The organism is Brevibacterium linens (genome assembly GCF_003999335.1).
Lineage (GTDB): Bacteria > Actinomycetota > Actinomycetes > Actinomycetales > Brevibacteriaceae > Brevibacterium > Brevibacterium linens.
In genome coordinates this window covers 516,653-978,025 of the sequence record NZ_CP026734.1, presented here as the reverse complement: position 1 = coordinate 978,025, position 461,373 = coordinate 516,653, and the positions used below count along the sequence as shown (strand labels likewise).

Annotated in this window: 385 protein-coding genes, 6 tRNA genes, 6 rRNA genes, 1 other RNA gene, 9 pseudogenes and 1 riboswitch (2 of these 408 only partly in view); of the genes and pseudogenes, 189 read left to right on the top strand and 218 right to left on the bottom strand. The window is 64.2% G+C overall.

The annotated features are described in order from the left end of the window. The 3 genes from CXR29_RS04160 to CXR29_RS04150 form a co-directional block, all read left to right on the top strand. Positions 1-1,308 carry the 3' portion of a hypothetical protein gene (locus tag CXR29_RS04160; RefSeq protein WP_127363981.1) on the top strand. Its footprint begins 96 nt before the window's first position, so the window shows 1,308 of its 1,404 coding nt (coding positions 97-1,404); the start codon falls outside the window, past its left edge; its stop codon occupies positions 1,306-1,308. A 257-nt stretch (positions 1,309-1,565) separates the two neighbouring features. Next, entirely contained in the window at positions 1,566-1,757 is a 192-nt protein-coding gene (locus CXR29_RS18000; protein WP_127365260.1) for a helix-turn-helix transcriptional regulator, read from the top strand. 2 nt (positions 1,758-1,759) lie between these two features. After that, positions 1,760-2,869 (top strand): tyrosine-type recombinase/integrase, encoded by a 1,110-nt coding sequence (locus CXR29_RS04150; protein WP_127363980.1) that lies wholly within the window; start codon positions 1,760-1,762, stop codon positions 2,867-2,869. Between the two features lie 8 nt (positions 2,870-2,877). On the opposite strand, the gene CXR29_RS04145 is transcribed toward CXR29_RS04150, so the two are convergent. Then, a tRNA-Thr gene (locus tag CXR29_RS04145) sits at positions 2,878-2,950 on the bottom strand. A gap of 211 nt (positions 2,951-3,161) precedes the next feature. On the opposite strand from CXR29_RS04145, the gene CXR29_RS04140 reads away from it, so the two are divergent. Further along, complete coding sequence (locus CXR29_RS04140; protein ID WP_101594347.1) at positions 3,162-4,280, top strand: M20/M25/M40 family metallo-hydrolase; 1,119 nt, start codon at positions 3,162-3,164, stop codon at positions 4,278-4,280. A 40-nt stretch (positions 4,281-4,320) separates the two neighbouring features. Here the strand turns inward: CXR29_RS04140 and CXR29_RS04135 are convergent, their stop codons facing one another. Next, positions 4,321-5,478: a DNA polymerase III subunit delta' gene (locus CXR29_RS04135; RefSeq protein WP_062244797.1), complete on the bottom strand. Its 1,158-nt coding sequence runs from the start codon at positions 5,476-5,478 to the stop codon at positions 4,321-4,323. Between the two features lies 1 nt (position 5,479). Next, complete coding sequence (gene tmk, locus CXR29_RS04130) at positions 5,480-8,389, bottom strand: dTMP kinase (protein WP_127363979.1); 2,910 nt, start codon at positions 8,387-8,389, stop codon at positions 5,480-5,482. Positions 8,390-8,498: 109 nt separating this feature from the next. Between tmk and CXR29_RS04125 the strand changes: the two genes are divergently transcribed. Beyond that, positions 8,499-9,254: a lipoate--protein ligase family protein gene (locus CXR29_RS04125; protein ID WP_240812180.1), complete on the top strand. Its 756-nt coding sequence runs from the start codon at positions 8,499-8,501 to the stop codon at positions 9,252-9,254. A gap of 9 nt (positions 9,255-9,263) precedes the next feature. Next, positions 9,264-9,758: a GNAT family N-acetyltransferase gene (locus CXR29_RS04120; protein ID WP_101555793.1), complete on the top strand. Its 495-nt coding sequence runs from the start codon at positions 9,264-9,266 to the stop codon at positions 9,756-9,758. 191 nt (positions 9,759-9,949) lie between these two features. Here the strand turns inward: CXR29_RS04120 and topA are convergent, their stop codons facing one another. Together topA and CXR29_RS04110 are read right to left on the bottom strand one after the other, a co-directional pair. Beyond that, positions 9,950-12,832, bottom strand: coding sequence for a type I DNA topoisomerase (topA, locus tag CXR29_RS04115; RefSeq protein ID WP_127363978.1), 2,883 nt, complete (start codon positions 12,830-12,832; stop codon positions 9,950-9,952). Between the two features lie 168 nt (positions 12,833-13,000). Continuing rightward, positions 13,001-14,659, bottom strand: a complete 1,659-nt coding sequence (locus tag CXR29_RS04110; RefSeq protein ID WP_241241585.1) for a methyltransferase — start codon at positions 14,657-14,659, stop codon at positions 13,001-13,003. Positions 14,660-14,693: 34 nt separating this feature from the next. Between CXR29_RS04110 and CXR29_RS04105 the strand changes: the two genes are divergently transcribed. Beyond that, positions 14,694-16,970 carry a DEAD/DEAH box helicase gene (locus CXR29_RS04105; RefSeq protein ID WP_101594353.1) on the top strand — a complete coding sequence of 759 codons (2,277 nt, stop codon included), beginning with the start codon at positions 14,694-14,696 and terminating at the stop codon, positions 16,968-16,970. Between the two features lie 8 nt (positions 16,971-16,978). Here the strand turns inward: CXR29_RS04105 and CXR29_RS04100 are convergent, their stop codons facing one another. From CXR29_RS04100 to CXR29_RS04060, 9 genes are all read right to left on the bottom strand, one after another. Further along, the gene (locus tag CXR29_RS04100) at positions 16,979-17,296 is read right to left on the bottom strand and encodes an Rv3654c family TadE-like protein (protein ID WP_101594355.1); all 318 of its coding nucleotides are present in this window, start codon (positions 17,294-17,296) and stop codon (positions 16,979-16,981) included. Then, on the bottom strand, positions 17,293-17,679 hold the full coding sequence (locus tag CXR29_RS04095; RefSeq protein ID WP_025778065.1) for a TadE family protein: 387 nt from the start codon (positions 17,677-17,679) through the stop codon (positions 17,293-17,295). Before CXR29_RS04095 ends, CXR29_RS04100 begins: the two co-directional genes overlap by 4 nt. Positions 17,680-17,685: 6 nt before the next feature. Then, entirely contained in the window at positions 17,686-17,931 is a 246-nt protein-coding gene (locus tag CXR29_RS04090) for a DUF4244 domain-containing protein (RefSeq protein ID WP_101594357.1), read from the bottom strand. Between the two features lie 187 nt (positions 17,932-18,118). Beyond that, on the bottom strand, positions 18,119-18,721 hold the full coding sequence (locus CXR29_RS04085; RefSeq protein WP_101555788.1) for a GNAT family N-acetyltransferase: 603 nt from the start codon (positions 18,719-18,721) through the stop codon (positions 18,119-18,121). A gap of 118 nt (positions 18,722-18,839) precedes the next feature. Beyond that, positions 18,840-19,430: a type II secretion system F family protein gene (locus CXR29_RS04080; RefSeq protein ID WP_101555787.1), complete on the bottom strand. Its 591-nt coding sequence runs from the start codon at positions 19,428-19,430 to the stop codon at positions 18,840-18,842. A gap of 2 nt (positions 19,431-19,432) precedes the next feature. Continuing rightward, positions 19,433-20,128, bottom strand: coding sequence for a type II secretion system F family protein (locus CXR29_RS04075; RefSeq protein WP_101555786.1), 696 nt, complete (start codon positions 20,126-20,128; stop codon positions 19,433-19,435). Then, positions 20,125-21,297, bottom strand: a complete 1,173-nt coding sequence (locus CXR29_RS04070; protein ID WP_101555785.1) for a TadA family conjugal transfer-associated ATPase — start codon at positions 21,295-21,297, stop codon at positions 20,125-20,127. The genes CXR29_RS04075 and CXR29_RS04070 overlap by 4 nt, the downstream gene beginning before the upstream one ends. After that, positions 21,294-22,301, bottom strand: coding sequence for a septum site-determining protein Ssd (gene ssd, locus CXR29_RS04065; protein WP_101555784.1), 1,008 nt, complete (start codon positions 22,299-22,301; stop codon positions 21,294-21,296). Before ssd ends, CXR29_RS04070 begins: the two co-directional genes overlap by 4 nt. A 244-nt stretch (positions 22,302-22,545) precedes the next feature. Beyond that, positions 22,546-25,161, bottom strand: a complete 2,616-nt coding sequence (locus CXR29_RS04060) for a hypothetical protein (protein WP_127363977.1) — start codon at positions 25,159-25,161, stop codon at positions 22,546-22,548. Positions 25,162-25,497: 336 nt separating this feature from the next. Between CXR29_RS04060 and acs (CXR29_RS04055) the strand changes: the two genes are divergently transcribed. Both acs (CXR29_RS04055) and CXR29_RS04050 read left to right on the top strand, forming a co-directional pair. Next, entirely contained in the window at positions 25,498-27,435 is a 1,938-nt protein-coding gene (acs, locus tag CXR29_RS04055; protein WP_101555782.1) for an acetate--CoA ligase, read from the top strand. A gap of 177 nt (positions 27,436-27,612) precedes the next feature. Then, a complete protein-coding gene (locus CXR29_RS04050; RefSeq protein WP_025778074.1) occupies positions 27,613-28,020 on the top strand; it encodes a phage holin family protein in 408 nt (135 codons plus the stop codon). A 106-nt stretch (positions 28,021-28,126) separates the two neighbouring features. Here CXR29_RS04050 and CXR29_RS04045 read toward each other — a convergent pair whose 3' ends face one another. Beyond that, a complete protein-coding gene (locus CXR29_RS04045) occupies positions 28,127-29,128 on the bottom strand; it encodes a TetR family transcriptional regulator (protein WP_101594365.1) in 1,002 nt (333 codons plus the stop codon). 109 nt (positions 29,129-29,237) lie between these two features. Between CXR29_RS04045 and CXR29_RS04040 the strand changes: the two genes are divergently transcribed. Together CXR29_RS04040 and CXR29_RS04035 are read left to right on the top strand one after the other, a co-directional pair. Beyond that, the gene (locus CXR29_RS04040) at positions 29,238-30,197 is read left to right on the top strand and encodes an ATP-binding cassette domain-containing protein (protein ID WP_127363976.1); all 960 of its coding nucleotides are present in this window, start codon (positions 29,238-29,240) and stop codon (positions 30,195-30,197) included. A 58-nt stretch (positions 30,198-30,255) separates the two neighbouring features. Then, on the top strand, positions 30,256-31,101 hold the full coding sequence (locus CXR29_RS04035) for an ABC transporter permease (RefSeq protein WP_101555779.1): 846 nt from the start codon (positions 30,256-30,258) through the stop codon (positions 31,099-31,101). 28 nt (positions 31,102-31,129) lie between these two features. Here CXR29_RS04035 and CXR29_RS04030 read toward each other — a convergent pair whose 3' ends face one another. Together CXR29_RS04030 and nth are read right to left on the bottom strand one after the other, a co-directional pair. Then, positions 31,130-31,861, bottom strand: coding sequence for an NUDIX hydrolase (locus CXR29_RS04030; RefSeq protein ID WP_101555778.1), 732 nt, complete (start codon positions 31,859-31,861; stop codon positions 31,130-31,132). Continuing rightward, positions 31,858-32,634, bottom strand: coding sequence for an endonuclease III (nth, locus tag CXR29_RS04025; RefSeq protein ID WP_051505149.1), 777 nt, complete (start codon positions 32,632-32,634; stop codon positions 31,858-31,860). The genes CXR29_RS04030 and nth overlap by 4 nt, the downstream gene beginning before the upstream one ends. A 245-nt stretch (positions 32,635-32,879) precedes the next feature. Between nth and CXR29_RS04020 the strand changes: the two genes are divergently transcribed. Then, positions 32,880-33,557, top strand: coding sequence for a Crp/Fnr family transcriptional regulator (locus CXR29_RS04020; protein ID WP_101555777.1), 678 nt, complete (start codon positions 32,880-32,882; stop codon positions 33,555-33,557). A gap of 301 nt (positions 33,558-33,858) precedes the next feature. Here CXR29_RS04020 and CXR29_RS04015 read toward each other — a convergent pair whose 3' ends face one another. From CXR29_RS04015 to CXR29_RS03960, 13 genes are all read right to left on the bottom strand, one after another. Continuing rightward, a complete protein-coding gene (locus tag CXR29_RS04015) occupies positions 33,859-34,623 on the bottom strand; it encodes an MBL fold metallo-hydrolase (RefSeq protein ID WP_127363975.1) in 765 nt (254 codons plus the stop codon). Further along, complete coding sequence (locus CXR29_RS04010; protein ID WP_127363974.1) at positions 34,620-35,594, bottom strand: NUDIX hydrolase; 975 nt, start codon at positions 35,592-35,594, stop codon at positions 34,620-34,622. Before CXR29_RS04010 ends, CXR29_RS04015 begins: the two co-directional genes overlap by 4 nt. Beyond that, on the bottom strand, positions 35,584-36,057 hold the full coding sequence (locus CXR29_RS04005) for a RidA family protein (protein WP_101594371.1): 474 nt from the start codon (positions 36,055-36,057) through the stop codon (positions 35,584-35,586). Before CXR29_RS04005 ends, CXR29_RS04010 begins: the two co-directional genes overlap by 11 nt. A gap of 82 nt (positions 36,058-36,139) precedes the next feature. Beyond that, a complete protein-coding gene (locus CXR29_RS17250; RefSeq protein ID WP_009883339.1) occupies positions 36,140-36,295 on the bottom strand; it encodes a Sp36 family protein in 156 nt (51 codons plus the stop codon). A gap of 279 nt (positions 36,296-36,574) precedes the next feature. Then, on the bottom strand, positions 36,575-38,953 hold the full coding sequence (locus CXR29_RS04000) for a transglycosylase domain-containing protein (protein WP_241241584.1): 2,379 nt from the start codon (positions 38,951-38,953) through the stop codon (positions 36,575-36,577). A gap of 103 nt (positions 38,954-39,056) precedes the next feature. Next, the gene (locus CXR29_RS03995; protein WP_101555585.1) at positions 39,057-39,989 is read right to left on the bottom strand and encodes a metallophosphoesterase; all 933 of its coding nucleotides are present in this window, start codon (positions 39,987-39,989) and stop codon (positions 39,057-39,059) included. Positions 39,990-40,080: 91 nt separating this feature from the next. Continuing rightward, positions 40,081-40,989, bottom strand: a complete 909-nt coding sequence (locus tag CXR29_RS03990) for a metal ABC transporter permease (protein WP_101594374.1) — start codon at positions 40,987-40,989, stop codon at positions 40,081-40,083. Then, positions 40,986-41,855, bottom strand: coding sequence for a metal ABC transporter ATP-binding protein (locus tag CXR29_RS03985; protein WP_025780867.1), 870 nt, complete (start codon positions 41,853-41,855; stop codon positions 40,986-40,988). Before CXR29_RS03985 ends, CXR29_RS03990 begins: the two co-directional genes overlap by 4 nt. A 2-nt stretch (positions 41,856-41,857) precedes the next feature. Beyond that, positions 41,858-42,922, bottom strand: a complete 1,065-nt coding sequence (locus CXR29_RS03980) for a metal ABC transporter solute-binding protein, Zn/Mn family (protein ID WP_127363973.1) — start codon at positions 42,920-42,922, stop codon at positions 41,858-41,860. Positions 42,923-43,321: 399 nt separating this feature from the next. Further along, on the bottom strand, positions 43,322-44,374 hold the full coding sequence (locus tag CXR29_RS03975; RefSeq protein WP_101594376.1) for an aspartate-semialdehyde dehydrogenase: 1,053 nt from the start codon (positions 44,372-44,374) through the stop codon (positions 43,322-43,324). Then, positions 44,371-45,696, bottom strand: a complete 1,326-nt coding sequence (locus tag CXR29_RS03970) for an aspartate kinase (RefSeq protein ID WP_025780862.1) — start codon at positions 45,694-45,696, stop codon at positions 44,371-44,373. Before CXR29_RS03970 ends, CXR29_RS03975 begins: the two co-directional genes overlap by 4 nt. Before the next feature lie 364 nt (positions 45,697-46,060). Beyond that, positions 46,061-46,666, bottom strand: a complete 606-nt coding sequence (gene recR / locus CXR29_RS03965; protein ID WP_127363972.1) for a recombination mediator RecR — start codon at positions 46,664-46,666, stop codon at positions 46,061-46,063. Further along, positions 46,663-49,980 (bottom strand): DNA polymerase III subunit gamma and tau, encoded by a 3,318-nt coding sequence (locus CXR29_RS03960; RefSeq protein WP_127363971.1) that lies wholly within the window; start codon positions 49,978-49,980, stop codon positions 46,663-46,665. Before CXR29_RS03960 ends, recR begins: the two co-directional genes overlap by 4 nt. A gap of 92 nt (positions 49,981-50,072) precedes the next feature. On the opposite strand from CXR29_RS03960, the gene CXR29_RS03955 reads away from it, so the two are divergent. Genes CXR29_RS03955 through CXR29_RS03920 form a run of 8 tightly spaced genes read left to right on the top strand, consistent with a single transcriptional unit; the run spans position 50,073 to position 55,856 of the window. Further along, entirely contained in the window at positions 50,073-50,735 is a 663-nt protein-coding gene (locus CXR29_RS03955; RefSeq protein ID WP_127363970.1) for a DUF1707 SHOCT-like domain-containing protein, read from the top strand. After that, positions 50,732-50,986, top strand: a complete 255-nt coding sequence (locus CXR29_RS03950; protein WP_127363969.1) for a hypothetical protein — start codon at positions 50,732-50,734, stop codon at positions 50,984-50,986. The genes CXR29_RS03955 and CXR29_RS03950 overlap by 4 nt, the downstream gene beginning before the upstream one ends. A gap of 31 nt (positions 50,987-51,017) precedes the next feature. Next, on the top strand, positions 51,018-52,046 hold the full coding sequence (locus CXR29_RS03945) for a GNAT family N-acetyltransferase (RefSeq protein WP_127363968.1): 1,029 nt from the start codon (positions 51,018-51,020) through the stop codon (positions 52,044-52,046). Positions 52,047-52,106: 60 nt separating this feature from the next. Further along, entirely contained in the window at positions 52,107-52,721 is a 615-nt protein-coding gene (locus CXR29_RS03940; protein WP_127363967.1) for a DUF4178 domain-containing protein, read from the top strand. Continuing rightward, positions 52,721-53,332, top strand: a complete 612-nt coding sequence (locus CXR29_RS03935; RefSeq protein WP_101594384.1) for a DUF2617 family protein — start codon at positions 52,721-52,723, stop codon at positions 53,330-53,332. The genes CXR29_RS03940 and CXR29_RS03935 overlap by 1 nt, the downstream gene beginning before the upstream one ends. Further along, the gene (locus tag CXR29_RS03930; RefSeq protein WP_205751082.1) at positions 53,329-53,766 is read left to right on the top strand and encodes a hypothetical protein; all 438 of its coding nucleotides are present in this window, start codon (positions 53,329-53,331) and stop codon (positions 53,764-53,766) included. Before CXR29_RS03935 ends, CXR29_RS03930 begins: the two co-directional genes overlap by 4 nt. 18 nt (positions 53,767-53,784) lie before the next feature. Beyond that, on the top strand, positions 53,785-54,213 hold the full coding sequence (locus tag CXR29_RS03925) for a DUF350 domain-containing protein (RefSeq protein WP_051505309.1): 429 nt from the start codon (positions 53,785-53,787) through the stop codon (positions 54,211-54,213). After that, the gene (locus tag CXR29_RS03920; RefSeq protein WP_241241583.1) at positions 54,210-55,856 is read left to right on the top strand and encodes a polyamine aminopropyltransferase; all 1,647 of its coding nucleotides are present in this window, start codon (positions 54,210-54,212) and stop codon (positions 55,854-55,856) included. The genes CXR29_RS03925 and CXR29_RS03920 overlap by 4 nt, the downstream gene beginning before the upstream one ends. 122 nt (positions 55,857-55,978) lie before the next feature. On the opposite strand, the gene CXR29_RS03915 is transcribed toward CXR29_RS03920, so the two are convergent. The 3 genes from CXR29_RS03915 to CXR29_RS03905 form a co-directional block, all read right to left on the bottom strand. Next, positions 55,979-56,383, bottom strand: a complete 405-nt coding sequence (locus CXR29_RS03915; RefSeq protein ID WP_101555597.1) for a DUF4190 domain-containing protein — start codon at positions 56,381-56,383, stop codon at positions 55,979-55,981. Positions 56,384-56,486: 103 nt separating this feature from the next. After that, positions 56,487-57,077, bottom strand: a complete 591-nt coding sequence (locus CXR29_RS03910) for a TIGR03085 family metal-binding protein (protein ID WP_101555598.1) — start codon at positions 57,075-57,077, stop codon at positions 56,487-56,489. An 83-nt stretch (positions 57,078-57,160) separates the two neighbouring features. Further along, the gene (locus CXR29_RS03905; RefSeq protein ID WP_241241582.1) at positions 57,161-57,775 is read right to left on the bottom strand and encodes a Sir2 family NAD-dependent protein deacetylase; all 615 of its coding nucleotides are present in this window, start codon (positions 57,773-57,775) and stop codon (positions 57,161-57,163) included. Positions 57,776-57,778: 3 nt separating this feature from the next. Here CXR29_RS03905 and CXR29_RS03900 point away from each other — a divergent pair, with 3 nt between their 5' ends. The 4 genes from CXR29_RS03900 (at position 57,779) to CXR29_RS03885 (ending at position 61,469) form a co-directional block, all read left to right on the top strand. Beyond that, entirely contained in the window at positions 57,779-58,015 is a 237-nt protein-coding gene (locus CXR29_RS03900; RefSeq protein WP_127363966.1) for a hypothetical protein, read from the top strand. A gap of 582 nt (positions 58,016-58,597) precedes the next feature. Then, positions 58,598-59,398, top strand: coding sequence for a ParA family protein (locus CXR29_RS03895; RefSeq protein WP_127363965.1), 801 nt, complete (start codon positions 58,598-58,600; stop codon positions 59,396-59,398). Between the two features lie 677 nt (positions 59,399-60,075). Beyond that, positions 60,076-60,489, top strand: a complete 414-nt coding sequence (locus CXR29_RS03890; RefSeq protein ID WP_127363964.1) for a hypothetical protein — start codon at positions 60,076-60,078, stop codon at positions 60,487-60,489. A gap of 440 nt (positions 60,490-60,929) precedes the next feature. Next, positions 60,930-61,469 carry a DNA-binding protein gene (locus CXR29_RS03885; protein ID WP_127363963.1) on the top strand — a complete coding sequence of 180 codons (540 nt, stop codon included), beginning with the start codon at positions 60,930-60,932 and terminating at the stop codon, positions 61,467-61,469. Between the two features lie 354 nt (positions 61,470-61,823). Here CXR29_RS03885 and CXR29_RS03880 read toward each other — a convergent pair whose 3' ends face one another. Both CXR29_RS03880 and CXR29_RS03875 read right to left on the bottom strand, forming a co-directional pair. Beyond that, entirely contained in the window at positions 61,824-62,276 is a 453-nt protein-coding gene (locus tag CXR29_RS03880) for a hypothetical protein (protein WP_127363962.1), read from the bottom strand. A gap of 739 nt (positions 62,277-63,015) precedes the next feature. After that, positions 63,016-63,450, bottom strand: coding sequence for a hypothetical protein (locus CXR29_RS03875; RefSeq protein ID WP_127363961.1), 435 nt, complete (start codon positions 63,448-63,450; stop codon positions 63,016-63,018). A gap of 617 nt (positions 63,451-64,067) precedes the next feature. Between CXR29_RS03875 and CXR29_RS03870 the strand changes: the two genes are divergently transcribed. Genes CXR29_RS03870 through CXR29_RS03855 form a run of 4 tightly spaced genes read left to right on the top strand, consistent with a single transcriptional unit; the run spans position 64,068 to position 67,838 of the window. Then, positions 64,068-65,330, top strand: coding sequence for a 2-isopropylmalate synthase (locus CXR29_RS03870; RefSeq protein ID WP_127363960.1), 1,263 nt, complete (start codon positions 64,068-64,070; stop codon positions 65,328-65,330). After that, complete coding sequence (locus tag CXR29_RS03865) at positions 65,327-66,256, top strand: ketopantoate reductase family protein (RefSeq protein WP_127363959.1); 930 nt, start codon at positions 65,327-65,329, stop codon at positions 66,254-66,256. The genes CXR29_RS03870 and CXR29_RS03865 overlap by 4 nt, the downstream gene beginning before the upstream one ends. A gap of 36 nt (positions 66,257-66,292) precedes the next feature. Continuing rightward, positions 66,293-66,841 carry a CGNR zinc finger domain-containing protein gene (locus CXR29_RS03860; protein WP_164742774.1) on the top strand — a complete coding sequence of 183 codons (549 nt, stop codon included), beginning with the start codon at positions 66,293-66,295 and terminating at the stop codon, positions 66,839-66,841. A gap of 40 nt (positions 66,842-66,881) precedes the next feature. Continuing rightward, complete coding sequence (locus tag CXR29_RS03855) at positions 66,882-67,838, top strand: AEC family transporter (RefSeq protein WP_164742773.1); 957 nt, start codon at positions 66,882-66,884, stop codon at positions 67,836-67,838. A gap of 317 nt (positions 67,839-68,155) precedes the next feature. Here the strand turns inward: CXR29_RS03855 and CXR29_RS03850 are convergent, their stop codons facing one another. After that, positions 68,156-69,046 carry an EamA family transporter gene (locus CXR29_RS03850; RefSeq protein ID WP_277601934.1) on the bottom strand — a complete coding sequence of 297 codons (891 nt, stop codon included), beginning with the start codon at positions 69,044-69,046 and terminating at the stop codon, positions 68,156-68,158. Between the two features lie 117 nt (positions 69,047-69,163). Between CXR29_RS03850 and CXR29_RS03845 the strand changes: the two genes are divergently transcribed. The 5 genes from CXR29_RS03845 to CXR29_RS03820 all read left to right on the top strand — a co-directional run bounded on the left by CXR29_RS03845 (position 69,164) and on the right by CXR29_RS03820 (position 73,927). Beyond that, positions 69,164-70,075, top strand: a complete 912-nt coding sequence (locus CXR29_RS03845; protein ID WP_164742772.1) for a LysR family transcriptional regulator — start codon at positions 69,164-69,166, stop codon at positions 70,073-70,075. Between the two features lie 70 nt (positions 70,076-70,145). Beyond that, positions 70,146-70,682, top strand: coding sequence for a diaminobutyrate acetyltransferase (gene ectA, locus CXR29_RS03840; protein WP_127363954.1), 537 nt, complete (start codon positions 70,146-70,148; stop codon positions 70,680-70,682). Then, positions 70,679-71,059 (top strand): ectoine synthase, encoded by a 381-nt coding sequence (locus tag CXR29_RS03835; protein ID WP_127363953.1) that lies wholly within the window; start codon positions 70,679-70,681, stop codon positions 71,057-71,059. The genes ectA and CXR29_RS03835 overlap by 4 nt, the downstream gene beginning before the upstream one ends. A gap of 574 nt (positions 71,060-71,633) precedes the next feature. After that, positions 71,634-73,184: an IS21 family transposase gene (gene istA, locus CXR29_RS03825; protein WP_009884100.1), complete on the top strand. Its 1,551-nt coding sequence runs from the start codon at positions 71,634-71,636 to the stop codon at positions 73,182-73,184. After that, on the top strand, positions 73,181-73,927 hold the full coding sequence (locus CXR29_RS03820) for an ATP-binding protein (RefSeq protein WP_009883781.1): 747 nt from the start codon (positions 73,181-73,183) through the stop codon (positions 73,925-73,927). The genes istA and CXR29_RS03820 overlap by 4 nt, the downstream gene beginning before the upstream one ends. Positions 73,928-74,030: 103 nt before the next feature. Here the strand turns inward: CXR29_RS03820 and CXR29_RS03815 are convergent, their stop codons facing one another. The 4 genes from CXR29_RS03815 to CXR29_RS03795 all read right to left on the bottom strand — a co-directional run bounded on the left by CXR29_RS03815 (position 74,031) and on the right by CXR29_RS03795 (position 78,264). After that, on the bottom strand, positions 74,031-74,609 hold the full coding sequence (locus CXR29_RS03815; protein WP_127363951.1) for an Abi family protein: 579 nt from the start codon (positions 74,607-74,609) through the stop codon (positions 74,031-74,033). Between the two features lie 1,387 nt (positions 74,610-75,996). Beyond that, positions 75,997-76,578 carry a recombinase family protein gene (locus tag CXR29_RS03805; protein WP_127363950.1) on the bottom strand — a complete coding sequence of 194 codons (582 nt, stop codon included), beginning with the start codon at positions 76,576-76,578 and terminating at the stop codon, positions 75,997-75,999. 279 nt (positions 76,579-76,857) lie between these two features. Next, complete coding sequence (locus CXR29_RS03800; RefSeq protein WP_164742771.1) at positions 76,858-77,997, bottom strand: JmjC domain-containing protein; 1,140 nt, start codon at positions 77,995-77,997, stop codon at positions 76,858-76,860. An 87-nt stretch (positions 77,998-78,084) separates the two neighbouring features. Further along, positions 78,085-78,264 carry a hypothetical protein gene (locus CXR29_RS03795; protein WP_127363948.1) on the bottom strand — a complete coding sequence of 60 codons (180 nt, stop codon included), beginning with the start codon at positions 78,262-78,264 and terminating at the stop codon, positions 78,085-78,087. 94 nt (positions 78,265-78,358) lie between these two features. Between CXR29_RS03795 and CXR29_RS03790 the strand changes: the two genes are divergently transcribed. After that, positions 78,359-78,913 carry a phytanoyl-CoA dioxygenase family protein gene (locus CXR29_RS03790; RefSeq protein ID WP_127363947.1) on the top strand — a complete coding sequence of 185 codons (555 nt, stop codon included), beginning with the start codon at positions 78,359-78,361 and terminating at the stop codon, positions 78,911-78,913. Here the strand turns inward: CXR29_RS03790 and CXR29_RS03785 are convergent. Continuing rightward, positions 78,902-79,624, bottom strand: a pseudogene (locus CXR29_RS03785) (ISL3 family transposase); the annotation flags it as partial. The gene CXR29_RS03790 and the pseudogene CXR29_RS03785 sit on opposite strands and share 12 nt — an antisense overlap. Before the next feature lie 45 nt (positions 79,625-79,669). Continuing rightward, positions 79,670-80,910, bottom strand: a protein-coding gene (locus CXR29_RS03780; protein WP_370036584.1) for an IS3 family transposase whose coding sequence is annotated in 2 segments (ribosomal slippage) — positions 79,670-80,583 and positions 80,583-80,910 — 1,242 coding nt in all. Because the reading frame shifts where the segments join, the coding sequence is not laid out codon by codon here. Positions 80,911-81,049: 139 nt separating this feature from the next. Between CXR29_RS03780 and CXR29_RS03775 the strand changes: the two genes are divergently transcribed. Further along, positions 81,050-82,351, top strand: coding sequence for an ISL3 family transposase (locus tag CXR29_RS03775; protein WP_009881950.1), 1,302 nt, complete (start codon positions 81,050-81,052; stop codon positions 82,349-82,351). A gap of 60 nt (positions 82,352-82,411) precedes the next feature. On the opposite strand, the pseudogene CXR29_RS03770 reads toward CXR29_RS03775, so the two are convergent. The 9 genes and pseudogenes from CXR29_RS03770 to CXR29_RS17890 all read right to left on the bottom strand — a co-directional run. Beyond that, positions 82,412-82,987 (bottom strand): annotated as a pseudogene (locus CXR29_RS03770) (transposase); the annotation flags it as partial. A gap of 37 nt (positions 82,988-83,024) precedes the next feature. Continuing rightward, positions 83,025-84,326, bottom strand: coding sequence for an ISL3 family transposase (locus CXR29_RS03765; RefSeq protein WP_009881950.1), 1,302 nt, complete (start codon positions 84,324-84,326; stop codon positions 83,025-83,027). A gap of 448 nt (positions 84,327-84,774) precedes the next feature. Beyond that, positions 84,775-85,461 (bottom strand): aldo/keto reductase family protein, encoded by a 687-nt coding sequence (locus CXR29_RS03760; RefSeq protein WP_127363946.1) that lies wholly within the window; start codon positions 85,459-85,461, stop codon positions 84,775-84,777. Further along, complete coding sequence (locus CXR29_RS03755) at positions 85,458-86,771, bottom strand: MFS transporter (RefSeq protein ID WP_164742770.1); 1,314 nt, start codon at positions 86,769-86,771, stop codon at positions 85,458-85,460. Before CXR29_RS03755 ends, CXR29_RS03760 begins: the two co-directional genes overlap by 4 nt. Then, complete coding sequence (locus CXR29_RS03750; RefSeq protein ID WP_164742769.1) at positions 86,768-87,457, bottom strand: cupin-like domain-containing protein; 690 nt, start codon at positions 87,455-87,457, stop codon at positions 86,768-86,770. Before CXR29_RS03750 ends, CXR29_RS03755 begins: the two co-directional genes overlap by 4 nt. 58 nt (positions 87,458-87,515) lie before the next feature. Next, complete coding sequence (locus CXR29_RS03745) at positions 87,516-89,141, bottom strand: radical SAM protein (protein WP_127363943.1); 1,626 nt, start codon at positions 89,139-89,141, stop codon at positions 87,516-87,518. Positions 89,142-89,157: 16 nt separating this feature from the next. Continuing rightward, entirely contained in the window at positions 89,158-90,120 is a 963-nt protein-coding gene (locus tag CXR29_RS17995) for an arginase family protein (RefSeq protein WP_127363942.1), read from the bottom strand. An 8-nt stretch (positions 90,121-90,128) separates the two neighbouring features. Next, on the bottom strand, positions 90,129-90,662 hold the full coding sequence (locus CXR29_RS03735; protein WP_127363941.1) for a GNAT family N-acetyltransferase: 534 nt from the start codon (positions 90,660-90,662) through the stop codon (positions 90,129-90,131). A 468-nt stretch (positions 90,663-91,130) separates the two neighbouring features. After that, a complete protein-coding gene (locus CXR29_RS17890) occupies positions 91,131-91,772 on the bottom strand; it encodes a Sir2 family NAD-dependent protein deacetylase (protein WP_338142537.1) in 642 nt (213 codons plus the stop codon). A gap of 58 nt (positions 91,773-91,830) precedes the next feature. Between CXR29_RS17890 and CXR29_RS03725 the strand changes: the two genes are divergently transcribed. From CXR29_RS03725 to CXR29_RS03710, 4 genes are all read left to right on the top strand, one after another. Further along, on the top strand, positions 91,831-92,280 hold the full coding sequence (locus tag CXR29_RS03725; RefSeq protein WP_101555600.1) for a flavodoxin family protein: 450 nt from the start codon (positions 91,831-91,833) through the stop codon (positions 92,278-92,280). A 157-nt stretch (positions 92,281-92,437) separates the two neighbouring features. After that, a complete protein-coding gene (locus tag CXR29_RS03720; RefSeq protein WP_101555601.1) occupies positions 92,438-92,860 on the top strand; it encodes a hypothetical protein in 423 nt (140 codons plus the stop codon). A gap of 13 nt (positions 92,861-92,873) precedes the next feature. After that, positions 92,874-93,236, top strand: coding sequence for a winged helix-turn-helix domain-containing protein (locus CXR29_RS03715; RefSeq protein ID WP_101555602.1), 363 nt, complete (start codon positions 92,874-92,876; stop codon positions 93,234-93,236). Positions 93,237-93,306: 70 nt separating this feature from the next. Next, a complete protein-coding gene (locus tag CXR29_RS03710) occupies positions 93,307-94,713 on the top strand; it encodes an amidase (protein ID WP_241241579.1) in 1,407 nt (468 codons plus the stop codon). A 15-nt stretch (positions 94,714-94,728) separates the two neighbouring features. On the opposite strand, the gene CXR29_RS03705 is transcribed toward CXR29_RS03710, so the two are convergent. From CXR29_RS03705 to CXR29_RS03690, 5 genes and pseudogenes are all read right to left on the bottom strand, one after another. Further along, on the bottom strand, positions 94,729-95,394 hold the full coding sequence (locus tag CXR29_RS03705) for a DNA alkylation repair protein (RefSeq protein WP_101594389.1): 666 nt from the start codon (positions 95,392-95,394) through the stop codon (positions 94,729-94,731). 13 nt (positions 95,395-95,407) lie between these two features. Then, entirely contained in the window at positions 95,408-96,478 is a 1,071-nt protein-coding gene (locus CXR29_RS03700) for an FUSC family protein (RefSeq protein WP_127363940.1), read from the bottom strand. A gap of 181 nt (positions 96,479-96,659) precedes the next feature. Continuing rightward, positions 96,660-97,595, bottom strand: coding sequence for an RNA polymerase sigma factor (locus CXR29_RS03695; protein WP_420897596.1), 936 nt, complete (start codon positions 97,593-97,595; stop codon positions 96,660-96,662). Positions 97,596-97,682: 87 nt separating this feature from the next. Beyond that, positions 97,683-97,850, bottom strand: a pseudogene (locus CXR29_RS17990) (sigma factor); the annotation flags it as partial. A 24-nt stretch (positions 97,851-97,874) separates the two neighbouring features. Then, positions 97,875-98,282 (bottom strand): YciI family protein, encoded by a 408-nt coding sequence (locus CXR29_RS03690; protein WP_127363938.1) that lies wholly within the window; start codon positions 98,280-98,282, stop codon positions 97,875-97,877. Positions 98,283-98,556: 274 nt separating this feature from the next. On the opposite strand from CXR29_RS03690, the gene CXR29_RS03685 reads away from it, so the two are divergent. The 3 genes from CXR29_RS03685 (at position 98,557) to CXR29_RS03675 (ending at position 101,524) form a co-directional block, all read left to right on the top strand. Continuing rightward, positions 98,557-99,243 (top strand): hypothetical protein, encoded by a 687-nt coding sequence (locus CXR29_RS03685; protein WP_127363937.1) that lies wholly within the window; start codon positions 98,557-98,559, stop codon positions 99,241-99,243. A 285-nt stretch (positions 99,244-99,528) separates the two neighbouring features. Continuing rightward, positions 99,529-100,062 carry a type 1 glutamine amidotransferase domain-containing protein gene (locus tag CXR29_RS03680; protein ID WP_101555607.1) on the top strand — a complete coding sequence of 178 codons (534 nt, stop codon included), beginning with the start codon at positions 99,529-99,531 and terminating at the stop codon, positions 100,060-100,062. Positions 100,063-100,219: 157 nt separating this feature from the next. Continuing rightward, entirely contained in the window at positions 100,220-101,524 is a 1,305-nt protein-coding gene (locus CXR29_RS03675; RefSeq protein ID WP_101555608.1) for a SpoIID/LytB domain-containing protein, read from the top strand. Positions 101,525-101,567: 43 nt separating this feature from the next. Here CXR29_RS03675 and sfnG read toward each other — a convergent pair. Both sfnG and CXR29_RS03665 read right to left on the bottom strand, forming a co-directional pair. Further along, positions 101,568-102,480, bottom strand: a pseudogene (sfnG, locus tag CXR29_RS03670) (dimethylsulfone monooxygenase SfnG); the annotation flags it as partial. Between the two features lie 342 nt (positions 102,481-102,822). Further along, positions 102,823-102,910, bottom strand: a tRNA-Ser gene (locus CXR29_RS03665). Between the two features lie 349 nt (positions 102,911-103,259). Between CXR29_RS03665 and ffs the strand changes: the two genes are divergently transcribed. Beyond that, positions 103,260-103,355: signal recognition particle sRNA small type (ffs, locus tag CXR29_RS03660), an RNA gene on the top strand. 191 nt (positions 103,356-103,546) lie between these two features. Beyond that, on the top strand, positions 103,547-105,055 hold the full coding sequence (locus CXR29_RS03655) for an Ig-like domain-containing protein (protein ID WP_241241577.1): 1,509 nt from the start codon (positions 103,547-103,549) through the stop codon (positions 105,053-105,055). A 47-nt stretch (positions 105,056-105,102) separates the two neighbouring features. On the opposite strand, the gene CXR29_RS03650 is transcribed toward CXR29_RS03655, so the two are convergent. Further along, positions 105,103-106,131, bottom strand: coding sequence for an iron-siderophore ABC transporter substrate-binding protein (locus CXR29_RS03650; protein WP_127363936.1), 1,029 nt, complete (start codon positions 106,129-106,131; stop codon positions 105,103-105,105). A gap of 66 nt (positions 106,132-106,197) precedes the next feature. Beyond that, positions 106,198-106,536: a ClpP family protease gene (locus tag CXR29_RS03645; protein ID WP_127365256.1), complete on the bottom strand. Its 339-nt coding sequence runs from the start codon at positions 106,534-106,536 to the stop codon at positions 106,198-106,200. Positions 106,537-106,649: 113 nt separating this feature from the next. Here CXR29_RS03645 and CXR29_RS03640 point away from each other — a divergent pair, with 113 nt between their 5' ends. The 3 genes from CXR29_RS03640 to CXR29_RS03630 all read left to right on the top strand — a co-directional run bounded on the left by CXR29_RS03640 (position 106,650) and on the right by CXR29_RS03630 (position 108,596). Further along, positions 106,650-107,288: an endonuclease gene (locus CXR29_RS03640; protein ID WP_127363935.1), complete on the top strand. Its 639-nt coding sequence runs from the start codon at positions 106,650-106,652 to the stop codon at positions 107,286-107,288. A gap of 52 nt (positions 107,289-107,340) precedes the next feature. After that, positions 107,341-107,646 carry a hypothetical protein gene (locus CXR29_RS03635; protein WP_035320514.1) on the top strand — a complete coding sequence of 102 codons (306 nt, stop codon included), beginning with the start codon at positions 107,341-107,343 and terminating at the stop codon, positions 107,644-107,646. A 128-nt stretch (positions 107,647-107,774) separates the two neighbouring features. Further along, positions 107,775-108,596, top strand: a complete 822-nt coding sequence (locus tag CXR29_RS03630) for a YidC/Oxa1 family membrane protein insertase (RefSeq protein ID WP_101555612.1) — start codon at positions 107,775-107,777, stop codon at positions 108,594-108,596. Positions 108,597-108,697: 101 nt separating this feature from the next. Here CXR29_RS03630 and CXR29_RS03625 read toward each other — a convergent pair whose 3' ends face one another. From CXR29_RS03625 to CXR29_RS03610, 4 genes are all read right to left on the bottom strand, one after another. Beyond that, on the bottom strand, positions 108,698-111,247 hold the full coding sequence (locus CXR29_RS03625; RefSeq protein WP_127363934.1) for an ATP-dependent Clp protease ATP-binding subunit: 2,550 nt from the start codon (positions 111,245-111,247) through the stop codon (positions 108,698-108,700). A gap of 116 nt (positions 111,248-111,363) precedes the next feature. Further along, positions 111,364-112,155, bottom strand: coding sequence for a DUF3152 domain-containing protein (locus CXR29_RS03620; RefSeq protein ID WP_127363933.1), 792 nt, complete (start codon positions 112,153-112,155; stop codon positions 111,364-111,366). A 105-nt stretch (positions 112,156-112,260) separates the two neighbouring features. Then, the gene (locus CXR29_RS03615) at positions 112,261-112,929 is read right to left on the bottom strand and encodes a VOC family protein (protein ID WP_127363932.1); all 669 of its coding nucleotides are present in this window, start codon (positions 112,927-112,929) and stop codon (positions 112,261-112,263) included. Further along, positions 112,917-113,618 carry a VOC family protein gene (locus CXR29_RS03610; protein ID WP_127363931.1) on the bottom strand — a complete coding sequence of 234 codons (702 nt, stop codon included), beginning with the start codon at positions 113,616-113,618 and terminating at the stop codon, positions 112,917-112,919. The genes CXR29_RS03615 and CXR29_RS03610 overlap by 13 nt, the downstream gene beginning before the upstream one ends. 192 nt (positions 113,619-113,810) lie before the next feature. Here CXR29_RS03610 and CXR29_RS03605 point away from each other — a divergent pair, with 192 nt between their 5' ends. From CXR29_RS03605 to CXR29_RS03580, 6 genes are read left to right on the top strand one after another with little or no spacing between them, the layout of a single operon-like run. Then, positions 113,811-115,532: a TIGR04028 family ABC transporter substrate-binding protein gene (locus CXR29_RS03605; protein WP_127363930.1), complete on the top strand. Its 1,722-nt coding sequence runs from the start codon at positions 113,811-113,813 to the stop codon at positions 115,530-115,532. After that, entirely contained in the window at positions 115,529-116,608 is a 1,080-nt protein-coding gene (locus tag CXR29_RS03600) for an ABC transporter permease (protein ID WP_101594454.1), read from the top strand. Before CXR29_RS03605 ends, CXR29_RS03600 begins: the two co-directional genes overlap by 4 nt. After that, positions 116,605-117,465 carry an ABC transporter permease gene (locus CXR29_RS03595; RefSeq protein ID WP_101594455.1) on the top strand — a complete coding sequence of 287 codons (861 nt, stop codon included), beginning with the start codon at positions 116,605-116,607 and terminating at the stop codon, positions 117,463-117,465. The genes CXR29_RS03600 and CXR29_RS03595 overlap by 4 nt, the downstream gene beginning before the upstream one ends. Then, positions 117,462-119,156, top strand: a complete 1,695-nt coding sequence (locus CXR29_RS03590; RefSeq protein WP_127363929.1) for a dipeptide ABC transporter ATP-binding protein — start codon at positions 117,462-117,464, stop codon at positions 119,154-119,156. Before CXR29_RS03595 ends, CXR29_RS03590 begins: the two co-directional genes overlap by 4 nt. Before the next feature lie 5 nt (positions 119,157-119,161). Beyond that, positions 119,162-120,214 carry a putative FMN-dependent luciferase-like monooxygenase gene (locus CXR29_RS03585; protein ID WP_127363928.1) on the top strand — a complete coding sequence of 351 codons (1,053 nt, stop codon included), beginning with the start codon at positions 119,162-119,164 and terminating at the stop codon, positions 120,212-120,214. Between the two features lies 1 nt (position 120,215). Further along, positions 120,216-121,526 (top strand): alkylhydroperoxidase domain protein, encoded by a 1,311-nt coding sequence (locus CXR29_RS03580; RefSeq protein ID WP_127363927.1) that lies wholly within the window; start codon positions 120,216-120,218, stop codon positions 121,524-121,526. A 92-nt stretch (positions 121,527-121,618) separates the two neighbouring features. Here CXR29_RS03580 and CXR29_RS03575 read toward each other — a convergent pair whose 3' ends face one another. From CXR29_RS03575 to CXR29_RS03555, 5 genes are all read right to left on the bottom strand, one after another. Further along, complete coding sequence (locus CXR29_RS03575; RefSeq protein ID WP_127363926.1) at positions 121,619-122,038, bottom strand: DUF779 domain-containing protein; 420 nt, start codon at positions 122,036-122,038, stop codon at positions 121,619-121,621. Then, entirely contained in the window at positions 122,038-123,561 is a 1,524-nt protein-coding gene (gene exaC / locus CXR29_RS03570) for an acetaldehyde dehydrogenase ExaC (RefSeq protein ID WP_127363925.1), read from the bottom strand. The genes CXR29_RS03575 and exaC overlap by 1 nt, the downstream gene beginning before the upstream one ends. 159 nt (positions 123,562-123,720) lie before the next feature. Further along, positions 123,721-124,347: a M23 family metallopeptidase gene (locus CXR29_RS03565; RefSeq protein ID WP_338142536.1), complete on the bottom strand. Its 627-nt coding sequence runs from the start codon at positions 124,345-124,347 to the stop codon at positions 123,721-123,723. Beyond that, positions 124,344-124,775, bottom strand: a complete 432-nt coding sequence (locus CXR29_RS03560) for a GNAT family N-acetyltransferase (protein WP_127363924.1) — start codon at positions 124,773-124,775, stop codon at positions 124,344-124,346. Before CXR29_RS03560 ends, CXR29_RS03565 begins: the two co-directional genes overlap by 4 nt. After that, positions 124,772-125,242, bottom strand: coding sequence for a GNAT family N-acetyltransferase (locus tag CXR29_RS03555; RefSeq protein ID WP_127363923.1), 471 nt, complete (start codon positions 125,240-125,242; stop codon positions 124,772-124,774). The genes CXR29_RS03560 and CXR29_RS03555 overlap by 4 nt, the downstream gene beginning before the upstream one ends. Positions 125,243-125,300: 58 nt before the next feature. Here CXR29_RS03555 and CXR29_RS03550 point away from each other — a divergent pair, with 58 nt between their 5' ends. Beyond that, entirely contained in the window at positions 125,301-125,525 is a 225-nt protein-coding gene (locus tag CXR29_RS03550) for a hypothetical protein (protein WP_127363922.1), read from the top strand. Between the two features lie 17 nt (positions 125,526-125,542). Here the strand turns inward: CXR29_RS03550 and CXR29_RS03545 are convergent, their stop codons facing one another. Next, a complete protein-coding gene (locus CXR29_RS03545; RefSeq protein WP_127363921.1) occupies positions 125,543-126,613 on the bottom strand; it encodes an AI-2E family transporter in 1,071 nt (356 codons plus the stop codon). A gap of 94 nt (positions 126,614-126,707) precedes the next feature. Between CXR29_RS03545 and CXR29_RS03540 the strand changes: the two genes are divergently transcribed. Together CXR29_RS03540 and CXR29_RS03535 are read left to right on the top strand one after the other, a co-directional pair. Further along, on the top strand, positions 126,708-129,290 hold the full coding sequence (locus CXR29_RS03540) for a M3 family metallopeptidase (protein ID WP_127363920.1): 2,583 nt from the start codon (positions 126,708-126,710) through the stop codon (positions 129,288-129,290). Beyond that, positions 129,271-130,029 carry a queuosine precursor transporter gene (locus CXR29_RS03535; protein ID WP_241241576.1) on the top strand — a complete coding sequence of 253 codons (759 nt, stop codon included), beginning with the start codon at positions 129,271-129,273 and terminating at the stop codon, positions 130,027-130,029. Before CXR29_RS03540 ends, CXR29_RS03535 begins: the two co-directional genes overlap by 20 nt. Positions 130,030-130,325: 296 nt before the next feature. On the opposite strand, the gene tgt is transcribed toward CXR29_RS03535, so the two are convergent. Next, complete coding sequence (gene tgt / locus CXR29_RS03530; protein WP_101594474.1) at positions 130,326-131,582, bottom strand: tRNA guanosine(34) transglycosylase Tgt; 1,257 nt, start codon at positions 131,580-131,582, stop codon at positions 130,326-130,328. Between the two features lie 21 nt (positions 131,583-131,603). Here tgt and mmuM point away from each other — a divergent pair, with 21 nt between their 5' ends. After that, on the top strand, positions 131,604-132,521 hold the full coding sequence (gene mmuM, locus CXR29_RS03525) for a homocysteine S-methyltransferase (RefSeq protein WP_101594476.1): 918 nt from the start codon (positions 131,604-131,606) through the stop codon (positions 132,519-132,521). 4 nt (positions 132,522-132,525) lie between these two features. On the opposite strand, the gene CXR29_RS03520 is transcribed toward mmuM, so the two are convergent. Next, on the bottom strand, positions 132,526-133,533 hold the full coding sequence (locus tag CXR29_RS03520; RefSeq protein WP_127363919.1) for an isopenicillin N synthase family dioxygenase: 1,008 nt from the start codon (positions 133,531-133,533) through the stop codon (positions 132,526-132,528). A 105-nt stretch (positions 133,534-133,638) separates the two neighbouring features. Between CXR29_RS03520 and CXR29_RS03515 the strand changes: the two genes are divergently transcribed. Then, entirely contained in the window at positions 133,639-134,244 is a 606-nt protein-coding gene (locus CXR29_RS03515) for a flavin reductase family protein (protein ID WP_241241574.1), read from the top strand. A gap of 19 nt (positions 134,245-134,263) precedes the next feature. Here the strand turns inward: CXR29_RS03515 and CXR29_RS03510 are convergent, their stop codons facing one another. Beyond that, entirely contained in the window at positions 134,264-135,670 is a 1,407-nt protein-coding gene (locus CXR29_RS03510) for an FAD-binding oxidoreductase (protein WP_127365253.1), read from the bottom strand. Positions 135,671-135,672: 2 nt separating this feature from the next. After that, on the bottom strand, positions 135,673-136,734 hold the full coding sequence (locus tag CXR29_RS03505; protein WP_127363917.1) for a pyridoxal phosphate-dependent aminotransferase: 1,062 nt from the start codon (positions 136,732-136,734) through the stop codon (positions 135,673-135,675). Between the two features lie 214 nt (positions 136,735-136,948). On the opposite strand from CXR29_RS03505, the gene CXR29_RS03500 reads away from it, so the two are divergent. Next, positions 136,949-138,424 carry a malate:quinone oxidoreductase gene (locus CXR29_RS03500; RefSeq protein ID WP_127363916.1) on the top strand — a complete coding sequence of 492 codons (1,476 nt, stop codon included), beginning with the start codon at positions 136,949-136,951 and terminating at the stop codon, positions 138,422-138,424. Positions 138,425-138,550: 126 nt separating this feature from the next. Here CXR29_RS03500 and CXR29_RS03495 read toward each other — a convergent pair whose 3' ends face one another. From CXR29_RS03495 to CXR29_RS03485, 3 genes are all read right to left on the bottom strand, one after another. Continuing rightward, a complete protein-coding gene (locus CXR29_RS03495; RefSeq protein WP_127363915.1) occupies positions 138,551-139,375 on the bottom strand; it encodes a bifunctional allantoicase/(S)-ureidoglycine aminohydrolase in 825 nt (274 codons plus the stop codon). 34 nt (positions 139,376-139,409) lie between these two features. Beyond that, positions 139,410-140,717, bottom strand: coding sequence for a DUF6986 family protein (locus CXR29_RS03490; RefSeq protein WP_127363914.1), 1,308 nt, complete (start codon positions 140,715-140,717; stop codon positions 139,410-139,412). 106 nt (positions 140,718-140,823) lie between these two features. Further along, positions 140,824-142,206: an NAD-dependent malic enzyme gene (locus tag CXR29_RS03485; RefSeq protein WP_127363913.1), complete on the bottom strand. Its 1,383-nt coding sequence runs from the start codon at positions 142,204-142,206 to the stop codon at positions 140,824-140,826. 161 nt (positions 142,207-142,367) lie between these two features. On the opposite strand from CXR29_RS03485, the gene CXR29_RS03480 reads away from it, so the two are divergent. After that, positions 142,368-143,147: an IclR family transcriptional regulator gene (locus tag CXR29_RS03480; RefSeq protein WP_127363912.1), complete on the top strand. Its 780-nt coding sequence runs from the start codon at positions 142,368-142,370 to the stop codon at positions 143,145-143,147. Positions 143,148-143,166: 19 nt separating this feature from the next. Here the strand turns inward: CXR29_RS03480 and aceE are convergent, their stop codons facing one another. The 4 genes from aceE to uraD form a co-directional block, all read right to left on the bottom strand. Then, positions 143,167-145,902, bottom strand: a complete 2,736-nt coding sequence (gene aceE / locus CXR29_RS03475) for a pyruvate dehydrogenase (acetyl-transferring), homodimeric type (protein WP_127363911.1) — start codon at positions 145,900-145,902, stop codon at positions 143,167-143,169. Between the two features lie 95 nt (positions 145,903-145,997). Next, positions 145,998-146,882, bottom strand: coding sequence for a factor-independent urate hydroxylase (gene pucL / locus CXR29_RS03470; RefSeq protein WP_127363910.1), 885 nt, complete (start codon positions 146,880-146,882; stop codon positions 145,998-146,000). Between the two features lie 154 nt (positions 146,883-147,036). Further along, entirely contained in the window at positions 147,037-147,360 is a 324-nt protein-coding gene (gene uraH, locus CXR29_RS03465) for a hydroxyisourate hydrolase (RefSeq protein ID WP_101594492.1), read from the bottom strand. Further along, on the bottom strand, positions 147,357-147,848 hold the full coding sequence (gene uraD / locus CXR29_RS03460; protein ID WP_101594494.1) for a 2-oxo-4-hydroxy-4-carboxy-5-ureidoimidazoline decarboxylase: 492 nt from the start codon (positions 147,846-147,848) through the stop codon (positions 147,357-147,359). The genes uraH and uraD overlap by 4 nt, the downstream gene beginning before the upstream one ends. A 199-nt stretch (positions 147,849-148,047) precedes the next feature. Between uraD and CXR29_RS03455 the strand changes: the two genes are divergently transcribed. Beyond that, positions 148,048-149,241 carry a glycerate kinase gene (locus CXR29_RS03455; RefSeq protein ID WP_127363909.1) on the top strand — a complete coding sequence of 398 codons (1,194 nt, stop codon included), beginning with the start codon at positions 148,048-148,050 and terminating at the stop codon, positions 149,239-149,241. Then, the gene (locus CXR29_RS03450; protein ID WP_127363908.1) at positions 149,238-149,717 is read left to right on the top strand and encodes a peroxiredoxin; all 480 of its coding nucleotides are present in this window, start codon (positions 149,238-149,240) and stop codon (positions 149,715-149,717) included. Before CXR29_RS03455 ends, CXR29_RS03450 begins: the two co-directional genes overlap by 4 nt. Positions 149,718-149,787: 70 nt before the next feature. Here CXR29_RS03450 and CXR29_RS03445 read toward each other — a convergent pair whose 3' ends face one another. The 11 genes and pseudogenes from CXR29_RS03445 to CXR29_RS03395 all read right to left on the bottom strand — a co-directional run bounded on the left by CXR29_RS03445 (position 149,788) and on the right by CXR29_RS03395 (position 161,998). Beyond that, positions 149,788-150,681 carry a DUF559 domain-containing protein gene (locus CXR29_RS03445; RefSeq protein ID WP_101554224.1) on the bottom strand — a complete coding sequence of 298 codons (894 nt, stop codon included), beginning with the start codon at positions 150,679-150,681 and terminating at the stop codon, positions 149,788-149,790. A 240-nt stretch (positions 150,682-150,921) separates the two neighbouring features. Next, entirely contained in the window at positions 150,922-152,277 is a 1,356-nt protein-coding gene (gene allB, locus CXR29_RS03440; protein WP_127363906.1) for an allantoinase AllB, read from the bottom strand. Between the two features lie 128 nt (positions 152,278-152,405). Beyond that, positions 152,406-152,858, bottom strand: a pseudogene (locus CXR29_RS03435) (thiamine pyrophosphate-dependent enzyme); the annotation flags it as partial. Between the two features lie 98 nt (positions 152,859-152,956). Continuing rightward, positions 152,957-154,234, bottom strand: coding sequence for a guanine deaminase (gene guaD, locus CXR29_RS03430; RefSeq protein ID WP_127363905.1), 1,278 nt, complete (start codon positions 154,232-154,234; stop codon positions 152,957-152,959). A 32-nt stretch (positions 154,235-154,266) separates the two neighbouring features. After that, positions 154,267-155,052, bottom strand: coding sequence for a xanthine dehydrogenase accessory protein XdhC (xdhC, locus tag CXR29_RS03425; RefSeq protein WP_164742767.1), 786 nt, complete (start codon positions 155,050-155,052; stop codon positions 154,267-154,269). Then, positions 155,049-157,427 carry a xanthine dehydrogenase molybdopterin binding subunit gene (gene xdhB, locus CXR29_RS03420; RefSeq protein ID WP_127363904.1) on the bottom strand — a complete coding sequence of 793 codons (2,379 nt, stop codon included), beginning with the start codon at positions 157,425-157,427 and terminating at the stop codon, positions 155,049-155,051. The genes xdhC and xdhB overlap by 4 nt, the downstream gene beginning before the upstream one ends. After that, entirely contained in the window at positions 157,427-158,884 is a 1,458-nt protein-coding gene (locus CXR29_RS03415; protein ID WP_127363903.1) for a xanthine dehydrogenase small subunit, read from the bottom strand. Before CXR29_RS03415 ends, xdhB begins: the two co-directional genes overlap by 1 nt. 196 nt (positions 158,885-159,080) lie before the next feature. Then, positions 159,081-160,541, bottom strand: a complete 1,461-nt coding sequence (locus CXR29_RS03410) for an NCS2 family permease (RefSeq protein ID WP_127363902.1) — start codon at positions 160,539-160,541, stop codon at positions 159,081-159,083. A 287-nt stretch (positions 160,542-160,828) separates the two neighbouring features. Further along, positions 160,829-160,919: transfer RNA gene (locus CXR29_RS03405), tRNA-Ser, on the bottom strand. 63 nt (positions 160,920-160,982) lie between these two features. Continuing rightward, positions 160,983-161,414, bottom strand: a complete 432-nt coding sequence (locus CXR29_RS03400) for a nucleoside deaminase (RefSeq protein ID WP_101594509.1) — start codon at positions 161,412-161,414, stop codon at positions 160,983-160,985. Between the two features lie 32 nt (positions 161,415-161,446). After that, positions 161,447-161,998 (bottom strand): tRNA adenosine deaminase-associated protein, encoded by a 552-nt coding sequence (locus CXR29_RS03395; RefSeq protein ID WP_101554231.1) that lies wholly within the window; start codon positions 161,996-161,998, stop codon positions 161,447-161,449. A gap of 73 nt (positions 161,999-162,071) precedes the next feature. On the opposite strand from CXR29_RS03395, the gene upp reads away from it, so the two are divergent. The 3 genes from upp to CXR29_RS03380 all read left to right on the top strand — a co-directional run bounded on the left by upp (position 162,072) and on the right by CXR29_RS03380 (position 164,832). Continuing rightward, entirely contained in the window at positions 162,072-162,710 is a 639-nt protein-coding gene (upp, locus tag CXR29_RS03390) for a uracil phosphoribosyltransferase (RefSeq protein ID WP_025777002.1), read from the top strand. A 286-nt stretch (positions 162,711-162,996) separates the two neighbouring features. Then, positions 162,997-163,815 carry a winged helix-turn-helix transcriptional regulator gene (locus CXR29_RS03385; protein WP_101594512.1) on the top strand — a complete coding sequence of 273 codons (819 nt, stop codon included), beginning with the start codon at positions 162,997-162,999 and terminating at the stop codon, positions 163,813-163,815. 75 nt (positions 163,816-163,890) lie between these two features. Further along, positions 163,891-164,832, top strand: coding sequence for an endonuclease/exonuclease/phosphatase family protein (locus CXR29_RS03380; protein WP_101594514.1), 942 nt, complete (start codon positions 163,891-163,893; stop codon positions 164,830-164,832). A 24-nt stretch (positions 164,833-164,856) separates the two neighbouring features. Here the strand turns inward: CXR29_RS03380 and CXR29_RS03375 are convergent, their stop codons facing one another. Further along, positions 164,857-166,047: a MarP family serine protease gene (locus CXR29_RS03375; RefSeq protein WP_127363901.1), complete on the bottom strand. Its 1,191-nt coding sequence runs from the start codon at positions 166,045-166,047 to the stop codon at positions 164,857-164,859. A 9-nt stretch (positions 166,048-166,056) separates the two neighbouring features. Then, entirely contained in the window at positions 166,057-167,406 is a 1,350-nt protein-coding gene (locus tag CXR29_RS03370) for a PrsW family intramembrane metalloprotease (protein ID WP_241241572.1), read from the bottom strand. A gap of 840 nt (positions 167,407-168,246) precedes the next feature. Between CXR29_RS03370 and CXR29_RS17840 the strand changes: the two genes are divergently transcribed. Beyond that, the gene (locus tag CXR29_RS17840) at positions 168,247-170,271 is read left to right on the top strand and encodes an Ig-like domain-containing protein (protein WP_127363900.1); all 2,025 of its coding nucleotides are present in this window, start codon (positions 168,247-168,249) and stop codon (positions 170,269-170,271) included. A 58-nt stretch (positions 170,272-170,329) separates the two neighbouring features. Here CXR29_RS17840 and CXR29_RS03360 read toward each other — a convergent pair whose 3' ends face one another. Genes CXR29_RS03360 through CXR29_RS03335 form a run of 6 tightly spaced genes read right to left on the bottom strand, consistent with a single transcriptional unit; the run spans position 170,330 to position 176,755 of the window. After that, positions 170,330-171,118 carry an HpcH/HpaI aldolase family protein gene (locus CXR29_RS03360; RefSeq protein WP_127363899.1) on the bottom strand — a complete coding sequence of 263 codons (789 nt, stop codon included), beginning with the start codon at positions 171,116-171,118 and terminating at the stop codon, positions 170,330-170,332. After that, the gene (locus tag CXR29_RS03355; protein ID WP_127363898.1) at positions 171,103-171,888 is read right to left on the bottom strand and encodes a fumarylacetoacetate hydrolase family protein; all 786 of its coding nucleotides are present in this window, start codon (positions 171,886-171,888) and stop codon (positions 171,103-171,105) included. The genes CXR29_RS03360 and CXR29_RS03355 overlap by 16 nt, the downstream gene beginning before the upstream one ends. Before the next feature lie 11 nt (positions 171,889-171,899). Next, a complete protein-coding gene (gene hpaD, locus CXR29_RS03350) occupies positions 171,900-173,036 on the bottom strand; it encodes a 3,4-dihydroxyphenylacetate 2,3-dioxygenase (RefSeq protein ID WP_101594523.1) in 1,137 nt (378 codons plus the stop codon). A gap of 7 nt (positions 173,037-173,043) precedes the next feature. Further along, complete coding sequence (locus tag CXR29_RS03345; protein ID WP_101554239.1) at positions 173,044-174,549, bottom strand: aldehyde dehydrogenase; 1,506 nt, start codon at positions 174,547-174,549, stop codon at positions 173,044-173,046. Continuing rightward, a complete protein-coding gene (locus tag CXR29_RS03340; RefSeq protein WP_025777012.1) occupies positions 174,546-175,283 on the bottom strand; it encodes a GntR family transcriptional regulator in 738 nt (245 codons plus the stop codon). Before CXR29_RS03340 ends, CXR29_RS03345 begins: the two co-directional genes overlap by 4 nt. Beyond that, positions 175,265-176,755, bottom strand: coding sequence for a fumarylacetoacetate hydrolase family protein (locus CXR29_RS03335; protein ID WP_101554240.1), 1,491 nt, complete (start codon positions 176,753-176,755; stop codon positions 175,265-175,267). The genes CXR29_RS03340 and CXR29_RS03335 overlap by 19 nt, the downstream gene beginning before the upstream one ends. A 118-nt stretch (positions 176,756-176,873) precedes the next feature. Here CXR29_RS03335 and CXR29_RS03330 point away from each other — a divergent pair, with 118 nt between their 5' ends. Both CXR29_RS03330 and CXR29_RS03325 read left to right on the top strand, forming a co-directional pair. Further along, complete coding sequence (locus CXR29_RS03330; protein WP_127363897.1) at positions 176,874-178,277, top strand: MFS transporter; 1,404 nt, start codon at positions 176,874-176,876, stop codon at positions 178,275-178,277. 45 nt (positions 178,278-178,322) lie between these two features. Next, positions 178,323-180,269 (top strand): FAD-binding monooxygenase, encoded by a 1,947-nt coding sequence (locus CXR29_RS03325; protein WP_127363896.1) that lies wholly within the window; start codon positions 178,323-178,325, stop codon positions 180,267-180,269. Between the two features lie 45 nt (positions 180,270-180,314). Here CXR29_RS03325 and CXR29_RS03320 read toward each other — a convergent pair whose 3' ends face one another. The 6 genes from CXR29_RS03320 to CXR29_RS03295 all read right to left on the bottom strand — a co-directional run bounded on the left by CXR29_RS03320 (position 180,315) and on the right by CXR29_RS03295 (position 186,401). Then, positions 180,315-181,217, bottom strand: a complete 903-nt coding sequence (locus CXR29_RS03320; protein WP_127363895.1) for a hypothetical protein — start codon at positions 181,215-181,217, stop codon at positions 180,315-180,317. 53 nt (positions 181,218-181,270) lie between these two features. Next, positions 181,271-181,762: a hypothetical protein gene (locus CXR29_RS03315; RefSeq protein ID WP_127363894.1), complete on the bottom strand. Its 492-nt coding sequence runs from the start codon at positions 181,760-181,762 to the stop codon at positions 181,271-181,273. A 94-nt stretch (positions 181,763-181,856) separates the two neighbouring features. Then, a complete protein-coding gene (locus tag CXR29_RS03310; protein ID WP_101594534.1) occupies positions 181,857-182,321 on the bottom strand; it encodes a hypothetical protein in 465 nt (154 codons plus the stop codon). A gap of 171 nt (positions 182,322-182,492) precedes the next feature. After that, positions 182,493-184,088, bottom strand: coding sequence for an HNH endonuclease (locus tag CXR29_RS03305; RefSeq protein WP_127363893.1), 1,596 nt, complete (start codon positions 184,086-184,088; stop codon positions 182,493-182,495). Between the two features lie 108 nt (positions 184,089-184,196). Continuing rightward, on the bottom strand, positions 184,197-184,808 hold the full coding sequence (udk, locus tag CXR29_RS03300) for a uridine kinase (protein WP_240812021.1): 612 nt from the start codon (positions 184,806-184,808) through the stop codon (positions 184,197-184,199). Between the two features lie 51 nt (positions 184,809-184,859). Beyond that, on the bottom strand, positions 184,860-186,401 hold the full coding sequence (locus tag CXR29_RS03295) for an FCD domain-containing protein (RefSeq protein WP_101554246.1): 1,542 nt from the start codon (positions 186,399-186,401) through the stop codon (positions 184,860-184,862). A 154-nt stretch (positions 186,402-186,555) separates the two neighbouring features. Here CXR29_RS03295 and CXR29_RS03290 point away from each other — a divergent pair, with 154 nt between their 5' ends. Then, a complete protein-coding gene (locus tag CXR29_RS03290) occupies positions 186,556-189,963 on the top strand; it encodes a bifunctional proline dehydrogenase/L-glutamate gamma-semialdehyde dehydrogenase (RefSeq protein ID WP_206516254.1) in 3,408 nt (1,135 codons plus the stop codon). A gap of 88 nt (positions 189,964-190,051) precedes the next feature. Here the strand turns inward: CXR29_RS03290 and CXR29_RS03285 are convergent, their stop codons facing one another. Next, the gene (locus CXR29_RS03285) at positions 190,052-190,843 is read right to left on the bottom strand and encodes a GntR family transcriptional regulator (RefSeq protein ID WP_127363892.1); all 792 of its coding nucleotides are present in this window, start codon (positions 190,841-190,843) and stop codon (positions 190,052-190,054) included. A 338-nt stretch (positions 190,844-191,181) separates the two neighbouring features. Between CXR29_RS03285 and CXR29_RS03280 the strand changes: the two genes are divergently transcribed. From CXR29_RS03280 to CXR29_RS03250, 7 genes are all read left to right on the top strand, one after another. After that, the gene (locus tag CXR29_RS03280) at positions 191,182-192,321 is read left to right on the top strand and encodes an ABC transporter substrate-binding protein (protein ID WP_127363891.1); all 1,140 of its coding nucleotides are present in this window, start codon (positions 191,182-191,184) and stop codon (positions 192,319-192,321) included. Next, complete coding sequence (locus tag CXR29_RS03275; protein ID WP_127363890.1) at positions 192,318-193,247, top strand: ABC transporter permease; 930 nt, start codon at positions 192,318-192,320, stop codon at positions 193,245-193,247. Before CXR29_RS03280 ends, CXR29_RS03275 begins: the two co-directional genes overlap by 4 nt. Then, entirely contained in the window at positions 193,232-194,149 is a 918-nt protein-coding gene (locus tag CXR29_RS03270) for an ABC transporter permease (protein WP_206516253.1), read from the top strand. Before CXR29_RS03275 ends, CXR29_RS03270 begins: the two co-directional genes overlap by 16 nt. After that, a complete protein-coding gene (locus CXR29_RS03265) occupies positions 194,146-195,240 on the top strand; it encodes an ABC transporter ATP-binding protein (RefSeq protein ID WP_127363889.1) in 1,095 nt (364 codons plus the stop codon). The genes CXR29_RS03270 and CXR29_RS03265 overlap by 4 nt, the downstream gene beginning before the upstream one ends. Next, positions 195,237-195,917 (top strand): HAD family hydrolase, encoded by a 681-nt coding sequence (locus CXR29_RS03260; RefSeq protein ID WP_025777027.1) that lies wholly within the window; start codon positions 195,237-195,239, stop codon positions 195,915-195,917. The genes CXR29_RS03265 and CXR29_RS03260 overlap by 4 nt, the downstream gene beginning before the upstream one ends. Before the next feature lie 35 nt (positions 195,918-195,952). Further along, the gene (locus CXR29_RS03255) at positions 195,953-196,867 is read left to right on the top strand and encodes an endonuclease/exonuclease/phosphatase family protein (protein WP_164742765.1); all 915 of its coding nucleotides are present in this window, start codon (positions 195,953-195,955) and stop codon (positions 196,865-196,867) included. Positions 196,868-197,125: 258 nt separating this feature from the next. Then, a complete protein-coding gene (locus CXR29_RS03250; protein WP_127363888.1) occupies positions 197,126-199,789 on the top strand; it encodes an ExeM/NucH family extracellular endonuclease in 2,664 nt (887 codons plus the stop codon). Positions 199,790-199,792: 3 nt separating this feature from the next. On the opposite strand, the gene CXR29_RS03245 is transcribed toward CXR29_RS03250, so the two are convergent. Genes CXR29_RS03245 through CXR29_RS03235 form a run of 3 tightly spaced genes read right to left on the bottom strand, consistent with a single transcriptional unit; the run spans position 199,793 to position 203,753 of the window. Further along, on the bottom strand, positions 199,793-200,935 hold the full coding sequence (locus CXR29_RS03245; RefSeq protein WP_127363887.1) for a PrpF domain-containing protein: 1,143 nt from the start codon (positions 200,933-200,935) through the stop codon (positions 199,793-199,795). Between the two features lie 51 nt (positions 200,936-200,986). Next, positions 200,987-202,267, bottom strand: coding sequence for an MFS transporter (locus CXR29_RS03240; RefSeq protein ID WP_127363886.1), 1,281 nt, complete (start codon positions 202,265-202,267; stop codon positions 200,987-200,989). Positions 202,268-202,295: 28 nt separating this feature from the next. Continuing rightward, the gene (locus CXR29_RS03235; protein WP_127363885.1) at positions 202,296-203,753 is read right to left on the bottom strand and encodes a benzaldehyde dehydrogenase; all 1,458 of its coding nucleotides are present in this window, start codon (positions 203,751-203,753) and stop codon (positions 202,296-202,298) included. Positions 203,754-203,976: 223 nt separating this feature from the next. Between CXR29_RS03235 and CXR29_RS03230 the strand changes: the two genes are divergently transcribed. After that, complete coding sequence (locus CXR29_RS03230) at positions 203,977-204,747, top strand: IclR family transcriptional regulator (RefSeq protein ID WP_127363884.1); 771 nt, start codon at positions 203,977-203,979, stop codon at positions 204,745-204,747. Positions 204,748-204,763: 16 nt separating this feature from the next. Here the strand turns inward: CXR29_RS03230 and CXR29_RS03225 are convergent, their stop codons facing one another. From CXR29_RS03225 to CXR29_RS03215, 3 genes are read right to left on the bottom strand one after another with little or no spacing between them, the layout of a single operon-like run. Beyond that, entirely contained in the window at positions 204,764-205,150 is a 387-nt protein-coding gene (locus CXR29_RS03225) for a DUF1304 domain-containing protein (RefSeq protein ID WP_127363883.1), read from the bottom strand. Further along, on the bottom strand, positions 205,147-205,410 hold the full coding sequence (locus tag CXR29_RS03220; protein WP_127363882.1) for a DUF2277 domain-containing protein: 264 nt from the start codon (positions 205,408-205,410) through the stop codon (positions 205,147-205,149). Before CXR29_RS03220 ends, CXR29_RS03225 begins: the two co-directional genes overlap by 4 nt. Before the next feature lie 39 nt (positions 205,411-205,449). Continuing rightward, on the bottom strand, positions 205,450-205,761 hold the full coding sequence (locus CXR29_RS03215) for a hypothetical protein (RefSeq protein ID WP_127363881.1): 312 nt from the start codon (positions 205,759-205,761) through the stop codon (positions 205,450-205,452). A gap of 57 nt (positions 205,762-205,818) precedes the next feature. Here CXR29_RS03215 and CXR29_RS03210 point away from each other — a divergent pair, with 57 nt between their 5' ends. From CXR29_RS03210 to CXR29_RS03200, 3 genes are read left to right on the top strand one after another with little or no spacing between them, the layout of a single operon-like run. Then, positions 205,819-207,309 carry a type I restriction-modification system subunit M gene (locus CXR29_RS03210; RefSeq protein WP_338142535.1) on the top strand — a complete coding sequence of 497 codons (1,491 nt, stop codon included), beginning with the start codon at positions 205,819-205,821 and terminating at the stop codon, positions 207,307-207,309. After that, the gene (locus CXR29_RS03205; RefSeq protein ID WP_101596487.1) at positions 207,306-208,472 is read left to right on the top strand and encodes a restriction endonuclease subunit S; all 1,167 of its coding nucleotides are present in this window, start codon (positions 207,306-207,308) and stop codon (positions 208,470-208,472) included. Before CXR29_RS03210 ends, CXR29_RS03205 begins: the two co-directional genes overlap by 4 nt. Then, complete coding sequence (locus tag CXR29_RS03200) at positions 208,469-209,410, top strand: restriction endonuclease (protein ID WP_127363880.1); 942 nt, start codon at positions 208,469-208,471, stop codon at positions 209,408-209,410. Before CXR29_RS03205 ends, CXR29_RS03200 begins: the two co-directional genes overlap by 4 nt. A gap of 30 nt (positions 209,411-209,440) precedes the next feature. Here the strand turns inward: CXR29_RS03200 and CXR29_RS03195 are convergent, their stop codons facing one another. Continuing rightward, entirely contained in the window at positions 209,441-209,713 is a 273-nt protein-coding gene (locus CXR29_RS03195; protein WP_127363879.1) for a hypothetical protein, read from the bottom strand. A gap of 97 nt (positions 209,714-209,810) precedes the next feature. On the opposite strand from CXR29_RS03195, the gene CXR29_RS03190 reads away from it, so the two are divergent. Beyond that, a complete protein-coding gene (locus CXR29_RS03190; RefSeq protein WP_009881631.1) occupies positions 209,811-210,902 on the top strand; it encodes an IS630 family transposase in 1,092 nt (363 codons plus the stop codon). Here the strand turns inward: CXR29_RS03190 and CXR29_RS03185 are convergent. After that, positions 210,870-211,559, bottom strand: coding sequence for a phospholipase D-like domain-containing protein (locus CXR29_RS03185; protein ID WP_127363878.1), 690 nt, complete (start codon positions 211,557-211,559; stop codon positions 210,870-210,872). The genes CXR29_RS03190 and CXR29_RS03185 overlap by 33 nt on opposite strands. A gap of 179 nt (positions 211,560-211,738) precedes the next feature. On the opposite strand from CXR29_RS03185, the gene CXR29_RS03180 reads away from it, so the two are divergent. Genes CXR29_RS03180 through CXR29_RS03170 form a run of 3 tightly spaced genes read left to right on the top strand, consistent with a single transcriptional unit; the run spans position 211,739 to position 216,530 of the window. Next, positions 211,739-215,104: a DEAD/DEAH box helicase family protein gene (locus CXR29_RS03180; protein ID WP_127363877.1), complete on the top strand. Its 3,366-nt coding sequence runs from the start codon at positions 211,739-211,741 to the stop codon at positions 215,102-215,104. A gap of 33 nt (positions 215,105-215,137) precedes the next feature. Then, on the top strand, positions 215,138-215,767 hold the full coding sequence (locus tag CXR29_RS03175) for a hypothetical protein (protein ID WP_127363876.1): 630 nt from the start codon (positions 215,138-215,140) through the stop codon (positions 215,765-215,767). A gap of 31 nt (positions 215,768-215,798) precedes the next feature. Continuing rightward, the gene (locus tag CXR29_RS03170; protein WP_127363875.1) at positions 215,799-216,530 is read left to right on the top strand and encodes a GTP pyrophosphokinase; all 732 of its coding nucleotides are present in this window, start codon (positions 215,799-215,801) and stop codon (positions 216,528-216,530) included. On the opposite strand, the gene CXR29_RS03165 is transcribed toward CXR29_RS03170, so the two are convergent. Beyond that, positions 216,511-217,089 carry a dihydrofolate reductase family protein gene (locus CXR29_RS03165; protein ID WP_127363874.1) on the bottom strand — a complete coding sequence of 193 codons (579 nt, stop codon included), beginning with the start codon at positions 217,087-217,089 and terminating at the stop codon, positions 216,511-216,513. The genes CXR29_RS03170 and CXR29_RS03165 overlap by 20 nt on opposite strands. A gap of 263 nt (positions 217,090-217,352) precedes the next feature. On the opposite strand from CXR29_RS03165, the gene CXR29_RS03160 reads away from it, so the two are divergent. Next, a complete protein-coding gene (locus CXR29_RS03160; RefSeq protein ID WP_127363873.1) occupies positions 217,353-218,045 on the top strand; it encodes an SDR family NAD(P)-dependent oxidoreductase in 693 nt (230 codons plus the stop codon). Positions 218,046-218,081: 36 nt separating this feature from the next. Here CXR29_RS03160 and CXR29_RS03155 read toward each other — a convergent pair whose 3' ends face one another. After that, a complete protein-coding gene (locus CXR29_RS03155) occupies positions 218,082-219,590 on the bottom strand; it encodes a multicopper oxidase family protein (RefSeq protein WP_127363872.1) in 1,509 nt (502 codons plus the stop codon). Further along, positions 219,587-219,991: a hypothetical protein gene (locus CXR29_RS03150; protein WP_127363871.1), complete on the bottom strand. Its 405-nt coding sequence runs from the start codon at positions 219,989-219,991 to the stop codon at positions 219,587-219,589. The genes CXR29_RS03155 and CXR29_RS03150 overlap by 4 nt, the downstream gene beginning before the upstream one ends. A gap of 152 nt (positions 219,992-220,143) precedes the next feature. Between CXR29_RS03150 and CXR29_RS03145 the strand changes: the two genes are divergently transcribed. From CXR29_RS03145 to CXR29_RS03135, 3 genes are all read left to right on the top strand, one after another. Further along, positions 220,144-221,322, top strand: a complete 1,179-nt coding sequence (locus CXR29_RS03145) for a sensor histidine kinase (protein WP_127363870.1) — start codon at positions 220,144-220,146, stop codon at positions 221,320-221,322. Continuing rightward, the gene (locus CXR29_RS03140) at positions 221,319-221,999 is read left to right on the top strand and encodes a response regulator (RefSeq protein WP_127363869.1); all 681 of its coding nucleotides are present in this window, start codon (positions 221,319-221,321) and stop codon (positions 221,997-221,999) included. Before CXR29_RS03145 ends, CXR29_RS03140 begins: the two co-directional genes overlap by 4 nt. A gap of 121 nt (positions 222,000-222,120) precedes the next feature. Beyond that, positions 222,121-222,366, top strand: coding sequence for a hypothetical protein (locus CXR29_RS03135; protein WP_127363868.1), 246 nt, complete (start codon positions 222,121-222,123; stop codon positions 222,364-222,366). Here the strand turns inward: CXR29_RS03135 and CXR29_RS03130 are convergent, their stop codons facing one another. The 4 genes from CXR29_RS03130 to CXR29_RS03115 all read right to left on the bottom strand — a co-directional run bounded on the left by CXR29_RS03130 (position 222,367) and on the right by CXR29_RS03115 (position 224,611). Beyond that, positions 222,367-222,720, bottom strand: a complete 354-nt coding sequence (locus CXR29_RS03130; protein WP_127363867.1) for a VOC family protein — start codon at positions 222,718-222,720, stop codon at positions 222,367-222,369. A 4-nt stretch (positions 222,721-222,724) separates the two neighbouring features. Beyond that, on the bottom strand, positions 222,725-223,258 hold the full coding sequence (locus CXR29_RS03125) for an O-acetyl-ADP-ribose deacetylase (RefSeq protein ID WP_127363866.1): 534 nt from the start codon (positions 223,256-223,258) through the stop codon (positions 222,725-222,727). A 91-nt stretch (positions 223,259-223,349) separates the two neighbouring features. Then, positions 223,350-223,574 (bottom strand): sulfurtransferase TusA family protein, encoded by a 225-nt coding sequence (locus CXR29_RS03120; RefSeq protein WP_127363865.1) that lies wholly within the window; start codon positions 223,572-223,574, stop codon positions 223,350-223,352. Beyond that, a complete protein-coding gene (locus CXR29_RS03115; RefSeq protein WP_127363864.1) occupies positions 223,571-224,611 on the bottom strand; it encodes a YeeE/YedE family protein in 1,041 nt (346 codons plus the stop codon). The genes CXR29_RS03120 and CXR29_RS03115 overlap by 4 nt, the downstream gene beginning before the upstream one ends. A gap of 214 nt (positions 224,612-224,825) precedes the next feature. On the opposite strand from CXR29_RS03115, the gene CXR29_RS03110 reads away from it, so the two are divergent. From CXR29_RS03110 to CXR29_RS03040, 15 genes and pseudogenes are all read left to right on the top strand, one after another. Further along, positions 224,826-226,223: an MmgE/PrpD family protein gene (locus CXR29_RS03110; protein WP_101596479.1), complete on the top strand. Its 1,398-nt coding sequence runs from the start codon at positions 224,826-224,828 to the stop codon at positions 226,221-226,223. Positions 226,224-226,316: 93 nt separating this feature from the next. Then, positions 226,317-227,153, top strand: a complete 837-nt coding sequence (locus tag CXR29_RS03105) for a phosphosulfolactate synthase (RefSeq protein ID WP_101554267.1) — start codon at positions 226,317-226,319, stop codon at positions 227,151-227,153. 173 nt (positions 227,154-227,326) lie between these two features. Further along, complete coding sequence (locus tag CXR29_RS03100; RefSeq protein ID WP_127363863.1) at positions 227,327-228,511, top strand: 4-hydroxybenzoate 3-monooxygenase; 1,185 nt, start codon at positions 227,327-227,329, stop codon at positions 228,509-228,511. Between the two features lie 48 nt (positions 228,512-228,559). Next, a complete protein-coding gene (gene pcaH, locus CXR29_RS03095) occupies positions 228,560-229,384 on the top strand; it encodes a protocatechuate 3,4-dioxygenase subunit beta (protein ID WP_101554269.1) in 825 nt (274 codons plus the stop codon). After that, positions 229,377-229,961 carry a protocatechuate 3,4-dioxygenase subunit alpha gene (gene pcaG, locus CXR29_RS03090; protein WP_127363862.1) on the top strand — a complete coding sequence of 195 codons (585 nt, stop codon included), beginning with the start codon at positions 229,377-229,379 and terminating at the stop codon, positions 229,959-229,961. The genes pcaH and pcaG overlap by 8 nt, the downstream gene beginning before the upstream one ends. Positions 229,962-229,967: 6 nt before the next feature. Further along, entirely contained in the window at positions 229,968-231,338 is a 1,371-nt protein-coding gene (locus CXR29_RS03085; RefSeq protein ID WP_127363861.1) for a lyase family protein, read from the top strand. A 44-nt stretch (positions 231,339-231,382) separates the two neighbouring features. After that, positions 231,383-232,687, top strand: a complete 1,305-nt coding sequence (gene pcaDC / locus CXR29_RS18095) for a bifunctional 3-oxoadipate enol-lactonase/4-carboxymuconolactone decarboxylase PcaDC (protein WP_127363860.1) — start codon at positions 231,383-231,385, stop codon at positions 232,685-232,687. A gap of 110 nt (positions 232,688-232,797) precedes the next feature. Next, positions 232,798-234,015, top strand: a complete 1,218-nt coding sequence (locus CXR29_RS03075; protein WP_127363859.1) for an MFS transporter — start codon at positions 232,798-232,800, stop codon at positions 234,013-234,015. Positions 234,016-234,122: 107 nt separating this feature from the next. Continuing rightward, on the top strand, positions 234,123-234,857 hold the full coding sequence (locus tag CXR29_RS03070; protein WP_127363858.1) for a peptidylprolyl isomerase: 735 nt from the start codon (positions 234,123-234,125) through the stop codon (positions 234,855-234,857). 233 nt (positions 234,858-235,090) lie between these two features. Further along, on the top strand, positions 235,091-236,524 hold the full coding sequence (locus CXR29_RS03065) for an MFS transporter (protein WP_127363857.1): 1,434 nt from the start codon (positions 235,091-235,093) through the stop codon (positions 236,522-236,524). A gap of 262 nt (positions 236,525-236,786) precedes the next feature. Continuing rightward, on the top strand, positions 236,787-237,602 hold the full coding sequence (locus CXR29_RS03060; RefSeq protein ID WP_127363856.1) for an ABC transporter substrate-binding protein: 816 nt from the start codon (positions 236,787-236,789) through the stop codon (positions 237,600-237,602). Between the two features lie 92 nt (positions 237,603-237,694). After that, on the top strand, positions 237,695-238,486 hold the full coding sequence (locus tag CXR29_RS03055) for an amino acid ABC transporter permease (protein ID WP_009881616.1): 792 nt from the start codon (positions 237,695-237,697) through the stop codon (positions 238,484-238,486). A 6-nt stretch (positions 238,487-238,492) separates the two neighbouring features. Next, complete coding sequence (locus CXR29_RS03050) at positions 238,493-239,275, top strand: amino acid ABC transporter ATP-binding protein (protein ID WP_101554277.1); 783 nt, start codon at positions 238,493-238,495, stop codon at positions 239,273-239,275. A 1,207-nt stretch (positions 239,276-240,482) separates the two neighbouring features. Continuing rightward, positions 240,483-241,783, top strand: a pseudogene (locus CXR29_RS03045) (ISL3 family transposase). A gap of 197 nt (positions 241,784-241,980) precedes the next feature. Then, positions 241,981-242,118: pseudogene (locus tag CXR29_RS03040) on the top strand (amino acid ABC transporter ATP-binding protein); the annotation flags it as partial. 15 nt (positions 242,119-242,133) lie between these two features. Here the strand turns inward: CXR29_RS03040 and CXR29_RS03035 are convergent. Continuing rightward, the gene (locus tag CXR29_RS03035; protein WP_127363855.1) at positions 242,134-243,150 is read right to left on the bottom strand and encodes a proline racemase family protein; all 1,017 of its coding nucleotides are present in this window, start codon (positions 243,148-243,150) and stop codon (positions 242,134-242,136) included. A 12-nt stretch (positions 243,151-243,162) separates the two neighbouring features. Then, a complete protein-coding gene (locus CXR29_RS03030; RefSeq protein WP_127363854.1) occupies positions 243,163-245,985 on the bottom strand; it encodes an aminotransferase class I/II-fold pyridoxal phosphate-dependent enzyme in 2,823 nt (940 codons plus the stop codon). A 174-nt stretch (positions 245,986-246,159) separates the two neighbouring features. On the opposite strand from CXR29_RS03030, the gene CXR29_RS03025 reads away from it, so the two are divergent. The 5 genes from CXR29_RS03025 (at position 246,160) to CXR29_RS03005 (ending at position 252,502) form a co-directional block, all read left to right on the top strand. Beyond that, positions 246,160-247,881, top strand: a complete 1,722-nt coding sequence (locus CXR29_RS03025; RefSeq protein ID WP_127363853.1) for a thiamine pyrophosphate-dependent enzyme — start codon at positions 246,160-246,162, stop codon at positions 247,879-247,881. A 69-nt stretch (positions 247,882-247,950) separates the two neighbouring features. Beyond that, complete coding sequence (locus tag CXR29_RS03020) at positions 247,951-249,582, top strand: amidohydrolase (protein ID WP_127363852.1); 1,632 nt, start codon at positions 247,951-247,953, stop codon at positions 249,580-249,582. Positions 249,583-249,890: 308 nt separating this feature from the next. After that, positions 249,891-250,958 (top strand): IS110 family RNA-guided transposase, encoded by a 1,068-nt coding sequence (locus CXR29_RS03015; RefSeq protein ID WP_127363682.1) that lies wholly within the window; start codon positions 249,891-249,893, stop codon positions 250,956-250,958. 102 nt (positions 250,959-251,060) lie between these two features. Beyond that, complete coding sequence (locus CXR29_RS03010; protein WP_127363851.1) at positions 251,061-251,627, top strand: helix-turn-helix domain-containing protein; 567 nt, start codon at positions 251,061-251,063, stop codon at positions 251,625-251,627. Next, positions 251,624-252,502, top strand: a complete 879-nt coding sequence (locus CXR29_RS03005) for an IS3 family transposase (protein WP_115614055.1) — start codon at positions 251,624-251,626, stop codon at positions 252,500-252,502. Before CXR29_RS03010 ends, CXR29_RS03005 begins: the two co-directional genes overlap by 4 nt. A gap of 66 nt (positions 252,503-252,568) precedes the next feature. On the opposite strand, the gene CXR29_RS03000 is transcribed toward CXR29_RS03005, so the two are convergent. Next, positions 252,569-253,933 carry an aspartate aminotransferase family protein gene (locus CXR29_RS03000; protein WP_127363850.1) on the bottom strand — a complete coding sequence of 455 codons (1,365 nt, stop codon included), beginning with the start codon at positions 253,931-253,933 and terminating at the stop codon, positions 252,569-252,571. A gap of 88 nt (positions 253,934-254,021) precedes the next feature. On the opposite strand from CXR29_RS03000, the gene CXR29_RS02995 reads away from it, so the two are divergent. Then, entirely contained in the window at positions 254,022-254,633 is a 612-nt protein-coding gene (locus CXR29_RS02995; RefSeq protein WP_127363849.1) for an IMPACT family protein, read from the top strand. Between the two features lie 35 nt (positions 254,634-254,668). Here CXR29_RS02995 and ybaK read toward each other — a convergent pair whose 3' ends face one another. Both ybaK and CXR29_RS02985 read right to left on the bottom strand, forming a co-directional pair. Further along, the gene (gene ybaK / locus CXR29_RS02990; RefSeq protein WP_101546357.1) at positions 254,669-255,169 is read right to left on the bottom strand and encodes a Cys-tRNA(Pro) deacylase; all 501 of its coding nucleotides are present in this window, start codon (positions 255,167-255,169) and stop codon (positions 254,669-254,671) included. Positions 255,170-255,376: 207 nt separating this feature from the next. Continuing rightward, positions 255,377-255,724 carry a metallopeptidase family protein gene (locus CXR29_RS02985; RefSeq protein ID WP_101596839.1) on the bottom strand — a complete coding sequence of 116 codons (348 nt, stop codon included), beginning with the start codon at positions 255,722-255,724 and terminating at the stop codon, positions 255,377-255,379. A 168-nt stretch (positions 255,725-255,892) separates the two neighbouring features. Between CXR29_RS02985 and CXR29_RS02980 the strand changes: the two genes are divergently transcribed. From CXR29_RS02980 to CXR29_RS02940, 9 genes are all read left to right on the top strand, one after another. Next, positions 255,893-255,965, top strand: a tRNA-Glu gene (locus CXR29_RS02980). Between the two features lie 37 nt (positions 255,966-256,002). Further along, positions 256,003-256,076, top strand: a tRNA-Asp gene (locus CXR29_RS02975). A gap of 71 nt (positions 256,077-256,147) precedes the next feature. Beyond that, positions 256,148-256,220 (top strand) — tRNA-Phe (locus CXR29_RS02970). A 154-nt stretch (positions 256,221-256,374) separates the two neighbouring features. Then, on the top strand, positions 256,375-258,324 hold the full coding sequence (gene acs / locus CXR29_RS02965; protein ID WP_127363848.1) for an acetate--CoA ligase: 1,950 nt from the start codon (positions 256,375-256,377) through the stop codon (positions 258,322-258,324). A gap of 149 nt (positions 258,325-258,473) precedes the next feature. Then, entirely contained in the window at positions 258,474-259,340 is an 867-nt protein-coding gene (locus CXR29_RS02960) for an SDR family oxidoreductase (protein ID WP_127363847.1), read from the top strand. Positions 259,341-259,416: 76 nt separating this feature from the next. After that, entirely contained in the window at positions 259,417-260,400 is a 984-nt protein-coding gene (locus tag CXR29_RS02955; protein ID WP_127363846.1) for a patatin-like phospholipase family protein, read from the top strand. Between the two features lie 77 nt (positions 260,401-260,477). Beyond that, complete coding sequence (locus tag CXR29_RS17245; protein ID WP_164742764.1) at positions 260,478-260,993, top strand: hypothetical protein; 516 nt, start codon at positions 260,478-260,480, stop codon at positions 260,991-260,993. A gap of 64 nt (positions 260,994-261,057) precedes the next feature. Then, the gene (locus CXR29_RS02945; protein ID WP_127363845.1) at positions 261,058-262,503 is read left to right on the top strand and encodes a sugar porter family MFS transporter; all 1,446 of its coding nucleotides are present in this window, start codon (positions 261,058-261,060) and stop codon (positions 262,501-262,503) included. Between the two features lie 9 nt (positions 262,504-262,512). Beyond that, a complete protein-coding gene (locus CXR29_RS02940; protein WP_127363844.1) occupies positions 262,513-262,875 on the top strand; it encodes a universal stress protein in 363 nt (120 codons plus the stop codon). A gap of 1 nt (position 262,876) precedes the next feature. Here CXR29_RS02940 and CXR29_RS02935 read toward each other — a convergent pair whose 3' ends face one another. Next, entirely contained in the window at positions 262,877-263,662 is a 786-nt protein-coding gene (locus CXR29_RS02935) for an isocitrate lyase/PEP mutase family protein (RefSeq protein ID WP_127363843.1), read from the bottom strand. 103 nt (positions 263,663-263,765) lie between these two features. On the opposite strand from CXR29_RS02935, the gene mgtE reads away from it, so the two are divergent. Beyond that, on the top strand, positions 263,766-265,133 hold the full coding sequence (gene mgtE / locus CXR29_RS02930; protein WP_127363842.1) for a magnesium transporter: 1,368 nt from the start codon (positions 263,766-263,768) through the stop codon (positions 265,131-265,133). A 16-nt stretch (positions 265,134-265,149) separates the two neighbouring features. Here mgtE and CXR29_RS02925 read toward each other — a convergent pair whose 3' ends face one another. Together CXR29_RS02925 and CXR29_RS02920 are read right to left on the bottom strand one after the other, a co-directional pair. Further along, the gene (locus CXR29_RS02925) at positions 265,150-266,937 is read right to left on the bottom strand and encodes an ABC transporter ATP-binding protein (protein ID WP_127363841.1); all 1,788 of its coding nucleotides are present in this window, start codon (positions 266,935-266,937) and stop codon (positions 265,150-265,152) included. Beyond that, positions 266,934-268,688, bottom strand: a complete 1,755-nt coding sequence (locus tag CXR29_RS02920) for an ABC transporter transmembrane domain-containing protein (protein ID WP_127363840.1) — start codon at positions 268,686-268,688, stop codon at positions 266,934-266,936. The genes CXR29_RS02925 and CXR29_RS02920 overlap by 4 nt, the downstream gene beginning before the upstream one ends. 88 nt (positions 268,689-268,776) lie before the next feature. Here CXR29_RS02920 and CXR29_RS02915 point away from each other — a divergent pair, with 88 nt between their 5' ends. Both CXR29_RS02915 and CXR29_RS02910 read left to right on the top strand, forming a co-directional pair. Continuing rightward, positions 268,777-269,661, top strand: coding sequence for an oxidoreductase (locus CXR29_RS02915; protein WP_127363839.1), 885 nt, complete (start codon positions 268,777-268,779; stop codon positions 269,659-269,661). Between the two features lie 154 nt (positions 269,662-269,815). Beyond that, positions 269,816-270,547, top strand: a complete 732-nt coding sequence (locus tag CXR29_RS02910; protein ID WP_127363838.1) for an amidohydrolase family protein — start codon at positions 269,816-269,818, stop codon at positions 270,545-270,547. A gap of 34 nt (positions 270,548-270,581) precedes the next feature. On the opposite strand, the gene CXR29_RS02905 is transcribed toward CXR29_RS02910, so the two are convergent. Further along, on the bottom strand, positions 270,582-271,760 hold the full coding sequence (locus tag CXR29_RS02905) for an acyl-CoA dehydrogenase family protein (protein ID WP_127363837.1): 1,179 nt from the start codon (positions 271,758-271,760) through the stop codon (positions 270,582-270,584). 122 nt (positions 271,761-271,882) lie between these two features. Here CXR29_RS02905 and CXR29_RS02900 point away from each other — a divergent pair, with 122 nt between their 5' ends. From CXR29_RS02900 to CXR29_RS02885, 4 genes are all read left to right on the top strand, one after another. Then, the gene (locus CXR29_RS02900; RefSeq protein ID WP_127363836.1) at positions 271,883-272,779 is read left to right on the top strand and encodes a LysR family transcriptional regulator; all 897 of its coding nucleotides are present in this window, start codon (positions 271,883-271,885) and stop codon (positions 272,777-272,779) included. 94 nt (positions 272,780-272,873) lie between these two features. Beyond that, the gene (locus tag CXR29_RS02895; RefSeq protein WP_127363835.1) at positions 272,874-273,509 is read left to right on the top strand and encodes a class I SAM-dependent methyltransferase; all 636 of its coding nucleotides are present in this window, start codon (positions 272,874-272,876) and stop codon (positions 273,507-273,509) included. A gap of 121 nt (positions 273,510-273,630) precedes the next feature. Continuing rightward, positions 273,631-274,866: a threonine/serine exporter family protein gene (locus CXR29_RS02890; RefSeq protein WP_164742763.1), complete on the top strand. Its 1,236-nt coding sequence runs from the start codon at positions 273,631-273,633 to the stop codon at positions 274,864-274,866. A gap of 103 nt (positions 274,867-274,969) precedes the next feature. Then, entirely contained in the window at positions 274,970-275,548 is a 579-nt protein-coding gene (locus tag CXR29_RS02885; protein ID WP_127363834.1) for a helix-turn-helix domain-containing protein, read from the top strand. Positions 275,549-275,664: 116 nt separating this feature from the next. On the opposite strand, the gene CXR29_RS02880 is transcribed toward CXR29_RS02885, so the two are convergent. Continuing rightward, positions 275,665-276,987 (bottom strand): IS1380 family transposase, encoded by a 1,323-nt coding sequence (locus CXR29_RS02880; protein ID WP_420897590.1) that lies wholly within the window; start codon positions 276,985-276,987, stop codon positions 275,665-275,667. Positions 276,988-277,078: 91 nt separating this feature from the next. Between CXR29_RS02880 and CXR29_RS02875 the strand changes: the two genes are divergently transcribed. Together CXR29_RS02875 and CXR29_RS02870 are read left to right on the top strand one after the other, a co-directional pair. Further along, on the top strand, positions 277,079-278,026 hold the full coding sequence (locus CXR29_RS02875) for an IS3 family transposase (protein ID WP_127363833.1): 948 nt from the start codon (positions 277,079-277,081) through the stop codon (positions 278,024-278,026). Positions 278,027-278,218: 192 nt separating this feature from the next. Continuing rightward, a complete protein-coding gene (locus CXR29_RS02870; protein ID WP_127363832.1) occupies positions 278,219-280,153 on the top strand; it encodes an aconitate hydratase in 1,935 nt (644 codons plus the stop codon). 172 nt (positions 280,154-280,325) lie between these two features. Here CXR29_RS02870 and CXR29_RS02865 read toward each other — a convergent pair whose 3' ends face one another. From CXR29_RS02865 to CXR29_RS02845, 5 genes are all read right to left on the bottom strand, one after another. Next, positions 280,326-281,804 carry a catalase gene (locus CXR29_RS02865; protein WP_101596500.1) on the bottom strand — a complete coding sequence of 493 codons (1,479 nt, stop codon included), beginning with the start codon at positions 281,802-281,804 and terminating at the stop codon, positions 280,326-280,328. Between the two features lie 233 nt (positions 281,805-282,037). Next, complete coding sequence (locus CXR29_RS02860) at positions 282,038-283,216, bottom strand: hypothetical protein (RefSeq protein ID WP_127363831.1); 1,179 nt, start codon at positions 283,214-283,216, stop codon at positions 282,038-282,040. A 125-nt stretch (positions 283,217-283,341) separates the two neighbouring features. After that, the gene (locus CXR29_RS02855; RefSeq protein ID WP_009881950.1) at positions 283,342-284,643 is read right to left on the bottom strand and encodes an ISL3 family transposase; all 1,302 of its coding nucleotides are present in this window, start codon (positions 284,641-284,643) and stop codon (positions 283,342-283,344) included. 333 nt (positions 284,644-284,976) lie between these two features. Further along, complete coding sequence (locus tag CXR29_RS02850) at positions 284,977-285,564, bottom strand: HutD family protein (protein WP_098730430.1); 588 nt, start codon at positions 285,562-285,564, stop codon at positions 284,977-284,979. 47 nt (positions 285,565-285,611) lie between these two features. Beyond that, on the bottom strand, positions 285,612-285,974 hold the full coding sequence (locus tag CXR29_RS02845; protein WP_101546338.1) for a VOC family protein: 363 nt from the start codon (positions 285,972-285,974) through the stop codon (positions 285,612-285,614). 123 nt (positions 285,975-286,097) lie between these two features. On the opposite strand from CXR29_RS02845, the gene CXR29_RS02840 reads away from it, so the two are divergent. From CXR29_RS02840 to CXR29_RS02825, 4 genes are all read left to right on the top strand, one after another. After that, positions 286,098-287,123 carry an ATP-grasp domain-containing protein gene (locus CXR29_RS02840; protein WP_127363830.1) on the top strand — a complete coding sequence of 342 codons (1,026 nt, stop codon included), beginning with the start codon at positions 286,098-286,100 and terminating at the stop codon, positions 287,121-287,123. A gap of 71 nt (positions 287,124-287,194) precedes the next feature. Then, on the top strand, positions 287,195-287,797 hold the full coding sequence (locus CXR29_RS02835) for a nucleoside/nucleotide kinase family protein (RefSeq protein ID WP_241241660.1): 603 nt from the start codon (positions 287,195-287,197) through the stop codon (positions 287,795-287,797). 28 nt (positions 287,798-287,825) lie between these two features. After that, positions 287,826-287,932, top strand: a riboswitch (TPP riboswitch). Then, positions 287,927-288,616: a TenA family protein gene (locus CXR29_RS02830; RefSeq protein WP_241241571.1), complete on the top strand. Its 690-nt coding sequence runs from the start codon at positions 287,927-287,929 to the stop codon at positions 288,614-288,616. It overlaps the preceding riboswitch by 6 nt. Positions 288,617-288,670: 54 nt before the next feature. Continuing rightward, positions 288,671-290,152 carry a phytoene desaturase family protein gene (locus tag CXR29_RS02825; protein WP_127363829.1) on the top strand — a complete coding sequence of 494 codons (1,482 nt, stop codon included), beginning with the start codon at positions 288,671-288,673 and terminating at the stop codon, positions 290,150-290,152. Position 290,153: 1 nt separating this feature from the next. Here CXR29_RS02825 and CXR29_RS02820 read toward each other — a convergent pair whose 3' ends face one another. Further along, positions 290,154-291,089, bottom strand: coding sequence for a DMT family transporter (locus tag CXR29_RS02820; RefSeq protein ID WP_127363828.1), 936 nt, complete (start codon positions 291,087-291,089; stop codon positions 290,154-290,156). 93 nt (positions 291,090-291,182) lie between these two features. Between CXR29_RS02820 and CXR29_RS17985 the strand changes: the two are divergent. Then, positions 291,183-291,710: pseudogene (locus CXR29_RS17985) on the top strand (LysR family transcriptional regulator); the annotation flags it as partial. Between the two features lie 43 nt (positions 291,711-291,753). Then, positions 291,754-292,062 (top strand): LysR substrate-binding domain-containing protein, encoded by a 309-nt coding sequence (locus CXR29_RS17240; protein WP_164742762.1) that lies wholly within the window; start codon positions 291,754-291,756, stop codon positions 292,060-292,062. A gap of 24 nt (positions 292,063-292,086) precedes the next feature. Here CXR29_RS17240 and CXR29_RS02810 read toward each other — a convergent pair whose 3' ends face one another. Together CXR29_RS02810 and CXR29_RS02805 are read right to left on the bottom strand one after the other, a co-directional pair. Continuing rightward, positions 292,087-293,400, bottom strand: a complete 1,314-nt coding sequence (locus CXR29_RS02810; protein WP_127363826.1) for a hypothetical protein — start codon at positions 293,398-293,400, stop codon at positions 292,087-292,089. A gap of 24 nt (positions 293,401-293,424) precedes the next feature. Next, entirely contained in the window at positions 293,425-294,387 is a 963-nt protein-coding gene (locus tag CXR29_RS02805) for an EamA family transporter (RefSeq protein ID WP_127363825.1), read from the bottom strand. 72 nt (positions 294,388-294,459) lie between these two features. Here CXR29_RS02805 and CXR29_RS02800 point away from each other — a divergent pair, with 72 nt between their 5' ends. After that, positions 294,460-295,365: a LysR family transcriptional regulator gene (locus CXR29_RS02800; RefSeq protein WP_241241569.1), complete on the top strand. Its 906-nt coding sequence runs from the start codon at positions 294,460-294,462 to the stop codon at positions 295,363-295,365. On the opposite strand, the gene CXR29_RS02795 is transcribed toward CXR29_RS02800, so the two are convergent. The 3 genes from CXR29_RS02795 to CXR29_RS02785 form a co-directional block, all read right to left on the bottom strand. Continuing rightward, positions 295,362-296,246, bottom strand: a complete 885-nt coding sequence (locus CXR29_RS02795; RefSeq protein ID WP_241241568.1) for a hypothetical protein — start codon at positions 296,244-296,246, stop codon at positions 295,362-295,364. The genes CXR29_RS02800 and CXR29_RS02795 overlap by 4 nt on opposite strands. Next, the gene (locus CXR29_RS02790; protein WP_101554329.1) at positions 296,243-296,827 is read right to left on the bottom strand and encodes a hypothetical protein; all 585 of its coding nucleotides are present in this window, start codon (positions 296,825-296,827) and stop codon (positions 296,243-296,245) included. Before CXR29_RS02790 ends, CXR29_RS02795 begins: the two co-directional genes overlap by 4 nt. 129 nt (positions 296,828-296,956) lie before the next feature. Then, positions 296,957-297,772: a DUF8083 family protein gene (locus CXR29_RS02785; RefSeq protein WP_101555960.1), complete on the bottom strand. Its 816-nt coding sequence runs from the start codon at positions 297,770-297,772 to the stop codon at positions 296,957-296,959. Between the two features lie 127 nt (positions 297,773-297,899). Here CXR29_RS02785 and CXR29_RS02780 point away from each other — a divergent pair, with 127 nt between their 5' ends. Continuing rightward, positions 297,900-298,109 (top strand): DUF3073 domain-containing protein, encoded by a 210-nt coding sequence (locus tag CXR29_RS02780; protein WP_101555959.1) that lies wholly within the window; start codon positions 297,900-297,902, stop codon positions 298,107-298,109. Between the two features lie 302 nt (positions 298,110-298,411). Here the strand turns inward: CXR29_RS02780 and purM are convergent, their stop codons facing one another. Genes purM through CXR29_RS02765 form a run of 3 tightly spaced genes read right to left on the bottom strand, consistent with a single transcriptional unit; the run spans position 298,412 to position 301,516 of the window. Beyond that, a complete protein-coding gene (purM, locus tag CXR29_RS02775; protein WP_127363823.1) occupies positions 298,412-299,509 on the bottom strand; it encodes a phosphoribosylformylglycinamidine cyclo-ligase in 1,098 nt (365 codons plus the stop codon). A 1-nt stretch (position 299,510) separates the two neighbouring features. Next, positions 299,511-300,992 (bottom strand): amidophosphoribosyltransferase, encoded by a 1,482-nt coding sequence (gene purF / locus CXR29_RS02770; protein ID WP_127363822.1) that lies wholly within the window; start codon positions 300,990-300,992, stop codon positions 299,511-299,513. 44 nt (positions 300,993-301,036) lie between these two features. Then, positions 301,037-301,516: a hypothetical protein gene (locus tag CXR29_RS02765; RefSeq protein ID WP_241241566.1), complete on the bottom strand. Its 480-nt coding sequence runs from the start codon at positions 301,514-301,516 to the stop codon at positions 301,037-301,039. A gap of 189 nt (positions 301,517-301,705) precedes the next feature. Between CXR29_RS02765 and CXR29_RS02760 the strand changes: the two genes are divergently transcribed. Beyond that, positions 301,706-302,683, top strand: coding sequence for a universal stress protein (locus CXR29_RS02760; protein WP_101555956.1), 978 nt, complete (start codon positions 301,706-301,708; stop codon positions 302,681-302,683). Between the two features lie 12 nt (positions 302,684-302,695). Here CXR29_RS02760 and CXR29_RS02755 read toward each other — a convergent pair whose 3' ends face one another. The 4 genes from CXR29_RS02755 to CXR29_RS02740 are packed head-to-tail and all read right to left on the bottom strand — an operon-like array spanning position 302,696 to position 306,582. Then, entirely contained in the window at positions 302,696-303,592 is an 897-nt protein-coding gene (locus tag CXR29_RS02755; RefSeq protein ID WP_127363821.1) for an EamA family transporter, read from the bottom strand. Positions 303,593-303,617: 25 nt separating this feature from the next. After that, positions 303,618-305,060 (bottom strand): aldehyde dehydrogenase family protein, encoded by a 1,443-nt coding sequence (locus CXR29_RS02750; protein ID WP_127363820.1) that lies wholly within the window; start codon positions 305,058-305,060, stop codon positions 303,618-303,620. Next, a complete protein-coding gene (locus tag CXR29_RS02745) occupies positions 305,057-305,458 on the bottom strand; it encodes a sterol carrier family protein (protein ID WP_127363819.1) in 402 nt (133 codons plus the stop codon). Before CXR29_RS02745 ends, CXR29_RS02750 begins: the two co-directional genes overlap by 4 nt. After that, entirely contained in the window at positions 305,458-306,582 is a 1,125-nt protein-coding gene (locus CXR29_RS02740; RefSeq protein ID WP_127363818.1) for an asparaginase, read from the bottom strand. Before CXR29_RS02740 ends, CXR29_RS02745 begins: the two co-directional genes overlap by 1 nt. Before the next feature lie 33 nt (positions 306,583-306,615). On the opposite strand from CXR29_RS02740, the gene purD reads away from it, so the two are divergent. The 9 genes from purD (at position 306,616) to purQ (ending at position 317,643) form a co-directional block, all read left to right on the top strand. Next, positions 306,616-308,856 (top strand): phosphoribosylamine--glycine ligase, encoded by a 2,241-nt coding sequence (purD, locus tag CXR29_RS02735; protein WP_127363817.1) that lies wholly within the window; start codon positions 306,616-306,618, stop codon positions 308,854-308,856. A 347-nt stretch (positions 308,857-309,203) separates the two neighbouring features. After that, a complete protein-coding gene (locus CXR29_RS02730) occupies positions 309,204-310,916 on the top strand; it encodes an amidohydrolase (protein ID WP_127363816.1) in 1,713 nt (570 codons plus the stop codon). 15 nt (positions 310,917-310,931) lie between these two features. After that, a complete protein-coding gene (locus tag CXR29_RS02725) occupies positions 310,932-312,119 on the top strand; it encodes an ABC transporter ATP-binding protein (protein ID WP_127363815.1) in 1,188 nt (395 codons plus the stop codon). A 1-nt stretch (position 312,120) separates the two neighbouring features. Then, positions 312,121-313,284: a polyamine ABC transporter substrate-binding protein gene (locus CXR29_RS02720; protein ID WP_164742761.1), complete on the top strand. Its 1,164-nt coding sequence runs from the start codon at positions 312,121-312,123 to the stop codon at positions 313,282-313,284. Continuing rightward, positions 313,281-314,216, top strand: coding sequence for an ABC transporter permease (locus CXR29_RS02715; protein WP_127363813.1), 936 nt, complete (start codon positions 313,281-313,283; stop codon positions 314,214-314,216). The genes CXR29_RS02720 and CXR29_RS02715 overlap by 4 nt, the downstream gene beginning before the upstream one ends. A 1-nt stretch (position 314,217) precedes the next feature. Beyond that, positions 314,218-315,081 (top strand): ABC transporter permease, encoded by an 864-nt coding sequence (locus tag CXR29_RS02710; RefSeq protein WP_025780532.1) that lies wholly within the window; start codon positions 314,218-314,220, stop codon positions 315,079-315,081. Positions 315,082-315,117: 36 nt separating this feature from the next. Further along, positions 315,118-316,539 carry an NAD(P)/FAD-dependent oxidoreductase gene (locus tag CXR29_RS02705; protein ID WP_127363812.1) on the top strand — a complete coding sequence of 474 codons (1,422 nt, stop codon included), beginning with the start codon at positions 315,118-315,120 and terminating at the stop codon, positions 316,537-316,539. Positions 316,540-316,654: 115 nt separating this feature from the next. After that, positions 316,655-316,912, top strand: coding sequence for a phosphoribosylformylglycinamidine synthase subunit PurS (gene purS, locus CXR29_RS02700; protein ID WP_025780534.1), 258 nt, complete (start codon positions 316,655-316,657; stop codon positions 316,910-316,912). Continuing rightward, positions 316,909-317,643 (top strand): phosphoribosylformylglycinamidine synthase subunit PurQ, encoded by a 735-nt coding sequence (purQ, locus tag CXR29_RS02695; protein ID WP_101555944.1) that lies wholly within the window; start codon positions 316,909-316,911, stop codon positions 317,641-317,643. Before purS ends, purQ begins: the two co-directional genes overlap by 4 nt. 175 nt (positions 317,644-317,818) lie before the next feature. Here purQ and CXR29_RS02690 read toward each other — a convergent pair whose 3' ends face one another. The 3 genes from CXR29_RS02690 to CXR29_RS02680 form a co-directional block, all read right to left on the bottom strand. Further along, positions 317,819-319,525 (bottom strand): hypothetical protein, encoded by a 1,707-nt coding sequence (locus CXR29_RS02690; RefSeq protein WP_127363811.1) that lies wholly within the window; start codon positions 319,523-319,525, stop codon positions 317,819-317,821. 401 nt (positions 319,526-319,926) lie between these two features. Further along, a complete protein-coding gene (locus CXR29_RS02685) occupies positions 319,927-322,053 on the bottom strand; it encodes an ABC transporter ATP-binding protein (protein ID WP_420897589.1) in 2,127 nt (708 codons plus the stop codon). Between the two features lies 1 nt (position 322,054). Then, positions 322,055-323,788, bottom strand: coding sequence for an ABC transporter ATP-binding protein (locus CXR29_RS02680; RefSeq protein WP_101555942.1), 1,734 nt, complete (start codon positions 323,786-323,788; stop codon positions 322,055-322,057). A gap of 215 nt (positions 323,789-324,003) precedes the next feature. On the opposite strand from CXR29_RS02680, the gene CXR29_RS02675 reads away from it, so the two are divergent. Then, positions 324,004-325,116: a DUF6882 domain-containing protein gene (locus tag CXR29_RS02675; RefSeq protein ID WP_101555941.1), complete on the top strand. Its 1,113-nt coding sequence runs from the start codon at positions 324,004-324,006 to the stop codon at positions 325,114-325,116. A gap of 81 nt (positions 325,117-325,197) precedes the next feature. On the opposite strand, the gene CXR29_RS02670 is transcribed toward CXR29_RS02675, so the two are convergent. The 6 genes from CXR29_RS02670 to CXR29_RS02645 form a co-directional block, all read right to left on the bottom strand. After that, a complete protein-coding gene (locus CXR29_RS02670; protein WP_241241565.1) occupies positions 325,198-326,121 on the bottom strand; it encodes a DoxX family protein in 924 nt (307 codons plus the stop codon). 351 nt (positions 326,122-326,472) lie between these two features. After that, positions 326,473-326,591: ribosomal RNA gene (rrf, locus tag CXR29_RS02665) — 5S ribosomal RNA — on the bottom strand. 176 nt (positions 326,592-326,767) lie between these two features. Continuing rightward, positions 326,768-329,886, bottom strand: a 23S ribosomal RNA gene (locus tag CXR29_RS02660). A gap of 417 nt (positions 329,887-330,303) precedes the next feature. Further along, a 16S ribosomal RNA gene (locus CXR29_RS02655) occupies positions 330,304-331,835 on the bottom strand. The 16S, 23S and 5S rRNA genes sit together here, the layout of an rRNA operon. A 336-nt stretch (positions 331,836-332,171) precedes the next feature. Next, positions 332,172-333,644, bottom strand: coding sequence for a type II toxin-antitoxin system HipA family toxin (locus CXR29_RS02650; protein ID WP_127363810.1), 1,473 nt, complete (start codon positions 333,642-333,644; stop codon positions 332,172-332,174). After that, entirely contained in the window at positions 333,641-333,934 is a 294-nt protein-coding gene (locus tag CXR29_RS02645; protein WP_025780997.1) for a helix-turn-helix domain-containing protein, read from the bottom strand. Before CXR29_RS02645 ends, CXR29_RS02650 begins: the two co-directional genes overlap by 4 nt. 374 nt (positions 333,935-334,308) lie before the next feature. Here CXR29_RS02645 and CXR29_RS02640 point away from each other — a divergent pair, with 374 nt between their 5' ends. Beyond that, positions 334,309-335,730 (top strand): integrase core domain-containing protein, encoded by a 1,422-nt coding sequence (locus tag CXR29_RS02640; RefSeq protein ID WP_127363809.1) that lies wholly within the window; start codon positions 334,309-334,311, stop codon positions 335,728-335,730. Between the two features lie 233 nt (positions 335,731-335,963). On the opposite strand, the gene rrf (CXR29_RS02635) is transcribed toward CXR29_RS02640, so the two are convergent. The 3 genes from rrf (CXR29_RS02635) to CXR29_RS02625 form a co-directional block, all read right to left on the bottom strand. Next, a 5S ribosomal RNA gene (rrf, locus tag CXR29_RS02635) occupies positions 335,964-336,082 on the bottom strand. A 174-nt stretch (positions 336,083-336,256) separates the two neighbouring features. After that, positions 336,257-339,375 (bottom strand): 23S ribosomal RNA (locus CXR29_RS02630). 417 nt (positions 339,376-339,792) lie between these two features. Next, positions 339,793-341,324 (bottom strand): 16S ribosomal RNA (locus CXR29_RS02625). 538 nt (positions 341,325-341,862) lie between these two features. Here CXR29_RS02625 and CXR29_RS02620 point away from each other — a divergent pair. Then, complete coding sequence (locus tag CXR29_RS02620; RefSeq protein ID WP_127363808.1) at positions 341,863-342,879, top strand: epimerase; 1,017 nt, start codon at positions 341,863-341,865, stop codon at positions 342,877-342,879. Between the two features lie 51 nt (positions 342,880-342,930). Here the strand turns inward: CXR29_RS02620 and trhO are convergent, their stop codons facing one another. Next, the gene (gene trhO, locus CXR29_RS02615; protein WP_101556119.1) at positions 342,931-343,842 is read right to left on the bottom strand and encodes an oxygen-dependent tRNA uridine(34) hydroxylase TrhO; all 912 of its coding nucleotides are present in this window, start codon (positions 343,840-343,842) and stop codon (positions 342,931-342,933) included. Positions 343,843-344,005: 163 nt separating this feature from the next. On the opposite strand from trhO, the gene purL reads away from it, so the two are divergent. Continuing rightward, positions 344,006-346,390: a phosphoribosylformylglycinamidine synthase subunit PurL gene (gene purL / locus CXR29_RS02610; RefSeq protein WP_127363807.1), complete on the top strand. Its 2,385-nt coding sequence runs from the start codon at positions 344,006-344,008 to the stop codon at positions 346,388-346,390. Between the two features lie 132 nt (positions 346,391-346,522). On the opposite strand, the gene CXR29_RS02605 is transcribed toward purL, so the two are convergent. From CXR29_RS02605 to CXR29_RS02595, 3 genes are all read right to left on the bottom strand, one after another. Continuing rightward, complete coding sequence (locus CXR29_RS02605) at positions 346,523-347,068, bottom strand: hypothetical protein (protein ID WP_101556117.1); 546 nt, start codon at positions 347,066-347,068, stop codon at positions 346,523-346,525. 48 nt (positions 347,069-347,116) lie between these two features. After that, the gene (locus CXR29_RS02600; protein ID WP_127363806.1) at positions 347,117-347,932 is read right to left on the bottom strand and encodes a hypothetical protein; all 816 of its coding nucleotides are present in this window, start codon (positions 347,930-347,932) and stop codon (positions 347,117-347,119) included. A 126-nt stretch (positions 347,933-348,058) separates the two neighbouring features. Then, positions 348,059-348,850, bottom strand: a complete 792-nt coding sequence (locus tag CXR29_RS02595) for a hypothetical protein (RefSeq protein WP_127363805.1) — start codon at positions 348,848-348,850, stop codon at positions 348,059-348,061. A 266-nt stretch (positions 348,851-349,116) separates the two neighbouring features. Here CXR29_RS02595 and CXR29_RS02590 point away from each other — a divergent pair, with 266 nt between their 5' ends. Continuing rightward, positions 349,117-350,346, top strand: a complete 1,230-nt coding sequence (locus tag CXR29_RS02590; protein WP_101556114.1) for a cobalamin-independent methionine synthase II family protein — start codon at positions 349,117-349,119, stop codon at positions 350,344-350,346. A gap of 78 nt (positions 350,347-350,424) precedes the next feature. Here the strand turns inward: CXR29_RS02590 and CXR29_RS02585 are convergent, their stop codons facing one another. The 11 genes from CXR29_RS02585 to CXR29_RS02540 all read right to left on the bottom strand — a co-directional run bounded on the left by CXR29_RS02585 (position 350,425) and on the right by CXR29_RS02540 (position 363,430). Next, a complete protein-coding gene (locus CXR29_RS02585) occupies positions 350,425-351,825 on the bottom strand; it encodes a TIGR01777 family oxidoreductase (RefSeq protein WP_127363804.1) in 1,401 nt (466 codons plus the stop codon). 241 nt (positions 351,826-352,066) lie between these two features. Then, positions 352,067-353,677: a choline-sulfatase gene (betC, locus tag CXR29_RS02580; protein ID WP_101554945.1), complete on the bottom strand. Its 1,611-nt coding sequence runs from the start codon at positions 353,675-353,677 to the stop codon at positions 352,067-352,069. Next, positions 353,674-355,881, bottom strand: coding sequence for a BCCT family transporter (locus tag CXR29_RS02575; RefSeq protein ID WP_420897588.1), 2,208 nt, complete (start codon positions 355,879-355,881; stop codon positions 353,674-353,676). The genes betC and CXR29_RS02575 overlap by 4 nt, the downstream gene beginning before the upstream one ends. Positions 355,882-356,064: 183 nt before the next feature. Continuing rightward, positions 356,065-356,196 carry a hypothetical protein gene (locus CXR29_RS17835; protein WP_277601929.1) on the bottom strand — a complete coding sequence of 44 codons (132 nt, stop codon included), beginning with the start codon at positions 356,194-356,196 and terminating at the stop codon, positions 356,065-356,067. Between the two features lie 206 nt (positions 356,197-356,402). Further along, positions 356,403-356,717, bottom strand: a complete 315-nt coding sequence (locus tag CXR29_RS02570) for a DMT family transporter (protein ID WP_101554946.1) — start codon at positions 356,715-356,717, stop codon at positions 356,403-356,405. Further along, the gene (locus tag CXR29_RS02565; protein WP_025779936.1) at positions 356,714-357,073 is read right to left on the bottom strand and encodes an SMR family transporter; all 360 of its coding nucleotides are present in this window, start codon (positions 357,071-357,073) and stop codon (positions 356,714-356,716) included. The genes CXR29_RS02570 and CXR29_RS02565 overlap by 4 nt, the downstream gene beginning before the upstream one ends. Continuing rightward, on the bottom strand, positions 357,070-357,705 hold the full coding sequence (locus CXR29_RS02560; protein WP_101554947.1) for a TetR/AcrR family transcriptional regulator: 636 nt from the start codon (positions 357,703-357,705) through the stop codon (positions 357,070-357,072). Before CXR29_RS02560 ends, CXR29_RS02565 begins: the two co-directional genes overlap by 4 nt. A 168-nt stretch (positions 357,706-357,873) precedes the next feature. Then, positions 357,874-358,665 (bottom strand): ABC transporter ATP-binding protein, encoded by a 792-nt coding sequence (locus CXR29_RS02555; protein ID WP_025779940.1) that lies wholly within the window; start codon positions 358,663-358,665, stop codon positions 357,874-357,876. 5 nt (positions 358,666-358,670) lie between these two features. Further along, the gene (locus CXR29_RS02550) at positions 358,671-359,654 is read right to left on the bottom strand and encodes an ABC transporter permease (protein WP_025779942.1); all 984 of its coding nucleotides are present in this window, start codon (positions 359,652-359,654) and stop codon (positions 358,671-358,673) included. Between the two features lie 145 nt (positions 359,655-359,799). After that, positions 359,800-360,777: an ABC transporter substrate-binding protein gene (locus tag CXR29_RS02545; protein ID WP_101554948.1), complete on the bottom strand. Its 978-nt coding sequence runs from the start codon at positions 360,775-360,777 to the stop codon at positions 359,800-359,802. A gap of 265 nt (positions 360,778-361,042) precedes the next feature. Beyond that, positions 361,043-363,430: a S9 family peptidase gene (locus tag CXR29_RS02540; protein ID WP_127363803.1), complete on the bottom strand. Its 2,388-nt coding sequence runs from the start codon at positions 363,428-363,430 to the stop codon at positions 361,043-361,045. A gap of 89 nt (positions 363,431-363,519) precedes the next feature. Between CXR29_RS02540 and CXR29_RS17235 the strand changes: the two genes are divergently transcribed. Genes CXR29_RS17235 through CXR29_RS02525 form a run of 4 tightly spaced genes read left to right on the top strand, consistent with a single transcriptional unit; the run spans position 363,520 to position 366,950 of the window. After that, entirely contained in the window at positions 363,520-363,666 is a 147-nt protein-coding gene (locus tag CXR29_RS17235) for a hypothetical protein (RefSeq protein ID WP_164742760.1), read from the top strand. A gap of 35 nt (positions 363,667-363,701) precedes the next feature. After that, positions 363,702-364,739, top strand: coding sequence for a Bug family tripartite tricarboxylate transporter substrate binding protein (locus tag CXR29_RS02535; RefSeq protein WP_025779948.1), 1,038 nt, complete (start codon positions 363,702-363,704; stop codon positions 364,737-364,739). Then, positions 364,736-365,401 (top strand): tripartite tricarboxylate transporter TctB family protein, encoded by a 666-nt coding sequence (locus tag CXR29_RS02530; protein ID WP_025779950.1) that lies wholly within the window; start codon positions 364,736-364,738, stop codon positions 365,399-365,401. Before CXR29_RS02535 ends, CXR29_RS02530 begins: the two co-directional genes overlap by 4 nt. A 1-nt stretch (position 365,402) precedes the next feature. Next, positions 365,403-366,950, top strand: coding sequence for a tripartite tricarboxylate transporter permease (locus CXR29_RS02525; protein ID WP_127363802.1), 1,548 nt, complete (start codon positions 365,403-365,405; stop codon positions 366,948-366,950). Positions 366,951-367,110: 160 nt separating this feature from the next. On the opposite strand, the gene CXR29_RS02520 is transcribed toward CXR29_RS02525, so the two are convergent. Beyond that, positions 367,111-368,655 carry an MFS transporter gene (locus CXR29_RS02520; protein WP_127363801.1) on the bottom strand — a complete coding sequence of 515 codons (1,545 nt, stop codon included), beginning with the start codon at positions 368,653-368,655 and terminating at the stop codon, positions 367,111-367,113. 248 nt (positions 368,656-368,903) lie between these two features. On the opposite strand from CXR29_RS02520, the gene CXR29_RS17830 reads away from it, so the two are divergent. Then, a complete protein-coding gene (locus tag CXR29_RS17830; RefSeq protein ID WP_127363800.1) occupies positions 368,904-369,278 on the top strand; it encodes a TetR/AcrR family transcriptional regulator in 375 nt (124 codons plus the stop codon). Here CXR29_RS17830 and CXR29_RS02510 read toward each other — a convergent pair. After that, complete coding sequence (locus CXR29_RS02510; protein WP_009881631.1) at positions 369,259-370,350, bottom strand: IS630 family transposase; 1,092 nt, start codon at positions 370,348-370,350, stop codon at positions 369,259-369,261. The genes CXR29_RS17830 and CXR29_RS02510 overlap by 20 nt on opposite strands. Positions 370,351-370,674: 324 nt before the next feature. Here CXR29_RS02510 and CXR29_RS02500 point away from each other — a divergent pair, with 324 nt between their 5' ends. After that, positions 370,675-371,715, top strand: coding sequence for an endonuclease domain-containing protein (locus tag CXR29_RS02500; protein ID WP_241241564.1), 1,041 nt, complete (start codon positions 370,675-370,677; stop codon positions 371,713-371,715). Between the two features lie 169 nt (positions 371,716-371,884). Here CXR29_RS02500 and CXR29_RS02495 read toward each other — a convergent pair whose 3' ends face one another. Next, complete coding sequence (locus tag CXR29_RS02495) at positions 371,885-373,705, bottom strand: flavin-containing monooxygenase (protein ID WP_127363799.1); 1,821 nt, start codon at positions 373,703-373,705, stop codon at positions 371,885-371,887. A 154-nt stretch (positions 373,706-373,859) separates the two neighbouring features. Here CXR29_RS02495 and CXR29_RS02490 point away from each other — a divergent pair, with 154 nt between their 5' ends. After that, positions 373,860-375,020, top strand: a complete 1,161-nt coding sequence (locus CXR29_RS02490; RefSeq protein WP_127363798.1) for a GAF domain-containing protein — start codon at positions 373,860-373,862, stop codon at positions 375,018-375,020. 31 nt (positions 375,021-375,051) lie between these two features. Here the strand turns inward: CXR29_RS02490 and CXR29_RS02485 are convergent, their stop codons facing one another. From CXR29_RS02485 to CXR29_RS02470, 4 genes are all read right to left on the bottom strand, one after another. Next, entirely contained in the window at positions 375,052-375,459 is a 408-nt protein-coding gene (locus tag CXR29_RS02485) for a VOC family protein (RefSeq protein ID WP_101554955.1), read from the bottom strand. An 80-nt stretch (positions 375,460-375,539) separates the two neighbouring features. After that, a complete protein-coding gene (locus CXR29_RS02480; RefSeq protein ID WP_127363797.1) occupies positions 375,540-376,391 on the bottom strand; it encodes a helix-turn-helix domain-containing protein in 852 nt (283 codons plus the stop codon). A 54-nt stretch (positions 376,392-376,445) separates the two neighbouring features. Beyond that, positions 376,446-377,360: an arylamine N-acetyltransferase family protein gene (locus CXR29_RS02475; protein ID WP_164742759.1), complete on the bottom strand. Its 915-nt coding sequence runs from the start codon at positions 377,358-377,360 to the stop codon at positions 376,446-376,448. A gap of 28 nt (positions 377,361-377,388) precedes the next feature. Then, a complete protein-coding gene (locus CXR29_RS02470) occupies positions 377,389-378,228 on the bottom strand; it encodes an urea carboxylase-associated family protein (protein ID WP_127363796.1) in 840 nt (279 codons plus the stop codon). A gap of 169 nt (positions 378,229-378,397) precedes the next feature. Between CXR29_RS02470 and CXR29_RS02465 the strand changes: the two genes are divergently transcribed. Next, on the top strand, positions 378,398-378,673 hold the full coding sequence (locus CXR29_RS02465; protein ID WP_127363795.1) for a hypothetical protein: 276 nt from the start codon (positions 378,398-378,400) through the stop codon (positions 378,671-378,673). 108 nt (positions 378,674-378,781) lie between these two features. Here the strand turns inward: CXR29_RS02465 and CXR29_RS02460 are convergent, their stop codons facing one another. Further along, positions 378,782-380,068: an adenylosuccinate synthase gene (locus CXR29_RS02460; RefSeq protein WP_062239097.1), complete on the bottom strand. Its 1,287-nt coding sequence runs from the start codon at positions 380,066-380,068 to the stop codon at positions 378,782-378,784. A gap of 57 nt (positions 380,069-380,125) precedes the next feature. Beyond that, positions 380,126-380,248, bottom strand: coding sequence for a hypothetical protein (locus tag CXR29_RS17825; protein WP_277601928.1), 123 nt, complete (start codon positions 380,246-380,248; stop codon positions 380,126-380,128). Between the two features lie 125 nt (positions 380,249-380,373). On the opposite strand from CXR29_RS17825, the gene CXR29_RS02455 reads away from it, so the two are divergent. The 4 genes from CXR29_RS02455 to crcB all read left to right on the top strand — a co-directional run bounded on the left by CXR29_RS02455 (position 380,374) and on the right by crcB (position 383,496). Further along, positions 380,374-381,666 carry an aminotransferase-like domain-containing protein gene (locus CXR29_RS02455; protein ID WP_241241563.1) on the top strand — a complete coding sequence of 431 codons (1,293 nt, stop codon included), beginning with the start codon at positions 380,374-380,376 and terminating at the stop codon, positions 381,664-381,666. A 308-nt stretch (positions 381,667-381,974) separates the two neighbouring features. Next, entirely contained in the window at positions 381,975-382,583 is a 609-nt protein-coding gene (locus CXR29_RS02450) for a universal stress protein (protein WP_127363794.1), read from the top strand. Next, on the top strand, positions 382,580-383,122 hold the full coding sequence (locus tag CXR29_RS02445) for a fluoride efflux transporter FluC (protein ID WP_180956964.1): 543 nt from the start codon (positions 382,580-382,582) through the stop codon (positions 383,120-383,122). The genes CXR29_RS02450 and CXR29_RS02445 overlap by 4 nt, the downstream gene beginning before the upstream one ends. Continuing rightward, entirely contained in the window at positions 383,119-383,496 is a 378-nt protein-coding gene (crcB, locus tag CXR29_RS02440; RefSeq protein WP_101554962.1) for a fluoride efflux transporter CrcB, read from the top strand. Before CXR29_RS02445 ends, crcB begins: the two co-directional genes overlap by 4 nt. 177 nt (positions 383,497-383,673) lie before the next feature. Here the strand turns inward: crcB and CXR29_RS02435 are convergent, their stop codons facing one another. Next, positions 383,674-384,750: an NADH:flavin oxidoreductase/NADH oxidase gene (locus CXR29_RS02435; RefSeq protein ID WP_127363793.1), complete on the bottom strand. Its 1,077-nt coding sequence runs from the start codon at positions 384,748-384,750 to the stop codon at positions 383,674-383,676. Between the two features lie 199 nt (positions 384,751-384,949). Between CXR29_RS02435 and CXR29_RS02430 the strand changes: the two genes are divergently transcribed. After that, positions 384,950-385,294 carry an ArsR/SmtB family transcription factor gene (locus CXR29_RS02430; protein WP_127363792.1) on the top strand — a complete coding sequence of 115 codons (345 nt, stop codon included), beginning with the start codon at positions 384,950-384,952 and terminating at the stop codon, positions 385,292-385,294. 316 nt (positions 385,295-385,610) lie between these two features. On the opposite strand, the gene CXR29_RS02425 is transcribed toward CXR29_RS02430, so the two are convergent. The 5 genes from CXR29_RS02425 to CXR29_RS02405 all read right to left on the bottom strand — a co-directional run bounded on the left by CXR29_RS02425 (position 385,611) and on the right by CXR29_RS02405 (position 391,340). Further along, positions 385,611-387,002 (bottom strand): IS1380-like element ISBli4 family transposase, encoded by a 1,392-nt coding sequence (locus CXR29_RS02425; RefSeq protein ID WP_127363791.1) that lies wholly within the window; start codon positions 387,000-387,002, stop codon positions 385,611-385,613. A 229-nt stretch (positions 387,003-387,231) separates the two neighbouring features. Then, positions 387,232-388,701 carry an MFS transporter gene (locus CXR29_RS02420; protein WP_101595898.1) on the bottom strand — a complete coding sequence of 490 codons (1,470 nt, stop codon included), beginning with the start codon at positions 388,699-388,701 and terminating at the stop codon, positions 387,232-387,234. A 111-nt stretch (positions 388,702-388,812) separates the two neighbouring features. Then, positions 388,813-389,274, bottom strand: a complete 462-nt coding sequence (locus CXR29_RS02415; protein ID WP_127363790.1) for a DUF3151 domain-containing protein — start codon at positions 389,272-389,274, stop codon at positions 388,813-388,815. Positions 389,275-389,349: 75 nt separating this feature from the next. Next, positions 389,350-390,264, bottom strand: coding sequence for a hypothetical protein (locus CXR29_RS02410; RefSeq protein ID WP_241241562.1), 915 nt, complete (start codon positions 390,262-390,264; stop codon positions 389,350-389,352). Next, a complete protein-coding gene (locus CXR29_RS02405) occupies positions 390,261-391,340 on the bottom strand; it encodes a glycosyltransferase family 2 protein (protein WP_127363789.1) in 1,080 nt (359 codons plus the stop codon). The genes CXR29_RS02410 and CXR29_RS02405 overlap by 4 nt, the downstream gene beginning before the upstream one ends. A 353-nt stretch (positions 391,341-391,693) precedes the next feature. Here CXR29_RS02405 and CXR29_RS02400 point away from each other — a divergent pair, with 353 nt between their 5' ends. Continuing rightward, positions 391,694-392,884, top strand: a complete 1,191-nt coding sequence (locus tag CXR29_RS02400; protein ID WP_127363788.1) for an ATP-binding protein — start codon at positions 391,694-391,696, stop codon at positions 392,882-392,884. Positions 392,885-392,971: 87 nt separating this feature from the next. Here CXR29_RS02400 and CXR29_RS02395 read toward each other — a convergent pair whose 3' ends face one another. The 3 genes from CXR29_RS02395 to CXR29_RS02385 form a co-directional block, all read right to left on the bottom strand. Then, on the bottom strand, positions 392,972-393,166 hold the full coding sequence (locus tag CXR29_RS02395) for a Rossmann-fold NAD(P)-binding domain-containing protein (RefSeq protein WP_420897587.1): 195 nt from the start codon (positions 393,164-393,166) through the stop codon (positions 392,972-392,974). Between the two features lie 81 nt (positions 393,167-393,247). Next, complete coding sequence (locus CXR29_RS02390) at positions 393,248-394,402, bottom strand: acyl-CoA dehydrogenase family protein (RefSeq protein WP_127363786.1); 1,155 nt, start codon at positions 394,400-394,402, stop codon at positions 393,248-393,250. Positions 394,403-394,541: 139 nt separating this feature from the next. Continuing rightward, entirely contained in the window at positions 394,542-395,396 is an 855-nt protein-coding gene (locus CXR29_RS02385; protein ID WP_127363785.1) for a CoA transferase, read from the bottom strand. 172 nt (positions 395,397-395,568) lie between these two features. Between CXR29_RS02385 and CXR29_RS02380 the strand changes: the two genes are divergently transcribed. The 5 genes from CXR29_RS02380 (at position 395,569) to CXR29_RS02360 (ending at position 401,024) form a co-directional block, all read left to right on the top strand. Continuing rightward, positions 395,569-396,207 carry a TetR/AcrR family transcriptional regulator gene (locus CXR29_RS02380; protein ID WP_241241561.1) on the top strand — a complete coding sequence of 213 codons (639 nt, stop codon included), beginning with the start codon at positions 395,569-395,571 and terminating at the stop codon, positions 396,205-396,207. A 242-nt stretch (positions 396,208-396,449) separates the two neighbouring features. Continuing rightward, positions 396,450-398,138 (top strand): sodium:solute symporter family protein, encoded by a 1,689-nt coding sequence (locus CXR29_RS02375; RefSeq protein WP_127363784.1) that lies wholly within the window; start codon positions 396,450-396,452, stop codon positions 398,136-398,138. Between the two features lie 10 nt (positions 398,139-398,148). Beyond that, entirely contained in the window at positions 398,149-399,066 is a 918-nt protein-coding gene (locus tag CXR29_RS02370; RefSeq protein ID WP_127363783.1) for a dihydrodipicolinate synthase family protein, read from the top strand. Beyond that, positions 399,063-400,244: an ROK family protein gene (locus CXR29_RS02365; RefSeq protein ID WP_241241560.1), complete on the top strand. Its 1,182-nt coding sequence runs from the start codon at positions 399,063-399,065 to the stop codon at positions 400,242-400,244. Before CXR29_RS02370 ends, CXR29_RS02365 begins: the two co-directional genes overlap by 4 nt. 93 nt (positions 400,245-400,337) lie before the next feature. After that, positions 400,338-401,024: an N-acetylmannosamine-6-phosphate 2-epimerase gene (locus CXR29_RS02360; protein WP_127363782.1), complete on the top strand. Its 687-nt coding sequence runs from the start codon at positions 400,338-400,340 to the stop codon at positions 401,022-401,024. Between the two features lie 6 nt (positions 401,025-401,030). Here CXR29_RS02360 and nagB read toward each other — a convergent pair whose 3' ends face one another. Continuing rightward, complete coding sequence (nagB, locus tag CXR29_RS02355; RefSeq protein WP_127363781.1) at positions 401,031-401,813, bottom strand: glucosamine-6-phosphate deaminase; 783 nt, start codon at positions 401,811-401,813, stop codon at positions 401,031-401,033. A 25-nt stretch (positions 401,814-401,838) separates the two neighbouring features. After that, positions 401,839-402,537, bottom strand: a complete 699-nt coding sequence (locus CXR29_RS02350; protein ID WP_127363780.1) for a FadR/GntR family transcriptional regulator — start codon at positions 402,535-402,537, stop codon at positions 401,839-401,841. A gap of 189 nt (positions 402,538-402,726) precedes the next feature. On the opposite strand from CXR29_RS02350, the gene CXR29_RS02345 reads away from it, so the two are divergent. The 3 genes from CXR29_RS02345 to CXR29_RS02335 all read left to right on the top strand — a co-directional run bounded on the left by CXR29_RS02345 (position 402,727) and on the right by CXR29_RS02335 (position 405,354). Beyond that, entirely contained in the window at positions 402,727-403,968 is a 1,242-nt protein-coding gene (locus CXR29_RS02345; RefSeq protein WP_241241559.1) for an SPFH domain-containing protein, read from the top strand. A 355-nt stretch (positions 403,969-404,323) separates the two neighbouring features. Then, positions 404,324-404,803, top strand: coding sequence for a MarR family winged helix-turn-helix transcriptional regulator (locus CXR29_RS02340; RefSeq protein ID WP_101554977.1), 480 nt, complete (start codon positions 404,324-404,326; stop codon positions 404,801-404,803). A gap of 128 nt (positions 404,804-404,931) precedes the next feature. Then, positions 404,932-405,354: an organic hydroperoxide resistance protein gene (locus CXR29_RS02335; RefSeq protein WP_127363779.1), complete on the top strand. Its 423-nt coding sequence runs from the start codon at positions 404,932-404,934 to the stop codon at positions 405,352-405,354. 234 nt (positions 405,355-405,588) lie between these two features. On the opposite strand, the gene CXR29_RS02330 is transcribed toward CXR29_RS02335, so the two are convergent. Then, positions 405,589-406,794, bottom strand: a complete 1,206-nt coding sequence (locus CXR29_RS02330; protein WP_127363778.1) for an NAD(P)-dependent malic enzyme — start codon at positions 406,792-406,794, stop codon at positions 405,589-405,591. 859 nt (positions 406,795-407,653) lie between these two features. On the opposite strand from CXR29_RS02330, the gene CXR29_RS02325 reads away from it, so the two are divergent. Beyond that, positions 407,654-410,134: an HNH endonuclease signature motif containing protein gene (locus CXR29_RS02325; RefSeq protein WP_127363777.1), complete on the top strand. Its 2,481-nt coding sequence runs from the start codon at positions 407,654-407,656 to the stop codon at positions 410,132-410,134. A gap of 168 nt (positions 410,135-410,302) precedes the next feature. Beyond that, positions 410,303-410,956, top strand: coding sequence for a histidine phosphatase family protein (locus CXR29_RS02320; RefSeq protein WP_101595915.1), 654 nt, complete (start codon positions 410,303-410,305; stop codon positions 410,954-410,956). A 107-nt stretch (positions 410,957-411,063) separates the two neighbouring features. Here the strand turns inward: CXR29_RS02320 and CXR29_RS02315 are convergent, their stop codons facing one another. The 3 genes from CXR29_RS02315 to arsB are packed head-to-tail and all read right to left on the bottom strand — an operon-like array spanning position 411,064 to position 414,060. Beyond that, the gene (locus tag CXR29_RS02315; RefSeq protein ID WP_127363776.1) at positions 411,064-412,491 is read right to left on the bottom strand and encodes an NAD(P)-binding domain-containing protein; all 1,428 of its coding nucleotides are present in this window, start codon (positions 412,489-412,491) and stop codon (positions 411,064-411,066) included. Continuing rightward, entirely contained in the window at positions 412,484-412,966 is a 483-nt protein-coding gene (locus CXR29_RS02310) for an arsenate reductase ArsC (RefSeq protein ID WP_127363775.1), read from the bottom strand. Before CXR29_RS02310 ends, CXR29_RS02315 begins: the two co-directional genes overlap by 8 nt. Continuing rightward, positions 412,963-414,060: an ACR3 family arsenite efflux transporter gene (gene arsB / locus CXR29_RS02305; RefSeq protein WP_127363774.1), complete on the bottom strand. Its 1,098-nt coding sequence runs from the start codon at positions 414,058-414,060 to the stop codon at positions 412,963-412,965. Before arsB ends, CXR29_RS02310 begins: the two co-directional genes overlap by 4 nt. A 99-nt stretch (positions 414,061-414,159) precedes the next feature. Between arsB and CXR29_RS02300 the strand changes: the two genes are divergently transcribed. Beyond that, a complete protein-coding gene (locus CXR29_RS02300) occupies positions 414,160-414,546 on the top strand; it encodes an ArsR/SmtB family transcription factor (RefSeq protein ID WP_127363773.1) in 387 nt (128 codons plus the stop codon). A 26-nt stretch (positions 414,547-414,572) separates the two neighbouring features. Here the strand turns inward: CXR29_RS02300 and CXR29_RS17440 are convergent, their stop codons facing one another. After that, on the bottom strand, positions 414,573-416,855 hold the full coding sequence (locus CXR29_RS17440; RefSeq protein ID WP_206516250.1) for a helix-turn-helix transcriptional regulator: 2,283 nt from the start codon (positions 416,853-416,855) through the stop codon (positions 414,573-414,575). Positions 416,856-416,857: 2 nt separating this feature from the next. Here CXR29_RS17440 and CXR29_RS02290 point away from each other — a divergent pair, with 2 nt between their 5' ends. Next, positions 416,858-417,058, top strand: coding sequence for a hypothetical protein (locus tag CXR29_RS02290; protein WP_101554985.1), 201 nt, complete (start codon positions 416,858-416,860; stop codon positions 417,056-417,058). A gap of 120 nt (positions 417,059-417,178) precedes the next feature. Continuing rightward, positions 417,179-418,093, top strand: coding sequence for an Ltp family lipoprotein (locus CXR29_RS02285; RefSeq protein ID WP_241241555.1), 915 nt, complete (start codon positions 417,179-417,181; stop codon positions 418,091-418,093). 107 nt (positions 418,094-418,200) lie between these two features. On the opposite strand, the gene CXR29_RS02280 is transcribed toward CXR29_RS02285, so the two are convergent. The 4 genes from CXR29_RS02280 to CXR29_RS02265 form a co-directional block, all read right to left on the bottom strand. Further along, positions 418,201-418,902, bottom strand: coding sequence for a response regulator (locus tag CXR29_RS02280; RefSeq protein WP_127363772.1), 702 nt, complete (start codon positions 418,900-418,902; stop codon positions 418,201-418,203). Beyond that, positions 418,892-420,640: a sensor histidine kinase gene (locus CXR29_RS02275; protein WP_127363771.1), complete on the bottom strand. Its 1,749-nt coding sequence runs from the start codon at positions 420,638-420,640 to the stop codon at positions 418,892-418,894. Before CXR29_RS02275 ends, CXR29_RS02280 begins: the two co-directional genes overlap by 11 nt. Then, positions 420,640-421,068, bottom strand: coding sequence for a hypothetical protein (locus CXR29_RS02270; RefSeq protein ID WP_101554988.1), 429 nt, complete (start codon positions 421,066-421,068; stop codon positions 420,640-420,642). The genes CXR29_RS02275 and CXR29_RS02270 overlap by 1 nt, the downstream gene beginning before the upstream one ends. 101 nt (positions 421,069-421,169) lie before the next feature. Next, entirely contained in the window at positions 421,170-421,826 is a 657-nt protein-coding gene (locus CXR29_RS02265; RefSeq protein WP_101554989.1) for a TetR/AcrR family transcriptional regulator C-terminal domain-containing protein, read from the bottom strand. Positions 421,827-422,099: 273 nt separating this feature from the next. Between CXR29_RS02265 and CXR29_RS02260 the strand changes: the two genes are divergently transcribed. The 4 genes from CXR29_RS02260 (at position 422,100) to CXR29_RS02245 (ending at position 425,799) form a co-directional block, all read left to right on the top strand. Beyond that, positions 422,100-422,315 (top strand): CsbD family protein, encoded by a 216-nt coding sequence (locus CXR29_RS02260; RefSeq protein ID WP_127363770.1) that lies wholly within the window; start codon positions 422,100-422,102, stop codon positions 422,313-422,315. A gap of 122 nt (positions 422,316-422,437) precedes the next feature. Then, complete coding sequence (locus tag CXR29_RS02255) at positions 422,438-423,829, top strand: alpha,alpha-trehalose-phosphate synthase (UDP-forming) (RefSeq protein WP_241241553.1); 1,392 nt, start codon at positions 422,438-422,440, stop codon at positions 423,827-423,829. A 38-nt stretch (positions 423,830-423,867) separates the two neighbouring features. Then, a complete protein-coding gene (locus CXR29_RS02250) occupies positions 423,868-424,173 on the top strand; it encodes a hypothetical protein (protein ID WP_101554992.1) in 306 nt (101 codons plus the stop codon). 228 nt (positions 424,174-424,401) lie between these two features. Then, positions 424,402-425,799, top strand: coding sequence for a cation:dicarboxylate symporter family transporter (locus tag CXR29_RS02245; protein WP_420897586.1), 1,398 nt, complete (start codon positions 424,402-424,404; stop codon positions 425,797-425,799). A 169-nt stretch (positions 425,800-425,968) separates the two neighbouring features. On the opposite strand, the pseudogene CXR29_RS02240 reads toward CXR29_RS02245, so the two are convergent. Both CXR29_RS02240 and CXR29_RS02235 read right to left on the bottom strand, forming a co-directional pair. After that, positions 425,969-426,445 (bottom strand): annotated as a pseudogene (locus CXR29_RS02240) (IS3 family transposase); the annotation flags it as partial. A 107-nt stretch (positions 426,446-426,552) separates the two neighbouring features. Next, positions 426,553-426,813, bottom strand: a complete 261-nt coding sequence (locus CXR29_RS02235; RefSeq protein ID WP_101554993.1) for a group II intron maturase-specific domain-containing protein — start codon at positions 426,811-426,813, stop codon at positions 426,553-426,555. An 87-nt stretch (positions 426,814-426,900) separates the two neighbouring features. Between CXR29_RS02235 and CXR29_RS02230 the strand changes: the two genes are divergently transcribed. Beyond that, a complete protein-coding gene (locus tag CXR29_RS02230; RefSeq protein WP_373270464.1) occupies positions 426,901-427,119 on the top strand; it encodes a hypothetical protein in 219 nt (72 codons plus the stop codon). Between the two features lie 39 nt (positions 427,120-427,158). Continuing rightward, positions 427,159-427,722 carry a hypothetical protein gene (locus CXR29_RS17980; protein WP_420897595.1) on the top strand — a complete coding sequence of 188 codons (564 nt, stop codon included), beginning with the start codon at positions 427,159-427,161 and terminating at the stop codon, positions 427,720-427,722. A gap of 72 nt (positions 427,723-427,794) precedes the next feature. Here CXR29_RS17980 and CXR29_RS02220 read toward each other — a convergent pair whose 3' ends face one another. From CXR29_RS02220 to CXR29_RS02210, 3 genes are all read right to left on the bottom strand, one after another. Beyond that, positions 427,795-428,997 carry an IS110 family RNA-guided transposase gene (locus CXR29_RS02220; RefSeq protein WP_101556179.1) on the bottom strand — a complete coding sequence of 401 codons (1,203 nt, stop codon included), beginning with the start codon at positions 428,995-428,997 and terminating at the stop codon, positions 427,795-427,797. 266 nt (positions 428,998-429,263) lie between these two features. Next, positions 429,264-429,944, bottom strand: coding sequence for a 4'-phosphopantetheinyl transferase family protein (locus CXR29_RS02215; RefSeq protein ID WP_127363768.1), 681 nt, complete (start codon positions 429,942-429,944; stop codon positions 429,264-429,266). Then, positions 429,941-435,457: a non-ribosomal peptide synthetase gene (locus tag CXR29_RS02210; RefSeq protein WP_164742757.1), complete on the bottom strand. Its 5,517-nt coding sequence runs from the start codon at positions 435,455-435,457 to the stop codon at positions 429,941-429,943. The genes CXR29_RS02215 and CXR29_RS02210 overlap by 4 nt, the downstream gene beginning before the upstream one ends. A gap of 108 nt (positions 435,458-435,565) precedes the next feature. Here CXR29_RS02210 and CXR29_RS02205 point away from each other — a divergent pair, with 108 nt between their 5' ends. From CXR29_RS02205 to CXR29_RS02195, 3 genes are read left to right on the top strand one after another with little or no spacing between them, the layout of a single operon-like run. Then, the gene (locus CXR29_RS02205; RefSeq protein WP_101554997.1) at positions 435,566-437,245 is read left to right on the top strand and encodes an ATP-binding cassette domain-containing protein; all 1,680 of its coding nucleotides are present in this window, start codon (positions 435,566-435,568) and stop codon (positions 437,243-437,245) included. Then, complete coding sequence (locus CXR29_RS02200; protein WP_164742755.1) at positions 437,242-439,008, top strand: ABC transporter ATP-binding protein; 1,767 nt, start codon at positions 437,242-437,244, stop codon at positions 439,006-439,008. Before CXR29_RS02205 ends, CXR29_RS02200 begins: the two co-directional genes overlap by 4 nt. Further along, complete coding sequence (locus tag CXR29_RS02195) at positions 439,005-439,973, top strand: NAD(P)/FAD-dependent oxidoreductase (RefSeq protein ID WP_127363765.1); 969 nt, start codon at positions 439,005-439,007, stop codon at positions 439,971-439,973. The genes CXR29_RS02200 and CXR29_RS02195 overlap by 4 nt, the downstream gene beginning before the upstream one ends. Before the next feature lie 76 nt (positions 439,974-440,049). Here CXR29_RS02195 and CXR29_RS02190 read toward each other — a convergent pair whose 3' ends face one another. The 6 genes from CXR29_RS02190 to CXR29_RS02165 all read right to left on the bottom strand — a co-directional run bounded on the left by CXR29_RS02190 (position 440,050) and on the right by CXR29_RS02165 (position 456,311). Continuing rightward, positions 440,050-442,401, bottom strand: a complete 2,352-nt coding sequence (locus CXR29_RS02190; RefSeq protein ID WP_127363764.1) for an ATP-binding cassette domain-containing protein — start codon at positions 442,399-442,401, stop codon at positions 440,050-440,052. Further along, a complete protein-coding gene (locus CXR29_RS02185) occupies positions 442,398-443,327 on the bottom strand; it encodes an ABC transporter permease (protein WP_127363763.1) in 930 nt (309 codons plus the stop codon). Before CXR29_RS02185 ends, CXR29_RS02190 begins: the two co-directional genes overlap by 4 nt. Then, entirely contained in the window at positions 443,324-444,847 is a 1,524-nt protein-coding gene (locus tag CXR29_RS02180; protein WP_164742754.1) for an ABC transporter substrate-binding protein, read from the bottom strand. Before CXR29_RS02180 ends, CXR29_RS02185 begins: the two co-directional genes overlap by 4 nt. Beyond that, positions 444,844-453,324: a type I polyketide synthase gene (locus CXR29_RS02175; RefSeq protein ID WP_127363761.1), complete on the bottom strand. Its 8,481-nt coding sequence runs from the start codon at positions 453,322-453,324 to the stop codon at positions 444,844-444,846. The genes CXR29_RS02180 and CXR29_RS02175 overlap by 4 nt, the downstream gene beginning before the upstream one ends. Next, the gene (locus CXR29_RS02170) at positions 453,321-454,340 is read right to left on the bottom strand and encodes a class I SAM-dependent methyltransferase (RefSeq protein ID WP_164742753.1); all 1,020 of its coding nucleotides are present in this window, start codon (positions 454,338-454,340) and stop codon (positions 453,321-453,323) included. The genes CXR29_RS02175 and CXR29_RS02170 overlap by 4 nt, the downstream gene beginning before the upstream one ends. Before the next feature lie 423 nt (positions 454,341-454,763). Then, on the bottom strand, positions 454,764-456,311 hold the full coding sequence (locus tag CXR29_RS02165) for a hypothetical protein (protein ID WP_127363759.1): 1,548 nt from the start codon (positions 456,309-456,311) through the stop codon (positions 454,764-454,766). A 237-nt stretch (positions 456,312-456,548) separates the two neighbouring features. Here CXR29_RS02165 and CXR29_RS02160 point away from each other — a divergent pair, with 237 nt between their 5' ends. The 3 genes from CXR29_RS02160 (at position 456,549) to CXR29_RS02150 (ending at position 460,268) form a co-directional block, all read left to right on the top strand. Beyond that, entirely contained in the window at positions 456,549-457,733 is a 1,185-nt protein-coding gene (locus CXR29_RS02160; protein WP_127363758.1) for a YbfB/YjiJ family MFS transporter, read from the top strand. A gap of 161 nt (positions 457,734-457,894) precedes the next feature. Further along, complete coding sequence (locus tag CXR29_RS02155) at positions 457,895-458,716, top strand: YceI family protein (RefSeq protein ID WP_127363757.1); 822 nt, start codon at positions 457,895-457,897, stop codon at positions 458,714-458,716. 238 nt (positions 458,717-458,954) lie between these two features. Further along, a complete protein-coding gene (locus tag CXR29_RS02150; RefSeq protein ID WP_127363756.1) occupies positions 458,955-460,268 on the top strand; it encodes an MFS transporter in 1,314 nt (437 codons plus the stop codon). A gap of 502 nt (positions 460,269-460,770) precedes the next feature. On the opposite strand, the gene CXR29_RS02145 is transcribed toward CXR29_RS02150, so the two are convergent. Continuing rightward, positions 460,771-461,373, bottom strand: partial view of a hypothetical protein gene (locus CXR29_RS02145; protein ID WP_127363755.1) — the 3' portion only. It continues 246 nt past the right edge of the window; the window shows 603 of its 849 coding nt (coding positions 247-849); the start codon falls outside the window, past its right edge; the stop codon is at positions 460,771-460,773.

Here is a 461,373-nt window from a genome sequence, read left to right as displayed (position 1 = left end):
TTCGTCGGTCGGCGGTCGGGTGTCTCATTCGGAGTGGCTCGGGCTTCGGTTCAGGTCACGACTTTGTGGCCGTACATCTCGTGGCGGTCAGGTCATGGACAGTCAGAGGATGAAGTTCGAAAGGCGCGACTCGAAAGGAACCCGAACCTCACCGAGGAGGACGATCATTCGTGGAGTGACCTTGCTCGGTGGAGTCTGTATGTAGTTGGCCTGTTGCCACGACACCGCACAGAAAGATTCTTCGATGTTCCTCGCCTCGTCTCGGCGTCGGCAACGGCTGCGGGTATGACGTTGCGGGTACGTCGTGCCAAGGCTGGAACGACGGCAGAGGACGTGGGATCGATTGAATCAGTTCAGCGATTCGCGCAGACATTGAGAGAGGTCACTGGCGCATGGTCGCTGTTGCTGAGGTCCGAGGTGGATGGTCCTTATACAGTGCTCCGTGTGCTCTGGTCGGACCCTCTGCAAGGGTCACGTACTTCAGTCGAGCCGTCCGCTGATCAGTCGCCGGTCCGGATTGGTGTCGATGAGTTTGGTTCCGATGTGTGGTGGGATCCATTTGAGGCTACGCACACAGCCGTTCAAGGCATGACCCGCAGCGGGAAGTCAGTTCAGGAGTATACGCGGCTGTCTGGCCTGGCTGGGCGTACCGCTGTTGAGGTGTGCGGTTTGGACCCAACCGGGGTACTGCTGGGGCCTTTCGTGGCTGCTGGCGGTCGGGCTGCTGTGCCTGCGACAGCGGGTGAAAGTCCAACGTTTGCTCACTTTCTCGATGTTCTCAATTCCATCGTCTCAGAGATGGATCGACGGACAATGCAGCTCGCTGCCAACGGCATAGACAAGCTGGGGCCGGGTGACTTCTCGGCTGAATTGCCGTGCATGGTGGTGGTACTGGAGGAATGGCCGGGAATCATTCGGGCTGCGGCTGCGGAGGATGTAACAAAAGAGCGCAAGTCTGCTGAGCGTGTTGGTCCGAAGATCGAAGCCGGTGTTGCTCGGCTACTTGCAGAGGGTGCTAAGAGTGGCGTTCGTGTGCTGCTGCTCGGGCAGCGACTTTCGGCAAAGTCGTTGGACACGGATAGCCGGAGCAATTTCGGGGTTCGGCATACTCTGCGGGTCGACAACGCTGATGCCGTAGGGATGCTCCACGATCATGCTTCGGAGTGGGCACCAATCGTCGCTGCTTTCGAACCTGGCCAGGGACTCATCGAGCGTCCCGGGATGGGTCAGCGCCGTTACCGGGCTGATTTCACTAGCTACGACACGTACCTGAGGAGGGTGAAGGAAAGTGTTGCTGAACATGCATGAAAGCAATTTCGAGTACACACCCATTTCGCATTTGGAAGCTGGGGACATGGTTGCTGCACTCCGTGAGTGGGCGGACTGTGTGGTGGATGAGGAAGACCGGGAGCGGGTCGGGAAGCTGCTACGCAAGTGCGAATCGTCCCTCGACATGGTGCTTGTGTCACGTCATGCATCAATAGCCTCGGAGCGAGGAACGAGCTTCGAGGGTGCCCCCGCGCCGGGCAGGCGTAGCGGATCGCAAGATTTAAGGATTGGTCGATATGGAGTCGCAAATAATGGACCGGCTACTGACGGCACGTGATGTGGCTGAGTGGTTGGCCACGAGTCCTGCAACCCTCTGCCGGTGGCGACAATCGGGAAAGGGACCACGTTGGGTCGCATTGGGTGATTCGAGTCCTCGCTATCGTCGTGAGGACGTCGAGGTTTGGCTTGAAGAACAGGCGAGCTGCTGAGTATGGCTGTTCGCAAAGAGCCTTCAGGTCGCTGGCGTGCGGTCGTGAAGCAAGGACGGCGGTATGTCGATGGAGCCACATTTAATACCCAGCGTGAGGCCAAGGCCTGGGAACAGCGCCAGAAGGCCGCACTAGCCGGTGGAGTCGATCTGTCTGCTCGAAAGCAATCGGTGAGTTCGCTTCTTTCTCCGTGGTTGGAGGAACGCACACAGACTGTCGCGGCAACTACAGCACATACTGACGCGGCAATGGTGCAACGACTGCCCGGAGCATTTACAGCTCGCGCCGTTGGCTCGGTTACCGACAGGGACGTGCAACGAGTACTCAACGGCTGGTCGGTCAAATATGCCGAGGCGAGTGTTCGCCGGTTTCGAGCTAGCCTCGCCAGCTTCTTTGGCTGGTGCGTCGCCGAACGTTGCATCGTCGCGAATCCGGTCAATGGTAGTCAGGTGCCACGTAAGGATGCCGAACCTGGCCGAATGAAGCCCCTGACTGAGACTGAGTTGGAAGAAGTCGTTTCAGCCATTCGTGTCTACGATGATCGCGCCGCGGACCTGGTGCTCATTGCTGCCTGGACTGGCTTGCGGTGGTCCGAGCTGCGTGCGGTGACCGTTGCAGACTTCTCTCGTGTGCCTGTTCCTGTGTTGGTGGTGCGGAGAGCTGCGCCGGAAGGTGTCGCCGTCAAGACCACGAAAGGTCGACGCGCGCGTACGGTTCCGGTGGCGGATCGCGTCCTGCATCTAGTCGAGACATGTGCTGCTGGCAAGGCCGGAGATGACCCACTTTTCACGTCGGGCACCGGAGCACGGCTACATGCCTCCGGCTTCAAGAAGGCAGCACATTGGTCTCAGACCGCCATGAACCGTCGAATCCACGATCTTCGACACACAGCCATCTGCCTATGGCTCGCCCGTGGTGTGGATGCTGCGACTGTTCAGGCCTGGGCCGGACACGCCTCTATCAGCACAACGAATTTGTATGTTCAGCATCTCGGAACGGTCGCTGACCGAGCCGGATTAGACCGTTTAAACAGCCCGGGGCACACCGGGGCACACATGGAGAGGAGGACGGTGCCAGCAACGGAAACACCCCAGGCCATTGACCTGGGGTGATGTTGCCGAGCCGCCTGCGGGAATCGAACCCGCGACCTATTCATTACGAGTGAATCGCTCTGCCGACTGAGCTAAGGCGGCAACCGAACCAACTTTAGCCAACTTCTCTGCCGGTGGTCAAAACGACGAATGCCATCCTGGACGGTTCCGACAGAGACCTTCGTCACCCCCTCTCCAGCAGGCGAGAACCGAGCACCTGGACCGCCTCAGTGCGGGTGCCGCCGGGGACTCGTCTCGGCACCCGTTAACCTTGAAAGGACAGTTGGTGCACAGACACGAGGGAGAGACATCCATGGCAGAGTTCGACTCCGACGACTTCATGAGCGACTTCCAAGCGCTCATCGAATGCGAGTCGTTCTCCAACGACCTCTCTTCATTGGCCCGCAGCGCCCGGCTCGTCTCGCGCATCGGCACCGGGATGCTCGGTGCCGCGCCTCAGATCATCGAGACCGACGGCCACCCGCATGTGCTGTGGCGCTTCGGCACCGGCCCGCGCAAGGTCGTGCTCATCGGTCACCACGACACTGTCTGGCCCACCGGCACGCTCGCCGACTTCCCGTACTCGGTCAAGGACGGGGTGGTCCGCGGACCCGGCGCCGATGATATGAAGGGCGGACTGCTCATCGCGATCTACGCCTTGGCGAAGGTCCGTGCCGAACTCGGCAGCCTCGATGGTGTCAGCCTCCTCATCACTGCCGATGAGGAACTCGGCTCCCCGGGCTCTCGGCAGATCATCGAAGACGAAGCCCGCGGGGCGAAGGCCGCTCTCGTGTTCGAAAGCGGCGCCGCGCACGGTGCCGTCAAGATCGCTCGCAAAGGAGTGGCGATCTATCAGCTCCACGTCACCGGTCTGGCATCGCACGCCGGAGTCGAACCGGAGAAGGGAATCAACGCCACCATCGAAGTGGCCAACCAGGTCATCGAAATCGCCGCACTGCACAAGCCCGCGGTCGGCACCTCCGTCGTTCCGACCGTGATGACCAGCGGATCGACCACGAACACCGTGCCTGCCAAAGCCGTCGTCGGCATCGACTCCAGAGCAGCCTCGGCGAAAGAGCAGGTGCGCATCGATGACGCTCTGCGTGCGCTGTCGCCCACCGTGGCCGGTGCCAAGATCGAACTCAAGGGTGGCATCAACCGCGCACCGCTCGAAGAGGACATGGCCATGGGCCTCTATGCCCGAGCCCAACGTCTGGCCGGACGACTCGGACATCCACCGCTGCGGTCGGTCGCAGTCGGCGGCGGATCTGACGGCAACTTCACCGCCGGAGTCGGAACACCGACTCTTGATGGTCTCGGCACAGTCGGCGGAGGATCCCACGCCCGCACCGAACATGCTCTGCAGATCTGGATTCCCCGCCGCATCGAACTCACCGCGGCACTCGTCGCAGAGCTCCTCACGGAGAGCTGAGGGGCCTGCTGCTCCCCCAGCAGCTGTCGGGCCCCGGAACTCAGATCGCGCCGGTGCGGTCTTCCTGCAGCCAGGGGTTCGACAGCAGCACGAAGGCTGCTTCGACGATGAGCACCGGCGACATGTTCGTCTGCAGACGCTGGCGAGCCTCGGTGATGGCGTCGATGCGCAGCAGCGTGGTGTCGGGACCATCCCGGTTCGCCTGTTCGGCGATGAGGTCGACTTCGCCCGCGTTGATCCACCCGTCACGGATCCCCAGCTGGTACATGAGGATGTCGCGGTAGAGGCTCATGAGTTCGAGGAAGATCCGGTCGAGCTCATCGTTGCGGGCCCGCACCGAGCGGCGCTTCTGCTCCTCCTCGAGCTTCCTGATCTGCGCTCTGGCCGACGGCGGAATCGTCTTCTCCCCTTCGACACCCAAGGTGGTCAGCAGCTGAGTCCGCTCGGCGGCGTTGCGCTCTTCGACTCGTGACTTCGCGGTTTCGGCAGCGTTGTCGACGATGCGGCCGGCCAAACGGATCGTCGCCCCCACGGAGGTGAGTTTGCCGGGGATCGCGAGAATCTGTTTACGTTCGGCATCAGCCGATTCGTTGAGTGCGAGGTATTTCGCGCGCCCGATGTGGTTCTGGGCCACTGCGGCAGCCCAGTGTGCGCGATCTTCCGAGACGTTGTCGCGCTGCATCAGCAGCTGTGCCACGGCATCCCGAGAGGGGATGCGCAGTCGCACAGGACGACACCGCGACCGGATGGTGGTGAGCACATCGATCGGACTCGGCGCGCACAGCAGCCACACGGTTCCCGGAGGCGGCTCTTCGATGGCTTTGAGCAGCACGTTCGCGGTGCGCTCCATCATCCGGTCGGCATCTTCGATGATGACGACGCGCCATTTCGAGTTCACGGGCGACGCCTGTGCCTTGGACACGAGTTCACGGACCTCTTCGATCGATATGACCGATTTCTGCGTCGACATGATCGTCAGGGACTCGTGATGACCCGACAGCACTCGGGCGGTCACGTCATTCGATTCAGTGCCCCCGGAGATGAGCGCGGCGGCGAAGGCGCGTGCCGCATTCGATCGGCCCGACCCGGGCGGTCCGGTGAACAGCCACGCATGGGTCATCGCCGCCGGGTTGTCGAGCGCATAGCCGAGCTGGGTGATGACGTCATCCTGGCCGACGAGTTCGTCGAAGACGCTCACTTCAGGAATCCTCCCGGTTGGTGAAGCGACGGTTGCTGCGTTCGCGCTGCCGGCGCAAGCGCTCCCGAGCCTGCCGTTCGATCTCGGCCTGAGCCTGCAGTCGTTCACGGCTCATCTCGCGGGAGGTGCGGGCTGGCAGAACCGTGGTCTCGGCGTCCCCGCCGTCGACCGAGTCGCCTGCTGCGTCATCCGTGCCGGTTTCGGCAGGTGGATCGGCACGGTGGACAACGCGAGTTTCGGCGTCTTCGGGGTCGACGCGGTTGACGATCCGAGTCTCAGCATTCTCGTCCGTGGCGATTCGGTCCGTCGGCACCCCATCGGCCTCGTCGCTGTCGTCGACGAGCGCCTCCGAGGCGGTCCCGCTGGCCGGCAGCACCGTGGTCGCCGCGTCCTCGTCGGAACGGTTCGGGGCCTCATCTGAACGATGCGAGCCCTTCGGTTCCAAGAAGGACGGAAGTTCCTCCTCATCGCCTTCCGAATCCCGGTCCGCATTCTCATCCGCGGATGCCGGGGATGCGGAAGCGGCGGAGCGTTCCACATTCGCCGAGGCGGCCGGATCCTCCCGCAGATCGGCCCCGAGGTCGACGCGTTCGGTGGGAACCGCGCCGGAGATCTCGGCCTCGGCGTCGGTGATCGCAGAGGGAACGAACCGATCGCTGGAGGCCGGGACGAAGCGCGGTCCGCGTTCGTGCACCGCATCGTCGATATCGTCGGTGTCTGTTGCATCAGCGGCTGCTTCGCCTATTGCTTCGCTGCCATCGACGGCGTCGTCTTCAGTCTCGCGGGCATCGACCGAGTCTGCAGAGCTGTCGCCGGAGTGGGCGTCGTCGGAACCGTCGTCTGCCTCGGCCGTGCCGTCGTCGGGCACGGTCCCGGCGGCTACGGCAGCGATCGGCACGGAACTGCGTTCCGGACCGTTGTCGGCCTCAGCCGTCGACGTTGAGGCGGGGGCCGCCTCGGTGCCGGTGTCGCGTTTGACCAGCGTCTGCGGAAGGCGGGCGCGGATGGCTGCGAGGATCTGTTCGGTGAGCTCATCGGCGTCGACCGAAGCGTCGAGGACGACGTACCGGTCGAGTTCCTTGTGGGCACGGGACAGGTAGGTCTGGCGCACCCGCTGGTGGAACTGCTGGTTCTCCTGGTCGAGGTAGTTGCTGTCGCCGCGCTTGCCCATCCGCTCGGCGGCGACCTCGGGTTCGATGTCGAGGACGATCGTCAGGTCCGGCACGAGCCCCTGGGTGGCCCACCGGCTGAGCGCGAGGATCGTCTTCTCGTCGAAGCTGCGGCCGGCCGACTGGTAGGCGATCGTCGAATCGATATATCGGTCGGTGATGACGATGTTTCCGGCATCGAGGCTGGGGTCGACCAGGGACGCCACATGGTGGGCACGATCAGCGGCGAAGAGCAGGGCTTCGGTACGCGGGCTCGGCGGATCCGAGTCGAAGAGGACGGAGCGGATCTTCGTGCCCAGTTCGGTGCCGCCGGGTTCGCGAGTGGACTCCACGTGATAGCCGTCATCGGCCAGGGCAGCGGATATGCGTTTGATCTGCGTGGATTTGCCCGAACCGTCTCCGCCTTCGATGGCGATGAAGAATCCGGCGCCGAGGCGTTCGGCCGAGTTTCCGAGTCCGCCGGCCGCGGTCTCGGGCTGCGTGGGCGGCCGGAATCCGTGAACGATGTCGACGGACAGACCCTGCAGTTTATGCGGGTCGAAGGTGAAGAGTCCGATGACTCCGGCGATGAGGGCGGCGATGCCGAAGATGAGGAACGCGACGTCGCTGGGGGCCAGAACCCAGTCGGGGCTCGAGCCGACTTCGACTGTGCCGCCGAGGTCGAGTGCGTTGATCACCAGGGCAAGGCCGGCACCGGCGACGGCACCGTAGCGGCGGGAGAAGTCATAGGGCTGCGCGCGCACGCCGATGCCGACGAGGAACGCGATCGCGGCCGAGAGCACGACTTTGCCGGAGAGTTCGTTGATGCTGCCGGTGGCCAGCAGCAGCACACCGGAGACGAGCAGGGCGAAAGTGGACACGCGCGGACGGGACATTCCGGGAGCGAAGGTCGGACCCATCTCGAATCCGATTGCCCATCCGACGAGACAGCAGGCGATGATGACCGCGAAGCCAGCTTGACCGTAGCCGTGGCCGATCGCCGTCGGCTGAGCGAGCATGAAGGTGGCGCCGAGGACGGCGAAGAGGCCGATGCACACCCACGGATTCGAAATCGATTCGGCGGGGCGGGCCACCCGGGCTTTGAGTTCGGGGAACTGCCCGGTCGTCGCGGACTCCGCGTGCAGGGCGCGTTCGGGGGTGAGGAAGATGATCACGGAACCGGCGGCCATGCCGATGCCCACCAGCAGTGACACCCATCCGAGCGCTTGGGTTCCCGCAGCGGAGCCGCCGAGGATCTGGAAAGCGCAGGAGACGAACACGAGGACGGCCGCGGGAATGCCGACACGGCGCCATGGCTTCTCGTGTCTGAAGGGATTGATGCTCATGAGCAGGCCCACCACGGCGCCGAGGAACAGGGCCGCGACCCAGGTCAGCCAGGCACTGGGAGCGAGGCTGAGGACGACGAGGATGGCGGCTTCGACGATCGCTGAGATCGACAGAGCGGTCTTGCGCACCGCCGGAGGTCGGGAGGCGAACACCTTGGCGGGGATGAAGAGGCCGGCGCAGGAGAGGGTGAAGACGATGAGCAGCGACAGACTGCCCATCTGGTTGTCGAAGCCTCCGGCGCTCAGCGACTCTCCCATAGCGGTGTACGCGCGTCCGCCCACCGTCGCGACGAGGCCGCTGGTTCCTGCCACGACGTAGCTGATCGCGACAAGAACGATCAGGGCACCCCAGGCGGCGGTCTCGGTGACCAGGCGGCCGGGGGCTCCGGGCAGTCGGTGTCCTGTAGTCGTCAACATGCTCACACCCCTACACTATCTGCCCGAACTGACATATCTCTTGGAAACGAGTGCGATCTGCGACAACCCGAACCGGACCGACGTCTGCCGATCCTCTACTCTTGAACTCGTGCACACAGACTCACAGGCGATGACCACGGTGGCCGCAGACGGCTTGGGCCCGGTGGAGGAACTCGCATTCGCCCGCGTCCTTCTCGATTCGGTCAAGGCCGGACGTCGCGGGGCGACTCTGCGGATGTACCGACCGGCCCCGACCCTGGCGTTCGGTGCTCGGGATCGTTTCCTGCCCGGTTTCGCCACCGCCGTCGAAGCGGCCCGGGACCACGGCTTCACGCCTGCACTGCGCAGCCTCGGCGGGCGTGCGGCTGCCTACCACCCGGGATCTCTGGTCATCGATCACATCGAACCGAGTGATTCATTCATCACGAACACCAATGCCCGGTTCGCCGGTTTCGGCCAGGACTATGTCGAGGTGCTGCGGAGGCTGGGCATCGATGCCCGCCTCGGCGAGATTCCCGGCGAATACTGTCCGGGTGAGCACAGCGTCAACGTGGCCGGGCGGATCAAAGCGATCGGCACCGCGCAGCGGGTGGTCTCCGGGGCGTGGCTGTTCTCGTCGTCCGTCGTCGTCGAGGACCCGAATCCGATCCGCGCCGTCCTCACCGACGTCGAAGCCGCCCTCGGCATCGATTGGGATCCGTCCACGGGCGGATCGATCAGCGAGATCCACCCCGAGGTGACGATCGATTCTGTCGCCGAGGCGTTCGCCGCCTACTATTCCGACGCGAATCCGCATACGCCCCTGTCCCCCACCGCAGAGGAGCTGGCCGAGGTGGCCGCCCACGCGGACAAACACCGACTCTGAGGACACACCATGACCGTCACCATTCGTGAAGCAGAGCCGACCGACCTGCCCGACATCCTGCGCCTCGTCCACGCACTGGCCGTCTACGAGAAGGAACCGGACGCGGTCGAGGCCACCGAGGCGGACTTCGCGGCAGTGATGTTCCCCGACGATGGGCACGCGAACACGTTCGGTCTCGTGGCCGAGGCGGACGGCGACGTCATCGGCATTGCGATCTGGTTCCATTCGTTCTCCACCTGGACGGGCAGGAACGGCATCTGGCTCGAGGACCTCTTCGTCGCGCCCGACCATCGCGGTTCGGGAGCCGGGAAGGCGCTGCTCGGTCGGCTGGCGCAGATCTGCCAGGAGCGTGGACTGACTCGGCTCGAATGGTGCGTGCTCAAATGGAACACACCGTCGATCGGTTTCTACGAATCGCTGGGAGCGAAGCCGCAGAACGAGTGGGAGACCTATCGCCTCGACGGCCAGGCGCTCACCGACTTCGCGGAGTCATCGCGCGGCTGACCTCGTCCCTGAGGCACTGCTGACCTCGTCCCAGAAGCACTGGAGTACGTGACCGGTGTCGACCCAACAATCACCGGCCACGGGGTATCACAGGCCACGGGAGAAGAAACGACTTTCGCCACCGGCCCAGACCATCAGGCAGGTGGCGAAAGCAGTGACAGGTGAATGCCTCGGGCTCGACGGCCGTCGACTCAGGGAGTCTTCGGCTTGGCCGTGCTCGTCTTCTTCGCGGCCGTGGTCTTCGTCCCTGTCGACTTCGACGCTGTCGACTTGGCAGCCGTCGTCTTCCTGGCAGCCGTGGTCTTCGTCCCTGTCGACTTCGACGCTGCGGACTTCGTGGTCGTCGACTTCTTCGCGGCAGTGGACTTCGCCGCCGTCGTCTTCTTCGCTGCAGTCGTCTTGGCCGCAGTCGTCTTCTTGGCGGGCGCCTTCTTCGCCGGAGCCTTCTTCTTCGCCGGTCCCTTCGCGCGCTTCTCAGCGAGCAGAGTCGCGGCGCGCTCGAGCGTCACGGCTTCGACGGAGTCGTCCTTGCGCAGAGTCGCGTTCGTCTCGCCATCGGTGACATACGGCCCGAAGCGGCCGTCCTTGACGACGACGGGCTTCTTCGTCTCCGGGTCCTCACCGAGTTCCTTCAGCGGTGCCGCAGCACGACGACCGCCGCGCTGCTTCGGCTCGGAATAGATCTTCAGTGCCTCCTCGAGGGTGATGTTGAAGATCTGCTCCTCATCCGTCAGGGACCGGGAGTCCGTGCCCTTCTTCAGGTACGGTCCGTAGCGGCCGTTCTGTGCGGTGATGTCCGTGCCCTCTTCGTCCTGACCGACCACTCGGGGAAGGCTGAGCAGCTTGAGCGCGGTCTCGAGGTCGATCGAGTTCAGATCCATCGACTTGAACAGCGAACCGGTGCGCGGCTTCGGCTTCTTCGCGCCCCGCTTCGGCTTCTCCGCAGGTTCGGGCAGCACTTCGGAGACATAGGGCCCGAATCGACCGTTCTTCGCCACGATGGTGTGTCCGGTCTCCGGGTCGACACCGAGCTCGCGGTCGCCGTCGCCTTGGGATTCGATGAGTTCGGCCGCCTTCGCCGCCGTCAGCTCATCGGGTGCCAGATCGTCGGGGACGGAGACCCGCTTCGGGTCCTCACCGTCCTTCTCCGAGGCGACCTCAAGGTAGGGACCGTAGCGGCCCACCCGCAGGTTCACACCTTCGCTGATGGCCACGGTGTTGACCTCGCGCGCATCGATATCGCCGAGGTCGTCGACGATTGCTTTGAGTCCCTCTCGGTCCTGACCCTTGTCGCCGAAGTAGAACCCGGCCAGCCAGTCGTTGCGGTCCTCTTCGCCCATCGCGATCCGGTCGAGTTCGGATTCGAGGTCGGCGGTGAACGCGTAGTCGACGAGTCCGGTGAAGTGCTCCTCGAGCAGGCGCACGACGGAGAACGCCAACCAGCTGGGCACCAGTGCGTTGCCGCGAGTGGTCACATAGCCGCGGTCCTGGATGACGGAGATCGTCGCCGCATAGGTCGAGGGACGGCCGATGCCGAGCTCCTCGAGCTGTTTGACGAGGCTGGCCTCGGTGAAACGCGGCGGCGGAGCAGTCGTGTGTCCGTCGGCTTCGGCCTTGACGACCGACAGCGCCTGGCCCTCTTCGACCTGCGGCAGCCGCGACTCCCCGGACTTCGTGTCGTAGCGGGACGCGTCCTGGCCCTCTTCATAGGCGGCGAGGAACCCGCGGAAGGTGATGACGGTGCCGCTGGCGCTGAATCCGGCCTCATGACCATCGGCGAGTGCTGCACTGACCTTGATGGTCGCGGTCTTGCCCTTCGCATCGGCCATCTGGCTGGCGACGGTGCGCTTCCAGATGAGGTCGTAGAGGCGGAACTCATCGCCGTTGAGCTGTTTGGACACCTGTGCCGGGGTGCGGAAGGAGTCACCGGCAGGGCGGATCGCCTCGTGGGCCTCCTGTGCCGATTTCTGCTTGCTCGCGTACTGGCGCGGTGACTGCGGAACGAATTCGGGGCCGTAGAGTTCGGTCACCTGCTTGCGGGCGGCGGCGATGGCCTGACCCGACAGCGCCGAGGAGTCGGTACGCATATAGGTGATGTAGCCGTGCTCGTACAGCGACTGGGCGGTGCGCATCGCCTGACGAGCGCTCATGCGCAGTTTGCGTCCGGCCTCCTGCTGCAGGGTCGAGGTCGTGAACGGCGCGGCCGGGCGGCGGGAGTACGGCTTCGACTCGACCGCGGTCACCGTCAGCGCATCCTTCGCACTGCCGTTGAGCTCTGTGGCCAGAGACTCCGCGCGTACCTGGTCGACGACCGTCGCCGAGGAGTTCTTCAGCTCACCCTTGTCGTTGAAGTCACGACCGGTGGCCACCCGCGACCCGTCGAGGGTGGTGAGGTTCGCGGCGAACGGGTTCGTCCCGTCCGGCAGACCGAGGTCGATGTCGAGGTCCCAGTAGTCGGCGGGCACGAAGGCCATGCGCTCGCGTTCGCGTTCGACGACGAGTCGAGTGGCCACGGACTGGACGCGTCCGGCCGAGAGCCCTGCGCGGATCTTGCGCCACAGCACGGGTGAGACCTCGTAGCCGTAGAGGCGGTCGAGGATGCGGCGGGTCTCCTGCGCGTCGACGAGCGAGGTGTCGATATCGCGGGTGTTCTCCAGGGCACGGTCGATCGCCTCAGGCGTGATCTCGTGGAAGACCATGCGCTTGACCGGGATCTTCGGTTTGAGGACTTCGAGCAGATGCCAGGCGATGGCCTCTCCCTCGCGGTCCTCATCCGTTGCCAGATAGAGTTCGTCGGCGTCTTTGAGCAGACGCTTGAGTTCGGTGACCTTCTTCTTCTTGCCCGGATCGATCCGATAGTAGGGGTCGAAGTTGTTGTCGACGTCGACAGCGAACTTTCCGTACGGCCCCTTCTTCATGTCGGCGGGCAGCTCCGAGGGGGTGGGCAGGTCGCGGATATGACCGACGGAGGCCTCGACGTCGTAACCGTCGCCGAGGTATCCCACAATCGTTCGCGCCTTCGTCGGAGACTCGACGATGACGAGGCGACGGGGCTTCTTCTCGGTTGTGGTCACGCTTTCACATTCCTCTCACGGCATCAGCTGCCCGCTGCAACGGACGATCCGGCCCAATGTAACACTGTTGAACGGACACGTTCCTCATCGACCCTTCCGGCCCGGATGCTGTCCGGACCTCGTCCGGTTTCGGCTCGGACACGGGGTCAACGGTTTCCGATCCTATCCCTATTCCGCCGACGTCCCAGTCGTCGAGCTCCCGACCGAACCGCTGTCGGGCAGCAGTGCACCCGCCGCGCACAGGGCTCTGACCTGGGCCACGAGTTGGTCTTCCAGTGCCGTGGGATCGACCTCGAGAAGCTGGGCCAAGGCCCCGGCCGTCTGTCGCAGGGTCAGCGTCCCGTCCGCGACGGACACGAATCCGGCCAGTGCCGTATCGAGGTCGAAGACCTGCCCGAAGCCGATCCCCTGTTCCAAGGTGATCGAGTTGGGTTCCGGCGCTCCGGGAACGAAATGGCGATGTTCGACGAGGTCGGGTGAGCGGGTGAAAGCGGTTGCGGCGATCTCCTCCGGCCCGGCCGCTGCCAGCCACGACCGGATCGCGATGATCGTGGTGAGGAACTCTGCGAGTCCGTGCGGATTGTTCGCCGGCGCCGAGGTGACTCTGACCCTGGTCTTGAATACTCCCTCGGCCGTCCCCGACGGACCGCGGTCGACGTCCGAGGTGACGTCGCCGATCGCGGGATCTTCGGTACCAATCGTTGGCACATCGTTATCGGACTTCGCCATCAGCACGTACCCGAAGACGACTTCGTCCACAGCTCTGGTGGCGAAGTCGTCGAGCCATGCGGCGACTGCGTCGTTCCAGGCGGTGCTGGCGCGGGGGATCCCGCCGTCGCGGATCCAGGTTTCGGCGTAGGCGATGGGGTCGAGGGCCTCGCGTTCGATGACGAACACCGACGTATCCGCATCGTCGACCCAGGTCTCCGGTCCTTCGTCCGTCCCCGAGGCGGCTTCCCAGTTTCCGAGGCAGACGCTGCGTCCGCCCGGGGTGAGGTTGGCCGGGATCCGGGTGAACAGCTCCCGAACGAGGCGGTCTCCGGTCATTCCGCCGTCCCGGTATTCGAATGTGGTGTCCGTGCTGCGCGGGGTGATGACGAACGGCGGATTCGACACGAGCAGATCCACGGGTTCGTGCAATGGTTCGAGAAGCGAGCCGTGCCGGAATTCGATCGTCGTCACACCGTTGAGTCCGGCCGAGAGTTCGGCCAGTCGCAGGGCTCGGCGGGAGATGTCGGTGGCGATGACCCGCTCGCTGTGGCGGGCCAGCAGCAGAGCTTGGATTCCGCAACCGGTGCCGATGTCGGCGGCCAACCCGACGTGGTCGCGCGGGGTGATCGACACCAGTGTCCGGCCGGCGCCGCCGAGTCCGAGTACGAATTCTCCGTCGAGGACATCCGGTGTGGTCAGGGTGCCGTGGTCGGCTACGAGGTAGAGGTTCTCGTCCCCGGGACGGAAGCCGCGCGGAACACCGACGGGAAGTTCATAGGGGGTCAGGGCGAAGGGGGCGGTCACCTCGTCGTCATCCACGGTGATCAGCCCCGCCTCGGTGGCGGTGTCGAAGGACTCCCCCAGCAGTGCTCGGGCCTGGGCGACCGGGGCTGTGCGGTGGAAGTGGAAGAGCAGCGCCGCGCTGGCCATGGTCCGGTCGGCGGCCGTCGACGACTGGTCCGCCAGCGTCCGGGCGCAGTGGTGGATGGCGGGTGCGGCGTTGTTGCGCAGCAGCGCCTCCGAGGTCGGACCACCCCAGAACTGGCGCAGCCGTGGTTCGGTGTATCCGGAACGGTAGAGGGTCTCGCCCAGGTGGGCCAACGGCAGATCAGTCACAGAAGAATCCTAGCGACTGCGCCATAATTGACTCATGGCCTCCTCTGCTCTTCTCGACATCGTCACCGGCTTCGGTGCCCGGGATGAGCGGATCGTCCATGTCCGCGACATCCCGCAGCGTTTCGAACGGGATGCCGAGTGGCCGGACTGGATCGACGAGGAACTCAAGCACGTATGTCATTCCATCGGCGTCGACGCTCTGTGGCAGCACCAGCTCGAGGCGGCGCAGACGGCCAGGGACGGTTCCGACGTCGTCATCGCCACCCCCACCGCATCGGGCAAGTCTTTGGGATTCTGGCTGCCGGTGCTCGAAGCGATCCAATCGACTCGCGGGAAGCTGCGCTCCGCCTCGGCGATCTATATCGCTCCGACGAAGGCACTGGCCGCCGATCAGCTGGCCAAACTCGAACGGTTCGTCATCCAGGGCATGCGTCCTGCCAGCTATGACGGCGACACCTCGCAGGTCTCGAAGGACTGGGCCAGGCGGCATGCGAACATCGTCTTCACGAACCCCGACATGCTCCACCGGTCGATCCTGCCCCAACACGAGCGCTTCGCCCGGATGTTCAAGAACCTGCGCTTCATCGTCATCGATGAAGCCCACCGGTACCGCGGAGTCTTCGGCTCCCATGTCGCACTCATCCTCCGCCGCCTGCTGCGCATCGCCGCCCACTACGGGGCGGCACCGGTCGTCATCGGAGCGTCGGCGACGATGGCGTATCCGGACGCAGCCTTTGCGAAGCTGACCGGGCGGGCCGCACATGCGGTGACCGAGGATTCGTCCCCGCGCGCAGCCGGCAGCTTCGCCCTGTGGGAGCCTCCCGTGTCTCCCGGCGGGGACCGGCGCAGCGGTCTGGTCGAAGCCGCCGATGTCATCACCGATTCGATGTGCGCCGGTTTTCGGTCGATCACGTTCATCGCCTCCCGCCGAGGCACCGAAGCCCTCGCCCAGACGGTCCGTGACCAGGTGGGGCAGGTGGATGAGACCCTGACCGGCAAGGTCGCCGCCTACCGGGGCGGGTATCTGGCCGAAGAGCGCAGGATGCTCGAGACCGCGCTGCGTTCGGGTCAGCTGCTGGCCGTGGCGTCGACGAATGCGCTGGAGTTGGGCATCGACATCTCCGGGCTCGACCTCGTCATCATCTCCGGCTGGCCGGGAACCCTGGCCTCCCTGTGGCAGCAGGCGGGGCGTGCCGGCAGAGCCGGACAGCGGTGGATGGCCGTGTTCATCGCCCGTGATGATCCGCTTGATACCTTCGTCGTCCATCATCCCGAAGTCATCTTCGACTCCCCCGTCGACGCCGGCGTCATCCATCCGGGCAACCCGCATGTGCTCTCCGGTCACCTGTGTGCGGCCGCCGCCGAGGTGCCTCTGAAGTCGACCGACCTCGTGCACTTCCCGGACAATTCGCCCGCGGTCATCGACGACCTCGTGGAGGCGAAGATGCTGCGGGCACGGCCGACCGGGTGGTTCTGGGCAAAGGACCAACCGGCGGCCGACCTGTCCGATATCCGCGGCGCCGGCGGCGGACAGTTCAGCCTGGTCGAGGCGAGCACCGGCACCCTGCTGGGCACGGTCGACGAATCGGGTGCACATACGGGAGCCCATCCGGGAGCGGTGTACACGCATCAGGGCATCGACTTCACCGTCCTCGATCTCGACCTCGAGGACCGGATCGTTGCCGTCGAACGCGCCGAGGTCGACTACACGACTCAGCCGCGCTCGCAGACCGAGATCTCGATCGTCGACACCGATGCGCAGCGGGTTCTGCCCTCCGGGGTGGCTGTGTGCAGCGGAACCGTCGACGTCATCGATCAGGTCGTGGCCTACCGGATGCGGGCCAAACGCGGTGGAGCGATCATCGCCGAACACGAGCTCGACCTGCCCGAGCGCACGCTGCGGACGAAGGCCGTGTGGTGGACGATTCCGCAGAGCGTCCTCGACGAGGCCGATGTCGTCTCCGGGGACCTGCCCGGAGCCGTCCATGCGGCCGAGCACGCCTCGATCGGTCTGCTGCCGCTCTTCGCCGGCTGTGACCGCTGGGACATCGGCGGCGTGTCGACGGCACTGCATGCCGACACCGGGCTGGCGACGGTGTTCGTCTATGACGGTCTGGCCGGAGGCGCCGGGTTCGCCGAACGCGGCAGCGAGGTCATCGATGAGTGGCTGGGTGCGACCAGGGACGCCATCGCCGCATGCGAGTGCGTCGACGGGTGCCCGTCGTGTGTGCAGTCGCCCAAGTGCGGCAACGGGAACGAACCGCTCGAGAAGGACGCTGCGCTGCGGCTGCTGCGCACCGTACTCAGGTAGCGATCCCCTCATTTCCCGGCGACGGCCTCCTCTTTGACCTTCGGCAGAGGCCCGGGGATGTCGACTTCGATGACGACGTAGGCGGATTGCTCACTCAGCGAGGCACGGCAGTCCTTGAGGTGACCGCCATTGCGAATCGCCACCTCCTTCGCCATCTCACACGGTTCGCCGGTGGCCAGTCCGCGCACGGCGTCCGCGGCGGCGAGCGCCGCCAGGTCCGCGGCGCTCTGCGCCCGACTGTGGGCCACGAAGGCCTGGCCGAGGCTGCCGATGGCGGCGACGAGGACGAGCACGATCGAGCAGAGCCCCACAACGATGTTCGTCATGACGGCCCGGACCTGTCCCCCTCGAATCGCGCAGTGGCATGCGCATCGACGGCGTCGAGGAAGAAGATCGCAGCCGGCAGTTCGATCGTGACGGTCACGACCGAGTATCCGCCGTCGGCTCGGACGCGGACCGAGGAGGACTCACCGGCGTGCTTCTTCGCTTCAGACACGACGGCGGCTCGGGGTTCGCCGCGGGCGATCTCACGGGCCGCGGACCGGGCGGCGTCGAAGGCTCGCAGCTGGGAGAAGCCGACCGCGGCGGCTCCCGTGAGCAGCACGATGAGAAGCACGACAGCCGGCATGACGACGGCGAATTCCGCGGTCGCCGTTCCCGCATCGCGATCCCGACCTCGCTGCCGCTGACGGGAGCCTCCGCGTGCCATGGCGGTTCAGCTTCCCAGACCGAGCGCCGTGGAGATGACCCCGGTGATGAGTTCCTTGATCGGCTCTGATTTGAGGACGACGACGAGCAGTGCGGCGAATCCGCATGCGGCCAGAGTGGTGATCGCATATTCGGCGGTGGTCGCTCCGGTGTCGGAGTCCCAGAACTGATCAATCTCAGTGTGGTCGTCGACCGGTTCGATCTGACCCGTCGGCGGATCCTCGATCTCCGGGGGCGGTGAAGTTGTGGCCATGCTCTCCTCCTTGGCTGAAACCCCGCTTGCACTCTGCGAGCGGACCTTCAGCCTGGGAGTGAGCGCACTGTCGTGTCCAGACTCGGTTTCGCGCCTGTGGAAACGGGTTCTGCATCCACAGGCTCACCTTGGACGAGTGGAGAGGCCGTCCACAGGAATCGGTGTGCGAGTCAGCGCCGCCGGTGCCTCAGGTGTTGCCGGCCCAGTCGTCTCTGAGGATGGCCATGATGACTTCGTCGTGGCGTCGGCCGTTGAAGAACACGGCTTCTCGTCGACGGCCTTCTTCGACGAATCCAGCTTTCGTATAGGAGGCGATTCCGCGGGTGTTGAACGCCCAGGTCTGCAGCTCGATGCGGTTGAGTCCCAGTTGGAGGAACCCGTACTTCACGGCCAGTCGCACCGCGTCCGATCCGTAGCCGCGCCCGTGGAATTCGGGTCCGAGGACGATTGCCAGAGTGGCGGACTGGTTGATGGGGTTGCGCCTGTAGAGGGTGATGTGGCCGACGAATTCTTCTGTTTCGGTCAGCTCGATGCTGAAGCCGACCGCTTCGCTCGATCTGTTCGCGCTCCACTGTGAGAACTGTTCGGATACTCCCCCTTCCGGCCGCGGCAGAACCGTGTGATTCTGCAGGACGACGATCGAGGGATCGAACCACCACTGTTCGAGATAGGGCAGATCATCCTCCCTCAGGGGCCGCAGACGCACGGATCGGCCGACGAAGAGGTTCTCGGCGTAGTCTTCGGCTTGTTCGACAGTGGACAGCTGATTGAAGGGTGTGACCGGTGCCATGTCCCGAGCCTATCGGTCGAGTCTGAAAACCAGGTCACCGCCGCTTCAGGACCGGGTGAATACCCCGGAACGCAGCCGTCGAGACCACGTGCCGCTGGTGCGCAGGAGCACTGAGGCTTCAGAAGAACACGGTTGTGAGGTCGGTCAGCAGCGAGATGACGACCGGAACGACCGAGAGCAAGAGGAACGCCGGCAGAATGCACACACCCAAAGGCAGCACCAGCTGCACACCCAATGAGGCGGCGGCCTCCTGCCGGCGCCGGCGTGAGGACGCCCGCAGCTCCTCGGCCACGGACTCGATGAGTGGTGCCGGGCCGACACCGGTGTGTTCGGAGAATTCGAAGACCTCGAGCACCGGCAGCAGCCGATCGTCGTCGGCGAGCCTGCGCCCGCCGATCGCCATCGCACGGGCGATCCTCTGCAGATCCGATCGGTCATCGGTCGCCTCGGCGGTCAAGGTCAGCGCCACGGGAATCGGCAGGCCCGAGGTCAGACAGATCGCCACGAGATCGAGGTCGAATGCCAACTGATCATCGGCCACCGCCGGCTCCGTCCCCGACCCAGCCGTGCTCGCCTGAGGGGCAGCCGCCTCGCTGCCGGTCGGATCGGTCCCGCCCTCGCCGAGGAGGCTCTGCAGTCTCCGGCGGGTCGATCCGGACCACAGCAGCACGCCGAGACCGACGCAGGCACCGATGAGCACAGCAAGCATGGTCACCTCTGCGCCCGCAGCATCATCGTCCGCATCCACCATCGGCCGGCCCCGTACAGGAGGAGCCCGGCACCGATGCTCAGCTGTCCCGGCAGCCCGCTGATGAGTTCCAGGGGTCGGACGCCGATGAGCAGGCCGAGGCCGACGCCGATGAGCGGCAGCCAGCTGAGCACCCGCACCGTCGACCGCGGACCGGCCATGGCGATGCGGCGTTCGCGTTCGGCGTCGAGGGCGTCTCTCTGGGCGGCCGCGTAACGCAGGATCATCTCCGCCGCGGGGGCTCCGGAACGTTCGGACACCGTCCATACGGCGGCCATTCCGGTCAGCACGTGAGCGGCGGCCTCTGACAGCGCGCTGCTGCGGGTGGCGATGGCGCGTCCGGGCTCCTCACCCAACGAGATCGCGCGTGAGATCGGGGCCAGCGCGTCATTGCGGCGGCTGAGCGTGGCCATCACCGCCTGCGGAGTCATCCCCACCTTGAGCAGATGGGCGCAGTTCTCCACCGCGGCGATCGCCCACAGCCGTTCGGCCTGATCATCGGCGGTGCGGCCGCCTCGGCGAAAGAGGGCACGCACTCCTTTCGGCACTGATCCGCCACCGTCGGCACGGTGCAGGAGTTCCCGCAGTCTGGCACCCGGGTCCGGGGGCGCCGCGAGGATGATCCCGGCCGCGATCAGAGCGGCGGTGAGGACGATCATTGTGCGGATTTCTGTTCGAGCACGGATTCGAACCGGGCCAGGGCACGGCGGTTGACGGTGCCGGCTGTCGACGGTGACGGGCGGCCCCACACCGGTTCCATAACGACTGCCTCGGCACCGACCCTCGTCGGGATCGCCAGTTCCGTGATTCCCCGCTCGGAGCCGCAGCGCCGCAGATGGATGACGAGGTCGATGGCGGTGGAGAACTGCGAATACACGGCATCCGGGCTCATCTGCGCCAACGCCCCGAGCGCGGCCACCCGGCTGGGCACGGCCTCGGCGGTGTTCGCATGGATGGTCGCGCACCCGCCCTCATGACCGGTGTTGAGCGCGGTGAGCATGTCCCGGACCTCCGCGCCGCGACATTCCCCGACGACGAGGCGGTCGGGCCGCATCCGCAGGGCGTTGCGCACGAGGTCGGTCAGAGTCACCTCGCCGCCGCCTTCGACGTTGGCTTGGCGGGCCGCGAGCTGGACGGTGTGCGGGTGGGTGACGATGAGCTCGCGGGAGTCCTCGACGATGACGATTCGCTGGATCGTCTCGACCAGGGACAGCAGAGCGCCGAGGAGGACGGTCTTCCCCGTGCCCGTCCCTCCGGAGATGAGGATGTTCGCCCGTGACGTGACCGCCTCGGCGATGAGGGGGCTGATCTCATCGGGGACGAACCCCTCCTCGCAGAGCTGGGAGTAGGGGAATCCGGAGCGTTTGGGCACGCGGAAGCTGATCGTCGTCGTGTCCCCGGAGATCGGAGGGACGATCGCGTTCATCCGCACCCCGTCGGGCAGGCGCACATCGACATAGGGAGAGGAATCGTCGAGGCGGCGCCCGCCGAGGGCGGCCAACCGGACCGCCAGTGACCGTACGTCCTCTTCGGCTCCCAGGGACAGGTCGAGCAGCCGGGGCCCGTCGCCGGTGTCGGCGAAGATCTCACGCGGCCCGTTGACGAACACGTCCGTGGTGCCGGGCACCTCGAGCACGGACTGCAGAGGTCCTGCCCCGGACAGCTGCGCGGACAGCCGGGTGACGAGCTCGAGCAGGGCGGACGAACCGAGCACACGTCCGGTGCGTTGGACCGCCTCGGCGACGGCGGCCGTGGTCACCGGTCCCGGCTTGTCGAGCAGCGTTTTGCGAACATCGGCGACCAGCGAGGCATCGAGCCATTCGCTCATTCGACCCACTCCCCCAGCAAGCGATCGACGAGGCGGCCGAGGTGCGCCCCGCCGGGGATGCCCTCGCCGCGGTCGACGGCGGCGGACAGTCCCCGATCATCGCGGATGCTCCCGGCCAAACTCAGACCGATGGAGTCGGCGAGGAGCTCGGCGTCGAGGCCCCCGGGACCGGTTTCGCGGACGACGAGGCGCACATCGGGGTGGGCCTGGGACAGACGCTTGGCCACTTGGGAGGAGGCGACGGCCGACCGGACCCGGGCCGGGGAGACGAGAAGGACATGATGGCAGCGTCTCGTCCATTGCGGTGGGGCGTGGCGGGGCAGATCGACGATGACGAGGTCGAAGGCCTGACCGGCTGCGGCGAGGAAGTCGTCGAAGACGTCGGGGTCGAGGTCGACGGTGTCGTCCCGCCCCCAGGACAGCAGCGCGAGTCCGTCGTGGCGGGGCAGCGCATCGGCCAGGGCTGAGGGACGCAGCTGTCCGCGGGAGGCGCTGAGGTCGGTCCACCGGGGTCCGGGCACCGCTTCGGCGCCGAGGACGAGGTCGAGTCCCCCGCCGAGCGGGTCGGCGTCGACGAGGACGGTGCTGTGATCGGCTCCGGCTCGTCGGGCGAGTGCGCATGCGAGCACGGAGGCACCCGCCCCGCCGCAGCCGGCGACGACGCCGACCGTGGTTCCGGGTGCGCCAGGCGGTTCGACTGCGGCGATCATCCGTCCGCTCAGCCATTCCGCGGCGGCGGGCAGCACGGCGAGCTGGTCGACGCCGAGGTGGGCGGCCTTCGCCCAGGTCGAGGAGGGTTCGTCATCGTTGAGGACGACGAGGATCGTGTCCGCTCTGTCGGTGGCGGGGGCTTCGCGGACGTCTTCGCCGAGGAGGATGAGCGACGCGGACTGCCAGCCTCCGGAGTCGGGAGGCAGAACGGTCAGGGAGATGCCGATACTTTCGGCGACTCGAGCGCATTCTTCGGTGATCGCACCGAGGTCGGTGATGAGGGCTACCTGCATGCACCGAGCCTGGACTCGACCGGTGGCCTCCGGCCAGGCCGGAGCTCTGCCCTGTGGAGGGGACGACGAAGGGGCGCCTCCTGTGAGGTTGAGTCACAGGAGGCGCCCCACGTGGCAGCCTGCAGCTTCCATCCAGGTCAGCTGCGGTGGCTCGGCCGCTCGGCCACCTCACGTGGTGCCGAGGGGCACAGAGTCGACCGTGGCGTGTCCACAGCGCTGACGTGCGAGTGGAAGCCGGACCGAATCAGCCGCGCTGGATTCCTTCGATATTGCGCAGGACACCGGTGGTGCTGCCGTCGGAGTCGCGGACCGTGAACGAGGACCCGTTGTCCTCGAGACTGAGGTACCAGTCGCCGGGGTAGATCGTGAACACCGGCATTCCGGTGGCCTCGTCCACGGCTTCGCGCGGCTCGGGAACGGCGAACCAGAACGCCTGGACGATGGGGCGTCGTCCACCGTCCTGGTTCTGTGCCCGACCGTTGTCGTGACCGGCGTTCCGACCGTCGTTCTGCGCATCACCGGACCGGTTCTGACCGGCATCGGCGGGCACCGGCTGGTTGTCGACGGCCGTCTGCGCCATGGTCTCGTCGGTCGAGCTGTCCCCGCGCCCGTCGGTCTCCGGACGGTTGGCGTAGTCGGCGACAGGAACGTACTGAGTCGGCTCTTCGCTTTCGGGAGCGGTCGTCCGCTCCGCACTGGTGGCCGGCTCGATCACAGCGGTCGCCTGACCGTCATCATCCGCCGCTGTGTCATCGCCCGCAGGCGCCGTGTCATCGGCCGTGGGCTTGCCGTCTGCGACGACCGGGCCGTCTGCCGGAGTGCTGACAACCGTGGCCTCGGTGGAGCGGACATTCGCATCGTCGTCCTGACCCTGCGCCGGGGCTTCGTCGGTCGAGGCCGAGGACTCCGATGGCGAGGCGGTCGAGGACTGTGCGGCCGATCCCGCGCCGGCGATATCTGCGTCTTCCGCGGAGTTCGTATCCGAAGACTTCGCGTTGACCTTGGAGACCAGGTCGCTGCTCTCGGCCGGCGACACGACCGTCGGGGTGTCGTCCTCCTTCGCCGAGGCGGCCATGGACCTGTCCGCGGACGTGTCCTCATTCGCCGCATCGGTCTCAGCAGACGACACGGAGTCGGTCTCCGATTCGGGAGCGGCGTGGCGGCCACGCCGACGTTCGGAATCCGCGTGTGCGGCAGCGACACCGGCAGTACCGGCGCCGATCACCCCGGCGCCTGCAGCAGCGGCCGCAGCGCCCGAATGTGTCTTGTCGCCTGCCTCGGTGGGCTGGGCCTCGGCTTCAGCAGCCTGGCTGCTCGCGCCGGTGAGCTGACCGTCGGCCGCATCGTCCTGCGGCCGGCCGGCTCCGACACCGAACGCCTGAGTCGGCTCGCTCTGCGAATGCTGCGGGGCGTCCGAATCGCGACGGCCCAGATAGGTCTGCCCGTCACCGGTGCTGTGCACCGGCCCGTCGGCCGAGGCCTGGTCAGATGTCGTGTCTGAGGATCCGGGCGCAGCGCCCGCGCCCGAGGTGTTGGCAGGCGCGGCGAAGGAGCTGGCAGAACGCTCGGCGTCCTGCTCCTGCGGCGGAGCGTAAGGGCTGGGCTGGTTCTGGTCGTCGGAAGACTGGCCGAATTCGTCGGACGGATGGCCGACTTGCGCGGACGGCTGGTTCTGCTGGTCGGCAGGGGCGAACTGGCTCTGCTGTTCCGGACCGCCGAACTGACCCGACTGACCGAACCGGTCGTCGCCGGGCTGACCCTGCTGCGCAGGCTGACCCGGACCGCCGAATTGGTCCGACTGTCCTGTTCCGCCGAACTGACCCGACTGTCCTGGCGCACCGAACTGAGTCGGCTGGCCGGACTGTCCCGGTCCGCCGGGCTGACCGTAATCGCCGGTACCCGGCTGTCCGAATCCTGGCTGACCAGCGCCGGCCGGAGCGGCACCATACGGTGCGAATCCGGGTGCGCCGGCACCCGGTCCGGTCGCACCGGGCACATTGGCCACCGGTGCCGGATGCTGGGTGTGCTTGGTGACGGGGCGAGCCTTCGGATGGGTCTCGATGTCCTCGCGGCCGGCGAATTCCTTGGCGAAGAACGGCAGCATCGTGAACACTCCGGCGAAGAATGCGATGAGCCCGGCGAAGAACGCCAGGTACGAGCCCACATGCCAATAGACCGCCGAGGTGAGCAGGTCGATGAACACATAGGTGAAGGCGATCGCCGAGAGCACGGAGATGAATTGGTCGAGGCTGAGCGACCCGACCCGCAGTCGGCTGCTGCCGAGCTTGTTGACGAGCACGGCCGCCACGATGAGCAGGATCGCGAGCACCCCGAATACGAGCGCGCCCATATCCGCGACGTTCCAATGCCACAGCGTCGTCGTCTCATGTCCGAAGCCGTAGCTGTAGCTGCGGTAGGGCACGAACAGGGCGATGAAGGCGAGCAGACCGGCGAAGAGGAGGAAGAGATCGCGCAGAGTCAGCGGGCCGAGGATTCCCGGGCCGGTCTTCCGCTTGGGGGCAGGCGCTTGGCCGAACTGACCCTGGCCCGGCGCTGACCCGTACGGTCCCGGTGCCGAGCCGTACTGCCCGGGAGCAGATCCGTATGGTCCGGGTCCCGACCCGTACTGGGCCGGAGCCGATCCATAGGGTCCTTGCGCGGCGGGCTGTCCGGGTGCCGATCCGTAGGGTCCCGGTGCGGAACCGTAGGCCGGCCCGGGCGCCGAGCCGAACTGTCCCGGTCCCGAACCGTAGGCCGGCGGCTGACCGCCGGGCTGCTGCGCGTTCTGGCCCGGGTACTGCGGGGGCTGATCCTGCCACGGCTGTGGCCCGGACCCGGTTGGATGCTGCGGCGAACTCATCGCTGACTCCAGTCGATCTCGGGGAAAGGTAACAGTGTTTCCGTGTCCGCGCGGGTCGGATCCCAACGGACTCTGACCCCATCCTTGCAGAACACAGGCCGCCTGTGCACTCATACGCGCTTTCTCAAGCACGTCGGGAACCGCGTATTCCCTCACCGAGGAGGCTCTTCGGTGACCTCATCACCGTCGAAGCCATGTGACCCATACCACGACAATGGCGCGGCGGCTACCCCCGATTTCCCCGTTCATCGCATGAAACTGCCCTCCACTGCCCCCGACCACCGGTATACAGTGCAACTAGAATTTTCGATCCACCAAGGAAGTCGGAGGGAAAGCATGACCGAAACCGCTGCCGAGCAGACAGAGACGTTTGCCCCGCCTGAGCAGTTCGCCGCAGACGCCAACGTCAAGGCCGACGAATACGAACGCGCCGAGGCAGACTACTTGGGCTTCTGGGCCGAACAGTCCCGTGAGCTCGTCGACTGGCACGAGGACTTCGACGAGGTCCTCGATTGGACGAATCCGCCGTTCGCGAAATGGTTCGTCGGCGGAAAGCTCAATGTCGCCTACAACTGCCTCGACCGCCACGTCCTCGCCGGCAACGGCGACCGGGTGGCCATCAACTTCGAAGGCGAACCGGGCGATTCCCGTGCTTTCACCTATGCCGAACTTCTCGCCGAAGTGTCGAAGGCGGCGAACACGCTGACCGACCTCGGCGTCAAGAGCGGCGACCGGGTCGCCATCTACCTGCCGATGATTCCCGAAGCCGTGATCTCGATGCTCGCCTGTGCTCGCCTCGGTGCTGCACATTCGGTCGTCTTCGGCGGATTCTCCGCCGATGCACTGCACTCGCGCATCATCGACGCCGAAGCCCGCGTCGTCATCACCGCCGACGGCAGCTACCGTCGCGCCAAGCCCACGAGCCTCAAGCCGGCCGTCGACGAAGCGATCTCTCGGGGTGACACTCCGGTCGAGCACGTTCTCGTCGTCAAGCGCACCGGTCAGGACGTCGACTGGGTCGAAGGCCGCGACCAGTGGTGGGAGGATTCCGTCGGCCGGGCCAGCGGCGAACACGTTTGCGAGTTCTTCGACTCGGAGCACCCCCTGTTCATCCTCTACACCTCCGGGACGACAGGAAAGCCCAAGGGCATCCTCCACACCACCGGCGGCTACCTCACTCAGGTGCTGTACTCGATGAAGGCCGTCTTCGACATCAAGCCCGAGACGGATGTCTTCTGGTGCACCGCCGACGTCGGCTGGGTCACCGGTCACTCCTATGTCGCCTACGGCCCACTGGCCGCCGGCACCACTCAGATCATCTACGAAGGCACCCCGGACACTCCGCATCAGGGTCGCTGGTGGGAGATCATCGAGAAGTACAAGGCCACGATCCTCTATGCCGCCCCGACGGCGATCCGCACGTGCATGAAGTGGGGCGAGGAGATCCCGGCGAAGTACGATCTGTCCAGTCTGCGCCTGCTCGGCAGCGTCGGCGAACCGATCAACCCCGAGGCCTGGCGCTGGTACCACCGCGTCATCGGCGGTGAGCGCTGCCCGATCGTCGACACCTGGTGGCAGACGGAAACCGGGGCCCATATGATCGCTCCCCTGCCCGGCGTACTGTCGACCAAGCCCGGTTCCTCCCAGCGTCCGATTCCCGGCATCTCCGTCGACGTCGTCGATGATTCGGGTGAGAACCCGGCCGGCCCCGAAGGCGGGCTGCTCGTCATCCGTCGGCCTTGGCCGTCGATGCTGCGCGGGATCTGGAAAGACCCGGAGCGCTTCAAGGAGACCTACTGGTCGCGGTTCGAAGACACGTACTTCGCCGGTGACGGGGCCCGCCGCGATGAGGACGGGGACATCTGGTTCCTCGGCCGCGTCGACGATGTGATGAATGTGTCCGGTCACCGCCTGTCCACCGCAGAGATCGAGTCCTCGCTCGTCGCGCATCCCAAGGTCGCCGAGGCGGCTGTGGTCGGCGCTGCCGACGATACGTCCGGGCAGGCCGTCGTCGCGTTCGTCATCGTCTCCAATGGAGTCGAGGACTCCTCCGAGACATCTGAGGAGCTGCGTCAGCACGTGGGCAAGGACATCGGCCCCATCGCGAAGCCGAAGAAGGTCCACATCGTCACGGACCTGCCCAAGACACGCTCCGGCAAGATCATGCGTCGCCTGCTCAAGGACGTTGCCGAGAACCGCGAGGTCGGCAATACGTCGACCCTCGCCGATGCCTCGGTGATGGACCAGATCGAAAAGTCCGTCGCAGAAGCCTGAACCTCGCTCTGAGGCCGAGGTCGGATGACCCGTCGGTGACAGACGACCGTGCCGCATAGCGGCCATCGTCGGGATCCGACGGGTTTTCCCGGTTCCCCGCCGATTCGCCTTTGGCCGCAGGGCACGATCAGACTACTCTTAAGTTAGATTGTCCTCGTTCTCGATTTAGGAGCTCTCATGGCCGAACGGTCCATCAGCGAACTGATCAAAGGCATCAGCGACGATTCCAAAGCGATCGCCGAAGAAGAGATTGCCCTCGCCAAGGCCGAAGCCACTGCCGGCGCGAAGAACCTGGGCATCGGAGCCGGACTGGCCGTTGTCGCTCTCTTCCTGCTCTTCCTGTCCTCGTTCATGGTGATCTTCGCCGGTGCGGCCGCATTCCATGAGGGATTGGGCTGGCCGTGGTGGGGCAGCTTCCTCATCGTCTTCGGTATCCTCGCCGTCATCGCGATCATCCTCGTGCTTGTCGCCCTCCCGCTGTTCAAGAAGGGCAACCCGGTGCCCGGCACCGCGATCGGCTCGGCCAAATCGCTCGTGGCCTCGGTCAAGCGTGCGGTGAAGAACCCCTCGGGACCCCGTTACTGAACCACTACTGATAGGACCCGCTCGGTCCTCGACAGCGAGACAATGAAGCGGCGCCGGACATCGTGTCCGGCGCCGCTTGTCACTTTCTCACTCGGCGCATTCGCAGTCAGCGCCGCTTCGCCGCCCGCTCCTTGGCTTCACGTCGCACCTGACGTTCCCGCTTGCGCGCTTCGGCCAGCACCTTCTGCGCCTGCCTGACGGCCTTCTGGGCCTCCCGCAGCTTCTTATCGGCGATGACATCGGGGGCATCATCAGCGATCGTGGCCTTCCCATCAGCCGATTCCCCGGCAGCGTCGCCGGAGGAGTCGGCCGGGGCTGTCGCGCCCGAGCCGTCCGCCGTCCCGGATTCGGCGCCGCTCCGCCTGCGCTCGACCCCGTCGATGAAGGCCTCCACTCCGTCGAAGCCGCGTTCGAGTCCGAAGTCGAAGGGATCGGACCCCGAGGTGAAGACCCCCGCATCGATCGCCCTTCTGAGGAACGGATATCCATCCTCGGTGATGACCGCGTCGAAGAGCCGCCGCTCCCGGGACGCCACCTCGGCGGCATCCAAGCCGGTCGTTCGACTCTTCTCCTTATAGCCTGCGGCGATCATTCCCTTCCAGCGGGCGACACCGGTGACGAGCAGGGAAACGGCGATCCGCTCCTCTTCCGACAGACCGGTATCCGAGAGCGCCTCGAGGCCGGCCTCCAGCCAGGCCGAGCTGTTCGGGGTGATCGGGCTGCCGGTGATCGGCATCGACAGCAGCCAGGGCTGTCGGACATAGATCAGTGACTGCGCCTGGTAGAGCTCGCTGAGGCGAGCCCTCCAACTGAGAACTTCCCCGTCCGCCTCCGGCGGCAGACCGGTCGCCTCCTCCTGCATGAGCAGGAGCAGATCGTCCTTCGAGCTCACGTATCGATAGAGCGACATCGGCGTGTACCCGAGGCGCTTTGCGACCGCGGACATCGACACCGCCTGGATGCCGTCGCTGTCAGCGATCTCGATGGCGGCGTCGACGATCTTCTCGACGCTCATCTCCCGCTTCGGTCCTCGCTGCGGTGTCGCCGCAACTCCCCACGCCAGCGCGATTCCGCTGGGGAGCTGCTCGATCGTGTCGTCAGAACTCATGTCACCATCTTATATTGTGTATGCCATATATTGCGTGTTAGTGTCATATACAGTTTCTGTCGTATACAGAAACCTGCTCGGTGATTCCGACCTGTGAGAGGACCCCATCATGACCGCCGACGGCTCCATCAGCACCGCTTCTCATCCAACCGCTCCATTGCCGCTCCCGGCGGAGGGCACGGCCACGGATGACACCCGAACTGCCGCCATCTCGTTCACTGGCGTGGGCAAGCGCTTCGGTGCGAAGTCCGTCCTCGACGGGCTCGACTTCCATGTCCGCAGGGGCGAAGTCTTCGCCCTCCTCGGCTCCAACGGCACAGGAAAGACCACCTGCATCAATATCCTCACCACCCTCGTCCGCCCGGACACCGGATCGGTTCGGGTCATGGATGTCGATGTGTGCGAATCACCCGCCGAGGCGAAACGTCGCTTCGCAGTCACCGGTCAGTCTGCGGCCGTCGACGCCCACCTCACGGCCGAGGAGAACCTCGTCCTCCTCGGCCGCCTCTCCGGACTGAGCCGTCGCGCCGCGAAGGCAAGAAGCCGGGAGCTGGCCGAGAAGCTCAGTCTCACAGCCTTCATGTCCGCTCGGGTCGCCGCGCTCTCCGGCGGCATGCGTCGCCGCCTCGACCTGGCGCTCAGTCTGGTCGTCCCAGTCGAGGTGCTCATTCTCGATGAACCCACCACCGGTCTGGACACCCGCTCCCGGCAGGAGCTGTGGAACGAGGTCGGCGAGCTCTCCCGAGGCGGCGCGACGGTGTTCCTCACCACGCAGTACCTCGACGAAGCCGATGCCCTGGCCGATCGGGTCGGGTTACTCGACAGCGGACGCATGGCGGGCCTGGGCACACCGGCAGAGCTCAAGGCACGCATCGGCGAAGACACCGTGTCCATCCGCGGAAGCGACGGGACCCAGCTGGATGAGATTCCCACAGACGGCACCGTCGACGGCCTCGCCTCGGCGATCGAGCCGTGGGTCGGTCGATCGTCCCGGGCCTCAGTGTCCCTGCACAGTCCCAGCCTCGATGATGTCTTCCTCGCCTTCACCTCGGCCGACAAGCCTCACTGACCACCCGCACCTCTGCCCGCGCCGCCGTGCATCATCACCGTCCAGAGAGGACACCGCAATGTCACACAGTCACCCGACCACCACGTCCGCGACAGCAGCAGCACCGAACGCAGCCGACCTCCCCCGCCGGACGACCCGGACACGCCCTCGCGGATTCTCCGCCGAGGCGACCTTCACCGGCAGAAGCCTGCGTCACGCTGTTCGAGACGTCGAATCACTGCTCATGGCCGTCGCTCTGCCGGTCATGCTCATGCTCATGTTCACCTTCGTCTTCGGCGGCGCCCTCGATCCCGATGGCGGATACGTCGACTACGTCGTCCCCGGAATCATCCTCACCTGCGCCGGCTTCGGTGCCGCCTCGACTTCGCTCTCGGTGGCCTCGGATATGACCTCCGGGTTCGTCGACCGGCTGCGGACGATGCCCGTGCGAGCATCTGCTGTCATCACCGGCCACGTTGTGGCGAGCCTTGCAAGGAATCTGTTCGCGACCTCCGTCGTCCTCCTCGTCGCCGTCGCCATCGGGTTCCGACCCTCCGCAGGAGTCGGAGAGTGGCTGGCGACCATCGGACTCGTCGCTCTCTACATTCTGGCGATCACGTATCTCTTCGCCGCCATCGGCCTCGCCGCAAAATCTCCCGAATCCGCAAACGGGTACGGTTTCATCCTCCTCTTCCTCCCCTACGTCTCCAGCGCATTCGTGCCCGTCGAGACCATGCCGAGGTGGTTGGAGGTGTTCGCCGACAATCAGCCGATCACTCCGATCATCGACGCCCTGCGAGCATTGCTCATCGGCACCGATATGGGCGCCTCACTCTATCTCGCCGTCGGCTGGTGTCTGCTCATTCTCGCCGTGACAGCGGTATGGGCCGCCGTGCTGTTCAACGCGAAGGCCGGACGTCGCTGAATAGCTGCGGACGCCTCGGTGATCGAGTTCAGAAGTCGATCGCGATAGGAGCGTTCTCGTCCCATTCGCGGGCCCAGCCGAGGTGGTCGAGGGCGAAGTCGAGGATGCCGGCGGTGAAGCCCCAGACCTTGAGGACTCCGACGTCGAAGGCCGGGGTCGAGAACTTCAGATCGGGGCGCGCAAAGGTGCCGCGATTGGCGGGGGCGACGAGGTCGGCGATGGCCACCCGATAGACGGAGTAGGACTCCCGCTGATCCATCACCTGCACGCGGCCCGGCTGACGCCAGTAGCCGACCACCGGCGTCACCTCGAACTTCGAAACCGGGATGTAGAGCGAGTCCATCTCTCCGAGCACTTCGACGGTGTCCGGGGAGATTCCCGCTTCCTCCTCCGCTTCACGCAGCGCCGCGGCCGCCATGGAATGGTCTTCGGGATCACGGCCGCCTCCGGGGAAGGCGACCTGACCGGGATGGTGACGCAGGGTCGCAGCCCGCTGGAGGAGCACGATGTCGACATCGGCGACACCGATTTCGGCCAAGCGTGATGCTTCTGAGCGCCCCGCCTCGGTGCGCGCTTCTCCCCCACGTCCGAAGAGCATGAGCACGGCGGCGTCACGAGCGGCATCCTTTGCCGAATCCTTCTGCCGGCGCAGCCACAGCGGGGACCCGTGCGAGGCGGCGAGAGCTTCGAGCTGCCCGCGCAGGACTCCATCGGCGATCGTCGCCGATCCGGGTGGGAGGTTGGGGATTCGGGCGCTCACTGTCCGTCCTCGGCGACAGCCTCCTCGGTGGGAGTGGCCAAGGGCGCCATTTCGAACCGAAGCATGGCGCGTGCCTTCTCCGGGTCGAGCTCCCCGATGCCGAACGAGGGGCACAGCGCGGTCAGGGGGCAGGCTCCGCAAGCAGGCTTGCGGGAATGGCAGATGCGGCGGCCGTGGAAAATCACCCGATGCGAGAGCATGGTGAGATCCTTCTTCGGGAACAGGGCCGCGATCTCATGTTCGGCCTTGACGGCATCGGTCTCCTCCGTCCACCCGAAGCGTCGGGCCAACCGGCCCATGTGGGTGTCGACGGTCAGTCCCGGAGTGTCGAAGGCGTTGCCGAGGACGACGTTCGCGGTCTTGCGTCCGACTCCGGCGAGCTTGACGAGCTTGTCCAACTTGTTCGGCACCACACCGTCGTACTCGTCGACGAGTTCGTTTGCGAGCTTGACGATGTTGCGGGCCTTCGCCCGGTAGAACCCGGTGGAGCGGATGTGCTCCTCGACCTCGATGAGATTGGCCACGGCCAGGGCGTGAGCGTCGGGGAAGGCGGCGAAGAGGCTCGGGGTGACCGAGTTGACGCGGATATCTGTGGTCTGAGCGGACAGGACGGTGGCGATGAGCAGCTGGAACGGAGTCTCGAAGTCGAGTTCGCATTTCGCGTTCGGATACACCTCGGCGAGGATGCGATGGATCTTCCGGGCCCGGCGGGTCCGCCCCAGCGGGGTCTCCTTCGCGAACTTCCGCGCGCTCTTCTCTGCCACAGTCAACACGGCTCACCATCCTAATCCGTGCCCCGTCATTCCGCAGTCATGCCGGTCACACCCTCGGCTCAGACCGGTGTGCCGGGATCCGCGCGCCGGGACGCGAGCATCTGCGGGAACGGTGTGGTCGGCAGTCGCGTCGGGCGATGCGACAGAGGTTTTCAGACTGATGGGCCACACTCCCACGTCTTTGCTGGTATCGATGCAGATGACCAGGTAGATTTATGTGTGATTATCACGACAAGGAGGAACCAGTGGATATTGAAGTGGTGCGGGGCGCGACGCTCTTCGCAGGTCTGGACGATGAAGCCACCAGTGCATTGATGAAGTTCATGAACCCGCGGAGTCTCCGTCGGGGAACCGTGCTCTTCCATGAGGGCGATGCCGGTGACGAGCTCTACCTCGTCTCCTCGGGCAAGCTCAAGATCGGCCGCGAGTCCTCCGATGGCCGTGAGAACCTGCTGTCCGTGGTCGGCCCGGGCGAGATCATCGGCGAGCTCAGCCTCTTCGATCCCGGCCCACGTTCGACCTCTGTCACCGCGGTCTCCCAGTCGGAGCTGCTCAGCCTCAGGCACGAGGACCTCACCACCTGGCTCAACGAGCGCCCGCAGGCCGCGATGAACCTGCTCAAGGCTCTCGCCCAGCGTCTGCGACGCACGAACGAGACCGTCGGCGACCTCGTCTTCTCCGATGTGCCCGGCCGTGTCGCCAAGGCCCTGCTCGACCTGGCAGCCCGCTTCTCGAAGCCGGCTCCCGACGGTGTGCTCGTCGCTCACGACCTCACCCAGGAAGAGCTCGCTCAGCTCGTCGGCGCCTCCCGTGAGACCGTGAACAAGGCGCTGGCTGACTTCGCCGCCCGCGGCTTCATCCGTCTCGAGGCCCGCTCCGTCGTCATCCTCGACATGGACAGGATGCGCAACCGCGCCCGCTGATCCTCCTCGCGGCGTCCTAACCGCCACATCGCACGAACGCCCCAGCCGCTTCGGCTGGGGCGTTCGTGCTGGCACGGGCAAGTGTGCGTCGTGACCGGCGCTCGCCGTCGCAGTGGCTGTCGCGTCAGGTCCGGGAAGCTTCGTACTCCAGTTTTGGACCAGTCATCGAGTTCAAACTCGATGACTGGATCAGAACCTGAGTCGTGAGTGGTGTGTCATCCAGTTAGACCGAAGACGTCGCGCGCCATGCACCGCGGCAGGGCACTCAAGGCGCTTGCAGCTGCGACGTCAGCGGCGTGCCTCAGGCGTCGGCGGCGGGCAGAGCGTCGAGGTAGGCCAGCTGGGCCTTGACGATCTGTTCGGCCGCCGGCCGCACGCTGTCATCGACGTCGTGGTAGACGATGTCACAGACCTCCGAGGCGGTGCTCGCTCCCTGCTCGAGTGCCGCTTTGACCTGCTCGATGCGTTCGAGTCGGTGGGAGCGGTAGTAGTCGATCACCTCGGCGGGAGCGTCGATGCGCTCGCCGTGGGCCGGCTCGATGATCGCGAACTCACCGGCGTCGAGCAGTTCTCTCAACCGCTCGAGGGAGTTGAGGTAGTCACGCAGCGAACCTTCCGGGTGGGTGACGATCGTCGTCCCCTCCCCCAGGATCGTATCGCCGCTGTAGAGGGCACCGGAGCGGATGAGGCTGATGCTGTCGCTCGTGTGGCCGGGGGTGGCGACGACGCGCAGGACATCGGCAGGGGTGCTGCCGAAGGCGATCTCGTCGCCGTCGACCACGGGATCCGTGTGCCGGGCGAAACGCTCGAGTACAGCGTAGACGGGAACCTCGGGGGCCCACTGGTCGATGCTTCCGAGCATCTCGGAATGGTCGGCGTGCTGGTGGGTGAGAACGATCGCCGCCAGATCACGGTCGGCCACCTCGGCGAGGAAATTCTCACGGTGGTCAGCCATCTCCGGTCCGGGATCGATGACGACCGCGGAGGTGTCGTCCTGACTGGTGAGCACGTAGGTGTTCGTTCCGGTCAAGGTCATCGGGCTGGGATTCTTCGCACGGATTCTCATGAGTCCTCGCTCTCCTCGTCTGTCGTTTCGTCGTCGTCATCGCCGCTGAAGGTCAGGAAGCCGGGGTTCTGGTCGGTGTCGGTCTCGCCGACGGCCACCGCACGGTCGCGCAGGCTGCCTTTGCTGTGAGGGTCCTTGCCGGTGTGGATGACGACTTTCCAGTCGCCGTCGTCGGCGATGATCTCCGGCCGCAGCGGGTGGACGTTGCGGATCTGTGCCATGGCCGCTCCCACGGACGGGACCCCGGTGAGGCTTTCGACGATGATGCGGGCGGCCGCGCTGATGCGGTTGGGGTCTCCGCCCACCTCGGCGAGGATCTGTCCGGGGCGTTTCCAGCCGGCGGAGGTCTCGTTCGGGGACAGGAAGTCGACTTCCTGGCCGAAGGGCACGGTGGCGATGAAGTAGGTGGTGTCGAACCGGTGCAGCTGGGTGGGAGTGTTGATCCAGCGCAGCCACGGTTTGCACAGATCGGGACGCAGCCGCAGGTCACGGTCGCGTAGGACCTGCGACCATGACACTTCGTTCGAGAACAGCCTCGACCGGGTGGTGTGCCAGTCCGTCTGCGGTGAGGCCACGATCTCCCGGTCGACATCCTCGGCGAGCAGGATTCCGGTGGCGGCGAAGGTGATGCGGGCGGCCGCAGAGAAGTGGTGAAGGGCGCGGGATTTGTTCTCGATGCTCAGCGCACGCGCGCACCGGGCCGAATTCCATCCGGCCAAAGGCAGCTTCCGCACATCTCCCGGGCGCAGGCTGCTGGTGGGAAACGCCCACCGGTTGCGGTCTTCGACGCCGCGAGCGTCGAGCTGCCGGGTGATGAAGAGTTCCAGCCCGTCCGCGGAGTCCCGGATCAGCACGATCGCCGAGGTGGGGCGCGGGGCTTCGGGGACGGGCCACCGTCCGTCGGACTGCCAGTGGTCGAGCAGCCACCGCAGTTCCGACGAGACGGGAAGCGTGCGTCCGCTAAGCGGCATCGCCTGAGACCTCGACGATGACTTCGACCTCGACGGGCGTGCCCAGCGGCAGCGTGTTGACGCCGACGGCGCTGCGCGCGTGCTGCCCGCGGTCTCCGAAGATCTCACCGTAGAGTTCGGAGACGCCATTGATGACGGCCGGCTGCTGGGTGAAGTCATCGGCGGAGTTGACGAAGCCGGTGACCTTGACGACGCGCACGATCTGATCGAGGTCGCCGATGACTCCGGCGATGGCGGCAAGGGCGTTGAGCCCGGCTGTGCGTGCCAGCTGGTAGCCGGTGTCGAGGTCGACGTCCGTGCCGAGGTGACCGGTCGCAGGCAGTTTGCCGTCGACGACGGGCAGCTGGCCCGAGGTATAGACGTAGTTCCCGGTGCGCAGGGCGGGGACGTAGGCGCCGGCAGGGGTGGCGATCTCGGGCAGTTCGAGGCCGAGTTCGGTCAGACGCTCAAGGGTCTTCGACATGGTTGCTCTTTTCGACGTAGGTGGTCAGGAGGGTGATGGTGGTGCGGGGATGCTCAGCAGCCGCCTCGGTGCCGGAATCGGATCATTCCTTCGGTCGTTTGAGGTAGGCCACGAGTCCGTTGTTGTCAGGACCCGGGACGACCTGCACGAGTTCGTATCCGTCCTCACCCCACTGGTCGAGGATCTGCTTCGTCGCATGGACGATGAGCGGCACGGTGACGTATTCCCACTTGGTCATGATTCTCCTCAGTTGTTGATGCGTCGCCGAGGCGGTCCCGAGGTGATCCGGGATGACCAGGCTTTCCTGGTGTGGTCGACGACTCTGGTCCGTTCCCCACACTAGCCCAGACCGGGCAGGCCGGGCACCTGCGTTCCGAGACGGCTGTGTTCGACTGCTCGAGCCGGCGCCGGCCTACATGCAGACGGGACAGTGAAGGCGGGGAGGACCAGGTCCTCCCCGCCTTCACTGGAACGGTGTCCGATGGCGTCTATCGGCCGGTCACGAGGTCACCGCGGGTCAGTTGCCGCCGAGGCCAGGAGCCTCACCGCCGTCGCCGCCGTCTCCGCCGCCGTTGTTGCCGGAGTTTCCGCCGCCGTTGTTGCCCGAGTTGCCACCGCCGCCGTTGTCGCCGGAGTTTCCGCCGCCGTTGCTTCCGGAGTTGCCACCGCCGCCGTTTCCGCCGCTGGTGCCACCGCCGCCGTTTCCGCCGCTGGTGCCACCGCCGCCGGTTCCGCCACCGGTGCCGCCACCGCCGCCTCCGCCGCGGTTCGTGCCCGACGAGGAGCTTCCGCCACCGGTCCCGCCGCCCTGGAAGAACTTGCTGCTGGGCTTCGGGAAGCCGGTGTTGCCCTTGGTCTCCTTCACCGCCTGGCTCATGTACGACTGCCAGGTCTTACCTGAGATCGTGGCACCGTAGATGTGGCCGCGAACTGCGCCGGCACCATTCGTACGCCAGTCATGCGTACCGCTCGGGTCTCCCGTCCACACCGCGGTCGACAGGGTCTTCGTGAAGCCGAGTAGCCAGGTGTGACCGACCTCGAAGTTCGTCGTACCGGTCTTCGCACCGGCCGGGACTCCGATCTTCAGCGAGCTGGTCGTACCGCCGTTGAACGTCTGCGTCAGCGCGTATGCGACGCCCCTGGCCACATCCTTGGACAGGACACGTTTGCAGCCTTCACCCGGCAGGTCGAGTTTCTCGCCCTTGCGATCCTTGATCTCGAGGATCGGTTTGGGACCGCAGAACTCACCTTCGTTCGCGAAGGTGGCGAACGCTGCGGCCATGGCGATGGGTGTGGTCTCTGTCGTTCCGAGGATCGATGATGGAGACAGGGCCTGAATGAAGCCCGACTTGTCCTCATGATCAAGCGTCTCACCGCTGCCGTAGCGGATGCCCAGATCCATCGCGGTGTCCATGATGTCGCACATGTTCATCTGGTTGCCCATGGCCGCGTAGCCCGTGTTGACGGATTTCTTCGTTGCCTCGAGCGCGGTCATAGATCCCTTGCCTGGTCCATCGCCAGCGTTGTTCGGGTCCCAGTCTCCGGCCATGTTCGGGCAGCCGTCGTACTTCCAGGAACTGGCCGGGAAGTTGCGTTTCGTAGCATTGACCGTGCTGTTGAGGCTCTTGCCTTCCTTCAGCCAAGCCGTGAGCACAAAGGGCTTCCACGTCGAACCGACCTGGAATCCGCCGCCGCCGTTGTGCTTCTTGTCGACGGTGTAGTTGATCGAGGTCTTCTTGTTCTTGTCCTTCTTCTTCACGTCGCCGACCGTGTACTCACGATTCTCGGCCATTGCGATGACTTCACCGGTGCCCGGTTCGATCGTCACCAGTGCGTGACCGGCACCGGAGGGATCGCCGACGGGGACGCGCTTCTTGACCTCTTTGTCCGCGATCTTCTGGATATCCGGGTTGAGGCTGGTCTTGATCGTCAGGCCGCCTCGTTGGAGGAACGCGAGCCTCTCGTTGGCAGTCTTGCCGAATGTCTCGTCATTCATGATGACATTCTGGACATAGTTGCAGAAGAACTCCGCCTTGCTCTTAGCCGCCGAGCAGCCGTTCGGCGTCTCATGCAGATCGAGATCGAGGTCGGTCTTAACTGCCTTGTCGTATTCCTTCTGCGTGATGTGGTCGTACTTGAGCATCTGCCCGAGCACAGTGTTGCGACGCTTGAGCACCTGATCGGGGAAGCGCTGGGGATTGAATGCGGAGGGGTTCTGAACGATTCCGGCGAGCATCGCCGACTGCTGGATGTTGAGATCCTTGGCGTGGATTCCCCAGTACCGGTAGGCCGCGGCTTCGACGCCGTAGACGTTCGGGGAGCCCGAATAGTTATTGATGTTCATATAGCGGTTGAGGATGTCCTTCTTGTCGTACTTCTTCTCAACCGCGACAGCGAGCTTGGCTTCGCGCAGCTTACGCGCATAGCCGGCAGTGCCTTCGGACTCCTTCGCCGCCGCCACGCCCTCGGAGTTGTCCTCGGCGTGCGCGTTCTCTGCGAGAACGTTCTTCACGTACTGCTGGGTCAGCGTCGATCCGCCCTGAGTCGTCGACGACACCATATTGTGCACCGCTGCACGGGCGATGCCCTCGATGTCGACGCCGCCGTGTTCGAAGTACCGGTAGTCCTCGACCGCGATCGTCGCGTTCTGCATGTCCTGCGAGATCTCGTCGAGAGGCACCTCCTGGCGGTTCTGCCAGTAGAATTCGGCGAGCTCAGAACCATCGGAGGCGAGCATCGTCGACTTCTCGCCGAGATCCTTGATCTCCAAGGTGGCGGGAAGCGAATCGAAGATCTCGACAGCACTGTTCGCGCTGGCTGTTGCGACGCCGACGCCGGGAATGGCCAGACCGGCAGCGACGATTCCCGCCACCGCACTGACGGCCACGAACTGCATGAACGCGCCCATTTTTGTGGGTGGGGCGTTTGACTCAGGAGACACCATGGTAGTCAGTTTAACGAATTCGCCTTGTGCAGATCTTCAGAAATCGCTGAACGGCCTAGGCTCTTGCAACGAGTTCCAGGACGCTGACTTCCGGTCGGCAGGCAAAACGCACTGGTGAGTACGGTGAGAAGCCGAGTCCTGCGGAGATCGTGACGAGACTCTGCCGGTAAGGGAAAACTCCGCGTGCGCGTGTCCGGTCGAGGTCGCAGTTCGTCACCGGTGCGCCCCAGAAGGGCACACGGATCTGTCCGCCGTGCGTGTGTCCGGCCATGATGAGATGCGCCCCCGCCGAGGCGAATGCCTCCAAGGTCCGCGAATACGGAGCATGTGTCACTCCCACTTTGAGACCGGCCGACGGATCGAATTGCGGATGCTCGAGGTCGCCCTCCCCCGGTTCTCCCCCACTCCAGCGGATCCGATCACGGTCGATATGGGCGTCGCCTAGGCCCGAGAAGTGGATCCGGGTGCCCTTGATCGTCAGCGCCGCCTCGGTGTTGTCGAGGAAATGCCATCCCTGCCCGCCGTTCGCCGTCTCGCCTTCGAACCCGCGGACGAGTGCCTTGACGTCGAGGTCGGGGCTGACGCGGTGCTTGACCTGGGACGGTGAGCGCAGATATTTCGCAGGGTTCTTCAGCTGCGGGGAGAAGAAGTCATTCGACCCGAGGACGAACACACCGGGGATGTTGAGGAGTCCCGAGTAGACGTCGAGGACCTCGGGCACGATGTCGGCGGAGAGGTTGTCGCCAGTGTTGACCACGAGGTCGGGTTCGAGGCGAGTGAGCGCTGTGACCCAGGAGGCGCGATGCTTCTGCCAGGGAGCCAGGTGCAGGTCGGCGACGTGGAGAATCCGGATGGACTCGGCTCCGGCAGGCAGGATCGGCAGGGTGTGGCGGCGGATGGCGAAGAGGTGCGGTTCGATGACCGCACCCCAGATTCCGGCGGCCGCGGGAACGGCAAGAGCACCGGAGAGGAGAGCGCGCTTCTTCATTCCCCCAACTCTATCCGCTCCTCCAATTGCTACCTGACGGCGGCCCAGCAACCTCGCGCGGGGTTGCTGGGCCGCCGTCAGGTAGCAATTATCAGGGGGTGGGGATGGGGGTGTTGTGTTCTTTTGCGGCACGGTGGGCGCGGCGGCGGTGCAGGGATCTCATCCGGCGGCGACCGACGAGGCGGCAGATGACGTAGATGAGGAACGAGATCGTCGTGACGAACGGGCTGATCGGCACCACCGGCGAACCGAGGGCGATGAGGATGCCCCCGACCGAGGCGGTCACGGCGAAGATCACGCTGAGGACCGGCACCCACACCGGGGAGGCCGAGAGCTGAGTCGCTGCGGCGGCCGGGGTGATGAGCAGCGCAAGGACGAGGAGGACTCCGACGACCTGCACGCTCAGTGCCACGGCAAGTCCGAGGGTGAGCATGAAGACGATGGTGAGCACGCTGACCGGCACGCCCTTCGCCCGAGCCACGTCAGGGTCGAGGCTGGAGAACATGAGCGGACGCCACACGATCGCCAACACCACGAGCACGGCCAGCGCGCAGATGATGAGAGTGAGGATCTGGCCGGGAGTGATGGCGACGATCTGGCCGGTGAGCAGCCCGAACTTGCTCGCCGCCCGCCCGTCGTAGAGGGCGAGGAAGAGGATCGCCAGGCCCAGGCCGAAGGGCATGAGGACGCCGATGATCGCGTTCTTCTCCGAATCCTTGGCGCCGCCGATGCCGATGATGAGAGCGGCGACGATGGATCCGACGATCGACCCGGTCACGACGTCGAAACCGACGAGCAGCGCGAAGGCGGCACCGGCGAAGGAGAGTTCGGAGACTCCGTGAACGGCGAAGGGAATGTCGCGGGCCATGACGAAGACGCTGATGAGACCTCCGACGACGCCGAGTAGCGCAGCGGCGATGAGCGAGTTGGCCAGCAGCGCGACGAGTTCGCCGTAGTCCTCGAAGGTGAAGAGGTTGGCAAAGATCTCAGGAACACTCATCGGTTCGCCACCGTCCCGTCGAGGTCGAAGGAGTCATCGGGCAGATTGTGGTGGTCGACGCACTCCTCTTCACCGCCGACGACGACGAGGCGTCCGCCGACGCGGACCACTTCGACCGGGGAGCCGTAGAGCCGGGACAGCGATTCGGTGGTCATCACTTCAGAGGGGGTGCCGATGAGGAAATGCCCGCCGACGATGTAGAGGACCCGGTCGACGTATGGCAGGATCGGGTTGATCTCGTGGGTGACGAAGACGACGGCGGCATCGCGTTTGACCCGCTGTTCGTGCAGCAGAGCGGCCACCACCTGCTGGTGGTGCAGATCGAGCGACAGCAGCGGTTCATCGCAGAGCAGCACTGCGGGATCATTGGCCAGGGACTGAGCCACTCGCAGCCGCTGCAGCTCTCCGCCGGAAACCGTGCCGGCGGGGGCATCGGCATAGTCGGTGGCGCCGACGGAGGCCAAGAGTTCCTCGACCTTCTTCTTCCGACCCCGGGACAGCAGGCCCATCCCCCACCGGTGACCGTCGATGCCCATACGGACCAGATCGCGGCCGCGCATCGGGGTGTGCGGGTCGATTCCGCGCTGCTGCGGAATGTAGCCGATGGCAGGGTTGCCCTTATGCACTTCCCGACCATCGACCTCGGCGGTTCCGGCCGACAGTGTGTTCTGCCCCAGCAGCACCTTGAGCAGTGACGTCTTTCCTGTGCCGTTGGGGCCTAGCACGGCGAGGAACTCCCCCGGCGCGACGTCGAGGTCGAGATCGTGCCAGAGCACCCGCGGGCCGAAGCGCAGTTCGGCATCGCGCAGTCGAATCACCGGCTCCCGGGGTGCAGGTTGCGCGGAAGCGTCGGATTCTTTGGCCATAGTCAGTGCTTGTGTCCTTCGAGTGCTGTCGAAATATCGGTGATGTATCCGTCCATCCAATCGACGTAATGCTCGCCGTCGGGCATGGTCTCGGCGAGGTCGACGACCGGAACATCGGAGTCGTCCGCGGCAGACTTCAGCGCTTCCGCCTGGGGACCTGCCGCCTGAGTATTGTATCCGAGCAGCACCGCCTCGCCGTCGGAGATCTGCTTCTCCGCTTCCTTGAGCACGAGCGGCGGCACATCGTTGCCTTCTTCGACGGCTTCGAGGAACTCGTCCGACGTGATGTTCTCCAGGCCCATATCGGCGAACAGCCACAGCGGCACCGGCTCGGTCGCCGCGACCTTCTCACCGTCGTGGTCCTTCTTGGCCGCGTCGATCTTCGTCTGCAGTTCGCCGAGGCTCTTCTTGTACTCATCGGCATTGGCGGTGAAGTCATCCTTGTGCTCCGGCACCGCCTCGCCGAGGTGGATCGCCGCCTCATCGACGAGTTTGGTCATCGTGGGCACCGAGTACCAGACATGTTCGTTGAACTCGCCGTGGTCATGCCCCTCGTGCTCGTCGGCTTCTTCGGAGTGCTCGTGTTCCTCCTCGGAGTGCTCGTCGCCCTCGTCGTGCGTGTGTCCGCCCGCCTGGGCCTCGTCCTCGTCCTCGCTGTGGCTGTGATCGTGAGGCTCGTTGCCGAGATCCTCGGAGCCGGGCAGGTCGGAGATCGAGACCGCATCGATCACTTCGGGATCAGCATCCGAGGCCTCGAGCATCGTGGTCATGAAGGCGTCGTAGCCGCCGCCGTTCTCCACGACGAGGTCAGCCTTCGACAGCTTGAGACGATCCTGCGTGGTCGCCTCGTAGGAGTGCGGGTCCTGATTCGGATCATCGATGACCGGGCTCACCTCGGCGTAGTCGCCGGCGACTTGGGAGACGATGTCGGCGTAGACATTCGTCGAGGTCACGACCCGCAGCTCGCCCGATTCCGAACCGGAGGCCCCTCCCCCGCAGCCGCTGAGGACCAAGGCCGTCGAAGCGGCGATGGCTCCGGTGGTGAGAGCGATTCGCGAAGATGTCATGAGGAGCCTTTCTAAGGCATCGAGGATCAAACAACATCATCGACGATACTCAGATCAGAGGTCGGCCACTAATATAAATATTTATATATAGCAACCTTTTTATACGTCCCCGCTGCTCTCAGCATTCTGCGCGCGCTCAGGGGTTTTCGGCCGAATAGTGTGCATGAGCGGCTTCAGAATTCATACGCGGTGATCTTGATCAGGGCGTATGAACTTCGAAGCCGCGAGTGCCGACTTTCCGTTGGGCCGTGTGCCTTCCGCTCTGGCGCTTGTACGAGTCTGATGGGCAGTCGAGCACAGTCGCCGGAGACGACGAACCGCCCGGAAGCGGGTGCTTCCGGGCGGTTCGTCGGCCGCTTCGCCTCACCGATCAACACCGGCGGGCACCAGCAGAGTTTCTCAGGCGGCCTTCGCTTCGAGCTTGGCAGCCAGCAGGGCGGCGATCTGCACGGTGTTGAGTGCCGCCCCCTTGCGCAGGTTGTCGTTGGAGACGAAGAGGACGAGCCCCTTGCCAACTGGCGCCGACTGGTCGGCGCGGATGCGACCGACGAAGCTGGCGTTCTGACCTGCGGCCTTCAGCGGGGTCGGGACCTCGTCGAGCGAGACTCCGGGTGCCTGCGACAGGATCTCGGCGGCCTGTTCGGGGCTGATGTCGGAGTCGAATTCGGCGTGGATGCTCAGGCTGTGTCCGGTGAAGACGGGCACGCGCACGCAGGTGCCGGCGACGAGGAGGTCGGGCAGGCCGAGGATCTTCCGGCTCTCGTTGCGCAGCTTCTTCTCTTCATCGGTTTCATTCTGCCCGTCGTCGACGACCGATCCGGCCATCGGCAGGACGTTGAACGCAATCGGTTCGACGTAGTTGTTCGGCTCCGGCAGGCTCACTGCGTTTCCGTCGGTGGTGAGCTTGCGAGCGTCGGGCAGACCGGCCTCCAGCTGACCGGCGAGTTCCTCGACTCCGGACAGACCCGAACCGGACACGGCCTGGTAGGTGGCCACGATGAGGCGGCTGAGTCCGGCCTTGTCATGGAGGGCCTTGAGCACAGGCATGGCGGCCATGGTCGTGCAGTTCGGGTTCGCGATGATGCCCTTGGGCGGCTCGTCGAGTGCGTCGGGGTTGACCTCGCTGACGACGAGCGGGACCTCAGGGTCCGAACGCCACGCCGAGGAGTTGTCGACGACGGTGACTCCGGCGGCCGCGAAACGCTCCGCCTGCGCCTTGGACGTTGCCCCACCGGCGGAGAACAGAGCGATGTCGAGTCCGCTCGGATCCGCCTCGGCGGCATCTTCGATGGTGATGGGCTGGCCCTTGAAGTCGATCGTCTTCCCGGCTGAACGGGCCGAGGCGAAGAGCCTCAAAGTGCCGATCTCGAATCCGGGATCATCGGCCAGGAGGTCGAGCATGACTCCGCCGACCTGGCCGGTTGCTCCGACTACTCCGATATTGACGCTCATCGTCCGGTACCTCCGTACACCACTGCTTCGTTGTCTTCGCTGTCGAGTCCGTAGGCGGCATGGGCGGCACGGACCGCGTCGTCGAGCAGGTCTGCTCGGGTGACGACGCTGATGCGGATCTCCGAGGTGGAGATCATGTCGATGTTGACCTGAGCTTCGCTCAGCGCTTCGAACAGGGTCGCGGTCACGCCCGGGTGCGAGCGCATTCCGGCGCCGACGACGGAGAGCTTGCCGATCTGGTCGTCGTAGCGAACCTGGTCGAAGCCGATCTCGGCCTTCACCGCGTCGAGAGCTTCAAGCGCCTTGGCTCCGTCGTCCATGGGCAGGGTGAAGGAGATGTCCGTCTTGCCCGGCTCACGGGTGGAGATGTTCTGAACGATCATGTCGATGTTGGCTTCCTGCTTGGCCAGAGTCTTGAAGATCTCAGCGGCCTTGCCGGGGACATCGGGAACACCGACGATCGTGACCTTGGCTTCCGAGCGGTCGTGGGCGACGCCGGAGATGATTGCCTGTTCCATGGTGGACTCCGTTTCTGGTTCCGCTGCCGGGATCGATGAACCCCGGCCCTGGCGGAAGGCTTCGGGGATGGGTGAATCGGTCACCCAGGTTCCTTGGTTGCGAGAGAATGAGGACCGCACATGTACGGGCACGTTGTAGCGGCGCGCGTATTCAACACAGCGGAGCATGAGGACCTTGGCGCCCGAGGCGGCCATCTCCATCATCTCTTCGTAGCCGATCTCATCGATCTTGCGTGCCGTGGGCACGATGCGCGGGTCGGCGGTGAAGACGCCGTCGACGTCGGTGTAGATCTCGCACACATCGGCATCGAGCGACGCGGCCAATGCCACAGCCGTGGTGTCGGAGCCGCCGCGGCCGAGGGTGGTGATGTTCTTCGCGGTCTGGCTCACACCCTGGAATCCTGCGACGATGGCGACGTATCCATCGTCGAGGGAGGACCGGATGCGGCCGGGAGTGACGTCGATGATTCGGGCCTTGCCGAACTGCTCATCGGTGATGACTCCAGCCTGGGAACCAGTGAAGGACTGGGCTTCGAAGCCGAGGTTGGCGATCGCCATGGCCAGGACCGCCATCGAGATGCGCTCACCGGCGGTCAGCAGCATGTCGAGTTCGCGGGCGGGGGGCATGGGGGAAACCTGTTGGGCCAAGTCGATGAGATCATCGGTACTGTCACCCATGGCCGACACCACGACAACTACTTCGTGGCCGGCTTGACGGTACTCGACAATTCGTTTGGCCACCCGCTTGACCGATTCCGCATCGGCTACCGAGGACCCACCGAACTTCTGGACGACTATGCTCACTGCAGTATCTTCCTTATCGCTGATAAGTTCCGTGCCAGGCGATCGATTCCATGGTTCCAAACATGGAGGTCTCGTGCTGCATCGATCAGGATTTCAGCCGTGTCGGGCTCCCGGCACCTGAACCATTGTATGAGGTAGGTCATTTCGGTTCACCTTCGCCCGTCATTCAGACACCGCCTGACCGGGCCGAATGTCCGCCCGCGCAAACCCGAGCGTTGACTGTGCACATAGGCGAGACGGCGGTTGGTCATAGGGCGTTCAGCCCCTGCTCAGAAATTGTTATAAATGGGGCGCCTGAACTCCGGAGAATCACCCGCGCAGGTGCGGAATATCCGTGAAGTCGAGAATCTTCCCGCCGAGGCGGTCAGTCGATCTCGCGGCGACCGGAGAACGCTCGACCGAGAGTGACCTCGTCGGCGTACTCGAGGTCCCCGCCGACGGGCAGACCCGAGGCCAGACGGGTGACGGTCACACCGAGCGATCCGAGCAGCCGGACGAGATAGGTGGCGGTGGCTTCGCCTTCGAGGTTCGGGTCGGTGGCGATGACGGTCTCCCTGACCTCTCCGTCCTGCAGGCGGGTCATGAGCTCCTTGATCCGCAGATTGTCGGGCCCCACTCCGGCCATCGGGTCGATGGCTCCGCCGAGGACGTGGTAGAGCCCCCGATACTCACGGGTCCGTTCGATCGCGACGACGTCCTTGGGCTCTTCGACCACACAGATCATCGACCGATCGCGGCGCGGATCCTGGCACACCGTGCACTCGGCTTCCTCGGAGACGTTTCCGCAGATCTCGCAGAACCGCACTCGCTTCTTCACATCGGTGAGTGCCTGAGCCAACGCATTGACGTCCTGCGAGTCCGTCTGCAGGATGTGGAACGCCAGACGCTGGGCCGATTTCGGCCCGATGCCCGGAAGCTTGCCGAACTCTTCGACCAAGTCCTGGAGGGCACCTTCGTATACAGCGCTCATACTTCTCTTTCGTCAATGATCTCGCCGCCGAGGACCCGCGCGATCACGTCGACGCCCATCTGCGGCGCTTCGGAGACGTCGAGGTCCGTTTCCGGATCATACTCGTCCTCGTCCGATCCCGACTGCTGTGGGTAGGGGTTCGATCCCGGCACCGAGGCGGCCCCCGGTGCTGTGCCGCCCGCCGGGTTGGTCTGCGGAGCAGATCCGTATCCGGATCCGGCAGGCGGAGTCGTGGTGACACCGTGCTTCTCGGCAAGAGCTGCAAAGCGCGATTTGAACGGCTTCTCTCCTCCCTGAGTCGACGCCGGCGGCGGAGACTGCACGGCAGGTGCCGACTGGTCGAAGGCGCCTCCCCCGAAGTCTTTCGGGGTGTCGGCGAGATCGGGATCGTCGAGATCATCGTCGGGCGGCGGAACGACGACGGCTCCGACGTCGACGGCTCCGCTGCCTGCGCTCGTCTCGTCGATGTCGGCCGAGGCTGCGGCGGTCGACGCAGCGCCTGTCGGTGAGATGTCGATCGGCGAGGGGCCGTCGTTCCAGCTCGGTTCCTCCCACCGCGGTTCGACGTACTCCATCGGCGAATCGTCGCCGAAGCCGGATGACCTTGCTGGCGCTGGTTCCTGTTGGCGGGAGTGGTCAGACCGGCCGAAGTCGTCGGACGGTGCGTTGCCGGAGCCTGTCGAATCGGTTCCGGCGTCTGTCGGCGTACCGAAGAAGTCGTCGTCGGACAGATCGGGCACTACGAGATCCGGGACGGCTGTTTCGGAAGGATCGTGGTCAGGAACGTTCGGTTCAGGAGCGTTCCAGTCTGGGGTTTCGGAGACGGACGAGTCCGAAGCGGGAACCTGTTCGACCGAGGATTGTGGATCAGAACCAGCCGATTGCTCTTCGGTCTGCTCAGCCGGTCCGACGGGGTCGTCCTGAGGTGTGGGTTCAGTTTGTGGACCCGGCTGTTCTCCCTCCTCGTCGTCGGAGGACCAGGGGCCCTGTGTCGGACCACTGGGTTCCCAGAACTTCTCGTGGTCGACCTGGGGTTTGTCGACTTCACGGGTGCCGACGACTGCGGCGACTTCCTGCGGGCTCGGGCGGCGCTGGCTCGGCGCCGGTCCGTGATTTCCTCCGGAGTCGTTCACGGGCGGAGCAGAGGACCCCTTGCCCTGGCTGCCACCGCCGATCCGACCGACATCGCCGATATCGATACGAGCCTGGATGCCGAGGACGTCGTTGATCGCTGCCGCGAGTTTGGCCGCATGATCGCGCTGCTGGAACCCCTGGACGGATCCGGCATTGTTGAAGCCGAGGTAGACGACTCCATCGGAGAACGATTGGGGAATCGCATTGGCCGCGATGATTGCGCGAGTCAGGCGGCTGCGCTTCTCCACCGAGGCGAGGATGCTCGGCCAAGCGCGGCGGATCGCTTCGATCTCACCGCCGATGTCGCCGGATCCCGCCACCGAGGTGGCTTCCGGTGCCGCTGCCTGCTCGGTCATCTGACGCTGAGGCTGCCCGGCCTCCTGACGCTGAGGCTGGTCCGCCGGTGCGGAACCGGGCGTCGAGTCCGGAGCGGAGTCCGGCGCGAAACTGGGCGCAGAGGCACTGGCAGGGTCCGGCCTCTGCTGGTTGTCCTGAACAGATTGCGACTCATACTGCGGCGCACCCGCCGCTTCGGCCGAAGGTTCGGACGAGGAATCGGACGACGGCTGCTGTTCCTGCGCCGGCCGGCCCGCATCTGCGCTCCGGGGGTCCTCAGCAGACAGCTGCTGCGGACCCGCGTCCGCGGTCTGAGATTGCGGCTCGGACTGCGACGCCGGCTCCGGCTCGGTCTGACGCTGTCGCCCCTGCTCAGGCTGCTGCTTCGGCTGCGCCGGAGATTCGTTGAGCATCGACTCGGCGGCCGCGGCCATGGCTGCGATGTCGTCGAAGTCGTCGTGAGCTGCGCTCTGGGTCTGTGCGGCGGACGCGTTCGCAGCCGGTGCTCCGGCCCCGCGGCCCGGCGCACCTGCCGACGATCGATCGCCCGACTGTCCCTGATCGACAGCAGGTTCCTGCCCCTGGCCAGCCCCGCCGGCCGGAGCTCCCGGCCCAGCGCCCTGACCAGCACCCTGGTCCTGAGCCTGCGCCGGCGGCATGTTTGCGGCGACGCCGGTAGCAGACATGCCGATGCGACGCTCCATCCGCTCGACGCGGCTGAGCACAGCGTCTCGGCTGCGACCGGAGCCGGGCAGCAGAATGCGGGCACAGATGAGTTCGAGCTGCAGCCGCGGCGAGGTGGCACCAGACATCTCCGTCAGGCCCACATTCAGCAGGTCCGCAGCACGGGAGAGCTCGCCCTGTCCGAAGCCGTTGGCCTGCAGGGTCAGCCTCTCCAGACGGTCCGGCGGCACTTCGGGCAGGAAGGCATGGGCCGCCTCGGGTGCGGCATGGATGACGATGAGATCTCGGAAGCGCTCCAGCAGGTCTTCGACGAAGCGCCTGGGGTCCTGACCGGATTCGATGACCCTCTCCACTGCGCGGTACACCCCGGCCCCGTCACCGGCGGAGAACGCATCGACGATGTCGGACAGCAGCGAATCCGGAGTGTATCCGAGCAGAGCGACTGCTCGACCGTAGTCGACCCCATCGGGCCCGGAACCGGCGATGAGCTGGTCGAGGACCGACAGCGTGTCACGCACCGAGCCTCCGCCGGCCCGGACGACCAACGGCAGCACGCCCTTGGCCACCTGCACACCTTCACGCGTGCACAGCTCGTCAAGGTAGTTGCCCAGGGCCTCCGGCGGCACCAGGCGGAACGGATAGTGGTGGGTCCGCGATCGGATCGTGCCGATGACCTTCTCGGGCTCGGTCGTGGCGAAGACGAATTTGATGTGCGGCGGCGGCTCTTCGACGATCTTGAGCAGAGCGTTGAAGCCCTGCGAGGTGACCATGTGGGCCTCATCGAGGATGAACACCTTGTACCGGTCGCGCGCGGGCGCATAGACGGCGCGCTCACGCAGGTCACGGGCGTCGTCGACGCCGTTGTGACTGGCCGCGTCGATCTCGACGACGTCGAGCGATCCGGGTCCTCCGTTGGCCAGATCCCGACAGCTCGGGCACTCCCCGCACGGCACCGGAGTCGGCCCCTGCTCACAGTTGAGGCACCGAGCCAGGATCCGCGCCGAGGTGGTCTTTCCACACCCGCGCGGGCCGGAGAACAGGTAGGCATGGTTGATGCGGCCACGTTCGATGGCGGCCTTCAGCGGATCGGTCACATGCTCTTGACCGATAACCTCGTCGAAGGTCTCTGGGCGGTATCTTCTGTACAGTGCGGTGGACACGCCCCCTAGCCTAATGCCAACGACTGACACGAGATACGGCTCCCCGAGTCCCGCCGTTGTCGCTGACCTCCCGATCAGGCACGATAGAGATCATGAGCTCAGCCACCCCCTCACCCGGCGAGAACGACCCCGCGAAGACCTTCCGCATCGGCCACAAGGAACGCGACGAGGCGATCGAGCTGCTCCGCGAAGCCGCCGGCGACGGTCGGATCACTGTCGACGAGCTCGACGAGCGGATGGAGAAGGTCCAGGCCGCGAAGTTCCCCATCGACCTCGACGCGGTGCTCGCCGACCTCACCACCGAGCTGCCCTCCGATCGCTTCCGTCCCACCTCGGCGATCGCGCCCGCCGCCGGCCACGCAATGGCGGTCAACGGCCACGACCGCTTCGACCCGCTCGTCATCAAGGCCGGCTGGGAGTCCGAAGTCCGCCGCGCCCGATGGGCTGTCCCGCCCTTCATCCGCTGCGAACCCTCGATGTCGAACATCGAGCTGAACTTCCTCGAGGTCGAGACCGAACTCGAGGTCATCGAGATCGAGGTCGTCGCCGGCATGGGCTCGGTCACCGTCGTCATCCCCGACGACTGGGCGGTCAACGTCGACCAGCTCTCGAAGTCCTGGGGCAGCGTGAAATCCGTCGTCGACGCCGTTCCGACCGGCCGCCGGCCTCTCGTGCGCGTGGGCGGATCAATCGGGATGGGCTCTTTCAAGGCCCGCTTCGCGAACTACTTCGACCGTCGTCGATTGGCGAAATGATGGAGACCGGACTCGGCGCTGTCATCTTCCTCACCCTCTGCATCATCGTCGTCTTCAGCATCGGCGCCTGGCTCGTCTACCGGGTGATGACGAAACCGGGTGCGCACATCGGCTCCCGCCTGCCCAACCACGACCCCCACGCCGAGGCGGCCCCCACTGACCCGCCCGACCGCGGATCCGCTGCGGACCGAACCGAAGCAGACGACCCCGACGACCCCGACAGTCCCGATCACGGTCACCGGCATCCTTGAAAACCAGTCCCCGCCGTGATCGACTTTCACCATGTCTGAGATCCAGATCACGCGCATCGCCGCCGACGATGAGTCTGCGCTGCTGACATGGAACGATGTCATGCGCACCGCCTACACCGAGGCCCGCACCGCCGCCTGGTGGCGCAGCGCCGAGACGACGCTGACCCAATTCGCCCACCCGCGCCCGGGAGGGCAGGACATCGCCCTGATGGGCCGCCTCGGTGAGGAGATCATCGGCGGCGCCGAGATCAGCCTCTCCCCCGACACACCGACCGATATCGAACTCGGTGTCCTCTCCGTTCACCGTCGTCGAGGTTTCGGCACGGCCCTCGCCGAGGCGGCCGCACAGTTCCTTGGACACGATGACCGATCCTCGGCGATCGTGCAGACCGAAACCTACTGCCCGGCCGGGGTCGCCTTCGCGAGAGCGCACGGGATGAGCATCGGCAACGCAGAGCACCGACTGCTGCTCGACCTTCCCGCCTACCTGGACGCCGATGCGAATCGGTACAAGGATTCGGGGGCGTCAACGGTTGTGCCGGTGATCAGAGAGGACCCGGACTTCTCGGTCACCTCATGGATCGGAGCCTGCCCCGAGGACGTGTTGGAATCCTGGACCCAACTGCGGGAGCAGATGGATGAGGACGTGCCCGTCGGCGACCTCACCCGCTCCGCCACCCACGCCAGCACCGCGGCGATCCGCAGCCATGAGGAGCGGATGGAAGAACAAGGTTGGACCTTGGTCAGCTCGATGGCGCACGTGGGCGAACTCGCCGTCGGCTACACGGAGATCATGGTCTCGTCCCATGATCCGCAGATCGTCATCCAGGAGGACACCCTCGTCGACCGGGCCTTTCGAGGGCGTGGGATCGGTCGGGCCCTCAAGGTCGCGAACCTGCGTCAGCTGCCCGCGGTCGCCGCGACCGCCGCGGCGGAATGGGTGCAGACGTACACGGCGACGGACAACGAACCGATGCTCGCACTCAACCGCGACCTCGGGTTCTTCATCGCCGATACGATGACCGCCCTGGAGAAGAAGTCCGATCACAGCCGCGCGTGACATTCCGGTCGACTAGAGTGGGCAGTGACCCGTCCGGCCATCGAAACGAAGCAGACCGCCGTGCCAACAGAACTCCTCATCGCCGTCCTCGTCTTCATCATCGTCGTCCTCGTGACCGTGCTCGTCATCCGCTCTCGCGCCAATAAGGCCCGCAAGCAGGAGCAGACACAGCAGCCGACCACCCCGCGCGATCCCTTCGCTGCCGATCAGAACACCGGCGGTGACCCGGAGACCATCAAGGCCGGAGACCTCCTCGAGTTCGGCAACGAGAAGTACTTCGTCCGCGGCACCCTGCGCATCTCCGAGGGCGGCTACGACTGGGCCGAACACTTCTTCCAGGCCGACGCCTCGGCGACCCGCATGTGGCTGAGCGTCGAACGCGACCCCGATGTCCAGATCGCCCGCTGGCGCGACCGCCCCGACCTCGACATCGAACCGAAGGCCCGGACAATCACCATCGACGGCACCGACTACGACCTCGTCGAACACGGCACTGCCTCCTACCGGTCCGAAGGCACCACGGGACTGAACGAGAAGGGCGGGGTCGACTATGTCGACTACGAATCCGGCGACGGCCGCCTGCTCGCCTTCGAACGCTTCGACCACGGTGGCTGGGAAGTGAGCACCGGAGAGACCATCCCGACCGGCTCGTTCACCATCTACTCCGGCAGCTGATGCTCACTCTCCCCCGCCCGCTCGACGTCCCCTTCACCGACACCAGTGCCGAGGCGCTGCGGCTGAGCCTCGACCACGACCGGATCGCTCCACTGGCCACCCGCAGCGTCGATGTGCCCACCGCAGCTGCACCCACTGACACAGCCTCCGCCCTCGCCGAGGCGGTTCCTGAGCTGACCCTGACACTGACCGTCATCGGTTCCTCCCACCAGGCGATCCTGACCGATGGCGCCGCTGATGCGTTCGTCGAGACCTTCGCCTGCCTCGGCGAGGGGGCCGACGAGTCCTCACCGATCCGACCGCTGTGGAACCGCGAAGTCATCCGCCGCGGTCGGTGGGCCGGTTTCACCGAACACCGATTCACCGCGACCCGCACGGGTGTGCACGGAGACTTCCCGGATGCCGCCGCCGAGGTGCTCGCCGCCGGTGCCGACCGTGCACTCACCGCTGACGACCACCTCACGGTCGCGTTCCCCGGACAGCCCGGCGCACTGACGGCACTGTCGCTGACGTGTGCGGGACCCGAGCGGATAGCCTGGCAGTCGTGGCACTGCTACCCGCAGCATCGGGAGATCGTCCACAGCAGCTCCGAGTTGAGGAGGTCGACATGAGTCAGGGACCGAACGTCTCGATGGGCGGAGGCTCCTTCGACTTCGACCGCGCAGGAGGCGGCGGGAACGGCCCGCAGCGCCCCGGCGGACCACATCGTCCCGGCAGCGGATCGGGGCGGAAGCCGCGCCGCTTCGGCTGCGGAACGATCATCGGAATCGTCATCGTCCTCATCGTCCTCGGCAACGTCTTCCGCGGCTGCGGATCGCCCGCGAGCGCCGACTGCGGTGACTACGACCTGACCAACGGCCAATACGTCTCGAACCCCGGCAAGGGCGACTACGAGAAGAACGGCAGCAGCTATGACTACGTCGGCTGCGACACCTCACGCTCCGGAGGCGGCGGATTCTTCTTCCTCCCGTTCTTCTCCGGCGGCGGATCGAACTACGGCGACGGCTCTGGCTTCCGCGGCGGCGGACCGGGCACCGGAAAATAGGCACAGCGAAAGGCAGACATGCTCCTGAACTACCTCATCTACGAGACCGGAGTCGTCCTCTCCTATGCGGGCTGCGGACTCCTCCTCATGGTCATCGGCTACTTCGTCGTCGACCTGCTCACCCCGGGCAAGCTCCACGTCATCCTGTGGGAGCAGAAGTCGCGCAATGCGGCAGTCCTCGTCGCCTCCGACCTGGCCGGAGTCGCGATCATCGTCATCGCCGCCATCCGCGCCAGCTCCGATGACCTGGCCGCAGGCATCCTGTCCACCCTCGTCTTCGGCATCCTCGGCATCATCCTCATGGGAGTGAGCTTCCTGCTCATCGGTCTGCTCACCCCGGGCAGGACCGGCGACCTCATCAATTCCCCGCAGATGCACCCCGAGGTCTGGGTCAACGCCACCGCTCATCTGGGCATTGCCGGCATCATGGCCGCAGCCCTCCTTTGAGCACCGCTGACGAATCCGGTCAGACGTCGGCCGCGACCGCACCGACCGACTCGACCACGGACACCGCCACCGAGGCGGCCCGACCGGTCACCCTGCCGATGCGGCCGGGTCCGGCTCGGTTCTTCGTCCTGCTGGCCGTGTTCATCTGCGCGAGCTGCGGAATGGTCTACGAGCTCGCGCTCGTGGCCTTGGGGTCCTATCTGCTCGGCGACACCATCGTTCAGGCCTCGATCGTCCTGGCCGTCATGGTCTTCGCAATGGGTGTGGGTTCGCTGGCGACGAAGCGGCTGACCGGGTTCGCGGCGGTCTCCTTCGCCCTCATCGAGGCGGCCCTGGGCATCATCGGCGGGCTGTCCGTCATCCTCCTCTATCTCGCCTTCGCCTTCGCCGACGTCTACACCGTGGCCATGGTCGCCCTCGCCTTCGTCATCGGCGCGCTCATCGGCGCAGAGATCCCGCTGCTCATGGAGCTCGTGCAGCGCATCCGCGCGCAGAAGGCCTCGAGCGCGGTGGCCGACCTCTTCGCCGCCGACTATGTGGGCGGACTCGTCGGCGGACTCGCCTTCCCGTTCCTCCTGCTGCCGCTGCTCGGACTGCCGCGCGGTGCCCTGGCGGTGGGGATGACGAATGCGCTGGTGGGCATCCTCATCGTCCTCTGGCTCTTCCGCACCGAAATCAGCCGCGCCGCGACACTCATGTTGGCAGCAGTGCTTGTGCTCATCCTCGGCGGGCTCACCGTGGTGTGGGTGTATACCGACGACATCGAAGTCACCACCCGGCAGCGTCTCTACCGGGATCCGATCGTGTATTCGCAGCGGTCGGACTACCAGGAGATCGTGCTCACCGAGGCCAAGAGGACCGGCGATACGCGGCTGTTCCTCAACGGGGATCTGCAGTTCGCTTCGGCCGACGAATACCGCTATCACGAAAGCCTCGTCCATCCGCTGCTTGCCGGTCCTCGCCGCAACGTCCTCGTCCTCGGCGGCGGCGACGGCCTGGCGGTGCGCGAGATCCTCAAATACCCGGACGTCGAGTCCGTCACCCTGGTCGACCTCGACCCGGCAGTCCTCGAGCTGGCGAAGACCACGGAGCTCTTCACCGACTTCAATGATGATTCTCTGGATGATCCGCGAGTGACGACGATCGCCGCCGATGCCTTCACGTGGCTGCGGGAGGCGAAGCATTCTGCCTACGACGCGGTCATCGCCGATCTTCCCGACCCCGATGATGTGGCGACGTCGAAGCTCTACAGCATCGAGTTCTACGGGCTCATCCGCCAGGTGATGTCCCCGGAAGCGCGCCTCGTCGTCCAGGCCGGCTCCCCGTACTTCGCCCCTGAGGCCTATTGGGGCATCGGTGAGGCCGTCGCCGAGGCGGGACTGTCGACGACTCCGTATCACGTCGATGTCCCCAGCTTCGGCGATTGGGGATATTTCCTCGCCGATCTCGGTGGCGAGGGCCCCGAGGTGTCCGTGCCCGATGATGCCCCGAGCGGGTTGAAATTCGCCACCTCCGAGGTGCTCGCCGCCTCGACGACGTTCCCACCGGACCGTGATCGCGCGTCTGTGGGCACGGTCGAAGCTTCGACGCTGCTGCACCCGCGGGTGCTCGATCAGGAACGCGGCGCCTGGGTCGGCTACTGAATTCGTCTGACACGGGCTTCTCACAACGGGCTTCTCACAACGGCGTCCGACTGCGGCAGAGGGCCGACCCACACGGGTCGGCCCTCTGCCGTTTCTCTGTCGGTGTTGCCTCGTTGTCGCGGTCAGCCGGCCATGAGGCTGGCCAGGCCGCCGACGATGCCGAAGGAGATTCCGAGTGCCCATCCGAGGACGAGGAGTCCGAGGAAGACGAGGCCCAGGATGAAGCCCCACTTGCCCATCTCGTTGTCTCCGTACGCGGCTTCTCGTGAACGCTTGCGCGCCATGTGTCCGGTGATGATGCCGATGACGGGTCCGATGAAGTTGAATCCGAGGAAGGTCGACAGACTCGCCACGAGCGAGACGATGCCGAGCACCTTGCCCGGATCCTCCTCGGTGCGTTGAGCATTGGCCGTATACGGATTCGGGTAGGTCTGCGGTGCCTCGTACTGTCCGGTGGACGGGTGGGGGTACTGTCCCGCGGAGGTCGGATCGAACTGATCGGGCGTCGGGCCGGGTGCTGCGTTCATGGTGCTGGTCTCCTCTGTATCGGCTGTTGGCACCAGCCTAGGAAGACCTCGCCGACCGCCGACAGGGACCAATCCCCCGACCTGGAGGGGGTTTTCCCGACATTCAGTGCACGTCAACGAGCGCGTGGTCGTCTCGTCCCATGAGGTAGAGAAGCAGTTCGAGCGGTGCCCCGGTGATCGTCGTGGCCTCACCGCTGCCTTTCTTCCCCGCGGTGCGGGTACCGAAGCTCGGTGCTTCGATCGTCACGGGACCCTTCGCCTTCGCGGCAAACGGCAGCAACGCTACCTTCGTCTGCGCCCAGACGGTCACCGTCTCTGCCTTGGACAGCTGGCGCGGAATCCATTCGATCGCGGCCCGGCGGATGTCTTCATGGTGGACGAGGAACTCGGTCGTGTTCATCACCGTCTCCACACCCGGCAGGGCGCCCGGAGTCCACTTCGGAGGTGCGGCGACGAGTCCGAGCAGCCGGCTGAACGGCATCTGCGCGTACTCGTCCTCCTTGGCCCGCAGGCGGTCGGAGAACTTCGGCATGAAGATGCCCGCGGCAGCGCGGGGATGACGTTCGCGGATGACGAGGTGGGTGGCAAGGTCCCTGACGTTCCATCCCTCGCACAGTGTGGGGGCGTCTTCACCCGCGCGGCGGGCGGAGTCGACGAGTCGCAGTCGTTCGGCGCGTGCCAAATTGTCTTTCATACCCGCCAGTCTTCCATCTCCGGCTTGGACTCGCCTGGACGCTTCGTCATCTCACCGCCCGGTCGCTTCGCCGGCCTGTCACTTCAGCGGCGGGCCCAGGTCGTGACGAAGTCGGCGACGCGGGAGATCGACCGGTAATCGGCGAATTCGTCACCTCGGGTCGGCCCGTCGGTGACGATGACGACGGGTTTGCCCTCTTTTGCCGCCGTCCTGACGAATCGCAGACCGGACAGCACCGCCAGAGAGGAACCGAGCACCACGATGCCGGCGGCCTCGTCAGCGATCCGATTGGCCTGTTGGACCCTGGCCGCGGGGACGGAATCGCCGAAGTAGACGACATCGGGTTTGAGCAGCCCACCGCATTCGGGGCAGTCGGGGACGATGAAACCGGCGGTGTCCTCGAGTTCGACGTCGCCATCGGGTGCGGTTTCGACGTCGATCGGGTCGATGCCGACTTCCTCGGCGAAATCCGGGTTGAGCTCACTCAGTCTCCGCTGCACGAGATCACGGTCGAACAGGTGGCCGTTCTTCAGGCAGATCACCCGGTCGAGGCTGCCGTGGAGACCGGCTGGACGGTTCGAGACCTCATCACCGCTCTCGACACCTTGCCTGATGGCCGAGCGCAAGGGCAGATCGTCGATGGTCGTTGGGTGCCGTACTCCGGCGCTGATGGCATCCCAGCGGCTCGACTTGGGCATTGGGTGAATTGGCGACTCAATGCCTGGCGAGACAACGGTGCTGTTGTTGAGTCACCCACGCAGAAGCGCCAGCGCCGAGCGAAGACCGCAAAGGCCCAGCAGGCCGCCCAGCAGCGTGCCCGAGAGGAAGAATGGCAGCAGAAGAAGGCCGAACTCGCGACACCCGAGGGACAGGCTGAGAAGCAGGCCGCATTGGAGAAGATTCGCCAACTACGACGGCAGCGGAAGTTCTACAGATAGCCCGTGAGTGGGCCACTTATCGACGCTCGTGGCAACTTCGCCGATACTGTTTACCAGCCTCTCCCCCGGAATCTCAGCCCACACATCGGCGCATCTCGATTACTTTCGCAAGTGGCCATCGGGAGTGCGTACTCATCCCACGGTGGATACCCCTGCTACGTGCCAGACTCAAACCACCAGCCTTGTTGTTCTACGTGGTGACGAGGGCTCTGTTGGCTTCGCAAACGATTTGGAGACAGGAATGCCAGACCTACACCCGCTCACATGGCTAGCGACTCTCATCGTGGCCCTGATTCTAGCCACCGCGTCGGTCACAGCCTTCTGCTCCGGCTGGACTACCAGAGGGAACCGCTGTCGGAACATCGCCGGCGGGCCCTTCCACCGTTGCCGACATCACGGTGGAGAGATCGTCCTTCACGACTTCATTGGGCTGTTTCTGGTCACGGGTGTCATCCTGCTGGGTTGGAAGTGGGCCACCCATGATGGCGTATCTGCGCTGCTCACCGACATCACGAAATAAATATTGCTTGCAATATTGGCGTATTGCTGTATTGTATTATTTACACACAGGAAGGTGGCAGCATGACACAAACAATCACACTGTGGAACGAGACCGGAGGGGTCGGCAAGACCACTTCGGCGGTCTCGCTTGCCATGCTCGGCGCAATCCGAGGACTGAATACGATTCTTGTCGACCTTGATCCGCGAGCCGCAACTACCAAGTGGATCGGGGCCACTCTTCAGGACGAGGGAATGCACGTCGGCGCGATCCTCGCTGACGCTGCCCCAGAAGGCTGGGGCGAGGAACTCGCACTCTCCACCACATGGCACGACAATCTCCGGATCATCCCCTCGGACCGATCCGTTGCCCATAGAGAAGCAGAACGACCAGACGGCGGTGAGGTACGTCTGCGCGCTGCCCTCCGTGGCACCAGCGCCGATTTTGTTGTCATCGACGCACCCAACCGGCAAGGCGGTCTACTGCCCATGAACGCGCTGATGGCTTCCGACGCCGTGATTTACGCTGCCACGGCCAGCGAAGACGGCGTTGACGGCATCGACGGTGCATCCGAGACGCTTGCGGCATTTGCTCGATCACAGCAGCTTCGCGGCAGTCCTCTGATTCCTCTGGAGCTGGGAGTCATCCTGACCTCAGTCTCCGACACAATTCAGCCGAAAGTTGAGAAACGCTCCATCGACTACGTGCTCGAGCAAGGCATTGGCCTCACCCCTTTCGTTCCCAAGCGAGAGGCCGTTCGCCAGTCACGATTCAAAGGCGAGTGGTACGGCGGTCCCGGTTACGAGCGCGCCGATATCGTCGTCAACGCATACGATCAATTGCTCACCACGATCCTGGAAAGGACACCACACCACGATGACTGATCTCCCGCCCCGCTCCCGCAAAGCACGCCCAGCACCTGCCGAACCTCCGGTAGGCGCAGTCGCTGAGACCCCCGCGCAGCAAACTAGCAGCCCGCGACCGAGTGGTAAGCCCACCTACAACATTCCGCATGACCTCGAGTGGACCCAGACGAAAACGACACGGATGACGCGAGAACACGAGGAAATTCTCAACGAACTGAAGTTCCGCCATGGCCTCAAGATCCAGGAAGCCGTCTGGTATGCACTCGAAAATACATACAACAAGAAATAAAGATTGCAATAATTCTGTATTGAAAGGTTTAGGTTGCGATAAATTTCTATTGCCTCCCCTCGTGAACGAACTGCCACGCCACGAAAAACGTTCTTGCATGAATTTGCTTGGACTGAGCTTAGAGCGATTCTCGATAGTCACCGGGTGGGACTACCGGGAGCTGAGCCTCGCCGCGCACCGTCGAAACGATCGAACACCTTGAGCCATTGACAAACTATGGCCTCGGGAGGCCACAAATCTCAGTAGATGGAGGAATCACGCTGTTACCCCACACTTCTCTGGCGAGATACATGCCCCATGCATCGAAGCCAGGGGCGATGCTGGGAACGTACTGGTACGCCCCGTCGATTCACTGCTCGCCGTCAGCAAGTCAGCGACTGTCATTTTCTAGGAAGACACGTGAATCATGAAAGTACTCCAACTATGGGCTTGTGGAGCTTACCTTGTGTTCGTCGGAGGATTCTTCTTTGTGGCGTCGCGGCCGTCCGAGCAGATTGCGACTTTTGTCATTCTCCTTGCTTCCGCCATTGTCATGATCTGGCGAGCTATCTATGCCTGGAAGTCCGGACTTTGGGGCCGGCACATCTCTTGGTCTGTCGAAGCGTTGAAACCCGAGCGGACAGCCATCGTCACGATGGGAATCATGGTCGTAATAGCCGCCGTCGGCGTGATAGGAGATTTGAATCCGCCTGCCGGGGACAAGAGCGTGGACGTGCTGGTTGCGCTGTTCTTGACTGGGGGGCTGTTCGCGGCACTCATCACTTCACCGCACAGCCTTATCGAACTCGCTGAGAGCGATCAGCGTGAAGAATGGTGCTAGGAAACGAAGACCAAGATGCAATCGTGAACGGTGCAGTTGCGGCCAAGGTCGAGGGAGCTCTTCCGCTTAGCCATGATTCCTAGTGCCCGGGAGGGCAGACGCCGCAGTCGTGACGACAAAGACGATCACGACTGCGGCGGGCAGGTGTGAGGGGACGCGATTCACTGAGCGCTCCTGACATTAGGACAGACGGTTCTCGGTTTGGTTGCTACTGGAGAGTGACGGTGAGGTGCGGCCAGTTGGTGCTCTGATTCAGCCTGACATGCAACAGGGGGCGTCTCCTCGCCCGTCCACTTACGACGGGCACTCCGCCGGGGGTGCCCATGTAGCTGGCCCCAGGTGCAGACGTCGTCGGGTAGGGCTTGTTGATGATTCAAAAACGAGGTAACATGGTAACTGGTAACATCTGTTACTTTACTTTTTCATGAAAGGACTTCACCATGACCGACCAGCAGGCTCCAGAAGCTCGAGCCGAGGCCGCGGCCCGGGACCTGGCCGACACGGGGCGGGCAGTGACTGCACGGGCGATCCGCGAGGCCGCGAAGGTGCGCATGGCAGTGGCCTCGGTGACTGCGAAGGCGTGGAACGACGCTGCCCGCGACGATGACCACGAGACCATCCCACCCGTGCCCGACGACGTCACCGGACGCCTCGAGGCGATCTGGGCCGACGCCTACCGTGCCGCACTGGTCGCCGTTACTCCCGAACGTGACCAGTTGCGCATCGACGTCGAGACTCTCCGTTCCGAAGTCGAAGGGCTCACGGCTGATGTTGAGGCAGTCGAAGCCGAACGCGATACCGCGACCGGGCAGATCGACGACCTCGAACAGAAGCTGGCCACAGCTCAGGCAGAAGCCGAGAAGTGGGCAACGGAAGCAGCCAAGCACGAAGCCGCACTGACCGCCGTCCGAGACCAACACGACAAGCTCAACGAACGCATCGCCACCCTCCTCGAAGCGCAATCCAAGCGCGAACAATGACCCATTGTTAATAGGCTCCCAGGCAGCGCTCATTAACAAGGGCAGGATTCATGACCACACTTCTGGCACCAAGGTGCATACCTGTAACGATTTCGCGTTACGGTAGTGGGTGTGAAGCGACGGTGCGACCATTGCCAAGGCGAAATCTCCGGCCCTCGAAACGGTGCCCGGAAGTTCTGTTCTGACGCATGCAAGCAGGCTGCCTACAGGGTCCGAAAGAAGAGCCGCAATGAAGCAAGCTCGGTCGCTTCATTGCGTGCTGAGGTCGCTCGTCAGAGACGTCACGCTCAGGAGGCCCGTGATCGTGAGCACGAGCAACGATTGCGTTGCGAAGCAGCCGAGCGTGCAGCCGAATCAATCCGATCGACCGGCCTCGAACATGCGCGTGATCTTGACTGGAGTAAGCGAGAAGTCCGTCGGCTGAAGCGGCAGGTCGCGGACCTCGAAATGGGCGAAGATCGGCAGGAGTTGATTCGCCAGCGCGAAGAATTCCGGAACCGACTCACGGTAAAAAACCAGGACTTCCACCTCCTGCAGTCGAAGTTCGACATGCTTGAAGCCGAGAATAAGAAACACCAGCGAGCCAATGAGGCATGGCGAGACAAGTACGTTGAGCTGCGCGATAAATACACGGGCCTCGTCGAGGAACATAGCCGTGCCGCAGCCGCGATCAATGTCATGTCGAGAGACCGTGATCGTCTCCGTCCGGTCATCAAGGAGTGGGACATTCTTGCCGGCCGTCTCGCGGCCGGGGCCAGGGGGCACACGAACCAATTGTCTTCGGTCGATCGCGAGATCCTCCGTCACTGGTCGACGTGGAAGCAGGGAGTCCTGAAACGCCAACCGTGAACACTGCGCAGCCTACGAGCATCAACCCCACGAGAAGACCGCAGACACGGTAGTCGCGCCAAAATTCGGGCAGCGCTACGCTTTGTTGCCGATCCAATGGCTCGGAAGAAGTGACTGCTGACGACAAGTTGGTTGCGTGCGCCGGAATTAATGCAAGAGGTGTGATGGCTGGCAGGGTGCTCGCGTGGTCGCGTTCGTGGGTGGGGGAGTGCGCCTATGTAAGGAGTCTGGAGTGTCCTGCACGCGGTGTCGTGTCAGCGGTGCAGTTGATGATGGGATGAACGATGAACAGTGAGGGGTGGGTGACCACAGTGGTATGGCGGGCATCGATGAGGTGTTCGAAATGGATGAACGGGGCCGTTCTTCGCCTCCGCACAGTACCGGCTCGGTGATCTGCTCATCGATGGTGTGGAGCGGACTGGCGACAAGTTCGGGTTCCTCGACGTGTACTCAGGAACAGTTCGGAATCTTGCAGCAGTCCTCAACAGCGTTGATGGTCGATTCGGGTCGGAGCTGATTCACGATCCTGCTACAGGCGAGTTTGATGTTGTCCAAGGATCACGCACGGACATCCTTTTTGCCCTCGGTTTGGAGTAGTGGGTACGAACTCATACTTTCATTTGCTGAAAGTCCGCCCTCAGCGTTTCGAAGCTACTGCGAGTGAGGCCGCCGGCGGCGTAATTGTGAACTTCTCTCGCTATTTTCTATGCTCTGAGCAGAGAGTCTTCACCCAGCAGGGTCCGCTGGTAGTGACAGTCGAGTCGGAGACGCCACACACCTCACATGTCGTGTACGATATCTGTTCGGCCGCATCAACGAGTTTGTCCACACGTTCGCGGTTGTCGTCATTGACACTTATTTCGTCGTAGTAGAACCGTAGGCCGCCGAACTTCTCCTTGATCTGATCAACTTTGTACCCCGGTTCGATGCTGCCGATCTTAGCATCGAGATCGAGAATGAGTCGGTACCAGCCTGCCTGGCACTCCGGGTAAGTTCCTCGACTTTCATAGAACTGAAGCATTCGGTCTTCACTCATGTGTCTTCCGTTCACGCGTTTCTGCGAAAGAGCCAGCGTAAGAACGAACCGCTGGATGCCGGCTCTAACCGGTTCGGTCACGATTGAATGTGCCATCAGGTGTGGTCTTCCTTCGTGAACATTATGATCGATCGTGTCTGAATCTGATCAGTCAGCCCGATTCTAGAGATGACGAGCCGCCTCTTTTTATTCCGCAAGAGTTAGCGCGTAGTCCAGGCCTCGTGCAGATCCTGGCCACGCACCTCCTGGGTGACGAGCCAGCCGTGACCCCAGTGGTGTTTTCCCGAGGATCTCGTCACCGTCGAAGATGTCGTCGCCCTCCATCGAGTCGCCGACGACTACTCGATGGAGGGCGACGTCTTGTCGGAGATTAGCGCTTCGTTGAGGTCGACCGAGGAGTCCGCGTCGTCCCGCGCCGAAGAAGGGAATCCTGCTCGAATCGCTTCGAGGGAATAGACGAGCTGCAGGGGAGTGCGAACTCTGAAGGGAAGCGCGGTCAAGATCATTACACACCACCATCAATAGAACTTCAGACCTAATATTGTCCAGCATCCACCTGCAGCAACCGTGCGGGCTCAAGGCCTGCAGGCGGGAGAAGGCGGCCCCAGGAGCTGTGACGTCATATGACGTCCTCAGAATTGACTTAATGTAACAGCCTTATAGGGTTAAGGCAGTTACGTTTTCATGTCTGGCGTTCAAAGGAGTTCCCCACCATGTTGAGTTTCCCCCTTCACCACTCACCTCGCTATCAAGATTTCTCCATCAAGACCATTTCCGACGAGACCATCCGCGAGGGTGGTGAACGAGCTCTCTACGGAGCTTCCGACCCTGACAAGATCCGCCTCGTCGAGAAGCTCTCGCAGGCGGGAATTAAAGACATCGATGTCGGCTCAGGAATGAACGAGGCCAACTTTCTGCGCCAACTGCTCCTGATCCAAGAGTCCTCCGACGCGATCACCGACGACACCACATTCTCGTTCAATCTGACTCTTAAAACGTGGGAGCCACTGATTGATCGACTGGAGAAAGACGTGCCACGCTCGATGCTCAACCGGATCTACGTCAGCATCGGCATGATCGAGATCGAGTCCGACAAGAAGCTATTCGAACAAGTGGCAGACCGGCTGTACAACATCGGCGTCGGACGGTTGCGGTCGAGTCTGCTCAACGCCTTCTCCACGGAAATCGACGAAGACAAGTACGAGCATCTGATATCGCAAATTGACCGGGTTCGTCAGGTAGGCGTCTCCCTCATCCGGATCAACGATTCAGTGGGCACGCTATTCCCAGACTCGACTGCCGTCCTGGCGGCAAATCTCGTCAACGACAATCCCGACATCGACTTCTATCTCCACGGACACAACGACCGCGGACTCGGCACGGCCAATTCAATAGTCAGCGTGCTCCATGGCTTCCAGATCATTGAAGGAGGCGTCGCCGGAGTCGGCAATCGAGCTGGCCTCGCCGAACTGGAATCGATCACCCAAATGTTCGACGAGAACAACATCACGGTCGATTCAGGCCCAGTTGACGTGGCTGCTGTTGCTGAGGCTGCGCGGTATTCTGAACAGACCTACCTCACTGTTCCGACTCCATATCGCCCGGTCAGCGGGTTTCTCGTCACCAACGAAAACGCCGGCATCGTCAATGTCCCCGACTATTTGGGAGTAAGCCGAGACGTCGACTACTTCCTCAACCGCATCGGCCTCTTCCCCGCCTATTTGCGACAGATCCTTATTGAAGGCGGGATCAATGAAGCGGCGTTGACAGCCGAGATCATCTCCGAAGTCTACGAACGTATGCAGACTCGGTTCGATAGGCAGTACACCACCAAGCTCGCTGAATATGAACAACTGACTGCACGAATTCGCGACTTCCACGACGACATTGTGCGTCTGCCCGACATCATTGAGACAGCGAAGCAAGTTCTGCGCGAACAGCCCATCGGTCTCTCAATGGATAGCGTGCCGCAATGACAGTACTTATCTACGGTGGCGGCGGCCTGGGCCTCTACTTCGCTGCCCGCCTCGCCCAGGCAGGCCACGAGGTGGTCTTGAAGGCTCGTAGTGAAGCCGCAGATCGCAGTCGCACGGAACCTTTGAGAGTCGACAATGGAAAAATCGTTGAGACAGTCAGCGGCATCAAAATTGTTAGCGACCTAAGCTCTGTGTCCGCTGATGCAGCCATCATCACGACGAAGGCATGGCAGGTCGCCTCGGCTACCCAGGACATGCGGGATGCGTTGAAACCCGGCGCACCTATTCTGACAGTGCAGAATGGCATCGACGCACCGCGCGTCGCTGCTGAACAGCTGAGCCCTGAGCAGATATTCGCGAGCTCGACCGTCGTCATCGCCCAACGGACCGATCTGCTGAACGTGACAGTCATCGGTCCCGAGGCGGCGCTAGTGGTGGGCAGCTTGGCCGGAGAGCCCGAGCTTGCTGCTGATACTCTCCTCGAACCCCTGAAGTCAGCCGGCATCGATATTACGTGGAGCAACGAGATAGCCCGTGTGCTCTGGCGGAAACTCGCACTGATCTGCTCCTACGGTGGCGTCGGTGCAGTACTCGACGCCACCGTGGGCGAGACACGAAACGATGTACGCACTCGCAACCTCGTAGCGGCGGCCATGAACGAGGTCTTCTCCGTAGCCGAAAGCGAAGGAGTGTACCTGGAGGATGGGGATCACGACGCGAACATGCAGATCTACCTCAACGGGTTCTCAGCCTCTACGACATCGTCGATGCATCGCGATGTCATTGCGGGACGCCCATCAGAACTGGAGGACCAAATCGGGGCCGTGGTGCACAGGTCGCAGAAAACCGGTGTGCTAACCCCGATCCTTGATCTGATCTACGCGGATTTGTCGAAGAAGACAACACAAGCCCAGATCGCGCTTTGATGTCCATGCAGAAACGGCAACGATATGCTTATAGGCATGCCGTCCCCTGTACCCAGTATCTCGATCAGCACCGTGGTCGAACTCGTCAACGAGTGGGCGACTGTGCCTCAAGAAGTTTCCCTTCACCCCTGGGCAGGGTATCCGGACGCAGACAACCATGCTCGCGCCGAGCTACGACAAGTGTGGCCGCAGGAGTTGCCGCAGCCTGGAGACGAGATGATCGTCGGGGCCGTCGATCGGATCCATACTGTGTTTTCGGCAACCTGGCCCACCGACGTAGCATCAGCGTTGACCGGATTGGTGTCCGAACTTCGGATCAGTCCTATGGTGACCAGCCGCAACGACGAAGTGCAAACGGGCTGGTCTGTGCCCGATCAGAGCGACTTGCTGACAGTCACGCTCGCCGTTTCTCTCCTCGACCATCTCAAGATCGAGCCGACATCACGTCTGGGAATCTGCGAATCCTCGTCCTGCGCCGACATCCTGGTCGATCATTCGCCGACCCGGTCGAAGCACTACTGCTCCGACCGATGCCGTACACGAGAGCGCGTACGAGATCATCGAGCACGCAACACCAGCAGTTAGAAACTGATCTGCAGCCCCGCCTAAGGCCCGGCGGTTGAACGTGGCGGAGATTCTCACAGTGATAGGGCCACTATTCGTTGTCATTCTTATCGGTGTCGGCGCGAGCTTCTCACCGAAGGTGTACTCGACTGAACCGGCACTGTCGACGTTCGTGCTCTACTTCGCACTACCGGCATTTCTCTTCTCCGCGGTCGCATCAGCGCCGATCGAACGCGGTGTTCCATGGGAGTTCGTGCTGATCGCTTTCAGCGTCCCCGCCGTGACATCGGTAGCTACGTTCACCATAGCCCACCTCGTGCGCGGTCAAGTACGTTCGCTGGCTGCTCCGCTTTCGTTGGCGGCTAGCTACGGCAATGTGGGATACCTCGGAGTACCAATCACACTGAGCGTCCTCGGTCCGGAGGCAGGATTGCCGGCTGCAATCGGTCAACTGGTACACAACGTGATGTTTATGCTCGGGTATCCACTTATACGATCCTTGTTCGCCCGCTCCTCGGATACTGTTTCAGCGCGGCAGCAGGTGTGGGCTGCGGTGAAGAAAGCGTTACTGCTCAATCCGATTACCATCAGTATCGTTGCCGGTGTTGTGTTGGCGCTGGTAGATGTGGATCTGCAACCTGCGATCTCGCAGCCTGTGGAGTTATTCAGCCAGACTGCGGTTCCTTTAGCGATGTTTGCGGTGGGTCTGAAACTACCTAGTTCACTACGTGGCCTCAGAGAAGGCTCGGTGCCGACAACGGCGCTATTGTTGACGAACTTCGTCAAACTCATCACTCTTCCGGTTTTAACGATCGGGGCCATCGTATTGTTCGCATCCGATCTGGATCGGAACTGGGTGATTGGACTCGTTGTAATGGCCGCGATGCCGACGTCAACGACTGCTTACGTCTTATCGCAATCTGAGGATGCAGATCCGCGAATCGTGTCGAGCACCATTGCTACATCCACATCGGTCGCTTTGATCACAATTCCGGTTGTCCTGAGCTTCTACAACTGACTGTCCGTGAAGGCTCTCAAACGGACACCGCGGATGGGCCAACTCAGACAGTCTGGATAGGCCACCTCAGTTGTCATAACCACACCTCACAACTGGCAGGGGTGAATCCTGGTGTTGCTTTGGAAGTCCGGTCCCATCAGCCTCACCCGCCTCCACGAATCACCGAGCACGATCTGGTCCGGGAACCAGTCCTCGCTCAGTGACCAGCGGGCCCGATAAGGGAGACCGACGGGGAACATGCGGAAAACGCCTATAGGCACTGACATTGCCGTACGTACTGCTTCGTGGTGTTCCGATACCGAGGCGGCTACCTGCTTCTATCCGGTTAGATTGATGAGGGGGAGAACGATGGCGGCGATGCCGAGTCCGCCGATCTGCGGTGTGCTCAACCGCTCCTTGAGCACAACCAAGGCGAGAATCACTGGCAGTGCTGGGTAGAGAGCGATCGCGATCATCACCGGGGCTAGAGCAACTTCACGGGTCGCATAGAGATAAGAGACCATGGCCAGCGCGGCCAACCCGCCAACCCCGGCAGCCTTGCTCAAAGTTGCCCCGCCTCCTGCGGGCAGCCACCGTCCTGATCTGTAGTACAGCAGGAGCACCAGCGGGATGACGCTGACAATCTGGCTAACCAGCATCGGGGCGGCTGGTTCAGGGGAAGATATCCGGCTCAATGCGAAGAGCTGGGTGGCATATCCCAGACCGGCGACAAGACCGAGCGCCACGGCGACTGCGTTGTTCGCTGAAGTCTCTTGCGGTGACCGCTCTGGTGGGGTAACCACCGGCGAGGTGTCTTTCGTGTGCGAAGCGCTTGCTGGTCGGCTCAGTAGCCAGGTAGCTGGAACGAGTAGCAATGCGGCTAGAGCCAGAGGGGTCTCGATCCTGTCACCGAGGATAATGACTGAGGCGAGGAACGGCAGCGCGACAGAGACGATGCTGGTGACTGGTACAACCACCGATATGCGACACCGGCGCATCCCCTCGTAGAGAGCAGCGACCCCGAGCCCCGCCCCGACTCCGGAAACTGCAGCCCAGAACAGATCCTGCCCGCTCGGCCCTCCGTCGAAGCGAGCTAGCGTCCACCCTCCGAACAGAAACGCCCCGCCAAGCTGAGAACACACGGCGATGTTCATAGCCGGTACACGACGCGAGAGGACGCCGTTGAAGAAGTGGGAAGATCCAAACATGATCGCCGCTGCGATTCCCAGTAATTCACCGATAGGGATTTCTCTCCTTCACTCCTGTGCCTGCTGATGCTCATTTTGTCTCGGGATTCTGATGACTTCTAGTGCCTGTTTGTAAACGAATCTATGTACTATGAGTGCATGTTGGATCGACGTATCGAGCTGTTGAGGGTGCTGGCTCAGGTGGGAACTATCACCGAAGCCGCTCATCTGCTCTATCGCAGCCCCTCGGGGTACTCACGCCAACTACGTGGACTGGCTGACGAATTGGGGGTTGAGCTTCTAGAACAGCACGGCAGGGAGGTGCGACTGACTCCAGCCGGTCAGCATCTGGTGGCCTACGCGCACGAGACGCACGCTGCCTGGGAGCAGACCAAGTCAGCCTTGACCAAGGAGACCGAAGTGGTTGGGAGACTCTGGCTTGGCGCTCATCCGACTGCACTCTCGGCGCTGGTCGCTCCGAACCTTGAGGAACTTGCCGCGGCACACCCACGGCTGAGCGTGCATCTGTCGGAGACAGAGGCGCCCCAGTGCTTCGATCAGCTTATTGCAGGACATCTTGATGCGTGCATCGTCCCCGCACGCGCTGATCTGCCACCAGCCAGTGATCATCGCTTCCACCAGGACACACTGGCCAGCGAACCCATGGACGCTCTTATTCCTTCACACCACCGCGCCGCGGCCTCAAACTGGGTCGAACTGGGTGGACTCTCCCAAGACCGGTGGATACTGCCCGGTGCTGATCGATCTGGCCATCAGGAGGTTCTTAGCGCCTGCCACGCCGCAGGCTTCACTCCAGAGGTCATCCACTACGCCCAGGACACTCAAGCTGTCGCCGACCTCGTCGAAGCCACTGGAGCTGTCAGCCTGACTTCTCGTTTCGCGACTTTCCGGTCCACAGCCGCCCGGGTGCCGTTGGGTGGCAGCCCAACACCACATCGCAAGCTGCTCCTCTGTACACTCACCGGAGCTGAGGGCAGCCAGCCCATCGAGACCCTTGCGCAGCTCATCGCAACCCGAACACTCGATCGCCGGGATGACTACTATCTGTGACTTCTAAACATCAGTAAGTTTGCAAATCAGGAAATAGACGGCAACTCGAAGGCTCCCTAAGCTCCGAGGCATGAGCATCACACATGTCGCAACTGCCACGGAAGTATCACCAGAGACCCCCACCCTTAAAGACGCAGCGTCGATGTGGTCGCTGGTGAGATCGACTCCTGAAGTTGATCAGAATTCCGCCTACTACTACATGATCTGGTGCCGTGATTTCATGAACACCACTCGAGTGGTGCGTCACGAGGGTGAGGTGGCTGCTTTCATCACCGGCTACATTCAACCTGACGCCCCGGATACGCTCATGATCTGGCAGCAAGTGATCAGTCCGGCATTTCGAGGAACCGGGTTGGGCATATGCCTGCTGCGCTCGGTGGCAGAGCCCTTGATCAAGTCTTCTTCGATCCAGTTTGTAGAAGCCACAGTCTCCGCAGTCCCATCACCACCAGCTCGGACGCTGGAGAAGCTGGGCGCATTGTATGGTGCCCCGGTAGCATCGACCGAGCTGTTCTCATCGTCCATGTTCCCTGACTCAGATCACGGCCCAGAGATCCTGGTCCGGGTGGGCCCCATTGGCTCCGTGCTTATGGAAGGTGGCGTATGATTATTCGCCAGCATGGAGATCGTTCACGCTCATTGGAGACTGTCAACGGACCTGGCTGGGAAAGCGATCGCATCCTAGTGCGCAGCGACGGGTTCCCCTACTCGATCCACATCACTACCGTCACTGCCGGTACGAGCTTAGAGCTTCACTACCAGAACCATATTGAAGCGGTCTACTGCATCAGCGGTCACGGCCAGGTCCAAGAGGCCGACAGCGGTGCTCAGCATGTCATCACTGCGGGGACTCTCTATGTGCTTAACGACCATGACAGGCACACGCTGTACGCTCATACGGACATTCAAGGTGTGTGCATCTTCACCCCGCCCACTGCAGGAGACGAAGTCCATGACGAGCGTGGTGCATACCCGATTCGATAGACAGACTGCCATGGGGCCACGGCTACTCGGCAACGTCGGGCTAGTAGCTACCCAGGGCTTGGGAAAGGTGGCTAACGAGTCGACGCATGCTCTCGATACTCAGCTCTATTGGGGTGTTGCGCGGTCCCGGTTAAGCTCCCGCGTCGCTGATGGCTTGAGCGACGACCGGTGACGTGTCGCAATTGGTTTTGGCAGGCAAGGCTCCATAGGGCCAGAGCTCAAAGGCAGAAGTGATGATTTCAGGATCGCCACCGATCTCTAGCAGAAGACTGCCATTTACTATTGAAACTCACGATCATGGCTTCTCCGCTAGCATCTGAGAGACTTTTGAAGTGTGCAGAATATGCGCATGCACATACGGTGACAACAGCAAGAGGCAGTCCATCATGTCTGCGTGGATGGCGCTTGGGTCGTGAATATCCGTCTTGTTGGGGGCCGTCAATCGTGAGCTCGGGGGCCAGTTGCTTGGTCGCGTGATCGTGGGCGTCGGGACCATCTATGGCGTGTGCGGGGGCCACGAACTATAAGCTCCTTTCACCGCGTGTATTGGGCACGCGGCGAAAGGAGATTATCAATGGTACGCAAGATCAGGGCCAAGCTGGTGTTACAGCTTCGAGCCGAGGGGCTCTCGGGCAGAGCGATCGCTGGCTCCCAGGCAATGTCACGCAAATCGGTCACGCAGGTCCTCGAGGCCGCCGACGCTGCGGGACTCGGGTGGGATGATGTCAAGGACCGTGCTGACAGTGAAGTGTATGGCCTCCTGTTTCCGGGCCGCGGGGACCATCACAGCGTGTTCGCCCAACCTGACTGGAAGGCAATCCATAAGGAAATGGCCCGGGTCGGGGTGACGCTGAAGCTCCTCCATGGCGAGTACGCCGATGAGTGCGCTGCGGCTGGTGATCCGGCGATGAGTTATGACCGGTTCTGCCGCACCTATCAGCGCCACGTCCTCGTCACCGGTGCAGCTTCTCGTGTGGGACACAAAGCCGCCCAGACCATCGAGGTCGACTGGTCCGGTCCGACAATGCAACTGCACACGGGGGCAGACAAGCCGAAGACGGTCTATCTGTTCGTCGCGTGTCTGCCCTTCAGCAGGTACGCATTCGTGCACCCGAGCCTGGACATGAGTCAGGACTCGTGGCTCCGGGCGCATGTGGCGATGTTCACCGCTTTCGGCGGTTCAACACCGCGGATCGTGCCCGACAATCTCAAGACCGGAGTCATCACTCATCCTCGCGACGGTGAAATCGTGCTCAACGACGCCTATCGGGAAATGGCTGCCCACTATTCGGCTGCTGTTCTACCGGGCAGAATCAGGGCACCAAAAGACAAGGCGAGTGTTGAGAATACTGTTGGACATGTCGCCACATGGGTGATCGCAGGGCTACGTGACCGGCGGTTCACATCGCTGCCGACGTTGACGGCCGCGATCGAGGAGAGAGTCTGCGCTTATAATGCTGAACCTTTCCAGAAGCGGCCCGGATCCAGGCTCAGTGTCTTCACCACGGAGGAGGAACCGCTGTTGACACCGCTGCCGCAGGTGGCCTACGAGATCAGTCAGTGGATCTATGGGCGGCGTGTGGCCAGGAACGGGCATGTGAGCTGGGCGCGCAACTATTACTCGGTGCCGTTTGAGCACATCGGATCCAAAGTCGATCTGCGCATCACCGACCGCAGCCTCGAAGTCTACCGCGGGGACCAGCGAGTCACGACTCACCTGCTGCTGCCAGAGACTGCGGTCAATGAGTATCGCACGAATGATGCTGACCTTCCTGCTGGGGACAGATACCAGCAGTGGGACGCGGCCCGGATACGCCAATGGGCCGAGAGGATCGGGGCGTCGACGCTGGTCGTCATCAATCGCATCTTCGAGTCCGTAGCCATCGACGAGCAAGGGGTCAACCCGGCGTTGGCGGTGTTGAGACTCTCTCGCCGCTACTCTGCCGACCGGGTCGAAGCCGCTTGCCGGATTACGCTGGCGGGGCCGGTGCGGTCGCCACGGTATGCGCATGTGCAACCGCTCCTTGCCACCGGTCAGGACCAGACCAGACCCGCCCGGACCGAACCTGTCGAGCACGGCGGCTACGTCCGCGGTGCCTCCTACTATGCAGGAGGGACTCGGTGACTTCGATCGATACAGAGACCAAGCGCAAACTGCGCGAAATGGGCGCGATGGCCCTGCTGGAGGCACTCGAGGCCCAAGACGAGGATCTGACCATGGGAATGAGCTTCGACGAACGGTTGCGACTGGTCGTCGATGAAGCCCATTCGGTATTCAATCACGCCAAAATCGAGGGACTCATCCGCAGGGCCGGGTTGCGCTACCCGGCAGCCGACCTGCGTCAACTCGATAGGGTCGATGAACGCGGCCTGGATCGGAACGTGATCGCCCAGCTGGGGACCTGCAGTTTCATCGAGCGGGGCCAGAACGTCGTGTTCCAAGGGTTCACCGGTTCCGGGAAATCGTACCTGGGGTGCGCCTTGGCCAAACGGGCCTGCCAGCACCGGATCCGTGCGCACTATATTCGCATGCCTGATCTTGAAGAAGCTTGGGCGCAGGCGTTGGACAAACCGATGGGCACGACGAAGTTCTTGAAGAAGTACGCCGCGTTCAGCGTTCTCGTGATAGACGAATGGTTGCTCGATCATCCGGATGAGTCGATGCGCAGCATGCTGTTGGAACTGCTCGAACGCCGCTACGACTGTGCGTCGACGGTGTTCTGCACCCAGTATGCGAAGAAGGACTGGCATCAACGACTCGGATCCGGAGTCCACGCGGATGCGATCATGGACCGGATCGTGCACAACACGGTCTGGGTCGAGACCGGCAGTCACAACATGAGAGAACATGCTGCTTTGAACCCGTGACGATGAGCTGATGGGCGGCCAGTGGCCCCGAGGTCCACGGCTGCTGGCCCCCACAGGCAATATCGGTGGTCCCCAACCGCACGATCGGGTGGTCCCCAAAGCTTCAAATACTCAGGTCGACAGTGGAAGTGAACAAAGGTTCATGATGGGCGATTCGATTCCGCAGCCTATTGACTGCCGAAATCTGAGTATCGATGGTGCTTCGCGACGTGCCTTGAGGAAACGCAGTGTGCAGATGAGGTACCCAGACACTCTTCTCCATTGCGTTCGTCGTGAGCTGACGCCAGAAGCCAAACGATAGCTCCGCGATGACTTTGCCCGGGTTGGCGTTCCCATAACCGCATTTTTTGATTGCGTCATCGACGTTTTTCCGGGTGCGGTAATTGACGTCTGACCCTCGTTTGATGCCCTTGACCAGCCGTGTGCGCCAGATAGGCATCACGGCCGGGGACTCGGAGTGAAGAAGCCAGTGCTTCTGATAGGGCCATGTGGCTGAAATCGCTGCATCGTAGGCGTTGCGGAGCGCAACTTCAAAGTGAGCGATATCGTGCATAAGTGACTGCCCGGCTTCGACGTTCCATTCGTACAGCTCGAGCGCCCGTACTCGATCACCATCACACTCATCCACATAGCGTTGAAAACGGGCGGCTCCAAGCCACGAGTCGATCCATTGGTCTGACATCTGACAAGTATGCCAAAAAAGCAGTGCCCCGGCGACTTGGTCGAAACCAGCGGTCCACGCGGGGCTTACGCCAAACAGTTTACTCGGCGTTCTATCTCACGGCAACCGCACGAGTTGACTCGTTGAAAACCTTCGTGAACTCATGATCGTTGCCTCACAACAAAATCTCCGGAAATGACGAATTCATCGACCTCACCGGATAGCATCGCGATTACGCTGGCGCCGCTTTGAAGAACACGCTGACGCCCGTCAAACCCCGACCATCCGTGCACCGATCTACCCCCTCCGGACCTGATGCCAGCCCTCATCACCTGCTGGGCAGTGCTGCGAGCACCGGCAGGAGGCCTGCTGGCTTCGATGCTTCGTCACGGTAAGGAACTTGACATCACCGATGCCCAGGTAGACCTCCTCATGGCCATGAGTCCGGCCACGATCGACCGGAAACTCGCCTCAACGCAAGAAGATGCTGCCCAGAAGACGGTCCCACACGAAATCTGGGTCATTACTGAAGTCCCAGATTCCAGTCCGAACCTGGGCCGAGTGGGGCGACGCTGTCGGGAGCTCGTCGAGATCGACCTCGTCGACAGGGACTGATGCAGGGTTAGGTGACACGAAGGTGGAAACATAGGCGGCGAGTACTGCTTCACCCTGACCGTGACTGACATCAGCACCGGCTGGACGGTGAATCGGTCGGTGAAGAACTAAGCCGCGAAATGGGTATTCGAGGCCCTGGAACACGTGATCAGCGTGTCCCCGTTTCCGCTCATCGGCGTCGATTCCGATAAGGGGTCGGAATTCATCAACGAGCATCTCCTGGCCTACTGCATCGAGCATCAGATCTCGTTCACCCGGTCGAGGTCGGGCAACAAGAACGATGGGGCTCATGTCGAGCAGAAGAACTGGGCCAGAGTCAGAGAACCCGTCGGATACCTGCGCTATGACACTCCTTCCGAACTGGAGCTGCTGAACCAGATTTGGGATCTCGCCCGAGTCTTCACGAACTATCTGCTGCCCCAGCAGAAGCTGGTGTCGAGGACGCGCCGTGGGGCGAAGGTCACCAAGAAACACGACAGCTCGAAGACGCCTCACCGGAGGGCAATCGAGCACAAGAAGATGCGCAAGCGTCCGATCATCACGCTGAATGCGGCGTTCAAACGCATCAAACCCGCCGCCCTATCAAAGCAGATCCTCGACCACACCGTCCGCCTCGAGGCATTGTCGGTGGCGAAGAGACCGGCCTCGACCAAGCCCGTCGTCAATCACGGGTGGGACAACCGAAGTACTGGCGAAGGTCGGCAAATGAGCAGGCCGCATGTGGATGAGCGGAAGTTGGTGACGGCAGCGTTCGTCGAATTCAAGGGAGATCTTGACCGGACGAAAAAACTGATTACTCAGCGAGCAGGCGTGTTCGACGGTAGAGCGTGGCTCTGGAAATCCCCAGATCTCGGGCAACCTGCGCGGCCGGTTCACCACTGTCGATCAAGCGAATTGCATTACGGATCTGACTGTCTGTGATTCGGCGAGGCCGACCGCCGAGGTCGAGGCCAGCGTCGCGACGTCTTTTGATGGAATCGGTAACTCGTTCTCGTTTGATCTCGTGTTCCATCTGTGCGAGCGCAGCCATGATGGTAAACAGCATCGATCCCATCGGGGTTGCAGTGTCGACATCGCCGCCACCGAGGTTAAGGACGCGTAAGCCTGCCCCACGGACCCGGAGCTCTTCGGCGAAGGCGAGCATGTTCTGGGTCGACCGGCCGAGACGGTCGAGAGTGGTGATGACGAGAGTGTCGCCGTCGATGAGTGCTTCGAGTGCTCGATCAAACTCAGGTCGTGATGCTCGTACCCCCGATACGCCGTGGTCGACATAAAGATCATCGCGTCGAACTCCAGCAGCAAGGAGGTCAGCTTGCTGCCTATCAGTCGACTGGTCGCGGGTAGATACGCGAGCGTATCCGATCAGTTTCGCCACGGCGATGCTCCTATGTGTCTCAAAACTAGCGGTGAGTACACCGATTCAACCCTAACGTTACAATACATAGTTATGAGAATTTGACGACAAGCGACCAGGCCTGAGAGCTCGCGGAACTTTGATGGATAAGAGTGGCGTCATTTTGACGTTAATGAGACGTCTCGTATCCCAAGGGTTTAGAGTCAACGGCAGTTCCCGGTTGGTCGCCATTGCATGCGCAATGATCAGCGATGGACCGACGGTTTCACCACCCTGCAACCAGCGAGTCCAACTCATCCGCTAGATAAGCTCCACGAGTCCAATCACTTGGAGCTGCCGCACAAGATCAGCAACCGCGCGGCGAGGTGCTCCGGAGGCCTCCGCCAGCTCCTCTATCGTTGTGCTCTGAACTTCCAGCACCTTATTCAGGATAGGTTCATATGCTTTGGACAAGGTCACGACGTTCCCCGCGAACGTCATTTTAAGTATCTCCTCATTGGACTCAAGAAGCGGTGCGAAAACCGCGAGCACGCGAACCCTGAGGTTTCCAGGTAAGTCAGTTCCTGTGATGCTCCAAGGCAGGCTCACGCCTTGCCATCCGTCCGCTTTGGACGCCTCTTCTTTGAAAAAATCATCGACAGTTAGTGATTCCGCCGCATTTAAGAAGCTCGCGAGAATCTGATCCCGTTGAGCAATTCGCGACTCAGCTGATCCCCATCGATCTAGACTCTGCCGAATGCGTTCATCACCAAGTGCTTTCCATGCGAGCCAACGAACGAAATCGAACCCCGTCTTGCGAGTGAACGCAAAAGTAACATGTAAACTTCTGCCTCCCGCACCACGGACTGTATGCCACCATCCCCGAGGAACGTGAAGAACGTCGCCAGGTTCAAGTACAGCATCAAGAAGTACTTCGTTAGGGCAGTTTCTGGGATCACTTTCACCATATTCGGGCAGAGGGTCCTTCTCGGATGGACCGTGAACCTGCCAGTGCTTTGTGCCTTCAAGCTGAACGATGACGGTGTCGACTTCGTCGAAGTGACTATGAAAAGCTTGCGAGTCGTAGAACGTAACAAACAAGTTGCATGAAGCAACCTCACCAGTCAGCCGCATGATGTCTGTTGTGGTGTCTCGAACTCGATCGTTTATGCGGTCCAGACCATCGACAATGATACTCGCGCCATCTCGAACGATCTGTGACAGCTGGTGCAGGTCAATGAGTCCATCTGAATTCGAATACTTCGCTCGAGGGAGCACATCACCGTCGTGGGAAAGTTGAAGATCTGCAGGAAAGACGGAACGCCGATTGAGGGCATGATTCAGATCATTCCACGTGAAGAACTCGTTTTTGAAGCCTTGGAACGCGCGTTCAAATACAAGCTGTTGACTCATGCGCGACCGAAAGTCCGGCCCCAGCATCGCGACAAGTTGGGAACCCATTGACGAAATTGGGCGCTCAGCTTCTCCAAGGATTGCTGAACGCCCAATAGCAACTGTGCTGGGTTCTTCCGCACGCTGCATCTATGACTACTTTTCGCTATCCGAAAAAATCTTCGTGAATTCTGCGAGCATCGGCCGGTTGTGAGTCTTTGCGAACGTCGCACGAGACCTATCGACGATCGGCGATACTTCTACGGTCAACTCTGGGAAATCGTCCAGTTCATCTTCATGGCTTGTCTTGTCTACAGCAGCACTGGCATGCGTCATGTTCGCTCCAATCATCCAAGAGACCCCACTTCGAGATCTTGTGACCTAGGATACATTCTAACGGCTCGATTCGGAAGGATTGGAGGGCCCTGTTATGGCGTTGCTCCCGCTCGCCCCCGCCGAAGTTGAGTACTTTCGCCGCGAAGGATATCTCTTCCGGCAAGAGTTTATGTTCGATGAAGTCACCGAACTGCAGAACATGGTGGCCTCGTTGCTCTCAACACCTCAGGGGCGGAACCCTCGCATTACGATGCACAGTGCGTTAGACGACCCGGATTTTGCGCGATTTCCGAACAATCCATACGCGACGTATCACGTGGTCAATACCGTCCTTGCTGGTGATAATTGGCTTTCGTTGATGGCCGATCATCGAATTATCGATACGGTATGTGAGCTCCTGAGCCCGTCAGCCGATTTGGACATGTCCTTCTTGCGGATGCGCCCCTCGGGGCTACGAATGGAGGCACCATGGCATCGGGATGCAGACACGGACAAATTTGACGACTATCGCGGTGTCACCTCGCTGATATATCTGCACGACATGACTGCGGCCTCCGGTGCGACACGGGTGATTCCGGCCAGCCGCGGCTATAGTCATAGGAATCTCGAATCACAGAATGTTAGTGGCTCTTCGCAGTTAGGGGTGTAATCGGGGTCTGAATCCTCCCGTCTCGAGCAAGCTTCGGGCGATGTAGTGGGTGAGGTTCCGGAACCCCAGCGCCGATCCACGTAGGTGTTCCAGCCTGCCGTTCAATGCTTCCGTCGGACCGTTCGACGTCCCCGGCCGATCGAAATACGCCAACACATCCATAGCCCGCTTCTTCAACGTCCGCCCCAGCCGGCGCAGCTCAACAAGACCAGCAGGCACCCCGGACGAGATGGAGTCGATGATCGACTGCAGCGACTTCTTCCCCGCGGTTCGGTCCGGGTTGCGGTAGGCGGTGATGATGTCTTGGAACACGCTCCAGGTCACCTCCACATCAGCATGATTCTCATCAGCAAAGAGAGCGACGATCCGTTGCTGCTGCCGCTCGGTGAGTAACTGACACCCGGTGTGCAGAGTCCGCCGGGCCTGATACAACGGGTCGCCCTTCTTCCCGCGGTGCCCGGTCGTTTCCTGCTGAACACGCCTGCGGACCTCGTCCAGACTGTCCCCGGCGAGCTTGACGACATGGAAGGGATCCATCACTTCCACCGCGGCCGGCAGCTCTTCGACAGCAGCGGTCTTGAACCCGGTGAACCCATCCATCGCCACGACCTCGATTCCATCGCGGAAGGCCTTCGACTGCCGGGCCAGCCACGATTTGAACACGGCCTTCGATCGTCCCTCAACCATGTCCAGCAATCTCGCTGGTCCTGTCTGATGGGCGTGAACCCCTGGAAGTGGACACATCAATGTGTACTATCAGGCGGCAATGTCCATCATAAATGTGTAATCGACCTCGAAGTCAACCGGTGCTCGATAACCCAGACTCGAATGTCTCCGCCTCGAGTTGTATCGAACCAACCACCGAAACACCTCACGACGACACTCGAGGTCCGAGACCCACCGCTTCGCTCCTTGCAGCGTCTCCCGCTTCAACGCCGCGTTGACCGACTCCGCCAGGGCATTATCAGCACTCGACCCGACCCTGCCCATCGACTGGACCACCCCGAACCGACGACACATCGCCTGAAACGACGAGGACGTATATTGACGACCATGGTCGCTGTGAAAAATCGCACCTTCCAGTGTTTCTCTGTTGTTTACTGCATTCTGTAACGCATCCTCGACGAGACTGGACCGCATGTGATCGGCGATCGACCAGCCCACGATCCGCCGCGAATACAAGTCGATGACCGTGGCCAAATACAAGAACTTCCCCTCATCGCCATAGGGTAAGTAGGTGATGTCGCCGACGTAGGTCGTGCCCAACTCAGCGGCCGAGAAGTCCCTGCCGACCAGGTCGGCAAACACCTGAGCATCTGGGTCCGAGATCGTCGTAGTCTTCGGCTTACGCAAGTGGATACCGACCATGCCGTTGTTCCGCATCAGGCGGGCAACCCGCTTACGGTTGACCGGCTCGTCCACGTGCGGGTCATCGGCGAGTTCGGCCGTGATCCGTCGGTACCCGTACGTGTGGTCCCAGAATTCGAAGTGGTGCTCAATCCGCTCGCACAGAGCATCATCAGCAGCCTGCCTGGCCGCCCGTGCCGGCCGGGAGGCACACCACTTATAAAAGCTTGAGCGCTGGATACCCAGCACGGAACACATCCGCTTCACCTCATGGGTGTTTCGGTGGTCGTCAACGAACTGGAAACGGATCACCAGGTCGTCTCTGCCGCGAAATATTTCGTGGCTTTCCGCAGGATCGCTCGCTCTTCTTCCAGCCGCTCCACATCCGACCGCAGAGACCGCTTATCGGCCCGCAACGAATCGTTCTCGACCCGCAGGCGAGCAAGCTCCTCCTCGGGTGTCTCGGGCCGATCAGGCGAGCTCGTGGACACCTTGCCAGCTTCCTTCCGCGCTTGGAACACCCACGACTTGATCGCGCCACGGGAGATGCCAAGATCGGCCGCGACTTGGGAATAAGACATATCGGGATGAGTCTCGTACAGCGCGACGGCGTCGGCTTTGAACTCATCGGAGTACTTCTTCTTTGGCATGGTTTCTACTCGCATTCTCCGGCCCATTATGGGCTCTTCGCAGTTGAGGGTGTAGAACCGGTGCGCGTCGCTACACAGAAATAGGTCGAGGCCTTTCGAAGATGGAATTTCCTAGACAAACCATCCGAAAGACCTCGACGTGCACCACCTTACGTTCTCCACCCCTGACCTCACCACGTTCTGCCACCTCGACACACTCGGCCTGCACTGCACGGGCCAACACGTCACCGATTCAGAAACAGTTCTCCTGTGCACCCCAACCACTGACGATGAGTGGTGCCACCGATGCGGCGGACATGGCCGGCCCCGCGATACTGTGACCCGGAAATTGGCTCACGAACCCTTCGGGCACCGTCCCACCACCCTGCTCATCCGACTCCGTCGCTACAAGTGCGAACTCTGTGGGCGCGTGTGGCGCCATGACACCGACCAAGCAGCCCCAGCCAGGGCCAAGATCTCGCGCACCGGACTCGCATGGGCTTTGAAAGCACTCGTTGTCGATCACGCCACGATCTCCGTCATCGCGGCCAAGCTCGCTGTATCCTGGCACACCGCTAATGACGCGATCCTGGCCGAAGGACATCGGGCTCTCATCGACGATCCTTCCCGGTTCGATAACGTGAGCGTCATCGGCGTCGACGAACATGTCTGGCGGCACACCAGACGGGGTGACAAGTACGTGACCGTGATCATCGATCTCACCCCGATCCGCGATCAGACAGGACCAGCGAGATTGCTGGACATGGTTGAGGGACGATCGAAGGCCGTGTTCAAATCGTGGCTGGCCCGGCAGTCGAAGGCCTTCCGCGATGGAATCGAGGTCGTGGCGATGGATGGGTTCACCGGGTTCAAGACCGCTGCTGTCGAAGAGCTGCCGGCCGCGGTGGAAGTGATGGATCCCTTCCATGTCGTCAAGCTCGCCGGGGACAGTCTGGACGAGGTCCGCAGGCGTGTTCAGCAGGAAACGACCGGGCACCGCGGGAAGAAGGGCGACCCGTTGTATCAGGCCCGGCGGACTCTGCACACCGGGTGTCAGTTACTCACCGAGCGGCAGCAGCAACGGATCGTCGCTCTCTTTGCTGATGAGAATCATGCTGATGTGGAGGTGACCTGGAGCGTGTTCCAAGACATCATCACCGCCTACCGCAACCCGGACCGAACCGCGGGGAAGAAGTCGCTGCAGTCGATCATCGACTCCATCTCGTCCGGGGTGCCTGCTGGTCTTGTTGAGCTGCGCCGGCTGGGGCGGACGTTGAAGAAGCGGGCTATGGATGTGTTGGCGTATTTCGATCGGCCGGGGACGTCGAACGGTCCGACGGAAGCATTGAACGGCAGGCTGGAACACCTACGTGGATCGGCGCTGGGGTTCCGGAACCTCACCCACTACATCGCCCGAAGCTTGCTCGAGACGGGAGGATTCAGACCCCGATTACACCCCTAACTGCGAAGAGCCCCATTATGGGCCAGACTCAGCGTGTCCACCACTCAGGGTTCATCCCCGATCGCGGATCGGGGTGAGATCGATGATCACGGTCACGTACTTGTCACCCCGTCTGGTGTGCCGCCAGACATGTTCGTCGACGCCGATGACGCTCACGTTATCGAACCGGGAAGGATCGTCGATGAGAGCCCGATGTCCTTCGGCCAGGATCGCGTCATTAGCGGTGTGCCAGGATACAGCGAGCTTGGCCGCGATGACGGAGATCGTGGCGTGATCGACAACGAGTGCTTTCAAAGCCCATGCGAGTCCGGTGCGCGAGATCTTGGCCCTGGCTGGGGCTGCTTGGTCGGTGTCATGGCGCCACACGCGCCCACAGAGTTCGCACTTGTAGCGACGGAGTCGGATGAGCAGGGTGGTGGGACGGTGCCCGAAGGGTTCGTGAGCCAATTTCCGGGTCACAGTATCGCGGGGCCGGCCATGTCCGCCGCATCGGTGGCACCACTCATCGTCAGTGGTTGGGGTGCACAGGAGAACTGTTTCTGAATCGGTGACGTGTTGGCCCGTGCAGTGCAGGCCGAGTGTGTCGAGGTGGCAGAACGTGGTGAGGTCAGGGGTGGAGAACGTAAGGTGGTGCACGTCGAGGTCTTTCGGATGGTTTGTCGGCTCTTCGCAGTTAGGGGTGTAATCGGGGTCTGAATCCTCCCGTCTCGAGCAAGCTTCGGGCGATGTAGTGGGTGAGGTTCCGGAACCCCAGCGCCGATCCACGTAGGTGTTCCAGCCTGCCATTCAATGCTTCCGTCGGACCGTTCGACGTCCCCGGCCGATCGAAATACGCCAACACATCCATAGCCCGCTTCTTCAACGTCCGCCCCAGCCGGCGCAGCTCAACAAGACCAGCAGGCACCCCGGACGAGATGGAGTCGATGATCGACTGCAGCGACTTCTTCCCCGCGGTTCGGTCCGGGTTGCGGTAGGCGGTGATGATGTCTTGGAACACGCTCCAGGTCACCTCCACATCAGCATGATTCTCATCAGCAAAGAGAGCGACGATCCGTTGCTGCTGCCGCTCGGTGAGTAACTGACACCCGGTGTGCAGAGTCCGCCGGGCCTGATACAACGGGTCGCCCTTCTTCCCGCGGTGCCCGGTCGTTTCCTGCTGAACACGCCTGCGGACCTCGTCCAGACTGTCCCCGGCGAGCTTGACGACATGGAAGGGATCCATCACTTCCACCGCGGCCGGCAGCTCTTCGACAGCAGCGGTCTTGAACCCGGTGAACCCATCCATCGCCACGACCTCGATTCCATCGCGGAAGGCCTTCGACTGCCGGGCCAGCCACGATTTGAACACGGCCTTCGATCGTCCCTCAACCATGTCCAGCAATCTCGCTGGTCCTGTCTGATCGCGGATCGGGGTGAGATCGATGATCACGGTCACGTACTTGTCACCCCGTCTGGTGTGCCGCCAGACATGTTCGTCGACGCCGATGACGCTCACGTTATCGAACCGGGAAGGATCGTCGATGAGAGCCCGATGTCCTTCGGCCAGGATCGCGTCATTAGCGGTGTGCCAGGATACAGCGAGCTTGGCCGCGATGACGGAGATCGTGGCGTGATCGACAACGAGTGCTTTCAAAGCCCATGCGAGTCCGGTGCGCGAGATCTTGGCCCTGGCTGGGGCTGCTTGGTCGGTGTCATGGCGCCACACGCGCCCACAGAGTTCGCACTTGTAGCGACGGAGTCGGATGAGCAGGGTGGTGGGACGGTGCCCGAAGGGTTCGTGAGCCAATTTCCGGGTCACAGTATCGCGGGGCCGGCCATGTCCGCCGCATCGGTGGCACCACTCATCGTCAGTGGTTGGGGTGCACAGGAGAACTGTTTCTGAATCGGTGACGTGTTGGCCCGTGCAGTGCAGGCCGAGTGTGTCGAGGTGGCAGAACGTGGTGAGGTCAGGGGTGGAGAACGTAAGGTGGTGCACGTCGAGGTCTTTCGGATGGTTTGTCTAGGAAATTCCATCTTCGAAAGGCCTCGACCTATTTCTGTGTAGCGACGCGCACCGGTTCTACACCCTCAACTGCGAAGAGCCGGTTTGTCTAGGAAATTCCATCTTCGAAAGGCCTCGACCTATTTCTGTGTAGCGACGCGCACCGGTTCTACACCCTCAACTGCGAAGAGCCATGTTAGTGTCGACGAGTTGGAAAGTGCGGCAATTCCGATTGAACAACCTGCCGGAACCGTTCTTTATCTTTCCTCCAAAGTGGTCCACAGAGGTGACTGGAATCGTACCCAGAACGAAAGTGGTGTTCTCGCGTTCGAGTATCGCGCAAGGGGAAACAATCGCCATATGGGTATCGGTGAAGATCCAGCGTTGACAGATCTTCCCGTTGCACGGCCTGGATGGCGGTTAAGTATGCCGAGCCACTGGATCAGCTCGATTTCGTGAGGCGGCGAAATACCTCGAGATTTGCTGATAGGTGTGCAGGATTGCGGCTTCCGAACACGACCGGTACGTCTGCACGAATGTAAGCCGACAAAATTGCTTCGTGCACTTTTGGGTCGCTATGCGCTGTCAGGAGCCGATTCCGCTCATGGAATGGACTGTGAGCCATTGGGACAATTCCTCGGCGTTTGTGTGAGTCAACCGTTGCTGACAGAGTGCGATCAAGAGGAAAGTAGCTCTGATTCAGATCCGGGTAGAAGCCCAACGACCGTTTCACCCAGTCCAGCTGCTGAATCGAGAAGTTGGAAACACCGAGACAGCGAACGTGTCCACCTGCTCGTGCTTCACGCATAACTTCCAGGGTGCGTACCAACTCCCGAGCAGGCATAGGGGCATGTAGTAACCAGACGTCTAGATACTCCAACTGTAGACTTGCCAGGCTGAAATCAAGTACCTCCCATTCTTTTCCTGCGAACTCTACGGGGAACTTGGTGCAGATAGTGAGCTGTTCCCGAGGGACCCCACTCGTCGCGAGAGCTTTGCCGACTTCCCGCTCATTCGCATAGGCCGATGCCGTATCAATCATCCGATATCCGAGTTTCAGGGCTGAATCGACCATGAGCTCTGCTTCAGTTGTGAGCCCCCATGTACCGAAGCCCAACTGAGGAATCATTCCAACGCCTCAGTACGGTTTGTCCCGCCGTCGCCACGAGTCGCAACCTCATCAGGACGGAGGAAATGGCGATTTAGAAGCCAGAATCCCGAAACATAAATGCCGACGCTCGACGCAAGAACTACTGGCCAGATTTCGATAGTGGTCAGAGCTACCGCAGTGAGGGCTGCTGAGCCGCCAACTGCGAGAGAGTTGATCCAGCGGCTGGTGGCGCCGACCCTCCCGAGAAGGTTCGTAGGTACGACCCTCTGCCTATATGTGATGACTGCAGAAGCGTAAACAACCGAACTCATCGCGTAGAAGAACCATCCTGCGATGTAGAAGGAGAGTCCGATTCCGGGGAAAGCGAAGGGAAGAAGAAGGATCGGGAGGTTGATCACTAGCTGCGTGATCACCATGATTCTCACAGGACCGAAAATTCTCACCAGCGGGGCATTGATGACTCCGCCCACGATGCCACCAACCGCTGTGAAGCTCACAACGACGCCGACACCCCAAGCGGGTACTTCGAGGACTCTCACGAGAAATAGAAACTCGACAGCCCCCGCCATCGTCGAGAAGACGTTGGATGTCACACTCGATACAAGAATCAGACCAAGACGGCGATTGGCGCGGTAGACGCTGAAACCGCCTAGAAACTCCGACAATCCGTGCGCAATCCGCTTTGAGCGCGAGGGACGTATTCTGGGAGCGGTTTGAAGAAGCTTCGAAGTGGTCGGATCGAGGGTTTCTTTAGGTAGTCGCAACATCAATATTGCAGACACGATGAAAGCGACAGTGTTAGAAATGAGCCCAGCGAACAAACCGAACACACTGATGAGTCCGCCGCCAATACCAGCGCCTCCCACCTCAGCAACAGAGCGCGAAGATGCATATGCACCATTAACTTTGTCCATCTCAGCATCAGGGACAAGCGCTGGCACAACAGTGTCTGTCGTAACATCGGCGAGCGAGTCGAAAACCTGAAGCCCAACGGCTACAAGCAAGACCCATGCGATCGTAAGGTGGCCCGTTATCCATAGGAAAGGTATGAGACTCGCGAACACAGCGCCAACTAGGTAAGTTCCCACCAGTAGCCGACGTCGATTTGTTCTATCCACAAGCAGACCGATGGGAAGAGCCACCACGAGCATGACGATCGCTGCAACAGCTTCGATCGTCGCAACCCAGGCATTACTGGCTTCGAGCAGCGTGATAGCGACTAGAGGCAGCGCAATTCCTGAGATCTCAGTGCCAGTGTTGCCGATGAATGAGCCACCGAGGAACGAGAAAACCCCACGACGCCGGAAAGGTCCTTGAATCGGACTCAAGGGACATCTTTTCTCGTGAAGGCGCTCTTCACATCTTGACAGAGCAACGCGTTGTTGTGTTCTCCGACGGCTTCAAAGTACGAGATAGCGAAGTCGATGTTTGCCTCACCGATGTAATTGCCCGTCACAGCAATCGTCTCAGTAGGGTTCTCAACGGCATGGGCCCATCCGCTTGGGGTGAAGAGCAGGTCCCCTGGTGTTTGTTCGAACTCAACGGGCTGGAACTCGTAATATGCTGGAGCAATCGGGATCATTCCAAGATGCACAGCCTCAGCCGGGGGCAGGAAACGCCAAATCTTGCGCCCGGTGATCAAAAGGTTCCACGCCGCGCTTGCCATGCTGTCGACATGTAGAGGCGTGCCCGTGCCTGCTTGGCCTGCCATTAGCCAATACCAAGACGGACGCATTTCGTTAGGTAGAGAGGAGAGCCAGTTCAATTCTCGTACTGGCCTGAGGACTCTAGCCACTAGTTGAGGATCTATGTCCGTCAACGTGGTGTGTTTCATGTACAGACCGTCGCCTGGACGATTGTCCAGGCGAGTAAGGAAATCCCCTAGAGTTCCGCTCCACCCATCAGCCGAGCTACTTTCGGCATTGATCGACACTTCACGATACGAGCTCAGAGAGTCACGTTCAAAGGCCTTAACAAAGTGATGGTCGGTCCCGATGCGGATGAGAGTGGGCACCGGCCGACTCGCTGCTTCGCGTATAGCGGCCCCGATGTTCGTCTCCGTATAGGAGATCTCACTGATTGAAGCCAGCAATTGAGGGCCCTTCCTTCTGCTGGCGCACCCAGTCAGAACGGTGTTCGCTAAGTGGTTCCTCACCGAAACGATTCCTAATTGCGCTGATGGAGTCGAGCGCTTTACTCAAGTTCTCTCTTTCACTCCTGCAGCGAGCAACCTTCGCCTCCGCCTTCTGTGTAATAACCTCGTCTGAGTCCTGCCTATTGAATGGCGCTTCAGGGAAAGTGATTGTGCACATTCGTGCTGCCCAGCAGGTGGAACAAGAGGAGCTATTGATTCCATCAGCGAAGCCGCGGAGCTGATCTAGTCCAAGCCGATAGTCCACTCCGGTGTCTGCAGTTCCCGCTGAAAAAGTCTCTGCTTGAAACTCATAGGAAGTGTAATATGTCCCGTTTGCCCCAAGAACCAGGTATTCGGAGCCCGGGATGAGCTGGACACCAAGAAGATGAGACACTTCTGCGGGGTCATCTGGAACGGATTGATTGAGTGCCCGGTGGAAAGATCGATGAAGGAATCCATGACTGAATGCATAATGATAGCGGAGCGAGCGGTCACGCTGTTCGGCATTCATTTTGTGAGCCGAGACAAACAGATTCCAAATCTTATCTTGCTCGTCAAAGAGGCTTTGGAACTCGTCGTAGGAGCCGGCTCCACCTGGAAGAACCAGGTCGAAGTCCCACGCAAGGGCACGCTGTGCCACATCCCACTCTGCGAAATAGTTATACATTTTGCGAGTGTCGAGAGGTTGGGATAATACAGAGATGATCGCAACACGTTTTGAGAAGTAGTCTGGCCATTTCTGGGCAACCCATTCCACCTTGTCTCTCACTCGATCGTGTGTACCCTTGCCGCGGCGATCAACGCGATAAAGGTCGTGATTGGGCCCGTCAATCGAAATGTTCATGTAAATGTCATTCTCGACCAAAAAATGCATTATTCGCTCATTTAAGAGCATGCCATTTGTGTTGACCTGCAAAATCAGGTTCGGGAAAGAGATGCCGAGCTTTTTCTCACGGGCTCGAATGAGATCCATAACTTCCTGCATCTTGTTGAAACCGAGAAGCGGTTCGCCACCAAAAAAGTAGATAGCCTGCTGACTATCGACGACTCGCTGATCGCTAACAAGGAACGAATCAACGGCTGCTGCCAGATCTTCGTATCCCGGAGAGAGATTTTGATGAAGTCGAGTCCCGTCGTACGCTCCACCGTAATAGCAGTAGGTGCACCGGATATTGCACTGTTCCGTCGGATTGAGCACTAGAGTTCGCGAACGGACATTGGTGAGGTCGGGAGCTGAAGGGATCTCAGGAAAGCTCCAGCCTTCTGCCGGGATTGTTGCGAATCGGTCGTCGAAGAGCAACCGAAATGCTTTCGAATCTGACGCTTGGCAGTTGAGCAAAAACTGCTCCTGTGCACTCGTTAATGACTCGATCTGCCCCGACGCCGGTATGTACACGAGGGCGTCTCCGTCCAAGGATCGTTCGGTGAGCATATGGAAAATGAACAAGTGATCGTCTATGCGGTGTACAGACGGTCGGTTCTCGCCGATGTTTTTCGCCGAGCCGTCAACCCATTCGGGGTGGTCCACGCGCTCGATGAGATCGCGTTGGTGTGCAGTTAGCATCGTTGCTCCCTTGCTGCTAGTTGTCGCCGAGGACCGCACGTAACGTCGCTAGTAAGAGTGCAGCGACGGTCTTGCCGGCCTCTTCGCTCCAACGATCGCTGTAGGTCGTTTCAACAACATCGATACCGATAATGTTATACGTAGAGCATACGTGGTTGACTTCATGGACAAGATTGGTTAAATCGCTCCCACCTGGTTCGGGATGTCCTGTCGCAGGAAACGCCTCCGGACTCAAAACATCCAGATCGATAGAAAGGAACGTAGGAGCGTCTATATCTAGCAGATCTGTAGCAGAGGATCGGCAATGTACGCCTTTTGGGAGCGGAAAATGGCTCTCCGGGAGAGGGGCACGGACCCCTAAGATGTCTGCCCCAGCTATCGAACCAGTCGTCGCAAGGTAGTTCACAAAGTTCGCGTGAGTCAGTTGCCCATAGCTGGTAACGCTTTCAGACACTGGGCCCACATCGCAGTGCGCGTCGAAACATACGAGATGTAACGGCTCCTCGAGCGCCCGCGATACCCCAGTCACCGTGGCTGCGGTGACACTGTGATCACCGCCAATGAAGACTGGTACACGCGCGATTCGCGCGGCGCGATAGGCAGTTTCCTGCGCTACTTGGTAGTAGGATGCCCTATCAATGCGAGGGTCGAGAGGAACCCCGCCAAGATCTCCAAGATCGAAAATCTGCCGCTGTCCAAGAACCTCAGCTCCGCTCAACGGATCGCGCACACCATGCAAGCGGGACTCACTATCCAGGTTAAACCCAAGACTAGGGCTGAACTTTCGGACAATCTCTGGACCGTGGCGTTGTCCCGGAAGCCCCGTCGTTCCACCGTCCCACGGCATCCCAATTATGACCGCGTCTACTTGATTGAATCGAGCCTGGATATCCGTTGCATCGAGTGTAGGAAGACCTAGTACTCCATTGAGTATTGGGTGTGGGGACACGGAAACCGTTGGTTCAGACGATGCAGGCATGCGAGGGCTTAGGAATTCCAATCGACAGGAGTCGTCAAGCCCGACTCCCAGTCGCAGCGGATAATCGCATAAGCCACTGAGTCCAACGGATCGGTGTTGCCTACCGGCCAAGCCTTGCGATAGTGAGCTTCCTTAACGTAACAATTTCGCTCAAACACCTTGCGCATCGCAATGTTGTCCGAACGCGTATTGCCTTCAATTCGATTAACGTCCGGGTACTTGTTAAAGACTTCGGACGTTCCTATGCCAAGAGCAGCGACGGCGATCGATCTACCTCGGTGGTGGTCACCCAGGCGGATGTCAATCATCGGAGTGCCGTCGAGTACTTCTTGAAAATTGATAAATCCGACTCGTACGCCATCGAATTCGATCCAATAGGCCAAGTTGTCTGGCCCTGAGAACACCCCGTTGGCTAGCCGGGTTCGAGCCTCATCCTCGGTTGGAGCGGCAGTAAGGTGAAATGGAAAGAAATTGTTGGAGAGAAAATGAACTAAATGCTCGGCATCATTGACGGAATCGATGGACGTTAATTTTAAGCTCACTCCGACATATTAGCAAACCTGGGTAGGTTCAACCAGGGGACGACGAGACTGAGAGAAAGTCCCGCAGCAGCCTCGGCGAACATCTCCGAATGCTCGAATGGGGATCCAGGGCCCGGACGCATTCTTCACGCTCGGGTGAACACGCCGAAAATGAATCCGTTTAGCGCAAACGCTTCGTGTAACGTGGGACTTATGGTGAAGGCAGGACCAGGACGTACGCCCCGGTACGAGCGAGGAAACGCGATCAGTTTCCGTCCGCACGTACGAGTTGCAGCTGTCCTTGATGCTCGCGCCAAGGCCGCCGGCCTTTCCCGCGCTGAGTACACTGAGTACCTGCTCGCCACACGGTTCGGAATGCCTGAGTGCGCCCCCGAGCCCCAACCCGACACCGACGATGGACAGGAGCCGCTGATACCGGACCCGACCCCATAAATGACTGATGCCCCCCCGTGTTGACGCACGAGGGGCTTAAAGCCAATAAGGAGCGCAGTTGACGCTGACGCTCCAATGAATCCGAAAGGACTCTGCTTTGACCGAGCTGAGTTCAGGATACCGCACACGCAAAATCAGCGCTACCGCAACACGCGTGTATCCTGCCACACACACCACAGCGGGCACTGCCGCCCTCTCCCCCACGATCAATACAGCCTGGCGAACGAACCCCTCCATGAGGGTCCGCCGGCCCTCTCGCACCCAAGAGACCTCCGCACTCCATCGCGGCCGTTCGGCGGCGACCGCCTCGGCGGCGGATTGGTGGAGGCCATCGACATTCTGGGTGATGATCCCGGCCACCGGCAGCTCAGCCAGGGCGAGGTGGGCCCGATTGGGTCGGGTGCCGCGCATCCGCGGCCAGCCCATCCATGACCGCGCCCAGTACCTGGCGCGCTGATCGGGGTGGGAGAGGAAGGTCTGGATCGTCATCGGCTTCCGCGGCGGGGAATCGGGTCCGCGGTAGTCGGGGACGCCGGAGTCCGTGCTCATTCCCGCGCCTGTCAGCACCGCCCAGTCCGCATTCGCATGCTGCCTGGTGAGGACGTCGATGATCTCGGCATCGGAGTGGCTGGCTTCCGGACGCACACGTCCGCGCAGGGGGTCGAAGATGACTGCCATGGCTCCACTGTAGACATGAGGGCTGACGGAAGGCACCGGGCGGGGCTAGGGTGGGGCCATGGTCAACGTTCTGCTCGTTCATCATTCCCCGTCCGCTGCGACGGTACGGATCGCCGAGGCGGCCGAATCCGGACTGCGCATGCCCGAGCTCGGCGACATCGACGTCACGGTCCGCCCGGCGCTGGAGGCGAGCGTCGAGGATGTGCTCGCCGCCGACGCCTATGTGCTGGGCACGACCGCGAACTTCGGCTATATCTCCGGTGCCCTCAAGCACTTCTTCGACACCACCTATGACGCGGTGCGCGAGCCGACCGCCGGCAGGCCGTTCTCCTATTGGATCCACGGCGGCTATGACACGACCGGGGCCGAGACCGCGATGAAGCAGATCACGACCGGCCTGGACTGGAAGCTCGCTTTCGATCCCCTAATCGTCACCGGCGAGGTCACGGACGAGCATCTCGAAAGGGCCACGGAGTTAGCCGCCACAGTCGCAGTCTCCACCCCCTAATTGCTACCTGACGGCGGCCCAGCAACCTCGCGCGAGGTTGCTGGGCCGCCGTCAGGTAGCAACGGGGAAGTTTGCGGTGAAAGTACTTTCCAATATGGAAAGTAGTTGGTACTGTGGAATTACTTCCACAGAGCAACCCCCAATCAGAGGAACCGACATGAACGCCGACCCCACCCCACACCAGGCTGCAGATCTTCTCAACCAGGTCGAAGCGAACCAGTCCCAGGCGCGCAGCGGCGATGCGTGGCCGCTGGTCACACTGCTCTTCGTCCTCTCTGCCGGGCTCTCCGTCGGACTCATGGCCATCGGCATCATCGACGACAACACCACCCAGCTGATCATCGCCGGAGCCGGACTGAGCTGGATCATTCCCGCCCTGGTCGTCTACCTCGCCAAGGCCCTGTCCTGGAGCCGCCGCTCCACGGCCCTGCTGCTGACATGGCTGGGCGTCATCATCGTCGCCTTCATCGCCGGCGTCATGGCCGATTCGTTCGCAGCCAGCGGTCCGATCCCGTTCATCGCCGCAGGACTGCTGTGGGTCGCCGCCCCGGTCTTCTCCCTGCTGGCCCTGCGCCGCTGAGGAGGGACCGACGATGACTGCGAAACAGAACTCCGCAACCGAACCAGAGGACGCGTACACCGAAGACGAAACGATCCCCCACCTCGGCGACTCTCTGACCCGCCTCGAACCGGAGCTCAACAACCCCACGCGGCTCGGCATCGTCTCGAGCCTGAAGAACCGGGACAGAGCCGAGTTCAAACTGCTGCGCGACAGTCTCGGCGTCTCCGATTCCGTGCTCTCCCGGCACATCACCGCACTCGAGAAGGCCGGAATGGTCGAGGTGAAGAAAGGGTACGTGGGCAAACGCCCGCGCACCTGGGTCTCGATCAGCAAAAACGGGAGCAGACGACTCGAGGCGCACATCCAAGCACTGCGGGAACTGGCCGGAGCATAGCCCTGGAAATCACTATTCCCCCTGGTGAGAAGATCGGCTAGGGTGAGGGAAACCGATGCTGGGAGGCATGATGACCACACCGACGAGCACCGAGATCCCGTTCCTCGAACTCCACGAAGTCTCAACACTCATTCGGACCAGGCAGCTGACCTCGCGCGAGGTCACCGAAGCGATGCTCGAACGCATCGCCGACCTCGAACCCCGGCTCCAGGCCTTCGCCACGGTCATGACTGAATCCGCCCTCGCCGAGGCCGACCGCGCCGATGCGCTCCTGTCCCGCGGGAACTGGCTCGGCGATCTGCACGGTGTCCCCGTGGCGGTGAAGGATCTTGCGAACACCCACGACGCACCGACCGGTGCAGGTACCACGATCCATGCCGACTTCCGACCAGATTACGATGCCACCGTCGTCGCTCGACTGCGAACCGCCGGAGCCGTCATCCTCGGCAAACTGCGTCTGACCGAGGGGGCGTTCGCCGGTCACCATCCCGACCTGCCGACCCCGGTCAACCCGTGGGATGCCGACGCCTGGTCAGGGGTGTCCTCCTCGGGGTCCGGTGTGGCCACTGCAGCCGGTCTCTGCTTCGCCGCTCTCGGCTCGGACACCGGCGGATCGATCCGCCTTCCGTCCTCGGCCAATGGCGTCACTGGGCTCAAGCCGACCTGGGGCCGGGTCTCCCGCCACGGCATCTTCGCACTCGCCCCCAGCCTCGATCACATCGGGCCGATGACCCGCAGCTCCCGTGATGCCGCGATCGTGCTACGGGCCATCGCCGGTCACGATCCGGCCGATCCCACCTCGTCGCTCGAACCGATACCGGACTACCCGCAGACGTTGCGCGTCGACCGCGCCCCGGTCGTCGGTTTCGACCGCAAGCTGGCCGAAGAGCACTTCGACGCCGCGACGAATGCGATGCTCGAGGACACCATCGAAACGGTGACCGACCTGGGCTGGCGGGTGCTCGAGGTCGAGACTCCCGGATTTGAGGCCGCGGCCAAGGAATGGACTGCTCTGTGCGCGGTCGAGACCGCCGGTGTCCACTCGGAGACGTACACGGCCCGGGCGGACGAATACGGTCCCGACCTGTCCGGTCTCATCGAGATCGGGCGCGGACTCTCCGCCATCGACTACCACCGGCTGCTCGAATCGCGGAGAGACTTCACCGGCCGAATGCGCACCCTCATGGCCGATATCGATCTGCTCCTGCTGCCGGGAATCGGCGTCGGCTCACCGACGATCGCGCAGATGGCGAACCTGGGTTCCGACCAGAAGCTGTTCGCCGCGGTCACCGTGCCGACGGCACCGATCGACAACTGCGGAATGCCGTCGATCACTCTGCCCGCAGGGTTCACCGAACGGAACACTCCCCTGGCAGCCCAGTTCGTCGGCGGTGACTTCCAGGAGGCGCACGTTCTGGCCGCCGGTCACGCCTTCCAGCAGGTCACGGACTTCCACACCCGCCACCCCAAGTTGTAGAAGCAGCACCGCGGCTCACGTCGCCGCGCTGCGGGCCACCATCTCCGTGATCCACGTCGGGGCGAAGGGCGAGTTGCATCCCGGTGAGGTCGGGTAGCCGCGGAGCACGCCGAGGCGCTCACCGATGTCGATGGCCCGGTTCCGCAGGTCCGGGTTCTCGATGCCGATATAGGACAGCGTCTCGTTCATCGCCCACTGCAGACGTTCGGGTGCCTGCGCCATCTCCGCTTCGATTGTGTCCAACAGTCCGGACAGTTCGAGGCCATCGGGTTTCCGGTTCACCCGCTCGCTCGTCAATGCCCATCCGGCGGAGGCAACCACCGGGTCCGGATCGTCCACCCAGTCCCGGCGCAGCGCCTCGGCGTGGGGCGACTTCTTGACGATGTAATTGACCAGCCACCCGTGGACCTTCGGGACTCGGGAGTCACGCAGCATCTCATCGAGCTGCGCTTCGCTCCAGGCCTTCGGACGCACGATGAGGATCGCGACGAGGCGGGCCGCAGTGTCACCGGAGTCCCACAGTTCGGCGGCGAGCTCATCGTTCTTCTTCAGGTCCTTCGCCACGGCCCGCAGCTTCGTGAGGTTGACCGCGTGGTCGTCGCCGTGGCGGGCGTTGACGGCACGGATCTTCTCATCCTCGAGCGAGGCCAGAGTGGCGAGCACTTCGGTGCTGGTGGTCATGGTGTCCTCTCGATCAGTCGTCAGCATCAACATGAGGTGAGGCATCGAGTTCGGTGTGTGTCTTCTTCGCATTGCTGAAGCCGACGATGACGACGATCATGCCGACGGCGGCACCGATGACGGTTTCGATGGCGCGGGAGGCCAGCAGCTCCGGAACCTGGTGCGGGGCGCCGATCTGAGTCATGAGCAGGGCCAGCGGTGTGATGAAGAGCAGCGCCACCGAATAGTTGCGCAGCACGTAGATCTCGGCGAGGAACTGCAGCAGGATCACCCACACGACCAACTGCCACGCCTCGGTGGGGAACGACAGCAGGAACGCGGTGACGATCACGCCCAGCAGGGTTCCGACCACACGCTGGACGCCGCGCTTGAGACGGGCCGAGCGGCCGGGCGGCGTGATCGGGGCGACCGCCGCGACCATCGCCCAATAGCTGTGGGACAGAAGCGGCAGCACATCGATGAGCAGGGTGCCCAGAACTCCGGCGATGAACGGGGCGATCGTGAATCGGGCGGCATGGGCTGCCAGATCAGCCTTGCCCACCGGCGACAGCCCCACCCGAACATAGGTCTCCTTCTCCGGAGGCATGCGTTCCCCGGCTAAGTGGGCAAGCGCTCCGAGACCGATGCACACCAGCGCCGAGGCGGCCGCCACACCCATTGCCACCGGCACCGATGCGCCGCTCGGAATGGATCCGACGGCTCCGGTGGCGAAGATGAAGAAGATCGACCCGCCGGGTTTGAGCCGGAAGCGCAGGGCGATGGCCGCACCCGCGCCAGACACGAGCGAAGTGATGACGACGAGCACCCACACCGAGGCTCCGAGGCTGCTGAGCAGGGCCCCGATGCCCACGCAGACGACGAGGACGGCGGCCGCGATCGTCTGGCGTCTGGTCCGCGATCGTGGGGATTCGAAGCGCGCGTAGATGCCGGTGAACGCACCGAAGGCGGCATGGACGGCGAGGTCGAGGCGGTCGATTCCGAGCAACACGAGGAGCGGGATGGCGACTCCCAGGGCGATGCGGGACGCGGGGATATGGTCGCGTTCGCCCGGTGGGATGCGGAAGAACTCCTGCAGGTGGCTCAAACGGGTTCGGCCTCTTTCGGCATCGGGAACGGACCCCGGTGACGGGATCGCTGAGATGGGATGATGAGCCGACGGCTCCCTTCGATCGTAGTCCGCCGCAGCTGCACTTCGATGTCATCTGCCGACAGGAGTGATCAACCTCGCTCGCCGAGGCGGCCGACCGAGACCGTGAACACCATCGTCACCGTCGACGAGGCCGAATGCGTGCCGCCTGCCGGTTGAGATGGTCACGTTCGGCGAGGCTGCCGGCGCGTTCGGCGGCCCGAGCGTAGAGGTCGGCGGCCGCCTGCGGCTCTCCTGCCCGTTCGCGCAGGTGCGCTTCGACGGCGAAATACCGGGGCAGGCCCTCGTCCAGGCCCCGCAGTTCGGTCAGGCCCGCCGCCGGCCCGTCGGCCTCCCCGACGGCCACGGCCCGGTTGAGTCGCACGATCGGTGTATCGCGCAGGGACAGCAGTTCGTCGTACCACTGAACGATCTGCACCCAGTCGGTGTCCTCGACGTTCTGCGCATCGGCGTGAAGAGCCGCGATGGCAGCCTGCGCCTGATATTGGCCGAGTTCGTCCCGACCAAGCGCCGCCTGCAGGAGATCAATGCCCTCGACGATGAGCCGTCGATCCCACAGGGTGCGGTCCTGATCGGCTAGGGCGAAGAGTCGGCCGTCCGGGGCGAACCGGGCGTCGCGGCGGGCGTGGTGGAGGAGCATGAGGGCGAGCAGTCCGTCCACCTCAGCGGAGTCGATCATCGACGTAAGCGTGCGCGTCAGGCGGATCGCCTCGGCGACGAGGTCGACGTCTCCCGAGTGACCTTCGTTGAACACGAGGTAGAGGGTGGTGAGCACCGAGGACAGGTCACCGGGTCGGTTGAGCCGCGCCCCTGCGATCGTGGCCTTGGCGCGGCTGATGCGCTGGGCCATCGTCGGCTCGGGCACCATATAGGCTGCGGCGATCTGCTTCGTCGTCAGTCCACCCACCGCCCGCAGGGTCAGGGCCACCGCCGAGGCGGGGCTGAGGTCGGGATCGGCGCAGAGGATGTAGAGGTCGAGGGTGTCATCGGCGTTCGGGACGCCGTCGGTCCCGGGTTCGGACGAGGTTCCGGGTGCGGCGAGGGTGGCGGCCATGACCCGTTCCTCGCGTTTTATCCGCGATCCTTCGGATCGCACGGTGTCGAGGAACTTCCGCCATGCCACCGTCACGAGCCAGCCCCGCCGGTCGCGGGGCGGCTCGGACGGCCACGATCGCAGGGCTTCGATGAGCGCGTCCTGAACGGCATCCTCGGCGGTCTCGAAGTCTGCTCCACGACTGACGAGGATGCCGATCACGGCGGGGACGAGCTCACGCAGCTCCGCCTCGGCGAGGGGATCCGGATCGATCATCGCGGACTCCGTTCGCGTCCCTGCTCACTCGTCCACGCTGGGTGCGTTGTCGAGGAAGGGGCGCAGTTCGAGCCATTCGTTGATCGGCTCCCCGCCCTTGCCCGGGGCGGCCGACAGCTCGCCGGCGAGTTCGAGGGCGCGGTCGTAGCTGTCGACGTCGATGGCCATCCAGCCGGCGATGAGGTCCTTCGACTCGGGGAAGGGGCCGTCGGTGACCGGAGGCTTGCCCGGTCCGCCGGACTGGACGAAGGTGCCCTCCGGGGACAGCGCCTGGGCGTCGACGAATTCGCCGGAGTCCTTGAGCTTGTCGGCGAAGGCGTTCATGTACGCCACATGCGCGTCGACCTCCTCGGGACTCCACTGATCCATCGGGGTGTAATCCATATACTGCTCCGGCATCCGATAGTGCTTGAGCATGAGGTACTTGGCCATGATGGTCTCCTTGTCTCGTGCCGCTCGCACGGGTTGTGCTCGCTGACATGTCTGGGACGCAGCCGGACAGGTGTTCTCGACATCAGCGCCGAAGAATTCTCGATCTTCTTCGTCGCCGAAGCCGAACACAGTCCCAGAATAGGCCGATGTGTCCGTCCTGGAACATGCGTCACCGGATCCGAACACGAATCGGCCCAGGTCACGGCTCCGCGTTGAGAGGCTTGTCTTGTACGAAACACCGACAGCCTTTTGCACACGAGACCAGGAGCAGATCATGAAGGCACAGACAATTCTCAAGACCATCACCGTTGCCGGAGCGCTCGCAGCGACCCTGACGCTCTCGGCCTGCGATATGAATATCACCTTCGGCCCTGAGGGCCAGGGGCAGGAGCAGGGCCAGGGACAAGACGGCCAGCAGAGCCAGGAGCAAGACGAGAACACCGAGACGACCGCAGAAGAACCGGCAGCGGATTCGGAGTCCACCTCGGACTCCGCCGGTTCGGACTCCACCGGACCGGATTCGACGGGCACGACGGATAACGGCACCACCGACACCGGCACCACCGACAGCGGCGGATCCACGGATTCGTCCAGCGCCTCCTCGGCGAGCGATTCCTCCACATCGAACGGATCGTCATCGAACGGCTCCTCGTCGTCGAGCGGAACGACCGACAACGGCTACCAGGGTCCGCGCATCGGCGAAGACGGAGTCGAACTCGACGCCGACGGCAACGGCAAGATCCCCGCCGACGTTCTCGAGGCGGACATCAAGAACGCCTACGCCAAGCAGGGCACCACGGTCGACACCGTCGACTGCTACTCCGACCTGCGCATCTTCTCCCACAGCGGCTCGCAGAACTGCACCGTCACCGCTGCCGGCAAGAATCACTACGGCACTGTGAAGATCACCTCGGCGTCGCAGTCCGGCATCGGCTACAGCCTCGAATTCCCGAACATCTGAGCCGTCCGCCGAGCCCGCGAAACGTACCCCTCGAGGGTCTCGCATCCCCGAATCGGATTCCCTGGTCATCCCGGCCAGGGGAATCCGTTCGTCGCGATCTGGAACAACTCTGCACTTTCCGTTGTTGTGCCCAATGTGCGCGTCGGCCGGGTTGCGCGTCGGCCGGGTTGCGCGTCGGCCGGGTTGCGCGTCGGCCGGGCTGCGCGTCGGCCTCGAGGTTTCGGCCAGCCGAGCCCATGTCAGATTCGACAATCTCACCAATCACAACCGACAAGGAGCACCATCATGGCACTCTCGGACAAGAAGATCGCGTTCCTCCTCACCCGCGGCGTCGAGCAGGTCGAACTGACCAGCCCCCGCACAGCCCTCGACGAGGCCGGAGCGACGACCGTCATCGTCTCCCCCTCAGAGGGGACTCTGCAGGCGATGGAAGGCGATTGGGAGCACGCGAAGACCTTCGACGTCGACGTTCCCGTCGCCGAGGCCTCGGTCGATGACTTCGACGCCCTCGTCCTGCCCGGCGGCACTCTCAACGCCGATGCCCTGCGTCTGAATGAGGACGCAGTCAACCTCGTCAAGGCGTTCTTCGCCGCCGACAAACCGGTCGCGGCCATCTGCCATGCGCCGTGGATCCTCGCCGAGGCGGGAGTGGCCAAGGGACGGAAGCTGACGTCGTTCATCTCGACGAAGACCGACCTCATCAACGCCGGAGCCGAGTGGACCGACACCGAGGTGGTCGTCGACGGCAACCTCATCACCTCCCGTGACCCCGGCGACCTCGACGCCTTCAACAAGGCAATCGCTGATAACTTCAGCTGACCTGGAACGATGCCTCTTTCGCCGAGGCGGAACCGCCTCGGCGAGGGAAACGTCGAACCGATCAGGGCAAGCCTCGACGATCTCCCCGGAACGATCGTTCCGGGGAGTTCGTCTGTTCGACACCTGAGGTATTGACAGCCCCGCTTATGATCTACTCATGCCAGCTTCCCCGTTCGTCAAGGCGACGACTCCTGCCCTCGCGGCCGTTCTCATCGGACTACTCCTCACGCTCTTCGCAGCCCCGTCCCCCGCGAACGCCGCGTATCCGACCGCGGGGGCGATCGGGACGGAGTGGAAGAAGTCCGGGGCGAAGGTGACGCCAGCGAAGCCGCCCTCGTCATTCGCGATCAAGGGGTCAGGCTTCGGCCACGGGGTCGGGATGAGCCAGTACGGAGCACGCGGGATGGCGGCGGCCGGAAAGTCCTCGACGCAGATCCTGCAGCACTACTACACGGGTGCGAAGGTCACGACGATGTCGAAGAACGCCGACGACAGGCTGCGGGTGCAGCTGCTGACCGGGAAGAAGTCGGTGACGATCACTCCCCGGTCCGGGAAACTGAGGGTCAAGATCGGGTCGAAGACCGTCGAGTCGGGGGCGACGGTCACGGTCGAGCCCACCTCGTCCGGTTCGGTCAAGGCGAAGGTCGGGTCGAAGAGCTATGCGGCCTCGAAGCTCATCGTCGAATGGCAGGGAACACGCTATTGGAAGTCATCCTCGGCGGCGACGGTGTCGGTCAGCGGTGCACAGAACGGGGCGACCGGCGTCTACCGGCACGGGCGGATCGAGATCGGGCAGCTGAAGAGCTCGCTCAATGTCATCAACGTGGTGGGTCTCAACAGCGGATATCTGCCGGGCATCGCCGAGATGCCGGCATCATGGCAGTCCGAGGCGCTGCGTGCTCAGGCCATCGCCTCCCGCACCTATGCCTATCGCACCCTCGGCACTCCGAAGTCCGCATGCGACTGCAATGTCTACGACGAAGTGGCCTCGCAGCGTTTCCTCGGGTGGACTCATGAGAACGCAGGCGATTCGGGTCCGTGGCGCAAGGCCGTGGCGGCGACCCAGACGATGAGCGGTCCGACGGTGAAGTCCGCGCGAGTCGTGACGTACAAGGGCAGCCTCATCGACGCCGTGTACTCCTCTTCGGCCGGGGCGACGACGCATTCGGCCGCCGAGGTGTGGGGTTCGGCTGTGCCCTACCTCGTCTCCGTCGATGACTCACCGTCGAAGTATGCCTCCGCGAAGAACCCGAACGCCTCGTGGTCGGTGACGGCTAAGCAGGCCGATATGGCCAAGGCCTTCGGACTGGCAGATGTCCGGTCTGTGACGGTGACGAAGACCGGCTCGGGTCTGGTGAAGACGGTGAAAGCCACCTCGGTGAAGGGAAAGACCGAGAGCCTCACCGGCGATCAGCTGCGGACGAAGCTGAAGCTCAGGTCCGCGTCATTCAGCGTGGCCTGAGGGAACCTCGCCTCCAGGTTCAGACTCCGGCAGACGTGAGCAGTCACCTGTTGACGAGTTCGGCTTCCTTCTCGTGCACGATCGGGATGACGGTCTTGCCGAACGCTTCGAGTTCCTCCTGGAAGTGGAGGAAGCCGGTGAGGATGAGGTCGACGCCGATCTTCTTGTATTCGATGATGCGGTCGGCGACCTGTTCGGGGGTGCCGATGAGCTGGGTGCGGAAGCCGTCGTTGTACTGGACGAGGTCTTCGAAGCTCGAATCCGCCCACATGCCCTTCTTATCGTGAGTCGAGGCACCGGCCTGCTGCACGGACTTGCGGAATCCCTCGACGGCGCCTTCGTCGGCTTTGGCGATGATCTCGCGCAGCTGTTCGCGAGCTTCGGCTTCGGTGTCGCGGACGATGGCGAACCCGTTGAGTCCGAAACGGACCTTTCGATTGCGGGCGCGGGCCACCTCGGTGACGTCGTCGTACTGTTCGCGGAATCCGTCGAAGTCCTTGCCGTTGGAGAAGTACCATTCGGCGTGCTTGCCGCCGTTGATGCGCGCGGCCGAGGAGTTTCCGCCTTGGAAGATCTCCGGGTGGGGGCGGCCTTCGACCGGGTAGGGGCCGGGGCGGAGGGTGAAGTCGTCGACGGTGTAGAAGTTGCCGCGGTACTCGACGTTCTCCTCGGTGAAGAGCTTGCGGACGACGTCCATGAACTCCGCGGACCGGCGGTAGCGTTCGCCGTGTTCGAGCCACGGCAGGCCGAGGCGGGTGTATTCGTCCTTGAACCAGCCGGAGACGACGTTGATCGCAGCTCGGCCCTTGCTGAACTGGTCGGCGGTGAGGATGAACTTCGCGAGCACGGCCGGTTCCCAGATGCCCGGATGGATGGCGGCGATGACCTTTGAGCTTCTCGGTGGCCAAGGCGAGCGCGAGTGACGTGGAGGTCGATTCGTGCTGCTGGGCCGCGCCGCAGACCACACACGGCGGGCAGACTTCGCGAGCTGACGCGTGCCGTCACAATGACGCACTTCGCCATGAACCGTCATGTGATTTGCGTTCCGGCAACTGCCGTCCGCTGCACCCAGCTCCGCATCACTCACCCTTGGCGGCACACCACCTCGTTGCACCGGTGCGTTGAGCCACCACCGACGAGGGATACGAAAGCACCGGTAGCAGGTGGCACGAATGGTGCCAACTGTCACAATCGGTGCGGGATGTCCGAATACGAGCCTCCCGCGACCGTCATGGAGGTCCGCAACCGGTGAATCGACGAAGTCCCGGCCCGCAGAAACTGCGAGACCGGGGCTTCCGTGGCGGAGGATAGGGGATTCGAACCCCTGAGGGCGTTAACCCAACCCGCGTTCCAGGCGAGCGCCATAGGCCACTAGGCGAATCCTCCGCGAATCAGCTTATCCGAGTCATGACGACAATGCGAAATCGCGGTGGCCGAGTGTGAAGCATCCCACTTCCCGCAGGTGAACACGCGACCTCATCGCCCGACGGCACGCGGTTCAATCGGCGACGGCGCGGAGATGCCGTTCTGCCGACGGCTGCGCTCCGTCCTCCCGTCTGCGCTCGATGCTTCCGTCGTTCCTTAGGGATGGGAAACGAGGATGCGTCCACACTATCCAGTGAATGTCCCGCTCAGATGATGTTTCTGTCACGAGTGGATAACAGTGTCCTTGTCGTATTCTCGTGGCCCCGCCCACTCGTTTTGTCCGCCGAGGCCGCTCTCGACTAGACTGAATCACGGCTCCCCGTGCGGCGTCATCTTGTGAACTCCCCCAGGGCCGGAAGGCAGCAAGGGTAAGCGAGCTCTGTCGGGTGCACGGGGAGTCCTCGATTCCCAAACAACTCCCCAACATCACAATTCCACAACTCCCCCTCTCCCCCATCTGCCCAGGTCAGCTCTGCCTCCACGACCTTTCGGGAGCCGGAATCGGAGCGAAGAAGCGAAAGCGTTAATACTTTCGTGATTTTGCTTCATTACCATTATTCGCAGTTCTCATCCCTGTGTTCTAACGAGGTTTCCCTGTTGTCCACGAAGATCCAAGGGGCCGTTGCCGCCCTGTCGGCGCTGGCCTTGCTCACGGCGTGCACGCCGTCGAGTGATGATCCCGACGCGACCCGCAATGGCGCGAACAAGACCGCCGAGGCGGCCGCGGATCCCGTGTTCCGCGTCGGAGCCATCACCTCCGAGGCAGCAGAATCCGCGTCCGAATCGACGCCGTCTTCGCAGCCCAGCGATGCGACCTCCTCAGCTGAGCCGAGCGAGTCCGCCGATGCGGCGACCGCGATGCCCGGCGCCGGAGACTTCGGAGAAGTGACCGAATCCGGCGACGACATCGATCTGGAAGCCGGTCAGCGGATCGGCATCTCCGTCGAGAACGCCGACCTCAGTGACATCTCCGTCACCGAGGAGGCCCACCCCCGAATCGCGCACGATCCCGGCACATTCTTCGATGCCTCCGGCACCGCGCTCGAGTCAGATGAGGACGCCCAAGCCGGTTCGTCGACACCGAGCTCCACCGAATCCGGATCCAGCGACGACGAGTCCACGGAAGAGTCGAAGGGCAGCGATTCAGAGAGCAAGGACGATGCCGAAGCGGTCTCCGCCCCGGATGACTCCGCCGCCTGGATCTCGACCTACGGCCTCGTCGCCGACAGCGAATATACCGTGAAGGTCACCGCCACTGCTGCTGACGGAGACGAAGTCGACCTCGACGCAACGGTCATTGTCGGCGCCAGCGACGGGGCACCGATGTCGGTGCGCACGACACTCGCCGATGGCCAGACGGTCGGTGTCGCGGCCCCCATCATGCTCAACTTCGGTTCCACCGTGTCCGAGGAATTCCGTGACGATGTGGAACGTCGACTCTCGGTCAAGGTCACCGACGAAAACGGCGAGGAGCGTGAGGTCGAAGGCTCGTGGGGTTGGCTCTATGACGATCCGCAGTCCCGCCTGCATTTCCGTCCGAAGGAGTTCTGGCCCGCTCATTCCAAGGTCTCCGTCGACGTTCCGCTCAAGGACGTGCCGACGGGTGAGAACAGCGTGGGACGGAACGATCTCACCCTTGATTTCGAGATCGGACGCAAACAGGTCGTCAAGGCCGACGTGAAGACCCACCGGATGACCGTCACCCGTGACGGCAAGACGGTCATGGACTTCCCGGCCTCCCTCGGCGCACCGAAGTCACCCTCGTACAACGGCACGCACGTGGTGATGTCGAAGGCCGCTGACTACACGATGACCTCCGAGCAGTGGGACTACGAGACCGATGTCCAGTGGGCTGTGCGCATCCACAACAACGGCGAATTCATCCACGCTGCTCCCTGGTCGGCAGGCGTGCAGGGTTCTCAGAACGTCTCGCACGGCTGCGTCAACCTCACCACCGCACGGGCGAAGGAATACTATGACTCCGCGATCTTCGGTGATCCCGTCGAGATCACCGGTTCGCAGGTGAGCCTGTCGACCAATGACAGCGACATCTCGGACTGGGTCTATTCCTGGGATGAATGGAAGAAGCTGAGCGCCCTCGATTGAGAGCGCCCAGCTCGCCCGGCTGATTCGGCTGCTGCTTCGCCGTCGACCTACTTGTCGAGCTTCTCCACAGCTTTGTCGATCATCGGCACATAGCGCTCCAGAGTCCAGGGGACGGTGAGCGGGTTGATGATCGAGGATCCGGTGACGAAGGCCTGATCTTCGGAGGCCACGACGGCTCCGGACCTGATCGCCGGAATGTTCTTATACAGTCCCTGCGATTCGATCTCCTTTTTGTTCTTCGCATCGGAGTAGAAGGTGAAGATGAGGTCCGAGTCGTTGAGCTTGTCCGCGTTCTCCAGGCCGATGAGCGCGGAGTCCGTTCCCGGCTCGTCGTACTCCTTCTTCAGTTCGTCGATGACCGGATCCGGGGTCAGCCCGAGAGCCGAGACCATCGCCACGCGCTGTTCGGTGGGATAGAAGACGCCGAGGGTGCCGGGACCGGAGTTGTAGATATAGGAGAATGTGAGGTCCTTGTACTCGTCCCGCTCGGCCTCTTTCAGCTGTGTCTTGATGTCGTCGACGAGCCTAACGGATTCCTCTTCCTGACCGAGTGCCTTGCCGATCGTGGTGATCTGCTCATCCCATTCGATGGTCCACGGCTGCTTCGGGTAAGCCACGGTCGGGGCGATGGCATCGAGCTGCTCATACTGGTCGGCCGTGATTCCCGACCAGGGAGCGAGGATGACATCGGGTTCGAGTTCGGCAATGGCCTCGACGTCGAGTTCCGTATCGCCCTGGAACTGTTCGGGCAGCTTCTCGCCCTTGTCCTTCACGGCCTCGTAGATCCACGGCATATAGCCGGTGTCATCGGATCCCCAGGCGTATTCCTCCATACCGACCGGAGTCTTGCCCAACGCGATCGCGGTCTCCGTCGATCCCTGACCGAGGGTGACGACGCGCTCGGGCTCGGACTCGATGACCGCTTCGCCGAGTGCGTGCTTGATCGTCACGGTCTCGAAATTCGCTGACCCGGACTCCTCCGCGGCCTGCGATCGCTGCCCGCAGGCGGTGGCGGTGAGCGAGAGTGCGACGAGCGCTCCGGCGATGACGGCCCGGCGGCTGTGAGGAACTGACATTCCTGTCCTTTCGACAGTGGTCGGAGCCGGTTGCGGCTCCTCGACATTAACGTAGGACAGCCTAACTTAACCTACCGACGTTTCCGCAACACCTGTGTGCCACTTCACTTCAGTCACCCTCATTCCGATCCGAGCTCGCAGGTCGGACTGGGAGTCGATGACGCGATCGATGAGTCCGTACTCGATCACCTCCTCGGCGGTGAACCACCGGTCACGCAGGGAGTCGTCGAAGATGCGGTCGTAGGTCTTTCCGGTCGCCTCGGCGATCCGATGCAGGACGGTGTCTCTGACCGATCGGAGGTCGTCGCCCTGGAGTTCGATGTCGGCGGCTCCGCCGATCCCGCTCGACCCCTGGTGGCGGAGGATGCGCGCGTGAGCGATGGTGTCGGCGATCGCGTGCATCATCGACACGGGTCCGCTGGAAGCGGGACCGTGCCGCTATGAGCGGACGGGCACGGGCGGCTGAGGCTCCGGTGGCCCTTGACTCTTCGACCGGGCCCGGACATAGGATCGGCCGCATGAGCACACAGCGAGATCGGGCCGGTCGCCTCATCGATGTGCACGGTCGCACATTCGCCGCGGAGGCCGGGATCACACTCCGGGACAAGCCGGCCCCGCTGTGGCGGCTGCTCGTCCTCAGCCTGCTCCTGTCCACGCGCATCAGCTCCGACATCGCCCTCGCGAGCGCGCGCGAGCTGTTCTCGGCGAAGTGGAGAACGCCGCGGCGTCTGCGCGCGAGCTCGTGGCAGCAGCGCGTCGATGCGCTCGGACGCGGCGGGTATCGCCGCTACGACGAGAGCACCGCCACCCGTCTGGCCGAGGCCGCCGATCTGCTCATCGACCGATGGGACGGGGACCTGCGGAAGCTGCGCGATGAGGCCGAGGGGCAGCCTCGTCGGATTTCGGGGCTCCTGCAGGAATTCACCGGGATCGGTCCGACCGGGGCATCCATCTTCCTCCGAGAGGCCCAGCAGGTCTGGCCCTCGGTGAGGCCTGCATTCGACACTCTCGTTCGCAAGGGCGCGACGACGGCCGGGCTGCCGGAGCAGGACGAGAAGCTGGCCGCATTGGTCGATGACGACGACCTCGCAGGACTCGCGGCCGCGCTCGTGCGTCTCGCCCGAGACCCGGACCTCTCCGCCGACGCAGAGGACTGAGACCTCCGCCCAGGCCCGCGTGCTAGCATCGTGGCGTCTGAAAGGGGACGAGATGATGGCGAATATGTGGCTGACGCTGCAGCTGCTCGTCGTCGTGCTCTCTTCCGACCTCGACTCGGTCGTGCCCCAGTCCCCCACTCATCTCATCGTCCTCGCCCTCCTCGGTGCAGCCCTGCTGACGCCGATCGCCGCATGGGCGAGCATGGCCCTGCTGCGTGTGCTCTCGCTGTCGGCACGCCCGCCGTCTCTGCCGGGCACGCGCCGAAGCATCCGCGAATTCCGCATGCCGGAGGAACCCGGCACTCCGGGTACGGCTCTGCCCAGAGCCCCCTCTACCGTCGTTCACGCCATCGCCTGAACGACCTGTTCCGTACGGAATGTCTCCCCGCCTCGGCGCGGGCAATTGTCATCAATCGTCACGGTGATGGCCTTCAACGGCCCATTCAACCGCGCCTCAGTGCGCCTAAGTCCGAAGGACGATCACCTGTGAACATCTACGAATTCCTGCCCATCCGCCTGCTCGTCGAGGCCGCCTACACAGTGGTCACGGGGATCAGCGACATTCTCGAACCGCTCGCCGGCGGCTTCAGCGCCGCCCTGGCCGTCATCGTACTCACCGTGCTGGTCCGCGCCGTGCTCATCCCCGTCGGGGTGTCCCAGGTCAGGGCCGGCATCACTCGAAAACGGCTGGCCCCGAAGATCAAAGAGCTGCAGACGAAGCACAAGAAGCATCCCGAACTCATGCAGCAGAAGCTCATGGAGCTGTACAAAGAGGAGAATGCCTCCCCTTTCGCCGGATGCCTGCCGGTGCTGGCACAGACCCCAGTGCTCATGGCCGTCTATGGCCTCTTCATCAATGCGACGATCGGCGGGCACTCCAATGAGCTGCTCGGTCACACGCTCTTCGGTCTGCCCCTGAACACGAGCTTCGTCAGACTGCTCGGCGGCGGGGATCTCACCGGCACGGCCATCACGGTCTACCTCATCCTCGTCGTGCTCATCACCGTCGTCGCCGGCTTTTCCCGCCATCTGCTCACTCCGGCTGCGCCCGAGACCCCGGCCGTTCCCGCAGGGAATCCGGGGAAGAACAGCTCGGATGCTCCGGCGATGCCGGATCTGTCCGGGGTGATGAATACCCTGAGCTTCATGCCCTTCCTCACCGCGATCTTCGCGCTCTTCGTCCCCTTGGCCGCCGCACTCTACCTGGCGACGACGACCACGTGGACGCTCGGCGAACGGCTCGTCCTCAACAAGCTCCTCGGGGCGAACGACCCCCAACCCGAACAGTCCTCTGCCACCCGCGGCTGAACCGGGACGCGACGCTGCCAGCAGCAACGACAGAGCCCGGGACGAAAGAACGGAATCTTTCGTCCCGGGCTCATGCGGGGACCGCCTCGGCGATCGAGGGATCAGGCCATGATCGGCTCCGGGCGAGCACCGGCCACGACCCTGAGGTCGCCGCCAACGACCGTGGCACGCACGGTGCCGCCCTCGTCGACCGCCTCGGTGACGAGGAGATCGGCGATGCGGTCGTCGAGTTCGCGCTGGATCACGCGACGCAGCGGACGGGCACCGAACTCGGGTTCGTATCCTTCATCGGCCAGCCAGTCGAGAGCCTCTGCCGAGACGTCGAGGGCGATGCCCTGAGCCTCGAGACGCTGCTTCGATGCGGCCAGCTGCTGATCGACGATGGAGCGCAGCTGCTCGCGATCGAGGCGGGCGAACATCACGGTGTCGTCGATGCGGTTGATGAACTCCGGCCGCATGAATTCCTTGAGCCGGCCCATGACCTTGGCCTTGAGGTCTCTCTCTGCGTCCTGCGCAGCACCGGAGGCGAAGCCCAGCGGAGTGCCGGACATGAACTCGGAACCGAGGTTCGAGGTCATGATGATCACGGTGTTGCGGAAATCGACCGTGCGGCCCTGACCATCGGTGAGCCGACCGTCGTCGAGGACCTGCAGCAGCAGGTTGAACGCATCCGGGTGGGCCTTCTCGACCTCGTCGAGGAGGATGACCGAATACGGGCGACGGCGAACCTTCTCCGTCAGCTGACCGGCTTCGTCGTAGCCGACGTAGCCGGGAGGGGCACCGACGAGACGCGACACCGTGTGGCGTTCGCCGAACTCGCTCATATCGAATCGGATCATGGCCGACTCGTCGTCGAACAGGGTCTGTGCCAGAGCCTTCGCCAGCTCCGTCTTTCCGACGCCGGTGGGGCCGAGGAAGAGGAAGCTGCCGATGGGTCGGTTGGGATCGGCCATACCGGTCTGGCTGCGGCGGATGGCGCGGGATACGGCGGTCACGGCTTCGTCCTGTCCGACCACCCGGTCGTGGAGGACCTCCTCCATGTTCGCCAGACGCGCCTTCTGGCTCTGCGTCATCCGCTCCGCCGGGATTCCGGTGGCACGGGAGACCACATGCGCGATCTCCTGCTCGCCGATGATCGCCTCTGCGGCAGCGGTCTTCGCGGCCTCCGCGTCCGGGTTCTCGGCTGATTCGATCCGAGCGGCCACCTCGTTGATCTCATCGCGAACGCGGCCTGCGCGCTCGTAGTCCTCGACCTCGATGGCGGACTTCTTCTCCGCCTCGAGTTCGGAGAGCTTGAGCTTGAGCGCGTCGATGTCGACCGCGGGTCCGCGCCCCAGCGACATCCGGGCGCCGGCCTGGTCGATGAGGTCGATGGCCTTGTCCGGCAGGAACCGGTCGGTGATGTAGCGGTTCGACAGCTCCACGGCTGCGCGGACCGCCTCGGCGGTGTAGGTGACCTCGTGGAACTCCGCGTAGCGGTCTTTGAGCCCGTCGATGATCGTCACCGCATCCTCGACGCTCGGCTCACCCACGGTCACCGGCTGGAAGCGGCGCTCCAGGGCGGAGTCCTTCTCGATGGTGCGGTACTCCTTGAGCGTGGTTGCGCCGATCATGTGCAGGTCGCCGCGAGCCAGCCGCGGCTTGAGGATGTTGCCGGCGTCCATCGAATTCGCTTCGCCGTTGCCGCCGGCACCGACGAGAGTGTGGAGTTCGTCGACGAAGACGATCATGTCCCCGTCATCGGCGATCTCGTTCAGCGCTCCGGTCAGACGCTCTTCGAAGTCACCGCGGTAGCGGGTGCCGGCGAGCATGCCGGGCATATCGAGCGCGATGATGCGCTTGCCCTGCAGCTGCTTGGGCACCTGACCGGAGTGGATGGCCTGGGCGAGGCCTTCGGCGACCGCGGTCTTGCCGACGCCTGCCTCGCCGAGGAGGACCGGGTTGTTCTTCGTCCGGCGGGCGAGGATCTCGATCGTCTGTTCGATCTCCTCTACTCGGCCGATGACGGGATCGAGTCTGCCCTCGGAGGCGAGTTCGGTGAGGTCGGTGCCGAACTTCTCCAGCACGGACTCCTGACCGTCCTCACCCTCGGCCTCCTGGCCCGGGTGCATGCCTGCGGCTTCGGCCGCCTCGGCGCCGGCCTGCAGTGCGGCCTGGGTGACTCCCGCCTGGGCGAGTATCCGACCGGCGGGCATCTCCTGATTGAGCACGAAGGCGAAGAACATGTGCTCCGGATCGATGTAGGTCGATCCGAAGGCTCGCGCTACCTGGTAGGCATCGAGCAGGGCACGCTGGGCGGAGCCGGTCAGTGTGGGAGTGGAATCCGCCTCGGTGTCGGTTGCAGCCGGAAGCCGCTCTTCGATCGCATGGGCGATGGCCTCGGGGTCGGCGCCTGCCTGGCGCACGGCGGAGATTCCGGGTTCGGAGTCGACCATGGTGCGCAGAATGTGGAGTGCGTCGACCTCGGACTGGCCGTGTCGTCCTGCGAACTCCGCGGCCGCCTCGATGACCTCATGGCTGCGCTTGCTCAGCAGTCGGTTGATGTCGACGGAACGGCCTCGGCGGGCTCCGGTCTGTCCCTGGAGGAAACGAGCGAGGAACTCGTCGAACGAGTCTCCGCCCGAGCCTGCGGGTCCGAAGAATGTGGCCAAAGCTGACCTCCTCTTTCAAAGTTGAGCGTATACGACTCAATCAACAGAGGCGGGCGCGCGGTTATTCCCGAGTCGGCTGAGGTCGGTGTCACATGCGGTGACGGGCGGACGTGCGGTCAGCCCTTCGAGGGCCAGCCGTTGGGCTCGCAGCCCTGCAGACCCTTCGTCTGCTGCTGCATGAGCGGTGCCGTCCTGCCCGGCCCGGGGCAGGACTCGTGGCCGTGGCCGAGAGCGTGACCGACCTCGTGATTGACGAGGTACTGCCGGTACTGGACGATGTCGTCGAACTCGTCCGTGGCAGACACCCAGCGCTTGGCGTTGAGGATGACATTGGGTCCGTTGCGGCACGAGAGTTTGCCCAAGGTCCGCAGCGGCAGACACATCTCGTCGACGGTGTCGGGGCTGGCGATGGAGATCATGACGTCCTGACCGTCATCAACGAGTTCGATGGAGACGTCGTCGATGTCCTGCCAGCCGCGTTCGTCCTGCAGCGTCCTGATGATGAAGTCACCGGCCTCATCGACGTCGATGGGCAGATTGTCCTCGACGCGCAGAGCGACCTTGAAGGTCTTGCCGTCGTCGCGGTTGGGTCCGGTCTCGTCCTTCGGCCGGTCCCATTCGCCGCTGCCGTGGGTGTCGATATCGTCTTCGCTCACCCCGGCGGCTCCCGCATCGTCAAGGCTCGCGGTCTCGGAAGGCGAAGGGGATGCCGTCGGCTCACCCGACTGCGTGGTCTCCCCCGTCGGGTCGGCGGAGGCGGCAGGAGTCTCGGCGGCCTTCGGAGTCGGTCGGGTCTCGTCGTCGGCGGCGGGCGCGCAGGCACTCAGCCCGATGAGCAGCGCGACTGCGGCAAGGGAGGTCAGGGTGCGGAGGCGTGGGCGGGAGACGGGGCGGGTTCGACTGAGCACGCCTGTGAGTCTATCCGCTGCCGATTCATCGAGAAACGGGCTGCGTGTCGAGAAACGGGCGCGCACACCCGTTTCTCGACACGCAGCCCGTTTCTCGGCGAGTGATCAGAACTCGAGGATGCCGCCGGGCCCGCGCAGCCTGGCATGCAGGCGACATTCCGACCCCTCGACCACAGTGGTGTCCCCGGCCCCGAGCTCCTCGAGCACCTCCCGTGCGGCCTCAGGTTCTGGACTGTCCACACGGAAATCGAGCAGCTCGAGGGTGGGCAAGGCCGCCTCGGCGGGGTGGACGGATTCGCCCCAGTCGATGAGGAACGGCTGCGCACCTGAGCGGGGCAGCGGGGAACGCGTGGTCAGCCGCCACTCGAGACGGTCGCCCTCGGCGGTGTCGCGGGCCATGTCCTGAACCTCCCCGAAGTCGATGCCCGCGGTGTTCGCGGCCGCGATCTTCGCGAGGAATGCCGGCGGGTGGATGGCCCAGGTCTGCAGGGTCGGCTCGGAGGCCAGATGCGCGTCGAGCGGCAAGGTCCCGTCAGCGGGCGGTTCCTGCTGCGGGTCGGGGCCGAGGATTTCGAGATAGGTGCGCGCCCCCTCCGGCCAGCCCGCCGGGGCGAGCCCGAGGAGATGATTCGCGGTCCCCCGTCCCGGGTGCGAACCGCCGGGGACCGCGCGCAGGCCGGTGGCCTCTTCCACGGCGGCGACCCCGGCCTCGAGGTCGGGCACCGTGATGATGAGGTGGTCGAGCTGCGCGGGAATGGTGTTCAGAGTGTCCATGATCCACCCGGACCTTTCAGTTGAGTGTGCAGGCCTTCAGTCTCCCCCGCTTCGTCGCCCGGGGCAATGATGTCGAGTCCGATGCCGAAGAAGCCGAGGACCGAGCCGACCGCGGCCGGGGCGTCGCTGGCTGCCCACAGCTTCTCGAGACGGACCCACGGCATCTCCTGTCTTGCCGGATGGTCGGAGTCCTTCCAGTCGATGAGGAACGGCTGGATTCCCGACCATGGCAGCGGGGTGCGCCTGGTCAGGCGCCAATCGAGCACCTCCCCGTCCGGTCGGCGTCTGGTCATGTCATGGACCTCGCCGAGGTCGACGCGCGGTTCCCGTGACCGCGCAGCGGCCGTGACGAGACCGTCGAAATCGTCCGGTCGGATCGCCCACCTCTGCACCGTCGGTGAGGTGATCCCGGCCAGCCGAGTGGCTGCCGATGCTGGGTCCTGCTCGGGGTCGGGGCCGAGGATCTCGAGGTACGTCAGCGGGTTCGGACCACTCTGGTTCTTAAGTCCCAGAGAATCGGCGAGCTCATCGCTGAGCTCGAGCCCGAGCAGCGCATTGGCCGTCCCCAGACCCGGATGGGCGCCCCCGTCAACGGCCGCGACACCGAGGCGAACCTCACATTGCTCAACATATTTCCGAAGGTCGGGAACGGCGATGACCAGATGGTCGAAGCAGGAATTACTCAACATGTCTCAATATTAAGCCACGAATTGACTGCGATTGCTCAGATGCGCTTAACTCAGGGCATGCACATCCGCTTCGGGTTCCACGCCGGACACTGCCGCTTCCTGCCGTCAATGGCACCCGCAATGTCCGCAGATTGTTGAACTATCTCGATCAGCTTCTCCTGTTCCACCCCTTTGACCCGAAGGACCTCTGCCATGACGGATCGCTGTCTCTCCACCTCAGCGCGTCTGACTCAGTGCCTGACCGACCGACGCCTCGACCGCCGCTCGGTACTGAGCCTCGGTCTCGGTTTCGGCACTCTGCTCACCCTCAGCGCCTGCACTCCCCATGACTCCGGTTCCTTAGCCGAGGGCGAACCCGTCCGCGGCGGGGTGCTCACCTACTTCGAACCCCAGACCTGGACTCTGCTCTACCCGCCGTCGGTCGGCTTCTACCCCAACGGCGGAATCATGAACAACATCTCGGCACGCCTGCTGTGGCAGGATCCCGAGACCCTCGAGCTCCATCCGTGGCTGGCCACGGACTTGCCGGAGACCGACGCCGACGCCACGACCTACACCTTCACCATCCGCAAGGGCGTGACCTATTCGGACGGTTCGCCGCTGACACCGGAGAATGTGGCGAAGAACTTCGACCTCTTCGGTCGCGGCGACGAAGCCCGCACGCTGCCGGTGTCCGAGCAGATCTCGAACTATGAACGCAGCGAAGTCCTCGACGGAAATCGGGTCCGGTTCCACTTCTCAGCACCTTCCCCCGGCTTCGCCCAGGCGACCTCGACGATGAACGCGGGGCTGCTCGCCGATTCCACTCTCGACCTCGACGCCGAGGGCTTCGGCCCGGGCGGAGCCACGCAGATCCACACCTGCGGCCCCTTCCACATCACTGCCGAGACGATCGGCACGAAGCTCTCCGTCCGTGCCCGCGAGGACTACGACTGGGCGCCCCCGCATCTGAAGCATCAGGGCCGGGCCCACCTCGACGGCATCGACTATCTGACGAACAACGAATACTCCGTGCGCATCGGGGCCGTGCTCTCCGGACAGGCCGACGGCGTCCGCGACGTCCAGGCCCCGGATGAGTCCCGTGTCACCGAGCAGGGTCTGCGCCTCTATGCGAAGGCGACGAACGGCATCAACAACAGCATCAATCTCCGGTTCCGCCACGACCTGCTGTCCGATATCGACGTTCGGCGAGCGCTCATCGCCGCCATCGATCGCCAGGAGATCGTCGACAAGCTCTTCACCCCGAACTACCCCTTGGCCACCGGCCTGCTGGCCAAGGGCGCCATGGGATATGTCGACCAGTCGGGGTCCTGGGACTTCGACCCGGAGAAGGCGAACCGCCTCCTCGATCAGGCCGGGTGGAGTGAGCGCAACGGACAGGGCTATCGCGTCAAGGATGGTCAGCCACTGGCGCTGACGGTGAATATCGCGCTGCCGCAGCCCCGGTCGAACGAGGTTCAGACCCTCATCCAACAGCATCTGCGCCGCGTGGGCGTGCGCCTGTCGATCAACCCCGGTGACCAATCGAAGCAGACGCTCGACGCCCTCGAACTCGACACCGTGCAGATCTACCACTCGATGGTCGCCCGCGCCGACTTCGACAATCTGCGCTCGAACTACTCCTCGGTCAATCGCGACGTCTTCCTCAACGGAGTCGACCGCACCGACGCCGACGACGATTCGGTCGACCCGAAGATCGACGAACTCCTCGAAACGCTGGCTGCCGAACCGAACCAGGAGAAACGGCAGGAGGCCGCCGAGGCGGTCCAGAACTACCTCGTCGACCAGGCCTATGTGCTGCCATTCTTCGAAGAACCGCAGGTCTTCGCGTTCCGCCGCCGCGTCCACGGCTTCACCACCGAACCCGTGGGCCGCCCCGACTTCTACAGCACCTGGCTGGCAGGAGAGAAATGATCCTCGACACCCGCTACCTCCTCCTGCGCCTGGGCCAAGCGGTCCTCGTGCTGCTGCTCGCGTTCACCGCGGCATTCATCCTGCTCAGCCTCATCCCCGGAGACGGCGTCACCGCCCGCTTCGCCGATCCCGCACTGGGCCTGTCCAACGACCAGATCGCCGAGATACGCGCAGCCACCGCCGCCGACGACTCATGGTTCGGCAAGTACCTCACGAGCCTCACCGGGTTCCTCACGGGCGACTTCGGCTACTCGGTCCAGACCGGTGCGGCCGTGTCGACGATCATCGCGGCGGCTCTGCCGTCGACCGCGGTGCTCGCGGCCTCCGGGTTCGTCACCGCCCTCGTCCTCGCCGTGATCATCGCCGTCTTCGCGACCTTCGGACCGGCCACCGGGCCGACGGCCAAGGTGCGGCGAGTCCTCGACTCGGTGCCCAGTCTCTTCATCTCCATCCCGGTGTTCTGGCTCGGAATCCTGCTCATCCAGGTCTTCTCCTTCCAGCTCGGTCTCGTCTCCGTCGTCGACCCCGGCCCTGCCGAGGCGCTCGTGCTGCCGACCCTGACCGTGGCGGTTCCGCTGTCGGCCCCGATCGCCCAGGTGCTCATCCGCTCCATCACCGAGGTGCAGGCTTCCGGATTCGTCAAGGTCACCACGGCCAAGGGCGCCTCCGAACTGTGGATCCTCGTCCACACCGTCGCCCGCAATGCGGTGCTGCCGGGGCTGACGATCATCGGCCTCGTCTTCGGCGAACTCGTCGCCGGCGCCGTGGTCACGGAGACCGTATTCGGCCGCAACGGCATCGGACTCATCACCGCCCAAGCGGTCACCCATCGGGACAATCCGATCCTGCTGGCCGTCGTGGTCATCGCCACCTTCGGCTACGTCATCATCAACCTCGCAGTCGACCTCCTCTACCCCGTCATCGACGTCCGGCTGCGCACGAAACGCAGCACCGCCTCGGCGGGCAGGCCACTGCGCAGCCACGACGAACCCTCACGTCGCGCCCTGACGGCGACCGCGGCCAGCGTCGGCGTCGACCTCGACTGGGACGACGAGGCGAAGGAGAAGGACTCATGAGCATCGTCGTCACCCGCGACCAGAGCACCGAGGCCCGGCGCGCACGCGGCGGCCGGGCACGCGCCGCGATCACCCCGGCCACCATCGCCTCCGGGCTGGTGCTGCTCATCGCCATCGCCTGGGCGCTGTTCCCCGGTCTCTTCACCCACTTCGATCCCAACGACGGCGGAGACACCCCTGCCCTTCTGGCCCCGAGCCTCGAGCATTGGTTCGGCACCGACCAGACCGGCCGCGATGCCTTCACCCGCGTCGTCTACGGCGCCTCCCAGTCCCTGCTGGCCGCGCTCGTGGCCGTCGGGGTCGGGCTGATCGTCGGCACCACGATCGGGCTCATCGCCGGCACCCGGCGCGGGTTCGTCGACGATGTGCTCATGCGCCTGATCGACGTACTGCTGTCCATCCCCGCGATCCTGCTCAGCCTCTCGATCGTCGTCGTCCTCGGTTTCGGAACGATCAACGCGGCCATCGCCGTCGGAGTCACCGCCATCGCCCAGTTCGCACGACTGGCCAGGTCCCAGGCGGTGCAGATCAACACGAGCGACTACGTGGCCGCGGCCTACGGATCCGGCGGCACCTTCTTCTCCGTCCTGGTCCGCCACATCCTGCCGAATTCGATCTCTCCCGTGCTCTCACTGGCGGTGCTGCAGGTCGGTTCGGCGATCCTCCAGATCTCCACTCTCGGATTCCTCGGATACGGCACTCCGCCGCCCACCCCGGAATGGGGCCTCATCATCGCCGAGGGCCGCAACTTCGTCGCCACCGCGTGGTGGCTGACCGTGCTGCCCGGCCTCGTGGTCATGGCCATCGTGCTCGCCACCCACCAGATCGGCAACACCCTGCGAAAGGTGACATCATGACCGACTCCTCACTGCTGCGCATCGACGGTCTCTCCGTCGAATACACCCGCCGAGGCGGCTCCGCGGCACCTGCCGTGAGCGAACTCGACCTCGTGGTCCGTCCCGGTTCGATGACCGCCGTGGTCGGGGAATCCGGTTCGGGGAAGTCGACGACGGCGAACGCGGCCATCGGCCTGCTCCCGCCATCGGCCAGGGTCGCGAACGGGCGGATCCGCCTCGGCGATCTCGATCTGCTCAGCCTGGGCACCTCCGGGTGGCGCGGTGTTCGCGGTTCCCAGATCGGCTACGTCCCACAGGACCCGGGGTCCTCGCTCAATCCCCTGCAGACGATCGGCAAGTCCGTCGCCGAGGCGCTGCGCTTCCACCGTCGCGCGGGCCGGGCCGAGGCTCGCGCCCAGGTTATCGAGCTGCTGGACCGGGTCGGCATCGACCAGCCGGAGAAACGGGCCGACCAGTTCCCGCACGAGCTCTCGGGCGGGATGCGGCAGCGGGTGCTCATCGCCGCCGCCATCGCTCTGCGCCCGCGCCTGCTCATCGCCGACGAACCCACCTCCGCCCTCGACGTGACGATGCAGAAGCAGGTCCTCGACCTCCTCGATGAACTGCGCGCCGAGACCGGGATGGGTATCCTCTTCATCACCCACGATCTCGCCGTCGCCGGCGAACGCGCCGACGAGGTCGTGGTCATGCAGGGTGGACGCATCGTCGAATCGGGGCCGGCCGGACGGGTCTTCTCCGATCCGGCCACCGATTACACCTCCCGGCTCATCGCCGATGCTCCCGCACTGCAGACGAAGGCGCGATCTGCCCGCACCGAGGCGACCACGCAGACTGACACCCCGTTCGTCTCCGTCGAATCACTCACCCACATCTTCGACCGCACGGGTGATCAGATCACCGGCATCGAAGGTGTGGATTTGACGGTGGCGCGCGGGACCACGCACGGACTCGTCGGCGAATCCGGTTCGGGCAAGACGACCACGGGCAAGGCGCTGAGCGGGTTCCTCACACCCCAGTCCGGGCATGTGCGCATCGGCGATTTCGACGCCGCGGAACTCGGACGCGGTCGACCCTCGCGGCAGCGGCTGCGGGAGTTCCGGCGCACCGTGCAGCTCGTGCATCAGAACCCGTTCTCCGCTCTCGATCCCAAACATTCCATCCGGTCGACCCTGACGGAGCCTCTGCGCAACTTCCGCCTCGGTGACCGCACCTCCCGACCTCGACTCGTCGCCGAGGCCATGGATCGAGTGGCGCTGCCGACCGACTTCCTCGACCGGCGTCCCGCCGAACTCTCCGGCGGGCAGCTGCAGCGAGTGGCGATCGCCCGCGCTCTCATCGTCGAACCCGAACTCGTCGTCTTCGACGAGGCGGTCTCGGCTCTTGACGTTTCGGTGCAGGCACAGATCCTCACACTGCTCGACGAGCTGCAGCAGGAGCTCGGTCTCACCTATGTCTTCATCACCCATGATCTCGCCGTCGTCCGTCAGATCGCTGATACGGTGTCCGTGATGTCGCACGGACACCTCGTCGACGACGGCGCGACCGAAGAGATCTTCACTCGCCCGCGGTCTGCCCATACCCGCACCCTGCTCGAGGCGATCCCCCGTCCAGCGACGCTGTCGGCCGCTGCAGCGCCTGCGAATGACCGACCCGCGACCCCGACCCTGCTCACCGCAGCAGCAGAAAGCTGAGAACCATGACCCCTCACCCCACCGATCCTCAGGCCACCGGACCGAAGCTCGGATTCTTCACTCGCCTGCTCGAGGACGCCCCGGCAGCTCAGCGCTACCGCTTCGCCCTCGAACAGATCGAGACGGCCGAGGAGTTCGGCTTCCATTCGGCATGGGTCGCCCAGCACCACTTCTCCGCGGCAGAGGGCGGGCTGCCGTCCCCGCTCGTCTTCCTCTCCCATGCCGCCGCCCGCACCTCCCGAATCGACTTGGGCACCGCGATCATCACCCTGCCGATGGAGAATGCCGTGCGCGTGGCCGAAGACGCCGCCGTCCTCGACGAACTCTCCGCCGGTCGCCTCCAGATCGGTCTGGGCTCCGGCGGGAATCCGAAGTCCTTCCCAGCCTTCGGCACGAGCTTCGATGACCGTCGCGAGGTCTTCGCCGACAACCTCGCGACCCTGCGCACCCTGTTCTCAGGCGACCGGCTTCCCACCGACCACAGTCTCTATCCCGTTCCCGACGCGGAGCGTCCGAGTCTCGAACGACGCCTGTGGCAGGCGACATTCTCCTCAGGCGGTGCCGGTGCGGCGGGCGCCGCCAGTGACGGACTCATGCTCTCGCGGACACAGCCACGGCCCCAGGACAACCCGTCGGCACCTCTCGATGAGGTGCAGCTGCCGGTCATCGACACCTATCTCTCGCAGCTGCCGGACGGAGCCGAACCGCGCATCCTCGCCTCCCGTACCGCAGTGGTCGCCGATGCTGAGGATCTGCCCCGGCTGCGTGAGATCACCGAACCGGCGCTGCGGGCCGAGGCCGACCGCCTCGTCGGCTATGACACGTCGTCGCTGACCCTCGATGAGCTCCTCATCGCCACCGACACCTACCTCGGCACGCCCGAGCAGGTGAGCGAACGTCTGCAGCATGACCGCGTCCTCGATCGGGCCACCGATGTCAGCTTCCAGGTGCACTCGGTTCCGGCGACGAACGAGACCGCCCTGCGGTCGATCGAACTGCTCGCCACTGAGGTGGCCCCGGCCCTCGGGTTCTCCGTGACCAAGGAGCGGGTGCACTGAGATGGCCGATATCATCAACCTCCTCGCCGGAATCGCGGCGAATGATCCGCTCGATGTGCTGCGCGATCACCGGGCACAGGCGAAGGAGAACGCCCAGCTGAGTTTCGAAGCTCTGCTCGAGCCCGAGGATCCGCGCGGTGTGTCTTACCGGGAGCGTTATGCCGTGGCCGCGTTCACCGCCGGCCTGCTCGGTTCGGACCGTGCCGAGGAGTTCTACCGTGACCTGCTTCGTGACGAAGATGAAGCCGCGTCGTGGGCGGTCGCGGAACTCCTCGACGAGGCGGTGCTCGCACTCGATTCGCGTGCCGAGGTGCGCGGGCCCTACGGGATCGTCGAATCTGCGGCACTGTCGGCGGAGAGTGTTCCCGGTCCCTGGTTCACCGCCGACGCACAGTCACGCCAGACGTTGGGACCCCGGCTCATCGCGGGGCTCGAGTTTGCTCATCTCCTTGCGCTCCATCCGCGCGATGCCAGGCCGGCGCACCTCGCCCTGCTGCTGGAGTCCGGATGGGACGAGGACGGCATCGTCACGCTGGCTCAGCTGGTTTCGTTCCTCAACTTCCAGATCCGCATCAGCACCGGACTCGCCGCACTCACCGAGCCGGCGTCCACGGTTCCGTCCCCGGACGACGCAGCCCCGTCCTCACACGACACGGAAGACAGCCCCGCCTCGGCGAGAGTCGAAGAGGCACTGCAGTCCGTCGGGGACCGGGTGAAGACGTACCCGAACCTCAAGCGCCCCGAACTGTTCCAACAGGGTGGGCTCGGCTGGGTGCCGTGGATCGCTCCCGTCGCCGAGGCGGACCTCAGCGATGATCAGCAGGATGCCCTGATCGAGGCGGGACGGGCGAAGAACCCCTACTTCCGGCTGCTTGCGAGGGATCCGGCCGCACTCAAGGCACGAACTCTGACCGACCTCGACATCTTCTTCAACACCACTGACGGTCTCGGGCGAGCCGAACGCGAACTCGCCGCGACCGCGGCGTCACGGCTCAACGGGTGCCTGTTCTGCGCGTCGATCCATTCCGATCGGGCCACCGAGGAATCCGGACGTCGGGAACTCGTGCAGCGCCTCCTCGACGAAGGAATCGGCACGGAGTCCCGCCTCGGTAATCAGGTGTGGGACGCCGTCATCGATGCTTCGGTGGCACTGACGCTGACTCCGCAGACCTTCGGCGGGCGGCACGTCGATCAGCTGCGTGCGGCTGGCTTGGGCGACGGCGACATCATCGACGCCCTCAGCTGCGCCGCCTTCTTCAACTGGGCGAACCGGCTGATGCTCTCCCTCGGCGAGCCGGAGCAGCTGAAGTAGGCCTCGCCGAGAAACGGGCTGAGTGTCGAAAAACGCATGTGCGCACGCGTTTCTCGGCACTCAGCCCGTTTTTCAGTGGGACGGTGCAGACTTCAGCCGACGTCCATGAGCGTCGAGCGGATGATGAAGCGGTTTCCCGTCGGTGATTCGACGCTGAAGCCGCTGCCGCGGCCCGGCACCACATCGATCGTCAGATGCGTGTGCTTCCAGTACTCGAACTGCTCCGTCGACATCCAGAAGTCCAGGCCGGCCTTCTCGGCATCATCGATGGGCAGGTCGAAGTGGCCGAGCAGCACATCGGCTTCCGAGGTGAGGAAGTCGCCTTCGGGGAAGCACATGGGCGACGAGCCGTCACAGCAGCCGCCGGATTGGTGGAACATGAGCTGTCCGTGTTTGTCGACGAGACCTGCGAGCAGGTCGATGGCGGCCTGAGTCATCGCCACTCGCGATTTCTCTTCGCCCTCGATCGTCGGTGTCGATTCGAGGGCGGCTGTTTCGGTGGTGTCGCTCATCAGAAGAATCCTTGTGCATTTTCGGAGTAGCTGACCAGCTGGTTCTTCGTCTGCTGGTAGTGGTCGAGCATCATCTTGTGGTTCTCACGTCCGATGCCCGAGGACTTGTATCCGCCGAACGCGGCGTGGGCCGGGTAGGCGTGGTAGTTGTTCACCCAGACGCGTCCGGCCTGGATGTCGCGTCCGGCCCGGTAGGCGGTGTTTCCGGTGCGCGCCCAGACTCCGGCGCCGAGGCCGTAGAGCGTGTCATTGGCTGTGGTGATCGCGTCGTCGTAGTCGGAGAACGAGGTCAGGGCCACGACGGGTCCGAAGATCTCCTCCTGGAAGATGCGCATCTTGTTCGTGCCCTTGAAGATCGTCGGCTGGATGTAGAAGCCGCCGGCAAGGTCACCGTCGAGTTCGGCTTTGTCGCCGCCGATGAGCGCCTCGGCGCCTTCGTCCTTGCCGATCTTGAGGTACGACATGATCTTCTCGAACTGGTCGTTCGAGGCCTGTGCGCCGACCTGGGTGTCGGTGTCGAGCGGGTTGCCCTGCTTGATGGACCGGACGCGTTCGACGCCGGCGGCGACGAAGTCGTCGAAGATCGAGTCCTGGACGAGCGCACGCGACGGGCAGGTGCAGACCTCGCCCTGGTTGAGAGCGAACATCGCGAAGCCTTCGAGCGCCTTGTCTCTGAAGCTGTCGTCGGCAGCCATGACGTCGTCGAAGAAGATGTTCGGTGACTTGCCGCCGAGCTCCAGAGTGACCGGGATGATGTTCTGCGAGGCGTACTGCATGATCAGACGGCCGGTCGTGGTCTCACCGGTGAAGGCGACCTTGCGAATGCGTTTGTTCGATGCCAGCGGCTTGCCGGCTTCGACACCGAACCCGTTGATGATGTTGAGGACGCCGGGAGGCAGCAGGTCGCCGATGAGTTCGGCGAGGACGAGGATCGACGCCGGGGTCTGCTCGGCCGGTTTGAGGACGACGCAGTTGCCGGCGGCGAGCGCTGGAGCGAGCTTCCACGTGGCCATGAGCAGGGGGAAGTTCCATGGAATGATCTGTCCGACCACGCCGAGGGGCTCGTGGAAATGGTAGGCGACGGTGTCGTCGTCGATCTGTGAGATGCCGCCTTCCTGCGCCCGGATGGCCGAGGCGAAGTAGCGGAAGTGGTCGACGGCCAGCGGCAGGTCCGCAGCCAGCGGTTCGCGGATTCCCTTGCCGTTGTCCCAGGTTTCGGCGACGGCGAGCATCTCGAGGTTGGATTCGATGCGATCGGCGATCTTGAGCAGGATGTTCGACCGTTCGGCGACCGAGGTCTTGCCCCAGGCCGGTGCCGCTGCCCATGCGGCATCGAGTGCGGTCTCGACATCGTCGGCTGTGGAGCTGGGGATCTCGGTGAAAGCCTGCCCGGTGACGGGGGTGATGTTCTCGAAGTAGTTGCCGTCCTTCGGCGGCACCCACTCTCCTCCGATGTAGTTCTCATAACGGGGCTTGAACGTAACGAGCGCGCCGTCGGTACCGGGTGCTGAGTAGACTGCCATGACACTCCTTCGTGTGAGTCCATCCACCCCACTTCACGTGCCTCGTCCGATGGCGGTCGGAGGCGCGGAGCAGATGTGTCCGTGTCCTCTCACCTTAGGGCGGAACCGGGGTGCGGACAATAGCCGTCATTGCTTCGTGATCGAGTTCTGAGAGTCCGCTCACGCTTCGACAATGGTGCCATTGGTGGGCAGCGTATCTCCGAACCGAATCGGTACAGCGTCTGCAAGGGAGATGTCCATACTGCTGATCGCTTGGACATGCAGATGAGGTTCGGTGCTGTTGCCGGAATTCCCGCAGCGCCCGAGCCTCTGCCCGATCCGGACAGTCTGTCCGACCTGAACTTCGACACTCCCCTGTTGAAGGTGGCAGAGGGCAACAACAGTGACATCGCTTCGGATCATCACGTGGTTCCCGGCGAGTGCGGGCCATCCGGCATCGACCCGTCTGCGTTGAGTCATCGCATAGCCGAGCGAACGCAGACCACGGTAGGCCGGGTGATCTGCCGCGGAGTCGTGGATTGCCGCAACAGTGCCTCTGACAGGAGCGAGTACGTCGCGGCCGAAACCTATGAACTTCTCTGGCTGTTCCGGACGAAACAGCGACTCGAGTCCGAATGCGGCCGACCGCCCGGAGCCATCGACCGGCACGAAATCGATCGCGTACGAACTCGCGAACCGCGTGGTCCCGTGGCTCGGCACACGATCCCCCGGACTGTTCTGGACCAGCCAACGACCGGTGAAGGGGTAGGCGAGCACGAGAGGTTCAACTGTCATTTCCACCGTCACCGCATTCCCCATTCGGAAGAAGAAGCTGTGAAGTCGATTGCGTCGCAGAGTCTGCCGCCGATTGTCTGGTGCCCCACGAACAACTGACCGCGGAGATATCCCGCACGTCCAGCCGTGCGAAGAGACGGAACGTTCCAGGGTTCGATATACAGATCGATGCGCTGGATCTGAGGAATCGACAGACCGAAATCCGTCAGCGCAATGAGGGCGTCTGTTGAGAACCCACGGCCTTCTGCGTGGCGGCCCTGCTGCCGGCGGACCCAAGAACTGGCTTCCGCCTTGTCGGCAGTGCCAAGCAGCGAACCGGTCAACGGCACAGAGGGGTCGGTCGAGAGGCTTCGTGCCATTTCGACGTCATGTTGGTCAGCCGAGCGCTGCTGAATCGCCCCGTGGGCTGGAAGAATCTGTGCCCGATTCGGCAGTGTCATCCCACCGACTTCACCATGATCAGGCAGTGCGTATCCGCTCCCCACAGGTCGGTCTCCTCCAGCGGCAGGAAGCCCATCTTCTCGTAGAAGTGACGGGTCCGCGCATAGTTCGGATGGTCCCTCGACGGTCCGAGGGTCTTCACCTCGAGCAGCTTCGTCCCCCGGGCCCGCACATCCTCGGTGATGGCCTCGATCATCGCAGTCCCGACTCCCCCGCCGTGGACGCAGCGATCGACGACGGTGAAATGGATCTCGCTGGTCTGCGGGAAATGATGCGTCACCAAGGTGGCCCCGACGACTCGTCCGCTGTCGTCGCGCACCGTCCACGTCTCCATGCGGCGCGCGTCGTCGATGTATTCGGCGTTGGATTCAGGTCTGCCGAACCATTCCGGCACGGTCGCGAGCAGCCGTTCCACATCTTCGGGGACGGCATCGTCGCGCTGAGCTCTCCAGCCCGCTTCAGTCATGGGCTCCACCCTAGACTCCGCATCGATGCTCCGGTACCCCGTTGCTAGACTCTGCCCCATGAACGAGCCCGAATCCCCCGTCCTCCGACTGATCCCGTACCTCGCGGCGATCTCTGCAGCAATCTTCGCGGGACTGGCCATGGCAGGAACCGGAGAGAGCAACCTGCTTGTCACTCTGGTCGCGGCAGCAGCCGGGTACTTCGGTGCCTATTTCATCGTCAAGCTCATCATCCACGCCATCGTCACTCGAATCGATTCCGGCGGCCACAACGACCAGAGCTGACGTTCTCTCCGCCGCCCCTACTTCTTCGCCTGTGCGGGGACGACGACCTTGCGGATGATGATGAGCGCCGAGGCGGCCACCGGCACCGCGACCACCGCACCGAGCACGCCGCCCAAGGTCCCACCGGCGATCGCGGCGATGATCACCAAGGCACCCGGCACGTCGACCGCCGCCTTCATGATCCGCGGGCTGAGCAGATACGCCTCGACCTGCATGTACACGAGATAGTAGATGCCGGCAGTGATGCCCAACCCGGGCGAGACCATCAGACAGGACGCGGTGATGATGATCGCGCCGGTGATCGGTCCGACCAGGGGAATGAGCGAGGCGAGGAACGCCACGAACGCCAACAGCGCCGGCAGCGGGGCACCGATGATGGTGAGGAAGATCGCCGAGCACACACCGTTGACGACTCCCAAGGACACCTGGCCGAGGACGTAGCGTCCGATGGACCGGGTGACCTCCTCGGTGACGGATTCGACCGTCGGCCGTGATGAGGCCGCCACCAGCGAGAACATTGCGGATTTGATCGTCGGCATGGACACGGCGAAGTAGATGGTGAGGATGACGACGATGATCACACCGGTGAGGAAGCTCAAGATCCCCGCCCCGATGGACACGACGCCGCCGCCGAGGGAGAGCACATTCTTCGGATCCGAAGCCCAGTCCGAGATGTTGGCGAACACCGCATCGATGTCGATCGCGCCGGTGAACTGCTCCTCGAGCTCGGTGACCCACCCGGTCGTCGCAAGGTTCGCCACGATTCCGGGCAGATCCGCGATGAACGTCTGGATCTGACTGATCACGGCCGGAGCGATGAGCAGCGCAACACTGACGACGATGAGGATGAAGGCCACGACGACGATGAGCACCGACAGCGACCGCGGCACCTTGCGATCGACGAGCCACTGCACGATCGGTTCGAGCCCGAGGGCGAGGAACAGCGCCAGACCGATGTAGATGATCACTGTCGCCACGGACTGCAGCGCCGTCATCACCAGGATCGCCAGCCCCACGCCCAAGGCTCCGGTGAAACCGAGCCGGAACGCGCTGTTGAGTGTGAGGGACTTGCCCTGCCCAGTGCCCATGGAACCCAGTGTAACCAGCGATCATGCACTGGTCGGTCGACTCACGTTAGGATCGGAGCGAACCCTCAACCGCTAAGAAAGTGAATCGTCGAGCATGAACGCAGATCCGAACGGCATCGATGTCTGGGAAGCGTTCCTCGACCCGCAGACCGACTATTCGCTGCCCGACTTCGCCGCGGTCACCGCAGAGACGCTGCTGACCGCGGTTCACACGGCCACCGATTTCGCCCGCGCCGAGGTGGCGGCCATCGTCGCCGACGACGCCGAGTCCACGTTCTTCTCCACCACGGTGAGATTCGAATCCGCGTCCGTGCCGATGACCCGCATCGCCTCCGTCGCCGCAGCCATCGAGTCGAATCATCTCCGTCCCGAACTCACCGACGCCATCTCCGAGATCTGGGAGCTCCTGTCGGCCGCCCAGACCGAGATCCTGCTCAACGTGGACCTCTTCCACCGCATCGAACAGGTCTCGGTCGCCGACCTCAACCCCGAGGACAAGCGTCAGCAGGAACTGACCATCGATCTCTTCGTGCGTGCGGGAGCCCGCCTCGGCGAGGAGGAACGAGAGCAGATGGCCACGATCGCGGCCGAGCTGACCACTTTGGAGAACTCCTTCTCCCGCGCTCTGCAGCTCGATACGCGCGAGTTGGCCGTCCACCTCAGCGAGGCCGATTCCCTGGCCGGGATGAACGACGATCAGATCGCGGCAGCGGCGAATCGCGCCGCCGAGCGCGGCGTCGACGGCTACCTGCTGCCGCTGAACAACTTCACCCAGCAGGGTGTGCTCGAATCCCTGAACACAGCGCAGACGCGCCGGCACGTGCTGAACAATTCGATGGCGCGCGGGTCCCGCGGCGGCGACGGCGACACCCGCACCCAGGTCGCCGACACCACGGCGCTGCGTGCGCTCAAGGCGCATCTGCTCGGATACCCCTCCTACTCGTCCTTCGCCATCGACAATCAGACCGCGGGCAACCCCGATGCCGCTGCCGATATCGTCTCCTCCCTCATCAATCCGGCGAACGCCCAACTCGATGAGGAGCTGGCACAGGTCAAGACCCGCTACGGCCTCGAGACGGTCGCAGCAGAAGACGTCAAGTACTACCTTGCGAAGTTCCGCGCCGACGAATTCGGCATCGACCCCGACGAGGTGGCCAAGTACTTCGAGTTCGACACGGTCCTGACCGAGGGCGTCTTCCGAGCCGCCACCGGCCTGTACGGCATCACCTTCGCCCCCTACGACGGTGTGACGGCCTGGCATGAGGACGTCCGCGTCTACGAGGTCACCGACGTCACCGAACGTCCCTTGGGGCTCGTGCTCATCGACCCCTATTCCAGGGACACCAAGCGCGGCGGAGCCTGGATGGACCAGCTGGTTCCGTCCTCCCGACTGACCGGGCTGCTGCCGGTCGTCACTCTCTCGCTCAACCTCGCCAAGCCGGGCCCCGGGCGGCCCACTCTGCTCAATCCGACCGAGCTGACGACCCTGTTCCACGAATTCGGTCATGTCCTCCACGGGCTGTTCGCGAACTCGACCTACCCGTCGACGGCAGGCACTGCGGTTCCGCGTGACTATGTCGAGTTCCCGTCCCAGCTCAATGAGATGTGGCGCTTCCACCCGCAGATCCTCCCCCACTTCGCCAAGCACGTCGACACGGGGCAGCCGATGCCGGCCGAACTCGTCGACGCCCTCATCGCCTCAGAGAAGTTCGGGCAGGGCTTCGATACGATCGAATACCTGGCCGCGGCCATGCTCGACCTGTCCTGGCATTCGCTTGAGGCGGGCGAACACATCACCGATGTGCTGTCCTTCGAATCCGAGGTGCTCGCCGCGGCCGGGTTCTCCCCGCTCGTGCCGCCGCGCTACCGGTCGACGTACTTCGGACACATCTTCGCCTCCGGCTATGCGGCCGGCTACTACTCCTACCTCTACTCCGAGGTCATCGCCGCCTGGGTGAGCGAATGGTTCGAGGCCCAGGGCGGGCTCAACCGGGAAGCCGGTGAGGCCTTCCGCGAGGCGATCCTCGCGCCGGGCTATTCGGTCGACCCGATGGCCGCGATCGAACGCTTCTTCGGCACCCGCCCGGATGTCGCCCCGCTGCTGCGCCGCCGCGGTCTCGCCGAACCCGTCACCGAGGCGGACGACGAAGACGAGGAGGCCACGACCGAGACCGAGCCCGGAGCCGCCTCGGCGAGGTGGGACCACCCCAACCACGAGGCGGTCGCCGCCGATCTCACGGCTGCGGGCATCGATCCGCGCATCGAGATCTTCGACGGCTCGACGCCGACGGCAGCCGCTGCGGCCGAAGCCCTGGGCACCGAGGTCGGGGCGATCGCGAACAGCCTCATCTTCTCCTCCGGCGGCTCCCCCGTGCTCATCATGGCCTCGGGTGCCCATCGGGTCGACACCGCCCATGTCGCCGAACTCATCGGCGTCGACTCCCTCGACCGGGCGTCGAAGGAACTCGTCCGCGAGGCCACGGGGCAGGTCATCGGCGGGGTCGCACCCTGCGGTCATCCGGGCCCGATTCCCACCTATGTCGATGTGTCGCTGAAGGACTATCCTGTTCTCTGGGCCGGCGCGGGGACACCGAATTCGATGGTGCCCCTGACGTACGAGCAGCTGCTCACGGTCACCGGAGGAAAGGAAATCACCGTTGTCGCAGAAGAGTCCTGAGTCTGGGCGCTCCGAGTCTGAGTCTGGGCAGCCGGGTCGCACCACCGATCCGGCGCACACCACCTCGGCTGCACGTTTCGCAGCTTTCGCTTCCTCTCGGGGCCGCTACTATGCGGTCTTCCTCGCCGTGTTCTGCGCGGTGCTCATCATCTCGAACATCTCGGCCACGAAGGTCATCGGCTTCGGCCCCGTAGTCACCGACGGTGGCGCGTTCCTCTTCCCCATCGCGTACATCCTCGGCGATGTGATCAGCGAAGTCTACGGCTTCAAAGCCGCCCGCAAAGCCGTGATCACCGGTTTCGGCCTGCAGATCCTGGCCACCTTCGTCTTCTGGCTCGTGCTCATCTCGCCTCCGGGACCAGGCTACGAGAACCAGGACGCCTTCGCCGCGGTACTCGGCTTCTACCCGCGCATCGTCGCGGCCTCCCTCGTCGGCTACTTCGTCGGCCAGCTCCTCAACTCCTGGGTGCTCGTGGCGGTGAAGAAGCGCATGGGCGAGTCGAAGCTGTGGGTGCGACTGCTCACCTCGACCGGCGTCGGCGAGTTCGTCGACACGCTGTTGTTCTGCATCATCGCCTTCGCCGGAGTCATCCCGGGGCTCGACTTCCTCAACTACATCGTCGTCGGCTTCGTCTACAAGGTCGCCGTCGAAGTCATCTTCCTGCCCGTGACCTACCGGGTCATCAAGCTCGTCAAGCGCCACGAACCCAGCTACGAACTCGAGGAGGCTGAAGCTTAGGCGATCCGGACGCCCAGCGCGGGTGGCATTGGACGCGCAGTGCTGGTGGCATTGGACGCGCAGTGCTGGTGGCAGCGGACGCAGCGTGGTCGGCCAAGCACGAACGGTGGTCTGCGGCGAGTGTCATCGAGTTTCGTCCTCGGCCGCATCGACTTCTGTCCCTGAACGCATCGACTTCTGATCAGGTTATCGAGATAAAACTCGATGCGCTGATCAGAAGTCGATGACTGACCGGAACGGACCAGTCGAAGACCGACCGGCACGGGCCGGGGCGACCGCCACCACCGGGTCCGCGCCTACTTCTTCGCGTAGTACCGGCCGAGGACGTCCGTCTCCAGCTCTGAGAAGCGGCCGTCGATCATCGACTGCCGGATCTCATCGACGAGCGAGACGACGAAGTGTTCGTTGTGGATGGTGCACAGGGTGGAGAAGAGCATCTCCTTCGCCTTGTACAGGTGCCGCAGGTACGCCCGTGAGTAGTTCTGGCACGTGTAGCACGAGCAGTCGGGGTCCAGCGGGCCGAAGTCGCGACGATACTTCGCACCGGTGAGGTTGTATCGGCCGTCGCGGGTGTAGATCGCGGCATTGCGGGCCACGCGGGAGGGCGAGACGCAGTCGAAGGTGTCCGCGCCGGTCTTGATCGCTTCGAACAGGTCGTCGGGTTCGGAGATGCCCAGCAGGTGCCGCGGCTTGTTCTCCGGCAGCTCCTCGCACACCCAGCGGATGATGATGCCGAGGTTCTCCTTCTCCAGCGCACCGCCGATGCCGTAGCCGTCGAAGTCCATGGCACCGAGATCCCGGGCCGCCTTGCGCCGCAGGTCCTCGTACTGTGCACCCTGCAGCACACCGAACAGCGCTTGGTAGGGCCGGTGCGAACGCTCCTCGGTGAGGCGGAAGTGCTCTTCGATGCAGCGGATCGCCCACAGTCGGGTCCTCTCCAGGGATTCCTCCTGGTAGCCGCGGGTGTTGACCAGAGTGGTCAGCTCGTCGAAGGCGAACATGATGTCGGCGCCGAGTTCGTGCTGCACACGCATCGAGATCTCCGGGGTGAAGCGGTGCATCGACCCGTCGAGGTGGGACTTGAACGTCACTCCGTCGTCGTCGACGTTCGACAGCCGCTCCTTGCCGACGGCGACGAGTTCATCGTTCTGCTCGCCCGTCGACTCCATCGAGATGACCTTCTTGAATCCCGACCCCAGGCTCATCACCTGGAATCCGCCCGAGTCGGTGAAGGTCGGTCCCGGCCAGTTCATGAACCTGCCCAGACCGCCGGCCTCGTCGATGAGGTCCGACCCCGGCTGCAGGTAGAGGTGGTAGGCGTTCGAGAGCACCGCCTGACCGCCGAGTTCGGCGACCTCGTCGGGACGCACGGCTTTGACCGTGGCCTTCGTGCCGACCGGAATGAACGCCGGGGTCTGGATATCGCCATGCGGGGTGTGGATGACCCCGGTGCGTCCGCCCGTGTCCATGCGGGTGCCCACCTCGAATCCGAAGTTCGATCGGTCGTTGATGGGTGCGGTCTCGAATGCCGCCGAAGTTTCGTCTGCAGTCACCAGACAAGCTTAACTAAGTCCATGACGTTCACCCAGATGCTCACCCTCTCGGAGGCCGCCCCCATCGTCATCGACGGCGGTCTGGGCAGCGCCGCCGAAGATCGCGGCATCGACCTCGGCCACGCCCTGTGGTCGGCCGAGCTCATCCGCCGTGATCCGGACACCCTGCTGGCAGTGCACTCCGCCTTCGCTGATGCCGGTGCCCGCATCCTTACGACCGCGAGTTACCAGGCGACGCCGACGGGCTTCGTCGAAGCAGGAATCAGCGTCGCGGAAGGCAACCGGATCATCACCGACAGCGTGAGAGTCGCGCGCAGTGCCGCAGAACGCAGAGACGTCCTCACCGCCGGTTCCGTCGGCCCCTACGGCGCAGCTCTGGGCGACGGTGCCGAATACACCGGCGACTACCGCTTGTCCTCGTCCGAATACACCGCCTTCCATCGTCCGCGCATCGCTGCCCTCGCCGAGGCGGGAGCGGACCTGCTCGCCATCGAAACCCAGCCGCGCCTCGACGAGATCGCAGCGATCATCGGCCTGACAGACGAGACCGGACTTCCCTCCTGGGTGACCGTGACTCTACAGACCGGCACGGACACGAACGTCCCGACCTTGCCCGACGGCAGCACCTTGGCGGAGCTCGCGGAGGCGGCGGCCGCCTCGGCGAGTGTGCAGGCGATCGGAGTCAACTGTGTGCGCCCATCCCTGGTGACTCCGGCACTGAGAGAACTGTCCCGGCACACGGATCTGCCGCTCATCGCCTATCCGAACTCGGGTGAGATCTACGACGCGAACACCCTGACCTGGCGCGACGGCGCGGAAGCCGGCGTCGGTTCGTGGCCGGTGGCGGAGTGGACCCGCCTCGGTGCGCGGATCATCGGCGGCTGCTGTCGGGTGCGTCCGGAGGACATCGCAGTCCTGACGGAGCGGACCCGAGCCTGAGTCCTCAGGCCCGAGCTCTCACGAGGTCCGGATAGAACTTCTCGGCGACGTTCGGGTGGGACCGCAGCCGGGAGAGGAAGGCGTTCTCGCCGTACACGGCGTGCAGAGCGTCGCGTTCGTCCTGAGTCACACCGCGGGCATCGGCGGCGAGTTCGGCGGGCAATTCGACCTCGGGCAGACGAGCGTTCAGAGCCGGGTTGAAGAAGAACGGAATCGAGATGCGGTCCTGCCCGGGTCCGGTCGGCAGGACACGGTGGACGGTGGCTTTGAGGTAGCCGTTCGTGGCGACTTCGAGGAGTTTGCCGATGTTGACGACGAAGGTGTTCTCGATCGGATCCGCATCGATCCAACCGTCATCGGTAAGCACCTGCAGGCCGGTGGTGCCCGGCTGCGGGTAGAGCAGGGTGAGTGTGCCGGCGTCCCGGTGTTCGCCCACGCCCTGGGTGACGGACTCGGATTCGGCTTCGGGGTAGCGGACGATCTTGATGAAGGATTCGGCATCCTCGGCGAAGGCGGACGCGAAATGATCGCCCGCCTGACCGAGGCTCAGCGCCCACTGTTCGAGGAGACGAGCGCCGACCTCGCTCAGCTGCGCGTGCCAGGATTCCGTGGCCTCGCGCAGTTCGGGCAGCGATTCCGGATACTGGTTGGGACCGGTGAGGTGGTCGAAGTCGTGGGCGGGTTCGGCCACGGGTGCGCGTTCGGGGCCGATGTCGATCTGCTCCCGCCAGTCGACGCGGCCCTGGGTGCGTTCACCGCCGGTGCGGGTGTAGCCGCGGAAGTGCGGGGAGTTCGTGTTCTCGATCGCGAGCTTCTCGTCCTCGGGAAGAGCGAAGAAGCGGCCGGCGACATCGATGATGCGGCTGAATTCGGCGTCGGGGATGCCGTGGCCGGTGAGGTAGAAGAAGCCGATCTCATGGGTGATGCGGCGCAGGTCCGCACGGAATGCCTCGGCGGTCGCGGGGTCATCGGCCAGGCTGAGGTCGAGGATGGGGAGCTGGGTGAGGGTCATGTCACAGACGATAGGCACGTCCGCCGTCGTCGCAGCGGCATTCCGTCATCGTGCGCAACACTCTGTCACAGTGCGCTCTCCCGGAACTCCTGCTTGAATGGTCGGGTGACCCACTTCTATCGCCCGTCCGAGGGCCACCGCCTGCCGCACGACCCCTTCAACGCCATCGTCGCACCGCGACCCATCGGCTGGATCGGCACAGTCGATGCCGAGGGCCGCCGCAATCTCGCGCCCTATTCGTTCTTCAATGCGCTGAACTACTCTCCACCGCTCGTGGGCTTCTCCAGCAACGCGTGGAAGGACACCGTTGCCAACTGCCGAGAGACCGGGGAGTTCACCTGGAACCTCGTCACTCGGACCCTCGCCGAGACGATGAACGCCTCGTCGACCACCGCGGAGGTCGACGAGTTCTCCGCCGCAGACGTCGAGGCGGCCGAGTCCGTGGAGATCTCTGCGCCACGTGTGGCAGCCTCACCGGCGACCTTCGAATGCCGAGTCACTCAGATCATCGACCTGCGTACCGCGGACGGGGAGAGCTCCGGCTCGTGGTTCACCGTGGGTGAAGTGGTGGGGGTCCATCTCGACGAATCCCTGCTCGACAACGGAATCGTCGACACAGTCGCCGCCGAACCGGTGCTGCGCGGCGGCGGACCGACCGCATACTTCGGGATCAGCTCGGATCAGCGCTTCGACATGCGCCGACCGGGCTGAGTTCGATCACCCGAGGAGCTCAGCCGAGCATCTTACCCGGGTTGAGGATCCCCAAAGGATCGACCGCGGACTTGATCGACGACTGCAACATCTGAGCGCCGGCATCGAGTTCGCGCACCAGCCAGTCCTTCTTCAGGTATCCGACCCCGTGCTCGCCCGTGATCGTCCCACCCAGATCGAGACCCAGCTGCATGATCTCAGCGAACGTCTCCTTCGCTTCGGCCACGCTCGCCGGATCGTGAGCATCGAAGAGCACACTCGGATGCATGTTCCCATCCCCGGCATGACCGGCCGTGGACACCTCCACCGAGTGCGCGGCCGCGATCTCGTCCAACCTGGCGAAGAACTCGCCGAGGCGGGACCGAGGAACGCACACATCATCGATGAGCTCTCCCCCACCAAGCCCCGACACGTACTTCTCCATCGCCGGAGACACCGCACGCCGGGCCGCCACCAGCATCTCCGAATCCGCCGGATCATCGGAGAAGAACACCTCATCAGCACCCTGCGCCCTGGCGATCGCCTCGAACGATTCCAGCTCGGTCACACCAGCCTGCCCCGGAGAATCCGACTGCACCAACAACAGCGCACCGGCCCCGTCGGGCAGCCCGAAATCACCATAGGCATTGATCATGCCCACGGTGCCTCCGTCCATGAGCTCGAGCATCGACGGGGCCGCCCCGGACGCCATGAACTCAGAGACCGTATGCCCGGCCGACTCCAAGTCCGGGAAGATCCCGACACCGGTCACCGGCGGAGCCAACAGAGGTCTGAGCCCGAGGGTGATCTCGACGATGACTCCCAGAGTCCCCTCGGACCCGACGAACAGACCCGCCAGATCGAGACCGGCCACACCCTTCGCCGTCTGCCGACCCAACCGGGTCACTGTCCCATCGGCGAGGACCACGGTCAGACCGCGCACATAGTCTCGCGTCACCCCGTACTTCACACAGCACATGCCGCCGGCGTTCGTCGCGACGTTCCCGCCGATCGTGGAGATCGCCACCGACCCCGGATCCGGCGGATACGACAGACCGTGCTCGGCCAGAGCCGATTTGAGATCTTGGTTGATCACACCGGGCTGGACACGGCACGTCTGGTTCACCTCGTCGATATCGACGATCGCGTTCAGCTTCGCGACGTTGAGCAGGATCGCCCCATCGGTGGCGTTCGCCGCCCCCGACAAACCCGTCCTGGAACCCTGAGTGACCACCGGGGTCCGATGCGCGGTGGCGAAGCGCATCACCGCGACCACATCATCGACGTCGGCAGCACGAACGAGCGCCGAGGCAGTCCCGACCGGACAGAACAGGGCCTTGTCCGCCGAATAGGAGTCGATGACATCCCGATCGGTGACCAGGGCGCCTTCGCTCAGCTCGGCCGCAAGTCCGTCCAGGTCCGTGCCCACCGTCGTCTCCGCACTCATCGTCACAGCGACGCAGCGACCTTGAGCACGCGCTCGAGTGCCTCATCGGGGCCGATGCTCACACGCACGCCGCCCTGCAGGCGACGCACGGCCACGGCCTGCTTCGCACACTCGCCTTCGAAGGCGACGGCCGCCTCGGGGTCGAGTGCGATCCACACATAGTTGCCCTGGGCGTCGGGCACGGACAGACCCAGCTCCCGCAGATCATGCGCGAACCGGTCGCGCACCGCGGCGATCTCCTTGGCGCGCACGGCCACCTCGTCGACCCGGGACAGCGATTCCCGGGCCGCGGCCTGAGCGCCGGCGGTGACGGAGAACGGAGCGATGACCTGTCGCATCGCCGAGGCGATCTCGACATCGGCGATGCCGTAGCCCACACGCAGACCCGCCAGGCCGTGCGCCTTCGAGAAGGTGCGGGCGAGCACGAGATTCGGGTGCCGCTTCCGCGCGGCCAGACCGTCGGCCGCCTCGGTGGCGAATTCGAGGTACGCCTCGTCGAGGACGACGATGACAGACTCGGGCACCTCGGCGAGGAATCCCTCGAGTTCGGCGTCCGTGATCGTCGGACCGGTCGGATTGTTCGGCGAGCACAGCAGCACGAGGCGGGTCGTGTCATCGATCGCCGCGGCCAGGCCGGCGAAATCGTGGCGACCGTCCGCCAGGAGATCGACGGGGCGCTTTTGGGCACCCCGCGCCGAGGCGAGGATCGGGTACATCTCGAACGACGGCCACGGATAGACCACGGAGGTGCCCGCCTCGAGGGTGATGTTCGTCAGCGCCGTGAGGACCTCGGAGGCCCCGGCGCCGGGGACCACCTCGGCGGGTTCGACATCGAGGTGGGAGGCGATATCGGCCACGAGCGCGGCCGCCGTGGGATCGGGGTAGTTCCCCGGAGTCGCCGAGGCGGTCGCCACCGATTCGACGATGCCCGGCAGCGGCGGCAGGTGGTTCTCGTTCGAGGACAGTTTGAACGGGGTCAGGCCCGGGGATGCGACGGGAGGCTTGCCGGGAACATAGGGAGGGAATTCGGCGAGCGCGTCACGGAGCAGGAAACGTTTGGACATGTGCCCATAGTTGCACACCTTGTGGCGAGCAACACAGACTGTCTTGCCAAAGCGTCCGAATGGTCGGATTCCGACGGCTGGGGCGGACACTCATCCGCTGTGAGAATGCTCTCGCCACACGCTGTTGCCACTGCCCGAGTTACAGGAGTGCTGATGCCGGAGAGTACCCTGAGAGACGAATACACGTAGTCAGAGACGAGGAATGAGAGTCCAAATGCCCTCACCGCAGGAAAAAGTCGACGTCGTCTTGATCGGCGGCGGCATCATGAGCGCCACGCTGGGCGCCATGCTGACCGAACTTCAGCCCGAATGGGACATCCGTGTGTACGAGAAGCTCGACTATGTGGCCACCGAGAGCTCGGATCCCTGGAACAATGCCGGCACCGGCCACGCCGCACTCTGCGAACTCAACTACACCCCCGAGGACTCCAACGGTCAGATCGACCTGGAGAAGGCCTCGAACATCAACCAGCAGTTCCACCACTCGCGCCAGTACTGGTCGCACCTCGTCGACACCGGTGTCATCACCGACCCGAAATCCTTCATCAACCCCATCGCCCACGTCAGCTACGGCCGCGGCGACAAGGGCCGTGACTACATCAAGAACCGCTACGAGACGATGGTGCGCAACCCGCTGTTCGCGGACATGGAGTACACCGACGACCCGGCGACTCAGGCCGACTGGCTGCCGCTGATGTTCGACGGCCGCGGACCGGGACAGGTCAACGGCATCTCGCGGATCAAGAAGGGCACTGACGTCGACTTCGGCTCTCTGTCGACTCAGCTGCTCAGCTACATCGCCGACAAGGGCGCGACCGTGCGCACCAGCCACCAGGTCACCGATCTGCAGCGCTCCTCCGACGGATGGACTCTCACGGTCAAGGACCTGCTCTCGCACGAGACCCACCAGGTGGGCGCGAAGTTCGTCTTCGTCGGTGCCGGCGGCGGCGCGCTGCCGCTGCTGCAGAAGTCCGGCATCCCCGAGGGACGCGGCTACGGCGGCTTCCCGGTCTCCGGAATCTTCCTGCGCACCGGCAATGAGGATCTCGTCGCCCGCCACCAGGCGAAGGTCTACGGCCAGGCGGCACAGGGTGCTCCCCCGATGTCCTTGCCGCACCTCGACACCCGTGTCGTCGACGGCAAGGACTACCTGATGTTCGGCCCCTACGCCGGCTTCTCGCCGAAGTTCCTCAAGAAGGGACGCTTCACCGACCTGCCGTTCTCCGTGCGCGGGAACAACCTCGCCACGATGCTCAACGTCGCCAAGGACAACACGGATCTCGTCACCTACCTCCTCGGCGAGCTGGCTGCGACGAAGAAGGCGCGCTTCGAGGCGATGAACCAGTTCATCCCGAACATCGACCCATCCGACTGGGAGTTCATCCAGGCCGGTCAGCGCGTGCAGGTGATGAAGAAGGATCCGAAGAAGGGCGGTGTGCTCCAGTTCGGCACCGAGCTCATCTCATCGGCCGACGGTTCGATCGCCGCTCTCCTCGGCGCCTCGCCGGGTGCCTCGACGGCGGTGCCGATCATGATCGAACTGCTCAAGACCTGCTTCCCGCGTGAGTACGCGGGCTGGGAGAAGAGCTTCAAGAACATGATCCCGTCGCTCGGCCGCGACCTCGTCGACGACGAGACGCTGCTCAAGGAGGTCTCCGAATACACCTCGCGGACGCTGCAGCTCATCTGACACTGGGCTTCATCTGACACAGCGCAGGCGAGAGAAGCGGCCTGCCGGAATCACTTCCGGCAGGCCGCTTCTTGTGTCAGGCCAGGTCCCTCAGCAGGGCCTCAGGCTAAGTCCCTCAGCAGGGCCTCAGAGCTCGACTTGGCGGTTGACGTCCTTGTAGAGCAGGTAGCGGAAGCGTCCGGGCCCGCCGGCGTAGCAGGCCTGCGGGCAGAAGGCGCGCATGGAGATGAAGTCACCCTCCTGCACCTCGACCCAGTCGCCGTTGAGACGGTAGACGGCCTTGCCCTCGAGCACGTAGAGGCCGTGCTCCATCTCGTGCGTCTCCTCGAACGGGATGACCGCTCCGGCCTCGAACGTGACGATGTTGACGTGCATGTCATAGGCGAGATCGTCCGGGTCGAGCGGACGGGTCGTGCGCCAGCGCCCGTCGGTGCCGGGCATCGGCGAGGGCTCGACATCGGCTTCGTTGCCGAACTTCGCCTCCGGGGTCAGCCCGGCCACGGGCTGGTAGCGTTTGCGCACCCAATGGAAGCGGGCCGCCTCGGTGCCGGTGGACTTCGCCGACCACTGCGATCCGGCGGGCAGGAACGCGAACCCACCCGGGGTCAGCGTGTGCGCGGTGCCCTCATGGGTGACCTCGAGCGTTCCCGCCATGACGAAGAGGAACCCCTCGACCTCGGGCTGCGGTTCCGGCTTCTCGGAGCCGCCCCCGGGGGCGACTTCGAGGATCGTCTGCGAGAACGTCACCGCTCCCCCGGCCACGGGCTTGCTCAGCACCCACGACCGGGTCCCGGTCCATTCGGGCAGATTCGAGGTGACGATGTCGCGCAGCACTCCGCGCGGGATGACCGTATAGGCCTCGGTGACGAGAGCACGGTCGGTGAGCAGATCGGACTGCGGCGGGTGTCCGCCGGTCGGGGCCCAGTAGGTGTACGGGTCGGTCGTCGTCATGGGCAGGGTCTCCTTCGGTCGGTGGTCAGTGCGCTCAGTCGAGCAAGCCGGTGCGGGCGAGCTGCCCGAGCTGGGTGAGGCTGAGGTTCGTCCGCGAGGTCACGAACTCCTCGGTGTGGGCTCCGCAGACGAGCCCCCGATCGAGGTAGCGGGCGAGCGCCTTCGCGGTGGCGGGTTCGTCGAGGACCGTCGAATCCGCCTTGAACACATAGTCGTGCAGGCGCTGCGCCGCCCGTGGCCCGCCTTCGCGGTAGAAGGCGAAAGTCGCCAGGAACCGGGTCGGCAGGTGGTGCGGGTGCAGGTCCCAGCCCTGGTAGATCCCTCGCTTGAGGTGGCGGCGGACGAGGCCGGCGTGCAGCGCCCAACCGTGGTGGACCTCTGCAGGCTCGCCGAGCGGGAGGATGTTCGTCGACCCGTCGGAGAGGTGGACTCCGGTGCCGGCGACGGCGAGCATCATCTGGTTCTTCGCGAAGTCCGCAACCGGATGGTCCATCGCCTGGTAGGCCGCGGCCACGCCCAGCGACGCCGAATAGTCATAGGTTCCGTAGTGCAGCGAGGTCACGCGCCCGGCCCCCGCCTGCAGTGCCGTCGCCAGGGGCACGGTGCCGTCGGCGGCGAGGACGATCTGCGGAGTCTCGACCTGAATCTCGAAGGTGATCGTCCCCTCGCCGAGGCGGTGCTCGATTTCCAGCGCACGCGCGGCGAGCACCATCGCCCTCACCTGGTCGACGGTGCTGACCTTCGGGAGGGTGAGCACGAGGTTATCCGGCAGACTGCCGCCGGCCTTGATGAGCTCGCTCAGGAACAGGTCGAGGGTGCGCAGACCGCGTTCCCGGGTGGCCTTCTCCATGCATTTGAAGCGGATGCCGACGAAGCCGGGGGCTCCCCTCTCGGTGCGTCCGGCCACCGCATCGCAAGCGGCCTGGACGACCCACCGGTCCTCGGTCTCATCGCCCTGGTCGCCGAAACCGTCTTCGAAGTCCAGGCGCAGGTCCTCGATCGGCTCATGTTCGAGTTTCGCGGTGACCGCCTCGGCGAGGAGTTCGGCCTCTCTGGCCACCTGATGGATGCTGGCCACTTGACCGGGGATCGCGGGCCCGGATTCCTTCCGGGCGGCGGTGATGACGCGTTCGGCCAGCTGCAGCATTCCGCCGTGGGCCTCGACGCACTCGAGCGCCTGCTGACCCCACTGGTACGGCAGGTCCGCACTCGTGCGGTGTCCGGGCACGTACACGGTGTGCACGGGCTGTCGGTCGTCGCGATCTCCCGGATACGCGGTCGCCAGAAGCTCGTCCGTGTCCCCCAGCAGTGAGTCGATATCGGCCAGTGTTGATCGTTCCACGTTCACATTCTCTTTCTCTGCACGGGGTTCGACGGCGAGGCGGCAATGCCCGGCTCGGCCTCATTGTCTCTCATTCACCACCGCCTGGCACGTAAGGCTCTCCGGGTCATCGGGACGAGACGTGGGCGACCGCCTCGGCGACCTTCTTCGCCACCTCCGGGTCGAAGACCGAGGGGATGACGTAGCCGGGGTGGAGTTCGTCCTCGGGGATGCACGAGGCGATGGCATCGGCGGCGGCGACCATGATGTTCTCGTCGACGTCGCGGGCTTCGGCATCGAGGAGGCCGCGGAAGATCCCGGGGAACGCGAGCACGTTGTTGATCTGGTTCGGGAAGTCGCTGCGGCCGGTGGCCACGACGGCGGCGTGCTTCGCCGCCTCGGCGGGGTCGACCTCGGGGTCGGGATTGGCCATGGCGAAGACCAGCGCGTCCGTGTTCATGGCCGCGATACCGTCCCCGTTCAGCACGTTCGGGGCGGAGACGCCGATGAATGCGTCGGCACCGACGACGGCTTCCTTCAGCGTGCCGGAGAAGCCCTCGGGGTTCGTGTTCGCCTGCAGCCACCTCTTGTGGTCGGTGTCGACGGTCGAATCCGGGCCGATCGCTCCGTCCCGGCCGCAGGCGATGATGTTCGTGGCTCCGGCGACCTGGAGGAGGCGGATGATGGCGTTGCCGGCCGCGCCGACTCCCGAGACGACGATGCGCAGGTCCTCGAGCTTCTTGCCCACGACCTTGAGTGCGTTCTTCAGCGCGGCCAGGGTGACGACGCCGGTGCCGTGCTGGTCATCGTGGAAGACGGGGATGTCGAGTTCCTCGCGCAGCCGGGCCTCGATCTCGAAGCAGCGCGGGGCCGCGATGTCCTCGAGGTTGATTCCGCCGTAGGCCGGGGCGAGGGCCTTGCAGATGGAGATGATCTCCTCGGTGTCCTTCGTATCGAGGGCCACCGGCCAGGCGTCGACGTCGGCGAACTGCTTGAACAGCACGGCCTTGCCCTCCATCACCGGCATGGCCGCTTCGGGACCGATATCGCCGAGACCGAGCACCGCGGTGCCGTCGGTGACCACGGCGACGGTGTTGCGTTTGATCGTCAGCCGGCGGGCATCCTCTTTGTTCTCAGCGATCGCCTTGCACACGCGGGCCACGCCCGGGGTGTAGGCGCGGGAGAGGTCGTCACGGTTGCGCAGCGGCACCTTCGGGGCAGATTCGAGCTTGCCGCCGAGGTGGAGGAGGAAGGTCCGGTCAGAGACCTTGCCGACCTCCACGCCGTCCAGAGCATTGAGCGCAGCGGAGACCTCGTCGGCATGGGCGACATCTCGGGTATCGGCGCTGACGTCGATGATGACCGAATGCGGTGCGGATTCGACGACGTCGAGGGCGGTGACCGACGCACCGGTGGCGGCGGCCGCGGCGACGAGGTCGGAGGTCGAGGCCTGACCGACCTCGGTGCCGACGCGCAGAGTGATGGAGTATCCGGGGCTGGTGGCGACCATGGGCAATATCCTCCTTGATATCGAGTTTCCGTATTATGGATAATAACTTTTGCCTAGCGGAAATTCTAGTTGGTGTCAGTGAATTCGGAAAGTTTCTTCCATTTGAGGACTAGACTGAACGCAGTTTCACTGCCGAGACTCCCACAGATTAAGGAACATCGATGAGCAGCAAGGACACCCCGGCGATCCGCCAGTCCAAGGGCGGCGTACAGTCCGTCGAACGTGCATTCGGACTGCTGGAGTGCATTGCGAACTCCGCGGGCTCGGCAACGCTGAGCCATATCGCCGCGGACGTCAATCTGCCGCTGCCGACGATCCACCGTCTGCTCAACACCCTGGTCAACCTCGGTGTGGTCCGGCAGCTGCCCGATCGCGGCTATGCGCTCGGACCCGGGCTGGTCCGCCTCGGCGATATCGCCGGCTCGCAGCTCGGCGCGATTGCGCGGCCCTATCTGCGCGAGCTCGTCGCCGAACTCGGGGAGTCAGCGAATGTGGCAACGATAGACGGAGACATGGTCGTCTACGTCGATCAGGTCGCCTCCGAACGACAGATGAGGATGTTCACCGAGGTGGGACGCCGTGCCCATATGCACGCCACCGGGGTCGGAAAGGCCATCCTCGCGGGCCTCGACTCCGAGCAGGTGAGGCATATCGCGACCACCGCGGGCATGCCCACCCCCACGGAATACAGCATCGGCACGATCGAGGAGCTCGAGGCCGAGCTCGAGCGCATCCGCGAACGCGGCTATGCCATCGACGAACAGGAGCAGGAGCTCGGAGTGCGCTGCTTCGCCATGGCCATCCCCGACTCCCCCGCTCCCTTGGCGATCTCCGTATCGGGGCCGATCAGCCGCGTCGACCAGTCGTTCGCCGATCGCGCGGTCCCGCTGCTCAAAGACGCGGCCGCCCGCATCTCCGCAGAGATGCAGAGCGGCCGCTGACTTCAGTTCTCCGATCGGGTCAGGAGTCTCCGCCGGCCGTTCCCGAAGTGCCGGCGTTGACGTCGTTCAGACGATAACGTCGAGCCGCCTCGGCGGGGGTGGATCCGTCGATCTCACCGCGCTTGGCAAGCAGCTGCAGGGTGCGCACGACCATCGAGTGCGCGTCGATCTTGAAGTGCCTGCGCGCGGCGGCGCGGGTGTCGGAGAAGCCGAACCCGTCGGCGCCCAGCGTCGCGAAATCGTGGTCGAGGTACGGCCGGATAAGGTCCGGCTGAGTCGAGTCGAAGTCGCTCGTGGCCACGATCGGTCCCGGCTGGCCCTCCAGCTTCTGCCGCACGTACGGCACGCGGTCGGCCGCCTCGGTGCCGTCGGCGGCATTGAGCTCCGCGGCTTCGCATTCGAGCCCGTCGCGGCGCAGCTGGGCCCATGAGGTCACCGACCATACGGCGGCGTCGACGCCCCAGTCGGCGGCGAGCAGGTCCCGGGCTTCGAGCGCCCAGGGCACGGCCACACCGGAGGCGAGCAGCTGCGCGTGCGGACGATCGCCCGGGGCCTCTGCGACGCGGTGGATGCCCTTGAGGATGCCCTCGACGTCGACGTCGTCCGGTTCGGCCGGCTGGAGCATCGGCTCGTTGTACACGGTGAGGTAGTACATGACGTTGCGCTCGCCGAGGTCGTGCTCGCCGTACATGCGATGCAGACCGTGGCGGACGATGTGCCCGATCTCGTAGCCGAAGGCCGGATCATAGACGCGCACGGCCGGATTCGTGGCCGCGAGCACCGGGGAATGGCCGTCGGCGTGCTGCAGGCCCTCGCCGGTCAGGGTCGTCCGGCCGGCGGTGGCGCCGATGATGAACCCGCGGGTCATCTGGTCGCCGGCGGCCCAGAAGGCGTCGCCGGTGCGCTGGAAACCGAACATCGAGTAGAACACGTAGACCGGGATCATCGGTTCGCCGTGGGTCGAGTACGCGGTACCCGCAGCGGTGAATCCGGCGGCGGCACCGGCCTCGTTGATGCCCACGTGGAGGAGCTGACCGCTGGTGGCCTCCTTGTAGGAGAGGAACATCTCGCGGTCGACGGCGAGGTAGTTCTGCCCGTTCGGGTTGTAGATCTTCGCGGTCGGGAAGAACGCGTCGATGCCGAAGGTGCGGGCCTCATCGGGGATGATCGGCACGATCCGCTCGCCCAGCCCCTTCTCTCGCATGAGGTCCTTGAGCAGCCGGACGAAGGCCATCGTCGAGGCGGCCATCTGCTGGCCCGAGCCCTTCTTCGTCTGCGCGAACGCCTTGTCACTCGGTGCGGGCAGGGTGATCCGATTGTTCTCCGGCTTCCGCGCCGGCAGGAATCCGCCGAGCTGACGCCGGCGGTCGAGCATGTACTGGATCTCCTCGGAGTCCTTGCCCGGGTGATAGTAGGGCACGGCATACGGATCCTCGTCGATGACCTTATCGCTGATCGGGATGTCCATCCGATCGCGGAAGGCCTTGACGTCGTCGGCGGTGAACTTCTTCATCTGGTGGGTGGCGTTGCGGGACTCGAACGTCGTGCCCAGACCGTAGCCTTTGACGGTCTGCACGAGGATGACGGTGGGCTTGCCCTTGGTGTTCACGGCCTTCTGGTAGGCGGCGAAGACCTTGTGATAGTCGTGGCCGCCGCGCTTGAGGTTCCAGATGTCGTCATCGGACAGGTGGTCGACGAGGCCCTTCGTCGCAGGGGTGCGGCCGAAGAAGTTGTCGCGGATGAATCCGCCGGATTCGGCCTTGAACGTCTGGTAGTCCCCGTCGAGGGTCTCGTTCATGATCTTCACGAGGTCGCCGGTGCGGTCGGCGGCCAGCAGGTCGTCCCATTCGCGGCCCCATAGCACCTTGACGACGTCCCACCCGGCGCCGGTGAAGGTCGCCTCGAGCTCCTGGACGATCTTGCCGTTGCCGCGCACGGGTCCGTCGAGGCGCTGGAGGTTGCAGTTGATGACGAAGGTGAGGTTGTCGAGGCCTTCGTTGGCGGCCAGCTGCAGGGCGCCGCGCGATTCGGGTTCGTCCATCTCACCGTCGCCGAGGAACGCCCACACCCGCTGATCCGAGGTGTCGGAGATGCCGCGGTTGTGGAGGTAGCGGTTCATCTGCGCCTGATAGATCGCGTTGATCGGGCCCAGCCCCATCGACACGGTCGGGAACTGCCAGAACTCCGGCATCAGCCGCGGGTGCGGATAGGAGCTCAGTCCGTGCGGGGCGCGTGAGACCTCCTGGCGGAACCCGTCGAGGTCGGCCTCGGTCAGGCGGCCTTCGAGGAACGCTCTGGCGTACATCCCCGGTGAGGCATGGCCCTGGAAGAAGACCTGGTCGCCGCCGCCGGGATGGTCCTGGCCGCGGAAGAAGTTGTTGAAACCGATTTCGTAGAGTGTCGCGGCGCCGGCGTAGGTGGAGATGTGTCCGCCCACGGAGATCTCGGGCCGCTGCGCCCGGTGGACGAGCATGGCGGCGTTCCAGCGCAGCCATTTCCGGAAGCGACGTTCGACCTTCTCCTCACCCGGATAGAAGGGCTCCTGGTCGACGGGGATGGTGTTGACGTAGTCAGTGGTGGTGACCTTGGGCTGGGCGACGGAGTTCGTGGCCGCGCGTGCACGCAGCGCCTCCATGATCTCGGCCGCGCGCTGGGTTCCGCGCGCGTCGACGAGCCCTTCCCAGGACTCGATCCATTCATCGACCTCTTCGTCGGTGATTCCCCTCGGACTCGCCGAGGTTGTGTCCTGTGTCATATCGGGGTTTCCTTCTCACGGGGTCCGGGCTCCCGGAACAGTACCCCGGGAGCCCGGAGATGGAAAGTCCTGTCTCAGCAGGTGATGGTCAGGTCTCAGCAGAAGCCGGCGACCTGCGCCCACGCGTCCTTGTTCTCGTCGACGCCTTCACGGGTGAAGGTGGCTTCGATGAGGCCGTAGGGACGGTCGGCGACGATGAAGACCTCGTTCGGGTTCTCGAGCCCGAAACGGTCGATGTCATAGAGGAAGTGGTGTTTGTTCGGGCAGGAGAAGCGGATCTCGTCGATCTCCGGCACGGCCTCGATGACCTTCTCCCCCATCTGGTACAGCGTGTGCTGCAGGGCATGGGAGAAGTGGTCGGTGAATGAGTCGAGGATGATCTCCTTGACTTTCGTGTAGACGGCCTCGAAGTCGAGGTCGGTGGTGTTGTAGATCCATCGGGTGGCGATATCGGTGGCGAGGATCCGGTCGTCGGTCTCCGGCAGGGTCGTGTACTTGTCCTTCGGGTAGCCGACGAAGCCCGATTCCGTGGTCTTGAGCACGGTGAGCCCGTTGAAGCCGGAGATCAGCGTGTCCTTGTCGCCGTCGCGGGTGAAGACGACGGTGCGGACCTCGGGAGCGGACTTGAAGAACGAGTGCTTGTGGTCGTTGATCCGGCCCCAGCCGTATTCCTCGGCCTCCCAGCGACCGCCGGTGACCCAGTCGAAGCTCGAGGTGAAATGATCGGCCAGGCCCATGAGGAACTGTTCGGGCGAGCTCACGCCCAGCTCCTTGGCCTTCGCGAAGACCGTGTTCTTCTGGGTGTCGGTGGCGACGACGTGCTCGTTGTTGCCTTCGGTGTGCGCGGTCTCGAAATCGCCCCACAGCTGCGAGGTGACGTTGAGATCGCGGATCTCGTGGCGGTCGGTGTCGCGGTAGACCCGCATGAGTCGGTTCTCCGCCTTGCCGTACTGGTTCGATGTCAGTCGGACCTTGCTCATTTTCTTCCTCCAGTTCGTCGGCGTGCGGCCCTGCGCACGCCGTGACCATTCGATTGGCGAGGCCTGCCGGCAGTTCCCGGTCGGCTTCGGCGGTTTGTTGAGGATGCGATCCTGCAGGGGGCCTGCTTCCCCTGTGAGCGGTTGTGGGCGCGGCTCAGCTGCCGCGGTAGGTGCTGTAGGCGAAGGGGCTGAGCAGCAGCGGAATGTGATAGTGCTCCTGGCCGGCCTGGACGGTGAAGTCGATGGTGACCACCGGGTGGAAGTGGTCGACCTTTCGGGCTGCGAAGTAGTCGCCGGTGCCGAAGACGATCCGGTAGTTGCCCGGCTCGAGGTGGTCGGGGCCGAAGTCGGAGACCCTCCCGTTGTCGTCGGTGCGGGCCGAGACGATGACCTCGTCACCGGAGTAGAGAGTGACCTCGAGGTCGGCGGCGGGGGTGCCGACCATCGAGTCGAGGGCGTGGGCGGTGATGAAGCTCATGCGAGGATTCCTTCGAGTCTGAGTTCGGCGATCTGGATGAGCTGCTGCCCGACCTCGGCGATCTCATCCTCTGCGGTGTTGTCCATGCGGCGCTGCAGTTCGGACAGGATCTCCTCAGGGGTGCGGCCGGCGGCGCGGATGAGGAAGACGCGGTCGAAGCGGGCTTCGTAGGCGGCGTTGCCCGCGGCCAGCTGGGACTGCACATCGGCTTCCATGGTGCCGAGTCCGGCCTGTTCACGGCTCGAATGGGCCGCCTCGGCGCTGTCGCCCTTCGCCTTCTCGCCGATGCGCGGATGATGGGACATCGCCGCGTCGATCTCGGCGCCGGTCAGCGGTGCGGCGGTTCGGGATGCCGCCTTGGCGGAGTCGAGGTCGGCCAGGGGGCGGGCGTCGACGACCGCGTCGATCCACCGGTCGACGTCGAGGCAGGGACGCAGAATTCCGCGGGCATCATCGGCTGGGAGTCGGTTGAACTCGGCCAGGTCCACGGTGACCTCCTTGGCAGGCGCTGAATGACTTTCACCGTTCGGAATACCATTTCCGAACAACTGCTCCGAGTCTGCTGGGCACCACCGGGAATGTCAAATTGCTCACATATTTTTGTGGAAACTTTCTTCCGCATGGTGGATACTGGGTGTGTGGCAACCGCCGCATACCCGACCATCGACGATGAGGTTGAATGAGTGCATGAGCCTGACAACCATTGATCCGACCCCGACGATCGTCTGCGCGCCCGACTCCTTCAAAGGTTCGGCCTCCGCCCCTGCCGCCGCGGCCGCCATGGCCCGCGGTGCCCGGGCGGTCTTCCCCGGAGCGCGAGTCGCCGAGCTGCCCTTCGCCGACGGCGGGGAGGGCACGCTCGACGCTCTGCTCGCCGTCTGGGGAACTCGGCCTCGCACCGTGGACACGGTCGATGCCCTGGGCAGAACCACCTCGGCGGACTTCGGTCTCTCCCCGGACGGACGGACCGCGGTCATCGAAGCCGCCCAGGCCAATGGCCTGCCGCAGGTCTCGGACGTGGAGCTGCAGCCCGAACGCGCCGCTACCTTCGGCGTCGGACTCATCGCGGCCGCGGCACTCGACCTCGGGGTCGAGGAGATCCTCCTGTGCATCGGCGGCTCGGCGAGCACGGACGGCGGGACCGGAATCCTGGCAGCCCTCGGCGCACGCTTCACCGATGCCGCAGGTCAGCCGGTCGCACAGGGCGGTGGCGGGCTGGCAGCGATCGCTGAGGTCGACACCTCGGGGCTGGACCGACGGGCCACGGCGGTGCGGTGGCGCATCGCCGTCGACGTCGACAATCCGCTCACCGGACCCCGCGGGGCCGCCGCGGTCTTCGGCCCGCAGAAGGGAGCGGATGCGGACTCGGTGGCCGTGCTCGATTCCGGGCTCGGTCACTTGGCCGAAGTGCTCACCGGCACCTCTGAAGAGGCCGAGGCTCTGGCGGCGACTCCGGGATTCGGGGCCGCCGGCGGGATACCGCTGACGCTGACGACGCTGCTCGGCGCCGAGGTGGTTCCCGGGTCGACGATGGTCGCCGAGGCCGTGGGCCTGGCCGAGGCTCTGGCCGAATCCGACTTTGTGCTCACGGGAGAGGGATCCTTCGATTCCCAATCCTTGGGCGGGAAGGTCGTCGCGGCCGTACGGGACCACGCCCCCGCCTCGGCGAGGGTGATCGTCATCGCCGGTCGGGTCGGCCTGTCCGCCGCGGAGTGCCGGGAGGCCGGGATCACGGCGGCGCTGTCGATCGCACCGGGCCCCGCGGACCTGGCCACCCTGTCCGAGCGCGCCGAAGCGCTCATCGAGGACACGGCCGCGCAGGCGTGCGCACTCAGCTCGCCGCCGAACACACCATTTCAACGACGAAAGGACGCACCATGACCACGACCACTCAGGCTCAGCTCACCGTCGGAGACATCGCTCCCGACTTCACGCTCACCGACGCCGAGGGACGGACCGTCTCGAAGGACGATCTCGCCGGCCGCGACGTCATCCTCTACTTCTACCCGAAGGCCGCATCGCCGGGCTGCACGACGGAGGCCTGTGATTTCCGAGACAATCTCTCCGCCCTGTCGGCCGCCGGCTTCGAGGTCCTCGGAGTCTCCCCAGACGACACCGAATCGCTCAAGGAATTCGCCGCTGAGGAGGGCCTGACGTTCTCGCTGCTCTCCGACCCCGGTGCAGCGGTGGCGAAGGCCTACGGCAGCTACGGGCAGAAGACGATCGGGGAGCACACGTTCCAGGGAACCCAGCGCTCGACCTTCGTCATCGGCGCCGACGGCACGCTCACCCACGCCGAGTACAACGTCGACGCCCGCGGCCACGTGGCCCGCCTCCGCACCCAGCTCCTCCCCTGATTGCTACCTGACGGCGGCCCAGCAACCTCGCGCGAGGTTGCTGGGCCGCCGTCAGGTGCTTCTGGGCGCATCATCCGGTGCGCAGACGCGCGGCGAGGGTCCCGAGGATGCGTTCGAACGGCGCGGTGCGGAACAGGTCTCCGAAGGTCAGGCGAATGATCTTGTACCCCCGGGCCTCGAGCGCTGCTTCGCGCGCCTTCTCCGCGGCGAGGCTCTCTCGTGTCGAACGGCCGTCCATCGTGTACTTCTCCATGCCGTCGATCTCGACGATGAGCCGGGCATCGTGGTTGCAGAAGTCGACACGGGCGATGACCTCGCCGAGGTGGCCGAAGAACTCCACCTGCGGTTCGAATCCGGTGATGCCGTGTTCGAAGAAGCGCACCGCTGCGATCGACTCCGAGGGGGCTTCGCGCCTGCCGTCGGTGAGGTCGAGAGCACGCAGCACCGCGGCGTCACCGCGGGATTCGGGACACTCCGCCAGCACCGCTTCGATGCGGAAACGCGTGGTGCGGCGCCGGCGGATCACCTCGTCGAGCATCGGCACGGACACGTCCGGTGCGTAGTCCCGGGCGATGTCGATGAGCGTGCGCTCCATCGTCGTCACCGCATAGATGCCGACCATCTTCCGGTGCGCGGACGGAATCGCGCGATTGCGCACATAGAGGTGCCGGTACTTGCGGCTGACGTTCGGCCGGAACACCTCCACCCTCGTCTCAGCCGGATAGGCGATCGGGAGGTTGTGGATGAGTGCCGCCGACAGATGGGAGAAGACCTCGCGCCCTTTCGTCACCCGCCATCGCCCCGATGCGGTGTGGATCTTCTCGGCCCGCGTGCGGATGAGCACTCTCAGGGGTTCGATCTCATCGCGCATATCGCCCTGGTGGCCGAATTCTTCGAAGTCGGCTTCGGTCAGGGCCGCCCAGATCGGCTCATGTCGCGCATCCGCGCAGGAGCCGGTGGCCACATATCGTCCTCGCGCTACGCGTTCGAGACAGCACTTCTCCCCGCGCCGAATCTCGTCTTTGGTGAACCCGAGCCGATAGAGCTTTTGAGTCGTCATACTTAAGTACATGAAACCAAATTGCACTATCCGGCATCAAAGCACAATATGTGGGCGTAATCTGTGGATAACTTCTCCCCGGAACTACCCGACGGCGGCCCAGCAACCTCGCGCGAGGTTGCTGGGCCGCCGTCGGGTAGTAATTCAGCGGGCGGTGAGGAGGCGGCCTGCGGGGGCCTCGAAGTCGACCGGGGCACCGCGCAGCACGGTTCGCGTCACCCGACCGCGGACGGCGCGGGTGTCGTACGCGCTGATCTGGTTGCGGTGCCAGAGCTCCGTGGCCCGCACCGTCCACTCGTCGTCGGGGGCGAAGACGGCGAAGTCCGCGTCATTGCCCTCGGCGATCGCCCCCTTGCCGTCAACCCGGGCCACGGCCGCCGGCGCCGCGGACATCCAGCGGACCACCTCGGCGAGCTCGATTCCGCGCTTCGCGGCTTCGGTCCACACGAGCGAGAGTCCCAGCTGCAGCGACGAGATCCCGCCCCACGCCGCACCGAAATCGCCTGTGTCGAGCAGTTTGAGTTCGGCCGTCGACGGCGAGTGGTCGGAGACGATGCAGTCGATCGTGCCGTCGATGAGCCCCTGCCACAGCGCCTCCCGGTTCGATTCCTCACGGATCGGCGGGCAGCATTTGTGCGTCGTCGCCCCGTCCGGGATCTCCTCGGCGGTGAAGACGAGGTAATGCGGGCAGGTCTCGACGGTGAGCTTGATGCCCTCGGCCTTGGCCGCGGCGATCTGCCCCAGCGCATCCGCCGAGGACAGGTGCAGGATGTGCGCCCGGGCCCCGGTCTCCCGGGCTGCGTCGACGACTCGGGCGATCGCGACGTTCTCGGCTTCGCGGGGGCGCGTGGCGAGGAAGTCGGCGAACTTCGGGCCCGAGTTCTTCGGCGCCGAGGTCATCACCTCGTGATCCTCGGCATGGACGATGAGCATTCCGTCGAAGGAGGCGATCTCGGCCATGTCCGCCTTCATCTCGGCCGGTTCCAGCGGCGGGAACTCCTCGACGCCGGAGTCCTCGAGGAAGCATTTGAACCCGTAGACGCCCGCTTCGTGCAGAGGACGCAGATCCGCGGTGTTGCCAGGAATCGCCCCGCCCCAGAAGCCGACGTCGACGAAGGCCTTGGGCTCGGCGACCTCGCGTTTCGTCTCCAGGGCTGCGACGTTGACCGTCGGTGGCAGGGAGTTCAGCGGCATATCGATAATCGTCGTCACTCCCCCGGCCGCGGCCGCGCGGGTCGCGCTGGCGAAGCCCTCCCATTCGGCGCGACCGGGATCGTTGACGTGGACGTGGGAGTCGACGAGACCGGGCAGCAGCACCCGATCATCCCCGACCTCGATGACTGTCACCTCCGCCGAGGCGATTGTGCCCTGATCCTGTCCACCGCGGGCGATCTCGGCGATCTTCCCACCCCTGACCCCGATCGTCACCGGTTCGATGCCGTCGGGCAGCAGAGCCTTCTCGGCATGGATGATCAGGTCGAAGTCGGCGTCGTTGCTCAATGTTCCTCCTCGGTCGCCCGTCCTTGAGGGCCGGGTGGATGCAGTTCCGGTATACCGTTCTAGACTACTCGGCTCGGGCGGTTCGGCCCAGCCCTCCCGCGGTTCGGGCCAGCGAGACCGGGCCCGGCCTATTTCGCTGCGGCCAGTTCGCCCATCGGGCTCAGCGCGCTCGGAGCGTCGGCCGGGGTCTGGGCAAGCGTCTCGAACTCGTTGATCTGGTCGAGGGCGATGCCCATCGAGATGTTCGTGACGCGTTCGAGGATGACCTCGACGACCACGGGCACCTGATGTTCGTCCATGAGTCCCTTGGCCACCCGCAGGCCTTCGCCGATGAGTTCGGGATCCTCGACCCGCAGCGCCTTGCACCCGAGCCCCTGGGTCACGGCCACGTGGTCGACGCCGTATCCGGAGGATGCGGAACCGGCGGCGTTGATGTTCTCGAATGCCAGCGACACCTCGTAGTCCATCTCGAAGCCGCGCTGGGACTGACGGATGAGGCCCAGGTAGGAGTTGTTGACGACGATGTGGACATAGGGGATCCGGTGCTGCGCGCCGACAGCGAGCTCTTCGAGCATGAATCGCCCGCGGAGGTCCCGTCAAGACCTTCCCCTCAGAACTACCTGACGGCGGCCCAGCAACCTCGCGAGGTTGCTGGGCCGCCGTCAGGTAGTAATTGGGGTCAGAGAGGGGTGCCGTCGACCCAGACGCCGGCGATGTCGCCCGGGGCGCCCATGGCGAAGATCGTCGCCAAGGCGTCCTCGTCGTCGGCAGCGTGGCGGATGCCGACGTCCAAGGGCTGCCCCGCGGCCGGGCGGATGAGCACGGCGTCGAAGCGCTTGCCCGGACTCAGCACCCCGACCTCATCGAGTTCGAGCGCCTCGGCGCCGGCCGCCGTCGCCAGGTGCAGCAGATGCGCGGAGGTCAAGGCCACTCCCCCGGCAGGGTCGAGCTGCTGCATGAAGTACGACTGCACCCCTTCCTTGAGCAGGTTGAATCCGGTCCCCGCCCCGACGTCGGAGCCCAAAGCCACGCGGACGCCCGCCTCGATATGCCGGCGCAACGGGAAGAAACCGCTGGCCAGAGCCGAGTTCGAGGTCGGACAGTGCGCGGCCACGGACCCGGCCTCGGCCATGCGTGCCAGTTCCCGATCCTGCGGGTGGACGTTGTGAGCGAGCAACGTGCGCCGACCGACGAGTCCCGCCCGGTCGTAGGTGTCGAGATAGTCACGAGCCTCCGGGTGGATCTGCGCGACTCCGGAGATCTCATCGACGTTCTCGTTCAGGTGCGAAGTCACCCAGATGCCCGGATTCTCCTCCACGAGGCGGCCGCCGGCGGCCAGCAGCTCGGGACCTGCGGAGAACGAGAACCGCGGCGTCACCGCGTAGCGCAGGCGTCCCTTCCCGTGCCACCGGTCGATGAGCGCCTGACTCTCCTGCGCCGAGCGCTCCACGTCGGTGAGCAGCGCCTCGGGTAAGTTCCGGTCGCTGGTGACCAGGCCGGAGGTGATCCGCAGCCCCGACTCTGACGCGGCGGAGAAGAAGATGTCCATGGCGCTCGCGAAGTGCGAACCGAAGACCATCGCCGAGGTGGTCCCCGCCGAGATCAGCCCCGTGAGGAATTCGCCGGCCACCGCCTTCGCGTAGGCGGGGTCGGCGAGTTTCGCCTCTTCGGGCAGGGCGCACTGGTCGAGCCAGTCGAGCAGAGGCCGCCCGAGGTGGCCGATGGCACGGACCTGCGGCAGATGGACGTGCGTATCGATGAGTCCGGGGATGAGCACACCGTCGCGGAGGTCGACGACCTCGGCGTCCGGATGTGCTGCCCGGGCCGTGTCGACATCGGTGCGGGAGGTGATGAGCCCGTCGTCGACGACGAGGGCGACATCGGACGCCGAGCGCAGCCGGCCTCCGGTGAACGGGTTGTCCGGCGTGTCGAAGACGCGGGCACGGTAGATGACCACAGTGGTTCTCCTTGAGTCAGTGGTGGTAAAAATCAGCCGAGGCGGCCGAGCAGGTCCGCGGCGACGCTCACGGCGATCGTTGCGGGTGCTTTGCCCGGCAGCTCGGGCAGTCCGATGGGGCAGCGGATGGTGTCGACGGCCTCGAGGTCGAAGCCCTCGGCGGAGAGGTTCTTGCGAAAGCGCTGCCATTTCGCGTTCGAGCCGATGAGTCCGACCGAGCCGAGGTCGCCGCGGGTCAGCGCCGCGGAGCACAGGTGCAGGTCTTCGGCATGGTCATGGGTCATGATGACCACGTGCGCGCCGGCCGGCAGGCTCTCAAGCACCTCTTCGCCGACGACGGCGAATTCGCGGCGGATCCGCGCCACCGGCGCCTCCAACCCATCGAGAGCCTCGAGCTGCTCCGGTCGGGAATCGGACACGGTGAGGTCGAGATCGTGGCGGGCCAGGATCCGCGTGAGTTCGAGGCCGATGTTGCCGATGCCGAAGATCGCCACCGAGGCGGGCACGGGCAGGGGTTCGAACAGCATCGTGACCTCTCCGCCGCAGCATTGGCGCCCGTATTTCGCCGGCGCCTTGTCGTTGAGCCGCAGGGTGAGCATCTCCGGGGCCGCCTGTCCCTCGGCGAGCAGCTCCCGGGCACGGGTGAGGGCCGTCATCTCGAGATTGCCCCCGCCGATGGTCCCGAACAGGTCATCGGCGGTGGCGATCATCTTCGCTCCCGCCTCACGTGGGGCGTGCCCACGCACCGCGGCGAGAGTGATGAGGACAGCCGGCACCCGAGCTGCGCGAAGCTCGGCTGCGGTGTCCATCCAGGTCATGACGGAATTCGTTGTCCTTCCCTCGCCGAGGCGGCCGTCCCCGAGCCCTGACCGCGGGCTTCTTCGATCGCCCAGAACACCGCTTCGGGTGTGGCCGGGGAGGCGAGGTCGACGCTGTGACCGGGGCGTGCGAAGGCCCCGACGGCCTCGCGCAGGGCTTCGCGGACGGAGAAGGCGAGCATGAGCGGGGGTTCGCCCACGGCCTTCGACCCGTACACGGCTCCCTCTTCGTGCGCCTTGTCGAGGAAGGTGACATTGAAGACCTCGGGGACTTCGGAGAAGCTCGGAATCTTGTACGTGCTCGCCGCCTGAGTGGCCAGACGCCCCCGGCTCGGCTTGTCCGATTCGTCCCAGCGCAGATCTTCCAGCGTCAGCCAGCCGGCACCCTGGATGAAGCCGCCCTCGATCTGTCCGAGGTCGAGCAACGGTGACAGGGAGTCTCCCACGTCGTGGACGATGTCGACGCGACGCAGAGTGTAGGAGCCGTCGAAGCGGTTGACTTCGACTTCGGACACCGCAGCCCCGTAGGCGAAGTACTTGAACGGTTCGCCGCGCATCTGCGAGAGGTTCCAGTGCAGTCCCTCGGTGCGGTAGAAACCTGAGGCCGAGAGCTGGATGCGCTGGAAATACGCGGTATTGATGAGCTCTTCCCAGGTCACCGTCTTCGCAGACGACAGCGCGGAGACGATTCCCCGCGAGATCTCCACCTCATGGGCGGGTGCCCCGAGGATGCCCGCGGCCACCTGCCGCAGCCGATCGAGAATCTGGTCGCAGGCGTTCTTCACCGCTCCGCCGTTGAGGTCGGATCCGGAGCTCGCCGCCGTCGCCGAGGTGTTGGGCACCTTGTCCGTGCGCGTCGGCGCCAGACGCACCGTCGACAGTGGCACGCCGAGGGTGGTGGCCGCGACCTGCAGCATCTTCTGATGCAGCCCCTGCCCCATTTCGGTGCCGCCGTGGGTGACGAGGACGGATCCGTCCTTGTACACGAGCACGAGCGCCCCGCCCTGGTTGAAGGCGGTGAGGTTGAACGAGATGCCGAACTTCACCGGGGTGATCGCCAGACCGCGTTTGATGTGCTCGTGGCTCAGGTTGAATGCCTCGATCTCAGCCTCGCGGGCGTCCAGATCGGATTGGGAGATGAGCTGGTCCCAGCACGCCCCGATCCGTTCGGGATGGCGCACCGGCTGATAGTAGGGGGTGTCCTGACCGTCGGCATAGAAGTTCCGGCGGCGCAGCTCGCGGGCGGACAGCCCCAGCTGCGGGGCGACACGGCCGATGATGTCTTCCATGACGAGCATTCCCTGTGGGCCGCCGAATCCGCGGAACGCCGTCTGCGAGGTCTTATTGCATTTGGCGATGCGGCCGGTGACCCGGATGTTGGGCACCCAGTAGGCGTTGTCGATATGGCACATGGCGCGGGTGAGCACCGGCTCGGAGAGGTCGAGGCTCCACCCGCCGTCCGCGGTCAGCGTCGCATCGAGGGCGAGGATCTTCCCCTCCTCGGTGAATCCGATCTTCCACGACGAGTGGAAACCATGCCGCTTGCCGGTCAGGGTGATATCGCGGGTGCGGTCGAGACGCAGCCGCACCGGCCTGCCCGTGAGCTTCGCACCGAGCGCGGCCAGGGCCGCGTAGCCGTGGGGCTGCATCTCCTTGCCGCCGAAGCCGCCGCCCATGCGCAGGCACTGCACGGTCACCTCGTGGGCGGGAACCCCGAGGACGTGGGAGACGATGTCCTGAGTCTCGGTGGGATGCTGGGTCGAGGACTGGATGAAGACCTGTTCGTTCTCGTCCACGTGGGCCAGGCACGCCTGCGTCTCGAGGTAGAAGTGCTCCTGGCCGGCGAGCTCGAATTCGCCTTCGAAGACATGCGCGGCATCGGCGAACGCGGAGTCGACCTCGCCCTTGTCGATCGACAGGGGTGTGCCGTGGTAGCTGTCGGCGGCGATCGCCTCAGCCACGGTCACCAGCGACGGCAGGTCCTCGACCTCGGCGGTCACGGCCGCAGCACCTTCCTTCGCGGCTTCGAGATCCTCGGCGAGGACCCAGGCCAGGGGCTGGCCGAAGAACATGATCTCGTCGACCGGCAGCATCGGCTCATCGTGCTTGACGCCCTGATCGTTGACGCCGGGGATATCGGCGGCGGTGATGACCTTGACGACCCCGGGCACCGCATAGGCGGGTTCGACATCGATGGCGCCGAGGCGGCCGTGCGCGGTCGTCGACTGCACGGGGAAGGCGTGGAGGACCCCGGTGAGACGTCCGACGAGGTCATCGGTGTAGAGCGCGATTCCGGTGACGTGACCGAATGCGCTTTCGTGGTGGTGGCGTTCGCCGACGACCGGGTCGGCGGGGCGCTGGGAGAGCTGGCTCATCAGTTGACCTCCTTGCTGGTCACGGCCGGGTGGCTGAGCTGCTCGGCGTAGAAGCGTTCGAGGGAGGACCGCAGCATCGCGGTCCGGTATTTCGCACTCGCCCGGTGGTCGTCCATCGGGGTGCCTTCGGCGGGGAAGGTCTCGGCCGCCGCGTGCACGGTCTCCAATGTCCATGGCCGGCCTTCGAGGAGGGCTTCGGTGGCGGTGGCGCGCAGCGGGGTGGCTGCGACTCCGCCGAGACCGATCCGGGCCTTGGCGATCATTCCGTCCTGGATGTCGACGGCGTAGCCGATCGCCACCGAGGAGATGTCGTCGAAGCGGCGTTTGGCGATCTTCTGGAACGACGTCAGCGGAGACAGCGGCAGCGGGATGCGGATGGCGGTGATGAGTTCATCTGCTTCTCTGATCGTCTGCCGATATCCGGTGAAGTAGTCGGCCAGTGCCACGGTTCGGGATCCGCGCACGGAGGTGAGCACGAGTTCGGCTTCGAGGGCCAGCAGCGCCGGTGGGGTGTCGCCGATGGGCGAACCGGTGCCGAGGTTGCCGCCGATGGTCGCCCCGTTGCGGATGAGGCGGGAGGCGAACTGTGGGAACAGCTTGCCCAGCAGCGGAATGTCTCCGGCGAGCTCACGTTCGAGTTCGGACAGGGTGTGGGAGGCGCCGAGTTCGACGAACGATTCGGTGCGGCGGATTCCGCGCATCTCCTCGAGCCGGTCGATGGCGAGGATGTTCTTACCGCGTGCTCCCTTGATGTTGACCTCGATGCCCCAGTCGGTGGCCCCGGCCACGACGGTGGCCTCGGGATCCTGGCTGAGGATGGAGGTCGCCTCGGCGAGGGTGGCGGGACGACGGTAGCGTCCGATCTTCCCGGTGGCGGTGTCGGCTCGCTGGTAGTCGGTGGCTCGAGCCGACGGGGCGGGGCGGTCACGGCGGGCGGCCAGCGCATCGTCGGCGGCGGGCAGTCCCAGCGCATTCGCGGCATCGCGGATGGGGCGGTAGCCGGTGCAGCGGCACAGATTGCCCGACAGGGAGTGGAGGTCGAAGCCGTCCTCGCAGCGATCAGGGCGGTAGTATTCGGCGGCCATCGACGAGATGAAACCGGGGGTGCAGTATCCGCACTGGGATCCGCCGCGCACGGCCATCTCTTCCTGGACGGGGTGGACGGTGTCTCCGTCGGCCAGACCTTCGGAGGTCACGACCTCTCCCCCGTCGAGGGCTGCCGCCGGCAGCAGGCAGGAGTTCACTGACGTCCAGCGGGTTCCGCCGGATTCGTCGGGGCGGGCGACCATGATCGCGCAGGCCCCGCATTCGCCTTCGGCGCAGCCTTCCTTCGCTCCGGTCAGCCCCTGACCGCGCAGGAAGTCCAGCGCATTCGTATGGGGTGGGCCGTCGAACTCGTGGACGGTCCCGTTGATTGTCACTTCGGCAGTTGACTGGTCCGTTGTCGCTGCGGACATCGCACTTCACACCTCCCGCGCCTCTTCACTGAGGCGCACAGTGCATGGTTGGAACATTGTGCTTCGTTCTTCGAGCTTCTGGTTATCCATGCGAACAGCGCAGAAGAACGTGGAATCGGGGACTCAGGCGTCCCCGCAGGTCAAGCCCCGTGGGCGATCTGACCCTTTCCCCAAGCTGAGTGTCCAACCATTGTTCTCATGCCCCCAAGATAGCCGAAATCGGGCCGCGAACGAAGTACAGGACGAATCCGGCCGAGACGACCCACAGCAGCCAGTGGACCTGGCGGGCACGGTTGCTCATGGCGTGGATGAGCGCCCAGGAGATGAATCCGACGCCGATTCCGTTGGCGATCGAATAGGTCAGCGGCATCGTCACCATGGTGAGGAAGACTGGCAGCGAGGTGCGGAAGTCGGTCATGTCGATCTCGCGGATCTGCGTGACCATCATGGCGCCGACGACGACGAGCGCCGCGGCTCCGGCTTCCATCGGGATGACGGCGATGAGCGGTGAGAAGAACATCGACAGCAGGAACAGCACACCGGTGATGCAGGCGGCCAGACCGGTCCGTGCGCCTTCGGCGATTCCGGCTGCGGAGTCGACGAAGACCGTGTTCGACGACGCGGATGCGCCGCCGCCGAAGACCGCGCCGAGACCTTCGACGATGAAGGCTCCGCGGATGCGCGGGAACATTCCGTCGTCGGTCTGCAGCCCGGCGCTGCGGGCCAATCCGGTCATCGAGCCCATGGCGTCGAAGAAGTTCGTGAACACGAGGGTGAACACGAGCATCGTGGCTGCGAGGACTCCGATGTGCTGGAAGCCGCCGACGAGGTCGAAGGCGCCGATGAGACCGAAGTCGGGAAGGGCGATGACCTGTTTCGGGAATTCCGGCGCGGAGAGGTTCCAGCCCAGCGGGTCCGGATCGACGGGGTCGCCGACGGTTCCGAGCTTCGCGAACGCCTGGATGATGATCGCGGCGATCGTGGCCACGATGATGCCGATGAGGATGCTGCCGGGGATCCTGCGCGCCACGAGGATGCCGATGAGGACGAGCGCGAAGACGAAGACCAGCGTCGGCAGGGAGCCGATCGATCCGTCCTGTCCCAGCTGGACGGGTGGGCCTGCCGGGGTGCGGGTGACGAATCCGGCGTTGACGAAGCCGATGAAGGCGATGAAGAGTCCGATGCCCACCGTGATGGCGATCTTCAGCGCATGCGGGACGGCGTTGAAGATCGCGGTGCGGATGCCCGTGGCACCGAGGACGACGATGATGACGCCGTTGATGACCACGAGCCCCATCGCATCCGCCCAGGTGACTTCCTGGACGACGGAGACGGCGAGGAAGCTGTTCATTCCCAGGCCTGCGGCGAGACCGAAGGGCAGTCGGGCGACGACGCCGAAGAGGATCGTGATGACGCCGGCGACGAGCCCGGTGACCGCGGTCAGCTGGGCGAAGTCGAGGCTGTCACCGGCGATGTCCTGGGAACCGCCGAGGATGAGCGGATTGAGGACGACGATATAGGCCATCGCGACGAAGGCGACGATGCCTCCGCGGATCTCCTGCCTGATCGTCGACCCACGTGGGGTGATTTCGAAGAATCTGTCGAGAAGCCCCGGTCTCGACGATGCGGTCTTCACCGCTTGGTCATTGTCAGCCATTTTCATGGACCACCTCAGGTTGTTCGATTTGGTCAGCCGGCGACATCATCGTCGTCGGCCCTGCGCCTTGAACATGCGCAATGAAGCAGTCGAGTCTTCAGCTCCGGATACCGGACCGGGATACCGAAAAGTAATTCCATGTCCCGGAACACTCTTTCTGTTTCACCGAGCAAGTTTCGCTGCTCGACCCTGGTGCGTCAATCATCACACCTCTGCCCGCGCCGATGCCATCCTTCGACGAGACAGACGAAACCCCTGACCAGAAACGTCTGATCAGGGGCTTCCCTTGGCGGTGGCGGTGGGATTTGAACCCACGGTAGGGGGTTGCCCTACACAACATTTCGAGTGTTGCACCTTCGGCCGCTCGGACACGCCACCGCCGACAACTGTACAGCGGTGGACTTTCTGCGTCCAAATCGGTTCGCCGTGAGCTGGGACACGTCAGCGTTTGGCCGCGAAGAACTCCCTCAGCAGGGCCCGACTCTCCTCCGCCCGGACGCCCGAGGTGACCTCTGGCTGGTGGAGTGCGGCGCGGTCGCGCAGCAGATCCCAGACCGAGCCGACCGCCCCGGCCTTGTCGTCATAGGCCCCGAAGACGACCCTGTCGATGCGGGAGCCGACGAGGGCTCCGGCGCACATCACGCACGGTTCCAGGGTGACGACGAGCGTGCAGCCATCCAAGCGCCATTCGCCCCTCGCCGAGGCGGCAGCGGAGATCGCCATGAGCTCGGCGTGGCCGAGCGGATCGGCATCGACCTCCCGCCGATTGTGACCGCGCCCGATGATCTCACCGTACCCGTCGACGACAACGGCCCCGACGGGAACGTCGTCATGAGCGGGTGCCAGGACCGCCTCGGCGAGGGCATGTCCCATCCATTCGCCGAACCGGGCCGTGGTCGCAGCGGTCAGCGTGCGGCCTCGAGCTGATCGGCGAAGCCGACGGTCTCACCGACGTGGGCGACGACGCGGGCGGGATCGGATCGATAGCTCTCGACCTGGTCGATGAGCATGGCGGCGGGGACTCCGCGGTCGGAGTAGATATCGGCGTCTCCGCCCCATTCGGAGTCGGCGTCGAATTCGAGCATCTCGACCTCGTCTTCGTCATCGTCCTCGGCGGCGGCGTCCTCCTCCTCGGCGGCGCCGAAGTCCTCTTCGGGTTCGGCGTCGTAGGCGTCGGGGCGGGAGTCGAGGAAGTCGGCGAAGATCTCCGCGAACGGGCTCGCCTCGACCGCGGCGAGATCGGACAGGAAGACCTTGACCTCATTGTTCCCGCACAGGCGCACGAGCCCGAACCACTCGTCTTCATGTTCGATGACGGCCACGGCCTCACCGTCGTCACCGGCGGCCGAACGCATCATATCGACGAGGTCGTCGAGGTCGTTCGCGTCGCGGACGTCGACGTCGAGGGCGCGGAAGCCATCGCCGGAATCGGCCAGGATCTCAGTGAAGTACGACATGCCTCCATTGTGAACGCTTCGGACCGCATTGACCACTGCCGACGAGGCGAAGTTCTCCCGTACCATTTGGGGTATGCATCTTCACGTAGCCGATCACCCGCTCATCGCACACAAACTCACCGCTCTGCGCGATGCGAACACGGATTCCGCTCGCTTCCGTCAGCTCACCGAAGAGCTCGTCATGCTGCTGGCCTACGAGGCGACCCGATCGGTGGCGGTCGAGGACAAGGAGATCTCGACCCCGGTGACGACGACCACCGGCACCCGCATCGCCGAACCCCGTCCCGTCGTGGTCCCGATCCTGCGTGCCGGCCTCGGCATGCTCGACGGAATGCTGCGCATCCTGCCCACCGCCGAGGTGGGCTTCCTCGGAATGGTCCGCGACGAGACGACCTTCGAACCCAGCGCCTATGCCGACCGCCTGCCCGATGACCTCACCGGTCGGCAGATCTTCGTCGTCGACCCGATGCTCGCCACCGGCGGCACCCTGGCCATGGCCATCGACTTCCTGCTCGCTCGCGGGGCGCGTGACGTCACCGCAGTGTGCCTCGTCTCCGCCCCCGAGGGTGTGGCGCGCATCGAACGCGACTACAGCGATTCCGCCGAGGTGAAGGTGTACACGGCCGCACTCGACGAGAAGCTCAACGAGAAGGGCTACATCGTGCCCGGACTCGGCGATGCCGGGGACCGGATGTACGGAATCGTCGACTGAGGCCTCGCGGATGACGATTTCGGTCGTCAGCCTCGGCGACCGAAACGTCATATTTCGTCACAGTCGTCTCATTTTCGGGTTTTCCTTTGCGCGGCCGAAGTTTTGTGACAAATAATGAAGCCATGACTTCGACGATTCATCAGATGCGAATGCCGGGTGCACATATGTGTATGCCCTGCGTTCGTGGTCGGTGATCTCACTCCCGCTGTCCGGCCTCGAACGAGTTCACTCAAGCAGCGGACTCCTCCAGTCATATCGACCTCATGGTCGAAAGCAAAGGACAGCTATGCCGAATCCAGAACCCGCCTACGTCCACCCGCGCAGTGCAGTGGCCACTCGACGTGCAGGAGCCAGGTTGAGCGCAGTCGACCCGCAGAACGCACCGCACACCTTCGGACCGGCCGGGGTCGTCCCCTCGCCGAAGGCCGCTCGCGGAATCATCGTCTACATCGGACTCGATGAGTCCAAGGCCGCGGCCGACGGCACGAACCTCTCCGCGATCGCCGCCGAGCTGCAGGCCTACGCCAAGGAACTGGCCAGTCAGGCCGAGACCCAGGCCGTCATCGCCTTGGCCCCGGAGGGCCGCGGCAGCGACATCGACGCCGTCCGGGCCGTGGCCACCGGTTCCCCCGCCGCGACCGGTGCGCCGGCGGCGACCCACGGCCCCGTGCGTTCGCGCATTCCCAACCGCATCCACCCGCCGGCTCTGCGCGAGGAGACCGCTCCGGCGGCTCCCGCACCCCGCGGTTTCGGCGGACGTGCCGGCGATGCCTACACCCAGGCGACCGGGGAACGACTGCGCATCGACATTCCCCGCCGCGAAGTCCGCATCGACGGTGACCTCGTCGATGTCACGACGAAGGAATTCGACCTGCTCGCCACCCTCGTCTCCCACGCCGATGAGACCCTGCCCCGGGAGGACCTCATCACCGCGGTGTGGTCCGGCGGCGAGGTTCCCGACGAACGCACCGTGGACGTCCACATCCGCCGACTGCGGCGCCGCCTCGGCGAATATGCCTCCGTGGTGCGCACGATGCGGGGGTCGGGCTATCGCTACGACACTCACCCCGATGTGACGGTGTGGAGCGCGACGGCGCGTCGCTGATCTCATGCGGCTGTGAGCCGCATCGCAAGTCGCTTCCAGCGCGGGGCCAGACTTCCCGGTTAAGATCGTTGATCGATGAACCAGGCATATTCCGCACCGCGCAGAAGGCACAGCCCCGCGAAGGGCATCACCGCATTGATCTTCGGGATCCTCTATGCGGCATTCCTGCTCCTCCACAATCTGCTGCCGACGCGGATGGGCATCGCGCTCATCCTCGAATCGGTGCTGCCGTGGACGGGGATCGTCCTCGCACTCGTGCTGCTCATGTTCCTCATCCGCTTCTCGTGGCTCTCGGCCATCGGATTCCTCGTGCCCGCTCTGGTGTGGACGGGGATGTTCGGTCCCGCCCTGCTGCCGAACGATGATTCCGGTGATCCGGACCTGTCGGTGGCCACCCACAACGTGGGGGCGAGGATGCCGCAGCCCACAGCGGCCGCGCAGAACATCGTCGACCGTGATCCGGACATCGTCACGATCCAGGAGCTCGAGTCGCTGTCGGGCAAGATCATCCACAAAGAGCTCGACTCCTCGTTCGAGCATTCTCAGGTCGTCGACACCATCGGCGTGTGGTCGAAATGGCCGATGTCGGAGCCCGAGGAGGTCGACCTCGGCCTGCAGTGGCCGCGGGCTTTCGCGACCACGATCTCGACCGATCACGGTGACATCCGCTTCTATGCCGTGCATATGCCGTCGGTGCGCCCCGGTCACGAATCGATGCGCAATGCCGCACTGCGCCGCTTGGCCACGACCGTGGAGACCGACAGCGCCGACCATGTCGTCGTCGCCGGCGACTTCAACACGGCGACGACGGACAACAACATGAAGACCCTGGTGCCGCCGCTGCAGGATACCCGGGAAGAGGCCCGAGGCGGCTTCGGCTTCACCTGGCCCGCCCGGTTCCCCGTCACGCGGCTCGACCATGTCCTCTATCGCGGTTTCGACGCCACCTCCGACGAGGTGCTCGAACGCGGATCGAGCGACCATCGCGCCGTCCTCGCCGGGCTCGACCTCAAGTAGGCGGAGTCACTTCGTGCACGCGTTTCAGTTCGTGCACTGCCCTGTCGGCTGCGGTGTGCGCTCGGCGGCACCGGCGTCGAGTTCGTCGGCGATCTCGGCTCGGGTGAGCGCATAGCCGGTTTCGTCATCGGTGGCCGAACGGGCGAAGACCATGCCGACGACGTTTCCGTCGGCATCGATGAGCGGGCCTCCCGAGTTGCCTTCCCTCACGATTCCGCGCAGGGCATAGACTTCCCGGACGACCGACTGCGAGTCGTAGATGTCGAGTCCGCGGGCGTTGATCTTCTCCCGGACGCGGGCCGGTGAGATCGTATAGGGACCGTTGGCGGGGAATCCCACGACGACGGAGTCGTCGCCGGGTCCGAGCCCGCTTCCGAAGTCGAGGGCGGGGGCCTCGAGCCCAGCGACTCGGAGCACAGCCACATCGGCTTCGGCATCGAATTCGACGACCTCCGCTCGGTACGGCCTGCCCTTGCCGCCGACCTGCACGGCCAGTTCCGTGGACCCGGCCACGACGTGGGCGTTGGTGGCGACGAGTCCGTCCTCATAGACGAAGCCTGAGCCTTCAGAACCGGTGGCGCAGCTGGTGGCCGTCGTCGTGATCTTGACGACCGAATCGTCGACGCTGCGTCCGACGTCGACCATACCTTCATCGGGTTCTCCGACTCCGCGGATCTGTTCGGGCTGACCGGAGAACACCTGAGGGAACCCGGAGGCGCTCAGTCCCTTCGCCAGTCCGCCCAGCGCGTTCTGGGAAGAGTAGGGAATGGTGCGGTCGATCGCGGCGATGACGGTGGAGTCGGCGACCCAGCGGTTGGGTTCGACGAGCGGGGTGGTGCGGATGAAGCCGGCGGCGAGCCAGACGACGAGGACATAGACGACCCCGGCGGTGATGGTGCCGCCGATGGCATCGATGCCCTGCCCGAGGTCGGAGTCCATGTTGTGCTTGATCCACGCGCCGATGCCGCTGCCGGCGAAGGCGAAGAGAACACTGAGGACCAACGGCATCGAGGCCAGCAGCATGAGCACACCGGGGTTGTCCATGACGTCGGTGCCGGTGCTCAGCGATTCGACGAACGGGGAGAGCAGGCGCCCGAGAATCCAGCCGACGATGAAGCCGGCCGCGGTTCCGAGCGCGGTGATGATGCCCTGGCGGAACCCGGCGAAGAGCGCCCCGATGCCGAGGACGATGAGGAGGATGTCGAAGATCGTCACCGCTGGAACTTACCGCACAGTCTGTCTGGAGGCCGCGAGCAGTCGTTCGCGGGCGTCGGAGAACTGTTTGAGTTCGGCTCGTTCGATCTTGCGTTCCTGTTCTCCGCCGATACCCGCGAGCACACGCATCCGCGTCGTCGACAGTTTGCCGGAGGTGCGGATCATGGTCTTCATCTCCTCCTTGCCGCCGGGGAACGACTTCGCCCAGTCGCGGCCGTTCTTCCGACCCTTCCAGGTGCCGAGCATGTCGACCTCGGCGTGGGTGAGCCAACCGGAGTTCGCATAGTCGCCGAGCATGTTCTGGGTGTGCATTCGCTCGCTGCGGCGCAGAATGAGTCCCAGCGTCACCCAGGCGGCGGAGAGAATGGCGCTGAGCACGACGAGGCCGATGATCTGCGGGAGCATTCCGCCCATCACGTCACGGGTCGCTTGCCCGAACGCACCGAGGAGAGTCATCGAGGCGTTCCAGAAGCCGTGCAGGACCATGCCGAGTGCGAGCCCGGGCAGCCACATGAGGATGAGCGACCACCACGGCCATTTGCGGGCGGCGAGGCCGATCGACACACCGGCGCAGGTCGAAAACGCAGTGTGCAGCAGCGGTGAGCCGAGGCAGCGCATGGCGAATGTCACTGCCAGTCCCGGAAGTTCGCCGTCGTTCCACGATTGGCCGAGGTAGAGGATGTTCTCGGTGAAGGCGAATCCGGCACCGATGAGCGAACCGTACACGAGCCCGTCGAGGGGGCCTTCGAAGTGGCGACGGGCGGCGAGGACGATGACGAGCAAGAGAACGGTCTTGGTCGATTCCTCGAGGATCGGAGCCTGAATGACTGCACCGATGACGTCGGGCACCCCATTGATGCCGACCATATAGAGCGCGATGTCACCGACGAGTGAGAAGCCGAGGGTGAGGATGACCGAGGCGACGGCTCCCCAGAGCAAACAGATACCGAGGAGGAGCTTCGGCTGCGGTTTCCATCGATCGAGCCAGAGCACATACGCGATGATTGCCAGAAGCGGGATCGCCGCAAGTCCGATGAGACCGAAGAGGCGGACACCGAAGCTCAGTCCGCCGAGCAGACCGAGAAGGCCGAGCCCACCGACAAGAGCGACGAGAACGAGGATCGCGGCGACGAGGCGGACGATGTTTCCGGTCGAATCGGGTTCGGTCTCCGGTTGTGCCTTTCGCACGGCACCGGTCCAGGGAGTATCGGTGACGACCTGTTGAGGTGCCTGCATTCCTGCACGGATCCGCATCTCCTGAGTCACCGTCGGCGCAAACCGCGGCTGAGCATAGACGCGAGCCTGCGCTGGCGCGGGCGCATACATCACCGGCTGACCGGGCATGGGTTGCCCGGGCATGGGCTGGCCCTGCATCGGCTGACCTGGAACTGGTTGGCCTGGAACCGACTGCCCTTGCTGTGCCATCGGCTGGCCCTGCATGGGAGGCTGCCCCTGCGGCGGCATCTGTCGGCCGGGCGCCTGCTGGGGCTGCGGAACCTGTGGCTGCCTCTGCTGCATGGGAGGCTGCTGGTTCGGCTGCTGCGTTCCCTGTGGCCGCGGTCGGAACCGATCATGATTCGGCTGCTGATTCGGCTGCTGATTCTGTGCCTGCTGGGGCGGAACCTGGCCCTGCGGCGGCACCTGCCCCTGCTGTCCCTGCGCCGGCGTCTGCCCCTGCACCGGTGGCACGCTCGGGTTCGGAGGGCCCTGCACGCGGGGCGGCTGCGGTCTCTGCGAACCGGGACCGTTCTGTGCCGACATAGGTGTGTCCTTCTGCATTGGGGAAATTGCCGCTCACCACAGTCTAGAGTCAGCACCGGCAACAGACCGCCTGACTGTGTATCCATCCAGCAACACTTCAGCCGACTGCCAACTCATGCGAATGCCGACGTCGTCCGAACACCTCGTATCCGAATTCGCCCTCACCCGAATGCCTACGCTCAGCTGACTCAAACATTTTCTGCTGTGGACGGCCAAGCAATCACGGGCGCAGATCCCACAAATGGTGGGACCGCCTTCGCGAGCCTGATCGCTTCTGGAACGCCAAGAACCGCGGACACAGCGCGTTCCACTCCCCCACCACTGCGCTGTCGGGACTCGCCCCACTCCAACGTCAATTCCTGTGGATACGCAAACCGCTTTCCACAGGTCCTCGTTCGCCCCTGGCCGCAGAGCTGCCGATCCATGTCGAATCGGTCCATGACTACTCTCAGACTCGCATCGCTGCGCACCGCACTGCTCTTCGTCGTCCTCTCCGTGGCCTCGCTCATCGGACTGGGACCGGCCATGGCCGCGGGACCGCCGGTCAGCCTCGGCGAGGTTCCGGTGCACACCGCCCCCAACGCCTATGGTCCAGGCATCTGGCATCACGCGAAGCAGGGCAAGACGTGGTACGGCTCGTATCGGACCTTCCCCGACACTTCCGCCTACTGCATCGATGCGGGGAAGAAGTCACCGCTGCCGAAGTACTTCCAGGGCGCGAAGGCCGAAAAGATCGCCTCGGCCCAGACGGCCTGGGCCCTCTCTGAATATGCGGGATCAAAGTCGAAAGATGTGCAGGCCGCACTGAGCGCGATGGCGCGCCTCGACAAAAACCTTCCCCACGATCACAAGGTGCCGCCGCAGAAGCCGGCCGACCTGGGCAAGAAGTTCGCAGCGGCGGCGAAGAAGCACTCGTCGATCCTCGCCGAAGCGAAGAAGTTCGCGGGCCCCTACACTCTCGACATCAGCCTCGAGTCGGTCATGCGGATGCCTGTTCTCGAGCCCTATGCCGCCCCGGAATCCTCCCCTTCTCCTGATTCCTGGGCCTCCGATTCGCCGAACAGCGACAAAGATTCGCCGAACAGCGACCAGGATTCGCCTGAGAGCAGCAAAGACGACGACCGCCCGAAGATCCTCGGCACTCCGACCGATGAGGCGACGCTGAAGGTCTCCCTCCTCAGCGCCTCCGGAGCCCAAGTTCCCGATGTCCCCGTCACCCTCAAGATTGCCGGAGCTGAGAAGGCCCCGAAAACCGTGACCACCGGAGCAGAACCAGTGGCTCAAACGCTCAAGGCGAGCGCGCCCGGGAACTTGTCCGTAACCGCCTCGGCGAAGGTCGCCCCGCATACCGTGCGTGTCTTCGAACCGACTTCCGGTACACGCGTGCAGCGAGTCATCACCCCGGACACTCCCGATTCCGTCACGGACAAGGCGTCGTTGGAACTGACGTCCCAGCCGAAGGTGACCACCGAGATCTCCGACCAGACTCCGACACCCGGAGAGACCGTCACCGACGAGTTCACGGTCTCCGGTCTCATCGGCGACCACACGGTCACGGTCGAACACACCCTGTGGCAGACCGCGACGGCACCGAAACAGGGTGTGAAGAACGATGATGCCCGCGAGATCGGGTCCGTGACCTCGAAGGATGTCGGCAACGGCACCCACACGTCCGGCGAGGTCACCGTGCCCGAGGACTTCCGCGGCTGGCTCTACTTCACCGAGACGATCGCCGGGGACAAAGCGACGAAGGAATGGAAGGGAATCCACGGCCAACCCCGTGAGACCGGGTTCGTCCCGTGGGCTCCGACTGCCGACACCGAGGCGGTGTTCGAGGGCACATCGACCCATGACGAGGTGGCCGTGACGGGTCTGCGACCCGGTTCCGAAGCCGTGCTCACCATCACCGCCTACCATGTGGAGACCGAACCCGAGCAGTCGAAGAAGACCGACGGCACGGAGCTGTCCGTACAGGACTTCACCGTCATCGCCGATGAGAACGGCCACGTCGAGATCAGCACGGAACCGATCGATATGCCGATCGGTTGGGTCACCTATGTCACCGCAATCGAGGGCAGCGACGTCAACGCCGCATGGACGAGCGACTGGGGTGTCCCGGCCGAAACCGTGCACCGCCCATCTGAGGAGAAGCCGTCGACTCCCCCGGCACCGCCCGAGGAACCGAGCACTCCGCCGACGCCGCCTGAGCAACCCGAGCAGCCGAGCACTCCCCCGGCTCCTCCCGAAGAGCCCGAGACTCCGGAGAAGCCCGATACCCCGCCGGTCGAACCGGTCGCCGAGACTCCCGCGGCACCCGAGACCCCGGCAGCTCCGGCCCCGACAGGCGAACTGCCCCGCACCGGCGCGACCGGCAACGGCATGCTCATCGGACTGGGCATCGTCTTCGTCGGACTCGGCTCAACGATCCTGCTGATCTCCGGCAGCCGCCGCAGCAGAGACTGAGAGCAGGTGAATACACGTCACCCCCGACCGCGAATCAGCGGCCGGGGGTGACTCGTGCTCAGTCCTGGACCCAGGTGTCGGCCCAGGCGCGGGCACCGTTCATCATCAGGCCGACATCGGCTCCGACGAGGACGAAGGACGCTCCGGCTTCCAGGTACTTCCGTGCCTGCTCGGGGTCGAACGCGTTGACTCCGACGGGTTTGCCGGCAGCCTTCACTGCCTCGAAGGTCCTGGCCACCGCGTCGGTGACGTCCGGGTGGGTCTGCTGGCCGAGCAGCCCCATCGACGCGGCCAGGTCGGACGGCCCGACGAAGATCTGGTCGATTCCGTCGACTGCGGCGATCTCGGCGGCGTTGTCCACCGCGGTCGCTGATTCGATCTGCACGGTCAGGGACACGAATTCCTCGGCACGACCCAGGTACCCGTCCACGGCGTTCCACCGGGAGGCCCTGGCCAGGGCCGAACCGACTCCGCGCACGCCCTTCGGCGGATAATGGACGGCCGCCGCTGCCGCCTCGGCGTCGGATTTCGTGTCGACCATCGGCACGAGCAGATTCTGCGCGCCGAGGTCAAGGTGCTGCTTGATGAGCACCGTGTCGTTGACCGGCACCCGCACGACGGGGGTCGCCGGGTAGCCGTTCATCGCGCGCAGCAGACTCGTCGTGGTCTCGAGTCCGATCGGGGAATGCTCGGCGTCGATGAGCACCCACTGCATGCCCGAGGCGGCGGCGATTTCGGCGGCCACGGGCGAACCCGAGCACACCCACATTCCGGCGAGGTACTCGCCGCCGCTGAGTCCGGCCACACGGTCGGCGAAGGTCTGCGGAAGCTCTACTCGAAACGGCATGTGATGACTCCCAGCTCTCCGTAGTCGGCGTGGACGGTGTCGCCGGGATAGACCCACATGGGGCGGGTGAACGACCCGGCGAGCACGGTCTCTCCGGCGCGGAGCACATCTCCGTGTTCGGCGAGTTTGTTCGCCAGCCACACGATTCCGCGCGCGGGATGGTCGAGGACGGCGGCGGCGACTCCGGAGTCCTCGATCGTCTCATTGCGATAGAGCAGAGCATTCACCCGGCGCAGGTCGACGGCATCGACCGCGACCGGCCGACCACCGAGGACCATCGCCCCCAGCGCCGCATTGTCCGAGATGGTGTCGACGATCGTGCGACCCTCCATCTCGATGCGCGAGGACAGGACCTCGAGTGCGGGGACGACGTACTCGGTGGCGCGGAGGACGTCGAAGAGACTGACATCGGGCCCGCGCAGTTCGTCACGCAGCACGAACGCGAGTTCGACCTCGATGCGCACCCCGGAGTACTGGGAATGATCGATCACGGAACCGGTGTCATAGACCTGGTCGGCGAAGATCGCTCCGTAGTCGGGTTCGGTGATGCCGGTGGCCTGCTGCATCGGCTTCGAGGTCAGTCCGATCTTATGACCATAGAGCCGACGGCCGGCGGCCTCCCCGCGACGGCGCCATTCGTTCTGCACCGCGTAGGAGTCGTCGACCGTCATGTCCGGGTACTTCGCGGTGAGCAGACCGATCTTCTTTCCTGTCCGCTCCGCGTGAGCGAGATCGTCGGCGATGGCCGCGATCGTTGCCTCTTCGAGCATGTGGTTTCCTTTCAGAGCTGGTTGCCCAGCTTGCCCTCGTTCTCGTCCGCGCGGGTGTAGGAGAACCCGTCGGCACCGATCGTCACGGCCATCTCCGAATCGTCCGTGCGGGCGTGCACGGGCTGCGGGTTGCCGTCGAGATCGAGGACGAGTGAGGCATCCGTGTACCAGGACGGCACGACGGGGTTGCCCCACCAGTCGCGGCGCTGATTGTCGTGGACGTCCCACGTGATGACCGGATTGTCCGGGTCGCCGGTGTAGTAGTCCTGCGTGTAGACCTCGACGCGGTGCCCGTCGGGGTCGCGCAGGTAGAGGTAGAACGCATTCGAGACACCGTGGCGGCCGGGTCCGCGTTCGATCGAGTCGGACCTGCGGAGGGCACCGAGCTTGTCGCAGATGGAGAGGATGTTGTGCTTCTCGTGCGTGGCGAAGCAGACGTGGTGCATGCGCGGTCCGTCTCCGCCGGTCATCGCCGTGTCATGGACGGTGGCCTTGCGACGCATCCACGCGGCGTAGACCGTGCCCTCTTCGTCCTGGATGTCCTCCGTGACGCGGAACCCGAGGTCCTGCATGTACTTCACCGCCCGCGGCACATCCGGGGTGACCTGATTGAAGTGGTCGAGGCGGACGAGTTCGCCGGGGATGTGCAGGTCGTAGCGCCAGGACATGCGTTCGACATGATCGGATTGGTAGAAGAACTCGTACGGGAAGCCGAGCGGGTCGACCACCCGCACGGAGTCGCCCACGCCCTTGACGAAGCCGTCGGCGCTGCGGCGGACATCGCAGCCGAGTTCGGTGTAGAAGGCCACGGCCTTGTCGAGCTCTTCCGGGCTGCGCACCCGGTAGGAGAACGCGGCCACGGCAGCGACCTCGCCCTTGCGCAGGACGAGGTTGTGGTGGATGAACTCCTCCGTCGAGCGCAGGTAGAGCGTGTTCTCGTCCTCCTCGGTGACATAGAGTCCGAGCACGTCGACGTAGAACTCCCGCGACGCGGCCAGATCGGTGACGACGAGTTCCATATAGGCGCAGCGGAGGATGTCGGGCGGGCTCGCCTGCGGCGTGGCGATGGGATTGTCGGCGGCGATGCTCGTCTCCTGGCTGACAAAATAGCCGGCAGAGGTCCGAGTCATATCAGTGCGCTTGGTCATGGCTGCTTCACTGCTTTCCGAAGACGGGGTTGTGGACCTCGCCGAGGTTGATGTGCACGGACTGCTGTTCTGTGTAGAAGTCAATCGACCGGTAGCCGCCCTCGTGGCCGAGCCCCGAGGCCTTGACGCCGCCGAAGGGGGTGCGCAGGTCACGGACGTTGTTCGAGTTCAGCCACACCATTCCCGACTCGACGGCCTGGGAGAAGTTGTGGGCGCGCTTGAGATCCGAGGTCCAGATATAGGCGGCCAGACCGTACTTCGTGTTGTTCGCCAACTCCAGGGCCTCCTCGTCGGAGGAGAACGGGGTGATGGCGACGACGGGCCCGAAGATCTCCTCCTGGAAGATCCGCGCGTCGGGCTTCACATCGGCGAACACGGTCGGCTGGACGAAGTTTCCTGTCTCGAAGCCCTCGGGGCGTCCACCGCCGGCGACGAGGCGGGCCTCGGACTTGCCGATCTCGACGTAGGACATGACCTTCTCATGGTGCTCGGGGTGGACGAGCGCAGCCACCTCGGTATCGGGATCCGAGGGCAGACCGACCTTCACGCGCTTGGCCTGGGCCGCGTAGCGCTCGACGAACTCGTCGTAGATCGATTCCTCGACGAGGATGCGCGAACCGGCGGTGCAGCGCTCCCCGTTGAGGGAGAAGACGCCGAAGATCGTGGCGTTGACGGCAGCCTCGATGTCCGCGTCGGCGAAGACGACGGCCGGGGACTTGCCGCCGAGCTCCATCGACAGGCCCTTGAGCCAGGGAGCGGCATTGGCGAAGATCGTCTGGCCGGTGCTCGATTCGCCGGTGAAGGAGATGAGCGGAACGTCGGGGTGCTTGACGAGCGAATCGCCGGCGAAACCTTCCTCACCGAAGCCGTTGACCATGTTGAACACACCGGTGGGCAGTCCTGCCTCTTCGAAGATGCCCGGCCACAGGGAGGCCGAGAGCGGAGTGAACTCGGCGGGTTTGAGCACGACGGTGTTGCCGGTCGCGATCGCCGGTCCCAGCTTCCAGGACTCGAGCATGAACGGCGTGTTCCACGGAGTGATGAGCCCGGCCACGCCGATCGGCTTGCGGTTGACGTAGTTCGCCTGTCGGCCGGGGACCTTGAAGGCGTCATCGACCTGAGCGACGATGAGGTCGGCGAAGAAGCGGAAGTTCTCCGCCGCGCGCGCCGCCTGCCCCTTGGCCTGGGTGATCGGCAGTCCGGAGTCGAAGGACTCCATGGCCGCGAGTTCGTCCTTGCGGGATTCGACGATATCGGCGATCTTGCCCAGGATGCGGGCGCGCTCGCGCGGGAGCATCGTCGGCCACGGGCCCTCGTCGAAGGCCGCCTTCGCCGCGGCGACGGCGGCTTCGATATCGGCTTTCTTGCCCGAGGCCGCCGTGATGTAGGGCTCGTTCGTCACCGGGTTGAGGACGTCGAATTCGTCTCCGTCGATGGAGTCGACGAACTCGCCGCCGATGTAGTGGCGGATCTTCTCCGGCATTGCGGCCGGCAGGGTGGTGGACTGTGTCATGAGTTGTCCTTTCGTGAATCTGTCTGCAGATCCGTGGTCGGGGCTGTGGTCGTCTGGGAGTTCTGGAAGCTGTGCAGAGTGGCCGAGCGGTGCTCGCGCACGGCCCGTTCGACCTCCTGCGCCGAGGCGCGGGCTCGGATGAGGGCGACGATGCGGGAGTGTTCCTCCACCGATTCCAACGCCCGTTCGGGGACGAAGGAGAACGTCGAATCCCGCAGGTGGTTGAGTCGGTCCCATTCGAGTTCGACGAGGGTGCACAGCCGCTCGTTCGGGCAGCGCCGGTAGAGCGTCTCGTGGAATTCGTGGTTGAGTCGGGTGAACTCGGCCGGTTCGAATTCGTCGAGCAGCGCCCGCATCCGATCGTTGATCTGCTCCGCGGCATCGAGATCATCGGCGCCGAGGTGGCCCTGCGCTTGGGCGACGGCCGCGGCCTCGAGAATCGCGACCGCTTCCATCGACTGGGTGTAGGAGCCCTGGTCGACCATGGCCACGCGGGCCCCGACGTTGCGCTCGAAGGTCACGAGCCCGTCGGCCTCCAGCCGGCGGATGGCCTCGCGCACCGGCACCACGGAGGTGTCGAGCTCGAGGGCGATCTGCGCGAGCACAAGTTTGTGCCCGGGCTGATAGGTCTGGTCGGCGACGCGCTCGCGGATCCACCGGTAGGCGGTCTCGGCCTTGCTCAGGGACGGGGCCGCGGTCGTTGCCTGTTCGGTCTTCACCGTGAGGCCTTCCATTCGTCGAATTTCGCCTTCCATTCGCCCTTGGGCGGGAAGAGCTCTTCGATCGGGTTGCCGGCGGCGACCTGTTCGGCCACCCAACCGTCCTCGACCTCCTTGGCCAGTGCCGCGTCGACGACTTCTTCGACGAGGCCACGGGGGATGACGATGGCTCCATCGTCGTCGGCGACGATGACATCACCGGGCAGGACGGTGGCGTTTCCGCAGGCCACGGCCACGTCCGATTCCCACGGCACGTGCTTGCGACCGAGCACGGCAGGGTGCTTCGCGGTGGAGAACACGGGCAGGATCTCGGCCACCTCGGCGGAGTCGCGGACTCCCCCGTCGGTGACGACACCGGCGGCGCCGAGAGATTTCGCACGCAGGGCGAGGATGTCGCCGAGGGTGCCCGAGCCGGATTCGCCGCGGGCCTCGATGACGACGACCTCGCCGGGGCGGATCGAGTCGAAGGCCTGCTTCTGGGCGTTGAATCCGCCGCCGTGGGATTTGAACAGGTCTTCGCGGTTGGGCACGAAGCGCAATGTCTTCGCGCTGCCGACGATCTTCGCGCCCGGCTTCAGCGGGGCCACACCTTCGATGACGACATTGTTGAGTCCACGCGACCGCAGCTGAGCCGACAGGCCCGCAGTCGGAGCCTCGGTGAGCTTGGCGACGAGGTCGGCGTCGAGTGCCGTCGCGGCAGTGCCCTCGGCGTCGCCCTCCGGGGCGAGTCCGGCGGCAACACGCGAGCCCCAGGCATCGACGGTGAGTGCTTCGTTCGCAGCGGGCAGGCTGCCGAGGTTCTCGTCGAAGTCGCCGGGTCCGTCGACGACCGTGGTGGTCAGCCGTCCGGAGCTCAGCTCCTCCCCGTTCGCCGAGGCGGCCGTGACCTCGACCTCGACCGTGTCACCGGGAGCGACGACCGAGGATCCGGCCGGGGTGCCGGTGAGGATGACGTCACCGGGCTCGAGGGTGAGGTGCTGGCTGAGGTCCGCGACGATGCGCGGGAGGGTGAAGATGAGCTGGTCGGCTCGCGTGCCGTCGTCCTGGACGACCTCGCCGTTGACCCAGGTGCGCAGGCGCAGGGAGTCGGGGGCCGCCTCGGCGGCGGGAATGAGTTCGGGACCCAGCGGGGTGTATCCGTCGCGGCTCTTCGAGCGCACGTTCGACCCCTTGTCCGGGGTCTTCATGTCGTAGAGGCCGAAGTCGTTCGACGCGGTCACGCCGGCCACATACGACCAGGCGTCGGCCTCGGTGACATTGCGGGCAGACGTGCCGATGACGACGGCGATCTCACCTTCGAAGGCGAGCAGCGAGGTGCCTGCCGGGCGTTCGATGGACTGGCCGGAGGCGGCGACGGAGCTGGCCGCTTTGAGGAAGTAGGACGGCTGGGCGGGGCGCTTTCCTCGTTGCGCCGCACGGGACTCGTAGGCCACATGAACGGCAATGATCTTGCCCGGACGGGCGGGGACACCTGCTGGAGTCGACATCGATCTCACACCTCATTTCGATTGGCTTCACCTCAAATCGTATATGATATGGTTCCGGAGAGCAAGTAATCCGGGCCACAGAGAATGTGGCCGGGACGCACGACAGGACACAGGAGTCATGGCAGCACAGAAGCACACTCAGACCCGGGTGGCGTTCGCGACGATCGTCGGCACGAGCATCGAGTGGTACGACTACTTCCTCTACGCGGCGGCCTCGGGGCTGATCTTCAACCAGCTCTTCTTCGGCCCGCTCGGATCGACGCTGTCGACCATGGTCGCCTTCGCGACGGTCGGGATCAGCTTCCTCTTCCGCCCCTTGGGCGCATTCCTCGCCGGACATTTCGGCGACAAGCTCGGCCGCCGGGTGGTCCTCATCATCACGCTCATCGCCATGGGCGCCGCAACTGCGCTCATCGGCTTCCTGCCGACCTTCGAATCCGCGGGCGTGCTCGCTCCGGTCCTGCTCATCGCTCTGCGCATCATCCAAGGCATCTCAGCCGGCGGGGAATGGGGCGGAGCCGTTCTGCTCGCCGTCGAGCACGCAGATGAGAAGTCACGCGGACTGCTCGGTTCCTTCCCGCAGATCGGCGTGTCCATCGGCCTTCTGCTGTCCTCGGGCGTACTCGCCCTGATGACGTCGATCGCCCCGGGCGATGCCTTCCTCGAATGGGGCTGGCGGGTGCCGTTCTTCCTCTCCATCGTGCTCGTCTTCATCGGCTACTGGATCCGCCGCGGGGTCGAGGAATCCCCCGTGTTCCACGAGATCGCCGAACGCAAGGAGCAGGTGACGAACCCGCTGGGCACGCTCATCAAGAGTCACTGGCTGCTCGTCGTCCTCGCCTCGCTCGTCTTCATGGGCAACAACGCCGCCGGATACATGACCACCGGCGGATACATCCAGAACTACGCCACGGACCCGGCCGGCCCCATCGGCCTCGAGCGCGGTCCCGTGCTCTGGGCCGTGGCCGCCTCGGCGGTGTCCTGGCTGGTGTTCACGATCATCGCGGGCGCCGTCTCGGACAGGATCGGACGCCGGACCACCTACATCCTCGGCTGGATCCTCCTGCTCGCGGGCATCTTCTCTCTGTTCCCGCTGGTCAACACCGGTTCGGTGGGCATGCTCCTGCTCGGACTCGTCGTCCTCACCATCGGCTTGGGCTTCACCTACGGTCAGCAGCCGGCGATGTACGCCGAGCTGTTCCCCTCCAGCGTCCGCTTCTCCGGGGTCTCGGTCTCCTATGCGATCGGGTCGATCCTCGGCGGCGCCTTCGCCCCGACGATCGCGAAGGGCCTCGTGTCATCGACGGGAACGACCGCCTCGGTGGCGGTGTACCTGGGCGTCGTCGCCGTGCTCGCCCTCGCCGCGACCCTGCTGCTGCGTGATCGCACCGGAATTCCGCTGGGCCCCGACCACGAGGACGAGCAGGCGGTGAGCCCGATCATCGGGATCGGGGCGCCGCAGGTGACCTGCGATGACAGTGACCGGCGCCACCCCGCCGACACCAGATCGTATATGAACTGATAGCATTCGAATATCACGACGACGTGTCACGAACCGGAGGTTGACATGCATTTCCATCAGAACGGCTACGTGTCCGCGGACCCGCGGATCGAAGAGGCCGCTGGGTACGGAATCGAGCGCAGCGAGGAGCTGCCCGATGAGGTCGATGTCCTCATCGTCGGCAGCGGTCCCGCGGGGATGATCGCCGCGGCCCAGCTGTCGCAGTACCCGCACGTGAACGCACGAATGATCGAGAAGCGCGATTCCCGGCTGGTCATCGGTCAGGCCGACGGCATCCAGGCGCGCTCCGTCGAGACCTTCCAGGCGTTCGGCTTCGCCGAGGAGATCATGCGCGAGGGCTACCACATCACGGAGATGGCGTTCTGGAATCCGGATCCGGAGAACCCCGAACACATCATCCGCACCGGTCGGCCCAAGGACGACGAGCACGGGATCAGCGAATTCCCGCACCTCATCGTCAACCAGGCACGCGTGCTCGACTACTTCGCCCAGTTCGCCGCCCATTCCCCCGGCAAGATCACGCCCGACTACGGGATCGAATTCGTCGACCTCACGGTCGACCAGGACGCCGCGACCGCCTCGGCGAAGGATCATCCGGTATCGGTCACCGTCCGTTACACCGCAGGCGAGCGCACCGGGGAGGAACGCACCATCCGCGCCGGCTACGTCGTCGGCTGCGACGGTGCCCGGTCGAAGGTCCGGTCGTCGATCGGTCGGACGATGTCCGGCGATCAGGCCAATCACGCCTGGGGTGTGATGGACGTGCTCGCGGATTCCGATTTCCCCGATATCCGCACCAAGTGCGCGATCTCGTCGAAGCACGGCAACATCCTCCACATCCCCCGCGAGGGCGGGCATCTGTTCCGGATGTACGTCGATCTCGGTGAGGTGCCCGAAGATGATGCGCGCAAGGTGCGGTCGACGAGCATCGACGAGATCATCCGCCGGGCGAATGCGATCATCGCACCCTACAGCATCGACGTGAAGAACGTGGCCTGGCATTCGGTCTACGAGGTCGGGCACAGGCTCACGGACGCCTTCGACGACACCGATGAGACCGCACCCGATTCGCATTGCCCACGCGTGTTCATCACCGGCGATGCCTGCCATACGCACTCGGCGAAGGCCGGACAGGGAATGAACGTGTCCATGCAGGACGGCTTCAACATCGCGTGGAAGCTCGGGCAGGTCATCTCGGGCCGGTCGTCGACGGAGCTGCTGCGCACCTACTCGGCCGAACGGCAGGTGGCGGCGAAGAATCTCATCGAGTTCGACAAGGAATGGTCGACGCTCATGGCAACTCCGCAGGAGGAGCTGCCGGACAAGACCTACCTCGAGGACTTCTACGTCAAGACCGCGGAGTTCCCAGCCGGGTTCATGACCGAGTACACGGCGTCGATGATCACGACGCCGACGACGCATCAGGAGCTCGCGGTCGGATTCCCGATCGGCAAGCGGTTCAAGTCGGCTCGGGTCAAGCGCAGCTGCGATGCGAACTTCATCCACCTCGGTCACGAAGCGCGTGCCGATGGTCGCTGGAGAGTCTATGTCTTCGCCGATCGGGCCGCTCCGGTCGTCGACAGCTCCGCTGGCGGCTCTGCTGGCGGCTCCGCCGGTGAGTCGAAGGTGGCGGCGCTGGCGGAGTGGCTCGAATCTGATCCGGCCTCTCCCCTGGTCGCCTTCCGCTGGGAGGGCGAGGATCCCGATGCCCTCGTCGAGCTCAGCGTCATCTACCAGCAGGAACACAAGGATTTCGCGTTTCCCGATGTGCCGAAGGTCTTCCGTCCGCACGTGGGCGCCTACGACCTCGAATACGTGGAGAAGATCTACGCGACCCTGCCCGACGAGGACATCTTCGAGGCCCGTGAGATCAGCCGCGACGGCGCCGTCGTCGTGGTCCGCCCCGACCAGTACGTCTCCGGCATCTTCCCGTTGGACGCACACGGCGAGATCGGCGACTTCTTCGCAGGAGTCTTCGAACCCGTGAAGTGATGCAGCCCTCTTTCCGCCCTCAGTCGAATTTCTGTTCGCTGAGACTCAAGCGCCCTCGACCGTGTGTCGGGGGCGCTGTGCATTTGCCGCGAATCCGCAGATACCGGCCGCGGCGAGTGAGGCTGCTCCGATGAGCCACAGTCCGAAGCCGAAGGACGGCCGTCCAACTTCCATGCCCCCGATCGGCGTGCCGTCGGGCAGCTGACCGTCCCACATAATCGTCGGAGGGTTGAGAAGGATGGCGACGAAGATGAGGACGATGAGCGCGGCGATGAGCACGGCCGCCACGTTCCACCACTGGTCAGCGGCGAAGCCGAGGCCGAGCGCGGTAAAGCCGACCACAATCGCCCAGAGGAGAATGAAAGGCGGCAGCATTTCACCGCCGTCATCGAACGTCAAGTCCCCCAGCGAGGTGAATCGGATGCGAGGGCCGACGCTGTTGAAGCTGTCGACGACGGGGATGAAGATCGTGGCGATCCACATGGTGACCGCGATGAAAGGCAGCAGCCGGGCCAGCTGTTGCAGTTTGCGTTGGCGTCGGCGAATGATCTTTTCCGGCGGACGCTTTGCCTGCCGCTGCATCTGCCGCTGCCTCTGCCGATCTATCCGCCGCCGATCGCTGAGGAGTCCGCTGATGCCTGCGGCAACGAGTGCAAGGCAGCCGATCGTCCAGAGATAGTGGCCCTCTGACGGATACCCGACGATGAAGGCACTGAGCTTTTCGCCAGCGGCATCGGTGCTGGTCACCCGCTCTCGCGGAAGATCGGTGACCATCGTCGCCTGCTGGATGAACAGGCCGACTCCGGCTGCCACCGACAGAAGAGGCCAGTGGGCGAAGGTGTCGAACCGTTTCGCGGTAGTTGCGCAGACGAGAACGACCACCCAGGGCAGGATGATTTCCGGGGTGAGGTCGGCGAGATCGAAGGGTACCCGTCCGAGCGATGTCACCGTGAGTCGATCATCACCATGGTCGCCGCTGTCGAAAAGCGGTACCCAGATCATCAGCACCCAGCAGGCCAACGCGACCCACGGCAGCCGTTGCGCGAGGCGGTGCGTTCGGTTCCCTCGGGACCATGGGGTGATTCTCGAGTTTGCGTGGTGAACGGGTGCTGCTTCTTCGCGATCGACGGTTGCGCGACGACCGTCCCGAAGATCGGCCGCCCCTGATCGTCGACGGCGTCCCACATGATCGTCGGCAGATTCATTAGCAGTTCGGCCAGGACAAGGAACGCACAGAGACTCAGAAAGAGGGTGCCGACGGACCACATACGTGCGACGACGTCCGGCCACGGGTGCATATCTGGCTGAGACCGGACGGTGAGGAGTAAGGCAGAAGCTGCGCACGCGAAGACCCCGAGTGCGACCAGGATGTACGGCATACGAGCTTCTTCGAGGTCGAATGGCGCTCCACCGAGGGCAGTGACGATGATGCGCGGCGGGTGCGGTGATTCGGAGGTGTCCTCAGCACTGGCGCAGATTGGCACCCACAGCATGACGATCCACAAGCAGAGGGCAGACAGAGACAGCGCTTGGGCGGATCGCAGCAGCCATCTGCCGTCCGCGACTCGCACCGTCGCGGGGCGAGCCTCACTCGGCGGGACCATGGCGCTTCGACATGCAGCGTTTGATCCGTTCACGACGGTAATGGTCCTGTTGGGCGGCTGCGACCAGACCACAGATGCCGGCGGCGACGAACAGAAGGCTTCCCAGAACCCAGAGGCCGAAGCCTGCCGCAGGATAGGCGACTTCCATGCCGCCGGTGGGCATGCCGTCGGCCGTCTGCCCGTCCCACATCATGATCGGCGGATCGGCGACCATCTGCAGGAGTCGCAGTCCCAGCACTGTGCCCAGAACGATGGCCGCGATCGACCACCACTTCGATGCGGACAGCAACCAGGCAGCGAACGCGCCGGTGAGAATGACGACCCAGAGCACGAGGTAGACCTCATCGAGGTCATTCATGTCGATCGGCGAGAACCCGAGAGACGTCACACGGATCCGCATCGATCCGGGTCCACCGCTGTCGAGGACCGGCACGAAGATGGTGATCACCCAACAGGCCACCGCTCCTGATGGGAGCACACGCGCCACGAGGTTGAGACTGCGCCCCCGCGCAGTCGTCAGTGGTGTGCTTCCGTTCCTACCCGCCCTGTCCATAACCACAATTCTCCGCAGTATCTCTGTGACAGGTGTTACCGCCATGTTCCAGATCCGACACGCAGCTCAGTCGGGTCCGAACACCACCTGCACCAACTGCTGCTCGACCGAGCTGCCTCCGCAGTCCTTCGCGGACGGGCGCCGGTGCGCATTGCGTCTGCGCCAATCCGCGATCTTCTCGGCACGAGTGCAGTACCGTGGTGGCAGCTCATCCGGCTGAGCCGCCGGTTGCGGTTCGTCTGTGCCGACCTCTTCGGCGGCGGCCGTTGCCCCGCTGTCTTCCCTCGCTGCTCTCCTGGCTTCCTCCCTATCCGGTTCGAGGAACCGGGAGAAGAGCTGCTGCCAGTCCGATCCCGGCGGCGAACCGCCCGGTTCCGACACTGATGCGGGACGCGGGAACCGTATGCGACGGACCACCGCTGGCGTGGCCACCTCATAGGAACGCCCACTCGGCGTGGTGACGCGCAGCCCGTCCGCCGTGGCCTCGTGCGTCCATCCGGGATGTTCCTTCGCGTAGTTGCAGGACGCACACAGCCCGGAGCCGTTCTCCCAGGTGGTTTCTCCGCCTGCGGCGACAGGCTGAGCGTGGTCGGCGTGCCGGATCGGGGCATCGCACCACGGGGTCCGGCAGACATCGTCACGGAAGGTGATCATCTGCCGCAGTCGGCCGGTGAACTCCCGGCTCTTCGCATCCATTCCCACCAGCTGCCCATCCTCGGGGCGGGTGAAGATCCGGCTGATGAACATCTGCGCTTCGTTCGCGGCGATGAACTCCCGGGCCGTCTTCGCCGGCAGCGGACCGTACCCTGGAAGCCAGGCCGGAACGAGTCCGTCGGAGAGCAGAGATTCGGTGTCGACGAGCAGATGGATCTCCGCGGGCACCGCCGTTGCGCTCGCCTGCCCGCTCAGCCGTTCGACGAACGTATCGGCGAGGACCTGCTGGCGGTTCCGTCCGCCGGCATCACCGGCAGCAGTGATCGTCTCAGCGCCGGCCCGGAGGCTCTCATAGGCGGCGACGGCCTGCGTCAGCGGCAGGATCGCGGAGATCCTGGCCATCCCGTCATCGATCACGGTCATGTTCACTCGACGATGGGACTTCGCTTTCGCTGCCCTCTTCGCGGCCGCCTCGGCGTCCATCTCCGCACTGAGCGCACGCACTTCGGCGCGCAGGCTCCGCAGCCCGGACGGCCCCAGACTCCGCTTCATCCGCGTATCGACCGTGCGCCGATCGGCAGCGACGAGGACCGCGGTCTCATCGACCATGATGCGCGCCTTGTCCTCGGAGATCTCCCCGCCGGCCAGAGCTTTGAAGGTATTGGGCATGCCCGTGACGATCGAGTGGGCAGTGCTGAGGAACCTCCGGCCCGATCCGGGCGAGACCTTCTTCGCCAGCCCGACCTCGTCACCGGCGCGTTTTCCGCAGTCGAGCGCGGGCACCCGGTTGAGCCGGTCCCGCTCGATGCGCAGTGTCTCGAAAGCCACTGCCTCTTTCGCCTGTGCGGCGGCGACAGCAGACTTGAGTTCTTCGAGCGCTGTGATCCGCTCCAGCGTCTCGGCCTCGGTCTCGCCCGGGTCGAGTGCGCGCAGGAAGGCACCGAACCGAGTGATCTCGGTCAGCGGAACTGGAACCGACGCTGGTTCCCGTGCGGGGTCGACGTCCATATGAAGACAGTACCCAGCGGCACTGACACGACTTCGCCGCCGTCCGCCGAAGAAGACCGTTCGCGCAGGTCAAGAACTGTTCCCAGCTCAGCCGACTCCGTTTCAGGCTCAGCCGACTCCGCGCTGGATGCGGTTGAGGATCATGTCCATGGCGACGATGTTGTGGCCGCCGTCGGGGATGATGAGGTCGGCATTGCGCTTCGACGGCTCGACGTAGAGTTCGTGCATCGGCTTGACCGTGCCCAGATATTGGTCCTCCACCGACTGCAGGGTTCGCCCGCGGTCGACGACATCGCGTTTGATCCGGCGCAGCAGGCGCACATCGGCATCGGTGTCGACGAAGAGCTTGATGTCGAGCAGCCGGCAGATCCGCGGTTCGGCGAAGATGAGGATTCCCTCGACGATGATGACCGGTGCGGGCTCGACTCGCGTCGTCTCATCGCTGCGGTTGTGGATCGAGAAGTCGTAGACCGGACTGTCGACCGCCTGCGAGTTCCGCAGCGCAGTGAGGTGGTCGACGAAGAGGTCGTTGTCGAAGGCGTCGAGATCGTCGTAGTTGACCTTCTCGCGCTCCTCATAGGTGAGTTCGTCGCGCCGTTTGTAGTAGTTGTCGTGGAAGAGCACCGACGGCGGTCCCTCACACTTGTCCAACAGCGCCTGAGTCAGCGTCGTCTTCCCGCTGCCGGTTCCGCCGGCCACGCCCACAACCAAAGTCTCCACGCCACAAATATAGACCACGACCCCCGCCGAGGCGGCTCCCGGCTTCCGTGCTCAGCCGAGGCTGCGGGTCAGCTGAGTCCACAGCTCCTGGTCGAAGCGTCGCCTGCCGAGCAGACCGGCCATATGCCTCACCGCGTTGTCGACCTTGCCGCGCCAGACCTCGATCGCCGTCTTCGCATCCGCTCGGCTCAGCGCGCTGAACATGGCACGGTCGTCGCTGACGATGCGGTCGCTGGCCGGAGAATAGTCGAGCTGCAGGATGGAGATGAACAGACGCAGCCGCAGAGTCAGGGCCTCGAAGGCACGTGCTGATTCCCGCAGCCCCGATGCTCGGGCCAGCTCCTGCTGGAAATGGAGGTCGGCGTCCTCGACGTCGATTCCGCTGCGCGTCGGCGCCGAGGCCTCGACCTGCCGCAGAGCCAGCTGCACCGGCACGAGGTAGCGCTGCGGACGCAGGGCCAAGGATCGGAGCACGACCTCCCCGATGGCCATGCGCGCGGCATAGAGGTCGAGCACGTCGACCGTCGTGATCAAGGGGATCCGTGCACCGCCGCGAGAGCCGTCGAGGAGTTTGTCATCGACCATCCGTCGCAGCGCCGCGTCGACCGAGGCCCTGGGCACCTGCATGCGACGCGACAGCAGGCGCGGATTGATCCGATCGCCGGGTTCGTATCCGGAGTCGATGATCTCCTCACGCAGTGCGATCGCCAGGTGTTCGGTGATCGATCGCGTCTCCTTCGGCAGCCATGACGAGATCTCCATTGAGTCAGAAGTGATGGAAGTTCTCTGAGGCTCGTAGGGGACCGATTCCCGCCACAGCACTCCTTCGAGTCCGTGCCGGACGCGGTCGGCCAGCAGATCGAGAAGGGACCCGGGAATGTCCTGACACTCGCCGAGGCGGCTCTTGAGTGCGCTGACGAAATCGTCGAAATCCGCACACACCGCCACCCGGGCTCCCGACCCGTCGGAGAGGTCGTCAGGAACCTCGCCGAGGGGGTCGAAGACGAGGAAGTCACCGTCACCGTCGAGCAGGCCGAGCAGTTCGGCGGTGGGCACCTGTCGATGCTCGCTGTCGAAGCGCTGTGCCCACCGCCCGACTCCCGCAATCCGCAGGGCCGCGGTGATTCCGGCGATGCGTCGTTGGACCCGCCGAGGCGGGACGATCGTCGCTGACTCGTCACGGCTACCTGCCCCACCTGCATCGATTCTGCGAACGCCGACGATGACGAGGGGAAACCCGCTGGCCGCGAGGACGAGTTCGGAACCGCCGGCCACCTCGGTGACGGGGATCGTCAGCGCCCGCACCGACCGAGAGACGATGCTCTGACTCAGCCCCGTTGCCTCGGCCAGGGCACGGGTCGAATAGTCTCGCCCGGAGATCCTGGCTCCTGCGGTCGCGACGAGGGCCTCGACGACCCGGTCGGCGGTCTCCTGGATCGGCGGGCGACCGCTGCGGGGGCGATCCTCAAGGTCGGATCGACTCGCCCAGCGACGCAGGGTCGACGGTGATGCACCCGTGCGCGCGGCCGCCTCGGCGAGGGTCGATGTCGTCAGCAGCGACACCGCGTCACGACGGAACTCAGCGGAATACATCCCTCTATCTTAGGACTTCTGACTCAAACATTCTCGGCGTTCCACTCCATCTCTTCACCCCCGGATTTCGGCGGCGCATACTGATCTCACACCCCGGCTCCACGGTCAGCGCCGATACGTGAGAGCACCGAATCCGAGCACCGAAGGAGCACAGTTGCTGCACACCGAAACCGACCTCGACTCGCTCACCGCCCAGTCGATCGACACCGTCCGCCGGTGGCTGCGAGTGTCGACGTCGATGACCACGGCGAAGAACCCCGCAGCCGAACGCCTCTCCGCTGTCCTCTCCGATGACAACGGCCTCGACTTCACTGTCGGGTTCGTCGATCGGGTCGTGCGCACCGATGATGTCCACGCCGCCGCCGACGCGCTGGCCGAGGTCGGCAAGCTGGCGCCGGAGACGATGTCGTACCTCGACCGCGCGCAGATCAAGGCCGGTGCCGCGCTGGCCAAGATCGCCCCGCAGGTCGTCGTGCCCGCCGCCCGCACTCGCCTGCGTCAGATGGTCGGGCATATGGTCGTCGACGCCCGGGACAAGCAGTTCGGCAAGACCGTGGCCGCGCTCACCGCCGACGGTCACCGGCTCAACATCAACCTCCTCGGCGAGGCCGTGCTCGGTGACGGTGAAGCCGACAACCACCTGGAGCAGACCCACCGGCTGCTCGCCCGCGACGATGTCGACTACGTGTCGGTGAAGGTCTCCTCCGTGGCTTCGCAGATCTCGATGTGGGCCTTCGACGAGACCGTCGACTACGTCGTCGACCGCCTCCGTCCGCTCTACAGCCAAGCCGCGAAGGCCCCGACCGGTGCGAAGTTCGTCAACCTCGACATGGAGGAGTATCAGGACCTCGAACTGACGATCGCGGTGTTCACGCGCCTGCTCTCCGAACCGGAGTTCAAGGATCTCGAGGCCGGAATCGTCATCCAGGCCTACCAGCCCGATGCGCTCGGCGCCGTGCAGCGGCTGAGCGAATTCGCTTCCCGTCGCGTCGAGAACGGCGGAGTCGGGATCAAGGTCCGCCTCGTCAAGGGCGCGAACCTCGCGATGGAGACCGTGCATGCCGAGATCGCGGGCTGGCCTGCCACGACGTGCGATTCGAAGCGGTCCACGGATGCGAACTACAAGCGGGTCCTGCATTGGCTGTTCACCCCAGAGCGGATGAAGGGCCTGCGCATCGGCGTGGCCGGGCACAACCTCTTCGACATCGCCTTCGCCCACCACCTCTCCGTCGAACGCTCGGTGACCGACCGCGTCGAGTTCGAGATGCTCCAGGGCATGGCCAGCGAGCAGGCAGCGGCCGTGACCGAGGACGTCGGAGACCTCCTCCTCTACGTTCCGGCCGTGCATCCGAAGGAGTTCGACGTCGCGATCTCCTACCTCGTGCGCAGGCTCGAGGAGAACTCTGCGTCCGAGAACTTCATGTCCGGCATCTTCGACCTCGCCAACGGCAACGACGTGTTCAAGCGCGAAGCCGACCGGTTCACCGCGTCCGTCAACCAGCTCGAATCGATCCTAGAGACCGAGGGCGAAACTGCACCGGCCCCGAACCGCCACCAGAACCGGTCGACCGAAACACTCGGCGAGACCGTGGTGCCGACCCAGTTCTTCAATGAACCCGACACCGACCCGTCCCTTCCGGCCAACCAGGAGTGGGTGCGCACAATCATCGCCGAGGCGACCGCCCCCGGCTACCTCGACGACCGTCCGAACGCGCCCAAGGTCGAATCGTCGGCCGCACTCGATGAGATGATCGCCCGCGGTCGCGCCGCCGCTGCGGATTGGCGGGCCCTCGGCGCCGCCGGTCGCGCCGAGATCCTCCACCGAGCCGCGGATATCTTCGCGGCCCGTCGCGGCGAGTTCATCGCCGTCGAGGCCGCCGAGGTCGGCAAGATGCCGTCGCAGTCCGACCCCGAGGTGTCCGAGGCCATCGACTTCATCCGCTACTACGCGCTGAACTCGCTCGAACTCGAGAACCTTGAGGGTGCGACCTTCACTCCCGATGAGTTGGTCGTCATCACTCCCCCGTGGAACTTCCCCGTGGCGATTCCCACCGGCGGCACCGTTGCGGCTCTCGCTGCCGGTTCGGCGGTCATCCACAAGCCTTCGAAGCCGACGCCGCATTGTTCTGCACTCATCGTCGACTGCCTGTGGCAGGCCGGAGTGCCCAAGGACGTGCTGCAGCTGTGCGCACCGATCGAGCGGGAGCTCGGCCAGCATCTCGTCTCGCATCCTGATGTCGACCGGGTCATCCTCACCGGCGCGTCGGAGACCGCGGCGATGTTCAAGTCCTTCCGTCCCGAACTCCACGTCAATGCCGAGACCTCGGGCAAGAACGCCCTGGTCATCACCCCGGCGGCGGACCGGGACCTCGCCATGGCCGACCTCGTGTACTCGGCGTTCGGGCATGCCGGGCAGAAGTGTTCGGCCGCCTCGTTGGGGATCATGGTCGGATCGACCTACGATTCCGAGCGCTACCGTCGCCAGCTCATCGATGCCGCCTCGTCGATGGTCGTCGATTGGCCGGCGAACCTCGCATCGACCATGGGCCCGCTGACGGAGGACCCCTCGGACAAGCTGCGTCGGGCTCTGACGACGCTGGAGCCCGGCGAGTCCTGGCTGCTCGAGCCCAAGCAGCTCGACGATACGGGTCGCCTGTGGAGCCCGGGGATCAAGGACGGGGTCAAGCCCGGTTCGTTCTTCCACCTCACCGAAGTCTTCGGTCCGGTGCTCGGTCTCATGCATGCCGAGGACCTCGATGAGGCCATCGAGTTCCAGAATGCCGTGGACTTCGGCCTCACCGGCGGCATCCATTCCCTCGACCCCGAGGAGGTCGCCACCTGGCTCGACCGCGTCGAGGTCGGCAATGCCTACGTCAACCGCGGAATCACCGGTGCGATCGTGCGCCGGCAGTCCTTCGGCGGCTGGAAGCAGTCCTCGGTAGGGCTGGGGTCGAAGGCAGGCGGCCCGAACTACCTCATGCTCTTCGGCCACTTCGCCGATGCCGGCGGCCAGGACCTCGAGGCGGCGAAGGCCGATGACAAGCGCTGGTTCGACGCCGAATTCGGTGCGGCGAAGGACCACACAGGGCTGCGCGCGGAGGCGAACATCTTCCGCTACCGCCCCCGCCCGGTCACCTTGCGCGTGACCGCCGAGGCGAGCCTGTTCGACCTCGAACGCTCCCTGCACGCAGCCCGCACGGTGGACTCGCCGGTGCAGCTGTCCGTGGCCGAGGATGTGCCCGCAGAAGTGAAGATCGCCGTGACGAATGCCGGTGTTCCCGCCCGCACCGAGACTGCCGCCGAGTTCGCCGAGATGGTCGGCCAGGGTCGCTACGACGACACCGTGGGGGCTCGCATCCGCGTGCTCGGTCGGTTCGAGGACGAGCTGCTGGCTGCGGCCGCGCCTCGCCCGGAGGTCGCGATCATCGATGAGCCGGTGACCACATCGGGACGTGTGGAGCTGCGCTACTACGTGCAGGAGCAGGCGGTGTCGATGACCTTGCACCGCTTCGGCAACCCGAGCCGTGACTTCCACGAGCTCGCCGCCGAACTCAAGGGCTGAACGCGAGCCTCTCACTGAAGGCGGCCCGGCTCCTCGCAAGGGGAGCCGGGCCGCCTTCGTCTGTGGCTTCACGCAGCCTGCGAGGACCTCAGAACCAGTTCTGCTCGTCGGCGGTCAGCCAGCTGATCGGATTGACGTTGCGGCCGTTCGACATCGCCACGGACAGGATGTTGGCCAGATAGCGATCTTCGGAGATCTCCAGCGGCCTGCCCGCGCTGTCACGACTGCGGCGCAGGTGACGCAGCAACGGTCGCCCGCGGGCGACACCCAGGAGGGCAGCGTCCTGTTGGCCGCAGACGGTGGCTGAGAAGACATGATCGGCACCGGCGAACACGATTCCGTGCTGCTGGGCGAGGCTGCGGCTGACCGATGCCGCATCACCGGGAATCTTCTCGACCATCTCGCCGAGCTGCTCGGGGTAGCTCGTCCTCTCGACCATGACCTTCTCCCCGTCGAGCAGACGCACACGCAGAATCCGCAGCACACGTGCGCGGGGGTCGACTTTGAGCGCCGCGGCCGTCTCCTCCCCCGCGATGCGCCAGTTCTGTTCGATGACATGACCGCCGGGAGTCCGTCCGTGTGCACTCGCCCACTGCGCGAAGCTGCGGAATTCCTCAGCCACAGCAGCCGGACGGGGACGTCGCAGCACCGTCTTGCGCGCGCCCCGGCGGCCTCCCAGCGTGCCCTCGCTGACCAGCAGACGCAGGGCTTCGCGCACCGTGCCGGGAGCGACTCGGTATTCGGCGGCCAGAGCCGCTTCGGATTCGAGGCTCTGCCCCACCTGACGTGCCCCGGTGCGAATCGATTCCCGCATCTGCTCAGCGATCTGCTCGTACCGCGCCCCGGCTGATCCGGACGGCTGCCGCTGCGACTTAGTCACGCCCTAGTCTCCTTCCAGTCCCGCCAACATGCACAACACCGCATACGGTGCTGTGCATCTACGCTACCCCACGCTCCATTCCGACGACGGCATCAGAAACATATTCTCCCTCCATCCTGATTCGCTGTCATAAGCGAGCGGCACGTCTTCACCCGCACGACCCCGATCAGGTCACTTTCTGTTCACACCTCACTGGTGAAGATATATATGCTTAATGATCCTCACTAGTGACCTGGGTTGTCTATCTGCGAACAGTTCCCTATCGTGGATGGGGATCGAAGCACCTCGAATGAGAAACAACATGCGCTTGCGCACAAGTCCGAAAGGCGAGTACGACGATGCTCAAACACACACGAAAGCTCACAGCTGTCCTCGCAGTGGGCGCTCTGGCGGCCCTGTCCGGCTGCGGTGGCAGCGGGGAATCTGAGGAATCCGCCAATTGGCGAGCGGCGACGTCGGTCGAAGACGGCGGGGGCATGGACGCTCTCGTCGAAGCGGCTCAGGCGGAGGGATCGCTCAACGCCATGGGCCTCTACCCCGATTGGGCCAACTACGGCGGGCTGCTCGACACGTTCGCGGAGAAGTACGACATCGAGATCGACAACGACACCTCGACCGGCGCGAGCCAGGACCTCATCAACGCGGTGAAGAACAGGCAGGGGCAGGAGACCTCTCTCGACTATCTCGACACGGGCGAATCCTTTGCCGTCGATGCCGCCGAAGAGGGCCTGCTCGCCGAGTACTACCCTGAAACCGCCGATGACATCCCCGAGAACATGAAGTCACCGGACGGCACCTGGTTCAACCACCTCGGCGGAACCATGGCCATCGGCTGCGACGCCGAAGCGGTGAAGAAGTGCCCCACGAGCTTCGAAGAGCTGCTCGAGCCCGAGTACAAGGGCAAGGTCGCCATGCGCGGAAACCCCACGACGGGTGAGGCCGGCTTCATGGCCGTCGTCGCCGCGTCTTTGGCCAACGGCGGATCACTCGATGACATCCAGCCGGGCATCGACTATTTCGCCGAGCTCTCGGACAAGGGCAATCTCGTGCCGACCGAGGTCGAGGCGGGAACGTTCGAGACCGGGGAGACACCGATCGCCATCAACTGGGACTACCTCCTGCTGCAGTGGGCGGACGACCTCGCTGACTCAGGGGTCGACATGTCGATCTCCATCCCCTCGGACGGCACTGTCGCCTCGTACTACGCGGCCTCGGTCAACGATGATGCACCGCACCCGGCAGTCGCACGCCTGTGGCAGGAATTCGTCTTCAGCGACGAAGGACAGAACCTGCTGCTCGAAGGCTATGTGATGCCCGGTCGCCTCGACGCCATGGTCGAGGCCGGCACGGTCGACGAGGATGCGCTGTCGAAGCTGCTCGATGACGCGGTCGACCAGAGAGCTCCGCAGCCGACCAACGACCAGCGTGACGCGATGTCGAAGGTCCTGGCCGACAACTGGGCGAAAGCCATCGGATGACTTCAGCGCCGCAGTCACTGCCGCGCACCGGTGGGCTGGCCGGAGCAGATTCCGCTCCGGCCGGTCCCCGGCGCAGGCGAACGCTCTCACCTGCCTGGACCGCCTTGGCCCCGATCACGGTCATCATCGTACTCTTCTTCGTGATCCCGATCGGCGGAATGGTGGCGACCTCGTTCCTCGTTCCCGGCAGCGAACCGGGCACGAAGGGCTTCGGCTTCGGCAACTACGCGGCGCTGGGTTCGGGATCGCGTTCGATGGCGCTGGGCAACAGCCTGCTCCTGTCGTTCACCGCCGCCACTGTGGCCGCAGTCTTCGGCGGTGTCTGCGCCTGGGCGATCTCGACCGTGAAGTCGAAGATCGTCGATTCCATCACCGCAGTCATCTCCAGCGTGCTGGCCAATGATGGAGGCGTCCCATTGGCGTTCTCCTTCATCGTCGCAGTCGGCAACACCGGATACTTCATCGCGCTGATCACCGCGGTCGATTCGACATTCACGCTCTACAGCGTGAAGGGTCTGATCCTCATGTACCAGTACTTCCTCATTCCCACGATGATCCTCCTCACGCTGCCCAGCTTCGTCGCACTCCGACAGCAGTGGCGTGAGGCCAACACCTCCTTGGGCGGCACCGGCCTGACCTTCTGGCGCCGAGTCGGCCTGCCGGTGATCACACCCGCACTGCTCGGTGCCTGGCTGCTGATGTTCGGCTCCGCCTTCGGCACGCATGCCTCGGCGGCCGTGCTCATCGGCACCGGCGGCTTCCCCCTCATCCCGCTCGAGATCGCCGGCCAGCTCGCAGGTTCTGCGGCCACCGGCGGAGAAGGAGTGGCGATGGCCCTGGGCGTGACGACGGGAGCGATCGCCGTCATCGTCCTCATCGCCTTCAACGCACTGACGAAGAGGAGCGCCAAGTGGCTCAACACCTGAACAGCTCCCCTCGGATGACGAAGTTCTTGGCCTGGCTGCCGCTGGTGGCGCTGGCGATCTTCATCCTCACTCCGCTGCTGAGCTCGCTGACCTATTCGTTCTTCCGCGCCGATGGCAGCTTCACCACCTCAGGGCTCACCGGCCTGGCCGACTCCGGCAAGATCGTCGCCCCGCTCATGCGCAGCCTCATCGTGTCGGTGCTTGCCGCCGTCATCCTCGTTCTCACGCTGGTTCCCGCCGTCGTCGCAGTCCACCTCTGGGCCCCTCGGCTGCGGTCGGTGCTCAGCATCCTGTGCACTCTTCCGCTGGTCGTCCCGGCGATCGCGATCGTCGCCGGGCTCTCCGCGGTTCTGCGCAGCCTCGCATCCCAGGGACGCGGCAGCCTCGGCATGCAGCTGAACACGATCCTGCAGTCTCAGGACCTGCCGCTCGTGCTCGTCGGGACCTACGTCATCCTGTGTCTTCCCTTCACCTTCCGGTCGATCGATGCCGGACTATCCACCCTCCCGCTGCGCACCCTCTTCGAGTCCTCGTCGATCCTCGGCGCCGGACTGGGAACCACGCTCCGCCGGGTCGTCATCCCCAACATCCGCGGACCCGTGATGTTCTCCCTCTTCTTCACCTTCGCTCTGTCCATTGCGGAGTACACGGTGGCCGCGACCCTGTCGATCAACACACTGCCGGTCTTCCTCAATACGCTCTCGAGCACGAACTTCCGCGGTTCGATCACGCTGTCCGTGCTGCTCAACCTCACCACGTGGCTGCTCTTGGCCGCTGCAACCGTGAGCGCATCGCGCTTCGGTCACCGACCGAACGCTGTGAGCGAAGACGATGAGACCGAGGCCGGCGACCCGGCCCCCGCTTCGGCCGCCGCCTCAAGAAAGGACGCTGTGACCTCATGACTATCTCTGACCGCACTCGACCATCGCCCGCGGGCCCCGAGCAGTCGAACGAGCCCGCGTCCGTGCGCTTCGAGCACGTGGACAAGTCCTATGGCAGCACCGAGGTGCTCAAGGACTTCAACATCGACATCGAGGCCGGCAGCATGGTCAGCTTCCTCGGCCCTTCGGGCTGCGGCAAGACGACGACTCTGCGCATCCTCGCCGGTTTCGAACCGGTCAACGGAGGTGACGTGCTCGTCGGCGGCGAATCCGTACTGAAACTGCCGCCGAACAGCCGGGACATGGGCATGGTGTTCCAGAGCTACAGCCTGTTCCCCAACCTCAGTGTCAGCGACAACATCGAATACGGTCTGCAGATCCGCAAGGTCGATGCCGGAGCACGGCGCCGACGCACCGAGGAACTCCTCGAGATCTGCGGGCTGACCGGCATGGGCGGCCGCTTCCCGCATCAGCTCTCGGGAGGCCAGCAGCAGCGCGTGGCTCTGGCCCGCGCATTGGCCACCCAGCCGAAGGTCCTTCTACTCGACGAGCCGCTGTCGGCACTCGACGCCTCGGTCCGTTCCTCACTGCGTGAGGAGATCCGGCGGGTGCAGCAGGCGCTGGGCACCACCACGGTCTTCATCACACACGATCAGGGAGAGGCGCTGGCGATCGCCGACCGTGTGGCCGTGATGAACGGCGGCAGGATCGAGCAGTACTCCGCCCCTCGCGAGGTGTACTCCTCCCCCGCCACCGCATTCGTCGCCCGCTTCGTCGGATCGATCAATGAGTTCGCCGTCGGCCGCGATTGGACGATCCGGGACCGCCTGCCCGTTGAACCCACACCCGATGACACCGTCTTCGTCCGGCCCGAGAACCTCGCGATCACCGCGGCCGCTGACGGCTTCCTCGAAGTCAAGCACAGCACCTACACCGGCGAGCGCACGATGGTCCACCTCGGTCTGCCCGGCGACCACAGCGCACAGTGGTCGGCATCGCTGGCCTCCGCTGACGCCGACGCCATGCGACCGGGACTGCGCATCGACGCCTCCGTCACCGCCGAGCCCGCACTGCGCCAGGGCCGCAATGGCACCGAAGGACTCCGCGCATGAGCGGCTCTATCACCGGCTTCTCCGGTGCAGTCTTCGACTGCGACGGTATCCTCGTCGACTCCGAAGCGCCCTGGATCGAACTCATGGGAGACTACCTGGAGTCGATGGCCGCAGACGACACCGCAGCCGAGGATCTTCGCGGACTCACAGCAGCCGAAGCCGTGGCGCGACTGCAGCAGCTGCATAAGAGCCTCGGTTCCCCCAGCGATGTCCGACCGCCGACAGCCGAGGAGGTCGACCGCGCTTACAGCGCCGCTCTGGAACACGTCACAGCGCCCATGCCCGGTGCCCCCGAACTCGTGGCATCACTGTCAGGCAGCATCCCGATCGCCGTGGCCAGCAACGGTCGCAGCGGCGACGTGCGCGGCCTCCTCGAGCGAGCAGGCATGCTCGACCTCTTCGACGCGATCATCACTATCGACGATGTCGACCAGGGCAAACCGGCGCCGGACCCCTACCTACTGGCCGCACAGCGACTCGGGTTGGCCGCCTCTGCGGTGGTCGCCTTCGAGGACTCACCGGTGGGGTCACAGGCAGCTCACACGGCCGGATGCACGGTGATCGGAGTCAACAGCGATCCCAGCATCGAACTGGCCGGCGAGGTGCGGCTGCGGCACTTCGCCCAGCTGCGCTTCGACTCCCGAACCCGCACGCTCCTCCTCGACTCCGACAACTGACCACCCACCCGATGCCGATCATTGGAGAAGATCCCATGCCCGCTGAGACCACTTTCACCCTGCAGACATGGAACGTCTGGTACGGCGGTCGAGAAGTCGACTTCGGCCAGGAGAAGCAGTACGCGATCGCAGCGCAGTTCCCGGCAGACGTCCTGGCGCTGCAGGAGTGCTGGGGCAGCGCTGCGGAGAACCTGGCCCCGAAGCTCCTGGCGGATCATGCCCAGCGCGGATGGGATACAGCCGTGCTCAGCACCGGGCAGCTGACGCCGGTGGACACCAGCACGCTGCCCTACGCTCAGGCCGCACTCGTGCGACCGCTGCCGGACTCGTCGCGGTTCCTCGTGTGGTCCGTCCACCTCGCGCCGTACCCCTATGCGGTCTACCGAGCCCTGCAGGGTGAGGGCCAAGAGGTCGCCGATGCCGAGGAAGCTCCTCGTCTGCAGCAGATCGAAGAGATCCTCTCCGAAACTGCCCGCATCAGCGCTGAGGTCGGCGAGGAGGACCTGCCAGTGGTCATCTGCGGTGATTTCAACACCCCGTCCACCGGGGATTGGGCGGCGCGCACCGACCGACCCGATATCGCCTGGCGCTCTCCCGATGCGCTGCTGGCCGCCGGATTCACCGACACCTTCCGCGCGATCCACCCCGACCCCGTCGCTGCGCCGGCCGATACCTGGTCTCCGATCGAACCGCTCACCCGTGCCGGTCATGAGGAGAAGCCCGAACCGGGCCGCACCGACGGCGCCGAACCTCGTGATCGCATCGATTTCATATTCTCCCGTGGCCTCGACATCGTCGACAGCGTGATTCGCGGCTGCAGTGCCGAAGGCCTGGTCGAAGACGGGTTCGTCGATGTAGGCGGCCGCTGTGAACTCATCCCGAACCAGCGGCAGAACCGCTTCCCGTCCGATCATCAGCTCGTTGAGACGAAATTCGCCTTCCGCAGCTGATCGGTGGGAGCGGCGCAGCGGCTGCACTTGAGGACACCTGCGGAGGGGAACTGCTTTCCATTCCGAGTCACTGGTACTTCACTCCGTCGCGCCCTCGGCCGCGATAGCCCACACTGAAGCCACGTCGTCGGGAGCCGTAGTACAGTCAGTTCACATCGTATTCACATGATCGACACCGATGTCGACATGCATCCGGATACTGTGCAAGAGATTGCGCCGCGATCCGTGCGCTGTGATTTGTCATCATGAAAGGCTCCTATGAACGTCTCGAAGACGGCGTCCTCCACCGCGAGACTCAGCCTCGCGGCCGCTCTCGTCCTCCCGGCGGCTCCCGCCATCGCGGCCCCGGCCGCAGACAGCGACATCCGCATCTCCGAAATCGCCTACACCCTCGAGACCGACTTCATCGAGATCGCCGCCGACCCCGGCACCGATGTCTCGGGCTGGACCTTCGGCTCGGTGACTCGCGGCGGCAGCGTCTATGCGCAGGAGAACACGATCACCGCGCCCGAGGACACGACGGTCGGTGACTCCGGTGCCGTGGCCATCGACGTGCCGATCACGAACTCCGTCAAGGCCGGCTCGGCCGCCGATGGCGAATACGGTTCGAGCGCCTTCATCATCGACGAGAACGGCGAACTGGTCGACTTCCAGCAGATCGGCGGCGTCATCGATGGCAAGGGCGTCACCGGCACGAAGAACGTCTATACTCCCGCACCGGTCGTCGGACAGGAGGCCGAACCAACCGGCGCGACGGCCGCCGGCAGCCAGTCGATCCAGCTCACCGGCGACGCATGGACGTCGGCGGCGCCCACCCCGAACGCCCTACCCGACAGCAGCGACGACGGCGACGACGGCGAAACTCCCGAAGGCGTCACGCCGATCGCCGACATCCAGGGCACGGGCGACGCCAGCCCCATCCAAGGCAAGACCGTGACCACCCGCGGTGTCGTCACCGCCGCCTACCCCGAGGGCGGGCTGAACGGCTATTACATCCAGACTCCGGGCACCGGCGGAGCAGGTTCCGACGATGAGAAGCCGGCCGCCTCCGACGGCATCTTCGTCTACTCCCCCGACACCGTTGCCGATATCAGCATCGACGACCACGTCGAGGTCACCGGCACCGTGTCCGAACACTACGGGCAGACTCAGATCTCCGTATCCGCGTCCGGTCTCAAAACAGTCGACGAACCCGCCGAGGCGGTCAAACCCGTCGAAGGCGCCTTTCCTGCCGGGGACGAGAAGCGCGAATCGCTCGAAGGCATGCTCGTCCAGCCGAGCGAATCGCTGACCGTCGCCGACAACTACAACACGAACACGTACGGTGAGGTCGTCCTCGCCACCGGTGACGGCACACTGCCCCAGCCCACCGACGTCCACCGCCCCGGCACCCCCGAGGCAAAGGCTATGGAAGCCGAGAACCTCGACCGTGAGGTCGTCCTCGACGACGGCGCCACCGTGAACTTCCTCAAAGCCGACAAGGACATCCCCCTGCCCTACCTCAGCAAGGAGGACCCGGTCCGCGTCGGTGCGCAGGCGAGCTTCACCTCCCCCGTCGTGCTCGGCTTCGATCACGAGAAGTGGCGGTTCCAGCCGACGACCCGTCTGACCGGGGACAACGCCGAGGCGGTCCAGCCGACCACCTTCACCGACACTCGCACCGAGATCCCCGAGGCCGTCGGCGGGCAGGTCAGCCTCGCCAGCTTCAACGTCCTCAACTACTTCACCACCACCGGCGACCAGCTCTCTGGCTGCCAGTACTACGACGACCGCGAGGGCAACCACATCACCGTCCGCGGCAGCTGCGATGCCCGCGGTGCCGCGAACGCGGAGAGCCTCAAGCGTCAGGAGACGAAGATCATCACCGCGATCAACAAGCTCGACGCCTCGGTGGTCTCGCTCATGGAGATCGAGAATTCCGCCGCCTTCGGCAAGGACCGCGACGATGCCCTGGCGACCCTGGTCAAGCGCCTCAACGAGGCCGCCGGAACCGAGAAATGGGACTTCGTCGACTCCCCTGCCGCCGTTCCGTCCGATGAGGATGTCATCCGCACGGCATTGATCTACCAGCCCGCCGAGGTGGCCCCGCAGAACGAATCCACGATCCTCGACGATCAGGATGCGTTCTCCAATGCCCGCGAACCCCTGTCCCAGGCGTTCGCCCCGAAGGACGGTACCGGTGAGATCGAAAAGGACGAGACCTTCGTGACGATCTCCAACCACTTCAAGTCCAAGGGATCCGGGTCAGGTCCGGGCAACGAGGACTCCGGTGACGGTCAGGGCGCGTCGAACGCCGACCGCGTGAAGCAGGCCGAAGCGCTCGTCGGGTTTGCCGGTGACCAACAGGAGGCAACGAACAGCGACCTGGTCTACCTCCTCGGCGATTTCAACTCCTACACTCAGGAGGACCCGATGCAGGTCTTCTACGAGGCCGGATACAAGGACATCGCTGCGGAGAAGACGGACGAATCCACGTATGTCTATGGTTCGCGCACGGGCAGCCTCGACCACGTCCTCGCCCTCGACGCCTCGGACGAAGCCGACGGTGCAGGCACGGATGCAACGGCCTTCGACTCCGTCACCGGGGCCGATGTCTGGAACATCAACTCGGTCGAGTCCCTGGCTCTCGAATACAGCCGCTTCAACTACAACGTCAGCGACCTCTTCGCTCCGGACCAGTTCCGGGCTTCCGACCATGATCCGGTCGTCGTCGGTCTCTTCGACCCCTCAGATGAAGGCGGGGACGACGACGCCGGAGCAGACGCCGGGGATAACGCGGATGCCGACGGCTCAAGCGACCACCCCGGCGGAAAGAACGCGGGGAAGAACGGCGGCAAGAACGGCAATCATTGGGGCAGCCGCGACGGTGATCACCCTGGAGGCAAGAACGCAGGGAAGAACGGTCACCACAACGGCTGGTGACACCTAGTCGGTGACGGCCACCTGCCCTCGCATGAGCACTCGCGCAGTGCGGAAGAGGGAGGTGGCCGTCACCGTGTCCGCATCGAAGACGGCACCGGCCGTGACGACGCCCGAAGGGGTAGCCAGCCGCACGTCCGGCCCGACAGCCCCGGGCCGGGAGCGTCGGATGATGCGGTTGATGATCGTATCCGGGATCTGCGCGGCCGCGGCCAGGCACATGGCTCCGGTTCCGGGCACGGCGTTGTGTGTCTGCCCCATGGAGATCATTCGCACGGGCAGGTCGGCCTCCTCGGCGGCCAGGGTCGTTCCGTCGAGCAGTCGTGTGGGCTGTGGGGCGGTGACCACGGCGACCTTCGGCACGACGTCCGGTGCGTCCTCCGGTGACTCACACAGTCCCATCCGCACGGCGGCGTTGCGGCGCAGCTCCGCGATCATGCCCATCGCGTGCGAGTTCGCGTCGATCTCCTCCGGCGATTCGGTGCCCTTGAGCCCGACCGCCGCGCCCGGGACGATGACGACGGGCAGGGTGGCGTCGACGAGGCTGACCTCGAACATCGCCCCACCGGCGGTGATGGACTCGGCTGCCTTTCCTGTCGGCAGAAGTCCGGCGGTGCGGCTGCCAGCCGGGTCGGGGTAGATGAGTTCGATAGGCGAACCTGTTCCGCTGACTCCGGGCAGCACCAGATCGCCCGTGACGTCGGCCTGTCCGTCGACGACGCCCAGTCCGACGTCGACGAGTTTCTGCGTGTTCGTGTTGAACAGCCGAAAGACATGCCGTCCATCGGCTGCGGAGATCAGCCCGGCCGACAGGGCGAAGGGCACGACCCCGGAGGACAGATTTCCGCAGTTGCCGGAGTAGTCGACGGTCGCCTCGGTGACGGAGACCTGACCGAACGTGTAGTCGAGGTCGACCCCGTCCCTCGCCGAGGCGGCCACGACGACGATCTTGGACAGAGAAGAGACTCCCCCGCCCATTCCGTCGAGCTGACGGCCGAACGGATCGGGCGAGCCCATCGCCGAGGTGAAGAGCCGGTCCCAAACCGCTGTATCCCGGTCCGCGTTCAGCGACGGCAGCGCGGATTCGCTGAAGAACAGTCCTTTGCTTGTGCCGCCGCGAACGAACGTGGCATCGATCCACCGAGTCATGGGCTCAGCGTAGCGAACCCCACTGACGTCACTGCACGGATGCCAGCGGACTCAGCGTACGGATCTCGGCACGATCGCCATGGCCGCGAAGCCGAACATAGCGACGACGGCGAAGAGGTAGAAGCCCCACGGGTAGGCGATGCCTGCGGTGACGAGGGCACCGGTGATGAAGGGGCCGACGATGGCACCGATCCGCCCGATTCCCGAGGCCATGCCCAGCGCGGTGCCGCGGGCCTGAGGCGGGTAGACGGACGAGACGAAGGCGTAGACGAGCACCTGGGCGGAGAAGACGAAGACTCCGGTGATGAACACGGCGATATTGAGCAGGACCTGGCTGGTCATCGGGATCGACAGTGCGGCGAGGAAGATCGCGGCGAGGACGAACCACATGAGCACGATCTTCTTCGTCCCGTGCCTGTCGGCCAACCAGCCGGCCAGGACGAGCCCGACGACGGCGCCGATGTTCATGACGAAGAGCATGACCAGCGAATCAGAGACCTCGTAGCCGGCATCGGCCATGATCTTCGGCAGCCAGGTGTTGAGTCCGTAGACGAGCAGCAGGCCCATGAAGCTCGCCGCCCACACGCCGATGGTCACCAGCGCGAGCTTGCCTGAGAAGAGTCCGGCCATTCCGGTCTTCGCCTGTGCGTCGACAGTGCCGGCCGGATCGGCGGCGTCTGCGTCCTTCGCCTGCGCGGCCGCCGGATTGCGTTTGAGTTCCTGAGCGATGAGGAACACCTCGGATTCGGGCAGCTTCCACAGCAACAGCGGGACCATAAGCAGTCCCGCCACACCTCCGGCGAGGAAGAGCAGGTGCCAGTTGTGGGAGTAGGCGACGGCGAGCAGGGAGATCGCCACCGCACCGGCGTGGTAGCCGGTCATCGTCAGGGTCGTGGCCTTGCCCGTCTTGCCGGACTTGTTGTACTCGCTGATGTAGGCGAGCGCACTGGGCATCACGGCACCGAGGAAGAGTCCGGCGATGAACCGGTAGATGGTGAACAGTGCGACGTTCGGGGCGAACGCGACGAGCAGGGTGAAGACGCTGAAGCCGATGACACAGCCGATGATCGTCCACCGGCGTCCGATCCGGTCGACGACGGGGCCGACGGACACGGCGCCGAGGCCAACGCCCACGAGGCTGAGCGTCGCCACCATCGTGGCCGCCTCGGGGGTGAATCCGAGGGCCTCAGTGGCCAGCAGCTCGGGGATGACTGCGCCGAGGACGACGAGGTCGAAGCCCTCCAAAGCGACGGCCAGCCAGCACAGGACGGCCGGCCAGCGACCCGCCGAGGCGGAACCGGTCGCGGATGCGGATGGGGTGGTTGCGGACATCGATGTCTCCGAGGTGGTGTCGTGCAGGTCAGAACGGGTAGGGCGCGATGGACGAGCGCATCGTCACCCATTGGGTTTCGGTGAAGGCTTCGATATTCGCCTCGGCCCCGCCGAATCGTGATCCGTTGCCGGAGTCCTTCGTCCCGCCGAAGGGGACGTTGGCTTCGTCGGAGACGGTCTGTTCGTTGATGTGGGTCTTGCCGGTGTCGACGAGGTCGGCGAGTTCCATGGCCATCCCCACATCGCCGAGGATGCCGAGCGAGAGCCCGTATTCACTGTCGTTGACCATTGCGGCCGCCTCCTCCAGGGTGGAGAAGCGGGCGACGGGTGCGACGGGTCCGAAGATCTCCTGGGCCCAGGCCGGGTTCGAGGGGCTCAGGTCGGTGAGCACCGTCGGTGGGATGAAGGCGCCTTCGCCCGGTCCTCCGGCGACGAGCCTCGCACCGTCGGCGGTGGCCTTGTCGAGGATGTCACGGACGTGGGTGCGCTGCTTCTCGTCGATGATCGGGCCGATTGCGACCTCCTCGGTGGCGGGATTGCCCACCGGCAGGCTGCGGGCGCGTTCGGCCAGCTGCTCGACGTAGTCGTCATAGATGGAGTCGTGGACAAGGTGGCGACCGGTGGTCATGCAGATCTGGCCCTGGTGCATCCACGATCCGAAGGCCCCCGCCGAGGTGGCCGGACCGACCTCGGCACCGGGAAGGACGACGAGCGCATTGTTTCCACCGAGTTCGAGGTGGCAGCGCTTGAGGAGGCGACCGGCGGCTTCGCCGACCTTGCGTCCGGCCGCGGTGGATCCGGTGAAGGAGATGACGGAGACCTCGGGTGCGGCGACGACGGCTTCACCGGCGTCGAGGCCGCCGGGCAGCACCTGGAGCAGTCCTTCGGGCAGGCCCGCCTCGGCGAAGACCTTCGCGATCGCCACTCCGGCGCACACGGCGGTGCGCGGGTCCGGCTTGAGCAGGACCGCGTTGCCCAGGGCCAGGGCCGGGGCGACCGAGCGCATGGCGAGGATGAGGGGGAAGTTGAACGGGGCGATGACGGAGACGACTCCGGCGGGCACCCGACGGGCGAAGGACCAGCGGGGTTCGTTCGAGGTGAGCACCTGCCCCTTGGGGTGGCTGGGCAGGGCGGAGGATTCGTAGCAGATGGCTTCGGCGGAGGAGATCTCGAGTGCGGCCTTCGGCGGGATGGAGCCGGCTTCGCGGATAATCCATCCGGCGATCTCATCGGCGTGTTCGGCCCACAGAGCACCGGCGCGGCGCAGCACTGCGGCCCGTTCGGCAGGAGTGGTCTTCGCCCATTCCTTCTGTGCAGCGGCGGCTCGCGTGGCGGCGGCGGTGACATCGTCGGCGCTGGCGGCACCGAGACGGCCGAGGGTCTCACCGGTGGCAGGTTCGATGACGTCGTAGGTCTCTCCGGAGCCGGCGGTCCAGGTGCCAGTGAAGATCTTCTCGTGCCAGTCGGTTCCCAGGAAATCGGTCATAGTCTGTCCTCACTTCTTTGTCGGGGCGGGTCGTGTCTGTAGCGAATTCGGTGGAGCTCGCGTGTCGGCAGCGATCCCAGGCTCCGTGAAACGAACTGTAATTCGGGCACAATCAACGAAGGACTGTGGTGCACCTCTCGTCAGAGTAGTGATGCGCACCACCCGAATCCACAGTGATCCCATTCATTGAGAATTTCAACTGAGAGCCGCTAGAATCCGAGGCATGGCGAACTCTCCTTCCGGCGACTCGATGATCGATCGGCTCGTGCGCGTGCTCGCATCCTTCGACCCGGACCATCAGAGCCTGAGCACCGACGAGATCGCCGAGCGTGCCGAACTGCCGAAGTCGACGGCCTACCGACTCATCGGTGAGATGATGCGTCACGATCTGCTCCAGCGCGACCCCAACGGTCGCATCCGGATCGGCGTCGGGATGTGGGAGCTGTCGAACCGCGCCTCCGATGCCGTCGATCTGGCTTCTGTGGCCAGGCCGCACATGATGGGTGTACACGAGTTCGTCGGTGAGAACACCCAGTTGGGCATTCTGCGGGAACGCGAGGTGCTCATCATCGAGCGCATGTCGGCGCCGAATGCGGTCATCCACCGTTCGAAGACCGCCGGTCGGCTGCCGGCTCATGCGTCATCGTGTGGACTCGTGCTCTTGGCTTATGCCCCGAAGCATCAGCGTGAGGCGTACCTGCGGGGTCCGCTGGCCGCACTCACGGAGAAGACGACGACGGATCCTGCCGCCCTGCGCACGATGTTCACCTCGATCCGCTCTCACCATTTCGCCGAGCTCTCCGGCCATATCGATGAGGGCACGACAGGCATCACGGTTCCTGTCTTCGACGCCGGCGGGGCGGCGATCGCCGGGCTCGGCGTCGTCATCGATTCGGAGCACCGGAAAGGTGTGCCCGCGATCATGCGGGTCCTACGGACCGCCTCGGCGAGGATCACGCAGGACCTCGCGGCCGATCGTCGATTCGCCGGCTGAGTCAGATCGCTGCAGCTCAGACCAGCACTCCGACAGTCAGGCAGAGCACACCGAGCAACGGCAGTGTGCCCTGCTTGAGCGCGGAGGCGAGCAGCTCACGGCTTGAGAGTGCGAGCACCAGTGCTGCGGCGAGCATCGATCCTGCCCCGACGAAGACGAGGGTGAGACCGACCGCAGCAGAGCCTGCACCGAAGACGATGAGGCCGATGAACACAGCGAGTGCCAAGAAGAGGTTGTAGAAGCCCTGGTTGAAAGCCAGGGACTTCGTCGCCACGGCCTCGGCCTCGGTGGTGCCGAATGTGGCGCGGGCACGTGGACTCGTCCAGGCGATGGACTCCAGGTAGAAGATGAAGACGTGCAGGGCGGCGGCGAGGCCGGCGACGACGAGTCCGGCGATCGTCATGCGCGACCTGCGAATCTCGCTCGTCGCTTCTCGGCCTCGATTTCACGGTTCTTCGGCGGCGCATTCGTCACGAGCGCATCGAGGAGGTGCTGAGTGGTGTGCGCGATCTCCTCGACCGCGGCGTCGAAGGCCTCGGCATTGGCCTGCGAGGGCTTCGTCGTCCCGGCGATCTTGCGCACGTACTGCAGGGCGGCGGCGTGGACTTCGTCGGAGGTGGCGGCGGGCTCGAAATTATGGAGGGTCCTGATGTTTCTGCACATGGTCCAACGGTACGCGTCGGCACTGACGCAGAACAGACGTCAGTCCGCGAAAGCAGTATGAACCTCGATCATTCTTGTGGCGATGTCGTCAACGGTCTCTCCGCTTTTCAGGCTGATCAATGCCGGCTCCGGGGTGGCGATCACCCACTGAGCGACGTTGTTGTGTCTCGCCCACCCGATCATGACGCTGCGGTCGCGTGGCAGCTTGAGCTGGACGCCGACGGTCGGTTCGTCGACCTGAACGATCTGCTCACTGAGATCAGGACGCTGTTTTTCAAGAGCGTTAGCAACGGAGTTGGCGAACAGTTTGTGCTGGAATGCGGACATCATGTCACTGGTTGGTGTGTTCATGGTCGACACACTAGGTTGCCGCACTGACATGGATGCCTTGCCGACCAGATTCCTTCCATGGCCATCTCCTTGGATATGCTCAGGGCTGTGATTACAGGAGACGTGAAGAGCAAGGTAGACAAGGTCTGGGATACGTTCTGGACCGGAGGGATTTCGAACCCGCTTGAGGTGATCGAACAGATCACCTACTTGCTGTTCCTACGCCGCCTCGATGAGCTCGAGACCCAGGCTGAAAGCAAGGCCGAATTCACTGGGAAACCGCTGGAGAACAAGACGTTTGGGCCCAGCCAGCAGGATTTCCGCTGGCACAAGCTGAAGAACCTCGATCCCGAAGTGATGTTCGAGGTCGTCGCCGATGGAGTCTTTCCTTTCCTGCGCGAGCTCGGTGGCGAGGAGTCAACATATGGCGAGCACATGAAGAATGCTCGATTCACGATTCCCAGCCCGCACCTGCTCTCCAACGTCGTCGATCTGCTCAGCGACATTCCGATGGACAAGCGCGACACCAACGGCGATCTATATGAGTACCTGCTCTCTCAGCTGGCCAGCTCGGGAACGAACGGGCAGTTTCGCACACCGCGGCACATCATCGAACTCATGGTCAAGATGACGTCACCTCGGCCCGATGATGAGATCTGCGACCCTGCTTGCGGTACCGCCGGTTTCCTCGTCGCTGCGTCCGAGCATCTGCGGGAAGCACATCCTGAAGTTTTTACGAACAAAGAACAGCGTCAGTTCTTCCACAACAGCATGTTCCACGGTTATGACTTCGATTCGACGATGCTCCGCATCGGAAGCATGAACATGCTCCTCCACGGAGTCGAGCATCCTGACATTCGGTACCGTGATTCGCTATCGGAAAGCGTCAGCTCAGAAGAAGAGAAGTACACGCTGATTCTCGCGAACCCGCCTTTTGCCGGGTCGCTGGACTACGAAGCGACCGCCAAGGACCTACAGAAGGTCGTCAAGACGAAAAAGACCGAGCTGCTCTTCATCGCGCTCTTCCTCAAACTACTCAAACCTGGTGGCCGCGCAGCGGTCATCGTGCCCGATGGCGTGCTGTTCGGTTCGTCGAAGGCGCATAAAGAGCTGCGGCGGATGCTCGTTGAGGATCAGAAACTCGATGGTGTCGTTAAGCTCCCCAGCGGCGTCTTCAAGCCTTATGCGGGTGTATCAACTGCAATTCTGTTCTTCACGAAGACGAATTCAGGTGGCACCGAGGATGTCTGGTTCTACGAGGTTCAGGCTGACGGGTTCAGCTTGGATGACAAGCGGAATCCGATTGAAGCCAACGACCTGCCGGAGGTGCTCGAACGCTGGGCTGGGCGGTCGGGTGCGGAAAAGGACCGGTCGCGGACTGAGAAGTCATTCACCGTACCCAAGACAGAGATCGCCGAGCAGGGCTATGATCTTTCGATCAACCGCTATAAGGAAGTCGAGTACGAAGAGGCCGAGCATCGCGCGCCGCTCGACATCATCGCCGACATCGAAAAACTCGACGCCGAGATCGCCCAGGACCTTGCCGACCTCAAGGCGATGCTGTCATGAGCACGGTTCCGCTGGGTGAGATCTGCAATGTTCAAATCGGTAGGACACCTCCTCGTTCGGACCCTCGATACTGGGGCGGGTCGAATCCTTGGGCATCGATTTCGGACCTCAATCAAGGCCTACTCATAACAAGAACCAAGGAAGGCATCACCGAAGAGGGCGCGCATGCAGGAAAACTCGTCCAGCCTGGAACGGTTCTAATCAGTTTCAAACTGTCAATCGGAAAAGTCTCAATTGCAGGAATACCGCTGTACACGAATGAAGCAATTGCAGCGTTACCGATCAAATACCCCTCCACTCTTGACGCCCGTTACCTCCTCAGATACTTGGAGAGCCTCAGCCTAGAGGAAGGTGCCAACCGTGCAGCTATGGGCCGAACTTTGAACAAGAAGACGCTGTCGGAGCTTCCGATCCCACTCCCACCCCTCGACGAACAACGCCGCATCGCTGCAATCCTCGACAAAGCCGACGCCATCCGCCAAAAACGCCGCCAAACCATTACGAACCTCGAATCTCTGTCAAATTCAATGCTTGAGAATCAGTTTCTTGGAGATTCAAGGTCGACCACCTCCTACGCACTCGGAGATTTGCTTCGCTCGATCACTACAGGGAACAGTCCTAAGTGTCGCGATCGCCCTGCCGGAACGGATGAATGGGGCGTACTGAAATTGAGCGCGATCACATCCGGCAAATTTGAACCGACCGAAAACAAATCCTTCCCTGGTGCTATTTCAGAAATTGCGAAGTATGAGGTTCGTCCAGGGGATCTGCTCTTCACGCGAAAGAACACTCCTGAACTCGTAGGGACTGCTACTATCGCCACCTCTCCCCCACCTCGTCTTGCGTTCCCTGATCTCGTTTTCCGTCTAGAAGTGTTCGAAGACCTGGTAAGCTCAATCTTTTTACAAGCTCTTTTGATGAGCTCAACGATGCGAAACCGAGTTCGCGCACTAGCCGTCGGCACTTCCAAGAGCATGTCCAACATCTCTGGCGGCAGGCTTAGAGGACTGACAATCGCCCTGCCCAGCCTTCAGCGTCAGCTTCAGTTCGAACAGTTCCAACGTAAAGTCCTCTCCGCGACACACAGATACTCGAAACTTCTAGACCGAGATAATGAGCTATTCCGGTCACTCCAGTCCCGAGCATTCCGAGGTGAACTATGACGAATTCAATGCCGACATGGGACCAGTTCATGGTGTCAGTTCTCCGAGTCTTCTCGGACGGAGAAGTCCGAACTCGACGCGAGACACATCCTCTAGTAGCCAAGGACGCGGACCTGTCAGCAGAACAGATGTCAGAGCTGCTTGGATCTGGGCAACCGAAATACATGAACCGAATCGGATGGGGAATGTCATTCCTCGCGAGGACAAACGCCTTATCTCGACCAACACGAGGTTCATACGTCATCACCGATGGCGGTAGAGCACTCCTCAGAGCGTTTCCGAACGGCTTCACCGAAAAAGAAGCCGAAAACTTCATCGATTCTGCTGAGGGCCATCATTCGGGTCTCGTTCCGTACACCCCATCAGTTAGAGCCTCGGACACGACTCCTACAGAAGACACGCTTGGTGAGACCAACACCGAGCTCGACCCGAACGAGCAGATTCAGGCAGGCCTCGAACGCATCCATACAGCGGTTGCTGACGAGCTGCTGATCCGGCTACACCAAAACGAACCCAGCTTCTTCGAACAAACCGTCGTCGACCTCGTCGTCGCCATGGGCTATGCGGGTGCCGATGGAGTCGCGGCTCGAACCCAGCTGACGAATGACGGCGGAATCGACGGAGTCGTCGATCAAGACGCCCTCGGTCTCAATCGGGTCTACATTCAAGCCAAGCGCTACAGCCTCGATTCCACTGTGTCTCGTCCCGATATTCAGGCCTTCGTCGGCGCACTTCACGGCGTCCAAGCCGATCGTGGCCTGTTCATCACGACCGCGAAGTTCAGCTCCGGCGCGAAGACCTATGCGGAGTCAGTCAGCACAAGAGTCATCCTCATCGATGGCCCGCGCCTTGCAGACCTGATGATTCGGTTCGGAGTCGGCGTACAGACCCAACAGACGATCAACGTCGTCAAACTCGATGAGGACTACTTCGAATAGCACCCAGCATGTTCACCGTTAGGGACAAGGTCAGATGCGCTCACCCCACAACGCAGCGATGAGTTCTGTGCCCTGACCATCACTGAGTTCGACTGCCTTGTCGTGGTCCCACTTTCGAAGATCTTTCCCGATCAGCGCCTGGATCTCACCCAAGGCGAAGTCAATGTCTGAGACTGCGTTCTCTTCATGTTCTTGGTTGTATCGAAGCAGATACATAGTGCTCAGGCTCTTCCCAGGGATCTGACGGGAGCCGACCACTTTCGCCGGTTCCCAAACCTGGACGAGCTGTCCTTCAACATCCATGTGCACGAGGACAAACACGTCGCCAGGTTCTGCCCGCGCATCCGACCCAACTAGTGTCCTGCGCCGTAAATTCGTGTAAGAAGTTGTAGAATGGAGTATGCCTCGCACCGGTCGTCCGAAAGCTGAACTGATCCTCACCGATGAAGAACACCAGACGTTGACTCGCTGGTCCCGTCGGCGCAAGTCCTCACAAGCCCTTGCTCTGCGCTCACGAATCATCCTCGGCTGCGGGCAGGAACGATCAAACAAGGAAGTCGCCACCAGCCTCGGCTGCACGCCCGCGACTGTGGCCAAATGGCGGAACCGATTCATTGCCGACCGACTCGATGGTCTCGTCGACGAACCACGCCCAGGTAGACCCGCCACGATCACGGCCGAGCAGGTCGAGGACGTCATCACCTCAACCCTGGAACAGACACCGAAAAACGCCACCCACTGGTCACGGGCGCAGATGGCCGAACGCAGCGGACTATCGAAATCGACGATCGGACGGATCTGGAAGGCCTTCGAACTCAAACCCCACCGCGCCGATGGGTTCAAACTCTCCAACGACCCTCTCTTCGTGGAAAAGGTCTACGACATCGTCGGCCTTTACCTCAATCCACCCGAGTCCGCTGTCGTGCTCAGCGTCGATGAGAAGTCCCAGGTCCAAGCGCTGTCTCGGTCCCAGCCGGCGTTTCCGATGATGCCGGGCATGCCGGAGAAACGTACCCACGATTACGCCCGCCACGGCACGACGAGTCTCTTCGCAGCGCTGAATGTCGCCGATGGAACCGTGATCGCCTCGACACACCGCAAGCACCGCGCGATCGAGTTCAAAAAGTTCTTAACCAAGATCGACAAACACGTTCCAGACCACCTCGACATCCACGTCGTGTGTGACAACTACGGCACGCACAAACACCCGTTGGTGCGGAACTGGCTGGGCAAGCATGAGCGGTTCCATATTCATTTCACGCCCACGTATTCGTCGTGGATCAACCAGGTCGAGAGGCTCTTCGCTGAAGTCACCCGCGAACTCCTCCAGCGCAGTGACCACCGAAGCGTGCAAGCCCTGGAGAAAGACCTTCGCGAGTGGGTTAAGGCGTGGAACGAGGACCCGCAACCATTCGTGTGGACGAAAACCGCGGAAGAGATACTGGAATCTCTCTCACGACTAATGCAACGAACTACCGGCGCAGGACACTAGATAGGTGTCGAGCGTGAACCTCGTTTTGAGCTCGCGAGCATCTTTGGAGCGACGCATCGATTTGGCCACGGCATCTTCCTCATCGGAGTATTCCTCGTGCCACTCAACCGCCAACCAATAGCGGCCGCCTGATTCAGGGATGAATACGTCCTCACGTGCCGGTGGAGTAGTGACTCCGACAATCTCAGGCGGACGGTGGTGGTCGTCCGGGGTCCAGGTGGCTGCTGTCGTCAGATATTCGTCATCGATCTCGGTCCCAGCCTCAATCGCTTCTTTGACCAGGCGACGAGCGTCACTGATGAACTTCCGCTCGTTCGAGACCACTACAGCCTCCAACGACAAACTTGAACTGCGCGAGGCATTGGCTGAGCCGAGCACGGCCGAGTTTCTCACTGCCAGAATCTTGGCATGGAGAGAGCCGCAGCTGTACAGCTGCACTCCCCGATCCGAGAACTCCTTCAAGGCATGTGGATTCGTCACACCATTCCTAATCGCGCCTTCACTTGCATTGCATACGAGGACATCGTCCTCTTCTAAAGCAAGCAGGTCGGGCGCATCTGCACCGATGAAGGCGAACGCCGCATACCTTGGCCCCTGGAGTTTCGAGACTCGCGTCAGTTCGTCCCAAGGATGAAGTCCGTGCACCGTTGTACCCATAGCGTCATTCAATCATCATCAGCGACGACTGATATTGAATCAGATGAAGTTCTTCAAACTTTCAACGGAAGATCGCTGCGCACGAATTCGTCGTCCGACACGACCAAATGCGGTTTCACCTGGCAGTATAGGTTGTGAGCACAGGTAGGCTCTCACGGCAGTGACGCGCAGGAGGAGAGATGTCGAACTTCGGGTTCATCAGGACCGAGTGGCCCTCGGTGTTCTCTGATTGTGCCCGCGCCGAATCGTACGTCTTCTCCGATCCACGCACTGCCTGCATTTATGCTCGCCGCAGCATCGAACAGCTTGTCACGCACCTCTACGCCGTGCTCGACATTTCCACACCCTATCGGGATGACCTCAGCGCCCGCATCAATGACTCGGAATTCAAATCTGTGGCGGGCCATGTCATTCAACAGAAACTCAACCTCATTCGCAACCTCGGCAACACCGCAGTTCACAAAGACACCCCTGTCGATGCCAATGCCTCCATCAAAGCTCTCAACGAGCTCTATCTCATCGTCATCTGGGCAGCATTCAACTACTCGCGCATCCCCGATAACGTCCCCGCGGGGACGCAGTTCGATCCCGAACTCGCCCGGCGTTCGGCACCGCTGAGCCCGAAGGAACTGACCACCCTCGTCGAAAAGTTCCGCACCCAAGACGCTGAGCTGGCACAGGCGAAGAGCGACCTCAAACGCGTCACGTCCGAAAAGGACGCCGAGATCGCCGAGCTCCAACGCCAAATCGCCGAGGCACAGGCGGCCAAAGACAGCTCCCTGGACACCCAGGACTGGAGAGAAGACCGCACCCGGGCAGACCTCATCGACGCCGACCTCACAGCCGCCGGATGGGATCTCGACGAGCCCAACGTCCGGGAGTACCGCATCACCGGACTTCCCACATCGTCCGGTGCCGGTTTCGCCGACTATGTCCTGTGGGGCACCAACGGCAAACCCCTGGCCGTGATCGAGGCAAAGCGCACCTCGGCGAGTGTCGAGGCTGGACGACGCCAAGCCGAGATGTACGCCGACGGACTCGAAGAGCTTTTTACCCAACGCCCAGTGATCTTCTACTCCAACGGCGACGAACACCACTTGTGGGACGACTTCGGCAACTACCCGCCGCGGGTCGTCGGCGGCTTCTACACTCGGGACGAGCTCGAACTGCTCATCCAACGCCGAACCACCAGACTGGCTCTCACCGGCCGACCGATCAACCCCGACATTGCCGGCCGCAGCTACCAGAAGAGCGTCATCGCCGCTGTCGACGAAGCCTTCGGCGCGAAACAACGCGAGGCCCTTCTCGTCATGGCCACCGGCTCGGGCAAAACGCGTACAGCCGTTGCTCTCGTCGATCAGCTGATGAAAGCCAACTGGGTCAAACGTGTCCTCTTCCTCGCCGACCGACGAACCCTCGTGAAGCAGGCGACCGACGCGTTCAAGGCTCACCTGCCACACGTCACCACCGTCAATCTGCTCGACGCAGCCGAACGGGAGGCCGCCTCGGGGCGGGTCTTCACCTCGACCTATCCGACGATGATGGGGCTGATCGATCAAGGTGATGACACCGTGTTCGGCCCCGGCTACTTCGACCTCGTCATCATCGACGAGGCCCACCGCTCGGTGTACCGGAAATATCACGCGATCTTCGACTGGTTCGACAGCCTACTGCTTGGGCTCACCGCCACACCGAAGGATGAGATCGACCGCAATACCTTCGAACTCTTCCACATCGAAAACGGCGTCCCTACCGCCGCCTACACACTCGACGAAGCTATCGCCGACGGATATCTCACTCCCCCGAAGGAATTCAACCTCGGGACCCGGTTCCTCGACGAAGGCATCCGCTACGACGATCTTGATGATGAGGAACGGGAGGAATGGGACTCTCTCGAGTGGGAAGCGGGCGAGATCCCTGACGATATCCATGCCTCCGCTTTGAACTCGTATCTGTTCAATGAAAACACCGTCGACCTCGTTCTCGAGCGGCTGATGTCCGATGGGCTCAAAGTCGAAAGCGGTGACAAGCTCGGCAAGACGATCATCTTCGCGCAGAACCAGCGTCACGCGGAGTTCATCCAGAAGCGATTCGACCACCATTACCCCGCCTATGCTGGGCGATTTGCCCGCGTCATCACCCACCAGACCGACAGCGCACAGCACCTGATCGAATCGTTCAAGGATCCCGCGGCTATGCCGCAGATTGCGATCTCCGTGGACATGCTCGACACCGGTGTCGACATCCCCGAAGTGCTCAACCTCGTCCTGTTCAAAAAGGTACGTTCGAAGAGCAAGTTCTGGCAGATGATCGGCCGCGGAACCCGCCTGGCACCTGACGTGTTCGGTCCCGGTCACGACAAAACCGAGTTCTTCGTCTTCGACTTCTGCGGAAACTTCGAATACTTCAGCGAACATTTCGACGCCCCGGAAGCCAGACAAGCCCGTCCGCTCAGCCACCGCCTCGTCGACGCTCGTGCACAGCTGCTGAGCTCAGCTCGCGGGCATGATGATGTTCGCACCGCAGTGGCTGAAGAGCTCGCCCGTTTCTCCGCAGGAATCCCACGGGACAACTTCGCGGTCCGCCCGCATCGCCGATGGGTCGACGATTTCTCCACGCCTTCGGCCTGGGCGGACGCGGACGATGCAGACATCGCCGAGGCGGCCGGCCACCTCGGCGGTCTCCCCTCTTCTGATATCGACGCTTCGGAAGAAGCCAAACGCTTCGACCTGCTCATCTTGCACTCACAGATGGCAGCGCTCGAAGGCAAGTTCGACACCCAGGCGAGCAAGACGGTACAGATGATCGCCGAGGTGCTGCTGACCAAGCAGTCGATCCCGATGGTCGCTGCCGAGGCAGAACTGCTCACAGAGGTCGCCGGCGACGAATGGTGGCAAGACGTCACCCTCGGCATGTTGGAGAACGCTCGTGTCAGGCTGCGCGGGCTCGCGAAATTCGCGAAGGGCCGACGGCAGAACCCGATCTATTCGAACTTCGTCGATGAGCTGAGAGAGTCCGAACCGACCGCTCTTGCCTACCAGACCACCGGCGTCGACCTCGAACGATTCACGGAGAAGGCGCGAGCGCACCTCAACGCTCACCTTGATCACCTGGCTGTGCGCAAGCTCGTCCGCAACCACCAACTCACCGATACCGATCTCGACGATCTCAAAGAGATCCTCATTGCCGGAGGAATCGGAGACGAAGAGACGATCGAGAAGGCCGCCGAGAAAGCACACGGATTGGGGCTGTTCCTCCGTTCCCTCGTCGGACTCGATCGGCAGGCGGCTCTCGAACTGTTCAGCGAATACCTCGACGAGTCTCGTTTCTCTTCGATCCAGATCGAGTTCGTCCGCCAGATCATCGACGAGCTCTCCCGCAACGGTGTCGTCGAACGCGGCCGTCTGTTCGAGGAGCCGTATACCGATATCTACTCCGGCGACGTCTTCGAACTCTTCCCCAACGGCGACCTGATCACCATCGGAGCACGGCTAGACGAGGTCCGGGATCGTGCACAGCCCCATACCGTCGAGCCCACTGGATAAGAACTGCTTTCGTCGACAAGGGAGTCGCTCACCATGGAATGGGGTTGGAACCCAGACACGGTCATCGCCGTCGCTACTTTCGTCGCCATGCTCGCCGCTACAGCGGCAGGAATCTTTGCCGGTATCTCATTCGTCCAGATGAAGAAGCAGGCACTTGAGGCGGAGAAGCAGACTGCGCACGCCAGGCAGCAGGCTGAAGCGGCGAGCAAACAACTTGAATGGGCGCGGATCGACAGAGAACGTGAGCATGCCGAATCAGTCGCAGCCTGGACTGAGTTGGACGGGAACGATCTCAAAGTAGTCGTCCAGAATCGCTCGTTCGCCCCGATCTACGATGTGCGCATAGCAAGTTGCCTGGGCACTCAAGGGAATCCGGAACTCTACTACGCGGCAAGGAAGAATATGGTTCCCCCCTCTGCGGATCGCGGGCACATCATCGATCCTGCCTGGGCGACGAAAGCCAATCTCGACGGCTGGGTGACCAGGCACCCTAAGAACCCGCACCCTCGCGTCGACCTCATCTTCTTCGACAAGTTCGGTGTGCAATGGAGACGCCGTTATGACGGATTGCTAGAACGGCACCCAACCCAGTTTGAGATTCCCTCTGAGTGGCGCGATGCGACAGGGAAATCGCTGACCGGCAAACGTGAGCCTCCTCGATAGACTGGCCCGACATTCGGACATCGGGAGAGAGATGACGCCAGCAGAGACGGCACTGACACCGCAGCAGATCGAGAGCATACGCACCCTGCGGCTGGAATTCTCGAGGATGCTCATGCACCACCGCTTCGTCGTCAATGAGGTCCTCACGAAACTGTCGATCCTCCGCGAGGAATCGATCTATGCGCGCAGCTACAACCCGATCGAGCACATCTCGTCACGGGTGAAGTCTCCGCGCAGCCTGCTGGAGAAGGTGCACCGTCGGGGCCTGCCACTCGACACCGACGTCATCCGCGAGAGGATCACGGACATCGCCGGCATCCGCATCACCTGCAGCTTCATCGCCGACACCTATCATGTGCTCGAGCTGCTCACCGCCCAGGACGACATCCGGGTCGTGGAGATCAAGGACTACATCGCCCACCCGAAGCCCAACGGCTACCGCAGCCTGCACGCGATCCTCGAGGTGCCCGTGTTCCTCAGCGGCGGGCCGGTTCCGGTCATCTGCGAGGTGCAGATCCGCACGATCGCGATGGACTTCTGGGCGAGCCTCGAGCACAAGATCCATTACAAGTTCGACGGCGACGTCCCCGATCGCCTCATCGACGAACTCACCGAGGCGGCCGATGCGTCCGATCAGCTCGACCGGAGGATGGAGCAGCTCCATTCCGAGGTCCGCGAGGGTACCGCCGACATCGATTCCGGGGAGGAGTTCGACGAGGAGGCGCTGCGCATCCTCTGGGACCTCAGCCGGCAGGAGGGCTAGCCCTCTTGGGCCGGTAGGTCCGCCCGAAGCTGCGCGGATTCGCCTTGTCGATCGCCTCGAGCACCCAGTCGACCCGGCGTCCGCCGGGCACGTCGAAGATCCGGGTTCCGTCGCCGAGGAAGACCGGGGCGACGTAGACCTGGAGTTCGTCGATGAGGTCGACCTCGAGCGCCTGCCGAGCGATATCGGCGCTGATGATCTGGATGTCGCGGTCACCGGCGATGGTGCGAGCACGGTCGATCGCCTCGGCGATGGTGCAGTTCATCGCGGTCACCGAGGTGTCTCCCGCCAATTCCCCGGGGCGATGAGTGAGGATGAACTCTGTTCCCGACCACGCACCGCCGTAGGCCTCGGATGTCATCTCGTCGCGTTCATCGGCCTGCGCCTTGGCCGCGTCGTAGCCGCGGCGACCGGAGATGATGACGGCGACCTTGGAGGCCATGTCTTCGGTGGTGCCTTCGGCGTTGGGTTCGGACGCCGATAGCCACGACATATCGTGATCCGGCCCGGCGATGAACCCGTCGATCGAGGCGGTGAATCCCCATGCCACTTTTCCCATCGCTCCCCCTCGAGCTGCGGTGATCGGCGTAGTTATTTCGGTTTCTAAATCTCTATTGCGTTTATAGACCTTTATAGAGTTTATAAAGTTTATAGAGTTTATAGAACCACGCCGACGCGAATGGGTGAAGCTTTCCGAGTCGTCGACCATCCGTCCCAGCAAGTGACCGATCAGACGGAATTTCAGCACCGAGACCAGCGTTGCGCCTGGTGAGGGCCACATCAGCGGGGTCCCGAAGATTTTCGAGAAAGAAGGTCATCACCATGGCAGATTTCACGGACAAGGTCGCGCTCGTCACCGGCGGCGGATCGGGGCTCGGGGCAGCCGAGCGTGTCGCCCGCGAGATCACCGAGGCCGGAGGCACCGCCTCGGCGATCCAGCAGGACACGTCCTCGAAGGAGGACTCGGAGAAGGTCGTCAAGTTCGCCGTCGACACCTACGGCGGACTCAACTTCGCCGTGAACAACGCGGGCATCGGCGGCAAGCAGGCTCCCGCCGGCGAGACGGACCTCGATTCCTGGGATCAGGTCATCGACGTCAACCTCAACGGCGTGCTCTACGGCATGCGTTTCCAGATCCCGGCCATGCTCAAGGCCGGCGCGAAGGACTCCGCCATCGTCAATATGGCCTCGATCCACGGAACCGTCGCCGCGATCAACAACGGCGCCTACACGGCTGCCAAGCACGGCGTCGTCGGCATCACGAAGAATGCCGCCGCCGAATACGGCGCCGAGGGTCTGCGCATCAACGCCGTTGGTCCCGGCTACATCACGACCCCGCTGCTCGAGTCGAGCCTGGATGCCGAGGTCATCGAAGGGCTGAAGGCCAAGCATCCCCTCGGCCGCTTGGGCACCGCCGATGAAGTTGCAAAGGTCGTATCGTTCCTGCTCTCCGACGATGCCTCGTTCGTCACCGGCGCCTATTACCTCATTGACGGCGGCTACACCGCGGTGTGATCGCTCTGTCGATGACGCACGAGCACTGTCACCGCCTCAGTGCTCGTGCCCGGCCTCTTCGTGACCAGCCGGCACCCCGACTTCTGCCTCCTGACCTCGCTCGATGACGACGAACTGGCCCATCATGCCCTCGTCCTCGTGCAGCAGCATGTGGCAGTGATACATGTACGGCATCGTCGGGTCGGCGTAGTCCTCGAATCGCATGAGCAGTCGGTAGTCGCGGTTCGGTTCGAGGTAGATCGTGTCCTTCCTTCCGCTCATCTCCACCGGCGGCGTCTCCCCGTCGACCGAGAGCACCTCGAACTGCACATCGTGGATATGGAAACTGTGCGGAATCGGCTGCGTGCTGCGCACCTCCCACACTTCGGTGTCGCCGACGTAGGCCACCTCGTCGATGCGGTTCATGTCCATCCGCTTACCGTTGATCTCACGTTCCTCGAGTTCGAACTTACGGGTCTTGGCTGCCTCAGCCTCAACAGGGGCGTCCTCCTCGGCGTGCGACGACGGCGACCACGCTGGCTCGGGTGCCGGTGTCAGGGTCTCGGCCGCGCGGAACTCGAGAACGTCGAAGGAATCGTGTCCGCCCATCGTCGCCGGCACCGCCACTCCGCCGAGGTCGACCTCGGCCGAGCGCATCCGCACCGTCTCACCCGCGGTGAAGTCGACGACCACCTCGGCGCGCTCCCCCGGCGCCAACCGGAGTTGGTCGACCTCGGCTGGTTCGTCGAGGAGTCCGCCGTCACCGGCGATGAGATCCATCGACCGATCGGGGAATTCGAAGGCGTACGTCCTCGCCGTCGATCCGTTGAGCAGACGCAGCCGCACCTTCTCCGACATCACCTCCTGCACCCCGCCGATCGTGCCGTTGACCATGACGGTGTCGCCGAGCATCCCCGGCTCGGCCCCGTCGTGCGAAAGCTCGAGCTGCCCGTTGTCGAAGGACTTGTCCTGGACGATGAGCGGCAGGTCATCGACCCCGTACTCGTGTGGCAGCTCGGCAGACCGGGTCGCGTCATCGTCGAGGATGACCATCCCGGCCAGCCCTTTGTACACGTGGTCTTCGGTCTTCCCATGTGGATGCGGGTGGTACCAGAGGGTCGCGGCCTGCTGGTCGATCGTCCAGTGCGGTTTCCACGTCTGACCAGGGTCGATCATCTGGTGCGGTCCTCCGTCCATCGTCGCCGGCAGATGCATCCCGTGCCAGTGCACGCTCGTCGGTTCGTCGAGTTCGTTCGCGACGTCGACGGCGACCTTCTCCCCGCGTTCGGCCCGCAAGGTGGGCCCGAGGAACTCCCCGTTGAACCCCCAGGTCTCCGTCGGCCCGTCCTGACCGGGAAACTCCGTCGACCCTTTCTGAGCGGTCAGGTCGAAGGTGCGCACCCCGTCCTCGACCGTCGATTCCGCCAACGGCGGGACGGCCAGTTTGTTGGTGAACTCGGCCTCCGTCACCGAGGTGGTCGACACTCCGCAGCCAGCCAACCCGACCGCAACGACCAGTGTGACCGCCGTACCGGCTGCGACCGCCGCGGGTTTGCGCCGTCTCATCGCTGCTCCCGCTTCCCAAGCATCGCCTGGATGCCGGCCGCAGCCAGCCCGGCAAGCGCGCCGACGCCGGCGCCCATCGCCACGCTGGGGATGAAGGCCATGAGCATGGAGGGGCCTGCGCCCGTCATTCCGGTACTGGCGAGCAGGCCTCCGAGGGCGAGGTTGAGGAACCCGTATGCGGCACCGCAGATCGTCAGGGTGAGCACGGGCCGGGCAACGCGGGCGAAGCCGACTGTCCCGATCCACACCGCTCCGGTGAGACCGAGCAGGATGAGCGCACGGACGGCACCGTCACCGAGGATAGGCCACAGTCCGGTCAGCGGCCACAGCAGTGCCAGCGAGGACAGACCGACGATGAGCGGCCAGGACAGGTGACGGTTCGAATGTGTTGTCGACTTCATGCCCTCAACTCTTCCGGTCGGCCGGATTTCCCACATCGACGCTGAGGCGTCAGTTCCTTCCGCCCCCAGTCAAGGCTCGAATCGCCTGCAGGCGACCGCCCGATCAACGCCGAACGACTGCGGTCAGCGCGAATGCTCCGTAGTCTTGGACTATGGGTTCGGCAGCTGCGGGTGAGACGGGTGAGGAGCGCGAGCGCCTCGAACCGTGGCTGACCGATGCGTCCGTGGCGGTTGCGGTGACCCTGGTGATCTCGCTCGTCATCGCCGCCGATGCCGAGTCCTCCCCGCTGCCCGGCGTCGCCTGGGCCATCGGCTTCGGAGCCCTGCTGCTCCTGCGTCGCCATCTGCCGCTGCTCGTTCTAGCCGTGACCGTGTTCGGGATCTTCGCCTACTACGCTCTGAAACTGCCGCCGATCGGCATGGTCCTACCCGCTGTCGGTGCCCTCTACTCCACTGCCGAGGTGCGACGCACCTCGTGGGCGGTGCTCGGTGCCGCCGTGCTCATCGCTGTGTCGACGTTCTACCGGTTCGATGACCTCGACCCGCGTGCCCAACTGACCGGGTATGGCTTCGTCACCGAACTCGCCCTGGCAGCCGCGGCGATCGCCCTGGGTTCCGTGGTTCGCCTGGTCCGGGAGACCCGCATGCAGTCGGCGCGCATTGCCGCCCTCACCACGGCCGAGGAGTCCCGGGCCGCCGAGGCGCGGATGCACTCCGAACGGGTGCGAATCGCCCGCGACCTCCACGATACGATCGGCCACACTTTGTCCGTGGCCTCCCTGCATACCTCCGTGGCGGCCGAGGCCGTGGACCCGGACGACCGTGCGGCCGCACTCGAACGGGTGCGCGGGGCCACCTCGGAGGCACTGCGGGAACTGCGTCGCACGGTCAAGGTGCTCCGTGAGGAGTCCGTGGGTGAGACCGACGCGGGACCCGCCTCGGCGCTGGGCTTGGCTTCGATCTCCTCCGTCGTCGAGGCGGCCCGAGCCGCCGGCCTCGAGGTCACGGTCGAGACCGACGTCGGCCCCGGAAGGCTGCCGCGAGCAGTCGACGCGGCGGCCTTCCGGATCGTCCAGGAGTCGGTGACGAACGTGCTCCGCCATTCGGGGGCGAGCGCGGCCCGTGTCTCGGCGCAGGTACGCGGCGACGAACTCGTCGTTCGCATCGCCGATGACGGGCACGGCGGATTCGCGGACACGGCCGCCGGTGCCGGCATCCGCGGGATGAGGGAACGGGCGGGACTGCTCGGGGGCCGCCTCGGTGCCGGACCGAGCGACGAAGGGTTCACTGTGACAGCGCACCTGCCGATCGACGTGGAGGAGAACAGATGACCGAGGCGATCCGCGTCGTCATCGTCGACGATCAGGAACTGGTCCGAGCGGGTCTGCGGCCCCTGGCTGAACGCGACGGAGACATTTCGGTCGTCGCCGAGGCGGCGGACGGGAGATCAGGCCTGTCCCATGTGCGGGAGCTGCGCCCCGATGTCGTGCTCATGGACATCCGCATGCCCGTCATGGACGGGATCAAGGCGACGCAGGCCATCGTCGCCGATGGTGCGCTGAACGGGGTCAGGGTGCTCATGCTCACCACCTTCGACGAGGACGAGAACGTCTTTGCCGCCATTCGCGCCGGCGCCGCCGGGTACCTACTCAAGGACGTCTCCCCCGACGATCTGCGCGGCGCGATCCGCACGGTCGCCGCCGGTGACGCCCTGCTGTCGCCATCGGTCACCGCTGCGGTCATGCGGGCCGTCGCCGAGGGACACTCCTCCGATCCGGACGGCCATGGGCTCGATGAGCTGACCGAACGGGAAGTCGAGGTCCTCAGCGGAATCGGGCGCGGACTGACCAATGACGAGATCGCCGCCGAACTCTTCCTCAGCCCCGCCACGGCTCGCACCTATGTCAGCCGACTGCTCACTCGCCTCGACGCTCGGGACCGAGCGGCGCTCATCGTGCTCGCCTATGAGACGGGGCTGGTCCGGCCAGGCGGAGGCGCTCCTCGCTGATCGGAACCGACTCCCATCGAACGTCCTCCGATCACCCAGTGCACACTCTGACTGCAGGAGTAGCGTTGCAGGCACAGCCCAAAAGGTTTGGACCGTGGACGAAAACACCAGGTGATCGACCATGAGCACAACCCAGATCTATCAGTCTCCGCAGCCCCTGCAGGTGGTCCTCGGCAAGAGTGCGGCGCTGTTCCTCTTCCTCGGCGTCCTCGGCTTCCTCTTCGTCAAGGTCGTCGGCCCGATCCTCCAGACCGGACCCGAATATGTCATCGAGGCGATCGTCTCCGGGGTCCCGCTGCTCATCGCCGCCGGATGCGCCGTCACCGCGCTGACGCTGACGATCGTGCACCGGATCCGGCGTTCCTGATCAGCGAGAGTGCGCGACGATATTGAACACGTTGCCATCGGGTGCGCGGACGAAGAACCGTCGCACTCCCCATTCCTCGTCAGTGAGCGGGTGGACGATCTCGATGCCCTGCTCCTGTGCTTCGGCGAAGGCGGCATCGACGTCCTCGACGAGCACCGAAGCCACAGGATTCGTCTGCCCGGTCTCATCCTCGGTGAGCACCTGCACGCTGGCGCCGGTATCCGGGGAGGTGAAGCGTGCGACCCAGCCGAGGTTGAACTCCTCGCTGCTCAGCCCGAGGAAGCCCGCATAGAACTCCCGAGCGGCGTCGAGATCGTCGACTGCGATGTCCGGGATGACTCTGTTGACCTGCATGCCATCACCACTGATCGTGGTCGAAGACCTGGCAGAACACGCTGGTCATCTGATCGCTGAAGAGGACGAACTGCAGCTCGTCGATCGATTCCCAGCGCCCGCGGGACCGTCCGTCGACGATGACGCTGTGCGCCGCCTCGGCGACGTCTCTGGGCGACCAGCCGTAGACTCCGCCGCCGATGGCGGGGAACGCGATCGAGGAGGCTCCGACCTCCTCGGCGAGGTTGAGGCTCGACTCGAAACAGGACTCGAGGATCTCCGGGTCCGCCTCACCCGCGTTCCGATTCGGTCCGACCGTGTGGATGACCCAGCGGGCAGGCAGATCCCCCGCCGAGGTGGCCACGGCCTGACCCGGCGGCAGACCGCGCACATGGGTGGTCTGCCTGACCTCGCGGCAGGCTTCGAGCAGCGCGGGACCAGCCGCGCGGTGGATGGCTCCGTCGACTCCGCCGCCACCGAGCAGAGACGAATTCGCGGCGTTGACGATCGCGTCGACGGCCACCTCGGTGATATCGCCTTCGAGAACCGTGATCTTCATGCCTCGAGTCTAGACATCGGCACTGACAATGCACATCGGCTGGCGCAGCTTTTCAGCTGCGCCAGCCGATGTGGCTGGGTTCTTCCGTGAGTCAGGCCTTTTGGACTGTGATCGTCCAGCTGGCATCGGTGACGCGGTCGAAGTGGGTGACCGGGTAGCCGTTTTCTGCGGCCCACTGCGGGATCGCCTCGGTGGCCTGGGTGCAATCGAAGTTGATGACGAGTTCGTCGCCGCCCGTCAGCCCGTCCATGGCTTCCTTCGCCTCGACGAGGGGGAAGGGGCAGACGAGACCGTCCGTTTCGAGTACCTGTTTCATACTGTCCTGCTTTCCGCCGCCGGCGCCGGGGCCGACGACTTACGGGGCTTGATGGTTGCCTTGGCGGCGATTCCCGCGCCGACGATCATGAACAGAGTCGCAACCCAGCCCTGATATTCGAACTGCGCGGTCGAGACCATGGAGTTGCCGACGGTGCAGCCGCCGGCGATGGCCGCGCCCACGCCCATGCCGATGCCGCCGATGATCGACCTGATGATGGTGGCCTGATCGGGGACGCGGACTCGGAACTCGCCGGAGGCCCTGGCCGCGATGAGGGAGCCGACGAGGATGCCGATGACAAGCATGACACCCCAGTCGATGAGCTCGGCGTCACCGGTGGCGAGATAGCCGGTGAGGTGGGCCGAGGGCGTCGTGATGCCCAGCCCGGAGTTGCGCCCCGTGGCTGCCGACAGCGGCCAGGCGACCGTGGCGATGATGCCGATGACCACTGCGGTGGCGAAGGGGTTCCAGCGCTTCTCCGTGAGCAGGTGGGCAAGCCCGGTCTTCCGGGGAGGCAGTGCGGCCATCGGGGTCTTGAGCTTGCGCGCGTGGTGGACGGTCAGCCAGACGGCGATGGCCGAGATGACGACGACGAAGACCCAGGGGCTCAGGCCCATGCTCGCCTGGAGACTTCCGTTGTCCAGGGTGATCGAACGGATGCCCTCGGTGAATTCGGCGCCCGGCCCGAGTTTCATGACGGCCGAGAACAGCGCATAGAAGATGAGGGCGAACCAGCTGCCCACGAGCCCTTCTCCGGCCCGGTAGTAGGTGCCCGCGAAGACCATGGAGAAGCCGAAGACAAGGCCGCCGACGATCGAGGCCAGCCACGGGAAGGGTTCTGCCTCGAGAGTGATGACGCCGAAGCTGTTGAGCAGAAATAGGCCGATCGAGTGGACCGCGACAAGAACGATGAGAGCGGAGAACCAGCGGGTGTTCCCCGTCAGGGTGAGATCGCGAAACGCCCCGGTGACGCAGAATCGACCTCGCTGGAAGACGAACCCGAGGATCAGGCCGACAACAAGCCCAGTAATGATCACGGCACTGCTTTCTCTGGATGACAGATATGCAAGACGAGCAACAGCCCTCAATTTTGCTCAACAATCATCGTCGAGTCAGCGTCGCACCGTCATATGCCGCAATGCAGCGGGCCAACGGCGCACGATGTGACGCACATCTCCCCCAAAGTATCTTGACGTCAAGATACTTTCGGGAGATGATTAGGTTAACCTAACCTACAGAGGAGAGGTCATCATGACAGACAGTCAGCCAAGGCAATCACTCACGGAAGTGCAGTCACTCGCCCAGTTCGTCGACAGAGCCTCGCTGGAGATGCTCAGCGACACGGCACTCGAACAGCTCAAGATCCGCGTGCTCGACACGATCGGCGTCGCCATCGGCGCCCTCGACGCGCAGCCGCTCAAGGAGATCAGGTCACTGATCCAGGACCTCGACGCCGGGCACGGGGCCACCCTCATCGGCGGCGGTCACGCCAGCCCCGATCATGCGGCCTTCTTCAACTCCGCACTGAGCAGGTACCTCGACTTCATGGATGCCTATCTCGCGAAGGGCGAGACGAACCACCCCTCGGACAACATGGGTGCGGTGCTCGCCGCGGCCGAACACGCCGACGCCTCCGGAGCGGACTTCCTCACGGCTTTCGCCGTCGCCTATCAGATCCACGCTCGGCTCTCGGACGTCGCCCCGGTCCGCGACCTCGGCTTCGACCACACGACGCAGGGCGCCTTCGCCGCCGGAGCCGCCGCAGCCAAGGCCCTCGGACTGAATGCCGAGCAGATCGCCAACGCCGCGGCCATGGCCGGCACCGCCAACGTCGCCCTGCGGGTGACGCGGACGGGAGACCTCAGCCATTGGAAGGGACTGGCCTATCCGCACGTGTCGAAGGAGGGGGTCTTCGATGCCCTGCTGGCCGCCCGCGGCATCACCGGCCCGGCCGAGGTCTTCGAAGGCAACAAGGGCTTCAAGGCCCTGGCGGGCGATTTCGAGATCGATTGGTCGGCCGAGGACCTCGAGAAGGTCACCGACACGATCATCAAGAAGCACAATGCCGAGATCCACTCGCAGTCGGCCCTCGACGCCGCACAGGCTATCCGCCGGCAGGAGGGATTCCGCGCCGAGGCCATCTCGGGTGTCGAGCTGACCACCTTCGATGTCGCCTATTCGATCATCGGCGGCGGCGAGGAGGGCGACAAACGCACCATCCGCACCAAGGAGGAGGCCGATCACTCGCTGCCGTGGATGGTCGCGGTCGTCCTCCTCGACGGCGAGCTCAATCCGGAGCAGTACGACCCCGACCGGATCACCGCCGAGGATGTGCAGGATCTCATGCACAAGGTGACGATCACGCCCTCCGACGAGTTCAGTGACCGCTTCCCTGATCACATGTGCGCCGACCTCGTCGTCACCCTCGACGACGGCACGCAGCTGCACGCGAGCACCGAGGACTACGAGGGGTTCACGACGAACCCGCTCGACTGGGAGGGAGCGCGCCGGAAGTTCGACGCTCTGGTCTCCCCCTTCGCCGAGGCGGAGCAGCGTGACGAGATCGCCGAACTCGTCCATGATCTCGAGAACCACCGGATCCGTGAGCTCACGGAGGTCCTCGCACGCATCCCCCAGACTCGCAGCTGAGGCTGCGTCACCCCGCCGGAGGATCCGGCAGCCGCCGGCGGAAAGCCGGCACCCCGTCGGCACCTGCGCCGACATTCGAAGAAAGGAAAGACCATGTCGAACGCAATTGATTTCGATGTGTCCATGAACTTCGTTCCCCGCGCATACCGCCCGGCCAAGCCACGCACCGTCGGCATGACCGAGATCCGCGCACCGTACTACTCGACCTACGGCACCCGTCACCTCCAGGATGTCTTCGACGTCGCCGGCCAGTGGGTCGACGGCATCAAGTGGGCGGGAGGATCCTTCTCGCTCGTCCCGCCCGAGCAGGTCAGGGCGTTCAGCGACATCGCACACGAGAACGGGGCCTATGTGTCCTCCGGCGGCTGGATCGAGACGGTCCTGCGCTATGGGGACGAGGCGGTCGATCAGTATCTCAAGGAGGCCAAGGAGGTCGGATTCGACGTCATCGAGATCTCGACCGGCTTCATCATGCTCCCGACCTCCGGTCTGGAGCGCCTCGTCGAGAAGGTCGTCAGGGCCGGGCTCAAGGCCAAGCCCGAACTGGGCATCCAGATCGGTTCGGGCGGAGACTCCGGTGAGGCCGAACTCGCCGCCGAGTCCGCGAAGGACATCGGCGACCTCGTCGATCGCGGACAGCGGGCGCTCGACGCCGGAGCTTCGATCATCATGATCGAGTCCGAGGGCATCACGGAGAACGTCGATGAGTGGAATACGGCGGCCGCCGCCTCCATCATCAACGGTCTCGGCCTGGAGAGCGTCATGTTCGAGGCCGCCGACGGACCCGTCTTCGAGTGGTACGTCAAGAACTACGGCAACGAATGCAACCTGTTCGTCGACCACTCGCAGATCCTCCAGCTCGAGGGCCTGCGCCAGAACATCTGGGGCAACAAGTCCACCTGGGGACGGGTGATCAACCCGGCTCCGTGAGCTGAGGCCGAGGCGGCTCGGTCAGACTGACCGGCCTTGCGAAAACGAAGGCACCGGCGGTTCCCGTCGGTGCCTTCGCCATACCCTCCGGTCTCTCATTCATTGAGAACGTCGTCGCCTCACGTCCGTGACTGGGAGCACACTGTTGAGAAGAGACAGGCAAGGAGGCCACAGTGGCACAACTTCAGACAGACGTCGCGATCGTCGGAGCCGGACCAGCGGGACTCATGCTCGCGCACCTGCTGCACAATGCAGGCATCGAGTCCGTCGTCATCGACAATCGCAGCCGCGACGACATCGCCCACACCCACCGCGCCGGCATCCTCGAAGCAGGATCGGTGCGCAGGCTCGAGGCCGCAGGCGTCGAATCCCGCGTCCACACAGACGGGCACCGCCACGACGGCATCGACATCCGAGTCAACGGCGCCTCGAACCACTTCGACTTCCCCGAACTCGTCGGCGAATCCGTCTGGCTCTACCCCCAGAACGAGATCTTCGTCGACCTCTCCGCCGCCCGCAAACGGACCGGCCGCCCCACCTATTATTCGGTCACGGACACCCGCCTCGGCGATGTCGAAACCGAACGTCCATGGGTCACCGCCACCACTGAGGGCGGCGACGAACTGCGCATCGACGCCCGCTACGTCGTCGGCGCCGACGGCTCCCGCGGACCATGCCGCTCGATGATCCCCGACGGCACCCGGCAGCGCTACTTCCACGAGTACCCGTTCGCCTGGTTCGGCATCCTCTGCGAAGCCCCGCCCAGCCACGAAGTCCTCATCTACTCCCGCTCCGAACGCGGCTTCGCCCTCATCTCCCAGCGCTCCGACAACGTCCAGCGAATGTACTTCCAGGCCTCCCCCGACACCGACGTCGCCGAATGGTCCGACGACCGGATCTGGACCGAACTCCAGGCCCGCGTCGACGGCCCCGACGGCTTCGAACTCAAGACCGGGCCGATCTTCGACAAGACCGTGCTCCCCTTCCGCTCGGCCGTGACCGAACCGATGCAGCACGGTTCGATGTTCCTCGCCGGCGACAGCGCCCACACCGTACCACCGACCGGAGCGAAGGGCCTCAACCTCGCCTTCGCCGACGTCGCCGTGCTCGCACCGGCCCTCATTTCGGCGCTCAAGGATTCCGACGCCGAGGCGCTGGCCGGCTATTCGCAGACCGCGACCAAACGCGTGTGGAAAGCCCAGAATTTCTCGTACCAGATGACACGGATGCTCCACACCGACCCGACTCAGGATGTCTTCGAAACGAAGCGCAGCCTCGGCGAGCTCCGGTCCATCCTCGAATCAGACCACGGTCGCCGCTACCTGGCCGAGTGCTATACCGGCTGGCTTCACGGCTGAGCCGCCACGACCCCACCACGATCTCAACGCAAGCAGAAAGGTTCGACGATGAGTGCACAGCAGAACTCGGACGCCGAAGATCAGACCGTGAAAGGTCCCGACGACGCCGCCGAATCTCAGGCGACGCTGTCCGCCGAGATCGACGGCATCGAAGCGCAGTACAAGCAGGACGTTGCGGGCGGCAGGAAGCCCGAGACTCAGCCGCGCCTGGACTACCGGCCCTACCGGTCGTCGATCCTGCGTCATCCGACGAAGGACCCCCGCCACACCGACCCGGAGACCATCGAGCTCTTCTCCCCCGCTTTCGGGCACCGGGACATCGGCACGCTCGAATCGGATCTCACCATCCAGGCCGACGGCGAACCCATCGGCGAGCGCATCCGCGTCACCGGTCGGGTCCTCGACGGCGAAGGCCGCCCTGTACGCAATCAGCTCGTCGAGATCTGGCAGGCGAACTCGGCCGGCCGCTATATCCACAAGCGCGACCAGCACCCGGCTCCGATCGACCCGAACTTCACCGGCGTCGGACGCACCCTGACCGGCGACGACGGCTCCTATTCGTTCACGACGATCAAACCGGGCCCCTACCCGTGGAAGAACCACCACAATGCCTGGCGACCGGCCCATATCCACTTCTCGCTCTTCGGATCCGAGTTCACACAGCGGATGATCACCCAGATGTACTTCCCCGGGGATCCGCTCTTCGCTCTCGACCCGATCTACCAGTCGATCACCGATCAAAAGGCGCGCGACCGCCTCGTGGCGACCTATGACCACAACATCACCGAGCACGAATTCCTCATGGGCTTTAACTGGGACATCGTGCTCACCGGCGCCAACCGGACCTGGATGGAAGAAGAGGACGATGACTGACACTCCCACGACCCCTGATCTGACTCCGACCCCGGGCCAGACCGTCGGTCCGTTCTACGGCTATGCGCTGCCGTTCGATCACGACAATGAGCTCGTTCCGCCCGGTTCGGCTCGCGCCGTGCAGCTGACAGGAACCGTCTATGACGGGGCCGGTGACCCGGTCCCCGATGCCATCCTCGAGATCTGGCAGCCCGATGAGCACGGCGTCGTCCCCCGCGAGACAGGCTCGCTTCGCCGCAACGGCTTCACCTTCACCGGCTTCGGCCGCGCCGCCGTCGACCCCGAAGGCGAGTTCAGCTTCTCCACGGTCGATCCCGGCCCCACCGAGGCGGGGAAGGCACCTTTCATCAGCGTCGTCATCTTCGCCCGCGGGCTGCTCAACCGCCTGTTCACCCGCATCTATCTGCCCGAGGACACCGCGGCCCTGGCCGCCGACCCGCTCCTGTCCTCGCTCGACGACGACGAGCGCTCCCGCCTCATCGCCACTCGAGGGGCTGACGGATCGCTGCGCTTCGACATACGGTTGCAGGGTGAGGAGGAAACCCCCTTCCTCCGTTTCCCCAGCCACGAGGACTGACGCGACATGACCGACACCGCCCACACCCGGTTCCTCTTCGCCCCCGGCGATCTGCGCGGATCCGAAGCCATCGACGACGCCGCGTTCATCACTGCGATCGGCCAAGTCGAGACCGCATGGATCGTCGCGCAGGGACGGGTGGGGCTGGTGTCGTCGGAGATCCGCGCCGAGGTGGCCGCCGCCATCGATGCCACGATCCGCACGCTCACGGACGATCACACCCAATTGCAGACCCTCGGCGAGGATGCCGAATCCGGAGGCAACCCGCTCATCCCGTTCCTCGCTCTCGTCCGCTCCCGGCTCTCTTCTGAAGCCTCACGCTGCCTGCACCGGGGACTGACCAGCCAAGACGTCATCGATACGGCGATCGGTCTGCTCGTCTCCCGCGTCGTTCGACAGATGCAGGCCAGGCTCGAAGTCATCGGCGCCTCCCTCGTCGAACTCTCCGACGCTCACGCGAAGACCCTGTGCCTGGCCCGCACTCTCACGCAGCCGGCGCTGCCGACGACCTTCGGACTCAAGGCCGCAGCCTGGGCCGCCGAGGTCAATGAAGTCCAGGGGCAGGCGCCCTACGTCGACTATGTGCAGGTCGGCGGGGCCGCCGGCACCCGTGCCGCGATCCGCTGGTTCGCCGGCGACTCCACCGAATCCCTGCTGCGCGAATTCCACGTCCAGATGGTCGGCCCCGATGCGGCACTCACCCAGATCCCCGTTCCCTGGCACACCGATCGCGTCCGCATTCTCTCCTGGGGCTCCCACCTCGCCCAATGCGTCACCGTCGGGGCGTCCATCGCCCGCGACGTCCTCATCGGCGTGCGTCCCGAGATCGGTGAGCTGTCCCTGGCCTCCACCGGCGGATCCTCGACGATGCCACACAAGTCGAACCCCACCTCGGCGGTGCTGCTCCACCGCAACGGAATGCGCGTCCCAGGTTCCCTGTCGACTCTGACCACGGCCGCAGCCGAAGCCGTCGAAGAACGCTCCGACGGTGCCTGGCATGCCGAATGGCCGACCCTGTCCGAACTCATGACCCTGGCGATCTCCTCGCTCATCATTCTCGATGAGATGATCGCGGGCCTGCAGGTCAACGCCGATGCCATGCGCGTCAACCTCGATGCCGCGTCCCCCGGGATCTTCGGGGAGAAGCTCGGCATCGTCTTCGGCGATCGCCTGGACAAGGACGCCCGCGCGGCCATCATCGCCCCCGGCTCCGACCCCGTCGCCGCCCTGGCCTCTGCGATCGGGGAGGAAGACGGAATCGAGGAGTTCTTCACCCCCGAGTCCTACCTCGGTGAGGCCGAGGACATCCGCCGGTCCATTCTGGCGACCATCGACAGCTCCGGACCGCAGGAACCCGACCTGCCGCCCTTCGACTGAGACCTGAATTTCGACTGAAGAAACGACCGAAGAAAGTGACAACCATGGACCTCACCGCATCCGTTCTTGCCGCCCCCGCTGCCCCTGCCGCCGACGCCCGGGTGCTCGTCGTCCTGCCCTCGCTGGGCACTTCCGCGGCCGCCCTGTGGCAGCAGGCCGCCACCGAGCTCTCCGCACTCAGCCCGGAGACGGCGGTCATCGGCATCGACCTGCCCGGCCACGGCCGTTCGGCTCCGATCGGTGTCCCCGCGGGGACGTCAGCGGCCCCGCGGATCACGATGTCCGACCTCGCCGAGGCGGTCCTTGACACCCTCGACCGGGTCCTTCCCGATGTGGCCGCCCCCGGCGCCCCCGTCGACCTCGCCGGTGATTCGATCGGCGGGGCCACGGCCCTGCAGCTGGCGCTCGACCACGGAGACCGCTTCGGCCGCATCGCCGTCTTCTGCACAGGCGCGAAGATCGGTGAAGCGACGGCCTGGGAGGAACGCGCACAGACCGTAGCGACCTCGGGCACCCCGACCCAGATCATCGGTTCGGCACAGCGCTGGTTCGGCGAAGGCTTCATGGACCGCGAACCGGAGGCCTCGGCTGCACTCCTGCACTCACTGCAGGACGCCGACCGCTTCTCCTATGCTTCCCTCTGCTACGCGCTGGCCGACTTCGATGTCCGCGCACGACTGCCCGAGATCACCCGTCCCCTGCTCGCCGTCGCGGGGTCTCAGGACCAGCCGACTCCGGCGACGAAGCTCGCCGAGATCGCAAATGGAGTTCCCGGCGCGCTCCTCGAAGTCATCGACGGCGCCGCCCACCTCGTGCCGGCCGAGGCTCCGGTCGTGACCGCGGGTCTGCTCGCTGATTTCCTGCAGGGAAAGGGACTCGGCGCCGGTGCCGGCGGGGTGGCGTCCACCGAGGCCGCAACCGAGCTGCCGACCGCCTCGGGGCCGCGGGAAGCCAGCCGTGACCAGGTGCGCGAGGCCGGAACGACCGTGCGTCGGCAGGTTCTCTCCGACGCCCATGTCGACCGCGCGAATGCGAAGGTCGATGACTTCACGGCCGACTTCCAGGACCTCATCACCCGCTACGCCTGGGGAGAGATCTGGACCCGACCGGGACTCGAACGTCGCATGCGCTCGGCGATCACGCTCACGGCCATGATCGCCGGAGGCCACGAAGCGGAGCTGGCGATGCACGTCAAGGCTGCGCTGCGCAACGGGCTCACCCGCGATGAGATCAAGGAGGTCCTCCTCCAGTCGGCCATCTACTGCTCCGTGCCGAGCGCGAACACCGCTTTCTCCGTCGCCTCGCAGGCTCTGGCCGAATACGACGCCGAGGAAGCGGACGCCGACTGAGGCTGTTCGAATCGTCACATTGGGCGCCTCGGGGGTTACGAGGAATCGCTGGGGGCAATAGGCTGGTGCGGTTGCCTCGCCGATCCCGCTTTTCCCCTTGAAGGAGCCCTATGAGTGATGCCCCGGTCTCCCGCGGAGTCTACAAGTTCGCCGTCTTCGCCTTGGCGATCGGCGCCTTCGCCATCGGGGTGACAGAATTCGCGACCATGGGCCTCCTGCCGATGATCGCCGAAGAACTGGGCATCACGGTCCCCCAGGCCGGACATGCGGTGTCGTTCTATGCGATCGGCGTCGTCGTCGGTGCACCCCTGATCACGACCATCGCCGCACACATGGATCGCAAGCTGCTGCTCCTGTGCATGATGGGCCTCTTCGCTCTGGGCAACCTCGCCTCGATGCTCGCCCCGACCGCGACGCTGTTCAATATCGCCCGCTTCGTCTCCGGACTGCCGCACGGAGCCTACCTGGGCATCGGAGCGGTCGTCGCCGCCTCCCTCGTCCCGGCCAATCGCCGCGGCCGGGCCATGTCACGAGTGATGCTCGGCCTGACGATCGCGAACATCTTCGGCGTGCCCTTCGCCGCGGCCCTGGGCAATATGTTCGGCTGGCGCAGCGCCTACGCTCTCGTCGCCGGCCTGGGAGTGCTCACCGTCATCATGGTCGCTGTCGGCGTGCCGCGCGTGAGTGTCGGAGCCGGTGAGGTTCCCTCGGCCCGAGGCGAGATCAAGGCGCTCGGCCGCGTGCAGATCATCCTCACCCTCGTTGCCGGATCAGTCGGCTTCGGCGGAATGTTCGCCGTCTACACCTACATCACCCCGACGATGACCGACGTCGCCGGCGTCCCCGGCGTCGCGATCCCGTGGGTGCTCGCCGTCTACGGCCTGGGCATGACCGCAGGCTCGCTGATTGCAGGACCCCTGGTCGACAAGTCCATCGAACGCTCGGCCACCGGCGGCATGATCCTCTCGGCTCTCGTGCTCGCCGCCTTCGGCGCCTTCACCCATATCGCCGCCATTGCGATCATCGCCCTCTTCCTCATCGGCATCTCCGGGTCCATGATCACCACGGCCCTGCAGATGCGTCTGTTCCGCGAATCCCATGACGCCCCGAGCCTGTCCGCGGCCATGAACCACGCCGCCTTCAACCTCGCCAATGCGCTCGGCGCGTGGCTCGGCGGAATCGTCATCACCGCCGGCCTCGGCTACCGCGCACCGGCGTGGGTGGGCGTGGGCCTGTGCGTGTCCGGACTCATCGTCATCTCCGTTGCGATCTTCCTTCGCCGAGGCGGCTCCCCCGACCCGAGCACCCGCACCTCCGTCGAGACCTGAGTCCCGGGCCGCGCCGAGACACGGGCTGCGTGTCGAGAAACGCATGCGCGCGCCCGTGTCTCGACACCGCGCCCGTGTCTCGATGACAGTGCCGATACGATGAACGCATGGATCACTTCGCGCAGAGTCGCTCTCATGCCCTGACTCGTCGTCCGCAGTCAGCCGTTGTGCTGGCACTGGCGGCCTTCGCCGTCTTCGCTCTTCTGCTGCTGAGCGGATGCGGATCGTCTGATTCCGAGGGTGATTCCAGCGGCTCCGCAGCCGAATCCGACTCCTCGGCGGCAGCGGGCACCTGCTCGTACCCAGCCGATTCGCAGGCGGGCGCGAAGGACGTCGACGCACCGGCAGAGGAACCGGAGGCGAAGGGCACTGTCGACGCCACTATCGCAACCAACGTCGGGGACCTCGCAGTGACTCTCGATGCCGACCGAGCCCCGTGCACCGTCAACAGCTTCCTGTCGCTGGCCGCGCAGAAGTACTTCGACGACACCGAATGCCACCGCCTGACCACCGAGGGCATCTTCGTCCTCCAGTGCGGTGACCCCACGGGCACAGGCACAGGCGGTCCCGGCTACTCGTTCGCCGATGAGCTCGACGGCTCCGAGACCTACCCGGCGGGCACTCTGGCCATGGCGAACTCCGGCCCCGATACGAACGGCTCCCAGTTCTTCGTCGTCTACGATGACAGCTCGCTGCCGCCCGACTACACCGTGTTCGGACAGTTGGATGAGAAGAGCACGAAGACCGTCGCGGATCTCGCTGCCAAGGGCACGGACTCCGGCGCCGGCGACGGCGCACCCAAGGAGAAAGTGACGATCACCGAGGTCACGGCTCAGAATTGAGCGCCGGGCGGACTCAGCGCCCGGTGGCCCGGCAGTCCGGTCCGAGTTGTCCAGAACACTTCGACCACCTAGTAATCTCATTCGGTGAGACTCCGAAATCACGTTTTGTGAGACGGGCGTAATGTCGATTCGTCGCCGTCGACGCTGTGCCTGACACAGCGCCGACGGCCTTTTCCATCGGCATGGACCACCCGCCCGTGCCTGCACTCACGACACAGCGGAGCACCACCACCATGCCCACCGAAACACAGCCGGAGAATCCCTCCTCGGCACCCGGAGTCGACGACGCAATCGCAGCGACTCGGAAGAACAACACCCGCGGCAAGGTCCTGACCGCCTCGATGGTCGGCACCACGATCGAGTTCTTCGATTTCTACGCCTACGCCACGGCCTCCTCGCTGGTCTTCCCGGCCCTCTTCTTCCCCAATCAGACATCGACGACTCAGCTGCTGAGCTCGTTCGCGATCTTCGGCGTCGCCTTCGTCGCCCGCCCCCTCGGCTCGATCATCTTCGGCCACTTCGGTGACCGCATCGGCCGGAAGAAGACGCTCATCGCCTCCCTGCTCATCATGGGCATCGGCACCTTCCTCATCGGCCTGCTGCCGACCGCCAGCACGCCGGGCTGGGTCGTCCTCGCCCCGCTGTTCCTCGTCCTCCTGCGCTTCTGCCAGGGAGTCGGCCTCGGCGGCGAATGGTCGGGCGCGGCGCTACTGGCCACCGAGAATGCCCCGAAGGGCAAGCGCGCCATCTGGGGCACCTTCCCGCAGCTCGGCGCGCCCGTCGGCTTCATCATCGCGAACCTGCTCTTCGTCGCCCTCGGCACCTGGACCTCCCCCGAGGCGTTCCTCGCCTGGGGCTGGCGCATTCCGTTCCTGCTCTCGGCGCTGCTCGTGGCCGTCGGCCTCTATGTCCGCATGTCGCTCATGGAGACCCCGGCGTTCCAGCTCGTCGCGCAGAAGCAGCAGATCTCGAAGGCCCCGCTCGGACGGGTCTTCGCCACGAGCTGGAAGCCGCTCATCCTCGGCACGTTCATCATGCTCGCGACCTACGTGATCTTCTACTTCATGACCGCGTTCACCCTCACCTACGGCACCTCGCCGGCCACCCCCGAACAGGCTCAGACCGCCGCCGAGGCGGCCGGGAAGAACTTCGACCCTGCGGGCTTCGTCGCGGGGCTGGGGTACACGAAGAACGAGTTCCTCACCTACCTCATCATCGGAGTGGTGTTCTTCGGAATCTTCACCGTCGTCTCCGGACCACTGGCCGAGAAGCTGGGTCGGCGGAAGATGCTGCTGGGCGTGACCGTGCTCATCGCCGCCTACGGACTCGTCGTCAATGCCCTGTTCAATGCCGGCACCCCGGGAGTCATCATCGGCCTCATCGTCGGCTTCATCCTCATGGGGCTGACCTTCGGACCGATGGCTGCATACCTGCCGGAGCTCTTCCCCGCCAACGTCCGCTACACCGGATCGGCGATCTCCTACAACATGTCCAGCGTCATCGGAGCCGGTCCCGCACCGTTCGCCATGGTCGCACTGTGGCAGGCCGAAGGAGGGTCGATCGTCTACTGCGGCCTCTACATCATCGCCGCAGCGATCCTCACGATCATTGCCCTGTGGCTGGCCAAGGACACCTCGGAGATCGACATGGAGGACCAGCTCAGCTGAGGCTGCCGAGCTCGACCAATGCCCCGAGGGCCCGACCGACGTTGTCGTCGGTCGGGCCCTTTCGCGTCCGCGGTCGGCGGCTCAGGCCGGTCGCCCGCATACACGGCAACACTACGATTTCGTCACAACCACCTCGGCGATCATCGATGCAACATGAGTGTGACTCAATTCACGGTAGGATTTCTCGCAGACACTGCTCAGACTGCAACGTCAGAGCGGACCGCGTACGTGACTCACCAGTCACCGATCTCCTGGAGGAACCATGAAACGACGCTCGAGCCTGGCCATTCTGGCCGCCGGCGCCATGCTCGCCCTGTCCGCCTGCGGCGGCGGAGGCGATTCCGAGGCGAAGAGCGACAGCGGCGTGCCGCTCGTCGAGGACGGGAAGCTCACTGTCTGCTCGGACATCCCCTACGAGCCGTTCGAGTTCGTCGACGGCGGAGAGAACGTCGGCTTCGACATGGACTTGGCGCAGGCCACCGCCGAAGACCTCAAGGTCGAGCTCAACGTCATCACCACAGCCTTCGAAGCCATCCAGTCCGGTTCCGCCCTCGATACCGCACAGTGCGATATTGCACTGTCAGGTATGTCGATCACCGACGATCGCAAGACGAAGATGGACTTCTCGGAGCCCTACCTCAAGGACAACCTCGGCCTGATGGTCACGAAGAAATCCGGAATCAAGGGAATCGACGACGTCAAGGGGCAGAAGGTCGGCGTGCAGCAGGCGACGACCGGTGAGACCTATGCCAAGGACCACGGTGCGACTCCAGTGCAATTCGAGGACTCGGGCCTCATGACGCAGGCGATCCAGACCGGCCAGGTGGATTCAGTGATTGGCAACATTTCGATCATTTCGACGGCTGTCGAGTCCGATGACAAGCTCGAGTTCGTCGAGGAGTACGACACGGGTGAGGTGCTCGGCGCCGGCGTGAAGAAGGGCAACAAGGAGTTGCTCGATGCCTTCGCATCGACTATGAAGCGCCTGTACGAAGACGGCGGCTACGACAAGTCGGTCGACAAGTGGTTCGGCGACGTTGCCGATGCCGCCCGCATCCCCGAAGCCGACCGCAGCTGATACGCGACTCCATCAGCAGATACTGATTGCATTTGCCCGCTTCCGGAGCCCCAGTGAGGGCTCCGGAACCGGGCCATAACTCTGGAGGCATCTTGGCTCTCAGCGTGCGTCAACGCCAACGTACGTCGCAAGGAATTCAATACGGAATTCTCATCGTCGCCGTTCTCGTCGCCGTGATCTTCGCGGACTGGAAGACGATCTACCTCAAATTCTTCAACCCTGATGTGATCGCCGCTCAGTTCCCTGAGATCATCACCACCGCACTCTTCAACACGATCATCTACACGGCGCTCGGCTTCGTCCTGGCGTTGTCCCTGGGCATCCTGCTGGCACTGATGAAGATCTCCTCGGTCGCCCCGTATCGATGGATTGCCACTGGTTATATTGAACTGTTCCGCGGGTTGCCGGCACTCATAGTCTTCCTCGCTTTCGGCTACGCGGTCCCTTATGCCTTCGGCATTCGGATGGACACGTATGTCACGGTCATGCTGGCCCTCGGCATCGTCGAGTCTGCCTATATCGCAGAGACCCTGCGCGCTGGCCTTCAGGCCGTGCCCAAGGGCCAGTTTGAGGCGGCACGATCATTGGGCATGTCCCATTCGCGCGCAATGATCACCATCGTCATCCCACAGGCGTTCCGTATCATCCTTCCGCCTCTGACCAACGAGATCATCCTCATGACCAAGGATTCGTCCTTGATCTACATCCTCGGCCTCACCGCCGCGCAGTATGAGCTCACGAAGTTCGGCCGCGAAGCGATTTCCAATCCGGAAGCCGGACTCACCCCACTGGTCGTCGCCGGCGTCTGCTACCTGATCATCACCATCCCTCTGGGCATGCTCGCCCGTCGGTTCGAATCCCGCACAGCCAAGATCAAGAAGTAGGTAGACATGTCGATCACATCAAGTCCTGTCGGCGAGATCCATGCCGAAGGCTGCACGATCACAGACCTCCACAAGTCCTATGGCTCGGTCGAGGTCCTCAAGGGAATCAACCTGAAGGTGGAACCAGGGCAAGTCGTCTGTCTGATCGGACCGTCCGGGTCCGGCAAGTCGACCCTGCTGCGCTGCGTCAATCTGCTCGAACAGCCGAACTCGGGCACGATCACCGTCGCAGGATACAAAGCCACGGACCCGGATGTCGAGGTCAACAGACTGCGCCGCCACGTCGGAATGGTCTTCCAGTCGTTCAATCTCTTCCCTCACCTCACGGTCGTGGACAACTGCACGATCTCACAACGGCGCGTGCTCAAACGCGACACCGCGGCAGCGCAGAAGATCGCCCTCGACCGCCTCGACCAAGTAGGGCTGGCGTCGTTCGCCGACCGTTACCCTGATCAGCTCTCCGGCGGTCAGCAGCAGCGTGTGGCGATTGCGAGGGCACTTTCGATGGACCCGAGCCTCATGCTCTTCGACGAGCCGACATCGGCACTCGACCCGGAGACCGTCGGAGACGTTCTGCAGGTCATGCGCAAGCTCGCCGAGGCGGGGATGACGATGGTCGTCGTCACCCACGAGATGGAGTTCGCCCGGCAGGTCGCTGACCGTGTAGTCTTCATGGACGGCGGAGTCGTCGTCGAGGAGGGCCCTGCCAAAGACGTCATCGGCAATCCACAGGAGCAGCGGACGAAGGACTTCCTCTTCCGCGTCCTCCATCCCGGCCAGCCAAGCTAAGACGCTGGGACCACGCATCACAAGATACCGAGTCACGAAATCTGCAGAACCTCACCGAGGTGATGAACTAGACATACTCCCGCATCAACTTGGCACGTTAAATACACTCACTGCCAACGGCGCCTGAAGGCGGGCAGAGCTTCTCACGCGATCGGGAACTGCATATTAAAGGGGCCCGCGCCGGAGCGCTATGGCAGTCTTCGGTTGCCCCGAGTTCATTAGCTCACCCTTCCGGCAAAATTGCCCGGGCGACGCGTCACCCGTTCCCAACACAAAGGAATGCGATGAACTGACGTGGCGCATGCAACTTCGGAAACGATAACTGTTCAGTTCACCATAGAATCAAGCTAGAGAATGGCATCCAACAAGATCGACTTCACAGCCTCGCTCCAGACAGGAATACACATTGCTACATCCAGCAACCGAACAAGCTATCTACATAGTGAGATAGGTAAGTATATAACGCTTCACCTGCGCCGATTTCCCCTAACCGCTGGGATGGTTCACCCGCATCATGCAACTCGAATCAGCGACCGTCAGAGCATGTTCTCGGGCAGTGAAATTGGCACCGGAAGAACCGCTTGAAATTGACCGCACCCCCCTTGCATCGGCGACTGCTATCGGTTAGAGTTCCTAAACATACCGAATGTGATTGACATCACATTATCGAATCCACTAGGGGTTAAGATGAAGCGAATTGCAGTCGCCATAACCACAGCTGCGCTTGTAGCTGGCATCGGTATTGCCATACCGGCAACGCCCGCAACTGCGGCAAGCTGGCATACAAGCCATTTAATGCGCAGCAAAGCTGAGTGCGAACGGACTCGAATTGCACATGTAAACAGGGGTGACAAAACCCGACCGTGTCGTGGGGGATACGCTGGCGTTGACCTCTGGTTCTTTCAGTACTATAGCTAAGGGCGACTCCCAGCAGGCAGGGCCTGCATATGGTATTGAGACATTGAACCTCTTCAGGAGTATAGATATTCACCAATGCTTTCAGTTGAAAGAATCTGTAGACACAACAGCAAGATGATTCAATATCTTCCTACAGAATGAGGATAGTTGGACTTTAACCGAGTGTCATCAGTTCAAATCTGGCTCTTCGCAGTTGAGGGTGTAGAACCGGTGCGCGTCGCTACACAGAAATAGGTCGAGGCCTTTCGAAGATGGAATTTCCTAGACAAACCATCCGAAAGACCTCGACGTGCACCACCTTACGTTCTCCACCCCTGACCTCACCACGTTCTGCCACCTCGACACACTCGGCCTGCACTGCACGGGCCAACACGTCACCGATTCAGAAACAGTTCTCCTGTGCACCCCAACCACTGACGATGAGTGGTGCCACCGATGCGGCGGACATGGCCGGCCCCGCGATACTGTGACCCGGAAATTGGCTCACGAACCCTTCGGGCACCGTCCCACCACCCTGCTCATCCGACTCCGTCGCTACAAGTGCGAACTCTGTGGGCGCGTGTGGCGCCATGACACCGACCAAGCAGCCCCAGCCAGGGCCAAGATCTCGCGCACCGGACTCGCATGGGCTTTGAAAGCACTCGTTGTCGATCACGCCACGATCTCCGTCATCGCGGCCAAGCTCGCTGTATCCTGGCACACCGCTAATGACGCGATCCTGGCCGAAGGACATCGGGCTCTCATCGACGATCCTTCCCGGTTCGATAACGTGAGCGTCATCGGCGTCGACGAACATGTCTGGCGGCACACCAGACGGGGTGACAAGTACGTGACCGTGATCATCGATCTCACCCCGATCCGCGATCAGACAGGACCAGCGAGATTGCTGGACATGGTTGAGGGACGATCGAAGGCCGTGTTCAATCGTGGCTGGCCCGGCAGTCGAAGGCCTTCCGCGATGGAATCGAGGTCGTGGCGATGGATGGGTTCACCGGGTTCAAGACCGCTGCTGTCGAAGAGCTGCCGGCCGCGGTGGAAGTGATGGATCCCTTCCATGTCGTCAAGCTCGCCGGGGACAGTCTGGACGAGGTCCGCAGGCGTGTTCAGCAGGAAACGACCGGGCACCGCGGGAAGAAGGGCGACCCGTTGTATCAGGCCCGGCGGACTCTGCACACCGGGTGTCAGTTACTCACCGAGCGGCAGCAGCAACGGATCGTCGCTCTCTTTGCTGATGAGAATCATGCTGATGTGGAGGTGACCTGGAGCGTGTTCCAAGACATCAGCACCGCCTACCGCAACCCGGACCGAACCGCGGGGAAGAAGTCGCTGCAGTCGATCATCGACTCCATCTCGTCCGGGGTGCCTGCTGGTCTTGTTGAGCTGCGCCGGCTGGGGCGGACGTTGAAGAAGCGGGCTATGGATGTGTTGGCGTATTTCGATCGGCCGGGGACGTCGAACGGTCCGACGGAAGCATTGAACGGCAGGCTGGAACACCTACGTGGATCGGCGCTGGGGTTCCGGAACCTCACCCACTACATCGCCCGAAGCTTGCTCGAGACGGGAGGATTCAGACCCCGATTACACCCCTAACTGCGAAGAGCCTCAAATCTACCCTCCCAACAAATTCAGTTAATCGCGGGGGGTGGGATACAGAAGTCTGTATCCCACCCACCCACATCAGCGTCTCCCCAAAATCTGAAGTCGGACCTCCCAAGAAGAGGGTCAAACCTGGTTGTCTCTCCGACAGTCAGAATCCGCGAGTCTCGATTGCTCAATCTCTGAGTTCAGTCGCGAACACCATGGTCTTCATGGACGGCGGAGTCGTCGTCGAAGCCGGACCGGCCAAGGACGTCATCGGTAACCCGCAGGAACAGCGGACGAAGGACTTCCTCTCCCGCGTCCTCCACCCCGGCCAGCTGGGATAGCCGCGGGCCGCAGGCTCAGAGTGTGAAGCCGGCGGGGAACGGGTCGCTGGGGTCGAGCATGAACTGCGAGGTCGCAATCAGCCAGGCGCTGCCGGTGATCGTCGGCACCACAGCCACATGCTCGCCGACTCTCGTCTCCTCTATCAGCCGTCCGGTGAACGAGGTGCCGATGAAGCACTCGTTGACGAAATCCGTGTTCAGGCCCAGCTGTCCGCGGGCGTGCCGGACGGCCATGAGTGCGCTCGTGCCTGTGCCGCCGGGCGACCGGTCGAGCCAGCCGGGATGGTTGATGAGCACATGGCGGGCATCCGGCGCTTCGCCATCGGGTCCGGGCTCCGTCGGCGGCGTCAGGAACACGACGTGCTCGCAGCCGCGGTACCCAGTCTCCGGATGCACGGGGTCGAGCTGCTCATTGACGGCAGCCATGATCTCGCGACCGGCGGCGATGAAGTCCTCAGCCCGGTCACGCTCGAAGGGGATGCCGACGTCGGCGGCGGAGACGAAGGCGTAGAAGTTCCCACCGAAGCCGATATCGCATGACAGCCTCCCCCGACCCGGCACCTCGACGGACTGGTCGAGGGCGTGCGCATACGAGGCGACGTTGACGATGGTCACCGACTCGGCACGACCGTCCCGGACGACCACCTCGGCGGTGATGAGCCCGATCGGGGCGTCGAGGCGCACGGTCGTGACGGGCGAGGTCACCGGCACCATTCCCGTCTCGACCAGGACGGTCGCCACGGCGATCGTGCCGGCCCCGCACATCGGCAGCACCCCGGTCACCTCGATGAAGAGCACTCCCCAATCAGCGTCGGCACGAGTCGGCGGCTGCAGGATCGCTCCCGAGAGCCACCCGTGGCCGCGGGGTTCACACATGAGAAAGGTCCGCAGATCGTCGGAGTTCTCGATGAACCACTCCCGGCGTTCGGCCATGGGCTCACCGGGGAATGGTCCCACTCCCCCGGTGACGACGCGGACGGGCAGCCCCTCGGTGTGGGCTTCGACGGTCTGGATGAGACGGTTGGTCTGCACGGCCGATCTCGCTCAGCTCTCCAGGACCTCTTTGAGGATGACGCGGTAGCCCTGGCGGGTGTCATAGCCGTGGATCTCACGGGTGTCGAGAGCCGACATGAAGTCGAGCACCTCAGCAGTGATGACCTGACCGGGCACAAGCACCGGGAATCCGGGCGGGTACGGAGTGACGAATCCGGCCGAGACCGGCTGTTCCCCGTTCTCGACCCGGCGTCGCAGCTCATGTGGGAGCACGTGCTCGATGTTCTGGCGACGCAGACCCGCATAGTAGGCGGTGCGCAGGTCGCCGTCGGGCAGCTGCTTCGACGGATCCTCGGCGGGCACCTCGGCGGCGTAGTCAGGGGCGAAGGCCGAGAAGTCGGGCAGCGGAGGCATCACCGCGGCCGGTTCGGTCAGCGCATCCTGCTCCTGGAGCTCATGCGGATCATTGAACTTCCCCGCCAGCTTGACCAGCACCTCGATGAGGTAGGCCACGGCCGAGCGCGAGGTGCCGATGTTCGTCATGAACAGCACCGTGTTCCGGCTCGTCTTGTTCACCTGGATGCCGTAGCGGTCCATGAGGTGTTCGTGCTTGAACGTGTCCCCGTCGACTCCCGTGCCCGAGATCTCGACGGTGATGCGGCTGGGATCGACGACGAACTCATCGCGGACCCAGGCATTCCACATCGTGGAGAGCCCATCGCGCAGCGGCATCGTCCGTTCGGTGACCCGATATTCCTCGGGGATGAGGTCGGCGGCGGTGAGCACCTTGAACGTCTTCTTCAGCAGAGGATGTCTGGCGATCGCCGAGGACAGGCTCATCGCCAGGTCGAGCTGCTTCTGCACGAGTGCGAAGCCCTCCATCTCCACCTGCCTGCGACCGAGGTCGAGGGAGGCGAGGATCTGATAGTTCGGCGACGTCGAGGTGTGCGTCATGTACGCCTCGTGGAAGGCCTCCTCGGCGCCGGAGGAGAACTCCTGATCGTAGACGTGGATCATCGAACCCTGGCGCAGCGCGGTCAGCGTCTTATGCGTCGACTGGGTCGCGTACACCCGGATCGTCGCGTCCGGCGGCAGCAGCAGGTCCTCCTCCAGCCACACCGAATCGGGGGCGGGAGCCCCGGTCTCCGGATCGAATAGGCGCTTGCGCTGCTCTCGGTACGCGGCGGCGTGGGCATTGGTGTCCAGCGTCTCCTCGAGTCGTTCGGCAGCGACCATGGCGGTGCGTTTGCGGGTGACCGGGTGGAACCGTGCGAAGGCGAACCAGGCCTCGTCCCAGAGGAAGACGAGGTCGGGTTTGATCGCCAGGCATTCCGACATGACCTTGTACGGGTCGTAGACGATCCCGTCGAAGGTGCAGTTGGTCAGGGTGATCATCCGCACCTCATCGAGGCGACCGGCCGCACGGTAGTCGAGCAGGAGCTGCTTGATCCGGTTCAACGGCACCGCACCGTAGAAAGCGACATCGTTGAGCGGGTACGCCTCGAGGTAGGCGGTGCGCGCACCGGTGAGCATGAGCGCATGGTGGTGGGACTTATGGCAGTTGCGGTCGACCATGACGACCTCGTCGGGTGAGACAACGGCCTGGTGGACGATCTTGTTCGCCGTCGACGTCCCGTTCGTGACGAAGTAGGTGCGTTTGGCACCGTAGGCCCGGGCGGCCAGCAGCTGCGCCTTCTTCAGGGTCTTCACCGGCGCCAACAGAGAGTCCAACTCGCCCGAGGTGGCACTGGACTCGGCCAACAGCAGGTTGAGGCCGTAGAAGTCGACGAAGTCCCCGATCCATTTCGATCCGACGACCGAACCGCCGCGAGAGACAGGCAGTGCGTGGAAGACGCCGGCCGGGCGCCGCGCATGCTCCCGGATCGCATCGAAGAAGGGGGTGTCGTAGAGATGCTGAGCGCGGCGCAGCAGGGACAGATGGAGTTCGAACTGGTCCTCGCGGCGGAAGACGCGACGGAACCGGTGCGTCAGGGCCCCGGCGAGGCTTTCGATGTGCGCACCTGCCATGAGGTAGAGATCGAGTTCGGGACGCAGGTTCGCGAGCGTATCGGCCAGCCGCAGCACCCGTCGCACCGAGTTCAGCGGGCTCATCGGACCGGTGGGGGACGCCTTCGTCGTCTCGTGGGCAAACGCCACGGCATCGCGCAGGTCACGACTGAGGACCTCACGGGTGTGGTCGGTGAAGCCGGGGCGGATGACGCAGGCGAGCAGGTTCGGGTTCGTCAGTGCCGCTGCGACGGCGTCGTCGGCGGTCGGGACGATGACGTAGTCGTAGATGAACTGGTCGGTGGGGTTGCGGAGCCTGAGCAGATCGGAATGGAGTTCGTCGCGACCGCCTTCGGTGGTTTCGTCGACGATGAGGACCTCGAAGCGAGGACGGGAATCCTGCCGATCCTTGAGTTCGGCGCGCTCGTCCTCGGTCAGGTCGTCCTCGCCGACATCGGGCACCGTGGTTCCGCGCAGCCGGTTGACCGCCCGCGTGATCATGTCGTGGGCCCGGTCGAACTCCCCACCCGAGAGCAGGTCGGTGATCTCTTCGACATAGCGCTGCCCGAAGCCGCCCCAGTAGAGTTCGATCGTCCGCAGTGAACGCAGGGACCGCCAGACTTCCCCGTCCTCGGCGATCATCGAGAAGTCCCCTCCGCTGGCGGCCAGCCGCTTGATCGCGAACTTGAGGTACTCCCAGGCATCCGAGCGCAGTCGCCAGGTGCTCGCAGGCATCCCCGGGTCGCGTTCGAGATTGGCCTTGCGCGGCTTCGACTGGAATCCTGCTCGCCTGCGCCCACCAGGACCACCGTCGCCGGTGGTGGAGATCGCCGAAGCCGATGGATGGTCGGAGTCGATGCCGGTCATGCGTGAGCCTCCTGGCTGTCAGTCGTCGTTCGTCGCCGGAACGGAGACGCGTCCCTGCTCACGGGCTCAGGCGGAGAGCCGCACTGATTCCGTTGTTGCACGATCATACGACCTTGCGGGTCCGAATGGGTCCGACGGTGACCGAATGAGACAAAAGAATGATAAGCATGGGGTATGGACACCTCCGCGTCTCTTACTGCAGGTCATCTCATCGTCGAGGAACTCGAAGCACACGGAGTCTCGCGTACCTATCTGGTTCCCGGCGAGTCGTATCTCGATGTCATCGACGGTCTCCGCGATTCGTCGATCACCCCGATCGTCTGCCGCCAGGAGGGCGGGGCCGCATATATGGCCGTCGCCGAGGGGCGGATGACCGGAGTGCCCGGAATCGCCCTGGTCACCCGTGGCCCCGGCGCTGCGAACGTCAAGGTCGGCGTCCACACCGCATTCCAGGATGCGACCCCGCTCGTCGTCTTCGTCGGCCTCATCCCCACCAATCATCGCGGCCGCGAATCCTTCCAGGAGTTCGATCTGAACGGCTGGTTCTCCTCGACCGCGAAGAAGGTGCTCACCCTCGATGACCCCGACAAGGCCGCCGAGGTGGTCGTCGACGCCATGCACACCGCCGTGACCGGGCGACCCGGTCCCGTCATCGTCGGTCTGCCCGAAGAGGTCCTTGTCCGCCCGAGTTCGGGGACGGTGCTGGCCCCACGTGTGCACGGTTCGGCCTCACCGTATGCCGGGGACGTCACGGAGCTGCGTGCCCGCATCACCGCCGCCGACCGTCCCGTGCTCATCATCGGCGGCGAGGACTGGTCCCCGTCGACCTCGCGGCGCATCGCCCAATGGTCACGCGACCGCGGCCTCGGCGTGCTCGGCACCTTCCGTGCCTATGACGGCATCGACCATGACAGTCCGAACTTCCTCGGCATCTTGGGCTATGGTGCGTCCCCCGTGGCCAAGCGCACCCTCGCCGAGGCAGACCTGCACATCTACTTGGGCTGCGTCCGCACCGATGTGGCCACCGACGGGTTCACGAACGGCGTCGACCAGCGCACCGTCGTCATCGGCCCCGATGCCGATGCGCACGGCCATTTCGGTCGTCTCGACCAGCACATCGTCACCTCGGTGAGCCGGTTCGCCCAATCCCTGTTCACCGAGGAGGGCACCCGCACCTATTCGGTCTCCTCCGACGGGTCGATCGACGAACCGCCGCTCGGTGATGACCTGTCCGAAGCAGCCGGGGATGCTGTGCCGCTGCCGGATTGGGTCGCCGAGGCCCGGGCCGAGCTCGAGGCGTGGCGGAAACCGCAGGTGGCAGATTCCGGGTCGGCCGCCTCGGCGGGGTTCGTCGACATGGACGAAGCATTCGTCCATGTGCACGACCTGCTGCCGGACGACGCGATCATCACCTACGGGGCGGGGAACTTCTCCGGCTGGGCGACCAGATTCCTGCCCACGCACGGTTTCCCCTCGGCGCTGGGCCCGCGCAACGGATCGATGGGATTCGGTCTGCCGGCCGCCGTCGCCGCCGCGCTCGTCCATCCGGAACGGTCCGTGTTCTGCATCGCAGGCGACGGGGATTTCCTCATGAACGGGCAGGAGATGGCCACGGCCGTCCAGTACGGCGCGAATATCACAGTGGTGCTGAACGACAATTCGGTCTACGGCACGATCCGCGGTCATCAGGACCGCGAATATCCGGGCCGGGCCACGGCCACGGCACTTGAGAATCCGGACTTCGCAGCCATGGCCACGGCGTTCGGCGGGCTCGGCATCCGCGTCGAGCGGACCGTCGACTTCCGCGACGCCTTCGAAAAGGCTCTGGCCCACAAGGGGCTCTCGCTCGTCCACTGCATCACGGATCCGACCGTTCGCGGGGCGCGCCTGCCGTGAACGGGCCGGTGCGAGCTGCGGGTGTGAACGGTGGAGCGGCAGTCGTGCGAATCTGACTAAGGTGGCTCTATGAGAATCGACGCGATCTTCACCGACCTCGACGCCTACACGCTTGATCCGACGCGCCCGCGGGCGCAGAAGATCGGGGTGTGGGGCAACCGGATCATCGGCTTCGACGAGGAGCTCGACGGCATCGACGCCGATCGGGTCGAGTCCTTGGGCGGGGCGACGGTGCTGCCGGGCTTCAACGACGTCCACTGTCACACGACGTGGTTCGGTCTCACCCTGGCCTCGGTCGATGTCACGGCGCTGCCCGGCGGTCTGCCCGATGTCTATGCGGCGCTCGAGAAGGCCGCGGCGACGACTCCGTCCGGGGAGTGGATCGAAGCCACGGGGTACGCCCACCGTGACTACGACGGGCAGTATCCGGACTTGGGCCGTCTTGACGAGATCACCGGGGATCGTCCCCTGTTCATGCGGCAGACGTCCGGTCACGCCGCGATCGCCAACACCGAGGCGATGCGTCGGGCCGGGATCCTGGACCCCGATTTCGAGGAGCCGGTCGGCGGGAAGGTCGTGCGTGACGCGGCCGGTCATCCGACGGGGCTGATCGAAGAGACCGCGCAGACGCTGGTGCAGGATCTCATCCGTCCGTATTCGCTCGACACCGTCGTCGACGCCCTCGATCTGGCGACGGCCTACTATGCGAAGGAGGGCATCACGTCCTTCGGCGAATGCGGAATCGCCTACGGTTGGATCGGCCACTCCCCCATCGAGATCAGCGGCTACCTGCGGGCTCGGGAAGAGGGCAAGCTGCGGGCGCGGGCTCAGCTCATGCCGCAGGCCGACGGGCTGCACCCGATCGCGGCGAACTCCGCCGACGGGTTCGGCATCGGTCTGGATGCGGGACTGCGCACCGGCCTCGGCGATGATCTCATCTCGATCGGGCCCGTGAAGTTCTTCATGGATGGTGCCTTGTCCGGCGAGACCGCGGCGCTGCGGGAGAACTATGCGGGCAAGGACCACCCCGGTTATCTGCAGGACGACGCGGAGGTGCTGCGTCAGCAGATACTGGACACCTATGCCTCCGGGTGGTCGCTGGCCGTGCACGCCATCGGTGATGCCGCCGTGGATGCCGCGGTCGCCAACATCGTCGAGGCGCAGACGCGCTATGGCCGCCGGGCGGTGCCCAACCGGATCGAGCATGCCGCATTGGTCCATGACGAGCACCTGGCGACGCTGGCCGAGCACGGTATCGTCGTCACCCCGCAGGCGGCGTTCGCCGACGGCATCGGGGACGGGATGAATGCTTCGCTCGGCCCGGACCGCCGGCACCTGATCTACCGGGCGAAGTCGTTCGTCGATGCGGGTGTGCCGATGGCCGGCAGCTCTGACCGCCCGTGCGCCGACGGGAATGTGCTGCGCGGAATCGAAGCCTTCGTCACCCGCAGGACCCGGGGCGGGGATGTCATGGGCTCGGCTGCCGAAGCCTTGAGCGTCGATGAGGCGATCGCGGCCTACACGGTCGATGCGGCAAAGGCCTCGGGTCAGGGCGCGGACAAGGGAACACTGAGCCGAGGCAAACTCGCCGACTTCGTCGCCCTGGACACCCACCCGGCAAACGTCGCGGCGGACGAGATCGCAAAGATCCCCGTCAAGGCCACGATCTTAGGCGGTCATTACACCCACCAATCCCCCTAATTGCTACTGTGAGTATTGATAGTGGCTGGTCTGGGACTGGCTGGCAGAGTAGGAACTGACCGTCTCATCGATCATCATGACTCTAATTGCTATTGACTCCAACGATGTCCTCGTCGGGATTTGTCTGATGATTGGTGGGCGGTCGGCACCGGCTCGGCCCACATCGATAACTTGATCAGAAGGTTGTCCGTTCCTGACCGAACGTGACTCATCACAGTAGTGTTTCGACGTGACTATCTCCCGGACCGGAGCCGACCGTTCGACGGTCGGACCTCATCCGTTCCGACACAGGAGAAGCACGAACCGTCATGACTATCATCTCGCATTTATACGCGTTTGTCGTTGGCGTCGACACCCACGCGAAGAACCACGTCTACAGTGTGCTCACCAAGTCTGGTGAGCACGTCGATACTGCCACGTTCCCGACGACCAAAGCCGGCATCAAACGAGCCCTGACGTGGGCCGGGCGTCGTACCGGCGGGGACCTTGAGACCCTGTGGGTGATCGAGGGTATCGGCACGTACGGAGCGATCCTGGCCGATCATGTCGCCGAGGCAGGCTATACGGTCGCCGAGGCCGCGAGCATGAATGCTCGCGACCGGCATGCCACGGGCAAGGACGACCGGATCGATGCCCGACGGATCGCTGGCGCGGTCCTGTCGATGGATGAGTCGCGGCTGCGGTTTCCCCGGCAGGCTGATGGGCCGCGTCAGGGACTGCGGATCTTGGTCAAGGCGCGGGAGTCCATGACTCGGGAGAAGACCCGGACGATCAATGCGCTCACTGCGCTGTTGCGTGGTCAGGACCTCGGTGTCGATGCGCGTCGGAAATTGTCGATGGTCACGATCCAGACGGTGGCGAAGTGGCGGATCAGGGACGAGTCTGTGGCACTGACCGAGGCTCGTCGGGAAGCCATCCGGTTAGCCAAACGTGTCGTCGAGCTCGATGCCGAAATCAAGGACTACGCCGCCCGGATCGAGGCCTTGGTCAAGGCCAGTCCGGGGGCGGTGTTGTTGGCTGAGCCGGGGATTGGTCCGATCACTGCGGCTGTGTTCTACCTGGCGTGGTCGCATCATGGGCGGGTGCGTTCCGAGGCGGCGTTCGCGAAGTTGGCGGGGGTCTGTCCGATCCCGGCGTCGTCGGGGAATGTGGTGAGGTTCCGGCTGAATCGCAGTGGTGATCGTCGGTTGAATTCTGCGTTGTACATGGTGGCAGTCACGCGGCTTTCTCACCATAAGAAGTCCCAGGCGTACATGGCTAGACGGCTGAGTGAGGGGAAGACGAAGAAGGAGACGATCCGGTGTATGAAGCGTGCCTTGGCCCGCTCGGTGTATCGGATTCTCGAGGCCACGAACCCGATCGGTCAAGCCGCTTGACAGACATAGAAGGATCCTGACGGCGGCCCAGCAACCTCGCGCTGGAGTGGTCCCCAAAAGTTGGACTGTGATCAACACAAGCCAACTTGAAGGGACCATTCCATGCGTAAGGACTGTCTGATCACAGACGAACAAGCCAAAGCCGCGATCGAACTCTTCGACCAAGGGCACGGCTATGCCGCGACAGCCACGATGCTCGACGTCCACAAACCCTCACTCAAGCTCCTCCACGACCGGTGGCTGGTGCGTGGAACAATATCGGTCATGGAACCGCACCAGCGCCGCCGGATACCGGCAGAGACGAAGATCGCGACTGCGAAACGGTATCTCGATGGCGAACACAAAGTCGTTTTAGCCAAGGAGCTTGGTCTGGCCTCCTCGCGCACCGTGGTTGATTGGGCGAAGAAATACCGGGACAAGGGCGAAGACGCGTTCGCGACATCGCCGCCGGCCAAAGGCAAGACAGCACGGATGCGAGCCCTCGACAACGGTCAGGACCCGGATGCTGATCCGGCCCCATCCAAGCCAGACCTGATGGCGAGGAAGACTCGTGTCGAGGACATCAGCCTGGCCGAATATCGGCAGCTGCAAGACCAGCTGCTGCGGGCTGAAGCGGAGAACGCGTACTTGAAAAAACTTCGGGCCTTGAGGCAAAAAGGGCAGCTGTGAAAGCACGCATCGTTGCCAGTCTCAAGGCGGACTATCCACTGCCATTGCTGCTGCAGGTCGCGGGTTTGGCCCGGTCGACGTTCTTCTACCACCAGAAACGCTTCGACGTGAGACCCGACCCATACGCGCAGGTGAGAACACTCATCAAGGACATCTTCGAGAAGAGTCACAAACGCTATGGGCACCGCAAGATCTGGGCTGTCTTGGTCAAACAGGGCATCGCTATAGCGAAGAAGACCGTGCTGCGATTAATGCGTGACATGGGTCTGCAGACCGAGGTGCGGAAGAAGAAGTTCAACTCCCATCGCGGCACGGTCGGTGCCGTTGCTGACAACGTACTCAATCGGGAGTTCACCGCTGATGAACCGAATGAGAAATGGGTTTCTGACGTCACGGAATTCGCTGTTGAAGACAAGAAACTGTATCTGTCACCAGTGATCGATCTGTTCGATGCCGGTGTGGTGTCGTACTCGATGTCGACGTCACCGAACACGGCATTGACGAACGAGTCGCTGACGCAAGCCTGTCAGGGACTGCGTCCCGGGCAGACGCCGCTGGTGCATACCGATCAGGGGTTTCAGTATCAGCACGTGTCGTGGGCGTCGATCCTGGCCAAGCATGGTGCCACAGCGTCGATGTCGCGGAAGGGAAACTGCTGGGATAACGCGATGGCGGAGAACTTCTTCGGGCAGTTGAAGTCCGAGATGTTCTATCTGCAGAAATTCGACACGGTCGAGGACCTCAAGGCCGCGATCGATGAGTACATTCATTGGTATAACTACGAACGGATCTCGTCACGACTTGGCGGCCTTGCCCCGATGGAATATCGAAGCAAGACCGCCAAGGATGGTGAGCCTATTTACGAACTATGCTGACCTCACAGCAGTCCAACTTCTGGGGACCAGTCCACGCGAGGTTGCTGGGCCGCCGTCAGGTAGTAACTAGTGGGGGAAGTCTAAGTCGGTGAGGACCTTCTCGAAGACTCCGAGGCCGCGTTCGAGGTCCTCTTCGCTGATGTTGATCGGCGGGACCACGTGCAGCCGGTGGTAGTTGTTGAACGGGATGACGCCGTGTTCCTTCAGCGCCGCCACCACCGAGGCGACCTCGGGTGAGCCGCCGCCATAAGGGGCCAGCGGCTCCTTGGACTCCTTGTCCCAGACGAGCTCGATCGCCCAGAACGCTCCGATGCCGCGGACCTCGCCGACGTGCTTCGAATTCTCCGCGATCTGCCGCAGACGGGGTCCGATGATCGTCTCCCCGATGTGAGCGGCGTGTTCGATCATGCCCTCGTCGGCCATCGCGTTGATCGTCGCAACCGCCGCCGCGCACGCCAGCGGATGCCCGGAGTAGGTCAGCCCGCCGGGGTAGACGAGTTCGGCGAAGGTCTCGAAGATCGCATCGCTGATGATCACTCCGCCCAGCGGCACGTACCCCGAGTTCACGCCCTTGGCGAAGGTGATGAGATCGGGGACGATGTCGAAGTGTTCGAAGGCGAACCACTTGCCCGACCGTCCGAATCCGGCCATCACCTCGTCGGCGATGAGCACGATCCCGTGCTCGTCGCACAGCGCCCGCACACCCTGCATGTACTCGGGGCTGGGCACCATGATGCCGGCGGTGCCGGGAATGGATTCGAGGATGATCGCGGCGATCGTCGCCGGTCCCTCCAACTCGATGGTCCGACGCAGGTGCTGCAGCGCACGGTCGGTCTCTTCCGCCTCAGTGGTGGCGTGGAATTCCGAACGGTAGAGGAAGGGTCCGAAGAAGTGGACGACGCCCGATTCTCCGGTCTCGTTCTCCCACCGGCGCGGGTCACCGGTGACGTTGACGGCCGTCTGGGTTCCACCATGGTAGGACCGGTAGCGGGAGAGCACCTTCGTTCGCCCGGTGTACAGACGGGCCATGCGGATGGCGTGTTCGTTCGCGTCCGCTCCGCCGTTGGTGAAGAACACGTGGTCGAGCCCGCCTGGGGTGCGGTCGGTGATGAGGCGAGCTGCTTCGGAGCGGGCGGCGTTGACGGTGGCCGGGCTGATCGTGCACAGCACATCGGCTTGGTCCTTGATCGCGGCCACGACGGCCGGATGCTGGTGACCGATGTTCGTGTTCACCAGCTGCGAGGAGAAGTCGAGGAACTCACGACCCTCACCGTCGACGACCGTCGACCCGTGGGCGCGGGCGACGGTCGGCGGGTCGATGAGTCGCTGCGCCGACCACGAGTGGAACACGTGTGCTCGGTCGAGTTCACGAGCTCGGGCGGATTCGTCCTTGAGCGCTGCGAGGTCGATCTTGCCTGGTTGGTGCACCATTGTCACCCTTTCACTGAAATACCGGGGATGAGCGCGGAATCCGCGCCCGTGGGCTCATCGTAGAACACATTCGACTACAGTGACGAGCATGTCTTACCGGACCATCCTCAGCCCCGTCGAGGCCGAGATCGAGATCAAGAGATCCCGTTTCCTCGCCCGTCTCTCCCCTGCCGCGGATGAGGCCGAGGCGCGGTCCGTCATCGCCGAGGCGCGCGCCGAGCATCCGAAGGCCCGCCACCATTGTTCGGCGTTCGTCCTCGACACCGATTCGCGCACTCAGCGCTTCAGCGACGACGGGGAACCGGCCAGCACCGCGGGCGCTCCGATCCTCGATGTCGTCACCGGCCATGATCTGACCTTCGTCGTCGCCGTCGTCACCCGGTATTTCGGGGGCACCCTGCTGGGCGCGGGCGGGCTCGTGCGCGCTTACGGTCAGGCCACCTCGGCGGCCGTGGAGAGGGCCCGGATCGTCACCCGTCGTGAGCGCGTCCCTGTGTCCGCACACGTCGACTATGCCCAGGCCAACGCCCTGGAGCGGGCGGCCGGGAAGCGGGGGTGGGCGACGAGGGCCGACTACGGCGGTGAGGTCGGACTCGATGTCCTGGTTCCCCTCGCCGAGGTGGCCGATGCCGTGGCGATGTACGCCGACCTCACCGCCGGTCGGGCAGAGCCCGAGGTCGGTGAGGTCGAATGGGTGTGAAGCCGGGGATCGACGCTCGGATCAGCGAGAGCTGATCAGTCGAGCGCGGCGATCTTCGCGACCTGGGCGTTCGTGAGCATGACGAGATCCTCGGGGCGGATCTCGATCTCGAGACCGCGACGGCCGGCCGAGACGAACACTGTCGAATGGTCGAGCGCTGTGCGGTCGACGACGACCGGCACGGCATGGCGCTGTCCGAACGGAGAGACTCCGCCGACGGGGTAGCCGGTGCGACGTTCGGTCTCGGCGACGCCGGACAGCTGGGCCTTCTTCGCTCCGCGCGCGGAGGCCAGGGCCTTGAGGTCGAGCTGACCGGAGACGGGGACGAGCGCGGTCACGGGCTGCCCGTCGACCTGGATCATCAAGGTCTTGAACACCTGGTCGGAGCTGACTCCGAGCTTGTCTGCGGCCTCCGAACCGTAACGGCGGGTGGCGGGGTCGTGGTCGAAGCTGCGCAGGCTGTAGTCGATGCCTGCCAGGTTGAGCACTCGCACGGCCGGGGTCGCCGCGCTGGAAGTCTTGGATGCAACTGTCATAAGGGGGTAGTGCCTCCTGCCCGCAGGTCAACGGGGCCAGGAGGCGCAGCTTTCACGGCTCCGTGTCCCCGCATCGATACGGACGGAATGTTGTATCGGTGCTGATAGGTACCCGCCCACAATAGGCGAAGTAGGCTTTCGGACGCCAATTCCCGTAACGTCAAGTGACTCGCCGGTAAGCCCGTCAGCCCCTTCGGCCGGGGACGCTCACCCCCACCCGAGTTCGTGGAGCCGGTCGTCATCGAGACCGTAGAAATGGGCGATCTCATGGACGATGGTGACGACGATCTCCTTGCGCAGGTGATCGACATCCTCGGCGAAGTCGATGAGGTTGTCTCGATAGATGAAGATATTGTCGGGCATCTCGAACCCAGCGATCCCCCGCTCCCCGATCGGTGTGCCCTCATAGAGGCCGAGCAGGTGCCGGTCGCCGTCCTCCGGCCGGTCCTCGACGAACAGTGCGACATTGTCCAGCTGTTCGGTCACCCCGGTCGGCAGCAGATCCAGGGCTTCGCCGAGGATCGCATCGAACTCCTCTTCACTCAGAGCCTCCATGCCTCCCACTCTAATGGCCCCGATCCCCTCGCCGAGGCGGCCGCACGAAACGTCGAAATGCGCCGTTTCCGCCGTGTGACCGAGGACACCTCTTTTCGTTTTGCATTCCGCGAATCGGGTGGGATAAGCTTAACGTCGTTGCCCACGGGGAATCCGAGGACAACCTGGGCCCCCATCGTCTAGAGGCCTAGGACACCGCCCTTTCACGGCGGCGACACGGGTTCGAATCCCGTTGGGGGTACGGTGTAGGATCGTAAGGTCTTCCATCACAACAGCAAGGCCCTGTGGCGCAGTTGGTTAGCGCGCCGCCCTGTCACGGCGGAGGTCGCGGGTTCGAGTCCCGTCAGGGTCGCGGAGCATAAGGCTCTTCTTCGGAAGAGCCTTTGTTTCTCTCGACATACTTGATGAGTATGTCGGCGGCTCGGCTCTGTAGCTCAGTTGGTAGAGCGTTCGACTGAAAATCGAAAGGTCACCGGATCGACGCCGGTCGGAGCCACAACACGGAAGCCCCGCTTCTCCAGTGAAAACTGGGGAGCGGGGCTTCTTCGCGTCTCCGCGCACCTCTTGAAATCCCAACCGACTGGAGTAGGTTGAAGGTGAGTTCGATGACCCGCCCACGTCGTGGTGGCGCAGGGTGAAAGGAGAGCACGATGACGAACAATCCGACGATTCAGGAACTCAGCCACGAGGACAGGACCTTCCCACCCCCAGCGGACTTCGCCGCCGCAGCCAATGCCCAAGCTGTCGAATACGAAAAGGCGGCCGCCGACCGCATCGGCTATTGGGAAGAACAGGCACAGCGCATCAGCTGGGAGACTCCCTTCGACACGGTCCTCGACTGGTCGGAGAAGCCCTTTGCGAAGTGGTTCGTGGGCGGACGGCTCAATGCCGCATACAACTGCGTCGATCGCCATGTCGAGAACGGCCTCGGCGATCGCGTGGCCTACTACTTCGAAGGCGAATCCGGAGACACCCGCACCATCACGTACTCCGATCTTCTGCGCGAGGTCTCGAAGGCCGCGAATGCGCTCACCGAACTCGGAGTCAAGACCGGCGACCGCGTTGCGATCTACATGCCGATGATCCCGGAGACGGTGTTCGCCATGCTCGCATGCGCCCGCCTCGGCGCCCCGCACACGGTCATCTTCGGCGGCTTCTCCGCCTCGGCGATCGCCGATCGCGTCAAGGACTGCGGAGTCGAGTTCGTCATCACCGCCGACGGCGGCTATCGCAAGGGCAAGCCCTCGGGTCTCAAATCCGTCGTCGACGAGGCGATGGACGACTGCCCCGAGGTGCGCAATGTCCTCGTCGTCCGCCGCACCGGCCAGGACGTGGACTGGAATGACGACCGTGATCTGTGGTGGCACGAGGTCGTCGATCGACAGTCGGAGACCCACACCGCGGAGGCCTTCGATGCCGAGCATCCGCTCTACATCATGTATTCCTCGGGTACGACCGGAAAGCCCAAGGGCATCATGCACACCACCGGCGGCTACCTCGTCGGGACCTCGTTCACGCATTGGGCGGTCTTCGACATCAAACCGGAGACGGACGTCTATTGGACGGCCGCTGACATCGGCTGGGTGACCGGCCATTCGTACATCGTCTACGGGCCGCTGGCCAATGGGGCCACCTCGGTGCTCTATGAGGGAACCCCGGACACCCCGCACCGGGGACGGTGGTGGGAGATCGTCCAGAAGTACAAGGTCTCCATCCTCTACTGCGCGCCCACGGCCATCCGGTCGTTCATGAAATGGGGCCGCGACATCCCCGCCCAGTACGACCTGTCCAGCCTGCGGCTGCTCGGCAGTGTCGGTGAGCCGATCAACCCCGAAGCATGGATGTGGTACCGCGAGCACATCGGCGGGAACCGCTGCCCCGTCGTCGACACCTGGTGGCAGACGGAGAACGGCAGCATCCTCATCAGTCCCCTGCCGGGCGTGACCGAGACGAAGCCGGGTTCGGCGATGCGCCCGCTGCCCGGCATCGTCGCCGACGTCTACGACGATGAGGGCAATTCGGTCGAACCCGGAAACGGCGGCTACCTCGTCATCAAGGAGCCGTGGCCGTCGATGCTGCGGACCCTGTGGGGCGATGAGGAACGGTTCAAGAAGACCTACTGGTCGCAGTACCCGGACGTGTACTTCGCCGGGGACGGGGCGAAGATCGACCGCGACGGCGACTTCTGGGTCCTCGGCCGCGTCGACGACGTCCTCAACGTCTCCGGGCACCGGATGTCGACCGCGGAGATCGAGTCCGCCCTCGTCGCTCATCCGAAGGTCGCCGAGGCGGCCGTGGTCGGGGCGAGAGACGAGATGACCGGTCAGGCGATCGAGGCATTCGTCATCCTCAGGGAGAGCGCGGACGACGGCGGGGACGATGTCGTGGGTGAGCTGCGAGGTCATGTGCGGTCCTCGATCGGCCCGATCGCGACTCCGCGCTCGATCATGATCGTGCCCGATCTGCCGAAGACCCGGTCGGGCAAGATCATGCGTCGACTGCTCAAGGACGTGGCCGAGAATCGCGAGGTCGGCGATGTCACGACTCTCGCGGACTCCTCGGTGATGGACCTCATCCAGAAGGGGATGAAGGAGAGCTGACCTCCCCGGGCGACCGGCGATTGACGAACCCGCCCTTGTGTGACCTACAGCACACTGATGTACTGTTGAGTAACATCTCGCGGGACCCGCTTGGGCGGGTTCGCTTCGAGACCGACGGCACTGACACCCAACTGCAAGGACGCATTGACATGACGCTTGGAACGACGATCGCCGGCAGCCGCATCCTCATCACAGGGGCCGGAAGCGGAATCGGTCGGCTCATGGCTCTCGAAGCCGCTGACCGCGGAGCCGCCGAAGTCATCATCTGGGACCTCTCGACTGAAAGCGGTGAGGCTGTCCGCCAGGAGATCGAGGCCAAGGGTTTTCGCGCCCGCGCCTACTCCGTCAATGTCGGAGACTCCACTCAGGTCGCGTCCACCGCTCAGGACGTCGGCGATATCGACATCCTCGTCAACTGCGCCGGTGTCGTCACCGGCAAGAAGCTCCTCGACGCCGACGAGGCCGCGATCCGACGCACCTTCGACGTCAACACGCTGGCCCTGTACTGGACGACGAAGGCGTTCCTGCCCGGAATTCGGGCACGCAACCACGGCTCGATCGTCACCATCGCCAGCGCTGCCGGACTGACCGGCGTGGCCAAACAGACCGACTATTCGGCGAGCAAATGGGCCGCTGTCGGCTTCACCGAGTCGCTGCGCGGCGAGCTGCGCACAGAAGGCAGTCGAGTCAACACCCTCGTCGTCTGCCCGTTCTACATCAACACGGGGATGTTCGCCGGCGTCCAGACGAAGTTCCCCCGCCTGCTGCCGATCCTCGAAGAGAACAACGTGTCCACTCAGGTCATCGACTCGATCGAATCCGGTCGTGAGCAGCTGGTCATGCCCTCACTCGTGCGCCTGGTTCCGGGTGTCCGCCTCCTGCCGACCCGCGCGTTCGACGCAGTGATGGACCTCCTCGGCGTCAACCAGACCATGGACCACTTCACCGGCCGAACCGGCGGAGACAGCCCCCGCAGCCGTCGTGCGGCACGCAGGCGCCAGCCGGCAGGAGTCTGACTCAGGCTCTGGTGTCCCTGCTTCTCCCGCGTTCCGGGTCCACAATGGAATCAGGGAACCACGGGAAGGAGTTGGCATGGCGATGACCGATCTCGTCCTCGAGGGCGGCGGGGCGAAGCTGCCGGGCCTGGTCGGCGCGGTCGAGTCCCTCGCCGACGCAGGCTACGACTTCCACCGGATCGCCGGCGCCTCGGCCGGAGCCATCGTCGGTGCGCTGACCGCGGCGGGGATCGCCCCGCAGACGCTTGAGCAGAAGGTCCTCGAACAGGGTTTCACCGAGTTCGAGGACCTTCCTCCTGTCTTCCACCTCGTCCCCTGGCTGGGGCGAGTACAGGGACTGCTGCTGCACAAGGGAATGTATGTGGGAGAGGCGCTCCATGACTTCCTCGCCTCGGCATTGGCCGATCAGGGGGTGCGCACGTGGGGTGACCTCAAACTCGACGATCCGGGCAGCGCGATCCCACCTGAGCGGTCATATCGGCTCGTCGTCATCGTCTCCGATGTCTCCCGCGGCCGCATGCTCCGCCTGCCCTGGGACTACGAAGAGGCCCTCGGTGTCGATGCGGACAGCCAGTCCGTCGCCGAGGCGGTGTGCGCCTCAGCGGCCAGTCCGTTCTTCTTCCGTCCGCGGGCCCTGCCTGCCCGGCCGGACATCGCCGGTGGAGACTCCGTGCTCGGCGCGGACGGCGGACTGCTCTCGAACTTCCCCGTCGACGTCTTCGACCGCAAAGACGCAAAGCCTGCACGGTGGCCGACCTTCGGTGTGATGCTCTCGGCCCGGCGGACAGCGGCCGCGGAATGGCGGCCCAACGCGACGACGTACCAATACGCGAAGTCCGTGCTGTCGACGATGATCAATGCCCACGACCGGCGGCACATCGATGACCCCTCGGTGACCGAGAGGACGGTGTTCGTCGACACCACCGGACACAGCAGCACGGACTTCGCCCTCACTGACGATGACAAGCTCGACCTCATCTCGTCGGGCCGAATGGCCGGAGAGAAGTTTCCGGCCCAGTGGGACTGGCAGGAGTGGAAGGACCGTTTTGACCGGAAATGATCCTGACCCCCATGGCCTGCGACCGAACGACGTGTCAGAATGAGGGCCCGACCCTGATTGCGAGTGAAGGAGAGATCATGAGCGAGTTCGACGCGGATGCAGCAGACCGGCTGGAAGACGACCCCATCCTCGATGATCCCGAACTCGACGAACCGACGGCCGATGAGTTGGATGATCCCGAACTCAGCGCCGCCGAGGCCGAGGCCGAGGCCGACCAGGTCGACGCCGACTCCGACATCGGTTCAGACATCGATGACGAACCCGCCGAAGCCCCCGTCGAACCCGGTGCGGAGGGGCCCGAAGGGACCGGCATCGAAGGCGCCGACGATGTGCTCGTCGACGAAGCCGGCTGGGAAGACGAGAACGAGGCCCCCGACCTCTCGGACGAGTTCAACACCGATCAGTCGCCCGCAGCGGAACAGGGAAACCGCGTCGGCGACGAGATGGTCTCCGACGGCGATGACGACTTCGAGGTCGCCGAGCTCGACGGGGATGACCTCGATGTCGATGCCCTGGCCGATGACGGGACCGAGCAGGTCTCGGTCATCGACGGCATGCCCGAAGTCATCGATAACTCGTATCAGGAGGACTGAGCTCCACCCCCTCCGCCTGCGGCAGGCTCCCATGTGTCAGGACTGAAGGGGAAAGGAGCCGCCAATGCCACCCGGATCCCCGCGCCGGCGATCGACGTCCACCGCGAGCACGAACTTCGAACTCCCCCACGTCGGCACAGGTCGCCCCGTCCATCGCCTCGGTGTCATCGCCACGGTCGCCACCTTCGGCGGTCTGCTCTTCGGCTATGACACCGGAGTCGTCAACGGAGCCCTCGAGCCTCTGAGCGAGGACTTCGGCCTGACCGCGCTGAGCGAAGGCCTCGTCGTCGCCTCCCTCATGGTCGGTGCCGCCTTCGGAGCGGTCTTCGGCGGTCGTGTCGCTGATGCCTGGGGTCGTCGCAAGACGATCCTGGCCCTGGCCGGAGTCTTCATCCTCGGCACTCTCGGCTGTGTGCTCGCGCCCGCTGCCGCGTTCCTCATCGGCGCCCGCTTCGTCCTCGGACTCGCCGTCGGCGGCGCCTCCGCGACAGTGCCGGTCTACCTCGGTGAGATTGCTCCGTCGGAGAAGCGCGGCAGCTACGTCACCCGCAACGAGGCGATGATCGTCGGCGGACAGCTCGCCGCCTTCATCATCAACGCCGCGATCTTCAACTTCTTCGGACACATCGACTCGATCTGGCGCTGGATGCTGCTCGTGGCCCTGGCACCTGCGATCGCCCTCCTCGTGGGCATGATCTTCCAGCCCGAGAGCCCGCGCTGGCTGATCTCGCAGGGACGCGCCGAGGAAGCACTGGCCGTGCTCAAGCAGGTCCGCTCCCCCGAACGCGCCGAGGCCGAGATCGCCGAGGTCACCCACCTCACCGCCGAGGATGCGAAGGAAGCCACAGGCGGACTCTCCGACCTCGGCACTCGGTGGGTGCTGCGTCTGGTCCTCATCGGCGCCGGACTCGGCTTCTTCCAGCAACTGACCGGAATCAACTCGGTCATGTACTACGGCACTCAGCTGCTCACGAGCGCGCGCCTGGATTCCGGTGTCGCAATCATCGGCAACATCGCCAACGGCGTCTTCTCACTCGCCGGCATCACCTTGGGCATGTACCTGCTCAACAAGCTGCCGCGCAGGGTCATGTTCCTCACCGGCTACGCCCTCATCGCAGTCTTCCACACACTCATTGCGCTGACCGCGGTCATCGTTCCGCCCGGACCGGCACAGGCCTGGACGGTGCTCGCCTTCCTCGTCCTCTTCGTCTTCTCCATGCAGGGAACGGTCGGCCCGCTGACGTGGCTGATGCTCTCCGAGATCTTCCCGATGAAGATCCGGAGCTTCGCGATGGGCATCAGCGTGTTCGTGCTGTGGATCATGAACGCTATCGTCGCGCAGTTCTTCCCGCCGCTCATCGAGGCCATGGGCATGACGGCGACCTTCGGCATGTTCGCCGGCATCGCCGTGATCGCCTTCGTCTTCCTGGCGCTGATGCTGCCGGAGACGAAGGACAAGGACCTCGCGGAGTTCGAACGCGAGTTCAAAGCCGAGTACGGACGCAGATAAGGAGCCTCCATGTCAGTCGCCGTCGCCGCCACCGACAGTCCCGAAGGCCGTCGGGCACTCGAATCGGCCATCGCCGAGGCGCAGAACCTCGGCACCGGGCTGCTGCTCATCAACCTCACCCTCCACGATTTCGTCGCCGACGAGATCCCCTCCGGGCTTGAGGTCACCGTCATCAACCGGTCCGGACGCGGGGATCGCGACCCGGTCACCGCCGTCATCGACGAACTGGGCGATCACCCGGAAGTCGACCGGCTCGTCCTCGGTGTCCGTGCCCGGTCGCGCGTTGGCAAGGTGATCCTCGGGTCGGTCGCGCAGCGCCTCATCCTGCGCTCCCCCGTCCCCGTGCTCACCGTCCGGCAGGACGGACGCTGACTCAGCCCAGTTCGGTGAAGGCCCGGTACGACAGCACGTTCGCCGTCTGCGCAGGGCAGTCGCCGGCGAGGATCTGCAGTGAACTCAGCGCCTCCGACATCGCCGCGCGATAGAGCAGCGATCCGGTGCTGATCCGGGCCACTCCCGCCTCGGCGAGGCTGGAACGCGAATACCGCGCGCTGGCCAGCACATTCACCGGAACCCGGCTGCGTGCGGTGATCGTCTCGATCGTCTCGAGGTCGAGGTTGCCGGGGACGAAGATCCCGTCGGCACCCGCATCGGCATAGGCGTCGATGCGGCTGGTGACCTCGCCGAGGTTGTCCTGGCCGATCCAGAACGTGTCGATCCGGGCGTTGACGAACAGGGCGGGGAACGCCTCCTTGATCGCCGTCACCTTCGCAGCGAGGACCGAAGGTTCGCTCATCCGGCCCTGTCGCGAGTCCTGGATGTTGATGCCGTCGACGATGAGCCCGGCCGCGGGGTCGGCGGCGAATGTCTCATGCACGGAGTCGACGACGGATTCGGGGCCGTCTCCATAGCCGTCTTCGAAATCGCAGGTCAGCGGCAGGTCCGGCAGCGTCCGTCGCAGGTCGGCGGCAAGATCCGCGGTTGCGGTCAGGGTTTCGCGATCCTCATCGGCGGCGCCGATGCCGGCGGCCACACCAAGACTCGTGGAGCCGACGGCCGGGTGCCCCGCCTCGGCGAAGAGCCGTGCGCTGGCCACGTCCCAGGCGCAGGGCAGGATGAACGGGTCGCCGGGGACGTGCAGTTCGCTGAAGGATTTCATGGCTCCATCGTAGGGCTGCGCGCTTCACGGCGTGGCCCGCTCCCGCCTCGTGCATGGCCTAGGCTTGAGGGCGGGAGTTTCCGTCCGAGGTGAGGGGGCATGCGTGGCCGATACGACAGAGGGCACCGAGGCGGCCGACCGACTCGAATCCGCACTCACCGGCAGGATCGATCCCGGTACTCTCGACGAGATCGCCGGTCTCGCCCGGCAGGTCCCGCGTGCCGAGATCGGACGCCTCGTCCATACCTCGACCCCGCTGCAGTCGGCGATGCTCTTCCGCGTGCTGACGAAGGAGGAGGCTCTCGATGTCTTCGAGGACCTGCCTCCGGCCTACCAGGCCGAACTCATCGGCAATCTCCGCGAACCCGAGGTCGCCGATATCGTCGAGGGCCTCGACCCCGATGATCGCGCCGAACTGTTCGGCGAACTGCCCGCGAGCGTGGCCAGCCGCCTGATGAAGGGGTTGACCCCGGACGAGCGAGAGATGACCTCGGCGGTGCTGGGCTACCCGAAGTCCGCGATCGGTCGGTACATGTCTCCGGAGGTGCTCGGCATCCACGAGGATTGGACGGCGGCCCAGGCGATGGAGGTCGTCCGCGCCCGCATCGACGGACCCGAGACCGTCTACCTGCTGCCTGTCGTCGGTCCCGGCAGGGTGCTGCGGGGAGTGGTGTCGCTGCGCAACCTGCTGGCCGCCGATGAGGACACGATCATCGGAGACATGGTGCGTGATTCGCTGAGCACCCATGCGCTGACCGACCGTGAGGTGGCCTCGCGTGAGTTCCTCTCCCACCGGCTCATTGCGATGCCGGTGACCGATGAGGAGGAACGGCTCGTCGGCATCCTCACCATGGATGACGTCCTCGACATCGTTGACGAGGAGGACGCGGAGGACCTCGCCCGCGGTTCCGGTACGGAGCCGCTGGATCGCTCCTATCTGTCTTCGACCATCATCCGGCTGGTCAAGAGCCGCATCGTGTGGCTGCTCGTCCTCGCCGTGTCCGCGATCCTCACCGTGCAAGTCCTCGAAGTCTATGAGAACCGTCTCGATCAGGTCGTCGTCCTCGCCCTCTTCATTCCGCTGCTCACCGGCACGGGCGGCAACACCGGCAACCAGGCGGCCACGACCGTCACCCGTGCCCTGGCCGTCGGTGAGGTGCGGGTCCGTGATCTCGGGCGCGTGATCTGGAGAGAGCTGCGGGTGGGCGCGGTGCTCGGTTCCGTGCTCGGCACACTGGGCTTCATCATCGCCGGGCTCGTCTACGGCTGGGCGGTCGGACTGGTCATCGGCCTGACCCTGCTGTCGGTGTGCATCATGGCCGCGACGGTGGGCGGTCTGATGCCGATCATCGCGAAGAAGGTCGGGGCGGATCCGGCGGTGTTCTCCAACCCGTTCATCTCGACATTCTGCGATGCCACGGGCCTCATCATCTACTTCACGATCGCCACGACGGTGCTCGGCCTGAGCTGATCGGGTTCGGGCTGCCTCAGCCCGACCATGCCTCCCACAGCTCGGCGTACCGTCCGCCGGCGGCGACGAGTTCGGCATGAGTGCCTTCCTCGACGACGCGTCCGTGCTCCATGACGAGGATCCGGTCGGCTTTCTCCGCTTGGCTGAGCCGGTGGGCGACGATGAGCGCGCCACGGCCGGCAAGGGCCGCCTCGGCGGAGGATTCGAGGACATGGGCTCCAGCCGATCCCGCCTCGGCGGTGGCTTCGTCGAGGATCGCGAAGTCCGGGTCGGCCAGCACCAGGCGGGCCAGGGCGATCGTCTGCTCCTGGACCGCGGACAAGCGGACCCCTCCCTCCCCGATCTGCGTGTCGAGGCCGTTCGGCAGGGAGGTCGCCCACCCGGCGCCGACCACGTCCAGGGCAGTGCGCACATCGTCGGCGGTCGCATCCGGACGCGGCAGGGCGACATTGTCATGCAGGCTGCCGGAGAACGTGTGGACCTCCTGCGCGACCATGGCGATATGTCGGCGCAGCGTGGTTTCGTCCATCGCACCCACGTCCACCCCGCTCGCCGGGGCGGTCCCGCCGTTCATGAGACGTGCCCGTCCGTGAGCGGGTGCGGACAGTCCCGCGGCGATCTTCGCCAGCGTCGTCTTCCCGGCACCGGTGGTGCCGACGACGGCGATGTGCTCACCCGGCGCGATGCTCAGGTTCACCCCGCGCAGCACGTGATTGTCCGTATCCAAGTCCGTGTCGTAGGAGAACCACAGATCCTCGAGCACAAGGCTCGGGGCGGCAGGCGCGGTCCGGGTCGATCGCCTCGGCGCGGTGGCGGCCTCGTCGATGACTCCGACCATCCGGGTCAGGGAGGCACCGGCCGATTGGACCTGGTCGAAGAGTCCGACGAGGGCGCCGATGGGGTTGAAGAGACGGTGGAAGACCAGAGCCGCCGTAGTCACGGCGCCGGCGGTGGACTCGCCGAACCAGACGAGGGCGAAGCCGGCGACCAGGAGCAGGGAGAGGACGACCGCCTCGGCGCGGTTGTTGCGGCCGAAGGCGCGGGTGACGAACCGGAAGACGTCGATCGACAGGTCGCGGGCATGCGCGGAGGCGGAGTCGATGCGTCGCATCTCCCCTGCCTCGGCACGATAGGTACGCAGGGTAGCGCTGCCTGTGAGCCCGCCGAGCAGGCGCCCGGCACGCCGTCCGAAGGCGGCGCGTTCCTCCTTGTAGATGGGTTCCGACCGGGGCAGATACCAGCGCAGGGTGAGCCAGTACATCGGCACGGCGACGAGCCCGACCAGCCCGAGACGCCAGTCGATGGCGGCCAGACCTGCGGCGGAGACGATGACGACGAGGAGGGATTCGACGACGAGCGGCAGCACTTGGCCGGCGGCCTCGCCGATCTTGCGGGAGTCGTCGGCGACGCGGGAGATGAGGTCGCCGGTGCCGGTGCGTTCGATCCGCTGGGACTCGAGTGTCAGGGCTGAGTTGACGACTTCGGTGCGCAGTTCGGCGACGACGGGCATCGCGATGCGGGCGAGCGCCCACGCACCGATCCACGTGCCCGCGGCCATGACGATGCCGGCGATCGCGACGGCGACGGCGCAGGCCCACACGAGTTCGGGACCGGCTCCGGCGGGGAGTTCGTCGACGAGACGGCCGATCGCCCATGGCCCGACGAGCCCTGCCCCGGCATTGGCCAGTCCCGCGACGACGAGGATGACGATCCAGCCGGCTCGGCGGCACAACAGCGGGGCCAGGTGGGCGAAGGAGCGACGCCGCGAGGCGATCGTCAGGGTGGTGTGCGTCGGTGCCGTCATCGGGTCACCGCATCTCTGTAGGCCTCGGCGCTGTCGGTGTCTGTCTCGAGGAGATCGGCATGGCGGCCGAGGAGCAGCGGGCCTGACGTGGGGCGATAGACGACGGTGTCGGCGGCTGCGAGGAAAGCCGGGGATGAGGTGAGGATGATCGTGGCCTGGTCTCCTCTCCTGCTGCGCAGTCGGCTGAGCCCGTGAGCAATCCTCGCTTCGGTGACCGCGTCGACGGCGGTGGTGGGTTCGGCGAGGACGAGGATCTGCGGGTCGGCGTTCAGGGCTCGAGCCAGGGCGACGCGCTGCCGCTGGCCGCCCGAGAGGTTCCCGCCGAGTTCCTGGATCCGGCAGCCGAGTCCCCCATCGACGAGGTCGAGCAGCTCGTCGACTCCCGAGGCGGTGAGCACCTCGGCCGAGATCGGCGAGTGGTCGGCTGTGTCTGTGCGGTCGTCGGTGTTTGCACTGTCGTCGGCGACGACCATCGTGATGTTCGATCCGATGGTGCCTTCGAACAGATCGACGTCGTGGGGTGCGACGAGCATCCGGGCGGGGCCGAGGCTCCGGGCGTGGGAGGTCAGCTCAGCCAGCAGCCTCGCTGCGTCCTCGGCGTCGTCGGAGACGATGCAGGTCAGTGTGCCGCCGCCGGTGGTGAGTTCGCCGGATTCCGTAGTTGCCGGCCATCCGGTGATGGTGATCCCGGTTTCGGTGGTGGTGACGCTCGGGCGGTTGTCGGCGGTGATACGGGTGGTGGGGGCCGCCTCGGTGATGGTGTCCGTTCCATCGCGGGCGTCGTCCGGAGCGTCAATGTCGCCGAGCAGGCGGACGATCCGTTCGGCGGCGCCGTGGGATTGGGCGAAGAGGCCGACGATCTCGGCGAGTGCGCGCATGGGTTCGGTGAGGAAGGCGGTCATGCCGAGGATGCCGATCAGCGCCCCGACGCTCATCTGGCCGTCGATGAGACGCAGCCCCGCGACGATGAGGACGATCGCCAGCACCGCGGACATGACGAGCGCACCGAGACCGGCCAGGCGACCGGTCCTCTCACCTGTGGCGATGCCGGCTTCGGCGGCCGCATCGGAGGTGGCGCGGTAACGACGCACCGCCCACGGCTCCCCTCCCATCGCCTTGACCACGCGCAGTCCGTGCATGAGGTCGGACGCCGAGCGTCCCGCGGAGGCGACGGCGTCGAGCTGAGCGGTGGCCTTCGCGGACACTGAGCGGCCGGGCAGAGCGACGATGATGAGTCCGATGGGCACGGCGACGAGGACGACGAGTCCGGTCACGGGGTCGGCGATGAGCAGGAAGACCGCCGCGGTGATCATGCCCAGCACCGAGGCGATGCCGCGGCCGGCCTGCTGGAAGGACGTGGCAGCGGTGTCGGCATCGGCGGAGGCGATCGAGAGCACCTCCCCCGATGTCCGGTCGGGTGGCAGGTGTGATGCGGTCAGTGCCGCGTGCGTGATCTCGACGCGCAGGGCGTGGGCTTCGTGCTCACGGGCGGCATTGCACAGTCGAGCGCCGAAGCGGTAGCCGAGGCTGAGCACGGTGAACAGTGCGGCGAGGCCGAGGATCCCGACGATGAGAGCCGGGATCGACAGCGGGATGATCGCGCGGTCGACGATGATTCCGATCGCCACCGGCACGAGTGCTTCGCAGACCTGCCACAGCGACAGGGTCACGGCTCCCAGCAGCAGCGGACGGATGCGCCGACGGGCGGCTCGGCGCAGCAGCTGCGCACCGGTTTCAGGGATCTTCGGCACGAAGGCTACCCTAACATCGGCGTGTCGGTGGCGCGGTGGCGGCTCGGTTGGACAGCTGACTGCCAGGGCAGAAACCTAGGATGACTCCATGACTTCTCCGATCGACTTCGGCATTCCCGACCTCACCGGGCGTACGGCCCTCATCACCGGCGCGAACAGCGGACTCGGCCGGGTCACTGCCCGGGTTCTGGCCGGTCGAGGAGCTCATGTCGTCCTGGCCGTGCGCCACCGTGCGAAGGGTGAGGCCGCTGCAGCGACGATGCCGGGCAGCACGGAGGTACGCGACCTCGACCTCGCCGACCTGTCCTCGGTACGCGATTTCGCGGCGGACTTCACCGAACCGGTCGATCTCCTCATCAACAATGCGGGGATCATGATCCCGCCCCTGTACAGGACCGTCGACGGGTTCGAATCGCAGTTCGGGACGAACCACCTCGGCCATTTCGCCTTGACGAATCTGCTGCTTCCGCAGGTGCGTGAGCGCATCGTCACCGTCTCTTCCATCGCCCACCGCTTCGGCATGATCGATTTCGACGACCTTCAGTGGGAGAGGCGACCGTATCGGCCGATGGCCGCCTATGGTCAGTCGAAGCTGGCGAACCTGCTCTTCACCGCTGAACTCCAACGCCGACTGGAGGAGAGCTCGTCACCGGTCACGGCGGTCGCTGCGCATCCGGGGTATGCGGCGACGAACCTCTTCGGCTCCGATGACGAGCACCGTCTGAGTGACAGAATCAACCGGACGTTCACCCGCGTTTTCGCGCAGCGCGAGCAGGACGGAGCACGGCCGATCCTCTGTGCCGCTGTCGCCGATCTGCCCGGCGGCAGCTATATCGGCCCGACAGGTCCGTTCGAGACCCGCGGAAAGCCTGGGTTCGCATCCCGTTCGACGAAGTCCACCGACACCGAGGTGGCCCGCCGACTGTGGGCGGTGTCCGAAGAGCTGACCGGGGTCACGTTCCCGGAACTGTGAGGACTGCAGATGTCTGTGGTGACTAGGGTGGGTCGTCGATCTCGGGACGCATCCGGACTCGTTTGTCGACGATCTCCGGTCCAACCGCGGAATCCCGGGGATCGTCAGCGCCGGATCGGCCGCCTCGGCGCCGGGGAGCTCACAGATCGAGGTGATGGGATTCCCTGTCGAATCCGGTGTCACCGGGCCCGACGATGCCGGCCGGTTCCTCGCCTGGCGGGAGGCCGGCGGAGCCGATCTCATCAAGATCATCATCGAGGACCCGGACGCCACCGAGGTGCCCGCCCTCGATATTCCGACGTTGCGGGCGCTCGTCGACGGAGCCCGCGGCCGGGGGCTGCTCACCGTCGCCCATGCGGTCACTCCGGGGGCGTTCGATCGCGGCCTCGAGGCCGGTGTCGATGTACTCACGCATGTCCCTTTCGGGGCACGACTGAGCGAGGCGACGATCTCTCGGATCGTCGAGACGGGCACCATCGTCTCACCCACTTTGGTGATGATGCGTGCGATTGCCGATGCCCGCCTCGGCGAGAACGCCGATTCCGCGTTCGCTCTCGCCCTGTCGAATGTGCGCGCCCTGCATGCAGCGGGGGTGCGGATCATTGCGGGCACCGATGCGAACGAGACGCCATTCGCGCCCGTGCCCCACGGGGCGTCGCTGCACGATGAGCTCGGCTATCTGATCGACGCCGGGATGACTGCCGCCGAGGCGGTCCGGTCGGCCACCTCGGGCGCAGCCGATGCGCTCGGGCTGAGTGACCGGGGGCGGATCGTCGAAGGCGGCCGTGCGGATCTGCTGGTCATCGGGACCGATCCGCTGGCTGAGCTGGACGGTCTGCGCACCCCCGCCGAGGTGTGGGTCGGCGGGGTGCAGGTCAGCAGCTGACCTGGGGTACCGGCCGACCGTGGCTCGGATCAGCTCACCGGAAGGCCTGCTGGCCGGTGATGTGGCGGCCGAGGATGAGGGTGTGGACCTCGTCGGTGCCCTCGTAGGTGCGCACGGATTCGAGGTTGTTCGCGTGCCGCAGCGGTGAGTATTCGAGGGTGATGCCGTTGCCGCCGAGCATCGTCCGGGCCTCCCGGCAGATGGCGATGGCTTCGCGGCAGTTGTTCAGCTTGCCGACGGAGATCTGCACGGGATCGAGAGTCCCGGCGTCTTTAAGTCGTCCTGTCTGGATGGCCAGGAGGGTGCCCTTCTGGATCTCGAGGGCCATGTTCACCAGCTTCTCCTGAGTGAGCTGATAGGCGGTGAGCGGCTTGTCGAACTGGAGACGGTTCTGTGCGTAGTCGAGAGCGACTTCGAAGGAGTCGCGGGCGGCGCCCATGGCGCCCCACATGATTCCGTACCGGGCCTCATTGAGGCAGGAGAACGGACCCTTCAGTCCCGTGACCTCGGGCAGGACCGCCTCGGCGGGCAATTTCACGTCTTCCAGGTCGATATCGCACTGGATGGAGGCCCGCATCGACAGCTTCTGCGTGATCGGGGTGGCGGTGAATCCGGGGATGTCGGTGGGCACGAGAAAGCCGCGGATGCCGTCGTCGGTGGCGGCCCAGATGACCGCGATATCGGCGATCGAGGCCAGACCGATCCAGCGCTTGGCACCGTTGAGAGTCCAGGAGCCATCGGAGTTGCGAGCAGCGGTGGTGGCCATCGAGGCGGGATCGGATCCGGCGGTGGGTTCGGTCAGTCCGAAGCAGCCGATGATCTCGCCGGCGGCCATTCCGGGCAGGTAACGGTTCTTCTGCTCCTCGGAGCCGAATTTGTGGATGGCCGACATCGCCAGCGACCCCTGGACGGAGACGAAGGTGCGCAGTCCCGAATCGCCGGCTTCGAGTTCGAGTGCGGCGAGACCGTATTCGACGGCGGAGCGTCCAGGGCACCCGTAGCCCTGCAGGTGCATGCCGAGGAGTCCGAGTTCGCCCATCTCAGCCACGATCTCGGTCGGGAAGACCGCGCCTTCGTACCACTCGGCGATGTTCGGGCGGATCCGCTTGTCGACGAAGGTCCGGACCTTCTCGCGCAGCGCCAGCTCGTCGTCGGTGAGGAGTCCGGCGAGGTCGAGGAGGTCGGAAGGGTCGCTGATGGTGTCGGTGGTCATGGGTGTCTCCTATGGGCTTGAGTTCGTCTTCAACAGTGCCACCGGAACTACTCAGAGTCCAAGAGGTAATATCATGGTGATTAAGCGTAAATTCTTATCAATCTGGGCAACGGGAGTATGACATGGAGTTCAGGCAGGTCACAGCGTTCGTCGCCGTCGCCGAGGAGCTGCATTTCGGGCGGGCCGCGGAGCGCCTGCACATCGCGCAGCCCGCGCTCAGCCAGATGATCCGCGCGCTCGAGAAGGACCTCGACGTCGATCTGTTCGAGCGGACGACGCGGCGGGTCCGACTGACGCCGGCAGGCGAGGCGCTGCTCGAACCCGCTGCCGCGATCGGGACTCAGGTGGACGGTGCCCGGCGCATCGCCCGGGCCGCACAGCAGGGCCTGGCGGGCCGGGTGCGCATCGGATTCGGCGGCACGAGCGGCTACTCCATCCTCTCCCAACTGGCCCGCGAGGTCGGCGAACGGCACCCGGGCATCAGCCTCGACCTGCAGCCACAGATGTACTGCGGGGAAGCCGCGATCGCGCTGCGCGACGGGGAGACCGATCTCGCGATCATCAGTCCACCGGTGCCGGCCGGTGTCGAGGTCCACGTCATCCGGCAGGAGAGCGTGATGATCGCCATGCCCTCGGCACACGAGCTGGCCGAGCGTGAGTCGGTGAGCATGGGTGAGCTCGCCGGTCAGCCGTTCATCTCCTATGCCCCATCGCACGGGTCTCAGGTCAGAGAGGTGATGATGCGGCTGGCCGATGACGCCGGATTCCTACCCCCGGTCGTCCAGGAAGCACCGGATCCCTACAGTCTTCTGGCTCTCGTCGGCGCGCAGGTCGGGATGGCCGTCGTCGTCGAGTCCTCGGATCACATCCGCATCGACGGAGTGCGCTATGTCCGCCTCGACGAAGGCGGGGATTCCTTCACTCTCGCCCTCGGCTGGCGCCGGAACAACCCCTCCGAGGCGCTGGCGAGGGTACTCGACATCGTCCGCGAACTCTTCCCCTCCCCTATTGCTACCTGACGGCGGCCCAGCAACCTCGCGCGAGGTTGCTGGGCCGCCGTCGGGTAGTTCGGGGAGCGCGAAGTTGGTGCGGAATGAGTGAGAGACTGTGGAGATGGTGCATTCGCCCGATCTTTCGGACTACGCCGCAAAGATGCGGCGGTTGGCTCAAACAGGTGTCGACCTTGAGGTCGACGCCCGGTTCATCGATATGCTCGCTCCCCGCGGGGCGAGCATCCTTGATATCGGCTGCGGGATCGGCAGTGCGGTCGCCGCACTTCGCACTGCCGGGCACCGGGCATTCGGCGTCGACCCGACGCCTGAGGTCCTGCAGGTAGCGACTGACCTATTCGACGCTGCTTGGTTTCGGCAGCTGTCAGCGACAGACCTGTCACCCGGAACGATGACAGATCATCGGCTACCGAAGAACTTCGATCTCATCCTCATGTCGGGTAATGTGCCGGCTTTTCTGACCCGGGCGGAGCTCTCAAGGGCATTCGCCGCCGCAGACGAGCTGCTGGCACCAGGCAGTCGCCTCGTTGTCGGAACAACGACCCATCGACGAGGCGGCCCTGCCGATCTCGATCACTGCGCGGCCGGAACATCATTGAGACTTGAGCATCGCTATGGAGACTGGCACCTCGGCGCATTCGATTCCGAATCACCGTGGTCAGTCAGCATCTATTTGGCCCAAGGCAACCGCCGCACAGCCGACGGTCCCGACGGCATTCACGTATTACCGCCCGAATAGCCCTTATTACTACCTGACGGGGGCCCAGCAACCTCGCGCGAGGTTGCTGGGCCGCCGTCGGGTAGCAAGGGGCTGGTATCTTCTACTTCGTCGGCCGATCTGCAGACGGGAGGGACTGGGAGTGCACGAGGCAAGCGAAACGACCGTCCCCGCACAGGAGCTGCTCGTGACAATCGGGGCCGGACTGCTCGCCGGCGGGATCTCATCGGTCGATGTCGAAGACGCACTGACCGGGCTCGCTCCCGCCGTCGGCCTGAAGTCCATCAATGTCGCAGCTCTTCCCAAAGGCCTGTTCCTCACCACCGGCCCCGGCAGTCCCACTCGGTTTGAACGCATCGGCCCTGACCTGCGGTTCGACCAGACAGCGAAACTGCTCGACATCGTCGATGCGGTGCGGTCGCGTCGGCTCGGCATCGAGGCCGCCAGTCGAAAGATCGAGGCCGAGGTATACGGCACTCCCCCACGCTGGCCTGCCTGGCTGACCTACCTCGGTGCGCTGCCCATCGGCATCGGGCTGTGCCTGCTGCTCGAACCGGGACTGATCAACCTCGCCTTCGCTGCCTTCGGCTCTCTCCTCGTCGCCGCAGTGCTCGCCGTCAATGCCCGCCACCCCAGCCTCGGACCGCTGCTGCCGGTGACCTCGGCCTTCATCGTCGCGGTGCTCATCCTCATCGGCTACCGCCTCGACTGGCTGGACAGCCCCCTGCGCACGATCGTCGCCACCCTAGCCGTGCTGCTGCCCGGCAGTGCCGTGGTCACCGGACTGACCGAGATCTCCGCCGGGGCATTGTCCGCCGGCAGTTCGCGGCTCGTCTCCGCCACCGTCCAATTGGCGATGTTCATCGCCGGCGTCGCCGGTGCCGCTGTGGCCACCGGAACCGGGGTCGAAGCCCTGGCGAACTCGCAGCTGACCGCCTCGACATGGTGGCTGTCGGCTCTCGGTGTGGCGGCCGCGACGCTGGGCCTCATCATCTATCTGCACACCCCTCTCGAGCACACGGTGCCGATCGTCCTCACCATCGCCGCGGCCGCGCTGGCCCAGCTGGGTATCGGGGCCGAATTCGGAGCGGCCATCGGCGGTCTGGCCGGAGCACTGACCGCGTCCCTGGTGGCCGTTGTCCTCTCCCGACTGCCGAAAGGACCGATCTGGCGGATCAGTTTCGTGCCCGCATTCCTCGTCGTCGCCCCCGGCTCCTTCGGACTCCTCAACGCCTCGCAGATCGAATTCGGTGACGGTTCCGGAGTTGCCGGCAGCCTGCTCGCTGCCGGGGCGACATTCTTCACCATCGCCATCGGCACGGTCATCGGCTCCGCCATTGCTCACGCTGCGGAGCCCAATGACGAGATCGTCGCCTGAGACACTCCTAGAACTACCTGACGGCGGCCCAGCAACCTGGCGCTGGAGTGGTCCCCGAAAGTTGGACTGTGATCAACACAAACCAACTTGAAGGGACCATTCCATGCGTCAGGACTGTCTGATCACCAACGACCAAGCCAAGGCCGCGATCGAACTCTTCGACCAAGGGCACGGCTACGCCGCGGCAGCCACGAAGCTCGATGTCCACAAACCCACACTCAAACTTCTCCACGACCGGTGGCTGGTGCGTGGAACAATGTCGGTCATGGAACCGCACCAGCGCCGCCGTATACCACCAGAAACGAAGATCGCGACTGCGAAGCGATACCTCGACGGCGAACACAAAGTCGAACTCGCCAAGGAAGTTGGTCTGGCATCCTCGCGTACCGTGGTTGATTGGGCGAAGAAATACCGAGACAAGGGCGATCAGGCATTCACCTCGCCCCCGGCGTCAGGCAAGGGCACAACAGCCCGGATGCGCGCCATTGACAGCGGTCAGGACCCGGATGCTGATCCGGCCCCGTCTAAGCCGGACCTGATGGCGAAGAAGACCCGTGCCGAGGACATTAGTCTGGCGGAGTATCGGCAGCTGCAAGACCGGCTGTTGCGGGCGGAAGCGGAGAACGCGTACTTAACCTTGATCCACCGTCCGGGGCTTCCTGGTGCAGCACTGTCAATGTAGTTAATGTGTGGTCGTCAGCGGGCACGGCAAAGGACCAGCCCACTCGTCTGGTACTTCCACTGACTGTTTCCTCATCGGGCCCTTCAGGGCGACTCGTGCATGGTCTCAACTCCTGCTTACGGACTCGATGCCGTCGCCCATAACCGCGACCACTGGGCCTGCCATGGCCACGATCTCGGGAGATGAATAATCAGCTTCCGTCCTGTGCTGGCCAGCCGTGCCGGAATCGCAATAATCTTTCTCAGCAGAGTCTGCATTCGCACCAATCCCATTCCCGCGGCTCGGGCGGCAGCCCGGGCAAGATTGAACGCGATGACGGCGTAGGCGAGCCAGGCCTGGTTGGCCACAAACTTCCCCGACGGCATATGCGCCAACGGTCCCTGTTTGAGTTCAGCGATGACTTGCTCGACGATCGCGTGACCGCGATGCCGACGATCAGCCTCCACCGTCGACAGGTCACTGTTGGTGATAAATGCGTGATGCCGCCACGTGGCAAACAGTGCTTCCTGCGAGTCGGGTTTGACCTTGACTCTGCGCACCACCAGTCGACACTTCACTCGCTCATTCTTCGGACGAGACGCGAACGCGGTGAACGAGCCCACTTCGGCGACTTCGGCGTCAGAGACCCACTGGCCGGTCTCGTCGTCATAGATCGCTTGCGGGTAGGAAATCGGTTCCCACTCATCTTCGTCGATGCTACTGATCGCTGCGATCACGGTCTTCCACTGCGGAATCGTGTACGACCACCAGGCCCCGGCCTGTTCGGCTGCGGTGATATTGACTCGCTGGCAGAAAGCAGCATCAGCACGAATGAGGACTCGTCGACCCGGGGCCATTCGGGAGATGGTGCTCAGTCCACGGGCCAGGTGCCAGTCTGCGTGACCTCCGGAGCGAATATTGCCTCGCCGCAACTGAGATTCCAGCACTATCGGGGCCGATTGGTTCGTGCTGGCCGTGATCAGCAGTGCGTTCAATCCCCTCACTCCGGAGTAGCCGAACGCGGCGGCTTGTTTCTGATATCCGTGGACACCACGAATGGTGTCGTCCATGTCGACCATGATCGGCCCATCACCTGCAGAGATCATCGTCGGCAGACGCCCCAATAGTTCTCGGTTCGTCTTCGCGATCTGGAGGACGTGGCCGTGAGTGAATGAACGCAGGAACGTACCCATCGTCGATGGTGCACGAACGGGCCCGATGAGACTTGGTGTAGCTCCGGCCCGTAGAAGGTCGAGATCATCAATGGAGTCTGCTCCTGCCAGCATTCCCGCGATGATCGTTCGGGACTTCACCAGATGGTTCGGTGATGCCACCGTCATCGTCGATAACGACTGGCTCAATCCGGCGTGTTCGGCAAGTTCGAGTACTGGTGCCAGACCGGCTGCGGAAACGAGGTTGGGTTCGTCGAAGATGGGTTTGCGGGTGTGAGAGACTGTCACTTGCGAGGTGTCCTTCTGACGCGTGGAGTTAGTGGCTTCAGCACTACTATTTTCCCACGTCAGAGGGGCATTTCCTATTCACGGGGCAAGTATGAGACACCGCTGGAACGGTGGATCAGGGCTTAAAAAAACTGAAGGCCTTGAGGCAGAACGGGCAGCTGTAAAAGCACGCATAGTTGCCAGTCTCAAGGCGAACTACCCACTGTCATTGCTGCTGAGCATTGCGGGCCTGGCACGGTCGACGTTTTTCTATCACCAGAAACGCTTCGATCAGAAACCTGCCCCATACGAGCAGGTCAGGCCCCGGATCCGGGAGATCTTCACCGACAGCCGCGAATGCTACGGGCACCGCAAGATCTGGGCAGTCTTGGTCAAAGAAGGCATCACGATCGCGAAGGAGACAGTGCTGCGGTTGATGCAGGAAATGAACATCAAGACCAAGGTGCGCAGGAAGCGGTATAACTCCCACCGTGGAACGGTCGGCACTATCGTCGGCAACGTCCTCAACCGGGAGTTCACCGCTGAGGAACCAAATGAGAAATGGGTCTCTGACGTCACCGAATTCGCTGTGGCGGATAGGAAACTGTATCTGTCACCGGTCATCGATCTCTTCGATACCAGTGTGGTGTCGTACTCGATGTCGACGTCACCGAACACGGCGTTGACGAACAAGTCACTGACGAATGCGTGTCAGGGGCTTCGGCCCGGTCAGAAACCATTGGTGCACACGGACCAGGGGTTTCAGTACCAGCACGTGTCGTGGGCGGCGATCCTGACCAAACACGGTGCCACACCGTCGATGTCGCGGAAGGGAAACTGCTGGGATAACGCGATGGCGGAGAACTTCTTCGGGCAGTTGAAAACCGAGATGTTCTATCTGCAGAAATTCAACACGGTCGAGGACCTCGAGAAAGCGATCGATGAGTACATTCATTGGTATAACTTTGAGAGGATCTCGATGCGACTCGGCGGTCTTGCCCCGATGGAGTATCGGACCAAGACCGCCATAGCCGGACAGCCGGCAACTGCTTTATGCTGACCTCACAGCAGTCCAACTATTGGGGACCACTCCACGCGAGGTTGCTGGGCCGCCGTCAGGTAGTTCTGAGACGCGCAAACCCGGTCACAGGAGGCGACCGACCTTGAGAACCCATCGATCGAGGACTAGCGTGGGTTGACCACCGGAAGCCGTGTGGTTTCGGTGGTCCCCGACTGCCGAAGGAGGCGGACAATGGCTGAGAACGTTGCTCAGAAGCTCATCCGATCGCATCTGGAGTCCGGGGAGCTCACTCCCGGAAGCGAACTCGGGATCCGGATCGACCAGACTCTCACCCAGGATGCGACGGGCACCCTGGTCATGCTCGAGCTCGAAGCCCTCGGACTCGACCGGATCCGCACGGATCTGTCCGTGCAGTACGTCGATCACAACCTGCTCCAGACCGATGAGAAGAACCCGGAGGACCACGAATTCCTCCGCTCGGCCGCGGCACGCTTCGGACTGTGGTTCTCCCCCGCCGGCAACGGCGTCTCCCATCCCGTCCACCAGTCCCGGTTCGGCAAGCCCGGGGCGACTCTCATCGGCTCCGACTCGCACACCTGCGCCGCCGGAGCACTGGGAATGCTCGCCATCGGCGTCGGCGGTCTCGAGATCGCCATGGCCATGGCCGGTGAGCCGCTCTTCATCAGCGCCCCGCAGATCATGGGCGTCGAGCTCACAGGCACCTTGCCCGACTGGGTCTCGGCAAAGGACGTCATCCTCGAGATGCTGCGACGCCACGGGGTCAAGGGCGGAGTCGGAAAGATCATCGAATACCACGGGGACGGGTTGCAGAACCTCACGGCCATGGACCGGCACGTGATTGCGAATATGGGCGCCGAACTCGGTGCCACCGCCACGGTCTTCCCCGCCGACGATGCTGTCCGTGACTACCTCGAAGCCGTCGACCGCGGCGAGGATTTCACCCGCCTCGAAGCCGACGCAGGTGCCGAATACGATCTGACCGACAGCATCGACCTCTCGCAGCTCGAACCGCTCATCGCCGCCCCCTCGTCGCCGGGCAATGTCACTCCGGTGCGCGAGGTCGCCGGTGACGACGTCTTCCAAGTCGTCGTCGGCTCCTCGGCGAACCCGGGACTGCGGGATTTCGCCGTTGTCTCAGAGACGCTGGCCGACCGCCAGATCCATCCGCAGATCTCACTCGACATCAACCCCACATCCCGTGAGGTCCTCGCCGACCTCATCGCCGGCGGATGGCTGACCTCGCTGGTGGGGTCCGGGGCCAGGATCCACCAGTCCGGCTGCATGGGCTGCATCGGCATGGGGCAGGCACCGGCGGTCGGACGCAACAGTCTGCGCACCATGCCCCGGAACTTCCCGGGCCGGTCGGGCACGGATGAGGACTCCGTGTGGCTGTGCTCGCCGGAGACTGCGGCTGCTGCCGCACTGACCGGGAAGATCACCGACCCCCGCGACCTCGACATGGACTATCCCGAGGTGCGGCTGCCCGAGAAGTACTCCGCGAACCGCAAGATGCTCGTCCCACCGCTGGAACCGGAGGAAGCCCGAGGCGTCGAACTCGTCAAGGGAGCGAACATCTCGACCCTGCCGAACTTCGATCCGCTGCCCGATGACATCGATCTGGAGATCCTGCTCAAGGTCGGCGACAACGTCTCCACCGACGAGATCATGCCCGCCGGATCCCGCGTCCTGCCATACCGGTCGAACATCCCGAAGATCTCTGAGTTCGTCTATATCCAGGTCGATGACACCTATGCCAAACGTGCCGCCGAGCACGACGGCGGGCACGCGATCGTCGGTGGGGAGAACTACGGTCAGGGGTCCTCACGTGAGCATGCGGTCATCGCTCCGCGTTATCTCGGCCTGCGGGTCGTGGTGGCGAAATCGCTGGCACGGATCCATTGGCAGAACCTCGCGAACTTCGGCGTCCTCGCCCTGGAGTTCACCAACGAGGCCGACTACGAGTCATTGTCCGAGGGAGATGTGCTTGAGTTCCGCGGTCTGCGCGATGAGCTCGGTGAGGGGACGACGATCACCGCCGAGGCGGCCGGACGGAAGTTCGAATTCCGCCATGGTCTATCGCCCCGTCAGGTCGAGATGGTTCTCGCCGGCGGTCGCATCGCCCAACGAGCCGCCCACCTCAATTGACTCCACGAACTACCTGACGGCGGCCCAGCAACCTCGCGCGAGGTTGCTGGGCCGCCGTCAGGTAGCAATTGGAAAAGAGAAGGCGGCCCGGGATCCCCCTCGAAATGGAGGTTCCGGGCCGCCGTCTCGTGCGAGCTCTCAGGCGGTCAGGCGCTCAAGATCTCAGAGCCTGTCAGCCCTTGACCTTGGCTTCGATGGCCGCGCCGACCTCGGCGTCGATGTTCTTCCAGTACTGGATCGCATTCGACAGCACCGGCTCCTCGACTCCGTCGGAGAGTCCGCCCGCGACGGTCTCGATGAGACCCTGGCGCTCCTCCTCGGTGTAAACCTCACGGACCAGGGTGTGTGCCTGGCCGAAGTCGTCGTCCTCGGCGTGCAGGCTGTAGGCGCTGCGCACCAGCTCGCCGTCGGCCTCCCAGCCGTTGTCGACCGGGCCCTGCTCGTCCTGGTAGGAGCGTCCGTACGAGTTCGGGGCGTAGACCGGTGCATTACCCGAGTGGTGGTACTGCATCTGGCCTTCCTTGTCGTACGAGTTCGTCTTCGTGACAGGAGCGTTGACCGGCAGCTGGTTGAAGTTCGTGCCGATGCGGTTGCGCTGTGCATCTGGGTAGGAGAACACGCGGCCCAGCAGCATCTTGTCCGGCGAAAGCCCGGTTCCCGGCACGGTGTTCGAGGGGCTGAACGCAGCCTGCTCGATCTGTGCGAAGTGGTTCGAGGGGTTCTCGTTGAGGGTGAACTTGCCGACCTTGATGAGCGGGTAGTCCTTCTTCGACCAGATCTTGGTCAGGTCGAACGGGTTGAAGCGGTAGTCCTTGGCCTCTTCGTACGGCATGATCTGCACGCTGAAGGTCCAGGACGGGTAGTCGCCGCGATCGATGGCATCGAACAGGTCGCGGCGATGCATGTCCGCATCCTCGCCCGCCATCCGACCGGCTTCCTCGTTGCTCATGTTCTCCACACCCTGGTCGGTATGGAAGTGGTACTGGACCCAGAACTTCTCGCCCTCGGCGTTGACCCACATGTAGGTGTGCGAGGAGTAGCCGTTCATGTGGCGCCAGCTCTTGGGCAGGCCGCGGGGTCCCATGAGGTAGGAGACCTGGTGAGCCGACTCGGGCGAGAGCGACCAGAAGTCCCACTGCATGTTGTTGCTGCGCAGACCGGAGTCGGGCAGGCGCTTCTGCGAGTGAATGAAGTCGGGGAACTTCATGGGATCACGGACGAAGAACACGGGGGTGTTGTTGCCCACCATGTCGAAGTTGCCCTCTTCGGTGTAGAACTTCAGCGCGAATCCGCGCACGTCGCGCCAGGAGTCGGGCGAGCCTAGTTCACCGGCGACGGTGGAGAAGCGGGCGAGCATCGGGGTCTTCTTGCCCGGCTGCAGGAAGTCGGCCTTCGTGTACTTGGAGACGTCTTCGGTGACTTCGAGCTCGCCGAATGCGCCGGACCCCTTTGCGTGGGGGCTGCGCTCGGGAACTCGCTCACGGTCGAAGCGAGCAAGCTTCTCGACCAGAGCCACGTCGTGGAGCATCAGCGGCCCGTTCGCGCCCACACTCAGCGAGTGAGCATCGGATTCCCGCGGCGCACCGGACTCGGTGGTCGTTGCCTTCGTACTGTCGTGGCCAGCATATTCATGATCTGTATGTTGCGTCATAATATCTCCTTCAACCGTTTGATTTCTGGCGGCGTCACTCAGCCGCGATCACGGCCACCGGTGAGATGCGGTTCCCAGCGGTGCAGCTGATCGGTCGGCTCAGCGCCGTTCGCCCAGTCTCGATATCCCGACTTCGGCAGAACACTGTCGGAGTTAATTTCAACCTAGCGGTGTTCTCTACTTCATACAACCAAGGCCGGGCTGTCTAAATTCCCGTCTTCGACGTGTCAGACTCACCCCTCCGCCGAGGCGGCCGGTCCACCACCGGAGACGCCGGTTCCGGATCCGCCCGAACCCGACGAGCCGCTGCCCGAACCATCCGAGCTGGATCCGGAGCCTGTGCTGCCGCTCGTGCCGCCGCTGGTGTCCCCGGTGCTGCCGGTGCCGTCGGTCGAGGTGGAACCGCTGCTCGCATCGGTCCCGTCCGTGGTCGTCGAGTCGCCGGTGGAGTCACTCGTGCCCGTCGTCGTCTCCGAGCCCTGTGAGCTCTGGCCCTCTGTCGCACCCTCGGTGCCGGTCTCCCCCGCCGAGGTGGACTGACCGTTCTGCGTGCTCGATCCGCTGTTCGCAGGGCCCTGGCCGCCGTCGGTGCCCGACCCGGATCCGCTCGACGATTCGTCCCCTCCCGTTCCGGAATCCGAGGTCCCGTCGTCGGTGACGGATTCGTCGTTCGTCGACTGCCCGGTCACCGATCGTGAGATCTGCGATGTGCCCGGTGAGATATCGGCTTCGGTGAAGTTCTCGGCCACGACGACCGCGCCGAGTCCGATCCCGAAGGCGGCAACGCCGATCGTCAGCGGATAGAGGACCCGCTTGCGGCGCAGCTTCTGCCACCAGGTGCGGGCTCCGCTCTCGGTTTCGCTGCCATCACCGTCCCCGGCCTCGGACTTCCCTTCATCCGGCGCCGAGGCGGCCATCACGTTCGCATTGCCCGCTGTGGGTTCCGGCGGGGCGAAGGCGGAATCCTCGACGAGCGAGGGATCGACGGCAGTGTTCTTTCCGGAGGGGTGCTTCGCGATCTTCGCTTTGACTGCCGGAGCGAGTTTGGACCCGACTTCTTGGATCTTCTCTTTGCCCTTGTCGAGGCTGCGGCCATAGAGGGTGACCGCCAGGGCAGTGACGATGCTCGCGACTCCGGCGCCTACGACCGTGCCGGCGACACCGAGCTGACCGCCGATGACCGACGAGGTCGCCGCGGCGCCTGCACCCGCAAGCAGCTGAGTGGCGGAGATCCGGCCCTCTGAGGATTTCTCCTCTTTCTTGTCCTCGGCTGTCTCTGCCGCCTCGGCGACGGCGGTCGGGGAGGCAGCCGTGGCCGAAGCAGGCGTCTGTGAGCCAGCGGCTGTATCCGGCAGCGTCTTCGTCGGCTGCTGTGCGGCCTGGTCGTCGTGGCGGATCGGGTTGGGCGGCATCACCTTGGTGACGACGTGCTCGGTGGGTTCGGCTGCGGGGGCCGGGTGGGAGCTGACGATCTCTTCGGTGATCAGCGGCAGGGTCTGGGAATACTCCGGCAGACGAGTTTCGTGGCTCTTCGCAGTTAGGGGTGTAATCGGGGTCTGAATCCTCCCGTCTCGAGCAAGCTTCGGGCGATGTAGTGGGTGAGGTTCCGGAACCCCAGCGCCGATCCACGTAGGTGTTCCAGCCTGCCGTTCAATGCTTCCGTCGGACCGTTCGACGTCCCCGGCCGATCGAAATACGCCAACACATCCATAGCCCGCTTCTTCAACGTCCGCCCCAGCCGGCGCAGCTCAACAAGACCAGCAGGCACCCCGGACGAGATGGAGTCGATGATCGACTGCAGCGACTTCTTCCCCGCGGTTCGGTCCGGGTTGCGGTAGGCGGTGATGATGTCTTGGAACACGCTCCAGGTCACCTCCACATCAGCATGATTCTCATCAGCAAAGAGAGCGACGATCCGTTGCTGCTGCCGCTCGGTGAGTAACTGACACCCGGTGTGCAGAGTCCGCCGGGCCTGATACAACGGGTCGCCCTTCTTCCCGCGGTGCCCGGTCGTTTCCTGCTGAACACGCCTGCGGACCTCGTCCAGACTGTCCCCGGCGAGCTTGACGACATGGAAGGGATCCATCACTTCCACCGCGGCCGGCAGCTCTTCGACAGCAGCGGTCTTGAACCCGGTGAACCCATCCATCGCCACGACCTCGATTCCATCGCGGAAGGCCTTCGACTGCCGGGCCAGCCACGATTTGAACACGGCCTTCGATCGTCCCTCAACCATGTCCAGCAATCTCGCTGGTCCTGTCTGATCGCGGATCGGGGTGAGATCGATGATCACGGTCACGTACTTGTCACCCCGTCTGGTGTGCCGCCAGACATGTTCGTCGACGCCGATGACGCTCACGTTATCGAACCGGGAAGGATCGTCGATGAGAGCCCGATGTCCTTCGGCCAGGATCGCGTCATTAGCGGTGTGCCAGGATACAGCGAGCTTGGCCGCGATGACGGAGATCGTGGCGTGATCGACAACGAGTGCTTTCAAAGCCCATGCGAGTCCGGTGCGCGAGATCTTGGCCCTGGCTGGGGCTGCTTGGTCGGTGTCATGGCGCCACACGCGCCCACAGAGTTCGCACTTGTAGCGACGGAGTCGGATGAGCAGGGTGGTGGGACGGTGCCCGAAGGGTTCGTGAGCCAATTTCCGGGTCACAGTATCGCGGGGCCGGCCATGTCCGCCGCATCGGTGGCACCACTCATCGTCAGTGGTTGGGGTGCACAGGAGAACTGTTTCTGAATCGGTGACGTGTTGGCCCGTGCAGTGCAGGCCGAGTGTGTCGAGGTGGCAGAACGTGGTGAGGTCAGGGGTGGAGAACGTAAGGTGGTGCACGTCGAGGTCTTTCGGATGGTTTGTCTAGGAAATTCCATCTTCGAAAGGCCTCGACCTATTTCTGTGTAGCGACGCGCACCGGTTCTACACCCTCAACTGCGAAGAGCCAGTTTCGTCGTTGTGTTCGTGCTGTTTGTTCTTGCCGCTGTCGCCGACCGTCAAAGTTCCTCCAATTTCCGGTGGAGAACCATTCTCTAACATGCACGTTCGGGGATCCTGACACTACCCGTCCGAAGCTGAGAAAGGCCTGATGGAAATGCCCGGAAACGACACTGTCACCTGGGACGATACGCAGGAATGTGGCGCCAGCCACAGTAGGTTCTCACCGATTTCTCAGATGTGCGCGTCGCCACTTTCGGAGTGAAGAAACGCCATCGAGACCTCATCTGGAGCAGTCTCGTTCGGCTCGAGTTCGAGCAGTTGAAAACGCGGGAGATCCAACCCCGGTTCGAGAGTGAGCAGAAACCGGAAACCGCTGGCCGGGAACTGCTCGCCGATGCCCATCTGCAACTCGCCGCAGGCACATTCGGTTTCGCTGCCCGCGCCCGTGCCGGTGTCGTGAACGGAGTTGTCGGCGCAGTCGTCAGCGACCATGAGGTTGACGGCAAAGCAGGGTTCAGTCAGGTCGACGAGGCTCACATTCTGACTTCCGTGGAAATGTTCCGGGCGCAACGCCGGCACCGGGTGCACGATTCCGTCGATCTCCAGGACCACCTCGGCGGTGGGGAGGAAGGTGCGCGCCATTCCGGGCAGGGCTGAGAACGGGCCCACACGTTCGAGTCGGGCGATGCTCAACCGCCAAGGACGCAGCCCCGGAGTCAGCTGCGCGGAGTCAGCCGGGGAGACGAGCTCAGTGGTCTGCCCGGCACCATTGGCCCACAGGACAGGATTACGGTCAGCAAACGAGGCGAGCGCGCGCATGACTCAGCACACCACGGACGGGTGGGGCCGCCTCGGTGATGGTGTGGTCATCCTTTGCACAGGCAGAACGGGTGACCGGCCGGGTCGAGGAACACGCGGAACGTCTCTCCCGGCTGTTCGGGGGCCTTGCCTGCACCGATCTCGAGCACGGACTCCTCAGCAACATCGAGGTCGTCGACGATGACGTCGAGGTGCATCTGCTGCGGGTGGGCCTGACCGGGCCAACTGGGCGCGTGATAGTCCTCGACCTGCTGAATGCACAGCGGGGGCCAGGAATCGGAGGTGACTTCCGCCCAGGTGCCGTCCTCCTCGACCGCGACCTTCCAATCGAGGAGCTGCCCGTAGAACTCTGCGAGTTCGGCGGCGTCGGGAGCATCGAGTACGACCACAGGTTGCTTTGCGATAGCCATGACCTGAGTCTACGCCGCAGCACGGACATGACGAAGGGGCCGACGACGGTCGGGGTGGCGTAGGATCGTTGAGCAGATCCGCCGGGCGAGCGATCGCGCCGGCACCCCGAGCAAAGGTGCGCGATGAGTTCTCATGCCCCGCCCGTCACCGGTGATCCGGCGGTGCACATCATCCACGACAATCCGGAATGGATCGCTCCGTTCACGGATGCGCTCGACCGCCTCGGCGTCGCCCATGTCGAATGGCTGCTGCCCGAGACCACGATCGATCTCGCCGCGGAACCTCCTGCGGGGTTGTTCTGGTCGCGGCTGTCGGCGTCGGCGCACACCCGGACCGATCCGCATGTGAAGGAGTATGGGCGTGCGGTCCTCGACTGGCTCGGCGCCGCCGGCCGCCGAGTCATCAACGGACGCGATGTCTACGAGCTCGAGGTGAGCAAGGTTCGTCAGCATCGCGAGCTGGCCGGCCGGGACTTCGACGTTCCGCGCACAGCGGCCGCGTTCGGACCGCGGGCGCTCGTCGACGCCGCGGCCGGCTTCACTCCCCCGTTCATCACGAAGCACAATCAGGGCGGCAAGGGCCTCGGTGTGCGTCGCTTCGACTCCCACGCCGAGCTCGAGGCGGTCGCCGATGAGTTCGCGCCCGGTGGCGCGAATGCGCCGATCGACGGCATCACCCTCGTCCAGGAGTATGTGCAGCCTGCCCAGCCGTTCATCACCCGTGCCGAGTTCATCGGCGGACGTTTCCACTATGCGGTGCGCGTCGACGTCTCAGGTGGGTCGTTCGAGCTGTGCCCGGCCGATGCCTGCGCGATCCCGGGCGCCGGGTCTGATCCCGACGTCGAGGCGGTCCCCCAGTTCGACCGCCGTGAGGAGATCACGGCCGGAACACCGCTCATCGCTCGGCTCGAGACGCTGTTGGCCGACCTCAGCATCGAGATCGCCGGCGTCGAGTTCATCGAGACCGCCGACGGCCGTCAGGTCGTCTACGACATCAACACGAACACGAACTACAACCCGTCGGTCGAGTCCGCCGAACAGACGTCGGGTCGTCAGCCTGCCGCGGACCGTATCGCCGATTTCATCGCCGACACCTTCGCCGAGGCAGCCCCGCAGTCCGTATCCCCCGCCGGATCGACAGCGTGGTGAAGTCCCGACTCCGAGTTCTGATCGAACTGCTGGCAGAGCTGAGCACCGTCCGACCGGGAGGTCGTGCCTTGGTGGCGTTGGACGGAGTAGACGGAGCCGGGAAGACGACGATCGCCCGGGAACTCATCGACCTCGCCGAGGAGGACGCGGGGAATTCTGGTACGGCTCCTGCTCGTCCCGTCGCGTCGGTCGGCATCGACGGCTTCCATTATCCGCGGGCCGTTCGTCATGCCGACGGAACAGGGCCGGAGACGTTCTACCGGAACTCCTACGACTACAACTCATTCCTCGAGTCGGTCGTCGGGCCCTTCCGCCGAGGCGACTCGGTCGTTCCAGCCGCGTGGGACGTCGATGCGGACCGGCCGGTTGAGTCGCAGCCTCGGATCTTGCCGAGCGACTGTGTTCTCCTGGTCGAGGGGATCTTCCTCCACCGACCAGAACTCGTCGATCTCTGGGATGCGAGCGTGTGGGTCGACGTCCCATTCGAGATCTCGGTCCCACGAGGGAACGAGCGGTTTGCCGGAGCCTTCGATGCCGATCCCGAGGATGAGTCGAATCGCCGCTACGTCGGTGGTCAGCGCCTCTACTTCGCCGAGGCTGCCCCGTGGGAACACGCCACATGGGTGCTCGACAATCGCGATCTAGAACGGCCGACTCTGGTCCGGTCTTACTGACAGCTCTCCTTACCTAGGTGATAGTGTCGAAGCGCTACAGGGGAGCGCCGAAAGAGGCGGCGCTGAGAGTGCGTATGCAGACCCTTTGAACCTGATCCGGTGAGCACCGGCGGAGGGAGTGGAAGACACTTGAGCACCATCGACGATTCCTCGATCGTCTTTGACAGCGACGGAGCGGTGGCCGAACTGCTCCGTTCGACAGAGCGGCAATGGGTGAGGGCCGTCGATCACCGGTTCGTCCGAGAGCTTTTCGCCGGCACCGTCGATGACACGGTGATGCGCGACTATCTCATCCAGGACTATCAGTTCTTCGAGTCGTTCCTGTCCATGCTCGGAGCCTGCGTGGCCCATGCCGATGAGCTCGACCCAAAGCTGCGATTCGCCCGACAGCTGGGCATGCTCGTCGCCGACGAGGACACGTATTTCGTCGACTCTTTCGCCGAGCTGGGCGTCGATCCCGCCGATTACCTCCGACCTGAACTTGCAGCACCGACGGCGGGCTTCCGCGATCTCATGAACTCAACAGTCGACTCAGCATCGTACCCACAGCTGCTCGCCGTCCTCGTTGTGGCCGAATGGCTCTACCTCGATTGGGCCGAATCCCGCGAGGAAGCACCGGAGCGAGCGGTTCATCGAGGATGGATCGACCTCCACCGCGGAGAAGCCTTTCGCTGCTGGGTGCAGTTTCTCGTCGATGAGCTCGAGCGCGTGTTCCCGGAGGAAGAAGACCAGAGCTCAGAAGCCGAGAACCTCAACCGCGTCTGGCGCCGCGCCGTCGACCTCGAATGCGCTTTCTTCGACAACGTGTACGACAACTGAGCCGCCAAGGAACGCACTCCGCAGCCGCACAGCCCACTGACCTAGACTGGCCTCATGAGCACAGGTGTTGATGCAGTCGTCGTCGGATCCGGCCCGAACGGCATGGCCGCCGCCGTCACCATGGCCCGTGCCGGACTCTCTGTCGAAGTGTTCGAAGCTCAGCCGACGATCGGCGGCGGTGCCCGCACCCTCGACCTCGGTCTGGCGCCGGGCATCACCCACGACATCTGCTCGGCCGTGCACCCGTTGGCGATCGCCAGCCCATTCTTCGTCGACTTCGATCTGCGCGCCCGCGGCCTCGAGTTCACCACCCCCGAGATCTCCTACGCCCAGCCCCTCGACGGCAAGCCCGCCGCGCTGGCCTTCCATGATCTCGAGAAGACCGTCGACCACCTCGGCGCGGCCGGACCGGAATGGCGGCGATTCTTCGCCCCGCTCCTCGACCGGGTCGATGACGCGATCTGGCTCTCCCTCGGTGACAAACGCTCCGTTCCCGAGACCCTGCGCGATGTTCCCGGCATCGCGAACGTCGTGAAGTTCGGCCTGCGGCTCCTGTCCCAGGCCAGCCCTGCGTGGAACATTCCGCTCTCCCACGAATCCTCCCAGGCCCTGTTCACCGGTGTCGCAGCGCACGCGATCGGCGGGCTGCCGGCGATGGGCACCGCGGCCACTGCCACGATGCTCTCCACGGTCGCCCACGCCGGCGGGTGGCCCTCCCCGATCGGCGGGTCGCAGGCGATCATCGACCACCTCGTCGCCGATCTCGAAGCGCACGGCGGGAAGGTCACCACGAACGCCCGTGTCAACCATGTCTCGGATATGCCCAAGGCCCGCGCCTATCTGCTCGACACCTCGGCGCTGAATGCGGCGCAGATCTTCTCCGGCCTGCTGCCCGCGCACGTCGACAAGAGTCTGCGGAGGTTCAAGCACGGCAACGCCGCCGCCAAGGTCGACTTCGTCCTCGACGGCCCGGTGCCCTGGTCCGATCCCGCAGTCGGACGCGCCGGCACCATCCACATCGGCGGATCCCGGGCGCAGATGGCCGCCGCCGAGGCGCAGGTGATGAATGGGCGCATGCCCGCAGACCCCGTGTGCCTCGTCTCGGATCCGACCGTCTTCGATCCCACCCGAGAGGTGAACGGGCTGCGGCCGCTGTGGACGTATGCGCACGTGCCCTTCGACTGCCCGCTCGACCCGACCGAGTACATCACCCGGCAGCTCGAACGCTTCGCTCCCGGCTTCCGCGACCACATCGTCGCCCACAATGCGATCCCCGCCTCCGAGATGGCCGGCCACAACCAGAACTACATCGGAGGGGACATCGCCACCGGCATCGTCACCTTCTACCGGATGATGGCCCGCCCGCGCACCAGCTGGGACAACTACAGCCTCGGCGTTCCCGGCGCGTTCCTATGTTCGGCAGCAACGCCACCGGCCCCGGGCGTGCACGGCATGAACGGCTGGTTCGCCGCCCGCCGGGCTCTCAAGACCCGCTTCGGCATCGACAAGGCACCCAGTCTGGCTCCGGGCGACTGACCTACGGCCTCTCCGGTCGAGCACCATGCCTGCGCACGAGCCCGCTCGAGACCGCGACCCCACCGACGACGGCGGCTGCTCCGAAGATCTGTCCGAAACCGAACCGTTCCCCGAGCACCACCGCCGAGAGAGCGAGCGCGAGCACCGGCTGAACAAGCAACAGGCTCGCCGTGACTTCGGCAGGCAGCCGACCGCTTCCGTGATGGATGAGCAGCCACGCCGCGACTTGTCCGACGAGCGCGAGCACGATAAGCAGAACCCACGAACGCCCGCCGATATCCGAGACCGAAAGTCCCTGTGAGAAGAGGGCGATGATCGTCGAGGTGGCCGCGGCCGCCGCCGTCGCCCACGTCAGCGGCTGGAGCGCGAGATCCGACTGCGTCCGTGTGGCTTTGCGGCTGAGGAAGAGGTAGGTTCCGTATCCGATTCCGGCGAGCAGCCCGAGAAGAACCCCGCCGAGGCGGCCCTGCCCTGCCGCCGATGTGCTCGGTCCGATTCCGATTTCGCTGAGGCGCACACCGCTGACGAGGATGATGCCGATGATCATGATCGGCAGTGCAATCAGAAATCTCCGCTCCATGCGCTCACGATCGATGATGAGAGCGAGCAGCGGCAGGACGATGACCTGGACGTTGATGAGCACCGTCGAGACTCCCGCTCCGGCGAGGTAGATCGATGCGGTCCACGCGCTGTAGTCGATGCCGAGCGCGATGCCCGCCGCAAGCGACCACAGCACACCACTCGTGCTCAGGCTCTCATGTCGCTGCCTTTCGGCGAGCGCAAGTGGAATGAGGGGCACAATGGCGATGGCGCAGCGAAGCACCGCAGTGGTCGCCGCGTCGACATCGGCAAGCTTGACGATGATCGCGGACGCAGACAGGCACAGCGCTCCGGCGAGCACCGAGGAGATGGCTGCGGGGGTTGGTGTCTGACTCATAGTTCGACGCTATGGCCACCTGACTATTCAGCACCAGTTCAGATTTCGATCTAGTATTGATAAGAACTGCTTACCGAAAGTAGGGGTGAGACGATGAGACTCGAATGGTCACGGCTGCGGATCCTCGACGCCGTGGCGAGAACCGGATCGGTCAATCAGGCTGCCGTACTGCTCCATCTCACTGGACCCGCCGTCTCCCAGCAGCTGCGCCGCATCGAACGGGAAGCCGGAACCCGCGTGGTCGTGGCCGAGGGGCGCGGCCTTCGCCTCACCGATGCCGGCCGCACTCTTGCTGACTACGCCCGGCAGGTCACCGAGCTCATGCAGCGCGCCGAGAACGATCTCCAACACGACGAGGTCACGGGGACTGTCAAGATCGGTGCGATCGCCTCGAGCATCCGCGACCTGCTCACCCCTCGTCTCGGACAGTTGGGCAACGCTCATCCGGACATCGCCGTGTCGATCGAGGACGGTGAGACCGATGACCACCTGCAGCGCCTGGCCGACGGGCACCTCGACATCGTCATCGCCGAATCGTGGACGAACGCACCGCTGACTCTGCCTGCAGGAGTGGTCTCGACCGAGCTGACAAGGCAGACCGCCTATGTGGCCGCGCCGAGCGATCACTGGGCCGTCTCGGTGACGGAGGTCCACATCGCGGATCTTGCTGCCGAAGTCTGGTCGACGTGCGCGCGATTCACGCGACCACGAGGCCCTCGTCCAGGCGGGGCGCACCCGCGGAATCGAACTCGAAGTCCGGCATTTCGTCGCCGATCCCCTCACTCAGCTCAGCCTCGTGGCCGGCGGCCTCGCTCTCGCGTGTCTGCCGTATTCGACTGCTCCGGCCGATACCGACGAGGTCGTCTTCCGCAGGCTCGCTCCGACAACCGAGCGCACTATTCTGCTGCTCACTGACGACCGCGTCCCGGCTCGTGCCGTCGAAACGGTCCGAGACGCGCTGCTCGCTGGCTGACCGAGCTCTCGGGTCGCGCAGAGGTCAGCCCCGCACCCACCGATCAGCGTCGCCGTCATAGCGCCATTCGGCCACCTCGGTGACGGCCTCGATGACGTTGTTCAGCCAAAACGTCGTATCCGGATGCCACCCTGCCACGAGACTCGCCGTCCGATCATCCGTATTACCTGCCGTGGGGACGGTCTCCGCTTCCTCGCCGAGGCGGCCCTCCGTCACGTCGATGACCGCACCGGCCGTACGCAGATAGCCGGAAAGCCCGACGTGGACGCCGTCGAATTCCTCGGCCACCCGTGACCAGTCGGGGATGACCCAGCGGCCCTTGCGACTGGTGGCCTCGAACCACACCTGACGGCGCTGTGCGGTGACGTCGAGCGGATAGCGCCTGCACAGATCCGCCCAATCCTCAGGTCCGCGAATCTCGGCGATGCGGGCATCCGGGCGCAGTTTCAGACGACAGGCTCGGGCACGCTCGAGACCGAAATCGTCCTCGACGAGTTCGACGCCGATCGGAGTCCCATCCGGCCACGTTCCCGTCGACGACCAGAGGCCGAATGGCGGAGTCGACCACCATTCGCCGCTGACCTCCTCGTAGGGGTTCTTGGCGAAGTCGTGACGGTACTCGGTTTCGGTGGTGAGGACATCTGCGAGCCACTCGTCCAACCTCCACGAGAGCCTCGCCCCGTCTCCCTCGAGAGGCGGATAGAGATCGGTCAGCGTGATCGCAGGCGCCGCTGTCGAATCAACAGGACCTAGGGGCCGGTCGAATACTGCAGGCAGCCCACTGCGATGATCTGCGTCATCCCAAGCCAGAGCCCATTGATTGCCCGGGTGCAGAGGCGCTGTCCAGACATCGAGCAGGCCAGTGGATATGAGCATCTCCGCGAAGGGGCGCAGAGCTTCCCGCACCTCTGGGGCAGCAGCGATCTGATCGGCACCGTGAGGAGGCTGCCAGTACATGGCGCCGGAGATGACTTCGGCCATCTCGTTCTCCAGGTCAATTTGAGTCGGCCTCAACGGTGTGACGCGTCGCAGGGTTGCCGCGACGTCCTGGGCAGTGACGTCTCCGGATTCCGGTTCGGAGTCTCCCTCGCCGAGGTACATCGCCACCGCAGCGCCCTGCTCCTTGTCGGCAAGGAAGCCGGCGATGAAGACATCGTGGCGAGCCTCGGAAAGCGCACGCGCCCCCTCGGTGAGCGGTTCGCCCTCCTCGTCGAATTCGTCGTCGCGTCCAATCAGGGCCAGCCCGAACACGAGCGAGCGTCCCCGCGGGGACGCGAGCAGATCCTCGGCGGACAGGCGGTCGTCATGAAGGGTCGGAGGCTCATCATCGGCGGTCATGACCTCAGGCTACGCGAATACCTGTCAGCTGGCCTTGATGGAATCGCCTGCGTCGGAATCCTCCGCTTGCGCGCTCACCGGCACGGCAACCTCGGCGGCGGCGAGAATACGGGCCCCCTTCGCAGCCTTGAGACCCGCTCCGAGGACACCGATAATGACGAGGGCTGCTCCGCACAGCTCCCCGAGGCTCACTCGCTCGCCGAGGAAGACGAATGCCGCGCTCATCCCGACCACAGGAACGAGCATCGAGAACGGTGCGACGACGCCGGCCGGGTTGCGCGACATCAGCCACGACCAGATGCCCGAACCGAGGATCGTCGCGATGACCACGGTGTAGAGCAGTCCCGCGATCGCGAGCAGCCCTGTCGGCGTGGTCAGTCCCGAAAATGATGCGCCGATCCTCTCAGGTCCTTCGACGAGGAGGGAGAGGACGAGCATCGGCACGGGCGGGACAGCGGACATCCACATCGTCAGCTTGATCGGCTCGGTCGAATGGGACTGCCGGTTGCAGATATTGCCGATCGCCCAGCCGAAGGCGCCGGCGAGGGTGAGGAGGAAGGGCAGGAAGCTCGCGTTCGAGTCGAAGCGCTGCCAGCCGACGACGGCGAGCCCTGCCATCGCGACGAGCAGAAAGGTCATCTGCGAGCCGCGGACCCTCTCGCGCAGGAATGTCATGCCCAGCAGCACCGTGAATGGGCCCGAGGCTTGGAGGACGAGGGACGCGAGTCCCGCGGGCATGCCGGCGGCCATCGCCCAGTAGAGGAAGAGGAACTGCAGCAGTCCGAAGCCGAGTCCGTAGCCGATGATCCACCGGAGCCCGACGTCGGGCTTCGGTACGAAGAGCAGCGCGGGGACCGCGAGCAGGGCGAAGCGCAGAGCGACGAGGAAGAAGGGCGGGAACTGGGCCAGAGAGAGATCGATGGCGAGGAAATTCAGTCCCCACATCACCGCCACCGAGGCGGCGAGCAGACAGTGCTTGAAGGACATGGCCCCATTCTCAACCGCAACCATTATGAAGCACAATCGCAGAGTGCTTCATCGACTCTGTAGCATGACTTCATGGTCATCGATCCGAAGCATCTCGAGCTGCTGCGCCTGTTCGACGAATACGGCAGCGTCACCGCTGTCGCCGATGTCACCCATCGCTCCCCTTCGGCCGTCTCTCAGCAGCTGAGGCAGGCCGGGAGCGAGATCGGCCACGCTCTGGTCGAACCCGCCGGTCGCGGACTCACGCTCACCGCCGCGGGACGGCTGCTCGCCCACGGTGGTCGGGACGTGGCCCGCACGCTCGCCCGGGTGCAGGCCCAATGGGAGGGCCACCTCGGCGAAGCTGTCGGAGAGATCACCCTGGCCGGACTGCCGAGCGCGCTCACCCACCTCCTCCCCGATGCGCTGCGCAGGCTGCGGGAGGACCACCCGCACATCGACCTGCGCATGGACGATGTCGACCTCGCCGAGCACGAATTCGCGGGACTGACCCGAGATGTCGATATCGTCGTCGCACACAGCCTCGTCGCCGAACGCCCCCTGGGCACCGACGGACTCACCGTCGTCCCGCTCGCCCGCGAACCCATCGACGTGGCCCTCGCCATCGGCCATCCGCTTGCCGATCGCGCCGAGCTGACCCCGGACGATATCGTCGATTGTCGCTGGGTCGGAGTGCCCCGAGGATACCCCTTCGACACGATTCTCACCTCGATCGAGCATCTCACCGGTCGCGACCTCGACGTCGTCCAACGCATCCGGGACAACCGGCTCATCGAAGCGATCGTCGCCTCCTCGGACCAGGTCGCGCTCCTCCCCCGGTTCACGACGCCGCGCGATGTGGGACTGTCACTGGTGCCGCTGACGGGGGTGACGACGACACGCTGGATCGTAGCCGTGATGCGTCCGGACACGGCCGAACGTGTCGCGGTGCGCGCTGTGATCAGCGCGCTCAGCCGGGTCGACGACGCCGCGGATTAGGCGGTGCCCGTGCTGGTGAAGCGCTTGGGCACGAGCTTCTCCAGGGGCAGGAACGCCGCCCAGCAGATGACGGTCGGCAGGAAGTGGATGCCCAGCGCGAGATACGTCATGAGGTGGAAGAGGAAGAAGAAGGCGACGGCCCCGTACAGCCACTTGCCCTTGAGGAACAGCACAACCGGCGAAAGGAACTCGAAGACGAGTGTCGCCCACTGTGCGGCGATGAGGAAGCCGGGCATCTCGAGGAACGGCTTCGACCATTCGGCGCCGCGCCGCATGAGCGCCCAGATGATGACCGCCCCGTTGGCCCAGTGGGTGATGTTGCCCGAGGCGATCCACTTCATCACCACCGAGTAGAAGTAGGTGAGCACGACCGCGATCTGCACGACGCGCAGTGCCCAGCCTGCCCGCGCCGAGGCGGTGCCGAGGTCCCGAAAGCGCGCCGTTCCGACCGTCGGCAGGACGAAGGCGGCGATGACGAGCGCCATATGATCATGAGCGACGTAACCGTAGCCCTGCGTGTAGAACATCCACGCACCGAAGCTGATCGCCACGGCCCACCCGCTGAGGCGCTGGAGGATTCCTGCGGCGGCGAGGAGGGAGAAGACGATGATGAGGGTGAGCAGGATCTGCGCGCCGAGGACGCTGACGGCTGGGATGTGGAGGAACCTTGCCAACCACAGCGGCTGATAGAACTCGGGTGTCCAACCGTGGGCGATGACGTCACCGGAGATCGTGAGCACATCGATGATGATGAAGACGTAGATGAAGACGCGGAACACGGCCACTCGGGCCAGGGGGACCGCGGGCATGAACCAGCGGAGGACCGGATTGGTGGGGGTCGCCTCGGCGGGGGTGGCCGTCAGGGTCGGTGTGCGGCTCATCGGACCTCCCATGTCGCCAGTGTCGTCTGTTCGGGTTCACCGACGGCGAGGCCGTCCTGCAGCTGCGTGGTGGTGCGGCAGAGGATCATCGTCTCCGGTTTCGGTTCGTCCGGATGCAGCCGGATGTACGAGTCGGCCATCGACTGCAGGAGTTCGGGGTGGGCGATGACCCGATCGAGCTGGGATTCGACGTCACCGCGTTCAATGCCGACGGTCGCGGTGTTGAACCCGAGGCGGCGCGGTTCGTCCTCGCCGGGGAACTGGGCTTCGAGGCACGTGGAGTTCACGGTGCCGTTGAGGTCTTTGGCGGTGGCGTACTGGGTGAGCGATCCGAGCGGGAAGAAGTCATTGGTGTTGAGGAACTGTCCGCAGGTGAGGATGACGAAGGCAATCGCGGGCACGACGATGCGCCAGCCGATGGAGACCTTCGACAGCGGTGTCACCCGCGTCGCGGGCTTCGGGGAACCGGTGGGCGCGGCAACGGCGGTCGCGGACTCACCGGAGGCGGACGATGCGGCAGGATCGGGCCTCTGAGCAGCGGGGTCCTGGCTTGTCAGGAGGCGGCGCTTCTTCTCTTCCATACGCTTACAGGACTCGTCCTCTCGGGTGCGGCTCGTTCGCAGACAATCCTATCCGCCCCAATTGCTACCTGAGGGCGGCTGAGCAACCTCGCGCGAGGTTGCTGGGCCGCCGTCGGGTAGTAAGAGGGGTCAGGAGCTGCGGGCGTAGAGGTTGAGCTGCTCCCAGCCGGCCGCATACTTCTGGAAGGCGGCGACCGCGGACTCGGAATCGTTGTTGCTCAGTGCCGTGACCCACGAGTCGACGAGTTCCGCGGCTTCGCTCGGCCACAGCACATCGGACATCCCGCCGAGGTCGAGCTCGAGGATCGAGTTCATATCGAAGGTGTCGATCCACTCGGCCAGAACCGAGGTCTGCTCGACCATATCGACGACCTTCGAGGTGTCCGCAATCGTCTCCGAGGCCCATTCCATCCGCGCCGAGGCGGCCAGGATATCCGTACGGATGAGCACCCGCAGGCCCTCGTCGGTCTCCTCGGTGATGATCTGATCCTCGGTCAGGGAGAAGAACAGCCACCACGACGGCGGCACGTCCCAGGCAGAGACGCGGGTGAAGATCCGCGTGTCCTTGGCATCCTGCAGCCACTCCGCACGACGGCTGGCAGCACGCCGGCGAGCAGACTTCGGAGCGACGATGTCCAAGGTCGCCTTCGAGGTGTGCTCGGCCAGCGAATCGAGCGCCTCCCACCCCCGGATGTCCTCCTGAGCAGGGCAGAAACGGTCGACCCCGTCCGCGGTCTGAGACGCCGGAAGGAAGATCGGAGTGCGCCGAAACGAATCAGCCACGGGCGACGGGGGCAGAGAGATCAAGCGCTTGTCAGCGTCGTGAGAAATCTGCTCCTCGATGCGTGACCGGTTGTCCTCCACCTGCCTGTCTTGCAATTCGGAATGCACCACAAGAGGTTCGAAGATCCGCAGGGTGACGACATAATCGCGACGGTAAGCCATGGGTTCAGCCTATCCAAGGTCCACTCACAAAATGGAACTTCCCAGTATGAACAGGTAGGATTTAAGCGCATAGCAGAGATCTAGTCCGGGGCAATCGGTCCCATCGACGACGGAGGGGGTCACGCCAGTGGGTCGCGGCCGCGCAAAGGCAAAGCAGATCAAGGTAGCTCGGAAGCTGAAGTACTACAGCCCGGATACCGACCTTAATAGACTCCAGCAGGAGCTGGGCGCCGACGCGAGCAAGTCCGGTCCGTCCGATCCGTACGACGATGAACCCGACTACTCGGATTACGCCGACAAGTACAATGTCGACGATGACGACGAGGACGAGGACTGAACTCGGATGAGTCCAGCCGCGCACGGCTGATCTGACACGCACAGAGGGCGGGGACTTCGGTCCCCGCCCTCCGTCGTACGCCCGGGCATCCCTCGCCGAGGCGGCCGTGCCCTCACGCGCATCACGCACCGTTGCGTGTAATTCCTCCACTCCCGCGGCCATCACACACCGGAAGCAGCACACCCCCGTGCAGGAACACGAGGGTGTGATACTAACAGTGTGAGAAGCCCCTGCGCCGAGGGTGTGAGAGTTTCGGTGAGGGAAGCCGCGCAGCAAGGTGCGGGGCACGGCGACCGCGGCCCTTACTGCAGGATCGCAGCACCCCCGTCGACGCCTTTGGCGCCCTGCACATAGTAGGGATCGGTCGCCAGAGATCCGTCATCGGCGGCGACGTCGCCGAGCACCCAGGCTCCGGGGCTCGCGGCGAGGACACCGTCGGCGGATGCTGCGTCGACGACGAGGACCATGCCGACGCCGAGGTTCCAGGTGCGTTCACGGTCGCCCTGCGGCACTCCGCCGAGCTCGCCGAGCACGGAGAACACGGCCGGGATCTCCCATGAGGCCCGCGACATCCTCGCGACCAGACCCTGCGGAAGCACCCTGGCCAGATTGGCCGACAGTCCCCCGCCGGTGACGTGCGAGACCGAATGGACGGCATCGGGCAGTGCGTCGAAGAGAGCAGCGAGTTCGCCGGTGTAGACATGGGTGGGAACGAGCAGCTCCTCACCGAGGGTGCGGCCGAACTCCGGGACCTGCCTGTCCAGGCCCCATCCCGCCTCGGCGATGATGTGGCGGACCAGGGAGTATCCGTTGGAGTGGATGCCCGAGGACGGCAGACCGATGAGCACGTCCCCGGCGCGGACCTTCTCCGGTCCGAGCAGCTTCGAAGCCTCGACGACACCGGTGGCGGCACCGGCGACATCGTATTCGTCCGCCCCGAGCAGACCCGGGTGTTCGGCGGTCTCCCCGCCGACCAGTGCGACACCGGCCGAGGCACAGGCATCGGCGATTCCCCGCACGATATCGGCGATGCGTTCGGCCACGACCTTGCCGCAGGCGATGTAGTCGGTCATGAACAGAGGGCGGGCGCCACAGACGATGATGTCGTCGACGACCATGCCGACGAGGTCGTAGCCGATGGTGTCGTGCTTATCCATGGCCTGCGCGATGGCGACCTTCGTACCGACGCCATCGGTCGACGAGGCGAGCAGCGGACGCTCGAAGTCCTTGAGCACGGAGACGTCGAAGAGTCCGGCGAATCCGCCCATCCCACCGACGACCGAGGAGTTGTGGGTGGCCGAGACCGCAGCTTTCATGAGCTCGACGGCGCGGTCTCCGGCCTCGACGTCGACGCCGGCGGCGGCATAGGTAGTGGACTTCGGGTTCGCTTCGGAACTCAACTCAGCATCCTTTGTCGGCGGGTGTGTTGTTGACGGGAATCGGGTACTCGCCCGAGAAGCAGGCGGTGCACAGCTGGCTGCGCTCCTGCTCGGTGGCGGCGATCATGCCGTCCAGAGAGATATAGCCCAGAGAATCCGCGCCGAGGTTGTCCTTGATCTCGTCGGTCGTCAGTCCGTTGGCGATGAGCTCGGCCCGAGTCGCGAAGTCGATCCCGTAGAAGCACGGCCACTTCACCGGCGGGGAGGAGATGCGCACATGGACCTCGGCCGCTCCGGCCTCCCGCAGCATGCGGATCAGGGCGCGCTGAGTGTTTCCGCGCACAATCGAATCGTCGACGACGACGAGGCGTCGACCTTCAATGTTCTCCCGGATCGGGTTGAGCTTGAGGCGGATGCCCAGCTGCCGCAGGGTCTGCGAAGGCTGGATGAAGGTGCGTCCGACATAGGCGTTCTTCATCAGCCCCTGGCCGAACGGGATGCCCGAGGCCTCGGCATAGCCGACGGCCGCGGGGGTTCCGGATTCCGGGGTGGCGATGACGAGGTCGGCGTCGACCGGGTACTCCTCGGCCAGCTGGCGGCCCATCTGCGTGCGCGCGGCGTGGACGTTCTTGCCGTTGAGCTTGCTGTCGGGACGCGCGAGGTAGACGTATTCGAAGACGCAGCGAGCTTGGCTCGGTTCGGCGAAGCGGTGCGAACGCAGACCGTCTTCGTCGATGGCGATGAGCTCACCGGGTTCGATGTCGCGGACGAACTTAGCACCGACGATGTCGAGTGCCGCGGTCTCCGAGGCCACGACCCAGCCGTTCTCCAGCCGGCCCAGCGACAGGGGTCGGACCCCGTGCCGGTCACGGGCTGCATAGAGGGTGTGCTCGTCCATGTAGACCAGCGAGAACGCGCCTTCGACATGCGGCAGCAGACTCAGCGCCGCCTCGGTGAGGTTCTCTCCGTCTTCGGTCGCGAAGAGCTCGGTGACCAGGGAGGTGTCATTCGAGGAATCACGGAAGGGCCGGGTGCGGGCCGACTTCTTCGTGGCCTCCTCGACGACCTTCGTCGCGTGGTCGCGGCGGGCATCGGCCATGGCTTCGAGGGCGTCGAAGTTCGTCAGATTGCCGTTGTGGGCCAGCGCCACGGTGCCGAATGGGGTCGGCCCCAGGGTGGGCTGAGCGTTCTCGAACGACGGTGATCCGGTCGTCGAATACCGGGTGTGGCCGACGGCGATATGGCCCTGCAGGAGCTCGAGATCGCGTTCGTGGAACACCTGGGAGACCAGGCCCATGTCGCGGTAGATGAGGATCTGCTTGCCGTTGCTGGCAGCGATTCCCGCGGACTCCTGTCCGCGGTGCTGCAGGGCGTAGAGCCCGAAGTATGTGAGTTTGGCGGTTTCCTCGCCGGGGGCCCAGACTCCGAACACACCGCATTCGTCCTGCGGTCCGCGGTCCTGGGGGTCGATTTCGTGCGTCAGCTGCCCGTCTCCTCTTGCCACGAGTGAAATTGTCTCATACCCGCAGCTGCGCTCTGACCCGGTGCTCAGACTGTGGAACCGGGGGCCGAATCCCGTCCGGTTCCCACATCGTCCTCGTCGTCGGCTGCGGGCTGAGCATGCGTATCGTCTGCGGGCGCGGACTCCGTGTTCGCCGAGGCGGCCGCACCTTCGTCGGCACCGGCATCGGGGACCTCCCCGCGGGCTTCGGCGATGCGACGGCGCGCGATCTCCTTCGGGTCGTCGACCATGTCGATCTGCGCACCGACCCGGAACTCCTTCGACTTCTTCCGTCCCCGCCAGTCGAGGATGAGCGCGACGAGCCCACCGAGGAACAGTCCGCCGATCCCGAGGACGAGCAGCAGCAGGCCCAGTCCCTTGGCCACCGTGTAGCCCATCGGCATATCGGCCGGGTCGACGAAGACCGCGAGGATTCCAGCAAGCACGATGCCGAGCACCGCGCCGATGCCCATGAACACCGGGTACTTTGGGCTGCGACGGACGGAGACGTCGATCTGATCCTTCATGATCTCCTTGGACACGTGGCCTTGAGGCCGATGAAACGCCGGGATGGCCCCGGAACAACAGGTCGCGAACAGTCTAGTCGAGTCAGCTCGATGTTCCTCCCAGGCAGTCTCAGGCCAGTTCCCATAAACTGGACACAACTAAACTGGACTCACCCAGATTGACGGTCACTGAAGATAGAGGTTTGCGATATGTCCCACACGATCATCGTCGGCATCGACGGTTCCGACAACGCCGAATGCGCCCTGCAGTGGGCGATCACACACGCACAGAAGACCTCCGCAGAGATCCGCATCGTCTCCGCCTACACCGTCCCCGGCGTCAATATGAGCCAGGCCGATATCGTCTACCCCGCCGACTTCGACAGCGCCGTGAAGAAGACCGTCGAAGACATCGCCGAGGCGGCCGCCGCCACCGTCACGAAGGCCGGCGTTCCCGTGTCGACGACGATCGTGCCCGGTGACGCCTCCGGAGTGATGGTCGAGCATTCGAAGAACGCCGCCCTCGCCGTCGTCGGGGCGCGCGGTCGCGGCGGGTTCGCCGGTCGCCTCCTCGGGTCCGTGGCCCTGGCGATGCCCGCGCACTCGCAGTGCCCCACCGTCGTCGTCCCGAGCACCTGGCCCACCCGGGTCATGCCCACGACTCCCCTGCCCGTCGATGATCCCGTCCGCACGACGGATGATCCTGCCGCCGAGGCGGCGACCGGTTCACGCCCCGACTTCTCCGGGGAGGTCGTCGCCGCCGTCGATCCCTTCGAAACCGACACCCCGGTGCTGCGCGCAGCGGCCTCGCAGGCCACGATCTACGGTGTTCCGCTGCGCCTCGTCGGGGTCACCGCCACGCACATCCTCTCGCCGGAGTGGATGCCCAGCGAAGAGCATCTCATCCGGATGTACGACGAAGCGGCGAAGGCCTTCACCGCCGCAGCCGATTCGCTCACGACCGATTTCCCCGACCTCGAGGTGCGGTACTCGATCTTCGATGCTCCCGCCACCGAGGTGCTCGTGTCCGCCACGTACACCGCCGATCTCATGGTCATCGGCTCCCGTGGCCGCGGCGGCTTCATCTCCACCATCCTCGGGTCGACGTCGCAGGGCGTGCTCTCGCACACCGTGTGTCCGGTGCGGGTGGTGCGGGTCAACCGCCGTCAGCCCGGCCGTCGCCGCTGAGCCGCAGCCCCGTCAGCCGAGTGCGATGAGCCCGATGCCTGCGACCACGACGAGGGCACCGACGAGTTTGAGCAGCACGTTCCTCTCCCCGAAGAACCACCAGGCCAGCAGGGTGCCGACGATGATCGAGGTCTCCCGCACGGGGGCTACGAGCGCCACCGGCGCCTGCTGCATCGCGTAGAGGACGAGCACATACGCCAGGGGCGAGAGGATCGCCACGGTCACGAGTGCCCGCTTGTGGTTCCTCAGGATCTCACGCAGGTCCGCACGCCGGTCCCGACCTCCGGGCAGGGTGAACGCTCCCGCGGTCATGATCACTCCGACACAGGCTTCGGAGACGGCGAAGTACAGCAGCGGGGAGTCGCTGACATGGTTGACCGCGAAGTCGTCCCAGAGCGTGTACGAGGCGATGAACGCCCCGATCAGCCCACCCCACGCCAGGCCGCGCCGCAGACCGTCGCTGCTGGTGGGACCGTCCCCGCCGCCGCGGGGGCGGATCGTGACGACAGCGATTCCGGCGATGACGGTGAAGGCTCCGAGCCCCTCGGCGAGGGTGGGACGCTCACCCAGGAGGGCCACGGCGATGATGATCGTCACCACCGGCCCGGTGCCGCGCGCCGTCGGATAGACGACGCCCAGCGGCGCGTGGTCGTAGCCGGACTGCAGAGCCACCGAGTAGGCGATGTGGAACACCGCGCTCAGTGCCGCCGCGCCGACCAGCCCCCAGTTCAGCGGCTGCGCGCCGGTGGCGATGATGACGGCTGCGACCGGGGCGAGCAGGATCGCCGAGAGCCCGTGGTAGCCGAGCACGAAGGCAAAGCCCTTGCCGGTGACGGACTTCGCGGCGAGGTTCCACACGGCGTGGGCGATCGCGGCGATGAGGACGAGCCCGAGGACGGGGAAGGTCACCTCAGCACCAGCCTCGTCGGCACCGTCACAGCTTGATGGCGACGGTCTTCGTCTGCGTGTATTCGTCGAGGGCTTCGATGGACTTCTCGCGCCCGTAGCCGGACTTCTTGAACCCGCCGAAGGGCAGTTCGACTCCCCCGCCGGCACCGTAGGTGTTGACGAAGATCTGACCGGCGTCGACCTCGGCGGCCAGCCGGTGGGCACGGGAGATGTTCTGCGTCCACAGAGCCGTGACCAGCCCGTAGTCGGTGCCGTTGGCCAGGGCCACGGCTTCATCGTCGTCGGCGAACGGCAGGGTCACGACGACGGGACCGAAGACCTCCTCCTGGGCGATCCGCGACTGCGGGTCGACGGAGTCGACGATGGTGGGGGTGATGAACGCCCCGGCGGCGAGGTCGTCGGCCAGGCCGTCGGGCCGGGTGCCGCCGGTGACGATCTGCCCGGAATCGACCTCGGAGAGGAACCCGCCCACCCGATCGTGCTGCTTGGCCGAGATCAGGGGGCCGAGCATCGGGTCGTCGAGGCCGTAGCCGATGGTCACGGCCGACATGGCCGCGGCCATCTTGTCGACCACCTCGGCGTGGATGTCGCGGTGGGCGATGAGCCGGGATCCGGCCGAGCAGGTCTGCCCGGCGTTCTGGATGATCGAGCGCACGAGCGATGGGATCGCCGCATCGATATCGGCATCGGGGAAGACGATGTTCGCGGACTTCCCACCGAGTTCGAGGACCGTGGGCACGACTCGATCGGCGGCGGCGTGGGCGATGGCCGAACCGGTCTGCGTCGATCCGACGAAGCCCAGGTGCGCCACCCCGGGGTGGGCGCTCAGTGCCGCTCCCGCCTCGGCGCCGAGGCCGGTGACGACGTTGAAGGCTCCGGCGGGGAAGCCGACGGAGTGGATGAGTTCGGCCAGTCGCACGGTCGACCGCGGGGTCTCGTCCGCGGGTTTGGCGACGGCGCAGTTGCCGGTGGCCAGCGAGGTGGCGGCGGCGCGGCCGATGAGCTGGAGCGGATAGTTCCAGGCCACGATGTGGCCGGTGACGCCGAAGGGCTCCCGCCGCGTGTAGACGTGCATGTCCTCGGCCAGCGGGATCGCGTGACCGTAGTAGGACTCGATGGTGTGGCCGTAGAACTCGAAGTAGCGGGCGCACACGTCGACGTCGGCATAGGCCTGGGTCAGCGGTTTGCCCGTGTCCTCGGATTCGATGCGGGCCAGATCGTCGCGGTTGGCGGTGATGACGGCCGCGGTGGCGATGAGCAGACGGGAGCGCTGTTCGGGGCTCGAGCGCTTCCATTCCTGCTGCGCCTTCGCCGCCACCCGCACGGCTCGGTCGACCTCGTCGGCTCCGGCGCGGGCGATGTCGCCGAGCTGGCCGCCGGTCGCCGGGTCGATGTTCGCGTAGGTGAGCAGGGACGGCACATGCCGCCCGCCGATGAACGACGTCGTCTGTGTGATCTGTGCGCTCATGCTCGGGCCTCGAGTTCTGCAGGCGTGAAGAGGGGCAGGAAATCGCCGAGGTCGGCTCGGGTTCCCGAGGCGTCGATGTCTCCGGCGGCGAGCGCGGTGGCGAAGTCGGTGCGTCCGGTGGCCAGGCTCAGCCACACCTCGGCGGAGGTTTCGACGACGTTCGGCGGGGTGCCGCGGGTGTGCCGGGGTCCGGCGATGCACTGCGTGACCCCGAAGGGCGGGACCCGGACCTCGACGCTGTTGCCTTCGGCGCGGGAGGCGAGTTCCTCGAGGGTGAAACGCACGGCGGTGGCGGTGGTCGACCGGTCGGCCGGGGCCGCATCGAGCCTCGCCTGGGTCAGCCACATCTCCACTGCACTGCGCCCCTGATCGGGGTCGATCCTTCTGCGAATCGCCATCAGTCCCTCTTCCTCTCACCGATTGTGGCAATATCTTCCCCGAGCTCCAGGCGTCCGACAACGTCCGTCCGCCCCTCGGAATCCGTGCCCCCGGTGACCGTGTCCGTGATCGCCGCGATCACGGAGTCGACCGTGTCGTCCTCCGGCGCCGAGGCGGCTCCCGGCCCGGCAGCGAACGCTCCGGCCCGCTGGAGCAGGGTCAGCGCCACGAGCCCGGTCGCCCGCGAGGACCCGTCGAGGCATTTCACCGCCGCCGAATACCCGGTTCGGGTGGCCATGACGATGACGCCTTCGGCCCCGCCCTTGGCGAAGACGCCGAGCCGGTCGATGACGGTCGAGTTCGGTCGGCCGTGGCCCTCGATCGCCCACGGGTCGGCGAAGACCGCCTCGGTGAGGGTGCGCGCCTCGTCCTCATACGCGGCCCATGCCTCTGTTGACGCCTCGGCGGCGCCGTCGGTGCTGCCCATCCGGACGACGCGGCCGACCGCGCGGGCCAGTCCGGTGAGGCTGAGCGCGAACACGGGAGCCCCGCAGCCGTCGATGCCGACCGCGGACGGGTGCTCGGAGGCGAAGGCGGCGACCACCTCGGCGACCTTCTGCTGCACGGGATGGTCCGGGGACAGGTAGGTGGAGGTGTCGGCACCGATGGCACGGGCGGCGGCGAGGAACGCCGCGTGTTTGCCGGAGCAGTTGAAGTACAGAGGCGAGCGCGGGTCGGTGTCCGCATCTGAACGAGCCCGTGCACGCTCCTGCAGTTCGCGGCGGAAGGCTCCGTCGGCGGGATGGGCGGACGGGCACTGCAGGTCGGACACGCTCAGCCCGGCGGCCGCGAGCATCGATTCGACGACCTCGACGTGCCCGGCCTCGGACTTGTGCGAGGCGGTCGCCAGGGCCGCGGCAGGACCTGTCAGCTGCGCGCCGAGGCTCATCGCGGCGATCGCCTGCAGCGGTTTGAGACTGGAACGGGTGAACACGGCTGCCTCCGGGGCGCCCAGGCTGATCAGCGGTGATCCGTCCGGGGCCAGGACCACGGCGGATCCGATGTGCCGGGATTCGATGAACCCGGAGCGCTCGACGACTGCGAGCTCGGCGGCTTGGGCGGGAGTGAAAGTCGAGAGGGTCACGCACTCAAGCCTACGACCCTTTAGGCTGGTGGCGTGAAGGTTCTTGTCATCGGTTCGGGCGCCCGTGAACACGCCCTCGTCCTTGCTCTCTCACGCGACCCGCAGGTCGACGCCGTCATCGCCGCTCCCGGCAATCCCGGGATCGCGCAGATCGCCCACACCGAGGCCGTCGACGCCTCGGATGCCGCCGCCGTGACCGCGCTGGCCGAGACCCTCGACGTCGACCTCGTCGTCATCGGGCCCGAAGCCCCGCTGGTCGCCGGTGTTGCGGATGCTCTGCGCGAAGCCTCCTTCCCCGTGTTCGGCCCCAGCGCGGACGCCGCACACCTCGAAGGCTCCAAGGCGTTCGCGAAGGAGGTCATGGAGTCCGCGAACGTGCCGACTGCCCGCACCGTCGTCGCCTATTCGACCGATGAGGCCGCCGCCGCGCTGCGCGAATTCGGTGCCCCGCACGTGGTCAAGGCCGATGGCCTGGCCGCCGGCAAGGGAGTCGTCGTCACCGATGACCTCGATGCCGCGCTGGCGCATGCGAGCTCCTGCCTCGAGGTCTCCGATCGCGTCGTCATCGAGGACTACCTCGACGGCCCCGAGGTGTCCCTGTTCGTCCTCTGCGACGGCACGACCACCGTCCCCCTGGCCCCGGCGCAGGACTTCAAACGCATCGGCGACGGCGACACCGGCCCGAACACGGGCGGAATGGGCGCATATTCGCCGTTGCCATGGCTGCCCGCCGGCACGGTCGAGGAGATCGTCGACACCGTCGCCCAACCCGTCGTCGATGAGATGGCCCGCCGCGGCACCCCGTTCACCGGTCTGCTCTACTGCGGTCTGGCGCTGACGTCGAAAGGCCTGCGCGTCATCGAGTTCAACGTCCGCTTCGGCGATCCGGAGACGCAGTCCGTGCTCGCTCGGCTGGCCAGCCCCCTGGGGCAGACGCTGCTCGCCGCCGCCGAGGGCCGCCTCAACGAGGTCGAGGCCCTCGAATGGGATCCGCGCTCCTCGGTGACCGTGGTCATGGCCGCCGAGAACTACCCGGCCACGCCGAGCACCGGGGACATCATCCGCGGGCTCGACACCGCCGCGACCCTGCCCGATGTCAGCGTCCTGCACGCGGGCACGAAGCTCGCGACCGGCCCCAGCGGCGGGTTCGCCCCCGAGGACGCCGTGATCACGAAGGACATCGCCGAGACCGGTGACATCGTCACCTCCGGCGGCCGTGTGCTCTCCGTCGTCTCCCTCGGTGACGACCTCGACGATGCCCGCGCGAGGGCCTATGCCGCGGTCGACGAGATCGCATGGGACGGCGAGCAGCATCGCACCGATATCGCCGAGGCAGCCGCCGCCGGGCGCATCGAGCTCGCTTCCGGCTACGCCGCCCCCGCCCCGGTCGCCCCGGTGCTGCCGGGCTGGAAGCATGTGTATTCGGGGAAGGTCCGCGACCTCTACATTCCCGCCGACGCCGCCGATGCCGCGAGCGCCGAGCAGCTGCTCATGGTCGCCTCGGACCGCATCTCCGCCTACGACTGGGTGCTCGATTCGGAGATCCCGGACAAGGGCAAGGTGCTCACCGGCCTGAGCCTGTGGTGGTTCGATCAGCTCGCCGATGTCATCGGCAACCATGTCATCAGCTCGGATGTGCCGGCCGCCGTGGCCGGGCGCGGGCTGATCGTGCAGAATCTCTCCATGTTCCCCGTCGAGTGCGTCGCCCGCGGCTACCTCACCGGTTCGGGAATGTCCGACTACCGGGCCACCGGGTCCGTGTGCGGCATCCAACTGCCGGCCGGGCTCGTCGAGGCCGACCGCCTCGAGCCCCCGATCTTCACTCCGGCGACGAAGGCCGAGCTCGGAGACCACGATGAGAACGTCAGCTTCTCCGCCGTCGCCGAGACCGTCGGGACGGAGACGGCGGAGAAGCTGCGCGATCTGACCGTGGAGATCTACCAGCGTGCCGAGCAGATCGCCCGGGAACGCGGGATCATCCTGGCCGATACGAAGTTCGAGTTCGGAGCCTTGTCCGATGGCACGATCGTCCTCGGCGACGAGGTGCTCACCCCTGACTCCTCTCGCTTCTGGGACGCCGCGGGCTATGAGGTCGGCAAGACTCAGTCGAGCTTCGACAAGCAGTTCGTCCGCGACTGGCTGACCGACGAATCCGGGTGGGACAAGGCGTCGGACACTCCTCCCCCGGCACTGCCGGCCGAGGTGGTCGAGAAGACCCGCGCCCGCTATATCGAGGCCTTCGAGAAGCTCACCGGGGAGACGTTCCCCGCCTGAGACCCTGCGCGCCCCAGAGCGCCAGCACGTGAGCCGCGGGGCACCGACGCACAGTCGGTGCCCCGCGGCTTCGTCGTTCCCAGAGACTCCCCGGCCACCTCGCGCCCGCTGTCGCCGACAGCCGAGCCGCCAACAACTACTGTGCGAATATCGCGGAATGAGACGCTGATTCAGCATCACTGGCAATCTGCATTGCAGTTTCCATCAACATAGCCGCAATTCGGCAACGGAATCAGTGGAATCGGGGGAGAACTTCCGCTAAGGTGACCTCACAGTGATCCACAACACACTCAGAGAGCGGACTCTGCGATCCGCCTCTGCCACGACACAGCAGCCGGGAGGCACCGATGGACCTCGACATCCTCGACGTCGCGATCTTCGACGGTGAGGCTCTGCGCCCCGAGGATCGCGTGAGCATCCGCGACGGGATCGTCGCCGAGATCGGCACCGGTCCCGCAGCGGTGCCCGCCGCGCGCACGATCACCGCCGCCGGCAAGCTGCTCACTCCCGGATTCGTCGATGCGCATGTGCACACGACCTTCGGCGGCCAGGAGGCCCTGGCCTGCGATATCAGCGGAGCCGACAGCCTCGAGGCGGCGCTGCAGATGATCCGCGACTATGTCGCCGAGACGCCCCGTCATGACGGCGCGACCGACCCTGCGAACGACTGGGTCATCGGCGGCGGTTGGTCGATGGCCCACTTCCCCGGAGGAGACCCGAGTGCCGACATCCTCGACGCGGCCTGCCCCGATCGGCCCGCGATCCTGCTCAGCGCCGACCACCATTCGGCATGGGTGAACACGCAGGCGATGACCGCGGCCGGACTCGACGAGACGTCGACGGCCCCTGCCGGCGGCATCATCGTCACCGATTCGACCGGTCGACCCACCGGGTGCCTGCACGAATCGGCCATCGACCTCGTTTCAGCCCACGTTCCCGCCGCCTCCGACGAGGAGGTCCTGGCCGGCCTGCGCGAAGGCCAGCGCTATCTCAACTCCCTCGGTGTGACTGCGTGGATGGACGCCATCGTCGGCGACTACGGCGGTCACCGCGACCCGTACGGCACCTACGCCGGGGCGGCGGAGACCGGCGAGCTCCATTCCGAGGTCGTCGGCAGCCTGTGGTGGCCGCGCGGGGTCACCGACATCGACGCCGAGGTGGCCCGACTGACCGATCTCGCCCGTGCCGACGGACGCTTCCGCGCCACCTCGGTGAAGTTCATGCTCGACGGGATCGTCGAATCCCGGACCGCGGCGATGACGACCGAATACACGTGCACCTGCGGCGGCTTCGGAACGAGCTATTTCACGAAAGCCCACCTCGAGGCCTCGTTCGCGGCCCTCGATGCGGCCGGCTTCGACATCCACTGCCATGCGATCGGCGATGCCGCCGTCAAGGCCGCCCTCGACGCTTTCGAGGCCGTCCGCAGCCAGGGCACGGCCGGCACCGGGACGACCGGCGCAGCTGACACCGGCGAACGCCGTCACCATATCGCCCACGTCCAGGTCGTCGATCCCGCCGATGTGCCGCGCTTCGCCGAACTCGGCATCACCGCGAACCTGCAGGCGCTGTGGGCCTGCCATGACGAGCAGATGATCGACCTCAACTTACCGTTCCTCGGTGCCGAACGGAGCGGCTGGCTCTACCCTTTCGGTTCTCTCAACCGCACCGGCGCCCATCTGGCGATGGGCTCGGACTGGCCCGTGTCGACGGCGAACCCGTGGGAGGCGATCCATGTCGCGCTCAACCGCTCACACCCGACCGCCGCGGACGCCGCTGCGCTGCTGCCGGACGAGGCGATCGACCTGACGACGGCACTGCGTGCCTACACCGCAGGCTCGGCCCACCTCCTGCGCTCGACCGACAACGGCCGCATCCGACCGGGGCGGCCGGCGAACCTCGCCCTGGCCAGCGCCGACCCCTTCACACTGCCGACGACCGACATCGCCGGAATCACCAACGTTCTGACGATCTGCGACGGCCGCATCGTCCACGACGCCCTGCCGCCTCAGACACCGACCACCACGTCCGCACCGACCACCACCGGCTCAGCCCGCTGACGACGAAAGGCCATCATGACCAGCACAGCCACCTCGGCGCCCTCTGCGGAAACCGGACTCGACCACCTCGAGATCCAGGGAGTGAAGAAGGTCTTCGGCGACAACACCGCCATCGAACGCCTCGACTTGAACGTCCGCAAGGGCGAGTTCCTCTCCCTGCTCGGTCCCTCCGGCTGCGGAAAGACCACCCTGCTGCGGATGATCGCCGGCTTCGAGACCCCCACCGACGGGGCGATCCTGCTCGGCGGCAAGGACATCGTGTCCCTGCCGCCGCACCGCCGGCCGGTCAACACGGTGTTCCAGTCGTACCTGCTCTTCCCGCATATGAACATCGCCGACAACATCGCCTACGGACTCAAGCAGGCGAAGGTTCCGAAGCCGGAGATCGCCCAACGGGTCAGAGAGGCCCTGGCACTCGTCCAGATGGAGGACTTCGCCGGACGCAGACCCGAACAGCTCTCCGGCGGTCAGCAGCAGCGCATCGCCCTGGCCCGGGCGCTCGTCAACCGCCCGCAGGTCCTCCTCCTCGACGAGCCGATGTCCGCGCTCGACCGGAAGCTGCGCGAGGAGATGCAGCTCGAACTCAAACGACTCCACACGAGACTCGACACGACTTTCGTCTTCGTCACCCACGACCAGGACGAGGCACTGGCGATGAGCGACCGCATCGTCGTCATGTACGACGGGGTCATCCAGCAGATCGGGACCGGTGAGGACATCTACGCGAATCCGCACAACGGCTTCGTCGCCGGCTTCATCGGCAAGCAGAATTTCATCTCCGCCGAGGTGGCGTCCACCGATGCGACGACCGCGACCCTGCGCACGGCCAACGCCGTGCTCACGGCCCCGACGCTGACACTCAGACCGTCCACTGCTGCCGGTGAACCCCGTGATCTCACCGTCGGCGACCGGGTGCGCGCAGCCATCCGCCCCGAACGGATGCACGTCGCCCCGGCCGGCGAGGCCTCCGGGGACGCGAACACGGCACGCGGCGCGGTGATCTCGTATTCGTTCTTAGGCGACGTCATCCAGTACATGATCGTCGTCGGCGACAACGACGAGATCCTCGCTCGCGTCCCCGCCGCCGGGCGGGAGCCGATCAGCGCCGGCACCGAGGTGGAGCTGAGCTGGGACGCCGACGCCGTGACCGTGTACGACCGTGAGCCTGGCCTGCCGGCCGCGGCCGTCGAGGGCGGTGCCTGAGATGGCCCGCACACGACCCGATGTGACATTCCTGGCCCCGCGGGCCGCCTCGGCGAGGTTGAGCCGGCGAGCGCTGCTGGCCGGATTCGGTGTCGCAGGCCTCGGCGCACTGAGCGCGTGCGGAACGACCACGAAGATGGCGGCGTCGCCGCCGACCGACGGCAAACTCGAATCGAAGCTCAACCTCTACTCGTGGGGCGACTACGATGCTCCGGAACTCATCGAGACGTTCAAATCGAAGTATGACGTGCTCGTCCAGGTCGACTCGTACGGATCGAACGAGGAACTCGCCGCGAAGCTCTCCACCTCACGGGGCACCTCCGGCTACGACGTGGTCGTCCCGACGGGATCGAACGTTCCGCAGATGCTCAACCATGATCTGCTCCAAGAACTCGATCTCTCGCTCATCCCGAACTTCGAACACATCGACGACAACTTCAAGAACCAGTACTTCGACCCGGACAACACGTACACCGTCTGTAAGGCCTGGGGCACGACCGGCTTCGTCTACAACACGACGAAGATCGACCGTGAGCTGACCAGCTGGCAGGACTTCGTCGACGCCGCGCAGAAGGAAGCGGCCGGCACGACGGCGCTGCTCGAGGACCCGTGGGAGGTCTCAGCGATCGCCTTGGCCGCCATGGATGTCAGCCTCAACACCGAGGACGAAGACGAACTCGACCGGGCTCGGACGATCGTCGTCGACCAGCTGGCCCCGAACATCAAGGCCTATATCGGCAATGCTGCGACCGGCATGATCCAAGGCAGCTTCACGATGCTGCATGCGTTCAACGGTGACGCCCGGCAGGGACTGTCGGAGGTCAAGGACCCGGAGAACTGGAAGTTCGTGTTCCCGACACCGTCGGCGAACCTGTGGACGGACACGTGGGCGATCGCCACCGGTGCTCCGCACCCGGACTCCGCCCACGCCTTCATCAACCACATGATCTCCCCGGACACGGCCGTCGAGCAGCTCGACTACATCGGCTACCCGATCGGCACGAAGGGGCTCGAAGAGCAGGCGGTCAAAGCCGACCTCGACGAACGTGACCTCATCTTCCCGGCCCAGGAGGTCCTCGACCGTCTCGAACCGAGCAAGCAGACCCCGGCCGATCAGATCCGCACGAAGATCTTTGCCGACGCCCAGGCCAGGAGTGGAGCATGAGTACAACCACGACCACAGAGACAGCCAGGCGCGGGCTCTCCCCGCGTTTCTTCGGCCCGGCGGCCATGTCGTTTCCGACGTGGGCCTATGCGCTGTTCTTCTTCATCGTTCCGCTGGCACTCATCGTCTTCTACAGCTTCGGCTACAAACCGGATGAGTTCACGGCTATCGCCACCGACCGGCTGTCCTTCGACCGCTACCCGGAGGCGATGAGCGCAAGCTTCGTCTCCACGTTCTTCGCGACCCTGCGGATCTCGATCGTCGGCACGATCCTGTGCCTGCTCATCGCCCTGCCCTTCGCCTACTGGCTGGCGGTCAAGGTCTCCCCGGCCCGCCGTTCCCTGGCCCTGGCTTTGGTGATGGTGCCGTTCTGGACGAACTTCCTCGTCCGCACCCTCGGTTGGCAGATCATGCTCTCCCCCGACGGGTTCCTGTCGAACTGGCTGCAGGGTCTCGGGCTGCTCGATGGACCGCTGGACATCCTCTACACCCGCTCGGCCGTGCAGATCGGCGTCGTCTACAACTATCTGCCGCTGATGATCCTGCCGCTGTTCGTCGCCATCGACGCCTCCGGCAAGAAGCTGCGGGAGGCCAGCTACGACCTCGGCGCGGGGAAGGTGAAGACCTTCATGCGGGTGACGCTGCCGATGGCCATGCCGGGAGTCGTCTCCGGCTGCCTGCTCGTGTTCATCCCGCTCAACGGCGACTACGTCACGGCAACCGTCCTCGGCGGGGCGAGCGGCTCGATGGTCGGGCAGCTCATCGCCAATCAGTTCAACACCGCACAGAACTGGGCTGTCGGAGCGGCCATGGCGATGATCCTCATCATCTCCACCTTGGTCGTCGTCGGCCTCGGATTCGCGCTGCTCAAGCTCGGGCAGGCGATCGCGGCCAAACTCAACAGTGTTCCGCTGCAGGACGGGAGGGCCTGAGATGCCGAAGAAGAACACGTTCGCACGTCGGACACCGACCGATATCGCTCTGCACGTCTGGGGCATCATCGTCTTCGTCTACCTGTTCGTGCCGATCGCGGTGATCATCGCCTATTCGTTCAACAACGGCAAGGTGCTCGCGAACTTCCGCGGTTTCGGCCTGCACGCCTACATCAGCGGCATCAACAACGACATCATCGTCTCCTCCATCGTCACGAGCCTGCAGGCGGCCGTGGGCACGGCCATCGTCTCGACGATCTTCGGCACCCTCGGCGGGGTCGCTCTGGCCAGGGCGCGAAGGGGCGCATGGTGGGCGCTCGGACTGACCGCGATCCTCGGTCTGACCCTGGTCACGCCCGAGATCGTCGACGGCATCTCGTTCCTGCCGTGGTTCGTCACCGTCGGCGTCGACTGGGGCATCACCCCACTCAACAACGGTCTGGTCAGGCTCATCATCTCGCATGCGATGTTCTCCATGGCGATCGTGACGTTCATCATCAGGGCCCGACTCGCCGGCATGGACACACAGCTCGAGGACGCCGCCGCCGACCTCGGTGCGACACCGTGGAACCGGTTCAAGGACATCACCCTGCCGATCGCGGCTCCCGGCATCCTCGCCGGTGCCCTGATGTCGTTCACCGTCAGCCTCGACAACACGATCCTCTCGAGCTTCGTCCAGCAGCCGGGCTACACCCCGTGGCCGGTCTACATCTTCTCCGCCGTGCGCGTGGCTCTGCGCCCCGAGGTCGCGGCGATGTCGACGGTGATGTTCGTGCTCACCCTCGCCGCCCTCGGCTTCGTCGGGTTCGTCCTGCGCAAGGCCGGCGGCAACGCCACCGAGATCATCAAGACCATGGCCGCCTGAGAGCTGCCGACTGCACCATGAAGAAAGTGAAGTGACATGGACGTGCATCCCGCATTGGCCGACGCCTCGACCATTCCGTTCTGGCTCGATACCGACCTCCGCCCGCAGCCGCTGCCGCCGCTGGTCGAGGACCGCGAGACCGACCTCCTCGTCGTCGGCGGCGGGTTCACGGGTCTGTGGACGGCGCTGCAGGCGAAGGAACGGGACCCGAACCGTCGGGTCGTGCTCGTCGAGGCGAACTCGATCGGGTGGGCCGCCTCGGGGCGCAATGGCGGATTCTGCGCGGCCAGCCTCACGCACGGCTACGACAACGGGAAAGCCCACCTGCCGGAGGAGAACGATCGGCTCGCGCAGCTGGGCCGGGAGAACCTCGACGCCGTCGAAGCCGCGGTGGCGAAGTACGGAATGGACGTCGAGTTCGAACGCACGGGCGAACTCGACGTCGCCACCGAGGACTACCAGGTCGCCGAGCTGCGGGAGGCCCACGATCCGGATTCCGGTTTCGTCTTCCTCGACCAGCAGGAACTCGCGGAGATCGTCAAGTCACCGACGTACAAGGGTGCACTGTGGGATTCTCGTGAGGTCGCGCTGGTCAATCCGGCGAAGCTGTGCTGGGAGCTGCTGCGCGTCATCCGCGAACTCGGGGTCGACGTCTATGAGGGCACGAAGGTCACCGATGTCAGCGATGCGACGTCGACCGTGCGAGTCCAGACCCGCGTGACCGCGGAGACGATCGAGGACTGCGCGGCCGCTCAGTGCAGTACGATCACGGCGAAGCGGGTGGCGTTGGCGACGAATGTGTTCCCGTCCCTGCTCAAGCGGGTGAGTCTGCACACCGTGCCCGTCTACGACTATGCGCTGATGACCGAGCCTCTGACCGATGAGCAGATGGCCGCGATCGGGTGGGAGGGCCGCCAGGGCATCGGCGACTGCGCGAATCGCTTCCACTACTACCGGCTGACCGCGGACAATCGGATCCTCTTCGGAGGCTGGGACGCCGTCTATCACTTCGGACGGAAGGTGTCGTGGAAGTACGATCAGCGGCCCGAGACCTTCGAGACCCTCGCCGAGCACTTCTTCGAGACCTTCCCACAGCTGGCCGGACTGAAGTTCACTCACAAATGGGGCGGACCGATCGACACCTGCTCGCGGTTCTTCTCGTTCTTCACCAGCGCCTACGGGAAGAAGGTCGCCATGGCTGCCGGGTTCACCGGGCTCGGCGTCGGTGCTTCCCGGTTCGCCGGCACGGTCATGCTCGATCTGCTCTCCGGCGAGGACACCGAGCTGACAGGGCTCGAGATGGTGCGCAAGCTCCCCCTGCCGTTCCCTCCCGAACCCGTGGCCTGGTTGGGCATCAAGCTGACGACGAATGCGCTGATCAAGGCCGATGAGAACGAGGGTCGGCGCGGCCCCCTGCTCAAGGTCCTCGATGCGGCGGGCATGGGCTTCGACTCGTGAGGGCTCCGGCCTGTCCGGCGACCGGACCGCGGGCGGGGAATTCGGCCGTGGTTGGTAGACTCTGAGTGAGCGCGGGAGGAACTCCCGAACACTTTCACAAAGGAGCAGTACACGCATGGCACGTGTCGTCGTTGAGGTGATGCCCAAACCCGAGATCCTTGACCCGCAGGGCAAGGCGATCTCCGGCGGACTGACCCGTCTGGGCTTCACCGGGTTCGGTGAGGTTCGTCAGGGCAAGAGGTTCGAACTCGAGGTTGACGGCGAAGCCACCGAGGAGGTCCTCGCCCAGGCACGCGAAGCCGCAGAGAAGCTTCTGTCGAACCCCGTGATTGAAAACGTTGTGGCCGTCCGCGTGGCCGAGGACGCATCGTGACCGCTGTCGCTGCTGATCCCACCGCCTCAGCTGCCGAATCCGGCGTCTCCGTCGGAGTCGTCACGTTCCCCGGAACGCTCGATGACCGTGACGCGGCTCGAGCCGTGCGCCTGGCCGGTGCGAACCCGGTGAACCTGTGGCATGCGGATTCGACTCTGTCCGGAGTCGACGCCGTCATCCTGCCGGGCGGATTCTCCTACGGTGACTACCTGCGCTGCGGTGCGATCGCCGGATTCGCTCCGATCATGGAGTCCGTCGTCGCTGCGGCGAATGCCGGTATGCCGGTGCTCGGCATCTGCAACGGCTTCCAGATCCTCTGCGAGTCCCGTCTGCTGCCCGGTGCCCTCATCCGCAACGATCACCAGCACTTCATCTGCCGCGACCAGGACCTGGTCGTGGAGAACGCGAAAACCGCGTGGACGAGCGACTACGAGCGGGGTGAGACGATCCGCATTCCGCTGAAGAACGGCGAGGGCGGGTTCGTCGCCACCGACGAGGTGCTCGATGAGCTCGAGTCGACCGGACGCGTGGTCTTCCGCTACCAGGGCTTCAACCCGAACGGGTCTCTGCGCGACATCGCCGGAATCACGAACGAAGCAGGCAACGTCGTCGGTCTCATGCCGCACCCCGAACACGCCGTCGAGGCCGGTTTCGGCCCCGAATCCGGCGGTGGAGTCGACGGTCAGGGGTTCTTCTCCTCGGCCGTGCGCACACTCGTCGCCCAGGGCTGAGACCGCCCCCGGAACATGGTCCGGCTTTGCTCGGAGATGCATCAGGCCCCGAACTCGGTTCTCTGCGAGTTCGGGGCCTGAGCCGTTGTGGCCGGAGAGCTGTGTCGCTTTCGCCGCCACCTTGGTCACCGTCGGGCCGGGTGCAGTCACCATCCCGACGGGCCACCGGCCGCTGTCAGCTCCAATTCTTCCGGCGGGCCAGTCCGATGGCTGCTCCACCGCCGAGGATGAGCAGGGCGCCTGCCGTCAGGCCGGTGAGTTCGGCACCGGTACGCGGCATCGACGAGCCGCCTGCGGATCCGCCGGCTTCGCCGGACTCTCCTCCGTTTCCGCCGCCGGATTCACCACCGGTCACGACGAACTTTCCTGACCTGCTGACGTCCATACAAGCGGCGACGACGTGGTACGTCCCGACGTAGTACGCGGGATCGTCCCCGAGGCCATAGACCTGGATTCCGGCTGTGCCATCCTGATCAGCCGTTGCCGTCTGCTCGTAGAGCTTCTCGCTCTTGTCACCCGAGTACACCTCGAAATGCGCATCGGCGTCCGCCGCGCAGTCGGTGAGCGTCATCTGTACGCCCTTGTCTCGGTCGATGAAGTCCACTCCGGAGATTCGTTCGGGACTTATCGAGAGCGTCGGGTCGATGACGCTGCCGTCATCGGTGACCGTGAACGTGGTCTCGGCGCTCTTGTCACCGCAGGTGGCTGCGACGGTGAAGTCACCGATCCAACCGGTGCCGCCGTCACCGTCGGGGACGAACCGTACGGATCCGGCCGTATCTTCACCGGCGTCTTGGGTCTCTTCCCAGATCACGGTGTCGGGGTCTGTCGCGGAGCTCACCTGGAACGTCACCTCGGAGTCGACGTGGCAGTTGACGAGGGTGATGTTGACGCCGTTCTCGAGGAAGTCGGCCAGCTTCTGGCTCTGTGGAGTGACGCTGAGATCCGCATCGGTTCCGTCGTCGTTCTCAGTGACCGAGTATGTCGTCTCTGCGGTCATGTCACCGCATTCTGCGCTGACCACGAAGTCGCCGATCCAGCCGTCGCCACCGGTGCCGGGCATGAAGGACGCCGAGACCGAACCGTCGTCGCCGGCGGTCTTCGTCTCTTCCCAGATGTTCGTGTCCTCTCCCTTGCGGACGATGGTGACTGTCACCTCTTCGCCCGGTTCGCAGCTGCTCACGGTGATGTCGACACCGTTGTCGAGGTAGGAATCGATCGTCTGGCTCTGCGGGTCGACGCTGACGGTCGCATCCGAGTCATCGTGGCTGTCGGTGATCTCCACGCTGCCGGTGAAGGTCTTCGACTCCTGCCCGTCGCGGGCGACGACCACGGTGACGTCGACGACATCGCCGACCTTGAGCGCGGTGTTGCCGCGGAGCTCACCGTTGTACGTTCCGTCGCTGTCGACGGTGGTGGAACCGTTCTCGCCCGGTTCGGCGGTGACGGTATCTCCTGCCTTGAGGCCGGTGATCGTGTAGGGGATGGCTTCAGCTGCCTCGTCGACCGGCATCGTCGACCGGTCGAGGGAGAACGAGGCATCGATCGGGGTTGAGTCCTCGGTCGGTTCGCCCGAACCTTCGCCAGGATCGGCCGCCTCTTCACCGTCACCGGGATCGGCCGCGTTCTCGTCGCCGCCCGGATCAGTCGAGTCCTCCCCGTCACCGGGTTCGGCAGGTGTGCCGTCGGTGCCGGGACCAGCGTCGTCACCGGGGCCTGCGGGAGGATCCTCCGGACCCGGGGTTTCTGCGTCGCCGTTTCCTGTCGCCGGTACGACCGTTGCGTCCGCTGCAGAGTTGTCGTCGGCCAGCGCGACCGCCGGACTCAGTCCTCCGATGGAGAGTGCCAGTGCGAATGTTGCCGCCATTGCCAAGCGTCTCATGATGGTCCTTCCAGAGTTCTGGCCGGTTGCCGTCTTCAGTTATGGCTTGGACCATACGCAGGCACAGGAGTGCGCACGACTTTAGTTCATTTAGGTCATGACAGAAGTGATAGAGGTGTTGTGCCGAATGGTTATCACTTCGCAATACAGTTCGCGCGCCCGGGTCATGGCTCCCCTCGTGTTCGCTCCAGCTGCTGTCCTCTCACCTGCACAGGAACTTCGAATCGAGCTCGGAGATCCACACGGCAGAGCAGAAAGATCAATGTCACATTCGGGTCGATTTCGGCATAAGCCAGGCAGAAATCGTTATGCAGATGTCCGTTCATTGTCTGATTTCTGCGGTGAATGCGAGACAGGGTCCCCGAGCTCGAGCTCGGGGACCCTGCGGCCGGTCGGTCCTGTCAGGCCCGCGGCGAGGGCCCCTCCTCTGCCGGCGCCTCGGTGCTTTCACCGTCGGCATCCGACTCGTCCGCCCTGTCACCGGCGGAGGCCGCAGCCTCGTCGCTCTGCACACCGGACTCGGCCTCGGTCTCGGCGAGCACCTCGGCGGTGAACTGCTCCTCGGCGTCCTCCCCGCGGAACTGCGACATGTACAGCCGGTAGTAGGTGCCTTGTGCGGCAAGCAGCTGCTCATGATTGCCGTGCTCGACGATTGCACCGTCCTCCATCACGAGGATGGTGTGAGCGTCACGGATCGTCGACAGCCTGTGGGCGATGACGAACGACGTCCGATCGGTCCGCAGTGCCGCCATCGCCTGCTGCACGAGAACCTCGGTGCGGGTGTCGACCGAGGAGGTCGCCTCATCGAGGATGAGCAGCGAGGGGTCGGCGAGGAAGGCTCGGGCGATCGTGATGAGCTGTCGCTCACCGGCCGAGACGCTTCCACTGTCGGAATCGATGACCGTGTCATAGCCGTCGGGCAGCTGACGCACGAACCGGTCGACCATCGTCGCCTTGGCCGCGGCGACGACTTCCTCATCGGTGGCACCCAGCCGACCGTAGCGGATGTTGTCGGCGATCGTGCCCTCATACAGCCAGGCGTCCTGAAGGACCATGCCCACATGCGAGCGGAGGTCGGAACGGCTGAGGTCGCGGGTGTCGATGCCGTCGAGGAAGATGGTTCCGCCCGTGATCTCGTAGAAGCGCATCACGAGATTGACCAAGGTGGTCTTGCCGGCGCCGGTGGGTCCGACGATCGCCACCGTATGTCCCGGCTCTGCGGTGAAGGACACCTTCTCGATGAGAGGAATCTCGGGAGCGTAGCGGAAGCTCACCTCGGAGAACTCGACCTTGCCCGGGGTGCGCGGGGGCAGTTCCCGCTGCACCTCGTCGGGATCCTCCTCCTCGGCGTCGAGCAGTTCGAAGGTCCGCTCCGCCGAGGCGACACCGGACTGGAGCATATTCGCGACACCGGCCATTTCGGAGATCGGCTGCGAGAACTCACGGGAATACTGAATGAACGCGGTCGCATCACCGAGCGTCATCTGCCCCGTTGCCACCTTGAGGCCGCCGGCGACGGCGATGAGGACATAGCTGAGGTAGGACACGAACTGCATCGAGGGCATGATCATGCCGGAGACGAACTGTGCTCCCGCTGAGGCCTTGTACAGCGATTCGTTGCGACGGTCGAACTCGTCGAGCAGGACCTCATCACGGCCGAAGGCCCTGACGATGTCGAGACCGGAGAACGACTCTTCGACGTGCCCGTTGACCTCGCCGGTGTGCTTCCACTGCGCCTTGAACAGCTTCTGCGACCGAGTGCCGATGACACCGGCGATGATCGCCGACAGCGGCAGTGCGATGAGGGCCAGCAGCGCGAGCTGCCAGGACACGATGAACATCATCACGCCGATGCCGATGATCGTCAGCGCCGACTGCACGAGCTGCGAGAAGGCCTGCTGCAGGGCCTGCTGGATGTTGTCGACGTCGTTGGTCACTCGCGACATCACGTCGCCGCGCTGCCGGGTGTCGAAGTAGCGCAGCGGCAGTCGGTTGATCTTGCGTTCGATGTCCTCACGCAGTCGGTAGACGACCCGCATGACCAGGGCGTTGAGGATGTATCCCTGCGCCCACATGAGCATCGAGGCCACGAGGTACATGAGCAGGACGGCGATGATGATCTGCCCGAGGGCGGTGAAGTCGATTCCCTGCCCGGGCACCACTTCGGCGGTGGCGAGCATATCGGCGAAGTCGTCGCGGCCTTCGGCGCGGGCCCCGGCGATGATGTCGTCGATATTCGCACCTGCGGGCAGCCCAGCACCGATGACTCCGGAGTAGACGACGTCCATCGCCTTGCCGAGGACCTTGGGAGCGATGACGGTGAGGACCACGGAGCCGACGACGAGGCCGACGACGTAGATCATGCCCTTCTTCTCGCTGGCCATGAGTCCGAACAGCCGTTTGACCGAGGGCCAGAAGTGCTTGGCCTTGCGCGGAGGTGTGCCTCCGCTCATCTCCAGCTCCTCGCCGCTGGGAATGTACTCGTCTTCCGCAGCCACCACGGTCTCGGTCGAGGTGTCGTCGGCCATGTCAGTTCACCTCTTCCGCGGTCAGCTGGGATTCGATGATCTCGCGGTAGGTCGGGTTCGCCTCGGCGAGTTCGTCATGGGTGCCGCGGCCGACGATCTTCCCTGCTTCGAGGACGATGATCTGGTCAGCGTCCCGGATCGTCGATACGCGTTGGGCGACGACGATGACGGTGGCCTCCCCCGTCGATTCGTCGAGGGCTGCCCGCAGCCGTGCGTCGGTGGCGACGTCGAGGGCGGAGAACGAATCGTCGAAGACATAGATCTGCGGCTTCACCGTCAGGGCTCTGGCGATGCAGAGACGCTGACGCTGCCCGCCGGAGTAGTTCGTGCCTCCCTGGGCGACGCGCTCTGAGAGCCGGTCCTCCTTCTCGATGACGAAGTCGTCGGCCTGAGCGATGCGCAGGGCCTCCCACAGCTCGTCATCGGTGGCGTCCTCGTTTCCGAAGCGCAGGTTCGAGGCGATCGTGCCGGAGAACAGATACGGCTTCTGCGGGACGAGACCGATGAGCTGTGCCAGCTGGTGGCGGTTGAACTCGGTGACGGGGATCCCGTCGATGAGGATCTCGCCTGCCTGCGGATCGATGAGTCTGGGGATGAGGTTGACGATCGTGGACTTGCCGGAGCCGGTCGAGCCGATGATCGCGGTGGTCGTCCCGGGCTGGGCGGTGAAGGTCAGTCCTTCCAGCACAGGCACCTCGGCGCCGGGATATCCGAAGGAGACATTGCGGAATTCGAGCTCACCACGTCCGGGCAGGTCCGTGACACCGGCGGGGATGGTCATCGTGCTGCGGGTGTCGAGGATCTCTGCGATGCGTTCGGCGCAGACGACGGCGCGCGGAATCATCATCATCATGAATACGCCCATCATCACGGCCACCAGGATCTGCAGCAGGTACTGCAGGAACGCCGTCAGCGATCCCACTTCCATCTGTCCGGCGTCGACGCGGTGACCGCCGAACCACAGGACGGCTGCAGTCGCGAGGTGGAGGATCATCATGATGGCGGGGAACATGAGCACGAACAGATTGCCGACCTTGACCGAGGTTTCGGTCAGGGCACGGTTGGCGTCTGCGTACCGGTCGGTCTCAAAGGGTTCGCGGACGAAGGCGCGGATGACGCGGATGCCGGTGATCTGTTCGCGCAGAACGCCGTTGATGTCGTCGACCTGGTCCTGCATGCGGCGGAACAGCGGCATGAGGAGGTAGACGAGGATGGCGACGACGATGAACAGGACGGGCACGGACACCCACACCAGCCAGGACAGCCCGGCGTCTTCTCGCAGGGCCATGATGATGCCGCCGATGCACATGATCGGGGTCGAGACCATGAAGTTCAGGGTCATGAGCACCAGCATCTGAACCTGTTGGACGTCGTTGGTGTTGCGGGTGATGAGGGTGGCGGAGCCGAATCGTCCGACCTCGAGCATCGACAGGTCGTCGACCTGGCGGTAGATCGCTCTGCGGAGGTCGCGGCCGACGCCCATCCCTGTGCAGGCGCCGAAGTAGATCGCGGTGATCGCGGTGACGACCTGCACGAGGCAGACGAGCAGCATCGTCATGCCTGTCGACCAGATGAAGTCGGTATCGCCCTTGGCGACGCCTTCGTCGATGATCCGAGCGTTGAGGCTGGGAAGGTACAGCGCTGCGATGGTCGAGGCCAGCTGCAGGATGACGACCAGAATGATGAAGAGCCAGTAGTTTTTGGCGTATTTCAGGGACAGGCGGAGTAAGGCCACGTTGAACGTCCTGAGTGAAGAAAGGCTGACAATAGAGTCGTGAGAGTTGCGAAGCGCAACAGACTACCTTACATGAGTTCTCCTCCCCGAGGTATATGTACGGACGATGATTCCGGCAGTTCTGCTGAGACATCTACTCCACCATGAGGCACTGACACGGCCATCGCACCGCGTGCCTCCTCGATTCTCGGGCGCTCCCGCATACGCTTGAAACCATGAGCTCAACTCTGCAGGACCTGGTCAATCGCGCCGTCTTCTACTCGACGGAGGTGCAGACGCATTTCGGTGCGCTCATCGCCGACGCCGAGTGGGAAGTCGACTTCAGCTCCGACCCGCGTCTGACGTTCACGTCGGCCGACGGTGGCGTTCTGCGCGCCCGACCACATCTGCTCGGTTCCGAGTCAGGCAGGGAGAAGACGTGGCTGTGGGGATGGGAGAACGTCAATGACTTCCCCGATGCCGTCGTCGGGCTCTCCCACGAGGTGCGCAAGTTCGGGGCCGCCGAAGATGTCACCGAGCTCACGACACCGGAGCTCTCCCTCGATGAGGAGCTCGCACTGCGCCTGACCCTGGCGTCGAAGGAGGCCACCGACAAGTGGGCCCACTATCCAGCCGCCGCCGGTGCCGGGACCACGGTATGGCTGCTCGTCGATGCCGCCGAGGTCGCCCTGCCCGCACCGCAGGTCAAGGTCTCTGTGCGCGCGCTCATGCAGGGTCTGACGCAGACGACGGTGACCGATCACCGGGCGGCTGTCGAGGCGTACGTCGTCAAACGCGGCATTCCGACGGCGGAGCTGCCCGATGGTGGGCTGCGGATGCTGTTCGCCGACGGCTCCGCTGACCTGTCTTTCGACGATGAGCGTCGCATCTCCAACTGCGATCTGAACGCTCCCTTGGAAGGTGAGGCCGCCGACCAGTTCGCCGCCGCCGGGGGATCCACGGGCACCCCCGCCGAGGCGGCCGCAGCCTCCCGTACGCCGGATTCGGCTTCCGCTTCCGCCGCGGACGACGCTGCCGCACCGTCTGAGACGGCCCCGGCAACTCCGGCGCCTGCTCAGACAGAGGAAACTGCACCCACGAAGTCCGTGCCGGACGAGCAGCCGGCAGCGGAGCCTCCCCCGGCGGCCGAGGCTCGGGTCGACGAAGCCGCAGAGCCTGCCGCGGAGGTTTCGGATGCCGCACGCGGACAGCAGCAGCCGGAAGACGAACGACCGCGTGGAGACCACCCTGTCGAGCCTGCGCAGGCAGAGACTTCTGCCGAGGAAGAACCGAGCAAGGAGGCCAAGCCGAAGAAGAAAGGGCTGTTCTCGAAGTTGTTCGGACGCTGAAGCGGCTTTTGATCTGCCGGATCATGGACAGATGATTTGGGGCCCTGCCGATCGGCGGGGCCCCAAATCATTCATCGCCCTTCAGCGATTCACGGGTGCCTCGGGACCCCATCGGAAGCCGCGGTCGAAGAGGAAACGTCGCTCGTCATCGTTGTGCAGTGTCAGTTCCGAGTCTTCTGTCCGCAGGGAGAACTCCCCATCCTCGGTCGTCGAGTACCGAAATTCGACGGTGCCGGAAGGACCGCGAACGGGCGCCTGAGCACCTTTCCGGACCGGAAAGAGCTCCACTGTGATCGATTGACCGTCGACGCTGTAGACGCCGTCCTGGAAGTCACCATCGGAGTACCGCACGCTCATTCTCTTGCCGCTGCGGGACCCGATCTGCCCGAACGCGATCTGAGTGATGTCCGCGGTCGTGTGGTCGGTGCCGTCGATCGGGGTCGTCTTGCTTGACGCCGTGACAGTGTAGACACCTGAGATCTCCTCCGGAGTCCCAGGGCTGCCCCACCTCAGGCTGATACCGATTGCCAGACCGCTGCCGATGATGATGACGATGGCGAGTATCGGGGATACCCAGCGAGTGATCCGGACGAAGATCCGGTTGCGCCAGATGAGGCCGCTGACTGCAGGTCCGACGCTGCGCCCGAGTGCGAATCGCACGACTCGAGGCACATTGGGGATGAGAAGGATGAGACCCACCAGCGCCATCGCTCCGGACAGTTGCTTGACCGGCACGTCGAACGTCAGGTTGAGCAGGAAGACGACGCTCATGTCCAGAGCAGCGATGAGTGCACCGAGCCAGGCTGAGCGCCGGAAGAGCAGCAGGATGACGGCGATCAGCTCAGCAAGGCCTGCCAGAAACTGCACGGTCGGGGAGAACGCCATGAAGCGCCACAGCAGTCCCATGGGGCTCATCTCGCCGTATTGGACAAGTGCATCGGCGTAGTCGGCGTAACCCATCTGAACGTGAAAGATCTTCGTCCAGGCGTAGGGCAGGAGAGACACCGCCAGCCCCATCCGGAGCACCCAATGGAGGGCCCAAAGGATCCCGACCCATCGGGACCGTGGCCGAACCGACTGAGCTGACTGGTCTGTTGATTGTTCCTGTATCGCAGTGTCTTGCGTCATCATGGTAATCAGATTAGTGACAAAACGACTTGATCCGAAGTAGGGATCTCCGGACCATTCCAAAAGACATTCCCCACCTCCCTATTACTACCTGGCGGGGGCGCAGCAACCCCGCGCGAGGTTGCTGGGCCCCCGCCAGGTAGCAATAAGCACGGACAACACACCCCATCCGTGAATACAGTGATGGCCCCGCCCAAACACTGGACGAGGCCATCACCTTAAAAAACATTGCGGCAGTCACTTACTCTCCCACAACCACCAAGTTGCAGTACCATCAGCGCGAATGGGCTTAGCTACCGGGATCGGAACGGTTAACCGGGCGTTTCCCCACCACTATCACCACCGCAAAACCACACAGACCACCACCACAACCCACAAGAGTTGTCAGCGGTAGTGGTCCAAGAACCGCACAGCGAACGCGAACACCAAAAACTATGTAATACGCACACCCCATGGGTGTGAACTTCAAGCCATCCTAGAAAAAACAAAACATCTTTTCGCACACACCAACCCCAAAAGGATGGTTGATGAGTGATCGGTGTATTAGTACCAGTCAACTCCACACATTGCTGTGCTTCCATACCCGGCCTATCAACCCCATCATCTATAGGACACCTCCCCTGACAAAAGTCAGTTGGAAATCTCATCTCGGAGCCGGCTTCCCGCTTAGATGCTTTCAGCGGTTATCCATCCCGAACGTAGCCAACCAGCCATGCTCCTGGCGGAACAACTGGCACACCAGAGGTTCGTCCGTCCCGGTCCTCTCGTACTAAGGACAGACCTCCACAAATTTCCTACGCACGCAGCGGATAGGGACCGAACTGTCTCACGACGTTCTAAACCCAGCTCGCGTACCGCTTTAATGGGCGAACAGCCCAACCCTTGGGACCGACTCCAGCCCCAGGATGCGACGAGCCGACATCGAGGTGCCAAACCATGCCGTCGATATGGACTCTTGGGCAAGATCAGCCTGTTATCCCCGAGGTACCTTTTATCCGTTGAGCGACCACGCTTCCACAAGCCATGGCCGGGTCACTAGTCCCAGCTTTCGCTCCTGCTCGACACGTCCGTCTCACAGTCAAGCTCCCTTGTGCACTTACACTCGACACCTGATTGCCAACCAGGCTGAGGGAACCTTTGGGCGCCTCCGTTACTCTTTAGGAGGCAACCGCCCCAGTTAAACTACCCATCAGGCACTGTCCCTGAACCCGATCAGGGTCCGAAGTTAAGGAATCCACTATGGTCAGAGTGGTATTTCACCGATCGACTCCACCCCAACTAGCGTCGAGGCTTCCCAGTCTTCCACCTATCCTACACAAACCACACCGAATCCCAATACCAAACTATAGTGAAGGTCTCGGGGTCTTTCCGTCCTGCTGCGCGTAACGAGCATCTTTACTCGTAATGCAATTTCGCCGAGTTCGTGGTTGAGACAGCAGAGAAGTCGTTACGCCATTCGTGCAGGTCGGAACTTACCCGACAAGGAATTTCGCTACCTTAGGATGGTTATAGTTACCACCGCCGTTTACTGGGGCTTAAATTCTCCGCTTCACCCCTAACGGGGTTAACAGGTCCTCTTAACCTTCCAGCACCGGGCAGGCGTCAGTCCGTATACATCGACTTACATCTTCGCACGGACCTGTGTTTTTAATAAACAGTCGCTTCTCTCTGGCCTCTGCGACCACCACCAGCACATCCCACCGCAAGGATGGTTCACCGGGATGGTCCCCCTTCTCCCGAAGTTACGGGGGCATTTTGCCGAGTTCCTTAACCACGATTCTCTCGATCACCTTAGTATTCTCTACTCGACCACCTGTGTCGGTTATAGGGTACGGGCAACACACACCCTCACGTCGATGCTTTTCTCGGCAGCAGAGGATCACCAGATCACCCCACCAATGTGGGGCGCCCATCAGCTCTCACACACTTGCGGGGACGGATTTACCTACCCCCACGTGCTACAACCTTAGACCGTGACTACCATCGCACGGCCTGGCTACCTTTCTGCGTCACACCTCACGCTTACCGACTCCACACTCAGGTCCCCCACTCAAACCCAACCACAGGCCCGAAGGCCTGACGGGGTCATCACAGGGTTAGTCTCATGTGTTTTGGTACTGTCGGTTGTGTGTCGGTACCAGAATATCAACTGGTTGTCCATCGACTACGCCTGTCGGCCTCGCCTTAGGTCCCGACTTACCCAGGGCGGATTAGCCTAGCCCTGGAACCCTTGGTCATCCGGTGGACGGGTTTCTCACCCGTCTTTCGCTACTCATGCCTGCATTCTCACTCGAATCGCTTCCACCACTCGTTCACACGGCGACTTCACCAGCAACTCGACGCTCCCCTACCCAACACCACACCATTACGGCTATACGTGGTGCTGCCACAACTTCGGCGGTGTACTTAGCCCCGCTACATTATCGGCGCTCAATCACTTGACCAGTGAGCTATTACGCACTCTTTCAAGGATGGCTGCTTCTAAGCCAACCTCCTGGTTGTCTTCGCAACTGAACATCCTTTCCCACTGAGCACACGCTTAGGGGCCTTAGTTGATGGTCTGGGCTGTTTCCCTCTCGACAATGAAGCTTATCCCCCACTGTCTCACTGCCACGCTGAACCTTGACTGGCATTCGGAGTTTAGTTGACGTCAGTAACCCGGTAGGGCCCATCAGCCATCCAGTAGCTCTACCTCCAGCAAGAACCACGCAACGCTGCACCTAAATGCATTTCGGGGAGAACCAGCTATCACAGAGTTTGATTGGCCTTTCACCCCTAACCACAGGTCATCCCCTCCATTTTCAACTGAAGTGGGTGCGGGCCTCCACGCGCTCTTACACACGCTTCACCCTGCCCATGGCTAGATCACTCCGCTTCGGGTCTAGGACACGCGACTGACTCGCCCTATTCGGACTCGCTTTCGCTACGGCTACCCCACACGGGTTAACCTCGCCACGTACCGCTAACTCGCAGGCTCATTCTTCAAAAGGCACGCCATCACAGTCATCAAGATACTGCTCTGACGGATTGTAAGCACATGGTTTCAGGTACTCTTTCACTCCCCTCCCGGGGTACTTTTCACCATTCCCTCACGGTACTCATTCCGCTATCGGTCATCAGGAAGTATTTAGCCTTACCAGGTGGTCCTGGCAGATTCACACGAAATTCCACGAGTTCCGTGCTACTCGGGCAACGCACACACCACGACAGGCTGATGTTTCGTCTACGGGACTCTCACCCACTCCGGTCCTGTTTCCCACCAGGTTCGACTACACCAACCACGCTCGCGGACCAGTCATGCTGAACCGGACCATGCACACCCCACAACACCCTGACAGCAACACCAGCACGCTTGACACTGACAAGGTTTAGGCTCATCCAGTTTCGCTCGCCACTACTCCCGGAATCATTGTTATTTTCTCTTCCTGCGGGTACTGAGATGTTTCACTTCCCCGCGTTCCCTCCACATGCCCTATATATTCAGACACGGGTCACCACCCTCACGAGTGGCGGGGTTTCCCCATTCGGAGACCCTCGGATCAACGCCTGTTTATCGGCTCCCCGAGGCTTATCGCAGATTTCCACGTCCTTCATCGGCTCCTGATGCCAAGGCATCCACCATGCGCTCTTACACACTCACCCAACCCCCAAACAGGGCCGGCTTCGTGTGCGCGAAAAATTGTTTCATTCACCTCAACTAGATGATGACAAGAAAAATCACATTACACAAACAACACGTTCGTGTTGTTTGATGCTCGCGTCCACTATACGATTCTCAAACCACTACCAAACACCCACCACCACACAACCGCTTCACGCTGCTGTCTGGCCGTCGGGTTGGTCCTGTTGGTTGAAACCACACCCACACACACTGTGCGGGGTTTGTGATTCCAGGACCCAATAACGTGTTCGTCCTAGCCCACCCGATCACCACCGTCGTCATGGCACACAGGCCACACCACGCTGGTTGGATGAGCGAAAGAAGTGATGTTCCACCCTTGAGCACCCAACACCAACACGTACGGCTGGTTCGTTGGGGTTCTGATGTGTGCTCCTTAGAAAGGAGGTGATCCAGCCGCACCTTCCGGTACGGCTACCTTGTTACGACTTAGTCCCAATCACCAGTCCCACCTTAGACGGCCCCCTCCCCACAAAAGGGGTTAGGACACCGGCTTCGGGTGTTACCGACTTTCGTGACTTGACGGGCGGTGTGTACAAGGCCCGGGAACGTATTCACCGCAGCGTTGCTGATCTGCGATTACTAGCGACTCCGACTTCACGTAGTCGAATTGCAGACTACGATCCGAACTGAGACTGGCTTTAAGGGATTCGCTCACCCTCACGGGTTCGCCTCTCTCTGTACCAGCCATTGTAGCATGCGTGAAGCCCAAGACATAAAGGGCATGATGATTTGACGTCATCCCCACCTTCCTCCGAGTTGACCCCGGCAGTCTCCTATGAGTTCCCACCATCACGTGCTGGCAACATAGAACGAGGGTTGCGCTCGTTGCGGGACTTAACCCAACATCTCACGACACGAGCTGACGACAACCATGCACCACCTGTACACCAGCTCCAAAGAGAAGAACTGTTTCCAGAACGGTCCAGTGTATGTCAAGCCTTGGTAAGGTTCTTCGCGTTGCATCGAATTAATCCGCATGCTCCGCCGCTTGTGCGGGCCCCCGTCAATTCCTTTGAGTTTTAGCCTTGCGACCGTACTCCCCAGGCGGGGCACTTAATGCGTTAGCTACGGCGCGGAGAACGTGGAATGTCCCCCACACCTAGTGCCCAACGTTTACGGCATGGACTACCAGGGTATCTAATCCTGTTCGCTCCCCATGCTTTCGCTCCTCAGTGTCAGTTACAGCCCAGAGTCCCGCCTTCGCCACCGGTGTTCCTCCTGATATCTGCGCATTTCACCGCTACACCAGGAATTCCAGACTCCCCTACTGCACTCTAGTCAGCCCGTACCCACTGCACGCGCAACGTTAAGCGTTGCGTTTCCACAGCAGACGTGACCAACCACCTACGAGCTCTTTACGCCCAATAATTCCGGACAACGCTCGTACCCTACGTATTACCGCGGCTGCTGGCACGTAGTTAGCCGGTACTTCTTCTGCAGGTACCGTCACCTTACGGCTTCTTCCCTGCTGAAAGCGGTTTACAACCCGAAGGCCGTCATCCCGCACGCTGCGTCGCTGCATCAGGGTTTCCCCCATTGTGCAATATTCCCCACTGCTGCCTCCCGTAGGAGTCTGGGCCGTGTCTCAGTCCCAGTGTGGCCGGTCGCCCTCTCAGGCCGGCTACCCGTCGTCGCCTTGGTAGGCCATTACCCCACCAACAAGCTGATAGGCCGCGAGCCCATCCCCGATCGAAAAACTTTCCACCAACCCTCATGCGAGGATTGGTCGTATCCGGTATTAGACCCAGTTTCCCGGGCTTATCCCGAAATCGGGGGCAGGTTACTCACGTGTTACTCACCCGTTCGCCACTCATCCACCAGGTGCAAGCACCCGGCTTCAGCGTTCGACTTGCATGTGTTAAGCACGCAGCCAGCGTTCGTCCTGAGCCAGGATCAAACTCTCCATAAAAAACTTTATGTAACGAATGAATCCCAGCAAGACAGCCAACCCCTCACGGGGTGAGAAGGTTGACCCATAAAATTACTGACCAAACACACCATCCACCCCACTTAACGGCAGGAGGTTCGGCGAAGAACCACCCACACGAGGGTGAACCACTGTTTGGCCAGGTGATTGTCTTACCAGAAAATAAATTGTTCTGGCATCACAACTTGTTCAAACAAACACGCTATTGGATTCTCAAACCACAAACACACACCCATCACCACACCACAAAGACAGTGTGTTCACTGGGGGTATCAGTTTCATTTTTTGGTTACCCACCCGATCGCCTGAACCCTTGGATCAAACTGTGTTTGTCCTGGTCAGACCCGGTAGAAACGGTGTTCCGTGAACCTCGTTTCCGGCGGGGCAACGAGATATAACTCTAGACCACCCCGGAGGCGGCGTGCAAATCCAAAACCGGCTTTCTCCACGTGACACCCACCACACAGTCCGCAGGGCACAATGATGCCCCTTGCGGAGCGGCGGGCTGCGCATCAGTCCGCGCAACAACCAAGACCGAATATCGCGCGATTCAGCGGCCCAGTCGGATAACTTCGCCCAGGCGGGCGAGCTGCGGTCGATGACAGTCCCCATCTCAGTGATCTCTGCCTGTCGGATCCCGCGTTCGACAGCCTGCGATCTCCACCCTTCGACTGCGCTCACGACCTCATTGAGGACAGTCACAGCAGTCGGCTTCGTCAGATGGCAGAGAGAGGCGAATTCGAGCAGCGCCTCGGCTTCAACCTCCGCGGACACGACGCCGTTGATCGCGGTGTGGCGTTCGACCGCGGGCTCCGGTTCCGGATTGATGTCAAAAGCTGGGCTCAGCTGCCATCCCGCGTCCGCCCGTATGAAGCCATGGTTTCGCATGTGATCGTCCGTATTGTGCAAAGCAACTGAGAATGCCACTCGGCGAAACAGTTCCGCACAGTCGCTGCGCCAGCGCCGGCTGTGATCTTCGATTGCTTCGACGACATCGAGATAGTCACCGGCTTCTCCGTCCCGACGCCCGGTTGCTGTCATCGCACTCATATATCCGATCCGACGGTCGGCCGTACGATCGAACCTCTGCAGAAGAAGCACGGATCTCCCGTCGATGCTCAGCAACCGAGATTCAGAAGTGCCGATTCCGGCCCTACGGGCAAGTTCGAGTGCCAGGCTCTCCCATGCAATGACGTCTCGATCGTCTCCGGGCCGGGAGAACTTCGCGATCAACAGTCGTCTCTCATCGTCCGCCACAGATGCTTTGGGACGCGCCCCTCCCAGAGACCCTGTCCCAGCGTCGAGAAGCCGCTTCACAGCGGCGCCCGACCCTTCTGCGGCCCCATCGGCAGCCCGCTGCAGCTCCGGCAGGGAGAGCAGCTTCGGTACACGGTTCGTCGGGCTGAGGAAGTCTTCGCCAGCCGCACGACGAAATCGCAGAGCCCCTTGCCGGGTGCGGTCGCTGACTCCGAGCAGGAAGTCGATGTCTGTCAGACGGCGGTCACGGACGACGCCGTCGGCGACCTGCCGCCGATGCTCCTTCGCAACGAGGTTACGACCCCACCGGTCACGAGAGCAGCCGGCGAATGCTCCCGGCAGACCAGGTACGCTGAATGGGGCTGTCGACAGCGGGAGCTCAGGGTCGATCGAATAGGCCCATCGAGTCCTAGCGTACTCATCGGAATATTTGAACGTCGTCGAGATCTGCCCCCGTGCGATGTGGAAGTACGTGGTGCCGACGAATACCGCCTTTCCGCCATGGTCCATCTCAACCCGGATCTGCTCACTCATCGACGAACCCTGTTTGGAAGTGTTTCAGCGGAACGCAATCGGCCGACATCGGTACTCAGAGGATCAAATGCGGCGGACACATGGTCGAGCTGCCCCAGTGCCTGCATAACCGACATCACTGCCCCGATTGATACGCCTGCGTCACCACGTTCGACTTTCTGGAGCGTCGATCGAGAGATGCCGGCCCGCTCTGCGACTTCGACTGCCTTGAGCGATTGCATGAGTCGCCACCGACGAATCGAGGATCCGATCTCGGCAAGGCGGCGATCCACTTGACGAGTAACGCCCATTTGAACTCCTTATGAGTGCAATAGTCACCACATAGTCAATTAACGACTAGAATACGCGTCATTAGATCCACCGGCAATGCCCATTCCGGGCGAATGGGTGGCCGGCTCCTGTCCGGATGGACTCCATACAGACTCTGCGCGTCAGTGAGAACACCACTCATAGTCACCGGTGACCGGCCGGAGAATACACGAATGGCCTCGTCCGACTCTCAGAGGGAGTCGGACTAGGCCATTTGCTACCTGGCGGGGGCGCAGCAACCCCGCGCGAGGTTGCTGGGCTGTGCTGTCTCACTACCTTGCTTACAACCTGTCTCAACACATTGCTGACACCATGTCTCATGACGTTGCTGACACCATGAAGCACACTTCGGGTCATGCCCGAACCTCTTTCACTGGCCACCCGCCGCGCGATCATCGACTTCGACCCCAACGCATCAGACTCTCCACCGATCACCGAGTTCTGCCGCCACCACGGCATCACTCGAACCACGTTCTACGCGATCCGCAAACGCTACAAAACCGAAGGACTCCTGGCACTCCACCCCCACTCATCGGCACCGAAGAACACCGTACGAATCTATGACCAGACCACCACCGACCTCGTCCTGAAGATCCGCACCGAACTCGAGTCCACCGGGTGGGATGCCGGCCCGAAATCGATCTGGTTCCACGGAGTCGATACCGGTCAGTTCACCGAACCCGTCCCTTCTGTGGCCACGATCGGTCGGATCCTCTCCGACGCTGGGCGAGTGAAAACGAACCCGAAGAAGCGCCCGCGATCATCATTGATCCGATTCGTCCGTGCCAACGCCATGGAGATGTGGCAACTCGATGCCTTCGAATACACACTCACCGGCGGTAAGACGAAGATCACGGTGTATCAGCTCCTTGATGACTCCACCCGCTTCGACGTCGGCACACAAGCCTTCCACGGCGTGGAAAACAGTGCCGACGCGATCCAGACCATCTCCGCTGCCTTCACTGACTATGGAGTGCCCCAGGAGCTGTTGACTGACAACGGCAACGCGTTCAACGGCAACCGTCAGGGCTGGGTCGTGACCACTCAACTCTTCCTCGCCGACCACGGCTGCCGAGGAATCTCCGGCATGCCCGGACACCCGCAAACCCAGGGCAAGAACGAACGTGGCCACCAGACACTGCTGAGAGTCCTCGACGCCAACCGTCCCCGCAGTCTTGAGCAAGCGCAGAAGGTGATCGTGGCTTTCCGCGACCGCTACAACAATCGCCGACGGCATCAGGCATTGCCAGGAAATATGACTCCGCGACAGGCGTGGGAAGCCGCCGTGCATACTCCCTCAAACGGCACACCGATCCCGCGCACTGAGGTCGAAGCGATCGCACGTGAGTATGCTCAACGCCGCCGAGTTCAGGCCGCGTTGAACCAACCACTTCCCGATCAGAACAGGTTTGCCGGCGAACCCTTTCCAGAAGCCGCCGATGCAGTGCCAGACCGTGTTGTGATTGCCGCGGGCAATCCACAGCTCTATGTCCACGCTGTCGGACTCGGAGTACCGAAATCCCTGGTCGGGACCTATCAGTCAGTGGTCACCGAGGACGCTTACACCTTGTTCGACCCGACCACTGGTGAGGAAGCGGTGTATTTTCCGCTGCCAATTCGCACCGCTGAAACAGTCAGGCGGTATCCGTTGTGGAGAGTCGTTGGAGCCAGAATGCGTGGAGCTACGAAGACGTGGCTGACGAAACAGCATGACTATCTGCTCAAGCATTTCCCATCCGAGGCACCAGCTGACCGGACCGTCACGATATGTCACTGAAGAAAAGACAACCCCGCCCAGAGTGTCTGCAACCTAGTGAGTCAGGTTGTCAGCAAGGTAATGAGCGAGGTTGTCAGCAAGGTAATGAGTGAGGTTGTCAGCAAGGTCGCGAGTTTCCACACGAGGTTGCTGGGCCCCCGCCAGGTAGCAATAAGCACGGACAACACACCCCATCCGTGAATACAGTGATGGCCCCGCCCAAACACTGGACGAGGCCATCACCTTAAAAAATATTGCGGCAGTCACTTACTCTCCCACAACCACCAAGTTGCAGTACCATCAGCGCGAATGGGCTTAGCTACCGGGATCGGAACGGTTAACCGGGCGTTTCCCCACCACTATCACCACCGCAAAACCACACAGACCACACACACCCAAACCCACGTTTGAGTGGTAGCGGTCCAAGAACCGCACAGCGAACGCGAACACCAAAAACTATGTAATACGCACACCCCATGGGTGTGAACTTCAAGCCATCCTAGAAAAAACAAAACATCTTTTCGCACACACCAACCCCAAAAGGATGGTTGATGAGTGATCGGTGTATTAGTACCAGTCAACTCCACACATTGCTGTGCTTCCATACCCGGCCTATCAACCCCATCATCTATAGGACACCTCCCCTGACAAAAGTCAGTTGGAAATCTCATCTCGGAGCCGGCTTCCCGCTTAGATGCTTTCAGCGGTTATCCATCCCGAACGTAGCCAACCAGCCATGCTCCTGGCGGAACAACTGGCACACCAGAGGTTCGTCCGTCCCGGTCCTCTCGTACTAAGGACAGACCTCCACAAATTTCCTACGCACGCAGCGGATAGGGACCGAACTGTCTCACGACGTTCTAAACCCAGCTCGCGTACCGCTTTAATGGGCGAACAGCCCAACCCTTGGGACCGACTCCAGCCCCAGGATGCGACGAGCCGACATCGAGGTGCCAAACCATGCCGTCGATATGGACTCTTGGGCAAGATCAGCCTGTTATCCCCGAGGTACCTTTTATCCGTTGAGCGACCACGCTTCCACAAGCCATGGCCGGGTCACTAGTCCCAGCTTTCGCTCCTGCTCGACACGTCCGTCTCACAGTCAAGCTCCCTTGTGCACTTACACTCGACACCTGATTGCCAACCAGGCTGAGGGAACCTTTGGGCGCCTCCGTTACTCTTTAGGAGGCAACCGCCCCAGTTAAACTACCCATCAGGCACTGTCCCTGAACCCGATCAGGGTCCGAAGTTAAGGAATCCACTATGGTCAGAGTGGTATTTCACCGATCGACTCCACCCCAACTAGCGTCGAGGCTTCCCAGTCTTCCACCTATCCTACACAAACCACACCGAATCCCAATACCAAACTATAGTGAAGGTCTCGGGGTCTTTCCGTCCTGCTGCGCGTAACGAGCATCTTTACTCGTAATGCAATTTCGCCGAGTTCGTGGTTGAGACAGCAGAGAAGTCGTTACGCCATTCGTGCAGGTCGGAACTTACCCGACAAGGAATTTCGCTACCTTAGGATGGTTATAGTTACCACCGCCGTTTACTGGGGCTTAAATTCTCCGCTTCACCCCTAACGGGGTTAACAGGTCCTCTTAACCTTCCAGCACCGGGCAGGCGTCAGTCCGTATACATCGACTTACATCTTCGCACGGACCTGTGTTTTTAATAAACAGTCGCTTCTCTCTGGCCTCTGCGACCACCACCAGCACATCCCACCGCAAGGATGGTTCACCGGGATGGTCCCCCTTCTCCCGAAGTTACGGGGGCATTTTGCCGAGTTCCTTAACCACGATTCTCTCGATCACCTTAGTATTCTCTACTCGACCACCTGTGTCGGTTATAGGGTACGGGCAACACACACCCTCACGTCGATGCTTTTCTCGGCAGCAGAGGATCACCAGATCACCCCACCAATGTGGGGCGCCCATCAGCTCTCACACACTTGCGGGGACGGATTTACCTACCCCCACGTGCTACAACCTTAGACCGTGACTACCATCGCACGGCCTGGCTACCTTTCTGCGTCACACCTCACGCTTACCGACTCCACACTCAGGTCCCCCACTCAAACCCAACCACAGGCCCGAAGGCCTGACGGGGTCATCACAGGGTTAGTCTCATGTGTTTTGGTACTGTCGGTTGTGTGTCGGTACCAGAATATCAACTGGTTGTCCATCGACTACGCCTGTCGGCCTCGCCTTAGGTCCCGACTTACCCAGGGCGGATTAGCCTAGCCCTGGAACCCTTGGTCATCCGGTGGACGGGTTTCTCACCCGTCTTTCGCTACTCATGCCTGCATTCTCACTCGAATCGCTTCCACCACTCGTTCACACGGCGACTTCACCAGCAACTCGACGCTCCCCTACCCAACACCACACCATTACGGCTATACGTGGTGCTGCCACAACTTCGGCGGTGTACTTAGCCCCGCTACATTATCGGCGCTCAATCACTTGACCAGTGAGCTATTACGCACTCTTTCAAGGATGGCTGCTTCTAAGCCAACCTCCTGGTTGTCTTCGCAACTGAACATCCTTTCCCACTGAGCACACGCTTAGGGGCCTTAGTTGATGGTCTGGGCTGTTTCCCTCTCGACAATGAAGCTTATCCCCCACTGTCTCACTGCCACGCTGAACCTTGACTGGCATTCGGAGTTTAGTTGACGTCAGTAACCCGGTAGGGCCCATCAGCCATCCAGTAGCTCTACCTCCAGCAAGAACCACGCAACGCTGCACCTAAATGCATTTCGGGGAGAACCAGCTATCACAGAGTTTGATTGGCCTTTCACCCCTAACCACAGGTCATCCCCTCCATTTTCAACTGAAGTGGGTGCGGGCCTCCACGCGCTCTTACACACGCTTCACCCTGCCCATGGCTAGATCACTCCGCTTCGGGTCTAGGACACGCGACTGACTCGCCCTGTTCGGACTCGCTTTCGCTACGGCTACCCCACACGGGTTAACCTCGCCACGTACCGCTAACTCGCAGGCTCATTCTTCAAAAGGCACGCCATCACAGTCATCAAGATACTGCTCTGACGGATTGTAAGCACATGGTTTCAGGTACTCTTTCACTCCCCTCCCGGGGTACTTTTCACCATTCCCTCACGGTACTCATTCCGCTATCGGTCATCAGGAAGTATTTAGCCTTACCAGGTGGTCCTGGCAGATTCACACGAAATTCCACGAGTTCCGTGCTACTCGGGCAACGCACACACCACGACAGGCTGATGTTTCGTCTACGGGACTCTCACCCACTCCGGTCCTGTTTCCCACCAGGTTCGACTACACCAACCACGCTCGCGGACCAGTCATGCTGAACCGGACCATGCACACCCCACAACACCCTGACAGCAACACCAGCACGCTTGACACTGACAAGGTTTAGGCTCATCCAGTTTCGCTCGCCACTACTCCCGGAATCATTGTTATTTTCTCTTCCTGCGGGTACTGAGATGTTTCACTTCCCCGCGTTCCCTCCACATGCCCTATATATTCAGACACGGGTCACCACCCTCACGAGTGGCGGGGTTTCCCCATTCGGAGACCCTCGGATCAACGCCTGTTTATCGGCTCCCCGAGGCTTATCGCAGATTTCCACGTCCTTCATCGGCTCCTGATGCCAAGGCATCCACCATGCGCTCTTACACACTCACCCAACCCCCAAACAGGGCCAGCTTCGTGTGCGCGAAAAATTGTTTCATTCACCTCAACTAGATGATGACAAGAAAAATCACATTACATAAACAACACTTTCGTGTTGTTTGATGCTCGCGTCCACTATACGATTCTCAAACCACTACCAAACACCCACCACCACACAACCGCTTCACGCTGCTGTCTGGCCGTCGGGTTGGTCCTGTTGGTTGAAACCACACCCACACACACTGTGCGGGGTTTGTGATTCCAGGACCCAATAACGTGTTCGTCCTAGCCCACCCGATCACCACCGTCGTCATGGCACACAGGCCACACCACGCTGGTTGGATGAGCGAAAGAAGTGATGTTCCACCCTTGAGCACCCAACACCAACACGTACGGCTGGTTCGTTGGGGTTCTGATGTGTGCTCCTTAGAAAGGAGGTGATCCAGCCGCACCTTCCGGTACGGCTACCTTGTTACGACTTAGTCCCAATCACCAGTCCCACCTTAGACGGCCCCCTCCCCACAAAGGGGGTTGGGACACCGGCTTCGGGTGTTACCGACTTTCGTGACTTGACGGGCGGTGTGTACAAGGCCCGGGAACGTATTCACCGCAGCGTTGCTGATCTGCGATTACTAGCGACTCCGACTTCACGTAGTCGAATTGCAGACTACGATCCGAACTGAGACTGGCTTTAAGGGATTCGCTCACCCTCACGGGTTCGCCTCTCTCTGTACCAGCCATTGTAGCATGCGTGAAGCCCAAGACATAAAGGGCATGATGATTTGACGTCATCCCCACCTTCCTCCGAGTTGACCCCGGCAGTCTCCTATGAGTTCCCACCATCACGTGCTGGCAACATAGAACGAGGGTTGCGCTCGTTGCGGGACTTAACCCAACATCTCACGACACGAGCTGACGACAACCATGCACCACCTGTACACCAGCTCCAAAGAGAAGAACTGTTTCCAGAACGGTCCAGTGTATGTCAAGCCTTGGTAAGGTTCTTCGCGTTGCATCGAATTAATCCGCATGCTCCGCCGCTTGTGCGGGCCCCCGTCAATTCCTTTGAGTTTTAGCCTTGCGACCGTACTCCCCAGGCGGGGCACTTAATGCGTTAGCTACGGCGCGGAGAACGTGGAATGTCCCCCACACCTAGTGCCCAACGTTTACGGCATGGACTACCAGGGTATCTAATCCTGTTCGCTCCCCATGCTTTCGCTCCTCAGTGTCAGTTACAGCCCAGAGTCCCGCCTTCGCCACCGGTGTTCCTCCTGATATCTGCGCATTTCACCGCTACACCAGGAATTCCAGACTCCCCTACTGCACTCTAGTCAGCCCGTACCCACTGCACGCGCAACGTTAAGCGTTGCGTTTCCACAGCAGACGTGACCAACCACCTACGAGCTCTTTACGCCCAATAATTCCGGACAACGCTCGTACCCTACGTATTACCGCGGCTGCTGGCACGTAGTTAGCCGGTACTTCTTCTGCAGGTACCGTCACCTTACGGCTTCTTCCCTGCTGAAAGCGGTTTACAACCCGAAGGCCGTCATCCCGCACGCTGCGTCGCTGCATCAGGGTTTCCCCCATTGTGCAATATTCCCCACTGCTGCCTCCCGTAGGAGTCTGGGCCGTGTCTCAGTCCCAGTGTGGCCGGTCGCCCTCTCAGGCCGGCTACCCGTCGTCGCCTTGGTAGGCCATTACCCCACCAACAAGCTGATAGGCCGCGAGCCCATCCCCGATCGAAAAACTTTCCACCAACCCTCATGCGAGGATTGGTCGTATCCGGTATTAGACCCAGTTTCCCGGGCTTATCCCGAAATCGGGGGCAGGTTACTCACGTGTTACTCACCCGTTCGCCACTCATCCACCAGGTGCAAGCACCCGGCTTCAGCGTTCGACTTGCATGTGTTAAGCACGCAGCCAGCGTTCGTCCTGAGCCAGGATCAAACTCTCCATAAAAAACTTTATGTAACGAATGAATCCCAGCAAGACAGCCAACCCCTCACGGGGTGAGAAGGTTGACCCATAAAATTACTGACCAAACACACCATCCACCCCACTTAACGGCAGGAGGTTCGGCGAAGAACCACCCACACGAGGGTGAACCACTGTTTGGCCAGGTGATTGTCTTACCAGAAAATAAATTGTTCTGGCATCACAACTTGTTCAAACAAACACGCTATTGGATTCTCAAACCACAAACACACACCCATCACCACACCACAAAGACAGTGTGTTCACTGGGGGTATCAGTTTCATTTTTTGGTTACCCACCCGATCGCCTGAACCCTTGGATCAAACTGTGTTTGTCCTGGTCAGACCCGGTAGAAACGGTGTTCCGTGAACCTCGTTTCCGGCGGGGCAACGAGATATAACTCTAGACCACCCCGGAGGCGGCGTGCAAATCCAAAACCGGCTTTCTCCACGTGACACCCACCACACGGCCTCCACGCCGCATCAACAGCCCCGCGAAAGAAGGGGTGTTAGCGTCCTGAGTATGAGCATCGAACCCGCAGACACAGCGCGGCCGAACACCCAGGCTCCGATCGCCGTTGTCGCCGGTGCATCGGGATTCATCGGAGGCAAGCTGCTGAATGCACTCAGCACGTGGGGGTATGCAACGCGGACGATCGGCCGCTCCCCCGCCTCGGCCGACGCCACCTGGGATCGTCCCGACCGAATCGCCGAGCTCGTCGACGGCGCCGACCTGCTCATCAACCTCGCCGGTCGCAGCGTCGGGTGCCGGTATACGGATGCCAACCGCCAGGTCATCTGGGACTCTCGTGTTGATACGACCCAAACTCTCAATACGGCCGTGGCGGCCGCCTCGACGCCCGCGCGTCTGTGGATCAACTCGAGCACGGCGACCATCTACCGTCACGCGATGGATTGTCCGCAGACCGAGGACGACGGTGACATCGGCGAAGGGTTCTCGGTCGACATCGCCAAGGCCTGGGAGAAGGAGTTCTTCGCCGGGGACCTGCCCGCGACCCGACGAGTCGCGTTGCGGATGGCGATCGTGCTCGGTGACGGAGCGGCTTTGAACATGTTGGCCACCGCGGCCAGATTCGGTGCAGGCGGTGCCCAGTATGAAGGTCGCTGGTTCCCTCACCGGCGCTATCGCGGGATCGGCCCGGACGCTTCCGGGCCGACCATCTGGCGGGGGCATCCGCCGACTCACGGCCGGCAGCGGTTCAGCTGGGTCCACATCGACGATGTGCTTCGGGCGATCCGGTTCATCGACGAGCATGATGAGCTCAGCGGGCCGATCAACGTCTCGAACCCACAGGTCGCGGACAATCGCTCACTGATGAAGGCGCTGCGCAGGGCAGTGCGTATGCCCGTGGGGATTCCTGCACCCAGGTGGCTGCTCGAGATCGGGATGACCGTCCTGCGTCAGGAGTCGGAACTCGTGCTCAAGAGTCGGTGGGTGCTGCCGGCACGACTCGAAGCGGCCGGGTTCGACTTCAGGTGGACCGACATCGGTGCGGCGACGAAGCACCTGCTGCGCTGAGGAGTCGGTATGTCATTCCCCCCACTGCCGGGGAACGTCGAGGTCACACGCTCAGCCGGCGGCCGCCTCGGCGGGGATTCCCTGCTCGGCACAGTCGGCGCAGTAGGCCTGCAGGCCCTTGTCCGTGCAATCGGTACACCGCAGGTACTGCTTGCGGCACTCGAGATTCGCACAGTTGACGAACTCCGGGGTCTTCTTGTCGCAGGACACACAGTGCCCGATGGATTCGACGTTGTCCCCGAACTCGACGTGCATGCGCTTGTCGAAGACGTAGAGTGAGCCGTCCCAGTAGCCGGAGCTGCCGAAGGTCTCGCCGTAGCGGACGATGCCGCCGTCGAGCTGATAGACCTCTTCGAACCCGCGGTTCTTCATGAGCACGGACAGGACCTCGCAGCGGATTCCGCCGGTGCAGTAGGTGACGACGGGTTTGTCCTTGAGGTCGTCGTATTTGCCGGATTCGATCTCGGCGATGAAGTCACGCGTGGTGTCCGTGTCGGGCACGATCGCGTCCCGGAACTTCCCGATCTGCGCCTCCATCGCGTTGCGACCGTCGAAGAAGACGACCTCCTCGCCGCGTTCGTCGAGGAGTTTGTGCAGGGCTCCTGGTTTGAGATGCTGGCCGCCGCCTTGGACTCCGTCGTCTGTCACGGTGATCTCGTCCGGGGTGCCGAAGGTGACGAGTTCGTCGCGGACCTTCACGCTCAGGCGTGGGAAGTCATCGCCCTGGCCGTTCGACCATTTGATGTCCGCTCCCTTGAATGGCGCGTAGGACTTCGTCGCCCGCACGTACTGCTTCACGTCGAAGATGTCCCCTCCGACCGTGGCGTTGATTCCGTCCTTCGATACGATGATCCGCCCTTTGAGCCCGAGGCTCTCGGCCAGGGTGTGCTGCCACAGCTTGACCGCTTCGGGGTCGGGCAGCGGGGTGAAGACATAGAACAGGACGATCTTGGGAGTTGCCATGGTTTCCATTCTAAGTGGCGTGCGACCGTGCGATTCCCAGCGGGGAACGGCCCATTCCCGCCCCGAGGCGGCCCTGTCCGTGGACGCGCTTCGCCCTTGCAGTGGGGACACGGCTAAGATTGGCCGTGAGTGCCGTGTCGTATGAAAGGGCCCCGAAGAGGACATGACGTCTAACCTCAGCTCTGCGGATTCCACGCAGGTCGATTCCCCGCAGAACGCATCGAAGAAGGTCAAGGAGACGGTCGAGTTCGCAGCGGCGAATCCCGACGTCGAGCAGCCTTTCGCCGATCTCGGTCTCACGGCCGACGAATACGAGAAGATCAAGGCGATCCTCGGACGTCGCCCCACCTCGGCGGAATTGGCCATGTATTCGGTGATGTGGTCCGAGCACTGCTCGTACAAGTCCTCGAAGGTCCACCTGTCCAAGTTCGGTGACAAGGTCACCGAGGACATGAAGAAGCACCTGCTCGTGGGCATCGGCGAGAACGCCGGCGTCGTCGACATCGGGAACGGCTGGGCGGTGACCTTCAAGGTCGAATCGCACAACCACCCCAGCTACGTCGAACCCCACCAGGGTGCGGCCACCGGAGTCGGCGGCATCGTCCGCGACATCATCTCCATGGGTGCGCGCCCGGTCGCCGTGATGGATCAGCTGCGGTTCGGCGCCATCGACCATCCGGACACCGCCCGTGTCGTCCACGGCGTGGTCGCCGGCATCAGCAACTACGGCAATTCCCTGGGCCTGCCGAACATCGGCGGCGAGACCGTCTTCGATTCCGTCTATCAGGGAAATCCGCTGGTCAACGCCCTGGCAGTGGGTGTGATGCGGCATGAGGACATCCGTTTGGCCAACGCGTCGGGCCTGGGCAACAAGGTCGTGCTCTTCGGCGCGCGCACCGGCGGCGACGGCATCGGCGGTGCTTCGATCCTCGCCTCCGAGTCCTTCGACGATTCGAAGCCGTCGAAGCGTCCAGCCGTGCAGGTCGGCGACCCCTTCGCCGAGAAGGTGCTCATCGAATGCTGCCTCGAGCTCTTCCACGCCGGTGTCGTCGAAGGCATTCAGGACCTCGGCGCTGCAGGCATCTCCTGTGCGACCTCGGAACTGGCCTCCAACGGTGACGGCGGTATGCACATCGCCCTCGACGACGTGCTGCTGCGCGATGAGACGCTGACCCCTGAAGAGATCCTCATGTCGGAGTCGCAGGAGCGGATGATGGCCGTCGTCCGTCCCGACCGCCTCGAGGAGTTCCTCGAAATCGTCGGCAAATGGGAGGTCGAGACCTCCGTGCTCGGCGAGGTCACCGACTCCGATCGTCTCGTCATCGACTGGCACGGCGACGTCATCGTCGATGTGCCCCCGCGCTCGGTCGCTCACGACGGCCCCGTCTACAACCGTCCGTTCACCGAACCGTCATGGACCGCCGAGGTGGCGGCGAACACCGTTGAGGCCGCCGGCCTGGCGAAGCCCGAGTCCGGTGATGAGCTGCGGTCGACGATGCTGCAGCTCGCGGGGTCGCCGAACCTCGCCTCGACGTCGTGGATCACCTCGCAGTACGACAAGTACGTTCAGGGCAACACCGCGCTGGCGTATCCGGATGATGCCGGTGTCGTCCGCGTCGACGAAGAGTCCGGTCTCGGTGTGGCCATCGCCACCGACGCGAACGGCCGCTACAGCTTCCTCGACCCGGCGCGCGGCGCCCAGCTGGCTCTGGCCGAGGCCTACCGCAATGTCTCCACTGCCGGTGCCATTCCGCGTGCGGTCACCGACTGCCTGAACTTCGGATCGCCCGAAGACCCGGAGATCATGTGGCAGTTCGCGCAGGCCGTCGAAGGCCTCGCCGACGCCTGCCAGGACATGGGAATCCCGGTCACCGGCGGCAACGTGTCCCTGTACAACCAGACCGGCGGAGTGGCCATCCACCCGACCCCGGTCGTCGGTGTGCTCGGTGTCTTCGATGACGTCACCCGCGCCACCCCGAGCGGCTGGCAGGAGCCGGGCCAGACCATCTATCTTCTCGGCACCACCGAGGCGGAGCTCGACGGTTCGGCGTGGGCCGACGTCACGGCCGACCACCTCGGCGGGGTCCCTCCGCAGTACAAGCCGGCGGCGGAGAAGGAACTCGGCGAGATCCTCATCAACTGCTCGCGCGACGGCATGATCGATGCCGCACACGATCTGTCCGAGGGCGGACTGTCCCAGGCGCTCGTCGAATCGTCGCTGCGCTACGGAACGGGCGCCCGGATCTGGCTCGACGAGGTCTGCGAGCGCGACGGCATCGACGTGTTCACCGCACTGTTCTCCGAATCGACGGCACGCGCGATCGTGGCCGTGCCGCGGTCGGAAGAGGTCCGCTTCAAGGACATGTGCACGGCCCGCCGGTTCCCGTTCGTGCGCATCGGCATGACCGATGCCGGCGACGGAGCTCCCGCGCTCGAGGTCGTCGACCACTTCCAGGTCGGCCTCGACGAACTCGGCCGGGCCCACGAAGGCACGCTGGCTGATCGCTTCGGCGGCAGCGTCGCGGCGGTGACCGAAACCGCGGTCTGAGCCACGACCGGCGAAGACTGACGCCGAGACGGCCTCTCGGCCTCGATACGACCAGCTGCGGTTGGTCCTCTCGAGGCCGAGAGGCCGTTTCGCTGTCGCGCTGAGTCCGGACTGCCCGGCCAGGTGTGACGGTCACGAAGGTGGGTCGGTAGGTTCCTCATCTTCGCGATTGCTGCGGCGCCAGCGGTCACGCAGCGGTCCGATGAGGCCCCAGGCGAGAGCGGTGAAGACGGCGACGATCGTCCAATAGATCAGCCAGAAGGAATCAGCCAAGCCCGCGATCGCGATTCCGATGGCCAGCAGTGCGGTGGTGATCGCCGAGGCGGTCAGGCAGCGCAGCCAGTATCCGAGACTGGTTCGGGTCGGCACGGCAGGCAGTTCGGCCTCGCTGAGACCCGTATGGCGACGGGCGAATCGGCGGTCGACGCGGGCGATGGCCTCCGGACCGAAGACGACGGAGAAGCCGACGTAGAACGCGGCCATTCCGTGGCTGAAGTCCGATGCCGCTCCCCGGTGCAGATCGATGTATGTCAGGACGATGATGACGATGTCGATGAGCGGGGTGGATACGAGGAGAACCGTCGAAACCGTTCGCCAGTGCAGCAGATACCTCGCGCATACTCCGGCGAGCAGAAAGATCCAGAACAGTACTTCACCGGCGATGATGAACAACAGCATCAGGTTCCTCGCTCAATCGCGTGGGTTTGTCGTGTCTTTCGTTCGAAGCTAGTGGTGTGGATGTGACTGCTGGCCTGATCCTGGAGGCCACTGATTTGGGTAGGACTGGGACAAGTGGGCCGTTTGCGGATTGGACTGCGATGCGTAGTCCGGGTGAGGGATTGGAGCCGGCCGGCTCGGCAATGGAACCGTTCCCCCGCGCATTCGACCGAGCAGATGACACAGCCCGAGAACACCGAAGACAACAACCAGCCACACTGCTTGCACGATTACTGTGACCATGGCTCCCCCGGTCAATTGTTCGGCCAGCATGAGGTCGAAGATCGCTTTGCCGCTGTATAGCACCACAGCGATGGCAACGGCGGTGGCGAGGATCCACCGTCGGCGGTTGCGGGCGATGTTCCACCCACAGAAGACTGCGGACAGATAGAGTGCGCTCACGACACTTTGAATGACCGTCTCGGGCACCACCGAATCTGCTGACCCTATTCCGCTCACGCCCACCACAATCGACATGATCGGGCTGAGGAGCAGCAGGGTGAGGCAGCCGAGCACGAAGATTGCGGCACCTATTGCCCTGCGCACCCACGTCGTGTTCTTCACCAGCACGATGGCGATCGCGCCGAGGGCCAGACGCAGGCCACCGGCCACGATCGCTCCGAAGGTGAAGAAGATCGCGGTGTCCCGTCCCCCGTTGAAGCTGATCGGGGCCAGCACCATTGCCGGGAGCGCCCCGACGATGAGCGCCGCCCAGAACAGTGACCGCGCGAGCCATCCGGGGTGGCGCAGCTCTGCTGAATTCGATATGCCTGACGCACCCGGCGTGGCCTGCGTATCGAATGGTGCCGGAGGACGCGGTGGCACCGGCGGATATGAATACTGATCTGATCCGTAAGGATCCGCCGCCTGTGAAGTCGGCCGGTTCGGACTCGACCAGCGCTGTCCGTTCTGCCCATAACTCATGATTCCAGCCTACTGACCCGCGACCATTCACGCGCCCGGGTAGCCGGGAAGATAACCGGGACGCGTGTTGACCGGTCGGACAGGCACGTCGTGGTGAAAGCTCGCTGAGTTTGCTCGGTCGATGGGTACAGTTGCCCCTCTGATCCGGTCCAATAGGTGGAAGAGTCCGAATCCAAGACTCATCAGCACCAAGTCCAGCAGGGTAGTCAGCGTCGTTGACAGCTCATAGGGAGCGTCGATGCTGCTGAAAAGGCCGTCGGCTGCCTGCCCGACTCCCACAACTGCTACGGCATATGGAATAGACGCCAGACAGATCATCCACCTTCTGTGACGCACAACATTCCAGGACACGAACACAAGTGCCACATAGATCGCCTCAATAACAGCGGTAATAGCAATGACAATGGCGATAGATCCACGGGCTTCGCCGGGAAGCCGATCGACAAACATTGTCACCATATGAGTGAGGATTGATATATCGAGACAAGCGACGAAGAAGATTCCCATGCCGACAAACCTGCGCGTCAAGGTCGCGTTCTTCACCAGAATCAGGGCAAAGACCCCTACCAGCGAACGAAACAGGGCAGCGAAGAAGAGGCCAAGAAGATAGAAGATGGCCACCAATGGATTCTGAGAATTTCCCGACAGAGGCACAATGGTGATGTCAGGAAGCACTCCGATAACGATCGCCGCTGAAAAGACGATTCGTGGCGCCAATCCTGGTCCCACTGCTTTCGATTCAGGAGAAATTCCGTCCGACTGAGCCGGCAGTCGTTGAGGCTGTCGGGGTGGATACAGCGCGGACCATGTCGAACTCATGACTTCATTCTAGGAACTCCCAACGGACAACTGAGCTCGTCAACGTATCAGAGCTGACACACGCGCGTCCCAGCCAGATACAACTGCCTGTCCGACTTACCTTGCGACCGATTTCACCAGTGAGCTCAGTCGAGACGTGACCGAAGATGACAGTCCCCACTCATGCACGACTGCGAATGTGATTGCCTGAAGAAGAACGATGCGGCTTCAGCCTTTCCGCGGCCGCCGACTCAGAAGCGCAGACGAACACGGAAGAGGAGTCAGTCATGGCGACGATTCGCACATCCCACGCGGGATCCTTACCCCGCACCCCCGAACTCATCGAGGCCAACAAGGCCAAGCAGGCTCAGAACACCGCCCGCCTGGCCGGTGAGTCCGTGTCGCAGGAACAGGAGCAGGAATTCGACGAGCTGCTGGCCGCCAGCGTCACCGACCTCGTCAAGCGACAGAAGAACCTGGGCATCTCGCTGCCCAACGACGGCGAATACGGTCACGCCATGGCCGCGGACTTCGACTACGGCGCCTGGTGGCACTACTCGTTCGCCCGCACCGGCGGGCTCGAACTCCACGACATCGACCTCTGGGAGATCCCGGCGAACCGTTCGACTCCGGGCAATATCGTGCTCACGAGCATGCCCGACCGTCGTGACCGCAACCTCTTCCCGAACGTCTACACAGATCCGAAGGCCGGCACCGACACCGGAACCCAGCCCCAGTTCCCCAAGGCCACCGGTCCGATCAGCTACATCGGCCAGGACCAGGTCAACCGTGATATCGCGAACCTCAAGGCAGGACTGGCTGCCGCAGGTTATGACGAGCGCGCCGGCTACATCAATGCGCTCTCCCCCGGTTCGGCCTCCCGCATCGCCAACGAGTACTACTCGTCCGATGAGGAGTTCATCTGGGCATGGGCCGATGTGCTGCGGGAGGAATACCTCGCCATCACCGAGGCGGGACTGACCGTCCAGATCGACGATCCCTCCCTGGCGGAGAACTTCGACCAGATCAACCCGGAACCGTCGTTCGCCGACTACCGCTCGTTCATCCAGGTCCGCATCGACGCCCTCAACCATGCGCTGCGCGGAATCGACCCGGCGCAGGTGCGTGTGCACACCTGTTGGGGATCCTGGCACGGACCGCACGTCACCGACCTGCCGTTCGTCGAGATCGTCGACCAGGTGCTCTCGATCAATGCCGCCGGCATCACCTTCGAAGCCGCGAACGTCCGCCACGAACACGAGTGGCGGATCTGGGAAGAGAAGAAGCTGCCCGAGGGCAAGTACATCATCCCCGGAATCGTCTCCCATTCGACCAACGTCGTCGAGCATCCCGAACTCGTTGCCGAGCGCATCGGCCGGTTCGCCAAGCTCGTCGGACCGGACAACGTCGTCGCCTCCACCGACTGCGGCCTGGGCGGACGAGTCCACCCGGACATCGCCGTCGCGAAGCTGCAGTCCCTGACCGAAGGCGCGGAGATCGCTTCGAAGCGCTTCTGATCCGCGGCCGCAGAAGCAACAGCAGTAACACCGGTCCCCTCCGCTCGGCTCAAGCGCCGGACGGAGGGGACTTCTGCATCACGCTCCGATGCCGAGCTCCTCATCGAAGCAGTCGGCAAGCGTCGGGTGGGCGTACTGGTAGCCGGTTTCCTGCAGCTTCTCCGGCACCACTCGCTGGTCCGCCAGCGCGAGTTCCTTCGCCCCGTCACGGCCGAGCATGAGCTCTGTGATGAAACCGGGCGTCGGGATCCATGCCGGCCTGCGCAGATGGGCGGCGAGAGCCTCGGCGAATTCCGCCTGCGAAACGAGATCCGGGGCAACAGCGTTCACGGGTCCCCGCACATAGTCGTAGAGGACGGCGTGCACATACGCGCGCGCCACGTCGTCGAGGGAGATCCAGGCCAGAGCCTGCTCCCCGCTGCCCAATCGACCTCCGGCGCCGGCGAGGAACAGCGGCGCCTGCAGTTTGAGCAGACCACCCAAGGAGCTGAGCACGACTCCGGTTCGGATCGACACGCGCCTGATTCCGGCGTCCTCGACTCCGGCCGCAGTCTCCTCCCACTTCTGGCACAACTCGGCGAGGAATCCCTCACCGGCCGGCCCCGTCTCGTCGACAGGTTCGTCAGCTTTCGACCCGTAGTAGCCGACCGCAGAGGCGCAGACGAAGACCGAAGGACGCTTCTCCTCGGGCAGACCGCGCATCGTTTCGACGAGCAGCCTCGTCGAGTCGATGCGGGAGGACCAGATCTCGTCCTTCGCGTGCTTGGTGAACCGCGTGGCGATGGATCGCCCGCCGAGGTGGACCACCGCATCCGCCCACGCGAGGTCGCGTGGATTGAGGATCCCCAAGTCCGGATTCCAGTGCACCTCGTAGGGAAACTTCGGGGTCTCGCGGACAAGCAGTCGGACGAAATGTCCGGCGGTGGAGAACAGTGCGGCGACCTGGCGCCCGATCATTCCGCTTCCGCCGGCGATGAGGATGTGTTTGCCCTTCTTCCGCCTCAGCAGGGGCGCATTCGTGGATTCGAGGAAGTCGATGTCCATGAGCATCCGCTTGCGGCGGGCGTCGAAAGTCGCGTCGAGGTAGTGGGTGAGCCCGCGGTCGATGACGTCGAAGCCCTGGGGAGCCATGGAGAATTCGATGTGGTCGTCGATCTTCGTCCCGCCGGCGACCGAGGTGAACTCGTGCGTGTGCTTCCACTGACTCAGCGGGCCCTTCTTCAGCTCATCGACGAAGGAGAACCGCGATGGGCCCTCCGAATGCACCGAGCTGAACGGCCGCCGCACAAGGCCGTAAGTGCCGGGAACGCTCGTCTTCACCTGCGCCACCGAGCCCGGCGCGATCGGAGGATAGCTCTCTTCGACGATCTCCTGCGCCCAGTGAGGTGAGAGGCGAGTCAGCGCTCCTGGCCGAGCATGCCAGTCGAATGTGGTCTCCGCACCGAGCGGAACTTCAGATGTCGACTCAAAGATTGTCATAGCATCCCTCCTACCTCGAATGATGCCACCGGTTTCTGAGAATATGACCTGCAACTCACCTAAGTCCACGTGAATTGTTCTCGCCGAGGCGGCTCACCCTCCCAGCAGGTCCGCCGAAGCCGCCCGGCGGGGTCCGAAAGACGCTTCCGCGGGACCCGAAAGACGCTTCCGCGGGCTCGAAGTGTGAGCGCAGTGATCTGGATCGGGGCGCTCACACTTCGAACCCGCGGGCGCAGCGCGGTCAGTCGGCGGCAGGGATCTTGCCGAAGCGGAACGCCGACCAGAAGTCACCGCGCACGTAGCCGTGCTCCGGCTCCGGGTCGAAGTCCCAGTGGCGGACACGGCCGACCTTGAGCGCATCGGCGACGAGCTGACGGCTGCGCTGCGAACCGAGCACATGCTCCTCGAGATGCTCGAGATCGTAGCGGGACTCAAGTTCGGCGCGCATCGACTCCCGCGCCTGGGCATAGGCCGGATCCTCGGCCCGATTGACCAACTCGTCGGGGTCGGCGGCCAGGTCGAAGAGCAGCTCCGGGTCGCCCGGGCACACGGTGAGCTTGAGATCCCCACGCACCAGCGTGACCTGCGGCCGGTAGGTGCCTTCGGCGAAGTACTCGATGACGACGTCGCGGTCCTCGGACTCGAACTCGCCGGCGGCCTCCCGCCGGGCGGACTCGAGCAGCGAGGTTCCGCTCAGACCGTCATCGATCGCCGAGGCGGCCCCGGAGTTCGCATCGCCGGCACCCACCCGTGCTTCTCCCGTGGACTCGGAAGAGCCGGAGGCCTGGCCCGTGCCCTGGGCGATGTCGAGCAGGGTCGGCGCGAGGTCGACGAGGCTGACCGGGTTCGCATACCGGCCCGGGGCGATCACCTCGGCGGGTCCGTTGATGATGAGCGGGACCCGGGAGGACTGTTCGTACGGGGACATCTTGAACCACAGCCCCTTCTCCCCCAACATGTCGCCGTGGTCGCTCGTGACGATGATGACGGTGTTGTCCGTCAGGTCGAGTTCGGCCAGCCGGCGTCGGATGGCTCCGACGTGGTCGTCGATGTAGTTGACCGCCGCGTAGTAGGCCCGACGTGCCCGCCGCACATCCTCGATGCCCGGTTCGCGTTCGTCGAAGCCGCACATCGTGCGCAGGCGGTGACTGTGCGGGTCCACGGCCGGATCGGGAACCTCGGGGTGGGCTGGATCCGGGATGGGCACCTCGGCGAATCGGTCCCAGTTGGCCTTCGGCGGCTCGTACGGGTCGTGGGGATGGATGAACGAGGTGACCATCAGGAACGGCTGGTCGGTCCCGGCGGCCTGATTCGCGCGTTTGCGATCGTTGAGGTGACGCAGGGTCTTGAAGATCACCTCGTCGTCGAAGTCCTGCTGGACGTTCGCGGTCGCCGCACCGGCGGTGAACACGGGGTCGGCCTCGTGATACCACTGCAGCTTCTGCTCCAGGGGACGGTTCCAGTCGGGCACCATATCGAGGTCGGCCGGGTACACGTCCGTGGTCAGCCGCTCTTCGAAACCGTGGTGCTGGTCAGGACCGATGAAGTGCATCCGCCCGATCAGCGCCGTGTGATAGCCGAGCTTGCGCAGGCGGTGCGCGAAGGTTGGCACCGAGGCTGCGAAGTCATCGCCGTTGTCGAGGCAGTCGATCTCCGAGGGCATCCGCCCGGTCATCATCGACGCCCGCGACGGCGAGCACAGCGGAGTATTGCAGTACGCACGGTCGAAGACGGCTCCATCGGCGGCCAGGGCGTCCATGTTCGGCGTCAGCGCGGCCGCATCTCCGTAGGCGCCGAGGGCCTGGGCGGCCATCTGATCGGCTTGGATGACGACGATGTTCGGGGTGGTCATGAGTGGTCCTCTCTGCGGTCGGAGCCGAGGTCGGCTGCGGAATCGGTCACCGAATCCGGGTCGGATTCCGTCGCCGAGGCGGCCCCGGAGTCCGCATCGGTCGTGGAGGCGGCGTTCCCGTCCGTCGCGTCCGTCGTCGAGGCGGCGTCCGCCTCGGCGGGGGCGGTACCGTCATCCGGAGTCCATCCGTCGGCCCACTCCCCCGTCTCGTAGTCGAATCCGACGGGTTCGCCGTTCTCGTCCGTGCGCTGGTACCAGCCGGTGTAGTCCTCGTGCTCGGAGTCGATGCCGCAGTTCGCGCCGTCTCCCGGTTCGGTGGGCACGACCTGCAGGGCGAAGTCGTCACCATAGGATTCGGCACCGGCGACCACCGCATTGTCCACGGCGTTCTGCGCGTACTTCCGGCGCAGTGCCATCGGGTCGGTGCGCAGCTCCCTCACCCAGGCGATGATGATGAAGAGCATGATGACCGCGAACGGCACGGCCGTGACGATGACGAGCTGCTGGAGGCCCTCGAGGGCGTTCGCGTTGCCGAGCAGGAGCATGACCACGGAGATGCCCGACATCACCAGGCCCCAGAACACGACCACCCACTTCTTCGGCTCCTGGTCGCCGCGGCTGGCGAGCATGCCCATGACCACGGAGGCGGAGTCCGCCGAGGTGATGAAGAAGATCGCGAGCACGACGATCGCCACGAACGGCAGCCATTCGACGTAGGGAAGGTTGTCGACGAGGGCGAAGAAGACCTCGGGTGCGGCCATGCTGTCGGAGAACCCGGCGGCGCCGTCCCGGTACATCGAGATCGAGGTTCCGCCCATGATCCCGTAGGCGACGAAGAGCAGCGTCGAGGGGATGAAGATCGTGCCGAGGAGGAACTGGCGGATGCTGCGCCCGCGCGAGATGCGGGCGATGAAGGTGCCGACGAAAGGCGACCAGGAGATCCACCAGGCCCAGTAGTAGACGGTCCACACCGACTGGAACTCCTGGGTATCGGAGCCCCAGGACAGGGACTTGCCCATGAGGTCGAACATCGACCCGAGGTACTCCATGAGCGCCGAGGGCAGCAGGTTGAGCAGGAACAGGGTCGGCCCGAGGAAGAGGACGATGCCGACGATGCCGATCGTGAGCACGATGTTGATGCTCGACAGGTAGCGGATGCCCTTCGACACACCCGAGACCGCGGAGATGATGAAGCCGATGGTGAGGACGAGGATGATGATGACGAGCATATTGTTCGTCATCGGTCCCGCACCGGAGACGATGCTCACTCCGGTGCCGATCTGCATGGCTGCGATGCCGAGCGCGGCGGCCGTGCCGAACAGTGTGGCGACGATGGCGAAGATGTCGACGAGTTTGCCGGCGAAGCCCTCCGACTGTCGTTTGCCGAAGAGGCCGACGAAGATCGAGGACAGCAGCAGGGACCTGCCGCGGCGATAGGCGGCGTACGCGATCGCGCCGCCCACCAGGGCGTACATCGCCCAAGCGTGGAATCCCCAGTGGTAGTAGGTCTGCGCCATCGCGCCGTGGAGCGCTTCGATCGACTCCGGATCATTCGTCAGCGGGGGTGGAGTGATGAAGTAGGTCAGCGGCTCGGAGGGGCCGAAGAAGAGGACTCCGATGCCGATGCCCGCAGCGAAGAGCATCGCCACCCAGGCGAACGTGGAGAACTCGGCCTTCTCCCCGTCCTTTCCGAGCGGGATCTTTCCGTACGGGGAGAACGCGAGGATGAGCATCGCGACGAGGATGACGAGGGCGACGAGGTTGAACAGCCAGCCCACATTCATCGTCGACCAGTCGAATGCGGCCTGCGCCACCGAGGCGACGCTGCCGGAATCGGCGATGCCCCAGATGACGAAGGCGACCGTGAGGGTTCCGGCGATCGCGAAGATCACTTTGTCGAGGGAGTACCGGCGTCGCTGTTCGTCGATGGCGATGCCGGGCACGAGGATCGGGTGGGTGTCGTGCGGGTAGTGGCCGTGTGTGTCTTCGAGATCGGCCTTCACGGGACCGCGCGGGCGGCGGTAGTCGAATTGGCCGAGGTTGCGCCCGGTCTCGCGACCGACGCGTTTGGCGTCAGCCCCCATCCGGCGGGCATCGGCCATGATCCGTTCGCGAGATGCGCGGCGGGCCGCCTCGGTGGGGGCATCGGACCGCTTTTCCGGACCCGGATCCTGTTCGTCGGTGCGTTTTGAGTCATCTGTCATGTGTCGGTTCACACTCTTTCGATTGTTGCGGAAACTGCCGAGATCGATCGGTGCCGCGCACGGAGACGAACGCATCAGGGCCCGATGGCATGAACACACATCGGGTCAGAGTCGGGAATCAGGTGCTGCGACCGGCCGGCGGTCGTCGATCTGGCAGATGGTCTGCGGATCGGCGATCAGTGACTAGGGCTCTCCGCCCCACCAGCCGATGGCCACGGGTTCCCAGGAATCATTGGCGAAGCCGCAGCTCGGGCGCTCTCGATTCGGGGTCGACCATCCCCAGCGGTGGTGGTCGTCGAATCTGAGAGGGGTCATGCCTTCGGACGATAACAACTTGCGTGAGGCTTCACAATAAATCCTCAGCAGCGAATGGGCGCCGCCCTCGCCGAGGATGCAACGAATGGGCGCAGCCCTCGCCGAGGATGCACCGGGCGGAGCCGCTCGGACCTGCCCCGCGCGGGAACGGTCAATCGGGCAGTCCTGGTCGATTCGGCAGTCCCGGTCGATTCGGCAGACCTGGGTCAGCCGATTTCGACGAGCACGACGCCGATGGCGATGAATCCGATGCCCAGCAGCGCCTTGCGTGTGAGCGGATCCTTCCAGATGACCCGGGAGAGCAGGCAGACCAGCGCGACTCCGCAGGCTGCCCACAGACCATAGGCGACGCCGAGCGGCATGCCCTCGGCGAGCGTGCGACCGAGGAAGAAGAAGGCCGCGGTGTAGCTGATGGCCACGGGAATGAACCAGATCCTGCGCTGCAGTCCGGCGCTCGCACGCAGGCACAGGGTGCCGGCGACCTCGCTGAGGATCGACAGGGCCAACCACATCCAGCTCATTCGGTCACCTCCGTCTCCACGGTCGCGGATTCTTCGGGAGTGCCGGATTCGACGAGGATGACGCCGATGATGATGAGGGCGATGCCGATGATGGCGCCGACGCTCAGGAGCTCACCGAAGAACACGACACCGAGCACGGCGACGAGGGCGACCCCGCTGGCCGACCACGTCGCGTAGACGGCGCCCAGCGGCATGCCCAGCCGCTGGGTGAGGCCGAGGATGAAGAAGGCCGCGGCGTAGAGGACGACGACCCCGGGAATCCACACGGGATCGGCGACCGCGGCACGCAGCATCAGGGTGGCGGCCACCTCGGCGAGGATGGCGGTGACGAGCAGCAGCAGACGTGTCGAGTTCATCCTGTCACCTCCGCTCCGGCGTCGTCGGACGCTTCCGCTCCGGCATCGTCGGACGCTCCCACAGCGACTCCCGCAGCGGCATCGATGGCTGCCTCAGCGCCATCGATGAGCGCGAGCGCGTGTGTGCGCACGGCCGCGAGATCACTGGAGGGGAACACTCCGGTGGCTTCGGACATCCATGCGCCGTCGGCACAGAATCGGGCTGCGGTGAGCAGAGACACGGCACGATCATCGAGCCCGGCGGTGTCGAACCACGGGCCGAGATGCTCGCTCCACGCCCGCGACAGCTTCGGGTGGTAGAGCGCATCGGAGAAGATCCAATAGTCGGCGCGCGAGACCTCGGCGGTGGTGGCCACGGTGACGTAGGCCCGGTGCCGGTCGAAGCTCGTCAGCTCCTGACTCGAATGTCCGGTGTGCTCGCGCAGCCGCTGCGCCCAGTCCTTCGCGGCATGGTCGACGAGCCCGAGCATGAGCGCTTCCTTGGACGGGAAGTGATACATCAGGCCCGGCTTCGTCAGTCCCGCCTGCTGCGCGACCGATTCGAGCGAGATCGTCACACCCTGCACCGAATCGTGCGATTCGGCCAGAGCCTTCGCCGCCTCGAGAATCCGCGTCCGTCCGTCATTCGCCATACCGCAACTTTACCAACCGGTTGGTAAAGTCCACCAGCGCGGAAGAGAGGGTGGCCCGCACCACGCGGTGTGAACCACCCTCTTATGCGCCTCGGCCGGGTGTCATGCGCGCGGCTGCTCTCCAGCGAGCCCGGCACCCTTGCGCTTCAGCGGCTATCGAGTCTCGGCTCAGTTGAGCAGTGCCCGGTCGCCGAGCGTCGCTCCCTTGAGTTTCGAGAATTCGCCGAGCAGGGTCTCGACGGTCAGGTCCTTCTTCTCCTCGGCCGAAGCCTGGTAGATGATCCGCCCCTCGTGCATCATGATCAGCCGGTTGCCCAGCGCGATCGCCTGCTCCATATTGTGGGTGACCATGAGGGTGGTCAGCCCGTCGGCCTCGACGATCTTCTTCGTCAGGGTCGACACGAGGGCTGCACGCTGCGGGTCGAGAGCGGCGGTGTGCTCGTCGAGCAGCAGGATCCGCGGCTGGGTGAATCCGGCCATGAGCAGGCTCAGTGCCTGCCGCTGTCCGCCGGAGAGCAGTCCGACCTTCGTCTTCAGCCGGTTCTCGAGGCCGAGTTCGAGAGTCGCCAGCTCCTCTTTGAAGTGCTCGCGCCGTTCCGAGGTGGTCCCCCGCCCCAGCCCGCGCGGCTTTCCGCGTTTGAGCGCAAGGGAGAGGTTCTGTTCGATCGTGAGGTCCGGAGCGGTTCCGGCCATCGGATCCTGGAAGACTCGGCCCAGGTATCCCGCTCGCTTGTATTCGGGCATCCGCGACACCTCGGCACCGTCGATGGTGATCGACCCGGAGTCGATGGGCAGGCGGCCGGAGATGGTGTTGAGCAGGGTCGATTTTCCGGCACCGTTGGAACCGATGACGGTGACGAAGTCGGATTCGTCGAGTTCGAGCGAAAGCCCCTGCAGTGCCTTGCGTTCGTTGACGGTGCCGGGGAAGAAGGTCTTGGAGATGTTGTCGATCGTGAGCATGGGTCTCAGATCTCCTTCCCTGCTCGGGCGCCGGTCGCGCCGGCGGGGGTGTCGGCGACCTCGCCGGGGTCTTTCATCTCGGTCGTTCCCGCCGGCACCGAGGCGGTCGCGCGGTTGCCGCGCCCGCGCAGCGAGGGGATCCGTTTGAGGAACCCCCATCTGGGCAGCAGCAGTGCGATGACGACGAGCAGCGCGGTCGTCAGCTTCATATCGTTCGTATCCAGGCCCGCGCGCAGGGCGAGGAAGATGATGAGCCGGTAGAAGACCGACCCGAGGAGTGCGCCGAGGCTGGCCATGACGATGTTGCGGCCGCCGAACACGGCCTGGCCGAGGATCACCGAGGCGAGCCCGACGAGGATGAGGCCGATGCCCATGCTGATATCGGAGAACCCCTGGTACTGGGCGACGAGCGCTCCGCAGAGCGCGACGAATCCGTTCGACAGCGCCAGGGTGAGCATCGTCGAGTTGTCGGTGTTGACGCCGAGGCTGCGGATCATCTCCTTGTTGTTGCCGGTGGCCTGGATGGCCAGTCCGAGGTCGGTGGTGAGGAACCAGTCGATGGCGAACTTGAGGATGAGGGCGAAGGCCAGCAGGATCGCAATCGACACCCAGGTGCCCAAGAGCATGTTCTCGCGCAGCGGGGTGAACACGGTGTCTTCTCGCAGGAGCGGCAGGTTCGCCTTCCCCATGATCCGCAGGTTGATCGACCACAGGCCGATCATCGTGAGGATTCCGGCGAGCAGTCCGTCGATGCCGCCCTTCGTGTGGAGCAGGCCGGTGATGTAGCCGGCGATGAGTCCGGCGCCGATCGCCGCGAGCGTGGCCAGGAAAGGGTTGACCCCGGCGATGATGAGGGAGGCTGCGGTGGCGCCGCCCGTGGTGAAGCTTCCGTCGACGGTGAGGTCGGGGAAGTTGAGGACCTTGAAGGTCAGATAGACCCCGAGCGCCATCGCGCCGTAGATGAGCCCGAGCTCCAATGCTCCGAACATGGGTTTCCGTTCATTTCTGGTGTGTGGTTCGTGGTGGCCCCGAGGTCGTCGGCAAGAGCGCCGGCGGCCTCGGGGCCGGTGACGGCGGTGCAGTCGAGGAGTTCAGGACTCTCTGCACCGGGTCACGGGGTGTTGCGTGCGTCGATCACTCGATGACGTTGTCGGCTTCGTCGATGAGCTTCTGCGGAATCTCGGCACCCTGGGCCTCGGCGGCCTTCGGGTTGACGACGAGCTCGAGGTTCGAGCTGGTCTCGACGGGCATTTCGGCGGGCTTCTTTCCGTCCTGGAGGATCTTCAGAGCCATTTCGCCGGTCTGTTCGCCGAGCTTCGTGTAGTCGATGCCGCGGGTGATCGCCGCGCCGGATTCGACCTGACCGGCCTCCGACCCGACGAGCAGAGCCTTGTTCTTCTCTGCCGCCTGGACCATGGTCGACACGGCCGAGACGACGTTGTTGTCGGTGGGCACGTAGTAGGCGTCGACCTTGCCGAGCGAGTCCACGGCCTGAGCGAGCTCGCCCGAATTCGCGATCGTCGCTTCCTTGATCTCCACACCGAGGCCTTCTGCCGCCTTCTTCGCGAGATCGACCTGCACCTGCGAGTTGACCTCACCGGAGCTGTAGACGATGCCGACGGTCTTCGCATCGGGTTTGACGTCCTTGACCAGCTTCAGCTGCTCTTCGACCGGGTTGAGGTCGGAGGTGCCGGTGACGTTGCCGCCGGGGCTGTCATTGGAATCGACGAGTCCGGCTTCTTCGGCGTCGGTGACGGCGGTGAAGAGCACGGGCTTATCGGTGATCGCCTGGGCTGCGGCCTGAGCGGCCGGGGTGGCCACGGCGAGGACGAGGTCGAGGTCGTCGCTGGCGAACTGCTGAGCGATCGAGGTCGCATTGGCCTGTTCGCCCTGGGCGTTCTGCACGTCCCATTCGACGTCGACGCCGGCATCCTCGAACGACTTCTTGAAGCCTTCGGTGGCGGCGTCGAGCGCCGGGTGCTGCACGAGCTGCGAGACGCCGATGGAGAACGAATCGCCTTCGCCGCCACCGCTCTCACCGCCGCCGCAGGCCGAAACCGCAAGAATCGAACCGACCGCCACCATCGCTGTGGCCATTTTACTGAGACGCATTCTTCTCCCTTTCGGAATTTCGGTCCGCCGGTGCGGATCCGTCACGAATTCTGCATTCGACACCGCCGCTCCTCGCGGGCAAGGACCCTGACGGCAATGCAGATGAATGATGCGCCGCCGTCACTCAGACCGTCCTGAGTTCATGACGCGCATCACGTCGAATGTGATGATATCCACTCTATGGCCCGGCACTGACACCGGGTGCCGAATCCAGGTTTTGGAGACAATCGTCCCAGTATCGTTATCTGCGGCGACAGTCGTCCCCTCAGGCCTCTGTTTCGACGTCCGACCGTCCCAGCACGTCGAGGATCCAGGCGTATTCGAAGGCGATCTCCTTCCAGGCGTCATACCGTCCGGAGGCTCCTCCGTGACCGGCGACCATTTCGGTCTTGAGCAGAGCGTTCGCACCGACCTCGCGGAGTCGGGCGACCCATTTCGCGGGTTCGACGTAGAGGACTCGGGTGTCGTTGAGCGAGGTCACGGCCAAGATCTGCGGGTAGGCCGCCTCGGTGACGTTTTCGTAGGGAGAGTACGAGCGCATGTACTCGTAGACTTCCGGATCATGCAGCGGGTCGCCCCATTCCTCCCATTCGATGACGGTCAGGGGCAGCTCGGGCATGAGGATCGAGGTGAGCGCGTCGACGAAGGGCACGTCGGCGCTGATGCCGGCGAAGAGCTCGGGCGCCATGTTCGCAATCGCGCCCATGAGCAGGCCCCCGGCCGATCCGCCGCTGGCCACGAGCCGATCCGGACTCGTCCATCCGGTGTCGATGAGGTGGCGGGCGACGTCGATGAAGTCGGTGAACGTGTTCTTCTTCGCCGTGGTCTTGCCCTGGTCGTACCAGTATCGGCCCATTTCGCCGCCGCCGCGCACGTGCGCGATGGCGAAGACGACGCCGCGGTCGAGCAGCGACAGCCGCGAGACCGAGAAGTACGGGTCCATGCTCGCCTCGTACGAGCCGTATCCGTAGAGGAGCAGCGGTTTCGCCGAGGCGGCGTTGCCGTTCGCCTCGGCCGCGCCGACTCCGTCCGCTGCGCCCTCCGGCGAGGCGGGATCGTCGTGTTGGCCGTGTTCGTCGTGTTCGTCGGACTGGTGCAGGTCCTTGCGGAAGACCACCGAGATCGGGATGTCGGTGCCATCGCCGGCCTTCGCCCACAGGAGGGTTTCGCTGTAGGCGTCGAGGTCGACGGATCCGAGAACGGGCTGACGCTTGAGGACCGTGTCAGTGCCGTCTGCGACGCTGTGCGAATAGAGCACCGCGGGCGTCGACATGGAGGTGAAATGCAGTCGGACGCTCGTCTGCGCGAATTCGGGATTGCCGCCCAGTGACAGGGTTCCGGTCTCCCGGTCGAAGGGCAGCTCCTGCAGCGGCCCGAAGGGAGAGGAGGCATCGCCGAGGCGGATGATGCCGACGCGGGCGAAGCCGCCGCGACGGTAGCTGAGCACGATGAAGTCGGCGAAGGCGTCGACATCTTCGATGCGCAGGTCATCGACCCGCAGTTCGCCGTTGTGCGTTTCGCCGCTGCGCAGTTCGCCGTTGCGCAGCTCTCCGCTGCCGCCTGCGGCTTCGGTGACGATGACGTCGCGACCGGGCGCTGTCGGGTCGGCTGCGGGGACGTCGACGAGCTCGAAATCGGCGCGATTGCGGTTGTGGGTGATGAGGAATCGGTCCTCACCGCCGATGACGGCGTGCTCGACGGTGTATTCGACGCCGTCGACGCGGGGCCAGATCTCCTGGGGTTCTGCTTCGAGGTCGTCGACGCTGACGCCCCAGTACCCGGTGGTCGTCTTCGACCCGGTGACGACGAACATCATCCGGCCCGATCGTGAGAATCCCGATCCGACGAAGAAGCGCTCATCGGGTTCGTGGAAGATGCACACGTCGTCGCTGCTGTCGGTGCCGACCACGTGGCGCCACACCTTCTCCGGCCGCCAGGCGTCGTCGACAGTGGTGTAGAAGACGAAGCGACCGCTCGGGTCGAGGGAGGCTCCGGCGAAGGTGCCCTCGATCGTGTCGGCGAGGTCGTCTCCTGCGGCCAGGTCGCGGAGTCGGAGGGTGTAGCGTTCGTCGCCGGTGGTGTCGACACCGTAGAGGAGTCTGCTGCCGTCGTCCGAGAGTGAGAAGGAGCCGAGGGAGAAGAACTCCTGACCGGCGGCGGCGATGTTCGAGTCGAAGACGACTTCTTCACCGGGCAGAGGTTCTTCTCCGACCTCGGGCGGCGTCCAGTCATCGGGCCCGGAGATGGGGATCCGGACGCTGATGCCGTAGTCGAGCCCGGCCTTCGTGCGGGAGAAGTACCAATAGTTCCCGCGCCGGTTGGGCACGGACATATCGGTCTCTTTGATGCGCGTCTTGATCTCGGTGAAGATCGAATCTCGGAGCCCTTCGAGGTGAGCAGTCTGTGCGCTCGTCCAGGCGTTCTCTGCTTCGAGGTGGGCGATGACTTCGGGCGACTCCTTCTGGCGCATCCACTCGTAGTCGTCGATGAAGGTATGGCCGTGATGGGTGCGCTCGAAGGGAACTTTCTTCGCCACCGGTGCGGAAGCGGGGGTGGTCGCTGTCGAGGTCCCGGTCTCGGACTTGGTCCCAACCGCGGCCCCGGACGGGGTCTGTGCTGAAGGAACGGTGGCAGGAGAATCGGCATCAGTCATGGTCCCACCCTAGTCACTCCGCCCGCCCACCTCGTCTGCGGTCAGTCGGCCGAGGCGTTTCCGCGATTTTCGCTGTTATGCCTCGGGGAATGACCACGAACAGACGGGCCGCGACGGCCAGGCACCGGCGCGCAGCGATGACCCGCCGTGAGCAGAATGCACTCAACGCGCTCAATGAGCAGAAAGCGCAGAGCGAGCACAAGCTCGCAGTCGACACTCAGCAAGCTCTAAGGTGAGTCTCGCATCACACTCGCCTTCAAAGGAGAAGACCGTGCCACAGGCGCCACCTCCCGAGGATTCGACGGTCGAATCCTCCCATCCCTCACGACGCACCTTCGGACGCATCGCCTACGGGGCGATCGCCTTGGCGGCGATCGGAACGGCGACGACCTACTCGGTCAGGGCCGCCTCAGCGAAGGGCGACCTGTCGTCGAATCTCACCCTCATCGCTCCGGCCGGCGCCGGCGGCGGCTGGGACGGCTTTGCCCGCGAGACCCAGCAGGCCATGCGCGTCGACCGACTGGCCAACAACGCCCAGGTCGTCAACATCCCGGGAGCCGGCGGCACGATCGGCCTCGGCAAGTTCTCGACGATGCATGGTCGGGCGGACACGATCCTGGCCACGGGCACCGCCATGGTCGGCGGGATCGCACTGAACGAGTCGCCGGTCGGATTCGACAACACCACCCTGATGGCCCGCGTGGCCGAGGACTACGACGTCCTCATCGCCGCCGCCGATTCCCCGCACAATACGCTCGACGATGTCATCGGCGCATGGAAGAAGGATCCGCAAGGATTCGTGTGGACGGGCGGTTCGGCGGGTTCGGTCGACCATCTCACGATCGCGCAGCTCGCGCTCCTCGGCGGGATCGCCGCGTCCGACATCACCTATATCCCGAAGTCCGGCGGCGGCGAAGCGATCCAGACGCTGCTCTCGGGGACGACCGATTTCGCCTCCTGCGGCTTCAACGAGGTCTCCGACCAGATCGAGGCCGGACGCGTCAAGGCCATCGGCGTTGCCGCCCCGAAGCGGATCGAGGGCTTCGACGAGGTGCCGACGATGTCCGAACAGGGCTATGAGGTCACGCTGACGAACTGGCGCGGCTGGCTCGGAGCGCCGGACATCACCGGCGAGGAATCCGGCCAGCTGCTCGACATCCTGCAGAAGACCCGCGACAGCGCGGCCTGGAAGGACGCCCTCGAACGGAACAAATGGACCGACGTGTGGCTGACCGGCGACGAATTCGCCGAGTTCATCAAGGAGGACTCGTCACGGGTGGAGAAGCTGCTGAAGGAGTTGGGACTGTGAGCACACAGACGACGAAACGCACGGGCCACCTCGGCGCGGGAACCTGGTGGCAGGGACGGTCAGGACTCATCGTTCCCCTCATCATGGGAGCATTCTCGACGTATCTGCTCGTCGGCATCCTCACGATGGACGTGCCTGCGGATGCCGACAGACCGGGACCGCAGTTCTTCCCGACGATCATCATGCTCGTCGGCTACGCGCTGACGATCCTGCTGGTCATTGCCTATATCCGCAATCCCGAACCCGTCGATGTCGACGATGCGGTCCCGGCCCAGGTCGAAGAGGACAAGGCGTTCTCGACTCCGGTCACCTCGGCGGTCGCGGCCTCTCGACTCTCCCCTCATGAGGAGGACGAACCCGAGGACGACCGTGCCGCCCTGGCCGCGGCCCGCAAGGCCGATTCGACGCACCGCACTCACAGTGACTTCGTGTCCCTGGCTTGGGGCGCCGGCGGTTTCGCGGCGTTCGCCCTCATCCTCGAATTCGCCGGGTGGATCATCGCCGCAGCGCTGCTGTTCTGGTGTGTGGCCCGGTCGATGGGATCGAAGAAGCCGCTGTTCGACCTCACTCTGGCACTGACGTTCTCGTCCCTGGTCTACATCGCCTTCGCGGTGATGCTGGGACTCAACCTTCCTTCGGGGATTCTGGGAGGTGGCTTCTGATATGGACGCTCTCATGTCCCTCTTCGAAGGCTTCGCACACGCTCTGACCCCGATGAACCTGCTGTGGGTGTTCGTCGGCTGCTTCCTCGGCACCGCCGTCGGCGTGCTGCCGGGCCTCGGGTCGTCGATGGCGGTGGCTCTGCTGCTGCCGATGACCTTTGCACTCGACCCCACAGGCGCGTTCATCATGTTCGCCGGCGTCTACTTCGGTGGGCTCTTCGGCGACTCAACGATGGCCATCCTCATGAACACCCCGGGGCAGGCCTCTGCGATCGCCTCGACGTTCGAAGGCCACAAGATGGCCAAATCCGGGCGGGCCCCGCAGGCTCTGGCCACCGCTGCGATCGGCGCATTCATCGGCGGGTTCATCTCCTGCTTCCTCGTCGTCTTCGTCGCTCCCGCGTTGGCGGATCTGTCGACGAGCTTCGGTCCGGCGGAGTTCTTCGCCCTTGCCCTGTTCGCCTTCGTCGCCACCTCCTCGGTGGTCGCCGATTCGGTGCTCAAGGGGCTCACGGCTCTGGTGCTGGGCATCGGCTTCACCGTCATCGGCATCGACTCGGTTTCGGGCACGGAGCGGTTCACTCTCGGCGTCCCCGAACTCTTCGACGGTGTTTCGCTGGTCACGGTGACGGTCGGTGTGCTGGCGCTGGGCGAAGTGTTCTTCATCGCCTCCCGGATCCGCCGCCAGGCCACGGACAACACAGTCAGCTCCTCGGGCCGCCCGTTCCTCTCCCGCAAGGAGGTCGGTGAAGCTCTGCCGGCGTGGCTGCGCGGTACGGCGATCGGTCTGCCTTTCGGCGTCATCCCCGTCGGCGGTGCCGATGTTCCGACGTTCATGGCCTACGGCCTGGAGCGCAAGCTCGATTCCCGGCGGAAGGATCCGCAGTTCGGACAGGGCGCGATCCGTGGTCTTGCCGCCCCCGAGGCGGCCGGATCGGCGACGACGGGCATCGCGATGGGTGCGCTGTTGGCTCTGGGTCTGCCGATCTCGGCGACGGCGGCGATCATGTTGGCTGCCTTCCGTCAGTACGGCATCCAGCCCGGTCCGCTGCTCTTCGACCGCTCCCCCGAGCTCGTCTGGGGTCTGCTGGCGAGCTTCTTCGTCGCGATGATCGTCCTGCTCATCATCAACCTGCCGTTCGCTCCGCTGTGGGCGAAGCTGCTGAAGATCCCGGACCCGTACCTCTACGGCGGCATCGCGGTCTTCTGCGGCCTGGGCATCTATGCAACGTCCGCCTCGACGTTCGAGCTGCTCATCCTGCTGGGCATCGGCGTGCTGAGCTTCGTGCTCAAGCGCTACGGTGTGCCGTTGGCGCCGCTGATGATCGGCATGGTTCTCGGGCCCCTGGCCGAGTCGAACCTGCGTGATGCCCTGTTGGCGGCCGGCGGAGATGCGTCGACTTTGGTGTCCTCGCCGATCACGATCGTCATCTACGTCGTGCTCATCGCCGCTCTGGTCTACACCGGCATCGGCCGAGTGCTCGCCCGCAAACGGCAGAAGCAGGCGACGCAGGATTCACCCACTCCGGCGAACTCGTCGCAGGGCTGACCCCGCGGCCGCGGCGTAGGCCGCCGTCTCCCCCGTCCTTTGTCGTAAACGGCGCCGAACATAGGTCAGCACCGGATACTTTCCACCCCCAAGAAGTATCCGGTGCTGACCTATTTTCGTGGGGAGTCCACTGCCCGCGTCCACTGCCGGTGAAGCGGGCTCAGCGGTCGGAATCAGATCGGGAAGCTGGTCTCGGCAGGAGTCGCCCGGCCCCCTTGAGACCGAAGCTCGTGAGCACGGCGGCCACGAGGACGAGGAGCACGGCCGCACCGGCGGCCCACTGCACGCCGAAGTCGAAGGCCGACACAGCCGCCTCGGTGATTCGTTCACCGGCTGCACCACTCAGCCCGGACGCGTATTCGAGCGCGGAGCCGAGCGTATCGAACTGAGCTCTGTCCGCTTTGTCCCCGATCGCGGACTGCAGCGCGGATCCGTACATGAAGGTCGAGAGTCCACCGAGCACGGTCGTTCCCATGACGGACCCGAATTCGTACGCGGTTTCCGAAATCGCCGAGGCAGCTCCGGCCTTGTGAGCGGGGACCGCGGCGAGGATGAGGTCGTTCGTGATGACCTCGGCGGTGCCGAGTCCGATGCCGAGGATGAGGAAGGCCAGCAGCATTCCCATCACGGAGTGTTCGGAGGTGAAGGCGATGATGCCCATGCCGACCGCGTTGAGCGCGAGCGCGCAGGGCACGACGACGCGCGGTTCGAAGCGGGCGATGAGCGGCACTGCCAGATAGCCGGCCGCGACCGAGGTGATCAGCCCAGGGATGAGCACGAGGGCGGCGTCGATCGGTGAGAGTCCGAGCACGAGCTGGAGCAGCTGGGTGCCGAAGTAGAGGAACCCTGCCAGTCCCATGATGCTCAACAGGTTCGACACCACCGCCGAGGTGAACACGGAGTTCGCGAACAGACGGACGTCGAGCATCGGGTTCGGAGTGGCGAGCTGGCGGAGGACGAAGCTGGCTCCGGCGACGATAGCCACGGACAGGCTGAGCCAGAAGAGGAAGTCGGCGCCAGACGCCATGCTGTGTTTGATGGCAAAGACGAGCGGGGTCAGAGCAAGCATCGACAGAATGATGGAGAACGGGTCCAAGCGGCCGGGGTTCGGGTCGCGCGATTCGGGCAGCAGGATGGCGGCCGCGGGGATGAAGAGCGCGATGAGCGGCAGGTTGATGAAGAAGACCGAGCTCCAGTGGAAGTGCTCGAGCAGAAAGCCGCCGACGATCGGACCCAGAGCGGCACCGCCGGAGAACATCGCGGCCCAGGTGGCGATCGCGATGCGGCGGTCCTTGTCGTGGTCGAAGATGTTGCGGATGAGCGACAGTGTCGAGGGCATGAGGGTAGCGCCGAAAATGCCGAGCAGGGCGCGGGCGAGGATGAGCATCTCGGCGGAGGTGGAGAACGCCGCGAGCAGCGAGGCCGCACCAAAGCCGACAGACCCGATGATGAGCAGCTTGCGACGTCCGACCCGATCACCGAGGCTGCCCATGGCCACCAGCAGACCGGCGAGCATGAGCGCGTAGATGTCGACGATCCACAGCAGCTGCGTGCCCGTCGGATGCAGGCCGGTGCTGATCGCCGGGATCGCGAAGCCGAGGACCGTGTTGTCGATCGAGATCAGCAGCACGGGGATCATGAGCACCGCGAGACCGGCCCATTCGCGCCGACCGGCACGCAGCTGTGGAGTCAGTGTCGTCGTCATGCCATCAACTGTACCGTCTGGACGGTACAGTTGGGAAGCCGGCTGCGATCTCCAGATCATCCTGCCGCGGAATACAGATCGCAGTAGCGCATCCTCAGGAGATGCACGGAGTGCTCGACAGCCTCGGCGATGACGTGCCCCCATCGGCACAGCCGCTTGGCACCGTCGGCTCGTCCCCTCACCGCCTCGGCCCGGTTCCGGGCGCACCGTCCGTCTCATGGGCCCCGCCATCGATTAGGCTCAGGGTCATGGCACGCAATCCGACCGCAACCAAGGAGAAGCTCCTCGACGCTTTCGATACGCTCCTCGACGAACACGGCACCGCCGGAGCGACTCTGGACGCAGTAGCGGCGAAGGCAGGAGTCTCCAAGGGCGGTCTGCTCTACCATTTCGGGTCGAAGGCGGCACTCATCGACGGCAGCCTGGAACGGCTCGACCAGCTGGTCGGCGAAGACATCGAAGCGATGAAAGCCGCCGGCAAGCGCCTCCATTACTACTACCTCGAGACCTCGGCCGAGGTCGGCACTCCCCTGGACCGCAGCCTCATCGCCGCCGGTTGCCTCGCACTCGAGAACGAGGAGGCCAAGGCAGCTCTGCGTAGGACTAGTGTCCTGCGCCGGTAGTTCGTTGCATTAGTCGTGAGAGAGATTCCAGTATCTCTTCCGCGGTTTTCGTCCACACGAATGGTTGCGGGTCCTCGTTCCACGCCTTAACCCACTCGCGAAGGTCTTTCTCCAGGGCTTGCACGCTTCGGTGGTCACTGCGCTGGAGGAGTTCGCGGGTGACTTCAGCGAAGAGCCTCTCGACCTGGTTGATCCACGACGAATACGTGGGCGTGAAATGAATATGGAACCGCTCATGCTTGCCCAGCCAGTTCCGCACCAACGGGTGTTTGTGCGTGCCGTAGTTGTCACACACGACGTGGATGTCGAGGTGGTCTGGAACGTGTTTGTCGATCTTGGTTAAGAACTTTTTGAACTCGATCGCGCGGTGCTTGCGGTGTGTCGAGGCGATCACGGTTCCATCGGCGACATTCAGCGCTGCGAAGAGACTCGTCGTGCCGTGGCGGGCGTAATCGTGGGTACGTTTCTCCGGCATGCCCGGCATCATCGGAAACGCCGGCTGGGACCGAGACAGCGCTTGGACCTGGGACTTCTCATCGACGCTGAGCACGACAGCGGACTCGGGTGGATTGAGGTAAAGGCCGACGATGTCGTAGACCTTTTCCACGAAGAGAGGGTCGTTGGAGAGTTTGAACCCATCGGCGCGGTGGGGTTTGAGTTCGAAGGCCTTCCAGATCCGTCCGATCGTCGATTTCGATAGTCCGCTGCGTTCGGCCATCTGCGCCCGTGACCAGTGGGTGGCGTTTTTCGGTGTCTGTTCCAGGGTTGAGGTGATGACGTCCTCGACCTGCTCGGCCGTGATCGTGGCGGGTCTACCTGGGCGTGGTTCGTCGACGAGACCATCGAGTCGGTCGGCAATGAATCGGTTCCGCCATTTGGCCACAGTCGCGGGCGTGCAGCCGAGGCTGGTGGCGACTTCCTTGTTTGATCGTTCCTGCCCGCAGCCGAGGATGATTCGTGAGCGCAGAGCAAGGGCTTGTGAGGACTTGCGCCGACGGGACCAGCGAGTCAACGTCTGGTGTTCTTCATCGGTGAGGATCAGTTCAGCTTTCGGACGACCGGTGCGAGGCATACTCCATTCTACAACTTCTTACACGAATTTACGGCGCAGGACACTAGGGAAGCGTGGTTCAACCTACTCAACGACCACCTCGGCGATGCTGACCTGGCGATGACGATCCAGCTCATCGGCGACGGCATGTATTTCAATCAGAACTTCGGACTCTCACAGGATGAAGCCCTCGACCACGTGAAGCGGGTGCTCACGCGCCTCGGGCTCTGAGGCACCCCCATGGAGTTCCGGACGTCTCGTGCGGGATATTGCCTCAGCTTTCCGCACAGATCGTCCGGAAGTCGGCCCACCACCGCGGCGTCACTCGCACACAGCTGACTGTGGATGGCGATTCTCTATCCACAGGCTGGTTTCGCGCCATTTCTTTTCAGTGACCGGAAGGCGAAGCTGGCTCCTATGTACGCTGACTCTCGCTGGGTGATGCACGATTTTCCGGAGGTATTCCGAACCCGGGACTACATCGAACGCGGCATCACACGGCACAGTCTCTATCATTCGAAGCGCTTTCAGCAGGTACTGCCCGGCGTACGGATGGACCTCGAACGGTTCGACCGTCGCCCGGTACCGGCGTGGGCCGATACTGACTGGCTGTTTGATGCGCAGAGGCTCAGAGCCGCGCTCCTCCACTACCCGGACATTGCTGCCAGCCACGCACTTGCCGCGCGGCTCTACGGCTGGCCGCTTCCCTCCAACTGGCTGACGTCGCAACTCCATGTCTCAGTCACGGAGCCCAATTGTCGGATCAGGCTCCCTGGGATCACTCTGCGCCGAATGACGACCATGACGGTCAGGCAATGGTTCAGCTTGCCCATTCTCGCTCCGGAAGAGGTCATCATCGGAATCGCAGGCGACCTGATGCAACGCGACCTCGTGAAAATCTGCGACGCGGCCGTCGGCAACTGGCACGGACCACCCCAGATCGGGCTCGACGAACTGCGTGACTGCATTCGCACACGTCCATTCCTCCGCGGACGACAGCACCTCGTGGAGGCGGCCAGCCTCGCCCGCCCGACTGTCGATTCGCCACCCGAGACAGACCTGCGGCTGTGGGCCGTCGAAGTCGGTCTGCCCGAACCTGTCGTGCATCCTCATGTTCGCAGCCGCCTCCTTGGGCGCATAGTCGAACCTGACCTCGGCTATCCCGACGCGCGGCTCGCTCTGGAGTATGAAGGCGGCCACCACTTCGAATCGAAGCGGCAGAGAGAAAGCGACCTCAGACGCGACGAAGCGCTCCGTGCAGAAGGCTGGACAGTTCTCCATGTGACCAACAACGCCGACTACATCCTGCTGGAGGCACAGATTCGTGACCATCTGGGTCTCGAGCTTCGCGTTCGGCCGGGGCGCGGCAGGGGTGGCGGCTGTTGACCATGCGGCGACTGACTGGAATGTCGCTCGACTCAGGCGGGATTCAGCCAGAAGATGGGAAGTTCCGGACGATCTGTGCGGAAAACTGAGGCCCAAATCAGCACAGATCGTCCGGAACTCCGCATAATACGCCTCCACCCGCAGCGAAGATGACCGGTTCGGGCGAGAGTCAGCTCAGGTGGTGCACCTCCTGCAGCCCGTACACCGGAGTCTCGATGCCCTCGTGCCGGGCCTTGAGCTGCAGTGCCAAGTAGAGCGAGTAGTGGCGAGACTGGTGGAGGTTGCCGCCCATGAACCACAGGTTCTCCTGCTGGGTGGGCTTCCACATATTGCGCTGCTCGCCCTCCCACGGGCCCGGGTCCTTCGTCGTCTCCGACCCCAGCCCCCAGCATTTGCCGACCTTGTCCGCGGTCTCCTGGTCGACGAGGTCGGCGACCCAACCGTTCATCGAACCGTAGCCGGTGGCATAGACGACGAGGTCGGCCGGCAGCTCGGTGCCATCCGCCAACACAACCGTGTCGGAGGTCAGGTGGTCGACCTGCCCCTTGGCCAGCTTCACTTTGCCGTCGGCGACGAGCTCGGCGGATCCGACGTCGATGTAGTAGCCCGACCCTCGACGCAGGTACTTGAGGAACAGCCCGGACTCGTCGTCACCGAAGTCGAGGTCGAATCCGGCATCCTCCATCCGCTGGTAGAAGTCCTTGTCCGCTTCCTTGATCTGGTCGTAGAGCGGGATCTGGAACTCGTGCATGATCCGGTACGGCAGTGACGCGAAGATGAGATCCGCCTTCTCCGTCGTCACACCATTGGCCAGCGCGCGTTCGGAGTACAGGTCGCCCATCGCGATCTCCACGAGCGAGTCGCTCTTGACGATGTGCGTGCTCGAGCGCTGCACCATCGTGACGTCGGCCCCGTTCTCATACAGGGCGCCGCAGATGTCGAACGCCGAGTTGTTGCTGCCGATGACGACGACCTTCTTGTCGGCGTAGGCATCGGGGCCGGGGTGCTGTGAGGAGTGCTGCTGTTCGCCCTTGAAGATGTCCGAGCCGGGGAACGTGGGGATGTTCGGCTTGCCCGACATGCCCGTGGCCATCACCAGATGGGTCGGGCGCAGAGTGACCTTCTCCCCGTTTCGGTCGACCTCGACCGTCCACCGGCCGGCCGCTTCGTCATATTTCGCCGAGGCGGCTGTGGTCGATGACCAGTACGGAATCTCCATGATCTTCGTGTACGACTCCAGCCAGTCCGCGATCTTGTCCTTCGGCGCGAACACCGGCCAGTTGTCGGGGAACTTCAGATACGGCAGATGGTCGTACCAGACCGGATCGTGCAGACACAGCGACTTGTACCGCGACCGCCACTGATCACCCGGACGCTCCCACCGGTCGATGACCAGCGAGGGCACCCCGAGTTGGCGGAGACGAGCGCCGAGGGCGATGCCGCCCTGCCCGCCACCGACGACGAGGATGTAGGGGTCAGCGGTCTTGCCCCAGGCGTCGTCCTCCTCGGCGAGCTTTTCCGACCAGCTCTTCCGTTCGGGATCGACGCCGTGTTCGGCGCCTTTGACCCGGCGAGTGCCGCGGGGCTCCTCATGTCCGGCGATCTCCTGCAGCGAGGTGAGCATGGTCCAGGCCTTGGTGCCGTCTTCGTCGATGAGGCGGACGAGCCCTTTTCCGCGCCCCACCGAGGTGGCGAATGTGAACCAGGCTTCGGTCACTCCGTCGGCAGTTGCCGCCGGCTCGCTGAGTTCGAAGTCCTCCGGTGAGACGCGGTCGAGGTTATGGGTGAGCAGGTCGGTGACCCCATCGGGATTCTCCACCGTCTTGAGATTCCAAGTGAAGGACACAAGGTCTCTCCAATAGCTGTCCGTGGCGAACAGTCCGGCGGCGGCCGGAATATCCCGGCGGCTCAGGGCCGATTCAAAGTCCTGCAGCCACCTCATTGCGATGTCATCGGCAGTCAGCTGGGGACGGTCGAGCGTCGTTGTCATCTTTCCTCCTCGTTGAGTTCAGTGACTCCAAACTAGGACGGACGCTCACGGCTCGGAAGAGTTGCATCGGATTGCATGGCTCGCACCGAGGCGGGATTCTCACAGACGCTTCGACCCCATGGTCAGGGGTGCGTTCCCGTCTTATACTCAAGGCATGCTTCAGCCGGATCTGGCGCATCTCGCCAGGGATCTGACACGCATTCACGATGCTGTGATCACCGGGGCGTCTCCCCCGGTGCAACCGCGCGCGCTGGTCAGGCGCTCGTGGGATCGAATGCTGCGCTTGGGGTTGGACCCGGATGGCGCGAATGCGCGGGTCGTCGCCGATGAGACTGAGTTGGAGACTCGGAGAAGGAATTCGCGGCTGCGGCTCGTCGTCGATGAGATGCGGTCGGTGCTGCTGCGGGCTCCGGATGCGGCTCCGTTCATCCTCGTCGTCACCGATGCCGATGGCGTCATTCTGTGGCGTGATGGTGCGGCGTCCGCGAGGCGCCAAGCCGATGAGCTCGGGTTCGTCGAAGGAGCGCATTGGTCCGAAGCCAAGGTCGGCACGAATGCCATCGGCACGGCGCTGGCTGAGGAGGCACCTGTCCAGCTCTTCTCCGCCGAGCACTTCGAAGCGTCTCAGCATCCGTGGTACTGCAGTGCCGTGCCCGTGCACGACCCGCATGACGGGACCCTGTTGGGAGTCGTCGATATCAGCGGTCCGGCGATGACGCTTCACCCGGCTGTGCAGTCCTTGGTGACGACGGCGGTTCGGCTGGCCGAAGCTCGGCTGATGATCGCTCAGCAGGAGGCACTCAACACTCTGCGCGATCGGATGTCGGCCATGCTCGCCGGCACGTCCGGCCCGGCCCTCGTCGTTGATGAAGCAGGATGGGTGGCTTATCAGCAGGGGGTGCGCAGCCGCGACCGCATCGAGGCCCCCGCCGCCGACCGTTCGATCCTCATTCCCGGTGCCGGTCTGTGCCTGCCGGAGAAGATCACCGGCGGGTGGCTGCTGCGGCCCACCGGCGACCGTCGTGCCTCGGTGACTCTGCGTTTGAGACAGGACCCACCCGTGCTCGACATCCATTCCGGCACCGACCCCCTCGTCGTTCCGCTCACGCCGCGGAGGGCGCAGATTCTGGCGGCGGTCACCTCGGCGGGGGTTGCAGGGATCAGTGCCGCCGATCTCAGCCAGCGACTCTACGGGGACGGCGACCATGTGGTCACCGTCCGCGCTGAGGTCTCGCGTCTGCGCCGATCCGTCGGTGCGCTGCTCGCCACCCGCCCCTACCGCTGGGCCGAGGGCGTCGACGCACGGGTGGAGTGACTCTCGGACCGACGCGGACCAGTCCCTGCCGTCACCTGCCCGCCCCGCGGTAGCTGCCGACCGACCACAGCACTCCCTCGGGGTCCTGGATGGCGAAGTCGAGCGATCCGTAGTCCTGCTCGGTCAGTCCCATGACCTCGGTGGCACCGGCGGCGAGCGCACGCTGGTGGAGCTCACGGACGTTGCCGGAGGCCAGATACACCGACCCCGAGGCGACTCCCGTCTTGGTCATGACCCCGCCTTCGTCGCGGACGGACCCGAGCATCACTCCCCCACCCTCGGGCCAGGCGAGTTCGGCATGATCGACGCGATCCGGATCGTCGGCGTTCGTGTACTCGGCGACGACGTCGAAGCCGAGCGCCTCCTGCAGGAAGGCGATCGCGGCTTTGGCATCGCGGTAGCGGAAGGTGGGCCAGACGTTGGCATGGTTCTCGGACATGGTCACTCCTGAGGTCGTCGCAGTTGGAATTCCATCATCGACGCACACCCACCTATACGTCTTGGACAAATCGGAACAGGTCAGCCCCTCGCCGAGGCTGCCCCCACCGAATCTGTTCCCTCAGTCCGGGTCCGGGCCACGTCATCGGCGGCCAGCCACCGACTGGGGCTGAGACCGACGAAATCCTGGAAGTCCCGGTTGAGGTGCGCTTGATCGGCATAGCCGCAGCTCACAGCGATCTCCGCCAGACTGCCCCGGCCTTCCGGGATGAGCCTCCGCGCCCGATCGAAGCGGACGATGCGGGCGGCGTCCTTGGGTCCGATCCCGTATTCGGATCGGAACTGGCTGCCCAGATGGCGCCTGCTCCATCCGACGTGATCGGCGACGAGGGAGACGGGCAGACCGCCATGGCTGTCGGCGATCCGATGCCAGGCGGCGGCCACCTCGGTGCGCGGACGATTCGCGTCATCGATCGTGCGCATGAGCACGTCGTCGATGGCGGCGAAGCGGGCGGACCATTCGGTCTCCCGGTTGACCCGCTCGTGCAGTTCCGCGGCCAGCGGCCGGGAGATCCGCGCAAGGTCGACGCTGTGGTGGGCGAATTCTGCGGCGGGGATTCCGAAGAACGCCCGTGGAGCCGACGGGCTGAAATTGATCTGGATTCCCGATATCGCACCGGGGTGGGCGATGAGCGTCGAGCGCAGGTGAAGGCCGGCGAGCAGCACGTCGAAATGCTCACGGCTGCCGGTGAGGGCATCGACCTGGCACAGTGGTTCGGCGATCGAGACGATGAAAGTCAGAGTTCCCGATGGCAGTCCGAGGTGCGTCCCCGCGGGGACGCCGGAGATGTCGTAGCCGACGTAGTCACCCACGAACGGACGCAGTCTCGGGTGAGGCCGGCCGATCAGGCCGTCAGTGCGCGACGCGGACATGGCGCCAGTGTAGACCCGCAAGTGCGTGCGGGTAGGCGTAATCGGCCCGGCCCGTCACGATCGTTCGACCACGCTCCAGATCGGGTCGGTGAAAGTCCGGTCGAGATCGAGCCCGAATTCTCCACGGAGAACGGCGGCGAAGTCGGCGGCATCGGTCACCGTCCGCTCAATGCGTTCGGGCTCGTCACCGGGGCGGAGGCTGCGCAGCTCGCCACCTTCGAGCGACACTTTTCCGCCGCTGTCGAGCGTCTTGGCCACCACCGGTGCGCCGGTGAAGCGCGTGCCGGGTTTCGTCGCGGTGAACCAGTTCGACACCTCGAGGTCGGATTGTTCACGTGGGACATCCGCGAAGGCATAGACGGTGCGGAACTCCTGGTCAGCACTGGTCCGCGACTGCAGCGCCCAGTCGGCTTCCGCTCGCATCGCCGGTGCCAGCACGGTGTCGGCCGGGACGATCCTGTGCTCTCCGTGCTCTGTCGTCCGCGGTTTCGACTCTGCCTCGAGTGCGAGTGCAGACTGCGGCGTCCCACCGCCGAACCCCGGGTCGACGACGAAACGCCGACCCTTGATCTCGACGATCGTCGCCTGGTGGGTCAGCGGTCCGGGCGCGGACCTCCCGTCGCCGAGGTGAACGCGGGCGAGGATCGGGTGCGCGCTCAGCCCGAGCTCTCGGAGCACGGCGCGGATGAGTGTCGCGTGTTCGTGGCAGTAGCCGCCGCGGCCGGCGTCCAAGAGCTTCGCCGTCAGTGAGTCGAGGTCGGTGGGAATGCCCCGCGATTCTCCTGCCGCGCGTGCAGCGATGACGTCGAGGTTCTCGAAGCAGATCGACCGGACGTGGGCGGTCAGCAGCTCGTCGATGAGGTCGACGATGTCGTCGATCGTCCCGAGCGCCCGACGGCGCAATCCGTCCTCCGAGCTTTCGAGTCCGAGCCGGTCGGCATACCGGGCTGCAAGCGATGACGGTGTCATTGCCGGTGCTTCCATTCCGGGCGCGAATTCACGCCCACGGTTGGGGTCGGAGTCCGTGGGCTCCGCGATAGTTCGGCGACGTCGGCTGCTCCCACTCGCCGAGGAGGTCCTCGGGGAGCCGATAGACCGTGACCTGCAGTGGGTGGCAGTTCTCCACCGGATCGGACGAGCCGTCACCGAACATCGGTGCGGACAGATCCCCGCCGGGGCAGGTGGACAGGGCCGCGAGCAGGTCTTGTTCGGCGAAGAACTCGAAGTAGTCGCCCGGGCGTGCCGGGCAGGTCTTCATGAAGTATTCGTCGTTGCTGTTCAACCCCGTGCACTGGAAGACGTTGAGCACATCGTGGACGTCGAATTCGGTGAGACCGTACGGCAAGATGGCGCGGACGAGGTTCGAATGGCAGTGGTAGTCGAAGTCGACGCCGCTCAGCATCTGCGACACATAAGGGTCACATCGGGTGCCCAAAGTGTCGTGCACGCGGCCGCCTTCCGGGTCGATGCCGTAGTCGGACAGTGTGTCGCCGACGATGGTGGCCATCGGCCGCAGAAACGGCAGGGTCGACCACAGGCGGTCGAAGGTGGACACGTGTGCCGCCTGGAGCTGTCGGGTCCGTGCGGCCCAGAACCGTTCTCTGGGATCGTGGCGATTCCACAGATTGAGGTCGCCGACCTGCGGGCCGTCGACGGTGGAGATGCGGCAGACGTGGCCGGCAGGGATGTCCCACGCCTGTCCGGAGCGGATGGGGATGGTGAACTCGTCGATGATTTCCCGGGAGTCGGTGTCCTCACCGATCTGTGAGTAGAAGTCACTGTCGACCTCGAGCGCGGGGCCCTGATAGGCGGCTTCCTTCAGACGGCTCTGAGCCATTGGACGCATCCTCCTCCGTAGTCATGTTGCCTGCAACGATGCCAGCTTCTGACCGGCTGTCCAAGACGGTGGTCGTCGGGTCTATGCTGAAATCAGAGAGCCGACGCAGGTGAATGAGCCGCGTCGTCGCATGCACCGAACCGCGTGCACCGAGCAGTGGGAGGTCGGAATGGCTGAAGAGATCGACGTGGAGATGCAGGACACGGGGGAGTTCCTGGCCAGCATCCGCTCAACGACGGGAACCGACGAGATCGTTCTGATGTTCGACGATGCCGAAGAGGTCTCCGACGGAGTCTTGGGCAATGACGAAGCCTCTGTCCGCGCGACCGTGGAATTCCTTCTCAGCCATCAGCCTCCTGGGGACCTGCCGGACCGGATCGACCTCGTCGACATCGCCGCTGCCTACGACGGCGCCGTCGAGTCCATCCGGAAGCTGCGGGGTTAGCAACCCACAGCACTGTGCTGGCGGGCCCATGCCGAAGGGCGGAACCGACTCAGTGTCGATTCCGCCCTTCGGCATGTGACGAGTTCCGGAAGTTCCCCGGGCGCCTGCTCAGTCCAGCAGGTCGTGGCGCACGATCGACTGTTCGCGATCAGGGCCGACGCCGATGACCGACATCCGGCAGCCCGAGAGCTCCTCGAGGGCGAGCACGTACTTCTGCGCATTCTCGGGAAGGTCGTCGAAGGTGCGGGCCTTCGTGATGTCCTCGCTCCAGCCGTCGAAGTACTCGAAGATCGGCTTCGCGTGGTGGAACTCGGTCTGGGACACCGGCATCTCGTCCTGGCGCACTCCGTCGACGTCGTAGGCGACGCAGACGGGGATCCGGTCGATGCCGGTGAGCACATCGAGCTTCGTGAGCACATAGTCGGTGAAGCCGTTGGTGCGTGCGGCGTAGCGGGCGATGACCGCGTCGTACCAGCCGCAGCGGCGCGGACGTCCGGTGTTGACACCGAATTCTCCACCGGCCTTCTGCAGGTATTCGCCCATCTCGTCGAACAGTTCGGTCGGGAACGGTCCGGCGCCTACACGAGTGGTGTAGGCCTTGACGATGCCGACGACGCGGTTGATCCGCGTCGGTCCGATGCCCGTTCCGACGCAGGATCCGCCGGCGGTCGGGTTCGACGAGGTGACGAACGGGTAGGTGCCGTGGTCGACGTCGAGCATCGTCGCCTGGCCGCCCTCCATGACGACGACCTCACCGCGGTCGAGCGCCTCGTTGAGCATGAGCTCGGTCTCGGCGACGTACGGGCGCAGCCGTTCGATGAAGGGTTCGAAGTATTCGACGATCTCTTCGACCGACACAGCGCGCCGATTGTAGACCTTGACGAGCAGTTCGTTCTTCTGCCGCAGGGACCCTTCGATCTTCTGCCGCAGGATGGATTCGTCGAAGACATCCTGGACGCGGATGCCCAGGCGCCCGATCTTGTCCATGTACGCCGGGCCGATGCCGCGGCCGGTGGTGCCGATGGCGCGCTTGCCGAGGAACCGCTCCGTCACCTTGTCCAGCGTCTGGTGGTACGGCGCCACGAGGTGGGCGTTCGCGGAGATCCGCAGCTTCGAGGTGTCCGCGCCGCGGGACTCGAGCGCATCGATCTCCTCGAAGAGCGCCTCGAGGTTGACGACGACGCCGTTGCCGATGACCGGGGTGACGTTGGGTGAGAGGATACCGGCGGGCAGAAGCTTGAGTTCGTACTTCTCTCCTCCGACGACAACCGTGTGGCCGGCATTATTCCCACCATTGGGCTTGACCACGTAGTCGACGCTGGTGCCGAGGATGTCGGTGGTCTTACCTTTACCTTCGTCGCCCCACTGAGCGCCGACGACAACGATTGCTGGCATGAGAGTGCTTCACCTCGAAGTGAAAAGGGGATGTCATTACTCGCTAAGTCTACTGGGTCACACTGACGCAGCCACCCCGGCCCAGCCGCCGAGTCTCCCGGCCTCGGCGAGGATCTGCTCGCGCAGCATGACCGGCCTCTCCCAATCGCCGACTCGCCCGAAATCGCAGGCATCCAGCATCCTTGTCCGCCAGGTCCCCCACCCCTATGCTGAAGTCACCACGTAACCCGTCGTTCGGGCAGGAGCCTTCTGAACGTCGCCGGAGCCGTCGACTTCAGGGCATCACCGCTCAGAGGAGGTCGCTCATGTCCACCACGTCAATGCATCCGGCCACGAGTGCTTCGCAGAACCAGTCCCCGAACCAGCCCGAGAACCAGTCGCAGTCCCCCGCGCTGCCCTACGCTCGCCGCCGCGATCAGCTCGTCGGCTCCGTCATCGATGCCTCCACCACGGTGCTGGCCCAATACGACCACGACATCGTCAAGTTCGGCATGGGGGCGCCGGCCCCGGATATGCTTCCGGCCGCAGATTTCGCCCGGATCGCCGCGCAAGTCTTCTCCCCGGAGAACTTCACGTACGGGGAGACGAAGGGCGAGCCCATCCTCATCGAGGCCCTCCACGACTATCTCGCCACCACCGATCAGATCCCGCCCGAACAGCAGGGAAACCGTGACCGCCTCCTCATCACCTCCGGAGGAATGCAGGGACTCGACCTCGGATTTAAACTCTTCGTCACCCCGGGTGACCTCGTCGCCTGTGAGTCGCCGACCTATACGAACGGTTCGGCGACGGCCATGAGCTATGAGGCGGAGATCCTCGAGATCCCCGTCGACGAAGAAGGCATGCAGATCGACGCGCTCGAGGAGCACACGAAGCGCACCGGGCGCGCCCCGAAGGTCATCTACACCGTCCCGACCTTCCAGAACCCGGCCGGAGTGACGATGTCGCTGCCGCGTCGCGAGCGCCTGCTCGAGGTCGCTCACCGCCACCGGTCGGTGATCATCGAGGACAATCCGTACGGCATGCTGCGCTTCGAAGGTCAGTCCCTGCCGGCGCTGAGCGACCTCAGCCCGAACGATCCCCTCATCTTCGGAGTTCGCACGTTCTCGAAGTTCGTCGCCCCGGGCCTGCGGGTCGGGTGGATCGACGTCGACCCAGAGGTCCGTGAGCTCGCCGTCAACGCCAAACAGACGATGGACTCCTGCGCCCCCGTTCCCAACCAGCACCTCATCGCCCGCTGGCTGGAAGAAGGCGGTGCCGACTCCCACGTCGAGGTCCTGTGCAAGGCCTACCGCGACCGGAAGATCGCGATGTCAGAGGGCTTGGCCCGCCTCTTCCCCGGCGAGATCCGAGCCACCGATCCCGACGGCGGATTCTTCCTGTGGGTGACCTTCGAGGACGAATCCATCGACACCGAAGACCTCATGACCACCGCACTCGAGGAGGGGGTCGCCTACATCCCCGGTCCCGCGTTCTCCCCGGCCGGGAACTTCTCGAATGCGCTGCGCCTGTGCTTCGCCTCGGCGGCCCCCGACCGCATCGACGACGGCCTCGAACGTCTCCGCCGTGCCGTCGATCGGTACCGCGCAGAGCGCTGATCACCACGACGACTCCTTCGCCGAGGCGGCCCTGACCTCGCCCGACCGCGACGTCGGAGCGCTCCCGCACTGAGGGTCGCCTCGGCGCTCGTACGCGGCCGTGCCCGCCGGCGGCACGATGCCTGTCCGCCGCCCGCGACCGCGTCTGCCCCCTGTGGCACAATGAAGAGGTCGCGCATGCGCGACACGGCGGTGGGGCTCGCCGTACCCAACCTCGGTGCAGGACTCGTGCAGACGCTCGAGACTCCGCAGTCGACAACAGTCCCTACCTCGACCGGCTTCAGCATGCCCGAAAGGTAGGAGAGACCATGACCACCGGCCCCGAACCGAGACATCGCGATCCGAAACATGACGGGCCGCCGCGCGCCCGCATCATCCTCGGCATCGTTCCCGATCAGCCCGCCGAGGTGATCGCCGCCGCCGCGGACTACGCCGCCCACTTCGACGCCGAGCTCGTCTGTGCCCATGTCGACGACTCCCGCTACACCATTGAGACCCGCCCCGACGGCTCCGCACATTCGATGCCCATCGATCCGGACACCACCGACGAGGCGGCCACCGAGTTCGACCCCGATCTCGAGCGCCGCATCGCTGCCGCCCTGGCAGGGACGAACGTGGCCTGGTCGACCCGCGCGCTGGCCGGGTCGCCGGCACAGGAACTCGACCGGCTCGCCGAGGCGCTCGATGCCCGCCTGATCATCCTCGGCGTCCGTCGCGCAGGTGTTCGTGGTTCATTGCATGAGTTCTTCAACGGCTCGGTCGCGATCCAGCTGTCGAGGCGCCAGTATCGCCCGCTCGTCGTCGCTCCGCTGGCGGCAGGCACCGGCGGCATGGACGACCCCGAAGCTCCTGCGACGTCGCCGACACCAGGCGCCTCCCCCGCTGCTGAACCTCAGACCGACGAGGCCGGGCAGTGACCCGGCCGGTCCATCTGCGCCTGTCCTATCTGGGACTCGCGTTCCTCGGCGGCACGCTCGGAACCGCGGCACGCGAGGCGGTCAGTCTAAGCCTGCCGACCTTCGGCGATGTGCCGTGGGCGATCCTCACGGTCAACATTCTCGGCGCGTTCGCCCTCGGTCTTCTCTTGGATTCCCTGGCGCGCAGCGGACCCGATGAGGGGTGGCGCCGGAGAATGCGGATCCTCGTGGGCACCGGTTTCATGGGCGGTTTCACCACGTACAGTGCACTGGCCGCGGATACGGTGGGCCTCCTCGGCGCTGGTCCAGGCGGTGCGGATAATCCCGGTGTCGGTCTGGCCTACGGGGTGGGCACGGTGCTCATCGGCGGTCTCGCCACGTTCGTCGGCATCGCCACGGCGACGGCGCTGCGTCGAGGCGGCAGTGGGGTCGATGAGGGGGCCGACGATCCGCCGATCGACCCCGATGTCTGGGACGAGGGCGCCGCGGATGCCGGTCGGGATGTCTCCACGGACCCTCGCCCCGGAGGTGCCCGATGACCCCGCTGGTCTTCATCGCCCTTGCCGCCGCCGGCGGACTCGGCGCCTCATCACGAATGCTGATCGACGGACTCATCAAGTCCCGCATGAGCACGGCCCTGCCGTGGGGAACGATCGTCATCAATGTCTCGGGATCGCTCGTGCTCGGACTGCTGACCGGGCTGGCCGGAGCGAACCTGCTGCCGGAAGCCTGGCACATGGTGCTCGGCACGGGATTCCTCGGCGGCTATACGACGTTTTCGACGGCGAGCTTCGAGACTGTTCGGCTTCTCCAAGAACGTCGCTGGGTCGCCGGTCTGGTCAATGGTTTTGGCACCCTCGTCTTCGCCACGGCGACCGCGGCGATCGGAATGTGGCTCGGCGGCCTGGCTTAGCTGCGACCGAAAGCTCAGCCGCATCTCCACACGCCTCCCCCTCAGCGAGGCGCTGTCCGCGCAGACGCCGAACGGCCCAGTTGAAGTCGAAGAGCACACATTTGAACATGTGCTGTGCGACTTCAACTGGGCCGTCAGCGTATGAGCGCCGAGCCGCTCCAGCGAATTGAGCTCAGCTCACTTATACGCGCGGTGGTACTGAGCCGGGCGGTAGTCGATATCGAAGCGCAGGGCGTCGGCGGCCCGGAGCGCGAAGTTCGGGTCACGCAGGTGTTCGCGGCCCACGAGGACCGCATCGGCCTGACCGGTGGCCAGAATGTGCTCGCCCTGGAACGGTTCGCTGATCAGTCCCACTGCCGCGGTCGGCAGCCGCGACCCTTGACGCACGCCGGCGGCCAGGGTCGTCTGGTAGCCGGGACCGACGGGAATCGACGCCATCACATTGCCGCCGGAGGAGACGTCAATGAGGTCGGCGCCGTGGTCCTTGAGCCAGCCGGCGACCTCGACGGTGTCCTCGAGCGTGACCCCGCCCTCGGTCCAGTCCGTCGCGGACAGGCGCACGAACACGGGAACGTCCTCGCCCACCTCGGCGCGGGTGGCATCGACGATCTCGAGCAGCAGCCGGGCCCGGTGTTCCAAGGTTCCGCCGTAGGAGTCGGTGCGCGTATTGCTCAGCGGCGACAGGAACTCATGGAGGAGGTATCCGTGCGCGGCGTGGATCTCGACGAAGTCGAACCCGGCATCGATCGCCCGGCGGGCCGAGGACCGGAAGGCCGCGACCACCTCGGCGATCTCCGTCTCAGTCAGGGCACGCGGTTCGGCGAGGCCGTCGAAGGCCAGTGCGGACGGAGCCACGGTCTGCCAACCACCTTCGTCGACGGGCAGGCTGCCGTCGTGGTCGGTCCCCCACTCCGGATAGGTCGAGGCCTTGCGGCCGGCGTGGGCGAGCTGGATGCCCGCGGCGGCGCCCTGCGAGTGGAGGAAGTCGACGATGGGGGCGAAGGCGTCGCGCTGCGCGTCGTTCCACAGCCCCAGGTCCTTCGCCGAGATCCGCCCTTCGGGAGTAACGCCGGTGGCTTCGACGATGACAGCGCCGGCTCCTCCCCTGGCCATGGCGCCGTAGTGGACGGTGTGCCAAGGAGCGGGGACCCCGTCAAGAGTCTCGACGGAGTACTGGCACATGGGCGGAACCCAGATGCGGTTGCGGAAGGTCAGTCCGCGCAGAGTGAGCGGTTCGAACAGCAGATGAGACATGACACCTCGTGATCTCGTCGAAAGTAGTCGATTGGAGTATGAGGTTTTTCGTACTTCGAGTTCGCACACTACTACGATGAATTTCGTACTACCAAATATTTCGTACAATGGGAGAGATACGGCGCTACCTGTGATCGGTGGCTGTTCAGATGACATCCACCGACACTGATCGACGCGATGGCGAGATGGGAGGATCCAGATGCGCACACTTGACCACCCCAGCAGGGACGAGATGAGACTCGACACCGTCCTGGCCGCCCTCGCCGACCCGGTCCGCCGCACCGTCGCCTGCAAGCTCAACGACGCATTCGCCGATCATGCGTGCGCGACCTTCGAGTTGCCGGTGTCGAAGTCCACGGCGACCTATCACTTCCGCACTCTGCGCGAAGCCGGCGTGATCCGACAGGAATATGAGGGCACGAAGATCATGAATACCCTGCGCAAGGACGATCTCGATGCCCGCTTCCCCGGCCTCCTCGACGCCGTGTTCGCCGCCCAGAACATCGAACGCGCCGAGGCGACCGCCCCCGATCCTCAAGCCTGACCCGGCCGACTCGCCCCCGAGCAGACGTGACCGAAACGGTCGGGCGACGCTCTCCCCGCGCGAGCAAGCCTCCTCCCCACTGACGAAACTTAAGTGGGGCCAGATTGCCCGCCACGAGTAGACGAGCAATCTAGCCCCACTTAAGCCTTGATCCACCGATTCGCTTGATGGCAAGGGGCTCACTCGGATTCGAGTGCGAACGCGGTGCGAGGGCAGGAAGTAGTGTCCCGGTCTCTCACCGGTCTATTCCACATAGATGATTCCCCGGGGTCTCCTCCAGACCCTGCGGCCTCGTGCTCGAGCAGGAGCGAATCGGTCAGGACAATGATCGTGTAGGTGGGCTCAGAGCCGCGTGCCAGAGTCGTGCGAATTCCGTCGCCCACGGCCACCGTCTCGGCAGGTGCACAATCAGCTTCCTGGCCCGGTGAGCGATCCGGGCCGGGATGCCGATGATCCGTGTCCGCAGCGTCTGAGCGCGCACTTTGCTCATCCGTCCACCGATGAGTCCGGCAGCAGCCCGCAGCAGGTTGTGTGTGATCGCTGCGACTGCTACCCAGGCGGCGTTGGCGTTGAACACCCCAGAGGGCATATGTGCCAGGGCACCGTTCTTCAGCTCCGCATTGATCTGCTCGATGATCGCGTGCTTGCGGTGGATGTGATCAGCAGCGACGGTGTCGAAACGGTCTTTGTCCACCGTGGTGAAGAACGCGTGATAGCGGAACAAGTCGAACAATGGGTCCTGCCCGGCAGTGCGTTTGGTCTCGTTGAGTTCAGGGATGCGGCGGACCACCAAGCGGCCGGCGGCGTGCAGGGACTTCTTCTTCGAGGTGAATGCGGTGAACGGGACCTCGGCGACTTCGGCCTTCGAAATCCAGGCCCTGGTCTCTTCGTCGTAGATCGCTTCGGGGTATTCGATGCCAGTCCATGCGTCGTCGCTGATTGTTCCGATCGCTGCTTTGACCTTCTTGTCCATGCGGACCGTGATCGATACTTCAGCCCCGGCATCCCGGGCGGCTTTGGTCACAGTCGAGGAGTAGTACGCCGAATCAGCCCTGACCAGGGCTGGGAGGCCGGAGTTGATTCGGGTCGTGGTGGCCAGAGCGTCGGCGACGAACTTGTCAGCACCCCGGGCTGACGAGGTTGAGCCCTTGCGCAGGCGCTGGCCGACGATGATCTGGCCGGAGTCGCCCGTCGATGCGGTCGCCAACAGTGCGTTGAGGCCACGACTGCCTTGGTAGCCGAACCCGGCTCCCTGCTTCGACGCGGAGTGGACATCGATGACGGTGTCGTCGACATCGACGAACACCATCGCTTGTCCAGTGTCTTCGCTGGCTGGTAGCAGCGGTGTGTGCTCGTTGAGGTTGGTCAGGAAACGGGAAGAGATCGCGTCGAGTTGCCGGACGTGGCCGAAGGCGAACGAGCGCAGGAACGACCCCAGGGTCGAGGGCGCGTAGACACGATCGAAGAGGTGTTGCATGCCGCCGTGGCGGAGGATGTTCATGTCATCGATCGAGTCGGCCCCGGCAGCCATTCCCGCGACCAGGGTAGCCAGTTTCGGTGCCGGGTTCGCGCCCTTGTCGGCTCCGGTGGTGGTCACGGTCAACCTGTCGTCGGCGAGGTCTGGCAGGCCCGCCATCTGGGCGAGGCTCATGATCGGGACGAGCCCGGTAGTGGCCGTCAGGTTCGCATCGTCGAAGGAGTGAGACACAGACGCGGGTGTGTGGTTGAATAGCACCTGAGAGGTGCCCCTTTCTTGAACGGGAATGTTGACTTAGAACATCATCATTTTCCCAGTTCAGAAGGGGCATTTCCATTTCACGCGCGGCTTGATCCGGCTACTCGCATCGGTGGATCAAGGCTAAGTCGCAATCGGGACGTCCGCGTCGTTCTGATTGAGCACCTCGATGCGGACGTCGACGATGCCGTCAGACCGGGCCTCAGTTCCTGACCGGCGGCCCCTCCTGCCGGGCCTTGGCCCGACCACGGGCGAGATCGACCAGTCCGATGATTCCGGCGAAGACGATGACGAGCGCAATGAACCCGAAGCCCGCAACGATGGCGGCGCCGTAGCCGGCCATCGGCTGCACGACGAAGAACACGGCGGTGACGATCGCGATGCCGATGGCCGTACCCACCCGCTGCCCGGTCTGCATCACACCGCCGGAGCTGCCCGCATACTCGACGGGCACCTCGGCCAGAGTGAGGGTCTGATTCGGGCTGATCGCCATACCCTGCCCGAGGCCGGTGATCCCGAGCGTCAGCAGCAGCCACCAGATGCTGATCCCCCAGGCCTCATGTGCCAGTACGAGCAGCGCCGAGGCGACGACCCCGGTCAGACCGATTGCGACCCCGAGGACGACCATCTTCCGACCGAAGGTGAGCACGACACGGCCGGCCGCCTGTGCGGCGATGGCCGAGAGCAGCGCCGAGGGCAGACCGACGAGGCCAGCGTGGAGGGCGGGGAACCCGAGACCGTTCTGCAGGTAGAGCGCCACGATGACCCAGATGCCGGGCATGCCGACGAAATACATGGACGTCAGCGACGCCCCGTAGGCGAAGCTGCGCGTCCGGAACAGCTGCATGTCGACCATCGGTGATCCGCCTCGGCGAGAGTAGCGGTTCTCCCATCGCACCCACAGCCAGACGACGGCGACGCCGACGGGGACGAGGGCATAGATCCACGCCCCTGCGCTGCGCTCGAGGAAGGGCAGCATGACCAGCAGCGTGCCCACGCCGAGCAGCACGAGTCCGACCGGGTCGAAGTCGGCCCGACGTCGGCCGTGCGAGGCGGACTCGGTGCCGGTGCCGAGCCAGGCGCTCTTCGGCAGCCAGAACCGGCCGAGGATGATCGCAGCCAAGGCGATCGGCACATTGATGAGGAACGCCGATCGCCATCCCCACTCGTCGCCGAGGACAGCGATGAGCCCACCGCCGAGAACGGGGCCGATGCCCACGGAGACGCCGACGATCGTGCCGAACATCCCGTAGGCGCGACCGCGCACCTGACCGTGGAAGTACTGCTGGAGCATCCCCACGCCCTGGGGGCTGAGCAGGCCGGAGCCGAGGCCCATGACGACACGGGCGATGTTGAGCACGAGCGGGTCCGGGGACAGTCCCGAGATGAGGGAGCCGAGGGCGAAGACACTGACGCCGATGACGAAGAGCCGACCGCGCCCGAAGAGGTCGCCGGCTCGCCCGGCGGCGACCAGGAGCACGCCGAACGCGAGCGTATAGCCCGAGAGCACCCACTGGATCGCCGAGTTCGAGGCGCCGATCGAACGCTGCATGTCAGGGAGGATGACATTGACGATCGAGACGCTCAGCAACGACATGAACATCGGGACGAGCATCACCGCCAGGATCTTGCGCTGCTCTGCCGTCATGACCGTCTCGGAAACATTACCCATTCATATAGTTCTACGCCGCCCTGCCGACAAGCACAATCGGCCTCTGTGGTGCGTTTGCTCACGCGCCACGGAGGCCGATGTATTCGCCGAAGCGGCGGCGGGCCCTCTCCCCTATTCCCCGCGGCCGATGGCGTCCACGGCTGTCGGGTCGGACGAGTGCAGGAACTCCTCGATGCGTGCGGCCTCTTCGCCCTCGCCGATCGCACCGGCGGCACGGCCGAGGGCGTAGAGCGCGCGAAGGAAACCGCGGTTGACCTCATGCGAGTACGGGATCGGGCCGGCTCCGCGCCAGCCGGCGGCGCGCAGGGCGTCGAGTCCGCGGTGGTAGCCGACGCGGGCGTAGGCATAGGCGTCGACGAGGCGGCCTTCCTCGTGCGCCTCATCGGCGAGTTCCGCCCACGCCAGGGACGAAGCCGGCAGTGCTGCGGCGACGTCGATGGGCTCTTCACCCGCGTCGATGCGCGTGCGGGCCTCGACGTCCGGGTGATCCTCGGGCAGGTAGGTCGGCTGCGGGCCGAGCTGGCTGGCATCCAGGTTGCCGATGTGCGATGGGTTGCCGATGGGCTGAGTCATGATATCTCCTGAATCGTTGTCGGGGGCGTCTTCGTCATCGTCTCGCCGAGGCGGCTGCTCGCCCCGGCACCATGGTCAGTCGGTCTTCACTTCGGAGGGCAGGACCTTGTACGGGTTCGTGCTCAGCGCGCCGACGACACCGGCGTCGGCAAGCGTCTCGAGCTGCTCCTCGTCCTTGACGTCGGTGGCCCACACATCGAGGTCCACTCCGGTCCATTTCTCGGTGCCATCGGCCTCGACGGCCAGGGCCGTGTATCCGGCACCGGAAAGCGACTCGTTCCGTGTTGCCGTCACGTCCCCGGTGAACATGGCGCCGACGCCGGCATCGGCGGCGGCACGGGCCACCTCGGGGTCATCGGTGCGCACGAGCGTCGAATCCTCGAGCCCCGCCTCGGTGATGGTATTCAATGCGGGGGTGGCCACCTCGGTGGAGTCGATGGCGGGCATGAACACGGTGTCCCCGCCGAACTCGTCGACGATCTGGTCCCAGGTCATCGGGTCGCCGGGGCTCGTGTCCTTGCGGGCCGGTTTGATGGTCTGGTCGAGGAATTCGTCGGCGTCGAGCTCGTCGAGGCTCGTCTTCAGGCCCATGTCCTCGGCGGCGGTCTCCGGGTTCGCGGCCACGATCGTACCGTCGCCCAGCGCGGTGAGCGTGGGTGCCGGCAGGTAGCCGAACTTCACGTTCTCGGTGAAGGCGAGCTTCGAGTTCGCCGGGTACACCGAAGATCCGCCGTCGAGGGCGCCCACGGCCGGTGGGTTGAGCGAATCGACGGTCAGCTGGTCGTCGGAGCCGAAGAGGTTCATCGCGAACACGCCCGCGACGAGGACGACGACGATGATTCCGGCCCACAGGGGTGCGTTGAACTTCTTCGGCTCGGGACGATCGGGCACGGGAATGCGTTCGCGGGATTCGGGATCGACGCTCGGCAGCGGATCGGTGAGCCCGCGGCCGTAGCGATCCTTGTCGATGCGACGCTTCTTCTTGCTCATCGGCTGCTGTCCTTCGTCGTTCCGGCCCCGGTGACGAGTCCCCGGAGGAACCCGGCGCCCCAGCACAGGTGCATGGTCGGCAGGACGATGCCGAACCAGAATCGCTCACGTCGTCCGCAGTCCTTCGCCGCCGAGGCGGTGGCCAGGATTCCGGCGATGTAGCCGAAGCTCGGCACGTGGATGAGCGAGGTGAACCGGCGGAGGAACTTCGGCCACCGCTTCGTCGTGCCCGTCAGCTGGAGCACGGTCTCGATCACGGCCGCGCTCATGCCGAGCACGAGCAGCGGCGGGGCGAAGTAGCGCAGCGAGTTCTGGGATCCGTAGCGGCGGATGAGTTCGGCCCGCCAGATTCCGGTGGCCCAGAACTGCTGGGCGATCTTCGACCAGGTGCCGCGCGGCCAGTAGGTGACTTCCATGTCGGGGTTGAACCAGATGCGGCCGCCGGCGGTGCGGATGCGCAGGTTGAGCTCCCAGTCCTGACCGCGTTTGATGCCTTCGTCGAACCCGCCGAGGTGGTCGAACACTTCCCGACGATAGACGCCGAGGTAGGCCGATTCGGCTTCCTGCGCCTCGTCGCCGGAGTGGTAGGCGGGGCCGCCGAGGCCGACCGGGGACATATAGGCCCGGGCCACGGCTTTCTGGAAGGAGGTCCTGCCGCGGGCGAGCATGAGCCCGCCGCAGTTCGCCGCTTTCGTCTCGCGCAGAGTGTCGATGGCCTGCTTGGTGTAGTCGGGCCTCAGTCCGGAGTGCGCGTCGACGCGGATGATCACCGGGTGCCGGGTCGCGGCGATGGCGAGGTTGAGCCCGATCGGGGTCGCGGCCTGCGGATTGTCGACCGTCTGGATCCGCGGATCACGCGCAGCCATCGCTGCGACGATGGCATTCGTATCGTCGGACGAGGGGCCGAGGGCGAGGACGACTTCTTTGTCCCCGTCATACTCCTGCGCGAGGATCGTGGTGATCGCCTGCTCGATGTGTTCGGCCTCGTTGAAGACCGGCATGATGAAGGAGACACCGGGCTTCTCGTTAAGCGGCGGGAGGCCCTCCGGGGTCAGGATCTCAAGTACTTTCGACACGCTGTCAATCTTCCCATACCCGCGCGCACCCGGTCTTGAGGGGGCATACAGGTGGGCGCTCTCGCCGAGGCGGCTCCGCCTCACCACGAACCCGTCGCCGAAGCGTTGAGCGAAGATTCCGAAGCAAATAAATAAAACAAATATCGTTTACTCGCGTTGGCTCATCATGCGACGTGCCGCGACGAGCGCGGTGAAGGCCGCAGTGAAAGTTGGAGCAGGTCAGCTCAGCTTCGCACGACATAGAAACTGCAGGCCCCGCAACATGGGGAACAGCGATGCCATTTCCCGCTCGGCCGAGAGTGTTAAAGTAAATAGAATAAATACGATTCGGCAATGTGGTGTTGGAGGCTCGAATGTCTGATTCACCAATGTACGGCCCCAGCCCATTTACCCCGGGGTACAGCAAACCCCCTCTGGTGTTCGGCGGCCACAGAACAGAGCTCAACGAAATCACTGAAGTCTTTCGTACACTCGACTTCGGGGAGAACGATTCGCTGCTGATCTCGGGGCTTCGCGGCTCCGGCAAAACGTCTATGTTGGCGAGGCTTCAGGACGCAGCACGTGAAGCAGGATGGATCGTCCTTGCGGATGACGCAAGTAAGGGCCTCATGGAACGGATCACTGAGTCTTCCATCCCACGTGAAATCAATCGGCTCACGGAGACGACCCGCGCGAGGCTCAGCAGCATAGGGATATGGAAGTTCTCAGCCAGCTTCGAATATATCGACCGAAGTCGAAGTGTAAAACCACTGCTTCGCGACGATCTGATTGCTCTCTCCACCGCCTTGAACGGTGAAGCAGGGATCCTCATCACCGTTGACGAAGTGTCGTCAGGAAAAGTCCGCTTGCGCGAGCTGTCTCGTTTCGCCCTTGAAGTCGCTCATGCAAAGTCTGAGGGCTCGAACATCATGATCGCATTTGCCGGGATCAAGGTGGATCTGGATGAACTGGCGAAGAACGACCACACAACGTTCATACGACGCTCTCGCGATCTGGATTTCCGTCGGCTGAACCCCAAAGAGACCAGGCACGTACTTGAAGAGACCATTCGCATCGCAGGCAGGGCGATCAATCCCGAGGCATTGGAACTCCTCATCCGTGTGACCCAAGGCTATCCATACCTGATTCAGTTAGCCGGTGACTATGCATGGAGAAACTCACCTGCCGAGGAGACGATATCAGTTGAGGACGCACAGATCGCTCACGACAAAGCAATCAGATCAGTGCAGCGACGAGTTATCAGCCGAGTATATGAAGATCTCTCAGAGCGAGACAGAGATTTCGTCAACGCAATGGCGGTCGACGAAGCGGGACGAAGCAAGATGTCAGACATAGCCGACCGTATGGGCACATACGGGCAATATGCGCAGATCTACAAAACCAGATTGATCAACAGCGGGTACGTTCAACCCGATGGTCGGGGGTATGTCGCATTCTCGCTCCCCTATCTTGGCGATTACATTCGATCAATGGCCCCGCAACACCCTTCAAGCGCAGGAGGGACCAACGACTGGAGTGCATACCCGCCACCGCCGACCGTGTGAAAACGCGCCTAACGGACTCGAGCCTCGCACCGCAAGTCATGGCGCGAGGCTCGAGCGGGGCCACCTCGGCGAGCTGCGATCACTCGATCATCTTCGGGCCGTACAGATGGTCCCGTCGAAGCGGACGACATCGCCGCTGAGCATGCGGTTGTCGACAATGCGGGTGACGACACGGAAGCCCAGCGTCGACACATCACGAGCTATCGGCAGGGTCATGCCGGCCATGACGGCCTTCGACGCGGAGTGTGCCGCCTGCCCGATCTGACCGTCGAAGGCAGCCACCGAGGCGGTGTTGACGATGATGCTCCATTCACCGTCGTCGCCCCGTTGGCGCCGGACGCCTCGCCGAGGCCGAGGTCCGGCTCACAGACCCCGAGCGATGAGCTCCTTCATGATTTCGTTCGTGCCGCCGTAGATCTTCTGCACCCGGGAATCGGCGTAGAGGCGAGCAATCGGGTATTCGACCATGTATCCGTAGCCGCCGAATACCTGCAGGCAGCGGTCGACGACCCGGTTCTGAGCATCCGTGGCCCAGTACTTCCCGGCCGACGCCTGCTCTGTTGTCAGCGTTCCCCTGATGCGTTCGCTGGTGAGGTGGTCGATGAAGGTGCGGACGGACAATGCCTCGGTGGCACATTCGGCGAGGACGAACTTCGTGTTCTGGAAACCGAGGATGGGCCTGCCGAAGGCCTCCCGCTCCTTCGCATAGGCGACGGTCTCCCGGACGGCGAATTCCGCGGTCGCGGCACCGCCGACGGCGATCGCCAACCGTTCCTGAGGCAGCTGCTGCATGAGTTGGATGAACCCGCGGCCCTCGACTCCGCCGAGGACGTTCTCGGCCGGGACGCGCATGTCCTCGAAGAACAGCTCCCGCGTGTCCTGTCCATGCAGTCCGACCTTCTCCAGCACACGTCCGCGGGAGAACCCCGGCAGATCATTCACTTCGGCCACGATGAGCGAAACACCCTTCGCACCGGGTTCGTCGCTCGTGCGGGCCACGATGATGACGAGGTCGGCGTGGGACCCGTTGGTGATGAAGGTCTTGGCGCCGTTGATGACGTATTCGTCGCCGTCACGCACCGCCCGGGTCGTGATGCTCTGCAGGTCCGAGCCGGTGCCCGGTTCGGTCATCGCGATCGACGAGACGAGCTCGCCGGTGGCCATGCGGGGCAGCCACCTGCGCTTCTGCTCTTCGGTTCCGAAGGCATTGATGTAGTGGGCGTTGATCGTCGAGTGGACGCTGTTGCCCCAGGCGGTGTCGCCGACGAACCCCTGTTCCTGGAGGAACACCGCCTCGTGGGCGAAGGTGCCGCCACCGCCGCCGTATTCTTCGGGGATCGAGATGCACAGCAGACCGGCGTCGCCGGCCCGGGTCCACGTTTCGCGATCGACCTGTTTCTGTTCGGCGAAGCGGGCTTCGTGCGGCACGATCTCCTTGCCGAAGAATCCGCGTGCCAGATCACGCAGGTCGTCGGTCTCCTGGGTTTCCCAGGCGCCGCGGTATCCGTCGAGAATCATTTTTCGTCTCCTGAAATTGATGGTTGAGCTGGTGGCAGCGGGTTGAACGGGGGTACGGGGTCCTTGAGTGGGACTTTCGTGTGGGGCGGGGATGCGCGAGTGGGGATTGTGCGTCCGAGTCACCTCGGCGAGGGAGCGATCACACGAGGGCGACCGGCTCGATCGGCAGTTCGTGTTCCGCGGCGAAGGCGACCCAGTGCGCCGTCGGCTCGGCTGCGAAGACCCGCTCGAGTTCTTCGTGCTCCGACCCGAGGAGGGACCCCAGCGCCTTCGCGAAGTGCGGTTCGAGACACGCCACGGCAACGTGCCCGTCGGCCGTGGGATAGGTGCGGTAGACCGGCAGACCCCCGCCGAGGTGGCCCCCCGGTGTGCTCATTTTGTGCCGTGCCGGCCCTGCCGCCCATTCGGCCGCCTCATCGAGGACGACCCGCCGGACGACTCCGCCGGTGCGCTGACCGGCGTCCTGACCGGCATCGCGTCGGGCCTCGAGTTCACGCAGCCCCGCCAGGGCCTGGAGTGCGGCGTGCTCTCCGCCGAGGACATCGGCGACGGGCACCGTGGGCATGGTCCCGGGCAGGAGGGTGGAGTGAGCGGCCTGGTAGGTGAGGTCGTGACCGGGGACGTCGGCACGGTCGCCGGCGAATCCGACGATCTCGACGTGGACCAGTCCGTGCTCGTCGACGAGTTCCGGCAGGCCGAGTGCCGCTGCCGCGCGCGGACGCATAGAGGTGAGCAGCAGATCGGCCTCGGCCAGAAGCGCATTGAGCTGCCCCGCTCCTGCTCCGTCCTTGAGGTCGATGGTGCGGATCTCCTGCCCGGCGGTGAGCTCCTGGTAGTAGTCGGGGTACAGCAGGTTGAGGGGATCGCCGACGGGCGGCTCGACCTTGATCACCCGGGCTCCGATCGAGTGCAGACGTGCGGCCGCCAATGGTCCGGGAAGATTGACGGCAAGCGAGATCACCGTGATTCCGGCGAGCGGTTGAGGGGCAGTCATTCTTGGGGCCTCCGGTCGAGTCGACTACTCACTTTTGAACAAACATATAGGATGTTGAAAGACCGTTCAATGCCGCGGAGGGAATCCGTCCCGCGAAGCCGGCAGTGTGCATCACGAAGCCGGCAGCATGCGCCGACCTGAGACAATGACGGCGGACGACAGAGGTGAGGACATGAGCGTGCCGATGAATGTGGACAAGGGAACCAGCAGCGCCGACGCCGGCGGCCCCTCGGGGACCGACCTCACCAGCCGGGCCCGCATCCGCAATGCGGGGCTCCACCAGTTCGCGACGACCGGCTTCGCCGGCACACCCCTGCGCGCCATCGCCTCCGAAGCCGGAGTGGCCATCGGTCTGATCTCGCATCATTTCGGTTCGAAGGACGGTCTCCGAGAAGCCGTCGAGGGCTGGGTCGTCGACCAATTCGCCGCAGCGATCACCGGTGCTGATGACGCCGCTGCGAACTCCGTCGCAGATACGGCCGCTCGCGATGCCGCGGTGGCCCGGATGCTCGAGAACAATCCGCTCATCGTCGGCTATCTGCGTCGCGAACTCCTCGAAGACTCCGCCGATCGCACTCTCATCACTCGCCTGGCCCGGCTCTCGCTGCAGAGCGTCGACTCGATGCGCTCGGGCGGCGTCGCCTCCACGGACAGGGATCGCGTCGATCAGGTCGTCACCGTCATGGTCCGCCAGCTGGGCAGACTGTTCCTTCAGCCGCTCGTCGATCAGGTCGTCGACTCATTTCCCACTGATGAGCGCCCGGCTGCCAAGCCGGAGCTGACGATCACCGTGCGCACACCGCAGGACTGACCCACCCCAGGACTGACCCAGCTCAACTGCACCCGCCTCATCTGACCCAGCTCAGCTGCACCCGCCTCACCTGCGCGGTTATCATGCCCTCTGCCCTCCGGGTTGTGCCGTGTCGCACATTCCCGTACATTGACAACATAGGACATCATACGTCTTACGTGTCAGTCCTAAATGTCAGATGGGGCTTCCGCTCGCACTCACGCCCGCGCCGGCCCTCTCCATCATCCACGTGAGGAGGGAGCATGGACGCTCCGGGACTCGGCGGCCTCAACTGGGCCGTGATCATCATCTACCTCTTGGCCACTCTCGGCATCGCGGTCTGGTTCACCCGCCGAGCAGGCAGAGGCAAGGATGCCTTCTTCAAGGCCGAAGGGCGGATCCCGGCTTGGGCGGCGGGCTTCTCCATCTACGCGACGACGCTGTCGGCGATCACCTATATGTCCACACCCGAGCAGGCGTTCCTCGCCGATTGGTCCTATGCGGCCGGCAACATAGCGATCTTCGCAATCGTCCCGCTGCTCGTGATCTTCTACATCCCGTTCTTCCGCAAGCTCGACGTCACCACGGCGTATGAGTACCTCGAGGAGCGCTTCGGCCCGAGCATCCGCGTGCTCGGCTCGGTCCTCTTCGTCCTCTTCCACATCGGCCGCGTCGCCATCGTCATCTACCTGCCGACGCTGGCCATCAGCTCGGTCACCGACATCAACCCGGCCGTCGTCGCCGGAGCCGTCGGCGTGCTCTCGGTCGTCTACACCTTCCTCGGCGGCATCGAGGGCGTCATCTGGTCCGATGTCGTCCAGGGCATCATCCTCCTCGTCGGTGCCGCAGTTATCCTCATCTTCGGCATCATGGCCATCGACGGCGGGCTCGGCACGGTCGCCGTCGACGCTGCGGCCGATGACAAGTTCATCTCCGCCGACAACTGGAAGTTCGGCGGAGCGGCAGCGGCCATCCCGATCGTCTTCCTCGGTTCGGTCTTCAACAACCTGCACCAGTACACGGCCAGCCAGGACGTCGTCCAGCGCTACCAGACCACGGACTCGCCGAAGTCGACGGCGCGTTCGCTCATCGTCAACGGCTTCCTCGCCCTGTTGACGATCCCGCTGTTCTACGGCATCGGCACCGTCCTCTTCAGCTTCTACCGGCACGCGGAGTCGCTGCCGGAGGGCTTCAACACCTCGGCGCTCGTGCCGTACTTCGCGGTCACCGCTCTGCCCGCCGGCATCTCGGGCCTGCTCATCGCCGCGATCTTCGCCGCTGCGCAGTCGACGATCTCGTCGAGCCTCAACTCGATCTCGGCCTGCGTGACCGTCGACATCCGCGACCGCTTCTTCCCATCGAAGGACGGAGCGCCTCGCACCGGGGTCGGCTTCTCCCGCGCCGTCATCGTCATCGTCGGAGCCCTGTCCGTCGGCGTCGCGCTCTACCTCTCGGCGACCGATCAGGCCCAGACCTGGGACCTGTTCCTGTCGATCACCGGACTCTTCGGCGTCCCGTTGGCCGGCGTCTTCGCCCTCGGGATCTTCACGAAGCGGGCGAACACCTCGGGAGTGCTGGCAGGTCTCCTGCTCGGTGCCGCACTGGCCTGGATCGTCCAGGACACGGCCGGACTCTCGCCCTTTGCCGTCTCCACCGTCGCATTCGTCGGCGCCATGGTCTTCGGCTACCTCATCTCCCTGCTCACCGGGACGATGCAGCGCGGCCGCAGCGACCACGATGTGCTGCCGCTGACGATCTTCGGCAAGCGCTCGGCCTACACTCGCCGAGTTCCCACCGAACCTGCCCGGGCGGTCGCCGCATCCGCGGCCTCCTCCCGTGCGGTCTCCGAGGCCTCATCCCCCGCAGTCTCCGCCGACTCAGCCCCGACGATCGGATCGGATCCGACCGAGCCCGGGGCCGCCTCGGCGAGCAATGATAAGAACGACAAGTAAGGACACGACCATGACTGACTTCCACGGCATCATCCCCCCGCTGCTGACCCCGCGCACGGCGCACGGTGAGATCGACCGGGCGGGGCTGGCCGCCCTCGTCGACCACCTCGTCGCCGGCGGGGTGCACGGAATCTTCGTGCTCGGGTCCTCCGGCGAGGTCCCGTACCTGACGAACACCGAGCGTGACCTCGTGCTCGAAACCGCGCTCGAGGCCGCCGCCGGCCGGGTGCCCGTGCTCGTGGGCATCAGCGAGCAGACGACCACCCGGGTTCTCGACGAGGCCGACCGTCTGCTGGCCATCGGCGGTGACGCCGCCGTCGTGACCACGCCGTTCTATGCCCTGTCCGATGCCGCCGAGGTGGAGCGCCACCTGCGCGCCGTCGCCGCCCATATCAGCGTGCCCGTCTTCGCCTACGACGTGCCGGTGCGCACGCATATGAAGATGCCGCTCGACGTCCTCGTCCGCCTCGCCGAGGAGGGTGTGATCGCCGGAGTCAAGGATTCCTCCGGTGATGACGTCGGATTCCGCCGTCTGCTGCTGGCGACGAAGCACCTGGACGACTTCGCTGTGTTCACCGGCCACGAGGTCGTCACCGACGGTGCGATGCTCAGCGGGGCGGCGGGCATCGTCCCCGGCCTCGGCAATGTCGACCCCGCCGGATACGTGCGCATCTATGATGCGGCGAAGGCCGGCGACTGGCAGGCTGCGGCTGCCGAACAGGACCGTGTGGCAGCCCTGTTCGACATCACCGGGGTCGCCACGCCGGGTCGCGTCTCCGCGGGTGCGGCGGGGCTCGGCGGGTTCAAGACCGCCCTGCGGCTCATGGGCGTCATCGACTCGAACCGGATGGCCGAGCCGATGGAGGCGCTCAACGCCGATGAGGCCGAGCGCGTCCGCGAGATCGTCAGCACTGCAGGACTGCTGTGACCCTGCCCGCCACCGTCGCCGTCGATGTCGGAGGCACGAAGATCCGTGCCGGCTCCGTCATCGACGGCGAACTTGCGCACGTGCGCAGCGTCCCGACGCCTGCGACCGCAGGTGCCCGGGCCGTTCTCGACACCATCGCCGAGGTGGCCGCCGCCGTCATCACGGAGACGTCGAGTGCGCGTGGCGCGGAGACCGGCGGTCATGGCGGTGCCGCGACTGCCGGTCATGGCAGTGCCGGATCCGGCGGTCTTGCCGGGGGCGGGGACGGCTCGGGTTCCGACCTCGTATGGCGGATCGGCATCGGCGCGGCCGGGGTCATCGACCCGTCGAGCGGTCTCGTCGTCTCCGCGACGGAGTCCCTGCCCGGATGGGCCGGAACGGACCTGGTCGCTGAACTCACTGCGCGCACCGGCCTTCCCGTGCGCGTCGTCAACGATGTGCACGCCCATGCCCTCGGCGAGGCCGCCGCCGGAGCCTCCCGCGGTACTCGAAGCTGCCTGCTCGTCGCGGCGGGCACCGGAATCGGCGGCGGGTTCATCGCCGATGGGCATCTGCTCACGGGCCGGAATTCCGCGGCCGGTCATATCGGTCATGTGCCCGTCGCGGCTGCGACCGGTCTGGGCTGCCCGTGCGGCGGAACCGGCCACGTCGAAGCCATTGCCTCGGGTCCGGCTGTTCTCGAAACCTACCTGCGCTTGGCCTCTGGCGCTGCCGAGTCCGCTTCCGGGCCGGCGGAGCCTGCGGCACACGAACATTCCCACAATCAGGAATCGGCGAATCCGTCCAGCTCCTCCTCGGGGCCAAATTTAGGATCCGATCGTGATACGGGGGCGGCCGCCTCGGCGAACTCAGCGTCCGTCCCAGCCAACACCCGAGAATTGGCGGCGGCCGCCTCGGCGGGGGATGAACTGGCGTTTCGCGCCTTCGACATCGGGGCGCGTGCCCTCGGGTCGGCACTCGGCGGGATCGTCAATGTCCTCTCCCCCGAAGTCGTCGTCATCGGCGGCGGACTCGCCGAGATGGACGGCATCTGGTGGAACCCCCTCCGGGCGGCCTTCGCCGCGGAACTCATCCCCGCCGCCTCCGGAGCTCAGCTCGTGAAGGCAGAATTGGGACAGGATGCCGCGCTCATCGGCGCCGCCGGCCTGTGGAACGACGAACCCGGCGAGACGTGCTGAGACGCCTCCCTCCCATCACGCCAACAACCTGACCAACGCGCCGAACGGCGAGAAGAACCGCGAGAAGAACGGCCAGAAGAAGGAGACTCACTGATGCTGTCGAAGACCGAGATCCTCGAGGCACTGCAGGGGCGGCTCATCGTCTCCGCACAGGCCTATCCCGGCGAGCCGATGCGCGATCCGAGAACGATGGCGCAGGTGGCGGCCTCGGCGGTCAGCGGAGGAGCGGCGGCCGTGCGGGTGCAGGGCCTCGACGACATCCAGGCGACCCGCTCGGCCGTCGAGGTCCCGATCATCGGCCTGTGGAAGGACGGCAAGGACGGGGTCGTCATCACTCCGACCTTCCAGCACGCCTATGCGGTGGCTCTGGCCGGATCCCACATCGTCGCCCTCGACGGGACACGGCGTGAACGACCCGACGGGCTGAGCCTGGCCGAGACGGTCGAACGCCTCCATGAGCAGACGAACGCCCTGGTCATGGCCGATTGCGGCAGCCTTGACGACGCGAAAGCCGCGGTCGAGGCCGGCGCCGACATCATCGGCACGACCCTGGCCGGCTACACCGGCGAACGGGCGAAGACCGAGGGTCCCGATCTCGGACTCATCAGCGCCCTCCGACGTGCGGAACTGCCCGCGCTGCTCGTCGCCGAGGGCCGCATCCACACCCCGCTGCATGCCGCCGCCGCGGTCGATGCCGGCGCCGACTCCGTGGTCGTGGGCACCGCGATCACGCATCCGACGACGATCACCTCATGGTTCACCGAGGCGGTCGAGGGCTGAGTTCGCTCAGAGGCTCTGCCACTCCGGTTTGTTCTCGTACGCGTGGCGGTAGTAGTCGCCGAGCTGCAGCCGCGACGCCGCCGCATCGTCGAGCATGACCGTGACGTGCGGGTGCATCTGGAGCACGGTCGCCGGCCACATCGCGGAGATCGGTCCCTCGACCATCTGATGCACGGCCTCGGCCTTGTTGCCGCCGGTCGCAACGAGCACGAGGTGTTTGGCCTCCATGATCGTGCCCAGCCCCTGGGTCAGGCACAGCTTCGGCACCTGCTCGACGTCGCCGTCGAAGAACCGCGCATTGTCGAGCCGCGTCTGGTGCGTCAGGGACTTCACTCGCGTCCGCGAGGCCAGGGATGACCCGGGTTCGTTGAACGCGATGTGACCGTCGCTGCCGATCCCGAGGATCTGCAGGTCGATCCCGCCCGCCTCGGCGATCTTGTGTTCATAGTCCGCCGAGGCGGCCGCCAGGTCATCGACCGACCCTTCCGGACCGTGGACGGCCCCCTCGGCGAAGTCGACGCGCGTGGCGATCTCGGTGTCGATGACGTTGCGATAACGCTGCGGATGGTCCTCGGCGATGCCGACGTATTCGTCGAGCATGAACGCCTGCGCGTGGGCGAAGGACAGCCCTTCGTTCTTGTGGCGGGTGGTCAGCTCATCGTAGATGCGCAACGGGCTCGATCCGGTGGCCAGCCCGATGACCGGGGCGGCTTCGGTGCGCAGCAGCCGCTCGATCGCGTCGGCAACGAGTTCCGACAGCGTGTATTCGTCGGCGATGACGACTTCCATGTGGTCTCCTTTGTCGTTCAGTCAATCATTTCTGCTCGAGGGCGCGCATGATCGGCTCATAGTGGGCGGTGATCGCGGCGCGGAAAGCCGCGGCATCGCCGGATTCCGCCGCTTCGAGCATGAGGCCGTGGGCCTGCGCTGTCTGCTCGAGGTCGGCGGCCACGGCGACGTTGAGTTTGGGCAGGACGGCCGTGTGCACATCCCAGAACGCTGCGACGAGTTGGCCGACGAGCGAGTTGCCGAGTTTCGCGAGCAGTCCCGTGTGGAAGGCGCGATCCTGCTGCGGGAAGGTCTTGCCGGCGGCGGCGAGCCCGGTCATCTCATCGACGAGGGAGTGCAGGTCCGGGTTCGAGGTTCCGCGCAGTGCGTCGACGATCTGCGCGGACATTCCGTGGTCGAGGGCCTTGCGCACCTCGACGACATCGCGGAGGGCGTCGAGGTCGTCACCGGGGCTGAGCACGCCGCGGAAGACGAGGGCTTCGACGAGGGCATCGAGCGTCATCTCGCCGACGTACGTGCCGTGGCCGTGGCGGACGTCGACGATGTCGAGGGTCGAGAGTTTGCGGATGGCTTCCCTGACGTTCGACCGCGAGACGCCGAGGCGGGTGCACAGTTCGCCTTCGGTCGGCAGCAGGTCCCCGGGACGCAGACCGTCGGAGAGGATGAGATCCTTGATCCTGTCGGACGTCGTCACTTTCCGTCCGGTCTCTGTCGTCTCCGCCATGATCACCTTCTGCTGGTCGTTCCACGCTGAGCTTCCAGTATACGTCTGACATCAGATGTATCGGTGATGAGTTCCCTCCTCGAGACGAGAGCCAGCGTCCTTGTCATATACGCGGCGCTCGATGACTACTAGAGTGATAGGAGTCAGCGGTCGTCGCACGGCCGACAACCACGACCCATTGGAGTAGTCATGAGTGGAGTGGCGGTCACCATCGCCGTTGTCATCATCATCCTCGTCGTCGCCGTCCTGCTGTTCGGGAAGCTGCGCACGAGCGTGTTCTTCACGGTGAAGACGCAGGAGAACGTCATCGTCGAACGATTCGGCAAGTTCAAGAAGGTCGCGCGGCCGGGGCTGAACACGAAGGTGCCGTTCATCGAGACGACGAGCAGGCCGATCTCGCTGCGCGTCCAGCAGCTCGAGGTCAACATCGAGTCGAAGACGAAGGACAACGTCTTCGTCACGGTGCCGGTTGCGGTCCAGTACGTCGTCGAAGAGGACAACGTCGCCGATGCCTATTACCGTCTGGCGAATTCGGAGGAGCAGATCCGCTCCTATGTCTTCGACACCGTCCGTTCGGCACTGTCGGGACTGACGCTCGACACCGCGTTCGAGTCGAAGGACGACATCGCCGAAAACGTCGAGCGCCGACTGTCGGAGTCGATGAAGCGCTACGGCTTCAAGATCGTGAGCACTCTGGTCACGGACATCACCCCTGATCAGCGCGTGCGGGATTCGATGAACTCGATCAACGCCGCGCAGCGTGACAAGGTCGCCGCGCAGTCGCTGGCTGAGGCCGACAAGATCAAGCGCGTGACTCAGGCGCAGGCCGAATCCGAGGCGATGCGCCTGCACGGTGAAGGCGTGGCCGCTCAGCGGAAGGCGATCGCGACCGGCATCGCCGAGCAGTACGCGAAGCTGCAGGAGGTGGGCATCGACAAGACGGCCGAGCAGCTGCTGATGATGACCCAGTACTTCGACACGATGCAGAACGTCGCGCAGGAGGGCCGGTCGAACGTGCTGTTCATGCCGTCGAACCCGGGAGGTCTGGGCGAGATGGGGCAGGAGATCCGCAACGCCCTGTTCGCCGCCAATGCCGCCGACGAAGGCTCGCATCTGCCGGCGCCGCAGGGCCGCGACGATGCGGGCGGCGATTCCAGGAGCAGTTCCGGCAACGGCGCCGACGGCACGAACGTCCCGCCGCAGCCGACGACTCCGCCGGCAGATCGGTCCGGGCAGTATGCCGGCGGACAGGGCCAGGGCGGCTCCGGTCAGGGAACGGGCGGACAGGGCCAGCCGGGACAGGGCCGCCCGGGGCAGGGCCAAAGTCAGCACGGCGGGCAGGGGCACTCGGATCCGCGCTCCGCGGCCCAGTCGGCCGTTCGCGCCGCCGCCGAGCAGTGGCGCAACCGCCGCGGCGGCAACCAGGGCTGAGCCGGCATCGTTGGGCCGGCCGGCAGTGCTGGACCGGCATCGCTGGGCCGGCCAGAGTTGAGCCGGCAGGCACAGCTCAGCGCACACCGCCGAGGGGCGGGTGAAGAGTGATCTTCACCCGCCCCGCACCCGTCTGCACACCCGCAACTCCACGTGGGAACTCCCCCCCCGGCGGGGTCCTCCCCGCAGGAACTCGCCGCCACCTGGGAACTCCTCTTCCTAGAAACTCGCCGCCACCTGAGAACTCCTCCTCCTGGGAAGTCGACGCCATCCGTGAACTGACTGACTCCTGAGAACTCGCCGCCTCCCGGAATTATTAGTTGTGCACAATTGAATTGTGTGCAACCATTTTCATATGAACGCGCTCGATCTCGACCGGCAGCTCTGCTTCGCTCTCTATTCGGCGTCACGAGCGATGACGGCGTCGTACAAAGATCTGCTTGCCGAACTCGGCATCACCTATCCGCAGTATCTGGTGATGCTCGTGCTGTGGGAGGAGGGCTCCGACGACGAGGGCGTGACGGTCAAGCGCCTCGGCGAGCGTCTGCAGCTCGACTCGGGCACGCTCTCCCCTCTGCTGTCACGACTCGAATCGCTCAGCTTCGTCACCCGCCATCGCTCCGCCGAGGATTCGCGCAGAGTTCTCGTCCGCGCCACCGCCGAGGGCGCAGCGGCCAAAGAACGCGCCGAATGCGTGCCGGCCCGGATCGGCGAGCGCACGAATCTTGCCCCCGCGACGATGCCCGAGCTGCTGGAGACTCTGCGCGCGCTGACGAGGAACCTGCGCGCGGAACCCGCGCCCATCGAGTCCCCCGACCCCCTACCGCACCATTGAACTCACACCCCACCTCTGCATTCTCAGCGCGCCACTGACCCAGTGCTGCACCGCTGACCCCGCATTTCACCACCGACCCCACTGAGCACCACTGATCCGACAATGCACCACCAACGGAAGGAAACATCATGAAGGCTCTCTACACAGCAGAAGCACTGGCCACAGGCGAAGGCCGTGACGGCCACGGACGCACGAGCGACGGAAAGGTCGATGTCGATCTCGCGACTCCGACCGAGATGGGCGGCAGCGGCAATGGCACGAATCCCGAACAGCTCTTCGCCGTCGGCTACGCGGCCTGCTATCACTCAGCGCTGCGCCTCGTGGCCGGTCAGGCCAAGGCGAACGTCGACGATTCCACGGTCGGCTCACGCGTGAGCATCGGCAAGAACAATGAGGGCGGGTTCCAGCTCGCCGTCGAACTCGAGGTCACACTCCCGCACCTCGACAAGGCCGAGGCCCAGGCGCTGGCCGACAAGGCCCACAAGGTGTGCCCGTACTCCAACGCCACCCGCGGCAACATCGACGTCACCATCACCGTCACCGACGACTGAGCGGCAACGCGGCCACCGGTGTCGGTCGGCAGCCCTCCGACGGCCGACCGACACCGGCGCGCCGGCACGGGCCACGACCTCCGGCCGCAACAACAACTGAGGGGCGGGTGAAGATCTCTCTTCACCCGCCCCTCAGTGCCGTTCGGATTCAGCAGCCGGCCCGCAGACCCTGCCCCACCCAAACCCCAGCTGACATCAGCGGACGCATGCGACTATCAGCTCGACGCTCTCAGCTCAGCGCTTGGCCATGGCTTCCAGCGCGGACTTCTCGACCGCCTCGGCGACGGCCGGGGCAACACGGGAATCGAGCGCACCGGGCACGATGTAGCCGGGCTCGAGGTCATCGCCGACGAGATCGGCGATCGCACGAGCGGCGACGAGCTTCATATCGTCGGTGATCTCGGATGCATCAGCGTCGAGCGCACCGCGGAAGATTCCGGGGAATGCGAGGACGTTGTTGATCTGGTTCGGGAAGTCGCTGCGCCCGGTGGCCACCACGGTGGCGTACTTGGCGGCGACGTCGGGGACCACCTCGGGGTTGGGGTTCGACAGAGCGAAGATGATCGCGTCGTCGGCCATGTTGGCCAGGTGCGCCTCGTCGATGGTGCCGCCGGAGACGCCGATGAAGGCATCGGCACCGTCGAGGGCCTCGCCGATCCCACCGGCGATTCCGCGCGGATTCGTCGACTCGGCCAGGAACTGCTTGGTCTCGGTCAGATCGGAGCGACCGGACTCGACGACGCCCTTGGAATCGAGGACGACGATGTCCTTGACACCTGCGTCGGCAAGGATCTTCACCACGGCCACACCGGCGGCACCGGCGCCGGAGACGACCACACGGACGGACTCGAAGGACTTCTTCACCACGCGCAGAGCGTTCGTCAGAGCGGCGAGGACGACGACGGCGGTGCCGTGCTGATCATCGTGCATGACGGGAATGTCGAGGGCTTCCTTGACCCGGTCCTCGATCTCGAAGCAGCGCGGGGCGGAGATGTCCTCGAGGTTGATCGCACCGAAGGTCGGAGCCATCCGGACGATCGTTTCGACGATCTCGTCCGTGTCATTGGTGTCGAGCACGATCGGAATCGCATTCAGCCCGGAGAAGGACTTGAACAGAGCGCACTTGCCCTCCATCACCGGCAGCGAGGCGGCCGGACCGATGTCACCGAGACCGAGCACAGCCGACCCGTCGGAGATGACCGCGACGAGCCGGCCGGTCCACGTGTGCGTGCGCGCCAGCTGCGGCTCGTCCTTGATCGCGGTGCAGACCTTGGCCACGCCCGGGGTGTACGCGATCGAGAGGTCGCGCTGGGTCTGGAGCGGTGAGGTGAGCTCGGCGGAGAGCTTGCCGCCTTCGTGTGCCTCGAAGATCTCGGCGTCGGTGATCGGGCCCTTGGAGCCCTGGTCGGAGGCGGCGGAGTTGTGAGCGGTGGTCGTCATGGTTGATCCTCATGGTTGATGCGGCGGCGGTCCGTGAGCGTGAGGAGCTCGCGCGCACTCGGCTGGGCAAGCACTCTGCTCGATGATCGGACCATCGGTGCAGCCGGCAGTGATCGTCTGGCCACCGGTCGGCGCCGACACGGTCAGCCGTGAGCACCGGCGATGGCCTGGGCGAAGAACTGGTCACCAGTGAAGGATGGTGCGGTGACGTCGACGCGGCCCGCGACGTGGCCCTAGGTGAAGAGCGACGCGGTTGCGCGCAGTGCGGATACGGCTCGCATGTGGCGAGTACCGACCTCATGGGTCGCATCCGGCAACCCGATCATCATAACCGATGCTGTGACCCGTTTCACCCGAAAATCCCGCCCTCACCGAGGCTGTCCCGCCGTTTCGGTGGCACGTTCTCCAGACCTTTGGACCCCGCGGGAGGGCCGTGGCCTTCAGCCTCACCGAGGCGGCGCGCCCTTGATGCGCCCGCCCATTTCGAAACTGCGACGGGTCAGCGCCGAGGAGGCACGTCCCGATGGCCGACTCATTCCGCGGCAGCGACGGGTCAGCGCCGAGGAGGCGCATCCTCCCCCGAAATCGCAGCAGATCTTCCCCCGCAATCCTCACCCAGGTGCCGCACTCACGCAGAAACCGCGCCTGACCTGCATGGATGAAAACGAACACTCTCATGTCAGTGCCCAATGCAAAGATGATGAGGTAATAAGAACTTCATCAATCTCTCATCGAAACCTATTCGAATCTTTTCTTTTGTTTCTATTGTCAATGTCCGTTTGAACGCTTACCATAGAGTTAACAGCTTTTCCAATCAGCACCACTCCCGACAACGAAGTCCGAGGCAGGTGAAAAGGCAATGAAGGGCACCACCAACCGTTCGACCCCGGGTCGGGCCGAAGAGCCGGGCTCAGCACAGACGTCGCCGTCACCGCGATTCGCCGTCCGCTTCGAATCCAGCATGTCTCGCTTCGCCGAGAATGCCGTCGCTTCCGATCGTGCGCATTTCTCGCTCCTCGAGTCGGTCTCTTCTGTCGTACTCGAACAGGTTTTCATCGAGTTCGAGCTCCCCATGCCCGAGGGGTCCGAGCCTTTCCGCTGCGAGACGATTGCTGCAACCTTCGAGCGTCGAGCCGAAGAGTCCGAACAGACCACCGGCTTCGGCTCGGCGGAGGCGTTCGAGACCGCACCCACGGACGCACCGTCGTCGACCGACGCGTCTACCTCCTCAGCAGTAGTGCCTTATGACGCCGACTTCGCCAGAGCGCAGGCGGAAAAGGCGTCTGAGTCCGAGAAGAAGGTGCTGCCCGAATTCCCCGAGCTCGATGAAGGCATCTGCTTCTCGAAGTGGGTCTATGACTATGTCGACGCGGAGGACCTCGTTGAGATCTCGACGGTGCTGGGGACCAATACTGCGCGCACCTACCGTCAGCTGACCGGCGCGATGACGATCTTCTATGGTCTTCCCCGCTTCGCCGACCGGGTCCGCGCAGGAGAGTTCACCCAAGCCCATGTCGACGTGGTTGCCCGCCAGTGTGCCGACGTCGCGTTCGCCTTCCTGCCGAAACTCGATATCTTCCTGGCGGCCCGGCGCGCCGATATCACCTGCGAGACTCTGCGCCGCGATCTGGCCAAAATGATCGCCCTGCTCATTCCGCCGGTCGACAACACCGAGCTCGCCACCAGGCGTCGTCGCATCGATGTCGACGGCTACAAGGACGGCTCGGCCTGCCTGACCGTCAGCGGACCCTCGGCGGAGATCTTCGCCTGCTACAACCGGATCCAAGGCATGGCTCTTGCCGTGCATGGCAAGAACAAGTCGGCATTCAACCTGCCCGTGGGCGTTGAGATCAGCGATGACCGCTCCATCTCTCAGCTCGAGTACGATCTGTTCATCCGGCCTGTCCCGGAGCTCAAGGTCAAGGTCGTGTCGGTCGATCCGATCACGGGAATCCAAACAGCCAAAGACACGTCGCTGCTCGACGCCGACGGCGAGCTCATTCCCGATATGGACTCCGACGATGCCGTGGCCGACTTTGCGAAGCATGTTGCTTCGGGCTCGGCCGGCGACGCCAAGGAGTCGTCCGACGGGTGTTCAGCCGGCGGCACCGAGGAACCGTCCGACGCTTGCTCTCCTGCCGACCGGTCCGTCGGTTCGGCATTCTGCCCCGACAGTGAGGACGCTGACGGACCCGTTGAGTATTTCGTCAAGCTGCGTATGCCCACCAATGCGTGGTGGCTGTCGCATCAGGCCGCCACCGTGGTGACCGTTCCTTTCCTCACCCTCACTGAAGATTCGGACCTGCCCGGCACTTTTGCCGACGGCTCGCCTGTGCCCGCCGAGGTGGCCCGCACTATCGCCGGCCGCTCGAAGAGCATCCAACGGATCCTCACCGACCCCGGCACCGGCACTCCCGTCGACGCCAAAGCGACGACTTACCAAGTCCCCAGAGATCTTCGGAAGACCCTGGTCGAGCAGTGGACGGTGTGCACCGTTCCCGGCTGCTCGCGTCGGGCCGAGAAGTCGGAGATCGACCACGTCGTTCCGTTCTTCCACCTGAATCCGCTCAAGGGCGGTCTCACTCGGTTCGGAAACCTGCATCCTCTGTGCAAGAAGCACCATGCACTGAAGACCGCCGGCCGCCTTCGGGTCACTATGCCCAAATCCGGTGAGCTCGACTACGAGTTCAGGCACGGGATCACGACTACTGTGTCGGCGCCCGGCCAGCCGATCAATGTGGCCCAAGCGCTCGAATTCGATGCCTTGGGACGACTGGGTCTCAAGCGGTGGAAACTGCCCTGGTCGATGGTCCCGCCAGCACCGAGGGTGCTCGAACTCATGCCCGGTGAGTCAACGATCCGCCAGCGCGACGAAGAGAAGCGCCGGCGCGACGAGGAGAGGCGTCAGCGAGAGGAACGGGAAGCCCGACAGCGGCGACTGTCGGAGGCGTATCGGGAGCAGCGGGCAGAAATCAGGCGGCTGCGGCTTGAACGCTGCCTCGATTGGGAGAACTCTGTCTTCCAGCCGTGCCTCCCCGCCGGCACCGACCCAGCTGCAATGAAGCAGCTGACTGGGAACGCCAAATATGCCCGAGCCGTCAAATGGGCGCGTCTCGCGGGTCTCGCCATCGACGCCATCACCGTCGACCCGAACGGGCTCGACGAACCCAGCGCTCGTACCAACACTGGCTCGAGCATCAGCGACTCGGAGGTCAAGGCGCAGTCTGAGGACGCTTCCGGCTCCAAGGACGCTGGAGCCGACGATCCCTGGGACCACCGTTTCGTCTCCAAGACGGTGAACTGGGAACACGACCTCGAAGTCGATCCCCCACCATTCTGATGACGCGCCGCGGAGCCTCTGACGTCACTGCAGGTGGGGCCGCTGCAGTTCAATCGGATGGAAGGCACCCAACCGTCCGGGCACGTAGACTCATGACAATTGAACGATCGCTCAGAGGCAGGTGGAGATCGGACACGTTTCCGCCGACGCCTGGAGAAAGAGGAATAGATGAGTGTGCTCTATCTGGTACGGCACGGACAGGCTTCGTTCGGCACCGATGACTATGATCGACTGTCCGACCTCGGCAAGGAGCAGAGCCGCATCACCGGTCGCTTCCTCGCCTCACAAGGGCTCGAACCCGATCGCATCATCCACGGTGAGATGCTGCGGCAGCGCCAGACAGCCGAAGGCCTCCTCGCAGGACTCGGCCGCGATGTGGACGCCCACGTCGACGCTGGCTGGAACGAATATGCCGCTTGGGAACTCACCGGCGTACTCACGGATCTCGACCCGCGCGCTCAGCACGATTCGAAGATCTTCCAGGGCGAACTCGAACGCGGTGCCGCCCGGTGGGCCTCGGGTGAACACGACGAGGACTACACGGAGACCTACAACCAGTTCACGTCACGCGTCGAACGCGCTCTCGCTGATGCGGTCGCGGCCATGGAGTCAGGACAGTCAACGATCGTGGTCTCGAGCGCCGGTGCCATCGCGTGGACCGCGGCCCGACTGATCGGCGGCGGTTTCGACCAATGGATGGCCTTCAACCGAGTGACCATCAACACCGGCATCACGAAGATCATCACCGGCCGAGGCGGCACCAGCCTCATCTCGTTCAACGACCACGGCCACCAGGATCCGAAGAACGCCACCTACCGCTGAGGCGGCGAAAGCCGAACTCGCGAGTCAGCCGTGGCGACGTATGCCGAACCCGCGAGTCAGCCCTCCGTGGCAGCGGAAGCTGAACCGGCATAGGCCGAGCCCGCGAGTCAGCCGTTCCCGGTCTCGCCGGATCGCCCGTGTTCTGTCCCCGTGGGGATCCCGATCACAACCGGTTCCGCGGAACCGTAGCATCCGCCTGCGTCCGGTGCGCCTGCCGCGGGCAAGTCGACGAAACCAGGCTTGCCGGACGGAGCATCACACGAAGATCCGATGTCAGTCGAACACACGCCGGTCTCCGGCAGGACGAGCTCGACTCGGTCTGCAGCTTCCAGGTCCCCTGCGATCGCTGCGACGACGGAACGGACCTGCTCATAGCCGGTGTACATGAGGAACGTCGGGGCTCGCCCGTAGGACTTCATACCCACGATGTAGAAATCCGGCTCCGGATGCCCCAGCGCCCGGGCACCATGCGGAGGAACCGTTCCGCAGCTGTGATATTCGGGATCGATGAGCGGCCCCAACTGCTGCGGGGCTTCGACAACCGGGTCGAGGTCCAGCCGGATCTCGCGCAGGAATCCCAGGTCGGGACGGAAGCCGGGGGCCGGGACGACCCGATCGGCGTGGAGCGTCACCGACTCACCACCAGTCTCGGCAGCCACGGTGCCACCACCGTCGGCGGCGAACCCGGTGATCGTCGTGGAGGCATGCACCTCGATGGCCCCGTCTTCGACAAGACAGCGGAGCCGCGCGCCCAGGGCTCCGCGAGCCGGCAGACCGTCCTGGTCCTCCCCGCCGTAGACGGATGCCGGGTCTGCGCGCCTGAGTACCCAGCCGATTCGCGTGCCCGGCACTTCCGCACGCAGCTCTGCCAGAGCCAAGAGCGTGTTCGCCGCCGAGTGCCCTCCGCCGACGACCAGAGTCCGCCTTCCGGCGAACTGCTCACGGTCACGGCCGGTCACATCGGGCAGAGGCGAAGTGATGAACCCGCTGCGACGAGCCTCGACTTCGCCGGGCGCCGCGAGCCCGGACTGCCCGATCGGGTTCGGACTCCCCCATGTCCCCGAAGCGTCGACGACCGCCCTGACCTGGAAGTCCGCCGTAGTTCCATCGGAGTTCTGCGTGCGAACAAGGAAAGGAGTCGACTCACGCTGCGCGGTGCCCGTCCGGTCCAGTCCGACCCGGCTCACTGCCACAACCCGGGTATCGGTGAGGATGGATTCTCGGAGTTCAACTGTCTCGGCCAGCGGATTGAGATAGTCCCGGATGAGCTCGTCACCGGTGGGCAGGTGCTCGCCGTCGGGCTCCTGCCAACCGGTGGGCGCCAGCAGGCCGCAGGCCGCGACGTCGATGTTGTACTTCCACGGTGAGAACAACCCGATATGACCCCACTCGGCCACTGCCGCCGCGACGGAGGATCCCACCTCGAAGACGAGCGGTCGGATCCCACGTCGGACCAACTGGGCCGCGGCCGCGAGGCCGACGGGACCGGAACCGATCACGGCGACCGGCAGATCTGCGAGCGCGATATCAGTCATTGGCAGCCGCCTCGGCGATGGGGGTCGACGTGATCGTCGGCTCTGTGGATTTCGTCCCTGCGTCGGGGGCGAGATCGACGATGAGGGCTTCAACTCGGGTCCGGATCTCATCACGGATTCGGCGCACCGATTCCAGGCTCTGACCTGCGGGATCGTCGAGAACCCAGTCTTCGTATCGTTTGCCGGGGAAGATCGGGCACGCATCGCCGCAGCCCATCGTGATCACGACGTCCGAGGTGCGCACGGTATCTGCGTCGAGCAGAGTGGGGCTGTTGCGGGTGATGTCGATGCCGAGCTCCCGCATGGCATCGATGGCGACGGGGTTGATCGTCTCGGCCGGTGCGCTGCCGGCGGACCGCACTTCGACTGATCCCCCGGCCAGTCCGCGGAGGAATCCGGCCGCCATCTGGGATCTGCCGGCGTTGTGCACACAGACGAAGAGGACACTCGGCTTAGGCGCTGGTGTGGGACTCATGCTCGATTCGCTCCTTGAACAGAGTTTGAGGGGAAGAAACGGGGTCGCGCCCAGAGCGCGACGTAGACGAGGGCGACGAGGATGGGCACCTCGATGAGCGGGCCGACGACTCCGGCGAGCGCCTGCCCCGAGGCGACGCCGTACGTCCCGATCGCCACTGCGATGGCGAGTTCGAAGTTGTTGCCAGCAGCGGTGAATGCCAGGGTCGTCGTCTTCTCATAGCCCAGGTTCAAGGCCTTGCCGATGACCATCCCGACAGCGAAGACGACGACGAAGTAGACGAGCAGAGGCAGGGCGATGCGGGCGACGTTGCCCGGGTGAGAGGTGATCTCGTCGCCCTGGAAGGCGAAGAGCACGACGATGGTGAACAGCAGTCCGTACAGCGCCCACGGCCCGACCGTGGGGAGGAATCGATCTTCGTACCACTGACGTCCCTTCGCCTTCTCCCCCACCGTCCGTGTGAGGAAGCCGGCAAGAAGCGGGATTCCGAGGAAGACGAGGACGCTCGCGGTGATCGCCCAGAAGGAGAACTCGCTGCTGGTCGTCGGCAGCCCCAGCAGATTCGGCAGCCACTGCAGATAGAACCACCCGAGGAGACCGAATGCGAGAACCTGGAACACGGAGTTGATGGCCACGAGCACGACGGCGGCCTCGCGGTCGCCACACGCCAGGTCGTTCCAGATGAGGACCATGGCGATGCACCTGGCCAGCCCGACGATGATCAGCCCGGTGCGGTATTCGGGCAGGTCGGGAAGGAAGAGCCAGGCGAGCGCGAACATGAACGCCGGAGCGGCCAACCAGTTGATGACCAAGGAGGTGATCATGAGCTTCTTGTCGGCCAGCACGTGTCCGGTCTCGTTGTACCGGACCTTGGCGAGCACGGGAAACATCATCACCAGGAGGCCGATGGCGATCGGCAGGGAGACGTCGGCGACCCTGACCGAGTCCAGAGCCTCGGCGAGACCGGGCACGAGCCTGCCCAACACCAGCCCCAAGGCCATGGCACCGATGATCCACAGCGGCAGGAATCGGTCCAGCATCGACATCCTCGCCGCCACCGGCGATTCAGTGTTGGCAGTCGCCGTGGAATGCATGGTCCCCCTCGAGGTGCGAATCGTGCCGGCACCATCGTCATGTGTCGGCACATTGAAGTTCATCGATACGATAGGACCACAAGACATCGACAAATGTCAATGTATGGGCATAATGGAAGAGTGACCACACAACCCGCGCCCCCTCCGACCGATACGGACGTCTGCTGCCCGTCGCTGACCGTCTCGCTGTTGAGTCTCGACGACGCCCAGGATTTCGCGCGCATCCTCAAAGCAGTGGCCGATCCGACCCGGCTGCGGCTGGTCTCCCTCGTCGCCGCGCACGAGCAGCAGGAAGCGTGCGTCTGCGATCTCACCGAACCCGTCGGTCTCGGCCAGCCGACCGTCTCGCACCATCTGAAGATCCTCGTCGATGCCGGGGTCCTGCACCGTGAGAAGCGCGGAGTCTGGTCGTACTATTCGCTCGAGGCCACCACTTTGAACCGCCTGTCGGAATTCCTCTCCCCCACCTCGACCGCGCACGGGTAGGGTTCTTTCGCCGAGGCGACCTGGCCCTACTGCTGCCGGTGGACGTGCGCCACCGCCTCGGCGCGACTGCGCACGCCGAGCTTGCGGTACAGCGCGGACAACCGGTTCTTCAACGTCCCGGACACCACTCCGAACTCGCGGGCGATCTGCGCGATCGACTTCGATGAGTCGATCGCGAACAGCAGCGACTGCTCGGCCGGGGTGAGATCGGTCTGGAAGTCCGGCGCCACCGGTGAGGTCTCCGGCAGCTCGAGCAGTCGCTGCTGCAGAACGTCTGCTGTGATGTCCGCCGAATGGAACGACCTGGCCACGGCTTCCCACTCGGCGAAATCGGCCGATGCGGGAATGAGTGCCTCGCGAGCTGCCTTCGACAGCTGCGCCACGGCGAACACCGAAGCCGCGATCGCGCAGTAGTCGAGCATGTGCACAAAGGTCTCCAACGCCTGGTCGGCCTGTCCTTCATGGTGGAGGATGTCGGCGCGCAAGGCCATGGCACAGCTCTTGAGCCTGGGCCCCTGATCACTGCTGAGCGCCTGCCCGGTCGCCGTCCACAGGCGATCATGCTGCCCGAAGACGAGCGCCTGTCGAGCCTTGACGATCGAATCACCGGGATTCGCCGAACTCATGCGATCGCTCATGTCCTGCAGCGTCTTCGTCTCCCCCGCCGCAGCGAGCACGAACCCGACGACGTTGACGATTCCGGAGAATCGAGCACTCGCGCCGTCGGCCCCCGTCGGCCGGATCTGCACCGTCGAGCTCTCCGTCACGAGCTTCGCAGCAATCGACGCCCACCCGCGGTACACGTAGTACAGCGCCTTGGCACAGTCCGGCATCGGCCCCAGAGATTGAGTCGGCTTCGCCTGGTCCAGGGCACCGAGGATGTCCTCCGCCGCGTTGAGGTCGAGCCGGTCGAGGCTGCGCATCAGCTCAATGCTCAGCGCTGTCCGCTCGTCCGGCAGCGTGTCCATCCCGAATCGGCGAGCGTTCTCTCGCGCCCGCTCAAGGCAGCGGTCCATTTCCGATCCGTGCCCGTGCCCCAGCCCGGCCAACGCGGATTCGACCAGTCCCGCCAGCAGGGGATGCGGCGAGTTCGGAGTATAGATCCCCGCGAAGTGCACGACGCTCTGCAGTACCGGTGTCGCCTCGGTGAAGCGACCGGCCGCAACGAGGTTCCGTCCGCGTTCCAGATTGAGCTCGGCCTGCAGCATCAGTGTGGGTCCCGGTTCCCCGTCACCGAGGCTGAGCATGCGTTTCCGTCCGACGTCGATGACGTCGAGCGCCGCATCGTACTTCCGGTTCAACCGGTGGCGGCGCGCCTCCAGCATGGTCAGCACGGCCACCTCGTCGCCGGAGAGGGGGAGGCTCGGATCGGTCAGCCGGCCGTGCAGCTCCGGCACTACGATGCTGTCGAAGTCGGTCGCCGACATCAGCTGCCATGGGTCATCGGTACCGAGCACGTGCCGGGTCGAATCGATGCGTCGAGCCGCGCTGCGAGCCAGGGTGAGGATCGGGTTCTTCGCGATCACTGCCTCGGGGACACTGAGAAGGGCCTCGATCGAAGTCGGCACATCGATGAAGACGTTGACCGACCGTCGTGCCCACCCGCGCTCGAGGATCTTCCAGTCCCTGATCTCCAGGACGAGGTCGAGCAGCTCGGGCAGTCCTTCACGGCGGTCCGCGCGCTGGCGGCCGATCACGTCGGCGACGGCCATGCCGAGAGCTTCGCGCGGAGTCCTCTTCGCGATGCCATCATCGACGGCGGTGATGCGTCGCATGAGTATGCGGATGAAGGTGGGAACGGTGAAGACCTCGTCGCCGGGGGCAACAGCGAGCAGCCCTGCCGAGGTCAGCAGCGGAGTGAGGTCATCGGGGGTGGAATCGTTCGCGACTTTCCCTGCGGCGTAGGCGGCGTGGACAAGGTCGACCATGCTCGAGGTGATCGTCGGCGTCCAGGCGAAGAGCGCGAGCAGGTAGAGTGCTGCGGATTCACGGGAGGAGTCGGCGAGAGTCGGATTCAACGACGGGGACAGCATGGCGACGGTCCGGTCTGGGGCGGTGTCACCGGCAGGCAGTCCCGCTTCGACTCGGGCCTGAACAAGTGAGGCGGCGATGCGGACACGTCCGCCGCTGGCGCGGAAGATCCGCTCGAGGTCGGAATCGGAGAGGGTGCCGTACGGCTCGAGCGCCGATGCGAAGTCATTCGCCGAGGCGGCTCGCGGTCCGAATTGCGCGTCGAAGACCGACGGGGATCCGTCGGAGTTCGACGGGCGGTTCACATTTTCGGCTCGCTTGATCTGTTGAGGTGGCACGGATGGGGAACCTTCTTTTCGGCTCGACTCACGCCGAGGCGCAGCCGGGGAAGCTGCTGAGTAGTGAGGGGTGCGTTCACGAGTATGACAGACAACTGCGAGTCAACAACGTTCCCGAACCTGACCATCTTCTTGGAACCGTCCATCCCCTGTTTGCTCCCCCGATCAACCGCCCCGCCGAAGCGGAGGACTCCGACAAGTAGATTTGTTATCCAATCGAGACAACACCTGGTGTACTTGGTTGAAATTTTAACTTAAAGTTGAACGTGCAACTATCCCCTCTCTCTGAATATCCGGAAGTGATAATGACACAGCAACCTCCAGTGCCGGTCGACAACTCGAACCAGTGGACCCCCGCTCAGCCGTCATTCGGGCAGAATCAGCCCCTCGTCGGGCAGAAGTCGTTCCTCGCTACGTGGCTGCTGTCGTGGCTGCTCGGCGGACTCGGCGTCGACCGTTTCTACCTGGGCAAGATCGGCACCGGCATCCTCAAACTCATCACCATCGGCGGTTTCGGTATCTGGTACCTCGTCGATTTGATCATCACCCTTGTGGGTAAGCAGAAGGACAAGCAGGGCCTGCGCCTTCAGGGCTACGACCAGCACAAGAAGGTCGCCTGGATCGTCACCGGCATTTTCATCGTCCTCGGCCTCATCTTCGGCGGAGTCTCTGTGGGCTCGGCATCGAATGCCACCGACGACAATGCGCCGATCGTCTCCGACGAGGAAGCTCCTGCCGAGGAAGCTCCCGCAGCCGAAGCGGTCGAAGAACCCGTCGACGCAGAACCTGCCGTCGAGGAGGAACCTGCTGAGGAACCGGCCGAAGAGCCGGCGGAAGAGCCGGCGGAAGAGCCGGCCGCTGAGGAACCTGTCGAGGAAGAACCCGTCGCCGAGGAGCCCGCGGCACCGGCGGAAGAAGATGACTCGAACGTTCCGGCTGAGTACCGGTCCGCGCTGACACAGGCCGAGACCTACTCGGACATGATGCACATGAGCAAGAAGGGCATCTTTGATCAGCTGACAAGCGAGTACGGTGGCCAGTTCTCCGACGACGCGGCCCAATACGCTGTCGACAACGTTCAGGCCGACTGGAAGGAGAACGCATTGGAGTCGGCGCGAACCTACCAGAATGATATGGCGATGTCACCGAACGCGATCCACGATCAGCTCACCAGCGAGTACGGCGGCCAGTTCACCCAAGCTGAAGCAGACTACGCGATCGAGAACCTCAACAACTGACGACGGTCGACAACTGACGAACGTCAGCGAACAGCTCCAAGGCGGGCGAAGGAATCTCTTCCTTCGCCCGCCTTCGTTCGCTGAGCTCGCATAAATACACCGGCCCCTCACACCCACCGATACTCGTACTCGGGCCGCCCCGGAGTCCCGTGCCGGGGCTGCTTGATCGCCTGCTTCGTCGCAGCGAGATGCTCCAGGTACCGGCGGACGGTGACCCGGGACAGGTCGAGCCGACGCCCCACCTCGGTGGCCGAGACCGGAACCGGAGAGTCCCGGACGAACGCAGACACGGCATCCAAGGTCTCGGCGATGAGCCCCTTGGGCAGAGTCGTCGACGACACAGACCGCAGGGCCGAGAGCGCATTGTCCACCGAGGCCTGAGTCGCCAAGGACCCCGACCCGGTGAGCCCACGCCGGAACTCCCGCTGGTTCTCCAACTTCTCCCTGAACGCCGCGAAGGTGAAGGGTTTGATGAGGTATTGGGTGATGCCCGACGAGATCGCCGACCGGATGACCTGCAGGTGCCGCACCGCGGTGATCGCGATGGTGTCGACGTCCTGACCGCGCGAGTTCAGGCGCCCGGCGACTTCGAGACCGTGCGAATCCGTGAGATTCATATCGAGGAGGACGATGTCGACCGGGGTGCCGGCCGCAGCGAGTTCGTCGAAGCGCTCGATCGCCTCGTGTCCGCCCAGGCACGTTGCGACGACGTCGAAACCGGGCACCCGAGCCACGAAATCCGCGTGCGCCTGCGCCGTCATCGGGTCGTCTTCGACGATGAGGACACGCAGCGCGGCATCATCGCTCACGTGAGTCTCCTTCCGCCTGTTGCTGACTCAGGCCCTCGTGCTGACTCAGATCCGCCTCATCCGTGGTGGGGTCCTGCGCAGAATCGTAGTCGCCTACAGCAGCCGTGTCCCCCAGCGGGAGCGTGACCGTGAAGATCGCCCCGCCATCGGAATCGACGTCGATATGCCCGCCGAGGCGGCTCACCGCCTGCCGAACCAGGACGAGCCCGAATCCGTGTCGTCCCACTCCCCCGGGCTCGGGTTTCGCCGAGGCACCGAGGTGGAAGAGCGCGTCGATGTCTTCGCCCGCGACCCCGGCGCCGGAGTCGGCGATGGTGATGATGAGCTCCCCGTCGGCGGCGACGAAGTCCGCCCATACGTGCTTCTCGTCCGTGTCAGCGACGGCGTCGAAGGCATTGTCGAGAAGATTGCCGGCGACGGTGACGAGGTCGCGGGCGTCGAGTCGTTCGGGCGGGAGTTCGCCGATGGCGGTGACGGTGAGTTCGATGCCGCGTTCATTGGCCTGAGCGGCCTTGCCGATCATGAGCGCGGTGATAAATGGTTCGTCGAGGGAGGCGACGAAGGAATCCGTCAGCCGCTGCGACTCCTGCTCATCCTTGACCGCGAAGTCGAGTGCCTCCTGCACCCGTCCGAGTTCGATGAGCGTGGAGACCGTGTGCAGCCGGTTGGCATGCTCATGAGTCTGGGCACGCAAGGCCTCGGACAGCGTCGTCATCGTCGCCAGCTCGCCGGTGAGCTCCTGGATGTCGGTGCGATCGCGCAGGGTTGCGACCGTTCCGCCTTCATCGCGCCCGCGCGGCTGTCGAGCCTGTTTCTGACTGATGACGAGGACACGATCCGCGGTGAAGTGGATTTCGTCGACGGCGACCCGACCGGTCGAAAGAAGGTCACGGACGGACTCGGGCAGGGCCACCTCGGCGAGGGAGATCGGCGTCGATTCCTCCACCGTGGGCAGGCCGAGCAGGGACGCGGCCTCATCGTTGTAGAGGACGAGCCGTCCGGAATCGTCGGCGAGGATGAGGCCTTCGCGCAGGGAATGCAGGGCCGAATCGTAGAACGCGAACAGCCAGCGCAGCTCCTCGGGACCGTAGCCGAGGGTGACTCGGCGCAGGTAGCGGGCGAGCAGCCAGGAGCCGAGCCCACCGAGGGCGAGCGCGGCGAGGCCGACGAGGATGATCTGCGGCAGGGAGGCCGCCTGCGCCACGGACAGGGTCTCCAGGGTCACGCCCACGGCGACCATGGCGGTGACCTCGCCGTCGGCGTCGGTGATCGGCACGATCGCGCGCACCGATGGTCCGAGCGTGCCTACGTATTCCTCGGTCTCGGTCTGTCCGGCGCGGGCTTTCGCGGTGCTGCCGATGTACTTCTTGCCCAGCTGTTCGGGGTCGGGGTGGGTGTAGCGCGTGCCGTCGCGGTCCATGATCGTCACGAAATCCACCTCGGCGAAATCAATGACGGTCAGCGCGTAGGACTGCAGTCGGGCGGAGGGATTGTCCCCGGTCACAGACTCGGTGACATAGGGATCGTGGGCGAGCGTCTCGGCGATGGACAGGACCCGCTCTCCGGCGGCCTCGCGGATGTTGTTGAGCGTCGTCACGTAGCTCGTCACCGACAGCGCGGTGCAGACGAGGACGATGAGGACGAGTTGGACGAGGAAGAGTCGCCTCGCCAGGGTGCCGCCTCGGCGAGCCCGGAATCGTTCCCGGCCCCGCCATGGAGGGGCCGGGAGGGACGCCATTACTTCTTAACGCTCTTCTTTTTCTTCTTGCTGCCGCCGGAGATGAGGAGGGCCAGGCCGATGGCGGCCAGCCAGGTGTCCTTGGCGACGGCGGTGCCGTCCTCGGACGGGCGGATGCCGTCGTCCTTGGTCATCGAGTCGATGGAGAAGTAGTTCGCGACGAGGCCTGCGGCGAAGGTCGTCAGTGCGGCACCGGCGATGCGGGTGGGCACGAACGGCAGCAGCAGGGCGGAGCCGACGGCGATCTCACCGTAGGACAGGAACTTCCCGAATTGGGCGGGGGTCATGTTCTCGACCATGGGCACACCGTTGGCGGCCATCTGCTGGAGTCCGGCCGAGGATTCCTCGTCGAGACCGAGCTTGCCGATGCCCGAGTTGAGGATGAATGCGCCGGGAACTGCGCGCAAAAGTGCGGTGCTGAGTTTCATATCCTGCTCCTTTGTAATCGGATCGTCACTGAGCCAAGACTATCCGTGAGGGCGCAGGCACGCCACAGCTCAAGGGCTCTCGGACCCATCTGCCGAGATTCTCAGCCCTGCGTGCTGGTGCGGATCCGCTCGATGAGATCGTCGAGGGCATCATCGAACTCGCGCTGACCATGGTCTTCCATGAGCAGGTCCTGCAATCGCCGCACCGTGGGGTACTCGCTGAGGTCGTCGCCGGCGGAGGACTCCTCCTCATCTCCGAGGACCTCCGGGGTCAGGGAGGCCGCTTGGAGCAGAAGCGCGCCGACGAGGAAGCTCGTGAAGGCCTTGTATGCCGCCACCGCCTCGGCGTCGGCAAATCCGAAGCGCTGCAGCGAGGACAGGAAGTCCTCGACCCAGCGCACGCTTCGCAGCGGCGGACGGAGCCAGGGCGCCTGAGGCGGCTGCGTGGCGATGAGAGGGAAGATCCGCGGATGCTTGAGGGCCAGATTCCGCGTGGCATTGGCGACACGCTGCAGATACTCCTCCCACGAATGGGAGTCCTCTGTCATGAGATCGTCGTCGAAGAGGCCGTCGATGAGCTCGTCGACCATGGCCTCGAGGAGGTCCCCCCGCCCCGAAACATGCCGATACAGTGCCATCGCCTCTACGTCCAAGGCCGTTCCGAGGCGACGCATCGTGAGCTCGCTGAGACCGCAGGCATCGACGAAGGCGATCGCCGACTCGACGACCTGTGCACGATCAAGTCGCTGCTGAACCACGCGCACTCCCCTTTCCTCGTCGGAGATGCCGCAGACCGGGCGGCTTTCACCGCCAGTCTACTCGCTTGCTTCAACGCGTCGAGAGATCCCCTGATAACGCGATTACACCGTAAACTCCTCATGGATGACCAAGCTATCACCCTCCATCGACCACCCGACTCGCCAGATCTATTGCACAGCGAAAACGCGGTCTGCTAGGTTGATTACGCCGTAAACATGAATAGCGCTCGTCAGAGCAGTACGTCCACACCGATCTCTACGAAAGGACGAATCATGAATTCCCACGACAAGACCGACAAGACCTCAGACAAAGCAGAGGAGCTCAAAGGCAAGGTGAAGGCCGCCGCCGGCAACGCCACCGATGACAAGAGCCTCGAGGCCGAGGGCAAGACCGACGCGGCCAAAGGCAAGATCAAGCAGGTCGGCGACGATGCCAAAGATTCGCTGAAGGGCGTCAGAGACTCACTCAAGGACTCACCGGAGAACTGAGGGACGCGGCTGGAGGGCGGAGGCACTGTCCGCCTCCGCCCTTCGGCCATGCTTTCAGATCCTATGCCCCAGAAGTCGACGTGCCGGCACGATCCGGCCCGGCGGCACGAGAAGAAGAGACGATGATGGGAACTGACCGCCATGCTTTCGTCGTGGTGGCCAATCGCCTCCCCGTCGACCGCATCGACGGGACGTGGGAGGCCTCGCCCGGCGGGCTGGTCTCAGCCGTGGCTCCCGTGGTGCGTGAGCACGCCGGAGCCTGGGTCGGCTGGGCGGGCACGCACGACGACAGCCTGGAGCCCTTCGATGTCGATGGGATGAGCCTTGTCCCCGTGCCTCTCAGCCACGACGAACATCAGCAGTACTATGAGGGATTCTGCAACGCCACCCTGTGGCCGCTGCACCACGACCTCATCGTCGCGCCGCAGTACCACCGCTCGTGGTGGCGGGCCTATCGGGCAGTCAACGCCCGATTCGCACAGGCCGCGATCGCGACAGCCGAGATCGGGGCGACGATCTGGGTACATGACTACCACCTCCAGCTCGTGCCGGCGATGATCCGAGCCCAACGACCGGACCTCAGGATCGGATACTTCTGCCACATCCCGTTCCCTCCCGTCGAGCAGATGGCCCAGCTGCCCTGGCGCGACGAGATCCTGCGCGGCCTGCTCGGAGCCGATGTCATCGGTCTCCAGCGAGAGGCCGATGCCGCGAAAGTCCGCCAGGCCATGCAGAAGCTGTTGGGCATAGACCCCGAGGAACTTCGCGGCCGCGTCGGCTCGTACCCGATCTCGATCGACGTCGAGGAGATCCGAGCCGCGGCCGAATCCCCGGCCGTACAGGAGATGGCCCGCTGCTTCCGCCGTGATCTGGGCGATCCCACCACCCTCATGATCGGGGTCGATCGCCTCGACTATTCGAAGGGGATCCTGCACCGGCTGTGGTCCTTCGAGGAGCTGATCGATGACGGACTGCTCGATGCGCGGGGAACCTGTCTCGCACAGATCGCAGTCCCGTCCCGCGAAGGCGTGCGCACCTACCAAGACCTGCGCGACGAGGTCGAACATACGGTCGGGCGCATCAACGGGAGATTCTCCACTCTCGGCCGCGATGTCATCCACTACTCCCACCACTCGTATTCGACAGAGGAAGCCGTCGCCCTGTACCTGGCCGCCGACATCCTGCTCGTCACCTCTTTGCGGGACGGGATGAACCTCGTGGCCAAGGAATTCGCCACTGCCCGCCGAGGCAGGGGCGGTGCACTCGTCCTCTCCGAATTCGCCGGGGCCGCCGAAGAACTCGACCAAGCCATCGTCGTCAATCCCCACGACCGGGCCGCCCTGAAGGCGACCATCCATCACGCGACCACGCTCAGCGAAGACGAGGCCCGGAGGCGCATGGATGCGATGGCCGACACCGTCGCCGCCTTCGACGTCCGCCACTGGGCGCAAGCTTTCCTCCACGACCTACGAGACCCAGCATCCGCGGCGGCTCTGTCGCCCAGCGACTGGTGACACCGCCGATTCTGACCGACCCACCCCAGGAGACCACTATGTACACGATGCTCAACAACCAGGAATCCTCGAAGTACGACCTCTACCTTCCCGGCAAGCTCGTCGCCGCGCTGCATTACAAACTCGAGCCCGACGCCAATGAGGTCATGTTCATCTACTGTGAGGCGATCGAGCCCACACAGGCCGACCGCCACCGGTGGGAGCTCATGCGACGGGCCGTCGAAGACGCGAAGGGCCGACGCCTCAAGCTCACCATCACCTGCCCCATCGGTCTCAAGGCCCTCGAACGGCAGGAACCGCCTGTCGATGTCGGTCCCCGGCAGGCAGAGGGCCCACGGGCCTGACCCTACCCCGGCCGGTTCCTCCCCGGCCTGCTCCTCCCAGGCCGACCCTCCCCGGCCGAGCCCCCGCCTCGGCGGGCGCCTCGTTCCTCCTGTGAACACTATGAACGCAACCGAGACACCCGTCACACTTCGCTGGCACAGTTGTCGGGTACATCACCACCGCGGCCAATCGTCGCGTGCGATCCCACCCACCGACGGGTGAGGTCGCGAACATCATCTGGAGGAAACATGGCAACGTCGCCACGACAGCAAGGCGGATCCTTCGACAAGGAGATCGCCGCCGCAGCAAACGCTCCCGAACCGGGCGCCCCGCAGCGGAAGAAGGATCGCACTCACTGGCTCTACATCATGGTCATCGTGGCCGTGTTCGCCGGTGCCGCCATCGGGCTCATCGCCCCCGAGGCGGGAATCGCACTCGAACCGCTGGGCAAGGCGTTCGTCGCGCTCATCAAGATGATCATCGCCCCGGTCATCTTCTGCACCATCGTCCTCGGCGTCGGCTCCGTGGCGAAGGCGGCCACCGTCGGCAAGGTCGGCGGACTGGCCCTCATCTACTTCCTGGTCATGGCGACCTTCGCCCTGGTCATCGGCCTCGTCGTCGGCAACTTCATCCACCCCGGCGATGGATTCCACCTCCAGCCGTACGAAGAGGCCTCCGGCGGTGAGGAGACCGGAATGGTCGCCTTCCTCATGAGCCTCATCCCCGGTGACATCCCGGTGCTGCCGACCCTCGTGCTCGCACTCCTCGTCGGATTCGCGCTGCAGTCGATGGGCAAGGCCGGCGAGCCCGTGCTCACCGGAATCAAGCACATCCAGGCCGTGGTCTTCAAGCTCATGATGATGATCATGTGGGCCGCTCCCGTCGGCGCCTTCGGTGCGATCGCTGCGGTCGTCGGCAAGACCGGCTGGGCCGCAATCGGAGCGATGGCGACCCTCATGGGCGCCTTCTACCTCACCTGTGCGCTGTTCATCGTCATCGTCCTCGGCGGTCTGCTCAAGATCGTCACCGGGCTCAACATCTTCCTGCTGCTGAAGTACCTGGCCCGTGAGTTCCTGCTCATCTTCTCCACCTCGTCGTCCGAGTCGGCTCTGCCGCGCCTCATCGCGAAGATGGAGCATGCCGGAGTCTCGAAGCCGGTCGTGGGCATCACGGTGCCCACTGGCTACTCGTTCAACCTCGACGGCACCGCCATCTACCTGACCATGGCTTCGCTGTTCGTGTCCTCGGCCATGGGCATGCCGATGTCGATCCCCGAGCAGATCTCGCTGCTCGTGTTCATGATCATCGCGTCCAAGGGTGCCGCCGGAGTCACCGGTGCGGGCCTGGCCACCCTGGCCGCGGGTCTGCAGTCGCACCGCCCTGAGCTGCTCGACGGCATGGGCGTCATCGTCGGCATCGACAAGTTCATGTCCGAGTGCCGTGCACTGACGAACTTCACCGGCAACGCCGTCGCCACCCTGCTCATCGGCAAGTGGACGAACGAGATCGACCTCGACGTCGCCCGCGCCACCCTGTCGGGTCAGAACCCGTTCGACGAACTCTCGCTCGAACCGGATGCACACGGTGCGTCGACCAGCACCGAGGCGGCTCGCCCCGCCGAAGGCGAAAAGGTCGCCGTAAGCTGACCTCCGGTCGCTCCCGCTCGACCACCACGGGTGCCGATGTCCTCATCGTGAGGACGTCGGCACCCGTGGTGTTTCGTCTGCCCTCGCCGAGGCGGGGCGCCTAAGTCGAGAACCCCTCCCAATCACTGAGCGACGGGGACTGATGCAAGGAGAGGTGACAATTAGGGTGTCACGCTGCGACTGCAGGTGACTCAATAATTGCTTCGTACTCAACAGGTGTCAAACGACCCAACCGAGCTTGCCGTCGACGCCGATGATACGTCCGCTCAACCCACGTCACGATCGCGATCCTCAACTGATCCCTGGAGGCCCACCGGCGACGGTCGAGAACGTTCTTCTGCAACAGTGCGAAGAACGACTCCATCGCGGCGTTATCGCCGGCAGCACCGACCCTGCCCATGGACCCGGCAATGCCGTGGCGGGCCAGAGCCCGAGTGAACTTCTTCGACCTGAATTGACTGCCGCGATCGCTATGCGTCACGCATCCAGCGACGTCACCGCCGCGACGGATCACGGCCATCTCGAGGGCATCGACAGCCAAACGCGCCTTCATCCTCGAGCCGATCGAGTAGCCAACGATGCGCGCCGAGCAGGCGTCCTTGATTGCGCACAAGTACAGCTTGCCCTCATCGGTGTGGTGCTCCGAGTAGGGTCGGACCGGGGCGCTCTGCCAGCCTCACGACTGGTAAGTTTCCCCGGCCCGCCCTCCGAACCGGACGTGCCCATTCCTGAGCATCCAGCTCTCCATGCCAATCAAGCCGCAGCACTGTCCCATGGCGTGGGAATACGAGTTCCCCGGAACCGATAGCGAGTCACTGGAACCCGACAGGCCCGGAAGAACTCGACTCCTTCCGTCCGTATCTCCCATCCAGGGAGGAAACGACGCACCACAGTATGCTTATTCAGCTTGGGGTGACGCTTATTCAACCAATTGACGATCCGCCAGAACGCGTAATGGTCAACGTAACTGAATGTCGCTTTCGACACCTGGTTCGATCTTCTCCCACTGCTCATCAGTGAAGACTCGGTGTCGTTGCTGTGTAGTCACGTCTCCACCGTGCCAGTCCTGGAATGGTCAATAAAGGAGACACGCCCTAGTTCATGTCCGAGTGCCGCACGCTGACGAACTTCACCGGCAACGCCGTGGCCACCCTGCTCATCGGCAAGTGGACGAACGAAATCGACCTCGACGTCGCCCGCGCCACCCTGTCGGGCCAGAACCGGTTCGACGAGCTCGCACTCGAACCGGATGTCCACGGCACGTCGACCAGTACCGATGCGGCCCGCCCCGCTGACGGCGACAAGGTCGCCGTGATCTGACGGTCGGTCGCTCCCGCACTACAACCACTACGGGTGCCGATGTCCTCATCGTGTGGGCCTCGGACCCGTGCTCACACGAACGGTGGTTCCCGCATGTTCGGCCGGCCTTCCGACACGAAGCCGATCGAGCTCGGTCATGAGGCGAGCGCCGATGGTCGTTGGCCTCTCTATATGTTCGCTGATTCCGCCGACCCTCAGTCCCAGGATTCGCCCATCGCCGAACTCTGCCGCTTCCTCGCCGAGGATCCGAACTCCCTGGTACTCCGCCACACTCCGGCAGGAGCCGACCTGGGTGCCGACTTCGAGGTGCGCGCCGCCTTCCAGCAGGGACACCGACATCTTCACCCACCGCGACATCGACCGCGACCGCGGCGCAATCGTCGTCATCCGCCCCCCGACCAGTACGTCGCGAATGTGCTGCCGGTCGCCGCCTATGCACGGCTGGCCGAGTTCTCACGACGATTATGCTCCCTCAGCGCTGAGCTCGCCCCGGCGACATCGCGTTCACCGTCACCGAGGTACGGGTGCTGGCACTCCCTTGGGGGGTGCCCCTATGTTTTAAGTCAAGGGGCAACGACTAGTTTCTTCAAGAATATTCGGTAGGAGTCGAAAGGCAGGGATGATCGGTCTGGGAACCAGCTCCCGGACTGATCTGGTACTCCGCTACGGTTCGGTTCAGGCGGCGGTCGCCACCTCGGGTGTATGGAAGTAGGAGCCGTCGCGAAGCATCGCATACAGCACATTGCAACGGCGGCGGGCCAGGGCGATCAGTGCTTGGTTGTGCTTCTTATGCTCGGCACGTTTCTTGTCGTAATACGCCCTCGACAGCGGGTCTTTCAACGCCGCGAACGCGGATAGGAACAACGCTCGTTTGAGGACCTTGTTCCCCCGCCGGGACGAGTGATCTCCTCGGATCGAGGTTCCCGATCGCCATGTCACCGGTGCCAGTCCGGCATACGATGCGAGGTGTCCGGCTGATTCGAAGTCCTTACCCACGACCTCGGTGAGGATCCTCGCCGCGGTCCTGACGCCGACTGCCGGCATCGACGTCAGGAGTTCGAAAAGCGGATGCGCCTCAACCAATTCCTCGATCCGTTCCAGCACCTCATCCCGCGACGCACGCGTCTGCGCCAACGACGCGGCCAGCTGGGGCAGGACGAGGCCGGCGGCGTCGGTGCCCGACACCACCACCGTCTGCCCGTCGAGTGCGGTGAAGATCGCGGTCGACCACCGCTTCCACGCCCGCGGTGCCTGCTTGCGCAGCAGCGTCTCGACTCGGTGCTTCCCGGCATGACGCAAGGCTTTGGGCGTCGGGTACTTCGCCAATAGCGCCAGCATCGCCGGATGGTCCAGGTGCGGACCGATGACGGTCTCCAATCCGGGGTGGATCTGAGTCAGCAGGCCCCGGATCCGATTCGACGTCGCTGTGGCCTGTTTGGCGAGGTCATCGTCATAGCCGCACAACATCGACAACTCGGCCACGTTCTCATCCGCCACCCGGATACCCCGCAATGTGTGCGGCATGGTGCGGGCGGCTTCAGCGATGATCGCGGCATCACGAGCATCCGTTTTCGCCTCGCCGGGGTGTAGGTCGGCGATGCGGCGCATCGCTAACCCGGGCAGATAGGCGACCGTGATGGACTCGGCTTGGGCGACCGCGACCGGCAAGGCGCCGATGGTGGCGGGCTGGTCGACGACAACCAGCAGTGTTCCGTGCTTGCGCAGCCGGTCGAGCAAAGCCCGGAGTTTGGTTTCGTTCTGCGGCAGAGCCTTCGACAAGAGCTGTTTGCCGTCGCGGTCGAGTGCGACGGCGTGGTGGTTGTGTTTGCCGACATCGATACCGATGAATACGTCGATGTCAGCGTGGTTGGTGATCATGTCACTCATCTTCTTCGACTCATGTGACCGGATATTTGGTTGTGGTTCGGCTGGCCGGTGGTGCTGTGGCTCCTGGGTTCGGCATCCACGTTACGGTCGGGCTCAAGGCATGTGTTCTGCCAGTGGTTCTGGCCCCTATCAGCGATTTCCCTGGTGCATTCGAACCCCGGTGACTACACCCCCCGGATCATGATGACTGGGGGCATCAATCATGCCGGGGTCCTCAGGCCAGCGACCCCTTCAATCCTGACGGATGGTGGGGCTAATTAAAAGGTAACGGGGAATGCCGGCACCGCCGCAGCTGTGACGATATGGCCGGTGTCCGTCACCGCCCACCGCCCAGCGACCTCGACGAAGGCACGAGCAGCTGCCCACTCGTCATCTCCGGCGTACACACCGGTGAAACTGCCCGTTGATGGATGGATATCGACGACGAATTCGTCGAAGTCGATCCACACCTTCGCCAAGGGGAACCATGCTTTGAAGATGCTCTCCTTCGCGGAGAACACCAACCTGTCCCACGCCGGTTCCGGCCATCGTCTGGACCTCGAATGCGCCAGTTGGTCGAGCATCGCACGCTCCGAACCCTGGATGACAGACCCGCACACGTCGCGCGGCAGCGCGTGGTTGGGCTCTGCGTCGATGCCGATGGCAGCGTAGTCGACCGCGTAGCCGAGGGACGCGGCATACAGACCTCGACAGTGGGTCATGCTTCCTACTGAGCCCTGCGGCCAGATGGGCTCACGTTGAGGTGTGGTCAAGATCGGACCGGGCACGAAGCCCAGCCGTGTGAGACACACTCGTGCACACTTGCGCACCTGTGCGAACTCTGCACGACGGGAGGGAACAGCTCCAGCGACGAGAGCGGCCTCCTCAGGCAGAATTCCTGTCGAAGCGGCCTCTGAGGTCCATTCACATTCAATTCCTGGAGGCAGTGCGGACCTCATCGCGACATCCGGCGGCGACGTCCGCGACGTCGTGCCCTGATGATGACATCAGAAACGCCTGTGTCCCCGTCGCCGGCTTCTTCGCAGTCGCCGGACGGTGGATGAGAATCGAGCTGCGTCCGCCTCGCCGCTTCGGCCCAGGTGTCTCCCAGATGCGCGCTCGTCTGCGCGGGTGTGGGATGGGCGAAAAGATCGACGACGCTGATCTCACAGCCGCGCTCAGCGAGAAGACGCTGCGCAGAGACGAGAGTGACGGAGGTAGCGCCCTGTTCGAACCATGAGACGTTCCAGTCGAGAGTGTTCAACCCGAGAAGGTCGGTGAAAACCTCCTCGATGGGCTCTTCGGCGGTGGAGATAGGGCTGGAGACGGTATCAGACGGATACGTGGCCTCTGCCGGTGCAGACTCGATCCGAGCCGGCTGATTCGACGAACTCATGGCAGGGAGGTCGTCATGTTCCGATGATGAGGCGCAGTCGCGCAGAGCCCCGGAGAATGCACTCACCACGGTGTCGACCCACGTGAGATCGACGAGTGATTCGTCGACATCGACATTGCACACGAAGCGTCCACGAACATCGAACATCTGCACATCGCACGTCACATGTGGAGTCTGGCTGATCGCGTACTCGGTGGAACCGAACATCTCCAAGAGCGCAGAGGGGTCGATGTCGGATGGATCGAGCGCACACGAGACCGCTACCGGTATGCTCGCAGGGCGCCGAGCGGCGCGCAGCATGCGCAGCACCTCATTGCCATGAACGCCATGGTCACCACCACTTTGATCGAGCACCTCGATGACGTGAGCATGTGTGGCGGACAAGCTGTCAGACACGCCCAGACCTGATGGCGCACCTCCGACACCGAGTGGAGCGGTCGACGTGTAATCGCCGACCACTCCAGTCTGTGAAGCAGGACGCTGGGACAGAGTGAGCATGACTGTCTTCTCGTCGTGCGGGGACAGAGCGTTCCCGAGCAGATGGAGCATGAGAGACCCGATCGTCACATGGTGTCGACGAGCGAATGCGCGCACCTTCAGCCAGCTGTCTTCACTGAGTTCAAAACGGCGCCGAGTGAAATGACTCGCAGAGGAGGCCCGCGGCGCCGGCGGCGTCAGCGGAGGCGGCAGTTCGCCGAGGCGGTCGCGCCACCAGCCGATCGATTCGGCGCTCGGTGCCTTTCCTCTGCGAGCCCACGTGGAGAATGTGTCGGCCGTGTGTGAGAGATGCGCGCGCGGATCGTGATAGAGCGTGCTGAGATCTCGCATGAGTCGGACCGCGCTTGCGGCATCGCAGAAGAGCAGGTCGACATCGAATGCGAGGAGTGAGCGCTGGTCATCGAGCAGTGTGACGTGGAGTTCGGCCATCGGAGCGGTGTTCGTGGGCAGTTGTCGATCGGCACGCTGCGCACGCATCATTGTCCGTCGACGCGACTGCTCTGCCGATGACAGGTGCCGTTGGTCATCGATTCCGATGTCGACATGGACGCGACTGAGGATCTGCTGCCTCGTATCGGGTGTGACAACCGCGCGCATCATCGGGTGCTGCGCGATGACTGTCCGCCAGGCTTCACGCAGACGGTCCGGATCGAGGCCTTCGACGATCGCTTCGGTGTAGAAGTGCGGTGCCAGGCGTCTGCCGTGTTCGTCAGGAGCTCGTCCGAGGAGATAAGCCAGTTGCATCTCGGTGAGGTCGAAGGTGTCTCCGTCCGGCGTATCCTCACCGCCTGCTCGGGGCACATCCCCGAGCAGCGCTCTGGGCAGCTGCACTCCCACTGCCTCCAGCTCAGTTCCGACTTCGTCGAGCAGATCTGCGACTCTGCGCAGACGGTTTGCGATTCCACGGATCTCTCCTCGTCCGTGTTTTCCGAGCGCAGCGCTGTCTGAGGCCCACGCCGGCATGTGGTGGAGAGGTGCGGAGCCGCCATTCGGGGTGGTGCCCTCCGAATCGAGTCGAGCGGATCTCGGCGCCTCCGGAGATGGGTGTGTGCCCGAGCTGTCGTTGGTGCGGCTGCTGCCGGTGCTCCATCGGTCGATCAGAGAATTCACGGATTGTGCTGAGAGCAGCGTCTGCACAGAAGGGCGTGCGGCCCCCTGGTCTTCGACGAGATTCGCCAGTCGCACCGCCTGGACACTCGTGAGCCCATTGTCGATGAGGGAACGTGCGAAATCGACGTCATCACCGAGCACACTGCCGATGATGCGTTGGAGTCCTGCAGGCGGTTCGCCTTCCATCGGCTCGGAGTCCTTCGACGAAGGGGCGGCCCTTCCGCCGTCGATGAGGCTGTTGTCCGTATCCGACCGGCGTGGTGCTCGGAATGGGTTGGGCAGCGCCTTGTAATCGATCTTCCCGTTCTCAGTCGTCGGCAGCTGAGGGAGGAGGAGGAAGCGGGAGGGGACCATCGATGCGGGCAGTCGTTCGGAGACAGCCTCGGCCAGATGCGCATTGACCTTCCGCTGTTGGCTCTCTGGCAATGAGTGCCAGAGTTGGTCTTCGTCGCTGACGTAGGCAACGAGGCGGGGGCGGCCGTCGGGACCTGGTGCGGCTGCCGCTGAAGCCTGTCGCACATCGGGCAGACGCAGGAGCGCTGCTTCCACTTCACCGAGTTCGATGCGATGCCCTCCGATCTTGACCTGCCGGTCCGTCCGACCGAGGAACTCGATCTGTCCGTCAGGGCGCCACCGTCCGAGATCTCCGGTGCGATAGAGGCGTGTGCCGAGGTCGGCTCGATCAATGAACCTCTCAGCGGTGAGTTCGGGAGCACCGATGTATCCGCGTGCGACGCCCCCTCCGCCGATGTGCAGCTCACCTGCGGCGCCGACCGGTGTGGGTTGTCCCTCGGAGTCCAAGATCTCGAACGACTGTCCAGGCAGTGCCCTGCCGTACGGAATCGAGGACCAGGAGGGATCCACTTCTCCGATCGAGTAGGTGATCGACCAGATCGATGCCTCCGTTGCCCCACCCAGACTGTGCAGAGCGACGTCGGGGGCCAGAGCCCGCAAGCGCTCCGGCAGCGTCACCGGGATCCAGTCACCGGAGAGCAAGACGTGGCGGAGGTTCACAAACGCCTGCCGCGCCAGCTCGGGCACGGTCCGGGCGTATTCCAGCAGCATCTCCATCAGGGCAGGAGCCGAGTTCCACACCGTCACACGGTGCTCGGCCATCTGCTCCAACCAATGGTGTGGGTCGCGCAGCCTGTCGTTGTCTGGCAGCACGATGCTGCCGCCTGTGCCGAGGACCCCGAAGAGATCGTAGACGGACAGATCGAACGACAATGCTGAGATGGCGAAGACGCGATCGGCGGAAGTGATTGCGAACCGATGGTTGATCTCGTCGATCGTTGTGCGCGCCTGCGCATGCTCGATGGCGACGCCTTTCGGCGCCCCCGTTGATCCGGAGGTGAAGATCACGTAGGCGAGTTCATGTGCGGTCGCGATCCGGTCTCGGCGCTCAGAGGCCTGTTGACTGCGGTCGAGGGCTGCACGTTCGACTCCTGGAGGCAGGATGAGGGATTCATCGGCGAAGGCGATTGTGAGACCGGTGCGCTCACAGATCGTTTCGAGCCTCGTGGTCGGCCAGGCTGGATCAGCAGGGACATAGCCTGCTCCGGTAAGCATCGTGGCGAGGACCGCGACAATCTGGTCAACTCCCTTGGGCAGAGCGATGAGGACCAATGAGCCGGGGCCCACTCCTTGGGCGCGCAGTGCGCGAGAGAGGGCTTCAGCCTTCTCGGCGAGTGCATCATGGCCGACGACTGTCGTTGATGTGAGGAGGGCAGGGGCGCTTCCCCGCCGTGGGCCCGTCACCGTCCACGGATCGTGCAGGAGCGGCCCGCAGTCTAGGCGTGCAGTCGGTTCATCCGTCGGCCGTGCGGTGGGATCCCATCCAGGTGCCGGACGTTCCCACCCGTCCTCGTTGACCAGGGCTTCCAGAAGCGCAGTCTCCATGCCGCGAATACCGTCGATCGTTGCAGCGTCGAAAGCACTGGTGACGACATCGTGAGTGAGCACAAGAGCGCCGTCTTCCTCCCACACCAGGTGATCCCACAGAACCTGCGGGGTCTGCGAGACACCGAAGACGCGATCCCCGAGCCACCGATCATCCGTGCCCGCCGATTGGCCGATTCCAGAGGTGAACACGATCGGCCATGGTCCTTCTCCCGGGCGATCGCGAGCGACTTCGATGCCGTCGTAGGTGCTGTGGTCGACGACGTCCCAGAAACGCCGATTGACCGCCTCCGCGGTGGTGGCGAACGAATCGGACGAATCCGGACGGAATCCGTGTTCCGGCGAGAGCGGCAGCGGCGCTGTCGAGGAGTAGTCACCGACGACGGCGGCATCAGCATCGGGCCGGTCGTAGACGGTCAGAGTCATCGTCAGACCAGCTGCAGTCTCTTCGGTCTCGGGCGGTCTCCACCGATGGCAGGCGAGAGCGAAAGCAGTGAGAACGACCGAGGACGTAGACAGGCCTCGAGCCTGCGCCCGCTTGACGATCTGTGTCCAGACTCCAGCTTCGATGACCGTGCGCCGGCGGGCGAAACGTGTGGCGGTCTGTGGGAACTCTGCTGGGGCGAGCGCCGTACGGGGAATACGCTGCTGGGCCCACCACTGGCGGTCGCGTGCGCGTTGCCGCTGTCGAAGAGGATTCAGGGAGCGCTCTTCGATCGCTTGAGCGAAAGTCCGCTCGGGTGGGCCGATCTGCGTGTGGGGCCTGGCGTAGAGCTCACCCCATTGGCGCATGATGAGCCCCCATGACGCGAAGTCGACGAGTAGAGCGTCGAAGCCGATGCATATGCGCAACCGCCCGCCGGGAAGGAGAATCGCGGTCATATCGACGACCGGCCACACGTCGGTTGGTCGACATTGATGTGAGAGGCGCTCGCGCAGCTCATCTGCCCGCGCCCGCGCGGCTTCGGGTTCCTCGTGTCGCAGGTCGATTCTCGGTATCGTCCAGGCACGCAGATCGTGGACCGCGATCTGCGGCCTACCTGCACGGTCGATGATCGTCCGCAGCATCGGATGGGCAGCTGCGATGCGCTTCCACGCCGTTTCGATCCTTGCGAGTTCGGCTTCGACTCCGTCGTCCGAAGCTCGCTTCGCGGTGCGTTCGTACTCGTGATACCAGAACGTCGAAACGCCGCCTCCGGTGAAATCGTCCCCGCGCCCACTCCAGTACGCCTCCTGGACGACGGTGAGCTCACACGGCTCCGCCGGCACCGCGCAGTCCGCAGACGACTGCGATGCCGTGAGCGCCTCTCCCGCGTCCGGATGCGCCTCGACCGCAGCCTCGACCTGATCGATCACTTCTCCCACGGTCTCGGTGCCCAGCAGGTACGTCATCGGAAGACGAATGCCGAGGGCACGTTCAAGATCGCCGCGCCAGCGCAATGTCGTCAGTGAGTCGAGACCGAGCTCCGCCAGAGTCGTCTCCGGTTGGATCTCGAAGTCTGCACCCGCGCATCGGTCCTGCAGTGTCTCGACAACGATCTCCGCAGAGTCGGTGGAGCTGCCCGTCATCTCATTCCTCCGTCGATGGTGACATGTCATCCGTTAATGATACTCATTCTTAGTATCGTGATAGTGTGATCGGGTACTGTTTCCCGACCTCCTCGACTCCCGGTGCCGATGTCTTCGACAGCTCTCCTTCTGCGCACGCTGCACCCAGCAGCGCGCCCGCTCGTACGCTCAGGCCTCTGGGAAGGACTCGCCGCTACAGCACGGACGGGGTTCGGGTTCGCTCTCGCCTGCATCGTCCTCATTGCAGTGACCGGTCAGGTCAGCGACAGTCGCAGTCCCTCAATGGTTCTCCTGCTGACCATGTGTCTGCTGCTGAGCATGCTCGCGTGGTGGGGACAGTGGCGTGGCTCGGTGTGTGCGCACAGGGCCGACTCGCAGCTGCAGCGTCACCTGCGCTCGCGCTCATTGACGGCGATCGAGGCTCGCCCGCTGTCGTGGGTCGACGAGAATGGCGGGGTCGGACTCAAACGGCTCGTCGATGATGACATCGGCACCCTCCACCACCTTGTCGCGCACGCATACGGTTATCTCATCTCCGCAGCCGTCCAGACTCTCCTCGGTCTCGCGATGCTCATCGCACTCGCCCCACTCGCCACAGTGCTGGCGCTGGTGCCCGCTGCCCTCGCCCTCATCCTCGCGACCCGGCAGCGCCGGAGCATGCCGGCTCAGATGCGTCGGCTGGAGGCAGCCGCCGCAGGGGTTGATCGAGCCGCTGTCGAATTCGCCTCAGGCACAGCCGAACTGAAGATGTTCGGCCGCACCGAAGAGGGCCTGGCCCGATTCACCCGAGCATCCGATCACTACGGGACTTTCGTCCGAGCGTGGGCGCGGACGGTCACGCCGACGATGACCGCCCAGTCCGTGCTGCTGTCCACCCTGGCAGTCTGGGCTGTCCTCGCCGGAGGCATCAGCGTGGGTCTATTCACGCTCGCAGAACTCGTCATCGTCGCGATCGTCCTTCCCCTCCTCCTCAGCCCGGCCGAAGCACTTGCCTTTGCCGGACAGCAGGTCGCCGACGCCCGCGAGGCTGCCGCACGCATCGACGCACTTCTGGCTCCTCCGCTCGCACCTTTGCACGAACAGCCGGCAGCGGAACCACCATTTGCCGATGCAGAGAAGCTCGAGATCAGTGACTTGACAGTCAAGATCGGCAGCACTGAGATACTCTCACGCATCACCGCCGAACTGCCCGTCGGCGGTCTCACGGTCCTCACCGGGGCCAGTGGTGCAGGCAAATCCACTCTGCTTGAGACGCTCGCGGGCCTCCTGACGCCGACGGAAGGACACATCACCGGTGTGGAGGGCGCAAGGATTGCGGCATTGTGGCAGACACCGTTCCTGCTTCGGAGCACTGTTGTCGAGAACCTGCGTCTGGCTCGCCCAGAGGCGAGTGAAGCCGACTGCAGGCAGGCAGCGATGGCAGCAGGCATTCACGACGTGCTCGCGGCCCTGCCCCAGGGCTATCAGACGGTTCTCGGCGGTAACCGTTCGCTGTCAGGAGGAGAAAGGCAGCGGTTGTGTCTGGCTCGCTGCTTGGTCGCCTGTCCTGACGTGCTCCTGCTCGATGAGCCCACGGCCTCACTCGACGCGGCTTCAGCCCGCATCATCGATGACGCGGTGCATTCTCTGAGAGGAAAGTGCACCATCATCCGCGCCGACCACCGGCAAGAAGCGTTGGAGAAGGCCGATCTCATCATCACGCTCGAATCGGGTCGGCTCGCCGCCGCACACGAACCGAAAGACCTCGTGTCATCGCCCGGCGACGAGGAGAAAGGCAGCGACCGTTGACGACCCGTGCACGTGGGTTCCTTGTCCTCTGTGTGGCCGGGGCACTCGTGGCGGCTGTGGCAGAGGTCTGCGCACTCGCGGCCATCGGTCACCTCACGGCAGCTCTGCTGGCTGCCGACGACCCCGCACCGCCAGCCAGAGCCATGATCATCTGCACCATCGTGTGGGTGTGCGCCTCCGCGGCAGCCATCATCGGGGGCCGCAGCTGTGGCTACAGTCTGTCGAACGTCATTCACGAGAGCTTGGCCCATCATCTGCTGCGACTGCCGCTTGCCTGGTTCGGTCCGCGCAGACACGGACAGATCAGCCGACTCTTCGGTCCTGACGTTATGTCCGTGATGAGCATCCCCGCCCATCTGCTCATTCCTCTGCTGCGCACAGTCTTGACCGTGAGCAGTCTGGCAGTTCTGATCATGACCATTGACGTAGTGGCTGGTGCCGTCATGATCGGATGGCTGCCCGTACTCGCAGGACTGCAGGTGTTCAGTGCACGGCGGGCAGGAACCAGCGAGGCCGCTTTGGCCCATGCTCGTGGCGAAGCAGCCGATCGGCTCATCGAATTCGCAGAGGCTCAACGCAGCATCCGGCTGCTCCCGAGCACAAGCAGGACAACCGCCGTCAGCCGCTCCCTCGATGCGGTTGGTGATCGCACTCAGGAGCAGGTCGAGGCCGTCCTCACGGTGCTCAGCGTGTTCGGCGCGGCGGTGCAGCTGATGACCGTGACAGTCATCGCCGCACCTCTGCTGCGAGGTGCCGACCTCGCCCCGGCAGATCTCTTCGTCATCGTGCTCGCCGTCTCATCAGCGGCAGCACTGCTTCACTCGGCAGCCGGGCTCTCGGCGACCATCCGTGCAGCTCTCGGCTCCTGGCGAGAGATACGCACCTTCCTCAGCCTGCCGTCCCTGGCCGAACCGGTCTGTCCTGCAAAGCAGACCATTCCCGGAGACGTCCGCGTTGAGAATATCGATGTCGACGTCGACGCAGTCAGCTCCGACATTCATTCTCAGCCGTCGGCCCGCATCCTCTCAGACGTCACCCTTCACGCGCCCGCTGGCACTCTCACCGTGCTCCTGGGGCCGTCGGGCTCGGGCAAGTCGACAGTTCTGTGCCTGCTCGCCCGCTTCTTCGACCCGACCTCCGGCACCGTCCGCATAGGAGGTGCTGAGAGTCGTCTCCTCGGTTCTGAGGGCGTTCATTCCACCGTGGCCATGGTGTTCCAGGATGTCGAGATCTTCTCCGGTTCGATCGCAGAGAACATTCGGTTGGGCAATCCGCATGCCTCTGAGGATGACCTCACAGCGGCGATCGAAGCCTCGGGCCTCAGCGATCTCATCAGCACACTCCCCCACGGAGCAGACTCTGTGATCGGCGAACACGGCAGCGGTCTTTCCGGTGGTCAGAAGCAGCGACTGTCACTGGCGCGCGCATTCATCTCCGAGGCGCCCATTCTGCTGCTCGATGAACCGACTTCTCACCTCGATGCGCACCACCGTGACATCGTGCTCTCGGCAATCGCCGACATGCGCGGTTCCCGCACCGTCATCCTCAGCACCCATGACACCGTCGCCGCTCGCACCGCCGACAACGTCATCGTCCTCGAGCAGGGGCGCATCACGGGCCAGGGCACATGGGCGCAGCTGACCAGTGCGGACGGCCCATTCGCCGACGGCCCCGAGCATGGACTGCCTGAAGCGCATTCACACATGCCACCGATACAGAGCACATATGCCACCACCACAGGGAAGGACAGGGATTCACTATGACCACCTCGAAGACGACTGACGTCGACATCCTCATCGTCGGCGCCGGACCGGCCGGGCTCTCGGCTGCGCTCGTTCTGGGCCGACAACAGCGCAGGGTGCTGCTCGTCGACGACGGCCGGCCGCGAAACGCCTCGGTGACGGAGATGCACATGTATCTCAGCCGCGACGGGGACGATCCGGCTCACCTGCGCACTCTTGCGTATGGCGAGGTCGCGGGCCACCCGAACGTCACTGTCCGCAGCGGCGAGGTCACTGCCATCACTGGAAGTGCGGGCGGCTTCCATGCCCGAGTCGTCCCTTCCGGCGACCGGTCCAGCGCGGAAGACGTGGACTCGAGGATCGTACTCCTTGCCGGAGGGATCACCGATGACGTGTCCGGTCTTCCCGGGTTGGCGGAGCGCTGGGGCCGGGATGTCCACCACTGCGCGTACTGCCACGGCTTCGAAAGCCTTGCCCGGCAGGTAGGTGTTCTCGCCCGCACACCCGCTGACATCATGCTCTCCCGCTATATCGCCGACCGCTTCTCTTCGGACGTCACCGTCTTCACCGGCGGTCTCGGCAGTGACGATGACACAGCAGCGATGATCAGCGAGACGCGCGCACGCGGTGTGCGAATTCATCCCCGAACCCCGGTGGGTCTGGAGGGGCGTCCGGGTCGACCCAGCATCCGAGTCGCCGAGGAGGGCACCGACGGTGGTCAGGACCGCGAATTCGAGATCGTGTTCCACCGCCCGCCAGAGCGACAGTCGAACACATTGGCCGAGCAGCTCGGGTGTGCCTTGACCGATGACGGCCTCATCGCTGTGACCCCGACGATGACGACCTCCGTACCTGGTGTGTTCGCCGCCGGAGATGCTGCGCGCAACCCTGATTCTCCCGCTCCTATGCAGTTCGTCGCCTCGGCAGTCGCCGACGGTCAACGCGCGTCCGTGTGGATCGAACAGGATCTCTTCTTGAAGCAGTGATTCCTCACGCGGTTGGGGCCGGGGCTCCCTGCGTCGGAGAGCGTGAGTGTCGGAGAGTGTGAGTCCAGGCGAAGGTCTACTTCGAGTGGGGACTCGTTGAGTCTGCCCAGGCGATCACAGTGTCTGCGCTGGCCGCGAGTTCCTCATCGTGGGTCGCGACGAGGATGCCCTTCCCTTTCCGCGCCTCCTCACGCAACAAGGCAGCGACCGCCCGACGCATCCGTGGGTCAAGGGCGGAAGTCGGCTCATCGAGCAGGACCAATGGTGCGCTGGTGAGTAGTGCGCGGGCAAGTCCTGCGCGTTGCCGTTCTCCTCCGGAGCATTGCCCTGGTCTGCGAGCGGCGACGGACGGACCGATCTCCAGCCGCGCCAGCATGTGTGCGGCCCGTTCGCGTGCCTGCGCACCGTCGATGCCCTCGCTCAGACGCACGTGGTCGATGATCTGTGAGAGGAGTCGACGTCCGGGGTTGAAGGCTGTGGCACTGTCTTGGATCATGAGCGAGGTTCCACGGGGAGTCACGCCTCCCGTACTCGGCAGCCCATTGCCCGAGACTTCGACCTCTGCAGGCGGAGCCTCGGCAGCCAACCTGCGCAGAAGGCTGCTCTTGCCTGTACCTGACGCCGCCAGCAGCGCGACGACCTCGCGCTCGCGGACCACGAGGTCCAGTGGGCCCAGAGTCGTCGATGTCGCTCGAGGCCCGGCGATGGCGCCGCTTCGGTCATCTCTCTCGGGTTCTGCGACGGCCACGGTCACGGAAGTCCACTGCCCGAGGAGACTGCCTGCATCCCGGTCTTGTCGCCGCGCGGCAGAACCTCCCGGTGGAGGCAGAGTCCTCACGGGCTGTCCGGAGTTCTGCAGAGGGTGGGCGAACGTGACCACACCGTCCGAGACTTCGGCGACAGCGGTCGCAATGGTGTCCAACCACGAGCGCTGGTGGCTGACGATGATGGCCGCTCCCCCGCCGGCTGTGAATCGCGCGAGTTCGTCCGTGACGACGGCTGCCGTTGTCGGATCAAGCCCCGCGGTGGGTTCGTCGAGGACGAGCAGTCGGGGCTGGCCGGCAAGTGCGCGCGCAAGGGAGACTCGGGCCGCCTGTCCGCCGGAGATCTGCCCTGCCTGCCTCCCGGCCAAATGCGGGCTGAGGCCCAAACGGCTCAGGAGCGCAATGCTGTCGATGTCGCGACGCCCGTCTGCGATGACTCTCGACACACTCAGCCGAGCGTCGATGGTGCGTTTCGGGTCCTGTTCCGACCAGCCGATCGACTTCCGCCGTGCTCGTGCCCTGCCGCCTTCGGTCGCTGGCGGATCGGCCCCCAGGAATCTGAATGTTCGGGCGGATACAGGCGTGCCCAGAGGCGGTGCCAGTGCCAGGGTTTCGATCAGTGTCGTCTTCCCTGCTCCACTCGGCCCATGGATTCCGATGATCTCTCCTGGATTCAGCCGCAGCCTGTCCACTCGCAGAAACGGCTCTGACGCGGCCCCTATGACGAGTTCTTCGACGTCGAGGACGGGCTCGTACCCATTGCCGTGTTCGGCTTCTCCGGTGTGACCATCCACACGCAGATGGCTGTGACCGCCTCGCGCTCCGGCGCTGGGGGCCAGAGCTCTGGCGTAGGTGTCGAATCCCATCAGAAGGGAGGCGCTGACCAAGGCCAGCGCTGCGGCCGGCAATGCAACGGACTGCGGTGCGAGCAGGATGCCCGGCAGGTTCTCTCGCACCATGACCGCCCAATCCGGAGTCGGTGGCGGTGGTCCGAATCCGAGGACGTGGAGACCGGCGAGGACCTGAAGACTCGCCAGCACTCGGACGGCCATATCCGCAAGCACCGTGGAACTGAGCGCTGGGATGAGCTCGACGATGCCGATGCGCGCCGCACTGTCTCCACGTCGCTGTGCCAGACGGATGAACTCGGCATCATGCAGCCGCCCTGCGGAGGCGCGGACGATCCTTGCAGACAGGGGCGCGCCGAGGACCAGCATGCCGACCGCCACCGCTGCGATCGACGGCAGGAAGGTCGCGGCACAGAGGACGACGACGGTGCCGGGAAGCGCCATGGCAGTTGCCGTGACAGTGCCGAGGGCACGGTCGATCCAGCGCACTCGGAAGGCAAGCAATCCGAGGACGACCCCACACGCGGAAGCCGTGATGCCGATGGGGATGCTGCCGAGCACCAGCTGCCGTCCACCGGCGATTGTGCGTGAGAACACGTCACGGCCGAGAGCATCAGTGCCGACCAGGGTGCCCGGTGCCGGGGACCACGGAGCGCCGATGACCGCGCTGGTTGACACAGGAGCGAAGGCAGGACCGATGACGGCGATCACCATGACGAGGCACACGAGCATTGTGGGTGCGCCATAGCGGGTGCAGACACGAGCGAATGACAGCAGTGTGCCGCGCCGCAGTGGTCCGATCCTGAATGCAGTCATCGCAGCCGCGTCCGTGACGTGAGCAGATCGGCAATCAGCAGCACAGCCAGGGAGATTCCGACGATGACGAGGCCGAGCCCCTGCACCATCGGAGTGTCCCTGGCTGAAACCGCTGCGACAAGCGCCTGTCCCGCGCCCGGGTAGGCGAGCAGCGATTCGACGATGGCAGTTCCGCCGAGCACCCCGACGCTGAGGAGTGCGGCCACTTGGGTCACAGGTTCAAGCCATCGAGGGAGGACGTGGGCCGTGAGAATGTGGAACGCCGGGGCTCCTCTACGACGTGCTGCGACGACGAGATCGGTCGAGAGCAGATCGTCGGCACTTCCCCGCAGCATTCTCGCACCCCATGCCGCGTTCGGCAGAGCCAGGCACAGGACCGGCAGCAGAAGGATCGATGGGTCAGCCCAGACCGGCTGCCCTGGTTCGGGCAGCGATACTGGGGGCACAAGCTGTGCAGCTGCAGACAGCAGCAGCACAAGCCCCACGATGAGGACGATCTCGGGAAGACCGGTGAGCAGAGAGACGAGGACGGAGACCTGTGTGCCGACAATGCGACCGCGCCACCATGCCAGGATCAGCGCTGTGACAGCAGCCAAGACGACGGCCAGGACTGCGGCAGGGATCGTCGCCGCCAGGGTCAGTGCCATTCGGGTGAGCACGCGCGGCAGCACCGGTGTCTCATCGATGAGGCTGGTCCCCAAATCCCCATGGAACACCCCCGTCCACCATGACACGAGGCGCAGCAGGACCGGCGCATCGAGACCTCGTTGTGCACGGAGGGCTTCGGCTCGCTGCTGGTCGGGACCGGCCGCGGAGTCGGCGAAGTCCCCTGGCAGCACCTCGGTAAGCAGGTACAGACCGGTGACGACGACGATCAGAGTGCCCAACCAGCGGGCGATCGGGCTGAACACTCCCCGAGCGATCACGAGGAGATCGTGACCTTGCTGACGTCGTATCGACTGCCGCTCTTGGGCAGGTCGGAGACCTTCTTGCTCTTGAGACTGATGCTGTCGCCGAAGCCCCAGACCACCCAGCCGCCTTCAGCGGCCATGCGTCGGTGGAGACTGCCGATGAGTTCTGTCCGCTTCGCTTCATCAGTGGCGGCCATGGCTTCCTCATAGACGGAGTCGAAGTCCTTGTCCTTCCAGCCGGTCTCCGAGAAGGAGGAGGTCGAGAGCACGGTAGCGCGCACCAGCGAGGAGAACGTTGTCGAATCGACCGCGTAGTATCCGACGGTGAATGGTTCGACCGTGTAGGCCTCGCTCCAATAGGTGTCCGGTGCGTGCTCCTTGATCTCCACGGTGATTCCGACTTCGGACAGCTGCTCTTTGGCCAGTGCGGCCAGAGGCTTCATCGCCGGATATGACGAAGACGTGTGCAGGGTGGTGTCGAATCCGTCCGGGTGGCCCGCTTCGGCCAGAAGCTTCTTCGCCTTCGGGATATCCCGAGTGACGGAGGGGACATCGTTCGGGACATCGGGATCGTTGAGGCGGATGGTGTCACGGCCGACAGTGCCGTAGCCGAGATAGATCTGGTCGACGAGCGCCTGACGGTCGAGGGCGAGTTTGATCGCGGTGCGCACCCGTTCGTCGTCGAACGGCTTCGTATCCACGCGCAGAAGGAGCGGCACGGCTTCGGCACCGGGGCGGGTGACGACATCAGCATCGTCAGCAGCGGATTTCGCTGCAGCCGGCACGATTCCGATGGCCACGTCGATTCTTCCGCCGGTGACGGCCTGGCTCATCGCCTGGGGGTCTGAGAAGCCTCGGATCTCGAGTGCGTCGACGCCGGGTGCACCGCCCCACCAGTCACCGTGGGCGGACAGTTTCGCTCCGGAGTCGTCGAGTGTCTGCAGGATGAAGGGCCCGGATCCGACCGGCTTGCTGAAATCCTCTGTTCCGTCTTGGACGATGAAGCTTCCGAGAGTGAGGGCCAGTGGAAGCTCCGAGTCGGGCGAGCTGGTGGCCAGCCGCAGTGTCGTGTCGTCGACCACAGAGCTCTTCTTGATGTCGATCGTTCCGATGCGCCCACCGTTCTCGTCTGCTTTGTCGACGATACGGCGGAGGCTGTAGAGGACATCCGCGGCTGTGACGGAATCACCGTTGCTGAACACGGCGTCATCGCGCAGCTTCAGCACCCACTCTGTCGCGTCGTCGTTGGCACTCCAGGAGGTGGCCAATGCGGGCGCTGGTGCACCCTCAGCGTCTTTGACTGCGAGCGTGTCGTAGATGGCGGTCAGGCGGGCCCAGTCGGATTCGGCGAAGAGCTCGCCGTGGGGATCGCTGACTGCGGAGGCGCCGCTGCTGATGGCACCCAAGCGCAGAGTGTCTCCGCCGGACCCGGCTGTCCCACCGCCGCTGTCGCAGGCGGCCAAGAGAAGCGGCAGGGATACTGCGGCGCTGAGGCCGAAGAAGCTCCGTCGGGTGTGGTCGGTCTGGTTGGTCATTGATTCTCCATTGTCGTATCTGCTGGGTGTGCTTCGGCGCCCGCGCGGACCTCCGAGACATCGGAGAGGAATGCCGCGATCGTGCTGGCGGCTTCCTGGATCGCGGGTGTGCGCACTATCGAGTAGTGATGAGCCGGGACATCGGTGATGCGGAAGGTTCCTGCCACCCATGGCGACCAGCCGAGGTCCGCATCGGTCGAGTCGTCGACTCCCATGCCTTCCGCTGAGTTTCGGGGTGATTCGTCGCCTGCACGGATGAGCAGGACGGGTACGTCGGCGTCGAGGCGGCGCGCACTTTGGCCCGCCAGTGCCTCCATATGACGTGCGAAGACGGCGAAGCGGTTGTCGAGAGCTTCGCCTCTCGGCAGCGCTCCATGATCGGCCAGCGACGCAGCAAGGCTTTCCCACTGGGTATGGGGGCCGAGATCCAGTCCCAGGTAGGCCTCGATCGACCGCAGCTGGCGCAGCTTCTGGACATCATCGGCATCAGCGTCGCTGAGTCCGCGCAGGGCGATGATCCGCTCCGGCGCGTTCGAGTCGAGCATGAGGACTGCATCGACGTCTCCGCCGTGATCGCGGATGCGGCAGGCGAGCTCATGGGCCATCGTGCCGCCCATGGACCACCCTCCAACTGTCCAGGGGCCGTCCGGTTGGATGCTGCTGATCATCGTCCGGTACGTCTCCACCATCTCCGGGATGGTGCGGGGCATCGGGTGCCCGTCGAGTCCGGGATCTGCGATCGCGATGACCGGTCTGGTCGTCTCGAGGTTGCGTGCGAGCTCGACATAGCAGAGGATGTCACCACCTGAGGGATGGAGGAGGAATATGGGGCGTCCGGTTCCGGCTCGCAGTTCGAATATCGATTCCTCGGTGGGCAGGGGCGACTGTTGAGCCATCGCTTTCGCCAGGCCCGATGGTGTCGGTTCGGGGAGGAACTCACGTGGGCTGACTCGGGTTCCGAGCCTGTCGTGCACGGACGCGAGCATGCGCACTGCCATGAGCGAGTCCCCGCCGAGTGTGAAGAAGTCATCGGTGGGACCCGGATGCACAGGAAGGTCGAGCATAGTGGCCCACAGCTCGGCGATGCGTGGAAGCATCCGCCGATCCACCGCGTCGGAGCTGCAGGCTTCCGGGGAGGCCGAGATGGGGGCGCGCTCATATGAGCCTTCGAGCGTCGTTGCTGAGGACAGCCGCACCTTCTCGACCCATGATGAAGGCTCCAGCAGTGTGCGGATGGCATCGGCGACATGATCGAGGATCTGGCCGGGCACACCCTCGGCGAGCATTTCATCGACCGAAGCCAGGGAGGCGATGAATTCTCCTTCGAGTTCGAAGACCCGCAGTTCGAGCTCAACCTGCGGCGTGCGGATGTCCTGGTGGAAGTCGGCAAGGTGAACGTGACCGAACGGCCCGAGGTCGGTGACCGGTTCCCCGCCGAGTGCTGAGTCCATTCCGAGTGTCGATTGGAACACCACTGGTGCGATCGGAGACGAGGAGCCTGTGCGTCGTGAGACTTCTCGACCGATGTCGACGGCAGTGATCTGGTCACGACGTGCGCACTCGTCGATCTGTCGCCCGACTGTGTGTATGAGCTCGGCGAGGGTCTCGTCGTCTTTCAGCCGCAGCGGCAGCAGCGCGGTGCGGGAGAACGCGCCGATGAGGCGGTCGACATCGGCATGCAGGGGGATCCGGTTGTGCTGCATCGAGTTCAGCAGGATCTCCTGTTGACCTGTCACCTGGTTGAGTGCGAGAGCGAAGACCGTGAGGACTGCGGTTGCTGGTGTGAGTTCGTGGCTCCGACAGTTTTCGCGCAGGTCTCGCCACGCATCCGGTGAGAGTCGGAACTCTCGCATCGTCATCCACTGAGCGGAAGCACTCTTCTCTTCGCTGCGGGGAAGACGGGGCGCGGCGGGCAGCTCGTCCAGCTGGGCGAACCACCACCGGCGGTGCTCTTCTCGCTGCGTGCTCGGTTCTCGCTCGAGCGCTTCCACATAGTCGCCGAAGTCGATGGCGAGCGGAGGCTCGGCTGCGCCCGGGTCGGCCAGCTGGGCGAAGAGCTCACGGTCGTAGAGGGATGCTGACCATCCGTCCATCGCGAGCAGGCTCGAGGACACGTGAAGGCGGGCGCGAGTGCCTCCGAGCAGGACGACTGCAACGTGGACAGCTCCGTCTGACAGAGGGTTGGGTCCGTTGAGGGCCCACTGGGTGCGCAGCTGATCGAGGGCCGCTGCGGGGTCGTCATCGTCACGCAGGTCGATGACATCGACGTGTGTGAGACCGGAGGAGTCTTCTGGTTCGCGCAGACGCTGAGTGCCGTTGGGCAGAACCTCAACGCAGAGCATCGGCTGATGAGCGGCCACCGCATCGGCGGCGTTCCTCAGGCGCGTACGCAGCTCATCCGTGTCCGGCGTTGCCGTCGGCAGGGTGAGTTCGACGTCGGTGGAGACGTGAGCGGTGCTGTAGGAATTCTCCCAGCCTCCTGTCTGCCCGACGAAATAGCCCTGCTGCAGCGGCAGCAGTCTGAAGGGCGCATGGGCGTCGGGCCGTCGCTCCAGTGCTGCCGACGGGCTGCTCACATCCTCACCTCCGTCCTGGACGGTCAGGAGCGTGGCGATCTCGTCGACTGTGAGATCCGCGCGGACTTGGTTGAGCGGCAGGCTCACTCCGGTGCTTTCACGCAGAGCGGAGGCCATGCGCACGGCCAGGAGAGAGTCTCCGCCGAGGCTGAGGAAGCTCTGCTCACTGATGTCATCCTCGTCGACCCCCAGCAGATCCGACCAGATCTCGACGATGGTGGCGGTGAGGTCCGTGGTCTCGGTGTCCGACGAGGCCGGTGAGGACTCCTCCGAGCTGCTGGCGGCGGTGAAGAGGTCGGTGTAGATCGTGAAGATTTCGCGTGCGCGAGCGAGGTCGATGACCGTATCGCAGACGTCCCACTGCAGGATGAGTTCGCCGCGATGGTCATAGGCCTGGTGGTCGAGCCACACCTGCGGTGTCTGGCTCACTCCGCAGACCTGCGTGCCCAACCACTCATGGTCATGGGGCTCGCGACCGCCGAGCTGATCGAGGCCGAGCATCGAGGTGAAGACGACCGGCACGTTCTGTGAGCGTCCTCGCTGCCTGCTCCATTCGGTGAGGACTTCGATTCCGCTGAAGGATCGGTGGTCGAGGTCATCGATCAGCGTGTCCTGCGTGCGGGAAGCGGATTCCCACAGGTCGTGGCGGCTCAGATCGTCAGCATCGTGGCCGTCCTGGCCTGTGGGTTCTGCGGCTTCGTGGATGAGCATCGTTGAGAATTCGCCGACGACAGCATCAACGCCGGGCAGATCAGGTCGGTCGAAGACGCTCATCGTGATGCTGAAGTGTTCAGCTCCGCTCCAGAGCGCGAGAGCTCTCCTGTAGAGGCTGAGAACGAAGGCAGTGGGGGTGACTCTGTGTCGGCCGCAGAGCTCCTGCAGCTGTGACCAGGTGGTTTCGGGGACTGCCGCGCTCAGACGTGTGAAGTGCGGGCGTGAGGTGTCCCCGGTCTTCGTGGTGATGGCTGGAGCGCCCGGCAGAGTGGGGATGCGTGCGGCCCAGTAGTCTCTGGCGGCGTCCCGCTCGCTGGTGTCGACGGGCTTGAGTGCGCGCAGACATTCGGCAAAGCTCGGCGGGGTCGGTCCCAGCTGGGCGTGTGGGTCGCGGTAGAGCGTTTTGACCTCTCGGTCGACGATCATCCAACTGGCCGAGTCGCAGACGAGCACATCGACGGAGAGCAGGATCCGCCACGATCCGTCCGGCAGGGATACGACCACCGGTTGGATGAGAGGCCACACGGCCGGGTCTGCGACACGAGTCGAGAACTTCTCTCGCAGCTGTGCCAGTTCGGCATCAGCGGTTCTGGTGTCATCGATGGTGATGTGAAGCGGTGTCCATGTCGGGTCGAGGTCGCAGATCTCGTGTCTGCCGTCATCGGAGATGACGGCGCGGAGCATGTCGTGGCGTTTGATGACCTCGCGCCAGGCGTGGTCATAGCGGTCGACGTCGATGTCTGGACAGGAGTATTCGAGATAGAAGTGGCAGCCCACACCCTCGCCGTCGGGTTTGGATGGGTCGAGCCCTCGAGTACGTCCCAGCCAATAGGCATACTGGACTCTTGTGAGCTCGAAACCTGACTCGTGTTGCGGATCGGCTCCATCGGACGTGATCTGAGCGACTTCCACTGCGGGAAGAGCGTCCGCTGGGTCGTTCTCCGTTCGATCAGAGGTGGGTGTCGAACTGAAGGGGAGCTGTGTCTCGAGGAGTGCGGCGCACCCGGCGACCGTGGGTGCCGCAAGCAGGTCTTTGAGACGCAAATTGATGTTGTGCTCGGTGCGGAATGCTGCCAGGACGCGCGTGGCGAGGAGAGAATGGCCCCCGAGCGCGAAGAAATCGGCCTCGGGTGAGGCGACTGTGCGTGAGAGGATGCGAGACCAGGTGTCAGCAACGATCTTCTGCCAGCCGTCGAGGTGGGCTGTGCTGTCGACGTCGATGGCCTCGACGATGGTTCGCTGTGTGTCGAGGTTGTTGGAGCGGGAGTTGAGCTCGTCAGGGGAGGCAGCGAGCATGCCGGGCGCCTCCAGCCTCATGACTCTGATGATCGTTGTGACGGCGTCATCGAGGTCGAGGGCGTGACGCATCGAAATCTCTGCTGCGCTGTCCTGCTCGGCGGCGGTGCCGAGGCGGAGCCGATCGAGGTCGAGTGTCGTCCAGCCGGTGCTGTGCGCCAGCCCGTCGAGGAATCGACCGGCCGCGACATAGGCGCCGAGACCGAATCCGCCGATCGTGCCGGCAGCTGACGACAGGAGCAGCACCGTCGGCGTGCAGGGCAGACTGTCCATGGCTTCGACTAGGCGACGGGCGCCGGTGACCTTCGGAGCGAATGCGGCATTGATGCTCGTGTCGTCGAGTTCGGCCAGCGGCGCGAGGTCGACGTGCACGGGAGCGTGGACGATGTGATCGATCGTCCCGTACTGTTCCATGATCGTGGTGAGGCAGTCGCTGTACGCTCCAGGTGCTGAGACATCTGCGATGAGCACCTCTGTGCGGGAGAGGTCGGTGAGAGCCTGCTCTCGATCTGTCCCGGGGGCCGGTCGACTGCGGCTGATGAGGATGATGCGTGCCTGAGGGTTCTCGGCTTCGATGCGCCCTGCAAGAGCAAGTCCCACTGAACCGAGGCCACCGGAGATCACCCAGACTCTCGCCTCGACGGCAGCCTCGGGGGCGCGAGCGGGCTGCCAGGGCCGCCAGGTGCGCACCCAGGTGCGGTGATGGCGGAGAGCGCGGTGGGGTGAAGCTGCAGTGGACTGGCGGAAGCGTGTGAGCCCGGCAGCGACGCCCGCCCAATCCGGGTCGTCGGGGTCGAGGTCGATGGTGACCCAATCCAGGTCTTCGACCTCCTGGCCGAGTACACGGACAAATCCCGTGGTCGCTGTGGCGAAAGGATTGATCTCCTCGCCGCCGGTGACATCCTCGGCGCCGACAGTGAGGTGGACGACGCGTTTCAATCCGGAGTTCGGGAGCATCCGGGCGTAGTGGGAGAAGGTGCGGGCTTCGGCGCGCAGAGAGCTTTCGTCCTTAGGCTCGCTGAGGTGGATGAGCATGTGTGCACGCGAGGCGTCGTCGACGATCACGGCACCGAAGTTCCGGAGGTTCTTCCGCAGCTTTTCGGGAACGCTGTCGTTGACGAGGACGCGAGTCTCTTCTTCGATGCTGGGGGCTGACGTGGCCGGTTCGCGGCTCCACGTGGGCGTCTGGAGGGGTTCGTCGGCGCTCGGACTGGTGTGGTCTCCGTCGTGCTGGGCGGATCCGACGGTGTCCTCGGGACCGAGCCGATGGGCGATCCCCTCAGCGGTGCGCTGCCACGGGTACGGCGGCACCGTCACCGCTGCTCGGCGAGGCACCAGACGTTCGAGATCGACGTCGACTCCTCGTGACCACAGCTCAGCCAGGATGCGGTCGAAGGCCCTCTGCGCCCGCACCGACGACCCTGAGTCCTCGGGTGCCGTCCACGCCGTCAGGCAGTCGACCGAGCGCGAGGCGGCACCGGAGATCAGATTTCCGCCGGGGCCAGTCTGGACAAGCAGAGACCGGCGTGGGCCACTGACCGCCGTGTCAAGGGCTTGGCTGAAGCGGACAGGGGCGCGCAGATGATCGGCCCAATGACCGGCAGGCAGCGGGTGGTCGACGATGGAGCCGTCGATGCCTGTGATCAGCGGCAGCCGTGGTCGGGGGCGAACGAAATCCTCGGTGAGCGCCCGGATCTGCGGGAGGATCGGGTCGACGACGCGCGAGTGGCTGGCCACAGAGACCTTGAGCGTGCGAGAGTCGATGCCTTCGGCTGAGAGGCGGGCGGAGAGTTCCTCGATTGCTCGGTTCGGTCCGGAGACGACACTGAGCATCGGACCGTTGACTGCGGCGAGGTCGACGTCCGGGTGGTCCGGCAGGAGCGCGAGGACATCATCGGCACTCAGCGGAAGGCTCAACATGGCTCCGGCGGGCAGCTCGGCGAACAGCCTGGCCCGCTCGACAACGAGGTGCAATGCGTCTCGGCGGTCCATGGCACCAGCGACGACCGCTGCGGAGTACTCACCGAGGCTGTGGCCGAGCACCGCATCCGGTCGTACGCCGAAGCTTTCGAGCAGGTCGAGGTAGGCGAGTTCGACCGCGGCGAGTGCGGGCAGCCCGACGCGCGTGTCTTCGCCGCCGCGAGCGTCACAGTCGAGTGCGAATCCACGGGGGTCGATGCCGCCGGCGGCCGCGATCATGTCTGCGCACTGATCGAAGCTGCGTGCAAAGACCGGCTGCGTTCGGTGAAGGCCCGCTGCCATTCCTGGATGCTGTGCTCCACCTCCCGGCATGACGGCGACGAGACTCGGTGCCGCAGTGTCGGCGTGTGCGGGCTCTGTGGTCTCTCCGCCGATGATGGCGCGCCGATGCGGGAGGCGGCGCAGCCCGTGCGCGAGGGTGCCGGCAATGTCCCCTGGCGACTCGATCGCAGTGAGTTCACGCACCTGGACGGTGCGCTCTTCGAGTGCTCCCGGATCGGCTGCGCTGATGAGCAGCGGCGGATCGATCGGCCGGGCCTGAGGTTTCTCACGGGCGGCGGCTGCTTCTGCCTGCAGTGACCTCACGAGCACATGGGCGTTGATTCCGCCGATGCCGAATGCGCTGACTCCTGCGATACGTGTCTGAGACTGCCAGGGCCGAGACTGTGTCGCCAAGGTCAACGGTGAGTGCGCCAATGGCAGTTCCGGGTTCGGTTCGTCCGCGTCGAGGGTCGCCGGAATCTGTGCATGGGAGACGGCGAGGACCGCTTTGATGAAGCCGGCGACCCCGGCGGCGGAATCGGTGTGCCCGATCGAGGACTTCACGGACCCGAGCGCGCACCACGGTGTGTCGGTGCGGCCGAACACCTCGTTGATGGCGCGGACTTCGATCGGATCACCGAGCATCGTTCCGGTGCCGTGGCCTTCGATGAGTTCAACCTCGTCGGGATCGATTTCAGCGGCCGCCAGTGCTTCAGCGATGACGCGCGCCTGCCCGCTGACGGAGGGCGCGGCGAAGCCGACCCGATCGAGTCCGTCATTGCCGATGGCGCTGCCGGCGACAACTGCGTGGATCGGGTCCGAGTCGGCGATCGCATCGCTGAGGCGCCGCAGGACAACTGCTCCCGCCCCCTGGGTGAAGACCGTGCCGCTCGCATCTCTGCCGTAGGCGCGAGTGCGCCCATCACGGGAGAAGGGGCCGTCCGGGACGCAGAGGTACCCGTGGTTCTGGGGCAGCCGCAGTGAGACCCCGCCGGCGATTGCGGTGTCGCACTGGTGGGACAGCAATGCTTCTGCAGCCAGATGGATCGCAACGAGAGATGTGGCGCACGTGGCTCCGAGGCTCACTGTTGGTCCGTCCAGGCCCAGCAGCCATGCGATGCGAGCAGGAAGGTAGTCGCCGACGTTGAGTCCGTGCAGGTGAAGGCTGTTGATGGGATCCGCTCCGCCGGTGGGATGGAAGCGATCGCCGAGGTTGTCGATGAGGTGATGCGAGAACGCCTGACCGGCATAGACACCGACTGTGCCGCGGTGTCCCGGCTGAGCCAAACCAGCGGCTTCCAGTGCTTCGATGCTGCATTCGATGAGGATCCTCTGCTGCGGGTCCATCAGCCGCGCTTCGGTCTCGGAGAGTCCGAGACCGGCGGTGTCGAACTGCGTGGGTGCTTCGAGGCGTCCGCTCACGGGCACGTAGTCGGGGTGAGAGATGAGACGATCAGGTACGCCTGCTGTACGCAGCTCCTCGACGGTCAGTGTCTCGACTCCCCTGGCACCTGTGCGGATCAGATCCCAATAGGCGTCGAGGGAAGGCGCTGAGGGGAACCTGCAGCTCATGCCGACGACGGCGATGGTCTCGTCTGCCTGGTCGGGCTCAGAGGCTCCGAGGTGGTGGACGTGCTGTTGTTCCTTCACTGTGCTGGCTCCTGTCGGCGTCGGGTGTGCCACATATGCTGGTCATATCGGGCAATGGGGTGATCGCTGCCGGGCCCGGGCCAGACTTCGAGCACGGTCCACCCTGTGGCTTCGAGGGCTTGGGACCATTCGTGTGCGGTCAAGAGGATTCGCCCGGTCTCTGCGCGATCGCCGCCGATGCCCGGCCCCGGTGGCGGCGGTGACATGAGGAAGCGCATGGAGATGAGCAGTGGAAGGTGCTCCGTGCCGGTTTCGATGAGCGCGAATTCTGCATCGGTGCGGACGAGTTCTGTGATCGCAGACAGCGCCGACTGCACATTGCGAGCATTGTGCATGACATTGGCGGCGATGACGATGTCGATGTCTCCGACCAGTCCTGGCAGCTGGGCCTGCAGCTCGCTCAGCGGTGCGTTGATGTCGAGCACACCGCTGGTGAAGCCGCTGCGTCCAGCACACCGGCTGAGTGCTTCATGAGTGAATGCGTGTCCGATATCAGTGAAGTGATAGGTCAGAGGCAGATCATCGACGGCGTCGAGGATGATGTCGGTGGAGCCTCCGACTCCTGCCCCGATCTCGAGGATCGCGGGCGTGCGGGCCTCGTCGAGTATCTGCAGACAGCGCCGCCTGACTGCGGATGCGGTTTCCGCGTTGACGTGCTGACTGGCTGTGTTCGACTGGTAGATCTCTGCTGTGATGTCGTCTCCGTCGAAAAGGAGACTGTGCACGGTGATCTCGCCGGCGAGCAGTTCGGGCAGATGGCGCCAGCAGGAGGCGAAGAACTGCGTCAGGGCTGTTCCTGTGGGTTGATCGGCAGTCAGATCCAGTGCCTGAGACCACAGAGCGTCGACGTCGCCGCGCGAGGGAGGGGTGATGCGCCACTGCGAAGCGTCGTCGCTCAGGAAGCCCGCAGCGATGAGTTCGCTGATCCACCGGGCTGCGACAGACCGGTGTTCTGCGGCGATCCCGTCCGCCGCAGCAAACTGCTCAGGTGCGGCCGTGCCCAGTTCAGAGACCATGCAGGCCATGCTCGCCAGTGCCGCCTCGTCCCGCGCCCGATCAAGTCGAATCTCCCGATTCTCAGCGCTCGTTGAATGCTGCGGAGGCGCATCGCGATGCTCGATCATAGGCGACTCCCCCGGAAACGTTATTGATAATGCTTATTATTATTGACAGCCTTCCGAGAATGCAAGTTGATTCGATTGGAGCGCCCGTACTCCTCGCCTGGGCTCAAAAAGACTCCGGCACAGGGGCCAAGGCCCGACAGCAGGAGCGACGGCCCGACTGCAGCGGCCAGGATCAGATTGCGGGCGCAGGGCGGGAAGCGAGGGGCTCACAGTGGATCCGAGGGCCTCGCAGTTAGCCGGTGATCTTCAGCACCAGTGCCGGGTAGGCCAGAGACTCAGCTCCGATATCTCGTGCCGTTGGGCACTGAACGGGATCTACTTTTTCGTCATGACGAACACCGTGACGGAGCTTCCCGCGATGTCGATGTTCAGTTCGCTGCCGTCGGAACCCGCAGACGCGCTTGCCGTCGAAGTCTCGACCGCCCCACTGAACGGCACATCAGCCGGCAGCGGGTTCGCCGGCACCACCTGAGTCGCGTTCTTCACGTCGTTCGACTCCCCGAACACCTGCGAAGCTGACGACACACTGAACTCCGAAGGCACCGACAGCGTCACGGGATTCCCACCCACCGAGGCCGCATCGTTCGCGTTGATCACCGTCGTCACCAGAGTCTTGCCGTCGTCCTTGACCACGGTGTAGGCGCTCATGTTCCCGCCGCCAGACACCGAAGTCTTCGTAAACTCCCCGCCGAGGCTCGGCACCAACAGCCGCAGCCCCAACATATTCGGCCTCACCTGAAACGCGTTCGACCGGTCCCCGTGATCGGCCGGATCGCAGATGAGCGACATCGGCGCTCCCCCATTGCACGCCCCGAGCATCGAGTGCATGGCCATCCGCTCGACCCCGAGCGTCGCCGCATACAACGTGTAATCGGCTGCCCACAACGCTGACGCGTTCGTCAGTGACGTGTCGTTCGTGCCCGGGCAGCTCGTCGGCCCGGTCTCCTCGAGCCACAGCGGCAAATCCGCAGCGTCAGCCTTCGACTTGCCGATGCCGAGATTCTTCTTCGCCGCCTTCTTCGCCAAGGGATCGATGAGGTTCGCCGCCTGCGGCCCCCGCCCCGGAACCTGAGCCGAATCGCATTCGTAGAGCTGATACCAATGCTGCGAAATCGCCTTCTTATGCTTGACCCCGGAGCTGGCAAAAGCCTCCATCCATGCCCCGTCGTAGACATCGGGACCGATGATCGGCGCATCGGGCCGCTTTGCATGGATGGCCTTCGCATACGCCTCAAGCTGTTTGACGTACTTGTCCTTATTCCAGCCCTTGCCGCGCACGGCACCGCTGGGCACATCCTTGACGGTGTACCCGTTCGGTTCGTTGCCGATTGCCAGACCGACAAGAGAATCGCCGAGGATGTCGACCGCGTGCGCGGCCATGTCCGCTCCTCGTCCCGGATCGTAGGTACCTAAGGGGATGCCGATGGTGACGGACGAGCCGGTGATGTCGACGAGTTTCTTCAACCGCTTGAGGTCATCCGGGGTGATGGTGACCTTCTCGCCATGTTTCGCTTTCTCACCTTTTGACGTCCAGAACGTTCTTCGATCGAGGGCATTGCCGCCGAACCGCAGCGCCGGCGAACCGAGGGATTTCAGCTGCTCGTCGAGGTTGGACTGCGCCGGGTCGAGCCTGGGATCAGCGAGGTCGGTCGCTTCGAAAGAGACTCCGACATTGTCTGCCGTGAGACTCGGGCCCGTTCGGTCGGTGGTCGCCGAGACAACCGCGTCCTCACCGGACACGTCGCCGGCAAAAGTCTGCTCGAACTCGGTCGGAGTGGGGCTCGGTTTCGGGGACTGGCTCGAGGACGACGTACCGTCCGAATCAGACCACGAACACCCCGACAGAACGAGGGCGAGCGCCACGACGCCACCTTGAATACTCCGCCTGATGCCCACGACAATAACTCTGCCCTGTCTCCGCAGAATCAACAACTTCCACAGTCGCACTGAGAAACCACGGAGACCGAGACACCACCCGCCCAGCCCACCAATACACAGAGGTTGTCCGAATCCCCACCTGCCGAGGCGGCCGCCTCCAGACCATGGCATCGTAGTGGTGGAGATCACGCCACCTGAGCCCACCCGAGGAGAGGAACCGCCATGCCCGAAAGCATCGCCAGGCCCGCTCTCACCCCGGTTCGCGGGGCGCTTGGCCTCTCGGTGGCGATGGGCATGGGCCGGTTCTTCTACACTCCGGCACTGCCGCTCATGGTCGCGGCCCTGTACTGGAGTTCGGCTCCCGGCGCATGGATCGCGACGCTGAACTACGTCGGCTACTTCATCGGCACCCTCGTCATCGCTCAAGGTTGGGTCGAACCCAATCGCTTCGTCTACCGGCTCAGCCTCATCGTCTCCACGGTGGGTCTCGCCGCGGTCGCTCTGACCCCGAACCTCATCTGGCAGGGCGGCATCCGCACCATCGCCGGCATCGCCTCGGGGCTGATCTTCGTCTGCGTGACCCAACGGATTCCCGCGAACTCCCGAAAACCGCGCGACGGCGGCATCTCCTACGGCGGAGTCGGCTTCGGCATCCTCGTCTCCGGAGCCATCGTGCTCGCCGCCGGCAGCATCGCCGATTGGCGCCAGCTGTGGCTCATCTGCGCGGCCGTGTCCGCGGTCTTCTCCATCATCGCCTGGACATGGCCGATCCCGGCCCGAATCCGACCGCACACCACCCCAGCCGAGGCGGCTGAACCGACCACCACCGACGAATTCACCGATACGCCCACTCCCTTCGAGGCCAACCGTCGCCGAGCCATGGCCCTCCTCTCCACCGGCTACTTCTTCCAAGGCGGCGGCTACATCATCATCGGCACCTACCTCGTCGTGCTCGCCGGTCCCGTCTTCGGAGCGACGGCGGCCGCCTCGACGTGGCTCATCGCCGGGATCGCCACGGCAGCGTCTCCCCTGACGTGGTCGGCCGTCGCGGCCCGCATCGGCACGGTCAAGGCGTTGACGCTCTGCTACTGCCTCCAGGTCTTCGGCGCCCTGCTCGCGGTCTTCGGCTCCACTCCGTTCGTGCTGATCATCGCCGCTGCCCTCTTCGGCTTCACCTTCATAGGGGTGGTCATGATGACGATCGGCATCGGCACACAGATGGGTGTCACGAACGCCTCGGCGAAGCTGACGTCCTGGTACAGCATCGGTCAGATCGTGGGACCGGCCATCGTCGCGGCGGCCCTGAGCGAGCACATCGCCGCCGCGTTCATCGCCTCGGCGATCGCTCTGGCCATCGCCATGGCGCTGACCTTGGTCGGCGTCCTCGCCGGCAACGTCGACCGGTGATGCGACCCACCGCAGGACGCCGCCATCGCCTCACCAGCCCGCACCGAGGTGGCACTGAAGCGACTCCCCGTGTCAGACTACATAGGCGATTGTTGTTTCAATGATCACACCGACCATGACAGCCTCCCCGTGGGGCGCGGAGGAACCGAAGGAGCGACCCCTTGACAGAAGCGCCTGGGATCACAGGTCATTGGGACATCGATCCCGCCCATTCTCGACTGGGATTCTCGACTCGCCACGCGATGGTCTCGCGTGTGCGCGGAGCATTCAATGAGGTGTCCGGCTCAGCCGACATCGCCGAGGACCTCTCGGACTCGACGGCCACGGTCATCATCAAGACCGCGAGCATCGACACCCGCAGCGAGGACCGGGACAACCACCTGCGCTCGGCGGACTTCTTCGACGTCGAGACCTACCCGGAGATCCGGTTCAACTCCTCGGCCATCGACGAGGTGGACGAAGGCTCCTTCATCGTCACCGGTGAGCTGACGATCCGTAACATGACGAAGACCGTCTCGGTCCCGCTCGAGCTCATCGGCGTCGACACCGACCCCTTCGGAAACTTGCGCGCCGGCCTCGAGGGCTCCCGCCGCATCGACCGCAAGGACTGGGGCGTGACCTGGAATACGAAGCTCGATTCCGGTGGCGTGCTCGTCAGTGACAAGATCACGCTCGAATTCGAGCTCTCCTTGATCAAGAACGTCGCCGAGGAGGCCCCCACCGAATCCGCGGACACCACCGCCCAGGACGAGGCCCCCACCGAGGCACCGGAAGCTGAGAACCAGGACCGTGCCGAGGCTTCTCCTGCGCCCAAGCAGGAACCCGTCACCGAGGCGGCTCCCGCCCGGCAGGAGTTCCCGCCGGCTCCCCCGGTGAAGCCGGTCCAGAAGCCGACCGACCAGGCCCCGGCAGCACCGTCTGTCGAGGCACCTCAGCCGCAGTCGTCCGGCAAGCCGCTGGGCAAACTCTTCGGCCTCCGCTGACTTCAGCGAACCTTCACAGCAGTCCTCACCGCGGGTGGGATCGGTACAACAGCCGATCCCACCCGCGGTTTTTTGCGTAATCGCTAGGCGGCACACTTACCTAGCCATCGCGTCGGCAACACGCGTAGGATAAACAGCTATCTAGCTGTATCGGGGAGAACATCGGGGTTCGAAGCCACTCACGGAACCCGTCACATTCACCCTGACGAATAGCCGCGAGCGATAGAGGTAGCAGCGTATGAGTGCCGATGAAGCAGACGATTCCCAACCAATCACTGTCGACGCCACGCAGCTGCGACGAGTCTCAGCGGGCTCCCTCATCGGCACGGCGATCGAGTGGTACGACTATTTCGTCTACGGCCTCATCGCAGCCCTGGTCTTCAACGAACTCTTCTTCCCCACCTTCGATCCCACTGTGGGCACCATCGTGGCATTCTTGTCCTTTGCCATCGGCTTCGTGGCCCGCCCTGCCGGATCCATCATCTTCGGCCACCTCGGCGACAAGATCGGTCGTAGGAACACTCTCATCGCCACCGTCGTCGTTATGGGCATCAGCTCGGGCGCAATCGGTCTGCTGCCGACCTACAACACAATCGGAGTGTGGGCCCCGATCCTCCTAGTCGTGTTGCGCATCATCGAAGGACTGTCTGTCGGCGGGGAATGGGGCGGCGCCGTGCTCATGGTCGTCGAACACGCCCCACCGGAGAAACGCGCGTTCTACGGCGCCATGCCGCAATATGGGTCTCCGATCGGTAATCTCGGGTCTAGCGGTGTCGTCGCTTTGGTCACTCTGCTTCCTCACGACCAGTTCGTCGCATGGGGATGGCGCATTCCGTTCCTCATCTCCTTCCTTCTCATGGGCATTGCGCTCTACATCAGATTCAAGGTCGACGAATCTCCGGAATTCGCGAAGATCGTCCATGAGGATCGCACAGTCAAGGTGCCCCTCTTCCACGTACTGCGAACCAGCTGGCGGCGCGTGCTCATCGGCGTGTGTGCCAGCCTGGTCGGAAGCGCACCCTTCTACCTGCTGACAACTTTCATCGTCAACTTCGGCACGGAGACTCTGCATCTGGCAGCCAGCATCCTCCTGACAGGAACGATGCTCGGAGCCGTACTCGAAGGCATCGCCATCTACTTTGGCGGCAGGCTCGGAGACAAGTTCACCCCATGGAAGACCGTGGGAGTCACGGCACTGGTTTCCGTCGTCCTCGCTTTCCCGCTCATGGCACTTGTCGGCACAGCCTCACCTCCACTGGTCATCATCGGCATCAGCGTCGGGATTGGACTACTCGGCCTCCCCTACGGTGCTCTGGGCTCGATGATGGCGAATATGTTCCCCGGCCGTTCCCGCTACACCGCCGTTGCCGTCTCGTACAACGTTTCGGGCGCAATCGGCGGCTTCGCTCCCTCGATCGCCCTTGCCTCGCTGACTGTATTCAATGGCACGATCTGGGCTACCGCCACGTTGCTGGCGCTGAGCATGCTGATCACGGCAGCTGGCGGCATCTTCGCCGGTCGCTCCGCTCGCAACGACGCGACCGCACCCTGAACTGTGTCAATCAGTCGGGAGTAGGGACTCTGACCGCCGTAACTCATCAGAGCCTCACAGCACGTCGCACGCCTCTGATCGAGTTTGCTCATGAGCTCCCCAGACATTCGGCATCGATCAACGTGAATGCCGACAAATATTGCGATGAACTGCGCGTCCTTTCACCGTCGAATATGGAATCAACGCATCAAGAACGTCACCGCGGCAGCTCACGTCCGGCGTGAGTTCCCGCCGGCTCCCCCGGTGAAGCCGGTCCAAAAGCCAGATGAGCAGTCCCCGGCAACACCATCTTCCGAGCGGTCCGAGCCACAGTCGTCGGGCAAGCCGTTGGGCAACTCTTCGACCTCCGCTGACTTCAACAAACCTTCACAGCAACACTCACCCGCGAATGGGATCGCCACATCAGCCAATCCCACCCACAGTCTCATATTGAAAGAACAGGTGGATCACAGATTGAGAGCGGAGGGGCAACCATGACTCACAACCGACCTGGCACAGAAATCTAGCGATCAAAAACGGACTTATCTAACCATCGCCCCGTCTCGGACAACACAAAACCTCGCCACCTGTAATAATTCGCTGCGCTTACACTCCACAAACTCGCACCGAGAGAATCCAACAGGCCTCGATTGGAACTCGATTCCGAAATCAATTTTCGCAAATATCTAGCATAGTCCGAACCGTCAACTGCCGGATGAACCATCTTAGGCTGGTCAAAGTTCTCAAAGACGTCAGGATATAGCCACTTAACCCCCCACCGAAAATGACTAAACATATCAGAAAAAACATCCTGCAAATTTAGAGTACTAAATCCACCCTCAATCGCAGTCGTCGCAGTAACCGCTTCGTCATTAGGATAAAGACCTTGATTGCCACTTCGAAAGCTCATAGACATCTCAACACGCTGATCTCGAATCATTCCAACCAACTCTCGACTAACACGAGTGAGAGGAAAAAATACACTATGCACTTCAGCATGGCCTAATTCAGCCATAGACTTAAACCATGGCCATGTGGAGCTCCTAAGCCTTAGCGAAGATCCAATCAGGTCAGCATCATTATCGCCGACCCCGCTCAATAGGAAATCAAACTTGAAGTTAGCAGC

Bases quoted from the DNA above. Each gene is read 5' to 3' on its own strand.
- CXR29_RS18000 (WP_127365260.1), top strand. From the start codon at position 1,566: ATGGAGTCGCAAATAATGGACCGGCTACTGACGGCACGTGATGTGGCT.
- CXR29_RS04150 (WP_127363980.1), top strand. From the start codon at position 1,760: ATGGCTGTTCGCAAAGAGCCTTCAGGTCGCTGGCGTGCGGTCGTGAAG.
- CXR29_RS04140 (WP_101594347.1), top strand. From the start codon at position 3,162: ATGGCAGAGTTCGACTCCGACGACTTCATGAGCGACTTCCAAGCGCTC.
- tmk (WP_127363979.1), bottom strand. From the start codon at position 8,389: ATGTTGACGACTACAGGACACCGACTGCCCGGAGCCCCCGGCCGCCTG.
- CXR29_RS04120 (WP_101555793.1), top strand. From the start codon at position 9,264: ATGACCGTCACCATTCGTGAAGCAGAGCCGACCGACCTGCCCGACATC.
- CXR29_RS04105 (WP_101594353.1), top strand. From the start codon at position 14,694: ATGGCCTCCTCTGCTCTTCTCGACATCGTCACCGGCTTCGGTGCCCGG.
- CXR29_RS04100 (WP_101594355.1), bottom strand. From the start codon at position 17,296: ATGACGAACATCGTTGTGGGGCTCTGCTCGATCGTGCTCGTCCTCGTC.
- CXR29_RS04095 (WP_025778065.1), bottom strand. From the start codon at position 17,679: ATGGCACGCGGAGGCTCCCGTCAGCGGCAGCGAGGTCGGGATCGCGAT.
- CXR29_RS04090 (WP_101594357.1), bottom strand. From the start codon at position 17,931: ATGGCCACAACTTCACCGCCCCCGGAGATCGAGGATCCGCCGACGGGT.
- CXR29_RS04085 (WP_101555788.1), bottom strand. From the start codon at position 18,721: ATGGCACCGGTCACACCCTTCAATCAGCTGTCCACTGTCGAACAAGCC.
- CXR29_RS04080 (WP_101555787.1), bottom strand. From the start codon at position 19,430: ATGCTTGCTGTGCTCATCGGTGCCTGCGTCGGTCTCGGCGTGCTGCTG.
- CXR29_RS04075 (WP_101555786.1), bottom strand. From the start codon at position 20,128: ATGATCGTCCTCACCGCCGCTCTGATCGCGGCCGGGATCATCCTCGCG.
- CXR29_RS04070 (WP_101555785.1), bottom strand. From the start codon at position 21,297: ATGAGCGAATGGCTCGATGCCTCGCTGGTCGCCGATGTTCGCAAAACG.
- ssd (WP_101555784.1), bottom strand. From the start codon at position 22,301: ATGCAGGTAGCCCTCATCACCGACCTCGGTGCGATCACCGAAGAATGC.
- CXR29_RS04060 (WP_127363977.1), bottom strand. From the start codon at position 25,161: ATGAGTTCGCCGCAGCATCCAACCGGGTCCGGGCCACAGCCGTGGCAG.
- acs (WP_101555782.1), top strand. From the start codon at position 25,498: ATGACCGAAACCGCTGCCGAGCAGACAGAGACGTTTGCCCCGCCTGAG.
- CXR29_RS04050 (WP_025778074.1), top strand. From the start codon at position 27,613: ATGGCCGAACGGTCCATCAGCGAACTGATCAAAGGCATCAGCGACGAT.
- CXR29_RS04045 (WP_101594365.1), bottom strand. From the start codon at position 29,128: ATGAGTTCTGACGACACGATCGAGCAGCTCCCCAGCGGAATCGCGCTG.
- CXR29_RS04040 (WP_127363976.1), top strand. From the start codon at position 29,238: ATGACCGCCGACGGCTCCATCAGCACCGCTTCTCATCCAACCGCTCCA.
- CXR29_RS04035 (WP_101555779.1), top strand. From the start codon at position 30,256: ATGTCACACAGTCACCCGACCACCACGTCCGCGACAGCAGCAGCACCG.
- CXR29_RS04015 (WP_127363975.1), bottom strand. From the start codon at position 34,623: ATGAGAATCCGTGCGAAGAATCCCAGCCCGATGACCTTGACCGGAACG.
- CXR29_RS04010 (WP_127363974.1), bottom strand. From the start codon at position 35,594: ATGCCGCTTAGCGGACGCACGCTTCCCGTCTCGTCGGAACTGCGGTGG.
- CXR29_RS04005 (WP_101594371.1), bottom strand. From the start codon at position 36,057: ATGTCGAAGACCCTTGAGCGTCTGACCGAACTCGGCCTCGAACTGCCC.
- CXR29_RS17250 (WP_009883339.1), bottom strand. From the start codon at position 36,295: ATGACCAAGTGGGAATACGTCACCGTGCCGCTCATCGTCCATGCGACG.
- CXR29_RS04000 (WP_241241584.1), bottom strand. From the start codon at position 38,953: ATGCAGTTCGTGGCCGTCAGTGCGGTGGCGGGAATCGTCGCTGCCGGT.
- CXR29_RS03995 (WP_101555585.1), bottom strand. From the start codon at position 39,989: ATGAAGAAGCGCGCTCTCCTCTCCGGTGCTCTTGCCGTTCCCGCGGCC.
- CXR29_RS03990 (WP_101594374.1), bottom strand. From the start codon at position 40,989: ATGAGTGTTCCTGAGATCTTTGCCAACCTCTTCACCTTCGAGGACTAC.
- CXR29_RS03985 (WP_025780867.1), bottom strand. From the start codon at position 41,855: ATGGCCAAAGAATCCGACGCTTCCGCGCAACCTGCACCCCGGGAGCCG.
- CXR29_RS03980 (WP_127363973.1), bottom strand. From the start codon at position 42,922: ATGACATCTTCGCGAATCGCTCTCACCACCGGAGCCATCGCCGCTTCG.
- CXR29_RS03975 (WP_101594376.1), bottom strand. From the start codon at position 44,374: ATGAGCGTCAATATCGGAGTAGTCGGAGCAACCGGCCAGGTCGGCGGA.
- recR (WP_127363972.1), bottom strand. From the start codon at position 46,666: ATGAGCGCTGTATACGAAGGTGCCCTCCAGGACTTGGTCGAAGAGTTC.
- CXR29_RS03955 (WP_127363970.1), top strand. From the start codon at position 50,073: ATGAGCTCAGCCACCCCCTCACCCGGCGAGAACGACCCCGCGAAGACC.
- CXR29_RS03950 (WP_127363969.1), top strand. From the start codon at position 50,732: ATGATGGAGACCGGACTCGGCGCTGTCATCTTCCTCACCCTCTGCATC.
- CXR29_RS03945 (WP_127363968.1), top strand. From the start codon at position 51,018: ATGTCTGAGATCCAGATCACGCGCATCGCCGCCGACGATGAGTCTGCG.
- CXR29_RS03935 (WP_101594384.1), top strand. From the start codon at position 52,721: ATGCTCACTCTCCCCCGCCCGCTCGACGTCCCCTTCACCGACACCAGT.
- CXR29_RS03930 (WP_205751082.1), top strand. From the start codon at position 53,329: ATGAGTCAGGGACCGAACGTCTCGATGGGCGGAGGCTCCTTCGACTTC.
- CXR29_RS03925 (WP_051505309.1), top strand. From the start codon at position 53,785: ATGCTCCTGAACTACCTCATCTACGAGACCGGAGTCGTCCTCTCCTAT.
- CXR29_RS03915 (WP_101555597.1), bottom strand. From the start codon at position 56,383: ATGAACGCAGCACCCGGCCCGACGCCCGATCAGTTCGATCCGACCTCC.
- CXR29_RS03910 (WP_101555598.1), bottom strand. From the start codon at position 57,077: ATGAAAGACAATTTGGCACGCGCCGAACGACTGCGACTCGTCGACTCC.
- CXR29_RS03905 (WP_241241582.1), bottom strand. From the start codon at position 57,775: ATGCCCAAGTCGAGCCGCTGGGATGCCATCAGCGCCGGAGTACGGCAC.
- CXR29_RS03895 (WP_127363965.1), top strand. From the start codon at position 58,598: ATGACACAAACAATCACACTGTGGAACGAGACCGGAGGGGTCGGCAAG.
- CXR29_RS03890 (WP_127363964.1), top strand. From the start codon at position 60,076: ATGAAAGTACTCCAACTATGGGCTTGTGGAGCTTACCTTGTGTTCGTC.
- CXR29_RS03885 (WP_127363963.1), top strand. From the start codon at position 60,930: ATGACCGACCAGCAGGCTCCAGAAGCTCGAGCCGAGGCCGCGGCCCGG.
- CXR29_RS03875 (WP_127363961.1), bottom strand. From the start codon at position 63,450: ATGGCACATTCAATCGTGACCGAACCGGTTAGAGCCGGCATCCAGCGG.
- CXR29_RS03870 (WP_127363960.1), top strand. From the start codon at position 64,068: ATGTTGAGTTTCCCCCTTCACCACTCACCTCGCTATCAAGATTTCTCC.
- CXR29_RS03865 (WP_127363959.1), top strand. From the start codon at position 65,327: ATGACAGTACTTATCTACGGTGGCGGCGGCCTGGGCCTCTACTTCGCT.
- CXR29_RS03860 (WP_164742774.1), top strand. From the start codon at position 66,293: ATGCCGTCCCCTGTACCCAGTATCTCGATCAGCACCGTGGTCGAACTC.
- CXR29_RS03845 (WP_164742772.1), top strand. From the start codon at position 69,164: ATGTTGGATCGACGTATCGAGCTGTTGAGGGTGCTGGCTCAGGTGGGA.
- ectA (WP_127363954.1), top strand. From the start codon at position 70,146: ATGAGCATCACACATGTCGCAACTGCCACGGAAGTATCACCAGAGACC.
- CXR29_RS03835 (WP_127363953.1), top strand. From the start codon at position 70,679: ATGATTATTCGCCAGCATGGAGATCGTTCACGCTCATTGGAGACTGTC.
- istA (WP_009884100.1), top strand. From the start codon at position 71,634: ATGGTACGCAAGATCAGGGCCAAGCTGGTGTTACAGCTTCGAGCCGAG.
- CXR29_RS03815 (WP_127363951.1), bottom strand. From the start codon at position 74,609: ATGTCAGACCAATGGATCGACTCGTGGCTTGGAGCCGCCCGTTTTCAA.
- CXR29_RS03800 (WP_164742771.1), bottom strand. From the start codon at position 77,997: ATGGGTTCCCAACTTGTCGCGATGCTGGGGCCGGACTTTCGGTCGCGC.
- CXR29_RS03795 (WP_127363948.1), bottom strand. From the start codon at position 78,264: ATGACGCATGCCAGTGCTGCTGTAGACAAGACAAGCCATGAAGATGAA.
- CXR29_RS03790 (WP_127363947.1), top strand. From the start codon at position 78,359: ATGGCGTTGCTCCCGCTCGCCCCCGCCGAAGTTGAGTACTTTCGCCGC.
- CXR29_RS03760 (WP_127363946.1), bottom strand. From the start codon at position 85,461: ATGATTCCTCAGTTGGGCTTCGGTACATGGGGGCTCACAACTGAAGCA.
- CXR29_RS03745 (WP_127363943.1), bottom strand. From the start codon at position 89,141: ATGCTAACTGCACACCAACGCGATCTCATCGAGCGCGTGGACCACCCC.
- CXR29_RS17995 (WP_127363942.1), bottom strand. From the start codon at position 90,120: ATGCCTGCATCGTCTGAACCAACGGTTTCCGTGTCCCCACACCCAATA.
- CXR29_RS17890 (WP_338142537.1), bottom strand. From the start codon at position 91,772: ATGGCAGTCATCTTCGACCCCCTGCGCGGACGTGTGCGTCCGGAAGCC.
- CXR29_RS03725 (WP_101555600.1), top strand. From the start codon at position 91,831: ATGGTCAACGTTCTGCTCGTTCATCATTCCCCGTCCGCTGCGACGGTA.
- CXR29_RS03720 (WP_101555601.1), top strand. From the start codon at position 92,438: ATGAACGCCGACCCCACCCCACACCAGGCTGCAGATCTTCTCAACCAG.
- CXR29_RS03715 (WP_101555602.1), top strand. From the start codon at position 92,874: ATGACTGCGAAACAGAACTCCGCAACCGAACCAGAGGACGCGTACACC.
- CXR29_RS03710 (WP_241241579.1), top strand. From the start codon at position 93,307: ATGACCACACCGACGAGCACCGAGATCCCGTTCCTCGAACTCCACGAA.
- CXR29_RS03705 (WP_101594389.1), bottom strand. From the start codon at position 95,394: ATGACCACCAGCACCGAAGTGCTCGCCACTCTGGCCTCGCTCGAGGAT.
- CXR29_RS03695 (WP_420897596.1), bottom strand. From the start codon at position 97,595: ATGGCCGCCACCCTCGCCGCACCCGGAACCTCGTCCGAACCCGGGACC.
- CXR29_RS03690 (WP_127363938.1), bottom strand. From the start codon at position 98,282: ATGGCCAAGTACCTCATGCTCAAGCACTATCGGATGCCGGAGCAGTAT.
- CXR29_RS03685 (WP_127363937.1), top strand. From the start codon at position 98,557: ATGAAGGCACAGACAATTCTCAAGACCATCACCGTTGCCGGAGCGCTC.
- CXR29_RS03680 (WP_101555607.1), top strand. From the start codon at position 99,529: ATGGCACTCTCGGACAAGAAGATCGCGTTCCTCCTCACCCGCGGCGTC.
- CXR29_RS03675 (WP_101555608.1), top strand. From the start codon at position 100,220: ATGCCAGCTTCCCCGTTCGTCAAGGCGACGACTCCTGCCCTCGCGGCC.
- CXR29_RS03650 (WP_127363936.1), bottom strand. From the start codon at position 106,131: ATGTCAGTTCCTCACAGCCGCCGGGCCGTCATCGCCGGAGCGCTCGTC.
- CXR29_RS03645 (WP_127365256.1), bottom strand. From the start codon at position 106,536: ATGATGCACGCGATCGCCGACACCATCGCTCACGCGCGCATCCTCCGC.
- CXR29_RS03640 (WP_127363935.1), top strand. From the start codon at position 106,650: ATGAGCACACAGCGAGATCGGGCCGGTCGCCTCATCGATGTGCACGGT.
- CXR29_RS03635 (WP_035320514.1), top strand. From the start codon at position 107,341: ATGATGGCGAATATGTGGCTGACGCTGCAGCTGCTCGTCGTCGTGCTC.
- CXR29_RS03615 (WP_127363932.1), bottom strand. From the start codon at position 112,929: ATGGACACTCTGAACACCATTCCCGCGCAGCTCGACCACCTCATCATC.
- CXR29_RS03610 (WP_127363931.1), bottom strand. From the start codon at position 113,618: ATGTTGAGTAATTCCTGCTTCGACCATCTGGTCATCGCCGTTCCCGAC.
- CXR29_RS03605 (WP_127363930.1), top strand. From the start codon at position 113,811: ATGACGGATCGCTGTCTCTCCACCTCAGCGCGTCTGACTCAGTGCCTG.
- CXR29_RS03600 (WP_101594454.1), top strand. From the start codon at position 115,529: ATGATCCTCGACACCCGCTACCTCCTCCTGCGCCTGGGCCAAGCGGTC.
- CXR29_RS03595 (WP_101594455.1), top strand. From the start codon at position 116,605: ATGAGCATCGTCGTCACCCGCGACCAGAGCACCGAGGCCCGGCGCGCA.
- CXR29_RS03590 (WP_127363929.1), top strand. From the start codon at position 117,462: ATGACCGACTCCTCACTGCTGCGCATCGACGGTCTCTCCGTCGAATAC.
- CXR29_RS03585 (WP_127363928.1), top strand. From the start codon at position 119,162: ATGACCCCTCACCCCACCGATCCTCAGGCCACCGGACCGAAGCTCGGA.
- CXR29_RS03580 (WP_127363927.1), top strand. From the start codon at position 120,216: ATGGCCGATATCATCAACCTCCTCGCCGGAATCGCGGCGAATGATCCG.
- CXR29_RS03575 (WP_127363926.1), bottom strand. From the start codon at position 122,038: ATGAGCGACACCACCGAAACAGCCGCCCTCGAATCGACACCGACGATC.
- exaC (WP_127363925.1), bottom strand. From the start codon at position 123,561: ATGGCAGTCTACTCAGCACCCGGTACCGACGGCGCGCTCGTTACGTTC.
- CXR29_RS03560 (WP_127363924.1), bottom strand. From the start codon at position 124,775: ATGACACTGCCGAATCGGGCACAGATTCTTCCAGCCCACGGGGCGATT.
- CXR29_RS03555 (WP_127363923.1), bottom strand. From the start codon at position 125,242: ATGACTGAAGCGGGCTGGAGAGCTCAGCGCGACGATGCCGTCCCCGAA.
- CXR29_RS03550 (WP_127363922.1), top strand. From the start codon at position 125,301: ATGAACGAGCCCGAATCCCCCGTCCTCCGACTGATCCCGTACCTCGCG.
- CXR29_RS03545 (WP_127363921.1), bottom strand. From the start codon at position 126,613: ATGGGCACTGGGCAGGGCAAGTCCCTCACACTCAACAGCGCGTTCCGG.
- CXR29_RS03540 (WP_127363920.1), top strand. From the start codon at position 126,708: ATGAACGCAGATCCGAACGGCATCGATGTCTGGGAAGCGTTCCTCGAC.
- mmuM (WP_101594476.1), top strand. From the start codon at position 131,604: ATGACGTTCACCCAGATGCTCACCCTCTCGGAGGCCGCCCCCATCGTC.
- CXR29_RS03520 (WP_127363919.1), bottom strand. From the start codon at position 133,533: ATGACCCTCACCCAGCTCCCCATCCTCGACCTCAGCCTGGCCGATGAC.
- CXR29_RS03510 (WP_127365253.1), bottom strand. From the start codon at position 135,670: ATGAGTGCGGAGACGACGGTGGGCACGGACCTGGACGGACTTGCGGCC.
- CXR29_RS03505 (WP_127363917.1), bottom strand. From the start codon at position 136,734: ATGTCCAAACGTTTCCTGCTCCGTGACGCGCTCGCCGAATTCCCTCCC.
- CXR29_RS03500 (WP_127363916.1), top strand. From the start codon at position 136,949: ATGCCCTCACCGCAGGAAAAAGTCGACGTCGTCTTGATCGGCGGCGGC.
- CXR29_RS03495 (WP_127363915.1), bottom strand. From the start codon at position 139,375: ATGACGACGACCGACCCGTACACCTACTGGGCCCCGACCGGCGGACAC.
- CXR29_RS03485 (WP_127363913.1), bottom strand. From the start codon at position 142,206: ATGGTCGCCACCAGCCCCGGATACTCCATCACTCTGCGCGTCGGCACC.
- CXR29_RS03480 (WP_127363912.1), top strand. From the start codon at position 142,368: ATGAGCAGCAAGGACACCCCGGCGATCCGCCAGTCCAAGGGCGGCGTA.
- aceE (WP_127363911.1), bottom strand. From the start codon at position 145,902: ATGACACAGGACACAACCTCGGCGAGTCCGAGGGGAATCACCGACGAA.
- pucL (WP_127363910.1), bottom strand. From the start codon at position 146,882: ATGAGCAAGGTCCGACTGACATCGAACCAGTACGGCAAGGCGGAGAAC.
- uraH (WP_101594492.1), bottom strand. From the start codon at position 147,360: ATGAGCTTCATCACCGCCCACGCCCTCGACTCGATGGTCGGCACCCCC.
- CXR29_RS03455 (WP_127363909.1), top strand. From the start codon at position 148,048: ATGAGCCTGACAACCATTGATCCGACCCCGACGATCGTCTGCGCGCCC.
- CXR29_RS03450 (WP_127363908.1), top strand. From the start codon at position 149,238: ATGACCACGACCACTCAGGCTCAGCTCACCGTCGGAGACATCGCTCCC.
- xdhC (WP_164742767.1), bottom strand. From the start codon at position 155,052: ATGACCTGGATGGACACCGCAGCCGAGCTTCGCGCAGCTCGGGTGCCG.
- xdhB (WP_127363904.1), bottom strand. From the start codon at position 157,427: ATGAGCCAGCTCTCCCAGCGCCCCGCCGACCCGGTCGTCGGCGAACGC.
- CXR29_RS03415 (WP_127363903.1), bottom strand. From the start codon at position 158,884: ATGTCCGCAGCGACAACGGACCAGTCAACTGCCGAAGTGACAATCAAC.
- CXR29_RS03410 (WP_127363902.1), bottom strand. From the start codon at position 160,541: ATGGCTGACAATGACCAAGCGGTGAAGACCGCATCGTCGAGACCGGGG.
- CXR29_RS03400 (WP_101594509.1), bottom strand. From the start codon at position 161,414: ATGGGACATGCCCTCGCCGAGGCGGTCCTGGCACCCGCTCATGACGAC.
- CXR29_RS03395 (WP_101554231.1), bottom strand. From the start codon at position 161,998: ATGTCGTACTTCACTGAGATCCTGGCCGATTCCGGCGATGGCTTCCGC.
- upp (WP_025777002.1), top strand. From the start codon at position 162,072: ATGCATCTTCACGTAGCCGATCACCCGCTCATCGCACACAAACTCACC.
- CXR29_RS03385 (WP_101594512.1), top strand. From the start codon at position 162,997: ATGCCGAATCCAGAACCCGCCTACGTCCACCCGCGCAGTGCAGTGGCC.
- CXR29_RS03380 (WP_101594514.1), top strand. From the start codon at position 163,891: ATGAACCAGGCATATTCCGCACCGCGCAGAAGGCACAGCCCCGCGAAG.
- CXR29_RS03370 (WP_241241572.1), bottom strand. From the start codon at position 167,406: ATGCCCGGGCAACCCATGCCCGGTCAGCCGGTGATGTATGCGCCCGCG.
- CXR29_RS17840 (WP_127363900.1), top strand. From the start codon at position 168,247: ATGACTACTCTCAGACTCGCATCGCTGCGCACCGCACTGCTCTTCGTC.
- CXR29_RS03360 (WP_127363899.1), bottom strand. From the start codon at position 171,118: ATGCCGTTTCGAGTAGAGCTTCCGCAGACCTTCGCCGACCGTGTGGCC.
- CXR29_RS03355 (WP_127363898.1), bottom strand. From the start codon at position 171,888: ATGCTCGAAGAGGCAACGATCGCGGCCATCGCCGACGATCTCGCTCAC.
- hpaD (WP_101594523.1), bottom strand. From the start codon at position 173,036: ATGACCAAGCGCACTGATATGACTCGGACCTCTGCCGGCTATTTTGTC.
- CXR29_RS03345 (WP_101554239.1), bottom strand. From the start codon at position 174,549: ATGACACAGTCCACCACCCTGCCGGCCGCAATGCCGGAGAAGATCCGC.
- CXR29_RS03340 (WP_025777012.1), bottom strand. From the start codon at position 175,283: ATGGAAGGCCTCACGGTGAAGACCGAACAGGCAACGACCGCGGCCCCG.
- CXR29_RS03335 (WP_101554240.1), bottom strand. From the start codon at position 176,755: ATGTCGACTCCAGCAGGTGTCCCCGCCCGTCCGGGCAAGATCATTGCC.
- CXR29_RS03330 (WP_127363897.1), top strand. From the start codon at position 176,874: ATGGCAGCACAGAAGCACACTCAGACCCGGGTGGCGTTCGCGACGATC.
- CXR29_RS03325 (WP_127363896.1), top strand. From the start codon at position 178,323: ATGCATTTCCATCAGAACGGCTACGTGTCCGCGGACCCGCGGATCGAA.
- CXR29_RS03315 (WP_127363894.1), bottom strand. From the start codon at position 181,762: ATGCTGTGGGTGCCAATCTGCGCCAGTGCTGAGGACACCTCCGAATCA.
- CXR29_RS03305 (WP_127363893.1), bottom strand. From the start codon at position 184,088: ATGGACGTCGACCCCGCACGGGAACCAGCGTCGGTTCCAGTTCCGCTG.
- CXR29_RS03295 (WP_101554246.1), bottom strand. From the start codon at position 186,401: ATGTATTCCGCTGAGTTCCGTCGTGACGCGGTGTCGCTGCTGACGACA.
- CXR29_RS03280 (WP_127363891.1), top strand. From the start codon at position 191,182: ATGCTCAAACACACACGAAAGCTCACAGCTGTCCTCGCAGTGGGCGCT.
- CXR29_RS03275 (WP_127363890.1), top strand. From the start codon at position 192,318: ATGACTTCAGCGCCGCAGTCACTGCCGCGCACCGGTGGGCTGGCCGGA.
- CXR29_RS03265 (WP_127363889.1), top strand. From the start codon at position 194,146: ATGACTATCTCTGACCGCACTCGACCATCGCCCGCGGGCCCCGAGCAG.
- CXR29_RS03260 (WP_025777027.1), top strand. From the start codon at position 195,237: ATGAGCGGCTCTATCACCGGCTTCTCCGGTGCAGTCTTCGACTGCGAC.
- CXR29_RS03255 (WP_164742765.1), top strand. From the start codon at position 195,953: ATGCCCGCTGAGACCACTTTCACCCTGCAGACATGGAACGTCTGGTAC.
- CXR29_RS03250 (WP_127363888.1), top strand. From the start codon at position 197,126: ATGAACGTCTCGAAGACGGCGTCCTCCACCGCGAGACTCAGCCTCGCG.
- CXR29_RS03245 (WP_127363887.1), bottom strand. From the start codon at position 200,935: ATGACTCGGTGGATCGATGCCACGTTCGTTCGCGGCGGCACAAGCAAA.
- CXR29_RS03240 (WP_127363886.1), bottom strand. From the start codon at position 202,267: ATGTCCGCAACCACCCCATCCGCATCCGCGACCGGTTCCGCCTCGGCG.
- CXR29_RS03235 (WP_127363885.1), bottom strand. From the start codon at position 203,753: ATGACCGATTTCCTGGGAACCGACTGGCACGAGAAGATCTTCACTGGC.
- CXR29_RS03230 (WP_127363884.1), top strand. From the start codon at position 203,977: ATGGCGAACTCTCCTTCCGGCGACTCGATGATCGATCGGCTCGTGCGC.
- CXR29_RS03225 (WP_127363883.1), bottom strand. From the start codon at position 205,150: ATGACGATCGCCGGACTCGTCGTCGCCGGCCTCGCCGCCGCCCTGCAC.
- CXR29_RS03220 (WP_127363882.1), bottom strand. From the start codon at position 205,410: ATGTGCAGAAACATCAGGACCCTCCATAATTTCGAGCCCGCCGCCACC.
- CXR29_RS03215 (WP_127363881.1), bottom strand. From the start codon at position 205,761: ATGAACACACCAACCAGTGACATGATGTCCGCATTCCAGCACAAACTG.
- CXR29_RS03210 (WP_338142535.1), top strand. From the start codon at position 205,819: ATGGCCATCTCCTTGGATATGCTCAGGGCTGTGATTACAGGAGACGTG.
- CXR29_RS03205 (WP_101596487.1), top strand. From the start codon at position 207,306: ATGAGCACGGTTCCGCTGGGTGAGATCTGCAATGTTCAAATCGGTAGG.
- CXR29_RS03200 (WP_127363880.1), top strand. From the start codon at position 208,469: ATGACGAATTCAATGCCGACATGGGACCAGTTCATGGTGTCAGTTCTC.
- CXR29_RS03195 (WP_127363879.1), bottom strand. From the start codon at position 209,713: ATGGATGTTGAAGGACAGCTCGTCCAGGTTTGGGAACCGGCGAAAGTG.
- CXR29_RS03190 (WP_009881631.1), top strand. From the start codon at position 209,811: ATGCCTCGCACCGGTCGTCCGAAAGCTGAACTGATCCTCACCGATGAA.
- CXR29_RS03185 (WP_127363878.1), bottom strand. From the start codon at position 211,559: ATGGGTACAACGGTGCACGGACTTCATCCTTGGGACGAACTGACGCGA.
- CXR29_RS03180 (WP_127363877.1), top strand. From the start codon at position 211,739: ATGTCGAACTTCGGGTTCATCAGGACCGAGTGGCCCTCGGTGTTCTCT.
- CXR29_RS03175 (WP_127363876.1), top strand. From the start codon at position 215,138: ATGGAATGGGGTTGGAACCCAGACACGGTCATCGCCGTCGCTACTTTC.
- CXR29_RS03170 (WP_127363875.1), top strand. From the start codon at position 215,799: ATGACGCCAGCAGAGACGGCACTGACACCGCAGCAGATCGAGAGCATA.
- CXR29_RS03165 (WP_127363874.1), bottom strand. From the start codon at position 217,089: ATGGGAAAAGTGGCATGGGGATTCACCGCCTCGATCGACGGGTTCATC.
- CXR29_RS03160 (WP_127363873.1), top strand. From the start codon at position 217,353: ATGGCAGATTTCACGGACAAGGTCGCGCTCGTCACCGGCGGCGGATCG.
- CXR29_RS03155 (WP_127363872.1), bottom strand. From the start codon at position 219,590: ATGAGACGGCGCAAACCCGCGGCGGTCGCAGCCGGTACGGCGGTCACA.
- CXR29_RS03150 (WP_127363871.1), bottom strand. From the start codon at position 219,991: ATGAAGTCGACAACACATTCGAACCGTCACCTGTCCTGGCCGCTCATC.
- CXR29_RS03145 (WP_127363870.1), top strand. From the start codon at position 220,144: ATGGGTTCGGCAGCTGCGGGTGAGACGGGTGAGGAGCGCGAGCGCCTC.
- CXR29_RS03140 (WP_127363869.1), top strand. From the start codon at position 221,319: ATGACCGAGGCGATCCGCGTCGTCATCGTCGACGATCAGGAACTGGTC.
- CXR29_RS03135 (WP_127363868.1), top strand. From the start codon at position 222,121: ATGAGCACAACCCAGATCTATCAGTCTCCGCAGCCCCTGCAGGTGGTC.
- CXR29_RS03130 (WP_127363867.1), bottom strand. From the start codon at position 222,720: ATGCAGGTCAACAGAGTCATCCCGGACATCGCAGTCGACGATCTCGAC.
- CXR29_RS03125 (WP_127363866.1), bottom strand. From the start codon at position 223,258: ATGAAGATCACGGTTCTCGAAGGCGATATCACCGAGGTGGCCGTCGAC.
- CXR29_RS03120 (WP_127363865.1), bottom strand. From the start codon at position 223,574: ATGAAACAGGTACTCGAAACGGACGGTCTCGTCTGCCCCTTCCCCCTC.
- CXR29_RS03110 (WP_101596479.1), top strand. From the start codon at position 224,826: ATGACAGACAGTCAGCCAAGGCAATCACTCACGGAAGTGCAGTCACTC.
- CXR29_RS03105 (WP_101554267.1), top strand. From the start codon at position 226,317: ATGTCGAACGCAATTGATTTCGATGTGTCCATGAACTTCGTTCCCCGC.
- pcaH (WP_101554269.1), top strand. From the start codon at position 228,560: ATGAGTGCACAGCAGAACTCGGACGCCGAAGATCAGACCGTGAAAGGT.
- pcaG (WP_127363862.1), top strand. From the start codon at position 229,377: ATGACTGACACTCCCACGACCCCTGATCTGACTCCGACCCCGGGCCAG.
- CXR29_RS03085 (WP_127363861.1), top strand. From the start codon at position 229,968: ATGACCGACACCGCCCACACCCGGTTCCTCTTCGCCCCCGGCGATCTG.
- pcaDC (WP_127363860.1), top strand. From the start codon at position 231,383: ATGGACCTCACCGCATCCGTTCTTGCCGCCCCCGCTGCCCCTGCCGCC.
- CXR29_RS03075 (WP_127363859.1), top strand. From the start codon at position 232,798: ATGAGTGATGCCCCGGTCTCCCGCGGAGTCTACAAGTTCGCCGTCTTC.
- CXR29_RS03070 (WP_127363858.1), top strand. From the start codon at position 234,123: ATGGATCACTTCGCGCAGAGTCGCTCTCATGCCCTGACTCGTCGTCCG.
- CXR29_RS03065 (WP_127363857.1), top strand. From the start codon at position 235,091: ATGCCCACCGAAACACAGCCGGAGAATCCCTCCTCGGCACCCGGAGTC.
- CXR29_RS03060 (WP_127363856.1), top strand. From the start codon at position 236,787: ATGAAACGACGCTCGAGCCTGGCCATTCTGGCCGCCGGCGCCATGCTC.
- CXR29_RS03050 (WP_101554277.1), top strand. From the start codon at position 238,493: ATGTCGATCACATCAAGTCCTGTCGGCGAGATCCATGCCGAAGGCTGC.
- CXR29_RS03030 (WP_127363854.1), bottom strand. From the start codon at position 245,985: ATGACCGGCATCGACTCCGACCATCCATCGGCTTCGGCGATCTCCACC.
- CXR29_RS03025 (WP_127363853.1), top strand. From the start codon at position 246,160: ATGGACACCTCCGCGTCTCTTACTGCAGGTCATCTCATCGTCGAGGAA.
- CXR29_RS03020 (WP_127363852.1), top strand. From the start codon at position 247,951: ATGAGAATCGACGCGATCTTCACCGACCTCGACGCCTACACGCTTGAT.
- CXR29_RS03015 (WP_127363682.1), top strand. From the start codon at position 249,891: ATGACTATCATCTCGCATTTATACGCGTTTGTCGTTGGCGTCGACACC.
- CXR29_RS03010 (WP_127363851.1), top strand. From the start codon at position 251,061: ATGCGTAAGGACTGTCTGATCACAGACGAACAAGCCAAAGCCGCGATC.
- CXR29_RS03000 (WP_127363850.1), bottom strand. From the start codon at position 253,933: ATGGTGCACCAACCAGGCAAGATCGACCTCGCAGCGCTCAAGGACGAA.
- CXR29_RS02995 (WP_127363849.1), top strand. From the start codon at position 254,022: ATGTCTTACCGGACCATCCTCAGCCCCGTCGAGGCCGAGATCGAGATC.
- ybaK (WP_101546357.1), bottom strand. From the start codon at position 255,169: ATGACAGTTGCATCCAAGACTTCCAGCGCGGCGACCCCGGCCGTGCGA.
- CXR29_RS02985 (WP_101596839.1), bottom strand. From the start codon at position 255,724: ATGGAGGCTCTGAGTGAAGAGGAGTTCGATGCGATCCTCGGCGAAGCC.
- acs (WP_127363848.1), top strand. From the start codon at position 256,375: ATGACGAACAATCCGACGATTCAGGAACTCAGCCACGAGGACAGGACC.
- CXR29_RS02960 (WP_127363847.1), top strand. From the start codon at position 258,474: ATGACGCTTGGAACGACGATCGCCGGCAGCCGCATCCTCATCACAGGG.
- CXR29_RS02955 (WP_127363846.1), top strand. From the start codon at position 259,417: ATGGCGATGACCGATCTCGTCCTCGAGGGCGGCGGGGCGAAGCTGCCG.
- CXR29_RS17245 (WP_164742764.1), top strand. From the start codon at position 260,478: ATGAGCGAGTTCGACGCGGATGCAGCAGACCGGCTGGAAGACGACCCC.
- CXR29_RS02945 (WP_127363845.1), top strand. From the start codon at position 261,058: ATGCCACCCGGATCCCCGCGCCGGCGATCGACGTCCACCGCGAGCACG.
- CXR29_RS02940 (WP_127363844.1), top strand. From the start codon at position 262,513: ATGTCAGTCGCCGTCGCCGCCACCGACAGTCCCGAAGGCCGTCGGGCA.
- CXR29_RS02935 (WP_127363843.1), bottom strand. From the start codon at position 263,662: ATGAAATCCTTCAGCGAACTGCACGTCCCCGGCGACCCGTTCATCCTG.
- CXR29_RS02925 (WP_127363841.1), bottom strand. From the start codon at position 266,937: ATGACGGCACCGACGCACACCACCCTGACGATCGCCTCGCGGCGTCGC.
- CXR29_RS02915 (WP_127363839.1), top strand. From the start codon at position 268,777: ATGACTTCTCCGATCGACTTCGGCATTCCCGACCTCACCGGGCGTACG.
- CXR29_RS02910 (WP_127363838.1), top strand. From the start codon at position 269,816: ATGGGATTCCCTGTCGAATCCGGTGTCACCGGGCCCGACGATGCCGGC.
- CXR29_RS02905 (WP_127363837.1), bottom strand. From the start codon at position 271,760: ATGACCACCGACACCATCAGCGACCCTTCCGACCTCCTCGACCTCGCC.
- CXR29_RS02900 (WP_127363836.1), top strand. From the start codon at position 271,883: ATGGAGTTCAGGCAGGTCACAGCGTTCGTCGCCGTCGCCGAGGAGCTG.
- CXR29_RS02895 (WP_127363835.1), top strand. From the start codon at position 272,874: ATGGTGCATTCGCCCGATCTTTCGGACTACGCCGCAAAGATGCGGCGG.
- CXR29_RS02885 (WP_127363834.1), top strand. From the start codon at position 274,970: ATGCGTCAGGACTGTCTGATCACCAACGACCAAGCCAAGGCCGCGATC.
- CXR29_RS02875 (WP_127363833.1), top strand. From the start codon at position 277,079: ATGAGACACCGCTGGAACGGTGGATCAGGGCTTAAAAAAACTGAAGGC.
- CXR29_RS02870 (WP_127363832.1), top strand. From the start codon at position 278,219: ATGGCTGAGAACGTTGCTCAGAAGCTCATCCGATCGCATCTGGAGTCC.
- CXR29_RS02865 (WP_101596500.1), bottom strand. From the start codon at position 281,804: ATGACGCAACATACAGATCATGAATATGCTGGCCACGACAGTACGAAG.
- CXR29_RS02860 (WP_127363831.1), bottom strand. From the start codon at position 283,216: ATGCCGCCCAACCCGATCCGCCACGACGACCAGGCCGCACAGCAGCCG.
- CXR29_RS02850 (WP_098730430.1), bottom strand. From the start codon at position 285,564: ATGCGCGCGCTCGCCTCGTTTGCTGACCGTAATCCTGTCCTGTGGGCC.
- CXR29_RS02845 (WP_101546338.1), bottom strand. From the start codon at position 285,974: ATGGCTATCGCAAAGCAACCTGTGGTCGTACTCGATGCTCCCGACGCC.
- CXR29_RS02840 (WP_127363830.1), top strand. From the start codon at position 286,098: ATGAGTTCTCATGCCCCGCCCGTCACCGGTGATCCGGCGGTGCACATC.
- CXR29_RS02825 (WP_127363829.1), top strand. From the start codon at position 288,671: ATGAGCACAGGTGTTGATGCAGTCGTCGTCGGATCCGGCCCGAACGGC.
- CXR29_RS02820 (WP_127363828.1), bottom strand. From the start codon at position 291,089: ATGAGTCAGACACCAACCCCCGCAGCCATCTCCTCGGTGCTCGCCGGA.
- CXR29_RS02810 (WP_127363826.1), bottom strand. From the start codon at position 293,400: ATGACCGCCGATGATGAGCCTCCGACCCTTCATGACGACCGCCTGTCC.
- CXR29_RS02805 (WP_127363825.1), bottom strand. From the start codon at position 294,387: ATGTCCTTCAAGCACTGTCTGCTCGCCGCCTCGGTGGCGGTGATGTGG.
- CXR29_RS02800 (WP_241241569.1), top strand. From the start codon at position 294,460: ATGGTCATCGATCCGAAGCATCTCGAGCTGCTGCGCCTGTTCGACGAA.
- CXR29_RS02795 (WP_241241568.1), bottom strand. From the start codon at position 296,246: ATGAGCCGCACACCGACCCTGACGGCCACCCCCGCCGAGGCGACCCCC.
- CXR29_RS02790 (WP_101554329.1), bottom strand. From the start codon at position 296,827: ATGGAAGAGAAGAAGCGCCGCCTCCTGACAAGCCAGGACCCCGCTGCT.
- CXR29_RS02785 (WP_101555960.1), bottom strand. From the start codon at position 297,772: ATGGCTTACCGTCGCGATTATGTCGTCACCCTGCGGATCTTCGAACCT.
- CXR29_RS02765 (WP_241241566.1), bottom strand. From the start codon at position 301,516: ATGAAGGATCAGATCGACGTCTCCGTCCGTCGCAGCCCAAAGTACCCG.
- CXR29_RS02760 (WP_101555956.1), top strand. From the start codon at position 301,706: ATGTCCCACACGATCATCGTCGGCATCGACGGTTCCGACAACGCCGAA.
- CXR29_RS02750 (WP_127363820.1), bottom strand. From the start codon at position 305,060: ATGAGCGCACAGATCACACAGACGACGTCGTTCATCGGCGGGCGGCAT.
- CXR29_RS02745 (WP_127363819.1), bottom strand. From the start codon at position 305,458: ATGGCGATTCGCAGAAGGATCGACCCCGATCAGGGGCGCAGTGCAGTG.
- CXR29_RS02730 (WP_127363816.1), top strand. From the start codon at position 309,204: ATGGACCTCGACATCCTCGACGTCGCGATCTTCGACGGTGAGGCTCTG.
- CXR29_RS02725 (WP_127363815.1), top strand. From the start codon at position 310,932: ATGACCAGCACAGCCACCTCGGCGCCCTCTGCGGAAACCGGACTCGAC.
- CXR29_RS02720 (WP_164742761.1), top strand. From the start codon at position 312,121: ATGGCCCGCACACGACCCGATGTGACATTCCTGGCCCCGCGGGCCGCC.
- CXR29_RS02715 (WP_127363813.1), top strand. From the start codon at position 313,281: ATGAGTACAACCACGACCACAGAGACAGCCAGGCGCGGGCTCTCCCCG.
- CXR29_RS02710 (WP_025780532.1), top strand. From the start codon at position 314,218: ATGCCGAAGAAGAACACGTTCGCACGTCGGACACCGACCGATATCGCT.
- CXR29_RS02705 (WP_127363812.1), top strand. From the start codon at position 315,118: ATGGACGTGCATCCCGCATTGGCCGACGCCTCGACCATTCCGTTCTGG.
- purS (WP_025780534.1), top strand. From the start codon at position 316,655: ATGGCACGTGTCGTCGTTGAGGTGATGCCCAAACCCGAGATCCTTGAC.
- CXR29_RS02690 (WP_127363811.1), bottom strand. From the start codon at position 319,525: ATGAGACGCTTGGCAATGGCGGCAACATTCGCACTGGCACTCTCCATC.
- CXR29_RS02685 (WP_420897589.1), bottom strand. From the start codon at position 322,053: ATGGCCGACGACACCTCGACCGAGACCGTGGTGGCTGCGGAAGACGAG.
- CXR29_RS02675 (WP_101555941.1), top strand. From the start codon at position 324,004: ATGAGCTCAACTCTGCAGGACCTGGTCAATCGCGCCGTCTTCTACTCG.
- CXR29_RS02650 (WP_127363810.1), bottom strand. From the start codon at position 333,644: ATGAGTGAGCAGATCCGGGTTGAGATGGACCATGGCGGAAAGGCGGTA.
- CXR29_RS02645 (WP_025780997.1), bottom strand. From the start codon at position 333,934: ATGGGCGTTACTCGTCAAGTGGATCGCCGCCTTGCCGAGATCGGATCC.
- CXR29_RS02640 (WP_127363809.1), top strand. From the start codon at position 334,309: ATGCCCGAACCTCTTTCACTGGCCACCCGCCGCGCGATCATCGACTTC.
- CXR29_RS02620 (WP_127363808.1), top strand. From the start codon at position 341,863: ATGAGCATCGAACCCGCAGACACAGCGCGGCCGAACACCCAGGCTCCG.
- trhO (WP_101556119.1), bottom strand. From the start codon at position 343,842: ATGGCAACTCCCAAGATCGTCCTGTTCTATGTCTTCACCCCGCTGCCC.
- purL (WP_127363807.1), top strand. From the start codon at position 344,006: ATGACGTCTAACCTCAGCTCTGCGGATTCCACGCAGGTCGATTCCCCG.
- CXR29_RS02605 (WP_101556117.1), bottom strand. From the start codon at position 347,068: ATGCTGTTGTTCATCATCGCCGGTGAAGTACTGTTCTGGATCTTTCTG.
- CXR29_RS02595 (WP_127363805.1), bottom strand. From the start codon at position 348,850: ATGAGTTCGACATGGTCCGCGCTGTATCCACCCCGACAGCCTCAACGA.
- CXR29_RS02590 (WP_101556114.1), top strand. From the start codon at position 349,117: ATGGCGACGATTCGCACATCCCACGCGGGATCCTTACCCCGCACCCCC.
- CXR29_RS02585 (WP_127363804.1), bottom strand. From the start codon at position 351,825: ATGACAATCTTTGAGTCGACATCTGAAGTTCCGCTCGGTGCGGAGACC.
- betC (WP_101554945.1), bottom strand. From the start codon at position 353,677: ATGACCACCCCGAACATCGTCGTCATCCAAGCCGATCAGATGGCCGCC.
- CXR29_RS02575 (WP_420897588.1), bottom strand. From the start codon at position 355,881: ATGACAGATGACTCAAAACGCACCGACGAACAGGATCCGGGTCCGGAA.
- CXR29_RS17835 (WP_277601929.1), bottom strand. From the start codon at position 356,196: ATGACCCCTCTCAGATTCGACGACCACCACCGCTGGGGATGGTCGACC.
- CXR29_RS02570 (WP_101554946.1), bottom strand. From the start codon at position 356,717: ATGAGCTGGATGTGGTTGGCCCTGTCGATCCTCAGCGAGGTCGCCGGC.
- CXR29_RS02565 (WP_025779936.1), bottom strand. From the start codon at position 357,073: ATGAACTCGACACGTCTGCTGCTGCTCGTCACCGCCATCCTCGCCGAG.
- CXR29_RS02560 (WP_101554947.1), bottom strand. From the start codon at position 357,705: ATGGCGAATGACGGACGGACGCGGATTCTCGAGGCGGCGAAGGCTCTG.
- CXR29_RS02555 (WP_025779940.1), bottom strand. From the start codon at position 358,665: ATGCTCACGATCGACAACATCTCCAAGACCTTCTTCCCCGGCACCGTC.
- CXR29_RS02550 (WP_025779942.1), bottom strand. From the start codon at position 359,654: ATGTTCGGAGCATTGGAGCTCGGGCTCATCTACGGCGCGATGGCGCTC.
- CXR29_RS02545 (WP_101554948.1), bottom strand. From the start codon at position 360,777: ATGCGTCTCAGTAAAATGGCCACAGCGATGGTGGCGGTCGGTTCGATT.
- CXR29_RS02540 (WP_127363803.1), bottom strand. From the start codon at position 363,430: ATGACTGATGCCGATTCTCCTGCCACCGTTCCTTCAGCACAGACCCCG.
- CXR29_RS17235 (WP_164742760.1), top strand. From the start codon at position 363,520: ATGACCACGAACAGACGGGCCGCGACGGCCAGGCACCGGCGCGCAGCG.
- CXR29_RS02525 (WP_127363802.1), top strand. From the start codon at position 365,403: ATGGACGCTCTCATGTCCCTCTTCGAAGGCTTCGCACACGCTCTGACC.
- CXR29_RS02520 (WP_127363801.1), bottom strand. From the start codon at position 368,655: ATGACGACGACACTGACTCCACAGCTGCGTGCCGGTCGGCGCGAATGG.
- CXR29_RS17830 (WP_127363800.1), top strand. From the start codon at position 368,904: ATGGCACGCAATCCGACCGCAACCAAGGAGAAGCTCCTCGACGCTTTC.
- CXR29_RS02510 (WP_009881631.1), bottom strand. From the start codon at position 370,350: ATGCCTCGCACCGGTCGTCCGAAAGCTGAACTGATCCTCACCGATGAA.
- CXR29_RS02500 (WP_241241564.1), top strand. From the start codon at position 370,675: ATGGCGATTCTCTATCCACAGGCTGGTTTCGCGCCATTTCTTTTCAGT.
- CXR29_RS02495 (WP_127363799.1), bottom strand. From the start codon at position 373,705: ATGACAACGACGCTCGACCGTCCCCAGCTGACTGCCGATGACATCGCA.
- CXR29_RS02490 (WP_127363798.1), top strand. From the start codon at position 373,860: ATGCTTCAGCCGGATCTGGCGCATCTCGCCAGGGATCTGACACGCATT.
- CXR29_RS02485 (WP_101554955.1), bottom strand. From the start codon at position 375,459: ATGTCCGAGAACCATGCCAACGTCTGGCCCACCTTCCGCTACCGCGAT.
- CXR29_RS02480 (WP_127363797.1), bottom strand. From the start codon at position 376,391: ATGTCCGCGTCGCGCACTGACGGCCTGATCGGCCGGCCTCACCCGAGA.
- CXR29_RS02475 (WP_164742759.1), bottom strand. From the start codon at position 377,360: ATGACACCGTCATCGCTTGCAGCCCGGTATGCCGACCGGCTCGGACTC.
- CXR29_RS02470 (WP_127363796.1), bottom strand. From the start codon at position 378,228: ATGGCTCAGAGCCGTCTGAAGGAAGCCGCCTATCAGGGCCCCGCGCTC.
- CXR29_RS02465 (WP_127363795.1), top strand. From the start codon at position 378,398: ATGGCTGAAGAGATCGACGTGGAGATGCAGGACACGGGGGAGTTCCTG.
- CXR29_RS02460 (WP_062239097.1), bottom strand. From the start codon at position 380,068: ATGCCAGCAATCGTTGTCGTCGGCGCTCAGTGGGGCGACGAAGGTAAA.
- CXR29_RS17825 (WP_277601928.1), bottom strand. From the start codon at position 380,248: ATGCTGGATGCCTGCGATTTCGGGCGAGTCGGCGATTGGGAGAGGCCG.
- CXR29_RS02455 (WP_241241563.1), top strand. From the start codon at position 380,374: ATGTCCACCACGTCAATGCATCCGGCCACGAGTGCTTCGCAGAACCAG.
- CXR29_RS02450 (WP_127363794.1), top strand. From the start codon at position 381,975: ATGACCACCGGCCCCGAACCGAGACATCGCGATCCGAAACATGACGGG.
- crcB (WP_101554962.1), top strand. From the start codon at position 383,119: ATGACCCCGCTGGTCTTCATCGCCCTTGCCGCCGCCGGCGGACTCGGC.
- CXR29_RS02435 (WP_127363793.1), bottom strand. From the start codon at position 384,750: ATGTCTCATCTGCTGTTCGAACCGCTCACTCTGCGCGGACTGACCTTC.
- CXR29_RS02430 (WP_127363792.1), top strand. From the start codon at position 384,950: ATGCGCACACTTGACCACCCCAGCAGGGACGAGATGAGACTCGACACC.
- CXR29_RS02420 (WP_101595898.1), bottom strand. From the start codon at position 388,701: ATGGGTAATGTTTCCGAGACGGTCATGACGGCAGAGCAGCGCAAGATC.
- CXR29_RS02415 (WP_127363790.1), bottom strand. From the start codon at position 389,274: ATGACTCAGCCCATCGGCAACCCATCGCACATCGGCAACCTGGATGCC.
- CXR29_RS02410 (WP_241241562.1), bottom strand. From the start codon at position 390,264: ATGAGCAAGAAGAAGCGTCGCATCGACAAGGATCGCTACGGCCGCGGG.
- CXR29_RS02400 (WP_127363788.1), top strand. From the start codon at position 391,694: ATGTCTGATTCACCAATGTACGGCCCCAGCCCATTTACCCCGGGGTAC.
- CXR29_RS02390 (WP_127363786.1), bottom strand. From the start codon at position 394,402: ATGATTCTCGACGGATACCGCGGCGCCTGGGAAACCCAGGAGACCGAC.
- CXR29_RS02385 (WP_127363785.1), bottom strand. From the start codon at position 395,396: ATGACTGCCCCTCAACCGCTCGCCGGAATCACGGTGATCTCGCTTGCC.
- CXR29_RS02380 (WP_241241561.1), top strand. From the start codon at position 395,569: ATGAGCGTGCCGATGAATGTGGACAAGGGAACCAGCAGCGCCGACGCC.
- CXR29_RS02375 (WP_127363784.1), top strand. From the start codon at position 396,450: ATGGACGCTCCGGGACTCGGCGGCCTCAACTGGGCCGTGATCATCATC.
- CXR29_RS02370 (WP_127363783.1), top strand. From the start codon at position 398,149: ATGACTGACTTCCACGGCATCATCCCCCCGCTGCTGACCCCGCGCACG.
- CXR29_RS02360 (WP_127363782.1), top strand. From the start codon at position 400,338: ATGCTGTCGAAGACCGAGATCCTCGAGGCACTGCAGGGGCGGCTCATC.
- nagB (WP_127363781.1), bottom strand. From the start codon at position 401,813: ATGGAAGTCGTCATCGCCGACGAATACACGCTGTCGGAACTCGTTGCC.
- CXR29_RS02350 (WP_127363780.1), bottom strand. From the start codon at position 402,537: ATGGCGGAGACGACAGAGACCGGACGGAAAGTGACGACGTCCGACAGG.
- CXR29_RS02345 (WP_241241559.1), top strand. From the start codon at position 402,727: ATGAGTGGAGTGGCGGTCACCATCGCCGTTGTCATCATCATCCTCGTC.
- CXR29_RS02340 (WP_101554977.1), top strand. From the start codon at position 404,324: ATGAACGCGCTCGATCTCGACCGGCAGCTCTGCTTCGCTCTCTATTCG.
- CXR29_RS02335 (WP_127363779.1), top strand. From the start codon at position 404,932: ATGAAGGCTCTCTACACAGCAGAAGCACTGGCCACAGGCGAAGGCCGT.
- CXR29_RS02330 (WP_127363778.1), bottom strand. From the start codon at position 406,794: ATGACGACCACCGCTCACAACTCCGCCGCCTCCGACCAGGGCTCCAAG.
- CXR29_RS02325 (WP_127363777.1), top strand. From the start codon at position 407,654: ATGAAGGGCACCACCAACCGTTCGACCCCGGGTCGGGCCGAAGAGCCG.
- CXR29_RS02320 (WP_101595915.1), top strand. From the start codon at position 410,303: ATGAGTGTGCTCTATCTGGTACGGCACGGACAGGCTTCGTTCGGCACC.
- CXR29_RS02315 (WP_127363776.1), bottom strand. From the start codon at position 412,491: ATGACTGATATCGCGCTCGCAGATCTGCCGGTCGCCGTGATCGGTTCC.
- CXR29_RS02310 (WP_127363775.1), bottom strand. From the start codon at position 412,966: ATGAGTCCCACACCAGCGCCTAAGCCGAGTGTCCTCTTCGTCTGTGTG.
- arsB (WP_127363774.1), bottom strand. From the start codon at position 414,060: ATGCATTCCACGGCGACTGCCAACACTGAATCGCCGGTGGCGGCGAGG.
- CXR29_RS02300 (WP_127363773.1), top strand. From the start codon at position 414,160: ATGTATGGGCATAATGGAAGAGTGACCACACAACCCGCGCCCCCTCCG.
- CXR29_RS02290 (WP_101554985.1), top strand. From the start codon at position 416,858: ATGGGGAACCTTCTTTTCGGCTCGACTCACGCCGAGGCGCAGCCGGGG.
- CXR29_RS02275 (WP_127363771.1), bottom strand. From the start codon at position 420,640: ATGGCGTCCCTCCCGGCCCCTCCATGGCGGGGCCGGGAACGATTCCGG.
- CXR29_RS02270 (WP_101554988.1), bottom strand. From the start codon at position 421,068: ATGAAACTCAGCACCGCACTTTTGCGCGCAGTTCCCGGCGCATTCATC.
- CXR29_RS02260 (WP_127363770.1), top strand. From the start codon at position 422,100: ATGAATTCCCACGACAAGACCGACAAGACCTCAGACAAAGCAGAGGAG.
- CXR29_RS02255 (WP_241241553.1), top strand. From the start codon at position 422,438: ATGATGGGAACTGACCGCCATGCTTTCGTCGTGGTGGCCAATCGCCTC.
- CXR29_RS02250 (WP_101554992.1), top strand. From the start codon at position 423,868: ATGTACACGATGCTCAACAACCAGGAATCCTCGAAGTACGACCTCTAC.
- CXR29_RS02245 (WP_420897586.1), top strand. From the start codon at position 424,402: ATGGCAACGTCGCCACGACAGCAAGGCGGATCCTTCGACAAGGAGATC.
- CXR29_RS02235 (WP_101554993.1), bottom strand. From the start codon at position 426,813: ATGAGCAGTGGGAGAAGATCGAACCAGGTGTCGAAAGCGACATTCAGT.
- CXR29_RS02230 (WP_373270464.1), top strand. From the start codon at position 426,901: ATGTCCGAGTGCCGCACGCTGACGAACTTCACCGGCAACGCCGTGGCC.
- CXR29_RS17980 (WP_420897595.1), top strand. From the start codon at position 427,159: ATGTCCTCATCGTGTGGGCCTCGGACCCGTGCTCACACGAACGGTGGT.
- CXR29_RS02220 (WP_101556179.1), bottom strand. From the start codon at position 428,997: ATGATCACCAACCACGCTGACATCGACGTATTCATCGGTATCGATGTC.
- CXR29_RS02215 (WP_127363768.1), bottom strand. From the start codon at position 429,944: ATGAGGTCCGCACTGCCTCCAGGAATTGAATGTGAATGGACCTCAGAG.
- CXR29_RS02210 (WP_164742757.1), bottom strand. From the start codon at position 435,457: ATGACGGGCAGCTCCACCGACTCTGCGGAGATCGTTGTCGAGACACTG.
- CXR29_RS02205 (WP_101554997.1), top strand. From the start codon at position 435,566: ATGTCTTCGACAGCTCTCCTTCTGCGCACGCTGCACCCAGCAGCGCGC.
- CXR29_RS02195 (WP_127363765.1), top strand. From the start codon at position 439,005: ATGACCACCTCGAAGACGACTGACGTCGACATCCTCATCGTCGGCGCC.
- CXR29_RS02190 (WP_127363764.1), bottom strand. From the start codon at position 442,401: ATGACTGCATTCAGGATCGGACCACTGCGGCGCGGCACACTGCTGTCA.
- CXR29_RS02180 (WP_164742754.1), bottom strand. From the start codon at position 444,847: ATGACCAACCAGACCGACCACACCCGACGGAGCTTCTTCGGCCTCAGC.
- CXR29_RS02170 (WP_164742753.1), bottom strand. From the start codon at position 454,340: ATGGTCTCTGAACTGGGCACGGCCGCACCTGAGCAGTTTGCTGCGGCG.
- CXR29_RS02160 (WP_127363758.1), top strand. From the start codon at position 456,549: ATGCCCGAAAGCATCGCCAGGCCCGCTCTCACCCCGGTTCGCGGGGCG.
- CXR29_RS02150 (WP_127363756.1), top strand. From the start codon at position 458,955: ATGAGTGCCGATGAAGCAGACGATTCCCAACCAATCACTGTCGACGCC.